This is a genomic window from Dietzia sp. B32 (genome assembly GCF_024732245.1).
GTDB lineage: Bacteria > Actinomycetota > Actinomycetes > Mycobacteriales > Mycobacteriaceae > Dietzia.
The window spans coordinates 970,147-1,425,674 of sequence record NZ_CP093845.1; the positions used below are offsets into that span (position 1 = coordinate 970,147).

The 455,528-nt window shown below is 69.7% G+C and carries 442 protein-coding genes, 5 tRNA genes, 7 pseudogenes and 1 riboswitch (2 of these 455 only partly in view); of the genes and pseudogenes, 162 read left to right on the forward strand and 292 right to left on the reverse strand.

The genetic code is table 11. The annotated features are described in order from the left end of the window. Positions 1-323, reverse strand: the beginning of a protein-coding gene (locus L8M95_RS04585; RefSeq protein ID WP_260488323.1) for a UTP--glucose-1-phosphate uridylyltransferase. It extends 577 nt beyond the left edge of the window; 323 of the gene's 900 nt are visible here — the first part of the coding sequence; the start codon lies at positions 321-323; the stop codon falls past the left edge of the window. A gap of 64 nt (positions 324-387) precedes the next feature. Here L8M95_RS04585 and L8M95_RS04590 point away from each other — a divergent pair, with 64 nt between their 5' ends. The 4 genes from L8M95_RS04590 (at position 388) to mscL (ending at position 2,704) form a co-directional block, all read left to right on the forward strand. Next, the gene (locus L8M95_RS04590) at positions 388-1,014 is read left to right on the forward strand and encodes a 5-formyltetrahydrofolate cyclo-ligase (protein WP_260488325.1); all 627 of its coding nucleotides are present in this window, start codon (positions 388-390) and stop codon (positions 1,012-1,014) included. Between the two features lie 37 nt (positions 1,015-1,051). Beyond that, positions 1,052-1,456 carry an FmdB family zinc ribbon protein gene (locus L8M95_RS04595; protein WP_260488327.1) on the forward strand — a complete coding sequence of 135 codons (405 nt, stop codon included), beginning with the start codon at positions 1,052-1,054 and terminating at the stop codon, positions 1,454-1,456. Between the two features lie 297 nt (positions 1,457-1,753). Then, positions 1,754-2,197 (forward strand): hypothetical protein, encoded by a 444-nt coding sequence (locus L8M95_RS04600; RefSeq protein ID WP_260488329.1) that lies wholly within the window; start codon positions 1,754-1,756, stop codon positions 2,195-2,197. A gap of 78 nt (positions 2,198-2,275) precedes the next feature. Then, entirely contained in the window at positions 2,276-2,704 is a 429-nt protein-coding gene (gene mscL / locus L8M95_RS04605; RefSeq protein ID WP_260488331.1) for a large conductance mechanosensitive channel protein MscL, read from the forward strand. Positions 2,705-2,768: 64 nt separating this feature from the next. Here mscL and L8M95_RS04610 read toward each other — a convergent pair whose 3' ends face one another. The 7 genes from L8M95_RS04610 to L8M95_RS04640 form a co-directional block, all read right to left on the reverse strand. Beyond that, a complete protein-coding gene (locus tag L8M95_RS04610; RefSeq protein ID WP_260488332.1) occupies positions 2,769-2,918 on the reverse strand; it encodes a hypothetical protein in 150 nt (49 codons plus the stop codon). Further along, positions 2,915-3,490 (reverse strand): molybdenum cofactor biosynthesis protein B, encoded by a 576-nt coding sequence (locus L8M95_RS04615; RefSeq protein WP_260488333.1) that lies wholly within the window; start codon positions 3,488-3,490, stop codon positions 2,915-2,917. The genes L8M95_RS04610 and L8M95_RS04615 overlap by 4 nt, the downstream gene beginning before the upstream one ends. Next, the gene (locus L8M95_RS04620; protein WP_260488334.1) at positions 3,487-4,908 is read right to left on the reverse strand and encodes a trypsin-like peptidase domain-containing protein; all 1,422 of its coding nucleotides are present in this window, start codon (positions 4,906-4,908) and stop codon (positions 3,487-3,489) included. The genes L8M95_RS04615 and L8M95_RS04620 overlap by 4 nt, the downstream gene beginning before the upstream one ends. A 96-nt stretch (positions 4,909-5,004) precedes the next feature. Then, positions 5,005-6,381: a HAMP domain-containing sensor histidine kinase gene (locus L8M95_RS04625; protein ID WP_260488335.1), complete on the reverse strand. Its 1,377-nt coding sequence runs from the start codon at positions 6,379-6,381 to the stop codon at positions 5,005-5,007. Positions 6,382-6,395: 14 nt separating this feature from the next. After that, on the reverse strand, positions 6,396-7,079 hold the full coding sequence (locus tag L8M95_RS04630) for a response regulator transcription factor (protein WP_260488336.1): 684 nt from the start codon (positions 7,077-7,079) through the stop codon (positions 6,396-6,398). Positions 7,080-7,298: 219 nt separating this feature from the next. After that, a complete protein-coding gene (gene rpmF, locus L8M95_RS04635) occupies positions 7,299-7,469 on the reverse strand; it encodes a 50S ribosomal protein L32 (protein WP_260488338.1) in 171 nt (56 codons plus the stop codon). A 52-nt stretch (positions 7,470-7,521) separates the two neighbouring features. Then, on the reverse strand, positions 7,522-7,779 hold the full coding sequence (locus tag L8M95_RS04640; protein WP_260488340.1) for a type B 50S ribosomal protein L31: 258 nt from the start codon (positions 7,777-7,779) through the stop codon (positions 7,522-7,524). A gap of 374 nt (positions 7,780-8,153) precedes the next feature. Between L8M95_RS04640 and rpmB the strand changes: the two genes are divergently transcribed. The 5 genes from rpmB to L8M95_RS04665 all read left to right on the forward strand — a co-directional run bounded on the left by rpmB (position 8,154) and on the right by L8M95_RS04665 (position 10,249). After that, entirely contained in the window at positions 8,154-8,390 is a 237-nt protein-coding gene (gene rpmB, locus L8M95_RS04645; protein ID WP_010542299.1) for a 50S ribosomal protein L28, read from the forward strand. Between the two features lies 1 nt (position 8,391). Further along, entirely contained in the window at positions 8,392-8,556 is a 165-nt protein-coding gene (gene rpmG / locus L8M95_RS04650) for a 50S ribosomal protein L33 (protein ID WP_010542298.1), read from the forward strand. A gap of 3 nt (positions 8,557-8,559) precedes the next feature. Further along, positions 8,560-8,865 carry a 30S ribosomal protein S14 gene (rpsN, locus tag L8M95_RS04655; protein ID WP_017836289.1) on the forward strand — a complete coding sequence of 102 codons (306 nt, stop codon included), beginning with the start codon at positions 8,560-8,562 and terminating at the stop codon, positions 8,863-8,865. Between the two features lie 10 nt (positions 8,866-8,875). Continuing rightward, a complete protein-coding gene (gene rpsR, locus L8M95_RS04660) occupies positions 8,876-9,133 on the forward strand; it encodes a 30S ribosomal protein S18 (protein WP_007632792.1) in 258 nt (85 codons plus the stop codon). A gap of 171 nt (positions 9,134-9,304) precedes the next feature. Next, a complete protein-coding gene (locus L8M95_RS04665; RefSeq protein WP_260488345.1) occupies positions 9,305-10,249 on the forward strand; it encodes an AEC family transporter in 945 nt (314 codons plus the stop codon). Positions 10,250-10,286: 37 nt separating this feature from the next. On the opposite strand, the gene L8M95_RS04670 is transcribed toward L8M95_RS04665, so the two are convergent. The 9 genes from L8M95_RS04670 to L8M95_RS04710 are packed head-to-tail and all read right to left on the reverse strand — an operon-like array spanning position 10,287 to position 20,431. Continuing rightward, positions 10,287-11,033, reverse strand: coding sequence for a CPBP family intramembrane glutamic endopeptidase (locus tag L8M95_RS04670; RefSeq protein WP_260488346.1), 747 nt, complete (start codon positions 11,031-11,033; stop codon positions 10,287-10,289). A 31-nt stretch (positions 11,034-11,064) separates the two neighbouring features. Beyond that, positions 11,065-11,718, reverse strand: a complete 654-nt coding sequence (locus L8M95_RS04675; RefSeq protein ID WP_260488348.1) for a 3-oxoacid CoA-transferase subunit B — start codon at positions 11,716-11,718, stop codon at positions 11,065-11,067. Beyond that, a complete protein-coding gene (locus tag L8M95_RS04680; protein ID WP_260488350.1) occupies positions 11,718-12,494 on the reverse strand; it encodes a CoA transferase subunit A in 777 nt (258 codons plus the stop codon). Before L8M95_RS04680 ends, L8M95_RS04675 begins: the two co-directional genes overlap by 1 nt. Before the next feature lie 27 nt (positions 12,495-12,521). After that, entirely contained in the window at positions 12,522-14,171 is a 1,650-nt protein-coding gene (locus L8M95_RS04685) for an AMP-binding protein (RefSeq protein WP_260488352.1), read from the reverse strand. Between the two features lie 54 nt (positions 14,172-14,225). Then, positions 14,226-15,092, reverse strand: coding sequence for a CoA ester lyase (locus tag L8M95_RS04690; RefSeq protein ID WP_260488354.1), 867 nt, complete (start codon positions 15,090-15,092; stop codon positions 14,226-14,228). Further along, entirely contained in the window at positions 15,089-15,604 is a 516-nt protein-coding gene (locus L8M95_RS04695; RefSeq protein WP_260488356.1) for a MaoC family dehydratase, read from the reverse strand. Before L8M95_RS04695 ends, L8M95_RS04690 begins: the two co-directional genes overlap by 4 nt. Before the next feature lie 3 nt (positions 15,605-15,607). Further along, a complete protein-coding gene (locus L8M95_RS04700; RefSeq protein WP_260488358.1) occupies positions 15,608-16,753 on the reverse strand; it encodes an acyl-CoA dehydrogenase family protein in 1,146 nt (381 codons plus the stop codon). Continuing rightward, the gene (locus L8M95_RS04705; protein WP_260488359.1) at positions 16,746-18,848 is read right to left on the reverse strand and encodes a biotin carboxylase N-terminal domain-containing protein; all 2,103 of its coding nucleotides are present in this window, start codon (positions 18,846-18,848) and stop codon (positions 16,746-16,748) included. Before L8M95_RS04705 ends, L8M95_RS04700 begins: the two co-directional genes overlap by 8 nt. Positions 18,849-18,856: 8 nt before the next feature. Beyond that, positions 18,857-20,431, reverse strand: coding sequence for a carboxyl transferase domain-containing protein (locus tag L8M95_RS04710; protein WP_260488362.1), 1,575 nt, complete (start codon positions 20,429-20,431; stop codon positions 18,857-18,859). A gap of 335 nt (positions 20,432-20,766) precedes the next feature. Between L8M95_RS04710 and L8M95_RS04715 the strand changes: the two genes are divergently transcribed. Continuing rightward, positions 20,767-21,057 (forward strand): DUF1540 domain-containing protein, encoded by a 291-nt coding sequence (locus L8M95_RS04715; protein ID WP_260488364.1) that lies wholly within the window; start codon positions 20,767-20,769, stop codon positions 21,055-21,057. A gap of 85 nt (positions 21,058-21,142) precedes the next feature. On the opposite strand, the gene L8M95_RS04720 is transcribed toward L8M95_RS04715, so the two are convergent. Next, a complete protein-coding gene (locus tag L8M95_RS04720; RefSeq protein WP_260488366.1) occupies positions 21,143-21,820 on the reverse strand; it encodes a hypothetical protein in 678 nt (225 codons plus the stop codon). A 142-nt stretch (positions 21,821-21,962) separates the two neighbouring features. On the opposite strand from L8M95_RS04720, the gene L8M95_RS04725 reads away from it, so the two are divergent. Beyond that, positions 21,963-23,417, forward strand: a complete 1,455-nt coding sequence (locus L8M95_RS04725; protein ID WP_260488368.1) for an amidase — start codon at positions 21,963-21,965, stop codon at positions 23,415-23,417. 3 nt (positions 23,418-23,420) lie between these two features. Here the strand turns inward: L8M95_RS04725 and L8M95_RS04730 are convergent, their stop codons facing one another. Continuing rightward, entirely contained in the window at positions 23,421-23,888 is a 468-nt protein-coding gene (locus tag L8M95_RS04730; protein ID WP_260488370.1) for an Lrp/AsnC family transcriptional regulator, read from the reverse strand. Positions 23,889-24,055: 167 nt separating this feature from the next. Here L8M95_RS04730 and L8M95_RS04735 point away from each other — a divergent pair, with 167 nt between their 5' ends. Further along, a complete protein-coding gene (locus L8M95_RS04735) occupies positions 24,056-27,694 on the forward strand; it encodes an indolepyruvate ferredoxin oxidoreductase family protein (RefSeq protein ID WP_260488372.1) in 3,639 nt (1,212 codons plus the stop codon). 250 nt (positions 27,695-27,944) lie between these two features. Here L8M95_RS04735 and L8M95_RS04740 read toward each other — a convergent pair whose 3' ends face one another. The 6 genes from L8M95_RS04740 to sucC all read right to left on the reverse strand — a co-directional run bounded on the left by L8M95_RS04740 (position 27,945) and on the right by sucC (position 34,853). Beyond that, on the reverse strand, positions 27,945-28,574 hold the full coding sequence (locus L8M95_RS04740; protein WP_260488374.1) for a TetR/AcrR family transcriptional regulator: 630 nt from the start codon (positions 28,572-28,574) through the stop codon (positions 27,945-27,947). A 1-nt stretch (position 28,575) separates the two neighbouring features. Continuing rightward, positions 28,576-30,144, reverse strand: a complete 1,569-nt coding sequence (gene purH / locus L8M95_RS04745) for a bifunctional phosphoribosylaminoimidazolecarboxamide formyltransferase/IMP cyclohydrolase (RefSeq protein ID WP_260488375.1) — start codon at positions 30,142-30,144, stop codon at positions 28,576-28,578. Further along, positions 30,141-30,722 carry a phosphoribosylglycinamide formyltransferase gene (purN, locus tag L8M95_RS04750; RefSeq protein ID WP_260489163.1) on the reverse strand — a complete coding sequence of 194 codons (582 nt, stop codon included), beginning with the start codon at positions 30,720-30,722 and terminating at the stop codon, positions 30,141-30,143. The genes purH and purN overlap by 4 nt, the downstream gene beginning before the upstream one ends. A 163-nt stretch (positions 30,723-30,885) precedes the next feature. Further along, a complete protein-coding gene (locus L8M95_RS04755; RefSeq protein ID WP_260488376.1) occupies positions 30,886-32,637 on the reverse strand; it encodes a DUF6350 family protein in 1,752 nt (583 codons plus the stop codon). A 125-nt stretch (positions 32,638-32,762) separates the two neighbouring features. Beyond that, positions 32,763-33,665: a succinate--CoA ligase subunit alpha gene (gene sucD, locus L8M95_RS04760; protein WP_260488378.1), complete on the reverse strand. Its 903-nt coding sequence runs from the start codon at positions 33,663-33,665 to the stop codon at positions 32,763-32,765. Positions 33,666-33,686: 21 nt separating this feature from the next. Continuing rightward, positions 33,687-34,853 (reverse strand): ADP-forming succinate--CoA ligase subunit beta, encoded by a 1,167-nt coding sequence (sucC, locus tag L8M95_RS04765; RefSeq protein ID WP_260488380.1) that lies wholly within the window; start codon positions 34,851-34,853, stop codon positions 33,687-33,689. Positions 34,854-35,171: 318 nt separating this feature from the next. On the opposite strand from sucC, the gene L8M95_RS04770 reads away from it, so the two are divergent. Then, positions 35,172-36,026, forward strand: coding sequence for a M23 family metallopeptidase (locus L8M95_RS04770; RefSeq protein ID WP_260488381.1), 855 nt, complete (start codon positions 35,172-35,174; stop codon positions 36,024-36,026). Positions 36,027-36,031: 5 nt separating this feature from the next. Here the strand turns inward: L8M95_RS04770 and L8M95_RS04775 are convergent, their stop codons facing one another. The 3 genes from L8M95_RS04775 to L8M95_RS04785 are packed head-to-tail and all read right to left on the reverse strand — an operon-like array spanning position 36,032 to position 40,328. Beyond that, the gene (locus tag L8M95_RS04775; RefSeq protein ID WP_260488382.1) at positions 36,032-36,340 is read right to left on the reverse strand and encodes a hypothetical protein; all 309 of its coding nucleotides are present in this window, start codon (positions 36,338-36,340) and stop codon (positions 36,032-36,034) included. A 13-nt stretch (positions 36,341-36,353) separates the two neighbouring features. After that, the gene (locus L8M95_RS04780) at positions 36,354-38,864 is read right to left on the reverse strand and encodes a UvrD-helicase domain-containing protein (RefSeq protein WP_260488383.1); all 2,511 of its coding nucleotides are present in this window, start codon (positions 38,862-38,864) and stop codon (positions 36,354-36,356) included. A gap of 39 nt (positions 38,865-38,903) precedes the next feature. Further along, positions 38,904-40,328, reverse strand: coding sequence for a sodium:alanine symporter family protein (locus L8M95_RS04785; RefSeq protein WP_260488384.1), 1,425 nt, complete (start codon positions 40,326-40,328; stop codon positions 38,904-38,906). 58 nt (positions 40,329-40,386) lie between these two features. On the opposite strand from L8M95_RS04785, the gene L8M95_RS04790 reads away from it, so the two are divergent. Beyond that, a complete protein-coding gene (locus L8M95_RS04790; protein WP_260488385.1) occupies positions 40,387-40,668 on the forward strand; it encodes a chorismate mutase in 282 nt (93 codons plus the stop codon). A gap of 24 nt (positions 40,669-40,692) precedes the next feature. Here L8M95_RS04790 and L8M95_RS04795 read toward each other — a convergent pair whose 3' ends face one another. After that, positions 40,693-41,364 (reverse strand): DUF5701 family protein, encoded by a 672-nt coding sequence (locus L8M95_RS04795; protein WP_260488386.1) that lies wholly within the window; start codon positions 41,362-41,364, stop codon positions 40,693-40,695. Positions 41,365-41,412: 48 nt separating this feature from the next. On the opposite strand from L8M95_RS04795, the gene pgi (L8M95_RS04800) reads away from it, so the two are divergent. The 3 genes from pgi (L8M95_RS04800) (at position 41,413) to L8M95_RS04810 (ending at position 45,670) form a co-directional block, all read left to right on the forward strand. Next, entirely contained in the window at positions 41,413-43,074 is a 1,662-nt protein-coding gene (gene pgi / locus L8M95_RS04800; protein ID WP_260489164.1) for a glucose-6-phosphate isomerase, read from the forward strand. Positions 43,075-43,145: 71 nt separating this feature from the next. Further along, positions 43,146-43,751: a dihydrofolate reductase family protein gene (locus L8M95_RS04805; RefSeq protein ID WP_260488387.1), complete on the forward strand. Its 606-nt coding sequence runs from the start codon at positions 43,146-43,148 to the stop codon at positions 43,749-43,751. Positions 43,752-43,897: 146 nt separating this feature from the next. Then, positions 43,898-45,670, forward strand: a complete 1,773-nt coding sequence (locus L8M95_RS04810) for an HNH endonuclease signature motif containing protein (RefSeq protein WP_260488388.1) — start codon at positions 43,898-43,900, stop codon at positions 45,668-45,670. A gap of 69 nt (positions 45,671-45,739) precedes the next feature. Here L8M95_RS04810 and L8M95_RS04815 read toward each other — a convergent pair whose 3' ends face one another. From L8M95_RS04815 to L8M95_RS04830, 4 genes are read right to left on the reverse strand one after another with little or no spacing between them, the layout of a single operon-like run. Beyond that, entirely contained in the window at positions 45,740-46,495 is a 756-nt protein-coding gene (locus L8M95_RS04815; protein ID WP_260488389.1) for an SDR family oxidoreductase, read from the reverse strand. Beyond that, on the reverse strand, positions 46,492-47,367 hold the full coding sequence (locus tag L8M95_RS04820) for a DNA-formamidopyrimidine glycosylase family protein (protein WP_260488390.1): 876 nt from the start codon (positions 47,365-47,367) through the stop codon (positions 46,492-46,494). The genes L8M95_RS04815 and L8M95_RS04820 overlap by 4 nt, the downstream gene beginning before the upstream one ends. Positions 47,368-47,370: 3 nt before the next feature. Continuing rightward, complete coding sequence (locus L8M95_RS04825; RefSeq protein ID WP_396119455.1) at positions 47,371-48,303, reverse strand: cation diffusion facilitator family transporter; 933 nt, start codon at positions 48,301-48,303, stop codon at positions 47,371-47,373. 54 nt (positions 48,304-48,357) lie between these two features. Beyond that, positions 48,358-53,046 carry an ATP-dependent helicase gene (locus tag L8M95_RS04830; RefSeq protein WP_260488391.1) on the reverse strand — a complete coding sequence of 1,563 codons (4,689 nt, stop codon included), beginning with the start codon at positions 53,044-53,046 and terminating at the stop codon, positions 48,358-48,360. Positions 53,047-53,112: 66 nt separating this feature from the next. Between L8M95_RS04830 and L8M95_RS04835 the strand changes: the two genes are divergently transcribed. The 3 genes from L8M95_RS04835 to L8M95_RS04845 are packed head-to-tail and all read left to right on the forward strand — an operon-like array spanning position 53,113 to position 55,218. Beyond that, positions 53,113-53,862, forward strand: a complete 750-nt coding sequence (locus L8M95_RS04835) for a 3'(2'),5'-bisphosphate nucleotidase CysQ (RefSeq protein WP_260488392.1) — start codon at positions 53,113-53,115, stop codon at positions 53,860-53,862. Positions 53,863-53,890: 28 nt separating this feature from the next. Then, positions 53,891-54,691, forward strand: a complete 801-nt coding sequence (locus L8M95_RS04840) for a thymidylate synthase (RefSeq protein WP_260488393.1) — start codon at positions 53,891-53,893, stop codon at positions 54,689-54,691. A 14-nt stretch (positions 54,692-54,705) separates the two neighbouring features. Continuing rightward, the gene (locus tag L8M95_RS04845; RefSeq protein WP_312027445.1) at positions 54,706-55,218 is read left to right on the forward strand and encodes a dihydrofolate reductase; all 513 of its coding nucleotides are present in this window, start codon (positions 54,706-54,708) and stop codon (positions 55,216-55,218) included. Positions 55,219-55,255: 37 nt separating this feature from the next. On the opposite strand, the gene L8M95_RS04850 is transcribed toward L8M95_RS04845, so the two are convergent. From L8M95_RS04850 to mftA, 14 genes are all read right to left on the reverse strand, one after another. Beyond that, on the reverse strand, positions 55,256-55,864 hold the full coding sequence (locus L8M95_RS04850) for a DUF1707 domain-containing protein (RefSeq protein WP_260488394.1): 609 nt from the start codon (positions 55,862-55,864) through the stop codon (positions 55,256-55,258). Between the two features lie 13 nt (positions 55,865-55,877). Further along, on the reverse strand, positions 55,878-56,264 hold the full coding sequence (locus L8M95_RS04855) for a DUF302 domain-containing protein (RefSeq protein ID WP_260488395.1): 387 nt from the start codon (positions 56,262-56,264) through the stop codon (positions 55,878-55,880). A gap of 91 nt (positions 56,265-56,355) precedes the next feature. Next, entirely contained in the window at positions 56,356-56,655 is a 300-nt protein-coding gene (locus tag L8M95_RS04860) for a metal-sensitive transcriptional regulator (protein ID WP_260488396.1), read from the reverse strand. Positions 56,656-56,825: 170 nt separating this feature from the next. After that, positions 56,826-57,947 carry an NDMA-dependent alcohol dehydrogenase gene (locus tag L8M95_RS04865; protein ID WP_260488397.1) on the reverse strand — a complete coding sequence of 374 codons (1,122 nt, stop codon included), beginning with the start codon at positions 57,945-57,947 and terminating at the stop codon, positions 56,826-56,828. A 159-nt stretch (positions 57,948-58,106) separates the two neighbouring features. Further along, entirely contained in the window at positions 58,107-58,490 is a 384-nt protein-coding gene (trxA, locus tag L8M95_RS04870; protein WP_260488398.1) for a thioredoxin, read from the reverse strand. 180 nt (positions 58,491-58,670) lie between these two features. Further along, the gene (locus L8M95_RS04875) at positions 58,671-59,588 is read right to left on the reverse strand and encodes an alpha/beta fold hydrolase (protein ID WP_260488399.1); all 918 of its coding nucleotides are present in this window, start codon (positions 59,586-59,588) and stop codon (positions 58,671-58,673) included. A 56-nt stretch (positions 59,589-59,644) separates the two neighbouring features. Continuing rightward, positions 59,645-60,889, reverse strand: a complete 1,245-nt coding sequence (gene mftG / locus L8M95_RS04880; protein WP_260488400.1) for a mycofactocin system GMC family oxidoreductase MftG — start codon at positions 60,887-60,889, stop codon at positions 59,645-59,647. Then, entirely contained in the window at positions 60,886-62,406 is a 1,521-nt protein-coding gene (gene mftF, locus L8M95_RS04885) for a mycofactocin biosynthesis glycosyltransferase MftF (RefSeq protein WP_260488401.1), read from the reverse strand. The genes mftG and mftF overlap by 4 nt, the downstream gene beginning before the upstream one ends. Further along, positions 62,403-63,116, reverse strand: a complete 714-nt coding sequence (gene mftE, locus L8M95_RS04890) for a mycofactocin biosynthesis peptidyl-dipeptidase MftE (RefSeq protein ID WP_260488402.1) — start codon at positions 63,114-63,116, stop codon at positions 62,403-62,405. The genes mftF and mftE overlap by 4 nt, the downstream gene beginning before the upstream one ends. 6 nt (positions 63,117-63,122) lie before the next feature. Beyond that, the gene (locus L8M95_RS04895) at positions 63,123-63,938 is read right to left on the reverse strand and encodes a mycofactocin-coupled SDR family oxidoreductase (protein WP_260488403.1); all 816 of its coding nucleotides are present in this window, start codon (positions 63,936-63,938) and stop codon (positions 63,123-63,125) included. 33 nt (positions 63,939-63,971) lie between these two features. After that, positions 63,972-65,195 (reverse strand): pre-mycofactocin synthase MftD, encoded by a 1,224-nt coding sequence (mftD, locus tag L8M95_RS04900; protein ID WP_260488404.1) that lies wholly within the window; start codon positions 65,193-65,195, stop codon positions 63,972-63,974. A 46-nt stretch (positions 65,196-65,241) separates the two neighbouring features. Further along, positions 65,242-66,498: a mycofactocin radical SAM maturase gene (mftC, locus tag L8M95_RS04905; protein WP_260488405.1), complete on the reverse strand. Its 1,257-nt coding sequence runs from the start codon at positions 66,496-66,498 to the stop codon at positions 65,242-65,244. Continuing rightward, complete coding sequence (mftB, locus tag L8M95_RS04910; protein WP_260488406.1) at positions 66,495-66,821, reverse strand: mycofactocin biosynthesis chaperone MftB; 327 nt, start codon at positions 66,819-66,821, stop codon at positions 66,495-66,497. Before mftB ends, mftC begins: the two co-directional genes overlap by 4 nt. Before the next feature lies 1 nt (position 66,822). Beyond that, a complete protein-coding gene (gene mftA, locus L8M95_RS17500) occupies positions 66,823-66,909 on the reverse strand; it encodes a mycofactocin precursor MftA (protein WP_067716580.1) in 87 nt (28 codons plus the stop codon). A 113-nt stretch (positions 66,910-67,022) separates the two neighbouring features. Here mftA and mftR point away from each other — a divergent pair, with 113 nt between their 5' ends. The 4 genes from mftR to L8M95_RS04935 all read left to right on the forward strand — a co-directional run bounded on the left by mftR (position 67,023) and on the right by L8M95_RS04935 (position 69,316). Beyond that, positions 67,023-67,625 (forward strand): mycofactocin system transcriptional regulator, encoded by a 603-nt coding sequence (gene mftR / locus L8M95_RS04920; protein WP_260488408.1) that lies wholly within the window; start codon positions 67,023-67,025, stop codon positions 67,623-67,625. Positions 67,626-67,687: 62 nt separating this feature from the next. Then, on the forward strand, positions 67,688-68,209 hold the full coding sequence (locus L8M95_RS04925; RefSeq protein WP_260488409.1) for a hotdog fold domain-containing protein: 522 nt from the start codon (positions 67,688-67,690) through the stop codon (positions 68,207-68,209). A gap of 184 nt (positions 68,210-68,393) precedes the next feature. Further along, a complete protein-coding gene (locus L8M95_RS04930; protein WP_260488410.1) occupies positions 68,394-68,975 on the forward strand; it encodes a hypothetical protein in 582 nt (193 codons plus the stop codon). Continuing rightward, positions 68,972-69,316 carry a transcriptional regulator gene (locus L8M95_RS04935; RefSeq protein WP_260488411.1) on the forward strand — a complete coding sequence of 115 codons (345 nt, stop codon included), beginning with the start codon at positions 68,972-68,974 and terminating at the stop codon, positions 69,314-69,316. Before L8M95_RS04930 ends, L8M95_RS04935 begins: the two co-directional genes overlap by 4 nt. A gap of 3 nt (positions 69,317-69,319) precedes the next feature. Here L8M95_RS04935 and L8M95_RS04940 read toward each other — a convergent pair whose 3' ends face one another. After that, positions 69,320-70,198: an ABC transporter permease gene (locus L8M95_RS04940; RefSeq protein WP_260488412.1), complete on the reverse strand. Its 879-nt coding sequence runs from the start codon at positions 70,196-70,198 to the stop codon at positions 69,320-69,322. After that, positions 70,195-71,190 carry an ATP-binding cassette domain-containing protein gene (locus L8M95_RS04945; protein WP_260488413.1) on the reverse strand — a complete coding sequence of 332 codons (996 nt, stop codon included), beginning with the start codon at positions 71,188-71,190 and terminating at the stop codon, positions 70,195-70,197. Before L8M95_RS04945 ends, L8M95_RS04940 begins: the two co-directional genes overlap by 4 nt. A 133-nt stretch (positions 71,191-71,323) precedes the next feature. On the opposite strand from L8M95_RS04945, the gene L8M95_RS04950 reads away from it, so the two are divergent. Next, positions 71,324-71,719 (forward strand): VOC family protein, encoded by a 396-nt coding sequence (locus tag L8M95_RS04950; RefSeq protein ID WP_260488414.1) that lies wholly within the window; start codon positions 71,324-71,326, stop codon positions 71,717-71,719. A 109-nt stretch (positions 71,720-71,828) separates the two neighbouring features. After that, positions 71,829-72,650, forward strand: a complete 822-nt coding sequence (locus L8M95_RS04955; RefSeq protein ID WP_260489167.1) for a CoA ester lyase — start codon at positions 71,829-71,831, stop codon at positions 72,648-72,650. A 35-nt stretch (positions 72,651-72,685) separates the two neighbouring features. On the opposite strand, the gene L8M95_RS04960 is transcribed toward L8M95_RS04955, so the two are convergent. The 6 genes from L8M95_RS04960 to eccCa all read right to left on the reverse strand — a co-directional run bounded on the left by L8M95_RS04960 (position 72,686) and on the right by eccCa (position 80,784). Next, the gene (locus L8M95_RS04960) at positions 72,686-73,558 is read right to left on the reverse strand and encodes a sulfurtransferase (RefSeq protein WP_260488415.1); all 873 of its coding nucleotides are present in this window, start codon (positions 73,556-73,558) and stop codon (positions 72,686-72,688) included. 46 nt (positions 73,559-73,604) lie between these two features. Next, positions 73,605-74,963: an NAD-dependent succinate-semialdehyde dehydrogenase gene (locus tag L8M95_RS04965; RefSeq protein WP_260488416.1), complete on the reverse strand. Its 1,359-nt coding sequence runs from the start codon at positions 74,961-74,963 to the stop codon at positions 73,605-73,607. Positions 74,964-75,124: 161 nt separating this feature from the next. Beyond that, positions 75,125-75,418, reverse strand: coding sequence for a WXG100 family type VII secretion target (locus L8M95_RS04970; protein WP_260488417.1), 294 nt, complete (start codon positions 75,416-75,418; stop codon positions 75,125-75,127). A 34-nt stretch (positions 75,419-75,452) separates the two neighbouring features. After that, a complete protein-coding gene (locus tag L8M95_RS04975; RefSeq protein WP_260488418.1) occupies positions 75,453-75,773 on the reverse strand; it encodes a WXG100 family type VII secretion target in 321 nt (106 codons plus the stop codon). A 128-nt stretch (positions 75,774-75,901) separates the two neighbouring features. Beyond that, the gene (locus L8M95_RS04980; protein WP_260488419.1) at positions 75,902-76,741 is read right to left on the reverse strand and encodes a hypothetical protein; all 840 of its coding nucleotides are present in this window, start codon (positions 76,739-76,741) and stop codon (positions 75,902-75,904) included. Continuing rightward, positions 76,738-80,784 (reverse strand): type VII secretion protein EccCa, encoded by a 4,047-nt coding sequence (gene eccCa, locus L8M95_RS04985; RefSeq protein ID WP_260488420.1) that lies wholly within the window; start codon positions 80,782-80,784, stop codon positions 76,738-76,740. The genes L8M95_RS04980 and eccCa overlap by 4 nt, the downstream gene beginning before the upstream one ends. Positions 80,785-80,973: 189 nt before the next feature. Between eccCa and eccD the strand changes: the two genes are divergently transcribed. Together eccD and mycP are read left to right on the forward strand one after the other, a co-directional pair. Next, on the forward strand, positions 80,974-82,491 hold the full coding sequence (eccD, locus tag L8M95_RS04990) for a type VII secretion integral membrane protein EccD (protein WP_260488421.1): 1,518 nt from the start codon (positions 80,974-80,976) through the stop codon (positions 82,489-82,491). Then, entirely contained in the window at positions 82,488-83,870 is a 1,383-nt protein-coding gene (gene mycP / locus L8M95_RS04995; protein ID WP_260488422.1) for a type VII secretion-associated serine protease mycosin, read from the forward strand. Before eccD ends, mycP begins: the two co-directional genes overlap by 4 nt. Before the next feature lie 11 nt (positions 83,871-83,881). Here mycP and eccB read toward each other — a convergent pair whose 3' ends face one another. Further along, positions 83,882-85,324: a type VII secretion protein EccB gene (gene eccB, locus L8M95_RS05000; protein ID WP_260488423.1), complete on the reverse strand. Its 1,443-nt coding sequence runs from the start codon at positions 85,322-85,324 to the stop codon at positions 83,882-83,884. Positions 85,325-85,472: 148 nt separating this feature from the next. Here eccB and L8M95_RS05005 point away from each other — a divergent pair, with 148 nt between their 5' ends. Further along, positions 85,473-87,152: a hypothetical protein gene (locus L8M95_RS05005; RefSeq protein WP_260488424.1), complete on the forward strand. Its 1,680-nt coding sequence runs from the start codon at positions 85,473-85,475 to the stop codon at positions 87,150-87,152. Here the strand turns inward: L8M95_RS05005 and L8M95_RS05010 are convergent. After that, positions 87,106-88,227 carry a DUF695 domain-containing protein gene (locus L8M95_RS05010; protein WP_260488425.1) on the reverse strand — a complete coding sequence of 374 codons (1,122 nt, stop codon included), beginning with the start codon at positions 88,225-88,227 and terminating at the stop codon, positions 87,106-87,108. The two genes, L8M95_RS05005 and L8M95_RS05010, sit on opposite strands and share 47 nt — an antisense overlap. Before the next feature lie 149 nt (positions 88,228-88,376). On the opposite strand from L8M95_RS05010, the gene L8M95_RS05015 reads away from it, so the two are divergent. Beyond that, on the forward strand, positions 88,377-89,537 hold the full coding sequence (locus L8M95_RS05015; RefSeq protein WP_260488426.1) for an NAD(P)H-binding protein: 1,161 nt from the start codon (positions 88,377-88,379) through the stop codon (positions 89,535-89,537). Beyond that, positions 89,534-90,253, forward strand: coding sequence for a CPBP family intramembrane glutamic endopeptidase (locus L8M95_RS05020; protein WP_260488427.1), 720 nt, complete (start codon positions 89,534-89,536; stop codon positions 90,251-90,253). The genes L8M95_RS05015 and L8M95_RS05020 overlap by 4 nt, the downstream gene beginning before the upstream one ends. A gap of 50 nt (positions 90,254-90,303) precedes the next feature. Here the strand turns inward: L8M95_RS05020 and truA are convergent, their stop codons facing one another. Further along, complete coding sequence (gene truA, locus L8M95_RS05025) at positions 90,304-91,182, reverse strand: tRNA pseudouridine(38-40) synthase TruA (protein WP_260488428.1); 879 nt, start codon at positions 91,180-91,182, stop codon at positions 90,304-90,306. Positions 91,183-91,259: 77 nt separating this feature from the next. Here truA and L8M95_RS05030 point away from each other — a divergent pair, with 77 nt between their 5' ends. Beyond that, positions 91,260-92,165, forward strand: coding sequence for an SGNH/GDSL hydrolase family protein (locus L8M95_RS05030; protein WP_260488429.1), 906 nt, complete (start codon positions 91,260-91,262; stop codon positions 92,163-92,165). A 149-nt stretch (positions 92,166-92,314) separates the two neighbouring features. Here the strand turns inward: L8M95_RS05030 and rplQ are convergent, their stop codons facing one another. The 31 genes from rplQ to rpsJ all read right to left on the reverse strand — a co-directional run bounded on the left by rplQ (position 92,315) and on the right by rpsJ (position 111,746). Further along, positions 92,315-92,911 carry a 50S ribosomal protein L17 gene (gene rplQ, locus L8M95_RS05035; RefSeq protein WP_260488430.1) on the reverse strand — a complete coding sequence of 199 codons (597 nt, stop codon included), beginning with the start codon at positions 92,909-92,911 and terminating at the stop codon, positions 92,315-92,317. Positions 92,912-92,945: 34 nt separating this feature from the next. Further along, positions 92,946-93,980, reverse strand: coding sequence for a DNA-directed RNA polymerase subunit alpha (locus L8M95_RS05040; protein WP_067716627.1), 1,035 nt, complete (start codon positions 93,978-93,980; stop codon positions 92,946-92,948). 106 nt (positions 93,981-94,086) lie between these two features. Continuing rightward, positions 94,087-94,692, reverse strand: a complete 606-nt coding sequence (gene rpsD / locus L8M95_RS05045) for a 30S ribosomal protein S4 (RefSeq protein ID WP_260488431.1) — start codon at positions 94,690-94,692, stop codon at positions 94,087-94,089. Between the two features lie 22 nt (positions 94,693-94,714). Then, the gene (gene rpsK / locus L8M95_RS05050; RefSeq protein WP_260488432.1) at positions 94,715-95,122 is read right to left on the reverse strand and encodes a 30S ribosomal protein S11; all 408 of its coding nucleotides are present in this window, start codon (positions 95,120-95,122) and stop codon (positions 94,715-94,717) included. Further along, positions 95,122-95,490: a 30S ribosomal protein S13 gene (gene rpsM / locus L8M95_RS05055; protein ID WP_061228302.1), complete on the reverse strand. Its 369-nt coding sequence runs from the start codon at positions 95,488-95,490 to the stop codon at positions 95,122-95,124. Before rpsM ends, rpsK begins: the two co-directional genes overlap by 1 nt. Before the next feature lie 167 nt (positions 95,491-95,657). After that, complete coding sequence (gene infA, locus L8M95_RS05060) at positions 95,658-95,879, reverse strand: translation initiation factor IF-1 (protein WP_005140011.1); 222 nt, start codon at positions 95,877-95,879, stop codon at positions 95,658-95,660. A gap of 149 nt (positions 95,880-96,028) precedes the next feature. Beyond that, entirely contained in the window at positions 96,029-97,309 is a 1,281-nt protein-coding gene (locus tag L8M95_RS05065; RefSeq protein WP_260488433.1) for a lipase family protein, read from the reverse strand. 117 nt (positions 97,310-97,426) lie between these two features. Continuing rightward, positions 97,427-98,230 (reverse strand): type I methionyl aminopeptidase, encoded by an 804-nt coding sequence (gene map / locus L8M95_RS05070; RefSeq protein WP_260488434.1) that lies wholly within the window; start codon positions 98,228-98,230, stop codon positions 97,427-97,429. Between the two features lie 8 nt (positions 98,231-98,238). Beyond that, positions 98,239-98,784, reverse strand: coding sequence for an adenylate kinase (locus L8M95_RS05075; RefSeq protein WP_260488435.1), 546 nt, complete (start codon positions 98,782-98,784; stop codon positions 98,239-98,241). Between the two features lie 48 nt (positions 98,785-98,832). Next, complete coding sequence (gene secY / locus L8M95_RS05080) at positions 98,833-100,155, reverse strand: preprotein translocase subunit SecY (protein ID WP_260488436.1); 1,323 nt, start codon at positions 100,153-100,155, stop codon at positions 98,833-98,835. Positions 100,156-100,360: 205 nt separating this feature from the next. Continuing rightward, positions 100,361-100,810, reverse strand: coding sequence for a 50S ribosomal protein L15 (gene rplO, locus L8M95_RS05085; RefSeq protein ID WP_260488437.1), 450 nt, complete (start codon positions 100,808-100,810; stop codon positions 100,361-100,363). 2 nt (positions 100,811-100,812) lie between these two features. Then, complete coding sequence (gene rpmD, locus L8M95_RS05090; RefSeq protein ID WP_182631354.1) at positions 100,813-100,995, reverse strand: 50S ribosomal protein L30; 183 nt, start codon at positions 100,993-100,995, stop codon at positions 100,813-100,815. A gap of 3 nt (positions 100,996-100,998) precedes the next feature. Further along, entirely contained in the window at positions 100,999-101,655 is a 657-nt protein-coding gene (rpsE, locus tag L8M95_RS05095; RefSeq protein WP_067716652.1) for a 30S ribosomal protein S5, read from the reverse strand. Between the two features lie 43 nt (positions 101,656-101,698). Continuing rightward, positions 101,699-102,094 (reverse strand): 50S ribosomal protein L18, encoded by a 396-nt coding sequence (gene rplR, locus L8M95_RS05100; protein ID WP_260488438.1) that lies wholly within the window; start codon positions 102,092-102,094, stop codon positions 101,699-101,701. 2 nt (positions 102,095-102,096) lie between these two features. Then, positions 102,097-102,633: a 50S ribosomal protein L6 gene (gene rplF / locus L8M95_RS05105; RefSeq protein ID WP_260488439.1), complete on the reverse strand. Its 537-nt coding sequence runs from the start codon at positions 102,631-102,633 to the stop codon at positions 102,097-102,099. A gap of 12 nt (positions 102,634-102,645) precedes the next feature. Next, positions 102,646-103,044, reverse strand: coding sequence for a 30S ribosomal protein S8 (gene rpsH, locus L8M95_RS05110; RefSeq protein WP_260488440.1), 399 nt, complete (start codon positions 103,042-103,044; stop codon positions 102,646-102,648). 273 nt (positions 103,045-103,317) lie between these two features. Then, complete coding sequence (rplE, locus tag L8M95_RS05115; RefSeq protein WP_260488441.1) at positions 103,318-103,890, reverse strand: 50S ribosomal protein L5; 573 nt, start codon at positions 103,888-103,890, stop codon at positions 103,318-103,320. Between the two features lie 2 nt (positions 103,891-103,892). Continuing rightward, positions 103,893-104,207, reverse strand: coding sequence for a 50S ribosomal protein L24 (gene rplX / locus L8M95_RS05120; RefSeq protein ID WP_007628110.1), 315 nt, complete (start codon positions 104,205-104,207; stop codon positions 103,893-103,895). Between the two features lies 1 nt (position 104,208). Further along, positions 104,209-104,577, reverse strand: coding sequence for a 50S ribosomal protein L14 (rplN, locus tag L8M95_RS05125; RefSeq protein WP_007628112.1), 369 nt, complete (start codon positions 104,575-104,577; stop codon positions 104,209-104,211). Positions 104,578-104,720: 143 nt separating this feature from the next. Beyond that, positions 104,721-105,935: an alpha/beta hydrolase family protein gene (locus L8M95_RS05130; RefSeq protein ID WP_260488442.1), complete on the reverse strand. Its 1,215-nt coding sequence runs from the start codon at positions 105,933-105,935 to the stop codon at positions 104,721-104,723. A gap of 428 nt (positions 105,936-106,363) precedes the next feature. Then, positions 106,364-106,639 (reverse strand): 30S ribosomal protein S17, encoded by a 276-nt coding sequence (rpsQ, locus tag L8M95_RS05135; RefSeq protein ID WP_396119478.1) that lies wholly within the window; start codon positions 106,637-106,639, stop codon positions 106,364-106,366. Positions 106,640-106,656: 17 nt separating this feature from the next. Continuing rightward, positions 106,657-106,887 (reverse strand): 50S ribosomal protein L29, encoded by a 231-nt coding sequence (gene rpmC, locus L8M95_RS05140; RefSeq protein WP_017838199.1) that lies wholly within the window; start codon positions 106,885-106,887, stop codon positions 106,657-106,659. Next, positions 106,887-107,303: a 50S ribosomal protein L16 gene (rplP, locus tag L8M95_RS05145; RefSeq protein ID WP_010541175.1), complete on the reverse strand. Its 417-nt coding sequence runs from the start codon at positions 107,301-107,303 to the stop codon at positions 106,887-106,889. Before rplP ends, rpmC begins: the two co-directional genes overlap by 1 nt. A gap of 2 nt (positions 107,304-107,305) precedes the next feature. Continuing rightward, on the reverse strand, positions 107,306-108,139 hold the full coding sequence (rpsC, locus tag L8M95_RS05150) for a 30S ribosomal protein S3 (protein WP_260488444.1): 834 nt from the start codon (positions 108,137-108,139) through the stop codon (positions 107,306-107,308). Continuing rightward, on the reverse strand, positions 108,140-108,577 hold the full coding sequence (gene rplV, locus L8M95_RS05155; RefSeq protein WP_260488445.1) for a 50S ribosomal protein L22: 438 nt from the start codon (positions 108,575-108,577) through the stop codon (positions 108,140-108,142). Beyond that, on the reverse strand, positions 108,574-108,855 hold the full coding sequence (rpsS, locus tag L8M95_RS05160) for a 30S ribosomal protein S19 (RefSeq protein ID WP_007628126.1): 282 nt from the start codon (positions 108,853-108,855) through the stop codon (positions 108,574-108,576). The genes rplV and rpsS overlap by 4 nt, the downstream gene beginning before the upstream one ends. Before the next feature lie 14 nt (positions 108,856-108,869). After that, complete coding sequence (rplB, locus tag L8M95_RS05165) at positions 108,870-109,706, reverse strand: 50S ribosomal protein L2 (protein WP_067716676.1); 837 nt, start codon at positions 109,704-109,706, stop codon at positions 108,870-108,872. Positions 109,707-109,737: 31 nt separating this feature from the next. Beyond that, the gene (gene rplW, locus L8M95_RS05170) at positions 109,738-110,040 is read right to left on the reverse strand and encodes a 50S ribosomal protein L23 (RefSeq protein WP_260488446.1); all 303 of its coding nucleotides are present in this window, start codon (positions 110,038-110,040) and stop codon (positions 109,738-109,740) included. Continuing rightward, the gene (gene rplD, locus L8M95_RS05175) at positions 110,037-110,726 is read right to left on the reverse strand and encodes a 50S ribosomal protein L4 (RefSeq protein WP_260488447.1); all 690 of its coding nucleotides are present in this window, start codon (positions 110,724-110,726) and stop codon (positions 110,037-110,039) included. Before rplD ends, rplW begins: the two co-directional genes overlap by 4 nt. Further along, entirely contained in the window at positions 110,723-111,388 is a 666-nt protein-coding gene (rplC, locus tag L8M95_RS05180) for a 50S ribosomal protein L3 (RefSeq protein ID WP_260488448.1), read from the reverse strand. Before rplC ends, rplD begins: the two co-directional genes overlap by 4 nt. Positions 111,389-111,440: 52 nt before the next feature. Further along, complete coding sequence (gene rpsJ, locus L8M95_RS05185; RefSeq protein WP_003938093.1) at positions 111,441-111,746, reverse strand: 30S ribosomal protein S10; 306 nt, start codon at positions 111,744-111,746, stop codon at positions 111,441-111,443. A 555-nt stretch (positions 111,747-112,301) separates the two neighbouring features. Here rpsJ and L8M95_RS05190 point away from each other — a divergent pair. Next, positions 112,302-112,571, forward strand: coding sequence for a hypothetical protein (locus L8M95_RS05190; protein ID WP_260488449.1), 270 nt, complete (start codon positions 112,302-112,304; stop codon positions 112,569-112,571). A gap of 123 nt (positions 112,572-112,694) precedes the next feature. Here L8M95_RS05190 and tuf read toward each other — a convergent pair whose 3' ends face one another. From tuf to L8M95_RS05255, 13 genes are all read right to left on the reverse strand, one after another. Further along, the gene (tuf, locus tag L8M95_RS05195) at positions 112,695-113,885 is read right to left on the reverse strand and encodes an elongation factor Tu (RefSeq protein ID WP_260488450.1); all 1,191 of its coding nucleotides are present in this window, start codon (positions 113,883-113,885) and stop codon (positions 112,695-112,697) included. A 175-nt stretch (positions 113,886-114,060) separates the two neighbouring features. Further along, positions 114,061-116,172 carry an elongation factor G gene (gene fusA, locus L8M95_RS05200; RefSeq protein WP_260488451.1) on the reverse strand — a complete coding sequence of 704 codons (2,112 nt, stop codon included), beginning with the start codon at positions 116,170-116,172 and terminating at the stop codon, positions 114,061-114,063. A gap of 195 nt (positions 116,173-116,367) precedes the next feature. Next, positions 116,368-116,838 (reverse strand): 30S ribosomal protein S7, encoded by a 471-nt coding sequence (rpsG, locus tag L8M95_RS05205; protein ID WP_067716696.1) that lies wholly within the window; start codon positions 116,836-116,838, stop codon positions 116,368-116,370. Beyond that, complete coding sequence (gene rpsL, locus L8M95_RS05210; RefSeq protein ID WP_010541164.1) at positions 116,838-117,209, reverse strand: 30S ribosomal protein S12; 372 nt, start codon at positions 117,207-117,209, stop codon at positions 116,838-116,840. The genes rpsG and rpsL overlap by 1 nt, the downstream gene beginning before the upstream one ends. A 200-nt stretch (positions 117,210-117,409) precedes the next feature. Beyond that, complete coding sequence (locus L8M95_RS05215; RefSeq protein WP_260488452.1) at positions 117,410-118,060, reverse strand: TetR/AcrR family transcriptional regulator; 651 nt, start codon at positions 118,058-118,060, stop codon at positions 117,410-117,412. 11 nt (positions 118,061-118,071) lie between these two features. Continuing rightward, positions 118,072-119,205 (reverse strand): NDMA-dependent alcohol dehydrogenase, encoded by a 1,134-nt coding sequence (locus tag L8M95_RS05220; RefSeq protein ID WP_260488453.1) that lies wholly within the window; start codon positions 119,203-119,205, stop codon positions 118,072-118,074. A 65-nt stretch (positions 119,206-119,270) separates the two neighbouring features. Then, on the reverse strand, positions 119,271-120,059 hold the full coding sequence (locus L8M95_RS05225; protein ID WP_396119486.1) for an enoyl-CoA hydratase family protein: 789 nt from the start codon (positions 120,057-120,059) through the stop codon (positions 119,271-119,273). A gap of 10 nt (positions 120,060-120,069) precedes the next feature. After that, positions 120,070-121,251: an acyl-CoA dehydrogenase family protein gene (locus L8M95_RS05230; protein WP_260488455.1), complete on the reverse strand. Its 1,182-nt coding sequence runs from the start codon at positions 121,249-121,251 to the stop codon at positions 120,070-120,072. 5 nt (positions 121,252-121,256) lie between these two features. Beyond that, complete coding sequence (locus tag L8M95_RS05235; protein WP_260488456.1) at positions 121,257-123,314, reverse strand: biotin carboxylase N-terminal domain-containing protein; 2,058 nt, start codon at positions 123,312-123,314, stop codon at positions 121,257-121,259. 11 nt (positions 123,315-123,325) lie between these two features. Next, positions 123,326-124,924, reverse strand: a complete 1,599-nt coding sequence (locus tag L8M95_RS05240; RefSeq protein WP_260488457.1) for an acyl-CoA carboxylase subunit beta — start codon at positions 124,922-124,924, stop codon at positions 123,326-123,328. After that, positions 124,921-126,099, reverse strand: a complete 1,179-nt coding sequence (locus tag L8M95_RS05245) for an acyl-CoA dehydrogenase family protein (protein WP_260488458.1) — start codon at positions 126,097-126,099, stop codon at positions 124,921-124,923. The genes L8M95_RS05240 and L8M95_RS05245 overlap by 4 nt, the downstream gene beginning before the upstream one ends. Then, positions 126,096-127,901: an acyclic terpene utilization AtuA family protein gene (locus tag L8M95_RS05250; protein WP_260488459.1), complete on the reverse strand. Its 1,806-nt coding sequence runs from the start codon at positions 127,899-127,901 to the stop codon at positions 126,096-126,098. The genes L8M95_RS05245 and L8M95_RS05250 overlap by 4 nt, the downstream gene beginning before the upstream one ends. Beyond that, a complete protein-coding gene (locus L8M95_RS05255) occupies positions 127,898-128,716 on the reverse strand; it encodes a TIGR03084 family metal-binding protein (RefSeq protein ID WP_260488460.1) in 819 nt (272 codons plus the stop codon). The genes L8M95_RS05250 and L8M95_RS05255 overlap by 4 nt, the downstream gene beginning before the upstream one ends. Positions 128,717-128,851: 135 nt before the next feature. Here L8M95_RS05255 and L8M95_RS05260 point away from each other — a divergent pair, with 135 nt between their 5' ends. Then, positions 128,852-130,459: a class I adenylate-forming enzyme family protein gene (locus L8M95_RS05260; protein ID WP_260488461.1), complete on the forward strand. Its 1,608-nt coding sequence runs from the start codon at positions 128,852-128,854 to the stop codon at positions 130,457-130,459. A 48-nt stretch (positions 130,460-130,507) separates the two neighbouring features. Here L8M95_RS05260 and L8M95_RS05265 read toward each other — a convergent pair whose 3' ends face one another. Further along, positions 130,508-131,917, reverse strand: a complete 1,410-nt coding sequence (locus tag L8M95_RS05265) for a DUF1446 domain-containing protein (RefSeq protein ID WP_260488462.1) — start codon at positions 131,915-131,917, stop codon at positions 130,508-130,510. Between the two features lie 36 nt (positions 131,918-131,953). Beyond that, positions 131,954-133,504: a succinate CoA transferase gene (locus L8M95_RS05270; protein WP_163375604.1), complete on the reverse strand. Its 1,551-nt coding sequence runs from the start codon at positions 133,502-133,504 to the stop codon at positions 131,954-131,956. Positions 133,505-133,662: 158 nt separating this feature from the next. On the opposite strand from L8M95_RS05270, the gene L8M95_RS05275 reads away from it, so the two are divergent. Then, a complete protein-coding gene (locus L8M95_RS05275; protein ID WP_163375603.1) occupies positions 133,663-134,169 on the forward strand; it encodes a MarR family winged helix-turn-helix transcriptional regulator in 507 nt (168 codons plus the stop codon). 148 nt (positions 134,170-134,317) lie between these two features. On the opposite strand, the gene L8M95_RS05280 is transcribed toward L8M95_RS05275, so the two are convergent. The 5 genes from L8M95_RS05280 to L8M95_RS05300 form a co-directional block, all read right to left on the reverse strand. Next, positions 134,318-135,751, reverse strand: a complete 1,434-nt coding sequence (locus L8M95_RS05280; protein WP_260488463.1) for an MFS transporter — start codon at positions 135,749-135,751, stop codon at positions 134,318-134,320. A 302-nt stretch (positions 135,752-136,053) separates the two neighbouring features. Next, complete coding sequence (locus tag L8M95_RS05285) at positions 136,054-136,917, reverse strand: LuxR C-terminal-related transcriptional regulator (protein WP_260488464.1); 864 nt, start codon at positions 136,915-136,917, stop codon at positions 136,054-136,056. Between the two features lie 25 nt (positions 136,918-136,942). After that, the gene (mmsB, locus tag L8M95_RS05290; RefSeq protein WP_260488465.1) at positions 136,943-137,839 is read right to left on the reverse strand and encodes a 3-hydroxyisobutyrate dehydrogenase; all 897 of its coding nucleotides are present in this window, start codon (positions 137,837-137,839) and stop codon (positions 136,943-136,945) included. Between the two features lie 2 nt (positions 137,840-137,841). Beyond that, positions 137,842-139,005 carry an acyl-CoA dehydrogenase family protein gene (locus L8M95_RS05295; RefSeq protein WP_260488466.1) on the reverse strand — a complete coding sequence of 388 codons (1,164 nt, stop codon included), beginning with the start codon at positions 139,003-139,005 and terminating at the stop codon, positions 137,842-137,844. 27 nt (positions 139,006-139,032) lie between these two features. Further along, positions 139,033-140,559, reverse strand: coding sequence for a CoA-acylating methylmalonate-semialdehyde dehydrogenase (locus tag L8M95_RS05300; RefSeq protein ID WP_260488467.1), 1,527 nt, complete (start codon positions 140,557-140,559; stop codon positions 139,033-139,035). 208 nt (positions 140,560-140,767) lie between these two features. Between L8M95_RS05300 and L8M95_RS05305 the strand changes: the two genes are divergently transcribed. Continuing rightward, positions 140,768-142,504 (forward strand): AMP-binding protein, encoded by a 1,737-nt coding sequence (locus L8M95_RS05305; RefSeq protein WP_260488468.1) that lies wholly within the window; start codon positions 140,768-140,770, stop codon positions 142,502-142,504. A 111-nt stretch (positions 142,505-142,615) separates the two neighbouring features. Here L8M95_RS05305 and L8M95_RS05310 read toward each other — a convergent pair whose 3' ends face one another. The 9 genes from L8M95_RS05310 to L8M95_RS05350 form a co-directional block, all read right to left on the reverse strand. Further along, a complete protein-coding gene (locus L8M95_RS05310; RefSeq protein WP_260488469.1) occupies positions 142,616-143,491 on the reverse strand; it encodes an SDR family NAD(P)-dependent oxidoreductase in 876 nt (291 codons plus the stop codon). Then, positions 143,488-145,128 (reverse strand): acyl-CoA synthetase, encoded by a 1,641-nt coding sequence (locus L8M95_RS05315; RefSeq protein ID WP_260488470.1) that lies wholly within the window; start codon positions 145,126-145,128, stop codon positions 143,488-143,490. Before L8M95_RS05315 ends, L8M95_RS05310 begins: the two co-directional genes overlap by 4 nt. 104 nt (positions 145,129-145,232) lie before the next feature. Further along, positions 145,233-146,507: a hypothetical protein gene (locus L8M95_RS05320; RefSeq protein WP_260488471.1), complete on the reverse strand. Its 1,275-nt coding sequence runs from the start codon at positions 146,505-146,507 to the stop codon at positions 145,233-145,235. A gap of 5 nt (positions 146,508-146,512) precedes the next feature. Beyond that, positions 146,513-147,088 carry a nuclear transport factor 2 family protein gene (locus L8M95_RS05325; RefSeq protein ID WP_260488472.1) on the reverse strand — a complete coding sequence of 192 codons (576 nt, stop codon included), beginning with the start codon at positions 147,086-147,088 and terminating at the stop codon, positions 146,513-146,515. 5 nt (positions 147,089-147,093) lie between these two features. Beyond that, positions 147,094-147,357: a ferredoxin gene (locus tag L8M95_RS05330; protein WP_260489168.1), complete on the reverse strand. Its 264-nt coding sequence runs from the start codon at positions 147,355-147,357 to the stop codon at positions 147,094-147,096. Between the two features lie 17 nt (positions 147,358-147,374). Next, the gene (locus L8M95_RS05335) at positions 147,375-148,673 is read right to left on the reverse strand and encodes a cytochrome P450 (protein ID WP_260489169.1); all 1,299 of its coding nucleotides are present in this window, start codon (positions 148,671-148,673) and stop codon (positions 147,375-147,377) included. Between the two features lie 92 nt (positions 148,674-148,765). Next, complete coding sequence (locus L8M95_RS05340; protein ID WP_260488473.1) at positions 148,766-149,560, reverse strand: SDR family oxidoreductase; 795 nt, start codon at positions 149,558-149,560, stop codon at positions 148,766-148,768. Next, positions 149,557-150,774 (reverse strand): cytochrome P450, encoded by a 1,218-nt coding sequence (locus L8M95_RS05345; RefSeq protein ID WP_260488474.1) that lies wholly within the window; start codon positions 150,772-150,774, stop codon positions 149,557-149,559. The genes L8M95_RS05340 and L8M95_RS05345 overlap by 4 nt, the downstream gene beginning before the upstream one ends. An 8-nt stretch (positions 150,775-150,782) precedes the next feature. After that, positions 150,783-151,355, reverse strand: a complete 573-nt coding sequence (locus L8M95_RS05350) for a TetR/AcrR family transcriptional regulator (RefSeq protein ID WP_260488475.1) — start codon at positions 151,353-151,355, stop codon at positions 150,783-150,785. An 88-nt stretch (positions 151,356-151,443) separates the two neighbouring features. Between L8M95_RS05350 and L8M95_RS05355 the strand changes: the two genes are divergently transcribed. From L8M95_RS05355 to L8M95_RS05375, 5 genes are all read left to right on the forward strand, one after another. Next, on the forward strand, positions 151,444-152,919 hold the full coding sequence (locus L8M95_RS05355) for an aldehyde dehydrogenase (protein WP_260488476.1): 1,476 nt from the start codon (positions 151,444-151,446) through the stop codon (positions 152,917-152,919). A 109-nt stretch (positions 152,920-153,028) separates the two neighbouring features. After that, positions 153,029-153,781, forward strand: a complete 753-nt coding sequence (locus tag L8M95_RS05360; protein ID WP_260488477.1) for an SDR family oxidoreductase — start codon at positions 153,029-153,031, stop codon at positions 153,779-153,781. 29 nt (positions 153,782-153,810) lie between these two features. Then, the gene (locus L8M95_RS05365; protein WP_312027455.1) at positions 153,811-154,770 is read left to right on the forward strand and encodes an NAD(P)-dependent oxidoreductase; all 960 of its coding nucleotides are present in this window, start codon (positions 153,811-153,813) and stop codon (positions 154,768-154,770) included. Next, complete coding sequence (locus L8M95_RS05370; RefSeq protein ID WP_396119495.1) at positions 154,767-155,165, forward strand: carboxymuconolactone decarboxylase family protein; 399 nt, start codon at positions 154,767-154,769, stop codon at positions 155,163-155,165. The genes L8M95_RS05365 and L8M95_RS05370 overlap by 4 nt, the downstream gene beginning before the upstream one ends. Positions 155,166-155,189: 24 nt before the next feature. After that, on the forward strand, positions 155,190-155,849 hold the full coding sequence (locus L8M95_RS05375; RefSeq protein WP_260488478.1) for a class I SAM-dependent methyltransferase: 660 nt from the start codon (positions 155,190-155,192) through the stop codon (positions 155,847-155,849). Between the two features lie 218 nt (positions 155,850-156,067). Here the strand turns inward: L8M95_RS05375 and L8M95_RS05380 are convergent, their stop codons facing one another. From L8M95_RS05380 to rplJ, 25 genes are all read right to left on the reverse strand, one after another. Next, positions 156,068-158,086 (reverse strand): VWA domain-containing protein, encoded by a 2,019-nt coding sequence (locus L8M95_RS05380; RefSeq protein ID WP_260488479.1) that lies wholly within the window; start codon positions 158,084-158,086, stop codon positions 156,068-156,070. Positions 158,087-158,129: 43 nt separating this feature from the next. After that, positions 158,130-159,536, reverse strand: coding sequence for a sigma 54-interacting transcriptional regulator (locus tag L8M95_RS05385; protein ID WP_260488480.1), 1,407 nt, complete (start codon positions 159,534-159,536; stop codon positions 158,130-158,132). Positions 159,537-159,758: 222 nt separating this feature from the next. Then, a complete protein-coding gene (locus L8M95_RS05390; RefSeq protein WP_260488481.1) occupies positions 159,759-160,214 on the reverse strand; it encodes a carboxymuconolactone decarboxylase family protein in 456 nt (151 codons plus the stop codon). 1 nt (position 160,215) lies between these two features. Then, entirely contained in the window at positions 160,216-160,572 is a 357-nt protein-coding gene (locus tag L8M95_RS05395; RefSeq protein WP_260488482.1) for a GNAT family N-acetyltransferase, read from the reverse strand. A gap of 14 nt (positions 160,573-160,586) precedes the next feature. After that, entirely contained in the window at positions 160,587-161,633 is a 1,047-nt protein-coding gene (locus L8M95_RS05400) for a pirin family protein (RefSeq protein WP_260488483.1), read from the reverse strand. Continuing rightward, positions 161,630-162,523, reverse strand: coding sequence for an SDR family NAD(P)-dependent oxidoreductase (locus L8M95_RS05405; RefSeq protein WP_260488484.1), 894 nt, complete (start codon positions 162,521-162,523; stop codon positions 161,630-161,632). The genes L8M95_RS05400 and L8M95_RS05405 overlap by 4 nt, the downstream gene beginning before the upstream one ends. A gap of 59 nt (positions 162,524-162,582) precedes the next feature. Beyond that, positions 162,583-163,440 (reverse strand): LLM class F420-dependent oxidoreductase, encoded by an 858-nt coding sequence (locus tag L8M95_RS05410; RefSeq protein ID WP_260488485.1) that lies wholly within the window; start codon positions 163,438-163,440, stop codon positions 162,583-162,585. Between the two features lie 79 nt (positions 163,441-163,519). Further along, positions 163,520-164,650, reverse strand: a complete 1,131-nt coding sequence (locus L8M95_RS05415) for a prenyltransferase (RefSeq protein ID WP_260488486.1) — start codon at positions 164,648-164,650, stop codon at positions 163,520-163,522. A gap of 6 nt (positions 164,651-164,656) precedes the next feature. Further along, complete coding sequence (locus L8M95_RS05420; RefSeq protein WP_260488487.1) at positions 164,657-165,376, reverse strand: class I SAM-dependent methyltransferase; 720 nt, start codon at positions 165,374-165,376, stop codon at positions 164,657-164,659. Further along, on the reverse strand, positions 165,370-166,743 hold the full coding sequence (locus tag L8M95_RS05425) for a glycosyltransferase family 4 protein (RefSeq protein WP_260488488.1): 1,374 nt from the start codon (positions 166,741-166,743) through the stop codon (positions 165,370-165,372). Before L8M95_RS05425 ends, L8M95_RS05420 begins: the two co-directional genes overlap by 7 nt. Before the next feature lie 201 nt (positions 166,744-166,944). Further along, positions 166,945-170,904: a DNA-directed RNA polymerase subunit beta' gene (locus L8M95_RS05430; protein ID WP_260488489.1), complete on the reverse strand. Its 3,960-nt coding sequence runs from the start codon at positions 170,902-170,904 to the stop codon at positions 166,945-166,947. Between the two features lie 124 nt (positions 170,905-171,028). Beyond that, positions 171,029-174,535, reverse strand: a complete 3,507-nt coding sequence (locus L8M95_RS05435; protein ID WP_260488490.1) for a DNA-directed RNA polymerase subunit beta — start codon at positions 174,533-174,535, stop codon at positions 171,029-171,031. Between the two features lie 434 nt (positions 174,536-174,969). Next, on the reverse strand, positions 174,970-175,644 hold the full coding sequence (locus tag L8M95_RS05440) for a hypothetical protein (protein ID WP_260488491.1): 675 nt from the start codon (positions 175,642-175,644) through the stop codon (positions 174,970-174,972). Between the two features lie 19 nt (positions 175,645-175,663). After that, positions 175,664-176,359: a hypothetical protein gene (locus L8M95_RS05445; protein WP_260488492.1), complete on the reverse strand. Its 696-nt coding sequence runs from the start codon at positions 176,357-176,359 to the stop codon at positions 175,664-175,666. A gap of 53 nt (positions 176,360-176,412) precedes the next feature. Next, the gene (locus L8M95_RS05450; RefSeq protein WP_260488493.1) at positions 176,413-177,657 is read right to left on the reverse strand and encodes an MCE family protein; all 1,245 of its coding nucleotides are present in this window, start codon (positions 177,655-177,657) and stop codon (positions 176,413-176,415) included. Then, positions 177,654-178,907 (reverse strand): MCE family protein, encoded by a 1,254-nt coding sequence (locus tag L8M95_RS05455; RefSeq protein WP_260488494.1) that lies wholly within the window; start codon positions 178,905-178,907, stop codon positions 177,654-177,656. The genes L8M95_RS05450 and L8M95_RS05455 overlap by 4 nt, the downstream gene beginning before the upstream one ends. Further along, on the reverse strand, positions 178,904-180,133 hold the full coding sequence (locus L8M95_RS05460; protein ID WP_396119751.1) for an MCE family protein: 1,230 nt from the start codon (positions 180,131-180,133) through the stop codon (positions 178,904-178,906). Before L8M95_RS05460 ends, L8M95_RS05455 begins: the two co-directional genes overlap by 4 nt. Beyond that, entirely contained in the window at positions 180,133-181,155 is a 1,023-nt protein-coding gene (locus L8M95_RS05465) for an MCE family protein (protein WP_260488496.1), read from the reverse strand. The genes L8M95_RS05460 and L8M95_RS05465 overlap by 1 nt, the downstream gene beginning before the upstream one ends. Further along, positions 181,152-182,243: an MCE family protein gene (locus L8M95_RS05470; RefSeq protein WP_260488497.1), complete on the reverse strand. Its 1,092-nt coding sequence runs from the start codon at positions 182,241-182,243 to the stop codon at positions 181,152-181,154. The genes L8M95_RS05465 and L8M95_RS05470 overlap by 4 nt, the downstream gene beginning before the upstream one ends. Then, a complete protein-coding gene (locus L8M95_RS05475; RefSeq protein ID WP_260488498.1) occupies positions 182,240-183,676 on the reverse strand; it encodes an MCE family protein in 1,437 nt (478 codons plus the stop codon). The genes L8M95_RS05470 and L8M95_RS05475 overlap by 4 nt, the downstream gene beginning before the upstream one ends. Next, positions 183,673-184,482: an ABC transporter permease gene (locus tag L8M95_RS05480; RefSeq protein ID WP_260489172.1), complete on the reverse strand. Its 810-nt coding sequence runs from the start codon at positions 184,480-184,482 to the stop codon at positions 183,673-183,675. The genes L8M95_RS05475 and L8M95_RS05480 overlap by 4 nt, the downstream gene beginning before the upstream one ends. A 48-nt stretch (positions 184,483-184,530) precedes the next feature. Next, the gene (locus L8M95_RS05485) at positions 184,531-185,361 is read right to left on the reverse strand and encodes an ABC transporter permease (RefSeq protein ID WP_260488499.1); all 831 of its coding nucleotides are present in this window, start codon (positions 185,359-185,361) and stop codon (positions 184,531-184,533) included. 26 nt (positions 185,362-185,387) lie between these two features. Further along, positions 185,388-186,524 (reverse strand): ABC transporter ATP-binding protein, encoded by a 1,137-nt coding sequence (locus tag L8M95_RS05490; RefSeq protein ID WP_260488500.1) that lies wholly within the window; start codon positions 186,522-186,524, stop codon positions 185,388-185,390. Between the two features lie 206 nt (positions 186,525-186,730). Then, the gene (gene rplL / locus L8M95_RS05495) at positions 186,731-187,117 is read right to left on the reverse strand and encodes a 50S ribosomal protein L7/L12 (RefSeq protein WP_260488501.1); all 387 of its coding nucleotides are present in this window, start codon (positions 187,115-187,117) and stop codon (positions 186,731-186,733) included. 60 nt (positions 187,118-187,177) lie between these two features. Further along, complete coding sequence (gene rplJ, locus L8M95_RS05500; protein ID WP_260488502.1) at positions 187,178-187,690, reverse strand: 50S ribosomal protein L10; 513 nt, start codon at positions 187,688-187,690, stop codon at positions 187,178-187,180. Positions 187,691-188,034: 344 nt separating this feature from the next. On the opposite strand from rplJ, the gene L8M95_RS05505 reads away from it, so the two are divergent. Continuing rightward, positions 188,035-189,021 carry a diacylglycerol kinase family protein gene (locus tag L8M95_RS05505; protein ID WP_260488503.1) on the forward strand — a complete coding sequence of 329 codons (987 nt, stop codon included), beginning with the start codon at positions 188,035-188,037 and terminating at the stop codon, positions 189,019-189,021. Positions 189,022-189,045: 24 nt separating this feature from the next. Here the strand turns inward: L8M95_RS05505 and L8M95_RS05510 are convergent, their stop codons facing one another. Together L8M95_RS05510 and L8M95_RS05515 are read right to left on the reverse strand one after the other, a co-directional pair. Next, complete coding sequence (locus tag L8M95_RS05510; RefSeq protein ID WP_260488504.1) at positions 189,046-189,636, reverse strand: TetR/AcrR family transcriptional regulator; 591 nt, start codon at positions 189,634-189,636, stop codon at positions 189,046-189,048. A 39-nt stretch (positions 189,637-189,675) separates the two neighbouring features. Next, positions 189,676-190,455, reverse strand: coding sequence for a triacylglycerol lipase (locus L8M95_RS05515; protein ID WP_260488505.1), 780 nt, complete (start codon positions 190,453-190,455; stop codon positions 189,676-189,678). A gap of 101 nt (positions 190,456-190,556) precedes the next feature. On the opposite strand from L8M95_RS05515, the gene L8M95_RS05520 reads away from it, so the two are divergent. The 8 genes from L8M95_RS05520 (at position 190,557) to L8M95_RS05555 (ending at position 200,948) form a co-directional block, all read left to right on the forward strand. Next, a complete protein-coding gene (locus L8M95_RS05520) occupies positions 190,557-192,509 on the forward strand; it encodes a multicopper oxidase domain-containing protein (RefSeq protein ID WP_312027446.1) in 1,953 nt (650 codons plus the stop codon). Next, positions 192,509-193,684 (forward strand): alpha/beta hydrolase, encoded by a 1,176-nt coding sequence (locus tag L8M95_RS05525; protein WP_260488506.1) that lies wholly within the window; start codon positions 192,509-192,511, stop codon positions 193,682-193,684. The genes L8M95_RS05520 and L8M95_RS05525 overlap by 1 nt, the downstream gene beginning before the upstream one ends. 32 nt (positions 193,685-193,716) lie before the next feature. Continuing rightward, complete coding sequence (locus L8M95_RS05530; RefSeq protein ID WP_396119753.1) at positions 193,717-195,003, forward strand: oxygenase MpaB family protein; 1,287 nt, start codon at positions 193,717-193,719, stop codon at positions 195,001-195,003. 73 nt (positions 195,004-195,076) lie between these two features. Next, on the forward strand, positions 195,077-196,147 hold the full coding sequence (locus L8M95_RS05535; protein ID WP_260488508.1) for a lipocalin-like domain-containing protein: 1,071 nt from the start codon (positions 195,077-195,079) through the stop codon (positions 196,145-196,147). Beyond that, positions 196,144-197,466, forward strand: a complete 1,323-nt coding sequence (hmgA, locus tag L8M95_RS05540) for a homogentisate 1,2-dioxygenase (protein WP_260488509.1) — start codon at positions 196,144-196,146, stop codon at positions 197,464-197,466. The genes L8M95_RS05535 and hmgA overlap by 4 nt, the downstream gene beginning before the upstream one ends. Positions 197,467-197,580: 114 nt before the next feature. Further along, positions 197,581-199,059 carry an aldehyde dehydrogenase family protein gene (locus L8M95_RS05545; RefSeq protein WP_260488510.1) on the forward strand — a complete coding sequence of 493 codons (1,479 nt, stop codon included), beginning with the start codon at positions 197,581-197,583 and terminating at the stop codon, positions 199,057-199,059. A 94-nt stretch (positions 199,060-199,153) separates the two neighbouring features. Then, positions 199,154-200,332, forward strand: a complete 1,179-nt coding sequence (locus L8M95_RS05550) for a CaiB/BaiF CoA-transferase family protein (RefSeq protein WP_260489174.1) — start codon at positions 199,154-199,156, stop codon at positions 200,330-200,332. A gap of 52 nt (positions 200,333-200,384) precedes the next feature. Continuing rightward, positions 200,385-200,948, forward strand: a complete 564-nt coding sequence (locus tag L8M95_RS05555; protein WP_260488511.1) for a hypothetical protein — start codon at positions 200,385-200,387, stop codon at positions 200,946-200,948. Positions 200,949-200,956: 8 nt separating this feature from the next. Here the strand turns inward: L8M95_RS05555 and L8M95_RS05560 are convergent, their stop codons facing one another. After that, positions 200,957-201,892, reverse strand: a complete 936-nt coding sequence (locus L8M95_RS05560) for a hydroxymethylglutaryl-CoA lyase (RefSeq protein WP_260488512.1) — start codon at positions 201,890-201,892, stop codon at positions 200,957-200,959. Positions 201,893-201,948: 56 nt separating this feature from the next. Between L8M95_RS05560 and L8M95_RS05565 the strand changes: the two genes are divergently transcribed. Then, entirely contained in the window at positions 201,949-202,446 is a 498-nt protein-coding gene (locus tag L8M95_RS05565) for a hypothetical protein (protein ID WP_260488513.1), read from the forward strand. Between the two features lie 90 nt (positions 202,447-202,536). Here L8M95_RS05565 and L8M95_RS05570 read toward each other — a convergent pair whose 3' ends face one another. The 8 genes from L8M95_RS05570 to L8M95_RS05605 are packed head-to-tail and all read right to left on the reverse strand — an operon-like array spanning position 202,537 to position 211,276. Beyond that, the gene (locus L8M95_RS05570) at positions 202,537-203,859 is read right to left on the reverse strand and encodes an MCE family protein (RefSeq protein ID WP_260488514.1); all 1,323 of its coding nucleotides are present in this window, start codon (positions 203,857-203,859) and stop codon (positions 202,537-202,539) included. A gap of 17 nt (positions 203,860-203,876) precedes the next feature. Further along, entirely contained in the window at positions 203,877-205,070 is a 1,194-nt protein-coding gene (locus L8M95_RS05575) for an MCE family protein (RefSeq protein ID WP_260488515.1), read from the reverse strand. After that, positions 205,067-206,293 (reverse strand): MCE family protein, encoded by a 1,227-nt coding sequence (locus tag L8M95_RS05580; RefSeq protein WP_260488516.1) that lies wholly within the window; start codon positions 206,291-206,293, stop codon positions 205,067-205,069. Before L8M95_RS05580 ends, L8M95_RS05575 begins: the two co-directional genes overlap by 4 nt. Then, the gene (locus tag L8M95_RS05585; RefSeq protein WP_260488517.1) at positions 206,290-207,312 is read right to left on the reverse strand and encodes an MCE family protein; all 1,023 of its coding nucleotides are present in this window, start codon (positions 207,310-207,312) and stop codon (positions 206,290-206,292) included. The genes L8M95_RS05580 and L8M95_RS05585 overlap by 4 nt, the downstream gene beginning before the upstream one ends. A 14-nt stretch (positions 207,313-207,326) precedes the next feature. After that, on the reverse strand, positions 207,327-208,487 hold the full coding sequence (locus tag L8M95_RS05590) for an MCE family protein (RefSeq protein WP_260488518.1): 1,161 nt from the start codon (positions 208,485-208,487) through the stop codon (positions 207,327-207,329). Beyond that, positions 208,484-209,623, reverse strand: coding sequence for an MCE family protein (locus L8M95_RS05595; protein WP_260488519.1), 1,140 nt, complete (start codon positions 209,621-209,623; stop codon positions 208,484-208,486). The genes L8M95_RS05590 and L8M95_RS05595 overlap by 4 nt, the downstream gene beginning before the upstream one ends. Positions 209,624-209,654: 31 nt before the next feature. Beyond that, positions 209,655-210,515 (reverse strand): ABC transporter permease, encoded by an 861-nt coding sequence (locus L8M95_RS05600; protein ID WP_260488520.1) that lies wholly within the window; start codon positions 210,513-210,515, stop codon positions 209,655-209,657. After that, positions 210,512-211,276 (reverse strand): ABC transporter permease, encoded by a 765-nt coding sequence (locus L8M95_RS05605; RefSeq protein WP_260488521.1) that lies wholly within the window; start codon positions 211,274-211,276, stop codon positions 210,512-210,514. Before L8M95_RS05605 ends, L8M95_RS05600 begins: the two co-directional genes overlap by 4 nt. A gap of 392 nt (positions 211,277-211,668) precedes the next feature. Here L8M95_RS05605 and L8M95_RS05610 point away from each other — a divergent pair, with 392 nt between their 5' ends. Continuing rightward, complete coding sequence (locus L8M95_RS05610) at positions 211,669-212,604, forward strand: hypothetical protein (RefSeq protein WP_260488522.1); 936 nt, start codon at positions 211,669-211,671, stop codon at positions 212,602-212,604. A 227-nt stretch (positions 212,605-212,831) separates the two neighbouring features. Here L8M95_RS05610 and rplA read toward each other — a convergent pair whose 3' ends face one another. The 7 genes from rplA to hadA all read right to left on the reverse strand — a co-directional run bounded on the left by rplA (position 212,832) and on the right by hadA (position 216,810). Continuing rightward, positions 212,832-213,560 (reverse strand): 50S ribosomal protein L1, encoded by a 729-nt coding sequence (rplA, locus tag L8M95_RS05615; protein WP_260488523.1) that lies wholly within the window; start codon positions 213,558-213,560, stop codon positions 212,832-212,834. Positions 213,561-213,651: 91 nt separating this feature from the next. Next, positions 213,652-214,086 carry a 50S ribosomal protein L11 gene (gene rplK / locus L8M95_RS05620; RefSeq protein ID WP_260488524.1) on the reverse strand — a complete coding sequence of 145 codons (435 nt, stop codon included), beginning with the start codon at positions 214,084-214,086 and terminating at the stop codon, positions 213,652-213,654. A 238-nt stretch (positions 214,087-214,324) separates the two neighbouring features. Then, complete coding sequence (nusG, locus tag L8M95_RS05625; RefSeq protein ID WP_260488525.1) at positions 214,325-215,269, reverse strand: transcription termination/antitermination protein NusG; 945 nt, start codon at positions 215,267-215,269, stop codon at positions 214,325-214,327. A gap of 63 nt (positions 215,270-215,332) precedes the next feature. Then, positions 215,333-215,674 carry a preprotein translocase subunit SecE gene (gene secE / locus L8M95_RS05630; RefSeq protein ID WP_260488526.1) on the reverse strand — a complete coding sequence of 114 codons (342 nt, stop codon included), beginning with the start codon at positions 215,672-215,674 and terminating at the stop codon, positions 215,333-215,335. A gap of 36 nt (positions 215,675-215,710) precedes the next feature. Next, positions 215,711-215,783 (reverse strand) — tRNA-Trp (locus L8M95_RS05635). Between the two features lie 164 nt (positions 215,784-215,947). After that, on the reverse strand, positions 215,948-216,418 hold the full coding sequence (locus tag L8M95_RS05640; protein WP_260488527.1) for a MaoC/PaaZ C-terminal domain-containing protein: 471 nt from the start codon (positions 216,416-216,418) through the stop codon (positions 215,948-215,950). After that, on the reverse strand, positions 216,415-216,810 hold the full coding sequence (gene hadA / locus L8M95_RS05645) for a (3R)-hydroxyacyl-ACP dehydratase subunit HadA (RefSeq protein ID WP_260488528.1): 396 nt from the start codon (positions 216,808-216,810) through the stop codon (positions 216,415-216,417). The genes L8M95_RS05640 and hadA overlap by 4 nt, the downstream gene beginning before the upstream one ends. Positions 216,811-216,991: 181 nt before the next feature. Here hadA and L8M95_RS05650 point away from each other — a divergent pair, with 181 nt between their 5' ends. The 6 genes from L8M95_RS05650 (at position 216,992) to L8M95_RS05675 (ending at position 223,550) form a co-directional block, all read left to right on the forward strand. After that, complete coding sequence (locus L8M95_RS05650) at positions 216,992-218,665, forward strand: acetolactate synthase (RefSeq protein WP_396119755.1); 1,674 nt, start codon at positions 216,992-216,994, stop codon at positions 218,663-218,665. A 6-nt stretch (positions 218,666-218,671) separates the two neighbouring features. Then, entirely contained in the window at positions 218,672-220,186 is a 1,515-nt protein-coding gene (locus L8M95_RS05655) for a molybdopterin-dependent oxidoreductase (RefSeq protein WP_260488530.1), read from the forward strand. Position 220,187: 1 nt separating this feature from the next. Then, positions 220,188-220,451 carry a hypothetical protein gene (locus L8M95_RS05660; protein ID WP_260488531.1) on the forward strand — a complete coding sequence of 88 codons (264 nt, stop codon included), beginning with the start codon at positions 220,188-220,190 and terminating at the stop codon, positions 220,449-220,451. Between the two features lie 28 nt (positions 220,452-220,479). Further along, entirely contained in the window at positions 220,480-221,220 is a 741-nt protein-coding gene (locus L8M95_RS05665) for a Crp/Fnr family transcriptional regulator (RefSeq protein ID WP_260488532.1), read from the forward strand. A 123-nt stretch (positions 221,221-221,343) separates the two neighbouring features. Continuing rightward, positions 221,344-221,580 (forward strand): heavy-metal-associated domain-containing protein, encoded by a 237-nt coding sequence (locus L8M95_RS05670; protein ID WP_260488533.1) that lies wholly within the window; start codon positions 221,344-221,346, stop codon positions 221,578-221,580. 44 nt (positions 221,581-221,624) lie between these two features. Beyond that, positions 221,625-223,550 (forward strand): cation-translocating P-type ATPase, encoded by a 1,926-nt coding sequence (locus L8M95_RS05675; protein WP_260489175.1) that lies wholly within the window; start codon positions 221,625-221,627, stop codon positions 223,548-223,550. Between the two features lie 104 nt (positions 223,551-223,654). Here the strand turns inward: L8M95_RS05675 and L8M95_RS05680 are convergent. Then, positions 223,655-223,728: transfer RNA gene (locus L8M95_RS05680), tRNA-Met, on the reverse strand. A gap of 42 nt (positions 223,729-223,770) precedes the next feature. Further along, a tRNA-Thr gene (locus L8M95_RS05685) sits at positions 223,771-223,843 on the reverse strand. Positions 223,844-223,974: 131 nt separating this feature from the next. Between L8M95_RS05685 and L8M95_RS05690 the strand changes: the two genes are divergently transcribed. Next, positions 223,975-224,709: a glycosyltransferase family 2 protein gene (locus L8M95_RS05690; protein ID WP_260488534.1), complete on the forward strand. Its 735-nt coding sequence runs from the start codon at positions 223,975-223,977 to the stop codon at positions 224,707-224,709. Between the two features lie 99 nt (positions 224,710-224,808). Here the strand turns inward: L8M95_RS05690 and L8M95_RS05695 are convergent, their stop codons facing one another. The 6 genes from L8M95_RS05695 to L8M95_RS05725 all read right to left on the reverse strand — a co-directional run bounded on the left by L8M95_RS05695 (position 224,809) and on the right by L8M95_RS05725 (position 230,275). Beyond that, on the reverse strand, positions 224,809-226,110 hold the full coding sequence (locus L8M95_RS05695; protein ID WP_312027447.1) for a prenyltransferase: 1,302 nt from the start codon (positions 226,108-226,110) through the stop codon (positions 224,809-224,811). Further along, positions 226,107-226,484: a lycopene cyclase domain-containing protein gene (locus L8M95_RS05705; RefSeq protein ID WP_260488535.1), complete on the reverse strand. Its 378-nt coding sequence runs from the start codon at positions 226,482-226,484 to the stop codon at positions 226,107-226,109. The genes L8M95_RS05695 and L8M95_RS05705 overlap by 4 nt, the downstream gene beginning before the upstream one ends. After that, positions 226,481-228,136: a phytoene desaturase family protein gene (gene crtI, locus L8M95_RS05710; RefSeq protein ID WP_260488536.1), complete on the reverse strand. Its 1,656-nt coding sequence runs from the start codon at positions 228,134-228,136 to the stop codon at positions 226,481-226,483. The genes L8M95_RS05705 and crtI overlap by 4 nt, the downstream gene beginning before the upstream one ends. Next, positions 228,133-228,993 carry a squalene/phytoene synthase family protein gene (locus tag L8M95_RS05715; RefSeq protein ID WP_260488537.1) on the reverse strand — a complete coding sequence of 287 codons (861 nt, stop codon included), beginning with the start codon at positions 228,991-228,993 and terminating at the stop codon, positions 228,133-228,135. Before L8M95_RS05715 ends, crtI begins: the two co-directional genes overlap by 4 nt. Then, positions 228,990-229,994, reverse strand: coding sequence for a polyprenyl synthetase family protein (locus tag L8M95_RS05720; RefSeq protein WP_260488538.1), 1,005 nt, complete (start codon positions 229,992-229,994; stop codon positions 228,990-228,992). The genes L8M95_RS05715 and L8M95_RS05720 overlap by 4 nt, the downstream gene beginning before the upstream one ends. A 199-nt stretch (positions 229,995-230,193) precedes the next feature. Continuing rightward, a tRNA-Tyr gene (locus L8M95_RS05725) sits at positions 230,194-230,275 on the reverse strand. Positions 230,276-230,465: 190 nt separating this feature from the next. Between L8M95_RS05725 and L8M95_RS05730 the strand changes: the two genes are divergently transcribed. The 4 genes from L8M95_RS05730 to L8M95_RS05745 are packed head-to-tail and all read left to right on the forward strand — an operon-like array spanning position 230,466 to position 233,668. Then, positions 230,466-230,960 (forward strand): YajQ family cyclic di-GMP-binding protein, encoded by a 495-nt coding sequence (locus tag L8M95_RS05730; RefSeq protein ID WP_260488539.1) that lies wholly within the window; start codon positions 230,466-230,468, stop codon positions 230,958-230,960. An 11-nt stretch (positions 230,961-230,971) separates the two neighbouring features. Beyond that, on the forward strand, positions 230,972-231,742 hold the full coding sequence (gene modA / locus L8M95_RS05735) for a molybdate ABC transporter substrate-binding protein (RefSeq protein WP_260488540.1): 771 nt from the start codon (positions 230,972-230,974) through the stop codon (positions 231,740-231,742). Then, positions 231,739-232,533, forward strand: coding sequence for an ABC transporter permease (locus L8M95_RS05740; RefSeq protein ID WP_260488541.1), 795 nt, complete (start codon positions 231,739-231,741; stop codon positions 232,531-232,533). The genes modA and L8M95_RS05740 overlap by 4 nt, the downstream gene beginning before the upstream one ends. Beyond that, positions 232,526-233,668 (forward strand): sulfate/molybdate ABC transporter ATP-binding protein, encoded by a 1,143-nt coding sequence (locus tag L8M95_RS05745; RefSeq protein WP_260488542.1) that lies wholly within the window; start codon positions 232,526-232,528, stop codon positions 233,666-233,668. Before L8M95_RS05740 ends, L8M95_RS05745 begins: the two co-directional genes overlap by 8 nt. A gap of 34 nt (positions 233,669-233,702) precedes the next feature. On the opposite strand, the gene L8M95_RS05750 is transcribed toward L8M95_RS05745, so the two are convergent. Continuing rightward, a complete protein-coding gene (locus tag L8M95_RS05750) occupies positions 233,703-234,749 on the reverse strand; it encodes a polyprenyl synthetase family protein (RefSeq protein ID WP_260488543.1) in 1,047 nt (348 codons plus the stop codon). A gap of 156 nt (positions 234,750-234,905) precedes the next feature. On the opposite strand from L8M95_RS05750, the gene L8M95_RS05755 reads away from it, so the two are divergent. Continuing rightward, positions 234,906-236,138 (forward strand): geranylgeranyl reductase family protein, encoded by a 1,233-nt coding sequence (locus tag L8M95_RS05755; RefSeq protein WP_260488544.1) that lies wholly within the window; start codon positions 234,906-234,908, stop codon positions 236,136-236,138. A gap of 172 nt (positions 236,139-236,310) precedes the next feature. On the opposite strand, the gene L8M95_RS05760 is transcribed toward L8M95_RS05755, so the two are convergent. From L8M95_RS05760 to L8M95_RS05780, 5 genes are read right to left on the reverse strand one after another with little or no spacing between them, the layout of a single operon-like run. Further along, positions 236,311-237,000 carry a demethylmenaquinone methyltransferase gene (locus L8M95_RS05760; RefSeq protein WP_260488545.1) on the reverse strand — a complete coding sequence of 230 codons (690 nt, stop codon included), beginning with the start codon at positions 236,998-237,000 and terminating at the stop codon, positions 236,311-236,313. A gap of 37 nt (positions 237,001-237,037) precedes the next feature. Beyond that, positions 237,038-238,309, reverse strand: a complete 1,272-nt coding sequence (locus L8M95_RS05765; RefSeq protein WP_260488546.1) for a glycosyltransferase family 1 protein — start codon at positions 238,307-238,309, stop codon at positions 237,038-237,040. A gap of 37 nt (positions 238,310-238,346) precedes the next feature. After that, positions 238,347-238,832, reverse strand: a complete 486-nt coding sequence (locus tag L8M95_RS05770; protein ID WP_260488547.1) for a DUF3592 domain-containing protein — start codon at positions 238,830-238,832, stop codon at positions 238,347-238,349. Continuing rightward, the gene (menD, locus tag L8M95_RS05775; RefSeq protein WP_260488548.1) at positions 238,829-240,583 is read right to left on the reverse strand and encodes a 2-succinyl-5-enolpyruvyl-6-hydroxy-3-cyclohexene-1-carboxylic-acid synthase; all 1,755 of its coding nucleotides are present in this window, start codon (positions 240,581-240,583) and stop codon (positions 238,829-238,831) included. Before menD ends, L8M95_RS05770 begins: the two co-directional genes overlap by 4 nt. A gap of 10 nt (positions 240,584-240,593) precedes the next feature. Next, positions 240,594-241,592: a YafY family protein gene (locus L8M95_RS05780; RefSeq protein WP_260488549.1), complete on the reverse strand. Its 999-nt coding sequence runs from the start codon at positions 241,590-241,592 to the stop codon at positions 240,594-240,596. 107 nt (positions 241,593-241,699) lie between these two features. Here L8M95_RS05780 and L8M95_RS05785 point away from each other — a divergent pair, with 107 nt between their 5' ends. Then, entirely contained in the window at positions 241,700-242,257 is a 558-nt protein-coding gene (locus L8M95_RS05785) for a DinB family protein (RefSeq protein ID WP_260489177.1), read from the forward strand. 109 nt (positions 242,258-242,366) lie between these two features. Then, complete coding sequence (locus tag L8M95_RS05790) at positions 242,367-242,984, forward strand: DinB family protein (protein WP_260488550.1); 618 nt, start codon at positions 242,367-242,369, stop codon at positions 242,982-242,984. Positions 242,985-243,012: 28 nt separating this feature from the next. Here L8M95_RS05790 and L8M95_RS05795 read toward each other — a convergent pair whose 3' ends face one another. Then, positions 243,013-244,503 (reverse strand): WS/DGAT domain-containing protein, encoded by a 1,491-nt coding sequence (locus L8M95_RS05795; RefSeq protein WP_260488551.1) that lies wholly within the window; start codon positions 244,501-244,503, stop codon positions 243,013-243,015. 132 nt (positions 244,504-244,635) lie between these two features. Here L8M95_RS05795 and L8M95_RS05800 point away from each other — a divergent pair, with 132 nt between their 5' ends. Beyond that, positions 244,636-245,226, forward strand: a complete 591-nt coding sequence (locus L8M95_RS05800; RefSeq protein WP_260488552.1) for a flavin reductase family protein — start codon at positions 244,636-244,638, stop codon at positions 245,224-245,226. Between the two features lie 236 nt (positions 245,227-245,462). Here L8M95_RS05800 and L8M95_RS05805 read toward each other — a convergent pair whose 3' ends face one another. Next, a complete protein-coding gene (locus tag L8M95_RS05805) occupies positions 245,463-246,557 on the reverse strand; it encodes an o-succinylbenzoate synthase (protein WP_260488553.1) in 1,095 nt (364 codons plus the stop codon). A 23-nt stretch (positions 246,558-246,580) separates the two neighbouring features. Between L8M95_RS05805 and L8M95_RS05810 the strand changes: the two genes are divergently transcribed. The 3 genes from L8M95_RS05810 to L8M95_RS05820 are packed head-to-tail and all read left to right on the forward strand — an operon-like array spanning position 246,581 to position 249,794. Next, complete coding sequence (locus tag L8M95_RS05810) at positions 246,581-247,564, forward strand: 1,4-dihydroxy-2-naphthoyl-CoA synthase (RefSeq protein ID WP_260488554.1); 984 nt, start codon at positions 246,581-246,583, stop codon at positions 247,562-247,564. Positions 247,565-247,584: 20 nt separating this feature from the next. Then, positions 247,585-248,841, forward strand: coding sequence for an AMP-binding protein (locus tag L8M95_RS05815; RefSeq protein WP_260488555.1), 1,257 nt, complete (start codon positions 247,585-247,587; stop codon positions 248,839-248,841). After that, complete coding sequence (locus L8M95_RS05820; RefSeq protein WP_260488556.1) at positions 248,838-249,794, forward strand: 1,4-dihydroxy-2-naphthoate polyprenyltransferase; 957 nt, start codon at positions 248,838-248,840, stop codon at positions 249,792-249,794. Before L8M95_RS05815 ends, L8M95_RS05820 begins: the two co-directional genes overlap by 4 nt. Positions 249,795-249,871: 77 nt before the next feature. Here the strand turns inward: L8M95_RS05820 and L8M95_RS05825 are convergent, their stop codons facing one another. The 4 genes from L8M95_RS05825 to L8M95_RS05840 all read right to left on the reverse strand — a co-directional run bounded on the left by L8M95_RS05825 (position 249,872) and on the right by L8M95_RS05840 (position 254,246). Further along, complete coding sequence (locus L8M95_RS05825; RefSeq protein ID WP_260488557.1) at positions 249,872-250,501, reverse strand: hypothetical protein; 630 nt, start codon at positions 250,499-250,501, stop codon at positions 249,872-249,874. Positions 250,502-250,652: 151 nt separating this feature from the next. Further along, a complete protein-coding gene (locus L8M95_RS05830; protein WP_260488558.1) occupies positions 250,653-251,993 on the reverse strand; it encodes a hypothetical protein in 1,341 nt (446 codons plus the stop codon). A gap of 295 nt (positions 251,994-252,288) precedes the next feature. Then, positions 252,289-253,071: a hypothetical protein gene (locus L8M95_RS05835; protein ID WP_260488559.1), complete on the reverse strand. Its 783-nt coding sequence runs from the start codon at positions 253,069-253,071 to the stop codon at positions 252,289-252,291. A 134-nt stretch (positions 253,072-253,205) separates the two neighbouring features. Further along, positions 253,206-254,246, reverse strand: a complete 1,041-nt coding sequence (locus L8M95_RS05840; protein WP_260488560.1) for a hypothetical protein — start codon at positions 254,244-254,246, stop codon at positions 253,206-253,208. Positions 254,247-254,420: 174 nt separating this feature from the next. Here L8M95_RS05840 and L8M95_RS05845 point away from each other — a divergent pair, with 174 nt between their 5' ends. From L8M95_RS05845 to L8M95_RS05855, 3 genes are all read left to right on the forward strand, one after another. After that, positions 254,421-255,176 (forward strand): ABC transporter ATP-binding protein, encoded by a 756-nt coding sequence (locus tag L8M95_RS05845; protein ID WP_260488561.1) that lies wholly within the window; start codon positions 254,421-254,423, stop codon positions 255,174-255,176. Next, positions 255,173-257,776 carry an ABC transporter permease gene (locus L8M95_RS05850; RefSeq protein WP_260488562.1) on the forward strand — a complete coding sequence of 868 codons (2,604 nt, stop codon included), beginning with the start codon at positions 255,173-255,175 and terminating at the stop codon, positions 257,774-257,776. Before L8M95_RS05845 ends, L8M95_RS05850 begins: the two co-directional genes overlap by 4 nt. A 113-nt stretch (positions 257,777-257,889) precedes the next feature. After that, the gene (locus L8M95_RS05855) at positions 257,890-258,765 is read left to right on the forward strand and encodes a hypothetical protein (protein ID WP_260489309.1); all 876 of its coding nucleotides are present in this window, start codon (positions 257,890-257,892) and stop codon (positions 258,763-258,765) included. Between the two features lie 48 nt (positions 258,766-258,813). On the opposite strand, the gene L8M95_RS05860 is transcribed toward L8M95_RS05855, so the two are convergent. Beyond that, complete coding sequence (locus L8M95_RS05860) at positions 258,814-259,164, reverse strand: DUF4229 domain-containing protein (RefSeq protein WP_260488563.1); 351 nt, start codon at positions 259,162-259,164, stop codon at positions 258,814-258,816. Positions 259,165-259,203: 39 nt separating this feature from the next. On the opposite strand from L8M95_RS05860, the gene L8M95_RS05865 reads away from it, so the two are divergent. Beyond that, positions 259,204-259,365 (forward strand): hypothetical protein, encoded by a 162-nt coding sequence (locus L8M95_RS05865; RefSeq protein WP_260488564.1) that lies wholly within the window; start codon positions 259,204-259,206, stop codon positions 259,363-259,365. A 61-nt stretch (positions 259,366-259,426) separates the two neighbouring features. On the opposite strand, the gene L8M95_RS05870 is transcribed toward L8M95_RS05865, so the two are convergent. The 6 genes from L8M95_RS05870 to L8M95_RS05895 all read right to left on the reverse strand — a co-directional run bounded on the left by L8M95_RS05870 (position 259,427) and on the right by L8M95_RS05895 (position 263,249). Continuing rightward, the gene (locus L8M95_RS05870) at positions 259,427-259,951 is read right to left on the reverse strand and encodes a protein-tyrosine-phosphatase (protein ID WP_260488565.1); all 525 of its coding nucleotides are present in this window, start codon (positions 259,949-259,951) and stop codon (positions 259,427-259,429) included. A gap of 78 nt (positions 259,952-260,029) precedes the next feature. Beyond that, complete coding sequence (locus L8M95_RS05875) at positions 260,030-260,806, reverse strand: enoyl-CoA hydratase (protein ID WP_260488566.1); 777 nt, start codon at positions 260,804-260,806, stop codon at positions 260,030-260,032. Positions 260,807-260,968: 162 nt separating this feature from the next. After that, positions 260,969-261,103, reverse strand: coding sequence for a hypothetical protein (locus L8M95_RS05880; protein ID WP_260488567.1), 135 nt, complete (start codon positions 261,101-261,103; stop codon positions 260,969-260,971). Between the two features lie 55 nt (positions 261,104-261,158). Next, positions 261,159-261,818: a dTDP-4-dehydrorhamnose 3,5-epimerase gene (gene rfbC, locus L8M95_RS05885; protein WP_260488568.1), complete on the reverse strand. Its 660-nt coding sequence runs from the start codon at positions 261,816-261,818 to the stop codon at positions 261,159-261,161. A gap of 53 nt (positions 261,819-261,871) precedes the next feature. After that, positions 261,872-262,423 (reverse strand): LpqN/LpqT family lipoprotein, encoded by a 552-nt coding sequence (locus tag L8M95_RS05890; protein ID WP_260488569.1) that lies wholly within the window; start codon positions 262,421-262,423, stop codon positions 261,872-261,874. Between the two features lie 19 nt (positions 262,424-262,442). Further along, a complete protein-coding gene (locus L8M95_RS05895) occupies positions 262,443-263,249 on the reverse strand; it encodes an SDR family oxidoreductase (RefSeq protein ID WP_260488570.1) in 807 nt (268 codons plus the stop codon). A 211-nt stretch (positions 263,250-263,460) separates the two neighbouring features. Between L8M95_RS05895 and L8M95_RS05900 the strand changes: the two genes are divergently transcribed. After that, positions 263,461-264,327, forward strand: coding sequence for an oxygenase MpaB family protein (locus tag L8M95_RS05900; protein WP_260488571.1), 867 nt, complete (start codon positions 263,461-263,463; stop codon positions 264,325-264,327). Positions 264,328-264,375: 48 nt separating this feature from the next. Here L8M95_RS05900 and L8M95_RS05905 read toward each other — a convergent pair whose 3' ends face one another. The 6 genes from L8M95_RS05905 to L8M95_RS05930 are packed head-to-tail and all read right to left on the reverse strand — an operon-like array spanning position 264,376 to position 270,156. Continuing rightward, the gene (locus L8M95_RS05905; RefSeq protein ID WP_260488572.1) at positions 264,376-264,939 is read right to left on the reverse strand and encodes a YdcF family protein; all 564 of its coding nucleotides are present in this window, start codon (positions 264,937-264,939) and stop codon (positions 264,376-264,378) included. Next, positions 264,936-265,922 (reverse strand): dTDP-4-dehydrorhamnose reductase, encoded by a 987-nt coding sequence (gene rfbD, locus L8M95_RS05910; protein WP_260488573.1) that lies wholly within the window; start codon positions 265,920-265,922, stop codon positions 264,936-264,938. Before rfbD ends, L8M95_RS05905 begins: the two co-directional genes overlap by 4 nt. After that, positions 265,919-266,800 (reverse strand): glucose-1-phosphate thymidylyltransferase RfbA, encoded by an 882-nt coding sequence (rfbA, locus tag L8M95_RS05915; protein ID WP_260488574.1) that lies wholly within the window; start codon positions 266,798-266,800, stop codon positions 265,919-265,921. Before rfbA ends, rfbD begins: the two co-directional genes overlap by 4 nt. Further along, positions 266,797-267,849: a dTDP-glucose 4,6-dehydratase gene (gene rfbB, locus L8M95_RS05920; protein ID WP_260488575.1), complete on the reverse strand. Its 1,053-nt coding sequence runs from the start codon at positions 267,847-267,849 to the stop codon at positions 266,797-266,799. Before rfbB ends, rfbA begins: the two co-directional genes overlap by 4 nt. 10 nt (positions 267,850-267,859) lie before the next feature. Further along, the gene (locus L8M95_RS05925; RefSeq protein ID WP_260488576.1) at positions 267,860-269,035 is read right to left on the reverse strand and encodes a YihY/virulence factor BrkB family protein; all 1,176 of its coding nucleotides are present in this window, start codon (positions 269,033-269,035) and stop codon (positions 267,860-267,862) included. Between the two features lie 47 nt (positions 269,036-269,082). Further along, on the reverse strand, positions 269,083-270,156 hold the full coding sequence (locus tag L8M95_RS05930) for a YihY/virulence factor BrkB family protein (RefSeq protein WP_260488577.1): 1,074 nt from the start codon (positions 270,154-270,156) through the stop codon (positions 269,083-269,085). 170 nt (positions 270,157-270,326) lie between these two features. Between L8M95_RS05930 and L8M95_RS05935 the strand changes: the two genes are divergently transcribed. Next, complete coding sequence (locus L8M95_RS05935; protein ID WP_260488578.1) at positions 270,327-270,722, forward strand: hypothetical protein; 396 nt, start codon at positions 270,327-270,329, stop codon at positions 270,720-270,722. Positions 270,723-270,867: 145 nt separating this feature from the next. Then, on the forward strand, positions 270,868-271,992 hold the full coding sequence (locus tag L8M95_RS05940) for an NAD-dependent epimerase/dehydratase family protein (protein WP_312027448.1): 1,125 nt from the start codon (positions 270,868-270,870) through the stop codon (positions 271,990-271,992). On the opposite strand, the gene L8M95_RS05945 is transcribed toward L8M95_RS05940, so the two are convergent. Both L8M95_RS05945 and L8M95_RS05950 read right to left on the reverse strand, forming a co-directional pair. Then, a complete protein-coding gene (locus tag L8M95_RS05945; RefSeq protein WP_260488579.1) occupies positions 271,976-272,791 on the reverse strand; it encodes a 3'(2'),5'-bisphosphate nucleotidase CysQ in 816 nt (271 codons plus the stop codon). The genes L8M95_RS05940 and L8M95_RS05945 overlap by 17 nt on opposite strands. A 45-nt stretch (positions 272,792-272,836) precedes the next feature. Continuing rightward, complete coding sequence (locus L8M95_RS05950) at positions 272,837-273,052, reverse strand: hypothetical protein (RefSeq protein WP_260488580.1); 216 nt, start codon at positions 273,050-273,052, stop codon at positions 272,837-272,839. A 248-nt stretch (positions 273,053-273,300) separates the two neighbouring features. Here L8M95_RS05950 and L8M95_RS05955 point away from each other — a divergent pair, with 248 nt between their 5' ends. Beyond that, the gene (locus tag L8M95_RS05955) at positions 273,301-274,239 is read left to right on the forward strand and encodes a sulfite exporter TauE/SafE family protein (RefSeq protein WP_260488581.1); all 939 of its coding nucleotides are present in this window, start codon (positions 273,301-273,303) and stop codon (positions 274,237-274,239) included. Between the two features lie 81 nt (positions 274,240-274,320). Continuing rightward, positions 274,321-274,803 carry an Rrf2 family transcriptional regulator gene (locus L8M95_RS05960; protein ID WP_260488582.1) on the forward strand — a complete coding sequence of 161 codons (483 nt, stop codon included), beginning with the start codon at positions 274,321-274,323 and terminating at the stop codon, positions 274,801-274,803. On the opposite strand, the gene L8M95_RS05965 is transcribed toward L8M95_RS05960, so the two are convergent. The 4 genes from L8M95_RS05965 to cysD are packed head-to-tail and all read right to left on the reverse strand — an operon-like array spanning position 274,800 to position 279,870. Next, on the reverse strand, positions 274,800-276,056 hold the full coding sequence (locus tag L8M95_RS05965) for a sodium:proton antiporter (protein WP_260488583.1): 1,257 nt from the start codon (positions 276,054-276,056) through the stop codon (positions 274,800-274,802). The genes L8M95_RS05960 and L8M95_RS05965 overlap by 4 nt on opposite strands. A gap of 46 nt (positions 276,057-276,102) precedes the next feature. After that, positions 276,103-277,020 carry a sulfite exporter TauE/SafE family protein gene (locus tag L8M95_RS05970; protein WP_260488584.1) on the reverse strand — a complete coding sequence of 306 codons (918 nt, stop codon included), beginning with the start codon at positions 277,018-277,020 and terminating at the stop codon, positions 276,103-276,105. A 4-nt stretch (positions 277,021-277,024) separates the two neighbouring features. Further along, on the reverse strand, positions 277,025-278,953 hold the full coding sequence (cysN, locus tag L8M95_RS05975) for a sulfate adenylyltransferase subunit CysN (protein WP_396119537.1): 1,929 nt from the start codon (positions 278,951-278,953) through the stop codon (positions 277,025-277,027). Then, on the reverse strand, positions 278,953-279,870 hold the full coding sequence (cysD, locus tag L8M95_RS05980) for a sulfate adenylyltransferase subunit CysD (protein WP_260488585.1): 918 nt from the start codon (positions 279,868-279,870) through the stop codon (positions 278,953-278,955). Before cysD ends, cysN begins: the two co-directional genes overlap by 1 nt. 166 nt (positions 279,871-280,036) lie before the next feature. Here cysD and L8M95_RS05985 point away from each other — a divergent pair, with 166 nt between their 5' ends. Both L8M95_RS05985 and L8M95_RS05990 read left to right on the forward strand, forming a co-directional pair. Then, complete coding sequence (locus L8M95_RS05985) at positions 280,037-280,975, forward strand: IclR family transcriptional regulator (RefSeq protein WP_260488586.1); 939 nt, start codon at positions 280,037-280,039, stop codon at positions 280,973-280,975. Between the two features lie 131 nt (positions 280,976-281,106). Beyond that, positions 281,107-282,813, forward strand: coding sequence for a helix-turn-helix domain-containing protein (locus L8M95_RS05990; protein WP_260488587.1), 1,707 nt, complete (start codon positions 281,107-281,109; stop codon positions 282,811-282,813). Here the strand turns inward: L8M95_RS05990 and L8M95_RS05995 are convergent. Continuing rightward, positions 282,810-282,995 carry a hypothetical protein gene (locus L8M95_RS05995; protein WP_260488588.1) on the reverse strand — a complete coding sequence of 62 codons (186 nt, stop codon included), beginning with the start codon at positions 282,993-282,995 and terminating at the stop codon, positions 282,810-282,812. The genes L8M95_RS05990 and L8M95_RS05995 overlap by 4 nt on opposite strands. Here L8M95_RS05995 and L8M95_RS06000 point away from each other — a divergent pair. Continuing rightward, complete coding sequence (locus tag L8M95_RS06000; RefSeq protein WP_260488589.1) at positions 282,994-284,523, forward strand: aldehyde dehydrogenase family protein; 1,530 nt, start codon at positions 282,994-282,996, stop codon at positions 284,521-284,523. The genes L8M95_RS05995 and L8M95_RS06000 overlap by 2 nt on opposite strands. 161 nt (positions 284,524-284,684) lie before the next feature. Further along, positions 284,685-285,797, forward strand: a complete 1,113-nt coding sequence (locus L8M95_RS06005; protein WP_260488590.1) for an NDMA-dependent alcohol dehydrogenase — start codon at positions 284,685-284,687, stop codon at positions 285,795-285,797. 594 nt (positions 285,798-286,391) lie between these two features. Here the strand turns inward: L8M95_RS06005 and L8M95_RS06010 are convergent. Next, positions 286,392-286,553, reverse strand: a complete 162-nt coding sequence (locus L8M95_RS06010; RefSeq protein ID WP_260488591.1) for a hypothetical protein — start codon at positions 286,551-286,553, stop codon at positions 286,392-286,394. Positions 286,554-286,646: 93 nt separating this feature from the next. On the opposite strand from L8M95_RS06010, the gene L8M95_RS06015 reads away from it, so the two are divergent. Beyond that, entirely contained in the window at positions 286,647-286,964 is a 318-nt protein-coding gene (locus L8M95_RS06015) for a hypothetical protein (RefSeq protein ID WP_260488592.1), read from the forward strand. A 173-nt stretch (positions 286,965-287,137) separates the two neighbouring features. Here the strand turns inward: L8M95_RS06015 and L8M95_RS06020 are convergent, their stop codons facing one another. Continuing rightward, positions 287,138-288,031, reverse strand: a complete 894-nt coding sequence (locus L8M95_RS06020; protein WP_396119758.1) for an SDR family oxidoreductase — start codon at positions 288,029-288,031, stop codon at positions 287,138-287,140. Positions 288,032-288,244: 213 nt separating this feature from the next. On the opposite strand from L8M95_RS06020, the gene L8M95_RS06025 reads away from it, so the two are divergent. Continuing rightward, on the forward strand, positions 288,245-288,469 hold the full coding sequence (locus L8M95_RS06025) for a hypothetical protein (protein ID WP_182634560.1): 225 nt from the start codon (positions 288,245-288,247) through the stop codon (positions 288,467-288,469). Positions 288,470-288,541: 72 nt separating this feature from the next. On the opposite strand, the gene L8M95_RS06030 is transcribed toward L8M95_RS06025, so the two are convergent. The 3 genes from L8M95_RS06030 to L8M95_RS06040 are packed head-to-tail and all read right to left on the reverse strand — an operon-like array spanning position 288,542 to position 290,186. After that, positions 288,542-289,012, reverse strand: a complete 471-nt coding sequence (locus L8M95_RS06030) for a hypothetical protein (RefSeq protein WP_260488593.1) — start codon at positions 289,010-289,012, stop codon at positions 288,542-288,544. A 4-nt stretch (positions 289,013-289,016) separates the two neighbouring features. Next, positions 289,017-289,382 (reverse strand): hypothetical protein, encoded by a 366-nt coding sequence (locus L8M95_RS06035; RefSeq protein WP_260488594.1) that lies wholly within the window; start codon positions 289,380-289,382, stop codon positions 289,017-289,019. Between the two features lie 39 nt (positions 289,383-289,421). After that, positions 289,422-290,186, reverse strand: a complete 765-nt coding sequence (locus tag L8M95_RS06040) for a 3-oxoacyl-ACP reductase (protein ID WP_260488595.1) — start codon at positions 290,184-290,186, stop codon at positions 289,422-289,424. Between the two features lie 113 nt (positions 290,187-290,299). Next, positions 290,300-290,397, reverse strand: a riboswitch (TPP riboswitch). Positions 290,398-290,557: 160 nt separating this feature from the next. Here L8M95_RS06040 and L8M95_RS06045 point away from each other — a divergent pair. The 3 genes from L8M95_RS06045 to L8M95_RS06055 all read left to right on the forward strand — a co-directional run bounded on the left by L8M95_RS06045 (position 290,558) and on the right by L8M95_RS06055 (position 293,055). Further along, positions 290,558-290,707, forward strand: a complete 150-nt coding sequence (locus tag L8M95_RS06045; protein WP_260488596.1) for a hypothetical protein — start codon at positions 290,558-290,560, stop codon at positions 290,705-290,707. A gap of 159 nt (positions 290,708-290,866) precedes the next feature. Continuing rightward, on the forward strand, positions 290,867-292,603 hold the full coding sequence (locus L8M95_RS06050) for a GMC oxidoreductase (RefSeq protein WP_260488597.1): 1,737 nt from the start codon (positions 290,867-290,869) through the stop codon (positions 292,601-292,603). Beyond that, positions 292,600-293,055, forward strand: coding sequence for a hypothetical protein (locus L8M95_RS06055; protein WP_260488598.1), 456 nt, complete (start codon positions 292,600-292,602; stop codon positions 293,053-293,055). Before L8M95_RS06050 ends, L8M95_RS06055 begins: the two co-directional genes overlap by 4 nt. A 45-nt stretch (positions 293,056-293,100) precedes the next feature. Here L8M95_RS06055 and fgd read toward each other — a convergent pair whose 3' ends face one another. The 3 genes from fgd to L8M95_RS06070 are packed head-to-tail and all read right to left on the reverse strand — an operon-like array spanning position 293,101 to position 295,890. Beyond that, positions 293,101-294,120 (reverse strand): glucose-6-phosphate dehydrogenase (coenzyme-F420), encoded by a 1,020-nt coding sequence (gene fgd / locus L8M95_RS06060; RefSeq protein WP_260488599.1) that lies wholly within the window; start codon positions 294,118-294,120, stop codon positions 293,101-293,103. Positions 294,121-294,166: 46 nt separating this feature from the next. Next, on the reverse strand, positions 294,167-295,051 hold the full coding sequence (locus L8M95_RS06065; protein WP_260488600.1) for a TIGR03619 family F420-dependent LLM class oxidoreductase: 885 nt from the start codon (positions 295,049-295,051) through the stop codon (positions 294,167-294,169). Between the two features lie 38 nt (positions 295,052-295,089). After that, positions 295,090-295,890, reverse strand: a complete 801-nt coding sequence (locus L8M95_RS06070; RefSeq protein ID WP_260488601.1) for an SDR family NAD(P)-dependent oxidoreductase — start codon at positions 295,888-295,890, stop codon at positions 295,090-295,092. A 155-nt stretch (positions 295,891-296,045) separates the two neighbouring features. Between L8M95_RS06070 and pgi (L8M95_RS06075) the strand changes: the two genes are divergently transcribed. Beyond that, positions 296,046-297,743, forward strand: a complete 1,698-nt coding sequence (gene pgi / locus L8M95_RS06075; protein ID WP_260489181.1) for a glucose-6-phosphate isomerase — start codon at positions 296,046-296,048, stop codon at positions 297,741-297,743. Here the strand turns inward: pgi (L8M95_RS06075) and L8M95_RS06080 are convergent. Together L8M95_RS06080 and L8M95_RS06085 are read right to left on the reverse strand one after the other, a co-directional pair. Next, positions 297,740-298,216, reverse strand: coding sequence for an SRPBCC family protein (locus tag L8M95_RS06080; RefSeq protein ID WP_260488602.1), 477 nt, complete (start codon positions 298,214-298,216; stop codon positions 297,740-297,742). The two genes, pgi (L8M95_RS06075) and L8M95_RS06080, sit on opposite strands and share 4 nt — an antisense overlap. Positions 298,217-298,323: 107 nt before the next feature. Continuing rightward, a complete protein-coding gene (locus L8M95_RS06085; RefSeq protein WP_260488603.1) occupies positions 298,324-298,518 on the reverse strand; it encodes a hypothetical protein in 195 nt (64 codons plus the stop codon). Positions 298,519-298,671: 153 nt separating this feature from the next. Between L8M95_RS06085 and L8M95_RS06090 the strand changes: the two genes are divergently transcribed. Further along, positions 298,672-298,971, forward strand: coding sequence for an EthD family reductase (locus L8M95_RS06090; protein ID WP_260488604.1), 300 nt, complete (start codon positions 298,672-298,674; stop codon positions 298,969-298,971). 22 nt (positions 298,972-298,993) lie between these two features. Here L8M95_RS06090 and L8M95_RS06095 read toward each other — a convergent pair whose 3' ends face one another. Continuing rightward, entirely contained in the window at positions 298,994-299,653 is a 660-nt protein-coding gene (locus L8M95_RS06095; protein ID WP_260488605.1) for a TetR/AcrR family transcriptional regulator, read from the reverse strand. 157 nt (positions 299,654-299,810) lie between these two features. After that, the gene (locus L8M95_RS06100) at positions 299,811-301,649 is read right to left on the reverse strand and encodes an NAD(P)/FAD-dependent oxidoreductase (protein ID WP_260488606.1); all 1,839 of its coding nucleotides are present in this window, start codon (positions 301,647-301,649) and stop codon (positions 299,811-299,813) included. Between the two features lie 212 nt (positions 301,650-301,861). Between L8M95_RS06100 and L8M95_RS06105 the strand changes: the two genes are divergently transcribed. From L8M95_RS06105 to L8M95_RS06115, 3 genes are all read left to right on the forward strand, one after another. Beyond that, positions 301,862-302,734 carry an aspartate dehydrogenase domain-containing protein gene (locus tag L8M95_RS06105; protein WP_260488607.1) on the forward strand — a complete coding sequence of 291 codons (873 nt, stop codon included), beginning with the start codon at positions 301,862-301,864 and terminating at the stop codon, positions 302,732-302,734. 318 nt (positions 302,735-303,052) lie between these two features. Beyond that, entirely contained in the window at positions 303,053-303,319 is a 267-nt protein-coding gene (locus L8M95_RS06110; RefSeq protein WP_260488608.1) for a hypothetical protein, read from the forward strand. A gap of 4 nt (positions 303,320-303,323) precedes the next feature. After that, on the forward strand, positions 303,324-304,508 hold the full coding sequence (locus L8M95_RS06115) for an NAD(P)/FAD-dependent oxidoreductase (RefSeq protein WP_260488609.1): 1,185 nt from the start codon (positions 303,324-303,326) through the stop codon (positions 304,506-304,508). Here L8M95_RS06115 and L8M95_RS06120 read toward each other — a convergent pair. The 3 genes from L8M95_RS06120 to L8M95_RS06130 form a co-directional block, all read right to left on the reverse strand. Then, positions 304,491-305,270 (reverse strand): TetR family transcriptional regulator, encoded by a 780-nt coding sequence (locus L8M95_RS06120; protein WP_260488610.1) that lies wholly within the window; start codon positions 305,268-305,270, stop codon positions 304,491-304,493. The two genes, L8M95_RS06115 and L8M95_RS06120, sit on opposite strands and share 18 nt — an antisense overlap. Before the next feature lie 71 nt (positions 305,271-305,341). After that, positions 305,342-306,361, reverse strand: coding sequence for an ABC transporter permease (locus tag L8M95_RS06125; RefSeq protein ID WP_260488611.1), 1,020 nt, complete (start codon positions 306,359-306,361; stop codon positions 305,342-305,344). Then, entirely contained in the window at positions 306,354-307,472 is a 1,119-nt protein-coding gene (locus L8M95_RS06130) for an ABC transporter permease (protein ID WP_260488612.1), read from the reverse strand. The genes L8M95_RS06125 and L8M95_RS06130 overlap by 8 nt, the downstream gene beginning before the upstream one ends. Positions 307,473-307,700: 228 nt before the next feature. Here L8M95_RS06130 and L8M95_RS06135 point away from each other — a divergent pair, with 228 nt between their 5' ends. From L8M95_RS06135 to L8M95_RS06150, 4 genes are all read left to right on the forward strand, one after another. Further along, entirely contained in the window at positions 307,701-308,723 is a 1,023-nt protein-coding gene (locus L8M95_RS06135) for an ABC transporter ATP-binding protein (protein WP_396119760.1), read from the forward strand. Beyond that, the gene (locus L8M95_RS06140) at positions 308,720-309,805 is read left to right on the forward strand and encodes an ABC transporter ATP-binding protein (protein ID WP_260488613.1); all 1,086 of its coding nucleotides are present in this window, start codon (positions 308,720-308,722) and stop codon (positions 309,803-309,805) included. The genes L8M95_RS06135 and L8M95_RS06140 overlap by 4 nt, the downstream gene beginning before the upstream one ends. Beyond that, positions 309,802-311,406 (forward strand): ABC transporter substrate-binding protein, encoded by a 1,605-nt coding sequence (locus L8M95_RS06145; protein ID WP_260488614.1) that lies wholly within the window; start codon positions 309,802-309,804, stop codon positions 311,404-311,406. The genes L8M95_RS06140 and L8M95_RS06145 overlap by 4 nt, the downstream gene beginning before the upstream one ends. A gap of 198 nt (positions 311,407-311,604) precedes the next feature. Next, complete coding sequence (locus tag L8M95_RS06150; protein ID WP_260488615.1) at positions 311,605-313,206, forward strand: ABC transporter substrate-binding protein; 1,602 nt, start codon at positions 311,605-311,607, stop codon at positions 313,204-313,206. A 289-nt stretch (positions 313,207-313,495) separates the two neighbouring features. Here L8M95_RS06150 and L8M95_RS06155 read toward each other — a convergent pair whose 3' ends face one another. The 4 genes from L8M95_RS06155 to L8M95_RS06170 are packed head-to-tail and all read right to left on the reverse strand — an operon-like array spanning position 313,496 to position 317,091. Then, positions 313,496-314,929: an amidase gene (locus L8M95_RS06155; RefSeq protein ID WP_260488616.1), complete on the reverse strand. Its 1,434-nt coding sequence runs from the start codon at positions 314,927-314,929 to the stop codon at positions 313,496-313,498. Between the two features lie 57 nt (positions 314,930-314,986). Continuing rightward, entirely contained in the window at positions 314,987-315,826 is an 840-nt protein-coding gene (locus L8M95_RS06160) for an SDR family NAD(P)-dependent oxidoreductase (protein ID WP_256820358.1), read from the reverse strand. Positions 315,827-315,866: 40 nt separating this feature from the next. Continuing rightward, complete coding sequence (locus tag L8M95_RS06165; RefSeq protein ID WP_260488617.1) at positions 315,867-316,595, reverse strand: sulfite exporter TauE/SafE family protein; 729 nt, start codon at positions 316,593-316,595, stop codon at positions 315,867-315,869. Between the two features lie 19 nt (positions 316,596-316,614). Further along, the gene (locus L8M95_RS06170) at positions 316,615-317,091 is read right to left on the reverse strand and encodes a nuclear transport factor 2 family protein (protein WP_256820360.1); all 477 of its coding nucleotides are present in this window, start codon (positions 317,089-317,091) and stop codon (positions 316,615-316,617) included. 79 nt (positions 317,092-317,170) lie between these two features. On the opposite strand from L8M95_RS06170, the gene L8M95_RS06175 reads away from it, so the two are divergent. Then, positions 317,171-317,845 carry a TetR/AcrR family transcriptional regulator gene (locus L8M95_RS06175; protein WP_260488618.1) on the forward strand — a complete coding sequence of 225 codons (675 nt, stop codon included), beginning with the start codon at positions 317,171-317,173 and terminating at the stop codon, positions 317,843-317,845. A gap of 27 nt (positions 317,846-317,872) precedes the next feature. On the opposite strand, the gene L8M95_RS06180 is transcribed toward L8M95_RS06175, so the two are convergent. After that, complete coding sequence (locus tag L8M95_RS06180) at positions 317,873-319,432, reverse strand: DUF4389 domain-containing protein (protein WP_260488619.1); 1,560 nt, start codon at positions 319,430-319,432, stop codon at positions 317,873-317,875. 213 nt (positions 319,433-319,645) lie between these two features. On the opposite strand from L8M95_RS06180, the gene L8M95_RS06185 reads away from it, so the two are divergent. Then, a complete protein-coding gene (locus L8M95_RS06185) occupies positions 319,646-320,260 on the forward strand; it encodes a 1-acyl-sn-glycerol-3-phosphate acyltransferase (protein ID WP_260488620.1) in 615 nt (204 codons plus the stop codon). A 38-nt stretch (positions 320,261-320,298) separates the two neighbouring features. Then, positions 320,299-320,739 (forward strand): alternative ribosome rescue aminoacyl-tRNA hydrolase ArfB, encoded by a 441-nt coding sequence (gene arfB, locus L8M95_RS06190; protein ID WP_260488621.1) that lies wholly within the window; start codon positions 320,299-320,301, stop codon positions 320,737-320,739. A gap of 24 nt (positions 320,740-320,763) precedes the next feature. Here arfB and L8M95_RS06195 read toward each other — a convergent pair whose 3' ends face one another. After that, positions 320,764-322,044, reverse strand: a complete 1,281-nt coding sequence (locus L8M95_RS06195) for a cytochrome P450 (protein WP_260488622.1) — start codon at positions 322,042-322,044, stop codon at positions 320,764-320,766. Between the two features lie 56 nt (positions 322,045-322,100). On the opposite strand from L8M95_RS06195, the gene L8M95_RS06200 reads away from it, so the two are divergent. The 4 genes from L8M95_RS06200 to L8M95_RS06215 all read left to right on the forward strand — a co-directional run bounded on the left by L8M95_RS06200 (position 322,101) and on the right by L8M95_RS06215 (position 324,643). Then, the gene (locus L8M95_RS06200; RefSeq protein ID WP_260488623.1) at positions 322,101-322,763 is read left to right on the forward strand and encodes a TetR/AcrR family transcriptional regulator; all 663 of its coding nucleotides are present in this window, start codon (positions 322,101-322,103) and stop codon (positions 322,761-322,763) included. A 148-nt stretch (positions 322,764-322,911) separates the two neighbouring features. Then, complete coding sequence (locus L8M95_RS06205) at positions 322,912-323,544, forward strand: TetR/AcrR family transcriptional regulator (RefSeq protein ID WP_260488624.1); 633 nt, start codon at positions 322,912-322,914, stop codon at positions 323,542-323,544. Further along, on the forward strand, positions 323,541-324,305 hold the full coding sequence (locus L8M95_RS06210) for a maleylpyruvate isomerase family mycothiol-dependent enzyme (protein ID WP_260488625.1): 765 nt from the start codon (positions 323,541-323,543) through the stop codon (positions 324,303-324,305). Before L8M95_RS06205 ends, L8M95_RS06210 begins: the two co-directional genes overlap by 4 nt. Before the next feature lie 101 nt (positions 324,306-324,406). Continuing rightward, on the forward strand, positions 324,407-324,643 hold the full coding sequence (locus L8M95_RS06215; RefSeq protein WP_260488626.1) for a hypothetical protein: 237 nt from the start codon (positions 324,407-324,409) through the stop codon (positions 324,641-324,643). On the opposite strand, the gene L8M95_RS06220 is transcribed toward L8M95_RS06215, so the two are convergent. Continuing rightward, positions 324,627-326,717, reverse strand: a complete 2,091-nt coding sequence (locus L8M95_RS06220; RefSeq protein WP_396119553.1) for a heavy metal translocating P-type ATPase — start codon at positions 326,715-326,717, stop codon at positions 324,627-324,629. The genes L8M95_RS06215 and L8M95_RS06220 overlap by 17 nt on opposite strands. A gap of 346 nt (positions 326,718-327,063) precedes the next feature. Between L8M95_RS06220 and L8M95_RS06225 the strand changes: the two genes are divergently transcribed. Then, on the forward strand, positions 327,064-327,660 hold the full coding sequence (locus tag L8M95_RS06225) for a hypothetical protein (RefSeq protein WP_260488627.1): 597 nt from the start codon (positions 327,064-327,066) through the stop codon (positions 327,658-327,660). Positions 327,661-327,692: 32 nt separating this feature from the next. Here L8M95_RS06225 and L8M95_RS06230 read toward each other — a convergent pair whose 3' ends face one another. Together L8M95_RS06230 and L8M95_RS06235 are read right to left on the reverse strand one after the other, a co-directional pair. Continuing rightward, complete coding sequence (locus L8M95_RS06230; RefSeq protein WP_260488628.1) at positions 327,693-327,881, reverse strand: DUF6440 family protein; 189 nt, start codon at positions 327,879-327,881, stop codon at positions 327,693-327,695. 76 nt (positions 327,882-327,957) lie between these two features. Further along, positions 327,958-328,350: a hypothetical protein gene (locus L8M95_RS06235; RefSeq protein WP_260488629.1), complete on the reverse strand. Its 393-nt coding sequence runs from the start codon at positions 328,348-328,350 to the stop codon at positions 327,958-327,960. A gap of 214 nt (positions 328,351-328,564) precedes the next feature. Between L8M95_RS06235 and L8M95_RS06240 the strand changes: the two genes are divergently transcribed. Beyond that, complete coding sequence (locus L8M95_RS06240; protein WP_260488630.1) at positions 328,565-329,155, forward strand: hypothetical protein; 591 nt, start codon at positions 328,565-328,567, stop codon at positions 329,153-329,155. Between the two features lie 42 nt (positions 329,156-329,197). Here L8M95_RS06240 and L8M95_RS06245 read toward each other — a convergent pair whose 3' ends face one another. After that, positions 329,198-329,857, reverse strand: a complete 660-nt coding sequence (locus L8M95_RS06245) for a TetR/AcrR family transcriptional regulator (protein ID WP_260488631.1) — start codon at positions 329,855-329,857, stop codon at positions 329,198-329,200. A gap of 87 nt (positions 329,858-329,944) precedes the next feature. On the opposite strand from L8M95_RS06245, the gene L8M95_RS06250 reads away from it, so the two are divergent. The 7 genes from L8M95_RS06250 to L8M95_RS06280 all read left to right on the forward strand — a co-directional run bounded on the left by L8M95_RS06250 (position 329,945) and on the right by L8M95_RS06280 (position 339,985). Further along, positions 329,945-331,087, forward strand: coding sequence for a hypothetical protein (locus tag L8M95_RS06250; RefSeq protein ID WP_260488632.1), 1,143 nt, complete (start codon positions 329,945-329,947; stop codon positions 331,085-331,087). Then, positions 331,084-332,088, forward strand: coding sequence for a TIGR03617 family F420-dependent LLM class oxidoreductase (locus L8M95_RS06255; RefSeq protein WP_260488633.1), 1,005 nt, complete (start codon positions 331,084-331,086; stop codon positions 332,086-332,088). The genes L8M95_RS06250 and L8M95_RS06255 overlap by 4 nt, the downstream gene beginning before the upstream one ends. Further along, positions 332,085-334,565, forward strand: a complete 2,481-nt coding sequence (locus L8M95_RS06260; RefSeq protein ID WP_260488634.1) for a PEP/pyruvate-binding domain-containing protein — start codon at positions 332,085-332,087, stop codon at positions 334,563-334,565. The genes L8M95_RS06255 and L8M95_RS06260 overlap by 4 nt, the downstream gene beginning before the upstream one ends. 186 nt (positions 334,566-334,751) lie before the next feature. Beyond that, positions 334,752-334,949 (forward strand): hypothetical protein, encoded by a 198-nt coding sequence (locus tag L8M95_RS06265; RefSeq protein ID WP_069390455.1) that lies wholly within the window; start codon positions 334,752-334,754, stop codon positions 334,947-334,949. Positions 334,950-334,998: 49 nt separating this feature from the next. After that, positions 334,999-335,904, forward strand: coding sequence for an alpha/beta hydrolase (locus tag L8M95_RS06270; RefSeq protein WP_260488635.1), 906 nt, complete (start codon positions 334,999-335,001; stop codon positions 335,902-335,904). A gap of 138 nt (positions 335,905-336,042) precedes the next feature. Then, on the forward strand, positions 336,043-337,083 hold the full coding sequence (locus tag L8M95_RS06275; RefSeq protein WP_069390457.1) for a TerC family protein: 1,041 nt from the start codon (positions 336,043-336,045) through the stop codon (positions 337,081-337,083). A 91-nt stretch (positions 337,084-337,174) separates the two neighbouring features. Continuing rightward, positions 337,175-339,985, forward strand: coding sequence for an aconitate hydratase (locus tag L8M95_RS06280; RefSeq protein ID WP_260488636.1), 2,811 nt, complete (start codon positions 337,175-337,177; stop codon positions 339,983-339,985). 158 nt (positions 339,986-340,143) lie between these two features. Here the strand turns inward: L8M95_RS06280 and L8M95_RS06285 are convergent, their stop codons facing one another. After that, positions 340,144-341,217 carry a uracil-DNA glycosylase gene (locus tag L8M95_RS06285; RefSeq protein ID WP_260488637.1) on the reverse strand — a complete coding sequence of 358 codons (1,074 nt, stop codon included), beginning with the start codon at positions 341,215-341,217 and terminating at the stop codon, positions 340,144-340,146. A gap of 131 nt (positions 341,218-341,348) precedes the next feature. On the opposite strand from L8M95_RS06285, the gene L8M95_RS06290 reads away from it, so the two are divergent. Both L8M95_RS06290 and L8M95_RS06295 read left to right on the forward strand, forming a co-directional pair. Further along, positions 341,349-342,215: an enoyl-CoA hydratase-related protein gene (locus L8M95_RS06290; protein WP_260488638.1), complete on the forward strand. Its 867-nt coding sequence runs from the start codon at positions 341,349-341,351 to the stop codon at positions 342,213-342,215. A 55-nt stretch (positions 342,216-342,270) separates the two neighbouring features. Continuing rightward, positions 342,271-343,026, forward strand: coding sequence for an SDR family NAD(P)-dependent oxidoreductase (locus tag L8M95_RS06295; protein WP_260488639.1), 756 nt, complete (start codon positions 342,271-342,273; stop codon positions 343,024-343,026). A 45-nt stretch (positions 343,027-343,071) separates the two neighbouring features. Here L8M95_RS06295 and L8M95_RS06300 read toward each other — a convergent pair whose 3' ends face one another. From L8M95_RS06300 to L8M95_RS06335, 8 genes are all read right to left on the reverse strand, one after another. Further along, positions 343,072-343,593 carry a cupin domain-containing protein gene (locus tag L8M95_RS06300; protein ID WP_260488640.1) on the reverse strand — a complete coding sequence of 174 codons (522 nt, stop codon included), beginning with the start codon at positions 343,591-343,593 and terminating at the stop codon, positions 343,072-343,074. A 200-nt stretch (positions 343,594-343,793) separates the two neighbouring features. After that, a complete protein-coding gene (locus tag L8M95_RS06305) occupies positions 343,794-344,219 on the reverse strand; it encodes an organic hydroperoxide resistance protein (protein ID WP_260488641.1) in 426 nt (141 codons plus the stop codon). Between the two features lie 150 nt (positions 344,220-344,369). Beyond that, positions 344,370-345,011 (reverse strand): hypothetical protein, encoded by a 642-nt coding sequence (locus L8M95_RS06310; RefSeq protein WP_260488642.1) that lies wholly within the window; start codon positions 345,009-345,011, stop codon positions 344,370-344,372. A gap of 129 nt (positions 345,012-345,140) precedes the next feature. Then, on the reverse strand, positions 345,141-346,382 hold the full coding sequence (locus tag L8M95_RS06315) for an RNA polymerase sigma factor (protein ID WP_260488643.1): 1,242 nt from the start codon (positions 346,380-346,382) through the stop codon (positions 345,141-345,143). Positions 346,383-346,395: 13 nt separating this feature from the next. After that, complete coding sequence (locus L8M95_RS06320) at positions 346,396-346,701, reverse strand: DUF3072 domain-containing protein (RefSeq protein WP_312027449.1); 306 nt, start codon at positions 346,699-346,701, stop codon at positions 346,396-346,398. A 309-nt stretch (positions 346,702-347,010) separates the two neighbouring features. Continuing rightward, on the reverse strand, positions 347,011-347,421 hold the full coding sequence (locus L8M95_RS06325; RefSeq protein WP_260488644.1) for a YciI family protein: 411 nt from the start codon (positions 347,419-347,421) through the stop codon (positions 347,011-347,013). A gap of 119 nt (positions 347,422-347,540) precedes the next feature. Next, positions 347,541-348,506 carry a hypothetical protein gene (locus L8M95_RS06330; RefSeq protein ID WP_260488645.1) on the reverse strand — a complete coding sequence of 322 codons (966 nt, stop codon included), beginning with the start codon at positions 348,504-348,506 and terminating at the stop codon, positions 347,541-347,543. Between the two features lie 86 nt (positions 348,507-348,592). After that, the gene (locus L8M95_RS06335) at positions 348,593-349,108 is read right to left on the reverse strand and encodes an ArsI/CadI family heavy metal resistance metalloenzyme (RefSeq protein ID WP_260488646.1); all 516 of its coding nucleotides are present in this window, start codon (positions 349,106-349,108) and stop codon (positions 348,593-348,595) included. A 97-nt stretch (positions 349,109-349,205) separates the two neighbouring features. On the opposite strand from L8M95_RS06335, the gene L8M95_RS06340 reads away from it, so the two are divergent. From L8M95_RS06340 to L8M95_RS06360, 5 genes are all read left to right on the forward strand, one after another. Beyond that, a complete protein-coding gene (locus L8M95_RS06340; protein WP_260488647.1) occupies positions 349,206-349,565 on the forward strand; it encodes an Rv2640c family ArsR-like transcriptional regulator in 360 nt (119 codons plus the stop codon). A gap of 76 nt (positions 349,566-349,641) precedes the next feature. Next, entirely contained in the window at positions 349,642-350,616 is a 975-nt protein-coding gene (locus tag L8M95_RS06345; protein WP_260488648.1) for a sigma-70 family RNA polymerase sigma factor, read from the forward strand. A gap of 175 nt (positions 350,617-350,791) precedes the next feature. Then, the gene (locus L8M95_RS06350; RefSeq protein ID WP_260488649.1) at positions 350,792-351,349 is read left to right on the forward strand and encodes a dihydrofolate reductase family protein; all 558 of its coding nucleotides are present in this window, start codon (positions 350,792-350,794) and stop codon (positions 351,347-351,349) included. 41 nt (positions 351,350-351,390) lie between these two features. Then, a complete protein-coding gene (locus tag L8M95_RS06355; RefSeq protein WP_260488650.1) occupies positions 351,391-351,681 on the forward strand; it encodes a DUF4287 domain-containing protein in 291 nt (96 codons plus the stop codon). A 138-nt stretch (positions 351,682-351,819) separates the two neighbouring features. Beyond that, a tRNA-Gly gene (locus L8M95_RS06360) sits at positions 351,820-351,892 on the forward strand. Positions 351,893-351,903: 11 nt separating this feature from the next. On the opposite strand, the gene L8M95_RS06365 is transcribed toward L8M95_RS06360, so the two are convergent. The 7 genes from L8M95_RS06365 to L8M95_RS06395 all read right to left on the reverse strand — a co-directional run bounded on the left by L8M95_RS06365 (position 351,904) and on the right by L8M95_RS06395 (position 356,678). Next, entirely contained in the window at positions 351,904-353,028 is a 1,125-nt protein-coding gene (locus L8M95_RS06365; RefSeq protein ID WP_260488651.1) for a hypothetical protein, read from the reverse strand. Beyond that, complete coding sequence (locus L8M95_RS06370; RefSeq protein ID WP_260488652.1) at positions 353,021-353,554, reverse strand: signal peptidase I; 534 nt, start codon at positions 353,552-353,554, stop codon at positions 353,021-353,023. Before L8M95_RS06370 ends, L8M95_RS06365 begins: the two co-directional genes overlap by 8 nt. Continuing rightward, entirely contained in the window at positions 353,551-354,132 is a 582-nt protein-coding gene (locus L8M95_RS06375) for a SipW-dependent-type signal peptide-containing protein (RefSeq protein WP_260488653.1), read from the reverse strand. The genes L8M95_RS06370 and L8M95_RS06375 overlap by 4 nt, the downstream gene beginning before the upstream one ends. A gap of 64 nt (positions 354,133-354,196) precedes the next feature. Then, on the reverse strand, positions 354,197-354,880 hold the full coding sequence (locus L8M95_RS06380; protein ID WP_260488654.1) for a signal peptidase I: 684 nt from the start codon (positions 354,878-354,880) through the stop codon (positions 354,197-354,199). Next, a complete protein-coding gene (locus tag L8M95_RS06385; RefSeq protein ID WP_260488655.1) occupies positions 354,877-355,413 on the reverse strand; it encodes a hypothetical protein in 537 nt (178 codons plus the stop codon). Before L8M95_RS06385 ends, L8M95_RS06380 begins: the two co-directional genes overlap by 4 nt. 10 nt (positions 355,414-355,423) lie before the next feature. Continuing rightward, positions 355,424-356,020, reverse strand: coding sequence for an alternate-type signal peptide domain-containing protein (locus L8M95_RS06390; RefSeq protein WP_260488656.1), 597 nt, complete (start codon positions 356,018-356,020; stop codon positions 355,424-355,426). Positions 356,021-356,066: 46 nt separating this feature from the next. Then, positions 356,067-356,678: a hypothetical protein gene (locus L8M95_RS06395; RefSeq protein WP_260488657.1), complete on the reverse strand. Its 612-nt coding sequence runs from the start codon at positions 356,676-356,678 to the stop codon at positions 356,067-356,069. A 311-nt stretch (positions 356,679-356,989) separates the two neighbouring features. Here L8M95_RS06395 and L8M95_RS06400 point away from each other — a divergent pair, with 311 nt between their 5' ends. The 3 genes from L8M95_RS06400 (at position 356,990) to L8M95_RS06410 (ending at position 359,371) form a co-directional block, all read left to right on the forward strand. Continuing rightward, entirely contained in the window at positions 356,990-357,913 is a 924-nt protein-coding gene (locus tag L8M95_RS06400) for a DUF1295 domain-containing protein (protein WP_260488658.1), read from the forward strand. 13 nt (positions 357,914-357,926) lie between these two features. Continuing rightward, positions 357,927-359,060: an FAD-dependent oxidoreductase gene (locus L8M95_RS06405; RefSeq protein WP_260488659.1), complete on the forward strand. Its 1,134-nt coding sequence runs from the start codon at positions 357,927-357,929 to the stop codon at positions 359,058-359,060. Positions 359,061-359,122: 62 nt separating this feature from the next. After that, positions 359,123-359,371: a DUF6480 family protein gene (locus L8M95_RS06410; protein ID WP_260488660.1), complete on the forward strand. Its 249-nt coding sequence runs from the start codon at positions 359,123-359,125 to the stop codon at positions 359,369-359,371. A gap of 54 nt (positions 359,372-359,425) precedes the next feature. On the opposite strand, the gene L8M95_RS06415 is transcribed toward L8M95_RS06410, so the two are convergent. Further along, the gene (locus L8M95_RS06415) at positions 359,426-360,181 is read right to left on the reverse strand and encodes a hypothetical protein (RefSeq protein ID WP_260488661.1); all 756 of its coding nucleotides are present in this window, start codon (positions 360,179-360,181) and stop codon (positions 359,426-359,428) included. 318 nt (positions 360,182-360,499) lie between these two features. On the opposite strand from L8M95_RS06415, the gene L8M95_RS06420 reads away from it, so the two are divergent. After that, positions 360,500-361,543, forward strand: a complete 1,044-nt coding sequence (locus L8M95_RS06420; RefSeq protein ID WP_260488662.1) for an alcohol dehydrogenase catalytic domain-containing protein — start codon at positions 360,500-360,502, stop codon at positions 361,541-361,543. Positions 361,544-361,615: 72 nt separating this feature from the next. Here the strand turns inward: L8M95_RS06420 and L8M95_RS06425 are convergent, their stop codons facing one another. The 4 genes from L8M95_RS06425 to L8M95_RS06440 all read right to left on the reverse strand — a co-directional run bounded on the left by L8M95_RS06425 (position 361,616) and on the right by L8M95_RS06440 (position 366,226). Next, positions 361,616-362,464: a chromosome condensation regulator gene (locus L8M95_RS06425; RefSeq protein ID WP_260488663.1), complete on the reverse strand. Its 849-nt coding sequence runs from the start codon at positions 362,462-362,464 to the stop codon at positions 361,616-361,618. Positions 362,465-362,503: 39 nt separating this feature from the next. Continuing rightward, on the reverse strand, positions 362,504-362,881 hold the full coding sequence (locus L8M95_RS06430) for an excalibur calcium-binding domain-containing protein (protein ID WP_260488664.1): 378 nt from the start codon (positions 362,879-362,881) through the stop codon (positions 362,504-362,506). A 133-nt stretch (positions 362,882-363,014) separates the two neighbouring features. Beyond that, positions 363,015-363,701: a hypothetical protein gene (locus L8M95_RS06435; RefSeq protein WP_260488665.1), complete on the reverse strand. Its 687-nt coding sequence runs from the start codon at positions 363,699-363,701 to the stop codon at positions 363,015-363,017. 26 nt (positions 363,702-363,727) lie between these two features. Next, the gene (locus L8M95_RS06440; RefSeq protein WP_260488666.1) at positions 363,728-366,226 is read right to left on the reverse strand and encodes a LuxR family transcriptional regulator; all 2,499 of its coding nucleotides are present in this window, start codon (positions 366,224-366,226) and stop codon (positions 363,728-363,730) included. Positions 366,227-366,339: 113 nt separating this feature from the next. Here L8M95_RS06440 and L8M95_RS06445 point away from each other — a divergent pair, with 113 nt between their 5' ends. Beyond that, positions 366,340-366,783, forward strand: coding sequence for a hypothetical protein (locus tag L8M95_RS06445; RefSeq protein ID WP_260488667.1), 444 nt, complete (start codon positions 366,340-366,342; stop codon positions 366,781-366,783). Beyond that, the gene (locus L8M95_RS06450) at positions 366,780-368,279 is read left to right on the forward strand and encodes an alpha-L-fucosidase (RefSeq protein ID WP_260488668.1); all 1,500 of its coding nucleotides are present in this window, start codon (positions 366,780-366,782) and stop codon (positions 368,277-368,279) included. Before L8M95_RS06445 ends, L8M95_RS06450 begins: the two co-directional genes overlap by 4 nt. Positions 368,280-368,333: 54 nt before the next feature. Here L8M95_RS06450 and L8M95_RS06455 read toward each other — a convergent pair whose 3' ends face one another. Both L8M95_RS06455 and L8M95_RS06460 read right to left on the reverse strand, forming a co-directional pair. Next, entirely contained in the window at positions 368,334-368,813 is a 480-nt protein-coding gene (locus L8M95_RS06455) for a cupin domain-containing protein (RefSeq protein WP_260488669.1), read from the reverse strand. Positions 368,814-368,936: 123 nt separating this feature from the next. After that, positions 368,937-369,215, reverse strand: coding sequence for a WhiB family transcriptional regulator (locus L8M95_RS06460; protein ID WP_260488670.1), 279 nt, complete (start codon positions 369,213-369,215; stop codon positions 368,937-368,939). A 128-nt stretch (positions 369,216-369,343) separates the two neighbouring features. Here L8M95_RS06460 and L8M95_RS06465 point away from each other — a divergent pair, with 128 nt between their 5' ends. Further along, positions 369,344-369,961, forward strand: a complete 618-nt coding sequence (locus L8M95_RS06465) for a response regulator transcription factor (RefSeq protein ID WP_260488671.1) — start codon at positions 369,344-369,346, stop codon at positions 369,959-369,961. Positions 369,962-370,139: 178 nt separating this feature from the next. On the opposite strand, the gene L8M95_RS06470 is transcribed toward L8M95_RS06465, so the two are convergent. Further along, positions 370,140-370,298 carry a hypothetical protein gene (locus tag L8M95_RS06470; RefSeq protein ID WP_260488672.1) on the reverse strand — a complete coding sequence of 53 codons (159 nt, stop codon included), beginning with the start codon at positions 370,296-370,298 and terminating at the stop codon, positions 370,140-370,142. A 658-nt stretch (positions 370,299-370,956) separates the two neighbouring features. Beyond that, positions 370,957-372,258, reverse strand: a complete 1,302-nt coding sequence (locus tag L8M95_RS06475; protein ID WP_260488673.1) for a hypothetical protein — start codon at positions 372,256-372,258, stop codon at positions 370,957-370,959. 716 nt (positions 372,259-372,974) lie between these two features. Between L8M95_RS06475 and L8M95_RS06480 the strand changes: the two genes are divergently transcribed. Continuing rightward, positions 372,975-373,442: an SRPBCC family protein gene (locus L8M95_RS06480; protein ID WP_260488674.1), complete on the forward strand. Its 468-nt coding sequence runs from the start codon at positions 372,975-372,977 to the stop codon at positions 373,440-373,442. A 113-nt stretch (positions 373,443-373,555) separates the two neighbouring features. Here the strand turns inward: L8M95_RS06480 and L8M95_RS06485 are convergent, their stop codons facing one another. Together L8M95_RS06485 and L8M95_RS06490 are read right to left on the reverse strand one after the other, a co-directional pair. Then, positions 373,556-374,419, reverse strand: coding sequence for an ABC transporter ATP-binding protein (locus L8M95_RS06485; protein ID WP_260488675.1), 864 nt, complete (start codon positions 374,417-374,419; stop codon positions 373,556-373,558). Beyond that, complete coding sequence (locus L8M95_RS06490; protein ID WP_260488676.1) at positions 374,419-375,354, reverse strand: ABC transporter substrate-binding protein; 936 nt, start codon at positions 375,352-375,354, stop codon at positions 374,419-374,421. Before L8M95_RS06490 ends, L8M95_RS06485 begins: the two co-directional genes overlap by 1 nt. Positions 375,355-375,417: 63 nt before the next feature. Here L8M95_RS06490 and L8M95_RS06495 point away from each other — a divergent pair, with 63 nt between their 5' ends. Genes L8M95_RS06495 through L8M95_RS06505 form a run of 3 tightly spaced genes read left to right on the forward strand, consistent with a single transcriptional unit; the run spans position 375,418 to position 378,456 of the window. After that, positions 375,418-376,521, forward strand: a complete 1,104-nt coding sequence (locus L8M95_RS06495) for an iron ABC transporter permease (RefSeq protein ID WP_254050622.1) — start codon at positions 375,418-375,420, stop codon at positions 376,519-376,521. Continuing rightward, positions 376,518-377,576, forward strand: coding sequence for an iron chelate uptake ABC transporter family permease subunit (locus tag L8M95_RS06500; RefSeq protein ID WP_206473141.1), 1,059 nt, complete (start codon positions 376,518-376,520; stop codon positions 377,574-377,576). The genes L8M95_RS06495 and L8M95_RS06500 overlap by 4 nt, the downstream gene beginning before the upstream one ends. Continuing rightward, on the forward strand, positions 377,569-378,456 hold the full coding sequence (locus L8M95_RS06505) for a siderophore-interacting protein (RefSeq protein WP_260488677.1): 888 nt from the start codon (positions 377,569-377,571) through the stop codon (positions 378,454-378,456). Before L8M95_RS06500 ends, L8M95_RS06505 begins: the two co-directional genes overlap by 8 nt. A gap of 266 nt (positions 378,457-378,722) precedes the next feature. Here the strand turns inward: L8M95_RS06505 and L8M95_RS06510 are convergent, their stop codons facing one another. The 7 genes from L8M95_RS06510 to L8M95_RS06540 all read right to left on the reverse strand — a co-directional run bounded on the left by L8M95_RS06510 (position 378,723) and on the right by L8M95_RS06540 (position 383,564). Next, complete coding sequence (locus L8M95_RS06510; RefSeq protein WP_260488678.1) at positions 378,723-379,091, reverse strand: hypothetical protein; 369 nt, start codon at positions 379,089-379,091, stop codon at positions 378,723-378,725. Between the two features lie 49 nt (positions 379,092-379,140). Continuing rightward, positions 379,141-379,722, reverse strand: a complete 582-nt coding sequence (locus L8M95_RS06515; protein ID WP_260488679.1) for a hypothetical protein — start codon at positions 379,720-379,722, stop codon at positions 379,141-379,143. Positions 379,723-380,023: 301 nt separating this feature from the next. Then, positions 380,024-381,028 carry a hypothetical protein gene (locus L8M95_RS06520; RefSeq protein ID WP_260488680.1) on the reverse strand — a complete coding sequence of 335 codons (1,005 nt, stop codon included), beginning with the start codon at positions 381,026-381,028 and terminating at the stop codon, positions 380,024-380,026. A 145-nt stretch (positions 381,029-381,173) separates the two neighbouring features. Beyond that, positions 381,174-381,758 carry a hypothetical protein gene (locus tag L8M95_RS06525; protein ID WP_260488681.1) on the reverse strand — a complete coding sequence of 195 codons (585 nt, stop codon included), beginning with the start codon at positions 381,756-381,758 and terminating at the stop codon, positions 381,174-381,176. Positions 381,759-382,019: 261 nt separating this feature from the next. After that, entirely contained in the window at positions 382,020-382,592 is a 573-nt protein-coding gene (locus L8M95_RS06530; protein WP_260488682.1) for a heme-binding protein, read from the reverse strand. A gap of 183 nt (positions 382,593-382,775) precedes the next feature. After that, the gene (locus L8M95_RS06535; RefSeq protein ID WP_260488683.1) at positions 382,776-382,907 is read right to left on the reverse strand and encodes an alpha/beta fold hydrolase; all 132 of its coding nucleotides are present in this window, start codon (positions 382,905-382,907) and stop codon (positions 382,776-382,778) included. Positions 382,908-382,967: 60 nt separating this feature from the next. Further along, positions 382,968-383,564: a hypothetical protein gene (locus tag L8M95_RS06540; RefSeq protein ID WP_260488684.1), complete on the reverse strand. Its 597-nt coding sequence runs from the start codon at positions 383,562-383,564 to the stop codon at positions 382,968-382,970. Between L8M95_RS06540 and L8M95_RS06545 the strand changes: the two genes are divergently transcribed. Further along, positions 383,563-384,219, forward strand: coding sequence for a hypothetical protein (locus L8M95_RS06545; protein ID WP_260488685.1), 657 nt, complete (start codon positions 383,563-383,565; stop codon positions 384,217-384,219). The two genes, L8M95_RS06540 and L8M95_RS06545, sit on opposite strands and share 2 nt — an antisense overlap. A 325-nt stretch (positions 384,220-384,544) precedes the next feature. Here the strand turns inward: L8M95_RS06545 and L8M95_RS06550 are convergent, their stop codons facing one another. Continuing rightward, entirely contained in the window at positions 384,545-385,279 is a 735-nt protein-coding gene (locus L8M95_RS06550; RefSeq protein WP_260488686.1) for an alpha/beta fold hydrolase, read from the reverse strand. A gap of 44 nt (positions 385,280-385,323) precedes the next feature. Further along, a complete protein-coding gene (locus L8M95_RS06555) occupies positions 385,324-385,713 on the reverse strand; it encodes a VOC family protein (RefSeq protein WP_260488687.1) in 390 nt (129 codons plus the stop codon). 326 nt (positions 385,714-386,039) lie between these two features. Between L8M95_RS06555 and L8M95_RS06560 the strand changes: the two genes are divergently transcribed. Further along, positions 386,040-387,674, forward strand: a complete 1,635-nt coding sequence (locus L8M95_RS06560; RefSeq protein WP_260488688.1) for a GMC oxidoreductase — start codon at positions 386,040-386,042, stop codon at positions 387,672-387,674. 161 nt (positions 387,675-387,835) lie between these two features. Here the strand turns inward: L8M95_RS06560 and L8M95_RS06565 are convergent, their stop codons facing one another. Both L8M95_RS06565 and L8M95_RS06570 read right to left on the reverse strand, forming a co-directional pair. Beyond that, complete coding sequence (locus tag L8M95_RS06565) at positions 387,836-387,940, reverse strand: alpha/beta fold hydrolase (RefSeq protein WP_260488689.1); 105 nt, start codon at positions 387,938-387,940, stop codon at positions 387,836-387,838. After that, positions 387,937-388,479 carry an alpha/beta fold hydrolase gene (locus L8M95_RS06570; protein ID WP_260488690.1) on the reverse strand — a complete coding sequence of 181 codons (543 nt, stop codon included), beginning with the start codon at positions 388,477-388,479 and terminating at the stop codon, positions 387,937-387,939. Before L8M95_RS06570 ends, L8M95_RS06565 begins: the two co-directional genes overlap by 4 nt. Positions 388,480-388,644: 165 nt before the next feature. Here L8M95_RS06570 and L8M95_RS06575 point away from each other — a divergent pair. After that, a pseudogene (locus L8M95_RS06575) lies at positions 388,645-389,224 on the forward strand (Dps family protein). A 338-nt stretch (positions 389,225-389,562) separates the two neighbouring features. Here the strand turns inward: L8M95_RS06575 and L8M95_RS06580 are convergent. The 3 genes and pseudogenes from L8M95_RS06580 to L8M95_RS06590 form a co-directional block, all read right to left on the reverse strand. Continuing rightward, positions 389,563-390,808: pseudogene (locus L8M95_RS06580) on the reverse strand (IS3 family transposase). Between the two features lie 567 nt (positions 390,809-391,375). Next, positions 391,376-391,969 carry a sugar transferase gene (locus L8M95_RS06585; RefSeq protein WP_260488691.1) on the reverse strand — a complete coding sequence of 198 codons (594 nt, stop codon included), beginning with the start codon at positions 391,967-391,969 and terminating at the stop codon, positions 391,376-391,378. Beyond that, complete coding sequence (locus L8M95_RS06590) at positions 391,966-393,096, reverse strand: DegT/DnrJ/EryC1/StrS aminotransferase family protein (RefSeq protein WP_260488692.1); 1,131 nt, start codon at positions 393,094-393,096, stop codon at positions 391,966-391,968. Before L8M95_RS06590 ends, L8M95_RS06585 begins: the two co-directional genes overlap by 4 nt. A 197-nt stretch (positions 393,097-393,293) precedes the next feature. Here L8M95_RS06590 and L8M95_RS06595 point away from each other — a divergent pair, with 197 nt between their 5' ends. The 5 genes from L8M95_RS06595 (at position 393,294) to wecB (ending at position 398,516) form a co-directional block, all read left to right on the forward strand. After that, positions 393,294-394,553, forward strand: a complete 1,260-nt coding sequence (locus L8M95_RS06595; RefSeq protein WP_260488693.1) for a glycosyltransferase family 4 protein — start codon at positions 393,294-393,296, stop codon at positions 394,551-394,553. Further along, positions 394,543-395,169, forward strand: coding sequence for a GNAT family N-acetyltransferase (locus L8M95_RS17565; protein WP_396119575.1), 627 nt, complete (start codon positions 394,543-394,545; stop codon positions 395,167-395,169). The genes L8M95_RS06595 and L8M95_RS17565 overlap by 11 nt, the downstream gene beginning before the upstream one ends. 73 nt (positions 395,170-395,242) lie before the next feature. Beyond that, positions 395,243-396,274 (forward strand): polysaccharide biosynthesis protein, encoded by a 1,032-nt coding sequence (locus tag L8M95_RS06600; RefSeq protein ID WP_260488694.1) that lies wholly within the window; start codon positions 395,243-395,245, stop codon positions 396,272-396,274. Next, the gene (locus L8M95_RS06605; RefSeq protein ID WP_260488695.1) at positions 396,271-397,389 is read left to right on the forward strand and encodes an NAD-dependent epimerase/dehydratase family protein; all 1,119 of its coding nucleotides are present in this window, start codon (positions 396,271-396,273) and stop codon (positions 397,387-397,389) included. Before L8M95_RS06600 ends, L8M95_RS06605 begins: the two co-directional genes overlap by 4 nt. Then, positions 397,386-398,516 (forward strand): non-hydrolyzing UDP-N-acetylglucosamine 2-epimerase, encoded by a 1,131-nt coding sequence (gene wecB / locus L8M95_RS06610; RefSeq protein ID WP_260488696.1) that lies wholly within the window; start codon positions 397,386-397,388, stop codon positions 398,514-398,516. The genes L8M95_RS06605 and wecB overlap by 4 nt, the downstream gene beginning before the upstream one ends. Before the next feature lie 35 nt (positions 398,517-398,551). Here the strand turns inward: wecB and L8M95_RS06615 are convergent. After that, positions 398,552-399,554, reverse strand: a pseudogene (locus tag L8M95_RS06615) (IS3 family transposase); the annotation flags it as partial. A 146-nt stretch (positions 399,555-399,700) separates the two neighbouring features. On the opposite strand from L8M95_RS06615, the gene L8M95_RS06620 reads away from it, so the two are divergent. From L8M95_RS06620 to L8M95_RS17570, 6 genes and pseudogenes are all read left to right on the forward strand, one after another. Next, positions 399,701-399,880, forward strand: a complete 180-nt coding sequence (locus L8M95_RS06620) for a helix-turn-helix domain-containing protein (RefSeq protein ID WP_260488697.1) — start codon at positions 399,701-399,703, stop codon at positions 399,878-399,880. A 156-nt stretch (positions 399,881-400,036) separates the two neighbouring features. Then, positions 400,037-400,916: pseudogene (locus L8M95_RS06625) on the forward strand (IS21 family transposase); the annotation flags it as partial. 493 nt (positions 400,917-401,409) lie between these two features. Then, the gene (locus tag L8M95_RS06630) at positions 401,410-402,666 is read left to right on the forward strand and encodes an IS256 family transposase (RefSeq protein ID WP_260488698.1); all 1,257 of its coding nucleotides are present in this window, start codon (positions 401,410-401,412) and stop codon (positions 402,664-402,666) included. A gap of 588 nt (positions 402,667-403,254) precedes the next feature. After that, positions 403,255-403,464, forward strand: a complete 210-nt coding sequence (locus L8M95_RS06635; RefSeq protein WP_260488699.1) for a hypothetical protein — start codon at positions 403,255-403,257, stop codon at positions 403,462-403,464. Continuing rightward, the gene (locus L8M95_RS06640; RefSeq protein ID WP_260488700.1) at positions 403,464-403,640 is read left to right on the forward strand and encodes a hypothetical protein; all 177 of its coding nucleotides are present in this window, start codon (positions 403,464-403,466) and stop codon (positions 403,638-403,640) included. The genes L8M95_RS06635 and L8M95_RS06640 overlap by 1 nt, the downstream gene beginning before the upstream one ends. Before the next feature lie 422 nt (positions 403,641-404,062). Beyond that, positions 404,063-404,275, forward strand: a pseudogene (locus tag L8M95_RS17570) (ISL3 family transposase); the annotation flags it as partial. A gap of 76 nt (positions 404,276-404,351) precedes the next feature. Here the strand turns inward: L8M95_RS17570 and L8M95_RS06645 are convergent. From L8M95_RS06645 to L8M95_RS17585, 10 genes and pseudogenes are all read right to left on the reverse strand, one after another. Then, positions 404,352-405,422 carry a glycosyltransferase gene (locus tag L8M95_RS06645; protein ID WP_260488701.1) on the reverse strand — a complete coding sequence of 357 codons (1,071 nt, stop codon included), beginning with the start codon at positions 405,420-405,422 and terminating at the stop codon, positions 404,352-404,354. 109 nt (positions 405,423-405,531) lie between these two features. After that, positions 405,532-406,794: a nucleotide sugar dehydrogenase gene (locus L8M95_RS06650; RefSeq protein ID WP_260488702.1), complete on the reverse strand. Its 1,263-nt coding sequence runs from the start codon at positions 406,792-406,794 to the stop codon at positions 405,532-405,534. Between the two features lie 440 nt (positions 406,795-407,234). Beyond that, complete coding sequence (locus L8M95_RS17575; RefSeq protein ID WP_396119580.1) at positions 407,235-408,401, reverse strand: glycosyltransferase; 1,167 nt, start codon at positions 408,399-408,401, stop codon at positions 407,235-407,237. Beyond that, positions 408,389-409,585 (reverse strand): hypothetical protein, encoded by a 1,197-nt coding sequence (locus L8M95_RS06655; protein ID WP_260488703.1) that lies wholly within the window; start codon positions 409,583-409,585, stop codon positions 408,389-408,391. Before L8M95_RS06655 ends, L8M95_RS17575 begins: the two co-directional genes overlap by 13 nt. Positions 409,586-409,661: 76 nt before the next feature. Next, positions 409,662-410,804, reverse strand: coding sequence for a glycosyltransferase family 4 protein (locus tag L8M95_RS17580; protein ID WP_396119583.1), 1,143 nt, complete (start codon positions 410,802-410,804; stop codon positions 409,662-409,664). A 246-nt stretch (positions 410,805-411,050) separates the two neighbouring features. Then, complete coding sequence (locus tag L8M95_RS06660) at positions 411,051-412,919, reverse strand: nucleoside-diphosphate sugar epimerase/dehydratase (RefSeq protein WP_260488704.1); 1,869 nt, start codon at positions 412,917-412,919, stop codon at positions 411,051-411,053. Between the two features lie 47 nt (positions 412,920-412,966). Next, on the reverse strand, positions 412,967-414,364 hold the full coding sequence (locus tag L8M95_RS06665; protein ID WP_260488705.1) for a polysaccharide biosynthesis tyrosine autokinase: 1,398 nt from the start codon (positions 414,362-414,364) through the stop codon (positions 412,967-412,969). Between the two features lie 187 nt (positions 414,365-414,551). After that, positions 414,552-415,532: pseudogene (locus L8M95_RS06670) on the reverse strand (IS481 family transposase). 1,215 nt (positions 415,533-416,747) lie between these two features. Beyond that, positions 416,748-417,572 carry an O-antigen ligase family protein gene (locus L8M95_RS06680; RefSeq protein ID WP_260488707.1) on the reverse strand — a complete coding sequence of 275 codons (825 nt, stop codon included), beginning with the start codon at positions 417,570-417,572 and terminating at the stop codon, positions 416,748-416,750. 518 nt (positions 417,573-418,090) lie between these two features. Next, positions 418,091-418,534 carry a hypothetical protein gene (locus L8M95_RS17585; protein ID WP_396119586.1) on the reverse strand — a complete coding sequence of 148 codons (444 nt, stop codon included), beginning with the start codon at positions 418,532-418,534 and terminating at the stop codon, positions 418,091-418,093. A 1,525-nt stretch (positions 418,535-420,059) separates the two neighbouring features. Between L8M95_RS17585 and L8M95_RS06690 the strand changes: the two genes are divergently transcribed. Both L8M95_RS06690 and L8M95_RS06695 read left to right on the forward strand, forming a co-directional pair. Next, positions 420,060-420,644, forward strand: a complete 585-nt coding sequence (locus L8M95_RS06690; RefSeq protein WP_260488708.1) for an ElyC/SanA/YdcF family protein — start codon at positions 420,060-420,062, stop codon at positions 420,642-420,644. 592 nt (positions 420,645-421,236) lie between these two features. Continuing rightward, entirely contained in the window at positions 421,237-422,121 is an 885-nt protein-coding gene (locus L8M95_RS06695) for an alpha/beta fold hydrolase (RefSeq protein ID WP_260488709.1), read from the forward strand. A 241-nt stretch (positions 422,122-422,362) separates the two neighbouring features. On the opposite strand, the gene L8M95_RS06700 is transcribed toward L8M95_RS06695, so the two are convergent. Then, positions 422,363-423,658, reverse strand: a complete 1,296-nt coding sequence (locus L8M95_RS06700; RefSeq protein WP_260488710.1) for an amidohydrolase — start codon at positions 423,656-423,658, stop codon at positions 422,363-422,365. Positions 423,659-423,790: 132 nt separating this feature from the next. Here L8M95_RS06700 and L8M95_RS06705 point away from each other — a divergent pair. Continuing rightward, a pseudogene (locus L8M95_RS06705) lies at positions 423,791-424,167 on the forward strand (PH domain-containing protein). 20 nt (positions 424,168-424,187) lie between these two features. Here the strand turns inward: L8M95_RS06705 and L8M95_RS06710 are convergent. Beyond that, positions 424,188-425,228, reverse strand: coding sequence for a Ku protein (locus L8M95_RS06710; RefSeq protein ID WP_260488711.1), 1,041 nt, complete (start codon positions 425,226-425,228; stop codon positions 424,188-424,190). Positions 425,229-425,300: 72 nt separating this feature from the next. On the opposite strand from L8M95_RS06710, the gene L8M95_RS06715 reads away from it, so the two are divergent. Then, positions 425,301-426,068, forward strand: a complete 768-nt coding sequence (locus tag L8M95_RS06715; protein ID WP_260488712.1) for a sulfite exporter TauE/SafE family protein — start codon at positions 425,301-425,303, stop codon at positions 426,066-426,068. Further along, positions 426,065-426,379 carry an InlB B-repeat-containing protein gene (locus L8M95_RS06720; RefSeq protein WP_260488713.1) on the forward strand — a complete coding sequence of 105 codons (315 nt, stop codon included), beginning with the start codon at positions 426,065-426,067 and terminating at the stop codon, positions 426,377-426,379. Before L8M95_RS06715 ends, L8M95_RS06720 begins: the two co-directional genes overlap by 4 nt. Positions 426,380-426,383: 4 nt before the next feature. On the opposite strand, the gene cynS is transcribed toward L8M95_RS06720, so the two are convergent. Together cynS and L8M95_RS06730 are read right to left on the reverse strand one after the other, a co-directional pair. Continuing rightward, positions 426,384-426,833 carry a cyanase gene (gene cynS, locus L8M95_RS06725; RefSeq protein ID WP_260488714.1) on the reverse strand — a complete coding sequence of 150 codons (450 nt, stop codon included), beginning with the start codon at positions 426,831-426,833 and terminating at the stop codon, positions 426,384-426,386. Between the two features lie 77 nt (positions 426,834-426,910). Continuing rightward, positions 426,911-427,768, reverse strand: a complete 858-nt coding sequence (locus L8M95_RS06730; RefSeq protein WP_260488715.1) for a formate/nitrite transporter family protein — start codon at positions 427,766-427,768, stop codon at positions 426,911-426,913. 327 nt (positions 427,769-428,095) lie between these two features. Between L8M95_RS06730 and L8M95_RS06735 the strand changes: the two genes are divergently transcribed. The 7 genes from L8M95_RS06735 to L8M95_RS06765 all read left to right on the forward strand — a co-directional run bounded on the left by L8M95_RS06735 (position 428,096) and on the right by L8M95_RS06765 (position 436,979). Then, the gene (locus tag L8M95_RS06735) at positions 428,096-428,692 is read left to right on the forward strand and encodes a DUF4352 domain-containing protein (protein WP_260488716.1); all 597 of its coding nucleotides are present in this window, start codon (positions 428,096-428,098) and stop codon (positions 428,690-428,692) included. Positions 428,693-429,024: 332 nt separating this feature from the next. Beyond that, a complete protein-coding gene (locus L8M95_RS06740; RefSeq protein WP_260488717.1) occupies positions 429,025-429,990 on the forward strand; it encodes an NADP-dependent oxidoreductase in 966 nt (321 codons plus the stop codon). 79 nt (positions 429,991-430,069) lie between these two features. Further along, on the forward strand, positions 430,070-430,627 hold the full coding sequence (locus L8M95_RS06745; RefSeq protein WP_260488718.1) for a hypothetical protein: 558 nt from the start codon (positions 430,070-430,072) through the stop codon (positions 430,625-430,627). A gap of 78 nt (positions 430,628-430,705) precedes the next feature. Continuing rightward, on the forward strand, positions 430,706-433,393 hold the full coding sequence (locus L8M95_RS06750; RefSeq protein WP_260488719.1) for an ATP-dependent DNA ligase: 2,688 nt from the start codon (positions 430,706-430,708) through the stop codon (positions 433,391-433,393). A gap of 512 nt (positions 433,394-433,905) precedes the next feature. Continuing rightward, entirely contained in the window at positions 433,906-434,565 is a 660-nt protein-coding gene (locus tag L8M95_RS06755) for a SipW-dependent-type signal peptide-containing protein (RefSeq protein ID WP_260488720.1), read from the forward strand. 103 nt (positions 434,566-434,668) lie between these two features. Further along, on the forward strand, positions 434,669-435,283 hold the full coding sequence (locus L8M95_RS06760) for a signal peptidase I (protein WP_260488721.1): 615 nt from the start codon (positions 434,669-434,671) through the stop codon (positions 435,281-435,283). Further along, positions 435,276-436,979 (forward strand): hypothetical protein, encoded by a 1,704-nt coding sequence (locus L8M95_RS06765; protein WP_260488722.1) that lies wholly within the window; start codon positions 435,276-435,278, stop codon positions 436,977-436,979. The genes L8M95_RS06760 and L8M95_RS06765 overlap by 8 nt, the downstream gene beginning before the upstream one ends. Before the next feature lie 574 nt (positions 436,980-437,553). Here L8M95_RS06765 and L8M95_RS06770 read toward each other — a convergent pair. Then, entirely contained in the window at positions 437,554-438,111 is a 558-nt protein-coding gene (locus L8M95_RS06770; RefSeq protein ID WP_260488723.1) for a DUF6328 family protein, read from the reverse strand. A 144-nt stretch (positions 438,112-438,255) separates the two neighbouring features. Here L8M95_RS06770 and L8M95_RS06775 point away from each other — a divergent pair, with 144 nt between their 5' ends. Next, on the forward strand, positions 438,256-438,816 hold the full coding sequence (locus L8M95_RS06775; protein ID WP_260488724.1) for a hypothetical protein: 561 nt from the start codon (positions 438,256-438,258) through the stop codon (positions 438,814-438,816). Between the two features lie 86 nt (positions 438,817-438,902). Here the strand turns inward: L8M95_RS06775 and L8M95_RS06780 are convergent, their stop codons facing one another. Both L8M95_RS06780 and L8M95_RS06785 read right to left on the reverse strand, forming a co-directional pair. Continuing rightward, on the reverse strand, positions 438,903-440,048 hold the full coding sequence (locus L8M95_RS06780; protein WP_260488725.1) for a CaiB/BaiF CoA-transferase family protein: 1,146 nt from the start codon (positions 440,046-440,048) through the stop codon (positions 438,903-438,905). Continuing rightward, positions 440,045-442,033 (reverse strand): NAD(P)/FAD-dependent oxidoreductase, encoded by a 1,989-nt coding sequence (locus tag L8M95_RS06785; protein WP_260488726.1) that lies wholly within the window; start codon positions 442,031-442,033, stop codon positions 440,045-440,047. The genes L8M95_RS06780 and L8M95_RS06785 overlap by 4 nt, the downstream gene beginning before the upstream one ends. Before the next feature lie 181 nt (positions 442,034-442,214). On the opposite strand from L8M95_RS06785, the gene L8M95_RS06790 reads away from it, so the two are divergent. Beyond that, on the forward strand, positions 442,215-443,834 hold the full coding sequence (locus tag L8M95_RS06790) for a class I adenylate-forming enzyme family protein (RefSeq protein ID WP_260488727.1): 1,620 nt from the start codon (positions 442,215-442,217) through the stop codon (positions 443,832-443,834). A gap of 28 nt (positions 443,835-443,862) precedes the next feature. Continuing rightward, on the forward strand, positions 443,863-444,507 hold the full coding sequence (locus L8M95_RS06795) for a TetR/AcrR family transcriptional regulator (RefSeq protein WP_260489185.1): 645 nt from the start codon (positions 443,863-443,865) through the stop codon (positions 444,505-444,507). Between the two features lie 107 nt (positions 444,508-444,614). Here the strand turns inward: L8M95_RS06795 and L8M95_RS06800 are convergent, their stop codons facing one another. The 4 genes from L8M95_RS06800 to L8M95_RS06815 form a co-directional block, all read right to left on the reverse strand. After that, a complete protein-coding gene (locus L8M95_RS06800; RefSeq protein ID WP_260488728.1) occupies positions 444,615-445,784 on the reverse strand; it encodes an iron-containing alcohol dehydrogenase in 1,170 nt (389 codons plus the stop codon). A 699-nt stretch (positions 445,785-446,483) separates the two neighbouring features. Continuing rightward, positions 446,484-446,921 (reverse strand): hypothetical protein, encoded by a 438-nt coding sequence (locus L8M95_RS06805; RefSeq protein ID WP_260488729.1) that lies wholly within the window; start codon positions 446,919-446,921, stop codon positions 446,484-446,486. Next, entirely contained in the window at positions 446,914-448,497 is a 1,584-nt protein-coding gene (locus tag L8M95_RS06810) for a sodium:solute symporter family transporter (protein WP_260488730.1), read from the reverse strand. Before L8M95_RS06810 ends, L8M95_RS06805 begins: the two co-directional genes overlap by 8 nt. Next, positions 448,494-450,317 carry an AMP-binding protein gene (locus tag L8M95_RS06815; RefSeq protein ID WP_260488731.1) on the reverse strand — a complete coding sequence of 608 codons (1,824 nt, stop codon included), beginning with the start codon at positions 450,315-450,317 and terminating at the stop codon, positions 448,494-448,496. Before L8M95_RS06815 ends, L8M95_RS06810 begins: the two co-directional genes overlap by 4 nt. A gap of 67 nt (positions 450,318-450,384) precedes the next feature. Between L8M95_RS06815 and L8M95_RS06820 the strand changes: the two genes are divergently transcribed. Continuing rightward, positions 450,385-451,194 carry an enoyl-CoA hydratase/isomerase family protein gene (locus L8M95_RS06820; protein ID WP_260488732.1) on the forward strand — a complete coding sequence of 270 codons (810 nt, stop codon included), beginning with the start codon at positions 450,385-450,387 and terminating at the stop codon, positions 451,192-451,194. 14 nt (positions 451,195-451,208) lie between these two features. After that, positions 451,209-452,942, forward strand: coding sequence for a helix-turn-helix domain-containing protein (locus L8M95_RS06825; RefSeq protein ID WP_260488733.1), 1,734 nt, complete (start codon positions 451,209-451,211; stop codon positions 452,940-452,942). Between the two features lie 112 nt (positions 452,943-453,054). On the opposite strand, the gene L8M95_RS06830 is transcribed toward L8M95_RS06825, so the two are convergent. The 3 genes from L8M95_RS06830 to urtD all read right to left on the reverse strand — a co-directional run. After that, positions 453,055-453,759, reverse strand: a complete 705-nt coding sequence (locus L8M95_RS06830) for an EcsC family protein (RefSeq protein WP_206472050.1) — start codon at positions 453,757-453,759, stop codon at positions 453,055-453,057. 308 nt (positions 453,760-454,067) lie between these two features. Then, complete coding sequence (gene urtE, locus L8M95_RS06835; RefSeq protein WP_372502724.1) at positions 454,068-454,769, reverse strand: urea ABC transporter ATP-binding subunit UrtE; 702 nt, start codon at positions 454,767-454,769, stop codon at positions 454,068-454,070. Beyond that, a protein-coding gene (gene urtD / locus L8M95_RS06840; protein ID WP_260488734.1) for an urea ABC transporter ATP-binding protein UrtD crosses the window boundary here: on the reverse strand, positions 454,766-455,528 show its 3' portion. The gene runs 140 nt beyond the window's last position; 763 of the gene's 903 nt are visible here — the last part of the coding sequence; the start codon falls outside the window, past its right edge; the stop codon is at positions 454,766-454,768. Before urtD ends, urtE begins: the two co-directional genes overlap by 4 nt.

The following is a 455,528-nucleotide window of genomic DNA, read 5'->3' on the forward strand; positions in this document are numbered from 1 at the left end:
TCGACGACCTCGATGAGCCCCGGCGCGCGCTGGACCTTGTGCAGCAGGACGTCCTTGCCACGGTCGGAGAGCGTGTCCTCGAGGACCGTGTCCTCGGAGAAGTGCGCCATCACACCGACCTTGCGCTCGGAGGTGACGATCGCGAGCCTGCCGGCGCCGGCCTCGGTGGCCTCCTCGGCGATGAGTTCGATGCCCGGGGTGTCCACGACCGGCAACAGTTCCTTGGGCACCGTCTTGGTGGCGGGCAGGAACCTGGTCCCCAGGCCGGCCGCCGGCACGACGGCGGTCCGGAACTGCGGTTCGACAGAGGTACTGGACGTCATGGCGACCACCTTAGACCTCGCACCCGCCCCCTCGGCGTGACGCCACGCGCGGCAGACTGGGGTCATGCAGTCCGACCGGTCCGATCTCAGCGACGGCGTCGTCCCCCTCGCGGTGGCCAAGTCGCGGCTGCGCCGTGAGGTGCTCGCCCGCCGCGCCGCCGTGCCGGCGCCGGTGCGCGCCGAGCGGGACCGGATGATCCTCGACCACCTGGGCCGGATCGTCGCCGCGGGGACGGTGGTGTGCGCGTATGTTCCCGACGACGACGAGGCCGGCGGACGGGATCTGGCGGAGGAACTCATCCGGTGCGGTGCCCGGGTGTTCCTGCCCGTCGCGCCCGTGGTCGGCCCGTTGGAGTGGGCGGCGTACGCCGGGCCGGCGGATCTGGTCCCCGGCCGGTTCGGCATTCCCGTCCCGTCCGCACCGCCCGCCGGGCCGGAGTTCATCTCGGGGGCCGATCTCGTCCTGGTTCCCGCCGTCGCCGTGGACCGGACGGGCAATCGACTCGGCCGGGGCGGGGGCTACTACGACCGGTCCCTGGCGCTGGCGGGGCCGGGTACGAGGATGCTCGCGCTCCTGGACCCCGAGAACTTGGTCGACCATGTGCCCGCCGAGCCGCACGACCGCCCCGTCGACGGCGTGATCACCCCGGAGGCGGTTCTCGACTTCGGAACTTGGCACTCGCCGGAGTAGAGTGCCAGTCGTTGTCCGATACTCCTCGGGAGGCAAGATGCCCACCTACTCCTACCGGTGCCGCGACTGCGACGTCGCCTTCGACATCCAGCAGTCCTTCGACGAGGACTCGCTGACCGTCTGCCCGCAGTGCAACGGCGGGCTGCGCAAGCTCTTCAACACGGTCGGCGTCGTGTTCAAGGGCTCCGGCTTCTACCGCACCGACAGTCGCGCCTCCGGCGAGGGCGGATCGAGCGGCAAGTCCGGCGGAGGTTCGCTCGCCGGCAGTTCGTCGGGCAGCAGTTCGTCGGGCAGCAGCTCCTCGGGAAGCAGCTCCTCGGGTGGCGGCGGATCGACGTCCGGGTCCTCGGGCTCCGGTTCGGGCTCCCGCACGGGCGCGACCTCCGGTTCGGGCTCCTCCTCGGGATCGTCGACCTCGTCGTCGTCGTCGTCGTCGTCCTGACGGGTCGCTCCCGCCCCCACTGAGTTCTCACCGCGCCACCACCCGCCACCACCCGCCGCCACCAGCACTCCGGCACCACGGACCCGGCACCACCGCCCCCGCGCACGCCCGCGGTGACCCGGACCCGCGCCCGGTCATCCACACCCCCGGGCCGCCTCCACAGGCGCGGCGGCTCCGCCGGCCGGCCGCGAGGCCGGTGCCCCGTCGCGCCGCTACGGTCTGATCGCAAGCGCCGGCCCGCCCGGTGCCCACTGATCCGGCGCCCGGACACCGGCCGCCTCGACCGACGGGGGACCCATGCGCCGCACCATCTCCTCGGTGGCCCCTCCCGGACGGTGGCGACGGCGGCGCACCGCCCGGATCGGGCTCGCGGCCGCACTGGTGGTGGCCGCACCGTTCGTCGACCGCCCCGGCTCCCCGGAGCCCGTGGACCCCGCTGCTCCCGCCGCCGAGCTCGGTGGCGACCCCTCGCGCGGCCGGGTCCGGGTCGTCCCGATCCCGCTCGCCGACCCCGCCGTGGCCGACCTCCTCCGGCCGGGCGACGTGGTCGACCTCATCGGGACAACCGAGCTCTCCCCAGGTCAGGCCCCAGAGCTCGTCGCCCACGCCGCCCGGGTCCGGGACGCCCCCGAAGGCCGGTCCGGCGGGCGCTCGCTGCTCGTCGAGGTCCCCGAGGCCGATGCCGCCCACCTCGCCGCGACGGCCGCCGGCACACCGCTCGCCGTCGTGGTCCACGGATGAAGGGCCCTGGAGGCGGGTGGCCGGCTGGTAATGTCGCCGGATCGAGCAACAGAAACCGACTACGAGAGGGGTGCACGAATGCTCAAGGGCTTCAAGGAATTCATCATGCAGGGCAACGTGATCGACCTGGCGGTCGCGGTCGTCATCGGCAGTGCGTTCGCGACGATCGTCGACGCGTTCACCAGCGCGATCATCAACCCGCTGATCGCTCTGCTCGGCGGCAACAAGGAGATCGGCTTCGCCGTCCAGATCCTCGAGGGCAACCCCGAGACCGTCATGGACTTCGGGATGCTCCTCACCGCGATCATCAACTTCCTGCTGATCGCGGCCATCATCTACTTCGTCCTGGTCGGGCCGATGAACAAGATGAAGGAGGCCGCCGCCAAGCGCAAGGGCATCGAGGCGCCCGCGTCGGACAACGACCTCCTGGTGGAGATCCGCGACCTGCTCGCCGGTCGCCCGCTGACGCACCCGTCCGACCCCGAGAGCCCGTCCAGCAACGCCTGATCAGCTCAGCGCAGCGTCCCCGCCCCGTCGGCACACACCTGGCCGGCGGGGCGTCGGCGTGAAGTCAGCCGTGGTGCGGTGGGCGCTGCTCGCGCCACCAGTCGTCGTCGATCCGACCGTCCGCGGTCCGGGCCTCGTCCGAGGTCGTCTCCGGCAGGGTCTCGCCGAACACCTCGTCGAGCCGCGCCCGGTCCACCGGCCGCGGCTCGGTCACAGTTCCTCGAAGGCCGACAGTTGCGCCACCACGTACGACACGAGCGGGCACAACGTCGCCATCCCGTCGCGGATCGCGGCGCGGCTGGGTGCGAGGTTGGCGACCACCGTGCTCCCCGATACGCCCACGTACCCTCGCGAGACGATCGAGTCGACCGCGCCGGCGGTGAGACCCGACGAGCGGATCGCCTCGGCGATGCCGGGCAGTCGCTGGTCCAGGATCTCCTCGGTGACCTCGGGCGTGATGTCCCGGGGACCGACCCCGGTGCCGCCCACGGTCACGACGAAGTCGAAGCCACCGACCACGGCCGTCTCGAGGGCCTTGCGCACCTCGGCCTCGTCCGCCGCGACGCCCACCACACCGCCGACGAGGAAACCCTCCTCCTCGAGCAGTTCGGTGACCAGCGGGCCGATCGAATCCTCACGCTCGTTCAGTCTGTCGGTCACCACCACGACCATCGCGCGGCCGGCGATCTGCGGCTCCACGGGCTCGACGGCGGCCGGGTCGAAATCCAGGCCGGTGGGGAGTTTGCGGCCTCCGGGCAGAGCCCGCGGATCGAATCTGGTGCTCATCTGGCCTCTCCCAGTATCACGTCGACGGTGTTCGGCGTTTCGCCCTCACGGGAAGCATAGGTGACGGTCACCGTGTCCCCCGGAGCCCGGGACCGGATCGCCGCGACGAGAGCGTCCCCGCCCTCGATGAGCCGCTCCCCCACCCCGGAGATGACCGACCCCTCCCTGATCCCGGCGCGCTCCGCGGGCCCACCCGGCTCGACGCCGCGCACGAGGGCGCCGTCCACATCGGGCGCGTCACTCACGGACACCCCGAGCACAGCGCGGGTCGCGAACCCCTGCTTGATCAGTTGGTCCGCGATCCGCCGGGCCTGGTCCACGGGGATGGCGAAGCCGAGACCGATCGATCCCGAGCTGCCCGACCCCAGTGACGCGATGGCCGAGTTGATCCCGACCAGCTCGCCGTCCATGTTGACGAGGGCGCCTCCCGAGTTGCCCGGGTTCACCGCGGCGTCGGTCTGGATGGCGTCGATCACCGTGCTCTGGTCCGACTGTTCGCCGCCGGCGCGTACCGGGCGCTCGAGGGCGGAGACGATGCCGGTGGTCACGGTTCCCGACAGGCCCAGCGGCGAGCCCACCGCGGCGACGGCCTGGCCTTCGTTCAGCGTGGCCGAGGACCCCAAGGCGATCGGGGTGAGCGAGCGCGAGGTCTCGGCCTTGATGACCGCGATGTCCGTGGCCGGGTCCGTGCCCACGATGCTCGCCGGGGCCGTGGAGCCGTCGTCGAAGCGCACCTGGATCTCGCCACCGGCTCGGGCCGCCGCGATGACGTGGTTGTTGGTGATGATGAGCCCGTCCTGGGTCAGCACCACCCCGGACCCCTCGCCGCGCCCCGTCTGGGACCGCACGTCCACCGAGACGACGCTCGGGAGCACCTTGTCCGCCACCGATTCGACGGTTCCGTCTGGCGCGCGCCCCTCGGGTTGGGAAGCATTGATGGGCGAGGACAACCCCTGCCCGGACCCTCCCGCCACCGTCGCACCGATCCAGCCCCCGAGCCCGCCGGAGACGAGCATGGCGGCCACGATCCCGGCCGCGAGCAGGCCGCGGCCGGACCTCCGCGGCCCCGACTGCGCCCCGGGATCGACACCCGGCCCGCCGCCGGGGTGGAGCGGCGGACCAGAGGGAGGCGCGGTCTCCGCGGGGCGCCACGGTCCGGTCCGGGGCCCCTGCGGCGGTGACTGCGCGGCGAACTCGGTGGTCGGCCCTCCTGCGCCACCCCACCCCTGGGCCGAGCCGTCGGGTGCACGGACCTCCTGCCCGCCGTACGGATACGCGCCGGCGTACGGGCCCCGGCCCGCGTAGGGGTTCTCCCCGGCGGGCTGGTGCGCCGGTCCCCCGAGGCCCGCACCCGGCCTGCCTGCCCAGTCTTCCGGGGTCCCGGGTTCGCCCCGGCCCCGACCGTTGTCGTTCTCCATGGCCCCCATGGTTCACGATGGCGCTGTGTGCGCGCTGAGATCCTGTGCCCGACCCCCGGCGGTGCTCCTCGGTGGGAGCCCGGTCGGGGGCGGAACTCACACGGGCGGTTGCTCGCTTCCGGGGATGGTCACGCGGACCAGCGCGCCACCGCCCTCGGCGTCGCCGATCTCGACGGTGCCGCCGTGTCGGGTCGTGACCTGGCGGACGATGGCCAGTCCCAGACCCGACCCCGGCATCCCGCGCGCCTCGTGGGAGCGGTGGAAGCGTTCGAAGACCAGTTCCCTGTCCTGCTCGGGAATGCCCGGCCCCTGGTCGGCGACCGTCAACTCCATCACGGCATCGGAGACGGGCCGCATCCGCACGGTCACCGTGCCGCCGGCGGGGCTCCACTTGGCGGCGTTGTCGCACACGTTGAGCACCGCACGCTCGATCCCCGCCGAGTCACCGAAGGAGTACCAGGGCCGCAGCTCCACATCGAAGTCCACGTCGTGCCGCCGGCGCCGCACCCGTTCGAGGGCGCGCTCGACCGCGTCGGAGACCGCCACCGGCTCCAACTCGACCTCCCCGGAATCCTCACGGGCGAGCTCGACCAGATCCCCGACGAGTTGGCTCAGCTCCGAGATCTGCCCCACCACGTCCGCCTCCAGTTCGCGACGATCGGCGTCGGGAATCGTCCGTGCGCCCGGACGACTGGCCGCGATGAGCAACTCCACGTTCGTCCGAAGGCTGGTCAGGGGGGTCTTGAGCTCGTGTCCGGCGTCCGCGACGAGACGCGCCTGTCTCTCCCGACTCTCACCGAGCGCGACCAGCATCTGGTTGAAACTGCTCGTCAGTCGAGCGATCTCGTCATCCCCCGCCACCGGGATCGGGCGGAGGTCGTCGGTCCTGGCGATTCGTTCCACCGCCCGCGTCAGTCGGGCCACCGGGGCCAACCCGGTGCGACCGACAGCGGTCCCGGCCACCGCGGCCAGGGCGATGCCCGCGGCCCCGACGAGGGTGAGCACGATCGCCAGGCGGTTGAGCGCCGCCCGCGTCGGGCTGAGGTCCTGCGCCAGGATGAGGGTGGACCCGTCGCGGACCCCGACCGCGTAGATCTGCTTGCCACCGGAGGTACGCAGGCTCGACTCGGCGTCCCCGCGCACCACCGCGATCTCGGGGCCGCCGATCTGGAAGGGCTCCCCGGTCGCGGTGCGCACGCCGGAGGGCGCGACGATCTGGGCGTCCAGATTGGGGTTGAAGGCCCGCAGCGCGATCAGCGTGCTCCGGGACTGCAGTGCGAACTCGGACGCGAGCTGACTGTTCACCAGCTGGTCGGCCTGCTGTTGTAGGCGGTTGTTGACGTCGCTGTACATCGACCCCGACACGACGAAGTACGCCGCCACGGCCATGAGAGCCACCGCGACGCCCACCGAACTCGCCGCCAGCAGCGTCACCCGCTGATGGAGCGAGATCGGTGCGGACCCCGTCCGCATCGCCCGGGCCGGCACTACGGCGTCTCGCGCAGGACGTAGCCCACTCCGCGCACGGTGTGGATCAACCGGCTCTCGCCCTCTCCTTCCGTCTTGCGGCGCAGGTACCCGATGTAGACCTCGAGCGCGTTCCCCGACGTCGGGAAGTCGTACCCCCACACCTCCTCGAGGATGTGGCTGCGCGTCAGGACCCGTCGCGGGTGATGCATGAGCAGTTCGAGCAGCGAGAACTCGGTCCGGGTGAGCTGGATCCGCCGTTCACCCCTGGTGACCTCACGGGTCGCCAGATCCATCCGCAGGTCCTCGAACTCCAGCACCTCGTCGACCTCCTCGACGTCGGTGCCGCGGCGGCGCAGGAGGGCCCGGAGTCGGGCGAGGAGCTCCTCCAGAGCGAAGGGCTTGGGTAGGTAGTCGTCGGCCCCGGCGTCCAGGCCGGCGACGCGCTCGGAGACCGCGTCCCTGGCGGTGAGCATGAGAACGGGCAGGTCGTCTCCCCTACTGCGCAGGATCCGACACACCTCGAGCCCGTCCCGACGGGGCATCATGACGTCGAGGATGACCGCGTCCGGCCGGTTGGAATCGACGCGCTCGATCGCCTCGACGCCGTCACCGGCGAGCTCGACATCGTACCCGTTGAACGTCAGGGAGCGCCGCAGCGACTCGCGCACGGCCTGGTCGTCGTCGACTACGAGAATCTTCATAGCCGGAATTCTCCCGCACGGGACTGAACCGCGGCTGAGGATTCGCCCACACGAGCTGACACCGTTCACACCGGGCCCGTACCGCCCGGACCACCTCGCAGATGCCGACGAGCCCGGCGGGTCCGCGTGGACCCGCCGGGCTCGTGACCGGGCGTGTGCGTGCGGCGCGCGTGGCGCCGCCGTGCTCGGCCACGCCCCGTGGGGCGCAGCCGACTCGACTCAGCGGTCGAGGTCGACCAGGCCGAGCTGGGCGGCCTTGACCAGACGACGCGGCAGCACCACGGAGCGGCCGTCGATCTTGGTCTCCTGGAGGGCGACGTTGTCGGCCTTCCACTGGGACCGGCGGGAGTGGGTGTTGGCGCGCGAGAGGCGGCGCTTCGGAACTGCCATGATTTCGTCCTCGGGGTCTAGGAGGTGGATCGGGGCGCGGACGCCCCGCTGCTCACTTGCGGCGGGCGCGGGTGCCGTAGCGGCGCTGGAACTTCTCGACGCGGCCGGCGGTGTCCATGACACGCTGCGCGCCGGTCCAGAACGGGTGCGACTCGCTCGTCACGTCGACGACGATGAGCGGGTACGTCTGACCGTCCTCCCACTCGACCGTGCGGCTGCTGGTCGCAGTGGAACGGGTGAGGAACTTGGTGCCCGTGCCCGAGTCCTGGAAGACCACCGGGTGGTAGTCGGGGTGGATGTCGCTCTTCATACTGGATCCCTCTAGCTCGGTAGAAGTCTGTGGGTCTGGCGCTCGCTCACGCAAGAGCGCGCTGGTGCCAGTGGCCGAACCGGGGATCCCGGTGTCAGCACACGCATCGGTAGATCGTACCCGTAGGATGGCCGGGCACCCAATTCGTGCGCCGCGGGCAGGTGCCCGCCGGCGGCGATACGCCCGCTGACGTGCCGATTACCGTTTCACGCGGTCGGGCCGTAAACTAGACCATCGCTGTTGTCTGCACGTTTGCTATCGCCTCTCACGGTGCTCGCGACGTGGCGGTGAGCCCCCCGTACGGCCCTGGCCGTTCGAGGTCGTCTCCACCCGCCGCGCGCCACCGATGGACGGGGCGGAAGGAGAAACACGCCATGTCGGCGCATTGCCAGGTAACGGGACGGAAGCCGGGTTTCGGCAAGTCCGTCTCGCACTCACACCGCAGGACCAACCGTCGCTGGAACCCGAACATCCAGCGTCGTAGCTACTTCGTGCCCTCCGAGGGTCGTCGCGTCACGCTGACGGTCTCGACCAAGGGCATCAAGACCATCGACCGCGATGGCATCGAGGCCGTCGTGGCCCGCATCCGTGCCCGTGGGGAGAAGATCTGAGATGGCCCGTAACGACATCCGCCCCATCATCAAGCTGAAGTCCACGGCCGGTACCGGGTTCACGTACGTGACCCGCAAGAACCGTCGCAACAATCCGGACCGCATCGTCCTCAAGAAGTTCGACCCGGTCGTCCGTAAGCACGTCGAATTCCGAGAGGAGCGCTGACTCGTGGCCAAGAAGTCCAAGATCGCGCGCAACGAGCAGCGCAAGGCAAAGGTCGCCCGGTTCGCCGAGCGCCGCGCCGAGCTCAAGGCAATCATCAAGAACCCGGAGAGCACGGACGAGGCACGTATGGATGCCCAGACCGCGCTCAACAAGATGCCGCGTGACGCCTCGCCGGTGCGCGTGCGTAACCGCGACGTCGCCGACGGCCGCCCCCGCGGCTACCTCCGCAAGTTCGGTCTCTCGCGCGTCCGCATGCGCGAGATGGCCCACCGTGGCGAGCTGCCCGGTGTCACGAAGTCGAGTTGGTGAGTAGGTAACCATGGCTAAAGCACGTAGCACCCCGTCCAAGAAGATCCGCGCCCAGGAGGGCCGTCGACCCAAGAAGAACCCGCTGAAGGTGGCGGGTATCGAGACGGTCGACTACAAGGACGTCAACACCCTCCGTACCTTCATCTCCGATCGCGGCAAGATCCGTTCGCGTCGCGTCACCGGCCTCACGCCGCAGCAGCAGCGTCAGGTCGCCGTGGCGGTCAAGAACGCCCGCGAGATGGCCCTGCTGCCGTTCACCAGCCGCTGAGTCACTCCTCGGCGCGGTTGAACCGAACCGCCCGTCCCGCCCGCGGCGTCTAGTCGCCGACTCAGGCAACAGCAACCCGATCGGGGTCGTGTCTCCTCCTGCAGGAGCGCACGACCCCGATCGGCGTTACCGCTCCCTGTTCCCCCTTCCCCCGACACCAGGAGTCCGCCCGTGGCCGGCGTCCTCAACGGCTTCGCCGTGATCGTCGCGCTCGTCGCGCTGGGCTGGATCCTCGCCCGCACCCTGGTTCTGGGCACGGACGCACGGCTGGTGCTCAACCGCCTCGTCTTCTACGTCGCCACCCCGGCGCTGTTGTTCGACTCCCTCGCCCGCACCACCCTCGACCAGGTCTTCACCGGCGTCTTCGTGGTGTCCGCGGTCTCGGCGATCATCATCGCCGTCCTGTACATGGCGGTCGCCCGCCTGTGGCTCCATCGCCCGGCGGCGGACCTCGTCATCGGTGCGCTGTCGGCCGGATACGTCAACTCCGCCAACCTCGGCATCCCCATCGCGTTGTACGTCCTCGGCGACCTCGGGTTCGTCATGCCGCTGCTGCTGTTCCAGGTGGTGGTCCTCCAACCAGTCGCCATCGCCGTGCTCGAGCGCGCCGCGCGTGCGGAGGGCACGGACGGCGGCGGGGACGGGGGCGCTCTCGGGGCACTGCTGCAGTCGGTCCGGACGCCGATCGTCCTGGCCGCGCTGGCGGGTGTGGTCGTGGCGGCCCTGCCGTGGACACCGCCCGAGGCCCTCCTCGAGCCCGTCCACCTGGTCGGGCAGATCTCCGTGCCCGGTGCGCTGCTGGTGTTCGGCATGTCGCTCTACGGGGTCAAGGTGCTCGAGGCCGGCGCCTCGCCGCGCCGCGAGATCTTCCTCGCGAGCGCACTCAAGCTCGTCGCCCATCCGTTACTCGCGTACGCGATCGGCGCCTGGTTGCTGGGGATGCGGGACCACGAACTCCTCACGGTGGTGGTGGCAGCCGCCCTGCCCACCGCGCAGAACGTCCTGGTGGTCGCGACCCGCTACGGCCACGGCACGCTCTTGGCGCGGGACTCGGCCGTCCTCACCACACTAGGCGCCCTGCCCGTGCTCCTCCTGATCTCCGCGCTCCTGGCCTGACCGTCGATTCCTCAGGCCATCCCAGCGGCGGGCCTTCTCAGACCATCCCGGCGGCGATCACCCCGGTGAACACGACCGCGTTGTTGACGCCGTGGAGCACGATGCCGGGCACGATCGACCGGTACCACTCCGCCATCGCGCACAGCGAGATCCCCACGACCAGCAGGTACGGCATGGCCGGGGGAATCAGGTGGACGGCCGCGAAGATCGCCCCGGCGAGGGTGATCCCGCCGACGACCCGCAGCCGCGCGCGCAGTGCCGGCAGCATGATGCCGCGGAACACCGTCTCCTCCGCCACCGGGATGAGCACCGCGACGGTGAGCAGTCCGAGCACCGCGGACACCGGCCCTCCGGCCACCAGGTCGGCGATGGCCGTATCGGTGTCCTCCCCCTCCGACTCCGCGCCCGCGCCCAGGGGGATGAGCACGAGCATCGAGGCGGCGGCGCCGGCGGCCATCACGGCCGGGATCTGCCAGGCCAGGTGCCACGGCGATCGGTCCGGGTGCCGCAGGCCGACGTCCGCCCACCCGAGACCGCGTCGGCGCAGGAGGTGGATCCGCACCGCGAGAAGTGCGGCCACGGCGGTGCCGGCGAGGACGACCAGGGCGAGGAGCGCGGTGTCCGGCCGCGCGGCCCCCAGGGACCGGGCGGCGACCAGCCCCAGGATGACGACGACGACGAGGGCGGCCCCGTAGAGGAGAACCCACGCCAACGCCGACAGCGCCACCCGGCCCCGGACCGGTGTGGTCCAGAGTCCGGGGGCGCTGTCGCCCGTACGGGTCACCGCGGCGGGAGCCCGCGTGTCGTAGGCGTCGTCATCCCAGCCCGTCGGCCACCAGGAACGGTGCGTCGGTCGCTGCCTTCACCTGGTCGAGGGTCACACCGTCCACGATCTCGATGAGGGTCAGTCCGTTCTCGTCGCGGTCGAACACGCCGAGTTCCGTGATGATCCGGTTGACGCAGCCCAGGCCGGTCAGCGGGAGGGAGATCTCGGAGACGATCTTCGATGAGCCGTCCTTGGCGACCTGGTCCATGACCACGACGATCCGGCGCGCGCCCACCACGAGGTCCATCGCGCCGCCCATGCCCTTGACCATGGCGCCGGGGACCATCCAGTTGGCGATGTCGCCGGCCGGGTTGACCTCCATCGCGCCGAGGATGGCCACGTCGATCTTGCCCGAACGGATCATGCCGAAGCTCATCGCCGAGTCGAAGATCGAGGAGCCGGGAAGGGTCGTGACGGTCTCCTTGCCGGCGTTGATGAGATCCGGGTCGACGTCGTCGGGGTGCGGGTACGGTCCGATGCCCAGCAGCCCGTTCTCCGACTGCAGGGTGACGTTGACGCCCTCGGGGACGTAGTTGGGGACCAGGGTCGGCAGGCCGATCCCGAGGTTGACGTACTGGCCGTCCTCCAGTTCCAGCGCCGCCCGGGCGGCCATGGCCTTGCGGTCGCGTCCGATCCTGCTCATCAGCGCTGTCCTTCCGAGGGCGGGTTGGTGGTGGTCTTCTCGATCCACTTGGTCTGGGCGACCTGCTCCGGGGTCAGTTCCACCAGGCGGTGGACGAAAATGCCCGGGAGGTGGATGTCGTCGGGGGCGAGCTCGCCGACCTCGACGATCTTCTCGGCCTCGACGATGCAGACCCGGCCGGCCATCGCCGCGAGCGGCGAGAAGTTCCGGGCCGTGAGGTTGAACCGGAGGTTGCCGCTGCGGTCGGCCACCGCGGCGCGCACCAGCGAGTAGTCGGCCTCGATGGCCTGCTCGAGCACGTAGGTCTCGCCGCGGATCTCGCGGGTCTCCTTGGGCGGGGACGCCACCGCGACCCCGCCGGACGAGTCGTACTTCCACGGCATCCCGCCGTCGGCGACGTACGTACCGACGCCGGTGCGGGTGTAGAACGCCCCGATGCCGGATCCGCCGGCGCGCATCCGCTCGGCGAGCGTGCCCTGCGGGGTGAGCTCCACCTCGAGTTCACCGGAGAGGTACTGACGGGCGAACTCCTTGTTCTCCCCTACGTAGGAGGAGACGATACGACGGAGCTTGCCGCTCTCCAGCAGGATGCCGAGGCCCTTGCCGTCGACCCCGGCGTTGTTGGAGAACACCTCGAAGTTGCCGACCTCGCGGGCGGCGAGCGCGGAGATGACGATCTGCGGGATCCCGCTCAGGCCGAATCCTCCGGCGGCGATGGTCGCCCCGTCGGGGATGTCCGCGACGGCCTCGGCCGCGGTCATGATCTTGTTGGACATACACGCACTCCTTGGGTGTGGGGGCAGTCAGGCGATGCCGAGGATCTCGATCGCGGTCTTCCGCATGTCGACCTTGCGGACCTTGCCGGTGACGGTCATGGGGAACTCGTCGACCACGTGGACGTACTTCGGGATCTTGTGGCGGGCGAGCTTGCCGGTGGCGAACTCACGGACCTGGTCGGCGGTGAGGTCGTCGCATCCCGGCTTGAGCCGGACCCAGGCCATGAGCTCCTCGCCGTACTTGGGGTCGGGCACGCCGATCACCTGGGCGTCGAGGATGTCCGGGTGGGTGTAGAGGAACTCCTCGACCTCCCGCGGGTAGATGTTCTCGCCTCCCCGGATGACCATGTCCTTGATGCGGCCGGTGATGCGGACGTAGCCGGCGTCGTCCATCTCCCCGATGTCGCCCGTGTGCATCCAGCCCTCGGGGTCGATCGCCTCGGCGGTCTTGTCCAGCTGGTCCCAGTAACCCAGCATGACGCTGTAGCCCCTGGTGCAGAACTCGCCGGCCTCGCCGCGCGGCAGGGTCGCGCCGGTCGACGGGTCGACGATCTTGATCTCGAGGTGCGGCCCGACCCGGCCGACCGTGGACACGCGCCGGTCCAGCGAATCGTCCCGCCGGGTCTGGGTGGACACCGGCGAGGTCTCGGTCATGCCGTAGCAGATGGAGACCTCCTCCATGTTCATCCTGTCGATCACCTGACGCATGGTGGACTCGGGGCACGGCGAGCCGGCCATGATCCCGGTGCGCAGCGTGGACAGGTCGTAGGAGTCGAAATCCTCCAGCGCGAGCTCGGCGATGAACATCGTGGGCACGCCGTAGAGACTCGTGCACTTCTCCTGCTCCACCGCGCCCAGCGAGGCCGCGGGGTCGAACGCGGGCGCGGGGATGACCATCGCCGATCCGTGGCTGGTGCACGCGAGGTTGCCCATCACCATGCCGAAGCAGTGATAGAAGGGCACCGGGATGCATACCCGGTCGACCTCCGAGTAGTTGACGAGCTCGCCGACGAAGTACCCGTTGTTGAGGATGTTCGAGTGCGAGAGCGTGGCGCCCTTGGGGAAACCCGTGGTGCCGGAGGTGTACTGGATGTTGATCGGGTCGCCGGGCTGCAGTGCGGCGCGGATCGATGCCAGTTCCTCGGTGTGGGTGGGGCCCGAGACCAGCGACTCCCACTCCTCGTCGCCGAAGAGCACGACCAGTTCGAGGTCCGGGCAGTTCGGCTGGACCTGCGCGAGCATCCCCGTGTAGTCGGAGTCCTTGAACTGGGGCGCCGCGATGACGGCCTTGATGCCCGCCTGCTTGAGAACGAACTCCAGCTCGTGGACCCGGTAGGACGGGTTGATGTTGACCAGCACCGCGCCGATCTCGGCGGTGGCGTACTGGACCATCACCCACTCCCACCGGTTGGGCGACCAGATGCCCACCCGGTCCCCGGAACGGATCCCCAGCCGGTGCAGGCCGGAGGCCAGACGACGCACGTCGGCCAGGAACTCGGTGTAGGTCCACCGCCGGTCCGCCCGGACGTCGACGAGGGCGTCGCGGTCACCGAACTTCTCGACTGTCGCCGCGAGGTTCTCGGGGATCGTCTGGGTGAGCAGGGGGACTCCGGTCTCCCCGCGCGTATGGGACAGCGCGGGGTCGAGGGTCGTGGAATCGAGATCGGTGGTGGTCATCTCGGTACTCCTTGGGGGTGGGGCCGGACGGCCCGCGACAGGGGGATTGCGGTATCAGGTGGTGGCGGCCGCGGCGCGACGCATCGTCGCCTCGGCCTGGCGGAAGACGGGACCGTCGACCATGCGACCGTCCAGCCGGAACACGCCCTGGTTGTGCTCGGCGGCGGCGAGGACCTTCCGGGCCCAGGTCACCTCGTCGTCGTCGGGGGCGTAGGCCTCGCGGACCACCGCCACCTGGGACGGGTGGATGCACGCGGTGGCCACGAACCCCAGGGCGACGGCGTCGAGCGCCTCGGCGCGCTGACCCGTGGAGTCGGCGATGTCCAGGTGCACCGAGTCGACCGCCCACCGGCCGAACGCGGCCGCGGCGAGCGCGACGCGCGCACGGGCGTGACGCGGAACGTCGCGGTACTCCCCCGCCACGCGGGGGCCACCGGCCTCGGCGGACGAGAACCGGCTGGTCGACCCGCCCATCGCGGCGAGGAGGTCTTCGGCGCCCCACATCAGCCCCGCGCATCCGGGCGCGGCGGCGATCTCCTCCGCGCGGACCACGCCGAGCGGGGTCTCCACCAACGCCAGCACCGCGGCACCGGTCGTCGAGTGCAGGTCGGTGACCTGCGCGGCGGACTCGGTCTTGGCCAACATCACGCAGCGGTAGTCCGTCTCGGCCAGGGCCTCGAGGTCGGCCGCGTGGTCGTCGGTGTCGGCCGGGTTGACCCGCACGATCGTCCGCTCCGGGTCGAGTCGCGAGGCCCGCAGTGCGTCCCGGGCGGCGGGACGGTCCGCGGGGGCGACGGCGTCCTCGAGGTCGACGATCACCACGTCCGCGCGGTCGGCGGCCTTGCCGTAGCGCTCCGGCCTGTCGGCCGGGCAGAACAGCAGTGCCGGGCCGGGCGGTATCCAGGCGGGGGTCGGGGTCACCGCGATCCCTCCGCGTCCGGTCCGGACTCGGTCGGCCGCTTGCGGACGAGCGTCTTGCGGACCGCCTTGGCCACGATGTCGCCGTGCTGGTTGCGGCCGATGTGCTCGAGGGTCACGATGCCCTCGCCCGGACGAGACTTCGACTCACGCTTGTCCGTGCACACCGTCTCCGCGTACAGCGTGTCGCCGTGCAGCACCGGCTTGGGGAAGCTGACCTCCGAGAAACCGAGGTTCGCCACGATCGTGCCCTGGGTGAGCTGGGCGACCGACAGTCCCACGAGGGTGGAGAGCGTGTGCATGGAGTTCATGAGCCGCTCGCCGCCGAATCCCGGCTGCTCGGCCGACCACGCGGCGTCCAGGTGCAGGGCCTGGGTGTTCATCGTCAGCGTGGTGAACAGGACGTTGTCCGTCTCGGTCATCGTGCGCCCGGGGCGGTGGAGGTAGGCGGTGCCCACCTCGTACTCCTCGAACCACAGGCCACGCTGGACGACCTCTCTGCGCTGCTCGGACATCGCCTACAGCCCCAGACCGCGCGCGATGAGCATGAGCTGCACCTCGGTGGTGCCCTCGCCGATCTCGAGGATCTTGGAGTCGCGGTAGTGCCGCGCCACCGGGTACTCGTTCATGAAGCCGTAGCCACCGTGGATCTGGGTGGCGTCGCGGGCGTTGTCCATGGCCGCCTCGGAGGCGACCATCTTGGCGATGGCGGCCTCCTTCTTGAACGGCTTGCCGGCCAACATGAGGCGGGCGGCCTCGTAGTAGGCGCAGCGCGCGGTGTGGGCGCGGGCCTCCATGCGGGCGATCTTGAACGCGATGGCCTGGAACTCGCCGATCTTGCGTCCCATCGACTCGCGCTCACGGGCGTACTTGACCGACTCGTCGACGCAGCCCTGCGCGGCACCGGTGGCCACGGCGGCGATCGCGATACGACCCTCGTCGAGGATCGACAGGAAGTTCGCGTAGCCGCGCCCCTCCTCGCCGAGGAGGTTCTCCACCGGGACGCGGGCATCGGCGAAGGTCAGCGGGTGCGTGTCCGAGGAGTTCCAGCCCACCTTGTCGTAGGCCGGCTCAGCCGTGAACCCGGGGGTGTCGGCCGGGACGATGATCGTCGAGATGGCCTTCTTGCCGTTGTCCCGGACCCCGGTCACGGCAGTGACGGTGACCAACGAGGTGATGTCGGTGCCGGAGTTGGTGATGAACTGCTTGTTGCCGTTGATCACCCACTCGTCGCCGTCACGCTTCGCGGTGGTCTTGGTGGCGCCGGCGTCCGAACCCGCACCGGGCTCGGTCAGGCCGAAGCCGGCGAGCGTGCGGCCGGCGGCCAGGTCGGGCAGCCACGTGGCCCGCTGCTCGTCGTTGCCGAAGTGGTAGATCGGCATGGCGCCCAGGCCCACGCCGGCCTCGAGGGTCATGGCGGTCGACTGGTCGACGCGGCCGAGCTCCTCCAGCGCGAGGGACAACGCGAAGTAGTCGCCGCCCATCCCACCGAACTCCTCGGGGAAGGGCAGACCGAACAGGCCCATGTCGCCCATCTGGGCGACGACCTCGTACGGGAACGTGTGGTTGCGGTCGTGCTCGGCCGAGGCCGGGGCCACCACCTTGTCGGCGAAGTCCGCGACCGTCGACTTCAGGTCCGCGTAGTGCTCTTCCAACTCAGGCATTGCCTTCTCCTTCGGATTCCTCGGTGGAGGGGTGGGGCTCGACGGTGCTCGGTTCAACAGTCGCGAGCAGGTGATCGGCGGGCACCTGCTCGCCGGTGGAGACGTGCACGCGGACCACACCGTCGATCGGCGCGGGGAGCGCGTGCTCCATCTTCATGGCCTCGACGGCCAGGATGTTCTGTCCGGCGGTCACCTCGTCGCCGTCGGCGACGAAGCACGCGATGACCGACCCGGGCATGGGGCTGAGGATCTGGCCGTCCGACATCCCGGCGTCGTGGATCCGGGAATCGATGAGCGGCAGCATCCGCAGATCCCACGTCCCGCCGTCGCCGGCCACCCAGAAGGTGTCCGCGGCCTTGGGGTCCGCCGAGCGCACGACGGTCCAGCGCTGCTGGGTGCCGTCGACGGTCAGTCTGAGCGAGGCGCCGTCCCGGGCGACCCGCGCGCGGTGCCGGGAGGAGACCTCGGGCGACTCGGTGGAGCCGATCGTCGCGTCGGTGATGGTCACCTCGGCGTCGTCGGGAGTCCCCTTGAGTCCCACCGTGACCGCGTCGGACCCGGCGCCGGCGTCCAGGCGGGTCCACACCTCGGCGCGCCCACCGATCCGCCAGCCGTTGGGCACGTCCCACGGGCCGCGACGCCGCGCGGGCACCCTGGCCCAGCGCTCCTCGGTGCGGTGCATGGCCACGGCGATCAGTCCGCCCTCGGGAGCGGGGGTCGCGGTGTAGTCGTCGACCGACCGGTCGAGCAGGCCCGTGTCCAGCTCGCCGGCGATGACCTCCGGCCGCGAGAGCAGGAACCGGCAGAAGTCGACGTTGGTGCGCAGCCCCAGCACGTGGGTGCCGGCGAGCGCAGCGTCGAGCCGGGCCAGTGCCTCGGCGCGATCGGCACCGTGGGCGATCACCTTGCCGAGCATCGGGTCGTAGTCGCTGCCGACGACCGTGCCGACGCGCAGTCCGGAGTCCACGCGGATGCCGTCGCCGGACGGCTCCTCCAGTCCGACCACCGTGCCGCCGGTGGGCAGGAAGCCCTTGGCCGGGTCCTCGGCGTAGACGCGGGCCTCGATCGCGTGACCGGTGAGGGTGATGTCGGACTGGCGGAGGGTGAGCTCCTGGCCCGCGGCGATGCGGACCTGCCAGTCGACCAGGTCCACGCCGGTGACCATCTCGGTGACCGGGTGTTCGACCTGCAGGCGGGTGTTCATCTCCATGAAGAAGAACTCGTCCGGGGCGTGGGCCGAGACGATGAACTCCACCGTGCCGGCGCCCACGTAGCCCACCGAGCGGGCCGCGTCGCAGGCCGCCTGACCGATGCGCTGGCGGGTGACCTCGTCGAGGAGCGCGCTGGGCGCCTCCTCGATGACCTTCTGGTGGCGGCGCTGCAGCGAGCACTCCCGCTCACCCAGATGGATGACGTTGCCGTGGGTGTCGGCCAGGACCTGCACCTCGATGTGGCGCGGGGTGTCGACGAACCGCTCGAGGAAGAGCGTGTCGTCGCCGAAGGCGTTCGCTGACTCCCGGCGGGCGGATTCCAGCGCGGCCGGCAGATCGGCGGCATCGGTGACGCGGCGCATCCCCTTGCCGCCACCTCCGGCGGAGGGCTTGACGAGGACCGGGTACCCGACCTCCGCGGCACCGGCGATCAGCTCGTCGTCGGTCAGCCCCGGACGCGAGATCCCGGGCACGGTGGGGACATCACGCGCGGACACCGCGGCCTTCGCGGTGATCTTGTCGCCCATGGTCTCGATGGCCGAGGCCGGCGGCCCGACGAAGATCAGGCCGGCCTCCTCGAGCGCCCGCGCGAACCGCGAGTTCTCGGAGAGGAAGCCGTAGCCCGGGTGCACGGCCTGGGCGCCGGTCCGGCGGCACGCGTCGATCACCTTGTCGATGTCGAGGTAGGACTGCGAGGCCTGCGCCGGTCCGAGACGGACGGCGGCGTCGGCCATGCGCACGTGCAGCGCGTCGGCGTCCGCGTCGGAGTAGACGGCGACCGAGCGGATACCCGCTGCCCGCAGCGAGCGGATCACGCGGCACGCGATCTCTCCGCGGTTGGCCACCAGGACGGTGTGGAGTTTCTGTGACAGTTTTTCTGACATGGAGCTGCTCACATCCTGAAGACGCCGTTGTTGACCGGCTCGAGGGGGGCGTTGGCCGCGGCCGCCAGGGCCAGACCGAGGACAGTGCGGGTGTCGGCGGGGTCGATGATCCCGTCGTCCCACAGGCGGGCCGTGGAGTAATACGCGGTGGACTGCTCCTCGAACTGCTCACGGATCGGCGCGGTGAACTCGGCCTGCTGCTCGTCGGTCCACTCCCCACCCGACTTGGTGACCTGGGCTGCGCGCACCGAGGCGAGGGTGTCGGCCGCCTGCGGCCCGCCCATCACTGCGATCTTCGCGTTGGGCCACATCCACAGGAACCGCGGGGAGTACGCACGGCCACACATGGAGTAGTTGCCGGCGCCGAACGAGCCGCCCACGACGACGGTGAACTTCGGCACCCGGGCGCACGCGACGGCGGTGACCATCTTGGCGCCGTTCTTGGCGATACCGCCCGCCTCGTACTGCCGGCCCACCATGAAGCCGGTGATGTTCTGCAGGAAGACCAGCGGGATCTTGCGGCGGTCACACAGCTCGATGAAGTGGGCGCCCTTGAGCGCGGACTCGGAGAAGATGACGCCGTTGTTGCCGATGATGCCCACCGGGTGCCCGTGGATGTGGGCGAACGCGGTCACCATCGAGGTGCCGTAGTTCTCCTTGAACTCGGTGTACTCGCCGCCGTCGACGATCGTGCCGATGATGTCGCGCACGTCGTAGGGCTGGCGCGAGTCGACCGGGACGAGGTCGTACAGGTCGGACTGCGCGCGGACGGGCTCGCGGGGCTCGAGCACCTCCCAGTCCGGCTCCGGGGCCGGGGGGCAGGTCGCCACGATCCGGCGGACCTTCATGAGCGCGTCGTAGTCGTCGTCGGCCAGGTGGTCGACCACGCCGGAGGTCTTGGCGTGCAGGTCGCCGCCACCGAGCTCCTCGGCGGTGACCTCCTCGCCCGTCGCGGCCTTCACCAGCGGCGGGCCGGCGAGGAAGATCGTGCCCTGGTTCCGCACGATCACGGCCTCGTCGCTCATCGCGGGGACGTAGGCGCCACCGGCGGTGCACGACCCCATGACCGCGGCGATCTGCGGGATGCCCCTGGCGGACATGGTCGCCTGGTTGTAGAAGATCCGGCCGAAGTGGTCACGGTCCGGGAAGACCTCGTCCTGCTGCAGCAACATCGCCCCGCCGGAGTCCACGAGGTAAATGCACGGCAGGTTGTTGGCCAGCGCCACCTCCTGGCCGCGCAGGTGCTTCTTCACCGTCATCGGGTAGTAGGTGCCACCGGAGACCGTCGCGTCGTTGGCGATGATCAGGCACTCGCGGCCCGACACGCGGCCGATCCCCGCGACGACGCCGGCGGCGGGGGCCTTGCCCCCGTACATCTCCTCGGCGGCGAGCGGGGACAGCTCGAGGAACGGGCTGCCCGGGTCGAGCAGGACGTCCACGCGCTGGCGGGCGAGCAGCTTGCCCCGCTCGAGGTGGCGGGCACGGGCCTTCTCACCGCCGCCCAGCGCGGCCCGCTCGAGGCGCTCGCGGAGGTCGGCGAGAAGTTCCTCGTGGGCCTGGCGATTGGTGGTCGCGGAAGTCATCAGTGCCGCTCCCTTTCAGTTAAGTCCGACTAACTGAAATTGACGATAGTGCTGCGCCTCACAAATGTCCAGAGTCGGATCCGGCTGGGGGCCGTCGCCCGGCCACACGGTCGACCACAGCGCCGGGTGCCCCGCGGGTCGCCGCGCCGACGGACCACACCCGCACGATCGGCAGGTCCGACAGGCCCGCCTCCGCACCGTCGAGCGCATCGCCGCAGGTAGACAGTTAAGGCTGGCCTGACTTAGCACAGGCTCAACTTGCTTGCAAGCCGGGGGCATCCGGTGTTGACTCTGGGACACAGCACCACGCCACAGCCACACGAGGAGCGATCACCATGGCCACTCTCACCGGAATCAGCGCCTGCACCGTGACGGCGTGCTCGTTCAACAGCGAGCAGAGCTGCAGCGCCGGCGCCATCACCGTCGCCGGCACCCCGGATCACGCCGAGTGCGGAACCTTCATCTCGCTGGACGTCCGCGGCGGCCTGCCCACCGCGAGCGCGCACGTGGGCGCCTGCCAGCGGGTGGAGTGCGCCCACAACAAGGACCTGCTCTGTTCCGCGGACTCCGTCACCATCGGCTCCGGCGCCGACACCGCCGACTGCCTGACCTACACCCCGGCCTGATCCGCCCCAGCCTGATCGACGCCGGCCTGACCTCCACCCCGGCCTGATCGGCCGGGCCGCCTCGGTCCTGCGCGGCGGCGGGTAGCTAGCTGGCGCGGGCCACGTACTGGCCCATCTCGCGGACGACGTCGCCCGCACACTCCGCACGGGTCAGGAACGGTAGGTGGATGACATCCGCGTCGGTCCCCAGGGCGGTCAGCAGATGCAGTCCGTCCGGATCGACGCCCAGGACGTACGGCGGCTGTGCCGGGTCGCCCGACCCGGCCAGCATCGCCAGATCATGACCGAAGCGCGCCCGGATCTCGTCCGCGAGACCGGGCGCCTCGCATGCCAGGGGGTCCGACGGGACCGTGTCCAGGCATCCCGCGTGGACTGCGCCCTCGTGCCCCAGACGGCGGACGGTGAGATCACCGAGCTCGATCTCGACCTCGACGACCCACCCCTCGCCCTGCCGGGCGGCTCGCGCCACACCGAAGCCGTAGAGGCTGGCGACGTGGACCTTGGCCTCGACGATCGGGGCGAACTCGTCGATCATCACGACGACCTCGACGGACTCCCCCGGCGCGACCAGGAGTCCCGACCAGGGCGCCGGCGTCCCGGTGACGATGATCGTGCCCCCACCGACCCAACGATGCCCCGCGGAGACCATGACGTCCGAACGGTTCTTAGACCCGCGTACGGCGACGGTCGCGATACCGGTGCCGTCGAGAAGGCGGCGGGCGCCAGTGGTGATCGGGTCCGACACGACCGGGTGCGCTGCCATCAATTGCCTCCAGAGATCGGCCCCTCACGCAAACGCATTAGGTGACCCTCGCCTTACTTAGGTATCCCTAAAGTGCCCGATGCGCCGTGGACTGTCAAGGCACCCGGCGATTTCCGTGCCACACCGCCCTAGAGTGGGTGTGGTGACCGACGCCACAGCCGCCGCACCACCCCACTCCGACACCACACGGATCCACGCCTTCCGTGACGACGCGCTCGGGTACGACGACGCCACCGCCCTCGCCGAGCGGGTCCGCGGAGGCCGGGTGTCGCCGGTCGAGCTCGTCGAGGCCGCCATCGACCGGTGTGCGGCGGTGGATCCCGTCCTCGGGGCCCTGGTGTTCACCGATTTCGACCGGGCCCGCGAGGAGTCGCGACGTGCCGCCGGTTCGCGCCTGTCCACCCCGTTCGCGGGCGTGCCGTCGGCATTCAAGGACGCGGTGCAGGTGGAGGGCGCCCCGATGCGCCTCGGCTCGCCCGCCGTTCCCGACTACCCCGCCCTCCACGACGGCGACTACGCACGGACGTTCCGCGCCACCGGCCTCATCCCACTGGGTATCACCGCCATGCCCCCGTTCGGTTGGACCGCCGCCACCGAACGGCAAGGAGGGCTGGTCACCCGGAACCCGTGGAACACCGGCCGCACCAGTGGCGGATCCTCGGGCGGTTCGTCGGCCCTGGTGGCCGCGGGCGCGCTGCCGATCGCCCATGCCAATGACGGCGGGGGGTCGATCCGCATCCCCGCGGCCGTGACCGGGCTGGTCGGGTTCAAACCGAGCCGCGGCAGGCACCCCGACGAGCGGTTCTCCCAGGGGATGCCCATCCCGATCGTGTCCCAGTCGGTGGTCTCGCGCTCGGTCCGCGACACCGCGACGTTCCTCACTGCGTTCGAGGCGGGCCACCGCCCGGTCAGGGTGCCGCCGGTGGGACCGGTAGCGCCCGCCCCGTCACGGCGCCTGCGCATCGGGCTGGTGGAACACAGCCCGGCCGGCGGCCCGACCGATGCCGCGACCCTGGCGGTGCTCCGCGAGACCGCCCAACGGTTGGCGGACCTCGGACACGAGGTCGTCCCGACCGCCGCTCCCGTCCCGCCGGGGTTCCGTGAGGACTTCGTCGCCTACTGGGGACTACTCGCTCTGAGTACGTCGACCTCCGGGCGCCGCCTGTTCGACCCCGACTTCGACGCCGGCCGACTCGACCCCTTCACCGTCGGGCTCGCGCGGATGGCCCGCCGGAGGATCGCGTCGATGCCGCTGCACCTGCTGCGGCTGGAGCGGACCCGGCGCCGGTTCGACGCGAGGTTCGGCGACATCGATGTGTTCATCAACCCGGTGGTCGCGCACGAGACCCCGGAGGTCGGGTACCTGGACGCCGACCTCCCGTTCGAGACCCACCTCGACCGGGTCTCGAACTGGGTCACCTTCACCCCGCTGCAGAACATCGCGGGATCCCCCGCCGTGTCGCTTCCCACCGGACGCGCCCCGGACGGGATGCCCGTAGGCGTGCACTTCTCCGCGCGCAGGGGGCAGGACCGGCTCCTGCTCGAACTCGCCTCCGAGTACGAGGCCGCCCACCCGTTCGCCCGGATCTGGGAGTGAGACTCACTCCCCCAGCAGCTGGGTGACCCGCGGCCCGACCCGCTGACGCAGGATCACCTCGGTGCGGGTGCGCAGTACGCCGGGCGTGGAGATGATCGCGCTGAACACCTCCTCGAGATGGGCGTGATCCCGCGCGACCACCCGGCAGACCACGTCGAACTCGCCGGCGATGCTCACCACCTCCAGCACCTCGCGCACCTCGGCGAGGCCCGCGCAGGTCTCGTCGAGCCTGGCCTGCGCCACCTGGATGTGGACGAGGGCGCCCAGCGGGTACCCGAGGGCGGCGGGATCGAGGCTCGGCGCCCAGGACGCGAGCACGCCCCGGGCCTCGAGTTTGTCGAGCCGCGCCTGGGCGGTGCCCCTGGCCACCCCGAGCCGCCGGGAGAACTCCCGCACTCCGACGCGTGGATCCGCCAAGACGATGTCGAGGAGCCGGCGGTCGGTGTCGTCCAGGTTGGGGGATGCGTCCATGTGTCCACGGTATACGACGACGAGGTGGACAGCTGGTACAGCTCGCGCCCGTTCTGAGCGCTCCGAATGTGCAGAGTGACCGGCCCGCGAATGACCGCGTGACGCACCTCACAGTTCGTCCTAGCCTGGTGGCACATCGCTCGACTCGTGAAGGCCAGGTGTTGATCATGACCTCTCTGCTCCATCCCGCTGACGGCGCGCATGACGACCTGCCCCGGACCGGGCAGGCGGACGCCGGATCGTTCTCCCTCTCCGATCGCTACACGCGCGAGAGCGGCACGGTCTTCCTGACCGGAATCCAGGCACTGGTCCGGACGGTCCGCGACCGGGCACGGCTCGACCGCAGGCAGAACCTGCTCACCGCGAGCCTGGTCAGTGGCTACGAGGGGTCACCGTTGGCGGGGTACGACCTGGAGCTGGCCAGGCGCCGCGAGTTCCTCGACCCGTTCGACATCGTGCACCGCCCCGCGCTCAACGAGGAGGCGGGCGCGACCGCGGTGATGGGGTCCCAGCTCGCCCGGCGTACGGGCACCCTCCGCGCCACCGGGAACACCGGCGGCGCCGCCCTGCAGGGCGTCGTGGGGTACTGGTACGGAAAGGCGCCCGGTCTGGACCGCGCCACCGATGCCCTGCGGCACGCGAACCTCATCGGTACCGATCCGAACGGCGGCGCGGTGGTGCTGGTCGGCGACGATCCGGGCGCCAAGTCCTCCACCGTGCCGTGCGCATCCGAACTGGCCCTCGCCGACCTGTACATGCCCACGCTCTACCCCGCGGACTCGCAGGACGTGCTCGACTTCGGCGTCCACGCCGCGATGCTGTCGCGGGTCTCGGGGCTGTGGTCGGCCATGAAGATCTCCGCGCACGTCGCCGACGCCTCCTCGACCGCGATCGTCGACCCCGACCGGATCCTGCCCGTGTACGGGGACCTCGGGGCCAGCCCGCACGTACCGTCCGGGCGCCTGCTGGGATCCAGCCTCATGGAACTGGAGCAGAACCAGCTCACCATCCGTATCCCCCGCGCGTTGGAGTACGCCCGCCTCAACCGCCTCAACCGCATCGTGCAGGCGACCCCCGACGACCGGATCGGCATCGTCGCGGCGGGCAAGACCTACCTCGACGTGCGCGAGTCGCTGCGCCGCCTCGGGATCGGCGACGACGAACTGGCCCGCCGCGGGATCCGCATCCTCAAGCTGGGCATGATCTACCCCCTGGAACGACAGATCCTGGACGAGTTCATGTCCGGCCTCGACGAGGTGATCGTCGTCGAGGAGAAGCGCGACTTCATCGAGACGATGATCCGGGACATCCAGTTCCGCAAGCCCGGGGTGGCGAACGTCGTCGGCAAGGCCCACGAGGACGGGTCCACCCTGTTCAGCCGGTTCGGCGAGCTCGACGTGGACTCCGTCACCCGCGGTCTGGCGCAACGCCTCGGCCCGGTCCACGGCATCGAGCCGGCCCGCGCCTGGCTCGAGGGTCCGGGGCGGGGGCGTTCCCGGATCATGCTCCCGCTCGCCGCCAGCCGCACCCCGTACTTCTGCTCGGGCTGTCCCCACAACAGCTCGACCAAGGTCGCCGACGGCACGCTCGTCGGCGGGGGCATCGGCTGCCACGCGATGGTGCTCATGATGGACGAGGAGCAGGTCGGTCACGTCACCGGAGTCACCCAGATGGGCGGCGAGGGGATCCAGTGGACCGGGATGGCCCCGTTCCTGAACGAACGGCACATGGTGCAGAACGTCGGCGACGGCACCTTCATGCACTCGGCGTCCCTGGCACTGCGGGCCGCCGTGGCCTCGGGCGACAACATCACCTACAAGCTCCTCTACAACGGGACCGTCGCGATGACGGGTGGTCAGGACCCGGTCGGGGAGATGACCCTGCCGGAGATCCTCCGGCTCCTGCAGGCGGAGAAGGTCGCGAGGATCGTCGTCACCACCGACAACGTCAGGGCCACCCGCGCCCAGGGGCTGCCCCGGGGCGTGGAGGTCCGCGACCGCGTGGACACGCTCGAGGTGCAGCGGGAGCTCGCGGCCGTCCCGGGGGTCACGGTTCTGGTGCACGATCAGTTCTGCGCGGCCGAGAAGCGCCGCCACCGCAAGCGTGGCACGTACCCCACCCCTGATGAGCGGGTCGTGATCAACGAGCGCATCTGCGAGGGCTGCGGTGACTGCGGGAAGAAGTCCAACTGCCTGTCGGTCCATCCGGTGGAGACCGAGTTCGGCCGGAAGACCCAGATCGACCAGTCCACCTGCAACTTCGACTTCTCCTGCCTGCAGGGTGACTGTCCCGCGTTCGTCACGGTGGTTCCCGGCACGACGTCCGGACGGGTGGCGTCCGCGCCGGCCCTGGCCGCCGACGCGATCGCGGAACCGGCCGGCGTCGGGGTGGATCCCGACCGCGGCTTCTCCCTGCGGCTGACCGGGATCGGCGGCACCGGAATCGTCACGGTGTCCGCGGTCCTGGCCACCGCGGCGGTCCTCGACGGTCACTCGGCCCGCGCCCTGGACATGACCGGGCTCGCCCAGAAGGGCGGCGCCGTGGTCTCCGACGTCCGCGTCACCCGGACTCCGACCGAACAACCGCCCAAGATCGGGGCCGGCGACTGCGATCTGTACCTGTGCTGCGACGGCCTGGTCGGGGCGGACAGCACCCACCTGAAGGTGGCCGACCCCGACCGCACCACCGCGGTGGTGTCGACCACCCGGATCCCGACCGGGAAGATGGTCATCGACACCGCCGAGCACTACCCGGCCACCTCGGACATCCAGTCCGTCATCGACGGGGCCACGTCGCGCGGTGTCTACCTCGACCCGGGCGCGCTCACCGATCAGCTCTTCGGGTCCACCCAGACCGCCAACATGCTCATGGTCGGGGCGGCCTACCAGAGCGGTGCCCTGCCCATCTCCTCCCACTCGATCGAGCGGGCGATCGAGCTCAACGGGGTGGCCGTGGACGCGAACCTCCAGGCCTTCCGCCGCGGAAGGCAGGCGGTCGCCGAGCCCAGGGCCCTGGGCGCGCTGCTGGCCGAGCTGCATCGCCCGGTGGCCACGGCGACGGCGAGACCGCACACGCCCTCCCCCGCCGCCGAGCGCCTGTTGACGCACCTGGGCCCCGACGCCTCGCGCGAGCTCCGCGAGGTGGTCGCGCTGCGGATCGACGAGCTGATCGCCTACCAGGACGAGGCCTACGCGGCCGACTACGCCCGTCGGGTGGGGCAGGTGCGCGCCGCCGAGACCCCGCGCGACGGTGTCGACACCGCGCCCGCGGCCGTCGAGACCGGGCCCGCGGCCGAGCAGCTCAGCCTCGCGGTGGCCCGCAACCTGTTCAAGCTCATGGCCTACAAGGACGAGTACGAGGTCGCCCGCCTGGCCGTGGACCCGGAGTTCGCGGCGCAACTCGACGAGGACTGGGGCGAGGGCGCGGTGCCCAAGCTCAAGCTCCATCCGCCGATCCTCCGCGCGATGGGGATGAAGAAGAAGATCTCGATAGGTCCCAGGGCGATGCCCGCGATGAAGGCGCTGGCCAGGATGAAGCGCCTGCGCGGCACCCCGCTCGACATGTTCGGCTATGCCGGGGTGCGTCGAACCGAGCGTGACCTGCTGGCCGAGTACCGCGAGCTGGTCGACGAGCTCACCGCCGGACTGCGGCGCGTGGGACCGGCGGGCACCGACATCGCCTGGCGCGCCACCGCCGTGGCGCTCGCGGAACTCCCGGACATGGTCCGCGGCTACGAGGACGTCAAGCTCGAGAACGTCGAGCGCTACCGCGAGGAGCTGGCCCGTCTGCGGTCCGCCCTCACCTGACCCGCGACGTCCCGAGACGACGAGAGGAGTCTCCGGATCGAGACGAACCTCCGGACTGCATGGCGCGCATCGATCCGCCCCCTGATTCAGCCCACCCGCACGATCCGCCCCCCGAAATCCGATGCGCCCCCGGAGCCCCGCGAGCGAACCGGAATCTGAAGGGCGGATTACGCGGGCTCTGACAATCCAAGGGGCAGATCAGACCCGGGGTCCTGGAGATCTCGGGCCGAGCGAGCACCCGGGCCCGGGCTCAGGACCGCAGGGCCGCCGCCGCCATGGCCGTGAGCACGCGCCGCAGCTCGGCCTCGGCCATGGCGGGCAACCGGGGGCTCGAGTTGAGGAGGCCGAACACCGCGTGGACGTGCGCCCGCGCCTCGATCGACGAGAGGTCGGGTCGGACCCGCACCAGGGCGTCCACCCACAGCTGTGCGTACTCGCGCTGCAGTCGGCGGACCTCGTGCCGGGGCGCGGCCGGCAGCGAACCGAGGTCGCGGAACTGCACGCTGATGAGGTCGGGTTCGGTGGCGACGAAGTCGACGTGCACCCCGAGCAGGGCGTCGAGCACGTCCGTGGGATCCCCGCCCCGCTCGACCGCGGCGCGTCCGCCGTCCCGCAGCCGGCGCGAGATGTCGAGCAGCATCTCCGCCAGCACGTCCTCCTTGGAGGAGAAGTAGCGGTACATGCCGGGTCCGGAGATGCCGACCTCGGCACCGATGTCATCCAATCGCACGGCGTGGAACCCGCGCCGGGCCATGAGGCGAGCGGCGGCGACGAGGATCTCGTCGCGTCGGCGGGCCTTGGCCCGGGCGCGCGGGGTCAGCGGGGCCGCCGGGTCACGCTGCTCGCCCACCCCGCCGTCCTCGACCCCGATCCCCGTCATCTCAGTGGAAGAAGTGCCGGGCGCCGGTGAAGTACATGGTGATCCCGGCCTTCTCGGCGGCCTCGATCACCTCGGCGTCCCGCACGGACCCTCCGGGCTGGACCACGGCGCGCACACCGGCCTCGGCGAGCACCTCGAGTCCGTCGGCGAACGGGAAGAACGCGTCGGAGGCCGCGACGGCGCCGGTGACCCGCTCCCCTGCGCGCTGCACGGCCAGACGCGCCGAGTCGACACGGTTGACCTGCCCCATCCCCACGCCGACGGTGGCCCCGCCGGTCGCGAGGAGGATCGCGTTGGACTTGACCGCGCGGCAGGCTCGCCACGCGAACAGCAGATCGCGCAGGGTCTGCTCGTCGGCGTCGTCCCCGCACGCCTTGGTCCAGCCCGCCACCACGTCACCGGGGGCGTCGAGAGCGTCCCGCTGCTGCACGAGCACGCCGCCGGAGATCTGCTTGCGCTCGACCTCGCCCTCGGCGGGCGGCTGCGCCTCGAGGATCCGGATGTTCTTCTTGCGCTGCAGGATCTCCACGGCACCGTCGGCGTAGGACGGCGCGATGATCACCTCGGTGAAGATCTCGGCGACCTGCTCGGCCATCTCGACGGTGACCTCGCGGTTGGCGGCGATCACCCCGCCGAACGCGCTCACCGGGTCGCACTCGTGGGCGGCGCGGTGGGCCGCGGCGATGTCGGCGTCGATCGCGATCCCGCACGGGTTGGCGTGCTTGATGATCGCCACGCACGGCTCGGCATGGTCGAACGCCGAGCGCCACGCGGCGTCACCGTCGACGTAGTTGTTGTAGCTCATCTCCTTGCCGTGCACCTGCGTGGCCTGCGCGAGGCCGGGCGCGGCGGCCGCATCGGTGTAGAGCGCGGCACTCTGGTGCGGGTTCTCTCCGTAACGGAGCGTGGCGGCCAGGTCGAGGCTCTGCCCCTGCCAGACCGGGTACACCTCCGCGCCCTCGTCGGTCGGCTCGATGGTCTGCGCGGTCATCCAGGTCGCCACGGCGACGTCGTAGGCGCCGGTGTGGCGGAACGCGGCGGCGGCCAGGCCGCGGCGCTGCTCGAGGGTGAACCCGCCCGCCGCGACGGCGGCGAGCGCGTCGCCGTATCCGGCGGGGTCGACGAGCACGGCCACCGACGGGTGGTTCTTGGCGGCCGCGCGGACCATCGAGGGCCCGCCGATGTCGATCTGTTCCACGCAGGCGTCGAAGTCGGCGCCGGAGGCGACGGTGTCAGTGAAGGGATAGAGGTTGACGACGACGAGCTCGAACGGTTGCACACCGAGGTCGGCGATCTGCTCGAGATGCTCCGGCTTGCGGGTGTCGGCCAGGATGCCGGCGTGGACCCGCGGGTGCAGGGTCTTGACCCGCCCTTCGAGGCATTCCGGGAACCCGGTCAGCGCGTCGACGGGCGTCACGGCGACCCCGGCGTCGGCGATGCGCTGCGCGGTGGAGCCGGTGGAGACGATCTCGACTCCGGCGTCGGCGAGCCCCCGGGCGAGCTCGTCCAGCCCGGTCTTGTCGTAGACGCTGATGAGTGCGCGGCGGACGGGCCTGCGGGAATCGGTCACGTTAGGTGCACCTTTCGACCTTCGATGTGGAGTCGGCCACGGGCGGCGGCCGCGAGGACGTCGACGAGCATCTCGCGCTCGACGACCTTGATGCGTTCGTGGAGGGTGGCCTCCGTGTCGTCCGGCCGGACGTCGACGGCCCGCTGGGTGATCACGGGTCCGGTGTCCACGCCACCGTCGACCAGGTGGACGGTGCTGCCGGTCACGGTCACCCCGTAGGCGAGCGCGTCGCGCACCGCATGGGCGCCGGGAAAGGCCGGCAGCAGGGCCGGGTGTGTGTTGAGTACGCGTCCGGCGAATCGTCCGAGGAACGCCGCACCGAGAATGCGCATGAATCCGGCCGAGACCACCCAGTCGGGCTCGAAGCCGTTCACGACGTCGGTGATCGACCGGTCCCAGTCGGCGCGGTCGGCGTGGTCGCCGGGCCGGACGACGGCAGTGGGCAGAGGAACACGGTCGGCCCGGGCGACGGCCTCGCAGTCGCGGTCGGAGACCAGCGCGACGATGCGATACGGACAGTCGGGGGCGCCTGCGGCGTCGAGCACACTCTGCGCGAGGGTTCCGGAACCGGACGCCATGAGCACGACACGGCAGGGCGAACCAGCGCCCGCATCGGCGGGACCCGCGCCGGGACGGTCGGAACCGGGGGCGTCGGCACTGGGGGTGTCGGTACCGACCACGTCCGGCTCTCCTACCCGTCGATCCACCGGCCCGCCGGGTGCGCGGGCCACGGGTGGGAGTCTAGTCGGCCGCCCCTCTGCCCTCAGCAGGCAGACCGGTCGGATCGTCGGGGTCGGGGCGTCCGACCCCGGGTCGGGCCCCAGACCGGGGATCGTCGGGTCCGGAGTCGTCGGCGACGGTGTCTTCGGCGACGGTGTCCTCGGGTCCGGCGTCGTCGGCGACGGGGTCGACCGGCAGCGCGACCTCGGAGTCCTCGGACCCCGTCTCCGCAGACCGCGGGTCCTCAGCCGCCGCCGGGGATGGCGGGTCCTCCGCGACCGGGGTGTCCGTGCCCGGGGCCGGGTCGAGGTCAGCCTGCGCGTCGACCTCGCCGACGGTGTCGGCCCAGAGTTCGCCGGCCTCGTCGTCGTCGCTCTCGTCGTCGCTCTCGTCGTCGCTCTCGTCACCACCCACGGCGTCGGCCCGGGGTTCGCCGGCCTCGTCGTCGGGCGCCTCGGCGGGCAGCTCGTCCCCGCCGCCGTCTCCGTCTCCGCCGTCCCTGCCGGAGGCGTCCGCTGAACCCCGGTCCACCGGGTCCCCGTCCACCGGGTCCGTGTCCACCGAGACGCCGGCGCGCCGGCGGCGCCGCTCGAGCTCGCCCTCGGCCCGCACACGACGCCGGGTGAGGCCCGCCAACGACAGCGCGATGGTCGCCGAACCGATGATGCCGAACAACAACAGGGCCATCGACGCCGCGATGAGCGAGCCCGTCCCGACCATGCCGAGCATTCCCAGCCGGCCGCCGGCCACGACCGGGCTCAACGCGATCACCAGCGCCACGATCGCCGCCGCGAGCCAGGTCGCCTTGACGGCGTCCGCAGTCGTACGGAACCAGTGCGCGACCGACCGGGCGAGCCCGGCCGCCAGCACCACCGTCACCAGCAGCAGACCCTGCACCACCCAGTGCGGGTTGGTGGTGGGCAGCGCGGCCGCCAGCGGCACCTCCGGCATCGGGCCTCGGGAGACGGCGAACACGCTGTACGAGGCCTCCCCCAGGTGCGCCTCACCGCCGACCATCAGCGCTGCACCGGCCATCACCATGTTGGGCAGGTACGCCACCGAGATGCCGGTGAGCGCGGCGGTGCCCACGAGACCCTTGCCGATCTCCAGGACCGACCCCACCGGGTCCCACGCCAAGACCAGCCCGGCCAGCACCAACACCGTGACAGCCGCCCAGGTCGCGGCCACGTACGCCGTTCCCAGGTGGAGACCGCCGCGCACCCACAGCGGCAGGGTCTCGCGCAGTTCCCGACGGAAGTACAGCCACACACCCAGCCCAGAGCCCGTGATCCCCACCCCCGCGGTCCACACCAGCGCCGTGGACAGCGACGACTCGCGCACCGCGAAGTCCGATGCGGCGGACCCCACCAGCAGCGTCGCCAGCACGGTCAGCAACAGCCCGGCCAGCGTCACGCCGACCACGGCCGCGCCGGCCTCCCGCGGACCCGGTTGCTCGACGTCCGCCAGCACCGCGCGGGTCTGCCGCGCCAGGACCGCCACGTAGAGGAGCGGGGGCAGCAGCGGCAGGAACCCGAGCTCGACCCGGTCCACGGTCAGCGGCACCCGGTTGACCACCAGCCACTCCACCGAGACCACGGCGAACAGCGAGTCGAACCCGTCGGCGGCGAACAGCAACACGGCCAGGGTGAGCGCCGCCAGCACCAGCACCGAGACGATGACGGGCAGCGCCGCGGCGGCCGCCGTCCACAACAACGAGCGGGCACCCGCGGGCGACCGTCTCGCAGCGGGCCGGATGACGCGTGGAGGACTCACTCTGACAACCGTAGATACCCACCGGCGCGGGGCACCCCCGGCACGCCGCGACCCCCGCCATCCGGGGATGACGGGGGTCGGGAAACGTTCACTCGCCGTGGCGCGCCAACGCCACCGCGGGTGGATCACATCGCGTCGAGGATCTCCTTGGCGAGCGCGGCGGTCGCGGACGGCGTCTTGCCGACCTTGACACCCGCGGCCTCCAGGGCCTCCTGCTTGGCCTGCGCGGTACCCGCGGAGCCGGAGACGATGGCGCCGGCGTGGCCCATGGTCTTGCCCTCGGGAGCCGTGAAGCCGGCCACGTAGCCAACGACCGGCTTGGTGACGTTGGCCTTGATGTAGTCGGCGGCGCGCTCCTCGGCGTCGCCGCCGATCTCACCGATCATCACGATGACCTTGGTCTCCGGGTCGTTCTCGAAGGCCTCGATGCAGTCGATGTGCGTGGTGCCGATGATCGGGTCGCCGCCGATGCCGATGGCGGTCGAGAACCCGTAGTCGGCGAGCTCGTACATCATCTGGTAGGTCAGGGTGCCCGACTTGGACACCAGACCGATCGGGCCCTTGCCCGCGATGTTGGCCGGGGTGATGCCGACCAGCGACTCACCCGGCGTGATGATGCCTGGGCAGTTCGGGCCGATGATTCGGGTCTTGTTGCCCTTGGCGAGGTTGTAGTTCCACGCGGTGGCGGTGTCCAGGACCGGCGCGCCCTCGGTGATGACCACGGCGAGCGGGATCTCCGCGTCCACGGCCTCGATGATGGCGTCCTTGGTGAACGGCGGCGGGACGAAGAGGATCGTCGTGTCGGCGCCGGTGGCCTCCATGGCCTCCTTCACGGAACCGAAGACGGGCAGCTCGATGTCGTTGCCGTCAGCGTCCTTGTGCTGCACCGTGGTGCCGGCCTTGCGGGCGTTGACGCCACCGACGACCTGGGTGCCGGCCGCGAGCATGCGGGCGGTGTGCTTGGTGCCCTCACCGCCGGTGATGCCCTGGACGATGACCTTGCTGTCCTTGTTGAGGAAGATCGACATGTGTGTAAGGTCCTCTGTTTCTTACTTGGCGGCCAGCTCGGCGGCCTTGTCGGCGCCGGAGTCCATGTTGTCGGCCAGGGTCACGAGCGGGTGGTTCGCCTCGGCGAGGATCTTGCGACCCTCCTCGACGTTGTTGCCGTCGAGCCGGACCACGAGGGGCTTGTTGGCCTCGTCGCCCAGGATCTCCAGGGCCTTGACGATGCCGTTCGCGACCGCGTCACACGCGGTGATGCCACCGAACACGTTGACGAACACGCTCTTGACCTGCTCGTCGCCGAGGATGACGTCGAGACCGTTGGCCATGACCTCGGCCGAGGCGCCGCCGCCGATGTCGAGGAAGTTGGCGGGCTTGACGCCGCCGTGGTTCTCGCCCGCGTAGGCGACGACGTCGAGGGTCGACATGACCAGACCGGCGCCGTTGCCGATGATGCCGACCTCGCCGTCCAGCTTGACGTAGTTGAGGTCGTTCTCCGCGGCCTTCTGCTCGAGCGGATCCGTGGTGCCCGCGTCGGCGAAGTCGGCGAAGGTCTCCTTGTGACGGAACTCGGCGTTCTCGTCCAGGGTGACCTTGCCGTCGAGGGCGAGGATCTCGTCACTCGGTGTACGCACGAGCGGGTTGACCTCGACCAGCGAGGCGTCCTCCTTGACGAACACCTCGTACAGCTTGGCGATGGTCACCGCGGCGGCGTCCAGCACCTCCTCCGGCAGGTGGCCGGCCTTCGCGATCTCGCGGGCCTTGGCCACGTCGACACCGACCGTGGGGTCGATGTTGATCCGGGCGAGGCGGTCCGGGGACTCCTCGGCGACCTGCTCGATCTCGACGCCGCCCTCGACCGAGCACATGGCCAGGTAGTTGCGGTTCGCACGATCGACGAGGAAGGAGATGTAGTACTCCTCAGCGATATCGCTGGCCTCGGCGACGAGCAGGTTCTTGACGATGTGGCCCTTGATGTCCAGGCCCAGGATGTCCTCGGCCCGGGCGCGGGCCTCCTTGGCATCCTCCGCCAGCTTCACGCCGCCGGCCTTGCCTCGGCCACCGACCTTCACCTGTGCCTTGACGACAACAGGCGTGCCGATCTCGGCCGCGACCTTCTCGGCCTCCTCCGCGGTATCCGCGACGCGCCCCGGGGTGGTGGGCACGTCATGCTTCGCGAAAAGAGCCTTTGCCTGGTATTCAAAGAGATCCATCAGCTCACCATCTTGACGTGGGTAGATTCGCCCGGCCCTGTTGAAAGCCGAGTCCTTCCTCATCCTAGGCGCGTGGTGTGTTCCCCGTCGCACACTGGGGGTGGCTGTGTGCACTGAATCACAGTGGGCGCCGTTCGCGTTCGCCACACGGCCCCCGCCGGCCCCGTCGAGACCCCTCGGCCCCACGGGTCACACCGGTGTGATGCACCCCTCCCCCACGCGCCGACCACAACCTTGCGGGGTTGTTGCCGATCCGTTACCTTGGACGACGTTCATCACGAAAAGATCACGGCGCGACCGCAGAGGGGAAACGACACGGTGCAGAAGTCGCAATTCGAGGTAGCCGCGACTCCCGTCGTCATCCCCCCGGCCGGTGCACACCGCGTCGGCCGCCACCGGATGCCCGCGCCCCCGCACGCTCTCCGCGGTCGGGCCGCCGTCCTGGCCGTCGCCGCCGGCGCCGCGGTGACCGCCGCGTCGGCAGGGTCCGCCCTGAGTGACACGGGCACCCACTCGGCCGAGGCCGGGGACATCGCCCTGCTCGCCAACGGCGAGCCCGCCCCCGCCACCTCCGCGCCCGGCGCACCGGCGACCTCGGCTCCGGCGACGCCCTCGGCTCCCGCGCCGGTCGTCGTGCCGGCCGCTGCCGACGGTTCGTCCACCGACGAGATCAGCTCCACGATGCTGTATGCGGGCACCGAGATCAATGCTCAGCGCGAGATCGCCGAGGAGCAGGCACGACGGCCGAAGGTCGTCATCCCCGCGATCGGTGCGTTCACCTCCCCCTATGCGATGCGGTGGGGCGTGATGCACTCCGGCATCGACATCGCCAACGTCAACGGCACGCCCATCCTGGCGGCCACGGACGGCGTAGTGGTCGATGCGGGCCCCGCGCAGGGCTACGGCAACTGGGTGCGGATCATGTCCGACGACGGCACCATGACGGTCTACGGCCACATGGAGACCGTCGACGTCCAGAAGGGCCAGCGCGTCTACGCCGGCCAGAAGATCGCAGGCATGGGCAACCTCGGTTTCTCGACCGGCACCCACCTGCACTTCGAGGTGCTCGTCAACAACGGCCAGCAGCACGTCGATCCCGTGATCTGGCTCCTCGAGCACGGTCTCGACATCATGGCCGGCAGTGTCGAGGGCTCCAGCTCCTTCGGCAGCTGACCCGCTCAGCCCGTCACGGCTCTGACCCGCTCCTCGAGCGTCGCGTGTGGCCACCCCTTTGAAACGCACCCCGAGCCGCGTGATCGCCGCACGGTGGCGCTCGTTGCGGAGATCCGCCTGAAGCCTGACCCGGCCGAAACCCGGGTGCCCCAGAACTTCCGACCGTAGAACGTCCAGCCCGGGTGGGCGGCGCCGAATGCGCAGGTCTGGGCCGGGTCGGTGTGGGCGGTCTCGAACGGATTGCCCGTCGCGAGCGCATCCAGCCGGACCAGCCGACCGACGAGCGGGTCCCGGCCGGGCATCCGCGCGGTCACGACGGCACCCGGCCTAGAGCTTCTGCATGGGGACGCCCCCGATGAGCATGAGCCGGACCTTGCCCGAGGCGCCGAAATCGATGGTCGCCGTGGCCCGCGGCCCGCTGCCATCGCAGGACAGCACCTTGCCGAGTCCGTACTTGTCGTGCGTGACCCGGTCCCCCGGCGCCAGCTCGAGTGCGGGAGCGGACGCCTTCGCACGGGGGATTCCGGACGGCCGTCCACCGGAGGACCCGGCCCCGCTCGAGCTGTACCCACCCGAGCTGTACCCGCCGGAACCGTAGCCCCCGCCCGATCCGCCTCCGAAGCGCCGGCGCGGCGCGTACGAGTCGTCGTCGCCGAAGCCCGCCCCTCCCGCCGGCTCCTCGCGCTGCCACTCGATCGCCTCGGTGGGGATCTCCTCGAGGAACCGGGAGCCCGGATTGGTCATGGGCTGTCCCCACGACGACCGCATCATCGCGCGGGTCAGGTAGAGGCGCTTGCGGGCGCGGGTGATCCCCACATAGGCCAGTCTGCGTTCCTCGGACAGCTCCGCCGGGTCGCCCAGCGCCCGCATGTGCGGGAAGAGCCCGTCCTCCATGCCGATGAGGAACACCACCGGGAACTCCAGCCCCTTGGCGGTGTGCAGGGTCATGAGAGTGACCTGCCCCTGGTCCTCGTCCGGGATCTGGTCCGCGTCGGCCACCAGGGAGACCCGTTCGAGGAACGCCGCCAGCGACCCGGGCTCGGCGAGACCCTCGTCCAGGTCGGCGTCCGACTGGTCGGCCACGGCTCCGGCGGCATCCCCGGCGTCGTCCTCCCCGAACCCCTGCTCCCGAGCGGAACGCTGCAACGCGGCCTCCGAGGAGAACTCGCGCCCGACGCCCACGAGCTCGTTGAGGTTGTCCAACCGGGCGGCGTCCTGCGGGTCGTTGGACGCCTCCAGCTCCGCCCGGTAGCCGGTGCTCTCGAGGACGGCCTCGACCAACGCCCCGACGTCGGGCGTCGAGTCCTCCCCGGCCGCGTGACCATTGCCGTCCAGACGCCCTCGCAGGTCGTCGAGCAGCGTCACGAACCCGGCTATCGCCTTGACCGACCGCGTCGGCAGGAGCGCGACCTTCCCCTCGGCCGCGTCCCGTAATGCCTGTCCGAACCCGATGCCCCGCTGCTCGGCGTGGACGACAACACACGCCTCGGCACGGTCCCCGATCCCACGACGGGGGGTGTTGAGGATGCGGCGCAGCGCCACGGTGTCGTCCGGGTTGCCCAGCACCTTGAGGTAGGCGACGATGTCGCGCACCTCCTTGCGCTCGTAGAACCGCGTGCCGCCCACGACCTTGTACGGCAGGCCCAGGCGCACGAACACGTCCTCGACGACCCGGGAGGAGTTGTTGGTCCGGTAGAACACCGCGACGTCGGAGTAGGACGCCTCACCGGAGTCCACCAGCCGGTCGATCTCCCCGGCGATGAACCTCGCCTCGTCGTGCTCGTTGTCCGCCACGTAACCCACCAGCAGCTCGCCCGCGCCCTCGGAGGTCCACAGGTTCTTCTCCCGGCGACCCGGGTTACGCGAGATCACCGCGTTGGCGGCCGTGAGGATGGTCTGCGTGGAGCGGTAGTTCTGCTCCAACAGGATGGAACGGGCGTCCGGGTAGTCGTGCTCGAAGTCCTCGATGTTCCGGATCGTGGCCCCGCGGAAGGCGTAGATCGACTGATCGGCGTCACCGACCACACAGAGTTCCGCCGGGGGGACGCCCACCTCGTCGTCGTCGTCATTCCCGGCCGCCCCGCCGACGAGGGTGCGGACCAGCACGTACTGGGCGTGGTTGGTGTCCTGGTACTCGTCCACCATGACGTGACGGAACCGGCGCCGGTAGTACGCCGAGACCTCGGGGTGCGCACGCAACAGGGCGACGGTCTCCCCGATGAGGTCGTCGAAGTCGAACGCGTTGGCCGACTGCAGCCGCGCCTGGTACTCCGTGTACACGGCCGCGATGGTCTGGCCGGTGCGGTCGGAGTCCTCGAGCGCCCGGTCCATCGCCTCGGACGGGTCTCGCAGTTCGTTCTTGTGGTTGGAGATGGCCGTGGCCAGCATCCGGGGGGTGAACTTCTTGACCTCGAGCTGCTGCTCCTTGGCGATCATCCCCAACAGCCGCCGGGAATCGTCCGAGTCGTAGATCGTGAAGTTCGAGTTCCGCGTCCCGAGCAGGGCCGACTGGGCGCGCAGGATCCGGACGCAGATCAAGTGGAACGTGGCCACCCACATCCGCTCGGCGTGCGGGCCGACCAGCATCGCGACCCGCTCCCGCATCTCGGCGGCGGCCTTGTTGGTGAAGGTGATCGCGAGGATCTGACCCGGATGCGCTCCGCCCTCCGCCAGCAGGTACGCGATCCGCCGGGTGAGCACGCTGGTCTTACCCGAGCCCGCGCCGGCCACGATCAACAGCGGGCCACCGCGGTGCGTGACCGCGGCGGCCTGCTGTGGGTTGAGCCCGTCCAAGAGGGGCGAGGTGGGGCGGGCGGGAGCGTGTGCGGTGTCGGTCATCGTGGGTCCAATCTACCCACTCCGTCCGACACCCCGGTCTCAGCGCCGGACGGCCCCCGTGAACTCCTTCACCTGGGACGCGGTGGCGGTCAGGCCCGGATCGTTGTCCAGGTAGTGGCGCGTCTCCCGGACGATGAGGCCGGAGAGGACCAGGAGGCCGATGAGGTTGGGGATGGCCATGAGGCCGTTCATGACGTCGGCGAAGTTCCACACCACCTCGAGCTCGGTGATCGCCCCCACGAACACCACGCAGGTGAACACCATGCGGTACGGGATGACGCCACGCGCGCCCACGAGCCGCTCCATACAGCGCTCGCCGTAGTACGACCAGCCGAGGATGGTGGAGAAGGCGAAGAACGCGATGGAGACCGCGACGAGCTTGTCTCCTTCCGGCATGGCGGCGGCGAAGGCGTCGGCCGTCATCGTCCCGGCGCTGTCGCTGCCCTCCTGCCACACGCCGGAGGTGACCAGGACGAGTCCGGTGAAGGTGACGACGATGATGGTGTCGATGAACGTCTGGGTCATGGACACCAGGCCCTGACGGGTGGGGTGGGTGGTCTTGGCGGCCGCGGCCGCGATCGCCGCGGATCCCATACCGGACTCGTTGGAGAAGATGCCGCGTGCGACACCCATCTGGATGGCGTACAGGATCGCCGAGCCGGCGAAGCCACCGACCGCCGACGTCCCGGTGAAGGCGTCCGAGAAGACCTGGCCGAAGGCCGACGGGATCTGGTCGGCGTTGACGACGAGCACGACGAACCCGCCGACGATGTACAGCACGATCATCAGGGGGACGAACCCGGCGGTGACCCTGCCGATGGCCTTGATGCCGCCGAGCAGCACGGCCCCGGTGAGGACGAACAGCACGATGCCGGTGGCGGCGTGCGAGACGCCGAACGAGTTCTCGAGCTGGGTCGCGACCGCGTTGGCCTGGGTCATGTTGCCGATGCCGAAGCTCGCCAACACGGCGAACACCGCGAACACGATCGACAGGACCAGACCGATCCTGCCGCCGGTGCGGCCGAAGATCTCCGCGAAGCCGCGGTGCAGGTAGTACTGCGGACCACCGGACTGCTCGCCCCGGGCATCGGTGACGCGATAGCGCACGCCGAGGAAGGCCTCGGAGTACTTGGACGCCATGCCGACGAGCGCGGTGATCCACATCCAGAAGAGCGCACCCGGGCCACCCAACGCGATGGCCGTGGCGACGCCGACGATGTTGCCCACGCCGACGGTGGCGGCCAGGGCGGTGGTGAGCGCCTGGTACTGCGAGATGTCACCCTCGCCGCCGTCGTCCTTCCGCTTGACCAGCCCCAGCCGCAGGGCGGGGACCAGCTTGCGGAATTGCAGCATCCGTAGCCGGATCGTCAGGAACAGGCCCGTGCCCAGCAGCAGCGGGATGAGGACGAACGGTCCCCAGATCACCGATCCGATGTCGGCGAGAAACGTGTTGAATTCTTCCACGGGCGGAAACACTAGACGGTCATTAGTCGCTGTCGGGGCGCAGTGGGATAATTCGGTCATGAGCATCGATCCCGCCGGCACCGACGATCCGCTGTCCGAGTCCGAGATCCAGGAACTGCGACTGGAGATCGACCGCCTGGACGCCGAGATCCTCGACGCGATCGTCCGGCGTAGCGAGATCTCCAAGCGCATCGGCCGCACGCGGATGAAGTCGGGCGGTACGAAGCTAGTCCACACCCGGGAACTCAAGGTCTACGAGCGGTTCTCCTCCCTCGGCGAGGAGGGGCAGACCCTCGCCGGCATGCTCCTACGTCTCGGCCGGGGCCGACTGGGGCACTAGGTGTACTGACAACCAGGGCCGCGGCTACTCCCCCGGCCCGACCCTGCCCGCCGTGGACGCGAAACCCAGCCAGGTGTGGTGGTTGTTCGCCCAGCACCAGCCCACCTTGGGCGCGCCCTTGTTCGCCTTGCCATCGCGTCCCGTCCCGCCACTGATCCACAGCGCGGGCGTCCGCGAATCCAGCCCGCCGCCCCGCTTGGGCTTGCGCGAGCCGATGCACATGAAGCACTTCCCCGGCTCCAGCACCTCGGGCTGCTGCAGCAGCCAGCTGATCCCCTCGGCGACGGTGAGCGGGGTACGACCCCGGGCGGCCAACTCGGTGTGGGCATCGGCGGGCGTCCAGTCCAGCATGTCGTCGTCGCGACTCACGTCCCCCACCAGGTACAACGGCGCGTCAGGGACGCTGATGTCGTCGGTGGGCACGAACTCGGCCAGGTCGGTCATGTCGACGACGACGAAGCCCGCCTTACCGTCGCGGCGCATGAGGGTGGCCAGCCGCTCGGTGGGCACCAGGGACGGGTGGACGGCCAGCACGGTCCCGCCGGCGCCCTCACCGTCGCCGGGTCCGGCGGAGAGTGCGCGGGCGTGGGCCCGCAGTTGCTCGGCGGTGATTCCGGCGAGCTCGGGCACGCCCAGCTCGACGAGTCGCTCGACCTGGCGGGCGATGGGGGCTTCGGGATGAACTCTGGGGGTCACGTGTCTGGAACGGGCGGCGGAGCACGGTTATTCCCGACTAGCCTCGGGATCATGACCGACATCAGCGCGACGCAGCAGTGGGCAGCGGTGGAGAACCTGGTCCCCTCGATCGGCGAGGTCTCCCTGAGGGAGTTGTTCGACGCCGACCCGGAGCGCGGCCACCGGATGTCGGTCACCGCGGGCGATCTGCACGTGGACCTGTCCAAACACCTGGTCACCGACGAGATCCTCACCGCACTCACAGAGCTCGCCCACGCCGCCCAGGTGCCCGCGCGGCGGGCCGCCATGTTCCGGGGCGACCGGATCAACACCACCGAGGACCGCGCGGTTCTCCACACGGCGCTCCGTCTCCCGCCCGATGCCGAACTCGTCGTCGACGGCCGGGACGTGGTGGCCGACGTCCAGGCGGTACTGGGGCGCATGGCCGACTTCTCCGACCGCGTCCGCTCCGGCGGGTGGACGGGACACACGGGCCAGCGGATCGACACGGTGGTCAACATCGGGATCGGGGGCTCCGACCTGGGTCCGGTGATGGTCGACAGCGCCCTGCGACAGTTCCGGACGGCCGGCATCAGCGCCAGGTACGTCTCCAACGTCGACCCCGCCGACCTCTCGGCCACCCTCGCGGAGATCAACCCGGCAACGACCCTGGTGGTGGTGGCGTCCAAGACGTTCACCACCCAGGAGACCATGGCCAACGCGCACGCCGCTCGTCGGCACTTCGTCGAGGCCCTGGGCTCCGACGACGCGATCGCCTCGCACTTCGTCGCCGTGTCCACCGCCGCCGAGAAGGTCGCCGAGTTCGGGATCTCCGCGGACAACATGTTCGAGTTCTGGGACTGGGTCGGCGGGCGATACTCCGTGTCCTCCGCCATCGGGCTGTCGGTGATGATCACCGTGGGGCCGTCGGCGTTCATCGAACTGCTCGAGGGCTTCCACACGATGGATGAGCACTTCGCCACCGAGGCACCCGAACACAATGCGGCGGTCCTCATGGCGCTGCTCGGGATCTGGTACACCTGCTTCCTCGGCTCGCAGTCCAAGGCCGTGATCCCCTACGCCCAGGACCTCCGGCGATTCCCCGCCTACCTGCAGCAGCTGACCATGGAATCGCTCGGCAAGTCGGTCCGTCTCGACGGTTCCGACGTCAGTTACCCGACCGGCGAGATCTACTGGGGCGAGCCCGGCACCAACGGCCAGCACGCGTTCTTCCAGCTGCTCCACCAGGGCACGCAACTCGTGCCCGTCGACTTCATCGGCATCGCCCGTCCGGGTGCGGACCTCGACGCCTACCCGTCGGAGGGGACGGAGGCGGTGTCCATGCACGACCTGCTCATGGCCAACCTCTTCGCGCAGTCGCGGGTCCTGGCCTTCGGCAAGACCGAGGAGGAGGTCCTCGCCGACGGCGTCGACCCCGCCCTCGCCCCGCACAAGGTCATGCCCGGCAACCGACCCTCCACCACGATCCTCGCCCCGTCCCTCTCCCCGGGCGTCCTCGGCCAGCTGATCGCGCTGTACGAGCACATCGTGTTCACCCAGGCCGCGATCCTGGGCATCAACGCGTTCGACCAGTGGGGCGTCGAGCTCGGCAAGGCGCAGGCGGGCGAGCTGCTCGGCGCACTCACCGCCGACTCCCACCCCGAACCGGCCTTCGACTCCTCCACGGATTCGCTCGTCGAGATCTACCGCGAGGCCCGCGGACGGCGCTGACGACCGCGCCGGCGCGTGCGCTCGGACTTCTCGAAAGGGTGCGCCGTCCCCCTCGCGCGACGCTGGCCACCGTGCGATCGTTGAGCATGGCCACGATCTACTGCACCGCCACCAGTCTCGACGGGTTCATCGCCGACGACGAGGAGAGCCTGTCCTGGTTGTTCGCCACACCCGGGAACGCCGAACCAGGTTCGACCGCCGGCTCCGACGACGCGGCGGTCTCTGAGCTCCACTTCGACCGCTTCTTCGCCGGCGTCGGCGCGATCGTCTGTGGAGTGAACACCTTCGAGTGGGTCCGCCGCGATCTGACCAAGGACGGTCAACCGTTCGTCTGGCCGTACTCCCAGCCCACCTGGGTGGTCACCCACCGGGACCTCGACCCCGTCGACGGCGTGGAGTTCTTCTCCGGTGATGTCGCCGACCTGCATCCCCGCCTCGTCGAGGCCGCGGCGGGAAGGGACGTCTGGGTGGTCGGCGGCGGCGACCTGGCCGGCCAGTTCGCCGATCTCGGGCTGCTCGATCGTCTGTGGATCCATCAGTGCGCGGTCGTCCTCGGTTCCGGGCGACCCCTGCTCCCCCGCAGGCTCCGTCTCCACCGACGTCAGCTCGACACCGACGGGCAGTTCACCGCCATGCTCTTCGACGTCGTCGGCCCGGAACCACGCGTCTCTTCCTGATTCTCTGCTGCCGGGGCTTCACCTCAGATCACATCAGTCAGTTGAGGACTGCCGACTCACGGAACACCCTTGCCACTTCGAAAGTGTGTACGTATAGTAGAACACAGGTTCGATACCGGGCTGGCCGCGACGGAGGGGGTGGGTGGATGCACGAGGACGCGGATCGCGCGGCCGCCTCCCCCGCCTCCCCCGCCTCGCCCGGCTCGTCCGCCTCGCCCGCCTCGTCTGGTTCCTCGAGTTCGTTGTCGGGTCTGCGGGCGGCGGTGCGTGAGGGCTGGATGGGCGAGAATCGTGCAGCGGCGCGCCGGTTCGTGGCGTGTTACGAGTTGTTCCTCGAATGCCAGCGCCGGGAGGAGTCCGGGGCGGGCGCCGGTGAATGCCGATCCGGGCATGCGGTGGTCGATCCGATCGACGTCGCGACCGGGTACGTGGTCGCGGCGATGGCGATCTCGTCCCGGCGGGCCACCACCATGATCTCCTTCGCCTTCGACCTGCACACCCGGTACCCGGCGATCCTGACCGCGATGGCGCAGGGGCGTCTGGACCAGCGCGCCGCCGAGGTGCTCGCCTCACAGATGGCCACCGTCCACGTCGACGTGCTCGATTTGGTGCAGCAACAGGTCGTCGACGAGTACCTCGCCGCGATCGAGGGCGGGATCCGCCTGGGCGAGAAAGCCATCCGCAGCAACGTCGATGCCATCATCGCCGGCTACGACGCCAATGGCATCCGCCTGCGCCGCCAGGAAGCCGCCCGCACCCGCGGGGTACGCGTGCACAAAGGCATCGACGGGATGTCCACCATCTCGGCGATCCTGGCAACCGAAGAGGCCGCCGTCCTGGCCGAGGCCCTCGACCAGCGCGTGGCCGACCACCGGGCCGCCGACGCCCAAGCCGCCGCCGACACCAACGCGAGCGATGGCGATGGCGAGGCCGCCGGTGAGGTCGACGACTACTCCCTGGCCGAACGCCGCGCCGACGCGTTGATGTCCCTGGTGTGCGGCGACGTCGGCCCAGGCGGCGCCCGCAACGGCTCCGACACTGCAGCCCACCCCGGCCAGCCGGGTGCCGCGGGCCGGTCCGCCACCGCGGGTGCCGGGGTGGCGCCGTTGCGGCCACGGGTCACCGTCATCGCCACCGGCAACCACGCCCGCGACGACGGCGGAGCCCGGGTGGAGTTCACCCGCACCGGCCAGGCCGCCCTGCAGGCCCTGCTCGACATGCTCGCCACCAGCGACGGGGCCACGTTTGAGGCCGTCGATCCCCGGATCGGGGCCGCCGACGACGCCCGAGCCGCCCTGACCTACCGGCCCAGCGCCGACCTGGCCCGCCGCATCCGACTACGCGACGGCACCTGCCGCCACCCCGGCTGCACGGTCCCGGCCGAGGCCTGTGATCTGGACCATGTGGTGCCGTTCGATCACACCGACCCCGAGCGTGGCGGGCACACCACCGAGGCCAACCTCGCCGCGATGTGCCGGCGCCACCACCGGTTCAAGACCTTCTCCGACTGGCGCTACCACCTCCACCCCGACGGCACCCTGACCGTGACCACCCCCGAGGGCTCGACCATGCTCACCCACCCCTCCGGCCCACTGGCCGACTACCGACGCGAACACGCCCACACCGAGACCCGCGCCTGGGCCCGTCAGCAACGCCGCACCCCCCACCCCACCGGCGACGAACGAGCCGACGCCGAACCGACCTACTGGTCCCGCCGCGCCGCCCGCCACAACACCGAACGCCACAACACCGAACACCGCGCCGCCACCGACACCATCCCCACCCCACCGGCCGAGTCCAGCCGCTGGTGGAACCGCAACGCCCCACACGCCAGCACCATCGAACTCGGCATCCGCACCCTCCTACTCGACCACCACCGCCAACGCCTCGACGACATCATCGACCCACCACCCTTCTGACACCACGAGGGCCGCACCGGGCATGACCGGCGCGTCCCTCATCAGGACCCGGGTGGGGCCACCAGGGGTTCAGACGAAGCGGCGGCTGACCTTCTCCGGCAGGAGCGTCAGCAGCGGACCGATCGCCTTCCAGGGTTTGGCCGGCACCAGCGCGCGGGTGGGCTCGGCGTCGATCGTCTTGACCAGCGCGTCGACACCCTCGTCGAACTCGGTCATCAGCGCGGTCTTCACCGAACGGTTGATGTCCGTGCGGATGTACCCCGGCAGGATGTCGGTCACCTTGATCCGGCTGCCCGCGCTGTCCAACTCGGCGTACAGGCCCTGCGCGAGCGCCGAGACGAACGCCTTGGTCGCGCCGTAGGTGTTCTGCGCCTTCGGCATGCCGCGCAGCGAACTCACCGACGAGATGAACACCAGGTGCCCCTCACCCCGAGTGAAGAGCCGCTCCATCGCCGCCTCGGCCTGGTTCAGCGTCCCGACCACGTTCACCATCGCGGTCTCCCGGTTGGCGTGCGCCTTGCCTGTTCCGATCGAGGCTCCCTTGCCCAGCCCGGCGTTGAGTACGAACCGGTCGATGCCACCGAGCTCGGCGTCCAGCTCGCCGAATACCTTCTCCACCGCGTCGCCGTCGGCCACATCGAGCTCACGAACCGCCACCGTGATCGAGGGATTCGCGGCCAACAGTTCGGCGCGGAGCTCCTCCAGGCGGTCCAGACGCCGCGCACACAGCGCGAGGTTCTTTCCCTGCGCGGCCCAGCGGCGGGCCATTCCCTCGCCGAGGCCCGAGCTGGCACCGGTGATCAGAATCGTCTTGCGGTCGGTCACGAGTTCTCCTCCGTTGGCGATGCGCCCAGTGTGGCACGACGCGGCTGGCAGGACGGGCAACGGTAGGCGATGCGGTCGAGGGAGTCACTCGGCTCGTCCGGGTCCGCGAGCCCGCCGAGGCGGAATGTCTGCACCTCGGTCCCGCACCGGCGGCACGGCTTGCCGTCACGGCCGTACACCCATAGTTCGCGCCCGCGCCGGGTGTCGCCGGTCGTCACCCGGACTGGGCGGTCGGCGTTGGCGAATAGCATCCGCCGCGCCAGTGTGACCATGCCCCGTGGGTCCGGCACGGCCTCGACCGGATCCCGCGGGTCCACCCCTCGCAGGAAACACAGTTCCGCCCGGTAGACGGTCCCGATCCCGGCCAGATTGCGCTGGTCGAGCAATGCCTCGCCGATCGTACGGGTGGGTCTCTCGCCGATGCGCCGCACGACCTCATCGGTACTCGTGACCGGGTCCCAATCCGCACCCAGGAGGTCGGGCCCCAGATGGTCGACGGCGCGCTCCGCCTCGGCGGGGGTCAGCGCGCGCAGCATACCGAGCTCGGTGCCCACCACCTCGACGTCGCCGGAGCGCAGGAGCAGCCGCACGGTGTGCGCGGGGAACCGCCAGCGGTCTCCCGCCCGGAGAATGTGGATCCGGCCCTCCATCTTCAGGTGGATGTGGAGGGTGACGGGATCGCGGCCCTGCCCGTCCGGGCCGACGACGACGAAGAGGTGCTTTCCCCGGGACCGGGCACCGTCCACGGTCCTGCCGCGCAGGTCGACGGCGGCGAATCTCGGCACCCGGAGCTCGGTGCGGTCCAGGGTGCGCCCGGCCAGGGCCTCATGGACCCGGGCCGCGGCCCTGTGCACTGAATCGCCTTCGGGCACGGCTCACCACCCCAGTTCGCGGCAGCCGACGACCCCTGCGGTCTCGATCTGCACGGTCACATGCTCGACCCCGTGCCCCTCCAACAGGACGCGACGCGCGTCGTCGAGCACCACGGCGTGATCGGCATCAGGGTCGACCACCAGGTGCACGGTACCCACGTCCATTCCCGAGGTCAGGGTCCACAGGTGCAGGTCGTGCACCTCCTCGACGTCGCGCAACGCCCCGAGCTGGGCCTCCACCTCCGCGGGTTCGACGCCAGCGGGAGCGTGCTGGGCGAGGACGGTGAGCACCTGCCGGCCGAGCACCACTGCGCGGACCACGATGAACACGGCGATGGCCACCGCGACCACAAGGTCCCACACGCCCGACCCGGTCGCCCGGACGAGCAGGGCGGCCACGATCACCCCGACGGACCCGGCTGCGTCGGCGAGCACCTCGAGGTACGCACCCCGGACAGCCAGACTCTCGGTGGAGCCGCTGCGCAGCAACATCAGCGAGATGATGTTGATGACGAGCCCCAGCGCGCCGACGAGCAGCATCGTCCCCACGGCGACGGGGGCCTCGGAGCCGATCCTGCGGGCGGCTTCGATCAGGACGTACACGCCCATGCCGACCATGATGATCACCGCCAGGCCCGAGGCGAAGATCTCCACGCGATAGTGGCCGAATGTCCGGCGGCCGGTCCCGTCGGGGCGGGTGGCGATGATCGTGGCCAGCAGGGCGGCGCCGAGTGCCACCACGTCCGCGCCCATGTGGCCGGCGTCGGAGAGCAGTGCGAGGGACCCCGAGACCAGACCGGCGACCAACTCGACGACGAAGAACGACGCCGTCAACACGAATGCGGCGGCGAGCCGAACCCGGTACCGGGCACCGGCGTGGCCTGGGGACGGAGCATGGGAGTGACCCGCACCCATGAGCATCTCCTCCCCATACATGCATCAATGCGCATATTCTAACTAATCGCCGCGGCCGGCTCAAGATGTGGATGTTCAGCGCCGGATCCGGAGCCCCTTGGGAGTGATGCCGAAACCAGCGGCTTCGAACGCTGAGGCATGGGGCGAGGTGTGGACGGGCTCCCCGCCGAGCGTGGTGACAGTGAGGGGCCCCACCGCGCCCGCCTTCACTGTCTCCGCGAGCGCGGTGGCAGCGAGCGGGACGGCCCCGTCCCGGTCGTCGAGGACCAGGACGGTCCTCCCGCCCCGCTCCACGAACAACACGCACACACCGTCCACCAGCACCACCAGAGCTCCCGCCTTGCGGCCGGGACGGTGTCCGGACCCGTTCCCTGTCCCCTCGCCGCCCGTAGCCCCGTCACCGCTCGGGGATGCCGCGGGCCAGGGCAGGGCCGCCCCGTACGGATTGGCGGGATCGGTCGCGGCGAGAACCCGGACGGTGGGGTCGTCCGCCCCGGACGGCCAGTGGGCCTCGTCGGCGGTGTCGTCGAAGGTCCGTAGTCGGTCGATGGTGTTACCGGCGGCGAACTGGGCGGCCCCGAGTCCGTCGACGAAGTACCCGCGCCTGCAGCGACCCGAATCCTCCATCTGCGCCAGCACCTTGTACACGGCCGCGAACCCGCCGGGGATCTCCTCTGCCTCCACCGCGCCCCGGGTGACCACACCGTGACGCAGCAGCAGCGTCTCGGCCCAGGCATGAGCACGCAGGGTCGCGTCGGTGACCGGCTCCGGCACGAGCGACCAGCGGCCCGCGAGAACGGGAGGCGTCCTGGTTCCCGCGGCGACGGCGCCGTTCAGCTGCGCCATGGTCGTTCTGCCCAGGCGGGCTCGGCGGGGCCGGGCCGACGCCCGGGGCGACCGGTGTGCGGTCCCCGACCCCGACGAACCACCGCCGGCCAGCACCGCGCGCAGTGGCGCGAGGGTGTCATTGGTGACCACTCCGTCCCACACGAGGTCCCACAACGCGTCGCGGACGACCGCCTCGGTGATGGTGTCGGTCGGTGCGGTGGCCTCTTTCACCCTGGCGACGATGTCGCGGAAGAACAGGGCTCCGCCGCGCAGGGAGTCGACGACGGCGAGGTGGACCGGCCCCTCCGGCTGCGGTCGATCGAGGGGCAGGGTCGCACCGGCTGAATCGGCCGGGTGCAGCGAGACCCATCCGTCGCGGGAGCCGGCCCGACCGCGCCCGCTCCAGATGACCTCTCCCCCGGCCAGGAGCTCGTCGAGCATCGTCGGGGAGTAGTCCCGCACACGGAGAGCCAGGACCAGCGGTTCGAGCGCGGAGGCGGGCAGGGCGAGCCCGTCGAGTTGCTCGATCACCGCGAGCACCCCGTCCACACCGGACTCCGCGCCCGCCCCGGTGCCCAGGCTCTGCCAACCGGGCAGGAAGCGGCCGAGCGCGGAGTGCGAGACCGGTTCGATCTGCGAGCGCAGCGCGGCCAGCGACCGGCGACGGATGTGCCGCAGGACCTCGGCGTCGCACCATTCCGGGCCTGTCGAACCCGGGCGGAACTCACCGGCCAACAGCACGCCGGAGGAGGTGAGCCGATCGAGGACGCCGCGGGCGACGGCCACCCCGAGCCCGAAACGCTCGGCGACGGCGTCGACGGTGAACGGGCCGTGTGTACGCGCAAAGCGTCGGATGAGCTCGCCGAGGGGGTCATCGACATCGCCGAGGAACGCCGACGGCACCCCCGGCGGCGGCGGGACACCCAACCCGTCGCGGAGCCTGGCCACGTCCTCGACGCCGGCCCACCACGTCCGGCCGGAGTGCTCGACGGTGACCACACGCCACGCCTCGGCCAGGGAGTCGAGCCAGGCGGGGACGGCCGCGGGATCCGCGGAACGGGCGGCGATCTCCGCCGCCGTGAGTGGGCCCAACAGTCGCAGGAGGTCGACCACGGCCTCGGCGTCACGGGCCGCGCGCTCGGGCTCGAGGTGCTGTAGGCGCCGTTCGATCGAGTCCAGGACCTCGATGTCCAGCAGCTCCCGCAGCTCGACGCGTCCCAGGAGCTGTCCGAGCAGCGAGGGGTCTATGGCGAGCGCCGCAGCCCGCTTCTCCGCCAGCGGCGAGTCACCCTCGTAGAGGAACGCCCCGACGTAGTCGAACAGCAGCGACTGCGCGAACGGCGAGGCACCGGGCGTGTCCACCTCGACGATCCGTACGGTCCGCGAGGCGATCTCGTTGAGGATCCGCTCGAGGGCGGGCACGTCGTAAACGTCCTGCAGGCACTCGCGCACCGCCTCGAGGATCATCGGGAAATCCGGGTAGCGGCGCGCGACGTCGAGCAACTGAGCCGACTTCTGCCGCTGCTGCCACAACGGCGCCCGCCGGCCCGGGTCGAGCCGGGGGAAGAGCAGGGCGCGCGCCGAACACTCACGGAAGCGGGAGGCGAACAACGCGGACCCGCCCACGTGCCGGGTGACCAGATCCACCGCCTCCTCGGCCCCGATGGCGAACGTCTCGGCTCCCGGGCGTGCGCTCGCCTCGCCGTCGTCGCCCATGTCCGGGACCCGGAGGATGATGCCGTCGTCGGACACCACCGGCACCGCGTCGAACCCGTGGGCGGCGGCGAGCCGGGCGCGCACCGCCTCCGCCCACGGCCAGTGCACCCGCGCACCGAACGGCGAGTGGAGCACCACCCGCCAGTCCCCGACCTCGTCGCGGAAACGCTCCACGACGAGCGTGGTGTCACTGGGGACGTGGCCCGTGGCCTCGCGCTGCTCCGTCAGGAATCGGCGGAGATTGGTCGCGGCATTGGTGTCGAGTCCGGCGCTGTCCAACCGGGCGGCGACCTCCGCGTCCGTTCCGCCCGCCACCTCGCGCAGGAATCCGCCCAACGCGCGACCGAGCTCGGCGGGCCGACCCTGGTCGTCGCCGAGCCAGAACGGCAACCGGCCGGTACCGCCCGGCGCGGGGGTGACCAGCACTCGATCGTGCGTGATCTCCTCGACCCGCCAACTCGAGGCGCCGAGCGCGAAGACGTCCCCGACGCGCGACTCGTAGACCATCTCCTCGTCCAACTCGCCCACGCGGGCGGCCTTCTCGCCCACCATGAACACGCCGAACAACCCGCGGTCCGGGATGGTGCCGCCCGAGGTGACGGCGAGACGCTGGGCGCCGGGACGGCCGGTGAGTGTGCCCGCGTCGCGGTCCCAGACGAGCCGCGGCCGCAACTCCGCGAAGTCGGCGGACGGATACTTGCCGGCGAGCATGTCGAGCGTGGCCTCGAACGCGGGCCGCGGAAGCCCCTGATACGGGGCCGTGCGCCGGACGGCCGAGAACCACTCCTCGACGTCGATCGGCTCCAGCGCGCACGCCGCCACCGTCTGCTGGGCCAGGACGTCGAGGGGGTTGGCGATGACCGACAACTCCTCGATCGCGCCCTCGAGCATCCGCTCGACGGTCACCGCGCTGTGCACCAGATCTGCGCGGTGCTTGGGGAACACCACCGCCCGGGAGACCTCGCCGACCTGGTGGCCCGCGCGACCGACGCGCTGCAGCCCCGACGCCACCGACGGCGGCGACTCGACCTGGATGACCAGGTCCACCGCGCCCATGTCGATGCCCAACTCGAGAGACGAGGTGGCCACCACCGCCCGGAGTCGGCCCGATTTCAGGGCGTCCTCGATGAGTGCCCGGCGCTCCTTGGACACCGACCCGTGGTGGGCCATCGCCAACTCGGGCGGCGCCCCCCGCGAGACCTCCGAGGGCACCATCACCTGGGCGGGCGGCCGGGCCGGGGGCGCGGGCAGGGACCCGGGATCGGTGTCCTCGGCGTGGATCTCGTTGAGCCTCGCGGTGAGTCGCTCGGCCAGGCGGCGGGAGTTGACGAACACGATCGTCGAACGGTGTGCGGTGACCAGGTCCACCACCTGCCGCTCGACGTGCGGCCAGATCGATCCCTGTCCCGGCGTGCCCGGTGGGGCGGACACCTCCGGCGCCGACGCCGACAGGTCCGCCATGTCCTCGACCGGAACCCGGACGGACAACTCGAAGCGCTTGTCCGATCGCGGTGCCACCACGGTGACCGGGCGCTCGCCCGCCAGGAATCTGGCCACCTCGGAGTGCGGCCGGACCGTCGCCGACAAACCCACCCGCTGCGCGGGCGCATCGAGCATCTCGTCCAGCCGCTCCAGGCTCAGCGCGAGGTGCGCCCCGCGCTTGCTTCCGGCGACCGCGTGGATCTCGTCGATGATGACCGTGTCCACGCCCGTCAGGGTCTCGCGGGCCGCCGAGGTCAGGAGCAGGAACAGCGACTCGGGCGTGGTGACGAGGACGTGCGGGGGCCTGGCGCGCTGGCGCCGCCGTTCGTCCGGCGGGGTGTCGCCGGTCCGGATCCCGACAGTCACGTCCGGCGTCTGTACGCCCAGCGCCGCGGCCTCCCGGGCGATCCCCGCGAGCGGCGCCCGGAGATTCCGCTCGACGTCGACCGCCAGGGCCTTGAGCGGGGAGATGTAGAGGACGCGGGTGCCGGGCCCGGACGCCCGGGTGCTCGCGATGGAGCCTCCCGGATCGGGTTCGCTCGGGCCCAGGAGCAGCCCGTCGAGCGCGGCGAGGAACGCCGACAACGTCTTGCCGGAACCCGTGGGCGCCACGACCAGGGTGTGCGCACCGCCGGCGAGCGCCGCCCACGCGCCGGACTGCGCGGCGGTGGGCTCGCCGAACGCGCCACGGAACCAGGAGACGGTGGCCGGGTGGAACCGGTCCAGGGCGACGGACATGAACTCATGATGTCGTACGCCTACGACACGCGCCGTGACACGCCGACCGCTCCGTAGAGTGGCGGCATGCGCGATCTCGATGACCACGACCTGGCCTCCCACCTCGCCCACGGCATCGGGGACATCGTCCGGGGCACCCGCGCGGGCGGCCTGCTGCACGGCCGTTCGCTCGCCCGGGTGGCCAACGAGGTCGCCCAGAACTGGACCGACGAGGTGCTCGCGGTGCACCGTCCGGACGACGGGACACTCTCCGAGGGCGTCGCCGACGACCGCAGTCGGCTCAGCAGGTCTCGGGTGTGGATCATCGACGTGATCGACGGCACCAAGGAGTTCTCCACCGGCCGGTCCGACTGGTCGGTACACGTGGCGCTCGTCGTGGACGGCCACCCCACCGTCGCCGCGGTCGGACTCCCCGACGCCGGCCGGGTCTTCCGCTCGGACCAGGTCGACCACGTCGACGGCCCGCACTCCGGGACCATGGTCATCAGTCGGAACAACCCGCCCGCCGGGATCCACGAGGTCGCCGATGAACTCGGGCTGCACGTACGGCCGATGGGTTCGGCCGGCGCCAAGATGCTCTCCGTGCTCCTCGGCGACGCCGACGTCTACCTCCACGCCGGTGGGCAGAACGAGTGGGACCAGGCGGCGCCCGTCGGCGTGGCGTTGGCCGCCGGGCTGCACGCCTCCCGGATCGACGGGTCACCCCTCGAGTTCAACAAGTCCGACACCTACTCCCCCGACATCCTGGTGTGCCGCCCCGATCTCACGGAGAAGGTGCTGACCGTGACGGCGGGTCACCCGGTCTGGACGGCGTGAACGGACAGCTTGAGTAGACTTGAGCGCCATGACCGTCCCCACCCCGTACGAGGACCTGCTCCGGTTGGTCCTGGAGCAGGGCACCCCCAAGGCGGACCGCACCGGCACGGGCACACGCAGCGTGTTCGGCCACCAACTGCGTTATGACCTCGCACAGGGGTTTCCGCTGATCACCACCAAGCGCGTGCACTTCAAGTCCGTGGCCTACGAGCTGCTGTGGTTCCTGCGCGGCGAGTCCAACGTCGGGTGGTTGCGCGAGCACGACGTGACCATCTGGGACGAGTGGGCGGACGACGACGGCGAGCTCGGCCCCGTCTACGGCGTGCAGTGGCGCTCGTGGCCCACCCCCGACGGTGCCCACATCGATCAGATCGCCGCGGCGGTGGAGCTGCTGAAGACCGACCCGGACTCGCGGCGCAACATCGTCTCCGCGTGGAACGTCAGCGAGCTGTCGGACATGGCACTGCCGCCCTGCCACCTGCTGTTCCAGTTCTACGTGGCCGACGGCAGGCTCAGCTGTCAGCTGTACCAGCGCAGCGCCGACCTCTTCCTGGGCGTGCCCTTCAACATCGCCTCGTACTCGCTGCTCACCCACATGGTGGCGCAGCAGGTGGGTCTTGAGGTGGGCGAGTTCATCTGGACCGGCGGCGACTGCCACATCTACGACAACCACGTCGAGCAGGTCCGCAAGCAGCTCTCCCGGGACCCCTACCCCTACCCCGATCTGCGGCTCCACAGGGCGGACTCCCTCTTCGACTACACCTTCGAGGACTTCGAGGTCGTCGGTTACGAGCACCACCCGGGCATCAAGGCCCCGGTCGCGGTCTGACCCGGCGGGCGGCGGTGACGGTGCGGATGGTGTGGGCGCAGGCCCGCGACGCGGTGATCGGTGACGGCCGCGACATGCCGTGGCACATCCCCGAGGACCTCGCGTTCTTCAAGCAGGCCACCACCGGGCGGCCCGTCGTGATGGGCCGGGCCACGTGGGAGTCGATCCCGGAGCGGTTCCGTCCCCTACCCGGTCGTCGCAACATCGTGTGCACCCGTGACCCCGACTGGTCGGCGGAGGGGGCCGAGCGGGCCGGGTCGGTGGAGGCCGCCCTGGAACTGGCGGGTCCGGACGCCGCGGTGATGGGCGGCGGTCAAATCTACGCGGCGGCGCTGTCCGCGGCGGACGAGTGCCTGGTCACCGAGATCGACGCCGACGCGCCGGGCACCGTGCTGGCGCCCGAACTGGGCGACGCCTGGGAGCTGGTCGAGGTCGGCGAGTGGATCACCGATCCACGGAGTCGGGTCGAGGGGTACGACGACGAGGTGCGGCACCGACACACCGTGTGGCGTCGCCGGCAGCGCTGAACCGGCCGGGACCGCGCCAACTGGAACCACTTGCCGGCTAGAACCACTTCCACGTCTTGGGGATCTTCTCCCCCGCTGCGAGGATCTTGATCTTGGCCGTGGCCATGAACCCGTTGATCTCGATATCCAGGTGTGGGCCGCCGTGGACGTCGTAGCGTCCCTCGTCGATCTTCAGTTCGCTCATGGTCCGGTTGCCGGTGATCGACACTGACACCCCGGGCGGGAGCAGGATCTTCGCGTTGGCGCCCCACAGGTCCACCTGGAGGTGGGTCCGTGGGCGGTCGACGACGGCCTCCCGGGCGTCGAGGTAGATCTCACCGAGCCAGGACGTCAGTCGGTAGTCGTCCGGCAGCATCCAGCGCCCCTCGCGCTTGAGCGTGTCGAAGACAGAGGTCCTCTTCTGGCTCTCGTCGACCGTGATCGCGCTGCCGGGCCGGGTGGCCGGCGGGCGGGACTGCTGTGCGGGGCCGGGCCGATCGGCGGGGAGACCGCTCAGTGCCACGTCGAGTTCGGCGGGGCAGGTCGCGGCCCAGATCTTGGCGGCGCGGTCCGAGAACTCGGCGAGCGACAGCTCACCACGCCCCACCATCGCCTCGAGTCGCCGCTGCGCCAGGGTCCGCGGGTCGTTGTCCTGCTCCGGGTTCATGCCCCCAGGTTACTCAGCGCGTGAGGTCCTTCATCATCGAGCGCATGTCGGCTGCCAGTTCGTCGGCCAGGTCCTGGAGGCCACCGGAGATGACCTGCGAGAGGAGATCCGGATTCTGCGCCTCGATCACGCAGCCGCCGCCGGACTCGCGGATGACCACGTTGCACGGGATCATCAGGGCCACGTCCTTGCTCACGTCGAAGGCCTTCCCCGCGAACCCGGGGTTGCAGGCGCCGAGGATGAGGACGCGCTCGATGTCCTTGTCGATCTTGTTCTTCAGGGTGGCCGTGAAGTCGATCTCGTGGAGGATCCCGAATCCACGATCGGCGAGCGCTGCCCGGGTCGCCTCGACCGCCTCGTCGAACTCCATCTCGGTGTACGTGCCGATTCCGATGTCCATGTCGACTACCTCCGATGTCTCGTTGGTGCTTGGTGCCGTCGGTTTTGGTCTCCGGTGTCGTCACCCAGCCTGCCATGCGGCCGGGCGGTGGTCAGGCGAGCGAGAGGAACAGTTTCTCGAGTTCGGGCAGGTCGACCCCGTCCGCCCCGGGTTCGCCGTCGCGGGCGATGCACTCCTGGATGTTCTCGCTGATGATCTTGAACCCCGCACGGTCCAGCGCCTTGGACACCGCCGCGAGCTGGGTGACGATCTCCTTGCACGAGCGCTCCTGCTCGACCATGTCGATCACCGCGTTGAGCTGGCCACGCGCCCGGCGGAGCCGGTTGAGGACCTGCTGGCGGGGCTCGGACGCGGCCCTTTCGGGCACCGCCCGGTCGGGCACAGCTTTCACGGACTCTGCTCGTTCGGTTTCCGACATCGTCGTTCCTCTCGTGGATCGCTGATGGTCTCGGATGGTGAAGGCGGACTGACGCGAGACCCCCGTGGGTCCACCGGATGCCTCCAGTGTACCCACGGGGGTATATTTGCGCGAGTGCCGGTTCGGGCCGGCCCGGCTGACGCTCAGTCGTCGTGGACGATGATCCCGCGGACCATCCCCTCGCCGCCCTTCTCCATGATCTCGTAGCCCTCGTTGACCTGGTCCAGCGTGAAGCGATGCGTGATCAGCTCGTCCAGCTTGAGCTGCTTCTCGTCCCACAGCCGCAGGATGTTGGGGATGTCGTGGAAAGCGTTCGCGGAGCCGAAGAGTGAGCCCTTGATGACCTTCTCGTACTGCGAGACGAACAGCCCGGGCAGGGTGATGGACTGGTTGTCGAGGCCACCCATGGAGGTCAGGACCACGACGCCGCGCTTGCCGACCATGTCGGTCGCGTCGGCGGTGACCTTCGCGTCGGCCACCCCGATGGTGATGATGGCCTTCTCCGCCATCGTGCCCCAGGTCAGCCCCGGGAGCTCGGCCTTGGCCTCGTCCACGTCCGTGTAGACGTGGGTGGCGCCGAACTCCTTGGCCTTGGCCAGCTTCGACTCGTCGGTGTCGATGGCGAGGATGAAGCGCGCACCGGCGTGCTTGGCACCCTGGATGGCGTTGATCCCGATCCCGCCGATACCGAAGACGACGACGGTGTCGCCGGCCCGGACGTCGGCCGAGTAGACGGCGGAACCCCAGCCGGTGGTGACGCCACAGCCGACCAGCGCCGCCACCTCGAAGGGAATCCAGTCCTGGACCTTGACCACCGAGTTCATGTTGGCCACGGTGTACTGCGAGAACGTCCCCAGGGTGCACATGGCACCGGCGGTCTCGCCGTTGTCCAGCTTGAACGGGTAGCGGCCGTCGGCCATCTCACCGATGGTGCCGTTGAGGCCGCCGTCGCAGAGGTTGGTCATGCCGCGCGCACAGGCCGAACACTTGCCACAGGCGGGGATGAAGGACCCCACGACGTGGTCACCGGGCTGGACGTGGGTGACGCCCTCGCCGACAGCCTCGACGACGCCCGCCCCCTCGTGACCCCCGACGATCGGCAGGCGACCGGGCAGGTCGCCGCTGGTGATGTGCAGGTCGGAGTGGCAGAGTCCGGCGACCTTCCACTTGACGAGCACCTCGCCGAAGTTCGGTCCGTCGAGCTCGGCCTCGACGATCTCGAACGGCTTGCCGAGCTCGCGGGCGATGGCGGCCTTGGTCTTCAATTGATCTCCCTCCGGGCGCGACGGGGCGAGACCCGTCACTGAAACGTGTTCTAGCAACGTTAGCCCCATAGGTGAATTCCGTGGGGTGGTTACAAGAACGCGTTCCAGTGCGGATACCCGTCGCGGTGACCGGTCAGGAGGCGCGAGCCGGGTCGCGGATCAGGGCTGGGCGTCGCCCTGCTGCGCCTGGGCGTCCTCGACGGCCTTGCGGACCTCGTCCATGTCGAGCCCCTTGATCTGTTCGACCAGGTCGTCCAGTGCCTGCTCCGGGATCGCTCCCGAGTGGCGGAACACCGCGATGCCCTCGCGGAACGCCATGAGCGTCGGGATGGACTGGATCTGCAACATCGCCCCGAGCTGCTGCTCGGCGTCGGTGTCCACCTTGGCAAAGGTCACCTCGGGGTTCTTGCCCGAGACCTTCTCGAAGACCGGACCGAAGGCCTTGCACGGGCCACACCACTCGGCCCAGAAGTCCACCAGGACGATGTCGTTGTCGGTGACGGTCTTCTCGAACTCGGCGGTCGTGATGTCGACGGTGCTCATACGAATGCCCTCCTAGCGCGGACGGGGCGACTCTCGTCCCGCCTCGTGTGGTCGCCAGCCTACGGACAGCCCGCGCCGGCGACGACCTTGCGCGTCAATCGATACCCATGAGGGTATGAATGCCCGCGTAGTCAGGGACAACGCCGTCGGGAGCGGGATATTCCCCGGGCACCCCCGCCGTCATGCTCCTGGGCGAGGCGGCGAGTCGAGGACCTCGGTGAGGAACTTCTCGAGCTGGTCGAGGAAGACGGCGTTGTCGTCCCCCGCCACCATGTGCCCGGCGTCGGGCACCTCCATCGTGTACGCGTGCGGGAGCAGCTCGCGCAGATGCCGCACGGACTCGTCGCTGACGATGTCGGATGCCGAGCCCCGGATGAGCAGGGTCGGCTGGGTGATGTGCGGGACGAGGTTCTCGAAGAAGGCGTTGCCCATCTCGGCGTTCTGGGCGGAGGCGCCTCCCGCGAATCGGGGATCCCAGTGCCAGTGCCAGCGTCCGTCGTCCCGCATCCGCAGGTTCTTGCGCAGGCCCTCGGGGTTCGGCGGTCGCTTGCGCTGCGGCTGGTAGGCGGCGATCGCCTCGGCCGCCTCCTCGAGGCTCGCGAACCCGTCGAATCCGGAACGCATGAACTCCCCGACCCGCTCGACGCCCTTGGCCTCGAGCTTCGGGGTGACGTCCACCAACACGAGCGCGCGGGCGACGTCCTTGCCGGTGCCCAGCGAGAGCATCGCGGTCATCCCGCCGAGGGAGGCGCCGACGATCACCGGGCGCCGTGAGGGGAACCGCTCGGCGACGATCGCCTCGAGGTCGGCGGCCAGACGGTGGATGTCGTAGTCCCCCTCCGGATCCCAGTCGCTGTCCCCGTGACCGCGGGCGTCCATCGCGGTGACCCTGTAGCCCTCCCCCGACAGCCGCCGCGCGGCGCGGCTCCACGCGTGCCGGGTCTGGGCACCTCCGTGCAGCATGAGGATCTCCTCGACCGGATCGAGTGCCTCTCCGGCCGGACCCGCCGGCTCCCACACCTCTCCGACCAGCGTCACTCCGCCGTCGCGTTCCACCGTGAACTGCCGTGGTTCGCAGATCGTCTCGGTCCTCGACATGTACGGGCCTCCCGGCAGTCGCCCACCCCGTCGGTGGAACGTGTTCTTGTGTCGTTCTACCACGCCCGCTCGGCGATCACCCGTGCAGCGAGGTCCTCGGCCACCGCGAGGACCGTGTAATACGGCCCGCACCTCGGCAGTGCGGGCAGCGCCGCCGCGTCGGCGACCCGCAGTCCCCCCACCCCGAGAACGCGCCCGGACTCGTCGAGCACCTCCCCGATCCGCGCCGTGCCGGACAGGTGCTGGGAGGTCGAGGGAGTGACGGCCCCGTCCAGGTCCAACCGGTCCGCCACCAGGGCCGCGGCCCCGGCCAGGGCGGCCGCGTCGTCCGGGTCATCGGCCAGCTCCACGATCCCGTCGTCACGGATCCGGCCACGGCCGACCGGGTTCATCAGGGCGATTCCGATCCGGTGCGGCACCGGCTCCAGGCCCGGGATGACGTGGTGCAGCGGCACCGCGTAGGGGCGGATCTCGATCTCGGCCTCGGCGGACACCCGCAGCCGGACGACGTGGGAGAGCAGCGGCGGCAGGCCCCGGGCCGGGTCCGGGCCCGTCGTGACCTCCGCGGGCAGGTCGAGCAGGACTTCCGGATGCTCCTGTACGCCGTGGCCGACCGGGTGCCCGGAGGACGGTCCGATCCCGGACGCCCCCAGCAGTGCGGCGGTCCCGATCGCCCCCGCACACAGCACCACCTCCCGGGCACCGATCTCCTCGTCGTCGTCGAGTACCACGCCGTCACACCGCCCGGCGACGCGCCCGCCCTCCCACCTGAGCGACCGGACCCGCGCCCCGGTCCGCACCCGCACGCCCGCGCCGGCCGGGTCCCAGGCATCGAACGCCGTCACCCGCCGCCCACCACGGCGCGCCTGTCCGATCGCGGACACACGGCCCGGGAAGGCTGCGGCCACGCGCGCGGCGACCGGCCCCATCGGCGCCAACCCGGGTCGGAGACGCTCCGCGGCGCGGGCCAGGCCCACCGCGTAGCGCCGCGGCCAATCCGGACCCCATTCCGCGAGGTCCGCCGGACGGGCGGGCGTGCAGTAGCCGCCGTTGACCGCTCCCGACCCACCGAGGGTGCGGCCGCGGGGCAGGTCGAGGCTCGCGCCGCCGAGCGTGGCGCGGTGCCGGGAGACGACCCGCGACCCCGGCCCCACGTCGAGCAGTCCCGCCCGGGGTGAGGCGGCGACCGAGCCCGCCTCCAGCAACAGGACGTCGGCTCCGGCCTCCGCCAGGCGACGGGCCATCACGCAGCCGGCGGGGCCCGCGCCGACCACCACGATGTCGGACCGCCCCCCGCTCATCGCGTGACGTCCGGCCGCAGGGCGTCGGGTGAGCGCGCCGCCCACGCCGATCGCCACACGCCGACGCCGTAGGCCAGGTCGTCGAGACGGTGGATCAGAAGGTGCCCGAGGGGTTCGTCGACCGGTGCCCGCCCCGGCTCACGCACGCTCCACCAGTGCCACAGCCCCTCGCCCACCGCCGCGGCCAGGACTCGCCGCCGCAGCCCGCGGGCCATGCGCGACCGCGACCGGGCGGTGACGGCGAGCGCGACCGCGGTGAGGGGCCAGTACGGGCGGAGCAGTGCCTGGGGTAGCTGCCGGATCGAGGCCTCCGCCCCCCTCGCCACCAGTTCGGCGGCGGCGCGGCCGTCCCCGGTGAGAGCGCGCGTACGCCACCACGACCGGGCGATCGCACCGGCCGCGACCAGCGATCCCATCGGCGTCGCGCTCCACACCCCGATCGCCACGGCGAGCGACCACGGTGCGGCGACCGCGGGAGCCACCGCCGCACCGTGCCGGTCGGCCAGCGGCGCGGCTCCACGCCCGTAGTAGGCGCGGCGGGCGAGCAGTGTGGTGAGCGACGTCCGGTGGCGGTGAGCCACCCGCGCGGCCGGCTCGTAGCGGACGTGTCCGCCCGCGGCGTCGGTGCGCCAGCACAGGTCCACGTCCTCGGCGACGTGCATCCGCTCGTCGAACGGGCCCCCACCCCCGCCCCGGGGAGGAGGCGGTAGCCGGTCGGGCCGCACGGCGAGCGCGGCGCTGGGGACGTACGCGACGCGCGTGCGGGGCCGGACCCGGGCGGGCTCGGGCCCCATGTCCAGCGCCGAGCGGGCCGTCTCGTAGCCGCGCACCCAGAACCGGCCGGGGTCGGAGGCCACGATGCGCGGTGCGACCGCCGCGACCCGGGGGTCGTCGAGTCGTGCGAGCAGGACGTCGAGCCAGCCGGGCAGCGGGAGGACGTCGGCGTCGAGGTAGACCACGACCTCCGCCCCGGCCGCGACCGCCACGGCGGTTCCGGTGTTGCGGGCGGCCGCAGGACCGCGGGACCGGTCGTGGCGCAGGACCGTGGCGGCGCGCGGGGTGTCGGGGGCGGCCGCGGCCGCGGCGGGAGGCGGGGTCGTGACGGGCAGGGTGAGGGGCAGGGTGGTAAGGGGCAGGGTGGTAAGGGGCAGGGTGGAGCCGTCGTCGACGACGACGAGGTGCGCGCCCCTGGCCAGTTCCGGCTCGAGGGCCTTCGTGAGTGCGGCCACCCCGGCGGCGTCGTCGCGGACGGGGACCACCACCGCGACGGCACCCAGCGGGCGTGCGCCCGTCGCGGCGCCGGCGGGATGGGCCATCCCCCGGTCCGTGAGGGCACGCGCGAGCGCCGCACCCGCGGGCGTGTCGGTGGCGACCGAGTTCCCGCCGGCCAGGAGCGCCGAGACCGCGGGCGAGGGCGTGATGAGGGTGACCGGGTCCCCGCCCAGCACCTTCACGACGTCGCCGCGCCGCAGCACGCGGGTGCGACGGTCCAGCAGGACATGGGGGACCTCGCTCATCGGAGCATCCCGTCCTCACCCGGACGCCACCGGCCCAGACGGACGCTCGCGTCGGCGACCAGCGCCGTCCACAGTCGCCTGCCCTCGTCGGCGGATGCGGCGGTGGGGTCGCCCAGCACCCCGTTCGGGCTCACCGCGGCGACCCCGCCCTCGCGCAGTGCGGGAAGGATGTCGGGCAGCGGCTCGACGCACCCGGCCACCGCCAGGTCCGCACGGACGAGGCCGGGGTGCAGGTGCATCAGGAGCGAGGTCTCGGCGTGGCCTGCATGGGTGTCGGTGGGGTCCTCGCTCGTTCGGCAGGACAGCCAGGCGGCGTCGCGCCCCTCGTAGCGGAGCCGGGAGACCGCGCGGCGCAGCGCGTCGACGTTGCCACCGTGACCGTTGACCACCACCAGCCGATCCGCCCAGGTGCCCACCGACCGGCCGAGTTCGACGAGGGTCCCGGCGAGCGCGTCCGTGCCGATCGACACCGTCCCCGCGAACGCCTGGTGCTCCCCGCTCGCCCCGTAGGCGAGGGCGGGGAGCACACGGACGTCACCGGGAACGTGCGTACCCGGCCCACCCGCGCCGAGCGCGCGGGCGGTCGCGGTGGCCAGGATCGTGTCGGTCTCCGGCGGCAGGTGCGGTCCGTGCTGTTCGGTCGCCCCGAGGGGTAGCACCGCGAGCACCCCCGCACCGGTCGGGCCGGTCGCGCCGATCGCGCCCGTCACGTCGGGTCAGACCTTGATCGCGCCCATGTCGACGGTGAAGGTCGAGGCGGTGATCGTCCGCGAGGCGTCCGAGGCGAGGAACATCACCGAGTCCGCGATGTCGTCGGTGGTGGCCATGCCCATCCCCAGGATCGGCGTGAAGTGTGGCAGGAACTGCGGCATGGTGTTGAACACCTCGAGCGCGTCGGGGTCCTCCGCGCCCATCGGCGTCTGGACACCGTAGGGGTGGATCGTGTTGACCCGGATGCCGTGCTCGCCGAGCTCCTTGGCCGCCGTCTGCGCCAGGCCCACCACGCCGTACTTGGACGCCGAGTAGGGCGACTGCACGGGCATGGCCTTGAGACCGGCCACCGAGCTCACCAGGATGATCGACCCGCCGTTGCCGGCGGAGAGCATGTGTGGGATCGCCGCGCGCAGCGTCTTCCAGTAACCGGTGAGGTTGATGTCGATGGTGTCCTGCCACTGCTGCTCGTCGAGCTCCCAGACCTTGCCCCAGTTGCAGATGCCCGCGTTGGCGATCACCACGTCCAGGCGGCCGCCGAAGCGTTCCACGCCGCGCGCGACGAGTGCCTGCTGGAACGCCAGGTCGCGGACGTCGCCGACCTCGGCGAGGATCTCCCCTCCCTCGGCCTCGACACGCTCGATCGTGGTGGCCAGGTCGTCCTCGGTCGCGGTCCGGTACTTCACGTACTCGGACGGCGAATCACACAGGTCCAGTCCGATGATCTTCGCACCCTCACGCGCGAATCGGATGGCGTGCTTGCGACCCTGGCCGCGGGCCACGCCGGTGATGTAGACGACCTTGCCGTCGAAATCTCCCATTACAGGGGTGTCCTTCTCTCAGGTGGTGGTGGGTCAGGCGCCGAGACGGCGCGTGAAGCCTTCGGGGATGACGTAGTCGTCACGGCTCAGCTCGGAGATGGAGGACTTGCTGAGCCCGATGAGGCTCGAGTCGAGCCCCGAACGCATGATGTCGAGCACGTTCTCCACGCCCGCCTGCCCGTTGGCCCCCAGTCCCCAAAGGTAGGCGCGTCCGATCATCACGGCGCGGGCCCCGAGCGCGAGCGCCTTGGCCACGTCCGAGCCGCGGCGGATGCCGCCGTCGAGCAGGACCTCCACCTGGTCGCCCACCTCGTCGGCGATCGGGGCGAGGCAGCGGATGGACGCCGGGGTCGCGTCGAGGTTGTTGCCGCCGTGGTTGGACACGGAGATCGCGGTGACGCCGGCGTCGACGGCGCGCTTGGCGTCATCGACCCGGGTGATGCCCTTGAGCATCACCGGCCCGTCGTAGTTCTCCACGACCCAGGCGATGTCCTCCCACGTGGCGGGCGGGGTGCCCATCCACTCGCCGTACGCACCGAAGAAGGTCGGGCCCATCTCGCCCTGGTTGACGAGGTTGGGGGTCGTCAGGTCCGGGAACCGCTTGTTGACCACCACGTCGCGCGCCCACTCGGCGGCCCACCGCGGCCGGACCGCGATCTGCGGGGCCAGGGTGATCATCGCCTTCGCGTCGAGCTTCTCGGGGATCGCCGGGCTGCCCCAGTCACGGCCCATCGAGAACGACCAGTCGGTGGTGAGGATGACCCCGGCAGCGCCGGCGGCCTTGGCACGCTCCAGCCGCTCCAGGACCTTCTCCTTGCCGCCCAGCCAGTACACCTGGAAGAAGGTCTGCGGGTTGGCCGCGATGACCTCCTCGATCGGCTTGGACGCGAACGAGCTCAGGCCCATCGCGGTACCGCGGGCGGCCGCGGCGCGGGCCACGTCGACCTCACCGTCCGGCGTCACGGCCTGGACACCGGTCGGCGAGATCATCACCGGCAGGCTGATGGGCTGGCCCATCACCGTGGTGGCCATGTCGCGGTCCTGTTTGGCGCCGATCACGTGGGGCTTGGGCTCGAGTTCGGTGAAGGCGTCCATGTTGTCGCGGATGGTCACCCCCGCCTCACTGCCGCCGACGAGCGCCATGTACACGCTCTTGGGCAGCTTCTTCTGTGCGCGACGCTGGGCCTCGGCGACCGACTCGAACCACGGGTTCTGGCGCCAGGGGTTGGCCTCGGCGATCTTGGACAGGCGGGACACGGTGGTGGGTGCTCCTTCTTGGTGGGTTTCGTCCGGGTGGGACGGCTCAGATCGGGGACTCGTCGCACAGGCTGGTGGGCCTGCGGGGCGGTGTCGTGACGAGGGTCAGCGGCACCGGGCCGGTGGGCTGCTTGCGCGCCGCCAGCCCCATGGGCCGGGTGTGGTCCTGCGACGGGTCGGGGATGCTGCGCTCAGCCGCGAGCAGTCCCTCTCCGTACCCCTGGACGCACTCGGGGTCCGGGCCGTCCATCGGCAGCCCGGTGAAGAACTTGGCCGCCATGCAGCCACCCCGGCAGCTGTCGTAGAAGTCGCAGGACGCGCACGCCCCGGCCGACTGCGGCTCGCGCAGCTCACGGAACAACTCCGAGGTCTGCCACACCGTCTCGAACCCGCCGTCGGCGACGACGTTGCCGGCGAGGAACTCCTCGTGGATGGCGAAGGGGCAGGCGTAGACGTCGCCGATCGGGTCGATCAGGCACACCACACGCCCGGCACCGCACAGGTTGAGCCCGGGAAGGGAGCCCTGCGCCTGCCCCTCACCGAAGGGGGTCAGGTGGAAGAAGCTGTCGCCGGTGAGCACGTCGGAGCCGTTCGCGACCAGCCAGTCGTACAGGTCCTTCTGCTGTTCGGGCAGCGGATGCAGGTCGTCCCACACGTCGGCGCCGCGGCCCGAGGGACGCAGGCGGGTGATGCGCAGGGTCGCGTCGTATTTGTCGGCCAGCGCCTTGAACTCGTCCAGCTGGGTGACGTTCTCGCGGGTGACGACGACCGAGATCTTGGCGTCCGTGAACCCGGCGTTCTTGAGGTTCTCCAGCGCCCGCACGGCCATGTCGAACGAGCCCGGGCCACGGACCGCGTCGTTGACCTCGGCGGTCGCACCGTCGATGGAGATCTGGACGTCCACGTAGTCGCTCGCGGCCAGGCGCCGGGCGACCTTCTCGTCGATACGGACGCCGTTGGTGGAGAACTTCACGCCCACCTGGTGGCTGGTGGCGTAGTCGACCAGCTCCCAGAAATCGGAGCGGACCGTCGGCTCACCACCGCCTATGTTGACGTAGAAGACCTGCATCTTCTGCAGCTCGTCGATGATCGCCTTGCACTGCTCGGTGCTGAGCTCGCGCGGGTCACGGCGACCGGAGGAGCTCAGGCAGTGCACGCAGGCGAGGTTGCAGGCGTAGGTGAGTTCCCAGGTCAGGCAGATCGGCGCGTCGAGACCACGCTCGAACTGGTCGACGAGGCGGCCGACCGGGGCCGGGGTCGCGGGGGCGGACGTCGTCGCCGGGCGGTTGAGCATGCTGGTCATGAGGTCTCCTCGATCATGCGCGAGGCGGCGAGCTGGCCGAGCGCGTGCAGGTACAGCCGCGACGTTCCCGGGTCATCGATCGACACCCCGGCGGCCGCGCAGGCGGCGCGGGCCGACGGGTGGTCGGCGAGGGTGCGGACCACCTCGACGATGGTCGGCGACTTCAGGAAGCTGAGCTTGCGGGTGTGGAAGTGGTAGAGCAGTGCCCCGAACGGCTCGGGCCGGAGCGCCACGCCGGGGTGCAGGCGCCAGCCGGCATCGAGGTCGAATTCCGCCGCGGCGGTTGACTGCTCGGCACCGGCCGGCGCTGCTGCGGAGGTCATCTCAGTAGACCCCACACATGCCGTCGATGGAGACCTCCTCGATGAGGGCCTCCTCCAGCACGACCTCGGTGTTCTGCGTGTTCTCCATGACGTGTCCTCTCGTCTGGCACTCCGGCGGTGTCCCACCGTGTTCCGGTGAGATCCGCATCATATTGGCACTTAGTGCCAGTGGCAAGGGTCACTCATCTAGGCTCTCGTGTCATGGGAACGCCGGAAATGCCCGGAACCGAGACACGGCCCCCCGGGCGTCGCCCGTCGACCACGCGCGCCTCGATAGTCGACGTGGCCCTCGACCTGTTCGCACGTCAGGGATACGAGGCGACCAGCGTCGACCAGATCGCCGAGGCCGCCCACATCTCCCGCCGGACCCTGTTCCGCTACTTCCCCGGCAAAGCCGCTATCGCGTGGGGCGAGTTCGACGTGCAGATCGACCTCATGCTGGACTACCTCTCCGCCGTGCCCGAGCAGACGCCGCTGCGGGACGCCCTCGCGGACGCGCTCATCGCGTTCAACACCTTCCCCGCCTCCCAGACCGAGGTCCACCGACTGCGGATGCGGCTCCTGCTCGGGGTGGACGAACTGCAGGCGCACTCGACCCTGGTGTACGCCGACTGGCGCCGGGCCGTCGCCGGGTTCGTCGCGGACAGACTCGGCGAGACCGTCGACGATCTGGCGCCCTCCGCGATCGCTCACGCCGCGCTCGGGATCGCGCTCTCGGCCTACCGCCTGTGGGTGTCCGAGCCCGGAGCCGATCAGGATCGCCTCCACGATCTCCTGCGTCGCGGGACGCAGATCCTCGCCTGAGTCGACGCCCTCGCGCCCGGCGGGCGGGCGCGACGAACTTACCGACGGGTAACCTCGTCGTCGTGACCGATACGACACCGACCCCCGCCTCCCCGTCCACCGGCGCGGAGACCCCCACCTACCGCCTGTGGAAGACCGCCTCCCGGCTACCGTTCGGCTCACGCCTGTTCAGTGCCGGGGTCAGCCTCAAGGCCCCGTACTTCCGCACCGTGCGCCCGCACGTCGTCGACGTCCGACCCGGCCGCTGCGTGGTGCGGGGGCCCGGATGGTGGGGCAACCGCAACCACATCGGCACCTTCCACGTGATCGCGGCGTGCAACCTCGCCGAGATGGCGATGGGCGTGCTCGCCGAGGCCACCGTCCCGGCCACCCACCGCTGGATCCCCGTGGGGATGAACGTGCGGTACCCGGCCAAGTCGACCGGAGGGATGACGGTGACCGCGGAGTGGACGGAGCTGCCGGACTTCTCGTCCTTCACCAGCGGGCAGGACGTCGAGGTGCCGCTGAGGTTCGTGGACGACGCCGGGGTCGAGCCCGTGGTCGGTTCGATCACCATCCGGGTCTCGCCCAAGAAGAAGGGCTGAGGCACCCGGTACCGGGACCACACAGTCGCCCGGACACCGTCACTCCGCCCTTCGACCCCTGCAACCCGCCCTTCGGATGTCGATGCGCCCCCGGAGCCCGCAGCGTGGTTGCGAATCCGGAGGGCGGATCCGGCCCGCTGGTTTTCCGTTGCGGAAACGGAAAGAGAGGCCTATGTTTTCCATCATGGAAAACAACGGGCCCGCTCCGGGCACCGGGCCCCTCGACCCGGACAACGCCGTGCCGCAGGACAGCACCTCCCAGCAGGACACCGCTGCTCCGTGCGGGACCACCGCGTACGACCCGGCCGCCGCACTCGCCGATGTCGACTCCGCACGCCGCGCCGTGGCGGACCGGCTCATCACCCCGTGGTGGTATCACCCCGCGCTCGGGGCGATCCTCGCCGCGATCCTCCTGGTCGGCGCTCTCGACCTGCACGACCTCATCCGCCTCCCGGTGGCACTTGTCGGCGCCGTGGGCATCGGCCTGCTCGTCGCCGCGTACCAGCGAATCACCGGCCTGTGGGTGGACATGCGCAACCTCGGCCCCGTCTCGCGACGGTGGTGGCTCGCCTACGCGGTGGTGGTCGTCGTCGTCACCGTCTCCTCGCTCGCACCCACACTCACCGACCGGGCACTGCCCGTGTGGGCGGCCCTGGCCCTCGCCGCCATCGCGCTGGTCGCGACGATCGTGTTGGGACGCCGGGTCGACGAGGCCCTGCGGACGGAGATCCGCTCGGGCGCCGCCGCGCTCCCCCGCCGGCGATGAGGGCCGGACGCCCCGCGGCGCAGTTCGACGAGATCATCCACGCCCCGCACCGCCTGCGGATCTGCGCCCTGCTCGCGCCCGTGGAATCGATGGAGTTCGGGACCGTCCGCGACGAGCTCGGGGTGGCCGACTCCGTCTTGTCGAAGCAGTTCAAGGTCCTCACCGACGCCGGGTACGCGACCACCTCCAAGGCCGCCGGGAAGACCGGTCGCGCACGGACCTGGTTGGCCCTGACACGGGCCGGGCGGACGGCGTTCTCCGGTCACCTCGAGGCGCTGCGGGAACTGGCAGCCGCCGCGGAGGGCGCACCTACCCCGGGGCGAGGGCCCGGCGCGCAGTGACCGTCAGTCCCGGGTGCGGGCGTCGAAGGCCTTGATCGCGATCGGGGCGATGATCACCGTCAGACCCACGATCCACAGCAGCGACGCCAGCACCGGGTGCTGCAGTGGCAGTGCGGCGTCCGGCCCGACGGCAGGCGCGTTCCCCCACAGCTGACGCATCGCCTGCACGACCGACGAGAGCGGGTTCCACTCGGCGATCACCCGCAGCCAGGCCGGCATCGACTCCGGCGGGGCGAAGGTGTTGGCGACGAACGTGATGGGGAACGTCGTGGTGAACATGACGCCGTTGACCGCCTCGATGGTCTTGAGCCTCGAGCCCACGACGATGCCGATCCAGATCATGACGAAGCCGAAGCCCACCAGGATGAGATAGCCCAGCAGCGCGTCGAGGATCCCGCTGCGGATCCGCCACCCCACGATGAGGCCCGTCAACGACATCACCACCACGCCGATCGACGAGTGGATGAGGCTCGAGGCGCTGCGGGCGATGAGGATCGACGCGCGCTGGATGGGCAGCGAACGGAAGCGGTCGATGATCCCCTTGTTGAGGTCGTTGCACAGACCGGAGGCCACGACGAACGAGGAGAACGCCATGGTCTGGGCCATGATGCCCGGAAGCAGCCACTCGCGGTAGTCACCGCCCGCCACCGCGATGGCGCCACCGAAGACGAACGCGAACAGCAGCACGAACATCACCGGCTGGATGGTGACGTCCGCGAGGTTCTCCGGCTGACGACGGATGTGGAAGAGGTTGCGGCGGGTCAGCGCGGAGATCTGGCGACCGAACGAGGGCCCGTCCGGGCGGGCCGGCACGGAGAAGTGCTCCGCGGTGGGCGGTCCCGCTGCGGACGTACCCGCCGAGGGGTCGGCGACTGTGCTCATACCCGTGACTCCTGTTCCATCGTGTCGGTGTGCTGCGGGTCCTCGGCCTTGCGTCCGGTCAGGGACAGGAAGACGTCGTCCAGGCTGGGACGCTGCAGGCCGATGTCATCGAGTTCGATCCCCGCCTCGGTGAACGCGGCGGCGATCCCGGCCAGCGCCGACACCCCCTCGGACGGTGCGGTGAGCCGCCGGGCGTCCCTGTCCACGTGGAAGTCCGCGATGCGGGTACCCAGTACCCGCACAGCCTCGTCTACGTCCTCTGACCGGGACACCGTGATCACCAGACTGGCCGCGCCGGAGCGGTCCTTGAGCTGCAGCGGCGTGCCCTCGGCGATCACGCGGCCGTGGTCGATGACGATCACCCTGTCCGCCAGCTGGTCCGCCTCGTCGAGGTACTGGGTGGTCAGCAACAACGTCGTGCCGTCCCGGACGAGGTCGCGCAGGACGTCCCACAGCTCGTTGCGCGAGCGGGGATCCAATCCCGTGGTGGGCTCATCGAGGAACAGCACCGGCGGGGCCGCGACGAGGCTCGCCGCCAGGTCCAACCGGCGCCGCATACCGCCGGAGTAACTCTTGGCGACCCTGGTGGCCGCGTCGCTGAGCGAGAACTTCTCGAGCAACTCGTCCGCCCTGGCCTTGACCGCCTTCTTGGGCAGCCCGTACAGGTCGCCGATGAGGCGGAGGTTCTCCCGCCCGGTGAGCAACTCGTCCACCGTCGCCGACTGGGCGGTCAACCCCATCGCCTTGCGGACCTTCGCCGGCTCCCGCATCACGTCATGACCGGCGACCCGCGCCGTCCCGGAGGTCGGCGGGCTCAGAGTGGTCATCATCCGGATGGTGGTGGTCTTGCCGGAACCGTTGGGCCCCAGCAGACCGAGGACCGTCCCGGTCGGGACGGCGAACGAGATGTCGTCGACGGCGGTGAAGTCGCCGAAGCGCTTCACGAGGTGCTCGGCCTCTATCGCCGGGGCGGAGGCGGGTCGGGTATCCACCTCAAAAGGGTGTCCCCCGTCCGCGCCCGAGTCAACACTCACCGCCCGCTTTGCGGACAGGATCTGTCAGCAATGGGCCGGAACCGGCCGGGATCGGATGCCGACTGCCGATGAGCGGCCTACCGTTGCCGGTATGCCGCGCATCACAGTGACTTCCGTCCACGTTGACGACCAGGCTCGTGCGCTCGCCTTCTACACCGACGTGCTGGGGTTCGTCCTCAAGTACGACCTCCCCGCCGGTGACTTCCGGTGGCTGACGGTGGTGGATCCCGGCGACCCGGGTGGCACCCAGCTACTGCTCGAGCCGGACCAGCATCCCGCGGCGCGCGCCTACACCGCCGCCCTCCGCGCGGACGGCATTCCGGCCGCGCAATTCGAGGTGGACGACATCCACCGGGCCCACTCCGAACTGCAGGAGAAGGGCGCCCGCATCGTGCAGCCTCCCGCCGAGATGGGCCCGGTGTGGACGCTGGTCCTCGACGACACCTGCGGCAATCTCATCCAGCTCGTCACCGCGCCCGATATGTGAGAGTTGTTCCCGCGTGGGCTCGCCGGGGGTGCCCGGCGTATCGTGGGGAGGTTGCCAGCGCGATCGTCGCCGCCTCACGACCAAAGGATGACCGGTACCCATGAGCCCCATGTCGACCATCCCACCGACCATCGCCCGATCGTGGCTGCTCCTGCCCGCGGACAAATCCGAGCGCTTCGACGACGCCGTCAACTCGGAGATGGACGTGGTGGTCCTCGACGTGGAGGACGGGTGCCGGCAGTCCGAGAAGGAGCGCGCCCGTCGCGAGGTCCGGCAGTGGCTCGAGGCCGGCAACCACGCGTGGATCCGCATCAACGATGTCCGCTCCCCCGAGTGGGAGAAAGACCTCATGGCGCTCGGGCACTGTCCGGGCCTGGACGGCGTGATGCTGGCCAAGACCGAGAACGCCGAGCACGTCTCCCTCACGGCCGCGCGCCTGGCCGAGAACACCCCGATCGTCGCGTTGGTGGAGTCGGCCGACGGCCTCGCCCAGGCCGCCGAGATCGCCAAGTCCGACCAGGTGGTGCGGCTGGCCTTCGGCGTCGGTGACTTCCGTCGCGACACGGGCATCGGGTCGTCGCAGATCGCCCTGGCGTACACGCGCTCGCAGTTCGTGGTGGCCAGCCGGATCGCGCGCGTGGCCCCGCCCATCGACGGGCCGACCATCTCCAACGACACGCAGGTCCTCAGGGACGCCGCCGAGCACGCCGTCGAGATGGGCATGACCGGCAAGCTGTGCCTCCGCGTGGACCAGGCGCCCTACATCAACGAGGTCCTCTCCCCCTCCGCGGCCGACGTCTCCTGGGCCGAGTCCGTGATCGACGAGCTGGGCCCCGGCGGCGAGCGCGCCCGGGACGGTGCCGATCTGCCGCGACTGGCCCGGGCCCAGAAGATCGCGCGCCTCGCGCAGGCGTACGCCGGGGCTCGCTGACGCGACCTCGCGCGCGGACAGGGCCCCGGAGGAGGTCAGCGGGGTGAGTCCCCGGTGACGAGCGGCAGGTCGGGGTCCGCCGCCCAGGCCACCATCGATCCGTCGTAGACCGCCACGTCCTCGCGCCCGGCCAGCGCCAGCGCGTGGGCGACCCCGGTGGCGGCGATCCCGCCGCCGCAGTAGGTGACGACCTTCCGGTCCTCGTCCAGCAGCCCGGCCGCCTCGAATTCGGCGCGCAGTTCCCCGATCGGCCGGAGCGCGCCGGACTCGGGGTCCCGCAGGCTGGTCACCGGCAGGTTGATGCTGCCGGGAATGTGGCCCGGCCGACCGTACGAGTCGATGTCGCCGCGGTAGGTGGCCTCGTCGAGGACGTTGACGAGGATCGTGTTCTCGTCGTCCAGGGTTGCGGCGACGTCCTCGGTGGACCGGATCATCTCCGGGCGGCGGACACCGCTGAAGGTGCGGGGCGTCGGCACGGCGATCTCATCGGTGACCTCGTAGCCGGCGGCCTTCCACGCCGGCAGGCCGCCGTCGAGGACGGTGACGTCGTCGAAGCCCTCGAAGCGCAGGTGCCACCACAGGCGGGTGGCCCAGAACCCCTCGTGCTGGTCGTAGACCACGACGGTCGCCCCGTCCCCGATGCCCAGGGCGCCCGCGGCAGCCGCGAAGCGCTCGTGGTCCGGCGCGGTGGCGGACAGGGGGCTGCCCGGGTCGGCGAAGTCGCCGAGCAGGTCGGCGAACAGGGCGCCGGGGATGTGCTCGGGCCGGTACGTGGCGACGCCCGAGACCGGGCGCGGGGTGCCGTCCGCGTCGGCGGCCAGGTGGGTGGTGGCGTCGACGACGACGAGGTCGGCGTCACCCAGGTGCGCGTGCAGCCACTCGGGGCTCACGGTGAGGGGGGTCGTCATGTCTGCTCCTTTCGATGACTACCCCTCCCAGGATAGACAGATCTGTTCAGTGGACGCGCTGGAGCCGGACGTTGGCGAACTCGGTCAGTCCCCAGCGGCCGAGCTCGCGGCCGTAGCCCGAACGCTTGACGCCGCCGAACGGCAGGCCGGGCATCGTCGTGCCGTGCTCGTTGACGTAGGCCATACCCACCTCGAGCCGCTCGGCCACCTCGGAGGCGCGGTCGACGTCGGTCCCCCACACCGAGCCGGACAGGCCGAAGTGGGTGTCGTTGGCGATCCGCACGGCCTCGTCGACGGAGTCGTAGGCGTACACCATGGCAACGGGGCCGAAGATCTCCTCGCGGTAGGCGTCCATCTCCTCGGTGATGTCGGTGAGGACGGTGGGCTGCATGAACGCGCCGGGCCGGTCGATCGCGGCGCCGCCCGTGACGAGCGTCGCGCCCTGCTCGACGGCGCGCTCGACCTGCTCCACGACGCCGTCGCGCGCGTCCTCGGAGGACAGCGGGCCCAGCTCGGTGCCCTCGTCGGCGGCGGGACCGACGGACAGTTCCTCGTAGAGGTTCTTCAGTCGCCCGACGAAGTCGTCCTTCATCTGCGCCGGGACGAAGATCCGCTTGGGCGAGTTGCAGGCCTGCCCACAGTTGGAGAGTCGCGCCCGACCCACGGTCTCGACCAGCTCGTCGAGGTCGTCGGCGTCCAGGACGACCAGCGGGTCGGAGCCGCCGAGCTCCAGGACGCTGGGCTTGAGGTTCTCCGCGGCCACCGTGGCCACCGCGGCCCCGGCGCCCTCGCTGCCGGTGAGGGAGACGCCCTTGATCCTGGGGTCGGCGATCATCTCGGCCACCGTGTCGCTCGAGGCGTACACGTTGACGTAGGCGTCCTCGGGGAGGCCGGCTCCGCGCTGGACCTTCTCGATCGCCGCGGAGGAGCGGGCGCAGATGCTCGCGTGCTTGAGCACGACGGTGTTGCCCAGTAGCAGGTTGGGTGCCGCGAACCGGGCCACCTGGTAGTAGGGGTAGTTCCACGGCATGATCCCGACCAGCGGTCCGACCGGCTCGTAGGTCACCCGGTTGAGCCGGGCGTCCGGCACATCCAGGGTGTCGGACTCGAGCAGCGCCGGGCCGTGCTCGCCGTACCAGCGGTAGATCGACGCCGCGAGGGCCACCTCACCCCGCGCCTGTTCGGGGAGCTTGCCCATCTCGGTGGTGATCGCCTTGCCCAGCTCCTCGCGGTGCTCGTCGAAGGCGTCGGCGATCGCCAGGAGGATCCGTGCCCGCTCGGACACCTCCGTCGCGCGCCAGGCGGCGAACCCCTCGGTGACCGTGCTCAGGATGGTGTCGACGTCCTCGGTCTGCTCGTACTCGCGGTCGGTCCGGCCGGTCGATGGATCGTGCGTGACGTACATGCGGTTCTCCTTCGCGTGGCGTTCTGGTCGAGGCTCGCCGGGATCGTTCCCGGCTCGTGCCGCGACGGTAGGACGCCCGCGGGCCGGACGCATCCGGTCGACACGCCACGACCCCGCCGGCGTCCAGGCGTGCCGGCGGGGTCGATCGGAGGTCGGGAGGGTCAGCCCCAGCCCTGGGCGGCGCGCCGATCGGCGTCGGCCATGCCCTGGTTGCCCTGGCTCGCGGCGCGCGAGATCTCGGCCAGCATCGCCTGGAGCGCGGCCGCGGCCTGGTCCCAGTCGTTCTGGTGCGCCTGGTAGGCGACGGCGGCGTCACCCTCCCACTCGGCGACGAGCGGCGCGAGGTAGGCCTTGAGGTCGTCGAGCGTGCTGCGCAGGGCGGTGGAGGCCTGCGTGACCTGCCCGACGAGCGCCTCGATCGGGCCATGGTTGTAGGTGATCTGTCCTGAGGTCATGGGAGTTCCCTTCCGGTGCTGGCGGTGTCGGCGGTCAGAGGTTGAGGGGGCCGGCGGCGCCGGCGCGGTTGATGAGTGCGGCGGAGTCCTGGTCCGCGGCGTCGAACGACGAACTGTTGGTCCGCATCGTCTCGGAGATCCCCGCCAGCGCGTGGTTGAGCTTGGTGCTCTGCTGCTGCCATTCGGTCATGATCTGGGTGAACCGGGCCTGGGCGGCGCCCCGCCACACCGAGCCCCCGAGCTGGGACACGGAGTCCCGCACAGTGCCGAGCAGTCGGTCGATCTCCAGGTTCACGTCGTCGACCCTCCTGGCCGCGGTGTCCATGGTCCCGATGTGGGTGTTGAACCCGGTCATCTCGTCCTCCCCTGTGGTCGGTGCGGAATCCCCTTCTGGGTCCGTCACAGTGTTCGACGCGCCCTCGGGGCGGTTCGGTTCCGCCTGATCGGCGAAAACTTCCCCGCGATTCACTCAGCGGGGTGCGATCACGCGGTCGCGTGCAGCCGCGATGCCGCCTCCACGGGGCCGATCGCGGGGACCACGAAGGACAGGAGACGGGCCCGGTCGCACGCGTCCACGACCCGCTCGGCGAGGCGTCCGCGCGCCAGCACCTCGGTCGACCCGGTGCCCGCCTCCCGCCTCCGTCGCCGCAGTCGGGCGAGGGCGTCGAGGATCCGGGGCACCTCGTCGTCGGTCATGGTGTCGCGGTAGGGGTCCCGGCGGTGCACCACCTCACGGTCGACCAGCGTGAGGCCACTCCGCGTCCGCTCGACCAGGCCCACGGTGGTCCGTGTGCGGCAGGTCTCCACGCAGATCGCCCACCGGGCCGAGGAGGACGGGAGCGCCTCGGCGGTGACCAGCGCGGCCCTGACCACGCGGGCGGTGACACCCACCGCGTCGGCGGCGCCGACCAGCCGCGCGGTGCGGCTGGCCCCCCAGTCGGTGGGTACGACCAGCACCACGGCGTCGCCCTCGCGTGCCGCGCCCCACCGCAGTGCCCGGGCTACGGGGGGCCCGAGGAGCTCCGAGACGGGGACCGACAGGCCCGCGACGTCGACGCGGTCACGATGGGCATAGGCGACGGGGTCGGATAGGCACCGGTCCGGGAATCGGCGGGCGGCCGACTCGACGCGGTCGGAGCACTCCAGGCGATCGCCGCCCGGGGGCAGGGCCGTTCCGTCCATCCCGGCGAGCACGGACACCGGTGCGACGACCGGGGACAACTCGGCGGAGGCGGAGGCGGCCGCCACCGTCAGCCCGGAGCAGGACAGATCGATAGCAAGGGTCGCCGCCCGCGGCCCCGGCGCGGACCGCTGCCCCGTCACGACTCGGACAGGGCGGTCTGCACCAGCCGGACGCCCCCGTCGCGGGTGATGAGCCTGCCCCGGCCCGCCGGCAGCGGCCCCGGCCGGACGCCGCCGAGAAGAGGGCCCTCCTCCCGACTTCCGGACATGAGGACACCGGCGCCACCGAGGTCGCGGATGCGGGCGACGAACGGGTCGAACATGGCGCGCGACGCCCCGGCGCTGCGTCGCGCGAGGACCACGGTCAGACCGATGTCGCGGGCATGCGGAAGGAACCGGGTGAGCGGCTGCAGCGGGTTGCCCCCGCCGGTGATAACGAGGTCGAGGTCGTCGACCAGCAAGTTGATCCGCGGGCCGGTCCACCACGACCGGGCCCGCAGTTCCTCCGGGGTGACATCCGCGCCCGGCATGCGCTCGTCGAGGACGCGGACGAGGTGCTCGACCATCGGGGCGAGGGCGGTCTCGGTGGGCGCGTAGCCTGCGAGGTGCGCGCCCTCGATCTCGCCGAGCATGGTGCGCCGGTAATCCACCACGATGAGCTTGGCGTGTTCCGGGCTGTTCCCGGCCACCAGTCCGCGCGCCAGCGAGCGCAGCAGCGACGTCTTGCCGCACTCGGAGTCGCCGAGCACCATCATCAGCGGGTCGCCCTCGAGATCGGCGTAGACCACCTTGAGGTCGGCCTCGTCCACCCCGAGCGGGACCCGGGTGCGGCGCCCGTCCGGGCCGGGGCGGGACAGGCTCGCCAGCTGGGCGTACGGCAGCATCTCGGGCAACATCCGGACCGGCGCCGCGGCGACGTCCCCCACCCGCGCCCGCCACCTGCGGGCCAGATGACGCGACGCCTCCGCTGTCGCATCGGCCACGCCGTCGGGGTCGACCCGCCCGTCCAGGCGGGGTTGATAGACGAGCATGTGGTGACGCTCCGGCGTGAGTCCGCGGCCCGGGGCGGCGGGCACGGTCATCGCGGCCCGCCGGTCGATCATCGAGTCGGTGGGATCCCCCAGCCGCAGTTCCACCCGGGTCCCGAGGGCGTCGCGCAGCGCCGGGCGCAGGTCCGCCCACCGGGAGGCGGACAGCACCACGTGGATCCCGTAGGACAACCCGTCCGCGGCCAGTCCCAGCACGACCTGCTCGAGGTCCTCGAACTCGGTGCGCAACGCCTGCCATCCGTCGATCACGAGCAGGACGTCGGGGTACTCGGCCACCGGGCGCCCGTCCCGGTCGACCATCCGTCGCCGAGCCTGGTCGAGGGAGACCACGCCGGCGTCGCGGAACTCGGTCTCGCGGCGGCGGCGCTCGGCGGCCACCTCGGCGACGGTGCGACGGATCTTCTCCTCCTCACCGCGGCGGGCCACCTCGCCGACGTGGGGCAGGTCCGCGATCGACTGCAGCACCCCGCCGCCCAGATCCACGACGTACACCGACAGTCGGCCGGGCTCGGTCGTCGCAGCCGCGGACAGCACGAGGGTGCACAGCGTGGTCGACTTGCCGGAGCGGGTCCCACCCACCACGGCCGCGTTGCCGTCCGCCCCGGACAGGTCCACGTGCCAGATGTCCCGACGCTGCTCGAACGGCAGGTCGACCTCGGCCAGCGGGAAGCGCAGCAGTGCGGTCCCGCCGGTGCCCGGGTGCAGGCCGCTGCCGGTGGGCCCGGCGACAGCGGGTTCTGTGCCCACGGCGGAGTCGAGCGGCGCACCCTGTCCCAGCGGCGCCAGCCACACCTCGTGCGCCGGCCTGCCGTGTCCTGCGAGTCGTCCCACCAGCACCTCGAGCAGGCTCGCGGACCCGTCGGCGGTGCCCGCATCCGCGGCGCCGTCCGACACCGCCCCCTCGTCGTCGGCCCCGGACGCCACCGGTGCCGGGGCGGGCACCGGCATGTACCAGGACGTGAACGGGCGGACGGTCGGGCGGGCGGCCGGCGTGGCCACCGATGACCCGTCGACGCGGCGGTCCCGGTGGTAAGGCCCGGAGACGTAGGCCGCGTCGAAGCGCACCGGGTCCCCGGCGTCCACCTTGAGGTAGCCGGCGCCCGGGGTGGCGGGCAGGTGGTAGGCGTCGGTGACCCCGAGGACCGTGCGCGACTCGGTGGCGGAGAACGTCTTCAGCGCGATCCGGTAGGACAGGTGACTGTCGAGCCCGCGCAGCCGCCCCTCCTCGAGCCGCTGCGAGGCGAGCAGCAGGTGGATGTGCAGACTGCGGCCCAGGCGACCGATGGTGAGGAACAGCTCCGCGAACTCGGGCTTGGACGACAGGAGCTCGGAGAACTCGTCGACCACGATCACCAGCGCCGGGAGCGGATCGAGCGGGGCGCCTTTGGCGCGGGCGGCCTCGTACTCGGCCACGCCTCCGTAGTTGCCCGCCGCACGCAGCACCTCCTGGCGACGATTGAGCTCGCCCTCGAGCGCGTCACGCATGCGGTCGACCATGGTGATCTCGGCCTGGAGGTTGGTGATCACGGCGGACACGTGCGCCAGCGACTCCAACCCGAGGAACGTGGCGCCGCCCTTGAAGTCCACCAGGACGAGGTTGAGCGAGTCCGGGTCGTGGGTGGCGACCAGGCCCAGCACCAGGGTGCGCAGGAACTCGGACTTGCCGGAACCCGTCGCACCGATGCACAGCCCATGCGGGCCCATTCCCCCGTGGGCGGCCTCCTTGAGGTCCAATTCCACGGGCGCGCCGTCCGGGCTGACACCCACCGGTACCCGCAGGCGATCACGCTCGCCGCGGCGACGCCACGCCACCGCCGGGTCCACCTGCCCGGCGACGCCGATGCCCAGCAGGTCGGGCAGACCGGGCGCGCGACGGGTCGTGGTGGACCCGTCGGCATGGGTCACCGTGTCGGCGGGTCGGTACCGCGCCAACGCCATCGCCAGCCGCTCGGCCTCGGGCGGGCTCATCGCGTCGACCCGGGCGATGTCCTCGTCACCGCCCTCGGTGCGCACGCGGGCCACGCCGTCGTCGTCGACCCGGACACACAGGCCGCGACGCAGCGCGAGGTCGCGCAACTGCCCCGCGCGGCTGCCGGAGACCTCGAGCACCGTCACCCCGTCGAGTCCGTCCTCCGCGAGCAGACGTTCGGCGCCGGTGACCCCGACACCGTCGACGACGACGACGAGGTGCGCCCGTCCCGGGACGACCGCCGCACTCGGTGAGAACGCCGAACGGTAAGACATGTCCTTCCCCAGCATCGACTCCACCCCGGCCAGTGAGAACTCGGTGAGTCGGACCCGTCCACCGCCGTCGGTGTAGTCGGGGTGTTCGTGGTGCGGGAGCCACTTGAGCCACTCCCAGGCCTGACGTGCGTCGCCCTCGCTCGCGGCCACCGCGACACGGACGCGGTCGGGGCCGTGGGCCACGACGAGACCGGCGATCATCGCGCGCACCGCGGAACGGACCACGGCCACCTCCCCGTCGAGCGACAACGCCGCGAACGCGCGCAGTTCGAGCGCCACGGGCAGCTCGTCGACCACGGAGTGCACGCGGACGAAGCGACGCATGCTCACCACCGACACCGGTTCGAGGTCGTCGACCGGACCGGTGTCGGGTGCCTCCAGTCTCGTCGCGAGCGCCTGACGGCCCGGCCCCACGCGGATGGTGAGGTCGTCGGGGTCCGACTCGTCGCGCTCCCACATCCGGGGCGTGCCCACCAGGGCGGGCAGTTCCACGGGGTCGGGGTGACGCCACAGCGCGGCGGCCCGCTGCGCGGACGCGGTCGCGCGCACGGTGTCGCGCGTCTGGCCGAGGTAGCGCAGGTAGTCCTTGCGCAGTTCGTCGGTCTCGGCGGTCTTGTTGCCGCCGCTCAGCGTCCCGGCGAGCATGCCGACGGCCGAGACCGCCATCATCACCGGGAAGAGCAGGAACATGGGGTTGCGCATCATCCCGGTGCGCATCATCACCACGACCATCCCGCCCACGGCCACCACGAGCACGATCGGCAGGATGATCTGGATGAGCGGCCGTGGGGTGGGCCGGGGCAGCGCGGGCGGCGCCTGGAGTGCCAGCTCCCCGCCGGGCATCGGCGGGGCGTCGAGCCTGACCGCGCGGGTGAACACGACATCACCCATGAACGTCACCCGTCCACGTCACCAGTGATCAGTCCCCTCGCTCCCACCGGGTGTGTCCCGGCCGCCGGGAGATGACGCCCCCACAGGCGTCCGTCCGACCCGACAATGATCGGCGTATCGGATGGCGATGTTAGGGCAGTGCACGTTCTGACGGGGGCACCATCCGGTGGCCGGTTGGGAGGACCAGCAGTGCCGGAACGCAGTGGGATCCGTGAGGTCGCGGCGGGCGTCGAGCCCCTGGACCAACGTCGGGTGTCGATCGTGTGCCGCTCCACCCGGGTGGACCTGAGTCTGCCCGCCCACCTCGAGCTGGTGGCGGTGATACCCGAGGTCGTGGATCTGGTCCGCGAGCACATCCGTGCGATCACGGGTCCGGCGTCCGGGGTGGACGTGGACGCACGGATGGGCGGGGACACCGGCGGGTCCTGGCAACTCTCGCGTCTCGCGGGCGGGCCCCTGGCGGTGTCGGAGACGCTCGCTCAGCAGCGGGTCCACGACGGGGAGATCCTCGTGCTCGACCACCGTCCGGTCCCGACCCCGGCGCCCCTGTTCGACGATGTCCTACAGGGTCTCACCGAACCGGATGTGGCCCGTTCCCCCGCCTGGGACCGGCACGACGCGGTCACGGCCGCGACCGCGACGGCGGCGGTCGTGGCGCTCGCCGCCATGGTGGCGCTGGTGCGCCAGTGGTCGACCGCGGGCGGGCTCATGGTCCCCCTGGTCGCGTCCCTCGTCGCCCTCCTCGGCCTGGCGGCCGTGCTGGGGCTTCGCCGCACCCCGGCGCCGGGGTCGGCCCACGCCGTCGCGGGTGCGTGTGCGGTCGGGTTCACGGTGCTGGCGGGCACCGCCGTGGGTGGCCCACCCGTCGGGGCCGGCCACCTCGTCGGTGGATTCACCGCCGGGGCGGTGCTCGCGGGCGTACTCCGGTGGACGGTGTTCCGCCCGGGGCCGGGCGACTACACCCTGGCCTCCGGCTACCTGGCCGCGGGCGTGGCCCTGGCGACCGGGGCGGCCGGGGCGATGGTGGTCGCCACGACCCGAGTTCCGACCGCCGCGACGGGAGCCGGAGCCGTCGTCCTCGGGCTGGTGCTGCTCACCGCGGCGCCCCGGATCGCCGTCTGGGCCGGGCGCATCCCCATCCCACCGGTGCCGGCCCCGGGCGAGGACGTGGAGGCCGGTGACCTCGAGGAGATCGACCACGACGTTCGTGGTCGGGCTCGCGGGCCGCTGCCGACCCCGGACGTGCTCCGGCACCGGTTCCACACCTCGCGCTCGTGGCTCACCGGGATGCTCGTCGCGGCGGGGGCGGTCTGCACCACCGGGTCGCTGATCTCCCTGACCGGGGACGCCGACTCGACCCGCTGGGCGGCGCCACTGGCCCTGGTCCTCATCGTCGTCCTGGTGCTGCGCGGCCTCGGTTACGCGGACCGGGTGCACACCGCCGCGCTGCTCGTCTCCGCACTCGTGCTCACCGCCGGGGTCCTGGTGGGGGCAGGACTCACGGTCGCCTCCCCCGTGGGCGTGGTGGTGCCGGCGGCCGTCGCGGTGGCGGCCGCCGTCGTGGTCGCCTCGTCGGTACTGCCCCACGTCGAACTCTCCCCGGCGGCTCTCCGTGCCGTCGGGGTGATCGAGGCGATCGGGATCTGCGTGGTCGTCCCACTCGCGGTGGGCGCGATGGAGGTCTTCTCCCTCGTCCGTCAGCGATGAGGCACCGACCTCCGACCGCCAGGGTCGCGGCCACCGCCGGGGCCGTGGTCGCGATCCTCGCCGGGCAGCTCGCCGACACCGCCGTGGCCGCCGCACTCGAGCGACCGTCGATCGACGGGCCGGTGCCGGAGGCCTCCGGACCCGACGCCGGTCCGCTCCGACTCGACGGGCCGTGCCGCACCACCGCGGCCGTCCTCGACCCCGGTGCGTCGCCCCCGTCGGCCACTGCGGCCGAGCTGGGCGGGGCGTGGATCCACGGGCGTGGCGAGGGCCAGGTCGTGGCCGTGATCGACACCGGCGTCAACCGCGGCCCCCGCCTGCCGCGGGTGCGGGGCGCCGGTGACGTGGTACCCGGACGCGACGGCACCGAGGACTGCGACGCGCACGGAACCCTCGTGGCGGGGGTGCTCGCGGCGACCGAGGACGAGACCGGCCACTCGGGCGTCGCGCCCGGCGTCGAGATCGTCTCGATTCGTCAGTCCAGCAGCGTCCTGCGTCCCGAGAACCGGGACCGGGGGGCGGACGAACCGACGGTCGGTTCCGGGGTCGGTACGGTGTCGTCCCTGGCGCGCGCGATCCGGGCCGCCGTCGACGCCGGTGCGGGCGTCATCAACATCTCCGAGGTCGCGTGCGTCCCCGCGGGCACGGTACTCGCCGACGCCACCCTCGGCGGAGCGATCCGTTACGCCGCCGTCGACCACGACGTGGTGTTGGTCGCCGCGGCCGGCAACGTCGGGGACGCGTGCGGGGACCAGAACCCCGGCGGTGCCGACCCGTCGGTCCCGGGAGACGACGGCTGGGACGACGTGGTCACCATCGCCTCTCCCGCCTGGTACGACGACCACGTCCTCACCGTCGCCGGGGTCGACGCCGACGGCGTACCCGCCGACTTCTCCCTGCGCGGCCCGTGGGTGGACGTCGCGGCGCCGGCGGTGGACCTGCGCTCCGTCGGTGCGGACGGGGCCGGGGTGTCCGACTTCGTGGTCGCCGGGGACGGTTCGCGCACGCCCATCAGCGGGACGAGCTTCGCCGCCCCGTTCGTCGCCGGCACCGCCGCGCTGATCCGGCAGGCCCACCCCGGACTCACCGCGCGTCAGGTGATCGCCCGGATCGAGAACACCGCGATCCCCGCCGCCGGAGGTCACGACTTCGCGGTGGGACACGGGGTGGTCGACCCGGTGGCGGCGGTGACGGGAGTCCGCAGGTCCGGGCGCCCCGGTCCCGCGTCCACCACCATCGCCGCTGCCCCGGCCGATCCGGGCCCACCCGGTGTGGGCACCGGTGCGGCGGTGGCGGGGGGTTCCCTCGCCCTCGGGACGATCGCCCTCGTCGTCGTCCTCCTCGTCCGGCCCCGCGATGAGGCGGACTCCCCCGCCTGACCGGTCACCCCTCACCCCGTGGCGGCGGTCCCTCCCACGGACTCGGCGTCGGCCCCGTCGCGGGCGACCAGCGCGGACTCGCGGTCCAGACGCGGCCCTGCCGGGAGCCGGTCGAGGACGCCCCCGTCCACCGGCACCGGGATTCCTCCCAGGCCCAACACCGCGGCGGTCGGGGCGTCGGGCACGTCGAACCGCACGCCGGTGTCGGAGACGATCGTCGTCACGGCGCTGCGCGTGGTCGTCCCGCGCCCGGTCGCCGCCACCAGCAGCCCGCCGCCCGGGATCCCCACCGCGTCCACGGAGGGCCCCCCGTCGTCGGCGCCGGCAACCGCCCGCACCTCACCCGGGCCGGGCGCGGGCGCCCCCGCCACGAGCGTGACCCGCCGCAGGGCGGAGTCCCGCCGGCCCGCGTCGCGGACACACAGCACGGGCGAGTCGGCCGCGTCCAGTACCGTCGGGTGCTGCCCGGGGAACGCCTCCACGTCGAGCGCCACCGACCGCGGCACGCCCATCCGGTCCGGCGGGACCTCGACGACCGACCCGACCGTCGACGTGGACCGGATGACATCCGCGAGCACCGGCCCCACCTCCTGCACCCCGTCGGCGAGCGCGACGTGGGTGCGCGTACCTGAGGCGGTGTCGACGGTGAACACCTGCCCGATCCGCAGTCCGTCCAGGCCGTAGTCCACCGGGTCGCCGGCCATGTCGATCACCGGACGACGCACCGGGTCGACCTCGGGCAGCGGATCCACCAGGGCCGCCGTGACCGGCCGCGGGTCGACCCCGCCGAGGCCGAGGATCGACAGCAGGTCACCGTCGTCGAGGTCGATGCGCGCGCGGGTGCCGTCGCGCAGCAGCCATCCGGTCCCGTCCTGGTCGGCCAACACGACCTCGTCGGCGCCCGTGTCCCGACCCGGCCCACTCCCCTCGCGGGCGACGATGCTGGTGCCCTTCAGCCGCGGACGCCCGCGCTCGGCGTCGGCCACCTCGTCGCACACCGTCCACGACACCGCGGCCGCGGCCTCGGCGTCGCGGTGGGCGGGCAGCGCGGACGGTGCCCCGGGGATTCCGAGCAGTCCGCCCCGTGGGGTTCGCGCGATGTCGGCGTCGCGCACGGTGCGCGGTTCGGCGGGCTCGCCCAGCACCAGCCGCGCGGATGCGAGATTGCGGACGGGGTGGACGGTCTCGCCGGCGCGCACGTACATCTGCCCGGAGTCCCGCCCCACCATGACCGTGGTCGCGTCGACGTCCGGTGCGGGGTCGAGCAGCGCCAGTACCGCGGCCCCGGCGACTCCGATCACGGCGAGGACCACGCCCACCGTCAGTCCGGTGCTCTGCCGTTTGAGGGGGTCGTGCAACATCCGGACGTCGCGGGCGACCACCGCGTGCCGGGCCCGGCGGGTGAGGAATCGGTGCCCGTCCACCTGCGCCCCGGTCGTCGGCTTGAGCGGCACGTCCCCGGCTCCCTTCGCCTTATGTGACACCACCGCGACCGGGGGCACCGGGGGTAGGGTACGCCACGATCCGGCCCGCGTGGCCGGTCTTCCGAGGCCGCCGGCCGGGCGCGCCCGGGTCTCGTGGCGCGACGGAGGTGCGGGCGGTATGACGGCGGTTCCGACCCTGTCCGGGCTGGTCGTCGTCCTCGTGTCCACGCTCGTCCTCACGGTGGTCTGCCCGCCGTCCTGGCAGCCGTGGGTGCAGTTCGTCGTCGCCGGTGTGGTCGCCGCAGCGATCACCGCGCGGCGCAGCGGTCGGCCCGTGCTCGCTCGGGACCAGGCCCCCCGGCGGCTGTCGGTGGACGTGGTGGACCTCGTCGCGCCCGACCGCTCGGCCGTCGGATGCGTCGAGGGCGACCGGATCGTCACCACCGCCGTCGAGATCTCGGCCGGCGCCCTCGTGGTCACCGAGGTGGGGCGCGACGACCCGGCCGACCACCGCGGCGTCCGCCTGCCCCTGGCCGTGGTGGCGCGGCAACTCGACCAGGGCGGGGTGGTCCTGGAGGGGATCGACGTGGTGGTCGACGGTCGCCGCGCGGCGGACGGTGACGACGGCGGGGTCTACGACTCGCTGGTCGGGCCGCTGGCACTGATCTCACACCGCCGCGTGCACCTGTTGGTGCGGTTCGACCTGGCCCGGCTGGCGACGGGGCCCGCCGGGTCGGCCGGGTCGGCCGGGTCGCAGGGTGCGATGCCTGTGGGCCCGCTGGAGCAGGTGGTGGCGGTGGCCACCGAGCGCCTCCGGCGCGCCCTGGTCCACCACGGGGTGCCGTGTCGGGTCCTCGACGCCGCCGAGCTCGCCGCCCTCTACCTGGACGCCGAGGCCCATCCTGGTCCCGGGGTGGGCCTCGTGGTCCGCCCGTCGGCGGACCCGCGGGCGGTGATCGACGGGCTCACCACCGTCCGGGCCGCCCGCATCACCGAGGTCGTCCGGTTGCGGCGGGTGGAGGGCCGCGACGACGTGGTGGACACGGTGACCACCGTCGGGCTCACCGGGGTGTCGGACCCCGAGATCGCGGGAACGGTGCTGCCGACGACCGCGGTCACCTGTCACCCCCTCCCGTCCGTCCGGGTGTCACCCGTGCCCGGCGAGGCCCTACCAGGCGCGATCGCCGGCTCGCTCGCCCGGCGGGCCGTCGACGACCTCGCCGACCTCGCCCCGCCCGCGCACGGTTGCGGTCAGATCCTCGGCGCGACCCGCACCGGCGCCGCGGCCGCCATCCAGCTCGCCGGACCACACCTCCGGTCGGTCCTGCTCGCCGCCCGGCCCGCCGTCTGTCGTCAGGTGGCGTTCCGCGCGGTCGCGGCCGGGTACCGGGTGGCCGTGGTGACCGACGTGCCCGACCGGTGGGAACCGCTGGCGGTGATCGGCGACGAGACCCGATACCGGATCATCGACCCCGCCTCGTCGGACGCGGGCGCACCGGTCGACGCCGTGTTGTGGGACGTCGACGGCCCGCTGACGGAGGGACGGATCGACGCGCTCGCCGGGCCCGGTGGCCCGGATGTCACCCCGCCCACCGTCATCAGGGTGGACGCCGACTGGGAGCTGCGCGGCGGCAGTCGATTGGCGTCCGCCGCCGCACCGCCCGACCTCGTCCTGGACGGCCGGATCGACGGGTGGATCTCCGTGGAGCCGCGGGCCGGCGAACCCCGGCGCGTCTCGATGGTCGCAGGGCCGGGTGAGGACGCCTATGTCGGGCCGCTCGAGATGCCGGCCGGTCTCGCGACGGACGGTCTCACACCCTCAGGTGCTGCACCTTCCGCCAGCCCGGATCATCGGTGACCGTGACGGTCACCTCGCCCTGGTCCCACCCGGACGCCGCCACCCGCAACTGCTCGTGCGCGGGGGTGGTGGAGTCTACGTAGAAGTGCAGCAGCCGGCGCCCGTTGCAGCTCTCGGCCCCGACGCATTCCCCGTTGCCCTCGAGGCGCTCCACCAGGTGGTCCTCCAGGTCCCGTAGGCCCGGCAGGGACAGGGACCCGGGCAGACCGCCGTCCTCTACGTCCGTATAGGGGACGTGGACGGCGACGTGGCGGTCGAACTCCGGCGCGGACAGTGCGACCAGCGGGACCCGGACCACGGCCACTAGCGGTCCGCAGCCGGTCTCCCCGTGCAGGATCTGCCATGCCGGGTCGCCCAGCTCATCGGTGTTGTCCTCGGCGAGTTCCCGCAGGATCTCCGGCAACTCCCAGAGCGGGACCGCCTCGACGCCGGGGGCGGTGGCGTTGGCCCGGATCAGGCCGACCCAGGTCTCCACCTGCTCCTCCCCGCACAGGGCGTCCAACAACAGGTAGGCGGCGATGCCCAGATCGGCGCCCGACAGCCCGGTGAACGCCGGGTGGTGCACGGTGACGTCGGCCCGGGACAGGCCCAGGTCCACCACGACCTCCGCCTGGTCGAAGTCCAACCGGCGGTCGCGGAAGTACATCGCGCAGCCCCGCACGGGTTCACGCAGGTCGGCGAACGACCACGTCTCATCGGCGTCCGGCGCCGCCGCCAGCCACCGGCGGGCCGCGCCACGCAACTCGGGCACCCCCGCGGCGGTGACGGTGAGCCGGTGCGGTCCGCCCTCGCCCGCCGGGATGAACTCCCACGACAGGCCCGGGTCGATGGCCTCGATCAGCGAGGTAATCTCCGGGACCACCCGGCGGGCGTCGCCGGAATCGAGCGCCGCCGTCGCGCGGCGCCTGCCGCCCTCCGCCCACCACCGCCAGAAGGTGGTCACGGCCCGGTCCGACCGCAGTCGGGCCGTCTCCACGCGGACGCCGGAGAAGTCCAGCGATCGCGAGAGCTGCCGGGGTCGCACCGCACGGATCGCCATCTGTTCTCCTCCCGTCACCGCGGTCCTCGTGAACATGTCTCCACCCCAGTATCCGGATATCCCGCCGATCGTGCCCGCGCCGACACACCCGGAGGGGTCGAGCGGGCACTCCCGGCGGGGTCGAGGGGCTCTCCCGGAGCCTCCAGCGGGTGCGCCCGCGCGCCCGCGCTGGCAGGGTCGTGGGTATGACCACGCCCCAAGATCTGGCCCGGCTCTCCTCCGGCACGTCCGAGGGCACGGAACCGACGCCGCGACCCGGCCCACAGCCCCGACCCGACCACGACGGCCGGAGCGGCCCGCGGGTGCTCGTGATCGGCGCGACCGGGTACATCGGGTCACGGCTCGTCCCCCGGCTGCTCGCCGACGGCGCCGAGGTCTCCGTGCTGGCCCGGACGCCGAAGCGCCTCGACGACGTGCCGTGGCGCGACGAGGTCACCATCCACTCCGGCGGCCTCGGCGACGCCGACGCGCTGCGCACCGCCCTGCGCGAGGTGGACGTCGCGTGCCACCTCGTCCACTCGATGGGTGACTCCAAGGACTACGCCCGCGAGGAACGCGAGACCACCGAGACGTTCGTCCGCGCCGCCGAGGAGGCGGGCATCGAGCGCATCGTCCACCTGTCCGGCCTCCACCCGGAGGACGAGACCGACCTCTCGCCGCATCTGCGCTCCCGCGCCGAGGTCGCCCGGATCATGCTGGAGTCCTCCGTTCCCGCGCTCGTGGTCCAGGCCGGGGTGGTCATCGGTTCCGGTTCGGCCTCGTTCGAGATGATCCGTCACCTCACCACCCGCCTGCCGGGGATGGTCACGCCCAAGTGGGTCAGCAACCGCATCCAGCCCATCGCCGTGCGCGACGCGGTCCACTACCTCGCCGCGGCCACCACGTGTCCCCTCGAGGGCGACCTCGCCCGCGGGCGCGCCATCGACGTGGGCGGCCCGGATGTACTGACCTACGGCCAGATGATGCAGGTCTACGCCGAGGAGGCCGGCCTGCGTCGCCGACTCATGGTCCCGGTCCCCGTCCTCACGCCCAAGCTGTCCTCCCTGTGGATGGGACTGGTCACCCCGCTCGAGCCCGGGCTGGCCAAGCCCCTGGTGGAGTCGCTGCGCTGCGAGGCCGTGGTGCTGGTCGACGACGCCGACGAGGTACTCGGACCCCCACCCGGCGGGCGGACCAGCTACCGGGATGCGCTGCGCGAGGCCCTGCGGGTCCCCCACGGCCCGGCTCGCCCGCCACTGTGGGACGGGGCCGACCCGCTGGACGATCCCGCGCGCCTCCTGCCCTCGGACGCCGACTGGGCCGGGGTCCGCCCGCCCACCATCGGGCGTGTGCGCGGCGGGCGATGAGCGACCAGCGAGAGGCGCCCGCCTCGCCCACCGGCCGGTACCTGCGGGCGCTGCGATCGGGCGAGATGGACACCGCGCCCTCGCGGCCCGGCCGGCGGCGTGTCCTCGTCGTCGTCGTCACCCTCGTCGTCGGCGCGGCGGTGAACGCGTGGGCGCTACGGATACCCGCCGGCGACGCCATGTTCTACCCCGCCACCGCACTGCTGGCCGCGGTCTGGCTGGGCGGGGCGTTCGCCTCCGGGCCGATCCGGGTGGGCTGCGAACCGTACCGGCCCCGCCGGCCCGTGCTTTCGTCGGTGCTCACCGCGGCCGCGCTCGCCGTGGTGTTCTGCCTCGGCGCACTGGTGGTGGCGAGGATCGAGCCGCTGCGCGACCCCGTCGACGCCCTGCTCGACCACGCCACCGTGGGCAACCTCGCCCTGGTGGCGCTTTTGACCGCGGTCAACGGCGTCGCCGAGGAGTGCTTCCACCGCGGTGCGGTGTACTCGGCCGTCGCCGACCGGCGGCCGATCGTGACGACGACCGTGATCTACGCGACCGTCACGGCCACCTCGGGGATCCCGCTGCTCGTCCTGGCGGCCGTCATCCTGGGGCTGGTCACCGCGGTTCAGCGGCGGGTCACCGGCGGCGTGCTGGGGCCGGCGATCACCCACGTGGCGTGGTCGATGGTCATGCTGTTCGCGCTGGGCCCGATCCTCGACGCGGCGCGGGTCTAGACGCAGCGAGGGTCTGGACGCGGCGAGGGTCCAGCCGACGCGGCGCGGGTCTACTCCCCGCAGCACCCCGCGCCCGGCCCCGGCCGCACCTCGCGGGTGACGAGGTTGCGCGCCGCCAGGTCGTCGTCGGCCGGGTAGTCAACGCCCACCAGGGCCAGTCCGCACGCGGGCGCCACCGGGACCGCGGACGACCGTTCGGTCTCGGCGAGCAACCCGCTGACCCAGTCCGGGCTCCGGCGCCCCTCCCCCACCGCCATCACCGCACCGACGAGGCTGCGGACCATCGACCAGCAGAACGCGTCCGCACTCACCGACGCCGTCCACACCTCGGCGGCCCCCGGCGCGTCGGCCCCGCGGGTGTCGGGCTCGGCGCGCCAGTCGAAGCGCTGCAGCTCGCGGATGGTGGTGGCGCCCTCCCGGCGACGGCAGAACGCAGCGAAGTCGTGTAGCCCCAGCAGCCGTTCGGACGCGTCGCGGACCGCGTCGAGGTCGGCGCCGCGCTGCCAGGCGGCGGTGTCGCGGGCGCGGGTCGGCTCGGGCCCCCACGGCGCCGTGGTGAGGCGGTACTCGTAGTGCCGGCGCAGCGCGGAGAACCGGGCGTCGAACGCGTCCGGGACCCACCGGGCGTCCATCACCGCGATGTCCGCCGGCAGTAGCCGCGCGAGCCGACGCACGAGCGCCTCGGGGCGTCCCTCCAGCGAGCGCTGGTCCAACCACTGCGGGTCCACGTCGAGATGGCACACCTGCGCTCGCGCGTGCACCCCGGCGTCGGTGCGACCGGCGACCGTGAGGACGATGGGATTGCGCAGGATCTTCGCGAGTTCGGTCTCGAGCACCCCGCACACGGTCCTCAGTCCGGGCTGGCGCGCCCAGCCGGAGAAGTCGGTGCCGTCGTAGGCGACGTCCAGGCGGATCCGGCGGGTGCTCACGGCCTACAGACGCTAGACCACCGCCGCGCGTGCCCGCCACACCGCCCGCCGCGGGCCGTTCCGGCACGATGGGGACCATGTCCACGTCCCCGTCCCCTTACCGCGCCGCGCTGCTCGCCGCCGGCGCGACCGTCGCGCTCGCCCTGGGCTCCTGTGCCCCCGGCGACGACGACGAGGCCCCGCCCGCCGCGGCCGGGCCCGCCGCCACCGACGTCACCGAACCGGCCGGGTCGACGGTCTCGAGGTACGTGGCGCTGGGCGATTCCTTCGCCGCCCTGGGACCGACCGACGCCCCCACGAGCGGGCCGGCGGGGTGCCTGCGGTCATCCCTCAACTACCCGTCGGTGCTCGCCGACCGCATCGGTGTCGCCGACTTCGTCGATGCCACGTGCGGGGGCGCGCGGACCCGGGACATGACGGCGCGCCAGATCGAGGGGACGCCACCGCAGTTCGACGCCCTCACCCCGGACACCGACCTGGTCACGCTCTCGATCGGCGGGAACGACATCGGGTTCGGTGCGATCGCCGGGTGCGTCGCGCAGACCCCCCGCTCCGTGGACGGGGCGCCGTGTCGTGAGCGGCTGGCCGCGGGGGTCTCGTCGGCGCTCGAGGCCCTCGACGCCGATCTCGACGCGGTGCACGCCGGCATCCGGGAACGCTCCCCCGGGGCCCGGGTGGTGGTGACCGCGTACATGCCGCTCGTCCCGGCCGACGGTGGGTGCGATTTCCTCGAACGCGTCAGCCCCGCCGACGTCTCCTGGGCCCGCGACGTCACGGACCGGGTCAACCGGGCGGTGTCAGGCGCGGCCGCCCGGGCCGGCGCGGAGGTCACCGCTCCCGATGACGCCGACGAGCGCCACGCGTGCGCTCCCGCGGATGTCCGCTACACCGATTTCACCGGCTCGGAGACGGGGTCGCATCCCATGCACCCGACCGCGGCCGGCCAACGCGCGATGGCCGCGGCCGTGGCCGGCAGTCTCTGACCCCACCGGGACTGCGCGTCCGCGCCCGCGCGCCCGCGCCCGCGCGCCCGCGCCTCCGCGCCTGCACTCCCGCAGCGGCGCAACGACGAGGGCCCCTCCACCGCGTGATGCGGTGGAGGGGCCCCGGAGGCGTGATCCTGTAGAGGCGATCAGGCCTTGTCGGCGTCCTCGCCCTCGGCGTGCGTGGTGTCCTCGGACACGGCCTCGGCGGTCTCCTCCGCGGCCTCGACCTCGGCGTCGTCCGCCGCGTCGACCTGATCGGCGATCGGGCTGTTGGCCTCGGCCTCAGCCGTGACGTCGTCGGTCGACTCGGCCGGGGTCTCGGCCGGCGCGGCGGCGGCCTTGGAGGCCGCGGCGCGGGTGGCACGCGAGGCCTCGACGGAGGCGAGCTCCTCGGTGACGAGCGCGATCATCGCCATGGGCGCGTTGTCGCCCTTGCGGTTCTCGAGCTTGACGATCCGGGTGTAGCCACCGTCGCGGTTGGCGACCCGGGGGCCGATCTCGGCGAACAGCTTGTGCAGGACGTCCTTGTCGCGGATGACCTTGGCGGCCTCACGACGGTCGGCGAGCGTGCCGCGGCGAGCCTTGGTGATGAGCTTCTCCGCGTACGGACGCAGCAGCTTCGCCTTGGTCTCCGTGGTGCGGATCGCATCGTGCTCGAACAGCTGGGTGGCCAGGTTCGAGAGGATGAGCCGCTGGTGGGAAGCGGATCCGCCGAGGCGGGCGCCCTTCTTGGGCTTGGGCATCAGATTCTCCTAGGAATGGTGTTCCGGGCGCTCGTCAGAGCTGCTCGGTCTCGGCGTAATCCTCGCCGCCCTCGTCGGTCCACGTGCCGGTCTCGGCGTCGTAGCCGGCGACCGAGGCGGGATCGAATCCGGGGGGCGCGTCCTTGAGGGACAGGCCGAGCTCCACGAGCTTGACCTTGACCTCGTCGATCGACTTCTGACCGAAGTTGCGGATGTCGAGCAGGTCCGACTCGCTGCGCGCCACGAGCTCGCCCACGGTGTGGACGCCCTCGCGCTTGAGGCAGTTGTAGGACCGGACCGACAGGTCCAGATCGTCGATCGGCATACCGTAAGCGGCGATGTGGTCGGCCTCGGCCGGGCTCGGCCCGATCTCGATGCCCTCCGCCTCGTCGTTGAGCTCACGGGCGAGGCCGAAGAGCTCGACGAGGGTCTTGCCGGCGGACGCCAGGGCGTCCCGGGCGGTCATCGAGTTCTTGGTCTCGACGTCCAGGACCAGACGGTCGAAGTCGGTGCGCTGGTGCACACGGGTGGCCTCGACCTTGTAGGTCACCTTGAGCACGGGCGAGTAGATCGAGTCGACCGGGATCCGGCCGATCTCGTGGCCCGCGTCCTTGTTGAGCCCGGCGGGAACGTAGCCGCGACCACGCTCGACGACCAGCTCGATCTCCAGGCGCCCCTTCTCGTTGAGGGTGGCGATGTGCAGGTCCGGGTTGTGCACCTCGACGCCGGAGGGCGGGACGATGTCACCGGCGGTGACGGCTCCCGGACCCTGCTTCTTGAGGTACATGGTGACCGGCTCGTCCTCCACGGACGAGACGACCAGGCCCTTGAGGTTGAGGATGATGTCGGTGACATCCTCCTTCACGCCCGGCACGGTGGTGAACTCGTGCAGGACGCCCTCGATGCGGATGCTGGTGACCGCTGCGCCCGGGATGGACGACAGCAGCGTGCGCCGCAGGGAGTTGCCGATGGTGTAGCCGAAACCGGGCTCGAGGGGCTCGAGCACGAACCGCGAGCGGTTCTCGGACACGACCTCCTCGGTGAGGGTGGGCCGCTGGGAGATGAGCATGTGCTACCTCTTTCGATTCTCGGCGCCCGCTATTTGACGCCGTGGGAACCCACCGTCGCCGGGCGGGCCGCGGTGTGCGGCCCGCCCGGCGACGAGGGGGGACAGATCACTTCGAGTAGAGCTCGACGATCAGCTGCTCCTGCAGCGGCACATCGATCTGCGCGCGCTCGGGGAGCTGGTGGACGAGGATCCGCAGGGTCGTCGGGACGACCTGCAGCCACGCCGGGACGGGACGCTCGCCGAGGGTCTCCTGGGCGATCTCGTACCAGTCCATCTTGGTCGACTTGGGGCGGACGTCGACGATGTCGTACTGCGAGACGCGGTAGCTCGGGATGGTCACCTTCTGGTCGTTGACCAGGAAGTGGCCGTGCGCCACGAGCTGACGGGCCTGGCGACGCGTCCGTGCGAGACCCGCGCGGTACACGACGTTGTCCAGTCGCGACTCGAGGATCTGCAGGAGGTTCTCACCGGTCTTGCCGGCGCGGCGGTTCGCCTCCTCGTAGTAACGACGGAACTGCTTCTCCATCACGCCGTAGGTGAAGCGGGCCTTCTGCTTCTCCTGCAGCTGGGTGCGGTACTCGGACTCCTTGATCCGCGCGCGGCCGTGGTGACCGGGCGGGAAGGGCCGACGCTCGAATGCGGTGTCTCCACCCACGAGGTCCACGCCCAGACGGCGGGACTTGCGGGTGGCGGGGCCGGTGTAACGTGCCATGATTTAGTGCGTTCCTTCCGGCTCAGACTCGACGCCGCTTGGGCGGACGACAGCCGTTGTGGGGCTGGGGGGTGACATCGGAGATCGTGCCCACCTCCAGGCCGGCGGCCTGGAGCGAGCGGATCGCGGTCTCACGTCCCGAGCCGGGGCCCTTGACGAACACGTCGACCTTCTTGACGCCGTGCTCCTGCGCCTTGCGGGCCACGTTCTCGGCGGCGAGCTGGGCGGCGAAGGGCGTCGACTTGCGCGAGCCCTTGAAGCCGACGTGGCCGGAGGACGCCCATGCGAGGACGCCACCGGACGGGTCGGTGATCGAGACGATGGTGTTGTTGAACGTGCTCTTGATGTGGGCCTGGCCCAGCGGCACATTCTTCTTATCCTTGCGACGGCCCGTCTTCTTGGGGCCCGCAGCGCGTGACTTGGGGGGCATTACTTCTTCTTTCCGGCGACGGTCTTCTTCGGACCCTTACGGGTGCGGGCGTTGGTCTTGGTGCGCTGACCACGGACGGGCAGGCCACGACGGTGACGCAGTCCCTGGTAACTACCGATCTCGATCTTCCGGCGGATGTCGCCCTGGATCTCGCGGCGGAGGTCACCCTCCACCTTGTAGTTGCCCTCGATGTCGTCACGAAGGACGGTCAGCTGCTCGTCGGACAGGTCCTTGGTGCGCAGGTCCGGGCTGATGCCCGTACGCTCCAGGATCTCCAACGACCGGGTGCGACCGATGCCGAAAATGTAGGTGAGCGCGATCTCCATGCGCTTGTCGCGTGGGAGATCGACGCCGGCAAGGCGTGCCATGTGGCGTATCTCTTTCGTCGTGCGGTAGGTCTGCTCCCCGACCGTCCCCGTGCCGGATGGTCATCTCACGATGAGCACCCGTCCGGGGCCCCGGCCTCCGCAACCGGGGGTATGCACCCGCCGTCCCTCGACGAGGGGCGGCGGCTGGTGCGGGGAGTTGAGCGTCTTTACTTGTAGCGGTAGACGATCCGACCCCGGGTCAGGTCGTAGGGCGAGAGCTCCACGACGACGCGGTCTTCCGGCAGGATGCGGATGTAGTGCTGCCGCATCTTGCCGCTGATGTGTGCGAGGACCTTGTGCCCGTTCTCGAGCTCGATGCGGAACATAGCGTTCGGCAACGGCTCAACGACACGGCCCTCGACCTCGATGGCTCCGTCTTTCTTTGCCATGCTGGTTACGGTCCTCCACGATTCCCCGGGTGACGTCTACCGGATTCTCGGTGCACTGGTGGGCACACCGACGTATAAGCCTACGTCAGCTCGGGGGTCTGCGCCAATCGGGCCGCAGGCGCCCCCTCGGTCGTCACGGAACCGGACGCTCAGACGTAACAGGCGCGCCCCGCCGGCACCCCGTCGAAGCGCTGCTGGAGCCAGTTCATCGCCGTGGGCAGCTTCTCCACCGCACCCATGAGGTGCTCCGGCGCGAGACCGGGCTCCCAGGTCAGCGGTGCGCCCTCCCGGCAGTATCGCTTGGCAGTCTCCTCCGCGTCCCAGAACGGCACGAGCGGGTCGGTCCCGGAATGCCACATGAACACCGGGACCCGGGGTACGTCCGGACTCTGGCGGATGCTGTTCTCCGCGAACGCCCGCATGAGCCCCTCCTCCGCCAGGAGATCGCCGCCCCGGAGGACCATCGGGACGGACCGGAACGCCCCGAATGTCAGCAGCGTCGCCGTGCACCGTCCCTTCAGCTGGCTGTAGAGCGCCCATCCGTCCGGGGTGAGCTTCTCCTCGAGTCGGATGGCCTCCGGGTACTCCCGCGCCATGCCGACGGCCGCCGCGAACGCCAACCCGAACGCCGGGTGCGGCCAGTTCCCGACCATCCGCGCCATCGTGGTCATGTCGGTCGGGACACCGCCCTGTGCCACGCCGACCAGGTTCACGTCGGGGGCGTAGTCGTCGTGCAGGAGGGACACCCATGCACTCGCGATGCCGCCCCCGGAGTAGCCGAGGGCGCCGAACCGGCTGTGCCTGGAATCGAAGCGGGGGTCGTCCCGGACCGCTCGCATCCCGTCCAGCACGATGCGGCCCGACAGCTGCCCGCCGGGGTAGGCGACCTTCGGACCGAGATGGTCCGGGATGATCACCGTCCACCCCTGGTCCAGGCGCGCCCGCAGGAACACCATGGCGTTGTCCTGCACGGTCTCGAGCGTCGGGTGCACCAGGGTCTCGGTGGGTGCGCAACGCTGGCCCAACGCGTTGAGATAATGCTGGTAGCTCAACACCGGGCCGTCGGGCCGGGCGTGAGGTGGCCGGACGACGGTCGCGGTGGCCAGTAGTGGCCGGTCCCGCGAGTCGGTCGACCGGTAGGCGATCTCGGTGACCCGGTACCCGAGGAAGGCCGGCATGGTCACGACCCTCGAGTTGATGACCTCACCGAGCGGGGCGTCCGCGAGGGCCTGTGGATCCGCGTGGTAGAAGGGCCCCGGCTGAGGATCGGCCTCGATGGACCCCGCGCCACCCTCCATGACGGACTGGGCGGCCGACGTCGGCACGCCCGGCCCCGCGACATGGGCCAGGACCACAGCGAGCGCCACGACCAGCGCGGCGGCCCCCTGCACGACCGATCGGAGCGGGACAGACGCCTGCTGAGCGAGCATGCAGAGACCTTTCGAAGGAAATGTTCACTACCGGCACACACTCTAACCCGCGGCGACCGAACCCCACGGGTAATCGTCCCCGCTCCCCGGGGATCACTCCCCTGTCGCGGATCGCCCTCAGTCGCGCGGGCGCGGAGTGAGGATTCGGGGACCGTCCGCCGTCACGGCGACCGTGTGTTCCCAGTGTGACGCCGGCGATCCGTCCACGGTGACCACGGTCCAGTCATCGGAGAGCGTTCTGGTGTCGGTCTCCCCTCCGAGCACGAGCATCGGCTCGATGGCCAGGACCGACCCCTCCTGGAGCCTGGGGCCCTTGCCGGGCTTGCCCTCGTTGGCCAGGAACGGCCACTCATGCATCTCGCGACCGATCCCGTGACCGCCGAACCCGTCGACGATCCCCAGGGTGACACCGTGACGCTCTTCCGCACGTCGGGTCGCCACCTCCAGGGCGTGGGAGACGTCCGTGAGCTTGTTCCCCGGCAGCATAGCCAGGATGCCCTCCTCGAGGACCTCCCGGGTCGCCTCGTTGAGCGTCGCGACCCCCGGGTCGAGCGTGCCCACACCGAAGGACCACGCGGAGTCCCCGTGCCAGCCGTCGAGGATGGCACCGCAGTCGACGGAGACGAGGTCGCCCTCCCCCAGGACGGTCCCGGGCCCGGGGATCCCGTGGACCACGACCTCGTTGACCGACGAACAGATGGATCCCGGGAACCCCTCGTATCCCTTGAAGGACGGGATCGCGCCGGCCTCACGGATCAACTGCTCCACCACCTCGTCGAGATCACCGGTGGTGGCACCGGGGACCGCGGCCTCGCGGGCGGCGACCAGGGCACGCCCGACGATGCGGCCCGCGGCCTCCATCGCATCGAGCTCACCCGGGGTGCGCGCGATGACCGCGCTCTTACGGGAGCGTCCGAACACGGCGGACGTCAGCGCCCCAGCGCGGCGAGAGCGCGTGCGTTGATCTCCTCGACCTCACCCACGGCGTCGATGCTCTTGACCTCACCCGCGTAGTACTCGAGCAGTGGGGCCGTCTCGGACCGGTACACCGACATCCGATTACGGATCACGTCCTCGGTGTCGTCCTCACGGCCGCGGGCGAGCATCCGCTTCACCACCGTGTCGTCGTCGACCTTGAACTCGAGGACGGCGTCGAGGGAGTGACCCGCCCCGCGGAGCATCTCCTTGAGGGCGTCCGCCTGCGCGGCGCTGCGCGGGTAGCCGTCGAGGAGGAACCCCTCGGTGGCGTCGGGCTCGGCGATACGGGCCTCGACCATGCGGTTCGTCACCTCGGCGGGGACCAGGTTGCCGGCATCGATGTAGGTCTTGGCCTCCCTGCCCAGGTCGGTGCCCTGGGAGATGTTGGCGCGGAACAGATCACCGGTCGAGATGTGCGGTACGCCGAGCTTCTCCGACAGCAGAGCCGCCTGGGTTCCCTTGCCGGCTCCGGGGGGGCCGAGGAGGACGAGACGCATGGTGGGGACCAGCCTTTCTACGATTGGATTGCTCGGACGAGGCCGCGCCTACTTGAGGAAGCCCTCGTAATTGCGCTGCATCAGCTGCGCCTCGATCTGCTTCACCGTGTCGAGGCCCACGGAGACCATGATGAGCACAGCGGTGCCGCCGAACGGCATGTTCTGGAGATCTCCACCCCCGCTGCCCATGTCGAGGAAGACGTTGGGCAGTACCGCGATCAGTCCGAGATAGAGCGAACCGAACAGCAGGATCCGGTTGAGGACGTAGCCCAGGTACTCCGCCGTGGGGCGGCCCGGTCGGATCCCCGGGATGAACCCGCCGTACTTCTTCATGTTCTCGGCCTGCTCCATCGGGTCGAACTGGATGGCCACGTAGAAGTACGCGAAGAAGATGATGAGGGCGAAGTACAGGAGGATGTAACCCCAGCTGGAGGGGTTCTGCAGATACTGCATCACGTACCGCTGCCAGAACCCGTCGCCCGACGGCTCGGGACCCTGGATCAACTGGGTGATGAGGATCGGGACGTACATGAGGGAGGACGCGAAGATCACCGGGATGACGCCGGCCTGGTTGACCTTGAGCGGTAGGTAGGTGGAGGTGCCGCCGTACTGGCGGCGTCCCACCATCCGCTTGGCGTACTGGACCGGGATCCGTCGCTGCCCCTGCTCGACGAACACGACGGCGACGACGATGAGGACGACGGCCAACATGACCGCCGCGAACTTCATGGTCGACGAGTTCTGGTAGATGTTCACACCCTCGGCCGGGATCCGGGATGCGATACCGGCGAAGATGAGCAGCGACATACCGTTGCCCACGCCGCGGTCCGTGATCAGCTCGCCGAACCACATGACGAGGGCGGCGCCGGCGGTCATCACGATGACGATGGTGACCAGGGTGAGGATGCTGTCGTCCATGAGCACGGACTGGCCGTTACCGAGGAGCTGACCCCGGTCCGCCAGTGCGACGATGCCCGCGGACTGGAGGACGGCGAGCGCGATCGTCAGATAACGCGTGTACTGCGTCATCTTGGCCTGACCGGACTGCCCCTCCTTCTTCAACTGCTCGAAGTACGGGATCACGACGGTGAGCAGCTGCACGATGATGCTCGCGGTGATGAACGGCATGATGCCGATCGCGAACACGGACAGCTGCAGCAACGCACCACCGGAGAAGAGGTTCACCAGCGAGAACAACTGCGCGTTGTCGCCGGTCATCGCTGTGTCGAGCAGGCCCCGGAGCTTGGGGTAGTCGACGCCGGGTGACGGGATCTGCGCGCCGATCCGGTAGAGGATGATGATCCCGAGGGTGAAGAAGATCTTCTTCCTCAGATCGCGGTCCTTGATCGCGGACGCGAGTGCGGAGAGCACATGTCCTCCTGGTCATGGTCGGCCACTGGCCGCCGGTCGTCGAAAGCAGATGCGCCGGGGGACGTCGGGCCAGCCTTCCGGCAGACACCGATCCCGATACGCACAACGGGAAAACTCTATCAAGACGAGTGCAGGGGCCGGGTCCGAGACTCTCGGACCCGACCCCTGCACCCTTCATCGGTCCGCGGACGGACCGAGCGGGGAATCAGGCCCCGGCCTCCGACACGCTTCCGCCGGCAGCCTCGATCTTGCTCTTGGCCGAGGCGGAAACCTTGTCGACGGTCAGGGTGACGGCAACGGAGATGTCCCCGTCGCCCAGAACCTTGACCGGCTGGTTCTTACGGACGGCTCCCGCGGCCACGAGCTCGGCCACGCCGACCTCCCCGCCGTTCGGGAACAACCGCTGGATGTCGGCCACGTTGACGACCTGGAAGACGACCTTGTTGCGGTTCTTGAAGCCCTTGAGCTTCGGGAGCCGCATGTGGATCGGCATCTGGCCGCCCTCGAACGCCGCGGGGACGTTCTTACGCGCCTTCGTACCCTTGGTGCCGCGGCCGGCGGTCTTGCCCCGCTTGCCGCCTTCGCCGCGACCCACACGGATCTTCTCGGCGTGCGACCCGGGAGCCGGGCGCAGGTGATGCAACTTGATGGTCATGCTCACTCCGTCTCTTCGACCACGACGAGGTGGTTCACGACGTTGATGAGACCCCGGGTCTGCGCGTTGTCCTCACGCACGACCGTCTTCCGGATGCCCTTGAGGCCGAGCGTACGCAGGGAGTCCCGCTGGTTCTTCTTGGTCCCCACGGTCCCACGGACCTGGGTGATCTTGAGGTTAGCCATGATCTAGGCCCCCTGTCCGGCACGCGCACGGAGCATGCCCGCGGGCGCGACGTCCTCGATCGGCAGGCCACGACGAGCCGCGACCTCCTCGGGACGGTGCAGACCCTTGAGCGCCGCCACGGTCGCGTGGACCACGTTGATGGCGTTGTCCGACCCCAGCGACTTGCACAGGATGTCGTTCACGCCCGCGCACTCGAGCACGGCGCGAGCGGCACCTCCGGCGATCACACCGGTACCCGGAGAGGCGGGACGGAGCATGACGACACCGGCCGCGGCCTCACCCTGGATCGGGTGCGGAATGGTCGAGGCGATGAGCGGAACGCGGAAGAAGTTCTTGCGAGCCTCCTCCGATCCCTTCTGGATCGCCGCCGGCACCTCCTTGGCCTTGCCGTAGCCGACGCCGACCATGCCGTTGCCGTCACCGAGGATCACGAGAGCGGTGAAGCTGAAACGCCGACCACCCTTGACGACCTTGGAGACACGGTTGATGGTGACGACGCGCTCGATGTACTGCGACTTCTCCTCGTCGCGTCCGCGACGATCGTCGCGGCCCCGACCACGACCGCGGTCTCCGCCGCGGCCCTGGGCGTTGTCGGTGGTGGTCTTGTTGTCTGCGGCGGGGCCGTTGCTTCCGCCGTCACGACGCTGACGTCCCGGCATCAGACGGTCCTTCCGTTAGCGAACAGTGCAGTGGTGTTGGTCATCAGAACTCCAGCCCACCCTCGCGGGCGGCGTCGGCGAGCGACGCGATCCGGCCGTGGTACTTGTTGCCACCACGGTCGAACACGACGGCGTCGATGCCGGCGGCCTTGGCGCGCTCGGCCAGGAGCTGGCCGACCTTGGCGCTGCGGGCCTTCTTGTCGCCCTCAAGGGAGCGCACATCCGCCTCGATGGTGGATGCCGCGGCCAGCGTGTGGCCGGCCAGATCGTCGACGATCTGGGCGTGGATGTGGCGGGAGGACCTGTTGACGACCAACCGCGGACGCTCCGGCGTGCCGGAGACCTTCTTGCGGAGGCGGTAGTGGCGCCGGGCGCGACCCTCTCGACGTGCGGTCGAGGCATCGGTTCCCAGCGGGGAACGCTTCTTGGTGCTGCTCATGATCACTTACCCGTCTTTCCGACCTTGCGACGGACCTGCTCGCCAGCGTAGCGGATGCCCTTGCCCTTGTACGGGTCGTGCTTCCGCAGTCGCTTGATGTTGGCGGCGATCTGGCCCACCTGCTGCTTGTCGATTCCGGAGATCGAGAACTTCGTCGCGCCGTCGACGGCGAAGGTGATGCCGTCGGGGGCGGTGACCGGAACCGGATGCGAGTAGCCCAGTGCGAACTCGAGATCCCGGCCCTTGGCCACGACGCGGTAACCGACGCCGAAGATCTCCATGTCCTGCTTGTACCCCTCGGTGACGCCCACGACCATGTTGTTGACCAGCGAGCGGGAGAGGCCGTGCAGGGAGCGGTTGTCCCGGTGATCGTCGGGACGGTTCACCGTGATGGTGCCCTCCTCGATCGAGACCGAGATGTCACCGGGCAGGACCTGGGTGAGTTCACCCTTGGGGCCCTTGACGGTGATGGTCTGGCCGTCGACCTTGATGTCGACACCGGACGGGACGGTGATCGGAGCCTTGCCGATACGTGACATTTCTCGCCCCCCTTACCAGACGTGGGCGAGGACTTCCCCGCCCACCTTCTTGTTGTTCGCCTGGCGGTCCGTGAGCAGACCCTGGGACGTCGAGATGATCGCGACGCCCAGGCCTCCGAGGACCTTGGGCAGTTCGGTGGACTTGGCGTACACGCGCAGGCCCGGCTTCGAGATGCGCTTGATGCCCTGGATGCTGCGCTGGCGCGAGGGTCCGTACTTGAGGTCGATGGTGAGCTTCTTGCCCACCTCGGCGTCCTCGACGGTGTAGCCCGCGATGTAACCCTCCTGCTGGAGGATCGCAGCGATGTTGCCCTTGAGCTTCGAATGCGGCATCGACACGGTGTCGTGGAACGCCGAATTGGCGTTACGCACACGCGTCAGCATGTCCGCGATGGGATCGGTCATCGACATGGATGGACCATGTTCCTTTCTCGTAACGGTTCCCATGCAACACGTTCCGTGCGGCGACCTGTGGGCCGCGCACGTCCGTCGTGGGCCTATCACGAAGAGTGCGAATGTTCTCTTGTATGGGATCCGGAGCCCCTCGGGGCGTTCCGGTGTTCCCGCCGCGTCCGGTGCTCTTCTCACCGGGTCGCGACCAGACGACTGGGCCGTCTGCCCGCCGCCGGGGACCCGCGATGCGGTGCCCCGGCGAGGACGGCCGGTCCGGCCGGGAGGAGAAGGTCAGTTCTCCTTGAAGGGGAACCCGAGCTGCTTGAGCAGCTCGCGGCCCTCTTCGTCGTTCGTCGCCGTGGTGACGACCGTGATGTCCATACCGCGGGGACGGTCGACCTTGTCGACGTCGATCTCGTAGAACATCGTCTGCTCGTTGAGGCCGAACGTGTAGTTGCCGTGGCCGTCGAACTGCTTGCCGGAGAGGCCGCGGAAGTCACGGATACGCGGCAGCGCGACGGTCGTGAGGCGGTCCAGGAACTCCCACATACGGTCACCGCGCAGGGTGACCCGCGCGCCGATCGGCATGCCCTCACGCAGCTTGAACTGCGCGATGGACTTGCGGGCCCGACGGACCTCCGGCTTCTGACCGGTGATCAGGGTGAGATCGTTGAGAGCGCCGTTGATGAGCTTGGCGTCGCGGGCGGCGTCACCGACACCCATGTTGACGACGACCTTCACGACACCCGGGATCTGCATGACGTTCGCGTACTCGAACGTCTCGTTGAGCGCCGGACGGATCTCGCTGCGGTACCTGGCCTTGAGGCGAGGGGTGTAACCGGTGGGAAGAGCGGTCTCGGTCATGGTCACAGGTCCTTCCCGGTCTTGCGCGAGACACGGACGCGCTTGCCGTTCTCGTCGGTGCGGATTCCGACCCGGGTCGGGGTGCCGTCGGCGTCCACGACCATCACGTTGGACACGTGGATCGGGGCCTCCTGCGTGACGATGCCGCCCGAGGAGGCGCCGCGCTCGGCAGCCGAGTTGGAGGTGTGCTTCTTGATGCGGTTGACGCCCTCGACGAGGACCTTCTCCTGCGCCGGGAAGGCCTGGATGACCTTGCCCTTGGCGCCCTTGTCCTTGCCGGAGATGACCAGCACCGTGTCGCCCTTGTGAACCTTCATGTCAGAGCACCTCCGGAGCCAGCGAGACGATCCGCATGAACTTCTTGTCGCGCAGTTCGCGGCCGACCGGCCCGAAGATGCGCGTTCCACGCGGGTCGTTGTCGTTCTTGATGATGACGGCGGCGTTCTCGTCGAACTTGATGTACGAGCCGTCCGGGCGACGGCGCTCCTTGGCGGTGCGCACGATGACGGCCTTGACGACCTCACCCTTCTTGACGTTGCCACCGGGGATGGCGTCCTTGACGGTGGCGACGATGATGTCGCCCACGCCTGCGTAGCGGCGCTTCGAACCGCCGAGAACGCGGATGCAGAGAATCTCCTTGGCACCCGTGTTGTCGGCGACCTTCAGCCGCGACTCCTGCTGGATCATGGTTCTCCTGACCAGGTCTGTTCAATGTGTGCCGGATACCGACCCGACACACGCGGTCATGCCACCCGCAGCCGCGTGACAACGCGACAGGTCGGGCAACTGCTCCAGTGTAGGGGTCGGGCGGACTCTGACCCAAATCCCGGTCAGCTGCCGCTCGACCCGGCCGACCCTGATCCCCCGAGCGATCCAGTGGATCCGGTCGAGCCGGATGACCCCGCCGAGCCCGGCGCGCCGCCCCCCACTCCCCTGGCCGCGCTGAGCCCGTTGGGTACGGCCTCCGGCAGACCGGAGAGCACGTGGTCCATCCCCGGCAGCATCTCGGTGACGAACACCGGCCAATTGTGGATCCCGGTCGGCATGTAGTTCATCCGCAGGTCGACACCGGGGACCAAGGCGAGCGCCGCCTCCAGATCCCGGGTGCTCTCGTACGAGCCCTTCTCCAGGATGTGTCCGTCGATGAGGACGACCTCGTTGCTGCCGAAGCGACCGAGCTCGCTGGATCCCACGAGGCCGGTGGCCGCGCTGAGGTAGACCGCCTTGTCCGCCAGCCCGGAGGGATCGGCGACAGTGTCGTGTTCCACCCACGCCTGCGAACCGCGGGGTCCCCACATGTTGGTGACGTCACCGTTTCGCGCGGCCACCGTGAGCCGCGCATACTGGTAACCCAGTTCGTCCTGGGTCGAATACGCGCCGCTCACGCCTGCCACCGCGTCGAACATCTCGTTCCGGTTGGCCAGATGTAGCGCCGCCGACGCACCCATCGACAGTCCCATGACTCCCCAGCCCCCGTTGTGGGCCAGCGGCTCCGCGGTACCCGGCAGCCCTGCCTCGAGCAGGGGTGGCAACTCCTCGGTGAGGAACGTCTCCCAGTTGTTGGGCCCCAGGACGGGGTCGTCGTCAAGCCAGTCCGACCACATCGACGCGGGACCTCCCGTAGGGACGATCACGTTCACGGCCCGGTCGCGCAGAGCCGGGTCCCCCCAACCCATCCCCGTACTCCACCCCGAGGGCACCTCGCTGCCGACGCCGTCGAGGAAGTACACGTTGGGGGCGTCGAGCCCTGCCGGGGCGCGGTACACCTCGAGACGGATCGGACGCTGCATGGACTCCGACGTCACGGTCCACACCTCGGCCCTGCGGTCGACCTCGCTCGTCGATCCCGGGAAGAGAGGCTCGACCCGCAGGACGGCCGACGACGTGATGGACGAGTCGCGAGTCGCTCGCGGGCCGGCCGGGGGCTGCGAACTACCGGGGCGTGGGAAGTCGCTGGAGCCGATCGCACCGACAGAGCCGAGGACGGACGTCAGCGGGATCGGAGCGCCGAGCTGTGTCAGCGCGGCGACACTGAGCGACGGCACACCGAACAGACTCCCCGGCGTCACGCTGGGAACCAGCGAACCCGGGTCCACGGAGCCCGGGCCGACAGAGCCTTGGCCGACGGAGCCGGGACCGGCGGAGCCCGGCCCCGGACTCTGGGCTCCCGCCGGAGGCACTCCCGCGGCCGCCATCGCTACCACCGCCGTGCCGACGGCCAGTCTGCGCAGGTCGACACGCCGCCCACCGGGCCCACTCCCCTGTCGACCTGTACGCGGTCCGATTCCCATGTGGCGATCCTGTCTCTCCGGCAGCGTCCGAATGTTGACACACTACATTGGTGTCGTTACACAACGGTGATCCGTTACCGGCACCGTCCGGGTACACAGGTGGCGACGGACGCAGAACGGCCCGGCCCCGGATTCCCGGGGCCGGGCCGTTCTCGTGATGCTGTGTGATGCTGGGAGGGGACTTACTTGGCCCGCTCCAGCACCTCGACCAGGCGGTACCGCTTGGACGCGGACAGCGGGCGGGTCTCCATGATCCGCACGCGGTCCCCGACACCGGCGGTGTTGGTCTCGTCGTGGGCCTTGACGCGCTCGGTACGACGCATGATCTTGCCGTACAGCGGGTGCTTCACGCGATCCTCGAGCTCGACGACGATGGTCTTCTCCATCTTGTCGGACACGACGTACCCGATGCGCACCTTGCGGCTGTTGCGCTCGGCGTTCTCGTTGGACTCAGTCACAACTGTTTCCTTGTCACTCACTTGGCATCACCCGGCGCCGCCGACAGACCGAGCTCGCGCTCGCGAATGACGGTGTAGATGCGAGCGATGTCGTGGCGAACGACACGCAGGCGACGGTTGTTGGTCAGCTGCCCGGTGGCCATCTGGAAGCGCAGGTTGAACAGCTCCTCCTTGGCCTCGCGCAGGCGCGCGGTCAGCGCGTCCGCATCGAGCTCACGCAGCTCGGGGGCGGTGGTTCCACTAGCCATCAGAACTGCTCCTCCCGGGTCACGATGCGGGTCTTGCACGGGAGTTTGTGCTGCGCGCGGCGCAGGGCCTCGCGAGCGGTCTCCTCGTTCGGGTACGACATCTCGAACAGGATGCGGCCCGGCTTGACGTTGGCCACCCACCACTCGACGGAACCCTTACCGGAACCCATCCGAACCTCGGCGGGCTTCTTGGTCAGGGGGCGGTCCGGGTAGATGTTGATCCACACCTTGCCGCCACGCTTGATGTGGCGGTTGATGGCGATACGAGCGGACTCGATCTGACGGTTGGTGACGTAGGCCGGCTCGAGGGCCTGGATGCCGTAGTCACCGAAGGTCACCTTGGTGCCACCCTTTGCCCCGCCCTTACGGCCGGGGTGGTGCTGCTTGCGGTGCTTGACGCGCTTGGGGATAAGCACTGTCACGCCTCCCTGGTCTGGTTCTGCGGTGCCTCGGCAGGAGCCTCGGCGGCCGAGCCGGAACCGGCGCGGCCGGTCTCGGTGCTGGTCGCAGTGGTGCCCTGGGCCCCGGAGCGACGCGGGCGGCCTGCGCCACGCTCGCGGCGGGGACCGCGGTCGGCACCGCCACGGTTGTTGGACTGGGCGTACTGATCGGACTCGCGACGACCGCCGACCACGTCACCCTTGTAGATCCACACCTTGACGCCGATACGACCGAAGGTCGTCTTGGCCTCGTAGGTGCCGTAGTCGATCTCGGCACGCAGGGTGTGCAGGGGGACCCGGCCCTCGTGGTACCGCTCCGAACGGGACATCTCGGCGCCGCCGAGACGGCCCGAGCAGACCACCTTGATGCCCTTGACCTGGGGCTGGCGCATGGCCGACTGGATGCCCTTGCGCATCGCACGGCGGAACGCCACGCGATTCGAGAGCTGCTCGGCGATGCCCTGGGCGACGAGCTGGGAGTCGGCCTCGGTGTTCTTGATCTCGAGGATGTTGAGGTGGACCTGCTTGGCGGTGAGCTTCTCGAGCTCCCCGCGCAGGCGGTCCGCCTCGGCGCCACGACGACCGATCACGATGCCCGGGCGGGCCGTGTGGATGTCCACGTGGACCCGGTCACGGGTACGGGAGATGTCGACTCCCGAGATGCCGGCCCGCTCCATGCCCTTGGAGAGCAGCTCGCGGATCTTGATGTCCTCGGCGACGTAGTCGGCGTACTGCTTGTCGGCGAACCACTTGGACGTCCAGTCCGAGGTGATGCCGAGACGGAAGCCGTGCGGCTGGATCTTCTGTCCCATTTAGCGGGCACCTCCCTGGTTGCGACGTGCCCGGCCGGAGCCGGCCTTCTCGGGCACGCTGGTCACCTCGATGGTGATGTGGCTCGTGCGCTTACGCACGCGGAACGCACGACCCTGGGCACGCGGACGGAAACGCTTGAGGGTCGGGCCCTCATCGGCGTACGCGGCCGAGACCACGAGGGTCCGGGGGTCCAGGTCGAGGTTGTTCTCGGCATTGGCCATCGCGGACGCGAGGACCTTGGCGACCGGCTCGCTGGCAGCCTGCGGGGCGAACCGCAGGGTGTTCAGCGCGTCGGCGGCGTCCTTGCCGCGGATCAGATCGATCACACGACGCGCCTTCATGGGCGTGACGCGGACGAACTTGGCGGTGGCACGAGCGGAGAGCTGCTGCTCGGCCGTCGCCGTGCCGTCGGCGGTCTTCTTCGTATCAGTGCTCATCGACGCTTACTCTTCCGATCGTCCTTGATGTGCCCCTTGAACGTGCGCGTCGGCGCGAACTCGCCGAGCTTGTGACCCACCATCGAGTCGGACACGAACACGGGCACATGCTTACGGCCGTCATGGACGGCGAACGTGTGGCCGATGAAATCGGGCAGGATCGTCGAGCGACGCGACCAGGTCTTGATGACCTGATGAGTGCCCTTGTCGTTCTGCACGTCCACCTTCGCGAGGAGGTGTTCGTCGACGAACGGACCCTTCTTGAGACTACGAGGCATCCTAGTTTCCCTCCTTAACGCTTCTTACCGGTGCGACGGCGACGGACGATCATGCTGTCACTCGCCTTATTGGGCTTGCGGGTCCGGCCCTCGGGCTGGCCCCACGGGCTGACGGGGTGACGTCCACCGGACGTCTTACCCTCGCCACCACCGTGCGGGTGGTCGACGGGGTTCATGACCACACCACGGACGGTCGGGCGAACGCCCTTCCACCGCATGCGGCCGGCCTTACCCCAGTTGATGTTGGCCTGCTCGGCGTTACCGACCTCGCCGATCGTGGCGCGGCAGCGCACGTCGACCCGGCGGATCTCACCCGAGGGCATGCGGAGGGACGCGTAGGTGCCCTCCTTGCCGAGCAGCTGGATACCGGCACCGGCCGCGCGGGCCATCTTGGCGCCGCCACCCGGCCGGAGCTCCACGGCGTGCACCACGGTGCCGGCGGGGATGTTCCGGAGCGGGAGGTTGTTGCCGGTCTTGATGTCGGCGCCTGCGCCCGACTCGACCTTCATGCCCTGCTTGAGGTTGCGCGGGGCCAGGATGTACCGCTTCTCGCCGTCCGCGTAGTGCAGGAGGGCGATGTTGGCGGTGCGGTTCGGGTCGTACTCGATGTGCGCGACGGTGGCGAGCACGCCGTCCTTGTCATTACGACGGAAGTCGATGACACGGTACTGGCGCTTGTGGCCACCGCCCTTGTGGCGGCTGGTGATCCGGCCGTGGCCGTTGCGGCCGCCGGTCTTGCTCAGCGGGCGCAGCAGCGACTTCTCGGGCGTCGAGCGGGTGATCTCGGCGAAGTCCGAGACGCTCGAGCCCCGACGACCGGGGGTCGTGGGCTTGTACTTGCGGATAGCCATGAGGTTCTCTCGTCCTTAACTCTTCCCGCCGTCAGGCGGTCAGACCCGGGATCTCGATGGGCTTGCTGTCAGCCGCGAGGGTCACGATGGCGCGCTTGGTGCTCTTGCGCTGTCCGAACCCGGTGCGGGTGCGCTTGCGCTTGCCCTGACGGTTGGCGGTGTTCACTGACGCAACGGTGACGCCGAAGATCTCCTGGATGGCGATCTTGATCTGCGTCTTGTTGGCGCCCGGGGCCACCTGGAACGTGTACACGCCCTGCTCGAGCAGGCCGTAGGCCTTCTCGGAGACGACCGGGGCGAGAATCACGTCCCGGGGATCGGCGACGGTGCTCACTTGTCGGCCTCCTTCGCTGCCTTGCCGGCGAGTGCACGACTCGCCTGCGTGACGAACGCGTCCAGAGCCTCGACCGAGAACACGACGTCGTCAGCGTGCAGGACGTCGTAGGTGTTGAGCTGATCCGGAGCGATCGGATGGACGTGATCGAGGTTGGCCACGGAACGCCAGGCGGCGACGTCCTCACGACCCACGACGATCAGGATCTTCTTGCGGTCCGACAGGCTGCCCAGGAAGTCGCGGACACCGGCCGTGGACGGCTTCTGTCCCTCGACGAACTCGGTGACCACGTGGAGGCGGTCAGCGGAGACGCGGTCGGAGAGGGCACCGCGGAGCGCGGCGGCCTTCATCTTCTTGGGGGTGCGCTGCGAGTAGTCGCGCGGCTTCGGACCGTGGACCGTGCCGCCGCCGGTGTAGGCGGGGGCGCGGGTCGAGCCCTGACGGGCGCGGCCGGTGCCCTTCTGGCGGAACGGCTTGCGACCGCCGCCCCGGACCTCGCCGCGGGTCTTGGTCGAGTGGGTGCCCTGACGTGCCGCGGCGAGCTGCGCCACGACGACCTGGTGCATCAGGGGCAGGTTGGGCTCGACACCGAAGATCTCGGCGGGGAGCTCGACCGAACCGTCGGTCTTACCCGCCGGGGTACGGACATCCAGCTTGAGGTTCACGGTGTTCTCCGTGGTGGTCATGCGCGCGCACCGCCCTTCACTGCGGAACGGACCATCACGAGGCCGCCGTTACGACCCGGGATGGCTCCCTTGATGAGGAGGACGCCGGCCTCGGCGTCCACCTTGTGGACCTTGAGGTTCATGGTGGTCACGCGATCGTTGCCCATGCGGCCGGACATCTTCTTGCCGCGGAAGACGCGGCCCGGGGTCGAGGCCCCGCCGATGGAACCCGGCTTGCGGTGCACGGCCTGGGTACCGTGCGAGGCGCCCTGACCGGAGAAGCCGTGACGCTTCATGGTGCCGGCGAAGCCCTTGCCCTTCGAGGTGCCCGTGACGTCGACGAATGCGCCGTCCTCGAACACGTCGGCGCCGATCTCCTGGCCGATCTCGAACCCGGCGGCCTGCTCGGCGTTGTCGAGTCGGATCTCGGCGAGGTGACGGCGGGGGGTGACCCCGGCCTTGTCGAACTGACCCGCGAGAGGCTTGGTGACCTTGCGGGGGTCGATCGCGCCGAACGCGATCTGGACGGCGTTGTAGCCGTCGGTCTCTTGGGTACGGATCCCGGTCACGACGCACGGCCCGGCCTTGACGACGGTAACCGGAACCACCCGGTTGTTCTCGTCGAAGACCTGGGTCATGCCGAGCTTGGCGCCCAGGATTCCCTTGATCTCGGTGTTAGTCATCTGTTCACTGTCTCCGCTGCACGTTGCTTGCTGACCGCTACGCGGTCGGAGGTCACTGGATGTTGACGTCGACGCTGGCAGGCAGGTCGATGCGCATGAGCGCGTCCACGGTCTTCGGCGTGGGGTCGAGGATGTCGATCAACCGCTTGTGGGTACGCATCTCGAAGTGCTCACGCGAATCCTTGTACTTGTGCGGCGAGCGGATGACGCAGTACACGTTCTTCTCGGTGGGCAGCGGCACGGGACCGACGACACGAGCACCCGTCCGGGTAACCGTCTCGACGATCTTGCGGGCCGAGGCGTCGATAGCTTCGTGGTCGTAGGCCTTGAGCCGGATGCGGATCTTTTGTCCCGCCACTTCGTCCTCTTCTCTTCCCGCCCGTGAGGGCGGCTGTCGTGAGCGCCCTCGTCATGCGGGGACACTGTGTGTTCGCTTGTCATATGTGACACCGTCTGACCGTCGATCACCCGGTCCCGTGCATCGGTGCTCCATCGTGGAGGCCCCCGCCGCGCGCCCACGGGCGTGACACGACTACGAGACCTCCAGAGGACGGGGTGCCGCATCGATCGCCCGAGGCGAGGATGACGGCGGACCGATCCGCTGCCGCTGTTGACGTGTCACGACGCGTCCACGCGGTCGGGCGTGTCGCCCTCCCACTTTTCCGGCGGGTGATTGCTCACCCGCCCCGGTCGTGCTCGCCCGACCAACCCGGCCATCCCCGGGGGCCATCAGGCCCACACGAGATCGCCGCCTTGTCCGGGCAACTCGACCAGTATGCAGTACATCGGCCTCAAGGGCAAAATCCCCCGGATCGCGCCACCGCGGTTCCCGGGCTCCGACCCCGGCACGCCACCCGCCTGCTTGGGTAGCGTCGGGAGGATCACCGCCCATACCGCCGGAGGAGAACACATCGTGAACAGCAGACGTGAGCCGCGGGACCCCGCCGCCTACAAGCGGGACAGACGCCAGGCAGTGCTCCGGCACCACCCGGATGCCGGCGGCGACCCCGAGGAACTCCTACGCGCTCTCGAGGAGGTGGACCGTCGACACGGGGTGATCGGAGCCGGGCCGGGAGAGCACGGGGCGAGCGCCGAACAGGTCGCCGCCGTCGCCGCCGCGCTCGCTGGGGTGGCCGCGGTGGGGCTGTCGGTCGCGATGAGCTTCCTCGGTCGCCGGAGGTAGACCGGCGACCGCTCCCCCACGGGCCATGAACCGGCCCGATACGCATGAAGGGCGCCCCACCTCTCGGTGGGGCGCCCTTCATGGCTCGGACCGGGACGACACCCGGACCAGTCGATCAGTGGATCACTTGATGATCTTGGTGACCTGACCGGCGCCGACGGTGCGGCCGCCCTCGCGGATCGCGAACCGCAGGCCCTCGTCCATGGCGACCGGCTGGATGAGCTCGACGCTCATCTCGGTGTTGTCGCCCGGCATGACCATCTCGGTGCCCTCGGGGAGGGTCACGACGCCGGTCACGTCCGTGGTGCGGAAGTAGAACTGCGGACGGTAGTTGTTGAAGAACGGCGTGTGGCGGCCGCCCTCGTCCTTGGACAGGATGTACGCCTGACCCTCGAACGTGGTGTGGGGGGTGTAGGCGCCCGGCTTGATGACGACCTGGCCACGCTCGACGTCCTCGCGCTTGAGGCCACGGACGAGCAGACCGACGTTGTCGCCGGCCTCGCCGTAGTCGAGCAGCTTACGGAACATCTCGATGCCCGTGATGGTGGTCTTGGTGGCCTTCTCCTTGATGCCGATGAGCTCGACATCCTCGTTCACGTTGATCTGGCCACGCTCGATACGACCCGTGACGACGGTGCCGCGACCGGTGATCGTGAAGACGTCCTCGACGGGCATGAGGAACGGCTTGTCGGTCTCACGCTCGGGGTCCGGGACGGAGTCGTCGCAGGCCTGCATGAGGTCGCGGATCGCCTGGACCCACTTCTCGTCACCCTCGAGCGCCTTGAGCGCCGAGATGTGGACGACCGGGGCGTCCTCGTCGAACTCCTGCGAGGCCAGCAGCTCGCGGACCTCCATCTCGACGAGCTCGAGGATCTCCTCGTCGTCGACCATGTCGCACTTGTTCAGGGCGACGAGGATGTAGGGCACACCCACCTGGCGGGCGAGCAGCACGTGCTCACGCGTCTGCGGCATGGGGCCGTCGGTGGCCGCCACGACGAGGATCGCGCCGTCCATCTGGGCGGCACCGGTGATCATGTTCTTGATGTAGTCGGCGTGACCGGGGGCGTCGACGTGCGCGTAGTGGCGCTTCTCGGTCTGGTACTCGACGTGGGAGATGTTGATCGTGATACCACGAGCCTTCTCCTCCGGCGCCTTGTCGATCTCGTCGAACGCGAAGGCGTCGTTGAGGTCGGGGTAGGTGTCCGCCAGGACCTTGGTGATGGCCGCGGTGGTGGTGGTCTTGCCGTGGTCGACGTGACCGATGGTGCCGATGTTTACGTGCGGTTTGGTCCGCTCGAACTTCGCCTTCGCCACTTGGTGTCCTCCTGGACTGGTCTGTCCCCACCGGTAGGTGGGCACTGCTTTGTGTGGGATCTGATCTTACTCATCGTGCCGTGTTGAGCACGAACCGGCGGCCACCCGGAGGTTCGACCGTGCGCCGCCGGCATCGGCCCCACCCCGCCTGACGGCGGGGCGGGACCAGCACCGGTTACTCGCCGGTCGCCTTGGCGATGATCTCCTTGGCCACGCCCGCCGGAACCTCGGCGTAGTGGGAGAAGACCATCGAGTAGTTGGCCCGGCCCTGCGTCTTCGACCGGAGGTCGCCGACGTAGCCGAACATCTCGGAAAGAGGCACATTGGCCTTCACGACGCGGGCGCCGGAGCGCTCCTCCATCGCCTGGATCTGGCCGCGGCGGGAGTTGATGTCGCCGATGACGTCACCCATGTAGTCCTCGGGCGTGACGACCTCCACGGCCATCAGCGGCTCCAGGATCACGGGCTGGCACTTACGGGCGGCCTCCTTGAAGGCCATGGAGCCCGCGACCTTGAACGCCATCTCGGACGAGTCGACCTCGTGGTACGCACCGTCGACCAGCGTCGCCTTGACGTTGACCATCGGGTAGCCGGCGAGGATGCCGTACTGCATGGCGTCCTTGATGCCGGCGTCCACGGAGGGGATGTACTCCTTGGGAACGCGGCCACCGGTGACCTTGTCGCTGAACTCGTAGGTCTCGCCGGACTCGACGGCCTCCTGGTCCAGCGGCGCGAGCGCGATCTGCACCTTCGCGAACTGACCGGAACCACCGGTCTGCTTCTTGTGGGTGTAGTCGAACTTGTCGATCGAGCCCTTGATGGTCTCGCGGTACGCGACCTGCGGCTTGCCGACGTTGGCCTCGACCTTGAACTCGCGCTTCATGCGGTCCACGAGCACGTCCAGGTGGAGCTCGCCCATGCCGCCGATGACGGTCTGGCCGGTCTCCTCGTCCAGGCGCACCGAGAACGTCGGATCCTCACGGGCCAGCTTCTGGATGGCCGTGCCGAGCTTCTCCTGGTCGGCCTTGGTCTTGGGCTCGATCGAGACGTCGATGACCGGGTCCGGGAACGTCATCGACTCGAGGATGACCTGGTTGTTCAGGTCGCACAGGGTGTCACCCGTGGTGGTGTCCTTGAGCCCGATGAACGCGTAGATGTGGCCGGCGACGGCCTCATCCACGGGCATCTCCTTGTTGGCGTGCATCTGGAAGAGCTTGCCGACGCGCTCCTTCTTGCCCTTGGTCGCGTTCTGCACCTGGGTGCTTGGGTCGATCCGGCCCGAGTAGACGCGCACGAAGGTCAGCTCGCCGAAGAACGGGTGCACCGCGATCTTGAACGCGAGCGCCGCGAACGGCTCGTCCTTGGACGGCTTACGGAGGATCTCCGTCTCCTCGTCCCCGACCTTGTGGCCGTGGACCTCGCCGACGTCCAGCGGGTTGGGGAGGTAGGCGATGACGGCGTCGAGCAGGGGCTGGATGCCCTTGTTCTTGTACGCCGAACCACACAGCACCGGGTAGATCTCGGCGTTGACGGTCATCTTCCGGATCGCGCCCTGGATCTCTTCCTTCGTCAGCTCCTCGCCGCCGAAGTACTTTTCCATGAGCGCCTCATCGCTCTCGGCGACCGTCTCGAGAAGCCTCTCGCGGTACTCCTCGGCCTTCTCCTGCAGGTCGGCCGGGATCTCCTGGATCTGCGCCTCGGTGCCGATCTCGGTCTTGCCGGGCCAGACGAGAGCCTTCATCTCCACGAGGTCGACGACGCCGTCGAAGTCGTCCTCGGCACCGATCGGCAGCTGCAGGACCAGCGGCTTGGCGCCGAGACGGTCGACGATGGTCTGGACCGTGTAGAAGAAGTCCGCGCCCATCTTGTCCATCTTGTTGACGAAGCAGATGCGGGGTACGTCGTACTTCTCGGCCTGCCGCCAGACCTGCTCGGACTGGGGCTCGACGCCCTCCTTGCCGTCGAAGACCGCGACGGCGCCGTCGAGCACGCGCAGCGACCGCTCCACCTCGACCGTGAAGTCGACGTGGCCCGGGGTGTCGATGATGTTGATCTGGTTGTTGGACCAGAAACAGGTGACCGCGGCGGACGTGATCGTGATGCCGCGCTCCTTCTCCTGCTCCATCCAGTCGGTGGTCGACGCACCGTCGTGCGTCTCGCCCGCCTTGCGGTTGACACCCGTGTAGAACAGGATGCGCTCGGTGACGGTGGTCTTACCGGCGTCGATGTGCGCCATGATGCCGATGTTGCGGACCTTGTTGAGGTCGGTCAGCACGTCCTGTGCCACGGATTCTCCCGATTGTGAGTCGTCGGTGGCCCGTGCGGTCGCTGTCGACCGTCCGAACCGGGTCGGTAATGCTGCCGGTACCTGCGCGCGGAGCGAGCGGTAACAGCCTTGTTCAATGATGCCACCCGGTGGGTGACCTCGGGACCCTGGCCGGGGGGACGCGGATACCCACGCCCCGGCCCGGGTCCCGACGCGTCACCAGCGGTAGTGCGCGAACGCCCGGTTCGCCTCGGCCATCTTGTGGGTGTCCTCGCGGCGCTTGACCGCGGCACCCAGACCGTTGGAGGCGTCCAGGATCTCGTTGGCCAGACGCTCGACCATCGTGTTCTCACGACGCTGCCGGGAGAACGTCACCAGCCAGCGCATCGCCAGGGTCGTCGAACGACCGGGGCGGACCTCGACGGGCACCTGGTAGGTGGCGCCGCCGACACGACGGGAGCGGACCTCGAGGGCCGGCTTGACGTTGTCAAGTGCCTTCTTGAGGGTGATGACCGGATCGGTACCGGTCTTCTCGCGGCAGATCTCCAGCGCCGAGTAGACGATGCGCTCGGCGGTCGTCTTCTTGCCGTCGAGGAGGATCTTGTTCACGAGCTGGGTGACCAGCGGCGACCCGTAGACCGGATCGTTGATCAGCTGGCGCTTCGGGGCGGGACCCTTACGAGGCATTACTTCTCCTTCTTGGCGCCGTAGCGGGAGCGGGCCTGCTTGCGGTCCTTCACACCCTGGGTGTCGAGCGAGCCGCGGATGATCTTGTACCGCACACCCGGGAGGTCCTTCACACGACCGCCACGCACGAGCACCATGGAGTGCTCCTGGAGGTTGTGACCCTCGCCGGGGATGTAGGCCGAGACCTCGATACCCGTGGTCAGGCGCACACGGGCGACCTTACGGAGTGCGGAGTTCGGCTTCTTGGGGGTCGTGGTGTACACGCGGGTGCACACCCCGCGACGCTGCGGCGAGCCCTTGAGGGCAGCCGTCGACGTCGCCGACTTCTTGTCCTGGCGGCCCTTGCGGACCAGCTGGTTGATGGTTGGCATGAACCGACTTTCTCTAGCTGGCGGCCTCCACTGGGGGCGACCACCGGTCACTGGGACGTTGCTCGTATCCGGACTCTCGCGCGCCTGTCGCCGCGCACAGCCGACCACATCAGCCGCTCTCGCTGGCCTACCGGGCACGATCCTCCAGCTCGCATACTGCGAGCACGATGGTCAAGCCTAACCGCCGAGGGTTGCAGCGGTCAAAATGGACCGTTCGCGGAGTTTTCCGCGGACGTCTCGACGGGCCCATCGAGGACCGAATCGAGCGTGTGGGCCCAGAATCTCACGATCTTGTCGCGCCGTGCGGAGTCGTCGGACAACACGTCCGCGAGCCCCAGACCCCGGGCGAGGTCCAGAGTGGTCTGGAGGGCACGACGGACCGGCATGTCACGGGGGTCGCGCCCGAGCGCGGCGGCCGCGATAACGAGGACCTCCCGGGACATGTGGGTCTCCAGCGGGAGCACGCGGTCACGGAGCGCAGGGTCGGAGGCCGCGGCGGTCCAGACGTGGAGCGCGGCCTTGAACAGATCCGACGTGTAGTGCTCGACGATGAGCCGGACCACGGCGACCGTCCGCTCGGGCCCGGGGTCCGGCAGATCGAGGCCGACGCTGCGGACGTCCTCGAGTCGCTGCTCGATCATGTGCCCCAGCGCGGCGGTGATGAGGTCCTCGCGCGTCGGGAAGTGGTGTTGGGCGGCGCCCCGCGAGACGCCGGCGGCGGCGGCCACCGCACCCACGGTGGTCGCCGCCCAGCCCTGCGTGGCGAGGAGGTCGATCGAGGCACCGAGCAGGCGTTCCCGTGTGATACGGCTTCTGTCCTGCTTGGGGGCGCGCTGCTCGGATGCCGTCATGTGTCCTCCTGTTACCAGTCCTGCTCGTCGTAGATGATCACTCCGCGGATGTTGTTGCCGTCGCGCATGTCCTGGTACCCCTGGTTGATCTCCTCCAGGCGGTACGTCTTGGTGACGAGCTCGTCGAGCTTGAGGTTCCCGGCGCGGTACTGGTGCAGCAGGTGCGGGATCTGCTTGCGCGGGCCGGTGCCTCCGAAGATGGCCCCCTGGAGGGTCTTCTGCTGCATCGCCAGGTCGAGGATCGAGATCTGGGCGTCGACGGCCATCATGTCGCCGAGGCCCACGACCACGCAGCGTCGGCCCTTGCCGGTCAGGGTGAGGCCGGGAAGAAGGTCGTTGCCGTTGACGGTGCCCATGGTGAGGATGACCAGATCGGCCATCCGTCCCCAGCTGATCTCGCCGACCAGTGCCATCGCCTCGTCCATGGAGCTACACGTGTGGGTCGCCCCGAACTCCATGGCCTTCTCGCGCTTGAACTCGACGGGGTCGACGGCGACGATCGCCCGCGCCCCCGCGGCTGCCGCACCCTGGACCGAGTTGATTCCGATGCCGCCGACGCCCACGACGACGACGATGTCGCCCTCCTTGGCCCCACCGATCTCGGTGGCCGATCCCCAGCCCGTGGCGACGCCACAGCCCAGCAGTGCGGCCTTGTCGAGCGGGATGTCCTTCTCGATCTTGACGACCGAGGACTGGTGGACGGTCACGTACGGCGAGAACGTCCCGAGGACGCACATCGAGGCGACCGGCTCCCCCTCCGCGGTGTGGACACGGTAGGTGTCGTCGCTGATCGCCCGGCCGGTGAGCAGGCCGGCGCCGTTGTCACACAGGTTCTGGAGCCCTTCCGCGCAGGGCGGGCAGGTACCGCAGGCGGGGATGAAGGCCAGGACGACGTGGTCACCCTCCTCGATCCCGGTGACGCCCTCGCCGACCTTGGTGACGACGCCGGCACCCTCGTGCCCGCCGATGATGGGGTAGGTCTCGAACTGCAGGTCGCCCGTGAGCAGGTGCTCGTCCGAGTGGCAGAGGCCGGACGCGGCCAGCTTGACCTGGACCTCACCGACCCGGGGATCGCCCAGATCGACCTCGACGACCTCCCAGCCGTCCTGCTTGGGCTCCCTGATGATGGCGGCCTTGGTGCGCATGCGTGTACTCCTCGTGCGAAAGGGGTGATGTGGCACTGGTCACGTGACCAGTGCCACATCACACGCTACTCCGGGACGGTCGCCCAGGAGGGCTGTCTGCGTTCCAGGAACGCGGTCATCCCCTCGGCGACCTCGGGGGTGGTGAACAGTCGGGCGGTGACGCCCGCCAGGTCCTCCCCGCGGTCGTCCAACTCGGACAACAACGGCCCTGCCAGCAGCGCCTTGTTCTCCCTGAGTCCCTGCGGTGAGCAGGGGCGGAACGCGGCGACCAGCTCGTCGACGGCGGCCTCGACGTCGTCGACCGCCTCGGAGAGCAGTCCGATCCGCTGCGCGTGCGTGGAGTCGAACTTCTCCCCCGTCAGCAGAGCCCGGGCGAGGTCCCGAGCGTTCACCCGTGCCGCCAGCGGAACCGAGATCATCGCCGCCGCGAGACCGAGGCGGACCTCGGTCAGCGCGAAGGACGATGCCGGTCCGGCGATCGCGAAGTCGCACGCCGAGACCAGCCCCATCCCACCCGCGCGCACGTGGCCGTCGACGGCCGCGATCACCGGCTTGGGGTGCGCGATGATGGCGCGGAGCAGTCCCAGGAAGATGCGGGTGCGCTCGGCGGCCTGCTCCTCGGGACTGGCGGAGCCGGCGCTCGCCTCGGACAGGTCGGCCCCGGCACAGAACGTGCCCCCGGCGTGTCCGAGGACGACGACGCGGGCGGCGTCGTCCCCGGCGGCCCGGTCGAGGGCCCGGTGGAGCTGCTCGACCAGGGCGGTCGAGATGGCGTTGCGGTTGTGCTGCGAGTCCAGGGTGAGGCGCGCGGCACCTCCGCGGACCTCGTAGTGCACCAGGGTCTGGTCGGTCACGTCAGCCACCTCAGTAGCTCTTCGGCAGCCCGAGCGAGTGCTGGGCCACGTAGTTGAGGATCATCTCCCGGCTGACCGGGGCGATGCGGGGCAGACGCGACGCGGCGAGCATGCCGGCCAGTCCGTACTCGACCGACAGCCCGTTGCCACCGAGGGTCTGGATAGCCTGGTCCACGGTGCGGGCCGAGACCTCACCGGAGGCGTACTTCGCCATGTTGGCGGCCTCGCCGGCGAGGTCGTCTCGGCCGGCGTCCACCAGGGCCGCGGCCTTGCGCATCATCAGGCGCGCCAGCTCGAGTTCGATCTTGCACTGCGCCAGCGGGTGCGACACGCCCTGGTGCGCGCCGATGGGGGTCTTCCACACGGTGCGCTCGTTGGCGTACTTGGTGGCCCGGTCCATGGCGAAGCGGGCGGTGCCCACGGCCATGCCCGAGGCCATGATGCGCTCCGGGTTGAGGCCGGCGAAGAGCATGAGCAGCGCCGTGTCACCGTCGCCGATGAGCGCCTCGGAGGGGAGCCGGACGTCGTCGAAGTACAGCTGGAACTGCCGCTCGGGGGTCCGCACCTCGGTGGGGATGTGGGTCTTCTCCAGTCCCGGGGCATCGGTCGGCACCATGAACAGTGCCGGCTGGAGCTTGCCGCTGGTGGCTCCCTCGAGGCGGGCGACGACGAGGATCGCGTCGGCCTGGTCGACACCGGAGATGTACGTCTTCTGCCCACTGAGCAGGAAGTCGGAGCCGTCCCGGCGGGCCGTGGTGGTGATGGCGTGCGAGTTGGATCCAGCGTCGGGCTCGGTGATCGCGAAGGAGGTGATGGTCTCACCGGAGGCGATGCCCGGCAGCCACCGCTTCTTCTGCTCCTCGGTGCCGAAGCGCGAGATGATGGTGCCGTTGATGGCCGGCGAGACGACCATCATGAGCAGTCCGGCGCCCGCGGCGGAGAGCTCCTCCTCCACGATGGCGAGCTCGGTCATCCCGGCTCCACCGCCGCCGTACTCCTCGGGCAGGTTCACGCCGAGCAGGCCGAGCTTGCCGGCCTCGGTCCACAGCTCGTCGGTGGTCTCCCCGGCGTCGGACTTCTCCCGCATGTACTCGATGCCGTAGCGCGAGCCCAGCTCGAAGGCCACCTGGCGGAGCTGCGTCTGCTCCTCCGTGTCGATGACGGGGTTGGGGATCTGTGAGATGTCGGTCATCGTGGTCACTCCTGGACGCTGGTGGTGTCGGTGCTGTCGGTGTCGGTGTCGGAATCGGAGACGACGGCGAGGATCGTCCCCGACTCGACCTGTGTGCCGACCTCCACGGGGAGCTCGGTGACGATGCCGTCGACGGCGGCCGAGATGGTGTGTTCCATCTTCATGGCCTCCATCCACAGCAGCGGCTGTCCGGCGGTGACGGTGTCACCGACGGAGACCGCGACGCGGATGACCGCACCCGGCATGGGCGCGAGCAGCGATCCCGCGGCGACCTCGGCGGCGGGGTCGGTGTAGCGCGGCGGCTCGATGAGCGAGACGGGGCCGAGCGGCGAGTCGACCTCGACGACGGTGTCCGCGCCCGGGGTCTCGTAGCGGGCCACGGTGAAGACGCGGCGCACTCCCCTGACCTCGAAGACGGCGGAGTCGGGGGCCACCTCCTCGACGGTGACGACGTCGGCCAGGTCGCCGTCGGGGCGGGCACCGGAGCGCTCGCGGATGTAGGCCACCTCGAGCTCGTCCTCCCCGTGACGGAACGTCCGCTTCTGCAGGGTGCGTCCGACGTTGCGGAACCCGGCCTGGGCCAGTGCCACCGGTCCGGCGAGGTGGTCGGCGGTGCCGGAGACCACTGCCGCGGCCAGCGCCGAGATCTGCACGGTCTCGTCGTCCGCGAGCGGCGCGGCGAGAGACTCGGCACCGTGGTCGTCGAGGAACGCGGTGGACAGGTTCCCGGCGATGAACTCCGGGTGCCGCAGCACGCGGACGAGCTGGGCCCGGTTGGTGGTCAGTCCGTGGACCCGCGCCCGGGCCAGGGCACCGGCGAGGGAGGCGCACGCCTCCGCGCGGGTTCGGCCGTAGGAGATGACCTTGGCGAGCATCGGGTCGTAGTGCACGCCGATGAGCGCACCGTCGGGACCCGGTTCGACTCCGCTGTCCAACCGGATGCCCGGGCGGTGGGGTCCCTCGAAGGTCGAGGAGACCCCGGGGACGTCGAGCGCCCAGAGTGTGCCCGACCCCGGGGTGTAGTCGTTGGCCGGGTCCTCGGCGTAGAGGCGGGCCTCCAGCGACCAGCCGTGGGCGGCCGGCGGTTCGGCGGACGGCAGGGGAAGTCCGGCGGCCACGTCGAGCTGCAGGGCGACCAGGTCGAGGCCGGTGGTGGCCTCGGTGACCGGGTGCTCCACCTGGAGGCGGGTGTTCATCTCGAGGAAGAAGAACTCGCCGTCGTCGGTGGCCAGGAACTCGACCGTGCCGGCGCCGGTGTACCCGATCGCGGACGCGGCGTCTCGGGCCGCCTTGTAGAGCGCCTCGCGCATCCCCGGGGTCCGCTCGACGAGGGGGCTGGGTGCCTCCTCGATGACCTTCTGGTGGCGGCGCTGGATGGAGCACTCGCGCTCCCCCACAGCCCAGACGGTGCCGTGGGAGTCGGCCATGATCTGGACCTCGATGTGGCGACCCCGCTCGAGGAAGCGCTCGCAGAACACGGCGTCGTCGCCGAAGGCGGACTTGGCCTCGCGCTGAGCGTTCGCGATCTCGTCGTGCAGCGAGTCGAGGGTGCGGACGATCCGCATGCCGCGACCGCCGCCGCCGGCGGACGCCTTGACCAGCACCGGGAGCATGTCCTCGGTGACGTCGGCGGGCTCGAGGTCGGTGAGCATCGGCACGCCGGCCTCGCCCATCATCTTCTTGGCCTCGATCTTGGAGCCCATGGCCTCGATGGCGGCGACCGGCGGGCCGACCCAGGTCAGGCCCGCGTCGATCACGTCGCGGGCGAACCCGGCGTTCTCGGACAGGAACCCGTAACCGGGGTGGATCGCGTCGGCGCCGGCCGCCGTGGCCGCGGCGATGACCAGGTCACCACGTAGGTAGGTCTCGGCCGGGGTGTTGCCGGGGAGGCGGACGGCCGCGTCGGCCTCGCGGGTGTGGGGTGCCTCGGCATCGGCGTCCGAGAACACGGCGACCGTGGTCATGCCGAGTGCGCGGGCGGTGTGGTGGACGCGTCGGGCGATCTCGCCGCGGTTGGCCACCAGGACTGAAGTGATTGGAGACGGGGTTGATGAATTCTTCATGGTTTCGTTCCTCACATCCGGAAGACGCCGAAGCGGTCGGTTCCGGCGACTTCTCCGGAGTGGATCGCGGACAGGCTGAGGCCCAGCACCGTCCGGGTGTCGCGGGGGTCGATGACGCCGTCGTCGTAGAGCATCCCCGACAGGAAGGCGGGCAACGACTCCTTCTCGATCTGGTCGGCGATCGCGGTCTTCAGGCCGTCGATGGTCTCCTGGTCCATCTCCTGACCACGGGCGGCGGAGGCCGCGGCGGCGACGGAGGTGACCACGTCGGCGAGCTGCTGCCCGCCCATGACGGCGGACTTGGCACTGGGCCAGGTGTAGAGGAACCGCGGATCGAACGCGCGGCCGCACATGCCGTAGTGGCCGGCGCCGTAGGAGGCGGCGGTGATGAGCGACAGGTGCGGGACCTCGGAGTTGGAGACCGCGTTGATCATCATCGCGCCGTGCTTGATGATGCCGCCACGCTCGTACTCGGAGCCCACCATGTAACCGGTGGTGTTGTGCATGAACAGCAACGGTGTGTCGTAGCGGTTGGCCAGCTCGATGAACTGGGTGGCCTTCTGGGCCTCCTCGCTGAACAGCACGCCGCGGGCGTTGGCGATGATGCCCACCGGGTACCCGTGGATCTCCGCCCAGCCGGTGACGAGGCTCGCGCCGTACAGCGGCTTGAACTCGTCGAAGTCGCTGCCGTCGACGATGCGGGCGATGATCTCGCGCGGGTCGAACGGGATCTTGAGGTCCTCGGGGACGATCCCGAGCAGCTCGTCGGTGCCGTACAGCGGCGGGGCGACCTCGGCGCGCGGGACGCGCCCGGCCTTGGTCCAGTTGAGACGGCGGACGATCCCGCGGGTCATGCGGGCGGCGTCGGCCTCGTCGACGGCGAGGTGGTCGGCCAGGCCGGAGACACGGGCGTGCATGTCGGCTCCACCGAGGGTCTCCTCGTCGGCGATCTCACCGGTGGCGGCCTTCACCAGCGGCGGACCGGCGAGGAAGACCTTGGAGCGCTCCTCGATCATGACGACGTGGTCGCTCATACCGGGCACGTACGCGCCGCCGGCGGTGGAGTTGCCGTAGACCACGGCGATGGTGGGGATGCCGGCCTTGGACAGGCGGGTCAGGTCGCGGAAGAGGGCGCCGCCGGGGACGAACACCTCCTTCTGGGTGGGCAGGTCTGCGCCGCCGGACTCGACGAGGCTGATGACCGGGAGCCGGTTCTTCATCGCCACGTCGTTGAGGCGGAGGATCTTGCGCAGCGTCCACGGGTTAGAGGTGCCGCCCTTGACCGTCGGGTCGTTGGCGATGAGCAGGCACTCGACACCCTCGACGACGCCGATCCCGGCGACCACGGAGGCGCCGGTCTGGAAGTCGGAGCCCCACGCGGCGAGCGCGCACAGTTCGAGGAACGGGGACTCCCGGTCGAGGATCATGTCGATCCGCTCGCGGGCCGTGAACTTGCCGCGCTCGCGGTGGCGGGCGACCTTGCGCTCGCCGCCGCCGGCCAGCGCCGGCTCGAGGTCCGCGGCGAGCTGGTCGAGCTTGCCCTCCATGGCCTGCTTCGCGGCGTCGAACTCGGCGCTCGTGGTGTCCAGTGTGGAACGGAGGATTGTCATGCCGTGTACCCCAAACGTCGTCCGGCGAGGGTGGTCAGGATTTCGGTCGTGCCGCCACCGATGCCCAGGAGTCGGACATCGCGGTACTGGCGGCTGACCTCGGACTCGGACATGAAGCCGAGCCCTCCGAAGAGCTGCACCGCCTGGTTGGCGACCCATTCGGCGCACTCGACGGCGGTGTTCTTGGCGAAGCAGACCTCGGCGATCGCGTCGTGTCCCGACACCGCCAGGTTCACGCAGTGGTGGGTGTAGGTGCGGGCGAGGTCGATGCGACGGGCCATCTCGGTGACCGTGTTCTGCACGGCCTGCCGGGACAGCAGGGGGCGCCCGAAGGTCTCCCGCTCGCGGACCCAGTCCAGCGTGAGGTCCAGGCAGCGCTGGGCGTGCGAGTACCCCTGGCAGGCCAGGGCCGCGCGCTCGCCGACGAAGCCGATGGCGATCTGGGCGAACCCGTCGTTCTCGTTGCCGACCAGGTTCTCCACCGGCACCCGGCAGTCGGTGAACGTCAGCTCGGCGGTGTCCGAGGCGCGCCAGCCGAGCTTGTCGAGCGGCGCCGAGATGTGGAATCCCGGGGTGTCGGTGGGGATGACCAGCAGACTCACGCCCGCGGCGCCCTTGAGCTCCTCGCCCCCGGTGCGGACGGCGGTCACGACGAAGTCGGCTCGCGTGGCGGAGGTGATGTAGGTCTTGGCCCCGTTGACGACGTAGTGGTCGCCGTCCCGGCGGGCCGTGGTGGTGAGGTGACCGACGTCCGACCCGCCACCGGGCTCGGTGATGGCCAGGGAGCCGATCATCTCACCGGCGAGGGTGGGCTTGACCCAGCGCTCGATCTGCTCCGGGGTGCCGGACTGGGCCAGGTGGGGGGTCGCGATGCCACAGGTGAACAGCGACGCGAACACGCCGCCGGAGACGCCGGCCTCGTGCAGCGCCTCGCACACCACGAGCGAATCGATCGCGTCACCGCCACCGCCACCGACCTCCTCGGGGAACGGGACGCCCAGCAGGCCCAGCTCGCCGGCCTTGCGGTGCAGCTCGCGCGGGATGGCACCCGCGGCCTCCCACTCGTCGAGGTGGGGCAGGATCTGCCGCTCGGCGAAGCGGGTCGTGGTCTCGCGCAGGGCGAGACGCTCTTCTGAGTACCAGGGGTCACCGGGTACGTGCGGTGGGACGGTCACTCGTTCTCCTTCGCGTGGGCCGGTGCGGCGGTCACGGGGGCGTTGATGTGGTCGGGGACGTCGACGACGCGGGAACGGAGCCACTCCGCCAAGCCCTTGGCCTGCGGGTCCCAGCGGTAGCCGTGGGCCACGCCCTTGCCGAGCAGTCCGTCGATGACGAAGTTGACGGCGCCGAGCTTGGGCAGCTCGTAGCGCTCGATCGGCAGGTCGGCGGCCTCGGGCAGCAGGCGGCGCACCTCGTCGACGGTGAGGGTGTCCCGCATCCAGGCGTAGGCCTCGGCGTCGCCGGCCCACAGCCCGATGTTCGCGGTGCCGCCCTTGTCACCGGAGCGGGCCCCGAGGACGTCACCCAGCGGGCGTCGGGTGGACGGGCCCGTCGCGGAGCCGGCCGCGGTGAGCGGGTTACCCTCGGCGTCCAGTCCGTCGGAGGCGTGCCCGTCACCCATCTGCTCCATCACGGCGGGGGGATCGATGTCGACCCGGGTCCCGTCGGGCAGGACGGCGACGTGCGGCACCGCGGTCTGGTCGAGGTAGGCGGGGATGTACACGCCGTACGGTCCCCCGCGTCCGGGAGGGGCGCTCGGGGTGGCGCCCGGGTAGCTGGAGAGGGTCATGGCGACAGCGGCGTCCGAGAACGCGCGGCCCACCACGTCCTTGTCCGGGTCCCAGGCGACGATGGTCATCATCGCGGTCGCGGCGGCCTGGGTGTCGGCGTCGGGGTGGTCGGTGCGCTGGAGACGGAAGTCCATCTGCGCCGGCTCGCGCTCGAGCCCGGCCCGGAACTGACGCTCGACCAGAGCGGCCTTGTCCTCGATGTCCAGTCCCGTGAGCAGGAACGTGATCTCGTTGCGGAAACCACCGAGGCAGGTGACAGACACCTTTGTGGTGAGCGGGGCCGGCTCGCCCACGACGCCGGAGATCCGGACGCGGTCGGGCCCCTCCTGCTCCACGACGGCGGTGTCGAGGCGGGTGACGACGTCGGGGCCGCCGTAGCGCGCACCGGTCACCTCGTACAGCAGCTGCGAGGTCACGGTGCCGACGGTGACGGCTCCCCCGGTCCCCGCGTGCTTGGTGATGACGGAGGTGCCGTCGGCCGCGATCTCGGCGATCGGGAAACCGGGCTTCACCGGATCGGCGATCTCGCCTCGGTTGAAGAAGGAGTAGTTTCCGCCGGTGGCCTGCGTGCCGCACTCGATGACGTGCCCCGCCGCGGTGGCGCCGGCCAGCGCGTCGAGATCGTCGCGGCCCCAGCCGAAGTGGCTGATGGCCGGCCCGACGATCACCGAGGCGTCGGTGACCCGGCCGGTGACCACGACGTCGGCCCCCGCGTCGAGGCAGCGTGCGATGCCGAAGGCACCCAGGTAGGCGTTGGCCGTGACCGGGAACCCGGCGTCGGCGGGGACGTCGAGCTCGCCGATCCGGCCGATGAGGTCGTCGCCCTCGACGTGGGCGACCTTCGCAGGCAGCCCCTGCCGGGCCGCGAGCTCGCGGATGGCGTCCGCCAGCGCGGCCGGGTTGACGCCGCCCGCGTTGGCGACGATCTTGACCTTCTTCTCCAGGGCCAGCGCGAGGCAGTCCTCGAGCTGGCGGAGGAAGGTCTTGGCGTAACCGAGCTCGGCGCTCTTCATCCGGTCGCGGCCGAGGATGAGCATGGTCAGCTCGGCGAGGTAGTCGCCGGTGAGGACGTCGAGTTCGCCGCCCTCGAGCATCTCGCGCATCGCGGAGATGCGGTCGCCGTAGAAACCGGACATGTTGCCGACGCGGAGCGCAGGGACGGTCGGCGTGGAGGTGGAGGAGGTCATGCTCGTGCTCCCTTCTCACGGCCGCCGCCGGGGAGTCCGGCGAAGGCCTGGGCGATGCGCAGCCACCCCAGCGCGTCGTCGCCGACCGCCTCGAGCGCGGTGTCGTCGAGGTGCACGCGCTGGGTGACCAGCAGGCAGAAGTCGAGGATCGGACCCGTGACGCGCTGGTCGGCGTCGGCGGGGCCGAACTCGAGGGCGCTGCCGTCAGCCAGCTCGAGGGCGACGTGGACTTCGGAGCCGGGAGCCTCGAGTCCGTTCATCATGTAGGCGAAGGCACGGGTCTTGAAGCCCAGGCGGGCGACGTGCGGGAGGGCGCCGACGAAGGCGGGGTCGGTGTCGACGGACACGCCGAGCGCGTCGGCGACGTCCACGCCGTGCGCCCAGGTCTCCATGATCCGGGCGGTGGTCATGGACTTGGACCGCATGGGCGGACCGAACCAGGGGATCTTCTCCCCCGGGTCCGCGGCCTTGAGGGCGTCCGCGAGTTCACCCCGGGCCAGGCGCCACCGTGCGAGGACCTCGTCCCGACCGGTGGCGGCGATCTCGGCCGCGCCGACGTCGACGAAACCCGTGGGGTCGGCCATGGCCTTGTCGACGACGGTCTGGAAGGCGTCCGCGTCGCGGATGGCGGTGACGGAGACCTCGTCGGTCCAGGCCAGGTGCGCGATCTGCATGGCGACGTCCCAGCCCTCGGCCGGGGTGTCGGTGTTCCAGCGATCGGCCCCGGCGGTCTCGACGAGCTCGTCCACGCGGGCGTTGAGTGCGGCGAGGGCCGCGTGCGGATCCTCCGTCTCGGAGGGCTGGGGGTTGGTCATGGCGAGAACGATCCCACCTCCACCTAAATAAAGCAAGCGCGCTTGCTTGCTTTTGTCCGCAGGCTTTGGGAGTCTGGGAACCGTGATCCCCGTCACTCCCGATGCGGGACGCCCCGACCCCCTTACGGAGACACCGTGCGCCTAGATCTCACCGGGATCGACCCCCTCGACCACGCCCTGGCCCGCCGCTGCTCGGTGGGTGACCTCCCCACCCGCGCGGCGGCCACCTTCGCGGACCGCACCGCCCTCACGGACGACGCGGGATCGTGGACGTATCTCGAGCTCGAGGCGATCTCCAACCGGTTCGCCCACGGGCTGGTCGCGCACGGGATCGAGGCGGAGGAGCCGGTCGCGATCCTGTCGACGAACTGCCGGGAGTTCGTGGCCACCTACTTCGGGACGGCCAAGGCGGGTATGGTCTCTCTGCCCATCAACCTCCTGTCCGGGCTGGACAACATCGCGCATGCCCTGACCGACTCCGGGACCCGCATCCTCGTCGTCCACGGCTCACTCGCGGAACTGGTGATGGGAGCGGTCGCCGCCATTCCCGCGATCCGCACCGTCGTCGTCGTCGGAGGCGTCCCGGCCGGCCTGGAGGCGCCCGCCGACGGTCCCGCCCTGATCGGGTGGGACGACCTGCTGTCCGACGACGACACCAACCCCGACACGGTGATCGGCGACCGCCAGGTCGTGCAGTGCCTCTACTCCTCCGGGACGACCTCCCGCCCGAAGGGCGTCCTCACCTCGCACCTCGCCGTGACCATGGCCGCGCTCGGCAACGGGGCCATCTTCGGTCTGAACTGGGGCGCCGAGGCCTCCGTGACCGTGTGCCCGCTCCCCCTCTTCCACACCGCCGGCCTCAACGGGGTCCTGCTGTCCGCCGTCACCATGGGGGCGACGGTCCACCTGCTGCCGGGGTTCGACCCGACCGGGTACGCCGAGACCGTGGCCCGGGTCCGCGCCACCCACCTGGTGGGCCTTCCCCTCATGCTGGAGGCGCTGGCCGACGGCACGGACCGCGGCCTCGATCTCTCCTCGATCCAGTTCCTCCTCTACGCCATGGCCCCCATGTCCGCGGACATGCGCACGCGCCTGGAGGCTGCGCTCCCCGACGCGAAGATGGTCCTGGCCTCGGGGATGAGTGAGTGCACCCCGGCCACCGTCATGCAGTGGCCCGAACTCAACCCCGACAAGTCCGACTCCTGGGGGTACCCCACCCCGATCGCGGAGAACCGGATCAGCGAACCCGGCGGCGCCGAGCTCATGCCCACCGGCGAGGACGGGGAGATCGTCTACCGCGGCCCCACCGTCATGGAGGGCTACTGGAACAACCCGCAGGCCAACGCCGAGGCGTTCGTGGGCGGTCGCCTGCACTCGGGCGACCTGGGCCGGATCGACGACGAGGGGGTCGTGTGGTTCGCCGACCGCGTCAAGGACATCGTCAAGTCCGGCGGCGAGAACGTCTCCTCGCTGCACGTGGAGCGGGTCCTCATGGACCACCCGCACGTCGCGGAGGTCGCCTGCGTCGGCCGCCCGGACCCGAAGTGGGGCGAGCTCGTGATCGCCGTGGTGGTGCCCGCCGAGGGCGCCCCGGCCGAGGACGACCTCAAGACCTCGGTGATGGAGTTCGGCGCCGAGCGACTCTCCTCCTCACACCGGCCCCGCGACATCGTCCTGGTCGACTCCATCCCCCGCACGGCGACCGGAAAGATCCGGAAGGTGGAACTGCGCACCGCGCGCTGACAGGACCGGGTCGGCCCCTGATCGCCCCGGTCCGGGGCCGACCCCGGGTCAGGGGCCCACCTCGAGCAGCTCTCCGGGGATCTCCAGGCGGACCGCGGCGAGGTCCGCGCCGAGCCCGGGCCGCAGGACCTCGCCCCGCGGCGGACGGGCGACGAGGTTGACCGCCCGGAGGTTGGGTAGGAGGTAACGCCGGGTGTCCATGCCCTCCAGTCCCGGGATGAGCTCCCGGAACCGCTCGTCGGTGAGTTCGGCGGCCAGCCAGGCGAACGCCGAGTCGTCCCACGTCCACACCGCGATGTTGACCCCGCGGCCGACCACCCCACGCCGCACGCTCGCCACCGAACCCAGGACCGCCGTGACGGGTTCCCCGCCCGGGACGGTGCCCGGCGTCCACGGGGTCGGCAACTCCCCCGGGCCGATGGGCGCGGTCTCCGGGGGGACCGGGACCACGACGCGCGTGCCGTCGGGCATGACGACGGAGTGCCCCGACTCCCCCTGTGCCAGCGGGCGCGCCACCCGCGCGGGGCGCCGGTCGTCCCCGGAACCCCGGGTCATGGCGACCACCGCGACGACCGGCGGGGCCGGTTCACCACGGGCACCGCTGATCCGGACCCGGTCGGTGCCCTCCTGCGCAAGCCTGAGGGAGTCGAGCCGCAGCACCACGTCGGGCGCCGCGTACCGCGCCCCGGCGACGCCGTCGAGGAGCTGATCGGTGACGGTCCCGACGGTGACCGACCCGAAGGCCGAGGGATGGCGCGTGACGACCGCGCACCCGTCGTCGGCGATCTCCGCGATGGGGTAACCCCCGGTGACCGGATCGGTGGTGCGGGTGACATCGGTCGTGGAGTCGACGACCCCCGTCGCGCCGGGGCCCCCGGAGAGCACGTGCCCCACCGCGACCGATCCGGCGAGGGAGTCCAGGGCGGACGGCGTCCAGCCGTGGTGGGCCGCCGCGGCGCCGGCGACGAGGGCCTCGCGACTGACGCGCCCGGTGACGACGACGACGGCGCCGGCCGCCAACGCCCGGGAGATGCCGAACGCCCCGTGACGCACCGTCGCGACATCGGCCCCACCGAGACCGAGTTCGGTCGTCCGGTCCGTCACGTCACCGGCATCGACGCAGGCCACTGCCAGGTCCAGACCCGCGTCCCGGGCGACGGAGCGCAATTCGGCGGCGAGGCCCTCGGGGTCCAGTGCGCCCGCGTTGGTGACGATCCGCACGCCCCCGGCGCCGAGCTGCCCGAGACACTCGCCGATCTGGACCAGCGCCGCCCGTTCGTAACCCGGTCCGCCCGCGGACCGCTGCTCGGCCAGATCGAGCATCGCCTCGTCGGAGAGCATGTCGAGCGCGAGCACGTCCAGCGCCGCGGCCGCGAGGAACTCGGCCGTCGCCGTGGCACGGTCTGCCCGCGACGCCGAGACGTTACCTATGCGCAGGGGGCTCTGGGTGCTCGTCATCGATCCTCGGACTCCTAGTCGATCTGGGGCGGACGCCTACCCCAGCATGCTCCCCGTGGCAGCGAGGCGCGTGTGGAACGAGAAGGCGTCCTCGAGGATATGCGGCGTGTTGCCGGCACCCGGACGGGCCTCGGCCCGATCGAGGTAGTCGTGCAGAAGTGGTCGGAAGACGGGGTCCGCGCACCGGTCCACGATGAGACGCGACCTCTTGCGTGGGCTCAATGCGCGCAGGTCGGCGAGGCCGTGCTCGGTGACGATCACCTGGACGTCGTGCTCGGTGTGGTCGACGTGCGGGACCATCGGCACGATCGCCGAGACCGCCCCGTCCTTGGCCGTTGACGGGCTGAGGAACATCGACACGTATCCGTTACGCGTGAAGTCACCGGACCCGCCGATGCCGTTCATGATGCGGGTCCCGCCCACGTGGGTGGAGTTGACGTTGCCGTAGACGTCCGCCTCGAGCATGCCGTTCATGCCGACGATCCCCAGCCGCCGGACGATCTCCGGGTGGTTGCTGATCTCCTGCGGGCGCAACGTGATGTGGTCGCGGTAGAGGTCGAAGTTGTCCACCAGTTCCGTCAGTCCGTCCGCGGACAACGCCAGCGCGGTGGCCGAGGCGTGGGCGACCGTGCCCTCCCGGATGAGCTGGAGCATCGAGTCCTGGATGACCTCGGAGTAGCAGCTCAGGTCCGAGAACGACCCCGCCGCCAGTCCGGCCAGGACGGCGTTGGCCACATTGCCGATCCCGGCCTGCAACGGGAGGAGGCTCCCCGCGGGCATCCGACCGGACGCGACCTCGTGGTGGAAGAACTCCAGCACGTGGCCCGCGATCGCGTTGCTCACCTCGTCCGGCTTGGTCAGAGCGCTGGCGGAGTCCCGCTGATCGGTGGGTACCACCGCGATGACCTTGGCCGGGTCCACCTCGAGCAGGGGCTGACCGATCCGGTCGTCGGCCCGCGAGAGCAGGATCGGCCTGCGATGCGGCGGGAGCGCCGTGCCGTAGTAGACGTCGTGGATGCCCTCGACGCCCTCCGGGATCCAGGAGTTCACCTCGAGGATCACCTTGTCGGCCACGTCGAGCCACGTCTTGCTGTTACCCACCGACATCGCCGGGACGAGTCCGCCGTCCTCCGTGATGGCCGCGACCTCCACCACCGCGACGTCCACGTCGCCGTAATGGCCCTGCCACACCTGCTGGGCCACGTGAGAGAGGTGGACGTCCACGTAGTCCATCTCGCCCGAGTTGATCTTGCCGCGGGCGGTGGGCTCGCTCTGGTACGGCATCCGCAGCGCGATGCCGTCGACCTCGGCGAGCATCGCCTCGGCCTCGTTCGCCACCGACGCGCCGGTGAGCAGGTTGACACTGAAGTCACCACCGGCCGCCCGGACGGCGCGGATCCGGTCCGCGAGCGCAGGGGCGAACGCTTTCGGGGTGCCCGCGCTGGCGAACCCGCTGATCGCCACCGTGTCGCCGTCGGCGATCCGCTCCACCGCGGAGGCTGCGTCGGTGACCAGTCCCCGGAAATGGGGATGGCGGATGCGTGAGGGGTCGCAGGCGGTGCCCCGCATATGGACGGAGGTGCTCATACGCGGAGCCTATCGCCGGTGTCGGAAATTCCATTTTCGACGAAGACGTGATCACCCCCACTCGGTGCCGCTCCGATCTCCGCAGGTCTCCGGTCGGACGGGGTCCGGGCGGATAGACTCGGCCGTTCAACCCCGCCGCGTCCGCCAGGAGTGAACCCTTGTCCCCCAGGACCGCACCGATCCCCGACCGCATCGACCAGGCGCGCGCCAACTGGGAGCGCGAGGGGTGGGCGGACGCTGCCCAGGGGATGACGGTCGTGACCTCGGTGATGCGGGCCCACCAGATCCTGTTGGCCCGGGTCGAGGAGACCCTGCGACCGTGGAACCTGTCGTTCCCCCGCTACGAGCTCCTCCGACTGCTCGCCTTCTCCCGTTCGGGAGCGCTGCCCATCACCAAGGCCTCCGAGCGTCTCCAGGTCCACGTCACCAGCGTCACCAGCGCGATGAAGCGTCTTCTCGACGCCGGGCTGGTGGAGCGACGGCCGCACCCCACGGACGGGCGGACGACCCTGGTGGAGATCACCGACGACGGCAGGCGCGTGGTGGCCGAGGCCACCGCCGCACTCAACGCCGGGGTGTTCGCCGACCCGGGGATGGAGCAGGAGGAACAGGTGGCGCTCATCGAGGCCATCGCGTCCCTGCGCCGGTCCGCCGGCGACTTCTGACCGCTCCCCTACAGGGCGGGTCCACACACGACGGGCAGGTCCACACACGACACCGCGCCCGGCCCCCTCTCGGGTGGGGCCGGGCGCGGCTGTTCAGGGGAGGGAGTGTCCCGGGGCCGTGAGCGCCGGGGCATCCGTCAGGTGTGGATCAGGGCACCTCGGTGGCGAGGGTGCGGTCCTCGGTCATCTCGGCATCCGCGTTCATCACGTTCTTGCTCGACTCCGTCATGGCCACCACGCACAGCATCGACATGGCGGACAGCAACGAGAGCATGATCCCGACGCCGAGGGTGTTGCCCGCGGCGACCATCGCGGCGGCGGCCAGTGGCGGCAGTGCGCCACCGAGGATGCCGGCGAGGTTGTAGCCGAGGCCGGCGCCGGTGTAGCGGTACCGGGCCTGGAACAACTCCGGCAGGAGTGCGCCGGCCGGGCCGTAGGCGATGCCGAAGATGATGAGCGTGACGAAGAGGACGATGGCGAACGCGATCGGCGACCCGGTGTCGAGGATCGGGAACACGAACAGCGCCCAGACCACGGCCAGCGCCACCGAGGTGCCGATGACCTTCTTGCGGCCGATCCGGTCGGAGTACATGGCCGAGATCGCGATCGCGGCGCCGAAGATCAGGGCGGCGATCATGCCCATACCCAGGACGAACGGGCGGGTGTGCTCGAGGTTCTTGGTGGCGTAGTTCGTGAGGAACGAGGTGCCCATGTAGAAGAGGGAGAACAGCGAGGTGAGCGCGCCACCGGCGATGAGGATCTCCTTCCACTGGTAGCGGAGCGCATCAGCGAACGGCAGGGTCTTGGGTGCCGCGTCCTCGGAGGCCAGGGCCCGGTCCTGCTTGAAGACCGGGGTCTCCTCGATGGAGACTCGGATCCACAGGCCGATGAGCACCAGCACGGCGGACAGCAGGAACGGGATACGCCAGCCGTACTGCATGAACGGGCTGTTGACGTCAGAACTGTCGCCGGCGACCAGCGAGAAGATGAGGAACGTGCCCGAGGAGAGGAAGAACGCGAAGGCGACGCCCAGCTGCGGCCACATCCCCATCATCCCGCGCTTACCCTCCGGCGCGTACTCGGCCGTGAGCAGGGTCGCCCCGGCCCACTCGCCGCCGACCGCGAAGCCCTGGAAGAAGCGACAGACCACGAGGAGCGTCGGGGCCCAGATGCCGATGCCACCCTCGAACATTCCGAAGGCCCCGGTGCCGTACCCGGGGAGCAGGCCGATGAACACGGTGGCGATGCCCATGATGAACAGCGTCCACACCAGGGTGCGCTTACGACCGATGCGGTCTCCGAAGTGACCGAAGAGGGCGGCACCGACCGGGCGGGCGAAGAACGCCACCGCGAACGTCGCGAAGGACGAGAGCGTCGCGGCCGCGGCGTCCTGGCCCGGGAAGAACAGAGTGGGGAACACGAGCGCGGCGGCGGTGCCATAGATGAAGAAGTCGTACCACTCGATCGTCGTTCCGATCGAGGAGGCCGCCGCCACCTTCGCGAGCGAGGTCTTCTTGGGCTCCGGTGTCAGGGGTGACGACGGTGGCGTCGCATTCCCTGCGGGGAGGTTCGTGGCAGTCAAGTCAGGCTCCAGTCCTGTGGGGCCGGGTGGGGCCCGGCGCGGTGCGTGATCCCCGACGGGTGAACGTCGATTAAGGGAAAGATATGTGACTGGCACCACACCCGGTACACCCGAAAGTGGATGGGGGGTGATCCGGGCCACAGGCGGGCGTCCACGGGAGCCCCGTCCGGGCCCGACGACCGCTGCTCGGGTACGACGAGAAGAGCGTCCCGCACACCTGCCCCCCGGGGGCAGGTGTGCGGGACGCTCTCGTCGACGGCGGCCTCGGGTCGGCCGGTGCGATGGAGGGACCGCGTGGGGAATCAGGGCAGGACGCCGAGGAGCCGGGCGCGTGCCACGGATTCCATCCGGGACCGGGTGCCGAGCTTCGTACCGATGTTGCGCAGGTACGCCTTGATGGTCTCCGGGGACAGCGACAACCGCGCCCCCACCTCCGCGTTCGAGCAGCCGAGCGCCACCTGGGCCAGCACGTCGATCTCGCGCGGTGAGAGGACGGACCTGGCGGGCACCGGGATGTCCCCGGCATCGGGCGTCCGTCCTACGCCCGCGAGGGCGGACCCGGCCGCCAGGAGCCGGTCGCGCAGCGCCGGGTCCCCCAGCTCCGCGGCGATCGCACGCAGCTCGCCGTGCAGGATCCGCAGCTGTTCGCGGTCCGTGGTCTCCAGGCCGACCGAGTGCTCGGCGGCGGCGAGATCGGCCATCCGCAGCCGGCGGTCGACCTCATCCCTGATCTCAAACTCCGAGGCCAGCTCGGAGGCGACCGAGTTGAACGTCCTGGCGACCTGATCGCCGAGTTGCGTGGCCACCCGCGCCGACCCGTACAAAATCGTCCGCGCGACACCGGAGACCATCACCGGCACCGAGATGATCGCACGCAGGCCCTCCTGCTCCACCGCGTCGGCGTAGTCGCGGGTGATGCTGGAGCAGTCCTCGTAGTCGCGGACCGTCGCGGGTCGTCCGGACGCCATGACGTGCCCCCCGAGCCCCCGGCCCTTGGCAACGGCCAGACCCTGCATGGAGTTCGTGCGAACCCCGATGAAGCGGGTGAGCTTCGCGGTCTCGCCGTCGGCCTGCCCGGCGAACACGATCGGCAGACCGGACTCCTGCCGCGCGCGGCGCAGGGCGCCGAGCACGGCGTCCGAATCACTGGGTCGAAGGGTGGTCATGGTCAGCTCCCGAGAGTGGAGGCGGTCAGCTCCGCGCGGAATCGCGGATGCTGGTGATGATGGCACTGAAGTCCTTGCCACCGTTGTCCTGTGCGAACTCGTCGTACAGGGCCGCGGCCGCCGCACCGAGCGGCGCGACCGTACCGGTGCTCTCCAACGCCGCCAGGGCCAGTCCCAGGTCCTTGTTCATCAGGGCCGTGGCGAAGCCGGGCGCGAAGTCGTTGTTGGCCGGCGACGTCGGCACCGGGCCGGGCACGGGGCAGTTGGTGTGCAGCGCCCAGCTGTTGCCGGTCGCCCCCGTGACGACGTCGTAGAGTGCCTGGTGCTCGAGCCCCAGCCGCTCGGCGAGCACGAACGCCTCGCCGATCGCGATCTGGTGCACGGCCAGCACCATGTTGTTGCAGACCTTGGCGGCCTGACCGGCCCCCGCCGCGCCGCAGTGGATGACCTTGCCCGCCATGGGCTCGAGCACCGGCTGTGCGGCGGCGAACGCCTCGTCCTCGCCGCCCACCATGAACGCCAGCGTCCCCGCGGTCGCGCCCTTGACACCGCCGGAGACCGGGGCGTCCACCTGGAGCATCCCCGCCTCGACGGCCTTGGCGTGCACCGCCCGGGCGTCGTCGACCGAGATGGTGGACGAGTCGATGAACAGGGTTCCCCGCTCCGCCTCCCCCAGGACGTCCTCGTAGGTGGAGGTGACCAGCGCGCCGTTGGGGAGCATCGTGATGACGACCCCGGCCCCGCGGACCGCCTCGGCCGGCGTCTCGCAGACGGTCACACCGGCCGATCGCGCGGCCTCCTGCGCGGCGGGGACCGGGTCGAAACCGCGGACCTCGTGGCCGGCACCGACCAGATTGGCCGCCATGGGACCGCCCATGTTGCCCAGCCCGAGGAAAGCGACGGTCGGCAGTTCGTTGGTCATTCCTACGCTCCCAGTCCGCGCGCGGCGACGGCCCTGCCGACGACGACGCGCATGATCTCGTTCGTGCCCTCAAGGATGCGGTGCACCCGCAGATCCCGCACGATCTTCTCGATTCCGTATTCGGATAGATACCCGTAGCCGCCGAACAACTGCAGCGACCGGTCGGCGATGTCGAAGCACCGGTCGGTGACGAACAGCTTCGCCATAGCACACAGCTCGACGTGGTCGGGTTCCTTGGCGTCCAGCGCCGCGGCGGCGCGCCACAGCATGAGCCGACTCGCCTCCAGCTCGGTGGCCATCTCGGCGAGGGTGAACCGGATGGTCGGCTCGTCGATGAGCGCACCGCCGAACGCCTCGCGGTCCCGCACGTGTGCCACGGCCCGCGAGTACGCCTCCTGGGCCCCACCCAGCGAGCAGGCGGCGATGTTGATGCGCCCGCCGTTGAGTCCACGCATCGCGATGGTGAAGCCGAGCCCCTCCCCGCCGGTGTCCGCGCCGCCGATGAGGTTGGCGGCCGGGACCCGGACGCCCTCCATGATCACCTGCGCGGTCGGCTGGGCGTTCCAGCCCATCTTCCGCTCGTCGGGGCCGAAGCTCAGCCCGTCCGAGTCGGCCGGGACCAGGAACGCCGAGATGCCCTTGGGGCCGGCCTCCCCGGTCCGGGCCATCACCAGGTAGACGTCCGACTGGCCGCCCCCGGAGATGAACTGCTTGGTGCCGCTGAGCACGTAGTGGTCACCGTCGCGGACCGCCTTGGTGCGCAGCGCCGCCGCGTCCGACCCGGCGCCCGGCTCGGTGAGGCAGTAGCTGGCGAACTTCTCGAGCGAGGCCAGCTGGGGGATCCACTGCCGGCGCTGCTCGTCGGTGCCGAACTCGTCGACCATCCACACGCACATGTTGTGGATAGACAGGTACGCCGCCACCGACGGGCACCCGCGCGCGAGCTGCTCGAAGATCCGCACGCCGTCCAGTCGACGCATCCCGCTGCCGCCGACCTCCTCGGAGACATAGATCGCGCCCATGCCCATCCCGGCGGCCTCGCGGAGGACGTCCTTGGGGAAGTGGTGGGTCTCGTCCCACTCCTGCGCCTTGGGACCGATCCGCTTGTCCGAGAAGTCGCGTGCGGCGTCGACGATGACCTTGTCGTCGTCATCAAGGGTGAACATGGGTGTTCCTCTCCTGGGGCGAGCCGGTCAGTCCATCGTGGGGATGTTGAAGTCGGCCCCGTCCTTGATGCCCGACGGCCAGCGCTGCGTGACGGTCTTGACCTTGGAGTAGAACTTGATCGACTCGGGGCCGTGCTGGTTGAGGTCGCCGAATCCGGACTTCTTCCAGCCACCGAAGGTGTGGTACGCGATCGGGACCGGGATCGGCACGTTGACGCCGACCATGCCGACCTGGACGCGGGAGACGAACTCGCGGGCGGCGTCGCCGTCGCGGGTGAAGATGGCCACGCCGTTGCCGTACTCGTGGTCGTTGGGCAGGCTCAGGGCCTCCTCGAAGTCCTTGGCGTGGACCACCACGAGGACGGGCCCGAAGATCTCGTCGGTGTAGACGCTCATGTCCGGGGTGACCTTGTCCATCAGCGTGGGGCCGACGAAGTATCCCCCGGAGATGTCCTCACCGTTGAAGCTGTCCGTGTACGCGCCCACTCCACGCCCGTCGACGAGGAGCTCCGCGCCGGCCTTCTCGCCCTGCTCGATGTAGTCGAGCACCCGGGCCTTGGACTCGGGGGTCACCAGCGGGCCGTAGTCGGACTGCGGGTCGTGGCTGTGGCCGACCTTGAGCTCCTTGACCTTGGGCAGCAGCTTGGCGATCAGCGCCTCGGCCGTGCCCTCGCCGACCGGCACGGCCACCGAGATGGCCATGCAACGCTCGCCGGCGGAACCGAAACCGGCGCCGAGCAGGGCGTCAGCGACCTGGTCCATGTCGGCGTCCGGCATGATGATCGCGTGGTTCTTGGCGCCGCCGAAGCACTGGGCGCGCTTGCCGGTGCGGGCGGCGTTCTCGTAGATGTACTGCGCGATCGGGGTGGACCCGACGAAGCCGACGGCCTGGATCGTGTCGTTGTTCAGGATCGCGTCCACGGCCTCCTTGTCGCCGTGCACGACCTGGAAGATACCGTCCGGCAGGCCCGCCTCGGTGAACAGCTCGGCCAGGCGCACCGGCACGGAGGGGTCCCGCTCGGAAGGCTTGAGGACGAAGGCGTTACCGCACGCGATGGCCGGGCCGGCCTTCCACAGCGGAATCATGGCCGGGAAGTTGAAGGGGGTGATCCCGGCGACCACACCGAGCGGCTGACGCATGGAGTAGACGTCGACGCCGGTGCCCGCGTTCTCGGTGAACTCGCCCTTGAGCAGGTGCGGGATGCCGATCGCGAACTCCACGACCTCGAGGCCGCGCTGGATGTCACCCTTCGCGTCCGGGGTGGTCTTGCCGTGCTCGATCGCGAGCAGCTCGGCCAGCTCGTCCATGTTCTGGTTGACCAGGTCCACGAACCGCATGAGCACGCGGGCACGCTTCTGCGGGTTTTGCGCCGCCCACGCCTTCTGGGCGGCCGCGGCCTTGGCGATGACCTCGTCGACCTCGGCCGTCGTGGCCAGCGGCACGACCGCCTGGGCCTTGCCCGTGCTCGGGTTGAGCACCTCCTGGGTACGACCACTCGTCGCGGCGACCCTCTTACCGTTGATGTAGTGCTCGACCTGCCTGAGATCCGACATGGACGTCCCTTCCTCAGTGGGGCGGCGCGCTGTTCTCGCCCGCTCACCCCTGTCCCGTGATGCCCATCACCATATACTTGCAACTCCTAGTAATCCATAGCCGGGGCCCTATCGGCCCCGGACCCTCCCCTTTCGGGTGTACCGCCACCCCCTGGCGCGGACCTACTGTGAGCTGACTCACTCACACGTTCCGTCGACAGGAGCATCCATGCCCCCGCTGCCCACCGAGGCCACCGTCCGGTTCCGCGCCGCCCGCGACTTCCTCCAGGCGCACGCGCAGGACTACGACGCCGCGCGGGACGGTTTCGCCTGGCCCGAACTCGACGAGTGGAACTGGGCGCTGAACTGGTTCGACGTGCAGGCCGAGGGGAACGACGACCCGGCACTGTGGATCGTCGAGGAGCACGACGGCGGCGGGGCCCCCACGGAGGCCAAGTACTCGTTCGACGAGATGCGGATCCGGTCCGACCGCACGGCCAACTGGCTACGCGACAGCGGCGTCGGGCCCGGCGACCGCATCCTGCTCATGCTCGCCAACCAGGTCGAGCTGTGGGACGTCATGCTGGCCGTGATCAAGCTCGGCGCCGTGGTCATCCCCGCCACCACCCTGCTCGCCGAGGGCGACCTGCGGGACCGCATCGCGCGCGGCGGGATCAAACACGTGATCGCGCGCGCCGAGTTGGCCGGGCGCTTCGCCGACATCTCCGGCGACTACCAGCGGATCTCGGTCGGCGGGGACGAGCGGGGTGGCGCGCCGGAGGGCTGGACCGATCTGGCCGCCGCGATGGACGCCTCGCCCGACTTCGAGCCCAGCCACACCACCCACGCCGACGACACACTGCTGCTGTACTTCACCTCAGGAACCACCAGCAAGCCCAAGCTCGTCGAGCACACGCACGCCTCCTACCCCGCGGGCCACCTGTCGACCATGTACTGGATCGGCCTGCAGCCCGGCGACGTCCACCTCAACGTCTCCTCCCCCGGCTGGGCAAAGCACGCCTGGTCCAACGTCTTCACCCCGTGGATCGCCGGGTCGTGCGTGTTCATCTACAACTATTCGCGGTTCGACGCGACGGCGATGATGCGCGAGATGGACCGCTGCGGGGTGACCAGCCTGTGCTGCCCCCCGACCGTGTGGCGGATGCTCATCCAGGCCGACCTGACCCAGCTGCAGGTCCCGCCCCGCCTGGCGGTGGGCGCCGGCGAGCCGCTCAACCCCGAGGTCATCGGCCGGGTCCGGGACGCGTGGGGGGTGACGATCCGCGACGGGTTCGGCCAGACCGAGACCACCGTGCAGATCGCCAACACCCCGGGCCAGCCCATCAAGGACGGCTCGATGGGCCGCCCGTGCCCCGGCTTCGACGTGGTGCTGGTCGACCCGGCCACCGGCCAGGAGGTCGCCGGCGACGGCGCGGAGGGCGAGATCTGCCTGCGCCTCGATCCCCGCCCGCTGGGTCTGATGGTCGGTTACCACGGTGATGCCGAGCGCACCGACGCCGCCTACGCGGACGGCTTCTACCACACCGGTGACGTGGGATCCCGGGACACGGAGGGCTACATCACCTACGTCGGGCGCACCGACGACGTGTTCAAGTCCTCCGACTACCGGATCTCGCCGTTCGAGCTGGAATCGGTGCTGCTCGAGCACCCGGCCGTCGCCGAGGCCGCCGTCGTCCCCTCCCCCGACCCGGTGCGGCTGAGCGTGCCCAAGGCCTTCGTCGTCCTGGCCGGCGGGTGGGAGCCCACCGAGGACACGGCGCGCGAGATCTTCGAGTACTCGCGCACCCATCTGGCCGGGTACAAGCGGGTCCGGCGCCTGCAGTTCACCGACCTGCCCAAGACCATCTCCGGCAAGATCAGGCGGGTGGAGCTGCGCCGGGGCGAGGTCGACAACGGCCCGTCGGTGGACTTCCCCGGTGAGTTCCGCGAGGACGCACTGCGCTGACGGTGGACGCCGTCCGGGGCGTGCGAGGACGGGCGACGACGACGAGGTGGTCGTCCCCGTCCGGTGCGCGGTCCGCGGGCGGGATCCGCCCGGGGCAGGTCCCGACGCGGCTCAACTCCGGAGGAGGCCGTCGATCTCCTCGGGCGTCCAGGGCGGATGCGAGTGGAAATCGCGGTACGCCAGGATCTGCGCCTCCGGCGTGGGGAATCGTCCGATGAAGCCGCCCGAGCCGGCGAAGACGCCGCCGGTGATCCCCGCGGATAGGTCGGAGACGAGATAGGTGTAGAGGGGTGCGACGTACTCCGGCCCCGCCGGGTCCAGTGCCCCGGCCACGCTCAGTTCGTCGAGCATTCCCCGCCGGCCCAGGTCCCGGATCTGCTCCTCGTAGGCCTCACCGCTGGACAGGCGGGTGCGCGCGCCGGGGCACACGACGTTCGCCCGGACCCCGTGCTCGGCCAGTTCCGCCGCGATCGCCATGGTCAGCGACGTCACGGCGCCCTTCCCGGCCGGGTAGCCGGTTCCGCCGTAGTCGCCCTTCCAGGCGAACGACGACGTGGTGACGATCGCGCCCGAGCCCGCCTCCACCAGGTGAGGCGCGAAGACGCGACAGGGGGCGAACACCGTGCCCAGGTGGGCGTCGATGAGGTCGGCGAAGTCGGCGTGGGACACCGTGAGGATCGACGACCCCGCCGGTTCGGGCACCCCGGCGCACGTGATGAGCCCGCCCACGACCGAGTCCCCCTCCCTCGCCCGGGCGAGAAGTTCCTCGGCCACGGCGGGCTCGTGCGCAGACCCGGCGACGCCGCGGATCCGGCCGGTCGACCGTGCCGCGAGGTCGTCGACCTGCTCGGCCAGCGCCCGTGGATCCCGGCCGTTGAGCACGACGTCCGCACCCCGGGCCGCCAGTTCCTCGGCCACCGCGGCCCCGATCCCGCGCGAGGATCCGGTGACGGCGTAGGCCCGCCCGGCCAGGTGGAGCGCGGTCACTGCCGGCGGTCGTGGTCGGGCCCGCGGTCGGCGAGGACCCGCTTGGCCCACCCGTAGTCCGTCTTGCTGCTGGGGTGCCGCTCCACCTTGTCGACGACCCAGAACGCGACCGGGATCTTGAACCCCGCCAGGGTCGCGCGCAGCGCCTCCTCCAGGGCCGCGAAGTCACCGGTGTGGCCGTCATCCCACTGGAGCACCGCCCCGACCCGGTGGCCGAACCTCTCGTCCGGCACGCCCAGCGCCACGGCGTCCTGCACGCCCTCGGCGGCCTTGAGCGCCGACTCGACCTCCTCGGCGAAGATCTTCTCGCCACCGGAGTTGATCACCTGGCTGCCCCGGCCGAGCATGATGATCGTGTCCGGGCCGTCGTACCTGCCGCGGTCGCCGGTGAAGACCCGCCGGGTCCCTGCGATCTCGCGGAACGTCTCCGCCGACTTGGCGGCGTCCTTGTAGTAGCCACTGGGCTGGTAGCCGGCCTTGACGATCCAGCCGATCTCGGTGGAGTCGTCGGGCAGCGGCTCGTCGAAGTCGTCCACCAGTTGCAGGCCGCTGCCCCGGGGGATGCGGGGGCCGTGGTCGGTGAACAGGGACCCGTCGTCGACGTTCGCCTTCGTCACGACTCCCAGGCCGCCGAAGCCGCTCTCGGAGGATCCGAACGCGTCCATGATCATGAGATCGGGGCGCAGCTCGAAGAGTTCGGCCTTGACCGACGGCGAGAACAGGGCCGCGCCGGAGCTGACCATGAACACGCTCGAGGTGTCGGCACCGGTGCCGCGCATCCGTTCCAGCATCGGCCGCACCATGGCGTCGCCGGCGAGGACGACGATCTGGATCTTCTCGCTCTCGATCTCCTCCAGCACGTCGTCCGCCCGGAAGTGCGGCAGGTAGTGGCACGTGCCCCCGGAGAACAGCGCGGTGAACGAGGGCATGAGCCCGGAGGTGTGGATGAGCGGGAGCAGCACGAGGTAGCGCGCGGGGTCCCCGCCCAGGCCGGCACGGGACTGGTGGTATTCGTCGGGTACCGGCTCCCCGGTGTAGTAGTCGCTGCCCCCGCCGAGGCTGCGCCACAGGTCCTCCTGGCGCCACATCACGCCCTTCGGCTTGCCGGTGGTACCGCCCGTGAAGACGAGGAAGAGGTCGTCCGCGCTGCGTTCCACCGGCGCCCGGTCCGGCGAGGCCGCGGCGAGGAGCTCCCGGGCGTCGAGCGTGCCGGACGGCAGCTCCCCCGCCCCGGACCCGTCCTCGACCACGATGAGGTGACGCAGCCGCTCCGCGTCCCCGACCGCACCCGCCACCGCCGGGGTGAACTCGCGATGGAAGACCAGGGCGCAGGAGTCGGAGTAGTCGTACAGGTACCCCAGCTCGGTTCCCGCGTAGCGGTAGTTGATGCTGACGGGCACGGCACGGAGCTTGAGGACGCCGAGGAACAGCGCGATGCAGTCCACCCCGTTGCGTAGGTGGACCGCCACGTGGTCGCCGGGGCCCACCCCCCGGGAGGCCAGCGCATCGGCCCAGCGGTTGGCCTCCGCCTCCAGCTCCGCGTACGTGAGCCTGCGTTCGCCCTCCACCACCGCGAGCCGGTCGCTCCCGTACGCGTCGACCGCGTGCTCGAAGAGGTCTGCCAGGTTGTGTGCCATGTCGGGGTCCTCCGGGACGGGCTGCTCAGGCGGGGCGGGCTGTTGATGGGGGCGGGTTACAGGTGGGGTGGGCGGCTCATGAGGCGGGCTGGTGGCGGGCGGGCTCAGACCGGGGTGATCGGCAGCGGCGTCCGCGTGGGCCCGAAGCTGAACGCGGCGCCAGTGCTGATGCGGGTGACGGCGACCTCCTCGGTCTCGCGGGCGGGTTCGTCCCCCAGCCTGAGGACCGCTTCCACGCGCGAGGCGTCCGACGGGAGGCGCTCCACCGTCCAGTGCGGGTCGACGGCCTGCGCGGCGGCGGCGAGAGGACGGAGGCCGTCCCGAGCGAGCAGGGGTAGCCAGGTGTCGTCGTGGAACCCGTCGGCGGTGGTGTCCCAGCGGACGGTCACCTCGGTGCCGTCCGCCGAGACCTCCGACGTGTAGCCGGTGTAGGCGGTCGGACCGGCCAGCGGATGCAGGTCGAGAACGGCGGCCAACCCACTGGCGTCCGGGGTCGCCCCCAGCACGTCGCGTATCCGTCCCGCCGCGACCCCGGCGATGCCGGTGGCCTGATAGGCCAGGAGCCGGTCGGCGGTCTCGGTATCCGACCGACGTCGCACCGACTGGTGGAATCCCACGGCGAGCAGGTGCATCTGCAGATAGACCTCGCGGATGATCCTGATGAGCGCCGCCGAGGTGAACTCGGAGAAGACCAGGTCCGTCAGCAGCGGTCCCGCATAGTCGTCGCGCGCGCCCTCGCCGGCGGTGTCCCGCGGCGCCGGGGGGTCGAACCGGAAGTCGATGATCCGGCTCGACGCGGACTCGAGCGCGGGTCCGGGCACCGGGAACGGCTCCGTCTCCGGGTCGATCCGCACCCGCCAGTGGCAGTGCGGGGTACGGCCCTCCGGGGCACGCGGAGGGCGGTGGATGGGCTCGACGATCGCGTGGGGATTGGTGGCGAGGGCGGTGGCGGGGAACGTGGGGTCCTCGATGTCGTGGCACATCGTGGTAACCAGTCGGTCGCCCATCGGCTCCACATCCATGAGGGCGCCGCAGTGATCCAGCCAGAACTCACCGTTGTCGTGGTCGGCCACCGAGTACCGGAAGTCCATGAACTCCGGCGGGGCGCCGACGTCCAGCTGGAATCCCTTGAAGATCTCGGCGACGCCGTCCCCGGTGATCGACAACGCGTCTTTCATGCGACGGGCGTAGTGCGGACTGGCGGCCTGCCACTCCTCTATCGCCACGTCCCGCATGCCGTCGACGCCGAACTCGCCGAGCAGCGCCGGCATGCCGGCGCGGTCGATGAGCTGGCCGATGAGCAGCAGGTCGGGAAGGAGCCGCGCCAGGGTGGCGTGGTCGAGGGCTTCGAGGGGATCGCGCGGCGAGGCGGCGCTCACGGGGCTCAGACCTCGTCCGGGGAAGAGACGGGCCACAACGGAGCCGGGCTGTCCTCGATGCGGTACCAGCCCTCCGGTTTGTCGCCGGCCGCCTCGAACCGCTTCTTCATGGAATCGGTGAGCGCGTCGGCCTCGTACATGCGCATGAACAGGTCCACGACATTGCCGAAGTCGAAGAAGTCGCGGTGCCACGCCCACTGCTGGTTGCCGTTGTAGAGGAACCACGACCCGCCGAGCCCGTGCACCTCGTACGGCGCACCCGTCTTCGGGTCGACGGTGTCCCGCGCGATCTGCTTCCACAGGCACAACACGTCCCCGGTCTCGGGGTCGATGATCGTCCGGATGTACGGGTACTCCCAGCCGTCGAGGCCGGCCATCTCCTGCCCCAGCGCGATGTCGCGGATCTGGTCCCGGCCGACCGCCATGAAGTCGTCTTTGGTGCCGTAGTTCCACCCGTAGGTGGCGTCCTCGGCGTAGAAGTCGGCCAGCGGCGTCCAGTCCTTGTTCCGCTCGCACTCCGCGTTGGCCTCGATCCAGCGCTGCACGAACTCGGCGATCTCGGCACGGTCGTATCGGGTCACGTCACTCACTCCTGGAAGTCTGTTGTGTGGGCACTGTTCTCGTGGGCACTGTCGTTCTCGTGGGCCCTGTCGTTGTCGACCAGTCGCAGCGCCTGCGTCGGGCAGTACTTGACGGCGGCCTTGACGGCCTCGAGTTGATCGTCGGGGATCCCGCCCCGCTTGGCCCGCACCTTGGCCTCGGACCCCTTGGGCACCGTGAACCAGTCGGGTGCCTCGGCCTGACATTCGGCGTGGGCCTGGCACAGGTCGAAGTCGACCTCCACCCGCAGCGACTTCCCCCCGCTCATCAGCGCGCCCTCCTGCGGTAGCGGACGGTGCAGGGCTGGGCCAGCTGGACGACCATCTTGGAGTGGTCGTTGTGGTAGCTCTCCGCCGGCTGGGCGAGCTCGAATTCGAACTCCCGCAGCAGGACCGAGAAGATGGCCTTGATCTGCAGCTGGGCGAACGCCGCACCCACGCAGCGGTGACGGCCGGCGCCGAAGGGGATCCAGGTCCAGCGGTTGACGATGTCCTCCTGCCGCGGCTCGGCGTAGCGGTCCGGGTCGAACGATTCCGCGTCGGGGAAGTCCTCGGGTAGCCGGTTGGACACCGCCGGGGAGGCCGCGACGGTCTGGCCGGCGTGGACGACGTAGTCCCCGATCCGCACGTCCTCCTGGGCGACGCGCATGAGGATGATGAGGGGCGGGTGCAGCCGCAGCGTCTCCTTGAGGGCGTTCTCCACATTTGGCATCTGCCGGAGTGCGCCGAAACTGTACTCCGCGCCGTCCGCGTAGACCTCGTCGAGCTCCGCCACGACCCGGGCGAGGTACTCGGGGTGCTTGAGCAGCTCGATGAGCATCCACGCGCTCGTCCCGGAGGTGGTGTGGTGCCCGGCGAACATCATCGAGATGAAGATCCCGGTGACCTCGTCAGGGGTGAACCTGTGGGTGCCGTCGGGATCCTTGACCGAGACCAGCACGTCCAGCAGATCCCGGTCCTCCTTGTCGGCGGGCGGGTTGGCGACGCGCTCGTCCATGATCGCCGAGACGAGCTCGACCAGCCCGGCGCGCGCCGCGTCGCGCTTGCGGAACGCGGGAATGTCGGCGTAGGCGTCGATGTAGGCGTGGGGGTCGGTCCCCTGCTCCAGGTCGTGGTACAGGTGCGCGAACCGGGAGTCGAGCTGCTCGCGGAACTTGGGGCCGATGAGGCACGCGGACGAGGTGTAGATGGTCAGCTCGGAGAACCACTCGAGCAGGTCGATCTCGCCCTCGTCGCCCCATTCCGCGACCATGCGCTGGACCTCGTGGGGGATGGTGACGGCGTGCTGACGCATGTGGTCCCCGCGCAGGGCCGTGTTGTGCAGCATCTCCGAGCGGCGCTCGGGGCTGGCGTCGAAGACGACGCCCTCGCCGAACACGGGGGTCATGAACGGGTAGGCGGCCGCCTGGTCCAGCGCCTCGTCGGGCGCCCGGAAGAAGGCCTCGTTCGCCGCGGCGCCGGAGGCCAGGCAGATGTCGCGGTCGGCGATCCGGAACACACCCAGGTCGCCGCACTCCTCCCGGACCCGCCAGAACAGACTGATCGGGTCGGTGCGCAGCTCGTCCATGTGGCCGAGTTCGCCTTCACCGCCGGACACCCGCTGCGGCTCCTCGAGGGTCGAGAAGTCGATGGGCTCGTCGGTGGAACTGTCGATGCTGGTCACGAGTAATCCTCCTCGATGGGGGCCTCCGGCTGGATCTCCAGCTCGGTGATCTGGGCGCCGCGGGGCATGGACACCATGGCGGTGACCCCGCGCGCGAGGTCGGCGGGTTTGCACATCCGGGGATGACGGCCGAATCCGTGCCGGACCCATTCGTTGATGACGGCCTCGGCGGTGTCCTGGTCGAAGTCCGTGCCCATCTCGGTCATCACGGGTCCCGGTCGGACCACGCCGAGCCGCACACCGGTGCCCTCGAGCTCCCTACGGGCCTGCTTGGTCATGGTCTCGAGGCCGGCTTTGGCCGCGACGTACGCGCCGGAGCGGGGGCGGGCCGTGTAGGCGACGTCGGAGCCGATGACCACCACGTCCCCGCGGCGGCGGTCGATCATGCCGGGCAGCACCGCGTGGAGCAGGCGGTGGACGGAGAGCAGATGGATGTCGAGCTGGGCGGCGAAGTCGGCCGGGTCCATCTCCCACACCCGTGCCATCTTCAGGCTCCCCGCACTGGAGACCAGCACCTCGGGAGGACCGTAGGCGTCCGCGGCCGCGGCGACGAAACCGGCGACCGAGTCGGCGTCCGTGACGTCGACGGGACGGGCCGTGGCCTCTCCCCCTGCCTCGCGGATGGCCGTGACGAGGTCATCGAGCCGATCGGCGCGGCGCGCGCCCACGACGACGGGGTGCCCGAGGGCGGCGAGGGCCTCGGCGGTCGCGCGGCCGATGCCGGACGAGGCGCCGGTGACCAGGGCGGGGCGCCCGCAGGCGTCCGGATGGGTGGGGAAACGCAGGCTCATCGACCCGCCACCTCGACCCGCATGGGCAGGTGGGCGAACCCGCGGACATTGGAGGAGTGGACGCGCTCGGCCCCGGGGAGCAACTCGTACCCGGTGATCGTGCGGGCGATCATGTCCAGTGCGATGCGGCCCTCGAGCCGGGCGAGGTGCGCGCCGAGGCAGAAGTGGGGTCCCTGGCCGAAGCTGAGGCTGGCCGTCGTGTCGCGCGCGAGGTCGAACGTGTCCCCGTTGTCGAAGACCTCCTCGTCGCGGTTCGCGGACCCGATGAGCAACAGGACCTTCTGGTCGGCGGGGATCGTGACGCCCCGCACCGTGGCCGCCTCCGTGGTGGTGCGCAGGACCATCTGGCTGGAGGTGTCGAAACGCAGCGTCTCCTCCACCCATGCCGGCGCCAGGGCCGGATCGTCGAGGACGGAGCGTGACTGCCCGGGATGCTCGTGGCCCCAGAACAGCACGTTGGCCAGCAGCTTGGTGGTGGTCTCATTGCCCGCGACCACCATGAGGAACAGGAACGACAGGATCTCGTCGTCGTCCAGCTTCTCCCCGTCGATCTCGGCGTCGAGCAGCGCGGAGGTGAGGTCGTCGGTCCTTCCCCGGCGCCGGTCGGCGACCATCCCCTGGTAGTAGGTGATGAGGTCGAGGGCCGCCACCATGGAGTCCTGGGGTACGTCCTGCACGCCCTCCTCGCGGTGCATGACGAGGTCGGCCAGGCGGCGCAGTTCCGCCCGGTCCACCTCGGGCACGCCCATCAGGTCGGAGATGACGTCCATGGGCAGCTTGCCGGCGTAGTCGTCGACGAAGTCGAAGGTCTCACCGTCGCGGGACCGCGCCAGGCACTCGTCCCAGTACTGCCGCGAGATCTTCGAGATCCCCTCGGACAGTGCGTCCACCCGCCTGGACGTGAACCCCTTGCTCACCAGTTTGCGCAGGCGGGCGTGCCGGGGATCGTCCATCGCGAGGAACGACATCGTCTTGTAGGCGTGCGGCCCGTACGCGGCCGGGTCCAGCGAGACCCCCATCGCGTTGGAGAAGACGTCCGGGGCGCGGAACGCCTCACGCACGTCGGCGTGCCTGCTCAGTGCCCAGAAGTCCAGTTCCGGGTTGTGATAGACGGGCGCCTCCGCGCGCAGACGTGCGTAGAACGGATACGGGTCCTCGTGCACCGCGTAGTCGTACGGGCTGAACACGAGCGGAGCGGGTGTCGCGGTGGTCATCTCGGGTGTCACCTCAGGATCAGTCGTGCTGCGGATTCGATCGCGTCTGCCATGTCGGAGTAGGAGCCGTAGCCCATCCCCGCCCGGACGAGGGCGCCGGCGTAGACCATCTCCAGCGCACTGACGACCTCGTCGTCGTTCTCCTCCCCCAGCGCCGCCACCAGGCGACGGCGGATGTCGGCGCCGATCCGGACCCGCAGATGGGAGACCTCGGGGTCGTCGCCCAACAGGGCCGCGGTGACCGCGGACGACAGTTCGGGCTCGTCGGCGAGCAGGAGCGCGACGTCGCGCAGCACCGCCACCACCCGGTCCGCCGTGGAGCCGCCGTCGGCCTCCCGGGTCACGTGGTCGTCCAGTCGACGCCAGAACACCTCGGCGATGAGGTGCCCCTTCGAGGAGAAGTAGGTGTAGGCCGTCGCCGGCGCCACGCCCGCCCTGGCGGCCACGGCCCGGACGGCCAGGCCCCCGGGCCCCTTCTCCCGCAGCACCTCGACCGCCGCGCTGGTCAGGCGGTCGACGGTCTCGGCCTGCTGGCCGTTGAGCCTGCGCCGCGTCGATTCGAACCGAAGATCACTGGACATGTGTCTGGACAGTACACCACCGTCCGGACTATCGTCTAGACAGCTGTCCACCCCAGACGTACCGCCCCACTGCGACGGAAGGCTCCACGTGACGACGAGCATCACCGACACCGCCCCCCTGCTGATCGGCGGTGAGCTGCGACCCGCGACCGGAGGCGCCTCGTTCGACGTCCTCAACCCCGCCACGGAGGAGATCATCGGCCGCGCCGCCGACGCCGGGCACGAGGACATGGACGCGGCCATCGCCGCCGCGCGCGCCGCGTTCGACACGACCGACTGGTCCACCGACCACGCGTTCCGCGCGCGGTGCCTGCGCCAGCTGCGCGACGCACTGCAGGGCCACATCGAGGAGTTGCGCGCGCTGACCATCGCCGAGGTCGGTGCACCCCACATGTTCACGACCGGGCCCCAGCTGGAGGGACCCGTGGCGGACCTGGGCTGGCTCGCCGACCTGGTGGACTCCTACCAGTGGGTCACCGAGCTCGGCGAATCCGAGATCATGGGCGTGCGCTCCAACCGCTCGACCCGGCGCGAGGCGGTCGGCGTGGTCGGCGCCATCACCCCGTGGAACTTCCCCAACCAGATCAACTTCGCCAAGATCGGCCCCGCGCTGGCCGCCGGCTGCACGGTGGTGCTCAAGCCCGCCCCCGACACTCCGCTCATCGCCGCGGCCGTGGCCCGGATCGCCGCCGAGGAGACGGACATCCCCGCCGGCGTGCTCAACGTGGTGTCGTCGTCCGATCACGGTCTCGGCGAGCAGTTGACCACGGACCCGCGCGTCGATCTGGTCTCCTTCACCGGATCCACCGCGACCGGCAAGAAGATCATGGCCGCCGCCGCCGAGACGCTGAAGAAGGTCTTCCTCGAGCTCGGCGGCAAGTCCGCGGCGGTGGTCCTCGACGACGCCGACCTCGGATCCGCCTGCTTCATGACGGCCCTCAACGCCTGCACGCACGCCGGCCAGGGCTGCGCGCTGACCACGCGCCTCGTCGTGCCCCGGGAGAGGTACGACGAGGCCGTCGAGGCGGCCAAGGGCGCCATGGCGGCATTCGCCCCGAAGGACCCCAACGATCCCGGCGCGTTCTGCGGCCCGGTGATCTCCGCCGTCCAGCGCGAGCGCATCGAGGGCTACATCGCCCTGGCGCGCCAGGAGGGCGGGACCATCGAGATCGGCGGCGGTCGCCCCACCGGTGAGGGCATGGAGCGCGGGTTCTGGGTGGAGCCGACCCTCATCTCCGGCCTGGACAACTCGGCACGCGTGGCACAGGAGGAGATCTTCGGCCCCGTTCTCGTGGTGATTCCGCACGACGGCGACGCCGACGCCATCCGTATCGCCAATGACTCCCCCTACGGGTTGTCCGGCGCGGTGTGGGGCACCGACCCCGAGCGGATCGAGAAGGTCGTCGCAGGCATCCGCACCGGCACCCTCGGCGTCAACGGCGGCCAGTGGTACGGGGCCGACGTGCCGTTCGGCGGTTACAAGCAGTCCGGCATCGGCCGCGAGATGGGTCGCGAGGGGTTCGAGGAGTACCTCGAGATCAAGTCCGTCGCCACCCCGGCCTGAGTCCCCGGACAGCCCGGACAGCTCGGACAGCCCGGGCACCCCGGCACCCGGGCACCCCGGCCCGCACCACCCACCAGCACGACCCCACCGACAGGAAGAGACACACGACATGGGACGTTTCGACGGTAAGACCGCCATCGTGACCGGAGCCGCCGGCGGCATCGGCGAGGAGTACGCCAAGGCGCTGGCCGCCGAGGGCGCGAACGTGGTGGTCGCCGACGTGTCGACCGAGAACGGGGAGCGCGTCGCCGCGGACATCGTCGCCGCGGGCGGCCAGGCGGTCTTCCAGCACACGGACGTCTCCGACCCGGAGTCGGCGAACGCCTGCGCCGAGGCCGCGGTCGAGAAGTTCGGCCGGCTGGACATCCTGGTCAACAACGCCGCGATCTTCGGCGGCATGAAGCTCGACTTCCTCATCACCGTGCCGTGGGACTACTACGAGAAGTTCATGTCGGTGAACCTGAACGGTCAGCTGCTCATGGTCCGCGCCTGCTGGGAGAAGATGGCCGCCGCCGGCGGTGGCGCGATCGTCAACCAGTCCTCCACCGCCGCGTGGCTGTACTCGGGCTTCTACGGCCTGGCCAAGGTCGGCGTCAACGGCCTCACCCAGCAGCTCGCCACCGAGCTGGGCGGATCGAACATCCGGATCAACGCCATCGCTCCCGGGCCGATCGACACCGAGGCCAACCGCTCGTCGACCCCGCAGTCGATCGTCAAGGAGATGGTCGACAAGCTGCCCATCAAGCGCATGGGCCAGCCGGAGGACCTGGTCGGGATGCTGCTGTTCCTGCTGTCGGACGAGGCGTCCTGGATCACCGGACAGATCTTCAACGTCGACGGCGGACAGGTCATCAGGTCGTGAGCGGACACCAGGACACGGTCGCCGCGCGCATCGGCCCCGGCACGCCCGGGGACTCCCCCGCCCCGGTCGGGTTCATCGGGCTGGGCAACATGGGCGCACCCATCGCGAAGCGGCTACTGACCTGGCCGGGCGGGCTCGTGGTGTGCGACGTGCGCCCCGAGGCGATCGAGCCGTTCGTCGCAGAGGGGGCCTCCGCAGCCGCGACCGGCGCCGAGGTGGCCCGCACGGCGCGGCTGGTGTCCGTGACGGTGCTCGACGACGCCCAGGTGCGTGACGTCGTCGACGGCCCCGAGGGGATCCTGCGCACCGCCGCACCGGGGACCGTGATCGCGGTCCACTCCACCATCGCCGACTCGACGGCCGTAGAGCTGGCCGAGGTGTGTGCGACCGCCGGCGTCCACCTGGTGGACGCGCCGGTGTCCGGCGGAGCGCAGGGTGCGGAATCCGGTCAGCTCGCGGTGATGGTCGGCGCGCCGCGCGAGGTCTACGAGGCGTGCAAGCCGGTGTTCGCGCTGTGGGCGGGCATGCCCGTCCACGCCGGAGAGGTGGGCGCGGGCACGCGGATGAAGCTGGCCCGCAACCTCCTGCACTTCATCTCCTTCACCGCGACCGCGGAGGCCTCCAGGCTGGCCGAGGCCGCGGGCATAGACATCACCAAGCTGGGACGGGTGGTCCGCCACACCGACGCCATCACCGGCGGCGCCGGGGCCGTGATGCTGCGCGACACCACCGCGCCGATCGCGGCCGACGATTTCTGGCACGGCGTGTTCACCCACGTCCGTGGCCTGGGAGAAAAAGACCTCTCCCTGGCCCTGGGCCTGGCCGATCGGCTGGGCGTCGACCTGCCCCTGGGGTCGATCGCACTGCGCGACCTGGGCACCGGGTTCGGTGTGGGTCCGGGCGAGCTCGCCCGCCGCGCGGCCGTCGTCGCGTCAGACGGTGCCGCGGGGAACGGACGAGACCACGACGACGACGAGGAGGACCGATGAGCGACACCGCGGACACCGGGATGAGCCCGGAGCGCGAGCACGGATTGGCCATGATGACGGAGGTGTACGGCTTCGAGATGTCCGACGGGCCGGGTGACTACTTCGCCGAGACGGCTGATCACCTGTTCGGCAGGATCTGGTCCCGCCCGGGCCTGAGCCACCGCGATCGCCGACTGCTCCTCCTGGGGGCGTTGACCGCCCAGGGCAACACCGATATCGCGGACATCCAGGTGGGCGCGGCGCTCGGAAACGACGAGCTGACGCCGGAGGAGTTGGAGGAGATCGTGCTCTTCCTCTGCTACTACGCCGGCTGGCCCAACGGGACGAAGCTCGGAAACGTGGTGGGTCCGCACGTGGCGCGCGCCCGCAAAGCCGCCCGCCGCGCCGAGGGCTGAGGGTCGGGCGATAGGTTGACTTCCATGACCGCACCCGAGATCGAACCCGCGCTGCTCGCCGTAGCGCTCGCCGCCCCCGGCTTCATGCCGCTGGAGGAGGGCACCACCCTGTACGAGATCGCCTGTGAGTTCCTCGGTGACGGCGTGGGTGTGGAGATCGGCACCTACTGTGGCCGCTCCACCGTGTTCCTCGGCGCCGCCGCCCGCGTGACCGGTGGCAGCATCGTCACCGTCGACCACCACCGGGGCTCCGAGGAGCACCAGCCCGGCTGGGAGTACCACGACACCACCCTGGTGGACCCGCACACCGGCCGCCTCGAGACGCTCGGTGCGTTCCGGCACACCATGTGGGACGCCCGGCTGGACGACGTGGTGACCGCCGCGGTGGGCACGTCCACCCAGGTGGCGCGCGTCTGGGGCAAGCCCGCGTCGTTCGTGTTCATCGACGGTGGCCACTCCTCCGAGGCGGCGCAGGCCGACTACGAGGGCTGGGCCCCCTGGGTGCAGATCGGCGGTGCGCTGCTCATCCACGACGTGTTCCCGAACCCGGAGGACGGTGGCCGTCCCCCGTACGAGATCTACTGCCGCGCCCTGGAGTCGGGCCAGTTCACCGAGGTCCGCGCCGTGGATTCGCTGCGCGTGCTGCGCCGCGACTCCGGCGAGGTCGGCGCGCCGATGCCCTGACCGAGCGCCCTCGCCGCGCCCTCGCCGAGCCCTCGCCGAGCCCTCGTCAGATCCGCTACTCCGAAGCCGGATCCGCTACCCCGATACGGGTAGCGGATCCGGCGGGAGAGTAGCGGATCTCGTTGTCTGCGGGTGGTCCGGGCGGAGGAAGGGCCGGGCGGGGTGTACAGGCCGGGTGACGGATGGGCGGGGCGGCTGGGCCGGGTCCACAGGCGGGCTCACACGGCCCAGCGGCCGCCGGCGTTCCAGGCGTCCCCTGGCGAGGGCCGGCCGCGCCGCGAGTGCAGGAACCGGCCCACCACGGCCGCCCCGAGGTCGTCGACGTCCGGCGCGACCACCGTGCCGTCGACCCGCCGGGCGAGGGCATCGAGGAACCGGGACAACCCCGGGTCGTCGCCCAGGCGGAAGAACGTGGTCTGGGCCCCGAAGCGCGCAACCCGGTCCAGCTCGTCCACCGTGGTGCGGATGGTGTCCGGGTCCGGCGGATAGGCGAACCACGGATCACCGCCGCTGAGCAGGTGGGCGGTGGGTTCGCCGTCGGTGACGATGAGCAGCACGGGCTGCATCGTCGGGTGCTCCCGGAAGTACCGCCCCGCCAGGAGCAGCGCGTGGTGCAGATTCGTCCCTGCCTCGTACTGCGCGTCCAGGGCGAGCAGGTCCTCGACGGTCCGGGTCTGGGCGAAGCGGCCGAACGAGATGAGCTGCAGCCGGTCCTGCCGAAAGCGGGTGCTCACCAGGTGGTGTAGCGCCAGGGCCGTCCGCTTCATCGGCACCCAGCGCCCCTCCATGGCCATGGAGAACGACGTGTCCACGAGCAACGCCACGGCGGCCTGGGTGCGGGCCTCGGTCTCGCGGACCTCGATGTCCTCCGGCAGGAGCCGGATCCCCGTCCCCGGGTCACCTCCCTCGGCGGCGATGCGGGAGATCGCGTTGCCCACCGTCCTGGGCACGTCCCACGACTCCACGTCGCCGAACTCCCATTCGCGGCTCGATCCCGTCTGCTCCCCCGCGGCCCCCGACAGCCGGGTCTCGCGCGCCCCGGTCCGTCCGGACAGCCGCTGCGCGGCGTCGCGGAGCAGGGACCTGCCGAGCTTGCGCAACGCGGACGGGGAGAGTCTGAGGTCCCCGTCCGGCCGACGGCTCAGGTAGCCGGACTCGCGCATCTGCTGCTCGAGCCGCGCGAGGGTCTGCACGGACACCGCCGCCTCGCGCCCGAGATGGCGGGCCACGGCCTCCAGGTCGAGTTCGGACAACGGGGACCGGTCACTCCGTGACAGCTGCTCGGCGAGCCGGTCCAGGTCCCCGAGTTCGGCCATCGCCGAGGTCCCCTCGGACATCCCCAGCCCCTCGGACCCCTCGAAGTCCTCGGAGCCGTCCCAGTCCTCGCCCGGACGCAGGGACTGCAACAGCCCGTCGAGCCGGCCGAGCTGCTCCATCAGTTCGGGCGACCCGAACGCCTGTTGCGACAGTGCCATGAGCTCTTCCCGTTGCTCCGGGGTCATCGAGCGCATCATCCGCTGGGCGGCCGCCGCCCTCCTGGCGAGGGTGTCGATCAGCTCCTCGACGTTCTCCGGCTGCTCCGGGAATGCGTCGGAGTGCTTGTCCATGAATTCACGGAAGTCCTCGGGGGTGTCCTGCCCGCGCGAGTGCTTGTCGAGTAGATCGGTGAGGTCCGACAGCATCTCCGAGACCGCGGCGCAGTCGGCGTCGGTCGCGTTCTCCAGTGCCTGCTTCATTCCGGCGAAGCGGGCGTCGAGCACCTCGGCACCCATGAGGTCCTGGATCCTGCGGTAGGCCTCGCGTGCGTCGGAGGAGGCCCAGTCGTAGTCCTTGAGCTCCCCCACCGCGGCGGCGGGCGAGTCGGGCAGGCTCTCGATGGTCATCTCCCGCAGGGTGCGGTCCATCGGGTCCATCGCGGTGTCGCGTGCGAGTTGCCCGCGCTCGGCGAGCAGTGCCTCGTCGAGCAGCTGGGAGATCTGGTCGAGGGTGCCGCCCAGGCGATTCCGCTGGAGCAGTTCTCGGCGACGACGCTGGACCCGACCGGCTAACTCGTCGAGGCCCGTCTGGTCGCGGCCGCCGCTGCGGAGGAACTCCCGCATGGACTGCTCCGGGGAGTACCCGGCCATGACTCCCTCGGATACCGCGTCGAGCGCCTCGGAAAGGTCGAGTGGGGGCGCGAGCGGGTCCGGCCCGCCGACGTAGCGCCCGTAGCGGGCGCGGGGTTCCGGTCGCGACATCGCGCACCTCCTGTTCCGGCGGCCCACGGCCACCGGGCGATCGTCAGCCGTAGACGGCGGCGCCGTCCCCGGTCTCCTTGGACAGGCGCCGCGAGAGGTAGAGACCCTCCAGCGCGAGTTCGATACCGCCGGCCCGCTGGCCGACGTTGCTCGCCCCCACCCGCGAGGCGATCTCGTCATAGAGCCCCGGCACGGACAGCTCGGGCAGGGCGGCGAGGAACTCGGCGGCGGTCACGCTCGCGCCGGTCGTCAGGGTCACCGACCCGTCGAACGCCTCGACGAGCGGGGCCATGTCGATCCCCCGGAACAACCCGCGGACCACGTCCACCGTGGCGATGCGCAGCAGATACCGCAGGATCTCGGTCTCGCGCCCCTCCTCGCCGGGTTCGAACTCGATCTTCCCTCGCAGGACCTCCACGGCGGCGTCCACGTCGACGAGCCGCGCCACGGCCTCGCCGGGGTCGTCCGCGCCCCGCACGGCCGCCCGGCGCCGGGCCGCTGCGGCGACGGTCTCCGCGCCGGCGATGGCGAAGCGGGCGGAGACGCCGGAGGCCTGGTTGATCGAGTCGGAGGTGCGCAGCTCGCGCGTGAACCGGGCGAGCAGCTCCATCAGCGGGTCCGGCACCTCGGCGGTGAGCTCGGCCTCCTGCCGCACGACGTCGATCTCGTCGGCCAGGTCGAGCGGGTAGTGGGTGCGGATCTCGGCGCCGAACCGGTCCTTGAGCGGGGTGATGATCCGGCCGCGATTCGTGTAGTCCTCGGGGTTGGCCGAGGCCACCACCAGCACGTCCAGTGGCAGGCGCAGGACGTATCCGCGGATCTGGACGTCCCGCTCCTCCATCACGTTGAGCAGTGCCACCTGGATCCGCTCGGCCAGGTCGGGCAGCTCGTTGAGGGCCACGATCCCGCGGTTCGCGCGTGGGACCAGCCCGTAGTGGATGGTCTCCGGGTCGCCCAGCCGGCGCCCCTCTGCGACCCGCATGGGGTCGACGTCGCCGATCATGTCCGCCACGGAGGTGTCCGGGGTGGACAGCTTCTCCACGTAGCGCTCGTCGCGGTGTCTCCATTCGACGGGTAGCGCGTCCCCCTCGGCGGCGATCCGCTCACGGGTGGGCCCGGTGATCGGTGCGAGTGGGTCCTCCCCCAGTTCGGACCCGGCGACGACGGGTGACCACTCGTCGAGCAACCCGACCAGCGTTCGCAGCAGGCGGGTCTTGCCCTGCCCGCGCTCGCCGAGCAGGACGATGTCGTGCCCGGCGATGATCGCCCGCTCGACCTGGGGGATCACGGTCGTGTCGAAGCCGTGCATGCCGGGCCACGGATCCCGCCCGGCGGCAAGAGCCGCGAGCAGGTTCTCGCGCAGCTCCTCCCGGAGGGTGCGGCTGGTGTACCCGGCGGCGCGCAGCTCGCCGAGGGTCTTCACGTCCGGCTTATCGCTCACACCGCCCACCGTAGCCCTGCGGTGCGACTTCCGCTTCCGGCCAACAGCGGCCACCGTGCGTGCAGTGCTGACCCTGGCCCTGGCCCTGGCCCTCGGGCATCATCCGCCTGCTGACCGCGGGCGTCTGGCTGCTCCTCGGCTCTGGGCGGCCGGGCCCGGCGGGGTGAGCACGGCCGCTCCGACCGGCCGTCGAGGGTGCCGGTCGCCACCCGCTGACGACGCGGGCGTCGGTCAGTCGTCGATCGTCGGCTGGTGGTGGCTCGCGACCGACACCCTGTTGAACGCGTTGATCAGCACGATCGTCCACTCCAGTGCCGCGAGTTGCTCGTCGGAGAAGTGCTCCGCCGCGGCGGCGAGGGCGGCCATCCGCTCATCGGAGTCGTCCAGTCGCGTGAGTGCCTCGGCCAGGCGGAGCGCCGCCCGCTCCGGCTCACCGAAGTCGTCGAGCTCTCGCCACGCCGAGAGGAGGTCGAGCCGCTCCCGCGACACCCCCGCCTTGCGGGCGGCCGGCACGTGGGTCGCCAGGCAGGCCGCGCAGCCGTTGATCTGCGAGACCCGGACGTTCACCAGTTCGAGCAGCGACTCCTCGAGCCCGGCCTCCCCGGAGGCCTCCCGGGACGCGACGGCGGTGCGTACGAGCCGCTTGTAGACCTCCCGCGGGGTCCGGTCCAGCTGCGGGACCGCCATGTCAGCCGTCCTCCTCGCCGACCCGGGCGCGGTCCTCGTCGGTGGCCGCGCGGTACGCACCCGCGAACTCGTCGGCGTTCTTGGCGAGGAATCCCTCCACCATCGAGCACACGGGCACGATCGTCACGCCCTCGTCCCGGGTGGCCTCCACCGCGCCGCGCACGAGCGCGGTGCCGATGCCCCGGCCGCCGAACTCCCCGTCGACCACGGTGTGGTGGAAGATGCGCTCGCCGGCGATGTCGCGGAAGTCGGCGTGGCCGGCGGTCACACCGGAGGCGTCCCGGATCTCGAACGCGTCGGTCCGGTCGGAGCGCTCCACGGTCACGGCGGCGCCGGTCTTGTCGGTGTACTCGGTCATCTCCAACGGTCCTCTCACATCGGGGTCGACTGCGCGCGCGGGTCCGGGTTGACCCGCGGCTTGAGGGTGGTGGTGGGCAGCGTGGGCGCGGGCAACCGGGTCAGTCCCCGGGGGTCGTGGCCGATGTACCCGTCCACGCGCCCGAAGCGCTCCGCACCGGCCTCCCACTGCTCGCGGTAGCCGGCGATCTCGTCGTGGGTCCGGCCGATGAAGTTCCACCACATGATGATGTCCTCCTCGAACGGGGTGCCGCCGATGAGGATCGCCCGCCCGGCTGTGGTGCCGGTGTTGCGGATGGTCAGCGTGGACTCGCCGACGCCGGTGTAGGCGAGGTACGACACCTCGACGGCGACGCCCTCGAGCGTGAGGTCGCCGGCGTCGACGAGCAGCCCGTGCTCGAATCCCGGGTCCACGTCCAGGCGTATCTCGGCACCGGGGTCCAGGCGGAGTTCCGCTGCGACGAGTGGGGTGTAGGTGGGGACCGACGACGACGAGCCCAGCAGCGAGCCCAGGAAGACGCGTGCCGATCCGCCGTCGACGCGGACGGGGTCGGGTACGTGGTGATCGAACCTCCGCCCGCTGCTGTCGCGGTGAGCCTCGGGCAGGACGGTCCACAGCTGCACGCCGTGGAGCACGGTGGTGTCCTGGGTCGACACCTCGGTGTGGCAGATGCCCGCACCCGAGGTCATGAGGTTGACCTCCCCCGGCCGCACCACCGCGTGGTTGTCTCCGGAGTCGTGGTGGGTCACATTGCCCTCGAACAGCCAGCTCACGGTCTGCAGGCCCGTGTGGGGGTGCGAGGGCACGTCCATACCGCCCGTGGCCGAGACGTCGTCGGGCCCGTAGTGGTCGAGAAAGCAGAAGGCGCCGATGAGCGAGCGCTGGCGCTGGGGCAGGGTCCGGCGGACGGTCATCGCCCGGGGCCCGCCGAGGGGCACCTCGCGGGAGGTGATGATCTCCACGGCGGCCCCGCCGGGCTGTGCCTCCTCCGAACTGGGCCCGCCCGGCGCACCGCCGGCCTCGCACTCGATCTCGGGCGGGTCGGGGTCGAGATTGCTCATTCGATGACCTCGCTCATCTCGGCCCTCGCGTCGACGGCCTCGCGGCGCAGCTCCAGTTTCTTGGCGTTGATCTTCCCGCCCAGCGCCAGGACTAGCGCCTTGTCCACCACCGCCACCGGCAGGTGGTCCAGGAGACGTCGGCCGAGGTCCCATCGCACGGCGTAGCGGCGGCGGGGACGCGCGGTGGTGCCGGCGGTCCACACGGCCTCGGCGAGCACGGACGGGTCGGTGGCCTTGTCGTCCTCACCGGCGGCCATCTCCCCCATCACCGCGGCCATCGCGGCGAAGGGCGAACCGGGGGCGGTGGATTCCTGGAAGCGCCGCCGGATCGAGGCGGTCATCCCGGTGCGGAACGGCCCCGGTTGGACGAGCACCACGTCCAGACCGAGGAACATCAGCTCGCGCCGCAGGGCGTCACCGTAGGCCTCGACCGCGTGCTTGCTCATGGCGTAGGCGCCGTTCATCGGCATGCCGTGCTGGGGGCCGGTCTCGGAGCTGATGAGCACCACCCTCCCCCGGGTCTCGCGGAGCAGGTCCCACAGGGCGTGGACGGTGCGCACGGTGCCCATGACGTTGACGTCCAGGACCTGCTGGACCCGGTCCGGGTCGGTCTCGGCCAGCGGTCCGATCCCCAGGACGCCCGCGAAGGTGACGACCACGTCGAGACGGCCGTGCTCGGCGCGGACCCTGTCGGCCAGCGCGGTGAGCGAGGCGGTGTCGGTGACGTCGGCGGCGACGGGCGTGATGCGGTCCCCGCCGGACGGCGCCCGGAGGTCGACGGCCACGACGTGCCAACCCCGGGAGGCGTAGAGCGCGGTGGTGGCTGCCCCGAGGCCGCCTCCGGCTCCGGTGATGACGACGACGGGGGCGGCGGGAGCGCTGGTGTCCATACCCCGACGGTACCGGCGCGCGGGGCCCCGGTGGGGCGCTCCCGGGAGCCCGGGCCGCCTCAGACCAGGGCGTCGAGTCCGAGTTTGCCGGCGAGGCGGTCGATGTAGGCCAGGACCTCGTCCTCGGCCCGGTCGGGAGTGCCGTAGACGAGCTCGTGGACACCGAGCTCGCGGTAGGTCTCGATCTTCTCGGGGTCCGGCTTCCCGTCGAGGACGACGATGTAGGGTTCGCCCTCCCGGCCGGCCTCGGCCCACAGCTCGCGCAGCATCCGTACGCTGCCGGTGATGTCCTGCGAGATCGGGGTGGTCATCCAGCCGTCGGCACTGCGGCATATCCACTTGAAGTTCTTCTCGTTGCCCGCGGCTCCCACCAAGGTGAGCGGGCCCGGCGTCCGGGCGGTCTTGGGCCAGGCCCAGCTGGGCCCGAAGTCCACGAACTCGCCGTGGTACTCGGCCTCGTCGTGGGTCCAGAGCTCGCGCATCGCCTCGAGGTACTCGCGCAGCATGGTGCGACGACGCTTCGGCGGCACGTTGTGGTCGACCATCTCGTCGAGGTTCCACCCGTACCCCACCCCGAGCACGGTGCGCCCGTCGGAGAGGTGATCGACGGAGGCGATGGTCTTGGCCAGCGTGATGGGGTCGCTCTCCACCGGGATGGAGACGGCTGTCCCGAGCCGGATGGTCGACGTCACCGCAGCGGCGGCGCCCAGTGCGACCCACGGATCCAGGGTGCGGCAGTACCGCTCGTCGGGGAGTTCCGCGCCGCCGGTACCCGGGTGCGCGGCATCGCGACGCACCGGGATGTGGGTGTGCTCGGGCACGTAGAACGCCGAGAACCCTGCCCGCTCGGCCGCCACGGCGGCCGTGGTGGGCCGAATGCCCCGGTCACTGGTGAACAGGGTCAGTCCGAATTCCATGCGTGCTCCCTCGTGCGCCGGCTCCACCCACCGCCGAACATCTGACCAGACAGGTGTCCAGCGGCGGTGTCGCCACAGACTAGCGCACGACGGCGGCGGGTGGGCAGACCTCGCCCGCCACGCAGTCGGCCGGATCCCCCGGCTGCGACCGTAGCCTCTGCATGGTGTGGTCCGACACGTAGCGGAAGATCTCGTTGCCCGGCGTCGTGCGGGAGAGCGCATCCGCGGCCAACAACATGACCGCCGCGGTCCACGTGCTCAGCTCGACCGGCCACCGCTTGCCGTCGGCAAAGACGAGCCCGGTCCAATAGGAACCGTCCGAGTCGCGGAGATGCTGCATGTTGGTGAACTGCTGTAGCGCCTGCTCGTGCCGCCCGGCCGCCTCGAGTGCGAGCACCAGCTCACACGTCTCGGCCCCGGTGACCCACGGTCGGTGGTCGACACAGCGGATGCCGAGGCCGTCCACCACGAAGTCGTCCCACCGGGAGTCCAGGCGCGCCTGGGCCTGCTCCCCGACCATCACGCCGGCCAGGACCGGGTAGTACCAGTCCATCGAGAACTCGTCCTTGGGCGTGAAGAGCTCAGGGTGGGCGCGCAGTGCGTGGCCCAACCTGTCGGCGGCCGCGTCCCAGTCCGGGGCGCTCCCGCCGAGCTCCTCGGCTATCGCGACGCCGCAGCGCAGCGCGTGGTGGATGCTGGACGAGCCGGTGACGAGCGCCTCGTCGCAGAACCCCTCCGGCCCGGCGCCCCACCACATCTGCCCCTGGGGACCCTGGAACGTCAGTACCAGGTCGAGCGCCCGGCGCACCGTCGGCCACATCGACTCGAGGAATCCGGGCCTGGCGCTCACCAGATGGTGGTGCCACACGCCCACCGCGACGTACGCACAGAAGTTGGAGTCGACGTCGCCATCGGCGACGTGTCCGTCCTGCCACTTCATCGGCCAGGACCCGTCGCCCCGCTGGGTGTCCCGGAGGAACCCGTACGCCCGCTCGGCGGCCTCCCACTGCCCGGCGACGGACAGTCCCATCGCGGACTCCACGTGATCCCACGGGTCGGTGTGACCGCCGGTGAACCACGGGATCTCACCGTTGGGCTTCTGCACCGAGGCGATCCACTCGCCGGTCGCGCGGACCGCGTCGGCGTCGAGGACCCCCGGGACGGCCGGGACCGGACGCTGGCTGGTGACTCCGTTGTTGGACGTCTGCACGGACGATCAGGCCTCCACGGGCTTGCGCAGGTAGAACACGATGGACTTGCCCATCACCGGGTTGAGGACCTTCTCGGCGGTGCGGGTGATCCAGGGACCCTTCATGAGGTCCCACACGAGCAGCTTGTGGTACGCCTTGGGCAGCGGGTGGTCGTCGTTCTCCGTACCCACCGCGCACTTGAGCCACCAGTACGGGGCGTGCAGCGCGTGGGCGAACCCGGTGCCGGTGACCTCCAGACCGGCGGCGCGGAGCTTGAAGCCCAGCTCCTCGGCGGTGTAGATCCGGCAGTGCCCGCCCGGGTTGGAGTGGTAGGCGTCGGACAGCTTCCAGCACAGCTTCTCCGGCCACTCGCGCGGCACGGTCACCGCGGCGACCCCGCCCGGCTTGAGGATCCGTACCAGCTCGGCGATGGCCTTGGTGTCCTCCGGCACGTGCTCGAGGACCTCGGAGATGAGCACCAGGTCGAAGGTGGCGTCCTCGTACGGCATGTCGAGCGCGTCGCCGGTGACGGCCTCACCCTTCGAGGTGGGCAGCCCCTCGCCCTCGGCCTCCATGGCCGCGAGCATGTCGGAGACCTGCTGCATCTCATCGGCGTTCTGATCGAACGCGGTGACGTTCGCGCCCCGCCGGTAGAGCTCGAAGGTGTGGCGGCCGAGGCCGGCGCCCACGTCGATGGCTCGCATGCCGGGGGTGACCCCCAGACGGTCGAAATCAGCGGTCAGCATGCGGCGTCCTCCTGCTCACGGATGGTGTACTCGCCGGACTCCGGGAGCACCTCGGGCACGTCGTCGGTGACGTGCTCGTCGATCTCTGTCTGGTCCGGTCCGAGGACCGGACCGGCTGTCAGGTCCGGCAGCTCCTCGCCCCGGACCCTGGCGATCGCGGCGTCGTAGACCTCGACGGTCCGGCGGGCCACCGCGGCCCAGCTGTAGCGCTCCATGACCCGGGCGCGGCCACCCTCGGAGAGCCGGGCGCGCTCGCCGGGGTCGGACAGCAGCGCACTGATCTCGCGGGCGAGTGCGTCGACGTCGCCCGGCTCGACCAGGCGGGCCGCCGAGTCGTCGGTCCCGACGACCTCGGGAAGGGCGCCGGCCCGGGTCGCGACGAGTGCGCACCCACTGGACATGGCCTCCACCGCCGGCAGGGAGAACCCCTCGTACATACTCGGCACGACCGCGATCTCGGCCGACCCGACGAGATCGGCGAGCTCGTCGTCGTCGACCCCCGACACCAGGTCCACCGCGTCCCGCAGGCGCAGTTTCTCGAGCAGTCGCTCCGCCTCACCCTTGCGCTTGAGCTTCGACACCAGCGTCAGGCGCACGCCGGGGTGCTCCTCGCGGACCTTGGCCAGCGCGCGTAGCAGGATCGGCACGCCCTTGAGCGGCTGGTCGGCGCTGGCAACGCACACCAGACGGCCGGGCTCGCGCACGCGGCGGTGATGGAAGCGGTCGGTGTCCACGCCCAGCGGGATGGTGACGATCCGGTCCGGATCCACACCGAAGTCGGAGGCGATGTCCTCGGCGGAGTTGCTGGAGACCGTGATGATCTCCTGCAGCTTGCGAGAGACCCGCATCTGCATGCCCAGGAAACCGAACCAGCGCCACGTGGTGATCTTCTTGCGCAGCGGGGCCTCTTTCATGGCCAGTGCGCGGTCCCGCGTGATGGGGTGGTGCACGGTGGCCACGACCGGGAAGCCCGCCTTCTCCAGATCCAGCAGGCCGGAGCCCAGGCACTGGTTGTCGTGCACCACGTCGAAGTCCCCCAGCCGCTCACGCAGCGTGCGGGCGGCCCGCATACTGAACGTCCGCGGCTCCGGGAACCCGGCGCTCCACATGGTGACCACCTCGAGCACGTCGATGAGGTCCCGGATCTCCCGCGGGTGCGGGGTGCGGAACGGATCGGCGTCGTTGTACAGGTCCAGGCTCGGGACCTCGGTCAGGGTGGGGCCCGGGTCGAGTTCCGGGTAGGGCTGACCGGAGAACACCTCGACCGTGTGTCCGAGTGCCGCCAACTCACGGCTGAGGTGACGGACGTAGACGCCCTGGCCTCCGCCGTGTGGCTTGCTCCGGTACGAGAGCAGCGCGATCCGCACGGTCGATCGCCTCCTTCATGGTCGTCGGCCCGCCGCCGGCGGGAGTCGCTGGCCGCGACGGGCACATCGGGAAAGTCTAGAACACGTTCGCCCCGGTCCCGCACACGGCCGGATGAACGCAACGGACCCCCGGCGCTCCGGGGCGCTCGGGGGTCCGGTGGTGGTGATGACGCGCGGCCGTCAGACGGTCACGCGGGCCTGTCAGTAGCCCAGGTCGTCCAGGCGGACCGAGGCGCCGGTGGCGTCACCGAAGCCGTCCTCGGGGCCGTAGAAGCCGTCGCCGTAATCCGGGATGGAGTAGGCGGCGGCGCGGGCCTCCTCGGTGGGCTCGACCGTCGAGTTGCGGTAGCGGTTGATACCGGTACCCGCCGGGATGAGCTTACCGATGATGACGTTCTCCTTGAGGCCCACGAGCTTGTCCGACCGCTTGTTGATGGCGGCGTCGGTGAGCACGCGGGTGGTCTCCTGGAAGGAGGCCGCCGAGAGCCACGAGTCCGTGGCCAGCGAGGCCTTGGTGATGCCCATGAGGACCGGGCGCGCCGAGGCCGGCGAACCGCCCTCGGTGAGGACGCGACGGTTCTCCGCAGTGAGCTCGGCACGCTCGACGAGTGCACCGGGCAGGAACTCGGTGCTGTTCGAGTCGTTGATCGCGACACGGCGCATCATCTGGCGGACGATGACCTCGAGGTGCTTGTCGTGGATCGACACGCCCTGCGCACGGTAGACCTTCTGCACCTCGTCGACGAGGAACTTCTGCACACCGTTGGGGCCGAGGATGGCCAGGACCTCGTGCGGATCGGCCGGGCCCTCGAGGAGTGCCTGCCCGCGCTCGAGGTGGTCGCCGTCCGCGATCGGGCGGGACGAACCGTCCTCCAGCGTGACGTGGGCCAGGCCCTGACGCTTGGACAGCTTCTCGTACACGATCTCGTCCGCGCCGTTGTCGGGCACGATCGTGATGGTGTAGAACCGCTCCTCCTCCTCGAGGCGGATGCGGCCCGCCTCCTCGGCGATCGGCGCCTTGCCCTTGGGCACGCGGGCCTCGAACAGCTCCTGGACACGCGGCAGACCACCGGTGATGTCGTCACCGACGCCACCCTGGTGGAACGTACGCATCGTGAGCTGGGTACCCGGCTCACCGATCGACTGGGCGGCGACGATGCCGACGGCCTCGCCGATGTCCACCAGCAGGCCGGTGGCCATCGAGCGGCCGTAGCAGGTCGCGCAGACACCCGTGCCGGTGGTGCAGGTCAGGACCGAGCGGACCTTGACCTTCTCCACGCCGGCGTTGATGAGCGCCTCGATGTTCGGGTCACCGAGGTCGGTGCCGGCGGCGACGACGACGTTGCCGTCGGAGTCGACCGCGTCCTCCGCGAGGGTCCGGGCGAACGTCGAGGTCTCGACGTGCTCGTCGCGCTCGAGGACACCCGTCGACTTGCCGTGGGCGTCCATGACCGGACGGGCGATGGTCGTCTCCACGCCCTTCGAGGTGCCACAGTCGGTCTCGCGGACGATGACGTCCTGCGAGACGTCGACCAGACGTCGCGTCAGGTAGCCGGAGTCGGCCGTACGCAGGGCGGTGTCGGCCAGACCCTTACGCGCACCGTGCGTGTTCATGAAGTACTCGAGCACCGTCAGGCCCTCGCGGAACGAGGACTTGATGGGCTGCGGGATGAACTCGCCGTTCGGACGCGTCACCAGACCCTTCATGCCCGCCAGCGAGCGGATCTGGGTCATGTTGCCCGCCGCGCCCGACTTAACGATGGTCGGGATCGGGTTGGAGTCCGGGTAGTTGGCCTCCATGGCCTGACCGATCTCGTCGGTGGCCTCCTGCCACAGCTTGACCAGGTCCGACTTGCGCTCCTCGTCGGTGATCTTGCCCAGGTCGAACTGCGACTCCAGGCGCGCGGCCTTGGCGTCGTACGAGGCGAGGATCTCCTTCTTCGCCGGCGGGACCAACACGTCGGACATGGCGATGGTGACACCCGAGCGGGTGGCCCAGTAGAAGCCCGTGTCCTTGAGCTTGTCCACCGTCTGCGCCACGACGATCATCGGGTAGCGCTCGGCCAGGTCGTTGATGATGACGGCCTGACGCTTCTTGGGCATCTGCTCGTTGACGAACGGGTAGTCCGCCGGGAGCAGCTCGTTGAACAGCACACGCCCGAGGGTGGTCTCGGCGATCCACTCCTGGCCGGGGGTCCAGCCCTCCGGGAACTGCTCCGCCTCGATCTCGGCGCTGGGGCGCTGATGGGACAACCGCACCTGGATCGGGGCGTGGATGTCCAGCACACCCAGGTCGACGGCCATGATGGCCTCCGACGCGGTCGAGTACACGCCGGTGGCCGGCGTGTCCTTCTCCGCCGGCGTGTACGAACCGGTGGCGCCCTCGTCCAGACGGGTCAGGTAGTACAGGCCGGTCACCATGTCCAGACGGGGCATGGCGAGCGGGCGACCCGAGGCCGGCGACAGGATGTTGTTCGAGGCGAGCATGAGGATGCGCGCCTCGGCCTGCGCCTCCGCGGACAGCGGGAGGTGCACGGCCATCTGGTCACCGTCGAAGTCGGCGTTGAAGGCCTCACACACGAGCGGGTGCAGCTGGATGGCCTTACCCTCGACGAGCTGCGGCTCGAACGCCTGGATGCCGAGGCGGTGCAGGGTCGGTGCACGGTTGAGCATCACCGGGTGCTCGGCGATGACCTCTTCGAGCACGTCCCACACCTGGTCGCGCTGACGCTCGACCATGCGCTTGGCGGACTTGATGTTCTGCGCGTGGTTGAGGTCGACCAGACGCTTCATGACGAACGGCTTGAACAGCTCGAGCGCCATCAGCTTGGGGAGACCACACTGGTGCAGCTGCAGCTGCGGACCGACCACGATGACCGAACGGCCGGAGTAGTCGACACGCTTGCCGAGCAGGTTCTGGCGGAACCGGCCCTGCTTGCCCTTGAGGAGGTCCGACAGCGACTTGAGCGGGCGGTTGCCCGGGCCCGTGACGGGCCGGCCTCGACGACCGTTGTCGAACAGTGCGTCGACGGACTCCTGCAGCATCCGCTTCTCGTTGTTGACGATGATCTCGGGGGCGCCGAGGTCCATCAGTCGCTTGAGACGGTTGTTGCGGTTGATCACACGACGGTAGAGGTCGTTGAGGTCCGAGGTGGCGAACCGGCCACCGTCGAGCTGGACCATCGGACGCAGCTCCGGCGGGATCACCGGGACCGCCCCGAGCACCATCGCGGCCGGGTGGTTGCCCGACTGCAGGAACGCGGAGACGACCTTGAGGCGCTTGAGGGCGCGGATCTTCTTCTGGCCCTTGCCGTTGCGGATGATCTCGCGCAGCGACTCGGCCTCTGCGGCGAGGTCGAAGTTCAGCAGCAGCGACTGGATCGCCTCGGCACCCATGCCGCCCTCGAAGTACTCGCCGAAGCGGTCCTCGAGCTCACGGTAGATGCCCTCGTCGACGATGATCTGGTTGACGTCGAGCTTGGTGAAGGTGGTCCAGATCTCGTCGAGGCGGTCCAGCTCGCGCTGGGCCGACTCGCGGATCTTCTTCATCTCCTTCTCGCCGCCGTCCTTGACCTTGCGGCGCTGGTCGGCCTTGGCGCCCTCGGCCTCGAGCTCGGCGAGATCGGCCTCGAGCTTCTTCGCCCGGGCCTCGATGTCGGAGTCGCGCTCGTCCTCGATGATCTTGCGCTCCTCGAGGACCTGGGCCTCGAGGGTGCTGAGCTCGTTGTGACGCAGCTCGGTGTCGACACCGGTGATGACGTAGGCGGCGAAGTAGATGATCTTGTCGAGATCCTTGGGCGCCAGGTCCAGCAGGTAGCCCAGGCGTGACGGGACGCCCTTGAAGTACCAGATGTGGGTCACGGGCGCGGCCAGCTCGATGTGGCCCATCCGCTCGCGGCGCACCTTGGCGCGGGTCACCTCGACGCCGCAGCGCTCACAGATGATCCCCTTGAAGCGCACGCGCTTGTACTTGCCGCAGTAGCACTCCCAGTCCCGGGTGGGGCCGAAGATCTTCTCGCAGAACAGGCCCTCCTTCTCCGGCTTGAGGGTGCGGTAGTTGATGGTCTCCGGCTTCTTGACCTCGCCGTAGGACCAGTTACGGATGTCCTCGGCCGTCGCGAGGCTGATGACCAGCTCGTCGAAGTAGTTGACGTCCTGCACGTAGGCGTCCTTTCCCGGGTGGGATGATGGCGGGCTCTCGCGGGGTGGGGCCGGGGCCCGCCGTGGTGGAACTGAATTCTTCGGGTGCGGGGCGGGCGACAGGAGCTGCCGCCCGCCCGCCTACTTATTGCGCCAGCTCGTCGGCCGCCGAGGACTCGTCGCGCGAGAGGTTGATCCCCAGGTTCGCGGCGGTGCGGTCGAGATCGTCGTCGTCGCCCTCACCCAGGGAGACGGCCTGGCCGTCGCTGGAGAGCACCTCCACGTTGAGGCACAGCGACTGCAGCTCCTTGAGAAGCACCTTGAAGGACTCCGGGATACCCGGCTCCGGGATGTTCTCGCCCTTGACGATCGCCTCGTAGACCTTCACGCGACCCACGACGTCGTCGGACTTGATGGTGAGCAGCTCCTGCAGCGTGTACGCCGCGCCGTAGGCCTGCATCGCCCAGCACTCCATCTCACCGAAACGCTGGCCACCGAACTGGGCCTTACCGCCGAGCGGCTGCTGGGTGATCATCGAGTACGGACCGGTCGAGCGCGCGTGGATCTTGTCATCCACGAGGTGGTGCAGCTTGAGGATGTACATGTAGCCCACGGACACCGGGTACGGGAATGGCTCGCCGGAACGACCGTCGAACAGGGTCGCCTTGCCGTCGCCCTTGACCATGCGCTCACCGTCACGGTTCGGCAGGGTGCAGTCGAGCAGGCCGGTGATCTCCGTGTCCGCCGCGCCGTCGAAGACGGGCGTGGCCGTGTTGGTGCCGGCCTCGACGCTGTGGATCTCCTCCGGCAGCTTGGCCGCCCACTCGGGCAGGGAGCCGTCCGCCTCACGGGGAACCTCCCAGCCGGCCTTGGCCAGCCAGCCGAGGTGGGTCTCCATGATCTGGCCGATGTTCATACGACGCGGGACACCGTGCGTGTTGAGGATGATGTCCACCGGCGTGCCGTCGGGCATGAACGGCATGTCCTCGGCGGGGAGGATCTTGCCGATGACGCCCTTGTTGCCGTGTCGGCCGGCGAGCTTGTCGCCGTCCTGGATCTTGCGCTTCTGCGCCACGTACACGCGCACCAGCTCGTTGACGCCGGGGGGCAGATCGTCGTCGTCGTCCCGCGAGAAGACGCGGACGCCGATGACCTTGCCGGACTCACCGTGGGGCACCTTGAGCGAGGTGTCGCGCACCTCGCGCGCCTTCTCACCGAAGATGGCGCGCAGCAGGCGCTCCTCCGGGGTCAGCTCGGTCTCGCCCTTGGGCGTGACCTTGCCGACGAGCACGTCGCCGTCACGGACCTCGGCGCCGATGCGCACGATGCCGCGGTCGTCGAGATCCGCCAGGACCTCGTCGGAGACGTTGGGGATGTCCCGGGTGATCTCCTCGGCGCCCAGCTTCGTGTCGCGGGCGTCGATCTCGTGCTCCTCGATGTGGATGGACGTGAGCACGTCCTCCTCCACCAGGCGCTGCGAGAGGATGATCGCGTCCTCGTAGTTGTGGCCCTCCCACGGCATGATCGCGACGAGCAGGTTCTTGCCCAGCGCCATCTCGCCGTTCTCGGTGCAGGGGCCGTCGGCCAGCACCTGGCCGGCCTCGACGCGGTCACCCTCGTCGACGATCGGCTTCTGGTTGGAGCAGGTGCCCTGGTTCGAACGGGCGAACTTCGACAGGCGGTAGGTCTGACGCCCGCCGTCGTCGTCCATCACGGTGATGAAGTCGGCCGAGACCTCCTCCACCATGCCCGCGGTGGTGTTGACGACCACGTCGCCGGCGTCCACGGCCGCGCGCAGCTCCATGCCGGTGCCGACGAGCGGCGCCTCGGAGCGCACGAGCGGGACGGACTGCCGCTGCATGTTCGCACCCATGAGGGCACGGTTGGCGTCGTCGTGCTCGAGGAACGGAATCATCGCGGTGGCCACGGAGACCATCTGGCGCGGCGAGACGTCCATGTAGTCGACGTCGCCCGGCTCGACCATCTCCACGTCACCGTGCTTCTTGCGCACGAGGATGCGGTCCTCGACGAAGCGGTACTCGGCGTCGATCTCCGAGTTGGCCTGCGCCACGACGTAGCGGTCCTCCTCGTCGGCCGTCAGGTAGTCCACCTGATCGGTGACGACACCGTCGACGACGCGGCGGTACGGGGTCTCGATGAAGCCGAACGGGTTGACCCGCGCGTACACCGACAGCGAACCGATCAGACCGATGTTCGGACCCTCGGGGGTCTCGATCGGGCACATGCGGCCGTAGTGCGAGGCGTGCACGTCGCGGACCTCGAGGCCGGCGCGCTCACGCGAGAGGCCACCGGGGCCCAGCGCGGACAGGCGCCGCTTGTGGGTCAGACCCGACAGCGGGTTGTTCTGGTCCATGAACTGCGACATCTGGGAGGTTCCGAAGAACTCCTTCAGCGCCGCGGTGATGGGCCGGATGTTGATGAGCGACTGCGGGGTGATCGCCTCGGAGTCCTGCGTGGTCATGCGCTCGCGGACGACGCGCTCCATGCGGGACAGGCCGACGCGGACCTGGTTCTGGATGAGCTCGCCGACGGTACGCAGACGACGATTGCCGAAGTGGTCGATGTCGTCGACGTCGACCGGCACCTCGCGGCCACCGCTGACCTGCATCGAGTTCTCGCCCGCGTGGAGACGCACGAGGTACTCGATGGTGGCGGCGATGTCCTCGCGGGTGAGCGTGGTGGTGGCGTCACCCTCGGGGTCCGGCAGACCGAGCTTGCGGTTGACCTTGTAGCGGCCGACTCGGGCCAGGTCGTAGCGCTTCTCCTTGAAGAACAGGTTCTCCAGGAGCGCCTCCGCGGACTCGCGGGTCGGCGGCTCGCCCGGGCGCAGCTTGCGATAGATCTCCAGCAGGGCCTGGTCGGTGTCCTCGACCGTGTCCTTCTCGAGCGTGGACATCATGATCTCGGAGAAGCCGTAGCGCTCCTTGATCTCCGTGGTGGTCCACCCGAGCGCCTTGAGCAGGACGGTGACCGACTGGCGACGCTTGCGATCGATGCGGACACCGACGGTGTCGCGCTTGTCCACGTCGAACTCGAGCCACGCGCCACGCGACGGGATGACCTTGACGGAGTGGACGTCCTTCTCCGTGGACTTGTCGCGGTTGCGATCGAAGTACACGCCCGGGGACCGGACGAGCTGCGAGACGACGACCCGCTCGGTGCCGTTGATGATGAACGTGCCCTTGTCGGTCATCATGGGGAAATCGCCCATGAAGACGGTCTGGGACTTGATCTCGCCGGTCTCGGTGTTCTCGAACTCGGCGGTGACGAACAGGGGCGCCTCGTAGGTGCGGTCCTTTTCGCGGCAGTCCTCGAGGGACGCCTTGACCTCTTCGAAGTACGGCTCCGAGAACGAGAGCGACATGGAACCGGAGAAGTCCTCGATCGGGGAGATCTCCCTGAGGATCGACTCGAGGCCTCCCTCGAGGTTCGTGGTACCGCGCGAGGCGGCCCTCTCTTGCCACTCCTCCGACCCGATGAACCACTCGAACGACTCCGTCTGGAGGTCGAGCAGCCCCGGCACCGGCAACGGCTCGGTGAGCTTCGCGAACGAAACTCTCCTCGGCGCACCGGGAACGGTGGAGACTGACGTGGTCTGGCGGGAGACTGCCAAGATGGGTCCTTCCAGCACCTCACGTGATCACCACGGGCGGTGACCACAGATGTATCTGCGAGCGGTCCGCCGACGGGTATCCGCCCGGATCCGCCGCGATACCGAGGGCTCGGAGAACACCCGGTGAAACCGGGATAGAGCCGTCACGGACGGACGGGAGGGCAAATAGCAGCCAGCGCAACGACCTAATCTATCGGAAGGCGGCGACAAAGTCCAGCCTTCAACGGAGAAGACCCCGGAGGCTGGTCGCGTGCGTGGCGCGGCGTCCGTCTCTGCGCTGGTTGCCCTCGTGGCTCTCGCCTCATCGGCCCCCGGTCGGGACGTCGCACCCGGACCGTGACGCCCTCACTTGAGCGGGTCTCGTCCGATGCACCTAAAGGGTGACGGGTGAAAGCGCGTTCGTCAAGGATCCGACCCGGTCCGTTGCCGGATCGGCCTCCCCGCGGTCCCCGTCAGGAGGGCAGATCCGGGATCCGCGACAGTTTCCACACGCCATCGACCTTGTCCAGGCCGACCAGGTACGTGCCGCTGGTGCTCCCCGCGGCCGCGCCGTCCCGGGTCATCGACACGTCCTGGACCAGGAGGACCTCGGCCTTGTCGTCCTCCAGGTAGGACAGGCCGGCCTCGCGCACCTGCGCGTCGACCGTCGTGGCGGTCTGCTCGTAACTGTCGCGCAGCGCGGGCCAGTTCTGGTCGAGCTCCTCGACGAGCGGCGGGGTGAGGAACTCACCGAGGGAGTCGTGGTACTGGTCCAGCGTCTCGTGGTCGATCGCGACGAGCCTCTGGACGTTGGTCGTGGCGGCGGTGAGGACCTCGTCGGTGGCCTGCTGGTCGACGAACGCCCGGTTCTCGACCGAGATGCCCGGCTCGGTCGCGAGGAACGCCCCCGCGGCCCCGGCGACGAGGCCGACCGAGAGAGCGGTGATGGTCAGCGTCCGCGCCGTGGGACGACGACGAGCGGCACCTGCCCCCGATCGGTCGTCGTCTCCGTGATCGCGCACCTCGTCGTCGTCACGATCCCGGCCCACCCGGGACGTGGAGTCCACACGGGTGGGTCCGCCGTGGCCGGCCAGGCGTCGCCTGGCGGGCGCGGGGACAGGTTTCTGGGTCCTCTTGATGGGTGGCATCAGTTGCTCCCGCTCTTCCTCATCGCCCGGCGGAGGTGGTCGGCGCCGGCGTCGGCGTCGATGTCTCCGCCTCCTCGGCCTCGGCCGTCTCGTCCTGCGCGTCCCCTGCCTCGGGCATCCGGAGTTCCTGCACCGACCGGCTGGACTGCCCGACCGGGACCGTCACTCCCACCTGGTTGACCGCGTCGGCCTTCCACTGCCCGTCCACACGGGTGAGGTCGACGCGCATGGCCTGCCGACCGGTGATGTCCTCCTGGCCCTCGCGCTCGGAGTGCGCGGTGAACACGACGAGGACCGCCGCGTCCCCGGCGTCCCGGTCCAGCATCTCCACCGCGGCGTGGGACACCGTCGCCGTGGTGACCGCCTTCTGCTCGGTCACCCGCGTGCGCACGTCCTCGGCCCACTGTTCCTGCTCGGCGAGGAAGTCGCCCGTCGACGCCGCGGCCAGCTGGCCCAGGGAGTCGTCCACGCTGCGGTGGTCGAAGCTGAACGCGTTGATGATGACCTGGGAGGCGACGTCCGCGACGGCCTCCCGCTCCTGCGCCACCTCCTGTGCCGACCGCGCCTGGAGGTACTTCGCCCCGAACACCCCCAGCGTCGCCAGGCCGGCGACGAGGATCACGACGGCCACGACCGCCAGCCACCGCGGGACCCTCACCCCGGTGCGGGCCGCGCGCCCGGCGTCGACTCCCCCGTTCGTCTCCTGAGAACTCATGGCGGCGACGGTACCGGAACCCCCGCGGGCCGGGTCATCGCCCGGTGCCGTCGTCACCGCGGGATCAACCCCTGGAGGACGGCGAGCTGCTCGGCGGCCACGGACAGGTTGAGCCTGTCCGGGTCGATCTTGGGCTTGGTGTCCCACGGCTGCGGGACGTCGGGGTGTGCGTACTCGACCCGGTCGGCGCCGCGGACGGCCGTGGGGCTGCCGAACGGCACCGTGCACCGCGCGTCGTAGTTCGGCGGGAAGTTCTGCTCCTGCGGGTCGAAGGACGGGTCCTGCGCCTTCATCTGCTCGATGATCTCGTAGGTGCCCTCGTAACCCTGGGTACACGTGGTCGGGTTGTCCATCTCCAGGACCAGCCCGAAGTGGATCGTGCCGTCTCCCGGCGCCACGGACAGGCCACCGGCGGACAGGGCCGGCAGCAGCTGCAGCAACACCACGAACGACGGGGCGAGCGGGTCGACCGTCTTCATGGTGGTGGACAGGTTGCCCACCGCGCGGGTGAGCGGCTCGCCCGAGTTCTCCACGAGGTAGCGGGTCTCGTCTGCGAACTCCGGCGCGGTGGTGATGAGTCGTTCGAGATCCGAGTCGGAATCGCGCAGCGCCTCCGTCACGGTCCGGAGGTCCCGGGAGAAGCTGATGATCTCCCCCGACTGGTCGGCCTGGGTGTCGAGCACGGTCGCCCCGTCGCGGATCAGTGCCTGGAGCTGCGGCATCGTGCGGATGCCCTCGTCGGAGAGGCGGATCAGCGAATCCGACAGGCGCTGGAGTTGTGGGCCGCGGCCCTCGACCGCCTTGCCGAGTTCGTCGACCATCACCTCGAGGTCGTCCAACGGCACCGAGCGCGACAGCTCGTCGACGGAGGCCAGCAGGTCCTCCACCCGTACCGGGAGGGCCTCACGGCCGGCCGAGACCACGTCCCCGTCTTTCAGGTGCGGCTCGGAGTAGCTGTTGGGACGCAGGTCGACGTACTGCTCACCGATCGCCGAGCGGTTGGCGACCACGGCCACCGTGTCCGCCGGGATGTCGGGGGTGCTGGAGTCCAGGTCCAGCTCGACCCGCACGCCGTCGTCGGTGAGCGTCAACTCCCCCACTCGTCCGACGGGTGTGCCGCGATAGTTGACCGCCGCGTTGGTGAACACACCGCCGGTGTCGGGCAGGTCCAGATAGACCTTGTACTGCCCGATGCCGAACAACGACGGCAGGCGCACGTAGTTGGCGCCGACGTAGGCCACGCCGACCGCCGCGATCACGCAGAACGCGATGAGCTGGGCTCTCAGTGTCTTGCTCATCGGTATCCGGGCTCCCCTGGTTCGGGCAGGTACTTGTCGGAGAACTCCGAGGTACCCGGCGCGGGCCTGGGCTCCACGGCCCGGTCCATGATCGGTGGGATCGGTAGCAGTGGCAGGACGATGGTGGTTCTCCGGTCAGGGCCGTTGCCACCCTCCCACGGGTTCCCGGGGTCGACGTTGTACGGCCCGCGGGTGGTGATCGGCCGCAGCGGCACCGGATCACCCTGGTTCGCCCCGAGGTTGCGGAGCGTCTCGGAGATGGTCGCGTCAACCGAGAGGAACACGTTGGCCGAGCCACCGATGGTCGACCGGATCGACGAGTCGGGGAACGGGAAGGTGGGGACGAAGCCGGTGAGCTCGATGAGATCGGGCGTCGACTCTCCGAGGTACTGGAGCACCGGCCGCAGTGCGCGCAGGTCGGCGATGAGGTCCTCTCGGCTGGTCAGCAGGATGTCCGATCCCACCTCACCCAACGCGTCGATCCGGCGCAGCATCTCCACCAGCTGGGGCCGCTGCTCCTCGAGGACGGCCACGCCGGCCGGGAGCTCGTCGAGTGCGGCCTGGATCTGCTGACGCTGGTCGTTGGCCCGCGTCGTCATGAGGTTCACCCCGTCGAGCGCGGCGGTGATGCTGTCTCGCTGTCGGTTGAGCCCGGAGATGAGCTCGTCCGCGGACCGCAGGGTCTCGGTGAGCCCCTCCTCCCGGCCGTCCGTGACCTTGCGTAGCTCGGACACGATCGGCTGCAGCTGGTCGACCCCGCCTCCGTTGAGCAGGAGCGAAAGGGCCCCGAGGACCTGTTCGATATCAGTCGCGGTGCGGGAGTTGGAGGTGGCGATCACGTCGCCGTCCGACAGCTGCCCGGTGGCCGGCTCGTCCTCCGGCGGGGTGAGCTGGACGAACTTCTCGCCGAGCAGGTTGGTCTGCTGGATCGAGGCCTCGGCGTTCGCCGGGAGGTCGAGATCATCGCGCAGGACGATGTCCACCTGGGCGGTCCACCCGTCCTCGGCGAGCGAGATCCCGGTGACGCGCCCGGCGTCGAGGCCGTTGACCTTGACGGTCGACTGCAGCACCAGGTCGAGCACGTCGTCGAACCGGATGGACACCTCCATGGGGTCGTCCCCCACTTCTGCGCCGCCCGGCAGGGTGTAGTCCTCCAGGTTCATGGAACACCCGGCGGCCAGTGCCGCGACGAGGGCGGCCGAACCCAGCGCACGGCCCGCGCGTCCTGCCGTGGTGATGTGGCGGATCATCCCCGTCCCCCTTCGGACGCGGGCGTCATGGGCCACCCGCGGTTGCCCTCGACGGTGCCGGGCACCGGGATGGACTGCTTCATCTCGCCCGCCAGGATGCCCAGGGGCAGGTCCGGGTTGGCGTCCCTCAGCTCCTGGTTCCGCTGCGGGGCCAGCGCCTCGCACGCCTGGATGTCGGCGCGCCGCAGGTTGTCGAGCTCCTGGAAGAGCTCGCTGCCCGGGTTGAGGCGACCGAGCTTCATGATCTGACAGAGGATTCCGGCCGGGTTCTGCTTCTCCGGGATGTTCGGCCGCATCGACAGGGTCCCCGACTCCGCGTCGTACGCGCTGATGAGGTTGGACAACGCCAACGGCGCCACCTTGAGGATCTCCTCCAGGTCGTCGCGTTGGTCGGCCGTGATCTGGCTGATGGTGACCAGGCGGTCGGCGTTGCTGCGGATGACGTCCTGGTTGTCCCGTACCAGTCGCGCGACGTCGGCCAGCGCGTAGCTCAACTCGCCGAGCGCTCCCTGCAGGTCTTCGCGTTGCCCGGCGACGGTCTGGTTGAACGTCGCCATCTGGGAGTTGAACTGGCGTACCTGGGCGTCGTTCTGCGCGAGCATAGTGACGAAGGACTGCAGGTTGACCACGGTCTCGCTGATGTCCTGGCTCGAGTCCGCGAGCGTGGTGGCGGCGCCGGACAGCTCGTCGATCGAGCGTCCGAGCGCGGCCCCGTTGTCCGCGAGGGTGTCGGCCGACGCGGCCACGAACCGGTCGAGTGCACCGTCCCGGTTGGCGCCGTCCGGGCCGAGGGCCTCGGTGAGGTCCTTGATCGACGCGTAGAGCTTGTCGACCTCGACGGGCGTGGCGGTGCGTTCGAGCGGGATGTGCGCTCCGGATTCCATCGTGGGTCCACCGGAGTACGCGGGCACCAGCTGGATGTTGCGATCCGGGATGACCGAGGGGGTCACCTGGACGGCCTTCGCGTCGACGGGGACCTCGACCCCGCGGGAGACGTGGAGTGTGACCTCCACCGTGTCACCCATCGGCGTCACCTCGTCCACCGAGCCCACGGTCACGCCGAGGATCCGTACGTCGGTCCCCTTGGAGATGCCCACCGCGCTCGGGAAGGTGGCGGTGATGGTGGTCCGTCCCAGCCGGGTGACGGCGAGGTAGGTGACGGCCACGATCGCGACGACGACGACGAGGAGCAGCGCGACCAGCCAGTACGGCAGCTTCTTGTGCATCATTTGATCCCACTCTGTCGAGCCGGCGTGCGGGCACCCGGGTAGAAGGGCGGTTCCGGCACGCCCGGCGGGATGAGGTTGGTGACCACGGAGTCGAACCACCGTCCGGTGCCCAGCAAGTTGGCGTACAGCCGGTAGAAGGGTGCCAGGTTGTGGATGGACTTCTTCAGGTCCTCCTCGTGATCGGTGAGGATCTCGAGGGCGGAGTCGAGGCTGTCCAGGGTCGGGCCGAACTTCGCCTCGTTCTCCCCCACGAACCGCCGCAGTTCGCCGGACAGTCCGCGCGTCGAGGCCAGGACCAGTTTGAGAGTCTCGGACCGCTGGTTGAGTTCACCGAGCAGCTGACCGGTTCCGATGATGAGTCGCCGGAAGTCGTCGTTGCGCTCCGCGAGGATCGCCGAGCTGGTCCGGGTGGCCTCGAGGAGCTGGCGTAGCTCCTCGTCCCGGCTGGAGATGGTCTGGGAGAGTCGGGACACCCCGTCCACTGCGCTGCGGAACTCCTCGGGTGAGGCCTGCATGGCGTCGGTGAGGGTGTCCAGGCTCTCGGCCAGTTTGGCGTCGTCGATCGCGTCGAGGGTCTCAGCAGCGGAGGAGAACGCGGTCACCACGTCGTACGGGGCCACGGTGCGCTCGAGCGGAATCGGCTCGGAACGGTCCAACTCCCCCGTCCCGGCCGGGCTCAGCGCGAGGTACTTCTGCCCCAGCACCGTCTTGACCTGGATGCTCGCCCGCGTGTCGTCCCCGAGCCACGCGTCCTTCGCGCGGAAGCCCACGAGCACCTTGTCGCCCTCGAGCTCCACGCCGGTCACGACGCCCACCTTCACTCCGGCGACACGTACCTCGTTGCCGTCGGCGAGGCCCGCGGCCTCGGAGAAGTACGCCTCGTACTTGGGGCCCGCACCCACCACGGGCAGCGAGTCCAGCTGGAACGACCCGAGGGTGAGCACGAGGATCACGACCACCCCGATCGCGCCGATCGTGGCGTTTCCGAACCGGGGCTCGCCCGGCCTGCGCTTGCTCACGGGATGCCCCCTTCATGGCACCGCGGTGCGACGTTGGTGTACACGGTGTGGTTGACGGTCGGCCCTCCGGACGGGAGGAGATTGGGCACTCCGTTGCCCGGTCCGTGGACGACGTCGAGGCCGCAGAGATAGAACTGGAACCAGGATCCGAACGACCCCATCCGGATGAGGTTGTCGGTCTTGCGCGGCATGTTCTCCAGGACCTGGCTGAGCTTGTCCTCGTTGTCGGCGAGGTTGTCGGTGACGAGCTTGAGGTGGTCGAGGGACTCGGTGACCGCCGGGCGCGTCGCGGTGACGACGTTCTCCGCCGAGGACGTCAGGTCCGCCATCGAGTCGAGCGAACTCCCGATCGCGTCCCGTTCGCCGGCCAGCCCCTCGACGAGCTGCCGGGTGGTCACGACGAGCTGCTGGAACTGCACGTCCCTCTCGTTGATCGTCTCCAGGACCCGGGTGAGGTTGTCGATCACCTCGCCGATCACCCGGTCGCGATCGGCCAGGTGGTTGGTGAGCTGCCCCGTCTGCTGCACCAGGCTGGTCACGGTGCCGCCCTCGCCCTGCAGGACCCGCACGAGGGAGTCCGCGAGCGCGTTGACGTCCTCGGGCTGCAGGGTCGTGAACAACGGTCGGAACCCGTTGAACAGTGCCGTGAGATCGACCGCGGGGGACGTCTTCTCGATCGGGATGGTGGTGCCCTCGGGCAGGGCCGGCTGGACCGGGCCCGGCTCTCTCGAGATGTTCATGTACCGCTGGCCGATCATGTTGCGGAACCGGAGGGACAGGTGGACGTTGGCGGGCAGCGTCCGGTCGCCGGACATCGTGAAGTACACCTTGGCCTTGTCCCGGTCGTGGACCTCGAAGTCGGTCACGTGCCCCACCACCACGCCGGCGATGCGTACGTCGTCGCCCTTCTCGACCATGGTGGCGTCCGAGAAGACGGCCGAGTACTCGACGCCGTCCTCGCGGGTGCCGCCGCGGATCGTGGTGGCGAGGATCATGCTCAGCAGGCCGGTCACCACGATGAAGACGACGAGCTTGATGAACGAGGACAGCAGCCCACCTCGGAAGAGCGCCTTGAGTTTGGTGGTCATCGGAAGGCCACCTCCGTCCCGCGCAGCGCCGGGGCGCCGATCGCGCCGATCCAGCCCGGGATCTCGGCGGCGTCACGTGAGGTGGCGACGCCGTACACCGTGCGGACGGTGTCCGTCTCGACCGGCGATCCCGCGTAGGCCATGGCCATGACGTCGCGGTCCTGCCCGGCCGTCACGGTGGACGGGAACGGGAGGTTCGGCTGCTCCGGAACGGCGCGGCCCGGCGCGGCGGGAACCGATCCGCGGGTCCGTAGGGACGGCACCGGGCCGTCCAGGTCGAGGGGGTTGGGCAGGGTGGGGATGAACTGCGGGCCCGGGTTGCGCGTCGGCGGTTGGAACGACCCGTCCGCGATCGCCCCGCCCGGGGCCATGGGGAAGATGGCCGGCTCCTGGGCCGGCTCGTAGCAGCGCGGTCCGCGGGTGTCGAAGAAGCGGGGCTCATCCTGGTTCGGCACGTACCGGCCCTTCGGGTTGACCACCTCGATCGTCACCCGGATGCCCGGGTGCGGATCCCCCACACCGAGGATCGCGTCGGAGCGGTCCAGCGCGAGCATGAAGTTCTCGACCGTGCAGGGCAGGGCCGGGGAATACTCCGCCAGGTACTCCAGGGAGGTCCGCGAGTCCGCGGCCAGGGCGATGAGATCGGATCGGTTGTCCGAGAGGAAACCGGTGAGGGTCTCCGCCGACCGGGTGATGCGCTCCAGTCCGTCCGCGATGTCGGGGCGTCGCTGCACCACCGTGTCGCCGGTGGTGCGCAGCGCGTCGAGGGCGTTGATGAGATCCGGGAGTGCCTCGGAGTAGGTCTGGGAGAAGGTCGCGAGGTCGGCGAGACCGGACTCCAGGGCCGGCATCTCCTCGGTGATGCCCTCGAAGACCTGACCGATCTCCACCAGGCTCGCCCCGATCTCGTCTCCGCGACCCGCCAACGCCTGGTTGAGGGCCCCGAGGGTCCCGGCCAGCTTCTGCGGCGGGACGGCTTCGAGCACGGGGAGCAGACCGTCCAGGACGCGGCCGAGTTCGGTGGCGTTACCGCGGGTGTCCTGTTCGATCGTGCTGCCTGCCTCGAGGGTGCCTGCGGGCTGGTCGGGGAATCCGAGGTCCACGTACCGCTCGCCGAACAGTGTCTTGGGCAGCAACCGGCCACTGACGTTGGCCGGCAACTGGTCGATGAGGTCGGGATCGAACTCCAGGTTCACGCGCACCCGTTCACCGTCGGGCTCGAGGCCGGCGACCCGTCCGACGAGAACGCCGCGAGCCTTGACGTCGGCGTCGACGGGCAGCGAGTAGGCCATGTCGTCGGTGATCATGGCGACGCTGTCGGAGGAAGTGAACGCGCGGTTGTAGATCGCGATGGTGGTACCGACGAACGCCACGACGATGACGATGAACAACGCGGCCAGGAGTCGCGTCTTAAACGGGGACAACTCGTTCATCCGGCCACCCGCACAGTCGTGGTCGTGCCCCAGAGGGCGAGGCCGACGAAGAAGTTGAGGATGGCGACGACGACGATGGTCGTCCGCACCGCCCGGCCGACCGCGACGCCGACGCCGGCAGGCCCTCCGGTGGCGGTGAATCCGTAGTAGCAGTGGATCATCACCAGCACGAACGCGAAGATGATGACCTTGACGAACGAATAGATGACGTCTTCCGGCGGCAGGAACAGATGGAAGTAGTGGTCGAACGAGCCGGTGGACTGGCCCTGGATCATCGTGTTCACACCTCGGGTGGCGAGGTACGACGAGAGCAGACCCACCACGTAGAGCGGGATGACCGCGACGAAACCGGCGATGATGCGAGTGGTGACCAGGTAGGGCACGCTCGGGATCGCCATCACCTCGAGGGCGTCGATCTCCTCTGAGATCCGCATCGCGCCGAGCTGGGCGGTGAAGCCACACCCGACGGTGGCGGACAACGCGAGCGACGCCACGAGGGGCGCGACCTCGCGGGTGTTGACGTACGCCGACAGGAACCCGGTCAGGACCGAGCTACCGATCTGATCCAGCGCCGCGTACCCCTGTAATCCGACGACGACGCCGGTGAACCCGCTCATCATGACGATGACGCCGATCGTGCCGCCGAGGACGGCGAGCACGCCCACCCCGAAGGTCACCTCGGCGATGAGCCGCAGGACCTCCTTGCGGTAGTGAACTACGGTCTGTGGGATCCACCGGATGGCCCGGAGGTGGAAGGCGAGCTGGTCGCCGAGTGAATCGAACGAGGCGATGGGGCCACGGACCATCGCCCTCAGCCGGGCCCGCGTGGGTCCGACGTCGGTATGGATCGCCATCTACGACCCCTTCGGCGGGACGATCTGCAGATACATCGCCGTGAGGATGAGATTGGCGAAGAACAGCAGGAGGAATGTGAGGACGACGCCCAGGTTGACGGCATCGCCGACTCCCTTGGGACCGCCCTTGGGGTTCATGCCGCAGTACGAGGACACGACTCCGGCGATGAGGCCGAATACGAGGGCCTTGATCGAGGACATGATGAAGTCCGGCAGCTGGGCGAGCGCCCCGAAGGACATGAGGTAGGCGCCCGGGGTGCCACCCTGCAGGAGGATGTTGAACACGTAGCCCCCGGCGATGCCGACGATCGACACCAGACCGTTGAGCAGGACCGCGATGAGCATCATGCCCAGCACGCGGGGTACCACGAGGCGCTGGACCGGGTCGATTCCCAGCACCCGCATGGCGTCGAGCTCCTCGCGGATGGTGCGGGCGCCGAGATCGGCCGCCACCGCGGACCCGGCGGCCCCGGCGATGAGCAGGGAGGTCACGAGCGGCGCGCCCTGCTGGACGACGGCGAGGACGCCGGTCGCGCCGGTGTAGGCCTCCGCCCCGAGCTGCTGCACCAGCGAGCCCGTCTGCATCGCGACGACCGCGCCAAAGGGGATCGCCACCAGCGCCGACGGCAGGATCGTCACCGACGCGATGAACCATGACTGGCCTATGAACTCGCGGAACTGGAACGGTCGCCTGAATATGCCCCGCAACACCTCGATGAACAGACGGAACACCTTGCCGGCTTCGCCGACGGCCTGCTGGACGCCGTTGCCGACGTCCGCCGGTGCCACTCCGGATGTTCGCCTGGGCTGCTGAGTCGCACCCTCCGCCATCTGTCTCCCCCGGACTCGTCGCCGCCTCAGTTCGCCGCAGAACCGTAGTGGTCGTCGACCCCTGCCCCCGGAGCCGCGACGGCGGCGGGCTCGGTGGACTGCGACGGGGTGGCGGCTTCGGCGGCGGGAGCGGACGCCCCTGACGACGCCGCAGCCGGGACCTTACCGTTGCCGTGCCCGCGCGCTGCCCACTCGGCCCGAATGGCCTCCTGGGCCTCGGAGGGCAGGGTGTCCAGCATCTCGGCGACGCGCTTCTCTCGCCGGATCTCCCCCTTGCGTTCGGGTCCGCCCGGGGTGGGCTGCATCTGTGGCGGCACACCCGTGACCTCGTCCTCGCCCGGGGAGCCGTCGTTGTGTCCCGCGTCGGCCTGCGCCTGCTCCTCGCGCATCTGCGCGTCGTCCTTCTCCTCGGACATGCCGATGGGGCCGAGCTTGGACCCGCGGAGGAACTGGCGCACGGACGGCTCCTCGCTCGTGAGCAGGACCTCTCGGGGACCGAACATGACGAGGTTCTTGCGGTAGAGCATGCCCAGGTTGTCGGGGACGGTACGGGCGAGGTTGATGTTGTGCGTCACGATGAGGATCGTCGCGTCGATCTGCGCGTTGATGTCGATCAGCAGCTGCGCGAGGTAGGTCGTGCGCACGGGGTCCAGGCCGGAGTCGGGCTCGTCGACGAGGATGATCTCCGGGTCCAGCACGAGCGCCCGGGCGAGACCGGCGCGCTTGCGCATACCGCCCGAGATCTCGCCCGGCAGCTTGCCCTCTGCGCCGGTCAGACCGGTCAACTCGAGCTTCTCCATGACGATGTCGCGGATCTCGGACTCGGACTTGCGGGTGTGCTCCCGCAGCGGGAACGCGACGTTGTCGTAGAGGTCCATGGACCCGAACAACGCGCCGTCCTGGAACAGGACCCCGAACAGCTTGCGGATCTCGTAGAGCTCCTTGGCGGTGCACTGGAGGATGTCCGTGCCGTCGATGATGATCTTGCCGCGCTCGGGGCGCAGGAGGCCGATGAGCGACTTGAGGAATACCGACTTACCGGTACCCGACGGACCGAGCAGGGCACTGACCTCACCCTCGGGAAGGGTGAACGTGACGTCCTCCCAGATCTTCTGCGAACCGAAGGACTTGGTCAGACCCTCTACGGAAACCTCGACACCCACGTCAACCACTCCTCACTGCAGCCCCTGATCTGTGGCCACGGTCACTGTAAACTACCGCTCCGGCGGTGTGCTTTGTTACATGCCGTGGAAAAGTGTTCCGTTATCGACGTCAGCAGGCGGGCGGGCCGGGAGATCTGCGGGAAATGCCGCAGGGGCGGCCCGGCGATGTCGCCGGGCCGCCCCTGGTGAAGCGGTGGTGCGTCAGATCACTTGAGGGTGACCTTCGCGCCAGCCTCCTCGAGCTTGGTCTTGGCGGCCTCGGCGGCCTCCTTGTCGACCTTCTCGATGATCGCCTTGGGGGCGGACTCGACGAGGTCCTTGGCCTCCTTGAGGCCCAGGCCCGACACGAGCTCGCGCACGACCTTGATCACGCCGATCTTCTTGTCGCCGGCCGACTCGAGGACGACGTCGAACTCGTCCTGCTCGGCGGCGGCCTCGCCACCGGCAGCCGGGGCACCGGCAGCGGCGACGGCGACCGGAGCGGCCGCGGTGACCTCGAAGGTGTCCTCGAACAGCTTCACGAACTCGGAGAGCTCGAGAAGAGTCATCTCCTTGAAGGCCTCGAGCAGCTCGTCGTTGCTGAGCTTCGCCATGGTGGCGTCCTTTCTGTTGGTCCCGGTGCCGTCAGACGGCCCGGAAGCATGTGGGGTGTGTCAGTTCTTCTTGTCCTGGAGCGCCGCGAACAGACGTGCCAGCTGCGAAGCGGGCGCGTTGAACAGGCCGGCGGCCTTGGCCTGGTTGCCCTTGAGGGCACCGGCCATCTTCGCGAGCAGGACCTCGCGGGATTCGAGCTCGGCGATCTTGTCGAGTTCGGTGGCGGACAGCGGGGCGCCGTCCATGACACCGCCCTTGATGACGAGCGCCTTGTTGTCCTTGGCGAAGTTCTTGAGCGCCTTGGCGGCGTCCACGACCTCACCGGTGACGAACGCGATGGCGGTGGGGCCGGACAGGAGGTCGTCGAGACCCTCGACTCCGGCTTCCTCAGCCGCACGCTTGACCAGGGTGTTCTTGGCCACGGTGTACGTGGCCGCGTCACCCAGCGTCTTGCGCAGCTCGGTGACCTGCGGAACGGAGAGTCCGCGGTACTCGGTGACCACGGCGGTCGTGGAGTTCTGGAAGTGCTGCTTGATCTCCTCGACGGCCTGGACCTTTGCGGGCTTTGCCATGTTTCGCCTCCTTTCTGCATCATCTCGCCCGAGAAAACACGAACGCCCCGTGCGCAGGCGGCACGGGGCGTGGAGGAGCTGGCACGGATCCTGGGGATCCACTGCACATCCGACGCTGACCGGTGTTCTCCTGCGCGGGCCGTCCGGGCGCTCCCGGACCCTTCGACCACCCCCGGCGGGAGCAGCGACCTGCGGTCTTCGGTGAAACTTGATCAGGTATCCGAGGGCAGGACCCTCGGACGTTCAAACTTCGGCCCCAAGGATATAGCCGGCGGACGGCACACGCCAAATCGGCCCGGGGGCGGTGAATGGCGGCACGCTCGGCTTTCTGACACATTGGTGCGGTGTCCCCAACCCCGTCTCGCCTCGCCGTCATCTACAACCCCACCAAGGTCGGGGTCGACGAGGTACGCCGCCGCGCGGAGGAGCGGGCGTCCAGGCACGGATGGACGGACCCCGTCTTCTACGAGACCACCGAGGAGGACCCTGGCACGGGCCAGGCTGCGCAGGCCGCCGCGGACGGTGTCGGACTGGTGATCGCGTGCGGTGGCGACGGCACCGTGCGCTCGGTGGCCCAGGGACTGCTCGGCACCGCTGTCCCGATGGGCGTGGTCCCACTCGGCACCGGCAACCTGCTGGCCCGCAACCTCGACATCCCCCTGGACGACATCGATCGTGCGCTGCGTATCGCCATGGGTGGCCGGAGCCGGGCCATAGACATCGGCGAGGTCCGCTACACCGACGGGGACGGCGCGTCCCGGGACGACGTGTTCCTCGTGATGCTCGGAGCGGGCATGGACGCCGACATGATCGCGGGCACGGACGACAGGCTGAAGGCGCGGGTGGGCTGGCTCGCCTACGTCGGCGCGTTCGCCAACACGCTGTTGCGCGGTCACCGCATCAGGGTCGAGTACGCCCTCGACGACGGGTCGCCGATCCAGACCCGTGCGCGCACCCTCCTGGTGGCCAACTGCGGAATGTTGCAGGCGGGGATGGTGTTGCTGCCCGACGCCGTCATCGACGACGGTCTCCTGGACGTTCTCGCGCTGCGCGCCAAGGGCCCTCTCGGGTGGGCGCAGGCGGGTGCGGTCCTGGCCCATCACACGTTCCAGCATCGCCTCAAGCCGATCCTGCGGAGGAGTCCCACCCCGGAGAGCGAGAGGGAAGAGCATCGGACCCGACCCCTGGATTTCCGCCAGGGGGTGGGGGTCACCGCGCGGATCATGGAGAAGCCGGCCTCCTTCCAGATCGACGGCGAGGACTGCGGCTCCGTGACCGATTTCTCCGCCCGGATCAAGCGGAGGGGGCTGACGGTCCGGGTCGCCGTCTGACCCGCGCCACCCGGCCCGACCGGTTCAGGCCTCGCCGCGCAGCAGTAGAGCCAGGACGTCGTGGATCTCCTCCACGGTGGGCACGGGCAGGGCTGATCGCCCGTAGACGAACCCGATGCCGGCGTACACCAGCACCCCGGCGCGGATACGAGCTCCCCGTTCGGAGAACCCGAGTTCCACGAACGCGTCGTGGACCACCCGCAGGATGCGCTGGTCCAGCTCCGCCACCGCCTCGGCGACCGTCTCGTCCGCCCTGGCCCACTCCCGGATCGCGGCCTCCCCCTCCCAGGCCCGGGATTCCACCAGCATCGCGCTCATGGTCTCCAGCCGCTTGTCGGGCGGCATCGCCTCCATCGAGACCAGTCCACGGGCGGCGTCCATCTCCTGCGAGAAATACAGTCTGGCGACGGCGGCCATGAGGGCGTCGAAGTCGGCGAAGTGCCAGTAGAAGCTGCCCTTCGTGACGCCGAAGTCCGCGCACAGCCGGCTGATCTTGACCGCGGACCTGCCCTCGGTCATGAGCAGGTCCAGCCCGGCGCGGGCCCAGTCCTCCGCCGAGAGACGCCCCGTCCGGGGACCGCTCGGCCGGGCGGACCACGTCGACCCCTGGGTCATCGGCCCGCCCCACCGTGTCGTGTCATCATCGTCGTCACCCTACGTCGGCCCGAGCGCCTCCACGACCTGAGCACGGGAGTCCGGGTCTCTCCCGAGTTCGCCGTGCCACACCGGGAGACCTCGGGCGAACGGTCCCGCGACCCGCACCACCGTCCCCGGCGGGGACTGCTCCAGCGGCGGGTGGACCAGCAGGTCGACCGGCGAGACGATGTCGGTGTAGGCCACCCCGGGCGTACGCAGACCGTCGGAGTGCAGCCGGGCGAGGAGATCCGATCCGCGCACCGCCTCCCGGCAGCCCTCGCAGATCGGGTCCATCCAGGTTCGCTCCCACGCGAGGATCGGCTCGAAGACCCCCGCGGCGCGGCTGAGATCCTCGACGTCGGCGATCCCGAGCACGTTCGTACCGTTCCAGACCGGCCCCAGCGTGACCAGCGCACTGATCGGCGGGATTGTCGGACCCACGAGCTGGACGGCACGCTGCACCACGAGTCCACCCACCCCCTTGGCCACCACCGCCACGGGCTCGGACACCGGCGTTGCGGAGGTCCAACCCCGGCTGCGGGCGAGCTCCGCGGCCGCGGCGTCCACGCCGGTCAGTCCACCGACGGGGAGCGGGACGTCACCCGGGCGAGGACGTCCCCAGTCGACGGCGACGGGGCACCACCCGGCTGACCGCAGGTCGGCGACGAGCAGATCCCAGTCCCGTGGTGTTCCCGTCAGGTCGTGGACCAGCAGCACCTCGGGGCCCGTGCACGCCTCCCGCTCCGTCGGAGCCGCGTTCGCCGTCGTCGGCGACGACACCGCGAGGAGCAATGTCACGCCTAGGACTTCCATCCTCCTGCGCCAGCGCATCTCCCCTCGAGCCCCTTCTCCCCCGCTCACTCGGTGAACCCCACTTCCAGACCATACCGTAGGGTACTGTGACTCGCGTCATAGCAACGGGAGGTCAGATGGTGGGGTTCGGTGTCGGTACTCGCGGCCCGGTGGTGACGCGGCGGAGGGTTCTCGGCACCGCGGCCGGGGTGGCGGGCATGGGTCTGGTCGGCGCGTCCGCCACGCGCGCGCAGATCGGCCCGGGGTCGGTCGGGCCGAGCCCGCTCCTGTTCCACTCCCCCGACCTCGAGCCCTACGTGGACGATCTCCCCCGCCCGGAGGTCCTACGCGGTGAGAACCTGGGCCTGACCGCTCGGACGGGTAGACATCGCTTCCACCGGGACCTCCCGGCGACGCTGACCCTGGGCTACGGCGCGGCCGGCTACCTGGGTCCTCTGATCGAAGCCCGCGCCGGGGTGCGGACGACGCTGACCTACCGCAACGAGATCTCGGCCCACCCCCACGCCGCCGACATCGACACGAGCCTGCACGGGTTGTCGGAGTCGGTGCGGACGCGGGTTCCCACATCGCTGCATCTGCACGGCGGGGTCACCGAACCCGCCAGCGACGGCCATCCGGAACAGATGTCCCTTCCCGGACAGGGCCACGTGCACCGTTTCGACAACCGGCAGGAGGCGGCCGGACTCTGGTACCACGACCACGCCATGGCCATCACCCGGCTCAACGTCTACGGCGGCCTCGCCGGCGGTTACCTGCTCCGCGACCGGTTCGACACCGGCCGTCCGGACAACCCGCTGGGGCTGCCCGCCGGCGAGTTCGAGATCCCACTGGTCTTGCAGGAGAAGATCGTCCGCCCCGACGGCGCGGCGTCCATGCGTTCCACCCCGATCGTCCCGGCGGGCCTCTGGGAGGGCGGGGCGGTCGGTGATGTCGGGCTGGTCAACGGCGTGATCTGGCCCGACGCCGAGGTCGCCCGCGGGCTCTACCGGCTGCGCATGGTCAACGCCGCCTCGTTCAGCAACTGGATGCTGCACCTGTCCCGGCCGCTGGCCATGTGGGTGATCGGGATGGAGGGCGGCCTACTGCCCGCGCCCGCCAGGGTGGACCACTTCCGGCTGGGGCCGGGCGAGCGCGCGGATGTGCTCGTCGACTTCTCGACACTGGCACCCGGCGAGACCGTCGAGTTGCTCAATTCGGAGGAGGCGGCGCCCCAGGCCGCCCAGATCGGAGCGGTGAAGCTCGGGAGCCTCATGCGATTCCGGGCCACGAACGCCAGGGGCCACACGGGCCCGGTCCCGACGACCCTGCGCGGTGGCCCCGGCCAGCCGCCCGCGCTCGCGCCGATCACCCGGGCACCGGCGGTGCGCAACGTCTCACTGAGCCAGCCCGGCGATATCCGGATCCCCCCGTCGATGATGAGCCTGAACAACCTGCGGTGGTCCAGCGAGCAGATCGAGTTGCCGCGCCAGGGTTCGGTGGAGATGTGGAACATCGTCAACGCCACCCCGGACCCGCATCCGATCCACATCCACCTGGTGCACTTCCGGGTGCTGTCCAGGCAGGCGATCGACACCATCGCGATGTGCCTGAGACAGCCGCAGCCTCCCACGGGCATCAAGTGGACCCCGGACCCCGACCCCTACGTGGTGGGACCCGTCCGTGCGCCCGAACCGTGGGAGACGGGGATGAAGGACACGGTCATCGCCGATCCCAACTCCGTGACCAGGGTCCTCGTCCACTTCCCGACCGCCGATGAACTCGGGTTCGACCCCGACGCGACCTTCTCCGCAGCGGTGTCGATCGGTGGACACGCCGGCGGCGGACACGGCACCGCCGGGCACGAGGCCGGTGGGCACGGCACCGCCCACGCACCCGGAGCGGGACCACGGATCGACCGGCTCGGAGGCGACTACATCGGGTCCGTCGCTCCCCCGGCAGCCCACCACCGCCCGGACACGCTGCAGGGATACGTGTGGCACTGCCACATCCTCGACCACGAGGACCACGACATGATGCTCCGCTACAGGACGGTGACCTGATGCCCCCCGAGACGATGCACACCCAGGACCCGCCGGCCGGGACCACACCCGTCGACCACTTCCAGAGGATCCCGTACCAGCCGGCCGACGACGGCCGGATCGAGATGCACTCGGGGCTGTCGCGTCATTATCCGACTCTCCACGCCAATCTCGTGGAGCTGCCGGGGTCCTCGCGTCGCCGCGGGGTCATCATGTGCCACCCGGCGTCGAACTTCCTCAGTCATTTCCTCCTCGCCGCCCTCGCCCGTGCGGATCAGCCGGCCATGGGCCTCAACACCCGGTACGCCAACAACGAGCCGGCGCTGCTCATGGAGCGGGCCGCGGCGGATCTCGGCACCGGTATCCGGTGGATGCGTGAGGAGCTGGGCTTCGAGAGGGTGGTCCTGCTCGGGTTCTCCGGCGGCGGCTCGCTGGCGACGTTCCATCAGTCGCGCGCCCGGGGAGTCGAGGCGGCCGACGCCGTGATGCTCGTGGGGGCGCACCCCGGTCGGGCGCGGGTCCTGCGGCACTGGATCGACCCGTCGGTCACCGACGAGGACGACCCCTGGTCGGTGGACCCGGAACTGGATCTGTTCGCCGCGGGGCGCAGCGCACCCTTCGACCCGGAGTGGGTGGAGCGCTACCGGGCCGCACAGTCGGAGCGGATGCGTCGGATCGACAGGCGGGCCCTCGAGGCCCTCGAGCGCCTCGAGAAGGAGGGCGGGTCCGACCGCGGGTTCGTGGTCCACCGGACCACCGCCGATCCACGCTTCCTCGACCTGACCCTGGACCCCAGTGATCGCGAGGCGGGCTCGATGTACGGCGACCCGGCGGCGGCCAACACCGCGGCCGGAGGGCTCGCCCGCTTCGTCACCGCCCGCAGCTGGCTGAGCACCTGGAGCCCGGAGCACACCGCCGCCGACGCGCTCACCGACCTGACCCGCATCACCGACCCGACCCTCGTGATGAGCCTGCTCGGGGACCAGGCCGCGTTCGCCGAGGAGTCCCGGCTCATGGCGGCCTGCTCGGCGGACCCGAGGGTCGAACTGGTGGAGATGCGCCACCTCAACCACTACCTGGTCGACCAGCCCGAGGGCCTCGACAGCGTCATCTCCGGGCTCCTCACATGGATGGACACCCGGCTCAGCGGCTCACCCGCACCACACACCGCACAGGACGAGGAGGGACTGTCATGACCCGCACCGACCGGGACTCCGTGACCATCGAGATGGGTGACGAGGTCGGCATCCACCCCGACCGACCGGCCGTCCCCGAGGGGGTCCGCTGCCCCACCCGGTTCGCCTACTGGGAGGGCCGGGAGAATCCCGCCTTCAGGCGTCTGCGCTCGGCCGTGCTCAAGGTGACCGGGTTCGACCTCCTGCCCACCGACGAGCAGGCCGCCGCCGTGTGCGCGGACCTGTTCTCGGGGGATCCCGTCGCCGAGCGGTTTGTCGACGAGGTGTACCACGGCGAGACGGGTCCCGGGGAGACGCGGCGGATGCTGGACAGGGCCCTCGCCGACGGCATCGACTCGGTCGAGGGCGCGCCGGACTCGATGCGCGAATTGTTCGCGGAGTTCGAGACGGTCCCGGACTGGGTTGATCCGGACCTCATCGAGGAGGGTGCCAGGATCTGGCGGCGCTGGGGGACCATGCTGTTCAGCTTCGCCGGTGCCGAGACCCTGGAGATCTACACCGAGTCCGCGGTGGCCACGCCCCTGTCGCTGGCGGGCGGCTACGCCGGGGACAACGCCCTCCGGCGATTCCTCGAGACCTGCCGGTTCTGGATCGACGTATCCGAACCGGGAGCACTGCTCCGGCCCGGTTCGCAGGGGCGGGCCACGGCGATGAAGGTCCGCGTCATGCACGTCTCGGTCCGCTCCCGGGTCGCCTCCCACGGGGAGTGGGACATCGGGAAGTGGGGGCTGCCGATCAGCCAGTCGTACATGGTTCTCACCCTCATCGCCGGCTCCGTCACGCCCGGGTTCGGACTCTGGGCGCTCGGGTACCAGACCACCCTGCGCGAGATCCGGGCCCTGATCCACTTCCAGAAGTACATGGGCCATCTGCTCGGGGTGCGCATGCGGTGGTACCCGGAGACCATCGCCGACAGCATCCGCATGCTGCTCATGGCGATGCTCTCCCGCTCGCACGACTCGGGACAGCACGGCCGCGAGCTCATCGAGTCCTACCCACAGGCGTTCGCACCCCGCGAGGGCCACACCGGCCTGCAACGCCTCCGGGAGCACTACAACTTCCGGATCAACTCGGTCTACTCGGCGATGTACATGGCCCCGGGCACGCGCCGGAGGTACCGGATGCCCGCCGCGCTGCCGTGGGCGCTCATCCCGGTGGTCCGTTTCCCACTCGTCACGGCCGTCGAGGTCGCCCGCCGGGTGCCTCCGATCGGCCGGGTGCACGAGCGCGTCATGTGCTGGCACCGCGAGAACTGGTACCGCGCCCAGATGGCCGGCCGCGAGGCCGCCTTCGACGCCTCCGGTGCCCTGCGCCGCTGATGCCCGGACCGCGCACCGCCCGTACCCCTGTCACCGCCCCTTCCCGCTGCCTACCCGATCGAGAGAGTTCCCCATGCCCCTCCTGCAAGGTCCGTCCCTGAACATCGTCGAGGCCTGGAACGGCCCCGGCCGCCGCGACGGCCACCTCACCGACGTCGCCCCCGCCGACAACGCCGCCCACCTCGACTCCGACAAGCAGTCGTTCGAGCACTGGTATTTCGACGCCCACCTCGACGACGGCCGGATCGTGGTGGTCATGCTGCAGAGTCGCGAGCTCGTGCGGCGCCGGCCCGGCGTGGAGATCCACCTCTACACCCCTGACGGGCAGCGCAGGGAGTCCAACCGTCACCACACCGACGCCGAGCTCGGCGTCTCGACCGAGAAGGTCGACGTGACAATCGCCCACCACAGCGCCGTCCTCGTCGACGAGGTGGACGGCCTGCCCGTCTACCGGGTCAGGGCCGAGCAGGACGGCATCGGCGTGGACCTGACCTTCCACGCCGAGGTCCCGGCGTGGATGCCCGGTCGCGGCCGCACCAGCTACACGGACCGGGAGTACTTCGCGTGGTGTGTGGGCGCGCCCCGGGCCCGGGTGGAGGGCACCGTCACCGTCGACGGCCGCACCGACCAGGTGAGCGGTCGTGGCTACCACGACCACAACTGGGGCGTCGGCGACATGAAACGCATCATCGCCAAGTGGTACTGGGGTCGCCTGTACACCGACGAGATCTCGCTGGTCTACGCCATGGTGCAGACCACCGGGCGCTACGGGGCGCACTGGTCCCAGCCGATCATGGTGGCCCGGGGGCGCGAGGTGGTGCTGTCCGAGGGCGAGGTGGAGATCACCGAGGGGCCGATGGTGTCCAACCCCGTCGCCGACCGGTCGTACCCGTCATTCCTCAGGCTCCGGGTCCCGGGGAAGATCGACCTCACCCTCACCGTGCGCGAGATCGTTCACGCCCACGATCTGCTCTCCGACGTCCCGGTGGTGGGCCGCCCGCCGCTGAACAAGCTGGTCAAGAAGCTCGTCGGGCACCCGGGGTACTTCAGGTTCCGCTCCGATTTCGACCTCACGCTGACCATCGACGGGCGACAGGAGACGCACAGCGGGCAGACCCTCCACGAGATGGTGGCGCTGTCGTGAGCGGGGACGGCACCCCGGACCGGGGTGTCCCGCGGCTCGACTATCTCCACGGTTTCGCCGACCACCACCAGACCGAAGCCGAACCGGGGGCCCTGCCGAGGCGTCAGAACTCCCCGCAGCGCGCCCCCCTCGGCCTCTACGCGGAGCAGCACTCCGGCAGCGCGTTCACCGAACCGCGGGCGGTCACCCGCCGGACCTGGAGCTACCGCATCCGTCCGTCGGTCGCGCACAGCGCCTTCCGTCGACGCCCCGAGAGCCAGGGTTGGCAGACCGCTCCGTCGGCGGCGGGCATCGCCTCCCCCAATCGACTGCGCTGGAACCCGCCCCCGGCACCCGCACCGGGGATCGACTTCCTCGACGGCGTGCGGACCTTCGCCACCTGCGGTGACGTCTCCCAGCGCACCGGAGTGGGAATCCACTGGTACACGGCGACCGCGTCCATGACCGACCGCTACCTGGTCGACGCGGACGGCGAGCTGCTCATCGTGCCGCAGCAGGGACCGATCCTGATGCTCACCGAGTTCGGCCGCCTGGCCGTCTCCCCCGGCGAGTTCGCCGTGGTGTGCCGGGGCGTCCGGTTCCGGGTGGACCTGCTCGGCGGGTACTCGGCCGGATACGTCCTGGAGAACTACGGCGCAACCCTCACCCTGCCCGAGCTCGGCCCGATCGGCGCCAACGGCCTCGCCGACGCCCGCCACTTCCGCTACCCCGTGGCCTGGTACGAGGACCGTGACGAGCCGGTCGAACTGTGGCAGCGGTTCGGGGGCCGCTGGTGGTCGACCGAACTCGACCACTCCCCGCTCGACGTGGTGGCCTGGCACGGCAACCACGCCGCGTACGTGTTCGACCTCGACGACTTCTGCCCGCTCAACACCGCGCTGTGGGATCACCCCGACCCGTCCGTCTTCACGGTCCTGACCTCACCGGGACCGTTCGAGGGCCAGGCCAATGTCGACTTCGCGGTGTTCGGAGACCGCTGGGTCGTGGCCGAGGAGACCTACCGACCGCCGCACTTCCACCGCAACCAGATGTCCGAGTTCATGGGCCTGGTCCGCGGCTCCCACGACTCCAAGGCCGAGGGATTCGTCCCCGGCGGTGCCTCCCTGCACAACCAGTGGTCCGCGCACGGCGCCGACCGCGAGACCTTCGACCTGGCCAGCGCGGTGGATCTCGCGCCGCAGAAGCTCACCGGGTCCCTGCCCTTCATGTTCGAGACCGGATTGGCCCTGGCGGTGACCGACTCCGCCCTCGACGCCGACCACCGTCAACCCGACTACGACTCGTCGTGGACCGGGATCGAGCGCCGCTTCCGCCGCTGACGACCCCGACCTCGTCGTCGTCATCGGAGTCGTCACCACCCCGACCCGCCCCGTCCACCACCACCCCGCCCACCACCACCTCGTGCCACCACCACCCTCCATAGGAGTAGAGCCATGACCGCGACGTTCCCCGAAATCGCACCTCTGACCCTGCCGGACACCGGGCTGCGCATCGGCGGCCGGGCCGTCGCCCCCGCCGACGGGGGCACCCTGGATGCACTCAACCCGGCCACCGAGGAGCGGATCACCGAACTCGCGGCCGGCACCGCCGAGGATGTGGACCGGGCCGTCGCCGCCGCCCGCGAATCGTTCGAGTCGGGCGTGTGGTCCCGGATGCCGGGCGCCGAGCGCGGCCGGGTCCTCATGCGCGCGGCCGACCTCATCGAGCAGCACGCCGGCGAGTTGTCCACGCTCGAGACCACCGAGATGGGCAAGCTGTACCTGCACACCGTGGGCGGGGACATCCCCGCCGCCGCCGCGGTGTTCCGCCACTACGCCGGATCCGCCGACAAGATCTACGGTCAGAGCGTGCAGCTGCCGAACGTCGGCGACCAGCGCCGGTTCGGGTTCACCCTCCGTCAACCCCTCGGAGTGGTGGGCGCGATCACCCCGTGGAACAACCCCACCGTGGTCGCCTCGTGGAAGGTCGCCCCGGCCCTCGCGGCCGGGTGCTCGGTGGTGCTCAAGCCCGCCGAGGACGCCTCACTGGCCCCGCTGCGTCTGGCCGACCTGCTCGCCGAGGCGGGAGTACCGGACGGGGTGGTCAACGTGGTCACCGGCACCGGGGAGACCGCCGGCGCCGCTCTCGCCGCGCATCCGGGGGTGGACAAGATCACCTTCACCGGCAGCCCCCGCGTGGGTCGGCAGATCCAGTCGCTGGCCGGGGACAAGTTCCGCAAGGTCACCCTCGAACTCGGCGGCAAGGCTCCGCAGCTGATCTTCGGCGACGCCGACCTGGACTCGGCGATGCCGTGGATCGCGATGGGCAACTTCTACCATCAGGGCCAGGTCTGCGCGGCCGGCACCCGCGTGGTGGTGCACGAGTCGATCGCCGACCGGGTGGTCGAGGGACTGGCGGAGTTCGCGCGGTCCTCGGTGGTGGGCGACCCGTTCGACCCCGCGAGCACCCAGGGCACGATCGTCAACCAGCGCCAGTTCGACCGGATCATGGGCTACATCGACAAGGGCAGGGCGGAGGGGGCGGACCTCGTCACGGGTGGCGGCCGGGTCGGCGACCGCGGCTACTTCATCGAGCCGACCGTGTTCCGCGGCGACAACTCGCTGACGATCGCGCGCGAGGAGATCTTCGGCCCCGTGGCCACGGTCATCACGTTCTCCGACACCGACGAGGCCGTGCGGATCGCAGGCGACACCCCCTACGGGCTCAACGCGTTCATCTTCTCGCGCGACCTGTCCACCGTGCACTCGGTGATCCCGCAGCTGCGGGTGGGTACGGTCTGGGTCAACGGCTGGGGCGTCCCGGATCCCTCACTGCCCTGGGGCGGCCGCGAGGCCAGCGGCATCGGTCGCGAGCTCGGGGTGAGCGGCCTGGAGGCCTTCACCGAGGAGAAGACCGTGCACCTAGGGTTCTGAGAACACCGACCCGCGGGACGAGGAGGCACCGGACGTGACAGAGGATGTGGGCGAACAGGGCGCAGAGCAGGCGCGGACGGGCCCGTTGGCCGGGATGCTCGTACTGGAACTCGGCACCCTCATCGCGGGCCCCTTCGCCGGCCGCCTCCTCGGCGACATGGGCGCCCGGGTGATCAAGATCGAGGATCCCGGGCGCCCGGACCCCCTGCGTACATGGGGTCAGGGCGAGCGTGACGGTCGCCGTCACTTCTGGACCGTCCACGCCCGCAACAAGGAGTCGGTCACCCTGGACCTGCGCTCGGACGACGGCGCGGCGCTCTTCCTCGACCTGGTCGCCCGCGCGGACGTCGTGGTGGAGAATTTCCGACCCGGCACCCTGGAGAAGTGGGGGCTCGGCCCGGACCGGCTCCACGAGATCAACCCGGGCCTGGTGATCGGTCGGGTGTCGGGCTACGGCCAGACCGGTCCCCAGGCCACCCGCGCCGGGTACGCCTCCGTCGCCGAGGGCGTGTCCGGCCTGCGGCACCTCAACGGCTTTCCCGACATGCCGCCACCGCGCATGGCCCTGTCGATCGGGGACACCCTCGGCGGGATGTTCGCCGTCCAGGGGATCCTCGCCGCGTTACTGGCCCGCACCACCACCGGCCGCGGCCAGGTGGTGGACGTCGCACTGACCGAGTCCTGCCTGGCGGTCCAGGAGTCGGTGATCCCCGACTACGACGCCGCCGGGGTCGTGCGCGGCCCGTCCGGCACCCGACTGGAGGGGATCGCGCCGTCCAACCTGTACCGCGCGGCCGACGGGCTGTGGGTGATCATCGCCGCCAACCAGGACACCGTGTTCCGCCGCCTCTGCACCGCGATGGGCCGCCCTGAACTGGCGGAGGACGCCCGCTTCGTCGATCACTCCGCCCGCGGAGTGCACCAGGACGAGATCGACGCGATCATCGCCGACTGGTCCGCCGAGCGGACCGCCGAGCAGATCCGCGAGACCCTCGAGGCCGCCGGCGTGGTGGTGGGCCCGGTCAACACCGTCGCGGACGTGGTGCGCGACGAGCAGTTCCTCGCCCGCGACATGATCGTCCCCCACACCGTGCCGGGCGTGGACGACACCGTGCTCGGTCCGGGCGTGGTGCCCGTCCTCGGCGACACCCCGGGGTCTGTCCGGCGCGGTGGGACGCCGGAGCCCGGCTTCGACAACGCGGCCGTCTACCGCGACCTGCTCGGCATCGACGCCGATCGCCTGTCCGACCTGACCGCCCGCGGTGTCATCTGACCCCCCGCGCGGAGCGGCCGGGAGGCGTCCGGCGCTGACGACCGTGCTGTTGGTGGCCCTGACTCTCGCCGCCGCGATCCCCGTGGCCGTGCCGGCGTCGTCGGTGTGGGCGCGCCGCGCCGCCGACGCCGACCGCGAGCGCCTGACCGCCGTCGCCACCGAGGTCGCCGTCCTGCTGTCGTCACTGTCCACCGACGATGCCGAGGCCTCCCTGGACCGACTCACCGCCCTGAGTACCGGTCGGTTCCGGGACGAGGTGACCGGGCGGCGTGCGGAGGTACTCCGCCTGGTCGACGACGACGAGGTGCGCTCCAGCGCGCGGGTGGTCGCTTCCGGGGTCGAGCAGGACGTGGCCGTCCGCGGCATCCTCGACGGTGGGCTCTTCGACAGCGGGGACGACCCCGCACGGGCTCGCCTGCTGGTGGCGGTCCGGTCCGAGGTGAGCAACACGCGAACCGAGGCCGCGCAAGCGGGATCCGAGGCGCGTGGCGATGCCGGTGCCGACGACGTCGATGGCGCCGGTGAAGGGCCCGGTGGGCGGCTGTGGCGCTGGCGGATCGAGGCCGTGATCGAGGACGGTCGCGCCGTCGTGGCCTCGACCGAGGTGGCGCTGTGAGCGCGGGGTCAGCCCCGGGGCAGGGTCCAGTCGAACTCGCGTCCGTTGCCGTGCGCGCCGGCGGAGGCCCGCGACCGCGAGTCCTCCCCGAGTTCGGCGAGCATGCGATCGGATGCCGCGACCAGCTCGTGGAACCGGCCGGGGTCGAGCCAGTCGGGCCGCAGCGCGAACAGGACGTCCTCGGTGGCCGTGTTCCCGGACGCGCCGGGGGCGAACGGGCAGCCCCCGAGCCCGCCGAGCGCCGCGTCCACCATGCGCGCTCCGGCGCCCACGGCGGCGAGGGTGTTGGCCACGCCCATCCCCCAGGTGTCATGGCCGTGGAAGACGATCCGGCGCTCACCGGCCGGCTCGACCGCGGCGGCGACGAGGTCGCCCACCTGCCGCGGGTGCGCCTGGCCGAGGGTGTCTGCCAGCACCACGTCGACGGTGCCCTCACCGCGCGGGTCGGCGACCAGCTCGAGGACGCGCGCCGGATCGACCGGCCCGGTGATCGGGCAGGTGAACGTGGTCGCCAGGCAGAGCTGGACCGTGCCGCCCACCGCCGCGGCGGCCTCGACGGCGTCCGGAAGCGCGTCCATGCTGGTGGCGGTGTCGCGGCCGATGTTGGCCGTGTTGTGCTCGTCGGTCACCGACAGGCAGTACTGGAAACGGCGGACCCCGGCGTCCGCGGCCCGGCGGACGTGGCCCGGGGTCGCGACCCACACCCAGCAGCGGGCCCGTTCGGACTCGTCGAGGGCGCCGACGACGTCGAGGGTGTCCGCCAGTGCCGGGACGAGGTCGGGCCGGGCCATGGACCCCACCTCGAGCTCCGGGACCCCGAGCCCGAGCAGTGTCCGCACGAGCTCGACCTTGGAGGTGGTGGACAGCCTGCCGTCGGTGAGCTGGAGCCCGTCGCGCAGGGCGACGTCGCGGACAGCGACAGAACTCGTCGGGTGCGTGGTCATGGGGTCATCCTCCCGTATCCGCGTGCGGCCGGGGGCCCGGCCCGGCGGGTCGCGGCATGACGGGTGGCGGCGCGGTGGGAATCGGCCCGCGGGTCAGGACCGTCCTGGTCGTGCTGCTGGTGGTGCTGGCCGCCGCCGCGGTCGGCATGACCGTGCTCGACAGACGGGCTGAGGAACGGCAGCGTCTGGCCGCCGGTGCGGTGGCCGCGGCGGAGGCCGCCTCGCTGGCGGTACTGGACTACCGGCCCGAGACCGTGGCCGGGGACCTCGCTGCCGCGGAGCAACTCCTCGCGCCGCCGTTCCTCGACCGTTTCCGCGAGCAGAGCCGGCAGGTCACCGTGCCGCGCAGTACCGCCGGCCAGGTGGCCTCCTCGGCCCGTTCGGCGGGCTCGGCTCTCGCGGGGCTGGACGACGACGAGGCCTTCGTCGTCGTCTATCTGGACCGCCACACGGTCGGCGCCGACGGCATCCCACATGTACTCCAGACCGTGGTCGAGGTGGGGTTGGTCCGGGACGGGGACCGGTGGCTGGTCTCGGGGTTCACACCGCGCTGACCGCGCCGCCGGCGAGCTCCCCCGCGGCGGGAGCATCCGGGGCTTGCGCACCCGGGGCTTGCGCAACCGGGCGGGGGCATCGGGGTGGGCTCACCGGGGCGGGGACAGCAGATCGCCGACGTCCACCGGGCCGGCCGGACGGTCGAACGCCGAGACCCCCGCGCCGGCGGTGGGATACACGCCCGTGCTCCGGTCGTACGAGCGCGGTGTGGCGACCACAGAGACCCCGGCGGCCCCGGCCTTCTCCCGGCACAGCGTGACCGTGGCGGCACGGACCCCGGGGTACTCCATACACGGCATGTTCCGGGCGCCGCGCACCGCGACGGGCGAGTCCTCCGGCACCTTGCAGTACAGATCGCGGGGCGTCTCGGGTACGTCGAGCTCGGTGGGCGAGCGCCGCTGGTCGGCCGGCAGGAAGCCCGTGGTGCACGGTGGCGGGTCGTTGTAGCTGTTGATGAAGAAGGTGTTCTGGGCGGGCATCGCGTCGCCGGAGTTGGGCAGCGCGGCCGACTGGGTGGAGTCCATGATGGCCGGGAACAGCACGAGGATCTGCTCGATCGACGGCGTGTACACGGCCGCCACCTGCTCGACGGTCACCAGGTTGGACAGCAGCAGCGGCCACGTCGGCGACAGTTCCTGGAAGGCCCTGATCGTCTCGCCCGCCGCGGCCGGCGCACCGGCGATCACCCCGCGCAGCGCCGGGTCCGCGGCGGCCACGTCCGCGGCCACGTCGTCCACCGCCGCCGCCCACCGGAGCACGTCCGGCGACGAGGCGGCCTGCGCCTCGAGTAGCGGTGCCGACTGCCGGAGCAGGGCCGCCCACTGCTCGCGGTCGCGCCCGGCGCCCTCGGCCAGGAGGGTGAGCGCGTCGACGGACGAGGACAGCTCGTGGCCCGCGCCGCCGACGCCGCGCGAGGCCTCGTCGACGAGCGAGGTCAGCCGCTCCGGGCCGACCGAGTCCAGGGTGGCCTCGAGAAGGTCCACGGTCTCCGCCACCGACACCGGTGGACGGACCCGGTCGGCGCTGATCACGTCACCGTCGGCGAGGTGGGGGCCGCCGGTCGTCTCGGGGACAAGGTCGACGATGAGCTCCCCCACCGCCGACATCGCGCCGACGTGGGCCGTCGCATCGGCGGGGATCTGCGCGTCGTTCTCCAGGAGCAGGACGGCCCGGGCACCCCCCGGGGTCATCTCCAGGTCACGCACCCGCCCCACCTCGACGCCGCGGTAGAGGACGTTGGCCCGCGGGTACAAGCCCGACGCGTCGCGCATCTCCAGCGTCACCTCCATGCGGCCCCAGCCGAGATGCTGCGGGATGCGCGAGAAGGAGAACACGACCAGCACGAACGCCACGGTTCCGATGAGCACGAACGCCGCGAGCTTGAGCACCACCGCGCGGTCGACGGCGCTCATCCCCCGCCAGTCGCGCCTCATCGGCCGGCCCCGGTCGAGGGGACGGGCCCGGGCTCGGTAGGGGATGCCGCCGGCCGCGGTGGCGGTGGCGGTGGCGGTGGCGGTGGCGCGAGCATGTCTCCCAGCCCGTCGCGGGCCGGCTCCACGGGCGGGGCGGGGACGCCCAGGATGGTGTCGAGCGAGGCTAGCGATCCCTCGAACGGTGTGCCGATGAGCAGCGCGTTGTCCAGGATCGGCAGCCTCAGGTCGAGGATGACCGTGCCGTTGGCGTAGTCGCCGCGGACCGCGTTGCGGTAGGTGTCCAGCGGGAACGGGAAGGTCGCCAGGTAGCGCAGCGACTCGGTGAGCGAGTCGCCGGAGTCCGCCAGACCCTGCAGGACGGGGTCGAGGGACTCCAGACCGGCGCGGAGGTCACCGCCGGAGGCCTCGACGACACGGCCCGCGGTCGCGGTGACCGTGTCCACCGCGCGGGTGGCCTCGACGAGCCGCTGCCGACGCTGGGCGAGTACCTCGAGGGCGGGCCCGAGATCGGCGACCCCGCCCTCCACCTCCTCACTGCGGACCGCGAGCTCGGCCGAGAGCCGCTCCGTCGACTCCAACGCCGCCACGATGTCCTCCTTCTGCGCCTCCAGCCCGGTGAGCAGCTCGCTGACGCGGCCCACCACTGCCCGGACCTCGTCGGTGCGGCCGGTCATCGCGACGTCCAGTTCGCCGAAGACCTCCGCCGCCTGGGCCAGGCCACTGCCGCCCAGCGCCGCCGCGAGCGTGGCCAGCGTCTGCTCGGTGGTGGGATACCCGCCGCTGCGTTCCAGGGGGACGAGGTCGCCGTCGCGGAGCGTGCCCTCGGCGGGTTCGCCCGTTGGCGCCGACAGCTCGAGGTGGGACGCGCCGAGGAGACTGGACTGCCCCACCCTGGCCGTGGCGTTGCGTGGCAGGCTGACCTCCCCGTCGAGATCGACCGTCACCTCTGCGAAGCCCGGGCCCAGTTCGATGTCGGCGATGCGGCCCACCGTCACGTCGCCGACCCGGACGCGGGCGTTGCGATCCAGCGTGGTCACGTCGGCGAGCTGCACCGTCACCGAATAGGCGTCCGGTCCGCCACCGGCCGTCCCGGGCAGCGGGAGACTGTTGAGCCCCGTCCAGTCGCAGCCGCTCATCGTCGTCGTCGACACCACCACAAGCGCCACGGTCACGGCGCGCCGCCCGGTCACCAGACGCCCTCGGTGAGCAGGTCCGTCACGCCGGCGGGACCGACCGGGGCCGCGGGCGCGGGCCGCAGGTGGTCATGGGTGTAGTCGAGCTGGTGCGGCAGCGCGCCGACACCGCGACTGGGGTTGATCGCCACCGGCGGGTAGTCCACCGCCAACGCGGTGAGCGTGGGGCCGAGCAGACGCACGCACTCCTCGGACGCGGTGTGCACGTCGGTCTCCTCCGCGGCGGCGAGGGCGGAGCAGATGAACTGCATCGGGTTCGCGAAGTTGGTGAGCGCGAGAGACGAGATCACCGCGTTCTGCGACGGCTGGTAGATCCCCTGCAGGTTCGACAGCGCCGTGGGGGCCACGTGCAGGATCTGGGCGATGTCGTCGCGCTGCTCCGCGAGGACCCGCAACAGGTCGGTGGTCGTGCGGGCGGTCCGGGCGCCCACCTGCCGGTTGTCGCGCACGAAGTCGCGGACCTCGTCGACAGCGAGGTCGAGCTCGGTGAGCGCCGGGCCGATCTCACCGCGACCGCGGCCCACCGAGACGGTCACGGCCGCCATCACCTCGTTGAAGGTGGTGATCTGCTCGCCGGAGTCCTCCATCGCGGCGGTGAAGGCCTCGAGGTTGCGGACGGTGGCGAAGAGGTCGTCGCGGCCGTCGGAGACGGTCTGCAGCGCCGACCTGAGTTGGCGGACCGTGTCGCGGACGTCGTCGCCGCGGTCGTCGAGCACCTCGTCCGCGGCGGCCACCGCACGACCGGCCGGGCCCGTCTCGTCCCCCGGGCCCGGACCGAGCGTCCCGGACAGACGGTGCAACTGAGTGATGAGCTCGTTCCACTCCACGGGCACGGCGGTGTGCTCGAGCCCGATGGTGGACCCTGTCTCGGTGACCGGCCCGCCGGTGTAGGGCGGGCTGAGCTGGAGGAACCGGGCCGCAACGAGGGTGGGGGCCATGACGACCGCGTCCACCCCGGCGGGCAGGGGCTGATCGCGGCTGACGAGGAAGTCCACCACCACGCGGTCGCCACGCGGTTCGATGGCCGTCACCCGTCCGACGGGCACTCCCATCACCCGGACGTCGTCGCCGACGTAGAGACCGCGCGCCGAGACGAACTCGGCGGTGTAGGTCTCCTGCGGGCGCCACGGCACCCGCAGGTCCACCAGGCCCGCGGCGAGCAGCAGCACGAGCAGTCCCGCCACCCACGGGGCGACGGTCGGGACGACGCGGCGGATCACCGCGGTCCCCCGGCCGGGACGGGCGGGGCGCCGATGCCCGCGCGGGTGAGGGCGTCGTTGAGGGCCGGCTCGATGACCTCGACCGGGAGCAGGTTCTGGATGTAGGAGTTGAAGAACGGCCCGGAGGCCACGGCCTCGCCCAGCTCGGTGGCGTACGGACCGAGCCGCCGGATCGCCTCCGCGAGCCCGTCCCGGTGCTCGAGGACCAGCTCCTGCAGGCCCGTGACCCGCTCGAGGGTCGGGGCGAGGGTGCGATCGTGGTCGCTGATCAGCCCCCGGATCTGGACGGTGAACGCCCGCAGGTCGCCGGCCAGGGTCTCCAGCGAGTCCTGCTCCTCGCGCAGCGCGGCCAACAGCACGCGGGCGTCGCGCAGCAACGTGTCGATCTCCCCGCCACGCCGGGCGAGCAGCCCGGAGAGGGTCTCGGCGTCCGCGAACAACTCGCGCAGGGCGGCGTCGCGCTCCGCGATCGAGGTGGACAACCGGCCGACCCCGTCGATCGCGGCGTCGACGTGCTCGGGCGCGCGGTCGAGGCTGTCGGTGACTGTGTCCAGGGCGAGCGCGAGCTGCTCCATGTGGATCTCCTCACCGGTCCGTCCGAGCCGGCCGAGGGTCTCGGCGAGGTTGTACGGCGCGGTGGTGCGGTCCAGGTCGAGCACCGCGCCGGCGTCCAGCACGCCGGGGCCCGCCGGCAGGACGCGCAGCTCCCGGGCGCCGAGCGCCGTGGCGGTGGCGATCTCCGCGCGGGTGTCCGAACCGAGGCCGAGCCCGCGGTCCACCGTGAAGTCGATGCGCACCGCGTCACCGTCGATCGCGATCCCCGTGACCCGCCCGGCGTCCTTACCGGCGATCCGCACCGGGTCGCCCACCCCGAGGCCGCCGGTGTCGACGAACCGTGCCGTGTACCCCACAGTCCGGTCGACGCCGGGCAGCGCCCGCAGAGTGAGTGCGGCGAGCACCACCACGGCGATGAGCACCGAGCCGATCAGGCCCACGAGGAGGGGGTTTCCGTCGCGCACTCGTCTGTGGATCCTCATGCCGGCGCGCACCGCCCGCCGTGCTGGGTGAACAGCGGGCTGGTGGTGGACCCACCCCGCAGATCCGAGACGCGGATCTGCAACCCGCACAGGTAGTAGTTGAAGAACCCGCCGTACGCGCCGAGCCGGGTCAACGACCGGTAGGTCTCCGGCAGCTCGGTGAGCAACTGGGTGAGGGTGTCGCGCCGCGAGTCCACCTGACGGGCCACCGCATCGACGCCGTCCATGTCCGCCCGCAGCGGCGGCCGGATGCCCTCGGCGAGCACGGACAAATCGGCGGCGGTGTCGTCGAGGTTCCGGGTGGCGGAGGCGACCGTGTCCGAGTCCGCGGCGAGCGCGGAGGTCAGTTCCCTCGCGTGGACCAGGGACTGCTCCATCGCCGGCTGCTGCCGCTCGAGGGTGTCGAGCACCTGTCCCAGGTGGGTGATGACCGAACCGATGACCCGGTCGCGGTCGGCCAGGTGGCCGGTGACCTCGCCGATCGCGCGCACGATGGCGCCGACGTCGTCCTGCTGCCCCTGCAGGACGGCGATCAGCTCGCCGCTGAGCCGGTTGACCTGGCCGGGTTCGAGCACCCGGAACAGCGGCTGGAAGCTGCCCACCAGCGCGTCGAGGTCCAGCGCCGGGGTGGTGCGGTCGAGCCCGATGGTGGCGCCCTCGGGGAGCGTCGAAGCATGGACGGGCGCGCCGTCCGAGCCGGCGGTCGCATCAGGCGGGTCCGTGCCGTCGGTCAGCTCGAGATAGCGGTCACCGACCAGGTTGAGGTACCGCACCGTGGCCCCGGTCGTGACGCGGGGCCGGTAGTCGTCGTGCAGGCTGAACCGCACGGTGACCAGGGGTGCACCCGCGGTCGTCTCCGCGCCCGCCCCGGCCCCGGGCGCGGTCTCCGGCGTGGTAAACTCCACCGAGTCCACACGGCCCACCTCCACGCCGTGCACGCGGACCGTCTCGCCTCGCTCGAGGCCGGAGACATCGGAGAACTCGGCGGCGTACGACGCCGACTCCCCGAACCGCACCTGCGCGAACACCACCCACAGCCCGGCCAGGACGAGCAGCATGACCAGGGTGTAGATCGCGGCCGGGATCGTCGATCCGGTGCGCCGGCGGTGGGGCCGCGGTGCCCGGTGCGTCCCCGACCCGGCCTGTTCCCGGCTCATCCCATCCCCTCCGTGAGCAGCACCCACAGCGGGGCCGCATCGAGTTCGGGCGAGGTGTTGCCGCGTTCGAAGGGGTTCATCCCGACGTCGGCCACGAGATAGTCCGCGTTGCCGTCCTCGGGCGTGCGCACGGGCAGCTCCCCGCACCGTGGACCCCCGCCGGCGCGCACCACGGGCAGGTCGTCCGGATAGCGGTACGGGTCGACGCCCAGCAGCAGGGTCGAGTTGAGCACCATCGAGTACCCGTTGGCCCCCGACGCCGGCTCCGCCAGCTGCCGTGCCCGGTCCGCGCCCCGGAAGAAGCACGGGATGGCCGGCGCGTAGTACTCCAGCAGTTCGGCGGTGGGCCGCAGGTAGCCGACCGCGTCGGCGATCTCCTGCACATGGGGCTCAAGGAGGGCGTTGCCCTCGATGGCGACGCCGGCGATCGCCGGCAGCAGCACGTCGAGCGTGTCCGCCTGGTCGGTGAGGGTCCGCGCCGGCACCCGCAGGCCGCCCAGCGCGGAGACCAGCTCCGGGGCGGCCGCCGCGAGCCCGTCCGCCGCCGCGGCCCCCGCCCGCAGGTCACGCTGCAGCGAGCCCAGCTCCGGGGTGAGTGCCCCCGTGAACTCCGACAGCGCCACGGTCGCCTGCCCGATCTCCTCGCCCCGCCCCCGCACCCCCTGCGCGAGTGCACCCGTGACCGCGGCCGCCTTCTCCGGCTGCACGGCCACCATGACCTCCGTCAGCGACTGGAACACCGTCTGGGTCTCGGTGGTCACCGACTCCGCCCGGAGCGCGTCACCCGGGGCCAGCACGGCGGTGGCGGCGCGGACCTCGTCGTCGTCATCCGAGAGCACCACCCGCTTGCCGCCGAACAGGGTGCTGGAGGTGATGTCCGCCGTCGTGTCGGCGGGCAGCGCCGACGAGTACTCGCGGTCGAGTTCGAGCTCGATGCGCGCGCCGTCGCCGTCGGGGTGCACCGACGCCACCGTCCCGATCCGGACCCCGTGCCGCATGACCATCGCGCCCGGCTCCAGCACCAGCCCCGACCGGTCGGCGTGGAGGGTGAGGTCCATGGTGCGCGCCCACCCACCCCGGAAGGACACGGCGACGACGCCGAGGACCGCCATCACCAGAACGAGTGCCGCCAGCACGGTCAGCCGACCTGTCGCACGGGCACCCACGTCAGCCCGCCAGCCTCACGGTGGGCGCGTCGCCGTACAGGGCGAGCGAGATGAGCAGGGTCACCAACACGACCGCGGTCAGGGACATGCGGACCGCCCGGCCGGTGGCCACGCCCACCCCCGAGGGACCGCCGGTGGCCGTGAAGCCGTAGTAGGTGTGGATGACCATCACCGTCAGGGCCATGGCGATCGCCTGCGCGAACGACCACACCACGTCCACCGGGTTGAGGAAGGTCTGGAAGTAGTGGTCGTAGACGCCCGGTGACTGGCCCAGCACCGCCACGGTCGCCACCCGGCTGGCCAGGAACGACGCGAGGACCGAGAGCGAGTACAGCGGGATCACCGTGAGCAGACCGGCCACGATGCGGGTGCCCACGAGGTAGCGGACCGGGTCGACCGCCATCACCTCGAGGGCGTCGATCTCCTCGCTGATGCGCATCGCGCCCAGCTGCGCCGTGGTGCCGGCGCCGATGGTCGCGGCCAGCCCGACCCCGGCTGTGACCGGGGCGACCACCCGGATGTTGACGTACGCGGCGAGGAAGCCGGTGAGGGCCTCCACCCCGATGTCGCCGAGCGAGTTGTAGCCCTGGACCGCCACCGTGGCGCCGGCGAACAGGGTGATGAACCCGAGGATCGCCAGGCTGCCGCCGAACATCGCCAACACGCCCGTGCCCAGGCCGACCTCCGACGTCACCCGCAGAGTCTCGCGACCCTGGCGCACCGGTGCGGAGAGGGCGGCGCGCAGGGCGCGGGCGACGAAGAGCAGGGCGTCGCCGAGCTCGTCGACGCGCTCGAGCGGGCCGCGCCCGCCCCCGGCGCGGTGCGGCGTCACGCGAGGCTCGCCCGTGCCGCCGGCGGTCATCGGCCGCCCACCTGGATGCCGATCGCCGTGAGGACGAGGTTGGCCAGGAACAGGGCGACGAAGGAGAACACGACCGTCTCGTTGACCGCGTCGCCGACGCTCTTCGGACCGCCGGTGACGGCCAACCCGCGGTAGCAGGCGACGAGACCGGCGATGAGCCCGAACAGCGCGGCCTTGACCTCGGACAGGATGAGTTCGGCCGGGCCGACGAGCAACGTGATCCCGGCCGCGAACGCCCCGGGGTCGACGTGATTGAGGTATACGGAGAACACGAACCCGCCGGCCAGTCCGATCGCACAGACGGCAGCGTTGAGGGTGGCCGCCACGAGGGCCGAGGCCAACGCCCGCGGCAGGACCAGGTGGGTGGCCGGGTCCAGGCCGAGCACCTCGAGGGCGGCGATCTCGTCGCGGATCGTGCGCGAGCCCAGGTCGGCGGCCACCGCGGTCGCTCCCGTACCCGCGACCACGAGCACGGTGACGAGGGGGCCGATCTGGGTGACGGCACCCAGGCCCGCCCCGGCGCCGGCCATGTCGCTGGCGCCGATCTCACCGAGCAGCGAGTTGAGGGTGAACACCACCAGCACGGTGAACGGCAGCGCCATGAGCACGGTGGGAACCAGCGAGACGCGGGCGATGACCCAGTACTGGTCCACGAACTCCCGCCACCGCCACGGGCCGGTGACCAGCCCCGCAAGGGCGTCGATGGACAGGGCGTAGAAGTCGCCGACGGACCGGACCGCGGTCGTCACCCGACTCACCATCGCCGCCCTCCCCCTGTGTGCGTGGCCGAACCATACCCCAGGGTACTGACGAGGTGGTGACCCAAGACACAGTCTGCGCCGACCGGACGCGCCGCGCGGGCGATCGTGGCAGGCGCGGTCCAGTCGCACGGTCGCCGGCCCCGCAGCCGCCACCCCTCGCAGCCGCGCACTCGCCGACCCTCGCAGCCGCCAACCCCTCGCAGCCGCGCGCTCCAGAATCAGCCGGACGGCATATATCCCAGCAGGCTGATGCCCGGGCGCGCGGCTGTGGAGAAGCCGGGGCCGCGGCCGCCGTCCCCGGCTTTCCACAGCCCTGTCCGCCTCCACAGACCCGCCTGTCCGAGGCCTGCTCCGAGACGTGGGTCCGGAACCGGCGCGGCATCGTCGGTGCCATGAACACTCTTCCGTTCGCCGTAGGTGAACCCTTCCCCTCCTCCGAGGCCCTGCGTCTCGGGCACTCGTCCAGACTTCTCGCGAAGGGAGTCGAGGCCGGATACCTGATCAAGCTCAGACATGGCTGGTACTGCCGGACACCGGCAGCCGAGGAGTCCCGGGCCGTCGCGATCCGGCGGAGCATCTCGGTGGCACTCGCGGACGCTGCCGAGGACACCGTCGCCAGTCACACGTCGGCGGCCCTGCTGCATGGGCTCCCGCTGGTCGGGACCGCCGAATCCCCCACCATCCATCTCACCGGGTCGAGGCCGAATGGCGGGCGCACCGCTCGGGGACTGTTGCACCACACCTCTCCGGCCCCTCCGACTGCCGTCGACGTCGAGGGGCTGCGAGCCACCACGGTTCCGCGGACTGTCGCGGACCTGTCGAGGACCTGCGGGTTCGTTCCGGGAGTGTGCGCCGCGGACGCCGCCCTGCGGACCGGACTCATGACGCCGCGCGATTTCGCCGACGAGGTCGAGCGGCACCGTGGCCGGACCGGGGTCGGGACCGCACGCGCAGTCGCCGACTTCGCGGACGGGTTGAGCGAGAGCCCGGGCGAATCTCTCTCGAGATGCCTGATGTCGCGGTGGGCGGAGGTACCGAGGCCCCGACTGCAACACGAGTTCCGTGACCCGCAGGGAGGCTTCATCGCCAGGACCGACTTCGACTGGGACGGGCGACTGGTCGGGGAATTCGACGGTCGCTCCAAGTACACCGGCCAGGGAATGGAGGGCGAGGACCCCGGGCTGGTGGCGTGGCGCGAGAAGCGGCGGGAGGATTCGATCCGCGCGCTGGGGATCGTGGTGGTGCGCTGGGTCTGGGCTGACCTGCGCTCGCCGGCGAGGTTGCGCCGGATTCTCCGCGACGGTCTCGATCGCGCGGGCTTACGCTGACTCCCCTGCCTCGCACCGCCACCCTCCGCAGCCGCGCACTCCAGAGTCATTCTGCCGCGACATGTACCGTCCGGATGACTCTGAGGCGCGCGGCTGCGGGGAAGGGAGGGGAAGGGAGGGGAAGGGAGACGGGGCGGAGCGGGCCGGGAAATGCGGGAAGGCCCCGCGTCCGGGCAACCGGTCGCGGGGCCTTCCGCCGTACTGGTGGCGTCTCTCAGGCGAGCTGGTCAGCTCGCAGCGGAGTCGGCGCCTGCCTCGAGGAGCTTGGAGATCGCCGAGGAGTCGACCGGGATGCCGGGGCCGGTCGTGGTGGAGATGGTGATCTTCTGCAGGTAGCGGCCCTTGGAGGAGGACGGCTTGAGTCGCATGATCTCGTCGATCGCGGCCTGGTAGTTCTCCGTGAGCTGCTCGGTCGAGAACGACGCCTTGCCCACGATGAAGTGCAGGTTGTTGGCCTTGTCGGTGCGGAAGGTGATCTTGCCGCCCTTGATGTCGCCCACGGCCTTGGTGACGTCCATCGTGACGGTGCCCGTCTTGGGGTTGGGCATGAGACCACGCGGGCCGAGCACACGGGCCACACGGCCGACCTTGGCCATCTGGTCCGGGGTCGCGATCGCGGCGTCGAAGTCGAGCCAACCGCCCTGGATACGCTCGATGAGCTCCTCGGAGCCCACGGCGTCGGCGCCGGCGGCCTCGGCCTCGGTGGCCTTCTCGCCCGCGGCGAAGACGATGACGCGGGCGGTCTTACCGGTACCGTGCGGAAGGTTCACGGTGCCACGGACCATCTGGTCCGCCTTGCGGGAGTCGACGCCAAGTCGCATGGCGACCTCGACGGTGGAGTCCATCTTCGTCGAGCCGGTCTCCTTGGCCAGGGCCAGGGCGTCCAGAGGCGAGTACAGCTTGGTGCGGTCGACCTTCTCAGCTGCGGCCTTGAAGGCCTTGCTGTTCTTGCTCATGTCAGTTCCATTCCTGCCGCGTCGAACACGCGGCGGTCGGGTGTGGTGCGGGCCTGAGCTGCCCTCCCACAGTTACTTGGGGTGGCGGAGGTCAGGCCTCGACCGTGATGCCCATGGAACGGGCGGTGCCGGCGATGATCTTCGCGGCCTGGTCGACGTCGTTGGCGTTGAGGTCCTCCAACTTGGTCTGCGCGATCTCGCGGACCTGGTCCATGGAGACCTTGCCGACCTTGGCGGAGTGCGGGGTGCCGGAGCCCTTCTGCAGGCCGGCGGCCTTGAGCAGGAGCTTGGCGGCCGGCGGCGTCTTCAGCTTGAAGTCGAACGACCGGTCCTCGTAGACCGTGATCTCGACCGGCACGACGTTTCCGCGCTGGTTCTCGGTGGCGGCGTTGTAGGCCTTGCAGAACTCCATGATGTTGACACCATGGGCACCCAGAGCCGGACCGACCGGCGGGGCCGGGTTGGCTGCGCCGGCCTGGATCTGGAGCTTGATGAGCCCTGAGACCTTCTTCTTCTTCGGAGGCATCGTCTTCCTGATTCTTCGACTGGATCTCGGCTCCGCGCTGTACACGCGGGCGGCCGACTGTCGTGTGCGCCCCGTCCCCCACTCGACCCCGGAGGGCATGCGGGAACACAGGCGCAACCTTGGAGAGTCTACGCGCGCGGCGGGTCGGAACCCTAATCGCCTCCGCGGACCGTGCACACAGACGCCCGACCCGCCCCACGCCGGGCGCGGGACGGGTCGGGCGTGTGAGTGCTGCGGGTCAGTCGATCTTCTCGACCTGCGTGAAGCCGAGCTCCACCGGGGTCTCGCGGCCGAAGATCGACACCAGGACCTTGAGCTTCTGCGCGGCGGGATCCACCTCGGAGATCGAGGCGGGCAGGGTCGCGAACGGGCCGTCCATGACGGTGACCGACTCGCCGACCGCGAACTCCACCTCGACGTTCTGCGGGGCGAAGCCCTGATCGTCGGCGGTGCCCGCGGCGACGGACTTCTTCTCGGGCTTGGGGGCCAGGAACTTGGCCACGTCGCTCAGTGAGAGCGGCGTCGGGCTGCCGGAGGCGCCGCCGGTCGCGCTGACGAACCCGGTGACGCCAGGGGTGTTGCGCACGACGCCCCACGACTCGTCGTCGAGCTCCATCCGCACCAGCACGTAGCCGGGCAGGACCTTCCGGTTGGCAACCTTCTTCTGGCCGTTCTTGACCTCGGTGAACTCCTCGACGGGGACCTCGACCTGGAAGATCTTGTCCTCGGCGCCCAGCGTCACGGCGCGGGTCTCGAGGTTGGCCTTCACCTTGTTCTCGTACCCGGCGTAGGAGTGGATGACGAACCAGTCGCCGGGGAGCTTGCGCAGCTGACGCTTGAACGCGATGATCGGGTCGATCGCGGGCGCGGCCTCCTCGGCCGGGGCCTCGGCGGACTCATCGGTGGCCTCGAGCGCCGACTCGGCGAGCTCGTCCTCCGGAGCGGTCTCGTCGCCCTCGGGGACGGTCTCACCCTCGACGTCCTCGTCGAGCGCCGTCTCGACGGCGTCCGCGTCAACGGCGTCGGTGTCGGCGCCAGCAGCGTCGGCGTCGGTGTCGACGCCAACAGCGTCGGTGTCAGCTGTGTCGGCGGGATCCGCAGCCGTGTCACCGAGCGCCGCGTCCGCCTCGGTCGCGGCCTGCTCGGCGCCCTCGGCCTCGGGGCTCTGATCGATGTCGCTCACGGAAATGCGGTCCTCTCGGGTTTCGGCGGTCCGGATCTCGCCCCGGACCCCAGCGGCAGGTCTCTAGCGGTCGAAGACGAGCTCGACGAGCTTGCCCGCGCCGAAGTCGACGCCCGAGACCAGCGCGGTCATGAAGATGAGGAACAGGAACACCACGATGGTGTAGGTGACCATCTGGTTCCGCGTCGGCCAGATGACCTTACGGAGCTCGTCCACGACCTGCTTGATGTACTGGAACGGATTCGCGCGGTCAGTCCGCGTGTCCTCCGGCTTGTCCGCGTCCGTGCGGACCCGGCCCGCCACGGCGGTGTCGCCGCGGCCGGCCTTACCGGTGGGGACGGCAGCGGCGGCGTCGGAATCGCGGACGCCGCTGATGTCGACGTCGTCGTCGCGATCCTGGCTCACGCGGCTACCTCCGGGTCGTCTGGCTTGCGGTAAGTGCAGGGGCGACAGGACTTGAACCTGCAACCTGCGGTTTTGGAGACCGCTGCTCTGCCAATTGAGCTACGCCCCTTCGGCCGGTCACCCGGCCACCCGTGCCCTCCCGCGCCTGCGGGCCGCACGAACGCCTCGACTCTACAGTGTCGGCGACTGCCCGGGGCAGCGCGGTCCGCGACCGCGTTCGGTCGGGCGTCCCAGTATACGACAGCGTTGCCGGTGGCCCGAAATCGTGCGTCGTCACCCGGCGAGGGAGACCGTGACGATCGCCTTGCCGAACACCTTCGACCCGCCACAGGTCACGGCGAGCGCGACGTCCGCGGTCGATCCGTCCTCGGCCACCTTCCTCACCGACCCCGCCACCTCGAGCCGGGCGGGTTCGTCGGCGGGGACGACCACGGGCCCGGCGAACCGGAACGAGGTCGCCACCACGCGGTCGGCTCCCCCGGCCCACTCGGCCACGACCCCGATCGCCAGGGCGGAGGTGAGCATCCCGTGCGCCACCACCCCGGGCAGGCCGAGTGCCCGCGCCGCGTCGTCGTCCAGGTGGATGGGGTTGTGGTCCCCCGACGCCTCGGCGTAGCGACGCAGGTCGTCCCGCGAGATCGGCAGGGTCCGCGACGGCAGGACGTCCCCGGTGGCCGCGGTCCTCGTCGTCGTCGTCGTGTCCTGCCCGTCCTTGCCCTGCCCGTCCTCGTCCCGGCCGGTCATTCCTCCACCTCCGCGGTGAGCAGCGCACTGGTCAGGGTCTGGACCGGCTCGCCGTCGGCGTCGCGCAGCACCGTGTCGAACCCGATCATCCGCCCGCCGCGCGCCGATCGCACCCCGGTGACCGTGGCGGTGGCGGTGAGGACGTCGCCGACGCGGATCGGTCGGTGGTGCTCGCTGGACTGCGCGGTGTGCAGGGTGCGCGCGAGGTCGATGCGCAGGGCGGGGTGCTCCATCACCGCGCGTTGGACCGGCGCGGTCAGGGCGGCCGCGAGGGTGACGGGGACCTGGTCGGTCGGCGCGCCCACCGCCCCGGCGAAGCGCGTCACCACCGCGTCGGTGACCGTGACCGGATCCCCGACGACGACGAGGTCATCAGCGTTGTCTGTGCTCACAGGCGCCGACGCTACCCGAGGGCGAGTCCGCCGAACCGCTGATACGAGTCGTCCCCGCCTCCTACGGTGGGGGCAGTCGAGCAGGGAGTGCGATGTGAGCCACGACGAGCCGGCCCCGCAGGCCGGGCAGGAGAAGGCTGGGCGGTCGCCGGGCGGACCCGGCGGAGACGCCCCCACACCGGTGGAGGGGCACGGCGGCTCGCACGCCACGGCCGTCGCCGCCGCGCACGGGGTGCGGACGATGTTCACGCTCTCCGGGGCGCACGTGTTCCCCATGTACGACGCCGCGGAGAAGGAGGACCACGGCGTCGCACTGCTGGACGTGCGGCACGAGCAGACGGCCGCGTTCGCCGCCGAGGCCACCGGCAAGCTCACCCGCTCCCCCGGCCTGGCCGTCCTCACCGCCGGCCCGGGCGTGACCAACGGCGTGTCCGCGCTGGCGCAGGCGTCGTTCTCGGGCGCGCCGATGGTGGTGCTCGGCGGACGCGCACCGGCCGGCCGCTGGGGCACCGGCAGCCTGCAGGAGTTCGACCACGTCCCGGTGGTACGGCCGGTGACCGTGTCCGCCGAGACCGCCCGGGACACCTCCGACATCGCCGCCGCCACCCACCGCGCGTTCACCGCCGCCCGCACCGCGCACCGCGGGCCAGCGTTCCTCGACGTGCACATGGACCACTTCTTCGACCGGTGCTCCTCGGTCCGCCCGGGCCCCGGTCTCGCCGACGACGGCTCCCCCGCCGCCGCGCCGGACCGCTCCCCCGACACCGACGCCGTCGACCGGATCGCCGACCTGCTGGTCGGCGCCGAGCGGCCCGTCCTGGTGCTGGGCTCCGACGTGTGGGCCGGCCGGGGCGAGGACGCGGCGCTGCGGTGCGTCGAGTCGCTGGGCCTGCCCGTCATCCCCAACGGCATGGGCCGCGGGATCGTCCCCGCGGGGCACCGGCTGCTGGTGGCCAAGGCGCGCGGGATGGCGTTCGGCGCGGCGGACGTGGTGGTCGTGGTGGGTACGCCCCTGGACTTCCGGCTCGGCTACGGGGTATTCGGCGGCAAGGAGGGCGCGACCCCGGCGACCGTGGCGCACATCGCGGACTCCCCCGGTCAACTGGGCCACCACGCCTCCCCGGCCGTGGCCACCGCGGGCGACCTCGGGCTCGTGCTGGACGCGGTGGTCGAGGCCGTGCAGCGCCGGTCGGGGGCGGCCCGCCCGGACTGGTCGACCTGGGCGGCCACGCTGCGGGAGAAGGCCGACGCCACCCATGCCGCCGACCTGCAGCTCCTCGGAGCCTCGGCCGACCCCGTCCATCCCGCCCGGATCTACGGCGAGCTCCTTCCACGGCTGGCCCAGGACGCCGTGGTGATCGGCGACGGCGGCGACTTCGTGTCCTACGCCGGCAAGTTCATCGAACCCGCCCGGCCGGGCAACTGGCTGGACCCGGGCCCTTTCGGGTGCCTGGGTGCGGGGCTGGGCGCGGCGATCGCGGCCCGCATCGCCCGGCCGTCCAGCCAGGTGGTGCTGCTGCTGGGCGACGGCGCCGCGGGGTTCTCCCTCATCGACGTGGACACCCTCGTGCGGCACAAGCTGCCCGTGGTGATGGTGATGGGCAACAACGGGGCGTGGGGCCTGGAGAAGGGGCCCATGCAGATGCTCTACGGCTACGACGTGATCGCCGACCTCGCGCCGCGGACCCGCTACGACGAGGTGGTCAAGGCCCTCGGCGGCGCGGGCGAGATGGTCACCGACCCCGCGCAGATCGGCCCGGCGCTGGACCGGGCTTTCGCCAGCGGCGTGCCGTACCTGGTCAATGTGGTCACCGACGTGGAGGCCATGTATCCCCGCTCGACATTCGGAGTCTGAACTGACGTGATCAACCCTGATTTCCCGTTGTGGCTACGTGCCTCCCACCTGATCAACTTCATCCTGATCGGCATGTTGCTCCGCTCTGGCTGGGAGATCCTTTCCTCGATGCCGCGGTTGTGGTGGCGCAACGACTGCAAGCCCGGGACCGAGTGGTTGCGCTTCACCCGCCGGAAACTGCCACGGGAGGAGGGCGTCTACACGTCCCTGATGGACGAGAAATCCCTGTCGCCGATGATCGGCCTGCCGGGTCGGGAGAACATCGGGCTGGGCCGGCACTGGCACGGGATCTCGGTGATGCTGTGGGTGCTCAACGGCCTGGTGTACGTGGTGCTGCTGTTCGCGACCGGACTGTGGCGCCGCATCATCCCCACCTCGTGGAGCGTGTTCGGCGAGGCGTGGGAGTCGATCCGGATGTACCTCGGGTTCCGGGCTCCGGCGATCGAACACTTCGACCCGTATGACGCCGCACAGATGCTGGCCTACACCGCCGTCATCTTCGTCCTCGCTCCGCTGCTCATCCTCACCGGCGTGGCGATGGCGCCGGCGGTGCGGTCGCGGTTCCCCTGGTACGTCAAGCTCTGGGGTGGCCACCAGGGTGCCCGGTCGCTGCACTTCATCCTCATGGTGCTCATCTCGGCGTTCATCGTCATGCATGTCGGGCTGGTGTTCCTGGTGCACGCCGAGCACAACGTGGTGCACATGGTGTTCGGCACCACCGACACGGCACGATCCGCCCAGGCCTTCACCATCACGATCGCCACCGTCGTGGCCGTGGTCCTGTTCTGGATCGCCCTGAGTTACTGGTCGCTGGCCGACCGCGCCCGGGCGCAGCGGTTCACCGCCGGGGTGTCCGAGATCGGCCGCCGCCTCTTCCTCAACCGGATGCGACCGCGGATGGGGCGGCAGAACACCTACACCGACGACGACATCTCCGAGTTCCACTGGACCAACGGCCTGCCGCCCACCGAGGACGAGTCGCCGGAGTGGGTGGCGGCGGCCCGGGATGACGACTGGTCGGGTTACACCGTGACCATCGGCGACGACCTCTCGGGCACGGCGAAGACCCTTACCCTCGACGATCTCGCGGAGCTTCCGCGCACCTCCTACGTGGCCGTGCACACCTGCATGCAGGGCTGGTCCGCCACGTCCCGGTGGACCGGAGTGCGGCTGCGCGACCTGCTCGGCCCCAGGCCCGAAGGTGCGAACTACGTGCTGATCGACTCCTACGGATTGGCCCAGAAGATGTACGACAACCGGCCGCGGGAGCCGTTCTACGCGGTCCTGGACCTCGAAACGGTCTACGAGGACGACACGATCCTGGCCTATGAGCGCAACGGGAACCCCGTCGAGACCCACCTCGGCGCCCCGGCACGCCTGCGGGTGGAGTCCAACCACGGGTACAAGCACGTCAAGTGGGTGCGCTCGATCCGGTGGATAGCTGACTACGCCGAGTACGGTGACGGCCGTGGCGGGACCCGCGAGGATTCCGCGCTGCAGGCGTTCAACGGAAGGATCTGACGTGCCCGAGATCGTGTCGTGCCGCTTCGAGGTCAGCGGGGTCCGGACCGACAGAGACGTCAAGAAGGCGCTGCAGGCGCTCTACGACATCTTCGCCGAGCACGGACTGGGCCAGGCGACCTTCGAGCTCACCGGAGCCGAACACGCGCAGCTGCACGTCAAACACCCGGACACGGTCCGCCCCGACCCGGCGATCATCGACCGCGCCCTCGCTCGGGCCGGAGATTTCCGCGTCGTCTCCTCCCGGCTCCACTCGCCGGACTGAACCGACCGCCACGAGAAGAGTCCCGGTCATGACCCGCAACCCCGTCCGGCGCAACTGCGCCCATCCCCATTCCTGCTCGGACGAGACCCGGCTGCGGGTCCTGGCCGAGTCACCGCTGACCGGCGAGCTGACCCCGGCCGAACACCGTGACCTGAACAGACACCTGTCCGCCTGGTCCTGGGCGGAGGGCGATCCGCTGATGCTCGCCGGGGATGAGCTGCACGGCTCCTACCTGGTGGTTTCGGGCCGCGTGCGGGTCACCCGTGACACTGTCGAGGGACACGAGATCACGGTCGACATCGCCGCCCCGGGAGATCCCGTGGGCCCGCTGCGCTCCGAGACCGGCACCGCGATCGATTCGGCCTGGGCGATGGAGACCACCTGTGCGTTGTTCCTCCCCGCCGAGGCCCTGGCGGAGGTCGTCGGGAACCACCCCCGCTTCGCGCTCGCGGTGCTGCAGCAGCAGCAGGAGCGCCTCGAGCAGGCGCGTGAGCGGGAGATCGGGCACGCCACCCGCTCGGTGGAGCAGCGGGTTGGTTCGGTGCTGCGGTACCTCGACGACAAACTCGGCAGTAGACAACGGGACGGTGCGAGCCTGCTCCAGGTCCGACTGCGACGCGACGACATCGCGGGACTCGCCGGCACGACGGTCGAGTCCGCCTCCCGCGTGATGGCCCGCCTCAAGAAAGCGGGCGTCATCGACTCCGGCCGCGAATGGGTGTCGATCCTCGACCACGCCGCACTCGATCGGGTGATCGACGGAAAATAGCCGCTCACCTCGAGTTCTTCGTTGATTGACCGGGGTCAAGGAAGTCCGCTTCCGCTCCTCCTAACGTAAGTGGTGCACGTAGGGAACGTGCAAGAACCACAGACTCGAAGGAGAGGGATCACCATGAGTGTCCGCGAACAGGTCAAGAGCATCGTCCTGCGTTCGGACGAATTCTCGTGCCCGTCGTGCATCGCGAAGATCGAGAACAAGTTGAACGATCTGGACGGTGTCGAGTCCGCTGAGGTCAAGTTCGCCTCCGGACGGGTTCTGGTCGACTACGACCCCGCGAAGGTCTCGGTACGTGACCTCGTCGCAGCGGTCGCCGAGGTCGGCTACGCGGTCAAGCCGTCGGCGTTCTGACGCGACCGCACCGACCGCACGTCAGACGAGGAGAACAGGCAATGTTGAAGTCATGGAGAACCTGGGGCGTGGTCGCTGCCTCCGGTCTGCTCATCATCGCGTCGTGGCTGGTCGGGCGGCTGACCTCGGCCGAGACGGTCGCGGACGGGCTGATGATCGCCGCCGCCGTCGTGGCCGGCTACCGGATCGCCGTCTCGGCGGTCCAGGCACTGCGCGTCCGGATGGTGTCGATCGACCTGCTCGTCGTGGTCGCGGCCGTCGGCGCGATGTTCATCGACAACTACTGGGAGTCGGCCGCGGTCACCTTCCTGTTCGCCCTCGGCAAGGCGCTGGAGCGGGCGACCCTCAACCGCACCCGGCGGGCCCTGTCCGACCTCGTCGATTCGGCACCCGAGACCGCCACCGTCCTGCGTGACGGCGAGCCGGAGGTCGTCGAGGTGTGGGAACTCGAACCCGGCGACATCGTGGTGGTGCGCAACGGCGAGCAGATCCCCGTCGACGGCCGCGTCATCTCCGGCAACGGCGGCGTGGACGAGGCCACCATCACCGGCGAGTCCGTCCCGGCGGAGAAGTCCGAGGGCTCCGAGGTCTTCGCCGGAACCTGGCTGCGCTCGGGAGTCCTGCGGGTCGAGGCCATCGGCATCGGGGCGGACACCACCCTGGCCCGGATCGTCCACCGCGTCGAGGACGCCCAGGACGACAAGGCCCGCACCCAGACCTTCATGGAGAAATTCTCCCGCTGGTACACCCCCGCGGTGATGCTCGCGGCGCTGATCGTAGGCCTGCTGCCCTGGTCACTGGTCGCCACCATGGACAACCTCGAATTGGCGCTGACCCTGCTGGTGATCGGCTGCCCCGGCGCCCTGGTGATCTCGATCCCCGTCTCGATCGTGGCCGGCATCGGCCGCTCCGCCAGGGACGGCGTCCTCATCAAGGGCGGCGAATACCTCGAGAGTTCGGCGAGGGTCGACGCGGTCGTCGTCGACAAGACCGGCACCCTCACCAACGGCCGACCGGTGCTGACCGACGTCGACATACTCGACGACGACTACTCGCGTGAGCAGGTCCTCCTGCTGGCCGCCCGCGCCGAGACCGCGTCCGAGCACCCGCTCGCCGAGGCGATCATCTCGGGTGCCCGGGAGGCCGGACTGGAGATCGACCTGGTCGAGGCGGCCGAGCCCGTCGCCGGCAAGGGCATCCGCGCCGAGGTGGATGGCCGAGTGGTCGCGGTGGGCTCCGCGGATCTCCTCGACCACCGGCCTGACAACGCACGGATCCTCGAGCTCAACGAGCAGGGCAGGACCGCGATGTTCGTCGGGGTCGATGGCCGGGCGATCGGCATCGTCGCGGTGGCCGACACCATCCGGGACGACGCCCCGGCCGCGATCCGTGCCCTGCATGACGCCGGGATCCGGGTGGTCATGGCGACCGGGGATGCCGAGCGGGTGGCCCGCAACGTCGGCACCGAGCTCGGGGTCGACGAGATCCGCGCCGAGCTGATGCCGGAGGACAAGGTCGAGATCGTGAGGGAGCTGCAATCCCGCGGTCATACCGTGGCCATGGTCGGCGACGGGGTCAACGACACCCCGGCACTGGCACTGGCCGACATCGGGGTGGCGATGGGGGCCGCCGGATCCCCCGCCGCGATCGAGACCGCCGACATCGCGCTGATGGCCGATCGGCTCCCCCGCCTGCCGTATGCGCTGGGCCTGGCCAAGCGGACCGTCCGGACCATGCGGGTCAACATCGCGATCGCCCTGGTGACCGTTGCCGCCCTGCTGGCGGGACTGTTCCTGGGTGGGGTGACCATGTCGGTCGGCATGCTGGTCCACGAGGTGTCCGTCCTCGCGGTCATCGCGATCGCCATGCTGCTCCTGCGACCCACCCTCGCACAGGGCGGGGCGGAGGCGCCGCGACGGGAAAAGAGTCTCGACCTCGGAGCCGGGGATCAGGCGACGGTCAGGGTCTGATCCGGCAGCGTGTGACCACCGGGCGGGCTCGAGCCCGGGTCCGAGAGAGGTGAGGCGTACGACGAAGGCCGCCCGCGGCGAGCGGGCGGCCTTCGTGTTGAGAGTACCGGTGGGGGGACTCGATCCCCCGACCTCACGATTATGAGTCGTGCGCTCTAACCAGCTGAGCTACACCGGCATGCCCTGCCAGTCGGGCGATCGAGCCGCCCCGCACAGTGCGAGCCCCCTGTCGGAATCGAACCGACGACCTTTTCCTTACCATGGAAACGCTCTGCCGACTGAGCTAAGGGGGCGGGCCGCGCTTCGCTGTTGGTCTCCCAACCGCTTGGCGCGTAAGCCTTTAGCAGATTACACACACCGCCGAACGCGGCACAAATCGCCCGGTAGGACGCGGATCCGCCGGGCCCACTGGCAGGATGGCCGGATGCGCATCTCCGTGGTGATCCCCGTCCTCGACGACGCCCGCGAACTCGAGGGATGCCTGGCCGCGCTCGCCACTCAGACGCGCCTGCCCGACGAGGTCGTGGTGGTGGACAACGGGTGCACGGACGACAGCGTGGCCGTCGCACTCGGCGCGGACCCCCGGGTGGCCGCCCGGGTGGTCGCAGAACCGGTCCGTGGCATCCCCGCGGCGGCCGCGACCGGTTACGACTCCGCGACGGGCGACATCATTGCCCGACTGGACGCCGACTCCCGGCCCGGCCCGGAGTGGGTCTCCCGGATCGAGGCCGCGTTCGTCGCCGACGCCGAGCTCGCCGCCCTCTCCGGCCCGGGCGAGTTCATCGGGTTGACGGGGTGGCGGGCCCGCGCCGCGACGCTGCTGTACATGGACGCGTTCTTCGTCTCCGTCGGCGCCGCGATGGCACACCCGGTCCTGTTCGGTTCGAACCTGGCGATGCGTCGCGAGGCGTGGGAGCAGGTCCGCGACGGGGTCAACCGAACCGACCCGGAACTGCACGACGACATCGACCTGTCGTTCCAGTTCGGGGCCGACGATCGCCTGCTGGTCGACCGCTCGCTGACCGTGGGGATCTCCGCCCGGCCCTTCGACGACCCCGCGGCCATGCGGCGGCGCTTCTCGCGGGCGTTCCGGACGATCTTCCGCAACTGGCGCACGAGCCCGCCGTCGCAGCGCTGGATAGAGCGCGTCCGACGCTGACCCGGGCCCGGCCACTGGCGCCCGGCGGCGGGGCGGCGCGTAGACGGGTGGGACGGCGCGGGCCCGGTCGGCCGCACCAGCCGGTGAGACGGCGCGGGCTCACGCCCAGACGAGCACCGACCAGAGGATGAGCTGGGTGACGCAGAACCCGGCCAGCATGTTGAGCACCAGGAAGCGCTTCCAGCCCTCGTTGGTCGCCTCGGCGGTGGTGTCGGTGACCCGCGTGTAGGCGGCCACGGTGGCGAGGTACGGCAGGATGGCGAACGCCGCCCCCGACGCGGGCCACGGCGCGGCGATCAGCAGCACCAGTACCGCGGCGGCGTAGCAGGCCAGCGCGAACCACACGGCTGCCCGTGCGCCGAGGACGGTGGCGACCGATTTCAGGCCGGCTTCGCGGTCGAAGCGCACGTCCTGCACGGCGCCGAACGCCTGGGACGCCGCGCCCCAGAGCATGAACGCGATCAGGCACGCCCACACCCCGCCCCCGAGGTCCGCGCCGGCGATGGTCCAGCCGACGATCGCCGGGGAGACGAAGTGGAACGCCGAGGTCACCGAGTCCAGGAACGGGATCTCCTTGAACCGCAGACCCTTGGCGCTGTAGGCGATCACCGCGAACGCGCTCGCCGCCAGCCACAGCGACGACTCGAGCGTCCCGACCACCACGAGGTAGACCAGGAACGGCACGGTCGTCACGGCCGAGGCCACGAGCGTCGCCGTGTGCCGCGATCGTTCCAGCACCGAGCCCTCCACGCCGCCCTTGCGGGGGTTGCGCAGGTCCGACTCGTAGTCGAAGACGTCGTTGATGCCGTACATCGCGAGGTTGTACGGCACCAGGAAGAAGATCGTGCCGATCACGCCCAGCAGGTCGAAGCCGCCCGTGGCCAGGAAGTACGCCAGCGCGAACGGGGCGGCGGTGTTCACCCACGAGACCGGGCGGGACGACCAGAAGAGGGTGGTGAGCAGACCCGGTGTCGCCGGCCGCTCGGGGGTGCGGACCTTGTCGTCGTCGTCCTCCCCCGGCTCCGGGGTGCCCGCCAGCGCCGCGTCCCCGCGGCCCGACACCGTCGGGCTGCCCGCCACGGCACCGGCCCGCGGCCGGGCGGTGAGCACGAACCAGACCGAGGGCATGAACACGGCCACGGCCACGGCGTAGGCGAAGTCCTCGATGGGGGCCACGCCCAGGCGGATGCCGCTGGTCAGCGCGTCGTCGTAGGCCACGAGCCCGGCGGAGATCATGATGTTGTCGAAGATCGCCGTGAGGACGAGCAGCACCACGAGCGAGCCGCCGACCCCGGTCAGCCAGCGTCGACGCTCGGGCCCCCGCAGGCGCCACAGCGCGATGAGCGCGGCGGCCACCACGGGGATGGCCATCGTGAAGTTGATGGTCGAGTAGATGCTCACGAGCGCGCCCCCGCCCCGTCGTTCTGTGCGCCGCCGGACCGCGCGCCCCGCCGCGCCGAGACGTGCTCGACGGCCGTGACCACGCCCGTCGCACACACCAGTGCGAGGTGCGACAGGAACGCGAGGAAGACGACCTCCTCGAGCGGGATCTCCGGCGCGACCAGGAGGCCGGTCATGAAGTCGGTCTGCCCGCGGAAGAACACCCCGCTGCGCACCCCGAGCACATCCCAGGTGAGCAGCAGGGCCACCGCCGCGGTCACGGTGAGGGCGGTCGCGGCCGGCGCGCGGAACGCCGCGAGCTTCCACCGGTGGTCGATGACGAGGATGCCGGCGAACGAGATGACCTGGACCGCCAGGTAGGCCAGTCCGATCACCGGTCGAACACCGAGCCCCGATCGAACACCGTGCCCCCGCCGGGCTCGGCCACGGGCGCGGTGCTCGTGTCCCCGCGCACGTGCTTGAGGATCAACTCGGCGCTGATGAGGCACATCGGCAGCCCGATCCCGGGGATGGTCGAGGCGCCGGCGTAGTACAGCCCGTCGACGTGCTTGCTGACGTTGCGGGTGCGGAAGAACGCGCTCTGCGCCAGCGTGTGCGCGGGACCGAGGGCGGTGCCGCGCCACGCGCCGAGGTCGTCCTCGAGGTCGGCGGGCGCGATGGTGCGGCGCACGACGATCCGCTCGGCCAGGTCGTCGATGCCGGTCCAGTCGGCGATCTGGGCGATGGCCTGGTCGGCGGCCGCCTCGATCGCCGCGTCCCCCGCGCCGTCCACGCCGCCGTGACCGAGGGAGGGGTCGGCGGGGATGGGGACCAGGACGAAGAGGTTCTCGTGCCCCTCCGGGGCGATGCCCGCGTCCGGGTCGGTGTCGGTGGCGCTGGGGCGGCACACGTAGAGCGACGCCGGGTCGGGGATGTGGGGCTTCTCGCCGAAAATGGCGTCGAACCCCTCCTCCCACCGGTCGGTGAACAGCAGCGTGTGATGGGCCAGTTGCGGCAGCTCACCGCGCACACCGAGCAGCATGAGCAGCGCGCCGGGCCCGGGGGTCTTCGAATCCCAGTAGGACTGTGGGTACGTGCGGAGGTGGTCGGGCAGCCACCGGGTCTCGAGGTGGTGGAGGTCCGCGGCCCCGACGACGAGGTCGGCCGGAAGCGTCCGCTCCTCCCCTGCCCGGTCGCGCACCCGGACGCCCCTCACCCGGGCCCCCGAGCGGCGGGACCCGCGACCGCGGGCGCCCTCGGATGTGGTGACCAGTTCGATCGCCTCGGTGCCCGTGTGGATGGCCACCCCCTGCTGCTCGGCGACCCGGCGGACCGCGGCGATCACCTCGGTGAACCCTCCACGCGGGTAAAGGACACCGTCGGTGAGGTCGAGGTGGCTCATGAGGTGGTAGATCGACGGCGCCAGGTACGGCGAGGACCCCAGGAACACCGCGGGGTAGCCGAGGATCTGCTGGATGCGGCGGTCGCTGAACCGACGGGCCACGAACGAGTGCAGCGGCTGGACGAGGCGCGCGACCAGCGACCCGGCGCGGGCCAGCACATCGGGACGCACCAGGGCCGGGTACGAGGTGAAGTTGGTGTAGAGGAACCGCTTGAGCGCGAGGTCGTAGGTGGTCTGCGCCGAGTCGAGGTAGGTGCCGAGAACGCGGCCGGCGCCCGGCTCGAGCGACTCGAACAGCGCGGTCGAGGCGGCGCGGTCCGAGCGGACGTCGAGCGACTCGGGCCGGTTCTCGAAGTACACGCGGTACCCGGGGTCCAGGCGCACCAGGTCCAGCTGCTCGTCGGCGGAGGTGCCACAGAGGCGGAAGAAGTGGTCGAACACCTCCGGCATGAGGTACCAGGACGGCCCGGTGTCGAAGCGGAATCCGCCGGACGACCAGCTCCCGGCGCGCCCGCCGACCGAGTCGGTGGCCTCGACCAGGGTGACATCGCGGCCCTCGTGGGCCAGCAGCGCGGCGGTTGCCAGGCCGGCGATACCGCCGCCCACCACCACGACCGGCCCGTCCGGGGCCTGCCGGCGGCTCATCGGGCCACCGCCCGACCACGACCGGCCGCGGCGCGGCCGATCACCACGAGCTTGACCGGATCCGGCACCCGCACCCGGCCCGCGCTCACCCCGGACGCCCCGGCCGCCCGCAGGCGGTCGTTGAGTTCGGCGAACAGGTCGTGGGCGGCGGCCACCGCCAGCCGGTCACGGCCCGGGATCCGGTGTATCGCCGCCCGTGCGATGCGCAGGTCCGCGTCCACGTCGTCGGCCAACTCGCTCACGTCCTCCTCCGTCAGTGCCCGCGGGTCACGGCCCGGCAGGTAGTTGCGACCGAGGTCCGTGAAGTCTTCCCGGATGTCCCGGAGGAAGTTCACCTTCTGGAACGCCGCACCGAGTGCGCGCGCTCCGGCGGCCATCTCGTCGTCGTCGCCCAGTCCCCCACCGGCGAACGTCCGCAGACACATCTCCCCGATGACCTCCGCCGACCCGTGGATGTACCGGCGCAGGGATTCCTCGGTGTGCTCGGTGACGTCGATGTCGGCCTCCATCGAGTCGTAGAACGGATCCACCAGGCGCGCGTCGATCCCGAAGCGCCGCGCGGTGTCGGCGAAGGCGTGCGTCACCGGATCGGGGTCCAGGCCACGCTCGATCGCGCGGTGCGTCCGGCGGCGGGCCTCCGCGATGAGCTCGCGCGCGGCGACCGGGTCGTCCATCGCCCCGTCGACGACCTCGTCCCCGACCCGCGCCCACGCGTAGATCGCGGCGACGTGCGGGCGGGTGGCGGGCGCGAGCAGTCGGCAGGCCAGTGCGAACGACGTGGAGTACCGACGCAGGATCACCTCGCTGCACCGGCGGGCGGCGTCGGTGAACTCCGCGTGGGGGCTCTGCTGGGTCATCGGGTCCTCTCCAGGGCGGTGGCCAGGTGGGGGGCGAGGGCGGCCCGGACGTCATGGGGCACGGCCGGGGAGTCCAGCGCGGCGCGGGCGGCGGTGATGAGGTCCTCGGCGATGCCCACCGCGTGCTCGCGGGCGCCGCACCCGCGCAGCAGCTCGCGTGCGGTGTCGGGGTCGGGGGCGGGCCGGCCGAGCGCGGCGTCGATCTCCGGCCAGACCTCGGTGGTCGCGGCGAAGGCCAGCAGGACGGTCGGCGCGCGGCGGATCAGGTCGCCCTCGTTGGACTTGCCCGTCTCGGCCGGGTCGCCGAACACGCCCAGCACGTCGTCGATCACCTGGTACGCGGTCCCCAGGTGGCGGCCCACCTCGTGCAGGGGGTCGATGACCTCGTCGGACGCGCCGGCGAGCACCGCGCCCAGGACCAGGGGCAGACACACGGAGTAGGCGGCGGTCTTGGCCGCGCCGATCGCCAACGCCCGCTCACGGTCGGCGAGCTCGCGCTCGACGGCGCCGTGGACGTCGGCGTACTCCCCGGCGATCGAGGCCACGACCGCGCTCTGCACCTCGTCGAGCACACGATGCAGGACCGGCGCGGGGACGGGCAGTCGGGCGAACCCGGCCATCGCGGCCACGAGCAGCAGGTCGCCGCCGAGCAGCCCGCCGACCTGTCCGACGTGACGCGCGGTCTCGGTGCCGAGGCCGGACTCGACGGCCCGCGCGGTGGTCCGCCCCTGCAGGTTGGGCTGGCCGCGGCGCTGGTCGTCCCCGTCCGCCAGGTCGTCGTGCACGAGGAACGCCTCGTGCAGCAACTCCAGCGCCTGCCCGGTGGCCACCCGCACGGCCTCGTCGCGCCCTCCGGCCGAGGAGTAGACGGCGTCGAAGAGCGCCGAGCGCATCCCCTTGCCAGCACGGGTGGTCCGCCCCAGGTCATAGACCCACTCGTCCACCGCCGAACCCAGTCCCGCCGGCAGATCGTGGGAGGTCATCCGATGTGCGGCGGTCATCGAAAGGAGTGTCATGTCGTGTTGTTCGGAGCCGGGGCCGTCGTGGATACGTCTCACCTCGATTCTCGTCGACGAGATGCGCCCGTGACAGGTCGTGTGGTCGTGACGCTGGCGTCCGCGCGTGTTCACGTTGTCACGGATCCCCGCGCCGAGAGGCCCGAAATGCACGAAGACCCCCGCTTGTGGCAGGGGTCCCGCGTGCCAGATGATGGATTCGAACCAACGTAGGCTAAGCCGACGGATTTACAATCCGCTCCCTTTGGCCGCTCGGGCAATCTGGCGTGCACCTCAAGGGCGCTACGACACGATACAACGGCTGTGACCCCTGGTGCCAAATCGGGGTGTTCAGGGGTGGTGCGGCGGCGCCCCCCACCCGGCCGCTGGCGGCCTCCGGCGCGGCCGGTGGCGGCCTCCGGTCCGGCGCCGGGCGGGTAGCCTGGCCGGAACATCCCCAACGACAGGAGAGCGTCCATGGCCTCGGAGTCCTCGTTCGACATCGTCTCGGAGTTCGACCGCCAGGAGGTGGACAACGCCCTGAACCAGGCCGCCAAGGAGCTGGGCACCCGCTACGACTTCCGCGGGACCGACGCGAGCATCGAGTGGAAGGGCGAGGACGCGGTGGAGATCGTCGCCAACTCCGAGGACCGCGTGCTGGCCGCCAAGGACGTCTTCGTGGAGAAGCTGGTGCGCCGGGGCCTGAGCATGAAGGCGCTCGAGGTGGGCGAGCCGATGCCGTCGGGCAAGTCCTTCCGCCTGGTCGGGTCGCTCAAGCAGGGCATCGACAAGGAGAACGCCAAGAAGATCACCAAGCTGCTGCGCGACGAGGGCCCCAAGGGCGTGAAGGCGCAGATCCAGGGCGAGGAGATCCGCGTGTCCTCCAAGAAGCGCGACGATCTGCAGGAGTGCATCTCGTTGCTCAAGGGCGCCGACTTCGAGGTCGCGCTGCAGTTCACCAACTACCGCTAGTCGCGCGGACGGTGCCCGGTCGAGGTCCGCGCCGCGCCGCCGCGCTGGTCACCGCCGTGGGACTGTGCGCGCTCGCGGGGTGCGCGCGCGGGGGCGACGACGACGAGGGCGCGCAGCAGCTGACCGTCGTCGCCGCCGCGTCGCTCAGCGAAGCCTTCACCGAGATCGCCGACGACTTCGAGGCGGCTCACCCCGGCGTGACGATCCGGCTGGGTTTCGACGGCTCCTCCGGCCTGGTGGACCAGCTGTCCGGTGGCGCCCCGGCGGACGTGTTCGCCTCCGCCGACACCCGGACGATGGACCGCGCCGTCGCCGAGGGGCTGGTCGCCGGTGAGCCGGCGAGGCTGGCCACCAACGTGCTCACGCTCATCACCCCGCCCGGCAATCCCGCTGGGGTCACCGGGCTCGACGACTCGTTGGACGGTGCACGACTCGTGGTGTGCGCGTCCGTCGTGCCGTGTGGTGCCGCTGCACGCACGCTGGCCGACGCCGCCGGGATCCGGCTGGCCCCGGTGAGCGAGGAGTCCACGGTCACCAACGTGCGCGGGAAGGTCACCTCCGGTGAGGCCGACGCGGGGATCGTCTACGTCACCGACGCCCGCGCCGTCGCCGACCGTGTCGAGCAGGTCCCGATCGCCGGCGCCGACGCGGCGCCCAACGTCTACCCGCTGGCGGTCCTCGACCGGGCCACGGACCCCGCCCTGGCCCGCCGCTTCGTCGACGCCGTCACCGGCCCCGAGGGGCGTGCGGTCCTCGCCGAACACGGCTTCGGTCCGCCGTGACCCGCCCGCCGCTGCCCCGCTGGCTGCTCGTCGCCGCCATGCTCGCCGTCCTCCTGGCGGCCGTGCCCCTCGCGGGCCTGGCGGTGCGCGTCCCGTGGGCGCGGGTCCCCGAGCTCCTCGCCTCCGAGGCCGCCCGGGACGCGGTGTGGCTGAGCCTGCGCACGTGCGCGGTCTCCACCGTGCTGTGCATCCTGCTCGGGGCCCCGCTGGCGGTGCTGCTGTCCCGCAGCCGCGGGCCCCTGGCGGCGCTGGCGCGCACGATCACGGCGCTGCCGATGGTCCTGCCCCCGGTCGTGGCCGGCCTGGCCCTGCTCATCACGCTCGGGCGCACCGGAGTCGTGGGCCGCCATCTGTCGGTGCTGGGGATCGAGATCGGGTTCACCACCGCGGCCGTGGTGATCGCGCAGACGTTCGTGGCGATGCCCTTCCTCGTGGTGGCGCTCGAGGGCGCGCTGCGCTCGGTGGACCCGGGCCTCGAGCGGACCGCCGCCTCACTGGGCGCCTCGCCGACCCGGGTCCTGACGACCGTGACGCTGCCGCTCGTCCTGCCGGCCCTCGTCGCCGGCGCGACGATGTCGTTCGCCCGCGCCCTGGGAGAGTTCGGAGCCACCCTCACCTTTGCCGGTTCCCTGCAGGGCACCACCCGCACCCTCCCGCTGGAGATCTACCTCGGCCGCGAGGCCGACACCGAGACCGCCCTCGCCCTGGCCGTCGTGCTCATCGCGGTCGCGGCCGTGCTCATGACGGTCTCCGCCCTCGTCGCCCGCCGGGCGGTGACGGGCCGTGGCTGAGCACCCCGCCGCCGAGCTCCACTGCCGGGTCGGCGACCGCGACGTCGACCTGGACCTCACCGTCCCCGCGGGCCGCCGAGTCGCGCTCGTCGGCCCCAACGGCGCGGGCAAGTCCACGGCCCTGGCCCTGCTCGCCGGGCACCTGCGACCGGATTCGGGCAAGGTCCGGATCGGCGGCCGCGTCGTGGGCTCGCCCCGCACCCATCTGCCCGCCCACCGCCGCCGCGTGGTGTCGCTCGAGCAGCGGCCCGGGCTGCTGCCCCACCTGTCCGCCCTGGACAACGTCGCGTACGGCCCGCGCGCCCGTGGCATCCGCAGGCGGGCCGCACTCGACCGCGCCCGCACCGAGCTCGAGGCCGTGGGCTGCGCCGACCACGCCGACCGCAGGCCCCACGAGCTGTCCGGCGGGCAGGCGCAGCGCGTCGCCCTCGCCCGGGCGCTCGCCGTGGATCCGGAGCTCGTCCTGCTCGATGAGCCCCTGGCCGCCCTCGACGTGGAGGTCGCGCCCGCGATCCGGCGTCTCCTCGCTGATCGGCTCACCGGACGGGCCGTGGTCCTGGTGACCCATGATCCGCTGGACCTGTGGTCGCTGGCCGACGATGTCGTCGTCGTCGCCTCCGGCCGCGTCACCCAGTCCGGCACGGTCGAGGAGGTCCTGGCGCGCCCCGCGTCCGATTTCGCCGCGCGCCTGGCCGGGGTCTCACTGGTGGAAGGAGTCGCCGACGACGACGAGCTCCTCACCCCCGGTGGCGACCTCGTCTCGGGGGTCCGCGCGGACGCGGTGGCGGGATGGCGGTCGGGAGCGCGGGCGGTGGCGACCGTCGATCCGCGGGCGGTGGCCGTCCACGTCGATCCCGCACGCGCCGTCGACTCTCCGCCGGCTCCGGTCCCCACGACACCGACCCCGCCGTCCGCGCACGCGCCTGCATCGAGCCCGCGGAACGCCTGGCCCGCGCGGGTGGTCTCCCTCGCCCCCGCCGGGGCGTTGACGCGGGTGACGGCCGAGCTCCGGGACGGTCAGCGGGTCGACGCCGAGATCACCAGCCGCTCGGCCGCCGAACTCGCGCTCGCTCCGGGCTGTCCCGTGATCCTGGTGGTCAAGGCGGCCCAGGTCGCGCTGTATCCGCGTCGCTGACCGGCACTCCCCCGGGCCCGGCAGACGGCGGAGGTCAGCCGACGCGGTCGACGGTGAAACGCACGAGCCGGCGAAGCGCCTCGTTCGCGGGACCGGCGGGCAGGGCGTCGAGTTCGGTCATGGCGTCGTCGACGTACTTCTCCAGGGTGGCCCGGGCACGCCGCATGCCGTCCGATGCGCGCAGAAGGTCGAGCGCCTCCGCCACCTCGGCGTCATCGGTCAGGGGCTCGGAGAGCAGCTCGCGCAGTCGGGCGCTGTCCGCGGAGCCGTTCTCCATCGCGTAGATCATCGGCAGGGTGTGCACGCCCTCGCGCAGGTCCGTGCCGGGGGTCTTGCCCGACTCGGCGGACGGGGAGGCGATGTCGATGATGTCGTCGGCGATCTGGAAGGCGATCCCCACCGCGTCGCCGAGACGGCGCAGGTGCTCGATCTGCTCGCCGGTCGCTCCCGAGTACCTGCCGCCGAACTGGGCGGCGGCGGCGATGAGCGAACCGGTCTTCTCCCAGATCACCCGCAGGTAGTGCTCAGCGGCGCCCTCGTCCCGACCTCCGACGCCCGGGCCGACGGTTTCGCGCATCTGCCCGGTCACGAGCTCGGCGAACGTCTGGGCGATGAGCTGCACGGCCTCGGGCCCGAGGTCGGCCAGCAGCATCGAGGAATGGGCGAAGAGGAAGTCGCCGGCGAGGATCGCGGTGGAGTTGTCCCATCGACTGTTCGCCGACTCGACACCACGGCGCATGGAGGCCTCGTCCATGACGTCGTCGTGGTACAGCGTGGCCAGGTGGATCATCTCGCACACCACGGCGGCCTTGACGAGCCGCTCGCGGTCGGGTGCGGGGCCCAGTGCGCCGGACAGCAGCGTGACGACGGGCCGGAATCGTTTGCCTCCGGCGGTCACCAGGTGCAGGGCGACCTCGGAGAGGAAGTCCTCGCCGGTCTGGAGCCGGTCGACGAGCAGCGTCTCGACCTCGTCGAGCCGCGCACGCAACTCGGCTGCGAGGTCGGCGTCGCCGACGTCCACGCCCGCCACCGTGTGGTCGGTCGCCGTCTCCGCGGTGCCGGTCACTGAATCGCTCGACATCCCCACTCGTCCTCGTCGCCAGGTCCGGGGCGGCGTCGACCGCCCCTGCCGACAGACTACGGTCCCGGGTCGCGGGCTGCGGCACCCCACCCCGCCCGAGGTCCCGGCGACCGCCGCCCCCGCCGACCTGCCACCATGGAGCGCATGGAGTCAGGTATGGGTCTTCCCGCGTCGACGGACGTCCTGGTGGTGGGCTGCGGCCCGGCCGGTTCGGCGACCGCCACGTGGTTGGCGCGTGCCGGACGCGAGGTCACGGTGCTGGACGCGGCGCGGTTCCCGCGCGACAAGACCTGCGGCGACGGGCTCACGCCGCGGGCGATGCTGGAGGTCGACCGGCTGGGGCTCGGCGGGTGGGCGCGGGACCGCATCACCATCCGCGGTCTCGAACTGCGGGGCTTCGGCCACTCCCGCCGGGTGCCGTGGCCGGCCGGTGAGCACGGCGGTACGGGGTCGGCGGTGCGGCGGACGGTGTTCGACGACCGGCTCCGGCAGGCGGCCGTGGCGGCGGGCGCCGTCGTCCATGACGGCGTGCGCGTGACCGACGTGGAGAGGGGCGACGACGGCGAGGTGACCGCCGTCCGGACCGAGGGCGGTCGCGTGGAGTGCCGAACCCTCGTGGTGGCCGATGGCGTGCGGTCGCCGGTGGGTCGGCTGCTCGGTCGGACCTGGCATCGCGACACGGTGTACGCCGTGGCGGCGCGATCCTATGTCCGGTCCGGGCGACACGATCACCCGTGGATCGGCTCCGATCTCGAGCTGCGCGACGAGGCGGGCGCCATCCAGCCGGGCTACGGCTGGGTGTTCCCGCTCGGCGACGGCGAGGTCAACCTCGGGGTGGGTGCGCTGGCGACCTCGGCGCGGCCGGCGAACGTCGCCGTCAAGGAGCTCCTGCAGCACTACGCCCGTAGCGTCCGCGAGGACTGGGCCCTGGAGAACGAGCCGCGGGCGGTGACGTCCGCGTTGTTGCCGATGGGCGGGGCGGTCTCGACGGTGGCCGGTCCCAACTGGGCCGCGGTCGGTGACGCCGCGGCGTGCGTGAACCCGCTCAACGGCGAAGGGATCGACTATGCGCTGGAGGGCGGCCGCCTACTGGCGGAGCTCGTCGTGACGGGCCGCGGCGACCTGACGACAGCGTGGCCGCAGATCCTGCGGGAGACGTACGGCGAGTCGTTCGCGATCGCCCGCGACGCCGCGCGACTACTGACGTTCCCGCAGTTCCTGCCGCTGGCGGGACCGATCGGGATGCGTTCGCAGGCGCTGATGACCGCGGCGGTGCGGTGCATGTCCAACACGGTCGCCGATTCGGACCGCGATGTGGTGGCCCGCGGCTGGCGGGCGGCGGGGTCGATCTCCCGCAGGTTGGACCGCCGGCCCCTCTTCGCGGACTGAGCCGCCCCCGGGCCTCCGCCCCGCCCGGGTTACGCGTCGGGAATGGACCAGAGCGGCAGCGCAAGCGGCCGGAAAGCGTACAAAGACGGCGCGCACCCCGGGAGGTCGACTCAGCGCGCCCGGGGTGGCGCCGCGTTCGCTGTGCCCGCGCCGGGGTCAGGCGGGGCCGGGGTCAGGCGGGGCGGCGCGCCAGGTGGATGGCCGCGATCCCTCCGGTGAGGTTGGTGACGCTGCAGCGCTCCCAGCCGCTGGCCTCGATGATCTCGAGCAGGGCCTGCTGGTCCGGCCAATCGCGGATGGACTCGGCCAGGTAGACGTACGCGTCCGGGTTGGAGGACACGCTGGTGGCGATCTTGGGCAGCGCCCGCATGAGGTAGTTCATGTACAGCGCGCGGAAGGGCGGGAACACGGGCGTGGAGAACTCCACCACGGCCAGGCGCCCGCCCGGCCTGACCACCCGCGCCATCTCGCGCAGACCGGCGGCGGTGTCCTGGACGTTGCGCAGCCCGAAGCTGATGGTGGCGGCGTCGAAGGAGTCGTCGGCGAACGGCAGCCTCATGGCGTCGCCCGCGACCTTGGGCACGTCCCGGCCGGAGCCCGCCCGCAGCATCCCCAGCGAGAAGTCCGCGGCCACGCACCACGCGCCGGACTTGGCGAGCTCGACGGTCGACACCGCGGTGCCGGCGGCCAGGTCGAGGATCCGCTCCCCGGGCCGCGGCGCGAGCAGCGAGCGGGCCCGCCGCCGCCACACGTGATCCATCCCCCCGGAGAGGATGGTGTTGGTCAGGTCGTAGCGCTTGGCGACACCGTCGAACATCGACGCGACGTCGCGGGGCTGCTTGTCGAGATTGGCGCGGGACACGCCGTCGACGCTACCCGCCCCGGGTGGACGCGGCCGATCAGGCCACCACACGTGGGGTTCGGCTTCCGACCACACCTCGCGCGCCCACGCCGACCCTGCCCGAATCGGACCGGGCGCCCGCGGCCGCGTAGTGGTCGAAGAGCTGGGCGCAGATCGCGTCCCAGGTGCGACCGAGAACGGTGGCGCGGGCCCCGGCGGCCAGTCGCTCGTGGTCGGCGAGCACCGCGTCCACGGCGTGCGACACCTCGTCGGCGTACCGGCGCGGATCGAGCAGGACGCCGTTGACCCCGGCCTGCACGAGGTCGCGGGGCCCGCCCTGGTCGGGGCCGACGACGGGCACGCCGGACGCCTGCGCCTCCTGGATGGACTGGCAGAACGTCTCGAACTCCCCGGGGTGGCAGAACACGTCCATCGTGGCGTAGGCCTGCCCCAGCTGGTCGCCGTGGAGCTCGCCGGTGAAGATCGCGTGCGGCATGGCGGCTCGGAGTGCGGGGCGATCGGGGCCGTCGCCGACGACGACGAGGTGGAGGTCTCCCCCCGGGCCCGACCGGTCGGCCAGTGACCGAAGGCGCTCGACGTGCTTCTCCGGGGCGAGCCTGCCGACGAACCCCACGACGGGCCGCCCCTGCGGGGACCACAGCGCGTGCAGGGCCGCACTGCGCCGGGACGGCGAGAAGCGCTCGGTGTCGACGCCCCGACCCCACCGGTACAGGCGCGGGATGCCGTGGGCCGCGAGATCCTCCATCGCCGCGGTCGACGGGGCGAGGGTGCGGTCGCAGGTCGCGTGGATGGCCCGGGTCCAGGCCCAGGCCGCGTCGGCGACGACGCCGACCCCGTAGGCGTCGGCGAACCCGGCGACATCGGTCTGGTAGACGGCCACCGAGGGCACGCCCAGGGCGCGGGCCGCGACGGCACCGGCGGCGCCGAGCACGAACGGGGACGCGAGGTGCACCACGTCGGGGTCGAAGTCGCGCAGGGCGCCGAACACGCTCGGGCTGGGTGCGCCGACCGGCAGCGACGACACCACCGGAACCTTCACCGCGGTGACCCGGTGGACGGGATAGCCCAGGTGGTGATCCGGGCCGGGCCCCTCCGCGTCCGGGCCGCCGAACAGCGGGGCGACCGCGCTGACCAGCGGGTGCGTCCGGACGGCGTCGGCGGCGCCCTGCCAGAGGCCGACCTGCCCGGACGGGGCCACCACCAGGCAGTCGTGACCGTGCCGCCGCGCGTACTCCAGCACGCGCAGGACGGAGTTGGTGACGCCGTTGACGTTCGGCAGGAACGATTCGGTGACGATGGCTACGCGCACGACCCCACTGTCGCCGGGCCGGGCCACGGGCCGGTGTTCAGCGGGAGACGAGGCGTCGAATTCGTGGTGCCGCCGGGTGAACCCTCGGCGACGCGGCGGCATAGGCGAGTGCCGCCAGCGGGATGACCACCGCGGGCACGGACAGGGCGGGCACCACCGCGACGGTCCAGCTGCGGCCGGAGACCCGCACGAGGTCCGGGTTGGCGCGGCGGAACTCGACCTGCACCCGCTGCCCTTCGACGAGCCCGGTCGGGTAGAACACGCCCGTCACCGGGCGGACGGTCCGGCCGCCGCCGGCGTCGAACTCCACGGCGGCCCGCCGGTCCGTGACCTCGGTGACGGTCGCGGTGGCGCTGCCCATGTCCCCGTCGATCCGCTGGTCGTCGACGAAGCACGCCAGCACGATGAGCACCGCCGTGAGCAGCGAGAACACTCCTGCGGTCACGGCCACCACCCGTACGCCCCACCGGATGCGGCGGGCGCGACGGATCTGGCGTGCCGTGACCGTGGCCGCGGCGGTCACCCGTCCGCCACGGCTTCCGCGCGCAGGGCCGCGTGGAGGTCGCGCAGACCCTGCCTGTCTGTCGCGACCCGCACCACCCGCAGCCCCTCGGGGACGATGTCCCGGTGCCCGTGCGGGAACGCCGGCTGCGCGAGCAGGGCCTCGAGACCGGCGGGGTCGGTGTCGGTGAAGGGCACCCCGAAACCCGCGCACAGGGCTCCCAGATCGGTGCCGTGCGGGGTGCCGAAGACGCGCTCGAAGTCGGCGGCCAGGCGCGGGTCCCCCTGCTCGAGCAGGGAGAAGATGCCGCCGCCGTCGTCGTCGGCCACCACGATCGTCAGATCGTCGGGGTGACGTTCCCGCGGCCCGAGCAGCAGCCCGGACACGTCGTGCAGGAAGGTGAGGTCGCCGACCAACGCGACGGTCCGCCCCGGGGCGGAGAGCGCGACCCCGATCGCGGTGGAGACCGTTCCGTCGATCCCCGACGCCCCGCGGTTGGCGTACATCGCCACATCCGGGTCGAGCGGACCCACGAACGACAGGTCCCGCACGGCGTTGGAGGCGCCCACCACGAGGTTGTCCCCGGCCCGGACCCCGCGGGCCACGGCGCGCGCCACGTGCAGACCCGTCGGCGCGCCGGACTCGAGGTGCCGGTCCAGTAGCCGGTCCACGGCGGCGCGGGCGCGGGCGTCGGCGCGGGCGGTGGTCTCGGTCCACCCCTGGTCCACGCCCCACCCGGTGAGGACGGAATCGGCGAGCTCGGCGGCGCTCCCGGTGGGGTTGGGCGAGCGCGGGCCGGCGTCGAGGATCACGAGGTCGACGTCCGGGTCCGCCAGCAGCCGGGTGACGGCACGGTGGAGCGTCGGCCGACCGGTGACCACCACCTGCTGGGGCCGCAGCGCCGGGATCGCCAGCGGGTGCACGGGGTGCAGCGGGACGGGCGCCCCGGGTTCGGCCACCGTCGGCACCGTCACCAGACCCGAGACCGGGGCCGCCCCGACCCCCGAGATGACCAACGTGGGCCGCGTGAGATCCACCGCCACGGCCGACTCGGCGGGCGCGGAGTCGACCCCCGCTCCCGCCCGCTGCACCCACGGGCGACCGTCCGCACGCCCCGCCGGCAGACGACCGGCCCCCGAGCTGCCGCCGACCTCGTCGTCGTCGTCGTTCCCCGCTGCGTCTGACCCGAGGGCGAAGTCCTCGTCGCCCTCGCCCGGCACGAGCGGCTCGCGGAACGCGATGTCGACCTGCACCGGACCCGGGTCGGCGTGCGCGGTGGCGGTGAGGATCGCCCGGCCGATCGCCGACCGCCAGTGCCGGTGCTCCGCTTCCGGGTCCCCCGCCGCGCCGAGTTCGACGACCGCCCGCGCGTGCGGGCCGAACAGCCCCACCTGGTCGATGGTCTGGTTGGCGCCGGTCCCGCGGAGCTCGGGCGGCCGGTTGGCCGTGAGCGCGAGGAGCGGCACTCCCGAATGCGCGGCCTCCACCATCGCCGGGTGCAGGTTGGCCACCGCCGTGCCGGAGGTGACGACGACGGGGACCGGCCGCTTCGACCCCAGCGCGAGCCCCAGCGCCGTGAACCCGGCAGCGCGTTCGTCGATCCGCACGTGCAGGGCGAGTCGGCCGGACCGTTCGGCGGCGGCCAGGGCCAGGGCCAACGGGGCGCTGCGCGAACCCGGGCAAAGGACCGCGTCGGTGATCCCGTGGCGGATCAACTCGTCGACCAGGACACGGGCCTGCGCGGTACTCGGGTTGCTCACGGTGGGGTTCATCGCCCCCAGCCTAGTCGGGGTGGGGCGGCGATCCGGCCGCGAGCGTGAGCCGCTCGGCCAGCTCCGCCAGCCGCTCCCGCAGCCCGTCCGGCGACTCCACGGTGAACGGGCCCGGCAACCGACCGAGGTACCAGGCCAGCACCTCGAGATCCGCGCCCCCGGTCTCCAGCCGGCAGGCCGGACCGTCGGGGTGGTCGGAGGGGCGGAGCTCGGTGACCGTGCCGTAGGTGGGCGGGAACTGCTCGACCACCGCGTCCGCGGGCGCGAACACCAGCACCCGGGCCAGGTGTTGGTACGGCGCCGCGGTCACGGCGTACTGGACGTGCGCGGCCGGATCGGGCACGTCCGGGCGGGGCGTGAAGCGCCACCGGCTGCGGTGCACGGCCCGGATGCGGTCGAGGCGGAAGGTGCGCCAGTCCGCGCGGTCGAGGTCGTAGGACAGCAGGTACCAGCGCCGGCCCAGGACGACGATCCGGTACGGCTCCACCCGACGCTCGGTGTCCCGGCCCGCCCGATCCCGGTACGCCAACCGCACCTGCTCGGTGCCCCGGACCGCATGTCCCAGGTCGATGAGCATCTCCGGCTCGACCGGGGTGTCCGAGCCGGGGACCGCGACCATCGACTCGGTGACGTCGGCGACCCGCTCGCGCAGCCGTCCGGGCATGACCTGGTCCAGCTTGGTCAGGGCGCGCAGCGCGTGCTCCCCGACGCCCGCCACGGCGCCGCCCGCGGCCAGCCGCAGGGCGATCGCCACGGCCACGGCCTCGCGGTCGTCGAGCAACAGCGGCGGCAACCGCCGGCCCGACCCCAGCCGGTACCCACCACCCGCGCCGCGCTCGGACTCCACCGGATACCCCAGGTCACGCAGCCGGTCGACGTCGCGGCGGATCGACCGGGTGGTCACGCCCAGCTCGGCCGCCAACTCGTCGCCCGTCCACACCGATCGCCGTTGCAGGAGGTCGAGAAGGGCCAGCACACGCTGGGTGGTCGGCATCCTGTCGTCGTTCATGACAGCAGTGTTCCACCCTCAGCGGACCGATCCTGTCCGGTTGGGCTGAGACGCTGTGCGGACACCACCACCGTCAGGAGAACACCGTGACCACCACGACCCGCCCCATCGACTGGACAGCCCAGCTCGTCGACCAACTCGAATACCACTGGAACGGCCACCTGCGGCCGCGCCTGGAGGGGATGACCGACGCCGAGTACCACTTCTCCCCCGCGGCCGACGAGCGCACCTGGGACATCCGCCCCCGCGGGGCCGGCACCGCGCCCATGCAGGGCGGCGAGGGCGAATTCACCATCGACTTCGAGTTCCCTGAACCCGTCCCCGCCCCGTTCACGACCATCGCGTGGCGGATCGGCCACGTCGTCGTCGGGGTCCTGGGCGCCCGGTGGCACTCCCACTTCGGCGGACCGCCCCACGACTACATGACCCACACCTACGCCGGGGACGCCGCGGGCGGACTCGCCCAACTCGAGCGCACCTACGTCGGCTGGATGGAGGGCGTGCGGGCGCTGGACCCCGAGACGCTCGCCCGACCCATCGGCGAGTCCGAGGGACCGTGGGCCGACTACCCCATGGCCGCCCTGGTCCTGCACATCAACCGTGAGGTCATCCACCACGGGGCCGAGATGTGCCTGCTGCGGGACCTCTACGCGCACACCCGCTGACACGACGGCCCCGCCGTCGTCCCACGGCCCGCCGCGAACGCCCATCCACCGGACACCCACCCGAACCCCCGCACCCCGAACACCCGCACCCGTTACCAGAGGAGTCGTCATGCCCTTGTTCCCCGCCACCCGCGACACCGAGCGAGAGAACCTGCTCGAATGGATCGACGCCGCGCTCGTCAACGCCCGGTCGATCGTCCACGGCCTCACCGGCGATCAGCTCCGCACGTGCCCCGTGCCCACCAGCGAGCTGACGCTGGGGTGGCTCATCCTGCACATCGGCGAGGTCGCCGAGGGCTGGCTGGGCCGCGCCGCCGCCGCACCCGACGCACCCGACACCGGCCGATCACTGCCCGAGCAGTTCGCCTGGGCCAAGACCGTGAACCGGGCCGACCCCGACGCCACCGCCGAGGAGATCCTCGCCGAGTTCGACCGACGGCACGCCGCCGCGCTCGAGCACCTGCGCGACGCCGACCTGGACGCGCCGGTACCGGTGCCCACCGAGATGCCGTGGTTTCCTCCCGGCCTACCGCCGTTCAACGGTCGCTGGGCGGCGCTGCACGCACTGAACGAGATCGCCCGACACTCCGGGCACGCCGACATCCTGCGCGAGGCGGTCGACAACCGCACGATGTACGAGTTGATCGCCGAGGACCAGAGCATCGACATGTCCTACATCGGGGCCTGGTTCGCCGCGCACCCGGAGGTGCCGGCGCCGCAGTGGTGACCGGCGGGGGTTGATCCCGGCGTCGGGCTCAGTCCTCGTCGTACCAGCCGTCGAACGACGTGAACTGGCCCTCGATCATCCCCGCCACCGCCCCCGGTTCGGGAATGAGTTCGGCGTCGGTGGCGATGCCCACGGAGACCTTTCCGTTGTAGCTGAAGATGCAGATCCCGAGCGCCTGGTCGCCGCTCATCGGCACCCAGCCGAGCATCCCCGCCACCGGCGTACCGGCGAGGGTGACCGCGGAGACGGGCCCGGGCACCGAGGTCAGCTGGCCGACGGTCTTGTTGGCGAACAGGTCGATCACGGCGTGCGCCACCGGGCCGGGCGTGACGGCCACGGTGAGCATCGTGGCGAAGTTGACGTGCGGCTCGAGCGAATAGCGCACCCGGGTCATCGACGTGGTGATCGCCTCGAGCAGCTCGTCGGTGTCGTCGATCCACAGCGGCAGCCGCATGAGGATGAGAGTGATGTGATTGCCCAGCTCGTCGGGCAGCTCGTCGCCGACCGGGGAGACCGCCATCGGCACCATGAGGTTGATATCGGAGACCCGCCGGTCGCCCTGGGTGTCGAGGTACTGCGTGAGCGCCTTGGACACGGCGGCCAGCATCACGGTCGTGACGGTCGTGTCGTGCACCTTCGCCACCCGCTTGACCGCCGCCAGGTCCAGCCCCGAGATCCAGGAGACCTTCTTCTCCGCGTGCGACTTGCCGCTCCACGACAGGTCGGCCGATCGCGGCTCGAACAGCAACCGGAAAACGCCCCGGTAGGTGTTCGCGGTCCGGTTCTCGGCGCTGATGTTGTCCGTCAACGACTCCACCAAGCGGGTCGGGACCCGCGTCAGCGACCGGCCGGGGGCCGCGACGTCCCGCGCCAGGCGGGCCAGGGTCACCGGGAACCGGACGGTGGCGCCGGTCAGCCCCCGCGCGATTCCCCACGAGTCCTTGGCCAGCCCGGCGCCGGCGCCGGTGACCGCCCCGAGGATGCCGCCGCCGGAGGGCGCGAGATCCCGGCCCACGCTGGGCAACGGCGAGTCGTCCTCGTGGTCGCACAGGCCCAGCACGAGTTGCGTGAGCCGGATCCCGTCGACCACGCCGTGCTGGACGCGGAACAGGATCAGCGCGCCCGCCTGCGTCGCCTCGTGCCCGAAATAGCCCTCGATGAACTCGGCGCGCCACATCGGCTGGCCCTTCGGCAGCTGCACCGCCATCTGTTCGGCGACGTACGCCTCGGCCTCGGCGCGACCGCCCGGTTCTGGCAGGCGGCTGTGCACGAGGTGGTTGGCGATGTCGTAGTCGGGGTCGTCCACCCAGTACCAGCGACGGCCTCTGCGGACGGGGATGCGGTGGAACACCGGATAGGCGTCGACCATCCTCGTCTGGATGGCCCGGGCGACCTCGTCCCAGTCGGGGATCTCGGCGAACCACACCAGGCAGTTGATGTACATGAGGTTGTCCGGGCGGTCCATGAGCAGCCACAGCTGGTCGCGCAGGGGGATCCGGACCCCGTCGTTCGCCGCCATCGCCACGGCTCCTCTCGCTCGCCCGCCACTTCGCCCTCGAGACCACCGATTCGTCCCCACGCTAGAGCAGCGTTGACATGCCCCACCGCGCTATGGCCGAAGCGGCAGGGCATCCGGCGGCACAATGGGCGGATGCGCATCGTTCACACCCCGGATGATCCCCCCGCCAAGGGCATGTACGCCCTGCTCACCGCGTCGATCACCCCGCGCCCGATCGCGTGGGTGTCGACGATCTCCGCCGACGGGGTGCCCAACCTCGCCCCGTACTCCTTCTTCACCGTCGCCTGCGCCGACCCGGCGATCCTGTCCGTGACCTCGATCGGCCACAAGGACACCTACCGCAACGTCGTGGACACCGGCGAGTTCGTGGTGAACATCGGCACCGAGTCGCTGATGGAGGTCATGAACGCGACCTCGGCGCCCGTCGGTCCGGAGGTCGACGAGTTCGAGATGCAGGGTCTGACGGCGGATCCGTCGGACGTCGTCGCACCGCCACGGGTGGCCGAGGCGCCGATCGCGTTCGAGTGCGTACGCCACGACGTGATCGACCTGGGCACCAGTGCGATGCTGCTCGGGCGGGTGGTGAGCGTGACCATCGATGACGAGATGCTCGCCGACGACGGCCTGCCCGACTTCGGATCACTGCTGCCGCCCTCACGGTTGGGCCGCCACCAGTGGGGGTACGCCCCGCGCACGCGAGAACTGCCGCGGCCGAGGAAGTAGGCGCGCCCAGCCCGCCGCCGCCCGGCTCACCGCCGCCGTCCTCGAGCGCCCCGACGCAGCCGCGCGCAACTCCGGCACCCGCTCACGGTGTTTCGTGAGCGGCTGCAGTGATTGCGCGCGGGTGCACGGGGCGATGGCCGGGCGGGCCGGCAGTGCCGGGGCAGGGCGATGGCCGGGCGGGCCGGCAGTGCCGGGGCAGGGCCGGGGCGGGCCGGGGCAGGGCCGGGCCGGGCGACTCAGAGGAGCTCGTGGCAGCGGCGGATCCGGTCCAGCCACCAGTCGCGGACCTCGCCGCTCACACGCAGGCCCTCCAGTCGCGCCAGGTCCGGCGCCACCGGGCGGACCGGGAGGCAGCCGTCCTCCAGGGAGAACGTGCCCGGTTCGACGACGTCCTCGACGAAGAACCCGCCGGTGCCCAGTCCGGCGGCGGGGATCTCGTCGTCGTCGTCGGATCCGGGACGGCCACGCCCGGCACCACCGGGCATCGCGGCAGCCGCGGCGACCCCCGCGGCGACCCCCACCGCCGAGTCGAGCGCACTGGAGACCGTCACCGGCACCCCGAGCTCGGCGGCGACGGAGAGCAGGCGGCGCGGCCCCCCGAGCGGCGCGACCTTGACCACCGCCCTGTCGGCACCACCCGCCCGGACGACGCGCAGCGGGTCGTCGGCGCGGCGGATCGACTCGTCGGCGGCCACGTCCACGTGCACTCCGTCGGCCGCCAACCGGGCCCGCAGCTCGACCAGTTCCTCCACCGTCGCGCAGGGCTGTTCGGCGTACTCCAGGCCCGGCCCGTCCAGCGACACCGGACCGCTGCCCGGGGCCCGCGCGACGTCGTCCGCACGCACCGCCTGGTCCAGCACCCGGATCGCGTGGGCCGCCTCGGCGACCGACCACGCCCCGTTGGCGTCCACCCGCACGCGCGCGCCCGGGCGGGCCTGCAGGACGGCGGCGACGCGGGCGACGTCGTCGACGAGCTGCTGCCCTTTCTCGGCCACCTTGACCTTGACCGTCGTGCAGCCCGGGAACCGGTCGAGGACGCCCGCGACCTCGCCGGCAGCGACCGCCGGGACCGTGGCGTTGACCGGGACCCGGGAGCGCAGCGCCGGCGGCGGTCCCTGCCACGCCATCTCCAGCGCGGAGGCGAGCCAGTGGGCGGCCTCGGGATCGTCGTACTCCGCGAAGGGGCCGAACTCGCCCCACCCCGCCGGGCCCTCGATCAGCGCCACCTCCCGCTCGGTGATGCCGCGGAACCGCACCCGCATCGGCAGGGCCACCACGCGCACACGGGCGAGCAGATCGTCGATCGACTCGGGGCCCGGTACGGATGTCATGGCTCCACGCTAACGTCGAACCCATGACCGAGAGCAGCGCACCGCAGGACCAGGCCGCCAACCCCTTCGATCCGTCGCAGTGGCGGGAGGTCGAGGGCTTCCGGAACGGGGAGGACCTGACCGACCTGACCTACCACCGCCACGTGGGCGAGGGCCGGGTCAACGGGATAGTGCGGATCGCGTTCGACCGGCCCGACGTTCGCAACGCCTTCCGCCCGCACACGGTGGACGAGCTGTACCGGGTCTTCGACCATGCGCGCCGCTCCCCCGACGTCGGCACCATCCTGTTCACCGGCAACGGGCCCAGCTCGCGCGATGGCGGGTGGGCGTTCTGCTCGGGCGGCGACCAGCGGATCCGGGGCCGGTCCGGCTACCAGTACTCGACCGAGCACGATTCGGACGTCGCCGGCGCCACGGCCGACAAGGTCGACGAGGCGCGCGTGAAGGCCGAGGGCGGGCGGCTGCACATCCTCGAGGTGCAGCGGCTCATCCGCACCATGCCGAAGGTCGTCATCTGCCTGGTCAACGGGTGGGCGGCCGGCGGCGGGCACTCGTTGCACGTGGTGAGCGACCTGACCCTGGCCTCCCGCGAGCACGCCCGGTTCAAGCAGACCGACGCGGATGTGGGCTCGTTCGACGCCGGCTACGGCAGTGCCTACCTGGCCAAGCAGGTGGGCCAGAAGTTCGCGCGCGAGATCTTCTTCCTGGGCCAGGCCTACACCGCCGAGGAGATGTTCCAGATGGGCGCGGTCAACCGGGTCGTGGACCACGCCGAGCTGGAGAACACCGCGATCGAGTGGGCGCGGCAGATCAACGGCAAGTCGCCCACGGCGCAGCGGATGCTGAAGTTCGCGTTCAACCTCACCGACGACGGGCTCATGGGCCAGCAGGTGTTCGCCGGCGAGGCCACCCGTCTGGCGTACATGACCGACGAGGCGGTGGAGGGCCGGGACGCGTTCCTCGAGAAGCGCGAGCCCAACTGGGACGACTACCCGTACTACTACTGACGGCCGGGGGCTCACCGGCCGTGGCCGTGAATCGCGAACTGTGCACCCTGCCCGTCCCCGGCGGCCCCGAGGTCGCCGAGGTGTTCCCCGCGCTGGAGCAGATGCTCGCCGACCGCGGGCCGGCGCTGCTGCCGGTGCCGGCCGACGACCCCGCGCGCACCCGGATCCTCGTCGACAGCCAACGCCCCGGCGACCCGATCGACGACCTTACCGCCCTGGTGGTGAGCACCTCGGGGTCGACGGGCACCCCCAAGGGCGCGATGCTCTCCGCCGCCGCGCTCGCCGCCTCCGCCGAGTCGACCGACACCGTGCTCGGCGGGCCAGGCCGGTGGCTGCTCGCCCTGCCCGCCCACCACATCGCCGGGCTGCAGGTGATCCTGCGATCACTGCGCGCCGGGCACGAGCCGGTCGTGATGGACGTGACCCGCGGGTTCGACCCCGCGTCCCTTCCCGACGCGGTGGCCGCGTGCCGGGCAGGCACCACGGCCGGGGGCGGCGCCGGTGCCTGGGGCGGCGCCGGGTCCGTGGCCGGGGGCGGGGCCGGGGGCGACAGCCCACGCGCCTACACCTCGCTCGTCCCGGGCCAGCTGGCCAAGGTCCTCGACGGCGGCCCGCCCGAGGCGATCGCCGCGCTGGCCGAGCTCGACGCGGTCCTGCTCGGCGGGGCCGCGGCCGCGCCGGAGCTGCTCGCCCGCGCCACCGACGCCGGGATCCGGGTGGTCCGGACCTACGGCATGAGCGAGACCGCGGGTGGATGTGTGTACGACGGCGAACCGCTCCCCGGGGTCACGGTGGAGGTCGACGACGACGAGGGCCGCGTCTGGCTGGCCGGCCCGCAGCTCGCGTCGGGGTACAGGAACGCGCCTGATCACCCCGCGTTCGCCCGGCCGGGATGGTTCCGCACCGATGATGCGGGCCGGGTCGGCCACGATGGCAGGCTCCGGATCCTGGGAAGGCTCGACGAGGCGTTGAGTGTGGGTGGGTTGACGCTCCTCCCGCAGACCGTGGAGGACGCCCTCCGCGGGCATCCGGCGGTGGTCGACGTCGTCGTCGTCGGGATCCCGGACGACCGGCTCGGGACCAGGCCGGTCGCGGCGGTCACGCTCCGCTCCCCCGCGTCGCCGGACGACCTGCGCGCACACGTGGTCGCGTCGCTCGGGGCGCACTCGGCGCCGGCGGTCGTCGCCGTGCTGGACGCATTGCCGACGCTGCCGGGCGGCAAGGTGGACCGACGCGGCGTCGCGGCGGGGTTCGTCGGTGGGACAATCAGGGCATGAGCCGCGAGACCGATCCCACCACCTCCCGCGGGGCCACTCCCGCCACCGACGCCGACGCCACCACCGAGCACGGGGGCGCCACGCTCTCCCACTGGCTTGAGGGCGCGCGGCCCCGCACCTGGCCCAACGCGTTCGCGCCCGTGCTCGTCGGCTCGGCGGCCGCGGCGCTCGCCGGCGGGTTCGTGTGGTGGCAGGCACTGCTCGCACTGGCGGTGGCGTGGTCGTTCATCGTGGGCGTCAACTACGCCAACGACTACTCCGACGGCATCCGCGGCACCGACGACGATCGCGTGGGCCCGCTGCGACTGGTGGGCTCCGGGCTCGCCCGTCCCGCCGCGGTCAAGCGTGCGGCATTCGGGTTCCTCGGGCTGGGCGGGCTCGCCGGGCTGGTGCTCAGTGCGACGTCCGCTCCGTGGCTGATCCTCGTGGGCGTGGGGTGCATCCTCGCCGCCTGGTTCTACACGGGCGGCAGGACCCCGTACGGCTACCGCGGGTTCGGTGAGGTCGCGGTGTTCGTGTTCTTCGGCCTGGTCGCGGTGATCGGCACCCAGTTCACGCAGCTCGGGTCGGTGACCTGGTACGCGGTGGTCGCGGCCGTGGCGGTGGGGAGCTTCTCTTGCGCGGTGAACCTCACCAACAACCTGCGGGACATCCCCTCGGACACCGAATCGGGCAAGGTCACGCTGGCCGTGCGGCTGGGCGACTCCCGCACCCGTGGCCTGCACGCGGTCCTGGAACTGCTGGTCCCGCTGGTGGCGACGCTCGCGTTGATCCCGGCGACACCCTGGGCCCTGCTGGGACTGCTCGCCTCGCCTGTGGCGTGGAAGGCCAACGGTCCGGTTCGGGCACGCGCCACGGGTGCCGGACTCATCCCCGCACTGACGATGGCCGGGATGGCGATGCTCGCATGGAGCGTGCTGGTGAGCGTGGGGTTCGTCATCGCCTCGCTCTGACACGGCGTACCCCGCCGGGGGCAGACGACGGCGGCCGATCCCCTCGGGGACCGGCCGCCGTCGGCGTTCGCGTAGGGCTACTTCCCGAGCGAGCCCTCGGGCACGGCGTTCCAGGCGGACTGGATGCCGTTGTTGATGGCCAGGGCGGCACCACGAATGGCGTCCTTGACCTCGTTCGGCACCGGCAGGGTGTCGATGTCGGCGAGGTTGATCGTGCCGGGAGCAGGAGCAGAGACGGGGGCGGGTACGGGCGCGGGTCGCGGCGCCGGAGCAGGTGCCGGGCCGGGCGCGGGTGCGGGTGCCGGAGCAGTCCCGCCTCCTCCGCCACCACCGGTGACGGTGACCGTGGTGGACTCGGTGCGCACCGGCACCCCGAAGATGAATGCGGTCGCGACGGGCTTGTAGACCCCGGCGACGGTGGGCGTGCCCTTGATCGCGGTGGTGGCCGGATCGTAGGTCAACCCGGGCGGCAGACCCTGGAACTGGATCGAGGCACCGGGGGGCGGGGTGACGTAGTCGCTGACCCGCCGCTCCATGTACTCACCGACGCGCAGCGTCAGGGAGGGCAGGGCCGCCGGGGTGACGTCGGTGGCCTCGACGACCACGGGAGTGCGGTCGGGCGCCTCCGTCTGGCCGGACGCGACCCCGACCGCGGCCATGGCGGCGAGTGCGGTGGCGGAAGCGATGACAGGACGGGAGATACGCATAGAGGCCTTTCGGTGGGTGCCGTCGCCAGATCGCGACCGCCCCACGGTAACCCACCGATACACCACACCCCGGAGCCATCTCATCAAGTGAGACGACATCCGGGGTGGAGGTGGTCACCGGCGGCCTACCCGGCCGCCGGGAGTTCGGTGGTCAGCCGCGGCCGTTGGCGACCGTCGGGCCCGGGGCCTGGACCGTGCTGGGGGCGCCGGCGGCCACGGTGGGGGCGATCGATCCGGACGAGCCACTGTTGCCGGTGTCGCTGGACCCGCCCGTGTCGCTGGACCCGCCGGTGGTGGTCCCGCCCGTGGTGGTCGAGCCGGGCAGGGCCGGGAGGATCGCCGAGGAGCCCGGGACCGAGGACCCGCCGCCCAGGACGAGGCTGAGTCCGGCGATGCCGAGCAGGGCGGCGCCGGTCAGGGCCAGCCCGGGAGCCAGAGCACCGAGCGAACCGGTGTCCGCGGGGAACGACGAACCCGGGACGGTGATCTCGCCGCCGCCGGTGAGGTCGGCGCCGGTCACGATCTCGGCGCCGGTCTGGGTCCCGCCGGTCGTGGTGGAGCCGGGAAGGGTGGAGCCCGTGGTCCCGGTGTCACCGTCGGTGGTCGAACCGGTCTCAGCGTCCGAGTCGATCAGGGATCCGAGCGGGGCCAGCGGCCCCAGGCTCTGGGTGTCCAGTCCGCCGGTGGCGTCGCCGGTCGCCTCGCCGGTGGCAGTGGAGCCCGGGGTGCCGAGCGAACCGTTGGTGGGGACGTCCGTGCCGGGGGTCTCGGTGTCCGGACCCTCCGGTCCACCGTTCGACAGGCTGCCGAGGCCGAACTCACCGTTGGCCGCGCTCCCGAGGGGGCCGGCGGGCGCGTCGGGGGCGTCCGGGTTCTCGGGGGTGACCCCGCCCTGGCCCGTGGAGCCGGCCGCGAGTTCGGTGACCGAGCCCGCGTCGCCGCCGAGAGCGGAGACGATGCCCGCCACCGCACCGAGGATGGCGTCCGTCCCGTCGGAACCGGTGGTGATCTCGCCGCCGGCCTGGGCCTGGCCGCCGAGGCTGCCGTCGACTGTGGCGGTGGCCTCACCGGAGGCGCCGGCAGGGGCGGAGCCGTCGGGGTTGTTGATCGTCAGGGTGACGGGGACGGTGACGAGCCCGCCGAGGCCGCGTCCGGTCACCTGGATCGTGTACACACCCGGGGTGGTCACGGTGCCGGAGATGCCGCCGTTGCCGTCGTATTCCAGCCCCTCCGGCAGTCCGGTGACGTCCTCGATCACGAAGCCGGCCGACTGGGAGGCCTGGACGAGCGCCCCCGCGTTGAAGGAGAACTCCATCCCCGCGTTGAACGACGGTGCGGCGACCGCCACGGTCTGGACGTCGTCACGGACGGTGGGGGCATCGGGAGCGGCAATGACCATCCCGCCCACGAGCGCGACCGCTGCTGCGGCTGCGACGGGGGCGGCAAGGCGACCCCGGACGATACGACGAGGACGGGCGAGGCGAGCACGCATCGGCTGGTTCCTTCCGGAGGGGTTCAGATCGCTCACTCCGCGGAACGGGAGCGCAGACCATTACGGAAGCCACTCTAACCACACGCACACTAACTGTCTACTCCTGTCACATATGTCACTCAAGAATCAGGAGTCACACTGGTAACACACCCCAGGGGTATATCGCGGCCGATGGATACCTCTTTAGGCGGCCTCGACCCACCCGGGCCGGAACAGGCGGGGAGGCAGGGCCGGAACGACCGCGGCCCGGCCCCCGTGGTGGGGACCGGGCCGCAGCCGAGCGGGAGCGAGGAGATCAGGCGGCGGGGACCGGAACCGAGGTCGCCGGGGTGGGCTCGCCGGCATCGGCGGCATCCGAACCCGTCTCGGCCGGGGCGCCACCCGGGCCCCCGTCGCCGGTCTCGGCACCCGAGGTCGTGGACGAGCCGGACGAGGTCGCCGTCGAGGTCACGGGCGCGCTGCTGCTGGTGGGCGTTCCGGAGACCGTGGTGACCGGATTGCCGTCCCCATCGACGATGACGGTGACCGGCGGCGGGACCATCTCGCCACCGAGAACCAGGGTGCACAGCCCCTCGCCGAGCGAGCCGGTCTCACCGACCAACGCGGCGCCCCCACCCTCACCCGCGACCACATCGAGCAGGTTGGGGAAGGAGTCCAGGGCCGAGGTGATCAGATCGAGGACACCGGTGGGGATGCCGTCGATCCCGAACAGCGGGTAGAACTTCGCGACCGAACCGCCCAGGGCGGGCAGCTCGCAGACCCCGTCGGTCGAGGGAACGAGGTCGCCGAGGCTGGTGTCCTCTCCGCTCGCGGAATCGAGGTCGCCCAGCGAGCCGTCACCGAGGGAACCGGACCCGGCGACCTCGTCACCGTCGGACTCCCCCTCGGCGGGGCCGTCCGAGCCGGCGGCGAGGCTACCCGCGTCGAGGCTGCCGCCCTCCAGACTTCCGAGCGAGATGCTGCCGGAGTCGGCATCACCGGCGAGGGATCCGTCGTCCTGCGCGTTGACGACCGGGACGGACAGGGCGACCAGCGCGAGAGCGGCGGCAGAGGCGGTGACGACCTTGCGGGTGAACATGTGTGATGAACCCTCTTCGACGACGACGGACGTGATCGAGCCACTGCGCCCCGGTGGGCCGCCTCAGGTCGACAGGAGGACTCTAGCGCGGTGAACCGCGCCCGGGACAGACATTGCCGCGGGCGCGGCGGGACTCACTGCCCGAGGCTGCCCGCGCCCGTGGTGAGCAGACCCAGCAGCGCGGCCGGGCCACCCTCGAGCGCCGCCGCGCCGGTGGCCGGGCCACCGGTGGTCGCACCGCCGACGGCGGCGCCGCCGGTGGTGGTCTCCGCGCCGGAGGTGGCGGCGCCGCCGGCCAGGCCACCGAGCAGCGACGGGGAGAGGGTGCACAGGATCTCCCCGACGGAGCCGAGGCTCTTGACCGACCCGCCCTCACCGAGCACCGACGGGAGCAGGTTGACGACCGTGTTGACCAGGACCATCACGAGGCCGGACGACTCGGCGTTCTCCCCGCCCGTCACCAGTGGCAGCAGCTGCGCCAGCGAGGCGCCGTCCATCTGCCCGTCCCCGAGGACCGCACACAGGTCCGGGGTGGTGCCGACCTCGTCGTCGTCGTCCCCGGTGGCCCCGTCGGTGTCATCGCCGGCACCGTCGTCGGTGCCCGTTCCGCCGGTCCCGTCACCCTCGAGACCGTCACCCTCGAGACCGTCGCCCGCCAGCGTCGGATCGCCGGGGGTCGCGGCGAGCGTGGGGCCGGACGGCGTCGCGGCGGTGGTGGACGGGCTCGTCGTCGCCCCCTCCCCCGGGCCACCGGCGCCGTCGGTGACGGTGATGGCGACCTTCTCCGACCGCGAGACCCCCGAGTTGGAAACGGTGACGAGCACCTCGTACTCGCCGGCCCGGGTGGGCGTGCCGGAGATGATCCACCCGTCCTGGGTGAGACCGTCCGGCAGTCCGGTGACCTGCACCGTCGTCCCGGCCGGGATCGTGCCACCGGCGGCCTGGGCCACGACGGGCTCGAGGTCGAGGTTGACGGCCGTACCGAGCGGGAGCTCCTGCGCATCGGCCTGACCGGTCGCGTTCTGGGTCAGCTGGATGTCGTCGGCATCGACGGCGGCGGGCGCGCCCACCGCCGCGACGGTGCCACCGCCGACCACGGCGAGCGCGGCCAGGGCGCCGCCGAGGGCGAGCGAACGGGAGCGGGGGGCGGTGCGGTGCGAGCGTCGCTGGAACATGAGGTCACCTTGTCGTCCGGGAGCTGGGCACGACCGGGTCCGGCCCAGTCACACACGTACCATACGTCACATCAGTCACATGGGCCACAGGTGCGGCGCCGTGTCCGACCGGGTCTCCACCACCGGGGTCCCTACACTCACCTCCGGACGCCACGCCGCGACGGAAGGACCCACGTGACCCCACCCCCAGAGATCGCGATCCGGGCCCACGGCCTGCGCAAGACCTATTCCCACGGGCGGGTGAGGGTGCGCGCACTGGACGGCGTGGACGTGGCGATCGACAGGGGGCGCTGGACTGCCGTCATGGGTCCGTCCGGCAGCGGCAAGTCCACCCTCATGCACTGCCTGGCCGGCCTGGACACCCCCGACCACGGCACGGTCTCCATCGGATCGACCGAGATCACCCGCCTCGGTGACGCGGGGCGGACCCGGCTGCGGCGCACCCGGGTGGGCTTCGTCTTCCAGTCCTTCAACCTCGTGCCGGCGCTCTCGGTGCGCGAGAACATCGTGCTCCCCGTACGCATGGCGTTCCGCCGCCCGGACCGGTCGCGACTCGACTCGCTCGTCGGCGAGCTCGGGATCGGCGACCTGCTCAAGCGGCGGCCCCACGAGTTGTCCGGCGGCCAGCAGCAGCGGGTGGCGATCGCCCGCGCGCTGTTGCCGAGCCCGGACGTCGTGTTCGCCGACGAGCCGACCGGGAACCTCGACTCCGAATCCGGTGAGGCCGTGCTGACACTGCTCGGCGCGTGCGTCCGCGAGGCCGGACAGACCGTCGTCATGGTCACCCACGACGCGCACGCCGCCGCACACACCGACACCGTGCTCGTGCTGGCCGACGGACGGATCGCCGACGAGGTCCCCTCCCCCACGCCCGAGTCGGTGCACACCGCCATGCGTTCCCTCACCGGTCGTCGACCGGTCACCACGTGAGCCCGCACCTCGTCCTGGGTCAGCTGCGGGCGCATGCCGGCCGCTACCTGGGCACCATCCTGGCGATCGCGGTGGCGGTCGGATTCGTCCTGGCCTCGGTGGGCGTGCTGCGCACGATGACCGCCAGCGCCGACGCGACCTTCGGCATGCGGTACTCGGGCACCGCCGTGCTCGTGCAGAACCTCGGCGACCGCACCTCCGCCGGCACCGATGCCGCGCGCGACGAGGCGGCCGAGTCCCAGCGGCTCGGCCTGGAGGCCATCGCCGCCACCCCGGGGGTGCGTGCCGCGACCGTGGACGCGCAGACGTACGTGCGGGTCCGTGTCGAGGGTCGCGCGCAACAGGTGACGACGACGACGACGATCGCCACCGACGACGGGCTGCGCTGGCAGCCGTTGGCGGACGGGCGGCTACCCGGGGCCCCGGGCGAGGTGGCGGTGCGCGGTGACGCCGACCTCCCGGTGGGCGCCACGTTCGAGGTGCAGCCGACCGGCGTGGGCGAACCCACCACGGTCACGGTGGTCGGGCTGTTCGACCTGTCGGGGCAGCCGGACATGAAGACGGCCTTCCCGCTCTACACCGTCGATGAACAGGTGCAACAGTGGGCGCCGAACGGAGCCGGCGGGGACGTCCGCGTCGCCGGCGACGGCACGGTTCCCGACGCGGCACTGGCGGCGGAGATCGAGCGACGGCTGGGACAGATCCCGGGCACGTCCGCCGTCGAGGTGTCCACCGGCGCGGCCGAGGCGGACGCGCTCGCGGAATCGTTCATCGGCAGTCGCGACGTCTACACCAGGGCCCTGCTGGCCTTCACCGTTCTCGCCGTGGCCGTGGCCGCGCTGGTGATCGGCACGACGTTCGCGGTGGTGTTCGCCGCCCGCGTTCGGGAGACGGCGCTGCTGCGCTGCCTGGGCGCCTCGCGCCTGCAGTTGCGGCTGTCCGGGATGGCCGAGGCCCTGTTCGTGGGCGTGTCCGCCACCGCCGCGGGGCTGGCGCTGGGCCGGTTCGCGGTGTCACTGGCGGCTCGCGAGGCCCCGAGGCTCGGCGTGACGATCCCCCTGCAGGAGGTCAGCGTCCCCGGATCCGCCTATCTCCTCGCCGCGGCGGTGGGCGTCGGCGTCACCCTCGCCACCGCCCTCCCGCCGCTGTGGCGGGCCACCTCCGGTAGCCCACTGGAGGCGCTGCGCCCGGCCGATGTGCGGCCCGACCCGTGGTGGCGGCGGCTGCCGATGGTCGCGGTGGGTGCCGCCGCGGCGGTGTTCGGCTGGCACTCCATGTCGGCGGCGGTCGCGGCCCGTGACGTCGTCGAGGCCGGGGCGTGGGGCGTCCTCGCCTTCCTGGGTGTGCTGGCCGTGGCCGCGGGGGCCCTACCGACCCTGCTCGGGGCGCTCGGCAGCATCGTGGGACTGCTGCTCGGCCCGGTGGGCCTGCTCGGCGCACGGAACACCGCCCGCAGTCCGCGCCGCACCGCCGCCACCTCGGCGGCCGTCCTGGTGGGCGTCACGCTCACCGCGACGATGGTGACCGGCATCGCCCTGCTCGGACCGGCCATCCAGGCCCGGCTCGTCGATCGCGTCCCGCTGGACATCGCCGTCTCCGCCCCGGGCGGAGACACCCTTCCCGCCGCCCTGCCGGGGACGCTGGCGGAGCTCCCGGGCGTGGGCGAGTCCCTGGTGGTGACCGACATGTACGCGGAGGACCCCCGGGGCAGGCGCACGGTCCTCCGGGTCGCCGAACCGGAGCGGGTCGGCGACGTGATGCGCCGCAACGTCATCCTCCCCGGCCCCGGGGAGATCGTCCTCCCGGAGTCCTCCCCCGTGGCCGCCGGCGCCCGCGACGGGGACACGGTCCGGTTCACCTTCTTCTCCGACGACGACGGTCGTGACCTCGTGGTGCGCCGGACCGGTGATCAGTGGGCCCTGGCCGCGCCCGGGAGCGTGCCGGCCTGGCCCGTGGCGCAGTTGCCCGACGGGTCGCCGTGGCCGGAGGGCGTCGAGGTGCCCACCGAGTTCGTGCCCCGCACCGAGGTGTGGCTGCGCATGGACGACTCCCTGGAGGGCGAGCAGCTCGAGGCGGCCCTCCAGGGGGTGCGATCCGCCGTGGCGGACGCGGCCCCCGACCTCGCCGTGACGGAGAGTTTCGCCTCCCGCGAGCAGATCGCCACCTCCGTCCGGACCATCCTCACCTCCAGCTCGCTCCTGCTGGCGGTGGCGGTCGCGCTGGCGCTGGTGGGGGTCGCCAACACGCTCACCCTGGCGGTCCGGGAGCGGACCCGGGAGATCACCCTGCTCCGGGGCGTGGGGGTCACCCGCACCGGCGTGTGGCTGATGCTCGTCCTGGAGACCCTGCTGGTCGCGGTCTGCGCCGCGGCCCTCGGCGTGGCGCTGGGCGCGGCCTTCGGGTCCGCCGGCGCCACCGCACTGACCGGAGCCGGGGCGGCTGCGGGAGGCGGGATCGTCGGTGGTCTGTCCCAACTCGGTAACGACGGCGTGCCCGTCGGCGATCTGGTGAATGTGGGTGTCGGGGGTGTCCTCGCGGCACTCCTCGCCGCCGCGGTCGCGTCCCTCGGGGCGGTCAGATCCCGTGTCGGCACCGGGTGACCGGGGGGTCGCGGGTGATATCGCCGCAACTCCGTCATCCCTCCGGAGAGTGAGAAAGAACCCACTCCGCCAGTCCGGTAGCCATCCTTTGACAGAACTGAGACACTATCGTTATGCAAATTCGGGTGCTCCTCGTCGCCGGCGCAACTGCGCTGGTGGCCGCGTCATGCGCGCAGCCGGAGCCACAGGTGCTCTCGGAAGCGCCGCGCTCCGCGTCCGCCACGGAGGTCGCGTCGCCGACCCAGACGACGGAGCGTGATGAGCAGCCCGGAAAGTTCATCGCACGCTGCGCCACTGAGGCCGACGGCGGCACCCCGGGCCTGACCATCTTCACCGACGGCTCGCAGAACGTCACCGATCACTGCCTGAGCAGGTACTACATCGGGGTCCAGCCGGCTCCCGGGGCGTTGTACGTCCCCGACGAGGAGGCGGGCACCTACGCGCCGTCCTACGAGTCCGCGCCGGTCGACACCACCGCTCAGCAGTGGACGCCCGCCCAGCCACGGACCGATGTCGGGCCCGAGGATGACCGCGATCTCCTCGCTGACGGGGAGACGACCGGGCAGCCGGGCGACCCGGACTCCGGCCAATCCCCCACGGACGAGCCCGGCGCCCCCACGACCCCGACCGACGGGACCTCGCCCACGACGCCGCCGACCACCGACCCCGGTGGCACCGAGCCGGGCGAGACGGACCCGACCGCCCCCGGCACCTCCGTCCCCGGAACCACCACGCCCGGTACGACCACGCCGGACACCACCGTCCCCGGTGAGACCGTGACCGAGGGGACCGGTTCGTCCGAGCAGGCGGCGGTGCCCACGGTCACCGAGGCGCCGCAGGACCAGCAGCCGGGCCCCCTGACGTCGGTGATGTCTACCGAGCCGTCGGGTTCGTTCGGATCCGGGGCGCCCGCCGAGCCGCCGACCTCCGTCGGGTTCCCCGCGTTCCGCTGGCCCGGGTCGTTCTGGCCGGGCGGCCCGCAGGACTGACCGGCGGCGAGCCGACCGGGCGCTCTGTCCGGTCGGGCCCTGTTCCGGTCAGGCCTCGTTCATCCGGCGACGCAGGTCGTCTCGCTTCTCGCGGCGTCCCGAGTCGACCGCCGCGATGTCGGAGTTGATCTGCGCCCGCATCCGGCTGAACAGCACCATCGACAGCGGCAGCGCGATCACGACGGAGATGATCGCGGCGACGAGCACCGGTACCTGCACTCCCGCGAGACTGCCGACCCCGATGATGACCAGCGTCAACGCCACCACCAGCAGGAGGCGGACGACGGTGTAGACGACCATGTTGCGGGCCAGGCGCGCACCGGGTGAGGCCCCCGCCGGGGTGGTCGTCGGGCTGACCGCCCCATCCGCAGGGTGTGTTGACTCGTCTCGCTCGCTCATGGTCACCAGGATACGTATCGTGGTGGAGAGGAGGTTCGAGTGATCTGGCTGTTCGCACTCATCGGAGTGGTGACCGTGGCGATCCTGCTGTGGCGGGCCTTCGGGCCCGGCTCACGGTCGGCTCCCCCACGCGTGATCGCCCCGGACGACGACCCCGACTTCCTGCGGGATCTGGATCGTCGCAAACCGCTCGACCCCTGACGCCTCGGGCGCAGGGGTCGCGGCGGAGCTCTGTCCGGCAGCGTGCCCCGCGAGTGCCCGGTCAGCTGCGGGCGAGCAGGCGGACGATGGAATCCACGGCGTCGCTGATCTGCGCCCCCGTACGGTCGAACACCTCGGGCTCCCGGCCGATCGGATCCTCCACGTCGAGCGCGGGGTCGTCGGTGTCGATGTCCAGCCTCGCCCGTGACAGGCCCGCGAGCGTGACGGCGTCGTCGGAGTCGGCGATCCGGGCGGCCTCCAGGATCGTGTAGGTCTTCTTCCACAACAGCGGCGCCAGCTCCTGCACGGCATCGCGGTGGGCGCGCGTCGCGGTGAGTACGAGATCGCGTCCGGTGAGCAACCGGGAGGTGAGCAGCCGTGAGGAGAACCCGCCCCCGTCACCCCCGTAGCCCTGCAGTACCCGCAGGGACTCCCGGTGGATCTCCACGCCGTTGGCCGCCCGTGTCCCCGCCGAGTCGACCGTCACGTCCAGTCCCGCCGCCTCCGCGCGCCTGGCCAACAGACGTTCGGCCAGCGGGGAACGACACATGTTGCCGGTACACACCGTCATCACCGAGATCGCCATGCCGACGATCCTAGTGTGCCGTCGTGGCGCGCATTTCCCTCCGGACCTCGGACCCCGGCCCCCTACCGCCTCCGCCCGTCACTCCCCGCGCCACTGCGGGGTGCGCTTCTCCAGGAACGCGGTCATGCCCTCCTGGGCGTCACAGGTGACGGCGTTGGTGGCCATCGTCTCGGCCATTTCGCGGTACGCCTCGTCCTGGGGCAGGTCGATCTGCAGGTAGAAGGCCTGCTTGCCGATCTCCAACGTCAATGGGCTGGCGTCGGCGATCTGCACCGCGAGTTCGTCCGCCCGGGAGCGCAGCCGGTCGGCGGGGACCGCCTCGTTGATCAGTCCCCAGTCCACGGCGGTGGCGGCGTCGATGGTCTCGCCGGTCAACAGCATCTGCATGGCGCGCTTGCGACCGACGGCGCGGGAGACCGCCACCATCGGGGTGGAGCAGAACAGGCCGATCTTCACGCCGGGGGTACCGAAGCGTGCGGTGTCGACGGCCACGGCCAGGTCGCAGGTGGCGACGAGCTGGCATCCTGCGGCTATCGCGTGGCCCTGCACCTCGGCGATCACCGGCTGCCTGATCGCCTGGATGGTCTCCATGAGCTGGACGCAGGTGGTGAAGACCTCGCGCTCCTGCGTGAGCGAGCGGTCGACCATCTCGCTGATCTCGTGTCCGGCGGACAGCGCGGGTCCCGAGCCGGTGAGCACGACGACCCGGCAGTCCGGGTCGTCACCGAGGTCGCGGATCGCCCCCGTCGCCTCCCGCATCATCTGCAGGGAGAGCGGGTTGCGCCGCTCGGGCCGATCGAGGGTGACGCGCGCGATCGGGCCGCTGCGCTCGACGAGGACGAACGGGGTGCTCATGGGACCTCCGGAGGGGATGAGGGGCTGGCGCCTCCCCTGGTTCTACCCCGTGGCCCCGGTCGACGGGCCGGGACGGGGCCCGGACGCCCCCACCGGACGCGGCGGACCCTCCGGACGCGGCGGGCCCTCCGGTGGCGCCGGACACCGGGGCCCGGCCGGGAGTCAGGTCGCGGCGGTCCCGTGCCGGCCGTCGCACCACTGCTCGGCGGGCACGGTGGCCTTCACCTGGTCGACGTGCTCACCGCAGCCGTCCCAGGTGGTCTTGCCGCAGACGGGGCAGGTGACGGGGTAACACATAAGAATCTCCTCAGATCCGACTACATACCCTAGGGGGTACGCCTGTGAGGGTAGGTCAGTTCTCGTCCGGGCGCCACACGGCGTCCACGGCGGACGTCGCCTCCCTCAAGTGTTCGACGTGGGCCTCACACGCCTCCCACTGTGGCAGCCGCCCCGCGGCGGCGACGTCGAGCAGGCTCGGGGCGTCGCGGTCGCGCTCGCTCATGACGTGCTCGATCGAGGTGCCGTCGAGGGCCGTCCCCGGCCAGTCGATGGCGATCTTGGGGTCGAACGCGTCGATGACGTGCTCGGCCCCGGGGCGCCACCCCTCCGAGCAGAAGTACATCACCGTGGACTGCGGCTCGAGCGCCAGGAAGCCGTGCGCCACGCCCTCGGGGATGTAGAGGGCCCGCTGCTCGACCGAGTCGAGGATGACCCCGGCCCACTCGCCGAACGTCGGCGAGCCCACCCGGATGTCCACCACCACGTCGAACACGGTGCCGGACGGGCACAACACGTACTTGGCCTGACCGGGCGGGACCTCCGCGAAGTGCAGGCCGCGCAGCACACCCTCCCCGGAGACCGAGACGTTGACCTGCGCGAGGTCGAAGCGGTGGCCGGTCATACGGCGGAAGTTCTCGTCGGTGAACGCCTCGTGGAACACCCCGCGGTCGTCGGAGATCTGCCGAGGGGTGATCTCCCACGCCCCCGACACGCTGAGCTCGCGCAGCTGCACGTCGGTCCCGCCTTCCTGTCGTCTGTCGATCCGACCCGTGGATCCCGACCACCCTAGCCGCGCATCGCCTCCACGATCTGCGCCGCCGTCCACTCGCCGATGAGCAGGCACCGCATCGCGTCGTCGTGGACGGACGCGTCCTCGCGCCACCCGGTGACGACGAACTGGAACACGTAGGTGGCCTCGTCGTCGCTCCATCCCACGATCAGACTGGAGGTGGCCATCCGCCCCGGTTCGGCCGTGTAGGTGCCGCGCAGGTAGCGGTAGACGCTGCGGACGGCGCCGGCGGACTCGTCGCCCTCGCCGGCCACCTGCTCGAGCAGGGTCCACTCGGCCAGCGCATCGGCCGTGGCGACGATCATCTCGACCGCCTGCTCGGTGTCCATCGCCGGGGCGACGCGTGCGCAGGTGGCGACGGCGTTGGGCGAGAACCCGTCGCGGTGTGCGCCCGGGTCCACGTAGATCACCGCGGACGGCTCGGGCGATTCGATGCGCTGCCACGGCGGGCTGTCCACCCAGGTAAGCGGCTGTGCGGCCACGGCCATGGGCGGGCTCGCGTCCAGCGAGCGACCGGTCGAGGCGCAGTATTCCTGGATCGAGGTCATCGTGGGCTCCCGGGCCCCGTCAGCCCTGGAGGCCCGCGCCGACGATGTGCGCGCCCCCGTCGACGACGAGGGTCTGCCCGGTCATCCAGTGCGCGTCATCGGAGAGCAGGAACGCCACGGGCCCGGCGATGTCGTCGGGCACCCCCAGTCGCCCGGCCGGCAGCGCCGCCGACATGGCCTCTTCGCGGCCGGAGTACAGCGCCTCGGCGAACCTGGTCTTGACCACGCCCGGGGCGACGGCGTTGACGCGCACGGCCGGGCCGACCTCCACGGCGAGCTCCTGGGTCAGCCGCATGACCAGCGCCTTGGTGGCGCCGTACCAGCCGATCCCCGGCGAGGGGGCCAGGCCGGCGATGGAGGCGATGTTCACCACGGCGCCGCCGCGCTCCCCCAGCCCGGCGTGGTAGATCTTCTGCGTCCACGACAGGGTCCCGAGGGCGTTGACCTCGGTGATCTTGCGGGCGGCGGCGAGGTCGATGTCGACGGTGCGGCCGAAGACGGGGTTGATGCCGGTGTTGTTGACCAGCAGGTCGATGGGGCCGAACTTCTCCTCGGCGCGGGCGATGACCTCGCGCTGGTGGTCCTCGTCGTCGCTCTTGCCGGCCACGGCGAGCACCCGGTCCGGCGCGCCGAGCTCGGCGACGGCCTCGTCGAGGCCCTCCTGTCCCCGGGCGGTGATGACCACCGAGGCCCCCTCCGCGAGCAGGCGTCCCGCGATCCCCAGGCCGATCCCCCGGCTCGCCCCGGTGACGAGCGCGGTGCGTCCTGCGAAGCGGTCGGGGACGACAGGGCCGGTGCGGGGGGCGGGAAGGGGGGTAGCGGTCACGACCGTCTCCTTATGAGGGTGGGATGGCGTCTGGTGTGCGCCTCCCAGCCTAGAGGCCGTGCGGCTGGGGGCCCGCCGAGACGGGGTCTCTCGGGATTCTCTCAGCGGACCCTCCGGGATTCCTTCACCTGCGGGTCGCCGGGCGCTAGAGTTGTTGACGGGTCTCATCCGGCCGCTCCCTCAGGCGGCGCTACTATCCCGGGGTGTGTGCATGTCACCACTAGTTCCACGCGCTGGCGCGGAGTCGGCGGCGTGTTCGATCCTCGACATCCCCGGCCCGCGCTGGTTCGGGCAGGACGATCCGATCTGGCGCGTCCACGGTGACGCGTCCACCCCGATCGGGATCACCACCGGCCTTCTCATGCTGACCGCCGACCCCTCCTACTCCGCCGTGGTGGCCGCGTGCGGAGCCGAGGAGCACCCGTGGTCGGTGGACGACTACCTGCACGACCTCGTGGAGATCTCGACGTTCGGCACGGTCGACGACGCCATGGTGACCATCGAGCACGCCCGCCGTGACCACAGTTCCTTCTCCGGCACCACCGAGCACGGCGACTACTACTACGGCTCGGACCCCGCGCTGATCGAGTGGGCGCAGGCCGCGATGGCGTGGGCCCTGCTCGCCGCGTTCCAGCGCTTCTCGGGGCGGCAGCTCTCCCCCGCCGATTCCGACCGGTACGTGTGTCAGTGGTCGGGCCTCGCGCGGCTCCACGGCGCCCGGAGTTTCCCCTCGACCGTCCGCGAGCTCGAGCAACTGTTGCGTGGGTCCCGCGGTCGCGCCCGGGCCACCGTCGCCGGTCGCCGCGCCGCGGCCAAGCTTCGCGAGGACGCCAACGCCTGCCCCGGGGTCACGGAGAACTCGGTGATCGCCCACCGGTCGTGCACCACGGTCGTGGACGCCGCCGCGAGCCTGGTGCCCTCGGAGGTGCGTCGCGCGCTGGATCTGCCGCACCGTCCGATGGACCGCACCGCCGTGTTCGGGCGGATCACCAAGGCACACGAGGGCCTCGCGCGGCCGAGACTGACGACCCGCGCACCGATCGCAGCCCCGTCGGCGATGCGGTCCCGGACCGCCTGAGCGTCCCGACCCGGGCCATACGGACCCGACGCGCCCGGCCGGTGGCGGTCACCAGTGACCGTTGACGCCGCCCTTGATCCATCCTGCGATCTCCCACACGAGATGCACGGGCAGCATCACGCGGTCGAGCCGGTCGATGGGTGTCATCCGCACGTCCAGCCCGGTGGCGCCCCGCATCCACGTTCCGGCCCGCAGCGTGTGGGGCCGGTTGGTCACCACCAGGATCCGTTCCCACCCGCGCGCCCGGGCGATCGCCGCGACCGACTGCGCCTCGCCCCACGTGGTGCGCGGGTCGGGTGAGAAGCACACCACCTCGGCGCCGGACGGGCGGGCCGGACCGGTGCACAGCCGCCGGGCCACCTTCTCCGAGTTCCCGCCGGGATTGCTTACCAGCAGGGTGTCGGCGTATCCCGCCTCCACGAGATCGCGGGCGTACAGGTGTCGCCCGTCGTCCGCGCCGGCCAGCATGACCACGGCGTCGGCGCGCACGGGGTCGTCCGCGCGGGGCTGCAACAGGAACGCACCCCACGCGGTGAGCGCGAGCACACCGACGGTGGCGGTGGCCGCGACGGCGATCCCGGCCGCGAGCACTCCGCGGCGGGTCCGGTTCACGACCCGGGACCCGGGAGCTCGCCCCGCTCCCGCTGTCGCTGGGCGATCCAGCCCTCGTGGGCGATCGCGCGGACGAGATCCTGCCTCCAGTCGTCCATCGGCGCCAGCCCGGCGGCACGCCACGAGGCGTCGGAGAGCACGGAGAAGGCCGGCCTCGGGGCGGGGCGCGCGAACTCCTCGCTGGAGCAGGGTCGCACCCGCTCGGGATCCGCCCCGAACCACGTGAACACCGCCCGGGCGAGGTCGAACCACGTCGTGCGGCCTCCCCCTGCCAGGTGAAGGGTCAGGCCCCTCGCGTCGAACTCGCCCCCGGCATCCCTGGCCACGAGGCCGAGCAGTCGATCGGCCAGCGGCGCCGTGTAGGTGGGCGAACCCCACTGATCGTCGACCACGGTGAGCGTCTCGCGCTCCCGTTCCAGTCGGGCCATGGTGGCCACGAAGTCGGACCCGCGCAGCCCCTCCCCCGCGCGTTCGGGCCCGCTGTACACCCACGCGGTGCGCACGATCGTCGTCTCGGGGTACACCGACAGCGCCGCCCGTTCCCCCGCGAGCTTGGTGCGTCCGTACGCGGTCGCCGGCGCGGTCGGGTCGTGCGGCTCGAGAGCCGGAGCGGTGGCCGGGTCACCCCCGCCGGGGACCTCGCCCGAGAAGACGTAGTCGGTGCTGATGTGGAACAACCGGATCCCGCGGTCGCGGCACGCCACGGCCAGCGACTCCACCCCGTCGGCGTTGACCGCGTGGGCGGTGGACTCGTCGGCCTCCGCGCCGTCGACGTCGGTGTATGCGGCCGCGTTGATCACGACCTCCGGTTCGTGGCGGTCCAGGGCGGAGGCGATCGACGCCGGGTCGGTGACGTCGAGCTCGTCGCGTCCCACCGCGACCGCGCCGCCACCGAGCCGAGCCCTCGATTGCTTGTCGAGGTAGTGCCCGAGCTGCCCGCGGCCGCCCGTCGCGAGGATCCGCGGCCACCTGCCGGCGGTCACAGGGTGCGTCCCTTCTCGCGGCGCAGGACATCGAGGAGATACCGGCCGTACCCCGACTTCTGCAGGGCACGGGCGCGGTCGGTGAGCTCGTCGTCGTCGAGATACCCCATCCGCCACGCCACCTCCTCCGGGCAGCCGATCTTCAGTCCCTGTCGGTCCTCGATCGTGCGGACGTAGTTGCCCGCGTCGAGCAGGGAGTCGTGCGTGCCCGTGTCGAGCCACGCCGTACCGCGCGGCAGCACCTCGACGTGCAGACGCTCCTCGCGCAGGTAGTGACGGTTGATGTCGGTGATCTCGTACTCACCCCGGGCGGACTTGCCCAGGCCCCGCGCCACGTCCACCACGTCGGCGCTATAGAAGTAGAGCCCGGGGACGGCGAAGTCGGACGCCGGGTCCTCCGGCTTCTCCTCGAGGCTGATCGCCCGCCCGTCCGCGTCGAAGTCGATCACCCCGTATGCACTCGGGTTCGACACCCGGTAGGCGAACACGGCGCCACCGTCGGGATCGGCGAACCGTCGCAGCTGCGTGCCCATGCCGGGCCCGTAGAAGATGTTGTCCCCCAGGATCAGGGCCACCGGCTCGTCCCCGATGTGGTCGGCGCCCAGCACGAACGCCTGCGCCAGCCCCTCCGGGGCCGCCTGCTCGATATAGCTGAGGGTGATGCCGAACCGGCTGCCGTCGCCCAGCAGGCGGCGGAACTGGGTGGAGTCCTCGGGCGTGGTGATGATGAGGATGTCGCGGATCCCCGCCAGCATGAGCGTGGAGAGCGGGTAGTAGATCATCGGCTTGTCGTAGACGGCCATCAGCTGTTTGCTCGTGGCCAACGTGAGCGGGCTCAACCGGGTGCCGCTGCCGCCGGCCAGGACGATGCCCTTCACAGCACCGTCTCCGTCCGCGCGTACGTCGCCTCGACGCGCTCCTTGACCGGCTCCCACCAGTCACGGTGGTCGCGGTACCACTCGATCGTCTGCCGCAGGCCCTCGCGTAGGTCGGTGTGTCGCGGCTCCCAGTCCAGCTCCTCGCGCGTCGCGGTGGCGTCGATGGCGTAGCGCAGGTCGTGGCCGGGCCGGTCGGTGACGTGGTCGAACCCGGGGTCTCCCCCGGCCTCGCCGCCGTTCGCGCCGCTGCCGTCGGCCACTCCCATGAGCTCGCAGATCATGCGCATCACCTCGAGGTTCGAATGCTCGCCGTCCGCTCCGATGAGGTAGGTCCGGCCGGGCTCACCGGCGGCGAGGACGCGCAGGACCGCCGCATTGTGGTCGTCGACGTGGATCCAGTCCCGCACGTTGGCCCCGCTGCCGTAGAGACGCGGACGGCGGCCGTCGAGGATGTTGGTGATCTGCCGCGGGATGAACTTCTCCACGTGCTGGAACGGTCCGTAGTTGTTCGAGCAGTTGCTGATCGTGGCGCGCACCCCGAAGCTGCGGACCCAGGCGCGTACGAGCATGTCCGCGCCGGCTTTGGTGGCCGAGTACGGGCTCGAGGGGTTGTACGCCGTGGCCGGGGTGAACTTGGCCGGATCGTCCAGCTGGAGGTCCCCGTACACCTCGTCGGTCGACACGTGGTGCAGCCGCACATCGTGCCGCCGACACGCCTCGAGGACGGCGTAGGTACCGACGATGTTGGAGTGCACGAAGGGCCAGGGCGCGGCCAGCGAGTTGTCGTTGTGACTCTCCGCGGCGAAGTGCACCACGGCGTCCCGCGGCCCTGTCAACGCCGCGACCAGACGGTCGGTGACCGCCGGGTCCGCACAGTCCGCCTCGATCAGTTCCACCCGGCCGGCGGGCAGACCGTCCAGGTTCGCACGGTTGGCGGCGTAGGTCATGGAGTCCAGGACCGTGACGTGGGCGTCCGGGTACTCGCGGATCACGGTGTGGACGAAGTTGGCGCCGATGAACCCGGCTCCCCCGGTGACGACGAGGCGCATGGGCACAACCCTACCGCTGCGAACGGACCGCCCCCGCCCCTTCCGCGGGGCCCGGGGTGTCCTCGGCCTCCGGCGTCGACCCGGCCACCGACCCCGCCTCCGGCCATGCCACCAACCCGGCCTCCGATCCGGGCGCGCCGGCCGAGTGGTCGACCGTTGCGTCGTCGGGGTGGTCGGGGTAGCCCCCGGCGGGTTCGCGGCGCAACTCCCGGTACGCGGCCAGCATGCGGGCGCGGCGGCGGTCGTGCGCCTCACTGGCCGTGGTGTCGCGCGGCGTCACCCGGACCGCCTCCTCGGCCGGGATGCCCGCCCGGAGCTGCCGCAGGCGCATCACCTCCGCGTCCAGCCGGGCTCCGTAGAGCACGCCCATGTTGACCAGCCACAGCCACAGGAGGAAGACGATGATCCCGGCGAGCGAGCCGTAGGTCCGGTTGAAGCTGCCGGCGGCGGAGAGGAACAGTCCGAACCCGGCGGTGGCCACCCCGATCACGAGCAGCGCGGCGCTCGCGCCGAGACTGACCCAGTGGAACCGTCGACCGGCGATGTTGGGTGAGAAGCGGTAGAGGATGGCCAGCGCCAGGATCGCCGAGATCACCGCGCCTGGCCACTTGGCGACGCCCCATACGGCCAGGGCCGTCTCGCCCAGGCCGATCCATCCCCCGATGGTCTCCGCGATGGGCCCGGTGAACACCAGGGCTAGACCCCCGACGGCCACCAGGACGATGAGCAGCGCGGTGAGCACCAGCCCGACGGGCAGCACCCGCCACAGCGGGCGTCCCTCGGCCACCCCGAAGATCGCGTTGATGGCCCGTCCGAGCGCCCAGACGTAGCGCGAGGCCGTGACCAGTGCGACGACCGCACCGACCAGGAGCGCCGTCCCCGCGGCCGGCGTGGTCACGAGCGTCTCGATGGGGCCGTGGACCGGGTCCAGCACCGCCGGCGGGGCGACGTCGGAGAGCATGTCCATGACCGCGTCCACCGTCCGCTCGCCCTGGCCGAACACGCCGAGCAGCGAGACCACTCCGAGGATCGCGGGGAACAACGAGAGCACGCCGTAGAAGGTGAGCGAGCCCGCCACGTCCGGGCCGCGGTCCCGGAAGAACTCCGACACCGATCGGGCCAGGACCAGCCGGGCGGTCCGGAGCCGTCTGCGCACCGTCCGGCCGGCGCCGCCCGAGATCGTCATGCCCTGATTGTGGCCCCTGCCGGTCGCGGGCGTCCCCGCCTCGCCGGTCAGTCGCGGTTGCGGGCCTGTTCCACCTGGGCCTGGCGGCGCACGTCGGCCGCGTCGTCGATGGTCTTCTGGTGCTTCTCGGCCGCCTTGTCGCTGGCCGTGGTGTCGCGCGGCGGGAGCTGGATGGTCTCCTCGGCGGGCAGCCCGGCCTGCAGCTCGCGGGCCCGCTCGATCTCGGCGTCCACCTCCGCACCGAACAGCAGGGCGTTGTTGGTGATCCACAGCCAGAGCAGGAACACGATGACACCGGCCAGCGAGCCGTACGTGGCGTTGTAGCTGCTGAAGTTGGAGACGTAGAAGACGAACCCGGCGGTGGCGACCGCCCACACGATCAGGGCGACGATCGCGCCCACGGAGATCCACCGGAACCTGGGTTGCTTGACGTTGGGCGAGAACCCGTAGAGGACCGCCAGGATGACGACGACGACGAGGATCAGCGCCGGCCACTTGGCGATGCCCCACACGGTCACGGCGGTCTCGCCGAGTCCGACGAGATCACCCACCCACTCGGCGATCGGGCCGCTGATCACCAACATGAGCCCGGCCACGCAGACCAGGAGCAGCAGGACCGCGGTGAGCAGGATCATCGCGGGCTTGAGCTTCCAGAAGGGACGACCCTCCTCGACCTCGTAGATGTTGTTCATGGCCCGCCCGAACGCTCCCACGTACCCGGACGCCGTCCACAGGGCGCCCGCGATACCGGTGATCAGTGCGATCCCGGCGGCAGGGGTGTTGACGAGGGACTCGATGGGGCCCCGCAGTGTCGCGAGCGTCTCCTCCGGAGCGGCGCCCTCGAAGAGCCCCATCACGGCGTCGACCGTGGCCTGTCCCTGCCCGAACACGCCGAGCAGAGACACCACGGCGAGCAGGGCCGGGAACAGCGACAGCACCGCGAAGTACGTCAGCGCCGCGGCGAGGTCGGTGCAGTTGTCCTTGGAGAACTCACCGGCGGCGCGCTTGAGGCCGATCTTCCAGGCGCCGCCCTTGAGCTTGGTCGGGGACTCGGGCTTGCCCGCGTCGGGATCAGAGTCCGGGTCGGGTTTATCGGTGATGTCGCGGCTGCTCGTACTCATGCCCAGGACCTTTCCACTAGCGGGCCTCCCCCGCATCCGGCTCGCCGACTCCCCCCACGGGATCATCGCCGACTCCCGGTGCGTTACCCTGATTGGTGTCACGTCACCAAAGTGGCGTATCTACAATCTCAAGGTCACCTGACCATCGTTGAACCAGAGGGAGAATCACCGTGAGCCTGTCCAACGCCATCCTCCGCGGAGTCACCGGCGCCTTCGTCCTCAACTCGGGCCTGAGCAAGCGAGGCATGCCGACCGAGGCCGCCCAGGGCCTGCAGGGCTTCGCCGCGACGGGCGTTCCCGCCGTGACCAAGATGGATCCCGATTCCTTCGGCAAGTTCGTCGCCTACTCGGAGATCGGCATCGGCGCCGCCCTCCTCACCCCGGTCGTGCCCCGCAGGATCGCGGGCGCCGCCCTCGGCGTGTTCTCCGCGGGCCTGCTGGCCATGTACTTCCGCAACCCCGCCATGACCGAGGACGACGGCATCCGCCCCAGCCAGGAGGGCATGTCCCTGGCCAAGGACGCGTTCATGGCCGCGATCGCCGGCGCGCTGGTCACCGACCGGTAGTCCGACGGCCGGTGGGCGTCCGCGCCCGGCACCCGGCACCCGGCACTCATAGTCGCGACGGCCCGGACCCGCATCCCGCGGGGCCGGGCCGTCGCGCGTCCCCGGACCGGATGCGCGGGCCGCACATGTCGCCGACCATGGGGCGATGACGCAGAACCCGGAATCCGATGTCCCGGCCCGCCGGATGCGGATAGTCGTCACCGGCGCCAGCGGGAACGTGGGGACCCCTCTCCTGCGCCGCCTGCTCGCCGACGGCCACGACGTGGTGGGACTGTGCCGCCGGATCCCACCGGCCACCGCCCCCTACGACGGTGCCGAGTGGCACCGGGTGGACCTGTCCTACGCCCGCGCCGAGGATCTGGTGGGAATCTTCCGGGGAGCCGACGCGGTCATCCACCTCGCCTGGGGCTTCCAGCCGACCCGCGACGTGGACCACCACCGGCGACTGGGCGTGGGCGGCACCGCGGCGGTCGTCGGCGCGTGCCGACTGGCTGGCGTGCCGCACCTCGTGCACCAGTCCTCGGTGGGCGCCTACGCCCCGGTGTCCGACGGTGGCCCCGGGGTGTCGGTGAGCAGTCGCGTGAGCGAGGATGCCGAGCTGGGCGGGGTGCCCACGGCCGCCTACAACCACCACAAGACGGCCGCCGAACGCCTGCTGGACCAGCACGAGCGTGAACACCCCGGCAGCCCGACGATCGCCCGCATGCGGGCCGCGTTCATCGTGCACGGCGAGGCGGCCTCGGGCCTGGCGCGCTACTTCAGCCCCGCCGTCGCGCCCCTCCGGTTGATCCGGGCGCTGCCGATCCTGCCGGTGGACCGGCGCCTCACGGTGCCCCTGGTGCACGGCGACGACATGGCCTCGGCGCTCGCGGCCGCCGCGACGACCGGCGCGCAGGGCGCGTTCAACATCGCGGCCGAACCACCCGTGACCCGCGACATGATCGCCCGCGAGCTCGGGGCACGGCCGGTCGAACTGCCGCTGCGGATCCTGCGGCAACTGGTCCACGTCAGCTGGCTGCTGCACCTCCAGCCGCTGAGCATCGGCTGGGTCGACCTGGCGTTCGGGGTCCCGCTCATGCACACCACCCGCGCCCGGGCCGAACTCGGCTGGCACCCCACGGTCCCGGCCGACGAGGCACTCCGGGAGGTGATCGACGCGATCGCCGCCGGGCGGGCGGGCACGTCCCCGCCCCTGCGCCCGCGGACCCTGCTGGACGCGCTGGCCTCGCTACGCCGCGGCGGCCCCGTCGACGTCAGACGACTGCCCTGATCGCGCCCAGGATGGCGTCCGCGAGGTCGGCCCGGCACACGACGAGGTCCGGGAGGTAGGTGTCGGCCACGTTGTACTCCAGCGGGGAGCCGTCGACCCGCACCGCGACAAACCCGCGGGCCAGCGCCACCCCGGCCGGGGCGGCGGAATCCCACTGGTACTGACCCCCGGCGTGGATGTAGGCGTCCGCCTCGCCGCGGACGACGGCGGCCGTCTTGGCCCCGGCTGACCCCAACGGCACCAGATCCCCGCCCACCGCCTCGGCGACCGCGTCGGCGAACCGGGGAGGACGGGACGCGGAGAGGACGATCCTCGGCCGGGAGCCCGTCCGCGGGGGAAGGAGGCCTCCTCCGTCGACCCCGCCGTTGCCCACGGGTGCGGCGTAGACCTCGTCGTCGTCGACCCCCGACACCACCCCGAGCGCCGGTAGCCCGACCGCTGCGGCGGTGAGTCGCGACAGGGCCGGGTCCCCGTGGCGTTCCCACAGGGCCACGTGGACGGCCCAGTCCGGCCGGTCACCGAGGCCGTACTCACGGGTGCCGTCGACGGGATCGATGATCCAGACACGGTCGGCGTCCACCCGCGCGAGGTCGTCGGCCGACTCCTCCGACAGGACCGCGTCGCCCGGACGCGCCGCCGCGAGCCGGTCGAGCAGCAGCGTGTTGGCTCGACGGTCCCCGATGTCGCCGAGCTGCCGCCCGGTGGGGCCGGACGAACGCAGGTCCACCAGCAGGCGTCCGGCCTCCGTGGCGAGGTCGACGGCGAGTTGCTGATCCGGGGTACGCGAGGCGACGGTCATGCCCACCAGCCTAGGAGGCGTACCGCCCGCGGGGGCGCGAGAGGCCTACCGCCAGCGGGAGCGCAGGCCCCGGCGCCGGGGATGCCCGTACTGGCGGGCGACGCGGGCGGGCTCGTCCGGGCAGCGATGGGCATCTGCCGCGACCCGGGCCGCGCCACGCGACGGCAGAACGCCGCTGCGCGCGTTGCAGCGATGACAACCCCACACCGCGCCGTCGGCCGTCTCCTCGACGTAGCACGGACGCTCTCCGACCTCGCTCATGGTTCCCCTTGAAGCCCCAGCGCCGGCCCCGAGCCAACGCGTAGGCCCCCTATCTTGTCATAAATTTTTACTACGCAACAGTGGAAACATCGTGCGCATCTCGCGTCACCCCCGAAGTGCCGGCAGAGGTTCTGGACAGCCGACCAGCGCGCCGCCGTGGGGCAGTAGACAGAACGGTCTAGACATCCTCCACATCCTATGTCTACTGTATTGCTCTACTTACTCAACTCACTACCCACAAGGTGACCGTGAAGACTCTCATCGTGCTCGGCGTCGTCGGCGCCATCGCCCAACTCATCGACGGCTCCCTGGGCATGGCGTACGGCGTGACGTCCACGACGCTGCTGGTCGCGGCCGGTATCGCCCCCGCCGCCGCGTCGGCATCCGTGCACTTCGCGGAGATCGGCACCACCCTCGCCTCCGGCATCTCCCACCACAAGCTCGGCAACGTCGACTGGCGGATCGTGCGCATCCTCGCGGTGCCCGGCGCGATCGGCGCCTTCGCCGGCGCCACCCTGCTGTCCAGCCTCCCCGCCGACGTGGCCAAGCCCGTCGTGGGCGCGATCCTGCTCACCCTGGGCCTGTACGTCCTGTACCGCTTCCTCGCCCTGGGCGGGCGGCGCCCCGAGTTCCGCGGACGGGTCCGCACCGGGTTCCTCGTGCCGCTCGGCCTGGTCGGCGGCACCCTCGACTCCCTCGGCGGCGGCGGCTGGGGCCCGGTCGGCACCACCTCCCTGCTGTCCTCGGGCCGCGTCGAGCCGCGCAAGGTCGTCGGCTCCATCGACACCTCCGAGTTCGTGGTGGCGGTCGGCGGGTCACTCGGCTTCCTCGTGGGCCTGGGCGCGGCCGGCATCAACTGGGGCTACGCGCTGGCGCTCCTCATCGGCGGAGTGCTCGTGGCCCCGCTCGCGGCGTGGCTCGTCAAGCACCTGCCCGCCCGGGTGCTCGGCACGGCGGCCGGCGGCCTGATCGTCGTCACCAACACCCGCACCCTGCTGGTGTGGGCCGAGGTGCCCTCGTCGGCGACCACCCCGATCCTGCTGGCCCTGGTCGCCGTGTGGATCGGCCTGGTCACCTGGGCGGTGCTCGCCGAGCGCAGGACCCCCGGCGACGACGACGAGGCCGGCACCCACCCCGCCGGACCCGCCCGTGCGGGGACCGCCGAATCCGCCCCGGCCCAGGCCTGACCGGACCGAGGCGGGCGACCGGGGAGTCTCGGACCTTCACTCCCCCGCCCGCCACGACGGACCCTCTGGGAGACTGTTCCCATGAGGGTCACGGCCAAGTCCGACTACGCCTTGCGCGCACTCGTCGAACTGGCGACGGCACAGCTCGACGTTCCGGACGCCGCTCCCCGCGAGAACCCGGTCAGCGCCGAGGAGTTGGGGCGTCGGCAGGACATCCCGCACGGCTTCCTCCAGGCGATCCTGTCGGACCTGCGCCGGGCCGGGATCGTGGCCAGTCGCCGGGGGAAGACCGGCGGATGGTTCCTCGGCCGCGCCGCCGGGGACATCTCGGTCGCCGACGTCCTACGAGCCGTCGACGGACCACTGGTCAGCGTCTATGACGTCCGCCCCGAATCGGTGGTCTACAACGAGCGCGCCGCGATCCTCCAGCACGTGTGGATCGCCTCCCGCGCCGCGCTGCGCCGGGTGATGGACGCCGTGACGATCGCCGACCTCGCGGCCGGGCACCTCCCGGGCGAGGTCCACGCACTGACCCTCGACACCGACGCCTGGGAGGCCCGCTAACGCTGACGGTAGCGCTCGAGCGCTCTCCTGGCCGGGGACGCCGTCGCACCGTGGATGGCGATGGACGCGACGATCACCAGCGACACCGCGGGCCAGAGTGACCAGCCGTCGTCCTTGGAGAAGTAGCCCATCGCGTAGCAGAGATAGAACAGTGACCCGACGCCCCGGACACCGAAGGCGGCGACGAAGAGCCGCTCGGGGCGCCGCAGTTTGCGATCGCCCAGCAGTGCGATCCAGGCGGTGAGCGGCCTGATCACGAACAGGACCCCGGCCGCCACCACCGCGTGCGACCACTCCAGCCGGAAGACCGCGTCCGAGATGAACGACGCCCCGATCACCAGCAGGACCAGAAGCGTGAGCAGGTGCTCGGTGAACTCGATGAACTCGTGGGCCCGGGCGTGCTTCTCGTCGTGACGCTCCGCCGCGCGGACGCCCAGCGCCGCGCAGAACACCGCCAGGAAGCCCCACCCGCCCACGAGTTCGCCGACACCGTAGGCCAGGAGCAGCGTGGCCACCGCGGCCGCGGGTTCGGCATAGCCGACGAGGCGGTGCTCGCCGATGCGGACCCGGTACAGGGCCGCCCCCACCAGCCGGCCGATGACCCACCCGGCCACGGCCCCGATGACCGTCTTGCCCGCCAGGTCCCAGGCCAGCCAGGTCCAGACCCACTCCGAGGGCGGCCCCTTGGTGGCCAGGAGGATCGCGAGGTAGACGAACGGGAACGCCAGCGCGTCGTTGAGGCCCGCCTCCGAGGTGAGGGCGAAGCGCGCCTCGTCGTGCTCGTCGTCGACCTTCTCCCCCTCGCCGTGACCGGGGCCCTCCACCTGCACGTCGGAGGCCAGCACCGGGTCGGTCGGGGCGAGTACGGCCCCGAGCAGGACCGCGACCGCCGGGGTCAGGCCGAGTGCCCACCACCCGAGCACCGCGACGCCTGCGATCGACAGCGGCATCCCGATGGCGAGCAGGCGCCAGGTGGTGCTCCACCCCCGGAAGGTGAGCGGACGGTCGAGCGCCAGGCCGACGCCGAAGAGCGCGACGATGACGGTGATCTCCGCCATCCGCTCGGCGAGCTCCGCGTGCTCGATGACGTCGACGAGCTGCGACTCGTTGGGCATGAGCCAGCCGATGAGCATGCCCACGCCCACCACGACGATCGGCGCGGACAGGACCCGCTCGCGGAGCAGTCGCGGAAGGAATGAGCCGACGAGCAACGCCGCCCCGATGACCGCGTACATGAGGTCGGTATTGGCCACCGCAGGAGTGTGGCCCCACGGGGGGTCGACGCGCCACCGGACCGCGTCAGGCTCGGGCGGCCGCCTGCTCCGCGGGCTCGTCCCGGTGCACCGAGAACCGGCGCACGAGGATCCTCCACACCAGCGGCCCCACCGTGACCAACACCAGCGTGATGACGCCGATGAGGAGCGGGGACGCACCCAACATCGCCGAGGCGGTCACGGCCAGCACGATCGTGATCCCTCGACGGATCAGCCCCTGGGGGACGCGGCTGGCGAACTTCGAACCAAAGAACGTGCCCACCGCACCCCCGATCAGCAGCGGGACCAGCAGGCCCCAGTCGACCCCGGTGACCATCACGTGGCCGATGGCCGCCGCGATCACGAGCGGGACCGCCTGCACCAGGTCGGTGCCCACCAACCGCAGCGCGGCCAGCGTGGGGTACAGCAGCATGATGCACATCATGATGACCGTGCCAGAGCCCACCGAGGTGATGCCCACCATCAGGCCACCGATCACCCCGACCAGCAGGGTGATGAGCGGCTTGACGGGTGGGTCGGGGTCGTCACCGGTGCGGATGCGCCCGGACATCTCGAAGAAGGCCCGCAGGAAATAGGCCGTCGAGGCCACGATGAGCGTGGCACCGATGGCCTTCTTGAGCAGGCCCTGCACATCGTCGGCACCGATCGCGTGGACGAGCCACGCGCCCAGGTAGGCCGTCGGCACCGACCCCAGGACCAGCCAGAACGCGATCTTGAGATTGGGCTTGCCGTGCCGCCAGTGCACGCCCGCCCCGACGACCTTGTTGACCGCGTTGACCACGAGGTCGTTGGCGACCGCCGCCGTCGGCGGGATGCCCACGAGGATGAGCGCCGGCGTCATCAGCGCGCCGCCGCCCATCCCCGTCAGACCGATCACCACGCCGATCACCGCACTGACGACCAGCAGCCCGAGCGACTCGTAGGTCCAGAGGGCCTCGGGCACCGGCTCAGATCCCCAGGATGGAGCTGAGGATCCGCTGCGCGACCTCTTCGGCCGTCCCGTCCTCGGGACGCACGTGCAGGTCGGGCGTCAGCGGCGGCTCGTACGGCGCGGACACCCCGGTGAACTCCGGGATCTCGCCGGCCCGGGCCTTGGCGTACAGGCCCTTCGGGTCGCGGGCCTCGCACTCGGCCAGCGGGGTGTCCACGAAGACTTCGGTGAAGGGCAGGTCGGCCTTGGCGTGGACCTGACGTGCCGCGTCGCGGTCGGCGCGCATGGGCGAGATGAGGGAACAGATGACGACGACGCCGGCGTCCGCGAACAGCGCCGCCACCTCCGCGGTGCGGCGGATGTTCTCGGCGCGGTCGGAGGCCGAGAACCCGAGGTCGGCGTTGAGGCCGTGCCGCAGGTTGTCGCCGTCGAGGATGTAGGCGGGGTGCCCGGACTCGATGAGCAGTCGCTCGACCTCGGAGGCGATCGTGGACTTGCCCGATCCGGACAGTCCGGTGAGCCACAGCGTGCGACCCTGTCCCCGGTCCCCGCGCTGGACGGCCCCGGCGTGCCAGACCACGTTGGACCCCGTGGTGGCGGGCCCGATGATCATGCCCGCGCCCACGGTGTTCCCGGTGATCTCGTCGACCATGATGAACGCACCGGTGTCGCGGTTGCGGCGGTACGGGTCGTACATCAGCGGGGTCTGTGTGCGCAGGCCGATGCGGCCGATCTCGTTGAGCCCGAGCTCGGTGGAGTCCGGGTCGCGGTGCAGCGTGTTGACGTCGAGCCGGTACTCCATCCCGGTGACGATCGCTTTGGTGTCACGGGTGGTGTGCTTGATGACGTAGCGCTTGTTCTGCTGCAGCGTGGAGACGTCGTCGAACCAGCAGATCATCGCCTCGAGCTCGGCGCCCTGGTGCGGGCGGTTGCCCGGGCGGGCGATCATCTCGCCGCGGACGATGTCGATCTCGTCGTTCAGCGCGATCGTCACGGCGGCGGGCGCGGCGGCCTCGTCCAGCTCCGCCCCGCCCGGGCCCCAGATCGCCTTGACCGTCGACTGCCGACCGGACGGCATGACCACCACGTCGTCGTCGACCTTGATGATGCCGCCCGCGACGGTGCCCGCGAACGAGCGGTGATCCAACCCGTCGGCGCGCTGGGGGCGGATCACGTACTGGACCGGGAACCGGACGTCGGTGAGGTTGCGGTCCGAGGCGATGTGGACGTTCTCGAGGTGGTCGAGCAGCGCCGGGCCGGTGTACCAGGGCATGGCCTCCGAGCGGTCGACGACATTGTCGCCCTTGAGCGCCGACAACGGCACGAAGGTGACGTCGTGGACCTCGAGCTTGGCGGCGAAGTCGGTGAACTCGGTCCGGATGGCCTCGAAGGTGGCCTCGTCGTAGTCCACCAGGTCCATCTTGTTCACCGCCACCACCAGACGCGGGATGCCGAGGAGCGCCGACAGGAAGGCGTGCCGGCGGGTCTGCTCGAGCACGCCCTTGCGGGCGTCGACGAGGATGATCGCCACGTCGGCCGTGGAGGCGCCGGTGACCATGTTGCGCGTGTACTGCACGTGGCCCGGGGTGTCGGCGATGATGAACTTGCGCCGCGGGGTCGAGAAGTAGCGGTAGGCCACGTCGATCGTGATGCCCTGCTCCCGCTCGGACCGCAGCCCGTCGGTGAGCAGCGCGAGGTCGGTGTACTCGTCGCCGCGCTTGGCGGAGGTGGCCTCGATGGAGGCGAGCTGGTCCTCGAAGATGCCCTTGGAGTCGAACAGCAGTCGGCCGATGAGGGTCGACTTGCCGTCGTCGACGGAGCCGGCGGTGGCGATACGCAGCAGCTGGGCCTGCTCGGACATGGTGTGGCCGGGCTCGGCGGTGGCGTGCCCGGTGGTGGCGTGCCCGGTCTCGGCCGGGCGCGTCTCGGTGGTCGGGGTGCTCATCAGAAGTAGCCCTCCTTCTTGCGGTCTTCCATGCCGGCCTCGGAGATCCGGTCGTCGGCACGGGTGGCGCCGCGCTCGGTGACGCGGGTGCCCGCGACCTCGGCGACGACGGCGGCGTTGTCGGTGGCGTCGGACTCGACGCAGCCGGTGCAGGTGGCGTCTCCGACCGTGCGGAAGCGGACCAGCTCGGTGCGCGCCTCCTCGTGCGGGAGGGTCTCGAGGAACCGGGTCTTGGCCAGGAGCATGCCGTCGCGCTCGATGACCTCGCGCTCGTGGGCGTAGTAGATCGGCGGGAGGTCGATGTCCTCGCGCTCGATGTACTGCCAGATGTCGAGCTCCGTCCAGTTGGACAGCGGGAACACGCGGATGTGCTCGCCCTTTCGGTGCTTGCCGTTGTAGAGCTTCCACAGCTCGGGGCGCTGCGCGCGGGGATCCCAGGCGCCGAACGCGTCTCGGAACGAGAAGACGCGCTCCTTGGCCCGGGCCTTCTCCTCGTCGCGGCGGGCGCCGCCGAAGACCGCGTCGAAGCGGTTCTCCTGGATGCCCCTCAGCAGGGCTGCGGTCTGGAGACGGTTGCGGCTGGTGCCGACACCGGTCTCCTCGACCACGCGGCCGGCGTCGATGTCGTCCTGCACGTGGGACACGAGCAGCTGGACGCCGGTCTCGGCCACGACCCGGTCGCGATACTCGATGACCTCGTCGAAGTTGTGACCCGTGTCCACGTGCATGAGCGGGAACGGCATCGGCGCGGGCCAGAAGGCCTTGCGGGCGAGGTGGAACATCACCACCGAGTCCTTGCCGCCGGAGAAGAGCATCCCCGGGCGTTCGAACTGCGCGGCTACCTCGCGGAAGATGTGAACGGACTCCGCCTCGAGCGCGTCGAGATGCGAGAGCGTCACCGCCGACCTCGTCGTCATGCGACCTCCAGTGTCGTGGGCCGTCCGGAACACCGGGCGGCTGATGGCAGACAGATCTGTCTGCCCTCGGGCATCCGGACCATCGTGCGCCCGCGGGGCCCTGATATGCACCTCGGTGAGCACAACCACCGTGCGCCTGTCGACTAATCGACATATCCTGTCGACTATGCGACACGAACCGACAGGTCGGGCGCTCTCGGTGATCGAGTCCCTCGCGACCGACGGCCCTCCCCTACCCCTGGCCGAACTCGCCCGGATCACGGGCGCAAGCCGGTCGACCCTCCACGCGGTGCTGGCCGAGATGGAGTCGCAGGCCTGGGCGGAAAAGGTCGGCGGTGGGTGGCGGGCCGGGCCGAGGCTGCGCGAGGTGGGTGCGGCACTGGCCGCCGAGGTCGATCTCGTCCGGGCGGCCCGCGAGCCCCTCGAGCAGCTGGCCGACGCCACCGGTATCGCCGCCGTGGTCTTCGAGGTCCGCGACGGAATGGCCGAGGTCGTGGACTCGGTCGGTGCCGGCATGAGAACCGCCTCCCGGGAGGTCATGCCCGTCGGTCACGTGGTCCCGGTGCGTGCGCCCTTCGCCCGCGAACTGGCGGCCCGCCTCCCGGTGGTGGAGCAGCGCCGGTGGCTCGCCGACTCCGCGGGGCTCACCCCCGCGGCCCGGGACCGACTGGAGACGGTCCTGCCGCAGATCGCGCGACGCGGGTGGTCGATCGAGCGGCTGACCCCCGCACGCCGCGAGCTGCTGCGGATGGCCGATTCGCTCGAGGCGTCCGGCATCGGCGCCCTGGTCCGGGACCGCGTGTCCGAACTGTTCGTGGAGCTGTCCGAGATCGACGTGACCAATGCCGAGCTCGACTCCGCCGAGGACCTGGCGGTGGCCTCGGTCGCCGCGCCCGTTCTGCGTGCGGACGGCCGCGCGGTCGGCTCGGTGGCCGTCGCCCCGGGACGGCGAATGACCGGTCGGTCCGTCGCCCGTGCCACCCGGGCGGTCAGCGCGTGCGCCGACGCGGTCGCCGCCCGGCTGGCCTCGCGGCCGGGCCCCGCCCTCGCCACCGGCCTGCCCTCGCACCTCGTCCACCCGGCGCACGCGGCCCGGCACCCCTGATCCCGGCCCCGCCCGGCCACCGCCGCGCCCCCGTCCGGCCACGCCCGCCCCGCGCGGCCACCGCCGCACCCCCGACCGCCCCGGCGTCCGTATGGTGTAGATCACACCGATCGACCGGCCGGAGGCGCCCTGTGACCCAGACCGTCCGCCCCTCCTCCCCTGCCCCCGGTGAGGACCACATCGATCTGTCCTGGCGCCGATCCGCATCGTGCGGCCTCACCCCGAAGAGCGCCCGGCCCGGCGCCCCCGACCCACGCGCATCGCGCTCCCACCGGCTCGCCGAAGCCGCCCGCCCGGTGATGGACGACCTGGACGAGGTCCTCAAGGACACCGGGGCGATGCTCCTGCTCGCCGACCGCGAGGGTCGGGTCATCCGCTCGGTACGCGACAACGCCCGGATCTCCCGCATGCTGCTGCGGCGAGGCGTCGACGACGGGGCCACCCTGACCGAGGACGCGGTGGGCAACAACGGCATCGGCACGGCCCTCGAGACCCGCGCCGGGGTGTTCATCCACGGCGAGCAACACTTCGCCGAGGTCCTGCGCGACTTCGTCTGCTACGGGCACCCGATCATCGACCCGCTCACGCGACGCCTGGTCGGCGCGGTGGATCTGACGGGCATGAGTGCCGACGCCTCCCGCATGTTCGCGCCGTTCGTACGGAAGATCGTCGCGGATATCGAGGCCCGCTACGTCGACACCGCCCGTGCCGACGACCGCGAACTGTGGCACCGTTTCGTCGAACGTACCCGCACCTCGGACACCGCGACCTGTGCGTTCGGCGACGAGGTCGTGCTGGCCTCGCACTCGAGCCTGGAACGGCTGGACTCCCGCGACCTCGGCAGGCTCCGGCGCCTGGTCGACCGGCACGAGCTCGGTGACTCGGTCGAGCTGTCGGTGGGTACGGTCGGGGTGCTCTCGAGCCGGGTCGGCCGTCGTGGGCACCTGCTCGACCTGGTCTTCCCGGACCATCAGCACCCGGCCGTACCCGTCCTGGGCAGCACCCGACCGGCCTTCACCGCCCCCGTCGCCGCGTCCATCCCGGGGACGCCGGCGATGCCCGCCGCCTCCGCGCCCGGCTCCTGCGGCGGGGTCACCGGACCGACCCACGCCGTGGTCGGCCCCTCCGGGTCGGGACGGTCGTCGACGGCGCGGGACATCGCGGGCCCGGGCGCCCTGCACGTCCGGCTCGCAGAAGCCGACAGCGCCGACGCCGCGTGGATCGGTCTCGTGGTGCCCGCCTTGCGCGACCAGGGCGATGAGGGCCGACCGCTGGTCCTGGACGACATCGACCTCCTCGACGACGCCGACCTGCGGCGCCTGGCAGCACGCCTACGGTCGGCGGGGGCAGCCCTCGTCGTCGTCACCAGTCGCGAGGACCCCCGCGCGGCGGTGACGGAGGCACTCGACGCGTGCGGGACGAGGACCGTTTTGCGGCCGCTGCACGAACGCGGGGCCGAGAGCGCCGAGATCGTCGCCCGGATGGTGGAGGAGCTGACCGCCGGGAAGGGGCTCGCCCCGATGGTCCCCACGGCGCGCTTCACGGACGCCGTCTGCGCCCTGGACCTGCCCAACGGTCTGATCTCCCTGCGGTCGATCCTGACCGAATGCCTCTCCGAGTCCGGGCACACGGGGTCGACGACGCTCGACGTGGACTGCCTGCCGGCCCGCGCCCGCACCGGACGCCCGCCCCGGGCCGGGGAGCTGGCGAGAGGCGAGTACGACGCGATCGTCGCCGCCCTGGCCGGATGCGACGGCGTCCGGTCACGCGCCGCCAAACGGCTGGGCATCAGCAGAACCACCCTGTACGCCCGGATGCGCGAGTTCGGCCTGTCCTAGCGGGAGGGCGTCGGCCCGGCGTCGGACGTCGGCCCGGCGTCGTCGATGCTGTCGGCGTTGTCGGCGTTGTCGGCGCTGTCCATGTTGTCCAGAATCTGAACACTCGGCGTGCCAACCGCGACCCCATGATGGGTTGTGACCGGCATCACATCGGAGCCGGTCGGATTTCTGGAGGACATCATGACCGGCACACTCTCCCGCGACACCGGCACCACCGGCCGATTCGACGAGCGGCTCAGCGCCGAGGCCCGCGAGTTCCTCGCCCGCCCGCACCAGTTGTTCATTGACGGCCAATGGGTGGACGCCGCCGACGGCCGCACGTTCGGCACCTTCGATCCCGCCACCGGCGCCGAGATCGCGCAGGTCGCGCACGGCGGACCCGCGGACGTCGACAAGGCGGTGGCCGCCGCGCGCCGCGCATTCGACGACGGCAAATGGGCCGGCATGAAGCCCAACCAACGCGAACAGATCCTGTGGCGGATCGGCGACCTGCTCGACGCCAAGGCCGAGATGCTCGGACAGATCGAGGCACTCGACAACGGCAAGTCCGCAGCCATCGCCACCGCCGTCGACGTGGCGTGGGCGGCCGACGTGTTCCGCTACTACGCGGGCTGGTGCACCAAGATCGAGGGCTCCACCGTCAACGTGTCCATGCCGTTCGCCGGCGACAAGCAGTTCCACGCCTACACCCAGCGCGTCCCGGTGGGTGTGTGCGGCCAGATCATCCCGTGGAACTTCCCGATCCTCATGGCGTCGTGGAAGCTCGCACCCGCCCTGGCCACCGGCAACACCCTCGTCCTCAAGCCCGCCGAGCAGACACCGCTGACCGCGCTGCTGCTGGGCGAAATCATGGCCGAGGCCGGCGTTCCCGACGGCGTGGTCAACATCATCACCGGGTTCGGCGACGCCGGCGCCGCCATCTCCGCCCACCACCACGTGGACAAGGTCGCCTTCACCGGGTCGACCGAGGTCGGCAAGCTCATCGTGGACGCCGCCAAGGGCAACCTCAAGAAGGTCTCCCTCGAGCTGGGCGGCAAGAGCGCCAACATCGTCTTTGCCGACTGCGACTGGGACGCCGCCGTGGCCGGTTCCGTGGCCGCCTGGATGTTCAACCACGGCCAGGCCTGCACCGCCGGCACCCGACTCTACGTGGAGGACTCCATCTACGAGGAGTTCACCCAGGCCGTGGCCGACGCCGCCGCCCAGGCCACCATCGGTCACGGCCTCGACCCCGCCACCACGCTCGGCCCGGTGGTCGACCAGGACCAGTTCGACAAGGTCTCCTACTACCTGCGCGCCGGGATCGAGGACGGCGGGCGGGCCCTGACCGGCGGTGGGCGCCACGGCGACACCGGCTACTTCATCCAGCCCACCGTCTTTGTGGACGTCGAGCCCGACCACCGGGTGGTCACCGAGGAGATCTTCGGCCCCGTCGTGGCGGCCCTGCGCTTCTCCGACCTCGACGACGCGGTCCGCCAGGCCAACGATTCGATGTACGGCCTGGCCGCCGGAGTGTGGACCCAGGACATCTCCAAGGCACACAAGGTCGCGAGTCGACTTCACGCCGGCTCGGTGTGGGTCAACCAGTACAACGGCTTCGACACCGCCATGCCGTTCGGCGGGTTCAAGCAGTCCGGCTGGGGCCGCGAGCTGGGCCAGGGTGCGCTCGACCTCTACACCCAGACCAGGTCGGTCAACATCCAGCTCTGAGTCATCGGGCTCCGCGAACCGGGACCCGGCGTCCCCGTGACCGCTCCGGGGACGTCGGCGACTCCCTCTCCTCCTACTCAACCCTCCCCCTTGCACCTGTCCACCCTGCACTTCCCACCCTGCACGTCCCACCTCCTGCGCTCCCCGAAAGGAACACCGCCGTGAAGACCAAAGCAGCAGTACTGTTCGACCTCCACAAGCCGTTCGAGATCATCGAGCTCGACTTGGACGATCCCGGCCCCGGCGAGGTGCTGATCAAGTACACGGCCGCGGGCCTCTGCCACTCCGACCTACACCTGTCCGACGGCTCGCTCCCACCGCGCTTCCCGATCGTCGGCGGGCACGAGGGAGCCGGCATCATCGAGGCCGTGGGCGTGGGCGTCACCAAGGTCAAGCCGGGTGACCACGTGGTCTGCTCCTTCATCCCCAACTGCGGGACCTGCCGCTATTGCTCGACCGGCCGACAGAGTCTGTGTGACATGGGCGCGACGATCCTCGACGGTCACATGCCCGACGGCACCTTCCGCTTCCACTCGGACGGCAAGGACTTCGGCGCCATGTGCATGCTCGGCACCTTCTCCGAGCGCTCGGTGATCTCGCAGCACTCGGTAGTCAAGGTCGACGACTGGCTGCCGCTGGACAAGGCGGTGCTGGTGGGCTGCGGCGTGCCGTCGGGCTGGGGCACCGCGACCTACGCCGGCAACGTCCGCCAGGGCGACACCGTGGTGATCTACGGCATCGGCGGCCTGGGCATCAACGCCGTCCAGGGCGCCGTCCACTCGGGGGCCCGGCACGTCGTGGTGGTGGACCCCGTCCAGTTCAAGCGCGACGAGGCACTGAAGTTCGGCGCCACCCACGCCTTCGCCGACGCCGCCGAGGCCCACGCCGAGGTCGAGAAGCTCACCTGGGGCCAGATGGCGGACCAGGCCCTCATCCTGGTCGGCACCGTCGAGGAGCAGGTCGTCTCGAGCGCCTTCGACGTGATCGGCAAGGGCGGCCGGGTCGTGATAACCGGCCTGGGCAACATGACCGACAAGACCGTCCAGGTCAGCGGCACGATGATGGCCCTGTTCGGAAAGACCATCACGGGCACCCTGTTCGGCTCGGCCAACCCGCAGTACGACATCGTCAAGCTCCTGCGACTGTATGACGAAGGCAAGCTCAAGCTGGATGAACTCATCACCACGACCTACACACTCGACCAGGTGAACGAGGGCTACCAGGACCTTCAGGACGGCAAGATCATGCGAGGCGTGATCATCCACGACACCTGATCCGTGCCTGGCAGCCGTCCCGCCAACTCCGCCCGCAGCCGCGCGCAATCACTGCATCCGCTCACGAACTATCGTGGGCGGCTGCAGTGATTGCGCGCGGTTGTCCGGCGAGACCTGGTCCAGGACTGCCAGACCCTGAATTTCACAGGGCCGGCTTTTCCACAGGGCCCGGCCACCGGCCTTCTTTGTGGGCCGGATTCACCAGGGGGCCCTGGCACCGTTGCCGCCATGACACCAGCGATCCCGTTTGTCACGGGGCAACCATTCACCACGGCAGAGGCGACCCGGGCGGGACTGTCGCACCGCGCACTCACTGCCGCGGTCTCTGCAGGAAGCCTGATCAGGAGCAGGCACGGGTGGTTCCATGTGCCCGTCGCCGGTGAGTCCCGGAAGGCCTCCGCCGTCAGGTCCTCCAGGATCGCGCTGGCGGAGGGGCCGGCCGGGGCACTGATCAGCCACCACACGGCAGCGGAGCTCCACGGCCTCCCCCTCGTCAGAACCCGGACCCAGGGCGTCCACCTGACGGTCGGCCGGCCCGCCGGAGGCCGCAGGACCCCTCACGTCCAGATCCATACCTCTCCGGGGAGTTCCCTGTCAGCCACCGAGGTCGACGGCATCCCCGTCACGACCGTTGATCGGACGATCATCGACCTTGCCCGCACTGCAGGCTTCGATGCGGGTGTCTGCGCGGCAGACCATGCGCTGCGCCTGAAGTTGGTCACGCGGGCTTCCCTGGTGAACGAGCTCGAACTCCACCGCGGCCGCACCGGTGTCGCGATCGCCCGAGAGGCTGTCGAATTTGCGGACCCGCTCGCGGAGAGCCCCGGTGAATCGCTCTCGCGCTGCGTCATGAGATCCCTGCGTGCGATTCCGGCGCCTCGACTGCAACATCGATACCTCTCCGAGGAAGGGCAGGTTATCGCCCGGACCGACTTCTCCTGGGGAGAGGGCGCACTGGCCGGGGAGTTCGACGGCAGGATCAAGTACTCCGGCCGCGCCGGCAACAGCGCGGACCCGAGCGAGGTGGTGTGGCTCGAGAAGCAGCGCGAGGACCAGCTGAGGGATCTCGGCGTCGTGGTGATCCGGTGGATCTGGGACGACCTGTTCAAGCCCGTCCGGTTCGAGCGACTGCTGCTCGGCGGGCTACGACGAGCGCACCTCCTCTGACCTGTCCACAGCCGACCTCACGCACCGGCCAGCAGCGCACCTCACGCCATCCGCGCGCAACCACTGCAACCGCTGACGAATTCTCGTGCGCGGCTGCACCGTCTGCGCGCGGATGCTGGCGCGGCTGGGCCCGGCACGCAGCTGGGCACGGCGTGCGGCTGCGCCGAGTCGGCTCAGGGCGTGGGCGCCCCGCCCGTCACCGACAACGTGTTGCCGGTCGTGTACGACGACTCCTCGGAGGCCAGATACACGTACGCGCCCGCCATCTCCACGGGCTGGCCGGGCCTGCCGAGCGGATTCTTCTGCCCGAAGTACGGGAGCTTCTCCGGCTTCTGCCCGCCGGTGACCTGCAACGCGGTCCAGAATGGCCCGGGCGCGACGGCGTTGACGCGGATCCCCCGGGGCGCGAGCTGCTGCGCCAACGCCTTGGACATCGTGTTGACCGCAGCGCGAGAGGTCGCGTAGTCCACGAGGCCCGGCGACGCGGTGTAGGCCTGGACAGACGAGGTGAAGATGACGCTCGCACCGGGCTGCAGGTGACCGAGCGCTTCCTGCATCATCCAGAACGGGGCGGAGATGTTGACGTTCATCGTCTCGGACCACTGCTCGGAGGTCAGGTCCTCCAGGTTCTCCACGTACGTCTGCCGGGCGGCGTTGAGCACCAGCACGTCGATCCCGCCGAGCCCCGCGACGGCGTCGCGGACGATCCCCCGCGCGACCTCCTCGTCGCCGACATCGCCGGGGAGCAGCACGCATGTCCGCCCGGCCTCCCGGACCAGTCGCGCGACCTCGTCGGCATCGGACTGTTCGGACGGCAGGTAGCCGATCGCGACATCCGCGCCCTCGCGGGCATACGCGATCGCCACGGCCCGGCCGATCCCCGAGTCGCCTCCGGTGATGAGCGCCCGCCGACCCGTGAGGCGACCGTGGCCGACGTACGACGTCTCGCCGTGATCCGCGGGCGGGTCGAGCTCCGACGCGAGCCCCGGAACGGGCTGCGACTGCAGCGGAATGTCCACCTCGTACTTGGAGGTGGGATCGACCAGCACGGCGCCGTCGACCAGCACCGCGGCGTCGGGCTGGGCGGCGTCGGGCTGGAGAGCGTCAGGCTGCTCGGAGGGTGAAGCGGTGGGGTCGGTGCTCACGTGTGGGCCTCCTGGATCGTGTGGCTGCATCGACCGTACGCCCCGCCGCGCGACCACCCGTCCGGATGCGAGGTCGTGCCGAATCCCCCACACTGCGGAAGAGAACTCAACTTCCCTCGAGACGAAGGAGCAAGCATGCCCCGTTACCGCGTGATTGACCCCGAGCAGAACGTGATCGACGAGAAGGAGTTCGCCGACGACACCAAGGCCTACGACTGGTTCAAGACGGTCGAGGTCCCGGACGACGCGCTCGGTTACGCCATGGAGGTCGACATGGACGGCAAGTGGACACGCTTCGAGATCAACGACGGCGGCACCAACACCTCCCCCGCGGCCGACGAGGGCACCGGCATCGCCTGAGCCCGCCCCCGCGGACAGCGTCACTCCGCCTCGCCCATCCCACTTCTCGTGGGGGGAGCGGGGCGGAGTCGCTCATTTCGACCGCCCCGCCCGGTGGAGGTGGCCGCGGATGGCGAGCATCATCGAATCCATCCGCGCGGCCTCGTCGAGCAGTTCCGCGACGACGGCCGGCGCGTTCGAGCGATTGTCCAGGCAGGCGGTGTTGGCCCGCTCCAGCAACCCGGCGAAGTCCGGATCGGCATCGAGGTGGTCTCTGATCTCGGGGTACGCGCCCTCCAGCGGGGTGCCGATCCCCAGCGTGAACCGGATCTCGTACCAGCGGTCGAGGGTCTGCGTCAGCGCTTCCAGCGCCAGGAGGTGGGTCCGCCGGGCCGAGTCCACCGCCCGCTCGGCGGTGAGCTGCACCGGGTCGGCCCCGAGTCTGAGCCGTCGGCGGCGGGCCAGATCCGCCAGCCCCGACTGCACCAGCCATCCGGTCGCCGCAACCCAGGTGGCCAGCCCGGCGACAACCGTGAGCAGGAGCAACGCGAGGATGAGCGGCACGACATCACCCCCCGCCCAGTGCACGCAGGACGAGCGTCAGCGGGACGGACAGGAGCACCGCCGCCAAGATCCCGGCCCCGATCAGTTTCCCCACGCCCGTCCAGCGCAACTCCGCGCACTCCGCAGCGAGCGCAGCGGGTGACAGGGGTGACGCGAGACGCCCGGCCGCTGCCGCGTGCGCCTCCGCGACCGTCGGCCAGGTCGCCGGGACGTGGGCGTGGGGGTCGCTTCCGAGTTCCTCGGCGACGACGAGCGCCCGCTGCTGATCCCATTCGGCCAGCCGCTGGTCGAGTTCGTACACCGCCGCCTCGGCCGCCTCGATCCGCCGCCCCTCGGCGGTTCGCGGGGAGGTGACCGACGGCAGTTCCATACCTCCAGCTTCCACCACCCGAGCTGGGCCGGGCAAGGGTCAGCCCTTGACCAGCCCGCCGTCCACGATGAGGTTCTGTCCGGTCACGGCCCGTGCCCACGGGGAGGCGAAGAACAACACCGCGTCGGCGAGTTCGGCCGGGGTGATCACCCGTCGCAGCGGGGTGCCGGAGGCGATGATGTCGAACACCTCTTCAGGTGTAGCGGCGCTGGCGTCGGTGGTGCGCAGCAGGCCGCCCGAGACCATGTTGACCGTGATGCCGTCCGGCCCCAGATCCGTGGCCAGGGTCCGGGTGAGCGAGAGTGCGGCGGCCTTGGCGGCGGTGTAGTCGTGGTACGGCACCACCGGGTGCTGGAACAGGTTGGTGCCGATGTTGACGATCCGGCCGAACCCGGCCTCACGCATCCCCGGCAGCGCGGCCTGGGTGGTGGCGAGGGTGGCCTTGACCGCGCCGCGCAACTGCGAGTCGAAGTCCTCCCAGGTCAGGGTCTCCGGACGCGGCCGGGCATCGCCGTTGAACTCGAAGTCGGCCAGCGCGTTGTTGACCACCGTGCTGATCGGCCGACCGAAGTGGGCGCGGGCCGCGTCGAAGAGGCCGCGCACCTCGTCGTCGTCGGTCACGTCGGCGCGTAGTGCGACGGCGCGGCCGGAGCCGAGCTCACGGACGAGGTCGGTGGCGGCGGCCTCGCTGCGTCGATAGTTGACGACGACGAGGGCGCCCTCGCGGGAGAAGGCGCGGATGATCTCCACGCCGAGTCCGCGGGCTCCGCCGGTGACCAGGACGACCTGCTCGCTGATACGCATGCTGTTCTTTCCGGTACTCACTGCCACTCGCTTCCCGGTGGTTCCGCACGGCGAAGGTGATGAGTACCCGCCCGCCGCGCGACAACCGCACGACTTGCAGGCGACGCCGCCCGGGGCGACGCACACGACATTCCTCCGCTGGAACTACCCAGTTCAGGTTCGACGGGTGTGATCTCAGCTGCCCGGACGGGCAGCACCCCGTGTCGAAGCCGAGCCTACCCCGAGATTGCACCAGCTCACCGGCCCCGGCTCAGTCGAGCCCTCGCTTCATATTGTGGGCATTGCAGTCCTTTCTTTCACTTAGGCAACGAGAAAGGGATACGTTTTCAATGTCACCGACTCACGCCATCATTCAGCCAGGGGATCGCTTCATGTACTTTCTCGTCTTCCTCATGGGCATGGCCCTCCTCGTCGGGTTCTTCTGGCTGTTGTCGCAACTGCTTCCCTACCTCATCGGGTTTGCAGTCCTGACCGTCGTGGTAATCGGCGGCATGTACATCTTCAGCAATAAGAGCGGTTAGAACGGACAAGAATTGCGACAATCGGGCCACTATCCCGTGCCCGCCCGCGACAAGCGGCAACCGTCTGCTCCCGCTTCCGTTCCCTTTCTGAGAATCGGGCTGCTAGTGACCCGAACCGATCCGCCCCGCGCACCTGGACACCCGTCCTAGGATCTGCGCATGACCCCCGCCCCGCCGCGCGATCAGCGCCCCTCCGACACCGCTGATGTCATCGTGATCGGCAGCGGTTTCGGTGGCGCGGTGTCGGCTTTCCGGCTCGCCGAGGAGGGGCGTTCGGTCCTGGTGCTCGAACAGGGTCGTCGTCATACCCCCGCCGATCTCCTCGCCGCCCGCACCGACCCGCGCAGGTATCTGTGGCTGCCCGAGCTGGGGCTCAGGGGATTCTTCTGGCAGCGGGTCCTGCGGCACGTGGGCATCATCGGCGGCGCGGGCGTGGGCGGCGGCAGCATCGTGTGGGCCGGCGTGCTGCTCGAGCCGAAGGACGAGTTCTTCACCGACCCGGCCTGGCCCCCGGTGGCCGACGGGTGGCGCGCCCAGCTGGCCGGGCACTACCGCACCGCCGCCCGCATGCTCGGGCGCGAGACCACCAGCCACGTCGGCGAGATGGACGAGCACCTCGAGGCCACGGCGCGGTCGATGGGCGCCGGCGAGACGTACGGCCCGACCCCGATGGCGATCTGGTTCGGCGCACCCGGCGAGGAGAGCGTGACCGTGCCGGATCCGTTCTTCGGGGGCGAGGGTCCCGACCGCACGGGGTGCCGGCTCTGCGGCGCATGCCTGGTCGGCTGCCCGTACGGAAGCAAGAACACCCTCGACCTCAACTACCTGTGGCTGGCCGAGCGCCGCGGCGCCCGGATCCTCCCCGACACCAAGGTCGACACGATCGCCGAACGCCCCGACGGTGGATTCGAGGTCCGCACCGCGGGCGGTGAGACGCTACACGCGGCCGAGGTGGTGGTGGCGGCGGGCGTCCTGGGCACCGTCGAATTGCTGTTCCGCTCCCGCGAGCTGGGCCTGCTCCCCCGCGTCTCGGCCCGGCTCGGCGAGGGTGTGCGCACCAACTCCGAAGCCATCACCGCGGTCCTGGCCGACGACCCCGATGCCGACCTCACCCCCGGCCCCACCATCTCGAGCGAGTTCTACCCGGACGCCGCCACGCACGTCACCCAGAACCGGTACGTCGGCGGCTGGCACATGCGGCTGCAGCTCGGCCCGCTGATCGACGGCACCGACCCCGCCCGACGCCGGCGCGCGGCCCTGGCCGAGCTCGCGCGCCACCCTGTGCGGCAGGTGCGGCTGATGACCGCGCGCAACTTCATCGAGCGCCTGAGTGTGTTCACGGTGATGCAGAACGTGGAGAACGAGATCCGGCTCGTGTTCGACCGCTCCCCGATCACCCCGTGGCGGCGGGTGCTGCGGTCGCGGGCCGGGAAGGGCGAGCCGGCCCCCAGCTACCTGCCGCAGGCCAACGAGGTCGCGCGGCGGTTCGCCGAGTCGGTGGGCGGCCGGCCCCTCAACCTGCTGCTCGAGAGCGTGGGCGGCAAGTCGATCACCGCCCACGTGCTCGGCGGCGCGGCGATGGGGACCGACGCCTCCGACGGCGTGATCGACACCGATCACCAGGTCTTCGGACATCCGGGTCTGTACGTGGTGGACGGGTCGTCGATCCCGGCGAACGTCGGCGTCAACCCGAGCCTGACCATCACCGCCATGGCCGAGCGGTTCGCCGCCCGCCACCGGGCCCGCCGCGCCGCCTCCCCCACCGCCGACACCGCCACCGCGTCCCCTACTGCAGCGTCCCCTAACCCCGCATCCCCTAACCCCGCGTCCCCTAACCCCGCGTCCCCTAACCCCGCGTCCCCCAACCCCACGTCTCCCACGATCGGAGCCCCGTGACCGCCGCCCTGCCGACCTCGCTCGGCCGACTGCGCGCCCTGTTCTCGCAGGCCGCGCCGCCGACCGACCCGCCCACCCCGGGCGACTACCTCGTCACCTTCGTCGGCCCCGCCCCGCTGAGGGTGGTGGCACCGCGCGCGATCGCCCTCGGCGGCATGCCGGGCTGGCAGGGCAAGCGTTTCGCCCCCGGGGGCGGCGCGATGAACCTGGTCGACGACGACGAGGGCCGCCCGCCACGGGAGACCCTGCCGATGCGGGTGACGCTGGAGTCCTCGTGGCTCGACGGCGGTCAGGTGATCGTCTGCTCGTACGGCGCCTCGAGCCCGGTGCCGTGGCGTTGGGTGCGGGACGAGTTCCGGCCGCTCGACGACCGGCGCCTGATCGGCCTGACTTTCGCGGGCGGGCCCTGGTCGCGGGTCGCGGCGGCGCCGCTGCTGCTCACCCGGGCCTGAGCGCGGGGCGGGCGGCCGGGCGGGTCACCTGCCCGCCCGCGGCGCCTACGCGAGGCGACGCAGTCGCGGTTCGAGGTCGGATGTGAAGAGGTCGAGGAAGCGCTTCTGGTCGTGTCCGGGGGCGTGAAAGACCAAGTGGTTCAGGCCCGCGTCGACGTACTTCTTGACCTGTTCGACGGCGTCGTCGGGGTCGGAGGCGACGATCCACCGCTTGGCGACCTGCTCGATCGGCAGCTCGTCCGCGAGCCGCTCCATCTCCCGCGGCGAATCCACCGAATGCTTCTGCTCCGGGGTCAGGGACAGCGGCGCCCAGAACCGGCAGTTCTCCAACGCCGCCTCAGGGTCGGGGTCGTAGGAGATCTTGATCTCGATCATCCGGTCGATCTGCGCCGAGTCCCGCTCATTGATCTGCGCTCCCTCCTCCACGGCCGGGAGCAACTTGTCGGTGTACAGCTCCATCCCCTTGCCGGAGGTGCAGATGAACCCGTCGCCCACCCGGCCGGCGTACTTGGCCACCACCGGACCGCCCGCGGCGACATAGACGGGCACACCACCCTCGGGAACGTCGTAGAGGAAGGCATCCTTGGTCGAGTAGAAGTCGCCCTCGAAGTTCGTCGTCTCACCCGTCCACAACTCGCGCATGAGACGAACCGACTCGCGCAGGCGCGCGAACCGCTCCTTGAACTCCGGCCACTCGCCCCGGTGGCCGGTCGCGATCTCGTTCAGCGCCTCGCCGGTGCCCACGCCCAGGAACACGCGGCCCGGGTAGAGGCACGCCATGGTGGCGAACGCCTGGGCGAGCACGGCCGGGTTGTAGCGGAACGTGGGCGTGAGCACCGAGGTGCCCAACTGCAGCCGCTCGGTGCGCTCCCCCACCGCCGTCATCCACGCCAACGAGAACGGCGCATGACCACCATCGTGGCGCCACGGCTGGAAATGATCCGACACCGTCGCCGAATCCATCCCCGCCTGCTCCGCCATCACGGCGAACTCCACCAGATCACGCGGACCGAACTGCTCGGCCGACGCCTTGTAACCGAGCTTCACAGGCGGGGTCTCGGGCATGCGGGGCTCCTTGGGGTCGTAGCGGTGTGGTTGATGTGTGTCGAGGTCATGCGCTGATGTACTTCTCGCCGAACCGGGCGATCGACTCGCACTTGGCGTCCAGCGGGGCGTCGTATCCGTGGCCCTCGATCAACCACGGGATGACGATGACATCGGTGACCCCCGCCTCCTCGAGTTGGGCGAAACCGCGGCTGCCGTATCGGTCGGTGCAGGCCACCTGAATCTCGAACGGCCGGCCGTCCCCGCGGTCGGCGAGGGAGCGGCCGTCGGCCTCGAGCAGGTCGCCGAGGCGGGTGATGGTGGCGGCGATCTCGTCGAATCCCATCATCGCCGAGGTCCACCCCTGGCCGATGCGGACGGCTCGGCGGAGGGCCGGGGCGGTGTGCCCGCCCACGTAGAACGGCACCTGGGCCACGGGCGGCGGGTCCAGGGTGAGGCGGTCGAAGTCGAAGTGCTCACCGTGGTATTCGAACCACCCGCCGTCACCGGCCAGCCGGATGATCTCGAGCATCTCGTCGACCCTCTTGCCGCGCCCGGGATACGGGACGCCGCACCACGCGAACTCGTTGGGATCCCAGCCGATCCCCACCCCCAGGTCGACGCGTCCCCCGGTCAGGTGCGAGACCGTGGACAACTGCCGCGCCAGCAGCAGGGGCTGACGGGGGCCGAGTTTGAGGACCTGCGGGCAGAACCTGAGGGTCGAGGTGACCACACCCATCGCGGCGATCGCGGTCAGTGGCTCGACCCACGGGGTGTGTTCGTCCCACATCCGCGACCCGTCGGGCGTGTAGGGGTAGTCGGCGTCCTGCCGGTGGGGCAGGAACAGCGAGTCGGGGAGCGTGACGCGGGCGAAACCCGCGTCCTCGGCCGCGCGGGCCAGGCCGAGGAGTTGATCGATCGGGCTGAACGCGACCGGAACGGAGAACTGCATGATGTGGCCTCTTCTGTCGGAAACGATGGACGCGGTGGTCAGCCCCAGCGGGACTGACCGCCGTCGAGCGGGACGGTCACGCCGGTGAGATAGGACGCCTCCGACGAACACAGCCACGCCACGGGCCGGCCGATGTCCGCCACGGGGTCGCCCACCCTCCCGGCCGGTATCCCGGCGATGAACTGTTCTGCCTCCTCCGGGTTGTGGCGCATCCACCAGTCCAGGCCGGGGCTGTGCGCGTGGGGGGCGACGTTGAGTGCGCGGATCCCGTCAGCGCCCCATTCGCAGGCGGCCGCCCGGGTGAGCGCCCGGATCGCCTCCTTCACCGCGGCGTAGACGCCGTAGTCCGCCGCGTCCCACCGCACCGCGGCCGAGGAGACGAGATTGATCACCACCCCGCCACCCCGCGCGACCATGTACGGGCGGGCGAGCTTCATCAGGCTCAGCGACGCCCGGGGGCCGGCCTCGAATGCCGTGCGGAACGCGGCGTCCGTGCACTCGTCCAGCGGCATCGGTTCGGCGAGGTTCGCGTTGTTGACCAGGATGTCCACCGAGCCCAGCCACGACACCGCCGTCGCGATGATCGACTCCGCCGCCGTGTCGTCGGTGATGTCGACGGCCAGGGAGTCCGCCGTGCCGCCGGTGGCGCGGATCTCCTCGGCCACCGATTCGAGCTTGCGCAGTGTCCGGCCCACCAGCAGCACCGCGGCCCCGGATTCGGCCAGGGCGAGGGCTATCCCCCGACCCACGCCCTGTCCGGCGCCGGTCACGACGGCCACCTTCCCGGACAGGCGGGCCGCGGCACGGGCGGGGATCATCGTCGTGCTCGAGTTCGTCATCGAGGCCTCCACGTAGGTGCAGACGGACCGGAGTGTCGACCCGCCACCGCTACTGTAGTCACTTGTGTACGGAAACTGTAGTCAACTGTGTACACCGCGGTATCGTCAGCTCCGCCCCCCTCCGCCACCAGACCGAAGGACTGCCCGTGAACAGCATCGACAGGGACATCAGCACCACCGATGAGTGGCGAGCGCTCGAGGCGCTGGCGGCCTCGACGGGCGAGACCACCCTGCGCAGGTTGTTCGACCGTGATCCCGACCGCGGGACACGACTGGGCGTGACGGCAGGCGATCTCTACGTCGACCTGTCCAAGAACCTGGTCACCGATGAGGTCGTCACCGCGCTCCTCGGCCTCGCGCGCGTCGCGGACCTGCCGGGCCGCCGCGCGGCCATGTTCCGCGGCGACCGCATCAACACCCCCGAAGACCGTGCCGTCCTCCACACGGCTCTCCGACGAGACGCCGATGACACGCTGACCCAGGATGGTCGCGACGTGATCGTCGACGTCCACGAGACTCTCCGGACGATGACCGCCTTCGCCGAGCGGGTCCGGAGCGGGGAATGGACCGGGTACACCGGCAAGAGGATCACCACCGTGCTCAACATCGGGATCGGCGGATCGGATCTCGGACCCGCGATGGTCGACCGGGCCCTGCGCCCCCTGCAGACCGCCGGGATCACCGCCCACTACGTGTCGAACGTCGACCCCCGCGACCTCGACTCCACCCTGGCCGAAATCGACCCCGAGACCACCCTGGTGATCGTCGCCTCCAAGACGTTCACCACCCAGGAGACCCTCGCGAACGCCCACGCCGCCCGTCGATGGTTTCTCGATCGCCTCGGCGCGGAGGACGCCGTCGCCGCGCACTTCGTCGCGGTCTCGACCGCGTCCGACGAGGTGGCTGCGTTCGGCATCGCCGAGGAGGCGGTGTTCGGGTTCTGGGACTGGGTCGGTGGCCGCTTCTCGGTGGGGTCCGCGATCGGGCTCAGCTGCATGATCACCCTCGGGCCCGGGGTCTTCACCGAGTTCCTGGAGGGCATGAGCACGATCGACGAGCACTTCGCCACCGCGGCGGACGATCGCAACGCGCCACTGCTCATGGGGCTACTGGGCGTCTGGTACACGACCTTCCTGGGTGCCCAGACCAAGGCCGTCATCCCCTACGCACACGATCTCGCCCGCTTTCCCGCGTACCTCCAGCAGCTGACCATGGAATCGTTGGGCAAATCGGCCCGCCTCGACGGTTCCCCGGTGGGCTACCCCACCGGGGAGATCTACTGGGGTGAACCCGGGACGAACGGTCAGCACGCGTTCTTCCAATTGCTGCACCAGGGCACCCACCTCGTCCCCGTCGACTTCATCGGGCTCGCCCGCCCCGCGGGCGGGATCATGGCGGCCGACGACCGCGCCTCCATGCACGACCTGCTCGTGAGCAACATGTTCGCCCAGTCCCGGGTGCTCGCGTTCGGCCGGACCGACGCCGAACTGCGGGCCGACGGCACCGACGCCACGCTCACCCCTCACCTGGTGATGCCCGGAAACCGTCCCTCGACCACGATCCTCGCGCCCGCCCTGACCCCCGGCGTGCTCGGACAACTCATCGCTCTGTACGAACACGTGGTCTTTGTCCAGGGGGTCATCTGGAACATCAACGCCTTCGACCAGTGGGGGGTCGAACTGGGGAAGAAGCAGGCCCGCGACCTGTACCCGGCACTCGCCTACGACGAACCCGGAGGCGTCGACCCAGGCGGAGTCGACCCAAGCGGAGTCGACCTGGATTCCTCCACCGCGGCCCTCATCGCCCGCTACCGGACGGCTCACGCCCGTGACGGGTCGGCGACGCGTGGCTAACCCGCGGCCTCGTACTTCGCCGCCAGGCGCGAAAGCGTCTCGGTGATCCCGGCGGCGTTCTGGTCCGCGACGCCGACCTTCTCGAAGAACTTCCCGATCTTCGAGGTCCGGTTGTCGAAGCTCTCGGTGACCTCGGTGCGCCCGTCCGCGGTCGGGGTGAACTCCCAGCGCCAGCGGTGGCCGGCGGGGTGCGCCCACTCGATGACCTTCTGGTCGGGCTTGTCGATGTACTCGGTGACCGTGCTGGTGATGCGGTACGGGACGCCGTACATGCTCATCGAGGTGGTGAACTTGGCGCCCTCGGACAGGGTCGACGGGCCCTTGATGTTGTCGCGGACCGTTCCCGACCCGTCGACGAGTCCGTGCTTCCGCGGGTCTGTGACGAGCGCGAACAGCTCCTCGGCGGGGGCGTTGACGGTGACGCTGCGGGCGACGACGCGGGGGCCGCGGTCGACGGTGGTGATGGCTGTCATGGCAGATCGGTCCTTCCGGAGGTCTCGGGATCGGATCACATCACGATAGGGCCGCGGCCGGTACCGCAGTGGTCTGTAATCGGTGGTGAGTGGTTGGTGGCCGGCGGTCAGTGCGAGGTTCGTCGCGCCACGTCACGCCACAGTTCGGCGACGCTCCCCACGACCACACCGATGCCGGCGCCCATCACGATCCAGGTGGCCAGGTTCGGGGCGCCGGCGATCACGGCCCCGAGGACGGTGCCCACCCCGGCTCCGTAGACGAGCCCCAGCCCGACGAGCGGTCCCGCCGCGTATGCCCTCATGGGTGCACGCTACGACCACCCCTGAGCGGGATCAACGGATCAGTGCAGACCCACCTGGCGGACATGGCCCGCGGCGTCGTGGCCTGGGGCATCATCACCGCTACGTCACCCCGCAGCCCACCAACGGGCCGGGCTCCCGCGAAAGGACCCACCTTGATCACCCTCACCGTCCTGTACCCCACGCCCGAGGACGTCGAGAAGTTCGACGAGTACTACATCGGGACGCACATCCCCCTCGCCCACAAGGTGCCCGGCCTCGAGGATGCCAAGGTCACCCGCTTCCTGCCCGGCCCGGACGGATCCGCACCCGAATTCCACCTCATGGCCCAGCTGTACTTCGCGGACGCCGAGGCGATGGGTGCTGCGATGTCCACCGAGGAGGGCCGGGCCCTGGTGGCGGACGGCGCCAACCTCGACGTCACCCCGTCCATGCTCGTCGGCAGCACCGAGTAGTCGGCAGCACCGGGAAACAGCCTCACCGGACGTCCGCCACTCCCCACGACCCGAGCCAGATCGCCTTGACGGACGCAAGCATCCGGGCCGACTCGGCCTCGGCGGGCTTGAGCGAGCGGTCCTTGTAGAACGCCATGACGATCATGTCCGTCAGCCTCTCCACGATCGCCCCGTGGTCATCGGACAATGGGGAGATCAGACCGGCCTCCGCGTCCCGCCCCATCTGCTCCGAGAGGTGACGATTCAACCCGGTCACCAGTTCGGTCCAGCGGGCCCTCACCTTGTCGTCGTATCCCGTCGCCTGGACACCCGCCACCATCACCTGGTCGTGTTCCACCCACGCGGCGTAGGACTGGCCGAACAACCTATCGAAGTAGTCGGAATGCGGTTCCCCGGCCCGGCGGTGGTAGCTCCCGATGGTCTGCACCCAGGCATCCCACGCCCGGCCGACCAACTCACCCAGAACGTCGTCCTTGGACTCGAAGTAGAAGTAGAAGTTCGGCCGCTTGATCCCGGCGGCCTCGGTGATGTCCTTGACCGAGATGTCCAGCGCCGGCATCTCGCCGAGCAGCTTCTCGAAGCCGTCGAGGATCCCCTGCCGCTGCACCTCACCCTTCGGGATACGCCGGCGACGGCCGTCGATCGCGTCGGAGGCCGGTGTCGGTGACGGGCCGGAAACCATGGTCGCCAATCCTAGGGTCGTGGGACGCGCGGCTCGACAGGCGTGCGGGCCGGCGACGACATCCGGAAGAGACATCCGGCGGAGACGCCCGGCGAGGTGCGGGTGGCCGCCGTCCGACCCCGGGGTCGGAGGGCGGCCACGCGGTAGAGGTCCTCGGTCAGGCCACGGGGACCGAAGTGCGGGACGACTCGAACACCAGGCCCTCGAAGCGGCCCGAGTTCCACCAGTCCTCGATCATGTTCCAGAAGTCGATCTCGGACGAGTTGTACACGTCGCGGAACACGGCTTTGGACACCTCGCCCTGGCCGTTGTAATACCCCGGGGTGCACGCACCCCAGTAGGCCTCACGCGGCTCGTTCGACCGGCGCACCTCCGCGACCCAGTCGGCCTCGGCCTCCGCGGTGGGCTCGAAGGTGCCGAGGTCGTTGTCCAGCAGGTGCTTGACCAGTCGCGCGGCGTGCCGCGCCTTGCGGTCGAGCATGTAGACGAAGTTGACGTAGTAGGCGGTCTGCGACATCCCCAACTCGACGAAGTTCGGGAAGCCGTGGGTGAAGAACCCGTGGTAGGTCCGGGCGCCCTCGGAGAAGTGGTCCTGCATCGAGTGGCCGCCGCGCCCGATCACGTCGTAGCCGTAGATGCCGGCCGGGCCGGACCCGGTCTCGAAGCCGGTGGCGAAGATGATGCAGTCGACCTCGTAGTGCGTGCCCGCCACGACGATTCCCGTGGCGGTGATCCCGTCGATCCCGGTCGGCGACGCGGCCAGGGTGACGTTGGGCCGGTTGAAGGTCTGCAGGTACTCGTCGTTGAAGCACGGCCGCTTGCACATGTACCCGAACCACGGCTTGAGCTTGTCGGCGGTCGCGGGATCCGTGACGATCGAGTCGACCCGCTGGTGGGCACCCATGAGCAGCTTCATGTCCGCGAGCTCGGCTACCAGCGCCTGGTCCGCCTCCGGGAGCTCACCGACGGGACTGTCGACCAGGGGCTGGCCGGTCAACTGCGGGAACAGGTGGGTCCAGCCGTCGTCGACCAGGTTCCCGTCCACCTCGTGCCCGGAGATGATCCCGTTGAAGTTGTCGTGCCGCTCGTACTGCCAACCGGGCCGGAGCGACTCGGCCCACTGCGGGTCGGTCTTGCGGTTGTTGCGCGGTTGCACGACGCTCGGCGTGCGCTGCACCACCACCAACTCCTTGGCGTCCTGCCCGAGGTAGGGCACCACCTGCACGCCGGTGGCGCCGGTGCCCACCACGGCGACGCGCTTGTCCCGCAGGTTCTCGAGGTTCCCGGATGCCGACCCGCCGGTGTAGTCGTAGTCCCAGCGGCTCGTGTGGAAGATCGTGCCCTCGAAGTCGCCGATGCCGGGCACCTTGGGCAGCTGCGGCTTGGTCAGCGCGCCGTTGGAGCGCATGAGGACGCGGGTGCGGAACCGGTCGCCGCGGTCGGTGGTGACCTCCCAGCGCCGGGACTGCTCGTCCCACTGCGCGTGGGTGGCGCGGGTCTGGAAGTAGGTCTTGCCGTAGAGGTCGTAGTGTCGACCGATGCGCTGGGCGTGCTCGAAGATCTCGGAGCCGTCGGCGTAGCGCTGGCTGGGGATGTACCCGGTTTCCTCGAGCAGCGGCATGTAGATGTGCGATTCGATGTCGCACTGCACGCCCGGGTAGCGGTTCCAGTACCAGGTGCCGCCGAAGTCGCCGCCGTACTCGACGATCCGGAAGTTCTCGACGCCGTTCTGCGTGAGGTAGGCACCGGCGGTCAGCCCCCCGAACCCGCCACCCAGGACGAGGGTGTCGAGCTCCTCGGTGACCGGCTCGCGGGTGATCGGGTCGGAGAACGGGTCACTGTCGTCCACCTCGAGGACATCCTCGAGGCCCTGGAACTGAGCCAGTTGATCCTTGCGCAGTCGGGCCTGCTTGTCCGCCTCGAAGCGCTGGCGGAGGTGGTCGGGGTCGAAATCGATGTCGAGGGGGATCTGGGACTCGGGGAGGGTGAAAGCCATGCTGGTGTCCTTTGGCGAAGGTGCATCCACCGGGAGGGGTCGGTGAACGGTGTGTCGAACAAACTTGACGCTACGTCAAGTTGTGACGAGCATTACATACCGTGTGTGATGTGCGCAACAGTGAGCGCGTGGGGTGGCGAGGACCAGCTCCGATGGAGGACGTGGCCGGCTGGCCGGTCGTGGCTGTTCAACGTGGGTACGGTGGCGTCATCATGACCCCTCCGATCTCCCCCTCCTCCGAGCCGGCGTCGGGCCTGCCCCGCGACCCCTCGACCGGGCCCGCTGACCGACCCGCGCCCAGCCGACCGCGGGTGGTGTCGGTGATCGGCGCCGGAGCGATCGGAGCCGCGGTCATCGAGGCGCTCGAGCGGGGCGACGTCCCCGGCGCCCTGCTCGGCGATGTGCTCCGTTCGCGTAGCTCGGACGAGGAGATCACCAGCGCGATCGAGACGGCCGACGTCGTGGTCGAGGCCAGCAGCGTCGAGGCTGCCGAGAAGTTCATCCCGCGCGTGACGGCCGGCGGAAAGGACATCGTCGTGTGCTCCTGCGGGGTGTTCGCCCGTCACGAGGACCCGCGCGACCTCCTCGCGCCCGGGTCCGGCGCCGGGCGCGTGCTGGTGCCCGCCGGAGCGATCGGCGGGCTCGACATCCTCTCCGCTGCGGCACGCGCGGGCGCCGACGACGCCCACCTGCGGCACTACACCATCAAGAGCCCGGCCGCCCTGAACGTCGACGAGCAGCTCGCGGAGAGCCGGGAGGTGTTCCGCGGCTCGGCCCGCAAGGCGGCGCTGGAGTTCCCGCTCACGTCCAACGCGTCGGTCGCGCTCGCGTTGGCCACGCTGGGGCTGGATCGGACCGAGGTGATCGTGGTCGCCGATCCCCAGGTGCGGCGCACCCGCCACGTCGTGGAGTGGGAATCACCGATGGGGAGCTACGAGCTGCAGTTCGAGAACTCCGTGGACCCCGACTCCGGCGGCCGCACCTCGGCGATCACCGCCTGGTCGGTCGCGGAGGTCCTCGCCTCGCTCGGCGCGGGCGCGGGGCCGGGCGTGGTGGTGCTCGGCCAGGACCCGGGTCGCGGGTAGCGGGTAGCCGGCAGTCGCCAGCGGGCAGCGGGCAGCGGGGCCGGACGAGCGGGCCGCCAGCATAACCGGGCCGGGGTGCGCTGGCTCTGCGGCTTACGCGCCCTCTCTGGTCCGTTTTCCCAGCGCACCCCCCCCTCTGAGGCGTACGTTTCGGCAGCGTAAGTCAGTGGGACAGCGCATCCGGCGGAGGGTGTGCTGCCGGTATGTACGCACAGGCCCCGAATCGATGCTTCCCGTCGACCGGCAGGAGGCCGACCGGTGGAAGCTCGACCGCCGAGCCTCTAGCGTGTGGGTCCCAGTCGATCGAGAGGTGCGAAGATGACCAACGCCCGACCGTCAGACCCTGATCCCGCCCAGAGCCCGGACGTGGACAGCACCGGTTCCGCGCCAGCGGGAATCACCCCGGACTCCGACTCCACCTCGATGCAGTCGGACAGCGCAAGCGAGAAGCAGAGCCCGACGCAGCGGCAGAGCCCGACACCTCAGCCCGGCAACAAGGGTGCCGTCGTGTGGATCGTGGTCATCGCCGTCGTGGTCCTCCTTCTGGTGGTCGGGCTCGTGGGCTACGCGTTCGAAGTGTTCTAGAGCGATGCCTGCCTCCTTCGACACCGTGATCATCGGGGCGGGCAACGCCGGGGTCTCCCTGGCCGCTCGCCTCCAGCGCGACGGCGTACGCGGCATCGCGCTCATCGACCCCAGCCCGATCCACCGCTACCGGCCGATGCTCAACTACGCCGCGGCGGGGCAGGCCCGCATGTCCCGCTACGAGCGGCCCCTGGCGACGGTCGTCCCGGACGGGGTCGAACTCATACCGCACGCGGCGACCCGCGTCGATCCGGACGCCCGGACCGTCACACTCGAGAGCGGCGCGTCCGTCAGTTACAGCGACCTCGTCCTGTGCCCCGGGCTCACCCCGCACTGGGACGATATCCCGGGACTGCAGGACGCCTTCGTCGACGGCTGGGCGGTGTCGGCCCACGTACCCGAGTACGCCGGCCGCGCGTGTGCCGCCCTGGTCCGCGAGCGCGAGGGGACCGTGGTGTTCTCGGTGCCGCCCGAGCCCGCGTCCTGTGGCGGGACGGTACTCAAGGCGATGTTCCTGGCGTGCGACCGGTGGCGGCGCAAGGAGGTCCTCGACCGGATCGACGTGCACCTGGTGACCCCGTTCGGAGGGCTGCTCGGACTGGAGGAGATCGACGCGCGGCTGCAACCGTTCATCGAGGACTACGGCATCACCGTCCACGCGAACACGCGGGTGGCCGCCGTCGACCACCGGGCCAGAACCGTTTCGCTGGACGGCCCGGCCCCGGTGACGCTCGAGCAGGTCAACCTGGCCTACGTCACCCCGCACAGCCGCACCCCCCGGTTCGTCGCCCAGTCGGAGCTGGCGACATCCGATGCCTCCGCACTCGTCGACGTGGACCCCCGCACCCTGCGGCACGCCCGGTTCGAGACCGTGTGGGGCCTCGGGGACGCCGCGACTGTCGGCACTCGGCCGTCCGGTGGTGCGTTGCGCGACCAGGTCGCGGTGGTGGCGGACAATCTGCGCGCCGCCCGCGAGGGTGGAGCCCTGACGGAGTACGACGGCTACACCGTCATCCCCGTGGCCGTGAGCAGGAACCGACTGGTGCTCGACGAGCACGACCGGGACGGCCGGCCCGCCCCGTCGGTGCGCGGGATCGACCTCACGGCCCCCAGGCGGATGACCTACGTGTTCGACCGGTTCGTCCAGCCCGTCGTGTACTTCCGCAGACTGCTACGCGGACGCGTCTGACCCGGTGACAGGCGCCGTCGCCGCGCCGGTGGCCTCCCCGGCCTGGACGTGGTCTCCCGCCTCCCCGGCCTGGAGGCGGTCTCCCCCGGCCCCGGCAGGGGCCTCGTGGGATCCGATCCTGGCGCGCAACGCGGCCTCGACCATGTCGTAGAGGTGGGCGACGACTTTCTCGAACTCGCTGTTGACCACGGTGTTCCGCGCGTCCCGGCGATCCTCGTAGACCGCGAGCGCGCCGGTGAACATCTGGGTCGCCAGGTCTATACGCTCGAACGCCACCCGTCGCGGCAGGTGGGAGCACACGTCCATGAGGCGGACCACCACGTCGTCGGTGGCGGTGCGCAGCTGCGCCTCCGGGATGCCGGGGGCCATGACCGGTCCGACCCGCTGCAGGAACCGCGCGTAGTAGGTGGATTCGGGTTGAGCCCGGAGCAGGTCGACGATCGGCTCTAAGAGAACCCGCACCAGTGACGTGAGATCGGCACCCAGACCCTTCTCGTCGATCTCCACGAGTCGCTGCTGGCGGACCGCGTCGAGGGCGGTCAACCGACGGCGCAGCACCTGCAGGATGAGTCCGTCGCGGCTGCCGAAGTGGTACTGCACCGCCGAGTTGTTGCGCTGCCCCGCGGCGGTGGCGACATCGCGCATCGAGACCCTGTCCAGGCCCCGTTGGCCGATCAACTCCTCGGCGATCTCGATCATCGCCGTCTTGGCGTCCTTCGTCGGGACGGCACCGTCGGCCGGAACACCACTCATCACGTCCATCGTGCTCCTTCCGCTACGCGCCCATTGTCCACGCACCCGCCCCATTTCTGATCCGCCACGTGTGCGGGGACTCAGATCTTGGCGGCTCCGGGGCTCCACTTGCGGCCCGCCGCCTCGCCGAGCTGGTTGAAACTCAACACGGTGAGGAAGAGGACGAACGCGGGGATCCCCACGAGGGCGGGGTACCTCTCGAAGTCCGGCTGGCCGGCGCTGATCATGTTGCCCCAGGTCGGTTCGGGTCGCGGGATGCTCAGTCCCAGGTAGCTGAGCGACGCCTCCGCGACGATCAGCACCGCCACGAGCATGAAGCTGTAGGACAGCACCGGCGCCACGATGTTCGGCGCGACCTCGCGAAGCATGATCCGGGTCTCGCCGGCACCGAGCGAGCGGGCGGCGGTGACGAACTCACGGCCGGCGAAGCTCATCGCGTTGGCGCGGACGAGCCGCGCATAGGACGGCACCACCATGATCCCCAGTGCCAGGGTGACGTTGACCAGGGTCGGCTCGAGGACCGTGACGATCGCGATGAGCAGGATGAGCGACGGGAACGCCAGCAGGACGTCGCTGATGACGGAGACGATCCGGTCTGCCCAGCCGCCCTTGTAGCCGGCCACCAACCCCAGTGCGCCGCCGATGAGTGCGCCGATGACGACGCCACCGATGCCCACGACGATGGAGACGCGGGCCCCGTAGAGCAGACCGCCGAGAACGTCGAGGCCCTGACGATCGGTGCCGAGGGGATGCGCCGTGAACAGGTCCGCGGGGAGCAGGGACCGGGTGGTCAGCGCGAACTGCGGGTCACGCGCCTCGGCGAGCGGCAGGAAGTCGACGACCAACGCTCCGAGGACGATGAGGACGGTCCAGCCCAGGGCCAACAGGGTGCCGACCCCGGAGAGCTTCGGCAGGCGGCGCCGCCGACGAACGGGCGCCACCGCGGCGGCCGCGCCGGCCGCGCCGGTCGCGCCGGTCGCGGTGGCGCTCGTGGCCGAGCCCGTGGTCGTGTCGGTGGCGCTCGTGGCCGTGGCCGTGTCGGTGGCGGTGTCGGTGGGCGTAGCGGTAGCGGTGGAACGGGTCGGGTCGATGTCAGCCACGGCGGATCCTCGGGTCGATGAGTGCGTAGGTGACGTCCACGGTCATGTTGACCACGACGTAGAAGACGGCGATGACGATCACGCCGCCGAGCACCACGGGAAGGTTGTCGTTCTGGACGGCATCGACGATCATGCTGCCCATCCCGGGCAGGTTGAACAGTCGCTCGACGACCACCGTGCCGCCGATGAGGCGGCCGAGGCTGATGCCGGCGAGGGTGATGATCGAGACCGTCGACGGCCGCAGGGCCTCTCTGACCAGGACGTGGCCGGTGGGCATGCCCTTGGCGCGCGCCGAGAGGACGAAGTCCTGCTGCAGGGTCGAGATCATGTCGGTTCGCAGGACGCGGGTGAAGATCGCCACCTCCATCAGCGCGAGGGTGAGCGCGGGCAGGGCGATGCTGCGCAGGTTCTCCCCCAGCCCCTCGGCCAACGGCACGTAACCCTGGCGCGGGAACTCGGGGAGGAGGAGCGCGATCGACGCGAGCACCCCGCCCACCACGAGACCGGCGATGAGAGACCGACCCCACATGACCCCGGGGGCTCCGGGCCCGCCCCGTCGGCCGAGCGGCGACAGAGCCACCACGAGCCCGACCACGACGGCGACGCCGAGGATGAGCTGCTGCGCGAACGAGTGGTTGAACACCAGCAGGTAGATCAACAGCAGACCGGCCACGAAGCTGGGGACCGAGATGAACGCGAACGCGACGACCGAGGCGACCCGGTCGAACACTCCGCCGCGGCGGTAGGCCGACCACACCGCGACCGGCACCGCGATCGCCAGCGACAGGATGATCGACAGAAAGGCGAGCTGGAGGGTGACCGGTAGGGCGTTGCCGATCATCTCGGTGACCGGCTGGTTGGGAGGGATCAGCGAGTTGCCGAGATCCGCGGACGCCATGCTGCCGGCCCAGTCCGCGAATCGGGTCGCCAGTGGCTCGTCGAGACCCAGCTCCTCCCGGGCCGCCTGGTACTGCTCCGCGGTCGCGCCCGGCCCCACGGCGGACGCCGCGGAGTCCCCGGGAACGGCCTCCATCAGGAAGAACGCGCCGATGGTGGCGAGTATGACGACGACGGCCGCGTGCAGAGCGCGTTCGCCAATGAACCTGAGCACGTGGGGAGTCCCCTTCGTCTGAGTCACCGCCTGAGGCGGTTTCTTAATTGTCTTGACGTGGACACACTATGCCGTGATACTCGTCACAGCAACACGTTCTAAGCCGTTGTCTTAGACCCCCGTCCGAGACACCACACCCAGGAGGCAGCCATCGCCGCCGCAGCACCCAGCGCGCACGGGTCACCGGACCCTGACCTGCTGCTCGAGGTCCGCGACCTCCGCACCCACATCGACACCCCCGACGGTCGCATCACTCCCGTCGACGGCGTCGACATCTCCCTGCGACGCGGTGAGACGATCGGGATCGTGGGCGAGTCGGGTTCCGGCAAGTCGATGCTCGTCCGGTCGATCATGGGCATCGCACCGACCACGGCCCGGGTCGACCCGGCCTCGACGGTCCGCTTCGACGGCCGGGATGTGCTGTCCCTGTCCCAGCGGCAGGCACAGAAGTTCTGGGGACGCGAGATCGCCATGGTCTTCCAGGACCCGCTGACCTCGCTCAACCCGATCCGGACGATCGGCCGTCAGATCACCGACCCGCTGCGACACCACCTGGGACTGAGCCGCCGCGAGGCCACAGACCGGGCGGTCGAGATGCTGACGCGGGTGCGCATCCCCTCTCCCCGTGCCCGACTCTCCGAGTACCCGCACCAGCTCTCGGGCGGCATGCGCCAGCGCGTCGGCATCGCGATCGCACTGTCCTGCTCCCCCAAGTTGCTCATCGCCGACGAGCCCACCACCGCGCTCGACGTGACGGTGCAGCACGAGATCCTCGACCTGCTGCACGGACTGCAGGCCGACTCCGACATGGCGATGATCCTCGTCAGCCACGACCTCGCGGTGGTCTCGCAGCACACCGACCGGATCGGTGTCATGTACGCCGGCCGGTTCCTCGAGGTGGGCGACACGCGGGCCCTGCTCGACGAGCCCGCGCACCCGTACACCGGCGCGCTGCTCGACTCGATCCCGCGGCCGGACCTGCCGCCGCACACCCTGCTCACCGTGATCGAGGGACGCCCGCCCAATCTGCGCGAGATGCCCGCGGGCTGCCGGTTCGCTCCCCGCTGCCCGCGCGTGGCCGACGACTGCCTCGCCGTGGACCCGCCGCTCGAGGACCTGGCGACCACGCCGGGCGTGATGCCGCGGTTCGCCGTCCCCGGTGCCGGTATCCGCAGCACCGAAGTCCACCGAGCCGCGTGCCACCACCCGCTCGTCCCCGCCACTGCCAGCACACCCAGCGAGGCATCATGACCGTCCCCTCGAACGACCTCACCGGTTCGGCCGGGTCGGAGACCGCGGGCCGTCCGGCGGAAGCCGACCTCGTCGTCGTCGACACCGGGGCTGCCGACACCGACGCCGTCGACAAACTCGTGGTCGACGGCGTGACCGTCGAGTACCACACCCGCAAGGGCACGGTCCACGCCGTCTCGGACGTCTCCCTCACCGTCCCCCGGGGCTCCACACTGGCCCTGGTCGGCGAGTCCGGCTGCGGCAAGTCCAGCCTCGGGCGGGCCATGCTGCAGCTGCCCCGCCCCTCGTCCGGACGCGTCAAGGTCGACGACACCGACCTGTGCGCGCTGTCCGGGGCGGCCCTGACCCGCGCCCGCAGGATGATCCAGATGGTGTTCCAGGACCCCGTCTCCTCGCTCAACCCGCGCCGCAAGGTCCGCGACATCGTGGCCGAGGGGCTGGAGATCCAGGGCGTCGACGGCGGTCGCGAGGAGATCCGGCGCCGTGTGGACGCCGCCCTCGAGGCGGTCGGTCTGGACCCCGAGCACGCCGGCGGCCGGCGCCCGTCCGAGTTCTCCGGCGGGCAGTGCCAGCGGATCGCCCTGGCCCGCGCCCTCGTACTGGAACCCGAGGTGCTGGTCTGCGACGAGCCCGTGTCCGCGCTCGACGTCTCCGTGCAGGCGCAGATCCTCAACCTGCTCGAGGAGATGAAGGAGCGCTACCACCTGACGATGGTCTTCATCTCCCACGACCTGTCGGTGGTGCACAACATCGCCGACCGCGTGGCGGTGATGTACCTCGGCACGGTGTGCGAGGTCGCCGACACCGAGTCGCTGTACCGGGCCCCGGCCCACCCGTACACGATGCTGCTCATCTCGTCCGCGCCGACGCTCGGCGGGACGCTCGCCGACACGCTGGGCGAGGACTCCATCACCGCGACCAGCTCCGAGCTGCCCTCGCCCCTGAACCCCCCGTCCGGATGCAGATTCCGAACCCGGTGCCCACTGGCCACCGACATCTGCGCCACCGACCGTCCTCCCTTGGTCGACATCGCGCCCGGCCACCAGGTCGCGTGCCACCACCCTCTCCAGGAGAATCGATGAAGCGCACCACCAGCGCCCTGGCCGTACTCGCGGCCGCCGCCCTGACCCTGTCCGCGTGCGGCGGCGGGGAGGAGTCCACCTCCGCCTCCGGCGGCGCCGAGGGTCAGGCCCCCGACCAGTCCGAGCGGTGCACCGAGGACCTCGCCGGCGGCACGATCACCGTGGGCGAATTCTCCATGCTCCCGTCCTTCGCCCCCGGTCAGGGCCAGTACGGTGTCCGCGGCGGAGCCCAGTCGGCCGCCGTCTACGACCGGCTGATGGTGTGGAACCCCGAGGCCGAGGCGTTCGAGCCCAAGCTCGCCGAGTCCCTCGAGGCCAACGACGACAACACCGTCTGGACCATGACGCTGCGCGACGGCGTCACCTTCTCCAACGGCGACCCCCTCACCGCGGACGACGTCGCGTTCACGGTCGGCCTGCACAAGGACCCCGCCACCCGGTCGGTCGCGATGACCGAGGCCATGCAGATCTCCGACGTCCGCGTGGTGGACCCGCTCACCGTCGAGTTCACACTCGCCGACCCGTGGGCAGGGTTCCCCATCACGCTCGCCGGCACCGTCGGAGAGGTCATCCCCAAGGCCGCCTACGAGGCCGCCGATCCGCGGGACTGGGCGCGCAACCCGATCGGCGCCGGCGCGTTCACTGTCGCCAACTACGTCCCCGACCAGGAGACGGTCCTCGAGCCCAACCCGGACTACTACGGCGGCCCCGTCTGCCCCACCCTGAAGTTCATCCGCATCCCCGGTTCCCAGGGCACCTACGACGCCTTCCAGACCGGGGAGCTCCAGGTGGCCTTCCTGCGTGGCGCCAAGTTCATGAACATGGCCACGTCCGACGACGTCCGCGGTTTCGAGGAGATCATCAGCTCCGGCTCGGTGATCAACATGAACTCGGGCAAGGCCGGCTACGACGGCATCCTCACCGACGTCCGCGCCCGCCGGGCCGTGGCGGCCGCCATGGACCGCGACCTGTGGAACCAGCGCTTGTACGACGGCGAGGGTCAGGCGACCTCCGCCCTGATCGCCGAATCCTCCCGACTGTTCGACGGCCAGGAGGGCCCGGCGTACGACGTCGAGAAGGCCAAGGCGCTCGTGGCGGAACTCAAGGCCGACCGCCCGGACTGGGACGGTTCCCTGCGGATGCTCATCTCCGACGGTCCCGAGAACATCGAGGCTGGCGTGGTGGCCAAGGCCCTGCTGGACGCGGCCGGGTTCGACGTCCGGATCGACAACGCCCCGGTCTCCCAGGTCACCGCGCGTCAGTTCACCGGCGACTACGAGATCGTGATCGGCGGCCTGGCCACCTCGGACGCCGATCCGGCGGCCGCGTTCGCCAGCGGCATGCTCCCGACCGGCGCGACCAACCTCACCGGCATCGACGACCCCGAGCTCACCGCCGCGGTCAACGACCTCAAGGCCGCCGGTGACCTCGACGCCCAGAAGGAGGCGCTCACGCGCCTACAGGAGGTCTTCAACGAGGTGCAGCCGTTCACCGTGATGGCCAACGCCGAGCAGTACGTGGCCGTCTCCGACACCATCGGGGGACTCACCCCGACCCTGTCCTCGACCGTCCTCTACGACGGGGCCTTCGTGAAGGAGTGACCGTCACGGGGGTGACAGTCACGGAGTGATTCCTCCGCTCGCCTCTCGAACGCCCGCGGCCCCGACGGGCCGCCCCCGCACCACCACGACGTGCCCCGGGCTCCCGCCCACCGGTGAGAGCCCGGGGCACCTCTCTGCCGACGACACCGACGCACGGCGGGCCGATCGGCCCGCCGCCCCTCACCACCAGGAGAAAAGATGACCCGCGCCACCAGCGCCCTGGCCGTCCTCGCCGCGACCACCCTCGCCCTCACCGCCTGTGGAGGCGGCGGAGCCGATCCCACCGCATCGGCCTCCGGCGCCACCGCGCCGGACCAATCCGAGCGCTGCACAGCCGACCGGGCCGGAGGCACCATCACCATGGGTGAGTACGCCATGCTCCCGTCCTTCGCGCCCGGCCAGGGCCAGTTCGGCGTCCGCGGGGCCACCGAGTCCGCCGCCGTCTACGACCGTCTCATGCGGTGGAACCCCGAGGCCGCGGAGTTCGAGCCCAAGCTGGCCGAGTCCCTGGAGTCCGCCGAGGACAACACCGTGTGGACCCTGACGCTCCGCGAGGGCGTCACCTTCTCCAACGGGGATCCGCTCACCGCCGAGGACGTGGCGTTCACGATCGACCTGCACAAGAACCCGAAGACCGTCTCCAACGCGATGACCGACGCGCAGCAGGTCGAGTCGACCCGCGTCGTGAACCCGCTGACCGTGGAGTTCACGTTGGCCGAGCCGTGGGCCGGATTCCCGATCCTGCTTGCAGGGACGGCGGGGGAGGTCATCCCGAAGAAGGCCTACGAGGCCGCCGGCCCCAAGGAGTGGTCGCGCAACCCGATCGGCGCCGGCGCGTTCACGGTATCCGAGTACATCCCGGACCAGGAGCTCGTACTGGAGCCCAACCCGGACTACTACGGCGGGCCCGTCTGCCCCACCCTGGAGTTCATCCGCATCCCCGGCTCGCAGGGTACCTACGAGGCGTTCCAGACCGGCGAGGTCCAGGTGGGGTTCCTGCGTGGCGCCAAGACCGTCACCGCCGCCCAGGACGCCGGCGAGCGGGGCTTCGAGACCATCACCAGCGCCGGCTCCATCGTCAACCTCAACGCCGGTAACGCGGGCTACGACGGCGTCCTCACCGACGAGCGGGCCCGTCAGGCGTTCGCCATGGCACTCGACCGGGAGCTCATCGATCAGCGCCTGACCGGCGGTCTCGGCCAGCCCACCTCCGCCATCATCGCGGAGTCCTCGCGCTTCTACGACGGGCAGCAGGGCCCCGAGTTCGACGTCGAGCAGGCGACCGCCCTCATCGACGAGGTCAAGGCCGACCGACCCGACTGGAACGGCGAGCTCACCCTGCTCGTGGCGGACAGCCCGGAGAACATGGAGTCCGGCGTGGCCGTCAAGGCACTGCTCGATGCGGCCGGCTTCGACGTCACCATCCAGAGCCAGCCCGTCGCCCAGGTCGTCGCCCGGCAGTTCACCGGCGACTATGAGGCCGTCATCGGCGGACTGTCCCCCTCGGACGCCGACCCGGCCTCCACCTTCGCCAGCGCCATGACCCCCGGTGGCTCACTCAACATCCCGGGCGTCGACGACCCCGAGCTCACCGAGGCCGTGGCCGCGTTCAAGGCCGCCGGAGACCTCGAGGCGCAGAAGGCGGCGGCGACCGACCTGCAGGAGGTCTACAACCGGGTCGTGCCGTTCGCGGTGCTGGCCAACGCGCAGGAGTACGTGGTGGTCGACGACTCCGTCAAGGGTGTCTCGCCCAGCCTGTACTCCACGATGTTCTTCGACGGGGCGTTCGTCCAGGAGTGACCGCGCGGGCGGGGCGCGCCTCTCGAACGCCGACGGCCCCGGATCCCGGAGACATCTCCACGGGATCCGGGGCCGTCGGCTTCTGCGCTCCGCCCCGCCCCGCCCCGCCCCCCCAGAAATCCGCCCCTCCGAATTCGATGCGCGGCCGGGCCCCGCGGGGCGGATCGAAATCCGAAGGGCGGATCGGCGGCCAGCCCGGATCGGCGGCCAGCGATCGGCGTCCAGCCGGATCGGCGTCCAGCCCGGGTCGGCGCGCAGCGATCGGCGCCCAGCTAGGGCCCGCCCCGCGTCACCACCCGTCGTACCCCGGCGCCAACGTGGCCCACGGCGCGGCCGCCTCGAGCTGCCCCGACAACCGCAGCAGCAGGTCCTCGCGGGCGTAGTCGGCGACCAGCTGCACGCCCACCGGCAATCCCCGCTCGTCGGCGCCGAGCGGCAGGGAGATCGCCGGCTGGCCCGACAGGTTGAACATGCCCGTGCACGCCGAGTACGCCGACGACCGCGTCCACATCGAGCCCGGGTCGGTGACGTCCAGGTAGCCCAGCTCCGGGGTGGTGGAGGGCAGGGTCGGCAGCATCAGCACGTCCACGCCGCCGGGCCCGAACAGCTCGGCCACGCGCCAGCCGGTCCGGTGGGCGGTCTGCAGCGCCCGGGCCACGTCAGGTGCGGAGTGGGTCATGGCGTTGTCGAGGATCACCCGCGTCCAGGGCTCGATGTCGTCGTCGTCGAGGTCCCTTCCCAGCGCGGCGAGGCGCGCGTCGACGGTCGCCCGCAGCTGGGCGCCCATGATGACACCGACGGCGGACATCGCCTCCAGCACGTCGACGCCCAGCTCGACCTCCCGCACCTCGTGGCCGAGCCCGGTGAGCAGCCCGGCGGTGTGGTCGACGACGGCGGTGCACGCGGCGTCGGTGGGGAACGGCCCGGGCGCGACCCGCAGCATCCCCACCCGGAGACGACCCGGGTCGGCGCCGACCTCGTCGAGGAACGGCCGCGGCGGCGTGGGCGCACCGTAGGCGTCGCCCGGGCGGTGGCCGGCCACGGCGTCGAGCAGCGCGGCGCTGTCGCGGACGGTGGTGGTCAGGGCGTGGTGGTAGGACAACGGCGAGGCCAGTGCGTCGGGGTGCGGCCACGTGGGGACGCGTCCGCGGCTGGGTTTGAGGCCGACCAGTCCGCACATCGCGGCGGGGATGCGGATGGAGCCGCCGCCATCGGTGCCGTGCGCGACCGGCACCATGCCCGAGGCGACCGCCGCCGCCGACCCGCCGCTCGACCCGCCGGTGGAGTACCCCGTGTCCCACGGGTTGCGGCACGGGCCGTGCAGCAGCGACTCGGTGGTGGTGGACTTGCCCATCTCGGGCACGTTCGTCGTGCCGAGCACCACCATCCCGGCCGCCTTGTAGCGCTGCACGACGGTGCTGTCCACGTCCGCGACGACGTCGGCGAGCAGCCGGGAACCGTCGGCGGCGGGCAGCCCGGCCACATCGGTGCCGAGTGCCTTGATGACGATCGGCACCCCCCGCAGCGGGCCGTCGGGAAGCCCCGCCTCCACCTCGGCGCGCGCGGCGTCGAAACGTGTCGCGACCATGGCGTTGAGCTCCGGGTCGAGGCGCTCGATGCGGGTGATGGCCTCCTCCAGCACCTCGGCGGCGCTCGTGGCGCCGGCGCGGATGTCGCCGGCCAGGGCGAGCGCGTCGCGGGTCGGGGTGGGGGTGTCGGTCACGGGGTGGCCTTTCGTGGGCGCGGGGATGGTGGGACGACGACGAGGACGACGACGAGGTCAGCCCCAGCGGGACTGGCCGCCGTCCAACGGGATGGTCGCACCGCTCAGGTACGAGGCCTCCGCCGAGCACAGCCAGGCGACGGGCCGGCCGATGTCGGCGAGGGGGTCGCCCACCCGGCCGGCGGGGATGCCTGCGACGAACTCGGCGGCCTCCTCCGGGTTGTTCTCCATCCACCAGTCGAGTCCGGGGCTGTGTGCGTGCGGGGCCACGTTGAGCGCGCGGATTCCCTCGGCGGCCCACTCGTAGGCGGCGGCGCGGGTGAGGGCGCGGACGGCCTCCTTGACCGCGGAGTAGATGCCGTAGTTGGCGGCGTCCCAGCGAACGGCCGCGGAGGTGACGAGGTTGATGACGGTGCCGCCCCCGCGCTTGGCCATCTCGGGGCGGGCGAGCTTCATCAGGGTCAGGGAGACGCGGGGGCCGCCCTCGAAGGCCTTGCGGAAGTCGTCGTCGGGGTAGTCCGACAGCGGCAGCGGCATGGCCATGTTGGCATTGTTGACGAGGATGTCCACACCGCCGAGGCGCTCTACGGCCGTGGCGATGATCTGTTCCGGCGCGCCGTCGGTGACGATGTCGGCGGCCAGACACTCGGCGGTGCCGCCGGCGGAGCGGATCTCCTCGGCGACGCGCTCGAGCTTGTGCATCTTGCGTCCGACCAGCAGGACCGCCGCGCCGGATTCGGCGAGGCCGAGCGAGATGCCGCGGCCGACGCCCTGGCCTCCGCCCGTGACGATCGCGACCTTCCCGGCCAGCCGGTTGTCGCGGTCGGCTCCCGGCTGGGCGGTGGTGCCCGGCTGGGCGCCCGCCGCGGGCGTGGTCTGGGTGGGGTTCTCGGTCATGGGGTCCTCCGTGGTTGATCTGGATGTCGGCGAGCGGTGATCACGCCGTGACGATGGTGAGCAGGCCGGCGACCACCACGAGGGCGATCACGGCCGAGCGGAACACGTGGGTGGGCAGGCGTCGAGCGATGGCGATCCCCAGCTGGTTGGCCGACACCCCGGCGACGGTGCACACCAGGAGAAGTGGTGCCAGGCCCGGCAGGTCGATGCCGGTTCCGGTCCACAGCAGCGTCAGCGCGACGACGCTGGTGACGACGAAGTAGCCCGCGAGGTCGGCGATGAACGCCAGGGGCGGGAGTCTGGCCCTGCCGAGCAGGAGTACGACGGGCGGCCCGTTGAGCGAGGTGGTGGTGGACAGGTAGCCGCCGATCGCCCCGACCGTGGCCGTGACGAGCGCCGAGGGCGGGCGGGCGTGGTGGGTGGTGGGCAGCGCCATCGCGAGGCCGCACAGGACGGTGATGGCGCCGGCGGCCGGCTGGAGGTGCTGCTCGGGCAGCAGGCCCAGTGTCCGTACGCCCAGCCACGCCCCCGGCACGCTGGCCGCGCCGAGGACCGCTACGCGTCGCCAGGTGATGTGTCGGCGCAACTGCACGGTGACGCCGACCCGTGTGACCAGCGCGACCACCAGGTTGACAGCCACGGTCTCCGGCAATCCGATCCCCGCCGTGAGCATGAGCGGGGTGGCGATGAGCGCGGTTCCGAAGCCGGTGGCCCCGCCGATCACCGAGGCGGCCGCGACGCACAGCGCCGCGATGACGATCAGGCCCACACGTCACCTGCTCGTGCCGTCACGTCGCGTCGGCGGGTGCGAGGTGGTTGTCGTTGAGCTGGAAGCTGGGCACGTCCTTGAGGTTGATCATCGCCTCGTAGGTGCGCTTGTAACCGGTCTTCGTGATCATCCAGCGGCCGTCGATGCGCGCGTAGTTGTCGGAGTAGAACGCGCTGCCGAAGATCATCGTGTCGAAGGCGGGCACGATCACCCGGTCCTGCAGGTACCAGCGGCCCGTGGCGGTGTCACCGTCGACCTCGATCTCCGGGTGGTGGGCCTGGTGTTCGGTGATGACGTCGTCGGTCATCTGGCCCTGCAACCCTGTGACCACCTCGTCGCGACCGGTGTAGGACAGCCGCTTGCCGTAGGACGCGGTGACGTCGGGCGCCAGCGTCTGGGCGAGCTCGTCCCACAGCCGCAGGTCGACGCAGCGCAGGTAGCGGTACTTGAGTGATTTGATGGCGTCGATGTCGTCGCGGCGGTCGGGAGTGCTCATCGCGGGCCTTTCGGAAGGGGTCGGGGCGCGCGTGTCGCGCGCACAGCAGAGACTGTAGTCAATTGTGTACAGTTCGGGAATGGAAACCGGGAAGAATGCCGTCGGAGGCGCGTCGGGCGCCCGGAACGGCGACGACAACCGCCGCGACGACGACAACCGCGACGACGACAACGAGGGCAGCCCGTCCCCCACACGCCCGACCGGCCGCGACGAGGTCCGCTCGGCCGTCATGCGGGAGGCCCGCCGGTTGCTGTCCGAGCGCGGTCCGAACGTCCCGCTGCGCGATATCGCCGATGCGGCGCAGGTCAATCTCGGTCTGATCCACCGCCACATTGGCCGCAAGGACGCGCTGCTCACCGAGGTGATGCAGGACGCCGTGCGCTACGGCGCCGCCCGCCTGGAGAATCTCGACGACGCGGGCGAGGCCGTCCGCGGGATGCTTCTCGGCGCCTCGTCGCACCCGGAGATCAGCCGACTGCTCGCGTGGCTGGCCCTGGACCGGGAGGCGGCGTTCCCGCCGATGGTCGATCCCTCGCAGCGGCCGGCCGCCGCCCTGCGCCGCATGACCTCTCCCCCTCCCGCCGGTGATGTCGAGCTGCTGCTGGTCTTCACCGCCGTGTACGGCTGGCCCGTGCTGCGGGGGGCACTGCTGGACGCGCTCGACATCCCCGAGGCCGACCGCGACGGCATCGACGAACGCCTCGCGGACCTGCTGGCCCGCGTCGTCACCGGCGCGGCCGGATCCGACCGGTAGCCCGGACGCCGGCCCGGGGACCCCGTGTCAGGCGTTTGCCGGGCCGGGCTGATCCCAGGCGGCCGGTCCGGACTGCTCCGGGGCCGCGGGCACGGGCTCGGTCGGCCCCTGGTCGAGGCGGAACGGCGGGTACTCGTCGCGCAGGAGCAGGACGTACGAGGCGACCCGGTAGACCCAGCGGTTGAGGCCGACGTTCAGCGCGAACAGCCCCGGCGGGTAGCGCCCGGTGAACAGCAGGCCGATCGCGGCGATGAGGACCAGCAGTCCCAGCAGGGTGAAGCCTGCGCTGACCCCGCCGGTGTCGGTCGAGGCGTTGGCGGCCACCGAACCGCCGCCGGTGATGATCCCGACGATCAGCAGGTGCGGGATGACCAGCAGCCACCACTTGACCAGCACCAGTCCCCGCGACAGGTGCTCGGGGTAGACGATCTCCAGGTCGGCGGGATAGTCGGCCCGACCGAGCGCGAACGGCGGGTAGCGGTCGGTACCGAGGGCGGCGTAGGCGTAGAAGCCGACCCGCCAGTGCCAGCGCATCGCCCCCTCGGTGAAGGAGAACCACGAGCGTGGGTAACGGCCGGTGAACAGGATCGTCAGGCCCGCGGCCACGGCGACGACGACCGTCGCGAAGCCGAGGATCGCCAGGACGAGGTAATGCGGGATGGCCAGCAGCCACTTGATCAGCCACAGCCCGCGGGAGACGCCCGGGTCCAGGTGCCCGGTCAGCCGCAGCGGGTCAGGGCCTGTGACAGCGCCCGCCGTACCCCCGGCCGGGTCACGGCGGTCCACGTCGCGCCCCAGTCCGGCCGCGCCGAACAGGATCAGTGAGATTCCCAGCGCGAGGGCGACGAGACCGGCGATGAGTGTGCCGGGATTGGCCAGTCCGAAGAGCTCGGTGTGCGCTCCGGCCTGCACGTCCACCCATACCGGACGACTGCCCTCGCCGTTCATCACCACGATCACCCAGGTTCCGGACTCCGGGGTCACGGTGAGCGTCTGCTGCGTTGAACCGATGGTGGAGTGCTCCCAGAACCCCTCCTCGGCCGGAGGTCCGGGCACCCGCGTACCGGGGATCTCGTCGAGGTCGTCGGACAGAGTCGAGCTGGTCGACCAACCCGAGGTGTCGACCCCGTAGCCCTCGGCCCAGGGGTCCGCCCCGAACACCGCGTGCGGTACGTCGCGGAGGTATCGGTCGACGTCCTCGACGGACGCGATCCCCAGGAACACCCGCTGGCCCGGGATCACGGGGGTCGCGCGGACCTGGACGCTGATCACGTCCTCGGCGTCGATCGACCCCAGGGTGCCCTCACCCTCCCCGAGGTCCACGGTGAACGGAGCGGTCACGATCGCGTTGCCGACCGATCGGAACTCCTCGGTATCGGTGTAGGCGTACCGCCCGTCCCGTTGTGAGTTCTCGGCGGCGGTGAGGAAAATGCCCGCTGCGCTCAGCGCCAGGCCGAGCGAGGTGAGCAGCACGCCCACGACGAGCATGACCCAGTTGAGTGGACGGGTCCCCCGTTCCGATGGGGCCGGGGTCGCCGTGCCGGGGGTCGAGTAGCGGTCGGACGGAGAGGGTTGCGGAGCACCCATTGTGATTCCTCGGATGTAGGCATCACAGCCCGCACCGGGATCGGCGGAGCCGCTGAGAAATAACTATATAGTTATTTAGCGAGTACGGCGGTACCGATTGGGTCTCGTTTTGCCGACGTCGCCTCACCCACCCCACGAGGTTCCCCGACCTGCACCACTCGCCGCCGGGGTCCGTCACCGACCCCGGGCCGGGAACTGCCCTAGGGTGGCGGGGTGATCCGCCGACTCGTCTCCCGCCTCTACTGGTTCTTCAGTCGTTGGGAACTGTCGACCCGGCCGGCTCCGGATCGACCGACGGTGCTGCTGGGCGCACCCCACACGTCCAACTGGGACTTCGTGTTGATGCTCGGCATCGCCTGGCGACTGGGCCTCGATATCCACTGGCTGGGCAAGTCCAGCCTCTTCACCGGGTGGCGCGGGCCGATCATGCGGGCACTCGGAGGGGTCCCCGTCGATCGGGCGAACCCTGCCCGGGTCGTCGAGGACATGGTCCGGCAGGTCGACGCGGGAGAGACGTTCGGCCTGGTCGTCACCCCGGATGGCACCCGCAGCGGCCACACGCACTGGAAATCGGGTTTCTACAGGATCGCCCGGGAGACGGGCCTGCCGGTGACGTTGGGTTACGTGGACCGCACCACGATGACGACCGGGCTGGGCCCGACGATCGACCTGACCGGTGACGTGGCGGCGGACATGGACCGGATCCGGGCCTTCTACTCGGACAAGGCCGGGTTCCATCCCGACAAGCGGGTGGAGCCGCGCCTGGTGGACGAGAGTCGGACGGCGACCCCGGACGCCGGGCTGCCGCAGGAGCAGTTCGACTCCTGAGATTCCGCTCGCGCCCGTCCGTGCGCGACACTGGTGACGTGGACGGCCTGCGCGTGACCCCGGGGCCCGGCGCGCCCCGTGGCCTCATGGTGCCGGCGGCGGAACTGATCGAGCGGTTCTCGCGCTCGTCCGGGCCCGGCGGCCAGCACGTCAACACGGCCGACTCGCGGGTGCAGCTGAGCATCGACCTGGGCACCACGACGGCGTTGGACGAGGTCCAGCGTGAACGGGTACTGCGCGCTCTCGCCCCGAGGCTGTCCGGCACGGTGCTCACCGTGAGCGCCGAGGAGCACCGGTCGCAGCGCCGCAACCGCGCGGCGGCTCGGCAGCGCCTCGAGGAGTTGTTACGCGAAGCGGTGGCGCCGCCGGTCGCCAGGCGTCCGACCCGACCCACCCGCGGTTCGCAGCGGCGGCGTGTCCAGCATGAACGCCGCCGGGCCGAGGTCAAGCGCAACCGCAGACGCCCCGGCCTCGACTGACACGAGCCGGAACGCAGGAACGAGTCAGCGCTGCGGCCCGGCCAGCCCCGTCGCGGGGAGCGAGACGAACCCGCGGGTGAACGGCGAGAGCGCTCGCACCGCCGAGCCCCGGTCGACCCCCACCGTCGGGTGCGCGACGTAGAGCTCCTCCACCGCGATCCGGGCCTGGAGGCGAGCGAAGTGCGAACCGATGCAGAAGTGCGGGCCGCGGGCGAACCCCAGGTGCCCGGCGATCTCGCGGGTGATGTCGAGTTGCTCGGCGGTGGGACCGAACTCGCGCTCGTCGCGATTGGCCGAGCCGTAGAGCATCATCACCTTCTCCCCCGCCGGGATCGTCGTCCCGCCGACGGCCACCTCGCGGGTGGTCGTCCGCGCGAGCGCCTGCACGCTCGACTCGAAGCGCAGGCACTCCGAGAGCGCCCCGGGGATCAACCCGGGGTCGGCCGCGAGCATCTCCCGCTGCCGCGGATGGGAGTCGAGCAGCGCGACTGTGTGCGAGATGAGGTTGCCGGTGGTGTCGTTGCCGCCGGCGACGATGACAAAGCAGAAGCCGAGGATGTCCCAGTCGTCCAGCCGCTCGCCCTCGATCTCGGCCAGCGTCAGTGCGGAGATGAGGTCGTCGCCCGGGCGGGCCCGTCGCTCGGCGATGAGCTCACCGAAGTAGCCGAACATCTCCGCCACCGCGTCCACCGCCCCGCCCTCGAGACCAGCCGGGCGGAATCCCTCCTCCTGCAGGGTCGTCAGCGCGCTGACCCACGGGCCGAACAGCGGGCGGTCCGCTGCCGGCAGGTCGAACAGGTGGGCCAGCACGAATGTCGGGATCTGCGCGCTGAAGTCGCGGTGGAGATCGACCACCTCGTCGTCGTCGTACCTCTGGGCCATCTCCGCCAGCCGCCCCCGGACGAACTCGCGGATCCGCGGTTCGGTCGCGGCGACGCGCTTCGGGGAGAACGCCTTGGCCAGCAGCCGCCGTTTCCCGGAGTGCTCGGGCGGGTCCATCATGACGATCGTCGGCGCGAGGCCCAGTTTCTCGATCTCGTCGCGGTAGAAGGTCAGGCCGCTCGCGGAGGAGAAGGTCGCGGGGTCGCACACGGCGGCATCGACGTCGGCGTAGCGCGACAGCGCCCAGAAGTCGGGCTGGGCGGCGGTTCCGTCCCCGGGGTGGAAGTGCACGGGGTCGGTCTCGCGCAGCAGACGGTAGCCGGGGTACGGATCGGCGAGGTGCGCGGGGTCGAACGGGTCGAACGTGGGGGCCGTCGCCGGCTGCTGCATCATGGCGGGCTGTGTCATGGCGCGCGGGGTCATGGCGCCATTTAACACTGACTGTTAAACAATGGGAAGGGTCGATCTAGACTCGGGACGTGCCCCGCTCCACCGCCACCCGAGGATCCGCCACCTCACCGCGTTCCACTACCCCACGCGCCACCGCCACCCGGGACGCGCTCTACCTCGCCGGGCTGCGCCGCTTCGCCTCGGACGGCTGGCGGACGGCTCGGGTCCGCGACATCGTGGCCGATGCCGGCCAGGGCAACGACTCGGCGATCAATTACCACTTCGGCGGCCGCGCGGGACTGCTCGGCGAGGTGCTGCACCGCGGCGTGGCGCGGATGGAGGCGGAGCGACGCGCGGACCTGCACACGTGGGCGTCGTCGCCGCCCGACCTCGCCGAGATCGTCCGGGCCGTGGTGTCCCCGTTGGCGGACCTGCTGGACGACGACGAGGGCCGCTGGACGCTCCGGGTGATCGGCCAGCTGGGAGCGCTCGCAGAGGTGGGCCGGACGGTCAGCACCGGACCTGTCGCGGACACCGCACTGCAGGACCAGCTGGAGATGCTGGTCGCGGCCGCGACGGCGGCGTGCGGCCCGGACCTGGCCCGCCACCGGGTCCGGCAGTTCATCGTGATGCTCACCGCCGAGCTCGCGGCGCGGGCCAGCGATCCCCCCGGGGTCGGTCCCGCGCACGGGACATACGTGGCCGACCTGATCGACGGGTTCGGGCGAGGGCTCGCGCGGCCCGCTCCCTGACCACGGTTGCGCAGCGCACGCCCTGAGGCGTCGAACTGTCGGCCGTGACCGGGTCGCACCCCAGGGCGGTCGTGCGTGTCCGGGTTGCAACCGAATAGCGGCCGAACCTCTCTCGACGACGGAACCGAATCGGCGCACACTCCTAAGCATGTTAGGTAAGCCGAAACGCGATAGGGTCGCCGAACGCCGTGAGGCAACGCGCCGCGAGATCATCGACGCCGCCTGGCAGGTGGCCCGTGAGCAGGGCTTGTCCCAGCTCACCCTGCGCGACGTGGCGGCCCGCGTCGGGATGAAGGCACCGTCGCTGTACTCCCACGTGGCCTCCAAGAACGCCATCTACGACGCGATGTTCGCCCAGGCCTGGGACGAGGTCTGGGACCGCATGCGTGAGGTGGACGCGCAGAGCCCGGCGGACGCGCGCGAGTGGGTGCGTCGCTACGCCCGCGCCTACTTCGACTACTGCCTGGCCGACCCTGCCCGCTTCCAGCTGTTGAACCAGCGCACCATCCCGGGCTTCGAGCCCAGCCCCGAGGCCTACGCACCGTCCGTCCGCGTGCTCGAGGGGCTCCGCGAACGCTTCGCCCGCCTGGGCATCACCGCGGACGAGGACATCGACCTCTACGTCGCCGTGGTGCTGGGACTGGCCGACGCACAGCTCGCCAACGACCCCGGGGGCGACCGCTGGGCTCGGTTGTTCGACCGGGCCATCGACATGTACCTCCACGACGTCGGCATCCCGTTCGGCGTCGCCACCTCCCCACCGGAAGGACAGCAGCCATGACCACCACGACCGGGCGACACAGCTCGAAGCGGGCCCCCCGCCTACCGCGGCTCGAGCGGGACGTCGCAGAACGACTCGCCGCGACCGAGTACGACCGGGTCGCCGCCACCCTCGACGCGCTGAGTCCCGAGCAATGGCGTGCCCGGACCGACTGCACCGAGTGGGATGTGCGGGCGATGGCCGGGCACATGCTGGGCATGATCCAGATGCTCGCGAGCTGGCCGGAGATGCTGCGCCAACAGGTCGTCTCCGCTCGGCGCGCCAAGCGGGAGGGCCTCCTCGCGATCGACGCGCTGACCGCACTGCAGGTCGCGGAGAACGACGAACTGAGCACGGACGATCTGATCCGACAGGTCCGCCGCCTGGCCCCGAAGGCCGTGCGGCACCGTCGGCGGGCGCCGGGCCTGGTGCGCAGGCAGGTCATGGAGGACAACGGCGAATGGTGGTCGATGGGCTACCTGTTCGACGTGATCCTCACCCGCGATCCCTTCATGCACCGCGTCGACATCGCCACCGCGACAGGACTGCCCATGACCGCGACCGCGGACCACGAGGGAGTGATCGTCGACGACGTGGTGGCCGAATGGGCCGGCCGCCACGACTCGCCCTACGACCTCGAACTCACGGGCCCAGCCGGCGGACGGTGGCAACGTGGCGACGGCGCGGGCGAGCGCATCGTCATGGATGCGTTCGAGTTCTGCCGCGCGCTCAGCGGCCGCACGTCGGCCGACGGACTCCTGCGGACCCAGGTCCCGTTCTGATTCGGATCCGCCCGGACCGATGGACGGAGATGGCGAGATGATCACGCCCCATCCGAATCCGACCGACGGCCTCGACGTGGAACTGCTCGCCGAGGCCATCGATGCGCGGACGTCTGCCGCGGACGTCTGCGCCCGACGTTTGCACCGCCACCGCCGCCCTGCTGAGCCGCCGGACCGGCAGCAACCTCAACGTCCTCAAGGCACAGTTGACGGCGTGCCGGACCGACTGCGCGGCCTGCGCCGACCTGCTCGCCGCGATCGAGCGAGCCTGCGCTCGGCGAACCGCCGGTGGGCACGCGCCGCCGGCGGCCAGGGCGGCGGTCAGCTGCGCACGGTGACCTGCTCCGGCGAGAGGTCCACGCGTCGGAGCAGCTGCGCGTTGACCGCCACCACCAGCGTCGACAGGGACATGAGGATCGCGCCGACCGACATCGGCATGATGACGCCCACCGGCGCCAGCACGCCCGCGGCCAACGGGACGGCCAGCAAGTTGTAGCCGCCCGCCCACCACAGGTTCTGCACCATTTTGCGGTACGTCGCGTCCGAGAGCGCGGCGACCGAGACCACCGAGCGCGGGTCGTCGGAGGCGAGCACCACTCCGGCGGAGGCGATGGCCACGTCGGTTCCCGCCCCGATGGCGATGCCCACGTCTGCCTGCGTCAGCGCGGGTGCGTCGTTGACGCCGTCGCCGACCATCGCCACCCGGCGGCCCTCGTCCTGTAGACGGCGGACGGTGGCGGCCTTGTCCTCGGGCCGGACGCCGGCGAAGTAGCGATCGATGCCCAGCTCGTCGGAGACGGACGCGGCAACGGCGTCGGCGTCGCCGGTGATCATCTGCACCTCGACGCCGCGGTCGTGCAATGCGGCGACGGCGGCCGCGGACTCGGAGCGGACCTCGTCGACCAGCCGCAGCGCGCCCACGACACGGCCGTCGACCAGCACGTGCAGGATGGTCGCGCCCTGCGTGCGCCAGTCCCCGACCGCGCCCGCGAGCGCGTCCACCTCGACCAATCCCTCCTGTTCCAGCAGGTACGGCCCGCCGACCTGGACCAGTCGGTCCTCGACGCGGGCCTGCACGCCCACCGCCGGCGACGAGCTGAAGGCCGTCGCGGCGGGCACGTCGAGCCGCTGCTCGACCGCGGCGTCGACGATCGCCCGGGCGAGCGGGTGCTCGGAGTCCGACTCCGCGGCCGCGGCCAGGCGCACCACGTCGTCCGTGGCCCACCCTGCGACCGCCTCCGCCCCGGTGACCGCGGGCGTCCCCGTGGTCAGGGTGCCGGTCTTGTCGAACAGCACCACGTCGACCGTCCGCATCCCCTCCAGGGCGAGCCGGTCGGTGATGAGCACGCCACCGCGGGCCGCGCGCTCGGTCGCGATCGACACGACCAGCGGGATCGCCAGCCCCAGTGCGTGCGGGCACGCGATCACCAGGACGGTGATGACCCGCGCGACGATCTGGTCGGGCGGGCCGACGAACCACCACACGAGGGCCGTGATCACCGCCGCGCCGAGGGCGTACCAGAACAATAATGCCGCGGCCCGGTCGGCGATCCGCTGCGCCCGCGACGACGAATTCTGCGCCTCGTCAACCAGCCGCCGGATGCCGGCCAGTGCGGTGTCGTCACCGACCGCCGTCACCCGCATCCGCACACCCGAGTCCGTCGCGACCGTCCCCGCCACCACCTGCTCACCCTCGCCCCTGCGGACCGTGCGGGACTCGCCGGTGATCATCGACTCGTCCATGCTCGCCGAGCCGCGGGTGATCACGCCATCCGCGGGGACCGCACCGCCGGGTCGGACGATGACCTCGTCGTCGTACCTCAACTCCCCCGGCGAGACCTCCTCCACGCGGTCACCCACCACGCGCTCGGCACGGTCCGGGAGCAGGGACGCCAGCGAGTCGAGCGCGGACCCGGTCTGGGCGAGCGAACGCATCTCGACCCAGTGGCCGAGCAGCATGATCACCACCAGCAGCGCGAGCTCCCACCAGAATTCGAGCTCGGCGCCCAGCAGGCCCAGCGTGGCGCCCCACGAGGCCAGGAACGCCACCGTGATACCGAGGCTGATCAGCAGCATCATGCCGGGTTGCCGTGCGCGGAGCTCGTCCACGCCACCGGTCAGGAACGGGCGGCCACCCCAGACGTACATGACCGTGCCCAGCACCGGCGCGACCCACAGGCCCCAGCCCGTGACCTCGTACCCGAGCAGGTGCCCGAACATCGGGGAGAACGCGACCGTCGGGATGCCGAGCGCCAGCATGATCCAGAACAGGCGGGCGTACAGCTGCACGTGGTGCGAGTGGTCGTGGCCGGCATGGTCGTGGCTGGCAGCCGCCGGGTGGTCGGCGTGGCCGTGGTGGGCCATCCCTCCATCCGGATCGACGTGCTCCGCAGAATCGTGTCCGTGGCTCATCGGTGTCAGCCTCCCGTGGTCGCCGCTGACCCGACCGTGTCACGGACCCACGACAACGTCCAGCACGCCGACGTGCGGCGACCGCAGAACGACCCCGCGGCGCGCACCGGGGGATCGCGGTGATGTGATCATGTCCTCGCCCCGGATCCTCCGCGTCGGCCAGCTGGACGACCAGATGTGGATCGGCCGTCAAACAAGTTCTCGGAGTTCACAGCCCACCTGACCACCCATCGTGAAGTAACGCTCACCAAACCCGCCGCGATGTTATCGCTGGGAGCAGGGGTGGTGAGGGTCTCCCGCGGTTGCACCGGCCGATCCGCGGCGGTGCCTGACGCAGGGAGACACGATGGTCGGTTTCAGGCGGTCCAAGCACAGAATCCGCCACGGTGCCGGTGATGCCGCCCTCGCGCCGGACGCCTCTCCCCCGGCCCACGACGCGCCCGCCCCGGGCCCCCACACCGGCTTCGGCTGGGCGGTGCTGGGAGTGGCCGCGTTGTTGGGCGTGGTCTTCCTGGTGCCGTCCGGCCTGGAGGAATCCTCCGCGGTCGTCCCGACAACCTCCAGCGACCGCGCGTCGCTGACGTCGGGCCCACAGACCTGGGTCCTCTCGTCGACCGTCGCGAGCCCGGGTCCGGCGGCGGGCGAGTCGGACTCACTGATCATCCGGGTCCCGGCCGGCAGTCCCACCTCGGGTCCGGGGACCGACGCGCCGACCATCGCGCGGCAACCCGCCGACCCGTCTCCCACCGCCGCGGCGCCCTCGACCAGCGCGCCCGCGCCCGCGCCGGTGCCCGCGCCCTCAACCACTGTTCCGGCGAGTGAGGCGACCTGCCCGCAGCCCACTGTGACGGGGGTCGCGCCGCGACTCGTCGACAGACTGGGTGGGGAACTCGGGTCGACATCAGGCACCGGCGACGAGGCCGGCGGGCACTGCGCGGGCTGACCGTCGCCAGCAGGGCCCGGGCTCGAGCCGGCCTAGAGTCCGTAGTCGATCAGCGGCTTGCCCTGCGCGTCGACGAGCACGGTGAGGCCGCCCCCGCTCCCGCCGACCGAGCGCCACAGGTAGCAGACACCGGTGCGGGTGTCGCGCAGGATCTCCACCGTCCCGCCGAATCCCATCGACTCGGAGTGGATCTTCTCGAAACGCTTGTCCTTTTTGGCCATGAGCCCATGGTGGCACCGGCGGGGTGTGCGGGCCAAAGGTGCGACGACGACGAGGTCACCCTCCCCGGGACCGGGCTCAGGAGTCGATGTGGCGGAACAGGCCGCGGGTGGCCTCGGCGACCGCCCGGTCGGGTGCCCGGAGTTCGAACGGGATCGCGGCGGTGGTCTCGGCGTCGCGCGTGCGAGTCCGGGCCTCGGTGGTCTGCGGGCCGCGGCGTCCGCCGATCAGGTGCACGGCGACGACCATCCCCACGAACACCATGACGGTGAACAGGGCGGGCAGCATCCAGGTGGTCCGGGAGATCAGGGCCGCGCCCGCGGCGAGCTCGGCGGAGGCGACCGCGGTGGACAGCGACGACCCGAGTGTCAGCATGCCGGACCCCAGCGCGAGGACCGCGGCGGTTGCACCGAGGGCGATGGTGGCGGCCGTTCTGATCGTGCGGTGGCGACGTGTGGGGACCGTGCTCATGGTGGATCTCCTGTCTCGGCGTCTACACAGGATTCGGAGACCCCCGCATACCGGATGGGTCCGGGCCGGGGACGTCTTGAGAGACGGCCGAATCGCGGCTCAGGGTGACCCTGATCCGACCCTGAGATCGGGAGTGACCGGTGTGAACGGGGTGCTGCCGGGGGCTATCTTGGAGACGTCCCCACCCGCCAGCGACCCCTCGAATCGAGTCAGCATGGACGAGCAGTACGCGCGGCGGCCGGACGGGCCGTGGACCGAGGGCCGGTACGACCCGGCTGCGACACCGGACCACTCCAGCCCGACCGAGCAGTTCCCGACCGATTCGTCCGCCACGGCGCAGTTCCCGCCCGCAGAGCGCTCCTCGCCCCTCGAGCCCCGCCGTTTCGAGGCCGAACGCTACGAACCCCGGCGGTACGAGCCCGAGCCCTACGATCCCCAGCGTTTCGCCGCCCCGCCCCACCCGGCCCAGCCCTACGCGCGTCCGGCCGAACCGTTGGCCCACGAGGGCGGGTTCCCGTACGGCATGCCGCCCGCCGCGCCCTACGGTCCGACCGCTCCGTATGGCCCCACCACGCCGTTCGGGTACGCCGATCAGTACATCCCGCAGCACCTGCACGTGGCGCCGCACCAGTTCCCGCAGGGGCCCTACCCGCAGCAGTTCGGCTATCCGCCCATGCAGCAGACGGTGTACGTCCACGGCGGGCAGGTCAAGCGTGTCAATCACGCGCTGCACCTGATCCTCACACTGCTGACCTTCGGGCTCTGGCTGCCGGTCTGGATCATTCTGGCGATTGCCAACTCGTAGGTCGGCTCCGGACCCTCGAGCCGCGGGGTGGCCGAGACCTCGTCAGCCGCCTGCCCGCCACCGCCCGGTGATGAGCGCGGTCAGCTCCTCGACCCACTCGTCGTCGAGCGCGGCGTGCGGGCTCACCAGAATCCGGAAGATCGCCGCGCCGGCGACGACCTCGGCCAGCACCGGGAGGTGCTCGTCGCTGCGGCGGGCCCGGCCGAAGCGCGATTCGAAGGCGGGCAGGTTGCCGGCGAGCCGGGCGATCATGCGAGCGTGCAGTTCGGGGTCGGCCACCGTGTCGGCGATGAGGCCGGGAAGCGCCACGCGCACCTCGGGCCGGTCGAAGAGCACGCGGACCGTCTCGACCAGCGCGCGGATGTCGGCGGCGGGCGGGTCTCCGGCGGCGGCCCCCGGATGCCCGGCAGCGGCGTCGGCCCCGACGCCAGCGCCATCGGGTAGCTCGAACGCCGGGATCGCGTCGGCCTCCAGCACCGCCTCGTGCACCAGCTGCGCCTTGCTCGACCAGCGACGATACAACGCGGCGGTGGTCGTCCCGGCGCGCGCCGCGATGGCGGACAGCGTGAGCGCGGGATAGCCCGTCTCGAGGAGGAGCTCACGGGTCGCGGCGATGATCGCGGCGTCGATCCGACCGTCGCGCGGCCGTCCGGGCGCGGACTTCGCCGATCCGCCGCGCGCGCTGTCGCCGTCTGCTGTCATGTTCTCATCCTAGTTCCGATACGCCGCACATCGTATTCCCCGCCGTCGGCGCGAGACGCCGCCACCCAGCACCCCAGGGAGAGCCCCGTGCATCTGAGCCCGCTCGACGAATACCCCATCCACCAGACGCCCGCCCCCCTGACCTGGCCGGCCACCTCGGACCGCAACTTCTACGACCGCTCCTACTTCAACGTGCTGGACCGGCAGGGCCGGTTCATGGTGCTCACCGGGATCGGCTACTACCCGCGCCTCGGCGTGAAGGACGCGTACTTCGTGGTCCGCCGCGGCGACACGCAGACGGCGGTGCGGATGAGCGATGCCATCGACGACGACCGCCTCAACCCGCACGTCGGCGGCTACCGGCTGGAGGTGATCGAGCCACTGCGGGAGATCCGGCTGACGCTGGAGCCGACTGAGGGCATCGCCGCAGACCTGACGTGGCGGGGCCTGTTCCCCGCCGCGCTCGAGGACCCGCACGCGATGCTCACCGACCGGCGGGTGACGCTCCAGGCGAGCCGGTTCGCCCAGGTCGGCTCGTGGGAGGGATGGATAGAGGTCGACGACGACAGGCTGGAGGTCACCCACGACTCGTCGGTGGCCGCCCGGGATCGCTCGTGGGGTATCCGCCCGGTGGGCGAGGCCGAACCGGCCGGCAGGCCCGACACGGACTTCCGGGGCATGTGGTGGCTGTATCTCCCGCTGGCGTTCGACGACTTCCAGCTGTTCCTCATCCTGCAGGAGGACCCCGACGGCCACCGCAGTCTCTACGACTGCACCCGCCGTTGGGCCGGCGGCCGGGTCGAGCAGCTCGACGGCGTGCGTGTGGCCGTCGAGTACACGCCCGGCACCCGGATCCCGACGGGCGTGCGTGTGGAGTTCATGAACCGCGCGGGCGAGCAGATCCGCCTGGAGGTCGAGTCCCGGCTGTACGCGCCGATCGCGTTCGGCTCCGGCTACGGAGGCGATTCGACGTGGGCGCACGGCAGCTGGAAGGGCGAGGGCTTCACCGACCGCGTGACGTTCGACCTCACGGATCCGCAGGTCATGGCCGGCGCGGCATTCAGTCTCATAGACCACGTGGGCCACGCGGTGTGCACGGAGGCCGACGGCACCACCCGCGAGGGTGCGGGCCTGTTCGAGCACGGGGTCATCGGCCCGCATTACCCGTCCGGGTTCTCGGACTGGACCGACGGCTCGGGGGCCGGCGCGGGCTCGGGGGCGCACGCATGAAGGTCATGACGGCGCTGTTCGCCCCCACCGACGCGGTCCGGCGCGCCGAGGAGCTCAGGGAGGCCGGGGCGTCCGGCGTCTTCACCTTCGAGGGACCGCACGACGTGTTCACCCCCCTCGTGTTGGCCTCGCAGGTCGGCGGCCTGGACCTGATGTCCAACGTGGCGATCGCCTTTCCCCGCAATCCCATCCAGCTGGCGCACCAGGCCCACGACCTGCAGACGCTCAGCGAGGGCCGGTTCATCCTGGGCCTGGGCACGCAGATCCGGGCGCAGATCGAGAAGCGCTATGGCACCGGGTTCGACCGGCCCGTCGATCGCATGACGGAACTGGTCGGCGCGCTGCGGGCCATCTTCGACACGTGGGCCACCGGCGAGCGCCTGAACTTCCGCGGCGAGTTCTACCGCCACACCCTCATGACCCCGACGTTCGTGCCGCCGCCCACCCCGTACGGCCCGCCGCCCATCTACCTGGGCGCTCTCGGCCCGCGCCTGACCCGCGCGGCTGCCGAGGTCGCCGACGGGCTGCTCGTGATGCCGTTCGGCACCACGCGATTCCTCCGCGAGCACACGATGACGAACGTGCGGGCGGGACTGGCGGCCGCCGGGCGGAGCGAGGAGGAGTTCGAGGTGGTGCCCGAGGTGATCGTGTCCGTGACGGACGACAAGAGCGACGACGACGACCACATGTCCACCCGCCGACTGTTGGCGTTCTACGGCTCGACGCCCGCCTACAAGCCGGTGTTGGATGCGCACGGCTGGGGCGATCTCCAACCCGAGCTCAACGCCATGAGCAAGCAGGGGCGGTGGCAGGAGATGACCTCGCTCATCAGCGACGAGATCCTGCACACCATCGCGGCGTGCGGCACCCCGGCCGAGGTCGCCGCCCACGTGCGGGACCGCGTGGACGGCGTCGGCGACCGGGTCTGTCTCTATCAGACGGGGCCTATCGCCACCGACGCCCTCGCGCAGATCGTCGACGAACTGGCGGGCCGGCCGTGAACACCGTCGAGTTCGAGCAGGTCACCGACGACCGCTACGGCGGCAAGGCCGCGGGTCTGGCCGAGCTCATCCGCCTGGGCCTGGACGTGCCGCCGGGGTTCGTCATCGCGGACGCGGGGGCCGACCTCGTCGTCGTCGACACCGGATCCGACACCACCGGGCTCACCGACACCGCCGCCCGGTGGTTCCGACGCATGGCCGACGCGGGGGCCACCCCGGTCGCGGTCCGCTCCTCGGCCGTCGGCGAGGACGGCGCGCAGCAGTCCTTCGCCGGACAGTACGACACGGTGCTGGGCGTGGACTCGGCCGCGGCGCTGGCGGAGGCGGTACGCGCGTGTGTGGCGTCGGCGGCCTCGCAGCGCGCGACGGCCTATCGCGACGCGGACTCCGGCGGCACGAACCCCGACTCCCCCGTCGCCATGCACCTCGTGGTTCAACAGATGGTGGACGCCCGCGCGGCCGGCGTCGTGTTCACCGCCGACCCCACCACGGGGCGGCGCGACCTCATGGTGATCGACGCCGTCGCCGGGTTGGGCGAGTCCCTGGTGGACGGCACCGCTTCCCCCGACCACCTCGTGCTCGATTCCGACGGAAACGTGGCGGTCCGTGAGACCGGCGAGCGTCCGGTGCTCCTCGGCGAGGACATCGAGGCCATCCGGTCCGGCGCGCTGACCGCCGAACGGCACTGGGGCCGACCGATGGATCTCGAGTGGGCGATCGACCGGGCGGGGCGGCTGTGGTGGCTGCAGGCGCGGCCCGTCACCACGCTGCCCGCCGACCTCGGCGGGATGGACTCGACGCTCGCCGGCGCCGACCACGTGTACACGCGCTGCAACATCGGCGAGATGATGCCGGGCGCGTACTGCCCGCTCACCGCGTCGGTGTCGGGGTATGCGATCGACCACGCCATGCAGATGATCCAGGTGGTCGCCCGCGCGCAGCCGAGTTACGAACAGCCGTGGCTGCAGGTCGGCTACTTCTCCGGGCACATGTTCCTCAACCTCACCGAGGGCACGGCGCTGAGCTCGGGGCTGCTGGGCAACTCGCTGGAGCAGTTCTCCACGTCGGTCTGCGGGCGGGTGGTCGACGAGCTGGTGCCCAAGCCGCCGCAACCCTTCCTGCGGCGGCTGAGCAATACGGTGCGCTTGTCCACGTTCGCGCTGACCGCGGGGTCGGCCGTGCGGCGGCTCGGCGAGCAGATCGCCGCGTTCGAGGTGCCCACCGGCGACGACCCACTACAGGTGTGGGGGCAGCTCGAGGGCGGGATGCGCCTGTACTGCGAGGTGACGTTGACCCATGTGCGGTCGTCGTCGCGGGCGGCGGTCGCGGCCAACGTCCTGGAGAGCGTGCTCATGCGGCGGGCCGTGGCTGCGGGCGGCAGCGAGGACGACGGCCGGGCCGAGGCCTCCCGGCTCATGGCCGGTGCGGCAGATGTGGAGAGCGCGGTCATGCTGGCCGAACTCGACGCCGTGGTGCGCGCGTTGGCGGCGGACTCCGCTGCCGCCGAGCGGTTCCTCGGCGCGGATCCCGGCGCGGCGGTCGAGGCGGTGCTCGCCTCGGCCGACGGGTGGGGCGTCGCGCTGCGGCGCTTCCTGTCCCGGCACGGCCATCGGGGCTACCGCGAGCTGTGCATCCGCGACGCGTCGTGGGCCGATGATCCCGAGGGGCTGGGCACGATCATGCAGGTCATGGTGCGGTCCACGCTCGAGCGGCGCGGGCAGTCGTCCGAGACCGCTGCGGTTCCGGAGCCGGAGTCCCGCGCGATCCGCCAGCTGGCTCGGTTGGCCCGGGGCGGGGCGCGGGGCCGCGAGGAGACCAAGTCGAAGATGGCGCTGATGGCGCATTCGCTGAAGCGCGGTTATCGACGTCTGGGTGAGGTGCTCGCGGCGACCGGCCGGCTGCCGGATGCGGATCTGGTGTACTTCTTCGACCGGCCCGAGCTGGCGCGGATCGTCGGCGCGCCCGGCCCGGTGACCGGCGGGCTCGGCGACCACGGCTCTGACGGAGACGCGCCGGTTTCGGCGGAGTCGCTGGTCGCGCGGGCGGTCGAGCGACGGAAGGCACTGGCGTTCCAGGATGCGTTGGAGTTCGCGGACGTGTCCGTGGGCCGGCCGGTGCCGCTGATCGCTCGGCCACCGCGGGAGGCTGCGGGCGGCGAGATCGTGGGCCGTCCGGCGAGCCGCGGGACGGTGGAGGGCGTGGTGCGGGTGGCCCGGTCGATCGTCGACGCCCGCGAGGTGAAGGCCGGTGAGGTCCTGGTCGCGCCCGTGACCGACGTGGGCTGGACGCCGTACTTCACGGTGATCGCCGCCCTCGTCACCGACATCGGCAGCTCCGTCTCCCACGGCGCGGTGGTCGCCCGCGAGTACGGCCTGCCGTGCGTGGTCAACACCATCGACGCCACCCGAACGCTCCGCACCGGCGACCGCGTCCGAGTGGACGGCGACCGGGGTGTGGTGACGCGGCTGGAGGGGTGAGGGGCGGCCTCTCATCCACAAGACAGTTCCGCACACCTGCCTCTCGGCCGACGTGTGCAGAACCGTCTTCGCGATGACCGTCACCTCGACACCATCGGAACGTCGCTGTGCGTTCCACCACTGGCGCCGACCACGGGAGGCTGCTAGAGGTGGAGTCACGCGCCCCTGCGTCAGGAGGAGGACGAGATGATCACCGAGGACCGCATCGACCCGGACGAGTACACCCCCGGCCCGGATTCAGTCACCGCCGCCGAGGAGTACGAGCCCGAGGTGACCGTCGACGATCCCTCCCGCGAGGCGAACCCGGCCGACGTCGCCGAGCAGGCCATCGAACTGCCCGCTGACGACGGCGACACGGAGGATGACGACGACGAGGTCGCCTGACTGCGCGAAGGGTCGAATGTTTTCATTGCCGGGCGTACGGTCCGGGGACATGACATCCCTTCGAGCTCGTCTGGTGATGGCTGGACTGCGGGCGCGCCGCAGCAAGCGCTTCTATTCGGACCCGGATTCAATGCGCCAGTCGCTACCCGAGGCGCAGAATCCACACAAGACCGTTCCCCCGCCGAAGCGGACCAACGGCCTGTCGGTGCGTACTGAACAGGTCGGCGGGTACGGCTGCCACGTCTTCTCGCCGGAGGACCCCACCAAGCGCTCTGACACGTTCATCCTGCATCTGCACGGCGGGGCGTTCGTCTCGGAACCCGATAACCACCATTGGGACTTCGTGCGTGACGTAGTGCTGAGCACGGGCGCGACGATCGCGTTCCCGATGTACCCGTTGGCGCCGAGGGCGGGACACAAAGAGATCCGTGACTGCGCGACTGCAGCATACGATCGCTTTCTCGCAGACCACCCGGGACACCGGTTCGTGTTCGGCGACTCAGCCGGCGGCGCGTTGGCGGTGTACCTCACGGAGACCCTGCAACGGCGGGGGGACAGCCTGCCGACAGCCCTGGTGCTGCTCTCGCCATGGCTGGACATGGAGGTGTCGGACCGGCGGTCGGAACAGATCGATCCGGACGACCCCGAGCTCGACATCGACGGGCTGCGCCTGGCCGGCGAGTGGTACGCGGCGGGGGACGATCCGACCGCGCCGGAGATCAGCCCCGTCTACGCCGACTACTCGCGATTCCCTCCGCTGCAGATCTTCACCGGAACCCGCGACATCCTCAACCCGGACGCGCACAAGGCCCTGGCCGCGGCCACACGCAGCGGCGTAGACGTGGAGTTCCACGAATACCCGGGCATGTTCCACAACTGGACCATGCAGCCGATCCCGGAGGGAGACCGCGCCCGCCGTCAGTTGTACGCGTTCCTCGCTCGCCACCAGAGCTGAGTCGCGCTATTCTGACCCCACCAGAAGGGGAGTATCCCTCACGCGCTTCGTCGTCATTCCGGCCCTCGGGCCCGGCGGAGCGGGCCGGACCGGCCGGGAGAGACCTTCGATCATCCACTGATCGAAAGGTCCTCGATAATGCACACCCCTCTATGGATCTGGCTCGCGGTCATCGCGTTCATCGTCGTGATGCTGGCCATCGACCTCGTCGCCCACCGCAAGGCCCACGTCATCGGCGTGAAGGAAGCCGCGGCGTGGTCGGCGGTCTGGATCGCGCTCGGTGTCGGCTTCGGCGCGATCGTCTGGGCGGTCTGGGGCGCGGACTTCGGCCAGCAGTACTTCGCCGGGTACCTCATCGAGAAATCTCTGGCCGTGGACAACGTCTTCGTCTGGGCGATCATCTTTGCCCACTTCGCGGTGCCCGCCCAGTTCCAGCACCGGGTCCTGTTCCTCGGAGTGTTGGGCGCGCTGGTGTTCCGCGGCATCTTCATCGCGGGCGGCGCGCTGCTCATCCAGAACTTCTCGTGGATCCTGTACATCTTCGCCGCGTTCCTGCTGTACACGGGCTTCCGCATGATCCGCCAGCGCGACGAGCACCTCAACCCGGACCAGTCCCGAATTCTCGGGGCGTTCCGCCGGCTGGTGCCCATCACGGACACCTTCCACGGTCAGCGACTGCTGGTCCGCAAGGGCGGGTTGATCATGGCCACTCCCCTGCTGGCCGTGCTGGTGCTGGTCGAGACGACGGATGTGGTCTTCGCCGTCGACTCCATTCCCGCCATCTTCGCCGTCACCGACGAGGTGTTCCTGGTCTTCACGGCCAACGCGTTCGCGATCCTCGGGCTGCGCGCGATGTACTTCCTGCTCGCCGATCTGGTCCACCGCTTCGTGTACCTCAAGATCGGGCTGGCGCTGGTGCTGATGTGGGTGGGTGTGAAGATGCTTCTCAAGATCGACGTCTTCTACATCCCGACCCCCATCTCGCTGGCCGTCATCGCGACGATCCTCACCGTGTCGGTCGTGGCGAGCCTGCGGGCGACGCGCGGTCAGGAACGTCAGAGCCTGCCGACGCCGGCCGACCCACCGTTCCGCGTCGCCACCGCCGAGGAGGACGCCCAGCTCGAACCGCTGTTCCGTCTCGGACGCGAACACTCCTCTGCTTCCCGTGACGCCTTATAACTTCCTGCCAACGGGAGTATGGTCGGCCGTATCGCCGGTGACCGTCGTCACTAGCACGGGCCCCACCGGCGCCTTTACGGAAGGGCCGGCCATGAGTGCCAACAGCTTCGATTCGAGGGATTCGCTGACGGTCGGGGGCGTGGACTACGAGGTCTACAGACTCGACCGCGTCTCCACCACGGTCCCCCTCCCCTACAGCCTCAAGGTCCTGCTGGAGAATCTCCTCCGCAACGAGGACGGCCGGGTGGTGACGGCCGAGCAGGTCGACGCACTGCGGGAGTGGACACCCCGGTCCAGGCCCGAGCGGGAGATCCAGTACACACCCGCCCGGGTGCTGATGCAGGACTTCACCGGGGTGCCGTGCGTGGTGGACCTGGTGGCGATGCGCGACGCGATCACCGATCTCGGCGGCGACCCCAAGAAGATCAATCCGCTGATCCCCGGCGAGCTGGTGATCGACCACTCGATCATCGCGGACGTCTTCGGCCGCCCGGATGCGTTCCAGGTCAACGCCGAGTTGGAGTTCGGCCGCAACCAGGAGCGCTACCAGCTCCTCCGGTGGGCGCAGCAGTCGTTCGCCGACTTCGTGGTGGTCCCGCCGAACACCGGTATCTGCCATCAGGTCAACCTCGAGTATCTGTCCCGCGTCGTGTTCACCCGCGAGGGGTCCGACGGCACGATCCAGGCCTACCCGGACACCCTGGTCGGAACCGACTCGCACACGCCTATGGTCAACGGACTCGGCGTGCTCGGCTGGGGCGTCGGCGGCATCGAGGCCGAGGCCGCGTTGCTCGGCCAGCCGATGAGCATGCTCATCCCGGAGGTGATCGGGCTCAAGCTGACCGGCGAGTTGCGGGAGGGCACCACGGCAACCGATCTCGTCCTCACAGTCGCGGAGCTGCTGCGCCAGACCGGCGTCGTGGGCAAGTTCGTGGAGTTCTTCGGCCCCGGTGTCGCCGCGGTCCCGCTGGCCAACCGGGCGACACTGGGCAACATGAGCCCCGAGTTCGGCTCGACGTGCGCCATCTTCCCGGTAGACGACGAGACGCTGGACTACCTGCGGCTGACGGGTCGGTCGGAACAGCAGATCGAGCTGGTCGAGGTCTACGCCAAGGAGCAGGGCCTGTGGCACGACCCGGACAACCCGGCCGAGTACAGCCAGGTCATCGAGCTGGACCTGGGGACGGTGGTCCCGTCGATCGCCGGGCCCAAGCGGCCGCAGGACCGCATCGCGCTGGGCGATGCGCCGGCCGTGGTGCTGGGCAATCTCGACGAGGAGAAGAACCGGTCGGAGAAGGACGACGGGAGTCTGGATGACGCCTCGGCGGACTCCTTCCCTGCCAGCGACCCGGTCTCCCCCGGTTCCACTACGGCGAAGAACGAGCCTCCCCGCCACTACTCCGAGGAGCAGCTGACCGCCAACGCCGAGCTCGGGTGGCCGAGCGATCCGGCGGAGATCATGATCGACGGCGACGAGTCGCCGGTGATCTTCGACCACGCGGACGTGGTCATCGCGGCGATCACCTCGTGCACCAACACGTCCAACCCCTCGGTGATGATCGGAGCGGCGCTGCTGGCCAAGAAGGCCGTGGAGCGTGGTCTGAAGCCCAAGCCGTGGGTCAAGACGACGTTGGCCCCCGGGTCTCGGGTCGTCACCGACTACTACGACCGGTCCGGCCTCACCCCGTACCTGGAGGAGCTCGGGTTCGATCTGGTCGGCTACGGCTGCACGACGTGTATCGGCAACTCCGGGCCGCTGATCCCGGCGGTGAGCAAGGCGGTCAATGACAAGGACCTCAACGTCGCCGCGGTCCTGTCGGGCAACCGCAACTTCGAGGGCCGCATCCACCCCGAGGTCAAGATGAACTTCCTGGCGTCCCCGCCGCTGGTCATCGCCTATGCGCTGGCCGGGACGATGCGCAAGAACCTTCTTGAGGACCCGCTCGGAACGGGCTCGGATGGAGAGCCGGTCTACCTGCGGGACGTGTGGCCCACCTCGGCGGAGATCAAGGAGGTCGTGGACGCCAATCTCGAGGCCGACATGTTCACCAAGGGCTACGCCGACGTCTTCGACGGGGACGACAACTGGCGCGGCATGGACGTGCCGGGGGGTGACAAGTTCGACTGGACCGAGGACTCCACCTACATCCGCCGGCCGCCGTACTTCGACGGCATGGCGGTCGACCCCGAGCCGATGCGGGACATCACCGACGCCCGCGTGCTGGCGCTGCTGGGCGATTCCGTGACCACCGACCACATCTCACCGGCCGGGGCGATCAAGCCCAGTTCGCCCGCGGGCGAGTACCTCCAGCAGCAGGGGGTCGAGCCGGCGGACTTCAATTCGTACGGGTCGAGGCGCGGCAACCACGAGGTGATGATCCGTGGCACCTTCGCCAACGTCCGGCTCCGGAATCTGTTGGCGCCCGGCACCGAGGGCGGGGTCACCACCCACTTCCCGAGTGGTGAGCAGACCAGCATCTATGACGCCTCGAACCGCTATGCCGAGGAGGGAGTGCCGTTGGTGGTGATCGCCGGGGCGGAGTACGGGTCCGGGTCGTCGCGGGACTGGGCGGCCAAGGGCACGTCGCTGCTCGGGGTCCGGGCGGTGATCGCGCAGTCGTACGAGCGGATCCACCGCTCGAACCTCATCGGGATGGGTGTCCTGCCCCTGCAGTTCCCCGAGGGCGAGTCCGCCGAGAGTCTCGGCCTCAAGGGCGACGAGTTGTTCTCCGTCACCGGGCTCGAGAGCCGGGACAGCGTTCCGGAGGAGGTGACGGTCCGGGCCGGCGAGGGCGACTCGACGGTCGAGTTCACGGCGAAGGTCCGCATCGACACCCCGGCGGAGGAGGCGTACTACGAGCACGGCGGCATCCTGCCGTACATGCTCCGCCAGATGCTCTGATCCCACGACCCGCCCCACGCCCCGCGACCCAGCCCACCGACGCGACGCGCGTTGGGGCCGCCCCGGCACCGGAGGTCTCAACGACAACGACGACGACGAGGTGCGCGCCCGCCGACGACCCGCAGTTGCGGCGAGAGCCGAACGTGACGAGTATTCGGTCAGGCGTCGAGGTCCCGCGTGCGCATGCTGAGCTGGTGACCCGGCGGCACCGGACCGAGGTTTCCTCGCGAACCGCCTTGACGCGCCCCGTCGTATTTGACCGCCTGGTAGTCAGCGAGGTCCACTGTCCGTCCGTCTTTACGTCGAGACACAATGGTCCAATCCGACCCGACTCTTCGCGCTATGACTCCCCATTTGCCGTTCGGAATGTCGGCCTGGTCAATTGAGCGCTCGATCTTCTTGAAGTCCGCCGAGACGCCCTGCGGGGCGGAACCCGGTGCACAGTAGTGCTCGAATGTGGGCCACCAGGCCCACGTTCCGGACACAGGCGCTGGCGCACCGGCCCTTGGCGCCGGTATCTGGGACGAGTGGGCGGACGCCTGGGTGGCGATCTTCTTTCGCCCCTCGAGCACGTCCTTCGTCTCGAGTAGTGCTCTCCGGAGTCGCGTCCTGCCGTCTCGATTGTTGAGCCCTCGTTGCGATGGATGCGGAACGTCCTCGGGAACGTGGACGTTCGGAAGATCGAGACCCGCCCGCTGCCACCCATCCCGCGCGTGGTCACCCATGAGAAGAACGACCTCAAGTTTGGGGAGCAGTGCGACAATCTCCCTGAGCCACCCCGCGCCCCGTTCGCGTTCAGCCGGCGACGACGCACCGTTCTTCTCGCCTGCGATCGGAGCCGGCGCGGCATTCCAATGGACGAACAACTCCGGGCCCAGCTCGACGTCGTTGTAGAAGGTTGCACAATTTTTCGCGGAGCGATCATCGTTCTCCAGACTGAGCAGGCCAGAACCAGTTCCCGCTTCCGCTTTGGTCGACGGATTGTCGAGTAGTACTAACACTCGGGCGTCAACGCCCCCGAGCTGCGGATCGACGTACGGCACCAGTCCATGCTGTAGCCCTTCTGCGTCCGCTACCGAATCCGCCACTGCGTTGAGAGCCGCGACGTGTGGAGCACGCAGATGGCGCTTCTTCTCCGCCAGCGCCTCCGCTGCCGCGTTGCGCCCGGGCACGAAGGGCCCAGTCCGCATTTCCGTGATGGTGGCGACCAGGTCATTCTGTCCTTGATTCATGCGGCCACCTTCGCACACGTCTACGACAGCAACATTGTGAACAGTGAGGCAGTCAGTGTCCCTCGGCTCTTGGTATGCAAAGCACGCGATCCGGCCAGCGCCGCTGCTCGGCGCAGGTAACGTCCGACATCATGCAGCCCTCGCCGGATCAGGCTTCCGATAGCTCGCCCGACCAGCCCGAGGTCATCCTCGATCGCCACGGCGAGATCGCCGTGATCCGGCTCAATCGTCCGGCCAGGCTCAACGCGGCGACCTACGAGAACCTGACGGACATCATCACCGCCCTGGACAACTGCGATGCGGACGACGATGTGCGTGCCGTGGTCCTCACCGGCACGGGCCGGGCGTTCTGCGCGGGGGCCGACATCTCGGGCGGGGGCGACACGTTCGCCGCTGACCCCGATGCCGACACCGGCGACGCCACGCCGGACACCGGCGGTCAGGTCGCGCTGCGCATCTTCCGCATGACCAAGCCGGTCATCTCGGCGATCAACGGGTCGGCCGCGGGCGTCGGGGTGACCATGACCCTGCCGACGGACGTGCGCATCGCCGCGGACACCGCCAAGTTCGGGTTCGTGTTCACGCGCCGGGGCCTGGTCCCGGAGGCGTGCTCGACGTGGTTCCTGCCCCGCATCGTGGGCATCTCGACCGCGATCGAATGGGCTGTTGGCGGCAAGACGATCCTCGCCGCCGAGGCACTCGAGCGTGGTCTGGTGCGGGAGTTGGTCCCGGCCGACGAGGTTCTCCCGCGAGCCATCGAGGTCGCTCGCGAGATGACGCGCGGCACGTCGCCGGTGTCGGCCGCGCTGACCCGTCAGCTCATGTGGCGCATGCTAGGCGCGCCCGACCCCGAGGTGGCCCACCGCGCCGAATCGATCGGCATCTTCACCCGCGGCAGGTCCGCCGATGTCCGCGCCGGCGTCACCGCGTTCCTCGCCAAGAAGGAGCCGGAGTTCCCTGATCGGGTGTCCGACGGCCTGCCCGACCTCTTCTCCTGACCCGGCTTCTCCTTACCCCGGCCGCTCTCGGGCCCACGACCGATAGGACCCCACCATGACTGCTGACGACCTCACGGGTCGCGTCGCGATCGTCACCGGATCGACGGCCGGACTCGGTGCCAGATTCGCGCACGTACTCGCAGGCGCGGGCGCGACTGTCGTCGTCACCGGGCGGCGCACCGAACGGATCCGGGAGGTCGTCGAGTCGATCGGCCGGAGCGGCGGCAAGGCGCACGGCGTTCGGCTCGACGTCACCGATCCCGCCTCGATCGAGGATTGCCTCACCGGAGTCACCGAGCAGATCGGCCTCCCGCAGATCCTCGTCAACAACGCCGGCATCCCTGACGCGCAGCGTGCGCACAAGATGTCGTTGGAGCTGGTGGACGCCGTGCTGGACACCAATGTCCGCGGCCCGTGGCTCATGGCGACCGGCGTGGCCCGCCGCCTGATCGAGGCCGGGGTGCCGGGCCGGATCGTCAACGTCACGTCGATGAGCGCCTACCAGTACGACGGCAACGGAGCGGCTCTCTACTCGACCACCAAAGCCGCGGTCAGTCGGATGACGGAGGCCCTCGCCGTGGAGTGGTCGCGCAGGTTCATCAACGTTAACGCGATCGCTCCGGGGGTCTTCGCCTCGGAGATGACCGACGGCATGCTCGCCCGCGTCGGCGACATCGCGCCCGGGCTCCCCCGTCAGCGCCTCGGCCAGCCCGAGCAGATCGATTCGACGCTGCTCTACCTGGTGTCCGACGCGTCGGAGGCGGTCACCGGCACCGTCATCAAGATCGACGACGGGCAGCTTCCCCGCTGACCCCCGCTGACCCCCCGCTGGCTCCTCAGCCGACGAGCGGGGCAGTCACGCCTCACACTTCGTCAGGTCCGTCTCGAGGAGTTCCTTACCCGCCGGGGTCACGTAGGTCGCCATCAGAACCACGTCCTCCGTCCCGTGGTTCCGGCTCTCGTAGATCGAGCCCGCTTCCTCGATGTTCGAGTCCCCGACGCGGTAGATGCGGGGGCCGTCGGGGTGGCCGTCGGAGTAGTGCGTGAGTTCGCCCTGCTTGACGACGGCGATCAGAGATCCGTAGTGACAGTGTTCGCCGGTGCTCGCCCCCGGCTCGATCGTGATCTCGCGGAAGGTCACCGATACGCCGTCGTCGCCGCCGTCCACCTGGAGGTCGACGGGGCGGGACTGCCGGCCCTGCACGATGTCGACGGCCAGGAAGGGCTGCGACCCCGCGATCGTCGAGGCGGGCGGGAGCGGCTCGGTCGGGTTCACGGTCCTCACCTCGGGCGACTCCGCCGTCGGGTCGTCGGGACTGCACGCGGCGGTGGCCAGGACGCAGACACCGGTGAGTAGGGCGATGACGGATCTGGTCACTCTGAGGTGCATGGCGTGTTTGTCCCTGCGTCGGCTCGGACCGTAGGGAGATTACGGTCGGCCCTTTGCACGTTATCAGCGAACGAGGGCGATTTCCGGTCTACGTCGTCCCGCGCAGCTGCGATAACGCATCGCTTCCTGCGCCGATGACGACAACCGGGCCGACCCGCACGTCCGCGAATCGGCCCGGGAGCCGGTGATCAGTCCTCGCCGACCGAGACGGTGACGTCGATGTTGCCCTTCGTGGCGCGGGAGTACGGGCACATCTCGTGCGCCAGCTTCGCCAGCTCGTCGGCCTGCTCGGACTCGAGGCCGGGGATGATCACCTCGAGGTCCACGGCGATGTCGATGCTCTCCTCGCCCGAGCGCACCAGCGACACCCGCGCGCCCACGGACGAGCCGTCGATGGTGACCTTCTTCGCCCGCGCCGCGCTCTGCAGGGCGGAGTGGAAGCAGGCGGCGTACCCGGCGGCGAACAGCTGCTCGGGGTTGTTTCCCTCGCCCGAGCCGCCGAGCTCCTTGGGCGGGGCCATCTCCAGGTCCACGGCCTTGTCGGCGGTGGCGACGTGCCCGTCCCGGCCGCCGCCGGTGGAGAGGGCTTCGACGGTGTACAGCGCATCGGACATTCAGGATCTCCTCGGGTGGGGGGCGTGCAGGTGTGGCCCAACGTACGCCGCGGCAGCGGGCGATGTCGGGGTCGTGGCGCCCGGTCGGGGCGGCCGGAAGGGATTCGGAGTCACCCCCGCCGCGGACTATTCCACGCTCGGTCGAACCGCTCAGAGGTCGGCCGCGGCCGCGTACGCCCCGGCGAGCTGGCGGAGTGTGTCGTGGTCGCGTCCGAGCAACCGCATGGGCGAGCGACGGTCGGGCAGGGAGTCGGCCGGCGCGGTCCACCATGCGGTGGCGGCCTCGGGGTAGTGGCCGGCGTCGAGCATCCGGTTGATCACGGCGACGATGTTGTCCGGGTCGCGCGGGTCGAAGTGGTCGAGCTGGAAGCGCGGGTACACCCACCGTCGGTCGCCGCGGAGCACGATGAGTCGGCCGTCCCGCGCCAACGTCCGCAGCGCATCGGCAGGCGTGGAGCGGGACACCACGCCCCGCTGGACGAGGATCTCGCACGCCTCGGACGAGCAGGCGTGGGGCACCTGCAGGACAGCGCTGTGGACTGCGGAGGCGATCATCGCGCGACGGGCAGCGGCGGCAGGGTCCGCGGGCGGGCGGAACGGATCCCCGATCGGGAACCGCGCTGTCCGCAGGGCGCCGTCGACCTGGTCGGCCACCCTGAGGAACGTCCGGCGGCGCCGCAGTTCGCGCAGCATGACCTCGGTGAAGTGGCGGTCGTCGAGGTCCCGCAGCGCACGCTCCGCGGTGTCCTCGGACACGGACTTCCGGGACGCGACCCGGTTCTGAAGAGTCATCGCGAGCACCTCGCCTTCTCCGGCGAATGTTAGACCTCGCGTACGGCCACGGCGAGGGGCTCGGCCGACTCGAAACATGCTGGAAACGTGGGCCCCGGATCGGCCGCCGCCGAGATCACCACGGTCCCGTCATGACGACGCCCGGCCCAGGTCAGCAGCCTTGCGGCCCAGGTACCGACGCTCGGCCATCGACGTCGCCTCGGTGGCGGCCCGGCCGTACAGCTCGGCGGCGGGTCGGGGCTCCCCCGCCAGCTCGTGGAGGTATGCCCGGGCGGCGGCGAGCCGGGGCAGCGATTCGGGCAGATCGGCGAGCGCTGCCAACCCGGCGTGTGGCCCGTCTGCGTGCCCCACGGCGACGGCCCGCCCCAGCCGCGCCACGGGATTGTCCGCCAGAGCGAGTAGCTCGTCGTACCACTCGACGATCTGAGCCCAGTCGGTCTCGGCGGTGCTCGCGGCGTCGGCGTGCAGAGCGGCGATCGCGGCCTGCGCCTGGTACTCCCCCATCTGGTCGCGTGCGAGCGCTGCCTGCAGGATCGCGACGCCTTCCGCGATCGCTCGCGCGTCCCATCGGGTGCGGTCCTGCTCGGCGAGGGGGATCAGCTCGTCGTCGTCGCCCTCACCGTCGGCACCGTCGCCGTCGTCGCGGGTCGCACCTCCGCCGCCGATCCGCGCCGCCCGGCGCGCGTGGTGCAGCACCATGAGCGCGAGCAGGCCCCGCACCTCGGGGTGGTCGATGGCCGCCGACAGCTGCCGGGTCAGGCGCAGGGCTTCGGCAGCCAGGTCGACCTCGCCGGTGTAGCCCTCGTTGAACACCAGGTACAGCACCCGCAACACGGTCGCCACGTCGCCGGGCCGGTCGAGTCGCTGCCCGGCGAGGGTGCGTTTGGCGCGGCTGATGCGCTGCGCCATGGTCGCCTCGGGGACCATGAACGCCTGCGCGATCTGGCGCGTGGTCAGGCCGCCCACGGCGCGCAGGGTCAGCGCGATCGCCGACGGCATCGGTAGCGACGGGTGGGCGCACAGGAAGTAGAGCCAGAGGGTGTCGTCGCCGGCCGGCGCGGTCCCCGCAGCCGGGCCCGCGGGGTGGGTGCGGGCGGGGCCCGACGACGACGAGCCCGGCCCCTGCTCCTCCGCCGCCCGCTGCTCACGACGCCGACGGGCGCCCTCGGAGCGGACGATGTCGAGGAACCTGCGCCAGGCCACGGCGGTCAGCCAGGCGCGGGGGTCGCGTGGTGGGTCGTCGGGCCAGACGCGCAGCGCCTCGATGAGCGCCTCCTGGACGGCGTCCTCCGCCGTGGCGAAGTCGGCGCCGCGGCGGATGAGGATGCCGATGACCTGCGGCGTCAGCGCCCGGAGGTCGGGGGCGGTCATGGCACCGGTTCGGCTAGGCGTGGCCGGTGCGCGGGCTGTTCTTCTGCAGTCGGTCGATGTGCTCGGAGGCCTCGGCCTTGGTCAGGGTCGCAGGGAGTTCCTCGCCGGCCTCGCGGGCCAGGGTGTCGAGGTAGCTCTTCTGCGCCTCGGTCATGGGCTCGTCGCCGGTGACCCAGTCGTCGGGATCGCGCTGCAACGACCCGCCGTCGGCGGTCCGGCCCTCGGGGACGGGCGAACCGAGGGTCTCTTCTGCGCGGCCCTGGTCCGGGTCGGGCGCGGGGTTGGCCATTTCGGGGTTGGTCATGTCCGGGTTGGTCATGACCGCACGGTACGCCCGAGCCGGAGGCCGGACCACCGCCGCGAAAGGACCCGTGGCGGTTGAGGCGACGAACCGCAGGAGGTCCGATCGGACGTCCCCGTGTGCCGCGTTGTCGCTTCGGCTCACCAGCTGACCTGTCGGATTCCGCCTGACCCGTGGGACCCCGCAGGTGAGTCGGAATCGGACAGGTCAGGTGGTGCGCCCGGCGCGCATCCCGTCGAGCGCTGGGCTGGCCGGGGTCTCTGCGGGCCCGTTGACGAGGACTCGGGCCCGCGAGCTCTACCGCGGACCCGAGTCGCGACCGACCAGTCAGTCCTCGATCTCCGTGGGGGCGGAGAGCAGCGGCCGCAGTTCGAGCCACTCACGGATCGGTTCGCCGCCCGGCCCCGGGGCCGCGGACAGTTCGGACGCCAGCGCCAGGGCCCGGTCGTAGTCGGCCACATCAATGATCATCCAGCCGGCGATCAGGTCCTTGGTCTCGGCGAACGGGCCGTCGGTCAGCGGCGGGCGGCCCTCGCCGTCGTACCGCACCCACGTCCCCGACTCCGACAGTGCGTGGGAGTCCACGTACTCCCCGGAGTCCCGCAGTCGGTTCGCGAAGTCCTCCATGTACCGGAAGTGGGCAGCGGCGTCGTCGGAGTCCCATTCGCCCATCGGCGGATAGGTGGGCTCCTCCGGAGCGGAGCCGCGGTAATGCTTGAGCAACAGGTACTTGGCCATGACTGAACCTCCTCGTGCTGTGCGACCCAGTGTGGTCGCTTCACTGGGGAGACGGAACAGTTCGCGGGTTCTCGACATCGGGGCCGGAGGCGATCGGCGCGAGCTCGCGGGCTCGGGAACTACCAGGCCCCGTCTTCCACGGTGTCTCCCGAGGGGTGCTTGAGTTTCACGATGCTCTCGGGCGGAACTGGGGGATGCGCGTCCTCGTCGCCGCCCAGCGCCTGTCCGACGGACTTGACGCGCTTGAGTGACTCGGCGGGGGCGAGGTCGTCGCGATCAGCGTCGAAGTAGTCGAACCAGGGCAGACCTGCCTCGGTGTAGGCATCTCGGTCGACGGGCGTCGCAGGCGGCACCTCCCCCGTGATCGCCGTCCACTGCGCTGCCGAGCAGAGGTGCACGAAGACCCGCCCGGACCTGGACTCGTCGTAGTCGCTGAGTTCGCGGTCGTCTTCGTAGACCTCCTGGCGCATCCGACCACCGGCCCCGAGCCCCATGGCCGGTGCACTCTCGGTCAGCGGCATGCCGCTGTAGCAAATCAAGTCGTCGTCGTACGACTTTCCCCGGTCCTCGAGCGCGGCAGCCGTCAGGCCGACTGCGCGCAATTGCACGCCACCGTGCTCCTCGCGGCCAGTCACCTGTCCCTCCACCGTCGCCCCCAGGCCCAAGGGGACTGCGACGAACTGCCGGATGAACCCGTCGCCGGCATTGATCCCGTCCAGCCAGGGCTGATCCGGCAACGACGCATAGTTCTGCGGGTCCTGCGACAGGGACTCGTCCCACTCCTCGCCGCTGATGGCGCACACCTTGCCGATGCCCACCTGCAGCGCAGCTGGCTCGCTGCTGTCCAGCGAGATCCACATGGCCTCACGCTGGTAGACGGGGAGCATGACGCCGCCGCGGGCCAGCCACTCCGCCGGGGCGGTGTCGGGGTAATCCTGAACCCTCCGGATCGGGAACAACCCGAGACCCGGCGGCAGGGGATGAAGCCCATCCTCGGGGATACGCAAGGTGCGCTGGAACCCGATTCGTACGGGACCGATGTGCAGCTCTTTTCCGACCACTCGGACGTCGAACGCCTCAGACATGATGGCCTCCTTCGATGGACCCCAGTTGTATCGCGCGGGTCCGACAAGAACGTTGACGAAGGTGATCGACGCTGCCCGGTCTGCGGTCAGCAGCAGGAGCTGTCGGCGCCCTCCGCTGGCGCCTGGGCGGACGGCTCGGGCGGCGCCGCTGCGGTTCCGCAGCACACGCCGCCGTCGGGGTCGACCCGATCGGCACCGGCCGGGCCGTCGAGGTGCTGGGGACTCGTACCGAAGGTCTCGGAGTCGGCGAGGACGGTGTAGACCTCCCACTTCTCCCCCGCCGGCCCGGTGACCCACACCTTGTCCTGGGTGGCGAAGCAGCAGGTGGTGCCGATCTCCTCGTCCGTGAACAGCCCCTCGCCAGTAAGGCGCGCGATCTCGGCGTGGACCTTCTCCGAGGACTCGACCTCCACCCCGAGGTGGTTGATCGAGCCACCCGTGCCGGGGTTCTCGAGCAGGACGAGCTTGAGCGGCGGTTCGGTGACCGCGAAGTTGGCGTAGCCGGGCTTGAGCTTGGCCGGCTGGACCCCGAGGAGCTTGGAGTAGAACGTGACGGCCTCGTCCAGGTCGTCGACGTTGAGGGCAAGTTGAACGCGGGACATGGCGGCCTCCACCTGTGTGACATATATCGAATTAGTTGGCTCCACCAGAATGCTCCTGGTCTTCGATATATGTCAAGAGGGTCGCTACACTTTATTCATGCCCAAAGCGCTCCCCGTGATCGACGTCAGCGGGCCGATCTGCTGCGACCCGGTGTCGGCCGCACCCATGAACGATGCCGCCGCCCTCGAGCTGGCCCTGCGCCTCAAGGCCCTCGCCGACCCGGTCCGCCTCAAGCTGGTGTCGATCCTGCTCACCGACAGCGGCGACGGCGTGTGCACCTGCGATCTGGCGACGGGTGTCGATCTGGCCGAATCCACCGTCAGCTACCACCTCGGGCAGCTGCGCAAGGCCGGCATGGTCGTCTCCGAACGTCGCGGCATGAACGTCTACTACCGGGCGCGCGCCGAGTCCCTCGACGCCCTGCGGGGGGTGCTCGACCCGAACTGCTGCCGCTGACCGCCCGGCAGGCTGACCACTCAGTCGAGGCGCAAACCACCCCACGACCGCCGCGCCACGGCGGAGACTGTGTTCCGTGCACACGATCGAGGCGGAGGACTACCGGCGCGAGATCCTCGGCTACTGCTACCGCTACTTCGGCTGCTTCGCCGAGGCCGAGGACGCGACCCAGGAGACCATGCTCCGCGCGTGGAAAGCCAGGGACGGCGCCGGGTTCCAGGGCCGATCGTCCCTGCGTACGTGGCTGTATTCGATCGCCACCAACGTCTGCCTGGACATGACCCGGGCTCCACAGCGCAGGGCCCTGCCCACGGACCTCACCGAACCCGGCGCAGTGCCCGACGACCCCACGATGTTGGCGACCCTGCCCGAGGTCACCTGGATCGGCCCGGCGAGCGACGCGCATCTGGGGATCGATCCATCCGCCACCGCAGTCGTGCGCGAGTCCGTCCGACTCGCCTTTGTCGCCGCCCTCCAGTACCTGCCGCCACGGCAGCGGGTCGTGCTGCTCCTGCGCGACGTCCTCGACCACTCGGCCGCGGAGTGCGCCGAACTCCTCGGGATGACGCTCCCCTCCGTCAATTCCGCGCTCGCCCGGGCCCGGAAGACCCTGTCCCAGCACGAGATCGCGCTCCCCCACCCGACGGAGAACACCTCGTCGTCGTCGCCCCGCCCCGACCCGCACGTCGACGCGGGCCTGCTCGAGCAGTACGTCGCGGCGTTCGAGGCCTACGACGTCGGCCGGCTGGTCACACTCCTGACCGACGACGCCGAGTTCTCCATGCCGCCGTTCGAACTCTGGCTGCGCGGTTCGGCGGAGATCGAACGGTGGTGGCGCGGTCCGGGTGAGGTCTGCCGCAACGCGCGCACCATCACGACCTCCGCCAACGGCCGACCAGCCGTCGCGGTCTATCACGCGGTCGGAGACCAGCGCTGGGAGCCGTTCGCGATCCACGTCCTCGACTCCGACGCCGGCCGCATCTCGGCCATCACCCACTTCATCGGCGCGCACCACTTCTCCGAGTTCGGCCTCCCCGCACGGTTGCCGTAGGCGAGGATCTCGGTGCCCCAAGCCCCGCCGGCCTGCATGCCTACCGGCGCGCCAAGGAAAACCTCGCGGCACCGATCAGTTTCGCCGTCCCATCCCGTCTACCCCTGTGAAGGCAGCTCCCCCGGCCACGGGCACCCGCTCGACCGGCCACCGAAACCCCGCAGGAGGGATCATCATGAGCCGCAAGATCACCGCGCACATGTTCTCCACGCTCAACGGCGTGTCCGAGCACGCGGAACGCTGGCAGTTCGACGCGTTCGGCCCCGACGAGATGCAGTCCATGCAGCAGATGACCGCCTCCACCACGGACCTGGTGCTGGGCCGCACGCTCTGGCAGGAATGGTCCGGGTTCTGGCCGACGTACACCGACGACCCGTTCGCCCAGTGGGTCAACCCGATCCGCAAGCATGTGCTCACCTCAACGCTGACCGGTGAGCTGCCGTGGACGAGCACGATCGTCTCCGGCGACGCGGCGGAGTACCTCGAGCAGCTGCGTACCCAGCCCGGCGGGGACATCGCCGTGGGCGGCGGGATCGAGACCACCCGACGACTGGTCCTGGCCGGTTTGGTCGACGTGCTCACCCTGACCATCCACCCTGTGATCACAGGCGATGGCCGCAGGCTCTTCGACGACTCCGTCCCCACCACGCGCCTGCACCTGCTGAACTCCACCCAGACCCGGGCGGGCAACATCCTCGCCACCTACTCCGTCCGCCGGGACACGGCCGACTGACCGACTGACCGACCCCGCCACCCACCGGCAAGGAGATCCCAATGTCATTCCAGGCCTACCTCGACACGATCGAGACCAAGACCGGACTCACGCCCCGGCAGTTGGTCGACGCCGCCACCGAGAAGGGCTTCGGTCCCGGAACCAAGGCCGGCCCGATCCTCGCCTGGCTCAAGGAGGACTACGACCTGGGCCGCGGACACGGCATGGCCCTGGTCCACGTCATCACCAAGGGTCCGAAGATCGACCCCAAGCACGTGGGATCGGGAGGCACCCACTCCGACGCCACCGACACGCTGTGGCTGGACGGGGCGGCCACGAATCCCGACAGGTGACGGGTGACGGGTGGAAGTGACGGGGCTGCCGACCCAGAGAACGCGCCCAGGGGGCACCTCCCCGACGCGCGCTCGCGAGGCATGGGCTAATGTTCTTATCCGCAACGCGGTGAGCGAGAGCGAGCCTGCGGAAGCGATGCGGATGTGGCGCAGCTGGTAGCGCATCACCTTGCCAAGGTGAGGGTCGCGGGTTCGAATCCCGTCATCCGCTCTCATGTGACATCAGGTGATCTGACAGGTGGCCGGGTCGACGACTCTCGTCTGATCGCCGCCGGTAACCCTGATCGAGCCCTCCGATTCCTCGATCGCGGTGGCCCCCGGAACGGTGGCGGCGCACACCTGCACCCCGCTGGAGCTCACGATGACCTGCGGCTTCCCATCCACTTCGGCAAGCCGCGCCTCGGCCGTTCCCACAGAGATCGGCCCGTCACCGATGCCGGCCGTCGGTGCCGATGGGACAGTCGACGTCGTGTCTGTGGGGTCCCCCTCCGGTGCGGGAGCCGATCCGGGCGCGCTGGTGGTTGCTGTCTCGCTCAAGGTGGGGCCCTCCCCTCTGGAGGTCGGCGGGGGAATCACGGGCGTGAACGTCGGGCCGGAATCGGGGGGCGGAGTGGGTTCCGGCGAGTGGCCTGCTTCGGGCGTTGCGGTGGGTGTGGCGCCGGCCAGGTCTCCCACCGGGGCATCAGTCGGCAGCGGGTCCGCGAGTACGTCCTCGTCCACGGCCTGCGCGAGCCCCATGAACATCCTCAGTGGGGCGGGCGCCGCGGTGAACCCGGTGGGGAGCGGCGTCCAGGCCTCCTGGTTCTCCCAGGGCTGATTCTCAGCGCGGAACCCCGTTTCGCCTGAGCATCGCGTGGACGGGGTCGTCGGGGTGTACACCGTCCAGCTGACGGAGCCGGTCGAGACTGCGTTCGAGTTCTCCGGGTTGATGGTGTGCACCATGATTCGGTAGGACTCCGCGGTGGCGTCACCGATCCCCACCTGGTCCCGGATCCGAAACGCGCCGGTCGAGGTGTTCGACGTGTCGAATCTGTACTTCTCCGTCTTTGCATCCAGGAGCCAGACGACCCTGTATCGGAAGGGCGGCTTGCCGGGTGGTGGGGTCGGGGCCGTCCAACTCACAGTCGCAGTTCTGAACCCTGCGATTCCGCCGGTCGTGCAAGAGATGTTCGTGGCCAATGGCGTCGGGAAATAGTTCGACGTCGAGACCGGCAGCGTGGCCGTCCGCACGGCGACCGGGTTCGCCATCGTGTCCACGACCTGCGTCATGCTGGCCGCGACGGCAACTGCCCCGGCCACGGCGACAGCACCGCGGAATGCCAACTTCTGTCGGCGCGACTCAACCACGGCCGGTCCTTTCACTTTCGGACTCCGTCTCGTCGACAGTGTCGGCGGAGGCGCGGGTTCGACCGAACGCGAATACGACGAGGCCACCGGCCATCATGCCGCCGACGAAGACCGCCACCGGGTTCGTCAGCCACGCAACCACGTAGCCCAGGTGATCGACGTGGAAGAACACCCGGTCGGCGCCGGTGAGGATGTACGGCGTGGGATCGTCCGCATCGTTGGCGTCTCCGCGCATCCACAGACTCGCACTGCCGTCGCCCATCGGCTGAACGCCGGTGACACGGTGCGTGATCCGAACGTCGGAGGCATCGACCACGCTGACGATGTCCCCCACCTCGATTTGGTCGGCGTCCACCGATTTCGCGAACGCGAGCGCGCCCGTGGTGATCGTGGGCGACATCGACCCCGAGCGGAAGACCAGAGGGGTGATCCCGAGGAACATCGACACGGAGGCCGCGACGACGCACAGCAGCCCGAGCGAGGCGCCGAGGTTGAGGGCCAGCTCGCGCCGCCGCCGCCCGCTCACTTGACCTCCGCGTTGACCGTGAAGGTGACCCCGACCTGGGCCATGCGTGTGGTGATCGGCGCCGTGCTCTTCAGACTCACCCGGAAGCACAGAGCATCCGTGCCGGCCCGGTCGATGGTGCGGTGGGTCGTGAGCAGCCCGCGGGTGGTGCTGTCGGCGGTGAGGACCCGCGCGGTGACGAGCGGGGTCCCGCCGGTGCAGGTGGTGGCTGTGCCCGTGCCCCCGGCGAACACGTCCATCGTCAGGTTGTTCCCGAGCGCGGCGGCGTCGCCCCGCTGCGAGCCGGCCGTGGCGACCCCGGTGGTCAGGGGTCTGACCTGCATGTCCATGAGGTACTTCAGGTTGATGGCGCCGTCGTTGCGCAGGGTGATCATCCCGGCGGTGTCGGACGTGCCTCCCGTCGGCTTGAGATTGAGGACCCGGGCGAAGGAGAAGCTCGGGGACGCGCCGTTGATCTTGAGGTCGACCGAACCCGTGCTGAACAGCCCGGTTTCGGCGGTGACGGTCTGCGACCACGTGGCGGTGGTGCCCACCGCTCCGAGGCCGAAGATCATGCCGAGGGCCGATACCGCCCTCACCCGGGTCCACCGGGATTCGCGCCACCCGTGGTCACGCCACCGGGGGCCGCGCCACGGGTTCCGGCTACGGGCCCACATCGTCGTCGTCCCCTCCACCCGCGCGGGCCACAGCGCGGTGACCACCGCGTCCCCCAGCGACCTTCCGCTCCCTGACCTGGTCGCGCAGACCTCCGGCGAACATCCACGCCGCGTAGACGAGCAGCCCGCCGGCCAACACGCCGATCCCGATGACCCGCATCTCGCCGGTGAGCAACAGATTGACGCGGCCGAGCTGGGGCACGGAGTACCACTCGACGCCCCGCACCTGCTCGGGCACGAGCACCCAGTCGTCCGGCGTGTTGTTGGCGTCGCCCTGGGTGTGGATTCCCTGCTGACCCGTCTGGTCGTAGAAGACGCCGATGATGCGGTGGGTGACCACCGTCGGGTCACCGGAGTTGGGCTGGAACGTGATGACGTCGCCGGCGCGCAGTTCCTCCGCGGCAGTGGGGCGGACGACGACGAGTGCGCCCGGTGGGATCGTCGGTTCCATCGACCCGGTCAGCACCGTGTAGGCCTGGGCGCCGCTGACCCTGGGGACGACGACCAGGGCCAGCAGGATCGCCGCGCACGCGAGGAGGAACACCCAGCCCCCGATGGTGCGCAGCCACCAGCCGATCGACGTGGACTCGTCCGCCGGGGACGGGGGCAACGACCGGGACCGGGTAGGCCCGGCCTGGGCGCGGTGGGCACCGACGGGGTGATCGTTCATCGTTGAGCTGCCCTGAACGTGAAGACGTACCGCCCGCTCTGCCCGGGGGTGACCGTCTGGGCGGTGGTCGTGAGGCACAGGACGTCGGTGGCGCCGGTCGCGAGGGCGGTGTCCGTGGTCACGGCCCTGGTGATGGCGCCGGAGTACACCTGGGCGCCCGGGGTGCCGAGGGGGCCGGAGGTCGGGCAGGCCGACGCATCGCTGACCCTGGCCACCCGCAGGTCCACCGCCGGCGGGGTGGTGGATACCCGGGCCGTCACGCCCTCGAGCCGGTAGTTCACGGGGATGGTGCTGTCGTTGACCACCCGCAGCGGGACCTGCGCGCGGTCACCGGTGTTCATGTTCTCCTTCGTCAGCCCCGACAGGTCCAGGGCGACCTGGCCGGGGCCGGTGATCCTGAGGTGGCCGGTCCGGATGGTGTCGCCGGCCGTCGTCTCGGAGTCCCGCCAGGCGGCGTCGGTGACCTGCAGCGAGACAAACCCGAGCAGCAGCACCGACGCCCCCACGAGCGTCCACGAGACAGGGGCCTTCATCGTCGTTCGATCAGGACGCGGTTGCCGGGGCGGTCTGCCGGAGGGTGACGGTGAGGTCGTTGACGTTGATCGTCTGGTCCATCGATCCCGTCTCGGTGCCCGCGAAGGTCAGGGTGCCGCCGACGGTGACCGTCGTGTCGTCGTGCTGCTCCTCGTTGAGGTTGGTCAAGGTGTTACCCGTGTCGGGCGTCCAGGAGAGTCCTGACGGGAGGGCGCCACCCGTTCCGCTTCCGGTGGCCCCGCTGGTGGCGACCAGTTCGGCCGAGACGTTGGTGCCCTCGATGTCGAGGAGGTAGTCGCTGGTGAACCGGATCTCGTCGCCCGGAACGAGAGTGTCGGTGGCGGGGACGAAGGTGTCCCCCTCGCGTCCGGCGGTCTGCCAGGTCCATTCGGCGCTCTCCGGCACCTGCTCGACCGCCAGCCGTCCGGTGGTCACGGTGCCGCCCGCGGAGTCCCCACCGTCCGAGGTCCACGCGGCGTAGGTGCCCGCGCCACCGGCGAGGAGCAGGGCGGCCGCACCCGCGGCGAGTGCGCCCTTGGTGGTCTTCTTCATGGGCTTGCGGTCGGTCTGGTTACGGTCGGTCTGGTTACGGTCGGTCTGGGTCATCGTTATTCCTTCCATCGGGACACCGCGGGTGCGGGGTCGAGGGGGCTCATCCGGCCCCCAGGTGCGTGATCGGACTGTCGAGGTGGACCAGGCGCCCCATCGGCACGCGGTCGCCGGGGCTCCTGAGTGATGGCGCGGTGTCCTCCAGGGCGAAGGCCCAGCCGGGAGTGATCGAGTAGTCCTGGATCGCCTCGCCCCCGGGCATTCCCAGCAGGAGCGTCACCGGGATGGCGCGCCCCTGCGGCGCTGACGTCGCGGCGAGCAGGACGCCCCAGTCGGACTGGCGGGCGGGGCCGGTCAGCGTCGTCGGCTCGCCCGCCGTTCCCGCCAAGTCCGCTCGCCAGGTGCCCGTCGCCGCGTCGGAAACGTGCCATCGCCCGGCGTAGACCGTGAGCGTCGCCGCGACGTCGCAGGTGTTCCGCGCCAGGAAGTCGGCGTGGACGTACTCGCCACCCGGGACCGGTCTGATCGCCCGGTCGGGCGTGATCTCTCCGACCGGCCCCCAGAATTCGCCGCCGTCCTGGGAGAACTGCAGGCAGGAGGCGTTGAGGTCGAACATCGTCGGCTCGTCCGGAAGAACGCGGGTGAGGCCCACCAGGGCGACGCCGGCCAGCGCGACCGACCCCACTGTCGCAGCCCTACGGGCATCCGGATCCACAGTCGCGAACGTATGTCCAACACCGAGCGTCGGCAACTGGTTTCCATTGCGCTGCAACGGAAGTCGCTGACAATAGGCTGAGACAATGGCTGAGTCAGGCAGGCGACCACGCGCTTTGCTGGCAACCGTAATTTAATGACGGTCTCAGCTTCGTCTTTGCTTTTTCCCAGCTTTTCCGCAGCTGTGACGACGACGAGGGCTTCCCGTCTCCTCCCGGCCCGCGTTCGCCGACCAGGCCGAACCGGCGGAACCGCCCCGCCACATTCGCTGTTTCGCCGGCCGGCTCCGCCGCTCCGCACTAGCCTCCTGCCATGAGTAGAGGCGCGTCCCTCCTGCGAATCACCCTCGCGTACGTCATCGCCATCGCCGCCGGACTGGCGTGGCTGGTGTGGGGTCCGGATACCGGACGGTTGTGGCTGGACGGACTGATCGCCGACCTCGTCGCGACGCTGGTGATCTTCGCGGCCAGCCGCGTATTCGGGAACTCCAGCACCTACGACGCCTACTGGTCGGTCATCCCGCCGCTGCTGGCGTTCTACTGGTGGGTCGCCGCCGACGCCGGCGTGAACGACGTCCGCTGGTGGCTCATGATGGCCGTGCTGGTGGCGTGGGCGATCCGCCTCACCGCCAACTGGGTCCGCACCTTCCCCGGAATGCATCACGAGGACTGGCGCTACCCGCTGGTCCGCGAACGGGCCGGGAGGTTCGGGCTCGTCGCCGACCTCATGGGCATCCACGTCTTCCCGACCCTCGTGGTGTTCGCCGGACTCATCCCCGTCTACGTGGTGGCCACGCGCGCGGGGCAGCCGCTCGGCTGGCTGGACTTCGTGGCGTTCGCCGTCGGCATCGCCGCACTGGCCCTGGAGACGGTCGCCGATCTGCAGATGCACCGCTTCCTCGCCACCCGCACGCCGGGCCAGGTCATGCAGACCGGGGTGTGGTCGTGGTCGCGGCACCCCAACTACGTGGGCGAGTGCGGCATCTGGCTGTCGATGGCCCTGTTCGGTCTGGCCGCGTGGCCCGGCGCGTGGTGGGTGTTCGTCGGCGCCGCCGCGATGCTCGCCATGTTCCTGGGCGTGAGCATCCCGATGATGGAACGCCGCAGCCTCGAACGCCGCCCCGCCTACGGCGACGTCGTGCAGCGCGTGTCCCGGTTCCTCCCGCGGCCGCCCGGGAAGGGCGCGTCCCGCCCGCGGCCGCCCCGGGACAGCGCACCCCGCGCGTCCCGCGCGTGACCCGACCCCGCTTGTGACCCGACCCCGCGTCGTCATCGTCGGCCTGGGCGACACGGGCGTCCTCACCGCCATCGCGCTGCGCCGGTACGCCGACGTCGTGGGCATCACCGCCACACCCGAGTTCGTCAGCGGCCAAGAGCTCGGCCTGCGCCTGGCCCGGCCGGAGGCGTGGGCGCGGGACTATCGCATCGCCTACCGCCGATTCCGCGGACTCGACCGCACGCGCATCGTGCACGGCACCGCGACCGGCCTGGACACCCGCGAGCGGCTCGTGCGCGTGACCCTCGCGGACGGCACAGGGGGCGATAGCACAGTGTCCGAGGAACCGTACGACGTCGTCGTCGTCGCCACCGGGGTGACCAACGGCTTCTGGCGCCACCCCGCGCTGCGGGATGCGGCGGGCGTCGACGCCGAGCTCGCCTCGCCGCACCGGCGACTCGCGTCGGCGCGCTCGGTGGCGGTGATCGGCGGCGGCGCGGCGGCGGTGAGCGCGGCCGCGCAGGTGGCCGAGCGGTGGCCGGCCACGGCCGTGGACCTCTACTTCCCCGGCGGGCGCGCGCTCCCCCATCACCACCACCGGGTCTGGCTGCGCGTGCGGTCCCGGCTCGAGCGTCTCGGCGTGGGCCTGCACCCCGGTCACCGCGCGGCCCTGCCGCCCGGCCACGACACCCGCCACCTCACCGGCGGGCCCGTCACCTGGACCACGGGGCAGCCGCCCGCCGACGCCGAGGCGGTGATCTGGGCGATCGGCCGCGTCACACCCAACACCGCGTGGCTTCCGGACGGGATGCTCGACGACCGCGGATTCGTCGCGGTGGAGCCGTCGCTGCAGGTCACGGGTCACCCGGGCGTGTTCGCGGTCGGGGATGTCGCAGCCACCGACCCGCTGCGCACCTCCGCCCGCAACCGCGGACACGTCCTGCTCGCGCGCAACATCCGGGCGCATCTCGCGGGCCGACCGCTTCGCGCCTACCGCCGGCCGCCACGCCGATGGGGTTCGGTGCTCGGTCCGCTCCGCGACGGCCTGATCGTGTTCGCGCCCACCGGCCACGGCATCCGGACGCCGGCGTGGGCCGCCGACATGCTGCTCCAGCGCCTCATAACCCGCCAGGGGATCTACGGCGGGGTGCGGCGCCGGCCGCGATGACCCGCTCGCGGCGATCACGCCCGCGGCGATCACGCCCGCGGCGATTCGTGTACACACGGGCTATGACATCTACGCCCCCGCCGGACCCGGATCCCGCCGACTCCCCCGACCTCGACGCGGGCGGCTCCCCGGTGGGCCCCATGACGCCGGACTCGGATTCCACGTCCCTGGCCTCGGACAGCGCTCGCACCGGCCAGAGCCCGACCAAGTCGAACTCCCGCGTCGGCATCGTGGTGCTGCTGGCGATCGTCGTCCTGGTGGTGCTGGTGTTGGTCCTGGGGCTCATCGGGAGGGTCTTCGGACTGGGGTGACGACGAGGGCCGCAGCAGAGTCCGATCCTGCTGCGGCCCTCGTCGCGTGTGGGGTCAGCTCCCGGCGACGGCGCCGATCAGCTTGCCGAAGTCGATGTTGTTGATGAGGTCGGCGGAGAACACGGCCGGGTCGGCGCCGATGTCGCCCAGCGCGCTCGAGCCGGAGGTCAGCGATCCCAGGCCCAGTCCCTCGAGGCTGCCGGTGACGGCCTCGGCGGGGTTGGGCTCGCGGATGGTGACGCAGGTGTTGATGGGGTTGGCGACCTTGCGGCCGCTGGCCAAGACGAGGGTCGTGGCGGCGCCGGTGTTGAGCACGTCGCCGGGGGTCGCGTCGGCGGGGACGCGGTAGGTGGTCTCGAGGGTGGCCTTGGCGTTGCCGGCGGTGGTCCACCCGGCTCCGGAGTGGTGGACCGAGTTGGTGGCGGAATCGCGGGTCACGTCGTCGGTGACCGTCGACCACGTCTGGCCGCCGACCACGAACCAGACGCTCTCCCGCGCGCGAACCAGCTCGAACCCGGCCGGGTGGAAGTCGTCGATCCGGCTGACCAGGGCCCCGGCGCCGCTGACGGTGGTCCGGAACGTCACGGTCCCGCCGGGGGCGGCGGTGCCGTCGCCTACGACCTCCTTGGTGAGGTGGTAGTTGGTCCACACGGTGGACGCATCGTTGAAGGTCACGGTCTGCGAGGTCGCGCACTCGGTGACGGCGGGTTCGGCACCGGCGACGCCGGCGCCGGTGCCCGCGGCGAGTCCTGAGGCGACGATCAGCGCGGCCGCGCCTGTGGCGATGGATCGGAGGGTCCGTGACGTCATCGGTGTCCTGTCGGTCATGGCGAGAGCCGCTGGGGCCGCTCGATGGTGAGTAGATGGTCGCCGGAGGGTCGATACGCGCCTGTCGGCGCGCTGCCGGCGCTCCTGATAGTAGGTCGGATCCAATTGTTCTGGACAGTTGTCCTTGTTCTTGACGGTGTGAACCTCGGGCGACGACGACGAGCTCCTCCCCTCCCCCGGGCCCCGCACCGTCGGGGAGTGCCGAACCTTTGGGGCGGCCCCTCTGGACAGCCGGGGGACACTTGTGACGGGCGTCACTAGTCCGGTGCGTCCTCCGGCGGTTCAGCGAGGAGCGCAGTCATGAAGGCGGTCGTGTTCGAGGGTTTCAAGACCTTCCCCGTACTCAAGGATGTCGACCGGCCCTCCCCCGGCCCCGGCGAGGTCCTGCTCAAGGTGGCCGGCTCGGGCGCCTGCCACTCCGACGTGGGCCTGTTCCACGACTATCCCGGCGACCCCACGGGCTTTCTCACCCCGCCGTTCACCCTCGGCCACGAGGTCTCGGGCTGGATCGAGGAACTGGGCCCGGGCGTCACCGGATTCGAAAAGGGCGAGGCCTACCTGGTCTACGGCCCCATCGGCTGCGGCCGGTGCACGCCGTGCTCGCGCGGACAGGACACGTACTGCGAGGACGTGCCGTCGGTCGGCTACCTGGCGACCGGCCTGGGCCGCGACGGCGGCATGGCCGAGTACATGACCACCTACGCCCGCAACCTCGTCCCCCTCGGCGATGCCGACCCCGTCGCCGCGGCCCCGCTCGCCGACGCCGGCCTGACCCCGTACCACGCCATCAAGCGGGCGATGCCGCACCTGACCACGCCCGGGGCGACCGCACTGTGCATCGGCCTGGGAGGTTTGGGCCTGGTCGGGGTGCAGATCATCAAGGCCCTCACCGGGGCCACCGTCTACGCCACCGACAGCAAGCCCGGCGCGATCGCCGCCGCGGAGGCCGACGGCGCGATCGGCATCCCGACCGAGGGCGCCGCCGAGAAGATCAGGGAGCTCACCGGCGGACGCGGCGTCACCGCGGTGTTCGACTTCGTCGGTGCCACGCCGACCCTCGAGCTCGCCGCGGCGTGCGTGGCCCAGCAGGGCTCGCTGACGGTGGTGGGCCTCGCCGGAGACGACTTCGCCTGGAACGCCTTCCGGGTGCCCTACGAGGTCAACTTCTCCTCCACGTACTGGGGCACGCTCGAGGACCTTCACGAGGTGGTGGAGCTGTACCGGGCGGGCAGGATCGCCCCGGAGGTCCACGTGTATCCGCTCGCGGAGGCGCTGGAGATGTACCAGCAGCTCGTCGACGGCAAGATCAGTGGGCGGGCGGTGGTCGCGCCGCACGGGGCGTGACCCGGCGGGCGACACCGCGCTCCGCCCGCCCCTTTCTGAGAGGTGATCGCCAGAGCCGAGCCCGCCGCTGCGTCAGAGGAGCCAGTCCCGGGTCGCGCACTGCCCGTGACTGTCGGACCCGGCGGACAGGACGGTCCCGTCAGCGCGGAGTCCGAGACTGTGTTCGGACCCGGCGGCCACAGCGACGACGTCTCGCCAGGACGACACCTCGCACTGGCCGCGACTGTTGTTGCCCGCGGCCCGGACTCGTCCGCGGGAGTCGACGCCGAGGGTGTGCCCGCCGCCGGCCGCCACCCCGATCATGTCTCGCCACCGAGCCGAGTCGGCTAGCCCGCCGCCCACGTCGCCGCCGGTGACCACCCGCCCGTCGTCGGTGACGGCGACGGTGTGCAGGTAGCCGGCGGCGATTCCGCGGATGCGCCGCCACCCGTCGACCTCGCACTGCCCCCGTCGGCTGTTGCCGGTGGCGGTCACCGTGCCGTCCGCGCGGAGCCCGACCGAGTGCCAGTCACCGGCGGCGACGGCGACGATGTCCCGCCATCCGCCGACCTCGCACGCGCCGTCGTCCGGGCGCCCGGCCGCGGTGACGGTTCCGTCAGTCAGGGCGGCGAGCGTGCGGCGCCACCCGGCCGCGATCGACGCGACGCCGGTCCACGTGTCGATGTCGCATTGTCCGTCGTCGTTCCATCCGGTGGCTACCGCGGTGCCGTCTGCGTGAAGGGCGACGGTGTGGGAGCGGCCGGTGTTGCGGGCGGCGTGGACGTTGCCCGCCGCCACGGCGATCACCCCGCGCCACTGCCCCACCGCGCATTCCGGCGCACCGTTCGGTCCCGTGGCGACCACCGTGCCGTCTCGACGGACTCCCACGGAGTGCCGGCGGCCCGCCGCGATGACGGCGCGGTGGACCGACGCGGAGGTCATGGGCTCAACCTACCCACGCCGGCCTCCGCAGAGCTGCAGCTAGCGGTTGTCCCGCTCGCAGGCGATCCCGTCGCCGTCGCCGTCCATCGACGGGTCGTAGTACTCGCTGCCGCGGTGGATGGGGGCCACTCCGAGGTCCCACGCCTCCCGGCACCCCGAAAGCCGCCGGACGGGCGCGGTCACGGGCGCGGTCTGGACCGGGGCCGGCACGAACTGCGGGGCCCAGACCAGCGGGAACGGCAGGAGCGGCAGGGTGGCCGCGTCGAATCCCATCGGGACCGGCACGACGATCGGTGCGATGTCCGGCACGGCGATGACCCCCGATCCGACGGGGATCTCGGCGGCAACCGCGGAGGGGGCGGCGCCGAGAGCGGCGAGAGTCGCCAGGCCGAGGGCAGTGAGGGAACGACGGATCATGGTGAGAACCTCGAGGGGAAGGCCACCGCAGTGGCGCGGAATAGTGAGCTCAGATTAACCGGGGGATGTTCACGTCGCTGACTGTTTCGCGCTCATGAACCCCGGACATCTCTCACCCCACGAGGCGCGACCCTCACACGACCCTCGTCTCGGGATGCGACTGCGAGAGCTCGTAGGTCTTGACGATCCAGAACGTTGCAAAGGCGTAGAGCGCGGCGGTCTCGACCAGAAACAGCCACAGCGTCGAGTCCATCAGCCAGGCGATGAGGAGGGCGAGGGCCGGGAAGAGCAGGACCAGAACGACCAGGATCCGATAGCCCGAGCGGTAGCTGCGCTGCAGCTCCGCGTTCGGGATGGACCCGATGGTTTCCTGCCCGTAGAAGAAGATCGACAGTGCCGCCAGGACGAAGAAGGACGCCGCGGCCACCGCGTGGATGACGCTCACCGCGTTGAGCCCGGGCATCGCCGGGTCCTCGGTCGGGAACAGCGCGACGACGATCGCGAGCGTGCCGGCGGCGTTGAGCAGCCAGTTCTCGCCGCGCGTGTAGCCGCGGTACGCCACCAGTGCGACCCCGATCGCGACCAGCGTGCCCACGAACAGCCCGCGGGCCGGCGTGTAATAGAAGGAGCTCAGCGAGTCCGCCATCGGCATCTCGGAGTCGACCGCGACCCAGGCCAGGAGCGCGGGCGGCAGGGCGACCGCGCCGACCGCGATCACCATCCGCAGGACGAAGTACGTCTCGACGATGTACGCCGCCGGCGCCGCGCAGAAATGCGCCCGATCGCCCTGCGGCTCCCGATCACTCTCTGATTGCTGCACGTCCACACCTCGAATCCGCCCCGGTGTCAGCCTCGCAGTCGGGTGCCCGTCTTGGTGTAGATCCGGTTGAGGTGGCCCTCGACAGTCCGCTTGGACAGGTGGAGCTCGGCGGCGATCTCGGCGTTGCTCAGCCCCTGCCCCACGAGGTCGGCGATCTGGGATTCGCGGCGCGTCAGCGAGACAACGGACGGGACCGGGCCCGTGGGACCGCTGAGACGGGTGAGCCCGGCGAGGGGCCCGGCGAGCTCGGTGGTCGCGAGCAGCCGCTCGGCCTGGGAGTGGAGCTGCGATCCCGGCGTGGCCAGGTCACGGGCACGGTCGGCGGCCACCGCGGCCGTCATGTGCAGCCCGTACGTCCGGGCCCGCCGAGCCGCGTCCAGCAGCAGCCGGGGATTCCGGGCCACCATCGCCGCGGCCAGGTCGCGGAACAGCACCGGCACATCGCCGGTGACCTCCACCTCGGCCACGGCGCGACAGATCTCGGCGTCGGCGGACAGGACGCCGGCCAGCGCAGCACGGGTGGCGACACCGAGGAGCCCCTCGTCGATCAGCGACAGCACGACCTCGCGGGCCTCGTCGGGGCGCCCCAGGCAGATGAGAACGCTCGCCTCGACGCCCCGGATCTCCGGACCCACCGGCGAATTGGCGTACCCCGGGATGGCGCGCATCCGCTGGAGGTACTCCCCCGCCGTCGCCATCTGCCCCGACATCGCGGCGGCCAGGGCGTACAGGGACAGCGCACGCGACAGGAAGTCCTCGGGTCCGTCCACCTCGACGATGGCAACTGCGTCGGAGGCCGCGCTCACCGCGGACGGGAGGTCACCGGCGGCGAGGGCGATCTCGGCGTCGACCACCCGGCGCACGCCGTGGTCGACGCGCACGGAGTCGTCCTGCTCCACGGCGATGACGGGCGCGAGCTCGGTGAGCAGTGCGGTGATCCCGAAGCCGTGCAGCATCACCGACACCAGCGCCGCCAGGTACTCCTCGGACGCCCACGCGTGGCGACCCATCGAGCGGGACCGTCGGGCCTGGCGCCGGATGACCGCCAGCGCGGCATCGGACTGTCCCATGGCGTCCAGCGCGAGGGCGTGGATCGACTCGAGGCGCCGCGCCCACTCGACCGGCAGCTCGGAGGGGAGGTCGGCGTAGGCGCGGGCCGCCTCGCGGTAGCGGCCCGAGTAGCTCAGGTGCACCACGGTCAGCGCGTCGAGCACCGCGTGCCCGGGGTGACCGGCGGGCAGCCACTCGTGCGCTGCGTCGATCAGCGGCAGCGCCTGCTCGGGGCCGCGGTCGCGGTAGTGCGCGAGGTCGGCGCGCGCCGTGACGTTCTCGATCAGCACCCGGGTGTAGTCGGCCGCGCCGGGATCGTCGCGGAGGCACATCATTGACCGGTTGAACATCGCGGCGGCCTCGGGCAGCCGGTCGAGCAGGCGCAGGCACGAGCCCGCGATGAGGGCCAGCTCCGCCTGCTGCAGCGACGTGGTGGTGAGCGAGATGCGCTGGGCGGCGTCGTGGATCTCCAGTCCGGTGCGGTAGTCGTGACCGTCGAGGGCGGCGCGGGCGGCGACCAGCACGCATCCCGCGTCCATGGGGTGGGCGTTGGTCAGCGCCCACAGCACGATCCTCGGATCCGGACGGGGCCGGCCTTCGCCCGCCCGGTCGAGGACGGCCTGGTAGACCTCGCCACGCCGCCGGTGATCGGCACCGCCCCGCAGTGCGGCGGCCAGGACGGGCGGCTGGACGGAGAGCATCTCGACGCCGTCCTCGTGCCGCTCGAGCAGCAGCCCCCGGCCGAGCAGGTCGCCCACCACGTCGTCGCCGTGCAGGTGCGCCAGGTCAGTGAGCGGGATCCGGCGGGCGAGCGCGGCGGTGGTCAGCGGGCCGGTGTCGGCGGCGGCGCCCGGCGGATCGATCCATCGGTGTGGGTCAACGGCCACGCCGGCGATCGCGGTGGCGGGATCCTCGACCAACTCCAGCCGATCGCGGGTGCGGCGGGTGAGTCGGCGGGCGGCCAGGTCGTCGTAGGTGGCGCGCAGCGCGGTGAGATTCCCGTGCGAGCACGCCCACAGGGCCTCGACCAGCCGCGCCGAGACCGGCATCCCGACGGCCGCCGAGACCACCGACTCCGATTCGCCGCGGGTGAGCGGACGCAGCGGCAGCCGCGTGGTGCGGACGCTCACCTCGTCGTCGTATCCGGGGGGCAGTGCCGCGCCCACCCTGGCCGATGCCACCAGGACCGCGCCGTCGGGGAGCGTGCGCGGTGCAGGCCGCCCGCGGCCGGCGCCGGGGTCAGAGCCGAGGCCATCGACCCGAGACGGCGCACCGACACGATCCAGGTCGTCCCACACCACCACGGGGACCCCCGCGGCGCGCAGACCTGCAGCGATGTCGGCCGCGCACCGGCTGGCGCCCACGCCCGGAGGCCCCACGACGAGCACGCCGCGCCGCGTCTCGACGCACAGCGCGGTCGCGCGCGCCACGGTGTCGGACCGCACCGCCGCACGGGTCGTGTTCCACGCGGGCACGTGACCCTCCTCGCTGCGCCGGAAAAATCAGGTGTGCCGCACTCTATCGACACCTGTCTGTGCAGTTAGACGATATGCGCAGCTCAGTTCCTGTCATCCGAGAGGTATCCCTCATGTCCCGTCCGTCGTCCGTCACCATCGCGTCGTGGATCTGGCTGTTCTGCGGCCTTTTCACCACGCTCACCATCGCCGACGTGCTCTCGGCGACCAATCTGCTGGCGTTCGTCGTGGAGATCGGCGGCACCGCGGACGAGCTGTCCGCCGTCCCGGTGATCGGGTGGTTGGGCACGATCATCGCGACGGCGCTGGCAGCGGCGATGATCGCGCAGGTGGTGGCCGCGGTGAAGTTGCGTGACGGTGCGCGCTGGGCGCGGGTGCTGCTGACGATCGCGGCGGGCATCACGCTCGTGGCCGCCCTGTGGGACATCACCCTGTGGTCGGCGTGGGTGCTGCTGGCGGCCCACATGGTGGCGCTCGTCCTCGCGTACGGCGACTCCGCGACCGCGTTCCTCGAGGCCCGGACCCCCGACCGCGAGTGGGATTCGGTCGACGCATGACCCACGCCGCCGACTGGGCGCAGTTCGCCGGCCGCGCGCTGCCCACCTGGTACGACGACGTCAAACTGGGCATCTTTGTCCACTGGGGGCCGTACTCCGTCCCCCGGTGGGCGCCCCGCGCCGGAGACATCCAGCAGCTCATCCGCGACGGCGGCCCGCGCCGCATGCTGCGCGAGAACCCGTACTCCGAGTGGTACCTCAACACCATGCGGATCCCCGGCAGCCCCACCGCCGAGCACCACCGGAGCACCTACGGTCCCGACTGCGGCTACCGCCACTTCGCCGAGGAGTTCACCCGCGAGGCGGAGGACGCGGACGTCGACCAGATCGCCGAGCTCGCCGCCGCCGCGGGCGCCGGGTACGTGGTGCTCACCACCAAGCACCACGACGGTTATACGCTGTGGCCCGCCGCCCACCCGCACCCCACGCTCGGCGCCCATGGCTCGGGCCGGGACCTGGTGGGGGCGCTCGACGAGGCCGTGCGGGCCCGCGGAATGCGCACCGGGCTGTACTACTCGGGCGGCTACGACTGGCCCTACAACGACGCCACCCTCACCGGCCCGGCGGACCTGCTGCTGGCCATGCCCGACGATCCCACCTACGTCCGCTACGTGGAGGGCCACGTCCGGGAGCTCATCGAGCGCTACCGGCCGGCGGTGCTGTGGAACGACATCGGCTGGCCGGCGTCGGCCGACCTGCCCGCGCTGTTCGCCGACTACTACGCGGCGGTGCCCGACGGCGTGGTCAACGACCGCTGGGCCCAGACCGACGTCAAGCGCGGCGGGGCCGCCGAGGCGCTGGTACGCGGCCTGGGGTGCCTGGCGCAGCTGGCGTGGAAGCTGCTGCCGGAGGACAGTCGCGAGCTGTCCTTCCCGGCCTCGCCGCACCACGACGTCACCACGCCCGAGTACGCGCGACTCGAGACCATCGCCGAGACCAAGTGGGAGACGGTCCGCGGCGTCGGGCACTCCTTTGCCGCCAACCGCAACGAGGACCCGGCCGACATCGTCACCGCCGGCGAGCTGGTGCACATGCTGGTGGACGTGGTGAGCAAGAACGGCAACCTGCTCATCGGCGTGGGCCCCCTGCCCGACGGGTCCGTCCCCGACGAGCAGCAGGAGCCACTACGGGCGTTGGGTCGCTGGCTCCACGAGAACGGCAGCGCGATCCGCGGGAGCCGGCCGTGGGTCGTGCCGGCGGGCGTGGCGGAGGACGGCACCGAGGTGCGGTTCACCCGCACCGGCGATGACGTCAACGTCATCACCCTCGGAACCCCCACCGCGGCGGAGCTGGTGCTGCCCGGCCTGGTCGCGGGGCCGGATGTGCGGGCGCTGCTGGTCTCGACGGGGCAGACGCTGGACGTCAATGACCGCGGCGACGGGGTGTGCGTGCGGTTGCCCGGGCGGGTGCCGGTCTCACCGGCGCACGTGGTGCGGCTGAGCGGGGAGGTCAGTGCGGGGAAGTCAGCGCGCGGACCTGAGGCGCTCCCCCGGTGAGCTCCGGGAAGGGGCGACGACGACGACGAGGCCTGCCGACTCAGCGCTGCGTTTCTACTGCTCGCACTTCGTCAGATCCGTCACCTCCGTCGGCTTCCCCTCCGGAGTGAAGTGGGTCACCATCACCACCAGGTCCTCGGACCCCTCGTTGACGGTCTCGTGGACGTAGCGGGAGTCCTCGACGACCGAATCGCCGGCGCGGTAGACGTGGACGCCGCCGTGGTAGGTCTTGGCGTAGTGCGTGAGTTCGCCCTGTTCCACCACCACGAGCAGCTGCCCATGGTGGCAGTGCAGGCCGGTTCCGGACCCGGGCTCGAGGGTGATCCTGCGGTGCGTCACCTTCACCCCGTCGGCGCCGCCGTCCACGGCCAGTTCGATGGGCTCGTGCTGTCTGCCTTCGGCGATGTCCAGGGCGCGGAACGTCTCCCGCTCCTCAGGAGGGGGGTCGGTCGAGTGCTGACCGCATGCGGCAACCGCCAGCACAGTTGCTCCGACGGCGAGTGCGACGCCGCCTCGGATCGATGGGCACGTCATGGCCATTCCCCCGCGTCCGCTCGGACGGTCTCGGTTCGACAAGCTGGACCCAAGGCTAATCCACACCGAGCTCCGAGTGAAGGAACGATCACGAAAGCGGCCGGGGCCGGCCGAACCCCCGCCTCAGCCCGTCCGCTGCCGACCGGCCAGCTTGTGCCGGTCGAGCTCGCTCATGCCGCCCCAGACGCCGTAGAGCTCGCCCGCCTCCATCGCGAACTGCCGGCAGGTCTCGAGCACGGCGCAGCCGGCGCAGATCGCCTTGGCCGCCTCCTCCTTGCGACGACGCACCCCCTTGGGTTCGTCTTCCGCGCTGTAGAAGAGGTCAGGGTCCCCGACGCAGGCTCCGTCGTCCCTCCACGCCCAGTACTCCGATGTGGGTGTCAGATTCCTGAACCGTGGCACTCGTACTCTCCTGTCGCGAAGGGCGGAAGATCAACGACGAATTGTCTATCGGCGCCACCCGCGGGCGCTTCACCCCTAGGGGTGTAACTTCGCCGTGCCAGGTCAGCGGGCGTTGCTACGCTCTGCGGATGCCGATCAGGGTCACAGTGGTCAATGACTACCTCGTCGTCGTCGCCGGGGTGAACGCCTTCCTCGCGCCCTACTCTGACCGGATCGAGATGGTGGAGAAGGAGTTGGTCTCCAGCGGGTCTGCCGAGGTGGACGTGGCCCTGTACGACTCGTTCGCCTCATCCCTGGGCAAGGACGACCGCCTCGAGAACCTCCTGAAGGATCCGACCATCGGGGCGGTCGCTGTCTACTCGTTCACCTCGGACCCGGCCGCGGTGCGCGACAGCCTCGACGCGGGCGCCCACGGGTTCCTGTCCAAGTCCCTGACCGCTCCCGAGCTGGTGAGCGGCATCGAGCAGATCGCCGCCGGCACGCGCGTCACCCTCACGGGATCGGGTCTGCCGATCATGGGCCCCGAGCAGTGGCCCGCCAAGGAGGCCGGCCTCTCGCCGCGCGAGGCCGAGATGATCAGCCTCATCGTGCAGGGCCTGTCCAACGAGCAGATCGCCGAGCAGTGCTACCTCTCGCCCAACACGGTGAAGACCTACGTGCGCTCGGCCTACCGGAAGATGGGCGTGACCACGCGCGCTCAGGCGGTCGCGTGGGGCATCGAGAACGGCCTCAAGCCCGACCGGTAGACCTGGGTACGAGGAAGAAAACAAAAACGACGACGACAAGGTCATCCGCCCACCAGCCACTACTGTCGCGGGGGTCGGCGCAACAGCAGTCTCCTGTTGCAGTGCGTCAACGCCCCGAGTCCAGATCCGGCTCCACCGATCGAACGGAACCACGTTGGGCGTGGACCAAATCGGCGGGCTACCGGGTCACGAAGTTCAGGTAGTCGGTGAACCGCCAGATCGGGCTTGGGTCCGGTCCCAGCACCTGCGGGTCGCAGTAGATTTCCTGCCCGTTGGACGGGTTGATGGCTTTGGCCCCGACGGTTTCGCACCGCCGGCCACCAAGTGAGTTCTCCACTCGAGTAATCCGGCTCGCGTCGGTGGCTGCCGGGTGCCGGAATGGCTCTTGACTTGGCGCCCAGTGGAAGGCGTCTGTCTGCAGTCGCTGTGCGCACCAGGCTCGGGTGCCATTCTCGGTGTACGCCCACTCTCCCGGCGCGGGGCACGCGGTGTACATGACGATCCAGTTGGACGCGACATACTGCGGGGCAGGCGGAGGCGGAGGCGCGGGATACGCCCACTTAAGCGGATACGGGAGAGTTGGCAGCGGCGCGGCTTCTGACCCCGCCGGGACGGGCACTGGCACGGGCTCGAGGTCTGGAACCTGGATAGCGAACGGCCCGATGAAGACCTCTGCCGCCGAAGCTGCCGGAGCCACACCGGCCAACAGTGCGGTCGCGGCGCCGGTGGCGGCCAGCACCCTCTTGGTTCGAGATCCCATGTTCCCGCTCCCTCGCTCTGACGCGTCCAACTAGCCTGGCGGTAAGTATCGCCGTTTACATGCGTTGGTAGTTCCAAATTCGTAGTTCGACTTGCGGAGACAGCCCTTGAAGTCGAGGTCTAGGCCGGGCGAGAGCCTGCGGCCCATTCCACGGTTCACGCCCCGCCACCACGGCGAGGCATTCCCGTCAACGACTTCAACCGCACGACACAGCTGCAGATGACGTCGATGCAGATCAGGTGGTACGAGCTGGTAGCACTAGGAGACTGCCATCCCTGTGCTTCTCGATCTCGATGACAACGTCAGCATCCGAAGTGGTGCTGTAACTGGGCGCAAGCGCTCGCAAACGGTACGAACTTTCTAGCAGACTGTCGACTTGCTTCCGGGTCATCACCTTGTCCAGCAGCCGCGTCGGCGAGCGCAGTTCGATTTGCGACAACCGCCGTAGGACGTTCGCTATTCGATTCTCTAGGTCGGAGATTCTCTGCTGATCATCTCGCAGGCTCCGGACGAAGTTCTCAAACGGATTGTCTTCGTCGCTCTGGCCGGCCTCAACGCCCTGCAAGACGACCACTCGGCGTTTAAGTGCGATCGCGAGCGCCGCCAACTCAAGGTGGGCGCGGAACTCGCCGGCGTCGTCGATGATCCCCGGGAATGCTGTCTCCAGCTCTGCCACGTCCACGCGGTTATCGACAACTGAATCCAGCGCCTTTTCCCACTTGTTGACACGACGTTCTGCATTCTCCGTCGCGGTGCTAATGGCATGGACGGCGGAGTCGAGTCCCAAAGACGCCCCTACTTTGCCGCGGTCCAACAGAAGCGTAGTGGCCTTGTCTATCGCATCGCGACAACCGTCGAGCTCACTGCGCTCCGCCTCCAGTTTGTCGCTGTGGAGCTTCTCCAGGAGCTCCGTGATGTTCTCAACGGCCCTCTGGCGCTCATTGTCGGCGTATGCACTCGCGCTAACTGCCACGGCCATAAGAACGAGTGGAGCGGCCACCGCCACCGCGGTGCCCGTTGCAGCCGTTCCCGCCGCTGCACCGACGACCGTTCCCTTGGCCCCGGCGGTCGCAGCTTGGACTGGCACCAAGGTGGCCTTAGCGACTACGCCAGTGCTACCGACAAGATCCCCGTAAACGCCGCCGTCGACAGCTTTGGACGGCATCTGCTTCACGAGACCCTTGCCGAACTCGGACGCAACCTTCGCAGGCACATGCATTCGGTAGAGCACTTCGCTCGACTGAGCGACTTGGGCGACTACGGGCTCCTGGGAGGAGCGGGCTACTAGCCTGGAGAGCTCCTGGGCGAGCGGGCTAACGGCGTCCAGCGGCAATCCTTTCGTTCGCCCCCGCGTGGTCGGAAGCGAGTGAGCTTCCAAGGTGACCAGGGGCGCTGAGGCGAACGCCGCGAGTGCGCCTCGGAGTTCGGAGAGTCGTTCGGGGCTTAGAGGCTCGTCCGCCGCGAACGCGGGCACAGTCGCACCCTGCTTCGTCGACAGAGTCCAGACGGGCACCACCGCGCCACCGTTATCGCTCATTGTTCTCCTCGGTCGGTACCCATACGTTATCCGCCGGGTCTGACACATTCCTGCCCCGCGGGAGCCTGCCACCCGATCAGCGGCCTTCCGTGCCGGGATTTTCTCCTCCGTGCCACCACCCACCAGCCCCGATAGTTCATGGGAATCTGCGGATTGCCGGGCGAATATAGACCTAAGTACTTTCTGAACAGGGGAAATTGGGACTTGCCGAAGGTTCCATGTTCCTAAAGCAGAAAGCACTCGGTGAGTGAACCGTACGCCGTGGTCGTCTGGCCTGTCCGTTACGGCTGATGGTGTCGGGGAAATTTCCCACGCCGGTGCCATCGTGCTGGGGTGTACCAAGAACTTCCGAGGTGATCATGGTGCCATGATCTTGATCCTCTCGCACCAGGCGGCCGTCCAAATTTCTGGTACACCCCAGACAGAACAGCCAGGCGTGCACCGCGCCTCTACGATCAGTCCTGCGGCAGGTCGAGTGACGCGGACAGTCGCCATTTCCATCTCCGCGAGCGCCGGTGAGGGGCCGCGAAGCCCCGACTCGTCGTTTTCCGGAGTACCCGCGAGGAATTTCACAACCGCGCACCGAGCCCTTCACCAATGCAGGCCTGCCGGACTGACAGTGCTGCTGGCCTAATCACAACATGGGCCAATGTGTGTCGTGGGAAGATCCCACGATGCCCTCTCGGAACAGATGGAGGACACCACATGAGCAAGTGGTGGATGCCTCCGCAGAAGTGGATATCTTCGCTCCCCCGGAAGAAGTGTGGAACCTGATACGACCGGCCGAGAATGCCGTTCATCTCGACCCCTCGACTATGCGGGCGTTCCAGGTTCCCGGTACCCCTTCCGGCGTTGGCGAGATTCAAGGCTCGATCTCCCGTCTTAACGGTAGGGAGTACGTAGCCATGATCGAGGTCCTCGAAGAGGTCCAGAACCGCTACGCGCTCACCCGCTCGATAGGAGTGGACGATGATGCCTTACGCATGGCCTACATACTTCGACCCACGAGATCGGGCACTCGGTTGGAATTACGGACAACGTTCACGATTCCGGCAGAACTATGGGACAAGACCGACGTGCTGATCGACGACGTGCGTCGTCGACACCATGAAATGGCCCAGCGCATCAAGTGGGTGATCGAGGCAGACGTCCCGTACGCCGGAAAGTCCGGTTCATCGGCGTAAGCCGCCGGTCTCAGTGAGGGGCCCGATCGCGGCGACGGCCACGCCCGGTCACGACGACGACGAGCTCCCATTGCGCCCGGCCAGACTCACGGCCGCCGGGTTCGCGAAACCGGTCACGCGTGGGCGCCGGGCGCTCGGTCCTCTCGTCGCCGATCGAGCGGGACCACGGTAGGCGTGCCCGTCACCGGGTCGGCCGCGATCAGGCACGGCAGTCCAAAGACCTCCTCCACAAGATCTGCGGTGAGCACGTCGGCCGAGGCGCCGGTGGCCACCACGCGGCCGTCCTTCATCACGACCAGGTGCGTCGCGTAGCGGGCGGCCTGGTTGAGATCGTGGAGCACGGCGATCACCGCGCGCCCGGCCTCGTGCTGGTCGCGGAGCAGATCCAGCACGTCGTATTGGTGCGCGATGTCGAGGTAGGTGGTGGGCTCGTCCAGCAGGAGGATGGGGGTCTCCTGGGCGAGCAGCATGGCGATCCACACGCGCTGGCGCTGGCCACCGGAGAGCTCGTCGACGAACCGGGTCGCCAGATCGGACACCCCGGTGGAGGCCATCGCGGCGGTCACGGCGGTGTCGTCGGCGCGGCTCCACTGGCGTAGTGGGCTGTGGTGCGGGTGCCGGCCACGCGCCACCAGGTCGTCGACCCGGATCCCCTCCGGAGTGACGGCGCCCTGCGGCAGGAGCCCGATCCGGCGCGCGACCTCCTTGGTCCGCAGCTTGTGCAGGTCGTGGCCGTCCAGCAGGATCCGCCCCTCGCCGGGGGCGATCACGCGCGCCAGCGCCTTGAGCAGCGTGGACTTGCCGCAGGCGTTGGGGCCGACGATCACCGTGAACGCGTCCTCGGGCAGTTCCAGGTCGAGGTCGGTGGCCACGACCCGCCGTTCGTAGGCGAGCCGCGCCCCCTCCACCGTGAGCCCGCGCCCGCGCTCGAGCTGGGCGCCGGCGCGGGCATCACGGTCGAGGGAGGTGGGGCGCATCAGCCCAGGATCTCCTGGACGTCGTCGAGGATCTCGCCGGCGCCCAGGACGCCGATGCCGACCATCCAGGTCTCGTCCTCGACCTCGTAGGCCTGGCCGGACTTCACGGCGGGCAGGTCGCCCCACAGCCCGGTCACGGTCGCCATGGTCGTGGCCGACGGGTCGCCGCCGGGGTTGGTGAAGAACACGATCTCGCCGGTGATCTGCTCGTACAGCTCCGGGGAGAGCTCGGCCATGGAGTACTCGTTCCACTCGCGCTCGCCCAGGTCGAAGCCCATCTGGGACAGGATCGAGCCGGAGAACGTCTCGGGTCCGTAGAGGCGGAAGTTGTCCGGGCGGAACCGGACGATCGACAGGGTGGTGCCCTCGGCGCCCACCTGCTCGCCGACCTCGGCGATGCGGGTGTCGAGGTCGGCGATGAGCTGCTCCATCTCCTCGTCCTCACCGACGGCGGCGGCGGTGATTCGCGCCTGCTCCTGCCAGTCGGTGCCGGAGTTCTCGGAGTACACGGTGGGGGCGATGCCGGAGAGCTCGTCGTAGATGGCCTCGTGACGGACCTTGGCGCCGATGATGAGGTCAGGGGCAAGGGCGGCGATCGCGTCGATGTCGGGCTCGGAGGTCAGGCCCACGATCTCGGCGTCCACGTCACCGAGGTACGGCGGGGCGCCGGAGCCGGCGCCGGACTCGGTGATCCCGACGGGCGTGTGGCCGAGCGCGACGAGCGCGTCGAGGTGCGGAGAGTCGAGGACGACGACCCTCTCGGGCGTCCCGTCGATCACGGTCTCGCCCATCGCGTGGGTGACGGTATAGGCGTCGTCCGAGGAGGCCTCGGCGGTGTCGCTGCTGCCGGAGCACGCGGACAGAGCCACCGCAGAGGCGAGGGCCATGGCGATCAGGGCGGGCACCGAGCGGCGCCGGCGTGAGATTCTGGTCATGACTACAGATCAAACCACACAGGCAAGCCTCACCTAACAATCAGTCTGGTCTAGGGTTCCACCGTGGCCCCACGACCTCTCCCTGACTCCGACGCCGACGCACGGCCCGCGGTGCCGGCCGCCGACCGGGCAGCCGCCCCGGCAGCAAGCGCTGGCCAGCAGCCCCGCCGCGGAGCCGGGTTGTTCCCCGGACTGATCGTGGCCGTCCTGGCCCTGGCGGCCGCCGTGGTGGCCAGCCTCGCTATCGGTGCCCGCCCGATCCCGCCGGCCGAGGTGGTGGGCGCACTGCTCGGCCAGGGCACGCAGAGCGTGGTGGGGATCGTCGGCGAACTGCGGGCCAACCGGACCGTGCTCGGGCTGGTGTGCGGTGCGGCACTCGGCGCGTCCGGGGCGCTCATGCAGGCCGTGACCCGCAATCCGATCGCCGACCCGGGAATCCTCGGCGTCAATGCCGGCGCCGCGCTCGGGGTGGTCGCCGGAGCGACGCTCACCGGCGGCCTCGGCCTGGCCTCCACGGTGTGGTTCGCACTGGCCGGCGCCGGTGTGGCGTCCGCGATCATCCTCCTGCTCAGCACCTCGGCGCTCGCGGCGTCCTCACCCGTTCGGCTCACCCTGGCCGGGGTGGCGCTGGCGGCGGTGCTGTCCGGTCTCAGCCAAACGTTCGTCGTGCTGGACGAGACCGTCCTGCAGGCGTACAGCTTCTGGCAAGTCGGCTCGCTCACTGCGCGGTCGATCGACGAGGTCACCGGCGTGATCCCGCTCGTCGTCGCGGGCGCGGTGATCGCCCTGCTGCTCCTGCGCGGCCTGGACGCGCTCGCCCTGGGCGACGACTCGGCGGTGGCGCTGGGCGTGCGCCCCGGGTGGGTGCGGGTGTGGTCGCTCGTCGCCGTCGCACTGCTCGCCGGGACCGCCACGGCGCTGGCCGGCCCCATCAGCTTCGTGGGACTGGTCGTGCCCCACCTCGTCCGCGGTCTCGTCGGCCCGAGCCTGATCCGGGTGGTCCCGCTGTCCATGGTGGTGGCGCCCGCGCTGTTGTTGGCGGCCGACGTGATCGGCCGGGTGATCGCGGGCGGGTCCGAGACCCCGGCGGGCGTGGTGATGGCGTTCATCGGCGCGCCGCTGCTGGTGGCGTACCTGGCCGCCGGCCGACGAGTGGGTGTCGCATGACGATAACCGCACCGCGCCCCGCAACAGCCCTGCCCAGCGACGAACGCCTCCTCGCCGCCGGCCGATTCTCGGTGCGGCTGCACCTGCGCACTGCGTGGGTCACTGCGATCCTCGCCGTCGTCGTCGTCATACTCGTGGCCGCCTCGCTGGTGATCGGCGAGTTCATCATCTCGGTCCCCGACGCGGTGGCGACCCTGCTCGGCGACGCACCCGACCGCACCACCAACTTCTTCATCCACGAACGCCGCCTGCCCCGGGCGCTGGTCGCGCTGGCGGTGGGCGCGGCTCTGGCGACGTCGGGCGCGCTGTTCTGCGCGCTCACCCGCAATCCGCTGGCCAGCCCGGACATCATCGGCATCACCCAGGGCGCGTCGGCGGGCGGGGCGACGGTGATCCTCGTGCTGGGCGGCGGGATCGCGCAGGTCGCCACGGGCGCACTCGCGGGCGCGGCGCTCACCACCGGGTTCATCCTGGCCCTGACGTGGTGGCGCGGGCTCAGCGGCGCCCGCCTGGTCCTGCTCGGCGTGGCGCTGGGTGCCCTGGCGATGGCGTACGTGGCGCACCTGCTCTCCCGCGGCTTCGTGGCGAGCGCGGTCACCGCCCAGATCTGGCTCACCGGCTCACTGCAGGGTCGCGGCTGGTCCGAGCTCTGGCCGCTGGCGTGGGTGCTGCTCGTGGCGTCGGTGGTCATCGCGAGTCGGTCCCGGGCCATGCGCGCGCTCGCGCTGGGCGACGACGTCGCGGTGGCCCTGGGCGTGCGACTGCGCTCCACGCGGCTGGTCCTATTGGCGGCGGCCACGGTCCTGGCCGGAGCGGCGGTGGCGACGGCCGGGCCGATCTCGTTCGTGGCGCTGGTGGCTCCGCACCTGTCGCGGCTGCTCACCCGCAGTGATCGGGTCCTGCCGGCGGCGCTGCTCGGCGGGGTGCTGCTCCTGGCCTCGGACCTGGTGGCCCAGCACGCGTTCGCCCTGCCGCTCCCGGTGGGCGTGGTGACGGTGGTGCTCGGCGGACTGTTCTTCCTGGGCCTGCTGTGGCGGGAGGGGCGTCGTGCCTGAGCAGGCCGGCACGTACGAAAAGTCCGACCGGCGCCCGTCCGCCCGCGAGGCCCGGCGCGCGCGCAACCCCCACCGGGCGGAGAGCTGGCAACCGACCGTACTGCGCCGGGTCCGGGTGCGCGCGGTCGAGTCCCTCGCGCCGGAGTTGGTGCGCGTCACGTTCGAGGGCGACGAGCTCGGGGAATCCGGGGCCGACGCCGGCGGCCCCGACCTTGTGCCCGCCGTGTGCAGTCCATCCTTCGACGACGTCGTGGTCTTCTGCCTGCCCGATCCCGCCACGGGCGAGGTCACGCTCCCCGTTCCCGCGCCGGGCGGCGGGCTGGGTCACCCGCCGGGCGGCACCGCGCTGGTGCGGGAGTACACCGTGCGCTCGCTGCGCGACGGTGCCCTCGCGGTGGACCTGGTCCGCCACGCCTCGGGCGCGGGCGTGCGCTGGCTCGAGTCGGTCCGGCCGGGTGACGAGCTGACGATCGTCGGCCCGCGCGTCAGCCGGGCGCTCCCCGCGGTCGACCGCATGCTCGCCGTCGGGGACGCCACCGCCCTGCCCGCGCTGGCGCGGCTGATTGAGGAGCGACCGCCCACGTTGGCGCTCGACGTGCTGGCCGCGCTGCCCGACTCGCCCGCGCTCCCCCGCACTGTCCTGCCTGCGGTCTCCCCCGCCGACGCCGACCGCGTCCGGGTACGGGTGGTGGCGGCCGCGCCCGGCTCGGCGGAGGAACTCATCGACGCGCTGTCCGCGGCGGCACTCCCCACCGGGTTCGCGTGGGTGGCCGGCGAGTCCGGGATGGTCACGGCCGTCCGCCGTCATCTCCTCGCCCGCGGCCAGGAGCCCGACCGCGTCCAGTTCACCGGATACTGGCGCCTCGGAGGGCCGCTGTAGGTCCTGAGCCTCTCCCCGGACCGCTTCGGGAAGTGGCGACGACGACGAGGTCCGCCCCAGCCCGGACCGGCCCGCGGCCGCCGGGATGGGCGGGACTGGCCGCCGGGGCTCGCTGACCGGGCGTGACTCTCACCTCGCGTGCCGGAGAGCCCCTGTCGCCCTCCGCTCGACCCACCCAACGCGGGGTCAATTTCAATCCCGTCTTCCCAGTGCGGGTTCCGAACAAGCGCGTGACCACTCGCTGTTCCAGCGCCCTGGCGAATCAGTCATCCCGCCGGGTAATCGCGGTTGAGCGTCCCGTCTGGGTTCAACGCTTCCGGCGCGACAAACACCCACCGCGGAGTGGGCGCTCCCGCATAGACGCAGACGAGACGCCGGTCGTAGACCTCGTAGAGCTGACTCACATCGCACGGGTCTCCGTACTGCGGTGCCGCTGTCGGCGGAAGGTGAAACTCCCACACAAGTGGATAGGGCAGCCCCGGGAGTTGCCAGATCGGGATGTCGAACGGCCGGGGTATGACGATCGGCTCAACCGCGGACCCGGCGATCGGCTGCGCCCCCGCCGCGGCGGCGCCTACCAGAGCCGCAGACAATGCGGCTCCGGTGACGAGGAGCTTCTTCCACAGACTGGCCATGAGGAACCCATCTTTCGTTAGCGCCTGAGGTACTCGAGGGAAACTGGGGTCACGGAAAAATCCAGGGATCACGTTGATCGAACACAAAACCCGGCAGGGTTGTAGTTCTTGCACCTCGGTCATCGTGGGACGTGAGCTTGGCGAAGGTCGGTCCTGCCGGGGTCTGCCGAACGTCGTGGAGAACGATGCGCGCCGGCTTGCTACGACGGATGCCGTTGTAGCAGGCAGGGATGCACTCCACCCAGACCTTCTCGGCGGTCGCCTCGGCCGCACCGTCAAGCCACGTAGTCCAGCGGACGTTCTGGAATTGGCCGTTACCATCACCGCAGGCGATGACAATCGTCGATGGCAGCCGCTCGGGCTGGTGCCCGCAATCCAAGGCGACAGTCCGTCCACCAAATGGATCGAATGGCGGCGCGGGACGAACCCACTCGAACGGATACGGAAGCTCCGGCAATGGCGCCGCCTCGGACCCCGCCGGGACTGGAACGTGCACAGGAGCGAGATCGGGCACCGGCACCACGAAAGGCCCGATGTTCACCTCGGCGGCCGCTGCGGCGGGCGCGAGACCGACCGACATCGCAGCCCCAAGCGCCGCTCCGATGAACTTCTCGCGATTGCGTCGCATCATCTCTGGTCCCATCTTCCCAGGCGCTCGGCCCTGATCATGAAATTATGGCTGTTCACTTCGCTTTGTTGCCGGATTCGACCTATTTCGCCCTCAGCCTTTCGGCCGCATCACTCCCGCCGCGCGGTCCGATACTGGTAGCGGTCATGGTGATCGTCTCGGAGCTCGCCGGCCCCGGGACGACCGGCGCCGTCACGACAGGGACGATGCCGCCTAGTTGTGGCCGGTGATGTCCTGGAGCAGTGCCCCGAAGGCCAGGTCGTCAGCGATATCGCAGGAGCCGCTGTAGGTCCTGACCGACGGTCTAGGCAGCGTCCCCCGCCGACGCCGGGCTCCGCTTGCGCCACAGGGCGAGCAGCGCGACCAGCAGCGCAACGCCGAACCCGAGGGCCACCCACACTGCCGGCGAGAGCCCGCCGGTGACAGCAACCGGCTCCCCCTCCCCCTGGTCCGGGAACGAGATCTCTGCTGCGGCGGTCTCTTTGCCGTACCCGCTGTCCAGGGTCACCTCGGCCGACCAGGGCCCCGCCGGGAACGTGCCACTGTTGGGCACCTCGATGATCAGCTCGCCACTGGATCCGGAGGGAATAGTCTTTCCGCCGGATTCCACGGCGGGCACCGAGAGCCCACCGGGCCCCTCGGTGAGATCGAGAGTCCCGGATACCTCGACTGCTCTGGCGCCGGTGTTCTCCAGAATCGCTTTGATCGCTGCCGTGCCGTCGTCGAGCCGGATCGGCAGTAGGGATCCGATCGAGAAGCTCGGTCGAGGTCCGTCCCCGGAACCCACCGAGAGATACATGCGGATGCCGACGCGACTGACCGCCTGCACGGCGTCGGCGTTGTCCTCATCCACCTGGGTTGACATCCAGATCAGTGCGTACTGCTCGACCTCGGGCGCGTCGGCGGGGACGTCGACGGAGACTGTCACCACCTCTTCCTGACCCGGGTCGAGTGTGACCTCAGTCTTGTCGAGTGAGGTCCACGTGGTCAGCGCGTTTGTCGCCCCTCGGGGCTCCGCCTGATAGCCCTCGTCATCGACGTGGGCCGCACCGACATACAGGTCGAAGGTGGTGCGTTCGGGCATGGTGCTGGACACCACGATCTGGCGCTCCATGCGCTTGCCCGGCGGGACGTTGTCGACGATGTAAGTCGATGCACGAGGATTGTCGGCGAGATCGACTGGGACCTCGCCTATTCGGATGCCGAAACCGCCCGAATTGTCCTGCGCCAGCGCGACACCGCTGGACACCAGGATGCCTAGAACCACTGCAACAAGCAGTGCCGTGCTCGCCGACAGTACGCGACTCATCTTCAGTTTCCTCAGACTTGGTGGAGCAGGGACAGCGCGGGCCGCAGCGCAATGCGGCGGTGCACCCTCGGAGCACAGCGATCGACAGAGGTCGCTCCCACCCGTGGATGGGAGCGACCACTGCGACCTGCCGGTCTAACGAGAGTCAGTACAGAGACTGCGTCAGAGTGGCCGAGTACTCCCCGGCCTCGACGTCAACGACGGTCGTATCCCCCTCGGTCACTGTCGGAAGCGTCACCCGGATGTTCGGTGTGTACGTGGTGGAGACGTCGGGAAGGGTGATCCCTGTGCGGTTCAGCAAGGTGACCTGACCGCTCATGTTCGTGGCGTCGGCCCAGCTCCCAACCGATGTCGTCGTGCCGTTGATACCCGTGACCGCAGTGAGCCACATGCGGACGTTTTCATTGCTGATAGTTGCGCCCGTGCTGGTCCCGAAGTCTGTGATGTCCGCCCGCAGTGCGTAGGACCGGGGATTTCCGGCGCGATCATCCCGGATACTAGGGGCAACCATCGCGCTGTTCGCCGCGGTACCGCCGAAGTTCACGATCAAGGAAGTGGACGCCTGCGGAGCGACAGAGAACCGCAGCGAACCGGCAGAGTTCGGGCTCACTGTCAGATTGACGGTGGTGTCCGCGGTATCCGCAGCGGGTTGGGCGTTGGCGGCTGCCGACGGCGCGACCAGTCCGAACGCCGCGGCTATCGCGACCGCACGGATAATTTTTCTGTTCATTGCACTTCCTCGGTGCTCGCAGAAATGAGACAGGCGTCATCCCACGTACCGGTCAATGGGTAACCGCGGCTCGGCCGACCGGGATGGACGCACGACCAAATGAGACGGTCGTCACATACCTTAGATGGACAGTTGCTTATCTTGCAACTCGCTGGCAGTCAGCCGTCCACGACGGGACGGATCGACGGACACAGGCTCCGTCCGTGCGCGAAGGGCGGGCGCCGTTACCTGGCGACGAACCAGCCCCACGGGCGACCTAAGTCAGCCGCCCTCGGGCCACACCACGTCCTGCACGACCTCGTTGCGCCGTAGGAACCACGGCGTGAAGGGCGGGTCGAACCGGGCGTACCTGGGCGGCCCGGTGGCGACCAGCCCGGCCCGGGCGATCCCGGCCTCGAGGTCCGCCAGGTGACGTCGATAGGCCGACTCGCTCCACCGTCCGGAGTAGCGCACTGCTGCGGCGACACGGTCGGGCACCTGCCGGATCCGCACCTGAGGATCGGTGGGCACCGGCGCGGTCGCGGCGGTCAGCGAGGCGGGCAGGACAAAGGCGACGACGTGTTCGTCGCCGTCAGCCTCGGTCTGGACGACGGGTGCGGTCATGGCGATCTTCTCGGAGCCGGGTGACTCCTGGACGACCGGTGCCGTCATGGCAATGGACCCTGCCGACTCGTTGTGACCGGTGATGTACCTGAACAGCGCCCTGAACGCCTGGTTGCCGGCACTGCCGAAGGACCCGTGAACGGACACCTCCGCCACGGCGTGGGAGGGGTACCGCCGCAGCTCGAACTCGGGGAACCGCTCGACAACCTCGTACGGCTGCTGCTCGGTCATGAATCGACGGTACGCGCCTATTCCACCGGTGTCGGCGCCGCGCATTAACTCACCGAATAAGGCCAGGTGGGCACGCCTCTGGGCGCCGTGGTGTGGGTAGTGAATCGCGACGACGACGATGACGACGACGAGGCCCACCTCCACCCGCCCGACCCGCCGCCGGGTGGCGCGGAACTGGCCGGGTCAGCCCGAGAGTTCGCGGAGCCAGTCGACGATCGCGCCGGCCAACTCGTCCGGCGCCTCCACCGGCAGCATGTGTCCGGTCTCCGGGATCTTGACGTAGACCACGGGACCACGCCCAGCCCCGTTCGCCACCGCCCCGAAGGCAGCGGGTGGTCAGTTCCTGCGCTTACGGCCACGACGTCGCCCTCAGACCTACTCCTCCACGACGAACTCGAGGTACTTCGTGAACGGCGTGAGCCCGACGGTCGCGTCATCGGTCGTCGGTGTGCCGTGGAAGGTCACCGGGCCGCCGCGGACTCGGCGCGGGTCGCCTGCCCCGTTGACACCACGGATCTCTATTCCGGTTCGAAGCGTGGTCCCGGCTGGGACGGTCGCGTGGGTCATGACGTGGATAGGGGTCCTCTGGGTGCCGGGGCAGGAGAGTATCAGGACCATGGTCGGATTGAACGACGGGATGTTCTTGACGCATTCGGAGCTGTAGCTCACCCCCGCGAGCGTCAGCGCCGCGTCCGGGTGGACCACCACGGTGATGTCCCCGATTCCCTCCGGGTTCGCGGCGCTGAGGTCGAGCACGTACTCCACCTGCTCTCCCGAGGTGATTTTCCCGTCGTTGGCGCCGTCTCCCCACGGCGTACCGGTGATGTTGTAGCTGACCTCTAGGTCAGCGGGCGGCTCGGTCTGCGTACTGGTCGCGGTCACCGTCGTCGTGTGGGTCACGGTCACGGTCGGCGCGACCGTCGTCGGCGTCACCGTCACCGTGGGGGCGACTTCGGTCGGGGTGACGGTCATGGTCGGAGCGACCGCCGTCGGCGTCACGGTCACCGGCGCGGCGGTACTCGTCGGCGTCACGGTCACCGGCAGGGCGGTGCTCGTCGGCGTCACGGTCACGGGTACGGCCGTCACCGTGGGGGTGTGGGTGACCGGGGCCGCACTCTCTGTCGAGGTGGCGGTCACGGTTGTCGTCACCGTTTCTGAGACGGTCGGCGTCACCGTCACCGGCGCCGCCGTGCTCGTCGGGGTCACCGTCACCGGCACCGCCGTATTCGTGGGAGTCACGGTCACGGGTACGGCCGTCACCGTGGGGGTCTGGGTCTGCGGGGCCGCGGTCACGGTGGGCGTGACGGTCACGGGCGCGGCCGTCACGGTCGGCGTCACCGTTACGGGCGGGGCCGTGGTCGGTTGCAGCGACCCCTGCGCGCCGAGCCTGAGCGAGCCCCACCCCGGACCCTCCGTTGCCGTATCGAGTGCGGCGAGACTGGCAGTGACGGCGGCGGGAGCCAGGCTTCCCATCGCCTCACCGGGTTGCTGGGCGTGTACGGGGGCCGCTGTTACGGATGCCAGGGCAACCGCGGCCAGTAGTGCCTGCAGGCGTCTTCTCAAAGCGTTTCCTCAGGTAGGTGCCGGGCGCTACGCCGCCAGACAGTGGGTATGTCAACCGCACTGAACTCGTCGTATTACGGGCGGGCCCAGAACCACCGGAGAACGTCTCCAAGTTGTCGCACGTCAGATTAATGCAAACTCTCCTACGTGAAAAGAGTTTGAGATACCTCGCCTAATCATTCTTGCCCGCCGGCGGCAGTCGGGGGCGATGACCACACGCCGCACGGCGATCCCGGCCACGGCACCGCGCTTCGACCCGTATGGAGGCGCCTCGAGCACGCGTCGAGCGAGACTCCTCGCCCGGTGAGCTTCGGGAAGTGGCGACGACGACGAGGTCCACCACCGCCCGGATCGACCCACCCCCACCGGGAAGCGCGGAACCGGCCGAGTCAGTCCTGGATCGTGGGAAGCCAGTCGATGATCGCCCTGGCCAGCTCGTCCGGGGCCTCCACCGGCAGCATGTGTCCGGTCTCCGGGATCTCGACGTACGTCACGCGGGCCGCCTCGTCACCGCCCGTCCCAGCACCAGCCCCGTTCGCCTCGGCCCACCGCCGCTGTTCCTCGGTGGGCACCACGAGGTCATCGGACGCCCCCACGATCAGCACCGGGACACCAGCCTGCGCGGGGAACTCGCTGCGGTCCGGCCGGGCGCCGATCGCCACCGAATGGGCGGCGAACCGCTCCGGCCCGTACATCCGTGCCGCGCGCAGCCGCTCGACCCTCACCTCGGGGTCGTGGCCGCGGTCGCCGTTGTACACCGCCTCCATGCCGTCGAGTGCGATCTCCTCGTACGCCTCCGGGCTCAGTCCCGCGGCGCGGTCGGCCCGCGCCTTCGCCGACTCCGGGTCCTCCGCGCCCACCGGGGCGGCGACCAGGACGAGTCCGGCCAGCAGCGACGGGTGCCGCTCGGCGAGATGCATCGCCACCACGCCGCCGAGGGAATGCCCGACGACGACGCTGCCGGGCGCGATCTGCCCCGCCAACTCGTCGACGAGGGCATCGAGGTTGGCCACGGCCGGTAGGTCCAGCGGCGTGGCGTGGACGCCGTCCGGCAGTGCTCGCATGACCGGCGCCCAGGTCTGCGCGTCACCGTGGAGGCCGGGGAGGAGGACGAGGTCGGTCATGGCCGCGAGGCTACCCATCCGGAACCCGATCAGTGCCCGCTCCGTCACTCCTCACAGAGGCAGAACGGATGCCCCACCGGGTCGAGGTACACCACGAACCGCCCGTCGGGGCTGGGCTGGTGCTCGTGTCGGCGGGCGCCGGCGGCGAGGACGGCCGGCTCGGAGTCAGCGATCGAGTCGACGTAGAAGTCGAGGTGCACCTGCGTGGGGACCGGGCCCTCGGGCCAGGTCGGGGCGCGGAAGTCGGGGACGGTCTGGCACGCGAGCGCGACCGCGCCCGGTTCGCCCTCCGGTGGCAGGACGTCGACCCAGTCCGAGTAGTCGGCGTCGTCACGAATCCGCCAGCCGAGCATCGCTGCGTAGAACTCGGCGAGCTCTCGAGCATCGGGGCAGTCGAGTGCGACGACCACACGCCGCGCGGTGATCCCAGCCATGAAACCACGCTACGGCCAGCACGCAGGCGGCTCAAGCATTCATGGAGCACCCCGATCGACCCGCTACCGCCGGGAACGTCTAGTGAGCTAACGCTTACTGGATCAACGGCCCAACAGGCCAACCGTCCACCGCGAAAGGGTCGCCGACTTGCACACCACAAGCCCCTTAGCTGCAACAACAACCCCGCCTCGACCCTCGATCGCAGCAACGAACTTTCACCGATACCAACCGGTAACCATCCTCTCAGCCCGTATACATCTTCTGAGCGCGCCTCCCGGCGCCCCGGCACACCGCCGAACCGTCCCCCAGAAGCCTCAGGAGTCCCATGCCTTCGAATCTCTCGCTATCCCGTCGTCGCTTCCTGGCGAGTACCGGGCTGGCGACCGGCGCTGCAGCAGCTGCATCGCTGGTGTCGTCGTCGTCCTCGTCCGCGGCCCCGCTCCCCCACCGCGCGCTGGCCGACGACGACCGTCTCCCCGCCCTGGTGATCGGCAGTGGCTACGGCGGCGCCGTGGCAGCGCTGCGCCTGACCCAGGCGGGGATCGCGACCCACATCGTGGAGATGGGCCGCAGCTGGGACACGCCGGGCCCGGACGGCAAGATCTTCTCGGGGATGCTCAATCCGGACAAGCGCTCCACGTGGCTCTCGGACACCACCAGCCAGCCGGTCAGCAACTTCATGGGCTTCGGGATCGACAAGAAGGTGGAGCGCTACGTCGGGGTCCTCGACGCCGAGAAGTTCTCGGGGGTCAAGGTCTACCAGGGACGCGGCGTGGGTGGCGGCTCGCTGGTCAACGGCGGCATGGCCGTCACACCCAAGCGCAGCCACTTCGAGCACATCCTCCCGAACGTCGACTCGGCGCAGATGTACGGCACCTACTTCCCCCGCGCGAACGCCGCTCTCGGCGTGAACCACATCGACCAGACGTGGTTCGAGTCGAGCCCCTGGTACCAGTTCGCCCGCGTGGGCCGGAAGACCGCGCACCGCTCCGGGTTCGCCACGACCTTCGTGCCCAACGTCTACGACTTCGACTACATGAAGCGGGAGGCGGCAGGCACCGCGCAGGCCTCGGCGCTCGGCGGCGAGGTGATCTACGGCAACAACGCCGGCAAGAAGTCGCTGGACAAGACGTACCTCGCCCAGGCCGCCGCCACCGGCCGGCTCACCATCTCGCCGCTGCACCGGGTCACGGCCGTCGCCCCGGCCACCGGGGGCGGGTACCGAGTGACGATCGAGCAGATCGACGAGCAGGGTGCGGTGATCGCCACCAAGAACGTCACGGCCGACAAGGTGTTCTTCGCCGCCGGCAGCATCGGGACCAGCAAGCTGCTCGTGTCGATGAAGGCGCAGGGCCTCCTGCCCAACCTGTCGTCCCAGGTGGGCGAGGGCTGGGGCAACAACGGCAACGTCATGGTCGGGCGCGCGAATCACATGTGGGACGCCACCGGCTCCAAGCAGTCGACCATCCCCACCCTCGGGATCGACAACTGGGCCGACCCCACCGCGTCGATCTTCGCCGAGATCGCTCCCCTGCCGGCCGGGCTCGAGACCTACGTCAGCCTGTACCTGGCGATCGCCAACAACCCCGAGCGGGCCCGCTTCCAGTTCAACGCCGCCACCGGCAAGGTCGACCTGACCTGGAGCGTGTCCCAGAACCAGCCGGGCATCGCCATGGCCAAGAGGGTCTTCGACAAGATCAACAAGAAGGAGGGCACCATCTACCGCACCGATCTGTTCGGCGTGTACAAAACCTGGGGCGACGACTTCACCTACCACCCCCTGGGCGGCTGCCTGCTCGGCAAGGCCACCGACAACCACGGGCGCCTCCACGAGTACCCCGGCCTCTACGTGGTCGACGGATCCCTCGTCCCGGGCAACGTGGGTGTGAACCCGTTCGTCACCATCACCGCGCTCGCCGAACGCAACATGGACGCGATCATCGCGAACGACTTGCGGTAGGCCGCACTGCTCCGGGCCCCGCGCGCGCCGGGGCGACGGGCCGGATCCCTCATCGAGTCCGGCCCGTGCGTCTTCATGTGGGTGGAGAAGCCGGACGACGACGACAACACCCGGACCCGACCACCGAGCCCGGTGCCACGGGGTGTGCCGAACCGGCCGGGTCAGCCCTCAGAGGAGCTGAGCCAGTCGCTGATCGCGTTGCTCAGCTGCTCCGGGTCCTCCACCGGCAGCATGTGTCCGCTCTCCGGGATCTCGACAAAGGTCACGTGCGGCGCCGAGTTCTTCTCCGCCCACCGGCGCTGCTCCTCGGTGGGCACCACCTGGTCATCCGAGGCGCCCACGATGGGCACCGGTCAGGGCGCCTGCGCGGGCAACTCCCAGCGATCTCGCCGCGCTCCGATTGCGACCGAGTGGGCGGCAACCGCTCCGGCCCGTACACCCGTGCGGCGCGCAGTCGCTCCGCGCGGATCTGCGGGTCGTGTCCGCGCTCGCCGTGGTAGACGGCCTCAATGCCGTCAAGGGCGATCTCCTCGTACGCCTCCGCGCTCAGGCCGACGGCCCGGTCCGCGCCCGCCCGCGCCGACTCTGGGTCCTCGGCCCCCACGGGCGCGGTCACCAGGACGAGCCCTGCCAGCACTGACGAGTGCCGCCCGGCCAGGTGCATCACCACCACGCCGCCGAGCGAGTGCCCCACCACCACACTGCCGGGCTCGACGTGGCCGGCGACCTCGTCGACGAGCGCGTCAAGGTCGGCGACCGCGGGCAGGTCCAGGGCCGTGGACGCCACGTCGGGAAGGGCGGCCATGACCGGGGCCCAGGTCCGAGCGTCGCCGTGCAGGCCGGGGAAAAACACGAGCTAGGTCATGCGCCACCATAGGCGCGCGGCCCCACCGCGGTCAGCCCCGTCGCGGCCGACCGAGCGGCCGGCCGTCGATCGCGACCGGCTCCCGATCCCGTTACCGTCGGCGCCATGCCTGAATTCACCGTTCCCGGACTGTCCACGGCCGATTCGGCCACGCTCGCCGACACCCTGCAGAAGCGGCTCACGGCGTGCAACGACCTGCACCTCACGCTTAAGCACGTGCACAGGAACGTGGTGGGCCCCAACTTCATCTCGGTCCACGAGATGTTGGATCCGCAGGTGGAGCTGGTGCGCGGGTTCGCGGACGTGCTGGCCAAGCGCATCGCCACCCTGGGCGGGTTCCCGGTGGGCACGATGGGCGCCAACGCCGACCACCGCTCGTGGGACGACTACTCCCTGGGTCGCGACACCGCCCAGGCCCACGGACTACTCCCTGGGTCGCGACACCGCCCAGGCCCACCTCGGCGCCCTGGACAAGGTGTACAACGGGATGATCAGCGAACCCCGCAAGGCCATCGCCGTGGCCGGCGACGTGGACCCGGTCACCGAGGACATCCTCATCGGCCAGACCGCCGAGCTGTAGAAGTTCCAGTGGTTCGTCCGCGCCCACCTGGAGAACGCCTCCGGCCAACTGCCCACCGCCGACGACGTCTCCGAGAAGGGCGCGGCGCGGGACGCGTCTGCCTGAGCAGTCTCCGCGCCCTCACCTGGTAGGGCCAAGACACCGGACGGGCCGAACCCTTCACTGGGGTCCGGTCCGACCCTTGTCGCACCGCAGGAAATAACGGACAACGATGTCTCTAGTCAACGCCACCCCGGGCAAGGTGACCTGACCTGGAGCGTGTCCCGGAATCAGCTGAGTCTCGCCTTGGTCCGTCGCGGTCTTGACTTAATCAACAAGAAGGAAAGCACCGCCTACCGCACTGTCATGTTCGGCGTATACACGACGTCACCAAACACCTTCTGGGGGGCTGCCTGCTGTGCAAGGACTGAACCGCACTGGATCTCTCGGAGGGTCTTGCTGAATTAGGCGGCCTGAGGTTCGGTCGCCTGGTTGGAACGGTACATCTCCTCGTACTCGACGGGCGGACGGTATTCGATCGCGGAGTGGAGGCGTTCGTTGTTGAACCATCGCACCCAGTCCGCGGTCTCGCGTTCGACCTCGTTGCGTCCGGTCCACCTTCGGGTGGTCTCTAGGTCGATCAGTTCGGTCTTGTACAGCCCGATTGTGGACTCCATCAGGGCGCCTGCCAGGGCGTCGCCGACGCTGCCGATCGACCCCTGCATCCCGGCCTCGCGGAGCGCATCGGTCAGGGCCAGGGAGACGTACTGGGTGCCGGCATCGCTGTGATGGACGAGACCGGTGGAGGTGAACTCGAACGAGCCCCGTTGCCGGGTGTGGATCGCTTGCTCGAGCGCCGACAGGACCAGGTCGGATCGCCTGGTCATCGAGGCCCGCCAGCCGAGTATCCGGCGGGAGTACACGTCGACTACGAACGAGACGTAGCAGAAGCCGGCCAGGGTCCATACATATGTAAAGTCGGCTACCCACCACTGGTCCGGCCGCGTCGGGGCGTTCCACTGGCGGTCGATCAGGTCGGGGTGCCGAGCTGCCGCCGGATCGGATTCTGTAGTGACTGTTCGCCGCTTACCTCGCACAATGCCGGCAATACCGCAGATGCCCATTAGGCGGGCGACCTGGTCGCGGCCGACGTCGCGACCCCGGCGGCGCAGGCACTGCCATAGCCCCGATCACCCCGTACAGGCCCCGCTGGTCGTGGAACAAGCAGAACACCTCGTGGGCGGCGTACGCGTCGGCCAGCTCGGTCTCTGTGGACGGCGCGGCTGAGCGGGCGTAGTAGGTGCTCTCCGGAGATCGCGATGCCGTGCTCGGTGAGCACGCGGCAGATCTGCTCGACCCCGAATCGCTCCTTGTGGACGTTGATGTAATCGACGATCAGGTAAGTCGGCGACCTGGCTCCGCCGCTGCGAAAAACGCCGAGGCGGTCTTGAGGATCTCGTTCGCCCGGCGCAGCTCGGCGTTCTCACGCTTGAGGCGCCTGACCTCCGCGGATTCGGCGGTAGATTCAGGTGACGAGGGGCTCGATCCCGCCTCGACCCAGTTCCGCAGGGTTGCCGGGTTCACGCCCAGCAGTGACCCGACATGGGTGCGAGCGGCGAGCTTGGAGCACTGCTCGTCGGACAGGTGCTCGCGGTACATCCGGACCGCGCGCTCGCGGGTCTCGGCGTCGAACTTTCGTGGTGCTGCCATGGGTTCCAGTCTTCCTTGTTAGATCGGAACCCTCCGATGGATCCAGTGCGGTTCAGACAGCGACAGCCACGGCCGCCTCCGCGAATACCCCGGCCTCTACGTGATGAACGCCCTCCACTATGGAATCGTAGGCTTGAACCCGTTTGTCACCACTCCCGCACTCGCCCAACAAATCATAGACGCCATCATCGTGGGCGACCGCCAGCAGGCGGATCGCTTACGCGCGGATCAGGCCGGGCCGGACTCCCCAACCGAGGTAGGGCCCCGTGGGTCGTGGTACCCGTGGAACCACGCTCCGATCAACACGAAGGCTCCTCCAGCATCTACCGAACGAGACGCCTAGCCCGCCCGTTCTACTGACGCATGTCACCCAGCTCCGCAAGCAGCCAGCAAACCGGCCATTCCGAATTTAGAGTGCGCTATCCCGAAGGGACGCTTAGGCGACTAACGATGCAATTGGCATGGGAGGACCGAGGGCGGCATCTTAAGCACTGCCTGAAATAGCAACACTTTACAGCGACGACAGAAAGGTCCTCACCCAACCACAAATCGATCATGAGGCCAGTGTCAGCCTCTGGAAACTGCCACAATGGTACGGACCAAGATTAAGATATCTCCTACGAAACTCCTACCAGAAACATATTCAACATACAGTCGAACTTTCTGCGGAAGGAGTACGGATTCATAATACTCCCCTGGGTCGGACACACCAGCAAGAAGGCCAGCCTCGTTTCGAAACTCCAAACTCGCTGGATCCGTAATGCCGGGCCTGACAGAGAGTATGTCAATCCTTTCAGCAGTCGGCCACTTGGCAACGTATTCGGGCACCTCGGGGCGCGGGCCCACCAAGCTCATATCCCCCTTGACCACGTCCAACAATTGAGGCAACTCATCAAGTTTTGATGCCCGAAGGTATTTTCCAACAAATGTAACTCGCCCGTCACCCAAAGCGCTGACATTCGGACCGCCATGCCCAACCTTCATTGTCCGGAACTTATGAATCCGGAAAATCTCACCACCGCGACCAACACGGACTTGTCGGAAGAAAACTGGGCGACCATCCTCCAACAAAATAGCCATCGCCAAGACCGCCCACAAAGGAGCAGTAAACAACATTGCAATAATGGATCCCAGCAGATCCAATACACGCTTGGCAATCACGACAGAATGTCGCTAACTGACGAAATTACATGGTCAACCTGAGCGTCCGTCATCGAAGAAAATGCTGGCAGACTAACCGCCCTCTCAAACTCGGCGCTCGCAACCGGAAAATCCGAGTTGACATGCGACCCAAGATCCCTCCAGTAAGGATGGATATGCAGCGGGATGAAGTGAACGGAGCATCGGACACCTCGCTCAGCCATCTGTCCAATAAATTCATTGCGGCCGATATTAGCATCCGCACCTAATCGAAGGACGTACAAGTGCCAGGAATGGACGTCGCCCCCAGGAGCGTGGGCTGGCAGCTGCACTGGAAGATCAGCAAACGCTGAGTCGTAACGTTTGGCAATGGACTCTCGAGCATCTTGAAAAGCCCAAGCACGGCCCAGCTGCACCCTACCGATTGCTGCGGCCGGATCGGGTAGGTTGTATTTGTACCCAGGTGCGACCACCTCATAGAACCAGCTCGCAGAGCTGCTGGTATATCTATCGAACACATCCTTATTTATACCGTGCAGCCTCATGGTGCGAGCTCGATCAGCGATTTCCTCATACCGGGTAACAAGCATGCCGCCCTCACCAGTCGTGATGGTCTTAGTTGCATAAAAACTAAACACTGAGGCAAGACTGTTTCCGGAACCAATCAGCTCACCGTGGGACGTTCCTGGGAGGATATGCGCCGCGTCCTCCACGGTTAATAGATCGTGCGCGGCGGCGAAAGCGGCGGTCTCCTTTGTATCAACGGCTAAGCCAGCGAAATGGACAGGCATCACTGCTCTAGTTTTACGGGACACCGCCTGCTCCGCAACGGTGTAGTCGATACAGAGAGTTTCACGATCTACATCAACTAAAATTGGAGTTGCACCTAAGTAACGGACCACTTCGGCTGTCGCCGTAAACGTCCAAGTTGGGACAATAACTTCGTCGCCGGGGCCGACGCCAGCCGCCTCTAGCGCGAGGTGGAGCCCAGCGGTAGCCGAGTTCACGGCAACTGCCTGCAGTCCATCGCCGCCCAAGAACTCAGCAAATTCGCGTTCAAAAGTTGCGGCCTGGTTCCCCGTTGTCAGCCAACCTGACCTCAGCGCACGCGTCGCAGCTTGGACTTCCTCCTCACCGATGTCTGGCACCGCGAAAGGGATGAAGTCTCGGTTAGTGCTCAAAGCCCACCTCTCATTCATGTGGAACCTGGTAGGTGTCCTAGGTTCAAACTACCCTCGTAGCCCTGACTCGACACCCCTGGCACCGCACGTCCTCCGCCGGGCGAGCCTCATCTGTAAGCTAGCCCCAGCCAATCAAAATCAGCCGGGAGGACGATCAAGTCAATATGCGGTTCGGACTCTTGACACAATGGTACGACCCAGAACCGGGCCCCGCGGCGCTGCCCGGCGCACTAGCGCGAGGGCTACGCGACGCTGGTCATGAAGTCTCAGTTCTGACCGGGTTCCCTAACTATCCAACTGGCGAGCTCCATTCCGGATATACGCAGGAGCATGGCTATGTTGAGACCGTAGACGGCATTAACGTCCGCAGAGCACCGGTGTACTTGAGCCACGATGAGCGACCACTACACCGAATAGCTAACTACGCGTCATTCGGCTTCTCTGCAACGCGTGCCGCCAAAGACTTTTTCAAGAACCTCGACGCCGTATGGGTAAACTACTCTCCTGTCACTATAGCTATGCCCCTTTGGAGGGGGCAGCGTTTATTTGACACTCCTGCGGTCGTCGAAGTTGGCGATTTGTGGCCGGACACCATATTCGCATCGGGCATGGTGCAGAGGAACGTGATCGGTCGTCTCGGCGAATATGCGCTAAATGCCTGGTGCTCGAGAATCTACCGATCCGCAAGTTCAGTGGTGTACATATCTCCTAGTGTCGGCGGCATCCTTTCGGCCCGAGGTCTCGAAGACTGCCAACTAAGCTATGTTCCCAAATGGGCCGACGAAGAGGTATTTAACTCAAGCGGAGATAGGTCATCCGCCCGAGAGGAATTCAGGATTCCCGAAACCGCCAAAGTTTTGGTTTACGCGGGCACTCTTGGGGGCGCACAAGGTCTTTCTTCGCTCATCAAGGCAACTAGCTTGGTCAACGATCCTGATTTCTTATTGGTGATCGCCGGTTCAGGTACCGAGGAGAGCAAACTTCGCAAATTAGCACTCGAATCACCGATCAGGAACGTCAGGTTTCTCGGTCGCGTACCTCAGGCGCGAATGAACGATCTTATGGCCGCTGCCGATTTTTGCTATGTGGGTCTTGCTCAAAATCCGTTGTCCCAAATAACCATGCCGAGCAAGACTCAGGCAATCTTGGCCTCTGGAAAGCCATTACTTGCCGCAGCCCACGGCGACCTGACCGCTCTCGTGTCGCAGAACTCCGTTGGCCGCACCGCCGATCCGGCATCTCCCTATTCTATTGCCGCTTCAATCGAGTGGTTCTGCAAGTTATCGCCTAAAGAACTGTCCGAACTCGGCGAACGCGCCAGCGCCCTTTACGAGAAAGAATTCTCGCTAGCCAGGGGTGTGAAACACATTGAGGCTCTGCTGATCCAAGCCGCGGAGCAGAATCGGGAACCCGATGTCAAATAATAAAAAGTCGGCAGACACACTCTTTCCCGAAGATGCGAAACAACTCGCCAAGCTACACATAAGGTCTTTTCCCGATTTCTTCCTAAGTAGCCTCGGGGAACGCTTTCTGGCTGAATTCTACCGCGCGTATGCCACGGATCCGACAGCCGTGACCGTCGTAGCTCGCGATGACTCAGGGACGCCGATCGGAGCGGTTGTCGGGACATCTGAGCCGGCAGGGTTCTATTCCCGGCTCCTCAGACGCCGTCTTTTTCGGTTTGCTTTTTTGGCCGGTATCTCCTTGCTGGGGCAGCCCCGCTCTGCACCAAGAGTCATCAGAGGTCTAGCATACCGCGGTGAAGCTCCAGAGAATGGGGCAGACTGGGCCCTTCTCGCATCGCTATGCGTTGACCCGGATTTACAGGGATCCGGAATCGGAAAACACCTAACAACCGATTGGCTCCACCGAGCTTCGTTGCGCGGAATCCAGGTCGCATTCCTAACCACTGACGCCATCGGCAACGATTCAGTTAACGCATTCTACCGGTCACAAGGTTGGCGGATTGACGCGTCCTACACGACCCGTCAAGGCCGGACAATGAACCGGTATGTCATAGACATTACGCCGGAACTTTGATGCCAGGCGCGTGGCCAAACCACCTGCACTTTCAGGCACGGCCTAGTTCGCCCGATTTAGCGAGGAAGACAGCATGACAGATAAGTTAAATGGCGCCACAGTCGCAATAACTGGTGGAACTGGTTCATTCGGATCAACTATGGCGCGTCATCTACTCACCTTGGGTGTCAACCAGGTCAATATTTTCAGCCGTGACGAGGCCAAGCAAGACGAAATGCGATCCAGATTAGACGAGCCCCGCCTCAGGTTCTTTATCGGAGATGTGCGGGACCAGGAAAGCGTGGAGAGCGCTCTCGTCGGTGCCGACTTCGCCTTTCATGCTGCGGCTCTCAAGCAGGTCCCTTCGTGCGAGTTCTTTCCTGATCAGGCGGTCAAGACCAATGTCGATGGCAGCCGCAATGTCATCAGAGCCGCCCACAAACTCGGCGTAAAGTCGGTCGTTTGCCTGTCCACAGATAAGGCCGTATACCCGGTCAATGCGATGGGCATGTCAAAAGCCCTTATGGAAAAGACCGCGCAAGCATTCGCCCGCAACAACCCGAAGTCCCAGACCACGGTTTCTATTACCCGCTACGGCAACGTCATGTACTCGCGCGGATCGGTGATCCCGCTATTTGTTCGACAGATCCGCGAGGGCAAGCCGATTACCTTAACCGAGGGTTCAATGACGCGGTTCCTTATGACCCTCCAAGAGTCCGTCGATCTCGTGGAACACGCGTTTTTCCATGCCGAGCCGGGTGACTTGTTCGTCAAGAAGGCACCGGCCTGCACGGTGGATACCCTCGCCAAGGCCACCGCACTCGTCATGGGCATCGATAACCCGGAGATCGTGAAAATTGGTATGCGTCACGGCGAGAAGATGTACGAGACCCTACTCTCCCGCGAAGAAAAAGCGAAGGCCACCGACCAGGGCGACTACTTCAAGGTGCCGCTTGATGCGCGATCGCTTCAGTACTCAGTGTACGTCGACGAGGGTGATTCTAACGCCCGCGAAGCAGAGGACTTCGACTCAAATAACACTGACCAAATGACCGTGGAAGAAACGGCAACCATGATCGCAGCGCTGCCTGAAATTCAGCAGGTCCTAGCGGAGGTCCACCGATGAAAATCGTCCTTACCGGCGCCACCGGTTTCCTTGGATGGCACACCCGCCTCCGCCTCTCGGCGCTCACAGAGCATGAAGTCCATCCCGTTTCGCGGCAGAACTGGTCAGAGCTAGGCAACCTTCTGGCCAACGCGGACGCAATAATCCACATCGCCGGGGTCAACCGAGCGGCGGACGACGAAGCGGTGGAACGAGGGAATATCGAATTAGGCAACGATCTCGCGGCTGCTGTGGCATCTTCCGGCCGAGCCCTGCGGGTTGTCATGGCCGGCACCATTCAGGTTGAACGCGACAACGCATACGGCCGCGGCAAATTGGCGGCCCAAAATCAGATCGCTAAAGCTACCCTGTCCCTCGGCGGGCACTTCGTCGAAGTTCGCCTTCCAAACCTATTCGGTGAGCACGGAGTCCCCAATTATAATTCCTTCGTGGCCACGTTTATTAGGGCCGTTATAGGGGGAGAGACTCCCCAGATAAACGACAATCCGGTGGAGTTGCTCCACGCACAAGATGCGTCGCAAGCCCTAATAGACGGCCTCGACACATCGGCGACAACGCTCCGGCCCCGAGGTCAGCACACCGGTGTCGTTGCGGTGTGGAATCTCTTGAAGGAGTTTCACCGATCGTACGTCCCGATCGGCGAGATCCCAGACCTCAGTACAAGGTTCCGGATTGACCTATTCAACGCCTACCGAGCCGCACTCTTTCCGGGCCACTACCCGATTAACCTCGTTCCGCACTCGGATTCTCGCGGCTCGTTCGTAGAAACCGTTCGTTGCTGCGGGGGCGAGGGACAGTCCTCAATCAGTTCCACTGCACCCGGCGTCACACGCGGCGAGCATTACCACCTCACCAAGATCGAGCGATTTGCAGTTATCCAGGGTAAAGCTCGGATAAGCCTTCGGAAAATGTTTGAGGAGGACGTCTTGGACTTCGAGGTCTCCGGTGACGTTCCCGTCGCGATCGACATGCCAGTGGGGTGGGTTCACAACATCACCAACACCGGTGACGATGTGTTGCTCACGCAGTTTTGGAGCCACGAGCTCTTTCGTCCGGATGCTCCAGACACGTTCCCTGAACCCGTCCGCCGCACTGCCGAGGAGTCAGACCAGTGAAAATAGTGACTGTCGTGGGAACGCGCCCTGAGCTCATCCGTCTGGCCCGGGTCATCCATCGTCTCGATGCCACGGCCGGCATTACGCACGTCCTGGTACACACTGGCCAGAATTACGACTACACACTCAACCAAGTTTTTTTCGACGATCTGGGAATTCGCCAACCGGACCACATGCTTGGAGTCGACACGTCTAGCCTCGGCGCAGTGCTCGGTGGCACGCTAATCGCTACGGAAAGAGTCCTACATGAGGAGTCTCCCGATGCCGTATTGGTACTCGGTGACACTAACTCGTGCATTGCGGCTCTCATGGCTCGCCGCATGCGCATTCCGACCTACCACATGGAAGCGGGCAATCGCTGCTTTGATCTGAACGTGCCAGAGGAAACCAACCGGCGCATGGTCGACCACGTTTCTGACTTTAATCTCGTATACACGGAACACGCGCGGAGAAACCTTCTAGCCGAGGGATTGCATCCCCGCCGGATCCTTAAGACAGGTTCGCCGATGCGCGAGGTGCTCAACGCCTACCTCGACCAGATCAATGCGTCTACGGTCCTGGCCGACAAGGGCCTCGAAAAGGGCAAATACTTCCTCGTCTCAGCTCATCGCGAGGAAAATGTGGACTCTCCAGAGCGGCTGCAGATGCTTCTCGACTGTTTGACAGCCGTCCACACCCACTTCGAACTTCCGATTTTCGTCTCTACACATCCCCGTACACGTAAGCGACTCACCGCACTCGCGGACTGGTCGGAACCGGAGGGCATCATATTCTCTGAACCCCTAGGGTTCCACGACTATAACAAACTTCAACTATCCGCAGCTTGCTGCCTGTCGGACTCTGGCACCATCGCAGAGGAATCTTCAATCCTAGGTTTTCCTGCAATCACCCTGCGTGATTCGATAGAGCGCCCCGAGGCATTGGACACAGGGGCGATAATAATGACTGGTTTACACTCCGATGACGTTGTAGCGGCGGTTCAACTAGCTATGGATTCCGGATACGAACGAGCCGGAACGAGCCATATCACGCCCGATGACTACCTGATTGACAACACATCGGAGCGCGCAGTGAAGTTTATAATATCTACAGTTCACAGGCACAGGTCCTGGGCGGGCATACGGTAGCAAGGGACTGCTGCACGAACAGGTGACAGATGGGGTTAGGCCGCCTGGGTAGCGGCTGTGGTCATGATCAACTCGTATTCGACCGGGGTCAACCTGCCCAGGCCTGACTGCCTGCGACGGCGGTGGTAAGTTCTCTCGGTCCAGGTGATGATCGCGATTCGCAACTCCTCACGGGTGGCCCAGGCGCGGCGGTCGAGGACGTTCTTCTGCAGCAGTGCGAACCCGGACTCCATCGCAGCGTTGTCACCAGCCGCGCCCACACGACCCATCGACCCGACCATGCCGTGCCGGTTGAGCGCGTGGACGAACTTCCGGCTGCGGAACTGCGACCCGCGGTCGGTGTGCAGGACACAGCCGGCAACATCTCCGCCGGCTTGCTGACGGCGAGCAACCGCGTTTTTCAGCGCTTCGACAGCCAGCCGGGACTTCATCCGCGAGTCGATCGAGTAGCCGACGATCCGGTTGGAGTAGACGTCCTTGACCGCACTGAGATACAGCTTGCCCTCCCTGGTCCAGTGCTCGGTGATGTCCGCGAGCAACAACTGGTTCAGAGTCTGTGCACGGAACTCGTGGCGGATCACGCCGTGCCGATCGGTCACCGCGCAGAGGTCGTCGTGGACCGGCGGGCCGGGCTTCTTGCCGTTCTTGCCGCGTCTCTTCGGAGAACGCCGACCACCAGCCCTGTCATGAGCAGATCTTCCAGGCGGTACGTCCGGCCATCGACTCGCCGGTTTCGCGGGCTTCGTCGACCAGGAACCGGTAGCCAAACTCGGGGTCGTCGCGGTGGGCGTCGAACAGGGCGTTGGCACGGTAGGCCTGGGTGAGTTCGGCATCGGTGACCGGGGCCGCGAGCCAGCGGTAGTAGGGCTGGCGAGCAAGGTTCAGCACCCGGCAGGTCACCTCGGGCGGGGATGCCGTCGGCGGCCAACTCACGGACAAGCGGGTACATCATTTTCCCGGCAGGTTGGCCTGCCAAAGGTAGGCAGCGGCCCGGCGCAGGACCTCGTTCTCTTGCTCGCGGAGCTTGATGCGCTTCTTCGTGGCAGATAGGGCCAGTGGGTACGCCTAGTCCGGCGATCCGGTACTTCGATTCCGGCGACTCGGTACTCCTTGGGGCGGGCGGGGTGGTCTGCTCGGGGTGAGGCGGCGCGACTGCGTCGCCTTTTCCTTTTCAGGAGGCTGATGTGGCCGAGTACAAGGCCATCATGACGTTGGCGCTGGCCGGGCATAGCTACAGCGAGATCGTCGCCGCCGTCGGATGTTCACGGCGGGAGATCGCGGCGGTGAAGAAGACGATCACCGCGTACGGCATCACCGCCGGCCAAGCGTCGTCGATGAACCCGGCCGAGATCGCCGGGATGTGAATATTCGTCTCGCTGGGGTCCACCAGTATTGCCTCTGGGGGCCAGTGGCCGGATTGCGAATATTGCGCTTGGGGGCCAGCAGTAGCGTCCGTGGGGGCCACCCGCTTCTAGGCTCCTTCCGCCGCGTGTATAGGCCCGCGGCGGAAGGAGCAATCCGTGACTGTACGGAAAATCAGGGCGAAGCTCGTGTTGCAGCTTCGCGCCGAAGGCTTGTCAGGCAGGGCGATCGCCGCCTCGCAGGGCATGTCCCGCAAGAGCATCGCGGCGGTGCTGGAGGCCGCCGATGCGACCGAGACGAGCTGGGACGACGTCGCCGAGCTCACCGATGAGCAGGTGTACGCCCGCCTGTTCCCGGGCCGCGGGGAACACGAGAGCGTGTTCGCCCAGCCCGACTGGGAACAGGTCCACCGCGAGATGGCCCGGGTCGGGGTCACACTCAAGCTGCTGCACGGCGAGTACACCGACCGCTGCGCCCACGCGAAAGCGCCGGCGATGGGCTATGACCGGTGGTGCAAGACCTACCAGCGACACGTGATGGTCACCGGCGCCGCCTCCCGCGTCGGGCACAAGGCCGGCCAGACGGTCGAGGTCGACTGGTCCGGCCCCACGATGGAGCTCACCGACCCGGTCACCGGAGCTACGCGGAAGGTGTACCTATTCGTGGCGTGCCTGCCATTCAGCAGGTACGCGTTCGTCTGGCCATCGACCGACATGCAGCAAGACGCGTGGCTTCGGGCGCACGTGGCGATGTTTAACCGGCGTGATCTCCCATCCCCGCGACGGCGAGATCGTCCTCAACGACGCCTACAGGGAGATGGCCGCCCACTACTCAGCAGCCGTTCTACCAGGGCGGATACGGAGGCAAAAAGACAAATCTGGCGCCGAGAACACCGTGGCGCACGTAGCGACCTGGGTGATCGCCGGCCTACGGGACCGCATGTTCCACACGGTGCCCGAACTGGCCGAGGCAATCGGTGAGCGGATGGACGCCTACAACCGGGAGCCGTTCCAGAAACGACTGGCACTCAGAACAGCGAATACTCAGTGAGAGCATTCGCGGCGCCATGGCCGCAAGGGCCAGTACTCGACCGTCCTCGCCCACGCCCCGAAGGCGCATCAGGGTATCGACGGCTTGTGGTCACGGCAGTGGTTTACCGACCGTGCCTGCGGGTTCGGCCCCCACCGAGCAGGTGATCGCCCAGATCCTGGATCGGCACGTGATCGAGGCCCAGGGCTATCTGGACCGCCAGAACATTCCCGAGACGTTGGGCTGTTAGGAACGCCTTTCGGAAACCGCCGTTCTGACGATCGGATAGCGCGCGTACGAGCACCAGGTAGCGGACCCGCAGGGATTCGCTCGGCTCGCGCACATTCGACCGGTGCCGGCGGGTAAGTCCCGTGGAGTGGTGGGGTTTCGGGGCCGGGGTTCTGGCTGACGAAGGTGTGGCGGTCCGCTGAAGAGGGCGGGCCATCGCGTAGTGGTCAATGAGTTACCGCCAAGTAGCTCACAGCAAAGGACACACCACGCGATGACCCAGTCCCATTCTGGCGTACACGCCCAGCTCGACGCACTGCTGGCCGCCGATCCGCAGGCCATGTTCGCCGAGCTGGTGCGGGCCGGCCTGCAGGCGCTGATCGAGGCCGAAGCCGCTGCGAAGATCGGCGCCGACCGCTACGAACGCACTGAAGGCCGCACGACCCACCGCAACGGCCACCGCCCAAAGACGATCTCGACCCCGGTCGGAGACATCGAGGCACAGATCCCGAAACTGCGGGCAGGGTCGTTCTTCCCGGCCCTGCTCGAGCGCCGCCGCCGAATCGATCGGGCCCTGTACGCAGTGATCATGCAGGCCTACGTGCACGGCGTGTCCACGCGGGCCGTGGACGACCTGGTCCGCGCACTCGGGGTCGACACCGGCATCTCCAAGTCCGAGGTCTCCCGCATCTGCGCCGACCTGGACGCCGAGGTCGAGCAGTTCCGCACCAGGACGCTGACCCACACCGAGTTCCCCTACGTGTTCGCCGACGCCACCTTCTGCAAGGTCCGGATCGGTGCGCATGTGGTCTCCCACGCCCTGGTCGTGGCCACCGGGGTCTCCATTGACGGCACCCGCGAAGTGCTCGGCACCGCCGTCGGTGACAGTGAGTCGTTCGAGTTCTGGTCGGACTTCCTGCGCTCGCTCAAAGCGCGTGGCCTGACCGGGGTGCACCTGGTCATCTCGGACGCTCACGCAGGTTTGAAAGCGGCGGTGGCGCAGCAGTTCGTCGGTGCCTCGTGGCAGCGATGCCGGGTGCATTTCATGCGCAATCTGCACGGGGCCGTGGCCTCCAAGCATGCTCCCGCGGTGACCGCGGCGGTCAAGACGATCTTCGCCCACACCGACCCGGACGACGTGGCCGAGCAGTGGGACCAGGTCACCGCCACCTTTGCCGAGTCGTTCCCCAAGGTCACCGCCATGATGCGCGAGGCCAAGACCGACGTTCTGGCGTTCACTGCGTTCCCCCGCGGACACTGGCAGAAGATCGAGTCCAACAACCCGATCGAGCGCCTGAACAAGGAGATCAAACGCCGCGCCGACGTCGTGGAGATCTTCCCCAACCCGGCCGCGTTCCTGCGCTTGGCGACCTCGGTGGTGATCGATCAACACGACGAATGGCAGGTCTCCCGCCGCTACCTTTCAGAGACCTCGATGGCACAACTCCGCCGAGTCATCGCCGCCAAGCAGCAAGCCCTCGACGCCGGCGGCGACTACGATCAGCAACGACTCGTTGATCACTGCGCCTGACTAGACGCCGATCCGAATCCCACCACCCCACGGGGCACTATCGTGCCGGCCGTTCCAGGGCGAACGCACGGTTCGCGCGCGACACCGGGTCCGGGTTGGTGCCCGCTTCTTGATCCTCACCGACCGGACGGGCAGGTCGGGATGCACCGCTCTGAGTGAGTCATACGCCATCTCTGTGGGGTTCAATGACGTGCTGCTCGTCCCCTGGGAGCTGGATGGCCCTCCGGGGAGCTGGGGCGCCCTGAAGTCCCAGTTCACACAACTGTTAGCTGCTGGCGGCGCGTTGGGGCAGTCAGGCTGGCGACGCTTCGCCACCTGGGCGGGGGACTTGGTCAAGTGCGCGGCGTCGGTGTTCGAAGGAACGGCCCCGGTTCGGCCTGCCCGACGCGATCAAGAGACGTACACGTTGCCACCGCGCAGGCCCTGGTGAGCAGGGGGACGGGGAGTCCGGCGGGCGGCACTTGACGCCATCGAGGCGCTATCCGGTAGCCGTCCGAACGCTATCCGATCGTCAGAACCGTGCTATCCGAAGCACGTCCCAAACAGTTGGGCAAGAGAAGTCGGCAGCGGCTCGAGGCAGCTTGCCAAGTGCTGCTCAACCAATACTGCGCTGGTAGCTACAGCGTGCTCAAACGCGTCATGGCCACCATCGACTCCGACCACAAGGCGCCCCGACCCGTCCTGCCGGCGGCGGCCACCCGGAAACCGCCGCCGCCGGCCGGCCCCCGGGCCGACGGCGCGATCCAAGTCCGGTCGGCTGATCACTATGCGCGCGGCCGCAGCGGGGAGGGCGTGTGATGTTCACCGAGATCGATCGCCAGAAGTTCCGCAATCTTCGCTTCACCCACGTGGCCACCCGCTTCAAGGAGTTCATCAGCGACGAGGACAACGACGAGCTCACTCCGGAGCAGAACTTCCACACCGCCGTCGACGAAGCCCTGGACCACGCCAGGCCCACCGGATTGACAAGCTGATTCGCGCCGCCAAGTCCCCCATCCCGCAGGCCTCGATCGCCGAGATCAACTACTCGAAAGGACGCGGATGTCGACGGCGGGTGAGAATTGACCCGTACGTGACGGGGTCGTTTCTAGCCAACGACGCAACAAGTGGACACCTCGGAGCCTAGTTCGTCCGTAATGAATTCCGGGGGGATCGATTGGTGAGGACGACTCCGGGGCCGTGGTTCAGCACGTCCGCGACGTCGGCAAGCTAGTCGGGATCGGGGCCCGGCTGTGGAAGGCGTTCACTGCCCGCGATGCGCACGCAACGGTGGAGGCCACCTACGGCATCTAACAGCGACTCATCACCGCTTACGAAACCTCGGGTAAGCGAGGGCAAGTTCGCGATGTACAAGCTCCTGCGCTCGATCCGGGCCGGCGTTCCGAGGGAACTACCCGAGTTCGCTCAGCTGGGCCGGTCGCTGTGGAAGCGGCGGCCAGATAACCCACCTCCTTCGACGTGGACGCCCCAACGGCCCCGTAAAGGCCGTCAACGGCCGTCTCGAGCACCTCCGCGGCTTAGTCCTGGGCTTCCGGAATGTAAGAGTCACTAGATCCAGCGGTCACTGATCCACTCCGGTCAGCTTCAGAACCGAATTAACTGCTCTTGATTCCGAACGAACCACAAACGCAAACCTTTGCGACAGGCTCACTTGCTAGCGGAACAATGGGCAATCAGCAAGGAAGTCAGGAGCTACGGTCGGTCAAGATAAGGTCGAAAATTGAAGGACCCTCATGGCCGGCACGCCACCGTTCATAAGCATCTGCCGCGCGGCGTTTCATTTCAGTTCGCGTCTCCGGGAGCGCCGTACAGAACTCTTCAATTGCCTCGGACCAACAACTCACTGTATGCTCAGGAACTACCCGGCCACCTCCACCTTCGATAATCTGGGTCCACGGAGTGACATCTTCGATATAAGTGGGACAACCTGCTGACAGACTTTCCGCGATAGCGTGTCCAAAATTCTCATGCTCGGTGGGCAAGAAGAAAGCATCTGCGGACATGAACAGTCTTCGGACCTCGCTGTTCTCAACGCTTCCGTGGAAAGTGACGGTTATATTCGCAGGTATTTGTGCGGCAATTTCTCGACACTCATGCAAGTAATGCGCGTTCTGCGCACTACCGTACAAATCCAACGACACCTTGCCGGCGGTCACATGTGAAAGCGCCTCAAGCAGAAGCGTGACACCCTTGATCTCAGAAATTCTGCTGACGAACACAAGCTTGACATGCTCACCGCAGGGCTCATGCCTACGTAGGGCTTTTCTTGGAAGATTTGACTCGTTTAGACGTACTTTTATATTGGCCCGAGGACGAATTGTTCTAATTTCACTTGCCTCGACCTCACTTGATGCGTGCCACACCACTCTCCGGTGAAGACCGATAATCTTTGACGCGGCCAAGAACAGGGCTTTCTTCCGGGGCTTAATAGCCAGGGCCGCGTCGCCGAATTCCCCACGTGGTGCGACAACAACGATACTCCGACCAAAAAACCCTACGCGCGATAGAGCAATTGGAAAAATCGAGAAGCGAGGACTCAGGAAGCTGTTAATATAGACAAAATCAGGTTTCAATCGTCTACCGAGCCACAGCGCCCTTAAGATCGAGGTGGACTTTGCTGCTCTCGTATAAAGGACATAAGCGCTACCCCGACGCAGCCACCGATCGGTTGCCACTCCGAGCGGGGCAGACTCGCCCCAATCGGTATCTGAGGCAATAACATAAAATTGATAGTTGTCACCGTGCGTCTCTACCATCGCCTCTGTGGTACGAATTGGCCCGCCTCCCCGGTATGCAGGAGGATATAGCGGGGTCAGCATGAGCACAGTTGGCTTAGCGCTAGGCAAATTCTGTAGGGAGTCGGCCCTACAAGCGGGTGATGCCGGCGCCATCGCTGTCCACCTCCCCGCGAGTGTCAAAGAACGAAATCGCCCTTTCAGCCAACGAAGCGACGTCGTACGTACGGTGGTTTTGTAAGAGGATCGTCAAGTCAGCACCTGCGACCCCAACTGCCAAGTCCTCGGTCCGCAGTGCCGTCGGGACCGCATCCCAGTCCTGCACAAATGGGTCATGATATTCAACAACTGAACCTTTGGCTAGCAATCTCTCAGCTACCTCCTTAGCCGGAGACTCGCGTTGATCCGCAATGTTGGGCTTGTAGGTTACCCCCAGAAGAAGAACCCGCGAACCCTTCAATGCCTTCTCACGTGCATTCAAAATATCCTGGGCGCGCTCAACAACGTAAGCCGGCATACGGGAGTTCACCTCCTGTGCCAACTCAACAAAACGGAAGGGGTATCCAAGCCGAGACTTCACGTTGTGCGAGAGATAATTGGGATCGATCGGTATACAATGCCCGCCTACACCCGGCCCCGGATAGAACGCCTGGAATCCGAAGGGTTTCGACTTCGCCGCCTCAATAACGTCCCATAGGTCTATTTCTAGATCGTGGCAGAACCGCGCCATTTCGTTCACAAGGGCGATGTTGACGTGCCTGTAAGTATTCTCAAGAAGCTTCGCCATCTCAGCCTCTCGAGTTCCTTTCGTGCGCACAGTCCTGTCAACAAACTGCTCATAGAACTCGGCGGCCTCGGACGTACAGGCGTCTGTATGCCCGCCAACCACCTTGGGTGTGTTCTTTGCACCGAACGACGAATTGCCCGGATCAATCCGCTCGGGAGAGAACGCGAGACTGAAATCCACCCCGGCGGTTAAGCCCTGCGCTTCTAGAATGGGTCGGACCACCTCGTCGGTAGTTCCTGGATAAGTCGTGGACTCAAGGATAACCAACATTCCTTTGTGAATGTTTTCAGCGATCATCGAAACCGCTCCCACCACGGCCCTCAAATCCGGCCCACCCTCGTTCGAGAGTGGTGTTGGAACGCAGATTACAGCTACATCCGCCTCTGCAAGCACCCTCGAATCAGTAGTGGCTGAGAAGCCATGTTTGAGCATATCGTTAATGTCCCGGTCCGAGAGATCGTCGATATGTGACCGACCATTATTGAGTGCCGATGTCACCCCCGAGTTGACATCGAGGCCAATAACGTTGAGGCCAGCCATAGTGGCCTCCCGGGCCAACGGAAGCCCGACATACCCTAACCCAATAATTACTGTTTGCATGCTCATCTTTCCTTTCGTAACGATAGCAACCTATTCGACTCTATTTCTAACTCGACGGCTCCTGCCTCTCAGTGCCGAACTGAAGGCGCTAGCTGCGCAATCGTTCGCTTCTAGGATACTCGAACGCCTACCTTGCGCCCGTTATTCGTGCTGGATGGCCGCTGGGTAGTCAGCCGCCTCTAAGGCCGCCGCACATAGCTACAGAGGCAGGAGTGGGTGGTTGCAGGATATTGAATGACCGACCGTATACAAAACTACTCATGGCCGAATGCTGGCGGGCGTGCGACCTAAATCTCTGGGCCAGAGTCAGGCAAGGGCCCTTGTTTCAATGGTGATGCACTTGAGCGCTGAGACGCACAATGCAGGCCCACCAGCGAGCCAATTTGATTCATGCTAGCTAGCTGATTGTGTTCATGGTCGCCCCTCCTCGCCTCCTCGACCAGGATTCAACTTCGCCGCGTAGCTCGGGTCTTCCGTAGTCGATGAAGTTGCTTCTTCATAATCCGAGCTAGGGCATTATTTCCCGCAAAGATAAACGGCCAATACAGAAGCGCCACGCCCATTGAGGGAGTGCTGTAGTCAGTTCCCTCGAACCATTCTTTCAACTTACGCGCCACTGCATCCCGGCCCGAGATTGAAACAACCTCACCTCGTCCAACCTTTGAACCAGACTCAACTGCAAGACATCGCGAGACCCATTTGCTCGGAGTAGATTCATGAACGAAACCGTCTATCGAACCCAAAACAATCGGACTGTTATCTCGAAATGGGCGATTGTAGTAGACCACTGGAGTCCCGCAAAGCAGCGATTCGTGAATCACATTGCCAAAACTCTCCCCCTTCTGCGCCGCGTGAACAAAAACATCAGCGGACCAATAGTACTCGCGCAATACTGCATCATCGGACACAGAGGGCTGAACTATGACGTTTTGGAACGGCTCTAATTTCCTGCACAGCTCGGGTGGGCAACCAACCAATACCAGTAACCACGAACTCGGCAAACGCGTAGCTAGTTCGATATAGCTACTGTGCCACTTGCTATCAATAGGTGAACCTATACGTAGAAGCACCCGCTCTGCCCCACCTGCGAAGCGCTGCCGTGCCGATACCCACTCTTGCCTAGATGGGGGCCGAAAATAGCGATCATTCTGCGGATTGGGCAACTCAATGATCCGAGTTCGCGAGCTCAGCCGAATACCCGTTGCAGAGCGATACTGAAGGGAGCACCATCCGGACATGAGACCGACAGTCCGCGAAACAGGTAGCTCGTCTAACGCACAATCGTCCTCAGCAAATATGTTATGAGTTAGCAATCGGGGGTGACTACCTGTTTCGTCTGATGCCAACAATTGCGCCAGTACCTCCAGAGCCAACGGCTCAATGGTGGTGTGATGGAAGTGAACGACATCAATTTTGGGCGGACGCGCCCCGCTGTCTCGGAGGACAGTGGCTCCAGCTTGTTCTGCTTCGTCAACCCTGGACGGATGGAGCGTAGATGTAGGGAGTATCCACACTTCGAACCCGATTGACCTCCAGCACCTGGCAAACTGCACTGCGCTTCGGCTCGTTCCGCCGAGACTCGGGTCGTTCACAAGGATCACTACCGTAGGCATTCGGAACCTTTCCTAGCAACAAATGAAAAGACAATTGCCTGCACGATCTGGCTGACTAACAATGCGATACAGACCCCGATCAGAGTGTCAACCAAGGCGAACATGGCGATAAGCGAAAGGGAAGCGACAGTAGATACGGAAAGAAAGCTGGCGACGTAGGCGGAGTAACCAAAACTATTGGCTACGCCGATCCGGGACTGCACCCACGAATTGACCGCTGCGTTAACTACAAAGAGAGCAAAGAGCCAGCGGAAATCCTCGTAGGATTTCCCAAGCAGCAAAGGAGCTATCAGGGCCGCGAGGGGCGACAGGATAATCAAGCCGCACGCATATGCTCCCATATAACGGTTAAGTGACCGAAGAGCTACTTTCCGTTCTGATAGGGAAATCGTTTCATTTGCCACGCTAGGTATTGTTATCGCTGTAATTGATGTAGTTATCAAGTGTGCCGGGCTAGCTACGCGATATCCCGCAGCGTAACCACCAGCTTGAGCGCCCCCCATCAACCCACCCACAATTAACACATCTAACTGCTGGAAGGTTGCCATTATCGTCGAGACCCAATAATGACGACTCGTCCGGACCGCCTCTATGAAGGCTGAAAACATGCCCCGTAGGCGTAACGAACTTAGGACGACGATGGCGATCAGTAAAGATGACAAGCAAAGTCCAGCTAGATAGAACACCGTCACTTCTAGACGAGAGAAAAAGAAACCAACGACAATAAAGGTGAAGGGTAGCAACCGCTTCGCGAGAATCAATAGCTCGGCCTTCCGTACCGCTCCTCGCGCGAAGTGCGAGTTTGCTTCGGCGGTGTAGACGACTTCCACAAATACTGCTGCCGCAGCCGCAACGAGAAGCAAGAGATTCTCGCTCCCCCATATCAGCACTGCTAGACCAACGCTAAGAACACCGGACGTGAATGAACCCGCAATACTAACCAGCCTTAAGGTGGTTAAGAGCTGGGCCTGCCCCGGCGCACTAAGATAAATTATACGCATGCTGGCCCCGAAAGTAAGGACCGCGCCTACGAAGGTAGCGGCACTGACGGTCGAAGCATAATAGCCGAAACTGACCGCCTCTAGTTGACGTGCCAGTATTAAGAGTGTGATGGTTTGCAGAACCGTGGATATAACACGCACCAACAAACCTGAAGACATCCGCTTCAAGTAGGAACTAGCCATCAAGCGCCGGCCCTGATAGTCAGCAGTCGAAGACTAACCGAGCAGTGCCGGAAGGCGGGGCACAGCCGAGTTCTAGTCATTTGGAGCTGCCACCCTCTACGTACATTGTCTTCCAAGGCGGCTTAGGCCTAACGGCCAGATCGCCAAACTCGAATTCTATTATATTTGTTAAGTACTTCGACGCAGCGCTAGCGCTCAAGTGGGCCTCAGACCACCGCGCGATTTCGGCGGTGTCAAAAACACCCCCTTCAAGATCGCCGACAAAACTGCGGATTGCTTCGGTCAATTCGCTACTGGACCGGTAAGTATGACCTCGCCGAGGACCTTCCCCACTGAGAAGCGTGGCAGCGCCTACACCCTGACTGCAAAGTACTGGAACCCCTGAGAGTAAAGCTTCGCTAACCACTGCGCCCCACCCATCGAAACGGCTAGGTAAGACGAGACCGGAGGCCCGCTCCAACAATGCACCTACTTCTCTGTGCGGGATTGCTCCTAACCATTCAACGTCTGCCGACGCCGGCCAAGTCATCGCAGCTTCTCGTAATTCCCCATCACCGACGATTGTCAATCCGGCGTCTACACCCGAGGCGGACCATGAGTCGACGAGGGCCCTCACGTTCTTTCGTTCGATTAGCTCGCCAATGAACAGCAAATAATTTTGCTCGGCGTTCGTTGGATTATCCGGTTTACGCGGAGTAGTACTCGTCACTTGCGGGAAGTACCCAAACTCGTAAAATCGTTGCGCTTTGGGCCAAGACTTCGAAAATTGACGGACGGCATGGCTGCCGATACCCAGAACAACGACCGAATTGCGATTGGCTCGGAGGATCTCCGGTAGGTACTTGCCCCATCTAAGCGCCGATAGTAGGCGCTTGCTTGGATCCCAGCCTTCGGTTTGAATAATACAAGAAATGCCGGTTTCCCTAAGCGAAGAAAGCACGAACCGAGAGGCTGCGCTCGCACCGTAACCGGACACAACTACCAGTTTTTCAGTGCGTCTTTCCTGGAGCGTGCGTGGCCACGCGTCCGGGTCCCGCACCTCTAGAATCTCAACGCGGCCGAAGTCTGGAGTGCCCCAACCAAGCCGCCTTCGTCTTTCTCCAATCTCGCCTGAGATAACTACACGGACTTCATAGGAGGTTAAGTGGGCAAACTCTGCTATCAGCGGTGCTTGATGGATTGACGGAGAATCAAGCCAGAACTCAACTAAATGAACCACTTGATGCCAGCCTTCCCGTCCATTCCAGATCGACTGTAAACCCTACGCCTTTGTCGAAAACCTCGCCAGCGGGTACCCGTAAGGCCAATGGACCAATCGACAATGTTCCAAAGGAGGAATTTAGGCGAAATTCGCGAATAAACCCAGCATTCAGCCCGCGGCCAACGGTACTTGTGCTTGGCGCCCAACCGAGAAGAATTAGCGCAATATCTTCCGTTGTACTCTCCAAGAGCCCAGGAGCCGCCCTCACTTGTTTAGCCTATCGCTTTGGGGCTGTATCGGATATACGTTCCTTTTTAGCCAGTCACGAGCTGTTTCGTGATCCGTGATGGACTCGATTTCGTCTCGGTCTAGGAAGATGGGGGGTACGCGCACTTCAGATAACGCCCCGTGCTTAGTACTTATGACCGGCTCTTCGGAATCGTCAAACAACTCCTCTGAGAGCTTCTCGTTATCTCGTAGGCCGGTGTACACGATTTCGAGGTTCTTACCAGACTGTTCGATGAGTGTCTTGGCGACGTCAGCGATTTTTATGGGTTCCCCCATGTCCAGCACTAGCGTATCGCCGCTACCACCAACAGCCGCCGCCTGGAGAACTAGTTGGCAGGCTTCCGGAATAGTCATGAAGAATCGGTCCACCTGCGGGTCCGTCACGGTTAGTGGTCCCCCGTCTCTAATTTGTTTCTCGAAGACTGTGAGCACTGATCCGCGAGAACCTAGGACGTTCCCGAAACGCACTGAAACGTACTTCGCCCCAGTCTCGTATGTCGACCTTGCCGCTGTTAACCTTTCCGCAATCCTCTTGCTAGTCCCCAATGACGAACTCGGATTCGCTGCCTTGTCAGTTGATACGTTGATGAAGGTTTCGACGCCACTTTTCGCGGCAGCGTCTAGCAGGTTCAATGTTCCAAGGACGTTTGTCTTAAGCGCCTCCAACGGATAATGCTCCAGGAGCGGCATGTGCTTTAGCGCGGCGGCGTGGAATACTATCTGGGGCTTTCGCAGTTCAAAAATTGCTGTAATCGACTCCCGATCGCGGATCGACGCAAGGATCGTATCGTCGCCGTCTAGCATGGCTTGATCGTGGATTGAAAGCTGAACCGAATGTAGTCCGGATTCGTCACGGTCCAGCATCATGATTTCAGATGGCCGAAATCTAGCAATTTGGCGACACAACTCGGCACCGATGGATCCGCCGGCGCCGGTCACCATTATTCGCTTACCTCGGAGGTATTCAGCAATCTGTGTCTGGTTCAGGTTCGCGGGTTTACGGCCGAGGAGATCGTTGACATTGATCTCTCGAAGCTCGTTAGCCGCGACTCTTCCTCTCATCATGGAATCGAGAGGGGGCAGCACGAGAACATGCAGACCTACTGCTTCGGCACGGTCGCGAATATCGATCAGTTCGTCACCCGGCAAGCTTGGCACAGCAAGAAGTAATGTGGTGGCGCCAGTTTTCTTGGCAATTTCTTCGAGTCTCTCGCGCCCCCCGTAGACGCGAACCCCCTCGATAACCATGTGTCGTTTAGCATTATCGTCATCCAAGATCGCAACTGGATTATACTGCGACACTCTTGAACGACGCAGCTGCCGGACTAGCTGAAGTCCTCCGTCCCCAGCGCCGAATACTAGAGCTCGCTCCGCACCTTCGGCTGCTCCTGCACCGAATAACCTCTTACGTCGTACCAGCGACCTCAGGACGAGAGCGGACAGAATGGTGAATGCGCCCGCGACGATAGGTGTCGAACGGGGTACCCCGTCTATCTGTCCTGCAACGATATGACCAAGGAATATAAGAAGGGTGGAAGTTGCAAAAACGAACGTCACGACGCTGGATTCAAGAACGCTTCCAGGCACGTACCGTCCGCGGTATAACCCAGTGAACCAACCGATGATCCATGTCAGAGCCACCAATGCTGAGAGAACTAAGTAGAAGCGACCAGAACCGAGGCCCCGAGCAAGTTCGTCTACAGCGAAATCGAAACGCATCCACAACGCACCGACAAGCATCACCGACCATAAGAACGCGTCGACAACGATCCATTGTGACGGTTTAGGCCCGACGGCCCGCCAAACTGGGCTAATATTCTGCCCTGCTCGTTCAATGCCGGTCATTATCAGTCCTCGGTTACGCGTGGGGAGGTTTCGGGAGTACGACACCTTCAAGCTTCCCCTGGTGTGGAGCGACTCTTGGACGAGTAATAGTATGTGTCGTAATAGGCGGCCGAGCCCTTCTTCGCAGGCTTATTGGCCACCGATATCAATCCCAGCAGAGTTGCATCTGCCTTTTCTAGATTATCGACTGCATGGGAAACCTGGTCGCTTGTGGTGCGATGCGATCGCACCACAAGAAGCGCTCCATCTGTTGCTCGAGCAAGAATCGCACCGTCGGTCACCGGAAGTAGTGGTGGGGAATCAAAAATCACGTAATCATATATACGGCGGAGTTTATCGATCAATTCAGTAGCCATATCAGACGCGAGTAATTCGGAGGGGTTGGGCGGCAGCGGGCCGCACGCCAGCAGATCCACTCCGTCGTGCCGTGTCTCCTGTACCACGTCCTCAAATTCGGCTTGACCGGAGAGGATATTGGTCAAGCCCACCTTATCCGGCATCGACATGTAGTTGACCACGAGCGGCCGACGGAGGTCCGCCTCGACCAGAAGGACCCGATTGCCCGCCTCCGCGAGAGCGAGCGAGAGGTTAATGGCGGTCTCGGATTTACCCTCCTCAGCCACCGACGAGGTCACGACGATCACGCGCGGGGGGTTGTCAACATTGAGAAACTGCAGGTTTGTCCGTAGGCGCCGGAAAGACTCCGCCGCCGGGGAATGCCCCTCGCGGAATGGGACGAGATGCTCTGCCCCCTTCTCTTTGTCCTCGCTCCTCCGGAAGGGAATCGAACCAACGACAGGCGTACCCGCTATCGCTTCCAGTTGTTCTCTCGACTTGACCCTCCGATCCAGCGCATTGATAAGAAGTGCCAGGCCTACGCCGGCGAGCAAGCCAAGGACGAGTCCGATCGCCACGTTTTGTTCTGTCTTAGGGGCTATGGGAGTTCGCGGCAATTCAGGCGGGCTAATAACAGTGAGCTTTGCCAGGGCAGGACCGCCGCCATCTGGAGTTTCGAGTCGCCTAATTACTTCGGGTAGCACCTCGCCGAACCCCTGCGCAAGGGCAAGAGCTCGTTGGGGTTCGGAATCAGTCACAGCGACGTTCAGTAGTACGGTATTAGCGTCAGCGGCTGCTGAGGTTCGGTTCGTAACCTCGCCGGGATCGATGTTTGCGCCACTTGCCTCCGAGACCTCCGACGCTATGTCAGTGCTCTTTACTAGCGCGGCATACGACTGCACTCGCTGTTGCGCACCAAGCGACCCCTGATACGCCGTTGCGGCAGCATTTTCCCCTCCAGCGACCGTCACGTAAAACTGCACATCGGCCTGATAGGTGGGCGTCGTGAGCAAACTCAAACTTAAGGCCAGGACTCCCCCGACGAGCGTCGAAGCCATTATTGCTATCCAACGGGCACGGAATATTGACAGCAGGTCCCGCAGATCCACTCCAGGTCCTTCCCTCTTGGTAGTTAAAGAATCGACCCAGCTTATTGGATACACATCGGGCCACCTGCTCACACTACTCGGCTGAGGCGCACCTCAACACTGACAGTTCTCGCGATAACAATTAGTTCACCCAACCTGCTGGGGAACGTGTACCAACCGGTGGGTTGGCTGAGCCGTTAGTAGGCGGTTATTTGCCGCAGGCGTTGTGCGTTCGGTGGTAGCTGTGTTCGTGGATGAGGGCAGGTAGCCGGTCCCGCCGCTCGTATCCGCGGATTGACAATGGGGGACCCCAGCTGCCCGCCAGGGTGCGGTGTATGGAATCGATCTTGCCGTTGGTCTGCGGGCGGTCCGATGGGTCCTTCACGATCTGATGCACAGGTCTCGGCATACGCGAAGCCAGATGCGGGCCTTGTAGCAGGAGCCGTTGGCACTAAGCGCGCGTCGTTCGTTGACGCCTCGGTAGGCGAACCACTCCACCCGTTGATCAAGACGGCATCGGCGCGGTCGCACCGGTTTCGTCCCCGTGGATCTGGGAGTAGACCAGCCGGGAGTAATCGCCCAGGATCAAGTGCATGAACGCGTGCCCCATCTTCGAATTGGGTGGAGGACTGCTGCACGAATAGCTGCCAGTCGCGGGCCTTCTTGGGGGTGGCGGAGCGGTTGCGGCGGCCATGCGGTCAGCCAGCGACGTACGTCTTCGCGTCCCAACGTACGAGATCCCCGGGGCGGAAGTGCTCGTAGGGGGCACCAGTTCACTGGCTGCCCGGTCGCAGTACAACAACCGGTTTAGTCGGCACCGGAACTGAACGCGGTGCGCGGACCGAGGAGCGACGCCACACGGTGCGGAAATGCCGACTAGGCCAAGCCGTTTACGGAGGAAAGTGAGACCAAACGTCGGGTCACCTCAGGGCTCGTCTTCCGAGGGCTGCGTCGTGGGCAGCTATATCGATCAGGCATCGGCTCGCCGGCCCGGTAGCGGACAGCCCACCTCTCCACCCTGGGCCAGGAACTAAGAACGAGCGATGACTTAGCCGATTGGTACGCCCTGATCCACCACGAGCTGGGCGACACGGAGACGGTGGCGCGGGGTCAACGCAGCGCTCGCGTGGAACCAACGTCTCCGGTCAGCGAATTCCGATAGATCGAGGGATGTTCTGTGAGAGATCATTCCGGCACCGTGATCAGCACGACAGACCGGCCACGTATTACGTTCACCTGCCGAGTGCTTTCTGCTAGAGGGCCGGGAACCGACAACAAATCCTAGTCTCTGCTGTTCACCAAACACTTCGATATGTCCTCACCCAGCGATCCGCAGAAACCCGTGTAGTTCTCGGGCTAACCGTGCATCAGCCCAATCGGCTTCAGCTCTTCCACGCATCGCTCAGTAAGATGATCCCCGTGAGACCGAGCTTCCGGCGACGCCGAAACGCAGCACTAGCGGCTTTCATCGTCGTCGGGTTGTCGGTGGTGGTTGGGCTGACTACCGCACGATCTGTACTTCTTCCTCGTACCGACTCCCCCAAACACGTCGACGCCATCATTGTCGTGGCCGGGGCACAAGACGACCGCTACGAATACGCGCGGCACCTAGCCCAAGCCGGGGTAGCCGACCGCATCTTGGTTTCTAGGCCCGTTCGACTCAGCGGGTCCTTTGCCACTCTCGTAGATTCCTATTGTGGCTCGGCTCCGTTCGTAGGCCGCGATGGTCGACGTATCGATGTGCAATGCTACCGCCCAGACATCGACACTACTGAGGGCGAGACCACAGCCGCTAACCGCATCGCCAGCAAACTAGGTTATGAGTCAGTCCTTGTGGTGACCTACTGGGGCCACGTCTCGAGGGTACGCATATATTTCGAGCAGTGCTTCGAAGGGGCAGTATTTGTTACCGACACTCCGCGACCACTACCGAATTCGAGAAAAAGCGCGCTTATTCACGAGACAGGTGGCTACTTTAAGGCACTGCTCTCGCCCGCCTGTTGATCCGCTCTGGCCGGGTTTGGTCCGGGAAGCTAGCTGCAAGACCTTGCAGCGGAGACTGCCAGTCAGGCGCCAGACTTCCAAACTGGATTAGTCTCCGCTGGGCCCTTCGTGCAGGTGTCGATGTACTCGTATCTGCTCGGCGTCGCTGCCCCTCGTAAAGTATTGGTCGTCTTCGAGGTCGTGATGACCTCCTGGCACAGCTCGTACTCAAGCTGATGGCCAACTAGTCTGCGTGACGCACCCACTGCCAGGTCCCATTTCGGCAGTCCTCAAGTCTAGGAGAACCCGCCGTCCGAGATTCCCCGAGCAGGCCACCCACCTGAGTCTGGCTGACAGACTCTAGCCAACTCGACCATTGGTGCGAATACAGCGTTTGCGAGGGGGATGTATTGGCCCAGCCTCAGGTCATTTGCCCTCTACAGTCTTGTCTTTCGACCAAGGGAAAGGCCCGGTTAGGTTCATCGGGCTGCGAACCCAACCATTCGGGTACGTTGGGGCGCAATAGTACGCTTACGCACCCGAACAGAAGTAAATTAAATTCAAATCCAAAGAATGGACCATACGGCTCAACTAGCGCCCAGACAAGAAAAATTGAACAAATTAACATCGATGCTGCTACTTCGGGTTGGTAAGCCCTTTCCCCCAACCGCACGAATTGAAGCATCAGAAGCCGAATTGTTAGCCACAAAATAAGCGCGCCAGCCGCAATTCCCCCCAAGGCGGCGAAGTACAGCGGCGCGAAGTGTGCCTGCGTATCACTAACCCCGGTGAGCGGTGATGCCGCGAGCTTGGTCCATGCGTCCGAGAGTAGAGCAGTCCTACCGCTTGTGAATCCACCGTAGCCGTCATCGGCGGGTCCTAGAAGGCGGTCAAGTGTATTGAACCTGCCGGGCGCGGTGGCTTGAAGGGTCTGTCTTACGGCAAGCGCCACGCCGCCAGCGATGAGGAATGCTGGCAGCGGTTTGATCCATCCACGTAAGACGCCCACGAGTAGGGCGAGGGCGAGCCCGATAATGCCGGTACGTCCGCCGGACATAAGAATCCCGATGGAGCAGGCGGCCAGACCCGCAAGAGGCAGAAACTGGCCCCCACGTCGCGACCGATATACGATCAACCACACGATGATGGCGATAGCCAAGTCCATCGACACTCGAATCGAAGAGGATGCCAGCCCTGTAAGCCTGGCTTCGCCAGCATCCTGATTTGGGGTCAGTAGTGTAGCCACTCCGATTCCGGCGGCGTTGCCTACCAGTACAGCCGCGCTGAGTGTGGCAGTGGCAGCGAAGCCGAGAAAGATGGGCCACGGGTTTGGTATGTGAGCGATGACTGTCCATGCGAGAATCGCTGCGCACAACATGACGATCCCCTCTATCGGCAAGTCCCCCCGATACCAGGTAAGTAGTGCGGCCAGGATACCGGTGAGCGCGATAGGAACTGCCCAGGATGGACGCCCTCTCACCGTCGTCTTCCCAATCGCCCAGAGTCGTGCCACCAGTAGCAGTGCGAGCCCATACCGTGCAGCGTCGAAGACTGCAGGCGGCAGGGTGGCGATCGACCAAATTGGGAAGAGCGCTCCAAGCATGAACAAGACTACTGGCACCCGTGGCACTAGTCCGATGAGAAGTATGGCCGTAGCACCTGTCGCCAAGAGTAGGGCTTCAGTCAGTAAAGGCACGACGGGGACATTACCCGCGAAGTCTGAGGCCATGTGAATTTGTTCGAGCCGTCGGCGCCAAGTCACCCCTATACGACGTTTGTGGGCTGCTTCAAAACACCGATTTCTCTCCTGAATCGCACTGGGCCTGATGGATGGTCGGGCTTGGATTCCAATCTGGGCCGGGTCGGACCGCTTCGTAGCGTAGAACGTCTCCCTGAACTCTGCTGGAGCATGTCATTGACGTAGCCGTGCAGCCAGGCGTTGTTCTGCCAGTGGACCCAGCTCAAGCTGGCCAGCTCGACGTGCTCGACGGCCTTCAGCGGCCGCCCCGCGTGGGCAGGGCCGCGGATGAGCTCGGCTTCGTTCAGCCTGTAGGGGCTGATCAGGATCTTCGGCTCAATCGGGTACCCGTCGCGGTCACGTTGCCACAGCGCCATCCGCAGCGGCGTCATCACCACATCCGTGGCCATGGTGGTGGCCGCGTTCCAGGCAACGATCCGCTGGGCGAACACGTCGACGATGAACGCCACGTAGGTGAGGCCGGCTCAGCCACCGTACGCCAGGGTGAGGTCCACATCCGATTGGTGTATGCGGCGACCTGAAGACCTGCATTGCGCAGTCTTGGCAGGCCAACCCAACTGCGTGCCACTCGAACCTCATCTGTTTGACGAACTCGCAGACCACCAGTTGTGGAGCTCAAGCTCACCCGCGAATGGAATCGAGGCGTGCGCATGATCTCGAGGCCCCTGGTCAGCTGCCGGTTCTCGGTCCTGAGGCACCTGACCGCGGCGCTGACGCCGTTCTAGGCGCCAGCGTCGATGTCACACTGCACTGGACCTCCTCCGGAACGTCGCCTTACCCAGCCCTAGAGGCGACCCACCTGGTCGCAGCAGGCCGTCAGAGACGCGTATTCACCACGGAGCTCGGCACCATCCGCACCGCCCGCTCCTTAGTCCCGGTCTCGATCCTTTCCAGCATTCATCCATCCTCCTCAGTTCGAAAAGGTGGCGGCGGGGACCCACGTCAAGTGGATGAATATGCTGGAAATTAGTCCGGCATTGTCAAACGCTAACCATCCGTCGGGGAATCGTTACATCCGTCAAGGACTTCAATTCGAAGATCCGCGCCTTCAACCAAGTTCAGAACCAGCGATCCCACACCGTCGCCTCAACAAGAGCCGCCGACAAAGTCCTACGGTAAGCCAAACGTAAGAGTACTCAATATGTAGACCGCTAACCTTACTGGACGCGTTTGCGATTCCATACTTCTGAACAACAGTTACAATTCACGAATCACTCGTCCCGGAACCCCTCCGACCATTACATTCGGCCCGAATTTTTTTGTAACAACTGAGCCGGCAGCGATTACCGAACCGTAACCGCAGCCTGAACCGGAAATCAGAGTAGCGCCCGTACCGACCCAGGTACCATCACCTATTGATATAGATTTCGAATTGGCGCGATCGGAAGCCCTGCGTTCCGGACCCCCGATAGCGTGACTTCCCACTGTAACGGTTACTCGCGGAGCGATATCACAGTTGGCCCCGATAGCTACTCGGCATAATTTCGTTGAAACGACGAGTGCGCCAATACCTAGCCAAGTGTTGTCGCCGATCGCCACGTTCGGATAGTAAATCCGCGCACCACCGCATATCTTCACATTGGATCCGATATCGAGCCCCGCCAATCGGTACATCACCGACTTGAATCGAAAAAACCTGGTGGCTGGCAGGATGGCAGATACCGTATTCGCAATGTGAAGAAGCCCGTTTCCCATAGAGGAAGCGTAGCGGATCGCATTGCCGGTAGGGCTCGCGCCCCTCTGACCTGTTGGCAGTCAGCGAGCCAATAGAAGCTGGTGCACAAGTAGGTGACATCTGGCCTGCCCTGTCTCAGGTCCCGTTTCGGGGACGGGTGGCTACTTCAAGACCTTCCTCACACCCGCCTGCTGAGCAGAGCAGCCCACCCCGCCCCTGCGCGCGTCGCGCAGTACGCCCCACCCCGACCGAGCCGGACGCCTTTACCTCCGGTTCACACGCCTCCGTAACCTGTATCCGTGAGACCACGCTCCCGACGCCGCCGCAGCATCGTGGTGCTGGCGCTCGTCCTGGTGGTGGGGCTGCTGGTCACGGGTCTGACCGCGGCGCGCGCCGTTCTTTTTCCCCAGGTCGACTCGCCGGAGCGAGTCGACGCGATCGTGGTGGTGGCAGGCTCCAATGACGACCGCTATGTCTACGCCCGCAGCCTTGCCGAAGAGGGCGTGGCCGACCATATCCTCGTCTCCCAGCCGCCGAGCGGGACCGGCCGCTACGCCGCCGCCATCGACTCCTACTGCGCCTCCACCCCGGTCCTCGCCCGCGACGGTCGTCGGATCGACGTCGAGTGCTTTGCCCCCGACGTGGACACCACCGAGGGTGAGACCACCGCCGCCACCCGCATTGCCCGCGAGCGCAAGTACAGCTCACTGCTCGTGGTCACCTACTGGGGTCACGTGTCGCGGGTGCGGATGTACTTCGAACAGTGCTTCGACGGCCCCGTCTACGTGACCGACACGCCCCGGCCCACCTCGATCTCGCGGCGCTACGCCCTGCTGCACGAAACGGGTGGCTACCTCAAGGCGTTCATCAAGCCGGCGTGTTGAGGGTGCATGCCTCGTGGAACGTCGCCCCCTGGAGTGGCGGACCGACGGGGCGCGGGGCACAAAGCTGCAAGGTGGCTTGCCTCCGTGGGCGCTGGTTTCGCAGCCGATTCTCAAACGCCACCGGGTCCGCACCAAGGGATTAATGAGATCAAGACGATTGAGTCGCCGGGGCCGCGGAGGGGGAGCCCGCAGCCGCCGGCGACTCTGTCGCGCACGATGCAGGATCGCGACCATACGCGGTCAGCGTAGTCCGCATCGTTGCGGAGCCGGCAACACCTCGAGGGGGGATAAGGCTACGCCACCGACTGCCAGCGACAATATCCGCCGAGTGGCTACTACACAACTGTCAAGTTCGTATGTGTGGCTAACGAGTTGGGGCCCGTCAGGCCGGACCTCCGCCCCCTTGTCCAGGCCCGCGAGGATCGTCGCGCGGATCCCACCCGGCCGCAGCGACCTCTGCAGCATCAGCACGTCCTTGTAGACCCGCAGCGCACACGGCGGGTCCGACCCACCTGTTGATTTGTCAGCAGTGCGAGTCGATCACGTCCTATGGTCAAGGAACACCTCCGCACTCCCCTCACGAAAGACCACCATGACCACGCAGACCATCGACATCCCGCACCTGGGCGGCTCGACCATCGGCTACCGGTTCGGCCGCGACTACGACCCCTCCCTGCCCACCCTGGTGATGTCCAACTCGTTCACCACCTCCGTCGAGCTGTATCGCCCGCAGTTCGCCGACGAGACGCTCAGTTCACGGATGAACCTGCTGGCGATCGAGCCGTACGGCCACGGCGCCACCCGCTCGCGGTACCGGCACTTCACCTATTGGGACAGCGCGATCGCCAACCTGCAGGTGCTCGACGCGCTGGGTATCGACACGGCACTCGCCCTGGGCACCTCGCAGGGCGGGTGGATCGTCACCCGGATGGCGCTGCTCGACCCCGACGCGATCCGCGGCATCGTCGTGGTCGGGACCTCGATGGACTACGAGAGCAAGGCCAGCATGGAGCGCGGCTGCTGGGACGGCTCCGACTTCTGCAGCCCGGCGATCGACGCACTCGCGGCCCCCGTCGGCGACGACTGGGTGGTCGACGACGACTTCGTCCTGGGTGTCCTCGCCGCCGGCCTCGGCGAGAACGTCTCCGACGCGGAGAAGCAGTTCTGGCTGGAGACCTACCGCACCAACTATCGCGGCGACGACGGCCGGCACCGCCTGCGCACCGCGTCGGTCAACCTCCGCGACCGCGACGGCCTCGAGGCCCGGCTCGACGGCGTCACCTGCCCGGTGCTGTGGCTCCAGGGCACCGCCGATCAGGTGTACTCGGTGGCCAACGCCGAGGACGGCATCACGAGGTTCACCCACTCCCCCTCCGCCGAACTGCAGATCGTCGACGGCGGCCAGCACTTCCTCACGGCCTCCGATCCCGACACCGCCAACACCGCGACCCTGGCGTTCGTCGAGAAGTGGAGTTGACGGCACCGCGCAGTGAGCGACTCCCCGACCGCCTGGACGTACGCGTACTCGTCCCCGAACAGCAGCTGATCGGCCTTCGCCCGCCGGAAGTAGTGATGCAGCGGATGCTCCTCAGCGCTCACGCCTTGACCGCGATCGCTAAAGGCACAGAGATGCCGTTGTCGGCTCACTTCAGCCGGTTCCGCCACCGTGGTGACCGCGGGGCGTGGGGCAAAAGCAACTTTGTCGTCGTCGTCGCCCGCTAATCAACCCGGCGCACGTCGCCCAGATAGGCCAGCGCCGCCACCACCTGGGCGCGCGTCGCGGTGGGCAGGGTCGGATCCTCCAACGGCGCGAAATGCGGCGAGTGGTTGGCCGGGATCTCCTGACTCACCGCGCCGCGGGCCAGTGCGTCCCGGTAGCGGGCCGGGTCGACCGAACCCACGGTCCAGTACGTGTACGGCACCCCGAACGCGTCCGGAATCAGCGAGAAATCCTCCGACGCCGTGACCCGGCTGGCCTCGTACACCGCGCGCGGCCCGAAGTGCTCGACGAACGCCTCGGTGACCGTGTCCGTGACCGCCGGATCATTGCTGGTGAGCGGGTACTGGTCGTAGTAGTGGAACTCCGGCTCGGCCGGGGCTCCGGCACCCGCGCACTCGGCGCGAACGATCCGCTCGATCGCCGCGATGACCTGCTCGCGCACCGTCAGATCGTAGGTGCGGATGTTGAGCAGCACTTCCGCCGAGGCCGGGATGATGTTGGCCTTGGCGCCGGCCGTGAGCGAGCCGACCGTGAGCACCGCGAACGTCCCCGGCTCAACCTCACGCGAGACGACGGTCTGCAAGCGCAGGACAATCGACGACGCCAGGACGACCGGGTCCACCGCCGTGTGCGGCATCGAGCCGTGAGCGCCCCGTCCGTGGATGGTGATCTTGAGCGAGTCGCCAGCCGAGAGCACCGGGCCCGTCACCGTACCGATCGTGCCGGCCGCCGCAGGCATCACATGCTGACTCAGCGCCACGTCCGGCCGCGGGACCCGCTCAAGCAGGCCGCCATCGATCATCGCCCGGGCGCCGTCGGCCGTCTCCTCCCCCGGCTGGAACACCGCGATGTAGGTGCCCGACCAGGCGTCTCGGTGCTCGGCCAGGATGCGGGTGGCCCCCAGCAGCGCCGCCGCGTGCGCATCGTGGCCGCACGCATGCATGACGCCCGGTGTCTGGGAGGCATACTCCAGTCCCGTGTCCTCCTGGATCGGCAGTGCGTCGATGTCGGCGCGTGCGAAGACGGTGGGGCCTTCGGCAGGTGGGGCGTCGGCGGCGGCGGGTCTCGTGCCGGCGGGGCCCGGGTTGCTGATGACCGACACGACGCCCGTCCCGCCGATGCGCTGGGACTCCAGGCCCAGCGCAGTGAGCTCCTGCTCGATCCGGTCCGCCGTCGCGTGCTCGGCCATGCTGAGCTCCGGGTGGCGGTGGAAGTGGCGGTAGAGGTCGCGAAGCCACGGAAGGTGGGTCGAGACGGCGGACTCGAGGGTGGCGGGACTTGCGATGGTGGGCATGACTACCACCTTCCTCCACTTCTCTCGATCGAGTCCTCCGAAATGCGTCTCGAGCGCCCCTGTTCGGTGACTACTATCGCGAGCAGATCCAATGACTGTGCACGACGCTAACTTGAATAGTTCGGAGCTGTCTTGACCTCTGCTGTCGCCAATATCGCCGCCTGGACGTTCGTCGCAGAGTGTCCGATTCCCGACGATATCGGGCCTCTGCTCGTTCAGGGTGAGCAGCCGATCGCTGCGTACAAGACATTCGCGACTCGGCGATCTTCACCACCAAGCGCCTCATCGTGCGGGACGCGCAGGGACTGACAGGTAAGAAGGTCGAGATCTACTCTCTGCCATATAACGCGATCAACATGTGGTCGTCTGAGAACGCGGGGAGGATGCTCGACTTCAACTCCGAGCTCGAACTGTGGACACGAGCCGGCCACATCAAGATCAACCTGAACCGGGGAGTCGACATCCGAAAGCTCGACCACCTCATCGCGCGTGTCGTCCTGAACGGGTAGCCCGTCGCTAGACGTTGCAGCTAGGCCGACTTCCTTGTCGGAGCCTTCTTCGCTGCACTCTTCTTAGCCGTCGACTTCGTGGCCGTCGACTTTTTCGCCGGCTCCTTCTTTGCCGCTGCCTTCTTGGCAGGAGCCTTCTTCGCCGCGGTCTTCTTGGCCGGGGTCTTCTTCGCCGGGGCCTTCTTCGCCGAGCTCGAACTGCTCTTCTTGGCCGACGACCTCTTCGCGGAACCGGAGTCCTCGTCGTCGTCATCATCGGAGCTGGCGTCGGTGTCGCCGCCGCGGTCCTTCACGCTCGCGCGCAGGGCGGCGAGCAGGTCGGCGACCTCGTCGTCACCGTCATCGTCGCCCGAGGTGTCCTTCTCCTCGACCGTGAACGCCTCTCCCCCGGCCGCCTTGGCCTCGATGAGCTCCTTGAGCTGATTCTGGTAGTCGTCCTCGTACTTCTCCGGCTCGAAATCCGCCGCCATCGTCTCGATGAGCGAGGCCGCCATCTTTACCTCCTGCGGCCGGACCTTTGCCTCCTTGTCCAGGCCCTCCAGGATCGCCGGGCGGATCTCATCCGGCCACAGCAACGTCTGCAGCATGAGGATGTCCTTGTACACCCGCAGCGCACACAGCCGAGTGCGATTGCGCAGCGTGAACGTGCAGATCGCCAACCGGTCCGTCGACTGCAACGCCTCCCGCATCAACACGTACGCGCGGTTCGACCGCGACGCCGGCTCCAGGAAGTAGGCGCTGTCGAAGGCCACCGGATCCACCTGGTCGGCCGGGACGAATTCCGTCACCTCGATCTCGTGGGACTGCTCCACCGGCAGGCTCGCCAGGTCCTCCTTGGTCAGGATGACCATCTCGCCGTCCTCCGACTCGTACGCCTTGGCGATGTCGGAGAACTCGACCTCCTCACCGTTGTCGTCCCGCACCTTCTTGTAGCGGATGCGCACGCCGTCCTTCTTATCGACCTGCCGCGCATGCAGATCGTGGTCCTCCGTCGCCGAATACACCTTGACCGGCACATTCACCAGACCAAAGGAGACCTCGCCCTTCCAGATGGATCGCATATAGGGAGTATGCGATATCGGGGCGTGTGGCGCCGCCGGTCGCAGGCAGGCGCACCTGGAATGCTGTGGTGCATGCCCGCCGACGTCGGTCCCCTCCTCCTGCTGATCGCGGCGGCGTCCGTCATCCTGGGCACGGTCCTGCAGCGGGTCAGCGGGATGGGCGTCGGGCTCGTGGTCTCGCCGACATTAGCGCTGCTCCTGGGGCCCGTCGCCGGGGTGCTGCTGACCAACCTCACTACCACCGTCTCCGCGGCCCTCATCGCGATCACGCTGTGGCGCGACATCGACTGGCGGCGGTATCTCCACCTGGCACCGCTGATCGTCGTGGGGTCCGTGCCCGGCGCCCTCCTCGTGGGCGCTGCCGACCGCGCCTGGCTGGAGGTCATCATCGGGGTGGCCCTGCTCGGCACGCTGCTCACCACGGCCCTCGTGCGGATCCCGCCGGTCAGCGGCCCCGTCCCGGCCTCGGTGGCCGGCACCGCCGGAGGATTCCTCAACACCGCCGTGGGCGTGGCCGCGCCCGCGATGCTCGTCTACGCGCAGGCGACCAACTGGAACCAGCGGTCCTTCGCCGCCACCCTGCAACCGATCTTCTGCACCATGGGCGCGGTCTCGGTGCTGACCAAAGTCGGCCTCGGAGCGGCGCCGCTGTCCGCGCTGCCGCCCGCGGGGGTCATCGCGCTGATCCTCGCGATGGTGCCGATCGGCATCGTGGTCGGCGGGCGGGTGGCCCGGCGGGTCTCCGCCGAGGCGGGTCGCCGGGTCGCCGTCGTCGTGGTCGCCACCGGCGCACTGATGCTCCTGGGGCGCGGTCTCGCCGGCGTGACCGGGGTGTTGTGAAACCTCATCCCCGGAGGGAATCGGCGAGCCGGGCTGCGGAACTCGGTCGGGTACCTGACGTCGTCGTCGTCATCACTCCCCCACCTAAGCGCCCCGCCGCCCCCGAAAGGACCGGATACACCTTCACCGGCTGGTACACCTCCCCCGACGGCGGCGAGCCCCTCGACCCCGAGACCCCGCTCACCGAAGACCTCACCGTCCACGCCGGGTGGCGACCGGACAGCGTGCCGGCCACCCCCGTCACCCCGGCATCGGGCTCCCTGTCTGGCGGCAGCCTCGAGATGCTCATCGCGGTCGCCCGTCAGGGCTGACCGGTCACCACCTGTAGTCGAGGAACTTGCCGTCGAGCGTGATGACCACCCGGTCGCCGTCCGGGTCCGGCCGGCGGCGGAAGTCCACCTGGAAGTTGATGGCGCTCATGATGCCGTCGCCGAACTCCTCGTGAATGAGCGACTTGAGGGCCGGGCCGTACACCGACAGCGCCTCGGAGAGCCGGTAGATGGTCGGGTCGGCCATGTCCTCGGCCGGCGTGCCGCGGCTGGGCTGCAGCGCCAGGCTCTCGGCCACGTCCTCGCCCAGGCCGAGCAGCTCGCACACCGACCGCGCCTGCTCGGCCGTCATCGGGTGCTGGCCGAGCAGCGCCGCGGTGGTCCACACCAGCGGAGCGTTGAGGTGTTCGGCCAGCTCGGCCCACGTGCGGCCCTGGCGGATGCGGGCGGAGTCGACGTGCGCGGCGGCGTCGCGCTTGGACATGATCGGGGTCATCGGAGGTCCTCCTGGTGGGTGGGACGGCAGTGAGGTGGGGTGGCGGTGAGGGGCGGTCGCGGTGACGTGCGGGCGCGTCAGGCCGGGGCGCCGGCGGGTTCCACGTCGGCCTGGGCGGGCTCGGCCTGCAGCGGCCGCCGCGCCTTGGTACGGGCGTGGGTGACGTAGAGGGTCAGGCCCACGAAGAGCAGTCCACCGACCAGGTTCCCGGCGACCGTCGGGATCTCGTTCCACACCAGGTAGTCACCCAGTGAGAACTCGCCTCCGAGCATGAGTCCGGTCGGGAACAGGAACATGTTGACCACCGAGTGCTCGAACCCCATGTAGAAGAACAGCATCACCGGCATCCACATGGTCAGCGCCTTGCCACTCACGCTGGTCGACATCATCGCGGCCACCACGCCGGTGGAGACCATCCAGTTGCACAGCACGCCACGGAAGAACAGGGTCAGCATCCCGGCCGCACCGTGCTCGGCGTAGCCCAGGGTCCGGGCTTCACCGATCTCCCCGAGCCGCTGGCCCACCGCGTCGGGTGCGACGTTGAAGCCGTAGGTGGTGATGAACGCGATGAGGAATGCCACGGTGAGGGCGCCCGCGAAATTGCCGACGAAGACCAGGCCCCAGTTCCGCAACATCCCGCCGACCGTCACTCCCCGGCGCTTGTCGAGCAGCGCCAGCGGCACGAGTGTGAACACCCCGGTCAGCAGGTCGAAGCCGAGCAGGTACAGCAGGATGAAGCCGACCGGGAAGAGCACCGCCCCGAGCAGCGCGCTGCCGGTCTGCACGGTGACCGTGACGGCGAACGCCGCGGCCAACGCCAGGATCGCGCCGGCCATGAAGCCGCGGATCAGGGTGTCGCGGGTGGACATGTGGACCTTCTTGGCCCCGGCCTCGATCATCGCCCGGGTGAAGTCTTTGGGTTCGACGTAAGACACTTCGGTCTCCTCCAGCTCTGCGGTGCTGCTCGGATGAGCTGCCACTGAGTCTGGCGTGGCCGTGTGACGTGATCGTTTCGTGGGGAGAGCGGGTGGTAACCGAGGGCTCACCGGGCTGGAGAGTGGCGGTGAGGGTGTGAGGCGAGGTTGATGGGTGGCGGACCGACTCCCCTCGCGACACGCGAGGCGTTTGGACACGCATTCACCTGCTGTGACCGGATCGGCGAGACCCCGCTACTGCACCTAGGCTGTTGCGATTCGCCGGGTCCGCGACCCGACTTGTACCTATGTGAATGAGAACCACATCGTCACAGTAAAGTCCTTTTCATGCCTTCTCCCGCCCCTCGTCGCGCAGGCCTCACTGCGAGCACTGCATATGTCCTCATCGGCGCGCTCCTGGTTGTTGTCGTCTTACTCGCGGTCATCGTCGCCCTGTTGGTGACCAGAGGTTCCGGTAGCGCCACCTCTGGCAGGGGCGACATGACGGGCAACAGTGCGGCTCCGGGGTCGGGGCCAAATTACGTCGGCAAGCGCCCCTCTGACATTGGCGCCTACTTCGGAGACACCGTTTCGTTCAATGGCATCGAGGTGACCGCCTCGCCATTCGAGTTCAACCCATCAGAAAGCTGGTATTCGCGGAACGCCTATTGCACAACAGTCACGGTCGCGAACAACTCAAGCGAGCCTTTCGAAGTCGGCCCGTCCGACTTCGCCAATCACTCGGACATCGGCAAGAGCAAGACCCCCAACGAATTGAACGAGATTGATCGCCTCGAGGACCAGCTGGTTCCTGTCGGCGGAAGCACTCTGGGGTCACTGTGTTACGCGGTGACGTCCGTCAACGACGGCCACGACGACCCGGACTTCATCTATGAAGGTGTGGGCCTTGGAGGAACCCGGATCGGCTGGACATCAGGCGCTTAGTCCATCCATATAGTCGGAACTCGCACCCGCGCGATCACTGCTGGGCGGACGTAGTGGCCTGAGCCCAGGCCTCACCGACGCCAACTCGTTCTTCGATACGAGCCTCGACCACGCCGGCACGGGAATCCGTTCCTGGGCGGCTGAAGTCGTTGTCGTCGTCGTATTAACCACCGTGACCCCCCGCCGAGGGGTCAGCGGCTGCGCCACCTCCACCGATCGGCCACGGTTGTTCCGAACTGGTGGATGGCTACCATGCGAACAACCAGTGACTCGTGTCAACAACCAAGCGGAGCGGCCCCGAACTTCTGCCGGCTCCGCGGGAAAGAGAAGCAGTGAGCGATGCATCCGGATCCGTCCGCGCCGTCGGAGTGACGACCTACGGGGGCCCAGACGCTCTGCAGGTCGTTGACATCCCAGCTCAGGAGCTCGGGCCGACCGAGGTCCGCGTGCGGGTCACGGCCGCCACCATCAACCCCACCGACACCTACACGCGCAACGGTTCCCGTTCGAAGACCGGAACCCCGCGCGGAGCTGCGGACGTCCCGGGCATGGACATCGCGGGAACGCTCGTCGAGATCGGCGAGGACGCCACGACCTCCCTGTCGGTCGGCGACCGGGTCATGGGGATCGTGGTGCCCCGCGACGAGCACGGAGCGTATCGCGAGGACATCGTCCTCCCCGCGAAGTCGATCGCCGGCGCACCCCGCGATACCGACGACGTCGCCGCGTCGACCCTTCCGATGAACGGCCTCACCGCCCGGCGCGCTCTCGACCTCCTCGATCTCCAGCCCGGACAGACTCTTGCGGTCACCGGAGCGGCCGGCTCGACCGGCGGATACGTCATCCAGCTGGCCAAGCACGACGGCCTCGTCGTGGTCGCCGACGCGTCCGAGGCGGACGAAGCCCTCGTCCGGTCGCTCGGCGCCGATCAGATCGTCCGACGCGGCGAGGGCGTCGCCGACCGCATCCTCGAGCTCTACCCCGACGGCGTCGACGGCCTCTTCGACGGCGCCGTCCAGGACGCGGCCGTGCTCCCCGCGGTCAAGACCGGCGGCGGAGTCGCGACGGTCCGGTGGTACCAGGGCGACGGCAAGCGCGACCTGAAGGTCCACGCCGTGAGCGTGGCGGATATGGCCAAGGAGCAGGGCAAACTCGACGAGCTTCGGCAGCTGGCGGAAGACGGCGTGGTCACTCTCCGGGTTGCGGACAGCTACGCGCCCGAGGATGCGTGGCGCGCCCACGAACGACTCGAAGCCGGCGGCACGCGCGGACGGCTGGTCATCGACTTCACGAGGTGAGGCACGGGCAGGTGGCCCCGCGGATCGGTGATGTGCACCGCGCCGCGGGCTTGTTCATCCCGAGGGACACAATGGAGCCATGGCTTCTCCTGAACAGCGCGCACAGTTCGAGCGTTTCGCGCCGCTCCTGGTCCGCGAGGGCGTCGATGTGCGAACCGCGTCCGTCGCCGACCTCGAGGCCGGGATGGAACGCGCACAGCAGCGCCACAAGTCCGCCGTCGAGCAGGTCCGGGCCGTTCTGGACGCCCACGCGCGGGGCGACACCTCTGCCGCCGGCGAGCTCCTCGAGGTCCTGGAGATGACTGCCGATGCCTCTCCCCCGCCGATCCCCGACGCCCTGACCGTGGCCTCCCGCTTCGCCCAGCTCGCCCAGTCGGTGGCGCCGGAGCTGCCCGCCGCCGTCATCGCCAAGGTCCGCGACAGCGCACGGCTGCCTGACGCCCCAGACGGCATGGCGGACCTGTGCGATGCGGTCCTGCTGGACTGCGACGCCGCCTCCGGAATGCGCACCGTGATCGGCGAGCACGGGCCGGCGTCCGGCCTCTACGCGGCCGCGGCCATGACCAGCGCGGTGTTCGGCCTGTGGTCGAAGCACTCGGGGCAGTCGATGGACGAGCTCATCGGTAGCCACGCCTGACCGGAGGCCCTGCACGGCGACGGCGATTCAGCTACTGAGCCGGTCGCCAGTGTCCGACACAAGTGCCAGAGTGGACCCATGGCGACCAAGGGGAAAAAGGAGTCGGTCGAAGTCGACGGGCGCACCATCCGGTTCACCCACCCCGACAAGGTGCTCTACGAAGCCACCGGCACCACCAAGGCCGATGTGCTGGAGTACTACCAGGCGGTCGCCCCGCTGCTGATCACCTACGCGGGCCGGCGGCCGGTGACGCGCAAGCGCTGGCCCGACGGGACCGGCGAGGACTCGTTCTTCGAGAAGAACCTCCCCTCCCACGCGCCCGACTGGGTGCCGCGCGTCGCGATCGAGCACTCCTCGCGCACCGTCCGCTACCCGGTGCTGGACTCCCCCGCCACGCTCGCCTGGTTCGCCCAACAGGCCGCCCTTGAGCTGCACGTGCCCCAGTGGACCCTTGAGAACGATGAACCGGGCCGGACGCGCCGGATCGTGATCGACCTCGATCCGGGCCAGGACGTGGATCTGGATACGACGGCGAAGGTGGCCCTCCGCGTCCGCGACCTGCTGTCCGAGGCGGGACTCGACTCCTTCCCTGTGACATCCGGGTCCAAGGGGATCCACCTCTACGCCCGCCTGGAGAAGGCCGTCACCGCCGCCAGCGCCTCCAAGGTGGCCAAGCAGATAGCGCAGTCGCTCGCCAAGCAGACCCCCGACCTGGTCACGGCCACCATGACGCGGTCCATCCGTGACGGCAAGGTGTTCGTGGACTGGAGCCAGAACAGCGGCGCCAAGACCACCGTCGCGCCCTACTCCTTACGCGGGCGGGCCGAACCGTGGGTCGCCGCTCCCCGCTCGTGGGAGGAACTCGGCGACGGCGGACTCGCGCACCTGCACTGGGACGAGGTCCTCAAGCGGCTGGACTCCGACGGCGACCTCCTCGACGGGCTCGAGGGCTCAGGTTCCGGTCCCGGTTCGGCCAAGAAGAAGCCGACCACGAAGTCGGCCGCGAAGAAGACTCCGGCGAAGAAGGCTGGATCCGAAAGCGGGAAGTCCTCGGCCGGTTCGGCCTCGCGGGCCAAGAAATCGGGGGGCGGCAAGAAGAGCTCGTCGTCGTCGTCCGATGACGAGGACCCCGAGCCCGCCGACACCAGCGCGACCGACGTCGAGGGCTGCGACGCCGAACCCGCCAGCGAGGACGCCGTGGTCACGAGCCTGGCCGAGTACCGGCGCAAGCGGGATCGCCGGAACACGCCGGAGCCGTTCGAGGGCGAGGTCGAGACCGATCGCGACGACGTCGACGGGCCGATCTTCGTCATCCAGGAGCACCACGCCCGGCGCCTGCATTTCGACCTGCGGCTCGAGCACCACGGGGTGCTGGCGTCGTGGGCCGTGCCCAAGAACCTGCCGACCGAGCCCAAGGACCGAAGGCTGGCGGTGAACACCGAAGACCACCCACTCGGCTACGAGACGTTCGAGGGCACCATCCCCAAGGGCGAGTACGGCGCCGGCCACATGACCATCTGGGATCAGGGCTGGTACGAGTGCGAGAAATGGCGCTCCGACGAGATCATCGTGTGGCTGCACGGCGACAAGGTCTCCGGCCGCTACGTGCTCGTGCGCACCAGCGCGGAGAAGAACCAGTGGATCGTGCAGTACATGAAGGACCAGTCGCCCGACTCCTTCTACGGGGGGCGCGACAACCCCAAGTCGTCATACCCGGAGGGCGATAAGCGGGCGCGCAGCTCGGGCAAGGGGTCGGCCCGGCGCTCGGGCGGCCGATCGTCCGGCGACTCGGGCAGCGGGCCCGGCGGCGCCGACCGGCCTGACGCTCCCCCGCTGCCGATGATCCCCACCGCCGCCACGGTGACCGAGCTGCCCGACGACAAGTGGGCGTTCGAGGGCAAGTGGGACGGCTACCGGGTGACCATCGCGACCAGCGGCGCCGGCGGGCAGGCGCGCCTCGTCAGCCGCAACGGCAACTCGATGGACTGGTTGACCGACGGCTTCCCCGGGCTGGCCGACGCGCTCGACCGGCCCGCGGTGATCGACGCCGAACTGGTGATCCTGGGCTCCGACGGCGTCCCGGACTTCGCATCACTGGCCAAGCAGGCGGCGGCGGAGGGGCAGGACTCGTCGCTGCCCGCCGTGGAACTGTTCGTCTTTGACGTGCTGGAGGTCGACGGCGTGGACCTGCGGACACAGACGTGGGAGCGGCGCCGCGAAGTGCTGGACCTGCTCACCCCGGCGCTGACCAGCGTGGATCGGGTGCACGTGCCCGAGGTGCTCGACGGCCCCGGAGACCGCGCCCTGGCCGAGGCGGAGGAGTTCGGCTGGGAGGGCATCGTCGCCAAACGTCGGGACTCCCGGTACGAGTCCGGGCGGCGGTCCAAGGCGTGGCTCAAGGAGAAGCTGCTCACCACAACCGAGGCCGTGGTGGGCGGCTGGCGGCCGGGCAAGGGCGGGCGCTCCGGTTCACTCGGCTCACTGCTGCTGGGCCTGCCCGCCGAGACGGGCCTCACCTACATCGGCCGCGTGGGCACCGGCTTTAGCGACAAGCAGGCCCGCGCACTGCTCGACGAGCTCGAACCACTGACGCGCAAGACCAGCCCGTTCGTCGAACAACTGCCCGCCGATGCTCGCCGCGACGCCATCTGGGTCCTGCCCAAGCTCGTCGTGGAGGTCCGCCACCAGGGCTTCACCGACGACGGCCACATGCGCCAGTCCTCCTGGCGCGACATCCGGCGCGACAAGCTGCCGGGGGATCTGTAGGAGAGCCGCGGCAGATCTGCGGAGCAGCCCGCGCCTGAGCCCGCGGGTCCGTCCTCGCGACGGCAGACCCCGCCGGTTCGGCGCACCGAGCGAGTGAATGAGTTGTCGGAGGCGGCCGACCTCGTCGTCGTCGTACCCCTCCCGGCGGGACCGGCAGCCTCGGTACCCGACGCTGACATCTCGGACAGCGGAACCTGGTCGATTGTTGAGAACCCCCGTGACGAGCCTGCTGCAGCGCGGCGGACGAGCCCGTCATCGTCGTGATTCAGGCATCTGAACACACCGTCCAGGACGCTCGTCCAGACCGATCTGTTCAGATTCTGCGCCTTTTCAAACCCGATGCAATCCTCAGATGTGCTGGTACAAGCCACTTGTCAGCCAAACCACCGGATTGTGACGTTACGAACAAATGTCAACTTTCAGGTTGCTACCCGCCAGTAGGTAAGCAATCATAAATGAGTCACGTCAACAGACACCTGTTGACAATCCCCCTTCGTTCGAGAGGCCCTCGCATGAGCACCGCGCCCCAGACCCCCCAGCCCGCCGCCAAGAACCAGAACCGCCGCAAGAAGGTCCGCGCCGTCATGGCCTCCGGCCTCGTGCTGGGCGTCGGCGCCGCTGTGACCCTGGCCGCCTGGTCGGACACCGTCTGGGGCGAGGGCACCTTCGGTACCGAGAACACGTCCTTCAACATCGACGGCTCGTTCGACGGTGGATCCTCCTGGGCCGCCCACGTCGCCTCCGACGGCGAGGGCACGGATGGCCCCGGCGCGATGACGTTCGCCCAGGGCGCCAACAAGCTCATCCCCAACAAGCCCGTCTACCAGCTGGTCGGCCTCAAGGAGACCGAGGGCAACCTCGGAGCCGACATCGTGCTCAGCCGCACCAACTCCGACAGCTCGCCCCTGGCGCCGTACGTGAGCGTCGGCGTCGCCAACGTCGGAACGAGCGCGACCGCCCCGAAGTGCGACAGCTCCGTCACCTTCACCCGGACCGCCACCATCGGCGCGGCGCCCGGGGAGATGCTGACCGGCGACATCGCCGCCGAGGGTTACCGCTGGGTGTGCTTCTCCGCCACCCTCGCCAATGGCGCCCCCCTCGAGGTCGGCGACGAGCTCTCCGACGCGATCCTCTGGGAGTTCACCGCCACCTCCAAGGACCCCGTCGCGTAATAACTCGTGACCGCGGTGGCGGGCGACGATCCCGCCGCCGCACCCATCTCGCCTTCTCCCTCCCCTCCCCCTTTCGACTCCCAGCCCTCACCAGGAGAACGCCATGAGCACACCGACCGTGCAGACCCCCTCGGAAGGCCCGGCCTCAGCTGCCACCTCCCACCGGGCACCGCGCACACGGTCGGTGTGGTCGTACATCGGCGGCGGCATCGCCAATCTCCTGGCTGCGGGCGGAGTCGTGGCAGTGGGGCTCGTGATCGCCGCGGTCACCATGAACATCTCGCTGATCATGTTCAAGACCGGGTCGATGAGCCCCACCATCCCCACCGGAGCCGTGGCGGTGGTCAAGGAGATCTCCGCCGACGAGATCCGCGTGGGCGACGTCATCACGGTCGACCGCGGAGAGGGCAAACTCCCGGTGACCCACCGGGTCGTGGAGGTGCACCCGCAGACGCCCGGCGAGGCGCTCGTGCAGATGAAGGGCGACGCCAACCCCAACATCGACCCCGGCATGTACCGGGTCGAGACGGTCCGCAAGGTGCTGTGGTCGGTGCCCGAGCTCGCGAACATCATCGTCTGGTTCAGCAATCCCATGGTGCTGGGCGGAATCACCGGACTGGCCGCGCTCGGAGTGCTGTGGGCCTTCTGGCCCAAGGACGAGGACGAGGTCGAGGTCGAGGTCGAGGTCGAGGTCGACGGGGGGCCCGCTCATGCGTGAGTCAGTCAAGCAGCCGCGCATCCTCCTGGCGTTCGCCGGCGTCCTGGCCCTGCTCGCGACCCTGGCTCTGGGGGCCGCCACCATGCGTCCGACCGAGGCGACGTGGCAGGACACGGTCCACGGCGAGTCGGTGTTCGGCGCGGACCCCGCCGGGATCAAGAGCTACGCGCGCGCCATCTCGGGCAACGGTGTGATCAAACGCCCCATCACCTCGGACCCCATCGGTCCGGCGCGCGCCGTCGCGAACCCGACAAACCGCAGCGACTCAGCTCGGTTGGCGTACGACGACAGCGGGGCCTTCGACGTTCTGCCCCTGGAGATGTCGGGGAACGCGTGCGCCGGTGTGGGCGCGCAGCAAGCCGCGAGCTGCGGGGCCACCGCGACCGTTCCCCCTGCTGGCAGCTTCGCAAAGTCCGACGTACGAAACCTCAAGTTGTGGGCGGCGGGCATCAGAGGCGTTCAGAACGTGACGTTCGAATCGTCGTCGAGCCAAGCTCCCATCACCGCGACCGCAACGTGTGTGGCAGGTCAGACGATTGAGCCTCGCGTCTCCGCCGGTGGCCCAATCCTGCTTCGCGGGCGAACGCCTCTCTACCTGCCCCCGGCCAATCGCCAGACATCCGCCACTGACCGCGGCTTCCTGTCGCACAACATCAGCGGCGTCTTACAGGTCCACCAGTCGCAAGGGCCGGGCTGGGCCAAGGTGGAAGTTCGACTCCACGTCGAGAACGTCTATCCGCTCTCGGATTGGACCCTGCACGTAGTCCTCGCGTCCGCCGAATGCGGCATCGCGCAGGACATGCCCGCCGAATCGCCCCGGCCCACCACCGCCCGACCGAAGGCTCTGGCGGAGGCTCCCAACCAACCGGCAACGGCGACTTTCGCTAGCCGGACTGCTCTGCGGATGACCCCGGAGGTGGAGCCGACCGTCGAGTCCACCACGGTGCTTCCCACCGAGGACCGCAGTGCGATCGGCGGTCGTACGCCTGAATCGGAGCTGCCTACGCTCGACGACGCCGCGAACGACGAGAGCGCCCGAGAGACCGATGAGGACTCCGGGGTCGCCACCACGACGGGTGCAACTCCGTCGCCGACAACCTCGACTCCCGCGAAGACCACAGCCACCGCTACGTCGACCACCTCGGAGCATGAGCCGTCCGAGTCCCAGTCGAGCACGACCGCGTCCGGCACCTCCGAGCCGGCCACCAGCGAATCCCCTGACCCGACCGCTGTCGCGGAGCCCACCGAACAGTCCGCCGTGCCTGAGGGGCCGCAACAGCCCGAGTCGGTGCGCGTGGGCCGGGAGTTCACCGTGGTCAACCGCGACGGCGTCGAGTTGGGCCGCGCGAAGGTCGAGGACATCGTGCGCACGCCCGGCTGCGGAGTCGAGCTCACCCTGAGCATCACCACCTCCGCCGAGGCGGGCCCAGACCGGTGGGCGTCCGTCGGCCCGGATGACTTCGCCGAGGTCCGCGCCGGCGAGACCACCCGGGGGGCCACACGCCTCAGCTCGGACTGCGAGCATGCCGCCGACTCCAGGACCACCGACCTGTCGCCGGGGCGGGACTACGAGATCGTCATCGCGTTCCAGCTCGACGACTCCGCGCAACGGGCAATGCTCCAACCCGACGGCACCGCCGGGTGGATCTTCGACCTGCCGCCGCTGACACGGGTGACAGCCACGACCGAGGCGTGACATGAACGGCCCCGGCCAGGAGAACTCCTGGTCGGGGTCGCGTCGTATCAGTCGCCCGGACCCGGGCCAACGAGGTGACTGTCGACGACCTGAGCCGGCTACCCCGGCCGGTTCGGCATGGCGGGACGGCGCGTGCAGTGGAGAAGGGCGCACCTCGTCGTCGTCGTCGAAGCGTCGATCAGCATCACTCGCGTACCCGCCCGGTGCACCTCGCTAGATGGCGATGATGCGGGGTCCCACCGATCCCGACTCCGGATACCCGAGCGAACCGCGCACGAACCTACTGACTTCCCAGAGAACCCGATCCCACCACCAGAACACCATTTCGGACATGGCCCTACCTCCTGCTCGGGGAGCCAGACGGCCTCCGGCCCGCTGGGTCAAGTGTGGACCGACACTCTGGGAATCACCCCTGCGGTGGGCTGAGAGTCAGGGAGGAGACGAGGATCTCCTACTTCACCCGCCGACCGGAGACGAAGAAAACGCCCATGCGTTAGTGGCCGGTGCCCTGGACCGGCCTTGCAGGGCACCGCTGGTCAAGGCCGCTGTTTCTCGCCGCGGAGTGGAGAGGCGGTCAGTCCGCGACGTACGGATTCGACGCGGCGTGGTGGCGGACGCGGGCCGGGACCACGAACAGCATGACCGCCACAAAGGCTGCCATCACCGCCGCGGCGACGAGCCCCCACGCGGTCCCCAGCACCAGCGGGAACACCAACGCGACCAGACCCACGAGCGCGACCGACAGGATCGACAGCCCGACACGGGCGAGCGTCGCCGACAGCCGGAGCACCCGGTCCTTGCGGTGGGAGCGGAACACCGCGCGGTGGATCATCACCGGCGCCAGCAGGAGCACCGTCGAGGCCAGGGCGAGTGACAGGACCGCCAGATAGAGGGCGCGAGCGCCTCCGCCGATCTCCGCGAAGCGGTCCTGGAACGGCAGCACGAGCAGGAAGCCGGTGAGCACCTGGCCGCCGGTCTGGACGATGCGCAGCTCCTGGAGCAGCTCGATCCAGTTGCGGTCGATGCGCTGCGCCTCGGTCTCATTGCGCTCGGCCTCGTTGCGGTCGACCTCGTGGGGCTCGACCTCGTGGCGCTCGGGTTGGTCGCGGTCCCCGATTCCGTCGGCGTGCATGACGCTCCTCTCGCCGCGTGCCTCCATGGTGGTCCGGTCGCCGCGGCGGCGGGATCTAACCGGCAATTCGCCCACTCGGAGGCGCTGACCTGCGGTGCCCTGCACAGGGGTTACAGGGCGCCGCAGGTCCGGCACGATGAGGTCATGGTCAAACCGTCCAACACCTCCGCCATCGCCTCCGCCACCGGCCGCCCGTGGGACGAGTGGGTCGAACTGCTCGAGCAGGCCGGGGCGCGGGAGATGAACCACACGGCGATCGCCAAGCTGACTCTGGAGCACATGCCCGGGTCGGTGGAGCGGGCCGAGTGGTGGGCGCAGGGCGCGGCCATCGCCTACGAGCAGCACGCCGGCCTGCGGGTTCCGGGCCAGTCCTGCGACGGCGACTTCCAACTGTCCACCTCGCGGACCGTGGCCGGGGACAAGGATGCGGCCCTGCAGGCGTGGGCCGAGCTCGTCGCCGGACGCGAGGAGTTCGGCGGGATTCCGGTGGAGGCCGAACCGTCGGTGACGCGGTCCGAGAAGTGGCGCTACTGGCGGGTCCCGCTGGCCGACGGCACACGCGTGGCGATCAACTTCAGCGACAAGGCCGGGGGCAGCTCCGGTAGCAAGGCGACCGTGGGGCTGGCGCACACCAAACTCGACTCGGCCGAAGCGATCGCGTACTGGCGGCCGGTGTGGAAGGAGCTGTTGGCGCAGCTCAGCTGACCGCCCGGCCGGTTCGGCGGGCCGGGCGGACGGCTGGTTCGCCGGGGGCTGAGCTCGTTGTCGTCGTCGTCGTGGTTTCGTCGTCGTCAGACCCGCGGTTCCTCGTCGGCACTCCAGCGCGACATCACCGTGCGGACATCGGCGTCGACCCGCGGCGGCGCCGCGCCCCTGGACGAGGCCAGGCGCGGTGCCGCGGCGGGCATGGGGAAGCCCTGGTCCTCCACGAAACCGGCGCGCTCGGTGGCCTGCGGATGGAGGGTCGCCTCGTGGAGCGTGAGGACAGGGGTGACGCAGGCGTCGAGGTTCTCGAACACCTCGGTCCACTCATCCCGGTCCCGACCCGCGAAGACACCCGAGAACACCTGGGTCAGGCCCGGCCAGTTCGCGGGGTTCCACCGATCGGCGAGGTCCGCCGAATCGAGCCCGAGCCCGCCCAGGAAGCGCTCGTAGAACACGTCCTCCAACGCCCCGACCGCGACGAACTGGCCGTCCGCGCACTCGTACGCACGGTAGAACGGCGCGGACCCGTCGAGCAGATTGGTCCCCCGACGCGGTGACCACCGGCCGGCGTGCTCCCACGAACGCAGGAGGGAGGTCAGGGAACTCGCGCCGTCCGCCATCGCGGCGTCCACGACCTGGCCCCTGCCGGTGCGCTCACGCTCATGGAGTGCGGCCAGTACGCCCACCAGCAGGAACATCGAGCCGCCGCCGAAGTTGCCGACATAGTTCACCGGGGGAACCGGCGGGCCGTTCGCCGGCCCCAGCGGCTCCAGCGCACCCGCCAGCGCCAGGTAGTTCACGTCGTGCCCCGCCCGGTGCGCGAGTGGCCCCTCCTGGCCCCAGCCCGTCATCCGCCCGTAGATCAACCGCGGATTGTCGGCGAGCAGGACGTCGGGGCCGAGGCCCAACTTCTCCATGGTTCCGGGCCTGCCACCCTCCAACAGGAGGTCGGCGTGACGCAGCAGGTCGCGGACCATGCGCAGTTGGTCGGGATCGGTCAGGTCCGCCTGCAGTTCGCCTCGCCCCCGGAGCATCCCGGCGTTGGGGTCGGTGACTCCGTCATCGTCCGCCCCGCGCGGCGGGCGCACGATCCGGACGACGTCCGCGCCCAGGTCTGCCAGCATCATGCCGGCGTGCAACAGGGGCCCGATGGCCTCCATCTCGACGACCCGGACGCCCGACAGGGGGCCGCCGTGCGGGGTCTCGGCGGCGTCGGCTGGGGTGCTGGTCACCGCCGCTCTGCCAGGGTGCGCGCCGGCTCGAGGTGGAAGTCGTCAGGATCCACCCGGTAGGTCATCTTCCAGTAGTCGTTGATGCGCCACGGCAGCACGGCCACGACCCGCCCGTCCGGATTGCGGTACCAGTTCTCCATGCCGGGATGGGTCCACACCATCTGCGCGTGCTGGCGGTCCACCGCCTCGTTGTAGCGATCGTTGACCTCGGCCTTGCACTCCACCACCCCGAGGTCGCGGGACCGCATGAGCTCGATCGCGTCCATGATGTAGCGGATCTGGCACTCGAGGATCGTGATGAAGCTCCCGCCGTGACCCAGGGCAGTGTTCGGCCCGGTCATGATGAAGAAGTTCGGGAGGTCGGGGGCGGTGATCCCGAGGTACGCGCGGGCGTCGTGCTCGCCCCACATCTCGGCGGTCGACGCACCCGACCGGCCGACGATGTCCATCGGGTACAGCACCCGGACGCTCTGGAACCCCGTGGCCATCACGATGATGTCCAGCTCGTGCTCCTGCCCCTCGGAATCCACCAGGCCGGTGGGGGTCACCGCGTCCACGCCCAGCGGGACCAGCTTCACGTGCGGCTTACGCAGCATCGCGAACCATCCGTTGTCCAACAGCATGCGCTTGCCGAACGGGGGGTAATCCGGCAACGACGCCTCGATCAGATCGGTGCGGTCACCGAGCTCGTCCCGCAGGTACCGCTCGTAGAACCTGCGGTGACCGTGGTTGGTGGCGTTGATCGACGCGGTGGGCTCGTCCCAGTCCGGGTCGACCTGCAGGGACGAGTAGACCTTGTCGTTGAAGATCCACGACAGTCGCGCGCGGTACCACTCGCGGTACCCCGGCACGTGGTCCATCAACCAGTGGACGTCCTCGTCGATGGTGGTGAAGTAGTCGTCGTTGGGCGCGATCCACTGGGGCGAACGCTGGAAGACGGTCAGTGACCCCACGCGGTCCACGATCGCCGGCCCGATCTGCATCGCGCTGGCGCCAGTTCCCACGATCCCCACACGCTTGCCACGCAGCGCCTCTGGGTCATCGAGCTCACTGGGCCACTCCGCCGAGTGGAACAGCTGTCCCCGGAATCCGTTCATGCCGGGAATCGCGGGCATCTTGGGCCGGTTCAGCAGCCCGACCGCGCTGATCAGCACCGGCGCATCGAGGATCTCCGACTCCCCGCCCGGCCCACGGACCGTCACGTGCCACAGCTGACGGTCCTCGTCGAACTCGGCGCGCGTCACCTCGTGGTTGAAGCGCACGTGCCGGTGGATGTCGTTCACCGACGCGAAGTCCTCGAGGTAGGACTGCACCTCGTCGCGCTTGCCGAAGTGGGTGGACCAGTTGTGCGGGAAGGAGCTGATCGAATACAGGTGGCTCGGGGTGTCCACCCCGGCCCCCGGGTACCGGTTCTCCCACCACGAGCCGCCGACGTCGGCGTTCTTCTCGAGGATGACGTGGGGGATCCCGGCATTGGTCAGCTCGACCGAGGCCAGCATGCCGGCGATCCCGGCGCCGATCACGATGGCATGGAGACGGTCCTCGCCGCGGTCGGAGGCGGGGTGGGGGGCTCGGTCGGGCGCCGTCTCGGGCGTGGTCTCGAGACCGGGCGCGGTCTTGGCGCGGGGTCCGTTGACGATCTCGGCCATCATCGGGCCGAAGTCCTCGGGCACGGTCTCACCGCAGGTGAAGTCGAGGATCGGGCCGACCTCGGACGCGGCGAGGGTGCGCCTCTCGGGCATACCCGCGTCCCACCACTGCTCGACCGCGGTGACCAACCCCTGCTGGATCTCGGCGCGGATCTCCTCGGGCAGTCCCCCGGTGGCGTTGTCGTCCATTCCCCTACTGCGGGTCGGCTGGAAACGGGGCTCGGTCCAGCGCTCGTCGCCGGTGAGTTCCAGCAGGACGGCGAGCATGGTCGGGATGTTGCCGCCACGCACTGCCGATCGAAGACGGGCCCGATCCTGTTCGCTGATGCTGTTCATAACGAGCGAGACTAACAGCAGTTAGTCTCCGCGGCCAGAGGTTGCCGGATTTCGGCCTGGTAGTTGTACGACCTCCGCTTGACGGCGTTTTCTCCGGCTGCCACTATGAGCCAAGTCATACTAACGATCGTCAGCCGCTATCGCCGGGGATCGAGCTCTTCAGCAGAAAGGCGCCACCAGCATGAACCCGACGACCGAGGCATCACGGACCGAGGCAGCACGCGGCCGGCCCCTGACGGCATACCAGTCGTCGCTCCTGGGTCGCGCCACCCTGGGGGATCAGCTCCGTCGCCACGCCCAGAGCCGGGCGTCCAAGCCCGCCATCGTCGCCTATGCGGGCGACGGCCAGCGGACCGTGACCACCTACGGGGACCTCAACGCGGACGCCAACCGGGCAGCCCACATGCTCCTCGACCTGGGCGTCACCCGAGGAGACCGGGTGGCGATCATGGCCCGAAACCGTGTCGAATCAGTGGTCGCCTACTACGGCGCGCTCAAGATCGGGGCCGCCTACTCCGGGATCAACGTGCTGTTCGGCGAGGCCGAGGTCCGCCAGCAGATCGAACACCTGGAGCCCGCGGCGATGGTCGTGGCCGCCGAGTTCCTGCCCGTCCTCACCGCGGCGCTCGAGCCCCTCGCGTCGCGCCCGGAACTCATCGTGATCGACGGCGCCCCCGGCCACCGGGACTTCCGGGACCTTCTCGACGCCGCGTCGGACTCCGAGCCCGACTGCGATGTGGACGAGCACGACCTCGCGATGATCGTCTACACCAGTGGAACCGAGGCGGCCCCCAAGGGCGTGATGCTGCCCCACCGCAACTACCTCATCTCCACCGCACCTGCCTATACCTGGGGCCTGCGCTGCCGGGACGACGACGTCTGGCTGTACGTCATGCCGTTCCACACCATCGCGGGGATCGGCTCCCTGACGTCTCTCCTCCTGCTGGGCGCGACTCTCGTCCTTCCGGCGAGCCTCGACCCCGCCGTCGCGCTCGACATGATCAAGACCGAACAGATCACCGTCCTCGCCCAGACCCCGACGTTCTTCCTCTCACTGGCGGACCACCCCGACTTCGGCCCCGAGACCGTGGGCACGGTCGAACGCTGCCTCACCTACGGCGGCCAGGTGCTGCCCCGGACCGTCGACGCCTGGCACCACGCCGCGCCCCGGTCGGTCTGGGGGACGTACTGGGGACAGTCCGAGCTGACCCAGCTGGGCTCGGTGGGCTGGTTCAAGCGGCTCGAGGACGTCCCCGACCAGGACCCCACCTGGATCGGCAAGCCCGTGGGGCACCTCGAGGTCAAGGTCGTCGACGCCGACGGAGCCGAGGCCGAGAGCGGCGAACTCCTGTGCCGGACGCCTTCGGTGATGGCCGGCTACTTCAAGGAACCCGAGAAGACCGCCGCCGTACTGGAGGGTGGCTGGGTCCACACCGGCGACATCGTCCGCCGCGACGCGGAGGGCAATCTGTTCTTCCTCGACCGCAACAAGGACATGATCAAGACCGGCGGATACAACGTCTCCTCCCAGGAGGTCGAGCGCGAGCTGCAGCAGCATCCCGACGTGGTGCGCTCCGCTGTCGTCGGACTGCCCGACGAGCGCTGGTCCGAGGTGGTCACCGGGTTCGTGATCGCCCGCGCCGGCAGTGGGATCACCGGCGACGAACTCCGAGACCACTGCAAGAAGACCCTTGCGGGCTATAAGGTCCCCAAGGAGATCACCATCGTGGACGAGCTCCCCGTGGACCCCCAGGGCAAGCTCCTCAAGAGGGAGCTGCGCCGCCTGTACGCGAAGGACTGAGACGCTGAACACCGACCCCGCCCCCTCGATCTCGCCGACCCGCGAGGGGGACTCCGCACCTGCCCCGGGCAGCCGACGCGACGCCATCCTCACCGCGGCCGCCCGCTACTTCGCCGCCGAGGGCTACCACTCCGCCGGCATGCGGGGCATCGCGGACTCCGTGGGCATCAAGGGGGCGAGCCTCTACAACCACTTCGGGTCCAAGGAGGAGATCCTCTACGCGATCGCGCTGAAGATGACCCGCGACCCGGTGGAGGAACACCTCGTCGTCCTCGATGAGCCCGGTTCCCCTGCGGAACGCCTGACCAGGTTGATCGGCGTCCACCTGCGCCACCTCGCCGTCCACCGGGTCGAGCACCTGGTGAGCCTCAGGGAGCTCGCGGCGCTGACCCCCGAACACCGCGACCACGTCGTGGACTACCGCAAGTACTACCAGCGGCGGGTCCGCGACGTGGTCGCCGCAGGCGTCCGGACTGGCGAGTTCCACGTGGCGGATCCGTTGCGCGCGTCCGTCGCCTCGCTCGACCTCATGAACGGCGTGAGCTGGTGGCTGCGCGACGACCACAACGTCGACGCGCTCGTGGACACCTACGTCGACTACATCGTCGGCGGCATCCTGCGCCACGATGCGGGTGCTCCCCCGCCGCACGACGGACCCGCCACCGAGGGTTGATGGCCCCCACCAGGGCGTGACCCGCTCAGCGGACACAAGACGATCGGCCCCCGACCACCTGCCGCAGGTGGTCGGGGGCCGATCTCGTCAGTGGCTCGCCGCAGGCGTCAGAGTGCGCGCCGCAGCACGGGGACCAGCGCGTCCGCGCCGTCGATCGGGTTGGGGTTGGTCCCGCACCAGATGTCCTTGAACGTGTACATCGCCAGATCGGGCAGGTCCTCCTCGGACAGGCCGACCTCCGTGAGGGTCTGCGGCATGCCGAGCTCACGGATGAGCTCCTCGGCGAGCTCGTGGGCGGGCCGGTCCGGCTGCCCGAACGCCACACTGATCAGCGCCTGCCGGTGCTCGTTGACGGGACGGTTGTGCTCCAGCGCGTGCGGGGCCATCACACAGGAGGTGTAGCCGTGCGGCACCTTGAAGGACCCGCCGAGCGCGTGCCCCACGGCGTGACTGACACCCATGTCGAGGCCGGCGACGATGGCGACCATCGACGACCAGGCACCCACCTGGCACATCAGCCGGGCGTCCATGTCCTCCGGGTTGGCCTTGACCCGGGTCAGCCCCTCGGACAGCAGGCGGATCGCGTTCATCGCCATGCCGTCGTAGTACCCGTTGGACTTGAGCGAGCCCAGGGTCTCGAAGGCGTGGTCGAGCGCGCGGACGCCCGTCGAGAGCCACAGCCATTCCGGGGTGTGGCGGGTGATGGCGGGGTCCAGGATGACGGCCTTCGGGGTCATCGCCGGGTGGACGTACCCCTCCTTCACGTTGGTCTTCTCGTCCGTGGACCCGGCCAGTGCGTTGAACTCGCCGCCCGCCAGGGTCGTGGGGGCGATGACGACGGGGATACGCGGCGGCGCGAACGACGGCGCGGACACCGAGGTGTCCTCATTGACCTGCATGTGGAAGGGGTCCATCGCGTCGGTGTCCCGCACGTCGTGCTCGAGCATCACCGCGAGGATCTTGGTCAGGTCCGTCGCGGAACCGCCGCCCACACACAGCAGCATGTCGGGACGGGCCTCGGCCGCCACCTTCGTCGCAGCGATCACGTCCTCACGCGGGACATGCGGGCGGACTGCGTCGAAGAGGCCCACGAACCGCGGTCCGAGGGCGTCGGTGATGCGGGTGATCTCATCCGTCTGGGAGTTGAGGGTTCCGCTGCACACGATGAAGACGCGCTGCGCGCCGAGCAGGTCCGCTTCCTGCACCGCGGCCTCCGCCACCGGCGTCCCGGTATGGACCCTCTCCATCGACGGCATGGAGACAAGTGATGACTGCATGAGATGACCATCTTTCTCATCGAGACTCGAGCCCTGTGATCCCGGTCCTGCCGGCCGCGGCCACCGCGCAGGGGCCGTGAAGGGGCTGAGCTAACGTTCGCCGGCCTGCTGTCGCACGTCGGCGTGACTAACAGTGGTTACCCTACAGAACAGTTGTGGTCCACACCACAGTTAATTTCGCCGGGCGGGGATCGGGCCCACGCGGGCGACCCCAGAGCTCGATGGTTCGCCGAAGTTGCAGGTAATCACACCTGCGATCGGAGCAATGCTGCGGCCGACGCCGATAGCGGACGCCGCACGAGGGGTCGAGAAGAACGCGACGAGCCGGAAACCTAACCACCGTTTGCCCACTGTTGCCGACCTCCGACGGTTCGGCCCACCGAGTGACTGTGCGCGCTCGAGGCAGCTGCGCTCCTCGTCGTCGTCGACCTTCCAGGGGGCACCAACGTCGCTGCACGCCCACCATCGCTGCCACACGACGCATCCGCGCGCAAAGCCTGCAGCCGCCCACGAAAATTCGTGAGCGGCTGCAGGATTCGCGCGCGGCTGAGGGGGACGCGGGGTGGGCGCGGCGGGCGAGGGACGCGGGGCGGGCGGGGGACGCGGTGCGGGCGGGGGACGCGGTGCGGGCGGGGGACGCGGTGCGGGCGGGGTGGGCGGCGGTGGCGGCAGGAGGGGCCGACCGCGGGAGAGCGTCGGTCAGTCGTCGGCCGCCGCCAGCCGCTTCTCGTCGATCGTGCGGTCAAAGACGAACGCGTACAGCAGCCCCGCGCCGACGGCCGTGTACGGCCAGATGAAGTAGACGATGACGCCCATCGACATCGGCAGGCTCCAGAGGGTGGCGTCGCCGCTCGCGGTGAGGACCGACCACAGCACCAGCACGCCCAGACCGCCGCAGTAGGCACCGATGGCGATCGAGGACATCCGGTCCCAGGTGCCGTCGGCGCGCAGTGAGCCCAACAGCATCATGGCCAGCGCGAACAGCGGCACGGAGAGGAACACCATCTGCCAGGTGTCGGTGAGCATCCCGATCAGGGCGAAGGCGGCGACGCCGACGAACGCGTGGACGAGGGCTCCCGCGCGCGTGTGCTCGGGGACGGGGGCGCCGGAACGGGCGAGTGCAGTCAGGTCAGACATTGTCGGTCCTTTCGGTGGACGCGGCGTTCGGGGTGGTCGCGGCGTTCGAGGTGGTCGCGGCGTTCGGGGTGGTGGCGGCCGCACCGGTGAGCGGGCGCGTGGCGGTGGCGCCGGGGCCGCCGTAGAGATGCTCCAGCGTGGCGTCGGGGTGACGGTTGGTCGTCATCAGCGAGACCACGTAGAACAGCAGCACCGACACGAGCAGCGAGATGCCGCCCACCTGCATGAACGCCGGGACCGTGATGACCTCCCGCGCGGCGAGCGAGGTGATGATCATGTTGCCGAGGATCGCGAACGCGATCGTGACGGTCGCGGCCGTGGCGGTGGCGCGGTGCCAGTAGATCGACATCACCACCGGCCCCAGCAGGGCGGCGGCGAACGCGGCCCAGCCGAGCGCGCCGAGCAGGAACACCACCTGCGACAGGAACAGGGTCAGCAGCACGGAGAGCACCACGAGGGTCAGCGAGGCGACCCGGCTCCACAGCACCTCGCGGACCACCCGCACGCCGAACGCGGCGGGCAAGTCCCGCATCATCGACGCGGCGCCGATGGTTATGAAGCTCGAGGCCGAGGACATGATCGCGGCGAGCAGGCCGGTCAGGGCGATGCCGCCGACGATCGGGTGCGTCACCGAGTCGAGGAACCAGATGGCGGTGTCGTCGATGTTCTCCAGCTCCGGGGCGTCACCGGTGACGACCATCGAGCGGGTGGCCAGGCCGATGCCCACCGAGAACAGGGTGGTCACCGCGTAGGCGATGCCGGCCACGGCGGCGCCCCACTTGAGCTGCGTCATGTCGCGGAGCATGAGGAACTTGGTGAGCAGCTGCGGCTGTCCCACGGCACCCACAAAGATGAGCAGACCGAAGGCGAAGATGTACGTGGGCGACTTGACCCCGTCGATCGCCAGCAGTTCGGCGCTGGTCGAGGAGATGGTCTCGAGCATCGGGCTCCACCCGCCGGCCACCTGGACGGCGAAGAAGAACAGCCCCACGGACATGACCACCATGAGCACGCCCTGCACGAGGTCGGTCCACACGGCCGCGAGCATGCCGCCGGCCATCGTGTACCCGGCCACGACGAGCGAGCCGATCCACGCACTGGTCGCCACAGACGTGCCCAGCAGGAGCGAGATGATCACGCCGATCGAGGTGACCTGCGCCGTCATGTACGCGATCGACGCGATGAACACCGCGACCGACATTGTGGCGTGGGAGGTGCGGTCCTGGAAGCGGATCCGGATGAGGTCGGGCACCGAGTAGACACTGTGCTTCTTGCCGATCCAGTTCAGGCGGCTGCCCAGCAGGAACCAGGCGGCGGCGAACCCGAACGGCGCGAAGAGCCCGACGGCGATGAGCGCCTGCAGGCCCCAGGAGTACGTCTGCCCGGTGCCGCCGACCATGCCCCAGCCGGACTGGATGGACGAGAAGCTGGCGATGGCCATCACGAAGAAGCCGAGCGACTGGCCGGCCACGAGGAATTCCTTGGCCGACTTCATCTTGGTGTTGGCCCACGCGCCGATGGCGAACATGAGCACGAAATAGGCGAGAACCACGCCTATGACTACGGGATTGTTCATTTCGCGTCCTCTGAGTGGGTGGCGCGAAGCTGCGCTGGGTGATCAGCGCGCAGCTGCGCGCGGCGGATCTTGCCGGTGTTGGTGGTGGGGAGCTCGTCGAGGAAGACGACCTCACGTGGGTACTGGTAGAAGGCCAGCCGTTCCTTGACGAAGGCCTGGATCTCGGCGGCGAGCTCGGGTGAGCCGGTGGCGCCCTCGCCGAGGACGACGTACGCGACGATCGCCTCGCCGCGCAGCTCGTCCGGCACGCCGATCACGGCCACCATCTCGACGGCACTGTGGCGCAGGATCTGGTCCTCGATCTCGCCGGGGCCCACGCGGTAGCCGGCCGAGGAGATGAGGTCGTCGTTGCGGCCGGAGAACCAGAAGTTCCCCTCGTCGTCGACCTTGGCGAGGTCCCCGGTGTGCAGGACGCCGTCGGCGGTCTTCTCCGCGGTCTTCTCGGGCGCGTTCCAGTAGCGCAGGAACGCGTTGGGGCTGGGCAGCCGCACGCAGATCTCGCCGACCTCCCCCGCCGCGACGGGCTCGCCGAGGTGCTCGCCACGGCTGTCGAGCAGCACGAGGTCGAACCCGGGCGTGGGGCGGCCCATCGAGCCGGGCGGGGTCGAGAACTCGGCGTGACACGTGCCCACGATGAGATTGCATTCGGTCTGGCCGTAGATCTCGTTGACCTGCACGCCCAGCGCTTCGCGCGCCCATTCGGCCACGGCCTCGCCGAGCGCCTCGCCGCCGGAGAACGCGGCCCGCAGCCCGGTGCGCGAGTAGTCCACGTCGGAGGCGCGCATCATCTTGAGGATGGTCGGCGGCAGGAATGAGCAGGTCACGCCGTGTCGACGGAGGATGTGCTCGACGGTCTCCGGGCTGGGCCGCCGGGTGGAGGCGACCACGGGCACACCGCTGTAGAGGCTGGGCAGCAGTACGTCGAGCAGCCCCCCGGCCCACGCCCAGTCGGCCGGGGTCCAGAACACGTCGGCGGCGCTTTCCCCCGCCGCGGGGAACCCGTCGAGCGCGCGCACGACGCCCGGCATGTGCCCCAGCACGACCCGGTGGCCGTGGAGCGCGCCCTTGGGCTGGCCGGTGGTTCCGGAGGTGTAGATGAGCAGCGCGGGGTCGTCGGGTCCGGTGTCGGCGACGACGACGGCGAGGTCCGCCTCCTCCGCCACCGCGAGCGGCAGCACGGTGAGCGTGCCGGAATCCGCCGCTGGACTGCCATCCGCGCCAGCGCCCGCCACGGCTCCGTCGGCGGCCGCCGCAGCTGACTCGTCGACCGCCGGGGCCGTACCCGCCGCGTGCATCGCCCCGGCCACCGGCGACGTCGCGGCCGGAACCGCATCGCCGGTGACGAGCACGGTGCGCAGCTCGGGCAGCTCGGCGAGCTCGTCGGCCAGGCGCGCGTAGCAGTCGGCGTCGAACACGGCCGCGACCGAGCCGGAGTCGCCCATGCGGAACAGCGCCGCCTCGGGACCGAACTTCACCGACAGCGGCACCGCGATGGCGCCCATGAGGTACGCGGCCATGTGCGCCACGGCGGTCTCGGCGGACTGCGCGCACATCACGGCGACGCGGTCACCCTCGCCGACCCCGCGCTCCCGCAGGAACGTGATGAGCCGGCGGGCGCGCTCGCCGAGTTCGCCGAATGTGGTGATCTCCGGCGGGTCGTCGCCGCGGTCCACCACGATCGCGGGTGCGCCCTCCGGATGCACGTCCGTGCACGCGGCGCCGATGTTGAATCGTTCCGGGATCTCCCAGTGGAAGCCCTCGGGCCGCAGTGGCGGACTCCACGGGCGCCGCTCTGTGATCTCGTTCACGTCGTCTGGCATGCCCTGAACCGTAGGAGTGGTGTGGACCACATACAATGGAGATTCCCCCTAGCTTCGGAGTGTGCTCATGTCTGAATCTCCATCCACCCCGTCCAGCACCTACGAGTTCCTCACCCTCGACGTCACCGACGGCATCGCGCTGGTCACCCTGGGCCGGCCGCCGGTCAACGCCCTGTCCCGCGCGATGCAGGAGGAACTCCGCGCGGTGGCCGGCGAGGTCTCCGGCCGCGACGACGTCGACGCCGTGGTGTTCACCGGCAGCGAGCGCGTCTTCGCCGCCGGTGCCGACATCAAGGAGATGCGGAACATGCCGTATGCCCGGATGGTCGCCGAGGCCCGCGAGCTGCAGTCCGCGTTCACGGCCGTCGCCGCGATCCCCCAGCCCACCGTCGCCGCCATCACCGGCGCGGCCCTGGGCGGCGGCATGGAACTGGCCCTGTGCTGCGACCGGCGCATCGCCGAGGACAAGGCCAAGCTCGGCCAGCCCGAGATCCTGCTCGGCATCATCCCCGGCGCCGGCGGCACGCAGCGCCTCACCCGGCTCGTCGGCCCGGCCGTGGCCAAGGACCTCTGCCTCACCGGCCGCACGCTCACCGCCGCCGAGGCCCTCGAGCTGCGCGCGGTCGAGGAGGTCGTCCCGGACGGGCAGGCCGTCACCCGCGCCCTCGAGTGGGCCCGGCAGTTCGTCGGCGGACCCCGTATCGCGCTGCGGGCCGTCAAGGAGGCCGTCGACCGCGGTATCGAGGTGGACCTCGACACCGGGCTGGCCATCGAGCGCGCCCTCTTCGCCGGACTGTTCGCCACCGAGGACCGCGAGATCGGCATGCAGTCGTTCATGGACTCCGGCCCCGGCAAGGCGCAGTTCACCGGCCGCTGAAGCCCGCTCGAGCCATGGCCGTCGACCTCGCCCTCGGGCTGCGCGACGTCCTCGACGCCTCCGCCGAGCTCGCCTCGGCGGAGGACGAGGACGCCGTGCTGCACATCGCCATCCGCAGGGCCCGCCAACTCGTGGGCACCGACCTGGCCTACGTCATGCTGCTCGACCCCGAGCGCGGCGACACCTACATGCGGATGGCCGAGGGCGCCACCAGCCCCAGGTTCGACACCATCCGCCTGGGCATGGGACTCGGCCTGGGCGGGCAGGTCGCCGAGGCCATGGCCCCCCGCTGGACCCGCAACTACCTCGTCGACGAGCAATACACCCACGTCATCGACCCGATCATCGTCGAGGAAGGCCTCACCGCGATCCTCGGCGTCCCCGTGCGCACCCACGGCCGGCTCACCGGGATGCTGTTCACCTCCGATCGACGCGAACGCGACTTCACCCAGGACGAGATCACCCTCCTCGCGCTCCTCGCCGACCAGATCTCGGCCGCCCTCACCGCCGCCGAACGCACCTCCCGCCGCCAGCGGGACCTCGACTCCACCCGCGACGCCCTCGACATCGCCCACGCCGAGACCACCCGCCTGTCCGCCACCGTCGACCTGCACGAACGGCTCACCCGGCTGGTCATCTCCGGCACGACCGTCCCCGAGATCGTCGACCTCGTGGTGGACCTCGAGGGAGGCACCGCCGCCGTGTTCGACCTCGCCCACCGGGAGATCGGCTCGGCCCGCTCCCCCGAGGGACCGCCCGTCGACCTGCTGCGGCAGGTCCTGGCCAAGGTCGGCGCGGACTCCGAGTCCGCGACCACCGCGGTCACCAGGTCGGAGGACGGCCACCTCGTCGTCGTCACCCCTGTCGTCACCGGACCTGACCACCTCGGGTACGTCGCCTTCGCCAGCCGCGGGACCGTGCCCGCCATCCGGCCCGTCCTCGCGCGCGTGAGCTCGGTGATCGCGCTGATCCTGCTGGGGCACCGCGCGCGCGACGAGGCCGACAACCGCGTGCGTGGCGAGCTGCTCGCCGAGGTCCTGTCACCCGGCGAGCACGACCTCGAGGCCATCGCCCGGCGGGCCGCCCTGCTCGGGGTGGACGTGGACGCCGACCTCGTGGCGCTGGTGATCACGCCCGCCGAGGCCCGGATGACACGGGCGCTGGAGACCGAGTGCCGCTCCCTCGCCCGCGCCGACGACGGGCTGGTCACCACCTACGGCGACCGCGGCGTGATGCTGCTGCCCGGCACCGACGCCGGCGCCACCGCCCGCGACGTCGCCGCCCGACTGTCCGCGCACCGGGCGACCGTCGGCGCCGCCGGACCGATTGCCGGTATCGCCGGGCTCGCGGAGGTGGGCGACCACGTCGAGCGGGCCGGACGGGCTGCGCGGCTGCTCATCGCGCTCGACCGGGCAAGTGACGGCGCCGCCACCGAGGAGCTCGGGCTGTACGGGCTGCTGTTCAGCGAGGTCGACCGCGAGTTCGTCACGCAGTTCATCGAGCGCAACCTCGGCCCGGTGCGCGACTTCGACCGCACCCGCGGCACCGCGCTACTCGACACGCTCGAGGCGTGGTTCGCCGCCGACGGCAGCCCCTCCGCCACCGCCGAGCGGCTGTTCGTGCACGTCAACACCGTGTACCAGCGGCTCGACCGGCTGGACCAGGTGCTGGGCACCGGCTGGCGCCGCGGCGACCGCGCGCTCGAGCTGCGGCTGGCGCTGCGGTTGGCGGAGTTGCGGGGGGCGTGAGGTGCGGGGGCCCGACCCAGACCTGGGGTGCCCTGAACGGGCCGTGCAGGGCACCCCAGGTCAGCGGCGGTTTCGACGCAATGCGGCAGGGGCCGGCTGTCCGGCGGCAGGCTCAGACGACGGTGCCCGGCACGACCACTGGGTCGACTGCCGGGAAGTTGCTCTTCGCGTAGCCGGCGATCGATCGGATGCCCGCGATGTTGATCGTCCCGCCCACGGCTGCGCCCGCCACGGGCACGACCTTGACCAGGTTGATGGACCCCGTGGTGCCGAACTTGGTGACCAGACGGAAGCCCACCGCCTTGTTGATCTTGGTCAGGACAGTGCCCGGAACCCTTTTCAGGGCCGCGACGGCCGTCTTGGTGCCGATCTCGACTCCGGCCTTGGACATCGCCTCGACACCGGCGGATCCGATCAGCGACACCGCGATGACACTGCGGACCTCCTCGCTGTGAACGTCATATCCGCGCAGGTGTGCGACCGCCGCGATCATGCGGGTGGCTCGCGTGTAGAAGACGGTGACATCCGTGGGAATGGCCACCGCCATCGTGGCCAGCCCACCGAGTCCGGACACGAACCCCGACGCGCCCACGACCCTGGTGTGCGTGGCGATGATCCGCTTGATGGCCTTTTCGGCGTCGCCACCGGAGTGCTTGAGTGCCTCGGCGGCGATGGTCTCGGCACCCTTGACCGGTCCGAAACCGTTCACTCCCGAATCGAGGATGAAGTTGATGGTGGCCGTGGCCGCCGTCTCCATATCGCCTTCAGAGATCGACTTGGTGATCTCCTTGACACGCTTGGGTTGGGCAATCGCCATGAGGGGGCGCCTTTCGGACAGGCCTGAGGGGGACGGTTCGCTCTCACTGCGGCCGCTAAGTGAGCCCGTGCGCCGGGGAGGGAGTCTCGGCACTGGGAAAGAGAATAAACACTCTTTGCCCCGAGCAGTTAACGGTGTCGACTATTCGGTGCGGGACGCGCGCCCGCGGCGTGGCCGGCCCGAGCCCTCTGACCTGGGGCGCCCTGCACGGGTCGTCCAGGGCACCCCAGGTCAGCGGCGGTTTCGGCGGGCGGCGGCCCGGGTGCAGGCGGAGGCGCTGTCGGGCGGCGCGGTCGGTCGGCGCGGACTCAGATCGCCAGCGCCGCCGACACCTCGTGGGCGGCGGTCGCATCAGAGGCGCCTGAGTGCGAGATCCGCCCGGACTCCATGACGTAATAGACGTCGGAGGCCCGCAGCGAGAAGCCCACGTGCTGTTCGACCAGCAGGACCGAAAGGTCACCGCGGGAGGCGAGGTCCACGATGATGCGCTCGATCTCGGCCACGACGTTGGGCTGGATGCCCTCGGTGGGCTCGTCCAGCACCAGCATCCGCGGCTCGGTGATGAGCGTCCGGGCGATCGCCAGCTGCTGACGCTGACCGCCGGAGAGCAGGCCGGCCTTGCGGTCGAGCAGTTCCTTGAGCGCCGGGAACAGGTCCAGAGACTCGTCGATCAGCGCCTTACCGCGCTTGCGCCCGTCGGCGACCACCTGGAGGTTCTCGGCCGTCGTGAGCTGGGTGAACGACTGCTGACCCTGCGGGACGTAGCCGATCCCGCGGGCCACCCGCGCGTGCGGCCGCAGGGAGGTGATGTCCTCGCCGTCGAACTCGATCGTCCCGCCCTTGCAGGGCAACAGTCCCACCGCGGTCCGCAGCAGCGTCGTCTTGCCGGCACCGTTGTGGCCGAGGATCGCGGCCACTCCCCCGGCTGGGACCTCGAGGTCGACACCGTGGACGACCTCCGAGCCCCCGTAGCCCGCGCGGACGCCGGTCATCTTGAGCAGTGCGGTCATCGTGGGGACTCCTCGGTCTCGTCTTCCAGCTCGGTGCCGGTCGCGGCGGCGGTGCCCAGGTAGACCTGCTGCACCTTGGGGTCGGCCTGGATCTCGGCGACGGTGCCCTCCGCGAGCACCTTGCCGGCGGCCAGGACGGTGACGGAGGTGGCGAACGCGCGCATGAAGTCCATGTCGTGTTCCACCACCACGACGGTTCGGTCGGCGGCGATGCGCTGCAGCAGCTCGCCGGTGGCCTGACGCTCCTCGGCGCCCATCCCGGCGACGGGCTCGTCGAGCAGCATGACGTCGGAGTCCTGGACCAGCAGCATGCCGATCTCCAGCCACTGTTTCTGCCCGTGCGCCAGCACCCCTGCCTTGGTGCCGGCGAGGTGCCCGAGCCCGATGGTCTCGAGCGCATCGGCGACCCTGTCCTCCCGGCCGTGGCGACGCCGCAGCAGGGTGAGCGGGCCGCGGTCGGCGCCGGCGGCGATGTCGAGGTTCTGCTCCACGGTGAGGTCCTCGAACACCGACGCCGTCTGGAAGGTGCGGCCGATGCCCATCCTGGCGATCTTGTGCGTCTTCATCCCCAGCACCGGCTGCCCCGACTTGTCGACGGTGCCGGTGGCGGGCACGAGCCCGGTGATCGCGTCGACGACGGTCGTCTTGCCGGCGCCGTTCGGGCCGATGAGGAAGCGCAGGTCGCCCTGGATCAGCGTGAGGTCGACGCCGTCCACGGCCTTGAACCCGTCGAACGTCACCGTCAGATCGCGGACCTCG

Excerpts from the sequence above, each read along its gene's own strand:
- L8M95_RS04590 (WP_260488325.1), top strand. The coding sequence starts at position 388 with ATGCAGTCCGACCGGTCCGATCTCAGCGACGGCGTCGTCCCCCTCGCG.
- L8M95_RS04595 (WP_260488327.1), top strand. The coding sequence starts at position 1,052 with ATGCCCACCTACTCCTACCGGTGCCGCGACTGCGACGTCGCCTTCGAC.
- L8M95_RS04600 (WP_260488329.1), top strand. The coding sequence starts at position 1,754 with ATGCGCCGCACCATCTCCTCGGTGGCCCCTCCCGGACGGTGGCGACGG.
- mscL (WP_260488331.1), top strand. The coding sequence starts at position 2,276 with ATGCTCAAGGGCTTCAAGGAATTCATCATGCAGGGCAACGTGATCGAC.
- L8M95_RS04615 (WP_260488333.1), bottom strand. The coding sequence starts at position 3,490 with ATGAGCACCAGATTCGATCCGCGGGCTCTGCCCGGAGGCCGCAAACTC.
- L8M95_RS04620 (WP_260488334.1), bottom strand. The coding sequence starts at position 4,908 with ATGGAGAACGACAACGGTCGGGGCCGGGGCGAACCCGGGACCCCGGAA.
- L8M95_RS04625 (WP_260488335.1), bottom strand. The coding sequence starts at position 6,381 with ATGCGGACGGGGTCCGCACCGATCTCGCTCCATCAGCGGGTGACGCTG.
- L8M95_RS04630 (WP_260488336.1), bottom strand. The coding sequence starts at position 7,079 with ATGAAGATTCTCGTAGTCGACGACGACCAGGCCGTGCGCGAGTCGCTG.
- rpmF (WP_260488338.1), bottom strand. The coding sequence starts at position 7,469 with ATGGCAGTTCCGAAGCGCCGCCTCTCGCGCGCCAACACCCACTCCCGC.
- L8M95_RS04640 (WP_260488340.1), bottom strand. The coding sequence starts at position 7,779 with ATGAAGAGCGACATCCACCCCGACTACCACCCGGTGGTCTTCCAGGAC.
- rpmB (WP_010542299.1), top strand. The coding sequence starts at position 8,154 with ATGTCGGCGCATTGCCAGGTAACGGGACGGAAGCCGGGTTTCGGCAAG.
- rpmG (WP_010542298.1), top strand. The coding sequence starts at position 8,392 with ATGGCCCGTAACGACATCCGCCCCATCATCAAGCTGAAGTCCACGGCC.
- rpsR (WP_007632792.1), top strand. The coding sequence starts at position 8,876 with ATGGCTAAAGCACGTAGCACCCCGTCCAAGAAGATCCGCGCCCAGGAG.
- L8M95_RS04675 (WP_260488348.1), bottom strand. The coding sequence starts at position 11,718 with ATGAGCAGGATCGGACGCGACCGCAAGGCCATGGCCGCCCGGGCGGCG.
- L8M95_RS04680 (WP_260488350.1), bottom strand. The coding sequence starts at position 12,494 with ATGTCCAACAAGATCATGACCGCGGCCGAGGCCGTCGCGGACATCCCC.
- L8M95_RS04685 (WP_260488352.1), bottom strand. The coding sequence starts at position 14,171 with ATGACCACCACCGATCTCGATTCCACGACCCTCGACCCCGCGCTGTCC.
- L8M95_RS04695 (WP_260488356.1), bottom strand. The coding sequence starts at position 15,604 with ATGTCCGAGCAGCGCAGAGAGGTCGTCCAGCGTGGCCTGTGGTTCGAG.
- L8M95_RS04700 (WP_260488358.1), bottom strand. The coding sequence starts at position 16,753 with ATGCCTGAGTTGGAAGAGCACTACGCGGACCTGAAGTCGACGGTCGCG.
- L8M95_RS04705 (WP_260488359.1), bottom strand. The coding sequence starts at position 18,848 with ATGTCAGAAAAACTGTCACAGAAACTCCACACCGTCCTGGTGGCCAAC.
- L8M95_RS04710 (WP_260488362.1), bottom strand. The coding sequence starts at position 20,431 with ATGACTTCCGCGACCACCAATCGCCAGGCCCACGAGGAACTTCTCGCC.
- L8M95_RS04715 (WP_260488364.1), top strand. The coding sequence starts at position 20,767 with ATGGCCACTCTCACCGGAATCAGCGCCTGCACCGTGACGGCGTGCTCG.
- L8M95_RS04720 (WP_260488366.1), bottom strand. The coding sequence starts at position 21,820 with ATGGCAGCGCACCCGGTCGTGTCGGACCCGATCACCACTGGCGCCCGC.
- L8M95_RS04730 (WP_260488370.1), bottom strand. The coding sequence starts at position 23,888 with ATGGACGCATCCCCCAACCTGGACGACACCGACCGCCGGCTCCTCGAC.
- L8M95_RS04735 (WP_260488372.1), top strand. The coding sequence starts at position 24,056 with ATGACCTCTCTGCTCCATCCCGCTGACGGCGCGCATGACGACCTGCCC.
- L8M95_RS04740 (WP_260488374.1), bottom strand. The coding sequence starts at position 28,574 with ATGACGGGGATCGGGGTCGAGGACGGCGGGGTGGGCGAGCAGCGTGAC.
- purN (WP_260489163.1), bottom strand. The coding sequence starts at position 30,722 with ATGGCGTCCGGTTCCGGAACCCTCGCGCAGAGTGTGCTCGACGCCGCA.
- sucD (WP_260488378.1), bottom strand. The coding sequence starts at position 33,665 with ATGTCGATCTTCCTCAACAAGGACAGCAAGGTCATCGTCCAGGGCATC.
- sucC (WP_260488380.1), bottom strand. The coding sequence starts at position 34,853 with ATGGATCTCTTTGAATACCAGGCAAAGGCTCTTTTCGCGAAGCATGAC.
- L8M95_RS04780 (WP_260488383.1), bottom strand. The coding sequence starts at position 38,864 with ATGACCGACACCGCACACGCTCCCGCCCGCCCCACCTCGCCCCTCTTG.
- L8M95_RS04790 (WP_260488385.1), top strand. The coding sequence starts at position 40,387 with ATGAGCATCGATCCCGCCGGCACCGACGATCCGCTGTCCGAGTCCGAG.
- L8M95_RS04810 (WP_260488388.1), top strand. The coding sequence starts at position 43,898 with ATGCACGAGGACGCGGATCGCGCGGCCGCCTCCCCCGCCTCCCCCGCC.
- L8M95_RS04825 (WP_396119455.1), bottom strand. The coding sequence starts at position 48,303 with ATGTATGGGGAGGAGATGCTCATGGGTGCGGGTCACTCCCATGCTCCG.
- L8M95_RS04830 (WP_260488391.1), bottom strand. The coding sequence starts at position 53,046 with ATGTCCGTCGCCCTGGACCGGTTCCACCCGGCCACCGTCTCCTGGTTC.
- L8M95_RS04835 (WP_260488392.1), top strand. The coding sequence starts at position 53,113 with ATGCGCGATCTCGATGACCACGACCTGGCCTCCCACCTCGCCCACGGC.
- L8M95_RS04840 (WP_260488393.1), top strand. The coding sequence starts at position 53,891 with ATGACCGTCCCCACCCCGTACGAGGACCTGCTCCGGTTGGTCCTGGAG.
- L8M95_RS04850 (WP_260488394.1), bottom strand. The coding sequence starts at position 55,864 with ATGAACCCGGAGCAGGACAACGACCCGCGGACCCTGGCGCAGCGGCGA.
- L8M95_RS04855 (WP_260488395.1), bottom strand. The coding sequence starts at position 56,264 with ATGGACATCGGAATCGGCACGTACACCGAGATGGAGTTCGACGAGGCG.
- trxA (WP_260488398.1), bottom strand. The coding sequence starts at position 58,490 with ATGAGCACCGTCGACATCACGACCGCCGAGTTCGAGAAGACCGTCACC.
- L8M95_RS04875 (WP_260488399.1), bottom strand. The coding sequence starts at position 59,588 with ATGTCGAGGACCGAGACGATCTGCGAACCACGGCAGTTCACGGTGGAA.
- mftG (WP_260488400.1), bottom strand. The coding sequence starts at position 60,889 with ATGAGCGGGGGGCGGTCCGACATCGTGGTGGTCGGCGCGGGCCCCGCC.
- mftF (WP_260488401.1), bottom strand. The coding sequence starts at position 62,406 with ATGAGCGAGGTCCCCCATGTCCTGCTGGACCGTCGCACCCGCGTGCTG.
- L8M95_RS04895 (WP_260488403.1), bottom strand. The coding sequence starts at position 63,938 with ATGGGAGATTTCGACGGCAAGGTCGTCTACATCACCGGCGTGGCCCGC.
- mftC (WP_260488405.1), bottom strand. The coding sequence starts at position 66,498 with ATGACCAGCATGCTCAACCGCCCGGCGACGACGTCCGCCCCCGCGACC.
- mftB (WP_260488406.1), bottom strand. The coding sequence starts at position 66,821 with ATGACCTCCGCAGCAGCGCCGGCCGGTGCCGAGCAGTCAACCGCCGCG.
- mftA (WP_067716580.1), bottom strand. The coding sequence starts at position 66,909 with ATGGAGAACACGCAGAACACCGAGGTCGTGCTGGAGGAGGCCCTCATC.
- mftR (WP_260488408.1), top strand. The coding sequence starts at position 67,023 with ATGGGAACGCCGGAAATGCCCGGAACCGAGACACGGCCCCCCGGGCGT.
- L8M95_RS04930 (WP_260488410.1), top strand. The coding sequence starts at position 68,394 with ATGGAAAACAACGGGCCCGCTCCGGGCACCGGGCCCCTCGACCCGGAC.
- L8M95_RS04935 (WP_260488411.1), top strand. The coding sequence starts at position 68,972 with ATGAGGGCCGGACGCCCCGCGGCGCAGTTCGACGAGATCATCCACGCC.
- L8M95_RS04940 (WP_260488412.1), bottom strand. The coding sequence starts at position 70,198 with ATGAGCACAGTCGCCGACCCCTCGGCGGGTACGTCCGCAGCGGGACCG.
- L8M95_RS04950 (WP_260488414.1), top strand. The coding sequence starts at position 71,324 with ATGCCGCGCATCACAGTGACTTCCGTCCACGTTGACGACCAGGCTCGT.
- L8M95_RS04955 (WP_260489167.1), top strand. The coding sequence starts at position 71,829 with ATGTCGACCATCCCACCGACCATCGCCCGATCGTGGCTGCTCCTGCCC.
- L8M95_RS04960 (WP_260488415.1), bottom strand. The coding sequence starts at position 73,558 with ATGACGACCCCCCTCACCGTGAGCCCCGAGTGGCTGCACGCGCACCTG.
- L8M95_RS04965 (WP_260488416.1), bottom strand. The coding sequence starts at position 74,963 with ATGTACGTCACGCACGATCCATCGACCGGCCGGACCGACCGCGAGTAC.
- L8M95_RS04970 (WP_260488417.1), bottom strand. The coding sequence starts at position 75,418 with ATGACCTCAGGACAGATCACCTACAACCATGGCCCGATCGAGGCGCTC.
- L8M95_RS04975 (WP_260488418.1), bottom strand. The coding sequence starts at position 75,773 with ATGACCGGGTTCAACACCCACATCGGGACCATGGACACCGCGGCCAGG.
- eccCa (WP_260488420.1), bottom strand. The coding sequence starts at position 80,784 with ATGGGTGATGTCGTGTTCACCCGCGCGGTCAGGCTCGACGCCCCGCCG.
- mycP (WP_260488422.1), top strand. The coding sequence starts at position 82,488 with ATGAGGCACCGACCTCCGACCGCCAGGGTCGCGGCCACCGCCGGGGCC.
- L8M95_RS05005 (WP_260488424.1), top strand. The coding sequence starts at position 85,473 with ATGACGGCGGTTCCGACCCTGTCCGGGCTGGTCGTCGTCCTCGTGTCC.
- L8M95_RS05010 (WP_260488425.1), bottom strand. The coding sequence starts at position 88,227 with ATGTTCACGAGGACCGCGGTGACGGGAGGAGAACAGATGGCGATCCGT.
- L8M95_RS05015 (WP_260488426.1), top strand. The coding sequence starts at position 88,377 with ATGACCACGCCCCAAGATCTGGCCCGGCTCTCCTCCGGCACGTCCGAG.
- L8M95_RS05020 (WP_260488427.1), top strand. The coding sequence starts at position 89,534 with ATGAGCGACCAGCGAGAGGCGCCCGCCTCGCCCACCGGCCGGTACCTG.
- L8M95_RS05030 (WP_260488429.1), top strand. The coding sequence starts at position 91,260 with ATGTCCACGTCCCCGTCCCCTTACCGCGCCGCGCTGCTCGCCGCCGGC.
- rplQ (WP_260488430.1), bottom strand. The coding sequence starts at position 92,911 with ATGCCCAAGCCCAAGAAGGGCGCCCGCCTCGGCGGATCCGCTTCCCAC.
- L8M95_RS05040 (WP_067716627.1), bottom strand. The coding sequence starts at position 93,980 with ATGCTCATCTCCCAGCGGCCCACCCTCACCGAGGAGGTCGTGTCCGAG.
- rpsD (WP_260488431.1), bottom strand. The coding sequence starts at position 94,692 with ATGGCACGTTACACCGGCCCCGCCACCCGCAAGTCCCGCCGTCTGGGC.
- rpsK (WP_260488432.1), bottom strand. The coding sequence starts at position 95,122 with ATGCCCCCCAAGTCACGCGCTGCGGGCCCCAAGAAGACGGGCCGTCGC.
- rpsM (WP_061228302.1), bottom strand. The coding sequence starts at position 95,490 with ATGGCACGCCTTGCCGGCGTCGATCTCCCACGCGACAAGCGCATGGAG.
- infA (WP_005140011.1), bottom strand. The coding sequence starts at position 95,879 with ATGGCAAAGAAAGACGGAGCCATCGAGGTCGAGGGCCGTGTCGTTGAG.
- L8M95_RS05065 (WP_260488433.1), bottom strand. The coding sequence starts at position 97,309 with ATGCTCGCTCAGCAGGCGTCTGTCCCGCTCCGATCGGTCGTGCAGGGG.
- L8M95_RS05075 (WP_260488435.1), bottom strand. The coding sequence starts at position 98,784 with ATGCGTCTCGTCCTCCTCGGCCCCCCCGGAGCCGGCAAGGGAACCCAG.
- rplO (WP_260488437.1), bottom strand. The coding sequence starts at position 100,810 with ATGACCATCAAGTTGCATCACCTGCGCCCGGCTCCCGGGTCGCACGCC.
- rpmD (WP_182631354.1), bottom strand. The coding sequence starts at position 100,995 with ATGGCTAACCTCAAGATCACCCAGGTCCGTGGGACCGTGGGGACCAAG.
- rpsE (WP_067716652.1), bottom strand. The coding sequence starts at position 101,655 with ATGCCGGGACGTCAGCGTCGTGACGGCGGAAGCAACGGCCCCGCCGCA.
- rplR (WP_260488438.1), bottom strand. The coding sequence starts at position 102,094 with ATGAGCAGCACCAAGAAGCGTTCCCCGCTGGGAACCGATGCCTCGACC.
- rplF (WP_260488439.1), bottom strand. The coding sequence starts at position 102,633 with ATGTCACGTATCGGCAAGGCTCCGATCACCGTCCCGTCCGGTGTCGAC.
- rpsH (WP_260488440.1), bottom strand. The coding sequence starts at position 103,044 with ATGTCGATGACCGATCCCATCGCGGACATGCTGACGCGTGTGCGTAAC.
- rplE (WP_260488441.1), bottom strand. The coding sequence starts at position 103,890 with ATGACCGAGACCGCTCTTCCCACCGGTTACACCCCTCGCCTCAAGGCC.
- rplX (WP_007628110.1), bottom strand. The coding sequence starts at position 104,207 with ATGAAGGTTCACAAGGGCGACACGGTGCTGGTCATCTCCGGCAAGGAC.
- rplN (WP_007628112.1), bottom strand. The coding sequence starts at position 104,577 with ATGATCCAGCAGGAGTCGCGGCTGAAGGTCGCCGACAACACGGGTGCC.
- rpmC (WP_017838199.1), bottom strand. The coding sequence starts at position 106,887 with ATGGCTAGTGGAACCACCGCCCCCGAGCTGCGTGAGCTCGATGCGGAC.
- rpsC (WP_260488444.1), bottom strand. The coding sequence starts at position 108,139 with ATGGGACAGAAGATCCAGCCGCACGGCTTCCGTCTCGGCATCACCTCG.
- rplV (WP_260488445.1), bottom strand. The coding sequence starts at position 108,577 with ATGAGCACTGATACGAAGAAGACCGCCGACGGCACGGCGACGGCCGAG.
- rpsS (WP_007628126.1), bottom strand. The coding sequence starts at position 108,855 with ATGCCTCGTAGTCTCAAGAAGGGTCCGTTCGTCGACGAACACCTCCTC.
- rplB (WP_067716676.1), bottom strand. The coding sequence starts at position 109,706 with ATGGCTATCCGCAAGTACAAGCCCACGACCCCCGGTCGTCGGGGCTCG.
- rplD (WP_260488447.1), bottom strand. The coding sequence starts at position 110,726 with ATGACCACCACGGAGAACACCGTGAACCTCAAGCTGGATGTCCGTACC.
- rplC (WP_260488448.1), bottom strand. The coding sequence starts at position 111,388 with ATGACTAACACCGAGATCAAGGGAATCCTGGGCGCCAAGCTCGGCATG.
- rpsG (WP_067716696.1), bottom strand. The coding sequence starts at position 116,838 with ATGCCTCGTAAGGGTCCCGCCCCGAAGCGCCAGCTGATCAACGATCCG.
- rpsL (WP_010541164.1), bottom strand. The coding sequence starts at position 117,209 with ATGCCAACCATCAACCAGCTGGTCCGCAAGGGCCGCCAGGACAAGAAG.
- L8M95_RS05215 (WP_260488452.1), bottom strand. The coding sequence starts at position 118,060 with ATGACGGCATCCGAGCAGCGCGCCCCCAAGCAGGACAGAAGCCGTATC.
- L8M95_RS05220 (WP_260488453.1), bottom strand. The coding sequence starts at position 119,205 with ATGCGCACCAAGGCCGCCATCATCAGGGAGCCCAAGCAGGACGGCTGG.
- L8M95_RS05230 (WP_260488455.1), bottom strand. The coding sequence starts at position 121,251 with ATGACCGACATCTCACAGATCCCCAACCCCGTCATCGACACGGAGGAG.
- L8M95_RS05235 (WP_260488456.1), bottom strand. The coding sequence starts at position 123,314 with ATGAAGAATTCATCAACCCCGTCTCCAATCACTTCAGTCCTGGTGGCC.
- L8M95_RS05240 (WP_260488457.1), bottom strand. The coding sequence starts at position 124,924 with ATGACAATCCTCCGTTCCACACTGGACACCACGAGCGCCGAGTTCGAC.
- L8M95_RS05250 (WP_260488459.1), bottom strand. The coding sequence starts at position 127,901 with ATGACCTCCTCCACCTCCACGCCGACCGTCCCTGCGCTCCGCGTCGGC.
- L8M95_RS05255 (WP_260488460.1), bottom strand. The coding sequence starts at position 128,716 with ATGACCAACCCCCAGCCCTCCGAGACGGAGGATCCGCACGCGGCCCTC.
- L8M95_RS05265 (WP_260488462.1), bottom strand. The coding sequence starts at position 131,917 with ATGACGAGCACCCAGAGCCCCCTGCGCATAGGTAACGTCTCGGCGTCG.
- L8M95_RS05270 (WP_163375604.1), bottom strand. The coding sequence starts at position 133,504 with ATGAGCACCTCCGTCCATATGCGGGGCACCGCCTGCGACCCCTCACGC.
- L8M95_RS05285 (WP_260488464.1), bottom strand. The coding sequence starts at position 136,917 with ATGACCACCCTTCGACCCAGTGATTCGGACGCCGTGCTCGGCGCCCTG.
- mmsB (WP_260488465.1), bottom strand. The coding sequence starts at position 137,839 with ATGACCAACGAACTGCCGACCGTCGCTTTCCTCGGGCTGGGCAACATG.
- L8M95_RS05295 (WP_260488466.1), bottom strand. The coding sequence starts at position 139,005 with ATGTTCACCCTTGATGACGACGACAAGGTCATCGTCGACGCCGCACGC.
- L8M95_RS05300 (WP_260488467.1), bottom strand. The coding sequence starts at position 140,559 with ATGTCGGATCTCAGGCAGGTCGAGCACTACATCAACGGTAAGAGGGTC.
- L8M95_RS05305 (WP_260488468.1), top strand. The coding sequence starts at position 140,768 with ATGCCCCCGCTGCCCACCGAGGCCACCGTCCGGTTCCGCGCCGCCCGC.
- L8M95_RS05315 (WP_260488470.1), bottom strand. The coding sequence starts at position 145,128 with ATGGCACACAACCTGGCAGACCTCTTCGAGCACGCGGTCGACGCGTAC.
- L8M95_RS05335 (WP_260489169.1), bottom strand. The coding sequence starts at position 148,673 with ATGGACGAGCTGCGCACCGACCCGATCAGTCTGTTCTGGCGGGTCCGG.
- L8M95_RS05340 (WP_260488473.1), bottom strand. The coding sequence starts at position 149,560 with ATGAGCCTGCGTTTCCCCACCCATCCGGACGCCTGCGGGCGCCCCGCC.
- L8M95_RS05345 (WP_260488474.1), bottom strand. The coding sequence starts at position 150,774 with ATGACCACCGCGACACCCGCTCCGCTCGTGTTCAGCCCGTACGACTAC.
- L8M95_RS05350 (WP_260488475.1), bottom strand. The coding sequence starts at position 151,355 with ATGTCCAGTGATCTTCGGTTCGAATCGACGCGGCGCAGGCTCAACGGC.
- L8M95_RS05360 (WP_260488477.1), top strand. The coding sequence starts at position 153,029 with ATGGGACGTTTCGACGGTAAGACCGCCATCGTGACCGGAGCCGCCGGC.
- L8M95_RS05370 (WP_396119495.1), top strand. The coding sequence starts at position 154,767 with ATGAGCGACACCGCGGACACCGGGATGAGCCCGGAGCGCGAGCACGGA.
- L8M95_RS05375 (WP_260488478.1), top strand. The coding sequence starts at position 155,190 with ATGACCGCACCCGAGATCGAACCCGCGCTGCTCGCCGTAGCGCTCGCC.
- L8M95_RS05380 (WP_260488479.1), bottom strand. The coding sequence starts at position 158,086 with ATGTCGCGACCGGAACCCCGCGCCCGCTACGGGCGCTACGTCGGCGGG.
- L8M95_RS05390 (WP_260488481.1), bottom strand. The coding sequence starts at position 160,214 with ATGGCGGTCCCGCAGCTGGACCGGACCCCGCGGGAGGTCTACAAGCGG.
- L8M95_RS05395 (WP_260488482.1), bottom strand. The coding sequence starts at position 160,572 with ATGACCGAGTACACCGACAAGACCGGCGCCGCCGTGACCGTGGAGCGC.
- L8M95_RS05400 (WP_260488483.1), bottom strand. The coding sequence starts at position 161,633 with ATGAGCAATCTCGACCCCGACCCGCCCGAGATCGAGTGCGAGGCCGGC.
- L8M95_RS05405 (WP_260488484.1), bottom strand. The coding sequence starts at position 162,523 with ATGGACACCAGCGCTCCCGCCGCCCCCGTCGTCGTCATCACCGGAGCC.
- L8M95_RS05410 (WP_260488485.1), bottom strand. The coding sequence starts at position 163,440 with ATGGAATTCGGACTGACCCTGTTCACCAGTGACCGGGGCATTCGGCCC.
- L8M95_RS05420 (WP_260488487.1), bottom strand. The coding sequence starts at position 165,376 with ATGCTGACCGCTGATTTCGACCGTCTGGGGGTCACCCCCGGCATGCGA.
- L8M95_RS05440 (WP_260488491.1), bottom strand. The coding sequence starts at position 175,644 with ATGCCACCCATCAAGAGGACCCAGAAACCTGTCCCCGCGCCCGCCAGG.
- L8M95_RS05445 (WP_260488492.1), bottom strand. The coding sequence starts at position 176,359 with ATGAGTTCTCAGGAGACGAACGGGGGAGTCGACGCCGGGCGCGCGGCC.
- L8M95_RS05450 (WP_260488493.1), bottom strand. The coding sequence starts at position 177,657 with ATGAGCAAGACACTGAGAGCCCAGCTCATCGCGTTCTGCGTGATCGCG.
- L8M95_RS05455 (WP_260488494.1), bottom strand. The coding sequence starts at position 178,907 with ATGATCCGCCACATCACCACGGCAGGACGCGCGGGCCGTGCGCTGGGT.
- L8M95_RS05460 (WP_396119751.1), bottom strand. The coding sequence starts at position 180,133 with ATGCACAAGAAGCTGCCGTACTGGCTGGTCGCGCTGCTCCTCGTCGTC.
- L8M95_RS05470 (WP_260488497.1), bottom strand. The coding sequence starts at position 182,243 with ATGACCACCAAACTCAAGGCGCTCTTCCGAGGTGGGCTGCTGTCCTCG.
- L8M95_RS05475 (WP_260488498.1), bottom strand. The coding sequence starts at position 183,676 with ATGAACGAGTTGTCCCCGTTTAAGACGCGACTCCTGGCCGCGTTGTTC.
- L8M95_RS05480 (WP_260489172.1), bottom strand. The coding sequence starts at position 184,482 with ATGGTCCGTGGCCCCATCGCCTCGTTCGATTCACTCGGCGACCAGCTC.
- L8M95_RS05485 (WP_260488499.1), bottom strand. The coding sequence starts at position 185,361 with ATGGCGGAGGGTGCGACTCAGCAGCCCAGGCGAACATCCGGAGTGGCA.
- rplL (WP_260488501.1), bottom strand. The coding sequence starts at position 187,117 with ATGGCGAAGCTCAGCAACGACGAGCTGCTCGAGGCCTTCAAGGAGATG.
- rplJ (WP_260488502.1), bottom strand. The coding sequence starts at position 187,690 with ATGGCAAAGCCCGCAAAGGTCCAGGCCGTCGAGGAGATCAAGCAGCAC.
- L8M95_RS05510 (WP_260488504.1), bottom strand. The coding sequence starts at position 189,636 with ATGACCCAGGGGTCGACGTGGTCCGCCCGGCCGAGCGGTCCCCGGACG.
- L8M95_RS05525 (WP_260488506.1), top strand. The coding sequence starts at position 192,509 with ATGCCCCCCGAGACGATGCACACCCAGGACCCGCCGGCCGGGACCACA.
- L8M95_RS05530 (WP_396119753.1), top strand. The coding sequence starts at position 193,717 with ATGGGTGACGAGGTCGGCATCCACCCCGACCGACCGGCCGTCCCCGAG.
- L8M95_RS05535 (WP_260488508.1), top strand. The coding sequence starts at position 195,077 with ATGCCCCTCCTGCAAGGTCCGTCCCTGAACATCGTCGAGGCCTGGAAC.
- L8M95_RS05545 (WP_260488510.1), top strand. The coding sequence starts at position 197,581 with ATGACCGCGACGTTCCCCGAAATCGCACCTCTGACCCTGCCGGACACC.
- L8M95_RS05550 (WP_260489174.1), top strand. The coding sequence starts at position 199,154 with ATGCTCGTACTGGAACTCGGCACCCTCATCGCGGGCCCCTTCGCCGGC.
- L8M95_RS05560 (WP_260488512.1), bottom strand. The coding sequence starts at position 201,892 with ATGACCACGCACCCGACGAGTTCTGTCGCTGTCCGCGACGTCGCCCTG.
- L8M95_RS05565 (WP_260488513.1), top strand. The coding sequence starts at position 201,949 with ATGACGGGTGGCGGCGCGGTGGGAATCGGCCCGCGGGTCAGGACCGTC.
- L8M95_RS05570 (WP_260488514.1), bottom strand. The coding sequence starts at position 203,859 with ATGAGCGCCGTCGACCGCGCGGTGGTGCTCAAGCTCGCGGCGTTCGTG.
- L8M95_RS05590 (WP_260488518.1), bottom strand. The coding sequence starts at position 208,487 with ATGAGCCGGGAACAGGCCGGGTCGGGGACGCACCGGGCACCGCGGCCC.
- L8M95_RS05600 (WP_260488520.1), bottom strand. The coding sequence starts at position 210,515 with ATGACCGCCGGCGGCACGGGCGAGCCTCGCGTGACGCCGCACCGCGCC.
- L8M95_RS05605 (WP_260488521.1), bottom strand. The coding sequence starts at position 211,276 with ATGGTGAGTCGGGTGACGACCGCGGTCCGGTCCGTCGGCGACTTCTAC.
- L8M95_RS05610 (WP_260488522.1), top strand. The coding sequence starts at position 211,669 with ATGAACACTCTTCCGTTCGCCGTAGGTGAACCCTTCCCCTCCTCCGAG.
- rplA (WP_260488523.1), bottom strand. The coding sequence starts at position 213,560 with ATGAGCAAGAACAGCAAGGCCTTCAAGGCCGCAGCTGAGAAGGTCGAC.
- rplK (WP_260488524.1), bottom strand. The coding sequence starts at position 214,086 with ATGCCTCCGAAGAAGAAGAAGGTCTCAGGGCTCATCAAGCTCCAGATC.
- L8M95_RS05640 (WP_260488527.1), bottom strand. The coding sequence starts at position 216,418 with ATGACCGGCCGGGACGAGGACGGGCAGGGCAAGGACGGGCAGGACACG.
- L8M95_RS05665 (WP_260488532.1), top strand. The coding sequence starts at position 220,480 with ATGACCCGCAACCCCGTCCGGCGCAACTGCGCCCATCCCCATTCCTGC.
- L8M95_RS05670 (WP_260488533.1), top strand. The coding sequence starts at position 221,344 with ATGAGTGTCCGCGAACAGGTCAAGAGCATCGTCCTGCGTTCGGACGAA.
- L8M95_RS05690 (WP_260488534.1), top strand. The coding sequence starts at position 223,975 with ATGCGCATCTCCGTGGTGATCCCCGTCCTCGACGACGCCCGCGAACTC.
- crtI (WP_260488536.1), bottom strand. The coding sequence starts at position 228,136 with ATGAGCCGCCGGCAGGCCCCGGACGGGCCGGTCGTGGTGGTGGGCGGC.
- L8M95_RS05715 (WP_260488537.1), bottom strand. The coding sequence starts at position 228,993 with ATGACCCAGCAGAGCCCCCACGCGGAGTTCACCGACGCCGCCCGCCGG.
- L8M95_RS05720 (WP_260488538.1), bottom strand. The coding sequence starts at position 229,994 with ATGACCGCCGCACATCGGATGACCTCCCACGATCTGCCGGCGGGACTG.
- L8M95_RS05730 (WP_260488539.1), top strand. The coding sequence starts at position 230,466 with ATGGCCTCGGAGTCCTCGTTCGACATCGTCTCGGAGTTCGACCGCCAG.
- L8M95_RS05750 (WP_260488543.1), bottom strand. The coding sequence starts at position 234,749 with ATGTCGAGCGATTCAGTGACCGGCACCGCGGAGACGGCGACCGACCAC.
- L8M95_RS05755 (WP_260488544.1), top strand. The coding sequence starts at position 234,906 with ATGGGTCTTCCCGCGTCGACGGACGTCCTGGTGGTGGGCTGCGGCCCG.
- menD (WP_260488548.1), bottom strand. The coding sequence starts at position 240,583 with ATGAACCCCACCGTGAGCAACCCGAGTACCGCGCAGGCCCGTGTCCTG.
- L8M95_RS05780 (WP_260488549.1), bottom strand. The coding sequence starts at position 241,592 with ATGAACGACGACAGGATGCCGACCACCCAGCGTGTGCTGGCCCTTCTC.
- L8M95_RS05790 (WP_260488550.1), top strand. The coding sequence starts at position 242,367 with ATGCCCTTGTTCCCCGCCACCCGCGACACCGAGCGAGAGAACCTGCTC.
- L8M95_RS05795 (WP_260488551.1), bottom strand. The coding sequence starts at position 244,503 with ATGGCGGCGAACGACGGGGTCCGGATCCCCCTGCGCGACCAGCTGTGG.
- L8M95_RS05800 (WP_260488552.1), top strand. The coding sequence starts at position 244,636 with ATGCGCATCGTTCACACCCCGGATGATCCCCCCGCCAAGGGCATGTAC.
- L8M95_RS05805 (WP_260488553.1), bottom strand. The coding sequence starts at position 246,557 with ATGACATCCGTACCGGGCCCCGAGTCGATCGACGATCTGCTCGCCCGT.
- L8M95_RS05810 (WP_260488554.1), top strand. The coding sequence starts at position 246,581 with ATGACCGAGAGCAGCGCACCGCAGGACCAGGCCGCCAACCCCTTCGAT.
- L8M95_RS05820 (WP_260488556.1), top strand. The coding sequence starts at position 248,838 with ATGAGCCGCGAGACCGATCCCACCACCTCCCGCGGGGCCACTCCCGCC.
- L8M95_RS05825 (WP_260488557.1), bottom strand. The coding sequence starts at position 250,501 with ATGCGTATCTCCCGTCCTGTCATCGCTTCCGCCACCGCACTCGCCGCC.
- L8M95_RS05830 (WP_260488558.1), bottom strand. The coding sequence starts at position 251,993 with ATGCGTGCTCGCCTCGCCCGTCCTCGTCGTATCGTCCGGGGTCGCCTT.
- L8M95_RS05835 (WP_260488559.1), bottom strand. The coding sequence starts at position 253,071 with ATGTTCACCCGCAAGGTCGTCACCGCCTCTGCCGCCGCTCTCGCGCTG.
- L8M95_RS05840 (WP_260488560.1), bottom strand. The coding sequence starts at position 254,246 with ATGTTCCAGCGACGCTCGCACCGCACCGCCCCCCGCTCCCGTTCGCTC.
- L8M95_RS05855 (WP_260489309.1), top strand. The coding sequence starts at position 257,890 with ATGCAAATTCGGGTGCTCCTCGTCGCCGGCGCAACTGCGCTGGTGGCC.
- L8M95_RS05860 (WP_260488563.1), bottom strand. The coding sequence starts at position 259,164 with ATGAGCGAGCGAGACGAGTCAACACACCCTGCGGATGGGGCGGTCAGC.
- L8M95_RS05870 (WP_260488565.1), bottom strand. The coding sequence starts at position 259,951 with ATGGCGATCTCGGTGATGACGGTGTGTACCGGCAACATGTGTCGTTCC.
- L8M95_RS05875 (WP_260488566.1), bottom strand. The coding sequence starts at position 260,806 with ATGAGCACCCCGTTCGTCCTCGTCGAGCGCAGCGGCCCGATCGCGCGC.
- L8M95_RS05880 (WP_260488567.1), bottom strand. The coding sequence starts at position 261,103 with ATGTGTTACCCCGTCACCTGCCCCGTCTGCGGCAAGACCACCTGGGAC.
- L8M95_RS05890 (WP_260488569.1), bottom strand. The coding sequence starts at position 262,423 with ATGACCTCGATCCAGGAATACTGCGCCTCGACCGGTCGCTCGCTGGAC.
- L8M95_RS05900 (WP_260488571.1), top strand. The coding sequence starts at position 263,461 with ATGTCACCACTAGTTCCACGCGCTGGCGCGGAGTCGGCGGCGTGTTCG.
- rfbB (WP_260488575.1), bottom strand. The coding sequence starts at position 267,849 with ATGCGCCTCGTCGTCACCGGGGGAGCCGGGTTCATCGGCGCCAACTTC.
- L8M95_RS05925 (WP_260488576.1), bottom strand. The coding sequence starts at position 269,035 with ATGACGATCTCGGGCGGCGCCGGCCGGACGGTGCGCAGACGGCTCCGG.
- L8M95_RS05930 (WP_260488577.1), bottom strand. The coding sequence starts at position 270,156 with ATGAGTACGAGCAGCCGCGACATCACCGATAAACCCGACCCGGACTCT.
- L8M95_RS05940 (WP_312027448.1), top strand. The coding sequence starts at position 270,868 with ATGACGCAGAACCCGGAATCCGATGTCCCGGCCCGCCGGATGCGGATA.
- L8M95_RS05945 (WP_260488579.1), bottom strand. The coding sequence starts at position 272,791 with ATGACCGTCGCCTCGCGTACCCCGGATCAGCAACTCGCCGTCGACCTC.
- L8M95_RS05950 (WP_260488580.1), bottom strand. The coding sequence starts at position 273,052 with ATGAGCGAGGTCGGAGAGCGTCCGTGCTACGTCGAGGAGACGGCCGAC.
- L8M95_RS05960 (WP_260488582.1), top strand. The coding sequence starts at position 274,321 with ATGAGGGTCACGGCCAAGTCCGACTACGCCTTGCGCGCACTCGTCGAA.
- cysN (WP_396119537.1), bottom strand. The coding sequence starts at position 278,953 with ATGAGCACCCCGACCACCGAGACGCGCCCGGCCGAGACCGGGCACGCC.
- cysD (WP_260488585.1), bottom strand. The coding sequence starts at position 279,870 with ATGACGACGAGGTCGGCGGTGACGCTCTCGCATCTCGACGCGCTCGAG.
- L8M95_RS05985 (WP_260488586.1), top strand. The coding sequence starts at position 280,037 with ATGCGACACGAACCGACAGGTCGGGCGCTCTCGGTGATCGAGTCCCTC.
- L8M95_RS06000 (WP_260488589.1), top strand. The coding sequence starts at position 282,994 with ATGACCGGCACACTCTCCCGCGACACCGGCACCACCGGCCGATTCGAC.
- L8M95_RS05995 (WP_260488588.1), bottom strand. The coding sequence starts at position 282,995 with ATGATGTCCTCCAGAAATCCGACCGGCTCCGATGTGATGCCGGTCACA.
- L8M95_RS06015 (WP_260488592.1), top strand. The coding sequence starts at position 286,647 with ATGAGATCCCTGCGTGCGATTCCGGCGCCTCGACTGCAACATCGATAC.
- L8M95_RS06025 (WP_182634560.1), top strand. The coding sequence starts at position 288,245 with ATGCCCCGTTACCGCGTGATTGACCCCGAGCAGAACGTGATCGACGAG.
- L8M95_RS06035 (WP_260488594.1), bottom strand. The coding sequence starts at position 289,382 with ATGGAACTGCCGTCGGTCACCTCCCCGCGAACCGCCGAGGGGCGGCGG.
- L8M95_RS06040 (WP_260488595.1), bottom strand. The coding sequence starts at position 290,186 with ATGCGTATCAGCGAGCAGGTCGTCCTGGTCACCGGCGGAGCCCGCGGA.
- L8M95_RS06045 (WP_260488596.1), top strand. The coding sequence starts at position 290,558 with ATGTACTTTCTCGTCTTCCTCATGGGCATGGCCCTCCTCGTCGGGTTC.
- L8M95_RS06050 (WP_260488597.1), top strand. The coding sequence starts at position 290,867 with ATGACCCCCGCCCCGCCGCGCGATCAGCGCCCCTCCGACACCGCTGAT.
- fgd (WP_260488599.1), bottom strand. The coding sequence starts at position 294,120 with ATGCCCGAGACCCCGCCTGTGAAGCTCGGTTACAAGGCGTCGGCCGAG.
- L8M95_RS06065 (WP_260488600.1), bottom strand. The coding sequence starts at position 295,051 with ATGCAGTTCTCCGTTCCGGTCGCGTTCAGCCCGATCGATCAACTCCTC.
- L8M95_RS06070 (WP_260488601.1), bottom strand. The coding sequence starts at position 295,890 with ATGACGAACTCGAGCACGACGATGATCCCCGCCCGTGCCGCGGCCCGC.
- L8M95_RS06080 (WP_260488602.1), bottom strand. The coding sequence starts at position 298,216 with ATGACAGCCATCACCACCGTCGACCGCGGCCCCCGCGTCGTCGCCCGC.
- L8M95_RS06085 (WP_260488603.1), bottom strand. The coding sequence starts at position 298,518 with ATGAGGGCATACGCGGCGGGACCGCTCGTCGGGCTGGGGCTCGTCTAC.
- L8M95_RS06095 (WP_260488605.1), bottom strand. The coding sequence starts at position 299,653 with ATGGTTTCCGGCCCGTCACCGACACCGGCCTCCGACGCGATCGACGGC.
- L8M95_RS06100 (WP_260488606.1), bottom strand. The coding sequence starts at position 301,649 with ATGGCTTTCACCCTCCCCGAGTCCCAGATCCCCCTCGACATCGATTTC.
- L8M95_RS06105 (WP_260488607.1), top strand. The coding sequence starts at position 301,862 with ATGACCCCTCCGATCTCCCCCTCCTCCGAGCCGGCGTCGGGCCTGCCC.
- L8M95_RS06110 (WP_260488608.1), top strand. The coding sequence starts at position 303,053 with ATGACCAACGCCCGACCGTCAGACCCTGATCCCGCCCAGAGCCCGGAC.
- L8M95_RS06115 (WP_260488609.1), top strand. The coding sequence starts at position 303,324 with ATGCCTGCCTCCTTCGACACCGTGATCATCGGGGCGGGCAACGCCGGG.
- L8M95_RS06120 (WP_260488610.1), bottom strand. The coding sequence starts at position 305,270 with ATGGACGTGATGAGTGGTGTTCCGGCCGACGGTGCCGTCCCGACGAAG.
- L8M95_RS06140 (WP_260488613.1), top strand. The coding sequence starts at position 308,720 with ATGACCGTCCCCTCGAACGACCTCACCGGTTCGGCCGGGTCGGAGACC.
- L8M95_RS06145 (WP_260488614.1), top strand. The coding sequence starts at position 309,802 with ATGAAGCGCACCACCAGCGCCCTGGCCGTACTCGCGGCCGCCGCCCTG.
- L8M95_RS06150 (WP_260488615.1), top strand. The coding sequence starts at position 311,605 with ATGACCCGCGCCACCAGCGCCCTGGCCGTCCTCGCCGCGACCACCCTC.
- L8M95_RS06160 (WP_256820358.1), bottom strand. The coding sequence starts at position 315,826 with ATGACCGAGAACCCCACCCAGACCACGCCCGCGGCGGGCGCCCAGCCG.
- L8M95_RS06170 (WP_256820360.1), bottom strand. The coding sequence starts at position 317,091 with ATGAGCACTCCCGACCGCCGCGACGACATCGACGCCATCAAATCACTC.
- L8M95_RS06175 (WP_260488618.1), top strand. The coding sequence starts at position 317,171 with ATGGAAACCGGGAAGAATGCCGTCGGAGGCGCGTCGGGCGCCCGGAAC.
- L8M95_RS06180 (WP_260488619.1), bottom strand. The coding sequence starts at position 319,432 with ATGGGTGCTCCGCAACCCTCTCCGTCCGACCGCTACTCGACCCCCGGC.
- L8M95_RS06195 (WP_260488622.1), bottom strand. The coding sequence starts at position 322,044 with ATGACCCCGCGCGCCATGACACAGCCCGCCATGATGCAGCAGCCGGCG.
- L8M95_RS06205 (WP_260488624.1), top strand. The coding sequence starts at position 322,912 with ATGTTAGGTAAGCCGAAACGCGATAGGGTCGCCGAACGCCGTGAGGCA.
- L8M95_RS06210 (WP_260488625.1), top strand. The coding sequence starts at position 323,541 with ATGACCACCACGACCGGGCGACACAGCTCGAAGCGGGCCCCCCGCCTA.
- L8M95_RS06215 (WP_260488626.1), top strand. The coding sequence starts at position 324,407 with ATGCGCGGACGTCTGCCGCGGACGTCTGCGCCCGACGTTTGCACCGCC.
- L8M95_RS06220 (WP_396119553.1), bottom strand. The coding sequence starts at position 326,717 with ATGAGCCACGGACACGATTCTGCGGAGCACGTCGATCCGGATGGAGGG.
- L8M95_RS06225 (WP_260488627.1), top strand. The coding sequence starts at position 327,064 with ATGGTCGGTTTCAGGCGGTCCAAGCACAGAATCCGCCACGGTGCCGGT.
- L8M95_RS06230 (WP_260488628.1), bottom strand. The coding sequence starts at position 327,881 with ATGGCCAAAAAGGACAAGCGTTTCGAGAAGATCCACTCCGAGTCGATG.
- L8M95_RS06235 (WP_260488629.1), bottom strand. The coding sequence starts at position 328,350 with ATGAGCACGGTCCCCACACGTCGCCACCGCACGATCAGAACGGCCGCC.
- L8M95_RS06240 (WP_260488630.1), top strand. The coding sequence starts at position 328,565 with ATGGACGAGCAGTACGCGCGGCGGCCGGACGGGCCGTGGACCGAGGGC.
- L8M95_RS06245 (WP_260488631.1), bottom strand. The coding sequence starts at position 329,857 with ATGACAGCAGACGGCGACAGCGCGCGCGGCGGATCGGCGAAGTCCGCG.
- L8M95_RS06255 (WP_260488633.1), top strand. The coding sequence starts at position 331,084 with ATGAAGGTCATGACGGCGCTGTTCGCCCCCACCGACGCGGTCCGGCGC.
- L8M95_RS06265 (WP_069390455.1), top strand. The coding sequence starts at position 334,752 with ATGATCACCGAGGACCGCATCGACCCGGACGAGTACACCCCCGGCCCG.
- L8M95_RS06270 (WP_260488635.1), top strand. The coding sequence starts at position 334,999 with ATGACATCCCTTCGAGCTCGTCTGGTGATGGCTGGACTGCGGGCGCGC.
- L8M95_RS06275 (WP_069390457.1), top strand. The coding sequence starts at position 336,043 with ATGCACACCCCTCTATGGATCTGGCTCGCGGTCATCGCGTTCATCGTC.
- L8M95_RS06280 (WP_260488636.1), top strand. The coding sequence starts at position 337,175 with ATGAGTGCCAACAGCTTCGATTCGAGGGATTCGCTGACGGTCGGGGGC.
- L8M95_RS06285 (WP_260488637.1), bottom strand. The coding sequence starts at position 341,217 with ATGAATCAAGGACAGAATGACCTGGTCGCCACCATCACGGAAATGCGG.
- L8M95_RS06290 (WP_260488638.1), top strand. The coding sequence starts at position 341,349 with ATGCAGCCCTCGCCGGATCAGGCTTCCGATAGCTCGCCCGACCAGCCC.
- L8M95_RS06295 (WP_260488639.1), top strand. The coding sequence starts at position 342,271 with ATGACTGCTGACGACCTCACGGGTCGCGTCGCGATCGTCACCGGATCG.
- L8M95_RS06305 (WP_260488641.1), bottom strand. The coding sequence starts at position 344,219 with ATGTCCGATGCGCTGTACACCGTCGAAGCCCTCTCCACCGGCGGCGGC.
- L8M95_RS06310 (WP_260488642.1), bottom strand. The coding sequence starts at position 345,011 with ATGACTCTTCAGAACCGGGTCGCGTCCCGGAAGTCCGTGTCCGAGGAC.
- L8M95_RS06315 (WP_260488643.1), bottom strand. The coding sequence starts at position 346,382 with ATGACCGCCCCCGACCTCCGGGCGCTGACGCCGCAGGTCATCGGCATC.
- L8M95_RS06320 (WP_312027449.1), bottom strand. The coding sequence starts at position 346,701 with ATGACCAACCCGGACATGACCAACCCCGAAATGGCCAACCCCGCGCCC.
- L8M95_RS06325 (WP_260488644.1), bottom strand. The coding sequence starts at position 347,421 with ATGGCCAAGTACCTGTTGCTCAAGCATTACCGCGGCTCCGCTCCGGAG.
- L8M95_RS06330 (WP_260488645.1), bottom strand. The coding sequence starts at position 348,506 with ATGTCTGAGGCGTTCGACGTCCGAGTGGTCGGAAAAGAGCTGCACATC.
- L8M95_RS06335 (WP_260488646.1), bottom strand. The coding sequence starts at position 349,108 with ATGTCCCGCGTTCAACTTGCCCTCAACGTCGACGACCTGGACGAGGCC.
- L8M95_RS06340 (WP_260488647.1), top strand. The coding sequence starts at position 349,206 with ATGCCCAAAGCGCTCCCCGTGATCGACGTCAGCGGGCCGATCTGCTGC.
- L8M95_RS06350 (WP_260488649.1), top strand. The coding sequence starts at position 350,792 with ATGAGCCGCAAGATCACCGCGCACATGTTCTCCACGCTCAACGGCGTG.
- L8M95_RS06355 (WP_260488650.1), top strand. The coding sequence starts at position 351,391 with ATGTCATTCCAGGCCTACCTCGACACGATCGAGACCAAGACCGGACTC.
- L8M95_RS06380 (WP_260488654.1), bottom strand. The coding sequence starts at position 354,880 with ATGAACGATCACCCCGTCGGTGCCCACCGCGCCCAGGCCGGGCCTACC.
- L8M95_RS06385 (WP_260488655.1), bottom strand. The coding sequence starts at position 355,413 with ATGAAGGCCCCTGTCTCGTGGACGCTCGTGGGGGCGTCGGTGCTGCTG.
- L8M95_RS06390 (WP_260488656.1), bottom strand. The coding sequence starts at position 356,020 with ATGACCCAGACCGACCGTAACCAGACCGACCGTAACCAGACCGACCGC.
- L8M95_RS06400 (WP_260488658.1), top strand. The coding sequence starts at position 356,990 with ATGAGTAGAGGCGCGTCCCTCCTGCGAATCACCCTCGCGTACGTCATC.
- L8M95_RS06410 (WP_260488660.1), top strand. The coding sequence starts at position 359,123 with ATGACATCTACGCCCCCGCCGGACCCGGATCCCGCCGACTCCCCCGAC.
- L8M95_RS06415 (WP_260488661.1), bottom strand. The coding sequence starts at position 360,181 with ATGACGTCACGGACCCTCCGATCCATCGCCACAGGCGCGGCCGCGCTG.
- L8M95_RS06420 (WP_260488662.1), top strand. The coding sequence starts at position 360,500 with ATGAAGGCGGTCGTGTTCGAGGGTTTCAAGACCTTCCCCGTACTCAAG.
- L8M95_RS06425 (WP_260488663.1), bottom strand. The coding sequence starts at position 362,464 with ATGACCTCCGCGTCGGTCCACCGCGCCGTCATCGCGGCGGGCCGCCGG.
- L8M95_RS06430 (WP_260488664.1), bottom strand. The coding sequence starts at position 362,881 with ATGATCCGTCGTTCCCTCACTGCCCTCGGCCTGGCGACTCTCGCCGCT.
- L8M95_RS06445 (WP_260488667.1), top strand. The coding sequence starts at position 366,340 with ATGTCCCGTCCGTCGTCCGTCACCATCGCGTCGTGGATCTGGCTGTTC.
- L8M95_RS06450 (WP_260488668.1), top strand. The coding sequence starts at position 366,780 with ATGACCCACGCCGCCGACTGGGCGCAGTTCGCCGGCCGCGCGCTGCCC.
- L8M95_RS06455 (WP_260488669.1), bottom strand. The coding sequence starts at position 368,813 with ATGACGTGCCCATCGATCCGAGGCGGCGTCGCACTCGCCGTCGGAGCA.
- L8M95_RS06465 (WP_260488671.1), top strand. The coding sequence starts at position 369,344 with ATGCCGATCAGGGTCACAGTGGTCAATGACTACCTCGTCGTCGTCGCC.
- L8M95_RS06475 (WP_260488673.1), bottom strand. The coding sequence starts at position 372,258 with ATGAGCGATAACGGTGGCGCGGTGGTGCCCGTCTGGACTCTGTCGACG.
- L8M95_RS06485 (WP_260488675.1), bottom strand. The coding sequence starts at position 374,419 with ATGCGCCCCACCTCCCTCGACCGTGATGCCCGCGCCGGCGCCCAGCTC.
- L8M95_RS06490 (WP_260488676.1), bottom strand. The coding sequence starts at position 375,354 with ATGACCAGAATCTCACGCCGGCGCCGCTCGGTGCCCGCCCTGATCGCC.
- L8M95_RS06500 (WP_206473141.1), top strand. The coding sequence starts at position 376,518 with ATGACGATAACCGCACCGCGCCCCGCAACAGCCCTGCCCAGCGACGAA.
- L8M95_RS06510 (WP_260488678.1), bottom strand. The coding sequence starts at position 379,091 with ATGGCCAGTCTGTGGAAGAAGCTCCTCGTCACCGGAGCCGCATTGTCT.
- L8M95_RS06515 (WP_260488679.1), bottom strand. The coding sequence starts at position 379,722 with ATGATGCGACGCAATCGCGAGAAGTTCATCGGAGCGGCGCTTGGGGCT.
- L8M95_RS06520 (WP_260488680.1), bottom strand. The coding sequence starts at position 381,028 with ATGAGTCGCGTACTGTCGGCGAGCACGGCACTGCTTGTTGCAGTGGTT.
- L8M95_RS06525 (WP_260488681.1), bottom strand. The coding sequence starts at position 381,758 with ATGAACAGAAAAATTATCCGTGCGGTCGCGATAGCCGCGGCGTTCGGA.
- L8M95_RS06530 (WP_260488682.1), bottom strand. The coding sequence starts at position 382,592 with ATGACCGAGCAGCAGCCGTACGAGGTTGTCGAGCGGTTCCCCGAGTTC.
- L8M95_RS06545 (WP_260488685.1), top strand. The coding sequence starts at position 383,563 with ATGGTCGGAGCGACCGCCGTCGGCGTCACGGTCACCGGCGCGGCGGTA.
- L8M95_RS06540 (WP_260488684.1), bottom strand. The coding sequence starts at position 383,564 with ATGACCGTCACCCCGACCGAAGTCGCCCCCACGGTGACGGTGACGCCG.
- L8M95_RS06550 (WP_260488686.1), bottom strand. The coding sequence starts at position 385,279 with ATGACCGACCTCGTCCTCCTCCCCGGCCTCCACGGTGACGCGCAGACC.
- L8M95_RS06555 (WP_260488687.1), bottom strand. The coding sequence starts at position 385,713 with ATGGCTGGGATCACCGCGCGGCGTGTGGTCGTCGCACTCGACTGCCCC.
- L8M95_RS06560 (WP_260488688.1), top strand. The coding sequence starts at position 386,040 with ATGCCTTCGAATCTCTCGCTATCCCGTCGTCGCTTCCTGGCGAGTACC.
- L8M95_RS06570 (WP_260488690.1), bottom strand. The coding sequence starts at position 388,479 with ATGGCCGCCCTTCCCGACGTGGCGTCCACGGCCCTGGACCTGCCCGCG.
- L8M95_RS06595 (WP_260488693.1), top strand. The coding sequence starts at position 393,294 with ATGCGGTTCGGACTCTTGACACAATGGTACGACCCAGAACCGGGCCCC.
- L8M95_RS17565 (WP_396119575.1), top strand. The coding sequence starts at position 394,543 with ATGTCAAATAATAAAAAGTCGGCAGACACACTCTTTCCCGAAGATGCG.
- L8M95_RS06600 (WP_260488694.1), top strand. The coding sequence starts at position 395,243 with ATGACAGATAAGTTAAATGGCGCCACAGTCGCAATAACTGGTGGAACT.
- L8M95_RS06605 (WP_260488695.1), top strand. The coding sequence starts at position 396,271 with ATGAAAATCGTCCTTACCGGCGCCACCGGTTTCCTTGGATGGCACACC.
- L8M95_RS06630 (WP_260488698.1), top strand. The coding sequence starts at position 401,410 with ATGACCCAGTCCCATTCTGGCGTACACGCCCAGCTCGACGCACTGCTG.
- L8M95_RS06640 (WP_260488700.1), top strand. The coding sequence starts at position 403,464 with ATGTTCACCGAGATCGATCGCCAGAAGTTCCGCAATCTTCGCTTCACC.
- L8M95_RS06645 (WP_260488701.1), bottom strand. The coding sequence starts at position 405,422 with ATGGTAGAGACGCACGGTGACAACTATCAATTTTATGTTATTGCCTCA.
- L8M95_RS06650 (WP_260488702.1), bottom strand. The coding sequence starts at position 406,794 with ATGAGCATGCAAACAGTAATTATTGGGTTAGGGTATGTCGGGCTTCCG.
- L8M95_RS17575 (WP_396119580.1), bottom strand. The coding sequence starts at position 408,401 with ATGCCTACGGTAGTGATCCTTGTGAACGACCCGAGTCTCGGCGGAACG.
- L8M95_RS06655 (WP_260488703.1), bottom strand. The coding sequence starts at position 409,585 with ATGGCTAGTTCCTACTTGAAGCGGATGTCTTCAGGTTTGTTGGTGCGT.
- L8M95_RS06660 (WP_260488704.1), bottom strand. The coding sequence starts at position 412,919 with ATGACCGGCATTGAACGAGCAGGGCAGAATATTAGCCCAGTTTGGCGG.
- L8M95_RS06695 (WP_260488709.1), top strand. The coding sequence starts at position 421,237 with ATGACCACGCAGACCATCGACATCCCGCACCTGGGCGGCTCGACCATC.
- L8M95_RS06700 (WP_260488710.1), bottom strand. The coding sequence starts at position 423,658 with ATGCCCACCATCGCAAGTCCCGCCACCCTCGAGTCCGCCGTCTCGACC.
- L8M95_RS06710 (WP_260488711.1), bottom strand. The coding sequence starts at position 425,228 with ATGCGATCCATCTGGAAGGGCGAGGTCTCCTTTGGTCTGGTGAATGTG.
- L8M95_RS06715 (WP_260488712.1), top strand. The coding sequence starts at position 425,301 with ATGCCCGCCGACGTCGGTCCCCTCCTCCTGCTGATCGCGGCGGCGTCC.
- cynS (WP_260488714.1), bottom strand. The coding sequence starts at position 426,833 with ATGACCCCGATCATGTCCAAGCGCGACGCCGCCGCGCACGTCGACTCC.
- L8M95_RS06735 (WP_260488716.1), top strand. The coding sequence starts at position 428,096 with ATGCCTTCTCCCGCCCCTCGTCGCGCAGGCCTCACTGCGAGCACTGCA.
- L8M95_RS06745 (WP_260488718.1), top strand. The coding sequence starts at position 430,070 with ATGGCTTCTCCTGAACAGCGCGCACAGTTCGAGCGTTTCGCGCCGCTC.
- L8M95_RS06750 (WP_260488719.1), top strand. The coding sequence starts at position 430,706 with ATGGCGACCAAGGGGAAAAAGGAGTCGGTCGAAGTCGACGGGCGCACC.
- L8M95_RS06755 (WP_260488720.1), top strand. The coding sequence starts at position 433,906 with ATGAGCACCGCGCCCCAGACCCCCCAGCCCGCCGCCAAGAACCAGAAC.
- L8M95_RS06760 (WP_260488721.1), top strand. The coding sequence starts at position 434,669 with ATGAGCACACCGACCGTGCAGACCCCCTCGGAAGGCCCGGCCTCAGCT.
- L8M95_RS06765 (WP_260488722.1), top strand. The coding sequence starts at position 435,276 with ATGCGTGAGTCAGTCAAGCAGCCGCGCATCCTCCTGGCGTTCGCCGGC.
- L8M95_RS06770 (WP_260488723.1), bottom strand. The coding sequence starts at position 438,111 with ATGCACGCCGACGGAATCGGGGACCGCGACCAACCCGAGCGCCACGAG.
- L8M95_RS06775 (WP_260488724.1), top strand. The coding sequence starts at position 438,256 with ATGGTCAAACCGTCCAACACCTCCGCCATCGCCTCCGCCACCGGCCGC.
- L8M95_RS06785 (WP_260488726.1), bottom strand. The coding sequence starts at position 442,033 with ATGAACAGCATCAGCGAACAGGATCGGGCCCGTCTTCGATCGGCAGTG.
- L8M95_RS06790 (WP_260488727.1), top strand. The coding sequence starts at position 442,215 with ATGAACCCGACGACCGAGGCATCACGGACCGAGGCAGCACGCGGCCGG.
- L8M95_RS06800 (WP_260488728.1), bottom strand. The coding sequence starts at position 445,784 with ATGCAGTCATCACTTGTCTCCATGCCGTCGATGGAGAGGGTCCATACC.
- L8M95_RS06805 (WP_260488729.1), bottom strand. The coding sequence starts at position 446,921 with ATGTCTGACCTGACTGCACTCGCCCGTTCCGGCGCCCCCGTCCCCGAG.
- L8M95_RS06810 (WP_260488730.1), bottom strand. The coding sequence starts at position 448,497 with ATGAACAATCCCGTAGTCATAGGCGTGGTTCTCGCCTATTTCGTGCTC.
- L8M95_RS06815 (WP_260488731.1), bottom strand. The coding sequence starts at position 450,317 with ATGCCAGACGACGTGAACGAGATCACAGAGCGGCGCCCGTGGAGTCCG.
- L8M95_RS06820 (WP_260488732.1), top strand. The coding sequence starts at position 450,385 with ATGTCTGAATCTCCATCCACCCCGTCCAGCACCTACGAGTTCCTCACC.
- L8M95_RS06825 (WP_260488733.1), top strand. The coding sequence starts at position 451,209 with ATGGCCGTCGACCTCGCCCTCGGGCTGCGCGACGTCCTCGACGCCTCC.
- L8M95_RS06830 (WP_206472050.1), bottom strand. The coding sequence starts at position 453,759 with ATGGCGATTGCCCAACCCAAGCGTGTCAAGGAGATCACCAAGTCGATC.
- urtE (WP_372502724.1), bottom strand. The coding sequence starts at position 454,769 with ATGACCGCACTGCTCAAGATGACCGGCGTCCGCGCGGGCTACGGGGGC.